Origin of the sequence: Micromonospora sp. NBC_00330 (assembly GCF_036136635.1) — a bacterium.
Classification (GTDB): domain Bacteria; phylum Actinomycetota; class Actinomycetes; order Mycobacteriales; family Micromonosporaceae; genus Micromonospora; species Micromonospora salmantinae.
This window is the reverse complement of record NZ_CP108012.1, coordinates 6,806,201-7,267,573: the sequence shown is the minus strand read 5'-3', so window position 1 is coordinate 7,267,573 and position 461,373 is coordinate 6,806,201. Positions and strand designations below refer to the sequence as shown.

The following is a 461,373-nucleotide window of genomic DNA, read 5'->3' as shown; positions in this document are numbered from 1 at the left end:
CGATCACTGCCGCCTCGTTGGCCAACGCCGCTCCGCCGCCCGCCGGGCTCGGCGACCCGGCCAGCGACCGCCTGGTGGAAGGCTCGTCCGACCCGCATGCCGGTGACGGCCACCGCCGGCACGCTGTCACCTGAGCGTCGAACCGACCTCTGCCCGTGCAGGCCGGGTGCCCGATATTCGGGATCGTCGACCCGGCGTGATCGGACGCACGCCGTGCGGGTCGGGTCGGCACCGGACGCACCTGGCAGGATGGAACTGTGACTTCCGCAGGTGAATCCGACCGTCCCGGTGCGTCGATGACCCTCTTCGAAGCGGTCGGCGGCGAACCCACCTTCCGCAAGCTGGTCGACGAGTTCTACGCCGGCGTCGCCACCGACCCCCTGCTGCGACCCATGTACCCGGAGGAGGACCTGGGCCCGGCCGCGGACCGGATGACCCTGTTCCTGATGCAGTACTGGGGCGGCCCGAACACGTACTCCGCTCAGCGCGGGCACCCGCGGCTGCGGATGCGCCACGCGCCGTTCCGGATCGGCGCGGCCGAACGGGACGCCTGGCTGCGGAACATGCGCCGTGCGGTGGACCGGCTCGACCTTGAGCCGGAGATCGCCGCAACCCTCTGGGACTACCTGGAGCGGGCCGCGTACTTCATGGTCAACGTCGAGGACGACCCGGCCAACGGCGGCTGACCCACCCCACCCGGAGCGGCGTCAGAGCAGCGCGCCCTCGTCGTGCAGCCAGTCCACGAAGCTGGTGGCGACCGCCGCGCCGCAGTCGAGCATCTCGACCAGGAGCGCGTCGTGGGTGCCGGCACCCAGGGGCACCTGAAGCTCGGCGTAGATCGGTAGCTGACCGCGCTCGGTCGGGTCACCGATGTACGCCTTGCAGAACCGGCGGGTGTGGTTCCACTCGTTGACCACCCGGTACGCCCGGTCGGCCCAGTCCGGCGGGACCGTGGCGTGCGGACGTGCCCGCATGACCAGGATCTCGTCCTCCGGCCCTTCGAGGGTGACCAGCACCGCGTGCCGCTCCCACATCGCCAGCAGGTTGCCGTCGCCGTCGGCCAGATAACGCACGTCGAGCAGATCGAGCGCGTCACAGACCCGGCGCAGACTCACCGGCTCGACGGTGGCGGGCATCTCGGTCAGCACGGGCCGCTCGTTGGACGGGCAGTCGTCCCCCGGCTGGCGAGGGCTGGGCGGCCCGATCCGGACCGCGCTATCGACTGTGATCCCGCTTCGGGTATCCGGATCGCCGCCGTCGGCGGGACCGGGGCGCCATGACCACCACGGCATCGCTCGCGCACCTCACTCCCCAGCGGATCCAGTCGCCTACGGTGCGTTGGATCCGAGGATGGACGGTACCCGGACAGCCGGGTTGAAGCACCCCCCCAACGACCGCCCCTGACCAGAAGAATGATCCGGGGTCATCCGTTCGGACGAGCGCTCAGGGGTGTCACGGCAAGATCCGTGGCCTTCTGCAACCAAGCCGCTCCGTGCGGTCCCACCAGGCCGACCCAACGACCGGCCACCCGCACCTGAACGGCGTCCCCACCCTCGCCAGCCGCCGAGCCGTGGGCGGCGCCGAGGAAGCCCATCCGGACCACCCCCTGCACCAGCCGCTGCGGCACCTCGACCGGCGCGGCGGGCGTCCCGTCCGGGGTGATCAGCACCGCCACGTGGTCGAGCAACGCGTCCCGCAGGGCCCGCTGGCCCACGGCACGGCCGGCCACACCCTGCTCGCTCGCCGTCCGCAGGGTGCCCGCCGCCGCGTCGGCGATCCGTCGCAACTCGGCAACGGGCAGTGCCTCCACCTGGCGGCTCCGCGTCGGCGGCAGCGGCCACCGCCACTGGGCGTCCCGGCGGGTCGGCAGCGTCGCGCCGCCCCGCTCCAGCTCGGCGAGCAGCTCCGCGGCTGCCACCGTGACGTCCTCCGCGACGCCGTCGGCCGGCCCACCGGCGAGCGTGCGGACCACCAGGACCTGCCACGGCAGCCGGGCCCACAGGGCGACCCGGCCCGGTGCGCCGGCCGGCCGCAGCCGGACCGGCGCGACCGGATCCAACCGGACCAGCCGGGCCAGGAAGGCGCCCGCGTCCGCCACCCCGGCGACACCGTGGGTGGACGCCGCCGTCCGGCCCGGCTCGGCGGTGCCCGGCCGGGTCACGCCACACCGCCCTGCGGCGCGTACGTGAGCAGGAAGTCGCGTTCCTCGGTGGTGATCCGCCGGGGCACCTGGCGGGTCAGGTCGAACGGCACCAGCACCGAACGGGCCCGGCTGGCCAGCACCTCACCGTCGTACAACTCGTAGGCGACGGTGAACCGGGAGGCCCGGATCTCCTCCACCCACAGCTCGATCCGCACCGTGGGTGCCGCCTCCGCGGTGGCCCGGCCGAGCGCGTAGTCGACCGGGCGCAGGTAGTCGACCTCGTGCCGGCGGATCACCACCCCGTCGGCGAACGAGCCGACGCCCCAGGCCCGGCCGCCGGCGAACATCAACGCCACCCGCGCCTCCTCGTACAGGGTGAGGAAGCGCGAGTTGTTGACGTGGCCGTACGCGTCCAGGTCGGACCAGCGCAGGGTGCAGTGGTAGACGAAGCGGTCAGACACCTTCTCGGCCGGTCAGTCGCGGGTCAGCTTGCGGTAGGTCACCCGGTGCGGCCGGGCAGCCTCAGCGCCGAGGCGGTCGATCTTGTTCTTCTCGTACGCCTCGAAGTTGCCCTCGAACCAGAACCACCGGGACGGGTCCTGGTCGTCGCCCTCCCAGGCCAGGATGTGCGTGGCGACGCGGTCCAGGAACATCCGGTCGTGCGAGATGACCACGGCGCAGCCGGGGAACTCCAGCAGCGCGTTCTCCAGGCTGGACAGCGTCTCCACGTCCAGGTCGTTCGTCGGCTCGTCGAGCAGGATGACGTTGCCGCCGATCTTCAGGGTCAGCGCCAGGTTGAGCCGGTTGCGCTCACCGCCGGAGAGCACCTTCGTCGGCTTCTGCTGGTCCGGTCCCTTGAAGCCGAACGCGGCGATGTACGCCCGCGACGGCATCTCGACCTTGCCCACCATCAGGTAGTCCAGCCCGTCGGAGACGACCTCCCAGACGGTCTTGTCGCCGTTGAGGCCTTCGCGGTTCTGGTCGACGTACGACAGCGAGACGGTGGGGCCGACCCGGACCTGGCCGCCGGTCGGCTCCTCCAGCCCGACGATGGTCTTGAACAGGGTGGTCTTGCCGACGCCGTTGGGGCCGATGATGCCGACGATGCCGTTGCGCGGCAGCGAGAACGACAGGTTGTCGATCAACAGCCGGTCGCCGAAGCCCTTGCTGAGGTCGACCGCCTCGATCACCGTGCTGCCCAGGCGCGGGCCCGGCGGGATCTGGATCTCCTCGAAGTCGAGCTTGCGGGTCTTCTCCGCCTCGTTGGCCATCTCGTCGTACCGGTCCAGGCGGGCCTTGGACTTGGTCTGCCGGGCCTTGGCGTTGGAGCGGACCCACTCCAGCTCCTCGGTGAGGCGCTTCTTCATCTTGGCGTCGCGGCGGCCCTCGACGGCCAGCCGGGCGGCCTTCTTCTCCAGGTAGGTGGAGTAGTTGCCCTCGTACCCGATGGCCCGGCCGCGGTCCAGCTCCAGGATCCAGCCGGCCACGTTGTCGAGGAAGTACCGGTCGTGGGTGATCGCCATGACGGTGCCGGCGTACTTCGCGAGGTGCTGCTCCAGCCAGGAGACGCTCTCCGCGTCCAGGTGGTTGGTGGGCTCGTCGAGCAGGAGCAGGTCGGGCGCCTCCAGCAGCAGCTTGCAGAGCGCGACCCGGCGACGCTCACCACCGGAGAGCTGGGTCACGTCGGCGTCCGGCGGCGGGCAGCGCAGCGCGTCCATGGCCAGTTCGAGCTTGGAGTCGACGTCCCAGGCGTCGAGGTGGTCAAGCTCCTCCTGGAGCTTGCCCATCTCCTCCATCAGCTCGTCGGAGTAGTCGGTGGCCATCTGCTCGGCGATCTTGTTGAACCGCTCCAGCTTGGCCTTGGTCTCGGCGACCGCCTCCTCGACGTTGCCGAGCACGGTCTTGGCCTCGTTGAGCGGGGGCTCCTGGGCGAGCATGCCGACGGTGTAGCCGGGCATGAGTCGGGCCTCGCCGTTGCTCGGCTTGTCCAGCCCTGCCATGATCTTGAGGAGGCTGGACTTACCGGCGCCGTTCGGGCCGAGCACACCGATCTTGGCCCCCGGCAGGAAGCTCAACGTGACGTTGTCGAGCACGACCTTGTCGCCGTGCGCCTTGCGCGCCTTTTCCAGAACGTAGATGTACTGGGCCACGGTGCGGGCTACCTCCGTCGGTTGCTGTCGCTGATCGGCGGCGCGGCGCGGGCTGCGAGGACCGCCCGCCGCCGCCGGCCGGGAGCCGGCCGCGCGCACGCCATCGTCAATCCTGACAGGTACGGCGCGCTTCGCCCACATCACCCCGCCCCAGGAGTACGCGGGCGAGCCCCCTTGCCCGAGCCGGTAAGGCAAATTACGGTTTAGGTATGACCAAGAAGATCACCATCAGCCTGCCCGACGATCTTGCAGAAAGGCTGACCGAGGAGCCGAACGCCTCTGCCTATGTCGCGGAGTCCCTCCGACGGCGGGTGGCCGGGGAGAAGACACGAGAGATCCTTCGGCGGGTCGGTTTCGAGATCACTGATGAGGGTGTGGCGCGGGTGCACGCCGAAATGGAGCAGTTGAGGGCGCGCATCACCCCCGAACTGCGCGAACAGGCGGCTCAACTCCAGGCCGAGGTCTTGGCAGCACGCGCGAGAGCCACCCGGTGACGGACTACGGCTTGGCGTTGGACGCGACCGCCCTGCTGGCCTATTCGTCGTCGAAACGGGATGTCGGTCACCGCATCGCGGAAGCTGCTGACTATGGCGTGCACGTGCTGGTACCGGCACTCTGCCTCGTCCGTGCACACCAGGAGGCCACTCCCGCCCAGTGGGAGATGCTCGAAGTTCTCGCCGCGTTGCCGCACATCCGGGTAACTCCGGTCGAGCCGAACATGTGCTCGTTTCTCGGCGGATGGTCACGCCGAATGGCCGGGCACACGGATCTAGCCCAGCTGGCGATGGACGCCGCGGCCCACCCCCTCGTACCGATCATGACCGATCGGCGTGAGCTGCTCGCCGAGGTGCTGCCGAAGGAATGGCCGATCATCGACCTCTGACCGGCGGGCTGTCGACAAGATCACCCTTAGGATTCGGTCGCACCGAGGCGGGTAGGAGACTCCGGCACGGGGCACAAGACGCCGCAGCTACGCTCAGTACGCTCATCGCGGTGGACCCGTCAGTACCCGGAGGTGGCCGATCGTGACCGTCCGTAGCTCCTTTGTCGTAGTGGCGAACCGTCTGCCGGTCGACGAGGTGAGCACACCCGAGGGCCGGCAGTGGCGACGCAGCCCTGGCGGGCTGGTCACCGCGCTGCATCCCGTACTCGCCGAACACAAGGGCACCTGGGTCGGCTGGGCCGGTGGCACCGGCGCCGCCCCCGAGCCGTTCGACCTCGAGGGGATCCGGCTGCACCCGGTCCCGCTCAGCGCCGAGGAGTTGGAGCGCTACTACGAGGGTCAGTCCAACGCGACGATCTGGCCGCTCTACCACGACGCGGTGGAGACGCCGGCCTACAAGCGCCGGTGGCGGGAGGCGTACCGCCTGGTCAACGCCCGGTTCGCGGAGGCCGCAGCCGACGTGGCGGCCGAGGGCGCGACGGTCTGGGTGCAGGACTACCAGCTCCAGTTGGTGCCGGCGATGCTCCGTGAGCTCCGCCCGGACCTGCGGATCGGGTTCTTCCTGCACATCCCGTTCCCGCCGATCGAGCTGTTCATGCAGATGCCGTTCCGCACCGAGATCCTTCGCGGTCTGCTCGGCGCCGACCTGGTCGGTTTCCAGCAGCGGCTGGCCGCGCAGAACTTCGTCCGGCTGGCCCGGCACCTGCTCGGGCTGCGCTACGAGGGGCAGATGATCCAGGTCGACGGTCGGCAGGTGAAGGCGGGCGCCTTCCCCATCTCGATCGACACCCGGGAGATGGAGCGGATGGCCGCCGACCCGGCGATCCAGGCCCGGGCCAAGCAGATTCGCGCCGAGTTGGGCGACCCGAAGACGATAATCCTGGGCGTGGACCGGCTGGATTACACAAAGGGCATCGAGTTGCGACTCAAGGCCTTCCGGGAGCTGCTGGCTGACGGAAAGTTGACAGTTCCCGACGCGGTCATGGTTCAGGTCGCCACACCCAGCCGCGAGCGCGTGGAGCACTACCAGGCACTACGTGTGAAGGTGGAGCGCGAGGTCGGCCGGATCAACGGCGAGTTCGGCAGGGTCGGCGTGCCGGCGGTCCATTACCTCCATCAGTCGTACAGTCGCAGTGAGCTGGCGGCGATGTACGTTGCTGCCGACGTGATGATGGTGACCCCGCTGCGAGACGGAATGAACCTCGTGGCGAAGGAATACGTAGCATCACGTGCCGACCAGGGTGGCGCGCTCGTACTCAGTGAGTTCGCCGGTGCTGCCACCGAGCTTCGCCAGGCATTTTTGTGTAACCCGCACGACCCGGACGCGGTCAAGGACGCCCTCCTCCGGGCAGTGCACGTGGAGAAAACCGAGGCACGCCGCCGGATGCGGACAATGCAACGTCACCTGCGTACCCACGACGTGGGCCACTGGGCCAAGTCTTTCCTCTCGGAGCTCGGAGTTCCCGAGGCGGAGGCCGAGTGAACACGTCCGTCAACGATGGGGCGGCAAACGCCACCGGGGTCATGGACCCTGAGTTGCGTTCCGCCATCGGCCGGATCGCCCGGGTCCCCCAACTCCTGGTCGCCTGCGACTACGACGGCACGCTGGCGCCGATCGTGGAGGACCCGAGCACGGCCGTACCGCTGCCCGAGTCGGTCGCCGCGGTCCGCGCGCTCGCCGCGCTGCCGCAGACCACAGTGGCGGTGGTCTCCGGTCGGGCGCTTCGCGACCTGGCCGCGCTCTCGCGACTGCCCAGCGAGGTGCACCTCGTCGGCAGTCACGGCTCCGAGTTCGACATCGGCTTCGTCGAGCGGCTCTCCCCCGAACTGGTCGCCGTGCGGACCCAGGTCCGCAACGCGCTGCGTGAGATCGCCGCCCAGCACCCGGGCATCCGGCTGGAACGCAAGCCGGCGAGCGTCGCGATGCACACCCGTGGGGTGGACCCGCAGATCGCCGCCGCCGCCATCGAGGCGGTCCGCAACGGTCCGGCCACCTTCGACGGCGTCACGGTGACCCAGGGCAAGGAGGTCATCGAACTCTCCGTGGTGGCCACCCACAAGGGCACCGCACTCGACCAGTTGCGGACCCAGCTCGCCTCCAGCGCGGTGCTGTTCATCGGCGACGACGTCACCGACGAGAACGGGTTCGGCCACCTGCACGGTCCCGACCTCGGCATCAAGATCGGCCCCGGCGACACCCAGGCCAGCTACCGGGTTGCCGACCCGCTGGAGGCCGCCCGCGCGCTGGCTCTGCTGCTGGAGACCCGGCGGCACTGGCTGTTCGGTGAGCGGGCGGTGCCGATCGAACGGCACTCCATGCTCGCCAACGGTCGTACCGTCGCTCTGCTCACCCCCGAGGCCAAGGTGAGCTGGCTCTGCCACCCCAAGCCGGATTCGGCGGCGATCTTCGCCGACCTGGTCGGTGGCAGCCCGGCCGGCCACTTCAGCGTCGCCCCGGAACGTGGCGGCATCCCGCTGGGCCAGCGCTACCGCTCCGGCACGATGACAGTGGAGACCCGCTGGTCCGGGCTCACCGTCACCGACTGGCTGGACAAGCCGGCCCGCGAGACCACCCCGGACGACAGCCCGGCGGTCATCACCGGCGACTCGACACTGGTCCGGGTGCTGACCGGCAGTGGCAAGGCCAAGGTGGAGTTCGCGCCGAGGCCGGAGTTCGGCCAGGTGGCCGTCCAGTTGCAGCCGATCGGCGACGGTCTGCTGGTGCTCGGCTCCAACGAACCGGTCGCGCTCTACGCCCCCGGCGTGGAGTGGGAGGTCGGCAACGACGGAGGCTACGAGACCGCCAAGGCGATCGTCGACCTCTCCGCCGCCGGTGGGCAGGTGGTGCTGGAGCTGCGCTTCGGCACGCACAGCCTGGAGCACCACCGGGTGCCGATCCACGAGCGGCAGGCCGCCGCCGAGCAGCCGTGGAAGGACTGGGTGGCCTCGCTGCGGCTGCCGTCCACCGCCCGTGACCTGGTCGCGCGTAGCGCCCTCACCCTGCGCGGGCTCTGCCACGAAGCCACCGGCTCGATCCTGGCCGCGGCGACCACCTCGCTCCCCGAGGAGCTGGGCGGCGTCCGCAACTGGGACTACCGCTACTGCTGGCTGCGCGACGCCGCGCTGACCGCCCGCGCACTTGTCGACCTGGGCTCCGTCGAGGAGGCCGAGGCGCTGCTGCGCTGGGTGGACGGCTGCATCGAACGCACCGGCGGGCACCCGGAGCGACTGCACCCGCTCTACACCATCGACGGCTACGAGCTGGGCGCTGAGGCGGTCATCGACACGCTGCCCGGGTACGCCGGCTCCCGGCCGGTCCGGGTCGGCAACCTCGCCAACCACCAGTTGCAGCTGGACGTCTTCGGCCCGATCGCCGACCTGATCGCGGCCGTCGCCGACGCTCGCGGTTCGGTCCGCGACGACGAGTGGCGGGTCCTGGAGAACATGGTCGAGGCGGTCCGCCGCCGCTGGCACGAGCCCGACCACGGCATCTGGGAGGCCCGGCTGCCACCCCGGCACCACGTCTTCTCCAAGGTGATGTGCTGGATGACAGTCGACCGCGCGCTGCACGTGATGCGCGAGCACGGCGGCGAGGACCGGCCCGAGTGGAAGGACCTGCGCGACCGGATCGGCGCCAACGTGCTGGAGCACGGCTGGCACTCCGACGTCGAGGCGTACAGCGTCGCGTACGGGGACGAGGACATGGACGCCTCGTCGCTCTGGATCGGCCTCTCCGGCCTGCTTCCGGGCGACGACCCGCGCTTCCTGTCCACCGTCCTGCGGATCGAGGCGGACCTGCGCAGCGGTCCGGTCGTCTACCGCTACCACTGGGACGACGGCCTGCCCGGCCGTGAGGGCGGCTTCCACATCTGCACGGCGTGGCTGATCGAGGCGTACCTGCGCACCGGCCGCCGCACCGACGCCGAGGAGCTGTTCGCGCAGATGGTGCTGACCGCCGGCCCGACCGGGCTGCTCCCCGAGCAGTACGACCCGCTCGCCGAGCGCGGCCTGGGCAACCACCCGCAGGCGTACAGCCACCTCGGTCTGATCCGCTGTGCCCTGCTGCTGGACAACATGCTCAAGCAGTAGTCGACAGCTCGTACGACGGGGCCGGAGCGCATGCTCCGGCCCCGTCGGTCACTGCGGGTACGGCAGGCTCGGTTGCCACCCGTACAGGTGAGCGCCGAGGTCGGTGGGCACCGTCCAGTGCACGTACGGCAGCACAGCGCTGCTGCCGGTGTGGATCAGGCACAGTAGTGGGGCGTCGCCGGTGTGGTCGAGCGCGAGCTTCGGTTTACGGGCCGCGCCGACGCCGCCGAGGCCGAACAGGACAACCGGGTCCCGGACCGGAAGCCCCTGTGCCTGTCGGGCGTCACGCCACCCTCGGTACGCCGCGTCCAGCCGCCAGGGCGCGAGGTCGGCGAGACCGCGGTACAGGTTCGCCACCCAGGTCGGTGTGAGTTCGGCGTCGGAGAGCCGGTACGGCACCCCGGTCAGCAACGCGTCGAGCTCCGGATCCGTCTCCACCCCGGCGTTGAGCAACGCCTCGGGCAACGCGCCACGGCGGACGGCCGCGACCGCAGGGGCGGCCTGCTCGACCCGATCGACCTGCCAGCGAAGCCCTGCCGGGGTGTTCGCCGCTCGGCGGTCCCACAACCAGCGGGCGTTGTCCCAGCGGTGCCGCTGGTTGGCCGGGATCAGGTCGTCGATGCCGATGACCAGCTCCTCGCCCTCGACCCGTGCGGTGAGCCACCGGCCCCGCAGGTGCGGCCGCTGCTGGCCGTAGCCGGCCAGCGCGACCACCGCGGACCGCAGGTAGGCGCCGGTGTTCCCGCGCGGGAAGTGCCAGCACAATGTGGACAGGTCGAGGGCGTCGAGGTCGGCGGCTGCCTCGTCCGACACCACGCCGAACCGGACCGGCGGCGATGCCGCGCTGGCCTGGCGATTGTCGAACTGTCGACGGTCCCGGCGCTGCCGTGTCTCGGCCCGCTCGACCGACGGGCTGACCGAGTACGCCGCCTTCTTCCCGGCCCACCGCAGCACCTCCGCCCCGGCCGCCTGCGGGTCTCCGAAGAGCCGGAACGCCAACAGCTCGGGCTCGTCGGACCCGTCGTCCTCGGTCACCTGTAGCTCGTACACCAGGTCGCCGGGCGAGTCCAGGTCGTACGCGGTGTGCGGGTCACGGCCGAACTCGTTGCCGACGAGCGAGTCGCCCGGCTGTTGGCGATAGCCACGGACCGCAGTGACCAGGACGGCCCAGGAGCCGTCCGCGTCCGCGCACCTCAGCGTCCGGACCGGACTGTCGCGCCATCGCGAGGCGAGGTCCTCGAAGCTGGTGGTCAGGCCGGGACGTCCACATCGCAGCGCAACCGGGGTGAGCAGTTCCGTTCGCCACGTCTCGTGAGGGTCCTTCACGGTGAGCATGAGCGACATTGTGTCCACAGCGACCGACAACCGCCGCAGCTGGCAACCTTGGACAGTTTCCGTTACGCGCTAACGGAAACTGTCCAAGATCTGCCGTGTCGATGCCCTGCGATGCCCGGGTCCACCGCCGGACGGGTCGCCGCCGCGTCCGGTCACCTGTCAGCCGTCGAGCGCGCCCACCACGTCGCCCACCACGACGACGGCGGGCGGGCGTAGGTCGGCCGCACGCAGGTCGGCCGCGACCTCGCCCAGCGTGGACCGCAGCACGCGCTGGGTGCCCGTCGTGGCTTCCTGGACGACGGCGGCCGGCGTCTGCGGCGACCGACCGTGGGCGATCAGGGTGGCCGTGATGGCGGCGAGGTTCTTCAACCCCATCAGGATCACCAGGGTGCCGTGCAGACCGGCGAGGGCGTCCCAGCGCACCAGCGAGGCCGGCGCGTCGGGTGCCAGGTGCCCGGAGACCACTGTGAACTCGTGCGCCACCCCCCGATGGGTGACCGGGATGCCGGCTGCGGCCGGAGCGGCGATCGAGCTGGTCACCCCGGGCACCACTGTCACCGGCACGCCGGCAGCCGCGCAGGCCAGCAACTCCTCGCCGCCCCGGCCGAAGACGTACGGGTCACCGCCCTTGAGCCGCACCACGAAGGCGCCGGCCAGGGCCCTGTCGACCAGGATCTGGTTGATCTCCTCCTGGGCCCGGGACGGGCCGTAGGGGATCTTCGAGGCGTCCACCAGCTCGACGTCCGGGCGCAACTCGTCGAGGAGCAGCCCGGGCACCAGCCGGTCGGCGACCACCACGTCGGCCTCGGTGAGCAGCCGCCAGCCCTTCACGGTGATCAGCTCCGGATCCCCCGGCCCCGCCCCGACCAGCGCCACCCGCCCGGCCTGCCGCCCGCCGATCGTCCCAGTGGAAGCATCGGGCCGGCCAGCGACCCCGTCCGGTGCCAGGCGCACGGCGAGCAGGTCGCGGATGGCGTCGCGGACCGTCATCGCCCGGCGCGGGTCGCCGCCGCCGAGCACCGCCACGGTGACCGGCCCATGCCGGGTCACCGCCGGGGTCCAGGCGGTGGCGGCCGTCCGGTCGTCGGCCCGGACGCAGAAGATCCGCCGCTCGGCGGCGACGGCGCTCACCGAGGCCGCCGCCATCGGGTCGTCGACAGCGACCTGGACCAGCCAGGCGCCGTCCAGGTCCTCGGGCACGAACCGGCGCGGCACCCAGTGCAGCCGACCCGCGTCGACCCGGGCGCGCAGCGCCGGGGTCAGCTCCGGGGCCACCAGCAGGACGTCCGCACCGGCGTCCAGCAGCGCGGGCACCCGCCGGGTGGCGACCGCGCCGCCACCCACCACGACCACACGCCGCCCGTGCAGCCGCAAACCCAGGGGGTACGGATTGGAGGTCATGCCTCACCACCGAGGCGGACGGCTCGTTCGCTGCGCGTGCTCACTTCTCGGCCACCCCTGCGGAGTCGAAGGTGGCCACCTCGTGCAGCACCCGGACCGCGCCGGTGACCACTGGCAACGCCAGCAGCGCGCCGGTGCCCTCGCCGAGGCGCAGCCCCAGGTCGATCAGCGGGTCGAGGCCGAGGTGGCGCAGCGCGACAGTGGCACCGGGCTCGGCCGAGCGGTGGCCGGCGACCATGGCGCAGACCGCGTCCGGGGCGAACGCGGCGGCGGCGAGCGCGGCCGAGACCGCGATCACGCCGTCCAGCAGCACCGGCGTGCGGCGCGCTGCGGCCCCCAGGATCAGCCCGGCCAGGGCGGCGTGCTCCAGACCACCGACGGCGGCCAGCACGCCCAGCGGATCGGTCGGGTCGGGGGTGTGCCGGGCCAGCGCGGCCCGCACCACCGCCACCTTGCGCGCGTAGGTCGGGTCGTCGACCCCGGTGCCCCGACCGGTGGTGTCGAGCGGGTCGGCGCCGGTGAACGCGGCGATCAGCACGGCGGCCGGGGTGGTGTTGCCGATGCCCATGTCCCCGGTGAGCAGGATGCCGGCGCCGGCGTCGATCAGCTCGTCGGCGATCCGGATGCCGGTCTGCACCGCCGCCAGCGTCTCGTCCCGGGTCAGCGCGGCGGTCACGGTGAGGTCGCGGGTGCCCCGGCGGACGGACGCGACAACCAGCCGAGGCACGGCCGGGTCGAGGGCCGTCGGGTCGAGGGCCGTCGGGTCGAGCACGGCCGGGTCGGTGGGCAGCGGGGTGGCCACGCCGACGTCGACGACTGTGACCGAGGCGCCGGCCTGCCGGGCGAACGCGTTGACCACCGCTCCACCGGCCAGGAAGTTGCCGATCATCTGCGCGGTGACCTCCTGCGGCCAGGGGCTCACCCCCTGGGCGTGCACCCCGTGGTCGCCGGCGAAGATCGCCACCGCGGCCGGCTCGGGCAGCGGTGGTGGGCAGACCCCGGCCAGGCCGGCGAGGCGTACCGAAAGCTCCTCCAGCGCGCCCAGCGAGCCCGCCGGCTTGGTCAGCCGGCCGTGCAGCTCCCGGGCGGCGGCCATTGCCGCTTCGTCCGCCGCGCGGATCGCCGCGATAGTGGTCTCCAGCATCATGCCTCCATGGTCTCGCGCAGCACGTCGATGAACGCGTCGGTGGTGTTTCGGTCGCGTACGGCCACCCGCAGCCAGTCCGGGCCGAGGCCGGGGAACGTGTCGCCTCGGCGGACCGCCCAGCCGCGCTCGCGCAGGGCGGCCCGGATCGCTGTCGCGCCCGGCAGGTGCAGCAGGACGAACGCGCTGGCGGGACGGCCGACGACGCGTACACCTGGCAGTTCGGCGAGGCGCGCGACCAGGTGCTCGCGGTCGGCGGCGAGGTCGGCGGCGATCGCGCGTTCGGCCTGGACCGCGACGTCGCTGGCGCAGGCCGACGCGGCCGCCAGCGCGGGCGTGGAGACGGCCCAGAGCGGCTGGACGGCTGCCAACCGGGACAGCAGCTCCGCGGCGCCGAGCAGGTAGCCGATCCGCAGGCCGGCCAGGCCCCACGTCTTGGTGAGGCTGCGGACCACGAGCAGCCCGGGCAGGTCGCGGCGTTCGGCCAGCGACTCCGGTTCGCCGGGGTGCCCGGAGGCGACGGTGGTGTCGGCGAACGCCTCGTCGACCACCAGCACCCGGCCGGGGCGGGCCAGCGCGGCGATCGTCCGGGCGGGGTGCAGCACCGAGGTCGGGTTCGTCGGGTTGCCGATCATCACGAGGTCGGCGTCGGCGGGCACCCGGGACGGGTCGAGCCGGAAGTCGTCGGCGGCGTCGAGCAGCACCCGCTCGACCGGGTGTCCGGCGGCCCGCAGCGCCGCCTCCGGCTCGGTGAACTGGGGGTGCACCACCACGGGGCGGTGCACGCCGCGTAGCGCCTGGGCGATCAACACGAAGCCCTCGGCGGCGCCGGCGGTGAGCAGCACCTCGTTCGGGTGACGGCGGTGTCGGGCGGCGACCGCCGCCCGGGCCGGCGCCGGGTCCGGATACCGGGCCAGGTCGGTCAGGGTCGCGGCGATCGGGTCGGCCAGCCAGGCGGGAGGACGCGCCCGACGGACGTTGACGGCGAGGTCGATCAGGCCGGCGGTCGCCTCCGCGTCGCCGTGGTGGGCGAGGTCCGGCTCGACCCCCGTGGGTGGGGCGACAGCGCTCGGCTGATCAGACATGTCCGCGATCCTGCCGGGAAGGCGGCCGGTGGGACAGTCGATCTCAGCGTAAGCCGCGTCACCACTCGCCGGTTTAAGAGTTCTTCTCATGTACGTATCGGAAATGTCATAACTTGACCAGGTGAGCAACCGACCCCTTGCTGCCGCTGGTCGTCTCGTCCCTCTCCTCCGCGCCGGACTGATCGCCGGAATCGTGATCGCCGCCGCCGCCTATCCACTGGTCGCCCTCACCGGGCTCGGCGCGAAGGCCACCGCGCACGCCGTGGACCAGAAGACCCGGGTGCTGAAGACCGCCCTGCCCGCCGAGACCTCGTACGTCTACGGCCCGGACGGCAAGACCGTGCTGACCATGTTCTACGAGGAGTACCGGCAGTACACCAAGCTGTCGGACATGTCGCCGAACATCCAGCAGGCGATCGTGGCCGCCGAGGACTCCCGCTTCTACCAGCACCACGGCGTCGATCCGAAGGGCGTGGCCCGGGCCTTCGTCTCCAACGCCCGCTCCGGCGGCTCCCAGGGCGCCTCGACGCTGACAATGCAGTACGTCCGGATGGCCCTGCGGGACAGCGCGACCACGCCCAAGGAGGTCCAGGAAGCCACCCAGCAGACCAGCCTGCGCAAGGTCAAGGAGATGCGGATGGCGCTGGACCTGGAGAAGGAGATCAGCAAGGAAGAGATCATGGAGCGCTACCTGAACTCGGCGTACTTCGGGCACCGGGCGTACGGCATCTACGCCGCCAGCGAGATCTTCTTCTCCAAGACCCCGAAGGACCTCACCCCCGTCGAGGCCGCCACCCTCGCCGGACTGGTCAAGTCCCCCTCCGAGTACGACCCGGCCGACTCCGACCAGAAGGAGGCCACCGGGCGGCGCAACTACGTGCTGGACCGGATGAGTCAACTCGGCTACCTCTCCCCCGACTCGGCCGCCGCCGCCAAGTCCGAACCGATCCGGCTCAAGCTGACCACCCCGCCGCACGACTGCGCGGCGGTGGCGGAGAAGTACAACAGCTGGGGCTTCGCCTGCGACTACCTGAAGAACTGGTGGAGCGCGCAGCCCGCGTTCGGGGCGAACCGGCTGGAACGGATGGACAACCTGCGCCGCGGCGGCTACCGGATCGTGCTCAGCCTCGACCCGAAGGTCCAGGCGGCGGCGGAGAAGAACGTCGGCGCCAAGGAGGCCACCGGCAGCCCGTTCGCCAACGGCATCGTGGTCTCCGAGCCGGGCACCGGGCGGGTGAAGGCCATGGCGGTGAACCGGACGTACTCGCTGGACCTGGCCGACAACCCGCAGAGCTCCAACCCCGAGGCCGGGCCGAAGGTGAAGGCCAACTACCCGAACACTGTCGCACCACTGCTCGGCGGCGGTGACCTGGCCGGCTACCAGGCCGGGTCGACGTTCAAGATGTTCCCGATGCTGGCCGCGTTGGACTCGGGGATGACCCTCTCCACCTCGTTCAACGCGCCCTACCGCTACCGGTCCGAGGTCTACGACGGATGGGCGCCCTCCAACGCCAGCGGCGCCATGACCGGTCAGCAGACCATGTGGTCCGGCTTCGGCAAATCGGTGAACACGTACTTCGTGTGGCTGGAGGAGAAGGTCGGCGCGGACCGGGCGGTCCGGTTGGCCGAACAGCTCGGACTGCGGTGGCGCACCGACGTCGACCGGGACCACGCGTCCCCGGACAAGGCGAAGAAGTGGGGTGCGTTCACCCTGGGCGTCTCCGACGCCACCCCGCTGGAGATGGCGAACGCGTACGCCGCCATCGCGGCCGACGGCCGCTACTGCGAGGCCATTCCCGTGCAAGCGATCATGAACAGGGACGGCACGCCCGCCACGTACGCCACAGCGGGCGGTCTGCACCGCGAGGTCGCCAAACCGCGCTGCCGGCAGGTGGTGAGCGCGGACGCGGCACGGGCGGCCACCGACGCGGCCCGCTGCCCGACCGGAGACACCCCGGCGCGCGGCAGCTGCGGCGGCTGGTCCACCGCCGACAGCGTGCGAGGCACCGTCGGACGCCCGGTGGCCGGCAAGACCGGTACGACCGACAGCACCCGGTCGGCCTGGTTCGTGGGCTACACCCCGGAGTTGGCCGCGGCGAGCTTCATCTCCGACCCGGACAACCCGTTCAACGCGGTCGGTGACGGGCAGTCCCAGATCCCGATCAAGGCGGTTTCGGAGACCCTGCGCGACGGCCTGAAAGGCACCCCGACCCGCCAGTTCACCCCACCGTCGGACGCCATCGTCGGCTGACCGGCGCGGGAGTCGACGCAGGTCGGCGGGGCTCGGCGGGAGCCGGCGCGGCTCAGCGGGGCTCAGCGCAGGTCAGCGGCGACGAACGACCACAGCTCCAGATCCACCCGGCCGCCGCTGACGAACCCGGCGTTCCGCAGCAGACCCTCGTAGCTGAACCCGGCCTTCTCGGCGACCCGGCGCGAGGCCAGGTTGCCGGGAGCCACCCGCAGCTCGACCCGCTGGAAGCCGTGCTCCAGGATCAGCGCGATGGCCACCGCGTCGACCGCCTCGGCGGCGAAGCCGAAGCCCCGCGCGTGCGCCGCCATCGCGTAGGAGATCTCGGTGAGGCGGGCGCCCCAGTCGGTACGCCGGGTCCACAGCGAGCCCACCACCTGGTCGTCCTCGCGCCGGAGCACCGCGTAGTGGTCGCCCTCCCCGCTGTCGCGCCGCTGCCGGGCCAGATCGGTGCACCAGGCCAGCCCGTCGATCGGGCCGGAGTCGTCGGGCAGCGGCAGCCAACGCCGGGTCAGCTTGTCGGCGAAGATCTCCCCGGCCGCCGCCGCGTCGGCCGCCGTGAGTCGACGCACCTCGGTACGGGGGGTGGAGACGGTCAACGTCGGGAATCGGCGCACCGCCACCTGACCGATCACACCGACACCCCGCCCGGCTGCGCTGGTACCACCTCGCTCGTCGGGTCGGCCGCCGCCGCGGCGACCAGCCGGGTCGCCGTCGCCGGATGGCTCGCCCAGTGCACTGTGAGCTGTGAGGCGTGCACGTTGCGCCAGACGAAGCCCTCCGGCGCGCCGCCGTCCCAGCTCCAGGCCGGGCGCTGACCAGCGCGGGGGGTGAGCACCGCACGGTGCGCCTTGTGCCCGACCAGCACCGTGCCGGTGGCGGCGACCACGCTGTCGGTCTGGGCTGTCGCCTCCCGGTAGCCGGCCACCACCCCGTCGCGGCTCACGCCAACCGCGTCCAGGACACCGCACATCGGCAGCCCGTCCAACTCCCGGGCCAGCCAGAGCAGCCCGGCGCCCTCGGCGATCACCGGGCGCCCGGTCCGCGCCAACTCGGCCACCGCGATGCAGAGCCGCCGGTTGGCCGACAACTGCTCGGCGTACGCCTCGGGCAGCGCGCCGCCGACGACAAGCGCGCGGGTGCCGACCGGCAGCGCCTCGTCGCGCAGCGGGTCGACGACGACGACCTCGGCGCCGGCGGCCCGGAGCAACTCGGTGGTCTCCGGGTGGCTGAAGCTGCCGCCCGGCCCACCGGCCACCGCCACCAGTGGGCGGTTCGCCGGGGGTGTGAACGTGCCGAGGGCCTCCTCCGGAGACCAGGCCGGCGCCGGCAGCGGCGGGGCGGAGCGGGCCAGCCCGAGCAGCCGTTCCAGGTCGACAGTGGCGGCGACGGCCTCGCCCAGCCGGCGGACCGCACGGACCGCGTCGGCCGAGTCGTCGACCACCGGCGCCACCCCGTGCCGCCGCGACGGCAGCACCGCCGGCAGGTCCTGCCGACGCAGCGCGCCGTAGACCGGCACCCCCACGTCGTCCAGCGCCTCGCGCAGCATCCCCTCGTGCCGCGACGACGCCACCCGGTTGAGGATCACCCCGCCGAGCCACAACTGCTCGTCGTACGAGCGGAAGCCATGCACCAGGGCCGCCACCGACTGGCCCATCGCGGCCACGTCGACGACGAGCACCACCGGGCTGCGCAGCGCGGCGGCCGCGGCGGCAGTGGACTCCTGCTCGGGACGGCCACCGACCGAGTCGTACAGCCCCATGCTGCCCTGCACCACGGCCAGCCCGGCACCGGCGGCACCGTGCGCCACCAGCGGGGCGAGCCGGTCGAGGCCGACCAGTCGAGGGTCGATCACCCGACCCGGCCGACCGGAGGCGAGGCCGAGGTAGGCGGCGTCGACGTGGTCCGGCCCGAGCTTGAACCCGGCGACGTCGACCCCTCGCTCGGCCAGGGCGGCGAGCAGCCCGATCGCCAGCGCGTTCTTACCGTGCCCGGAGGACGGCGCGCTGAGCACCAGGCGCGGCACGACGGTCATCATCGACTCCTCGCGAGCGGCGGCGGGTACACGACGGGACGACCAAGGCCGATCCGTCGGCGTGACGATACCCGCCCGGCTGGAGGCGCGAGCACCGCCAACCGGGGTGGGCGGCCCGGCCCTGGCAGTGCCCCGGGCCGTCGGCCGCAGCCCGGTCCGGCCCGGTCCAGGTCAGTGGCGCCGGTCATACGAGTAGCCTCGGTGCCGTGTACCGGTTCCTGCTGAGCCCACGCTGGCTGGGCGCTCTCGCGCTGACAATGGTCGCGGCCGCCGTCATGGTGTTCCTCGGCAACTGGCAGCTGGACCGCTACCGGGGGCGCACCGAGGTCAACGAGCGGATCGACGCGGGCCAGCGGATGGCTCCCGTGCCGCTCGCCGACGCGCTGCGCGCTCCCGCCGGCGGCGCGGGGACGGCCGGTCCGGCCCCCGCCGAGGACAAGGTCTGGACCCGGGTCACCGTCACCGGTCGGTACGACCCCACGAACACCGTGCTGGTCCGTGGCCGGACGGTGGACAGCCGGGTCGGTTTCGAGGTGCTCACCCCGCTGGTGCTCACCGACGGCACGGCGCTGCTGGTGGACCGGGGCTGGATCCCGCCGGCGCCCGGTGGGGCGACCGCCCAGCCGTCGGTGCCGGCCGCGCCGACCGGCGACGTGACTGTGGTCGGCCGGGTGCACGAGACCGAGAGCGGCGCCGGCGCCGTGGCCCGACGCGACGGGCTGCTGGAGATCCGGCGGATCGGGGTGTCGCGGCTGGCCGGCGAGCTTCCCTACCCGGTCTACGGTGCGTACCTGCTGCTCGACGAGCAGACCCCGGCGGCCGATCCGGTGTTCAAGGCGGTGCCGGTCGGGCACGCCAACAACTGGCAGAACTTCGGCTACGTCGTGCAGTGGTGGCTGTTCGCGGTGATGGCCCTCTTCGGCTACGGCTGGGTGGCCCGTCGGGAGGCCCGCCGGGCCGCCGGCATCGGCACCACCCCGGCTCCGCTGGACCGGGCCGCCGAGCCGACGCCGACCGCTTCCGCCTGACCTCGCCCGGTCAGCCGGTCACGCGGCCGGCGTGGATGGCGCGGACCGCGTCGATGGTGTCGGCCTCCGCGGCGGACTTGTCGTCGCGATAGCGCACCACCCGGGCGAACCGCAGCGCCATCCCGCCGGGATAGCGCGAACTCGTCTGCACCCCGTCGAAGGCGATCTCCACCACCTGCTCCGGCCGGACCCGGACCACCCAGTCGCCGCGTTCCACGGCAAGGTCGAGGAACCGCTCGGTCTGCCACCGCAGCAGCTCGTCGGTGAGCCCCTTGAACGTCTTGCCGAGCATCACGAAGTCACCGGTGCGCGCGTCACGCGCACCCAGATGCAGGTTGGACAGCCAGCCCTTGCGTCGGCCGCTGCCCCACTCGACGGCGAGCACCACCAGGTCGAGGGTGTGCCGCGGTTTCACCTTGACCCAGGCGGCACCACGCCGGCCGGCGTCGTAGGGGGCGTCCGGCGCCTTGACCACCACGCCCTCCTGCCCGGCGTCGAGAGCGGCGGCGAACGCGGCGGCGGCCTGCTCCGGGCCGTCGACCTCCATCCGACCGACCAGCAGCGACGAATCCACCGAACCCGCGAGAGCGGCCCACCGATCCCGGCCGGGACTGTCGATCAGATCCTGACCGTCGAGGTGCAGCAGGTCGAAGAAGTACGGGGTGAGCACCGTCGCGCCAGTGCTGGCGGCCGCCGCGAGCACCGCCGGAGCGACAGGTGTGCGCCCGGTGGTGCTGGGGGTGGTGCGTCGGGCGGCCCGGCTCGACGTCTGCTGGAACGGCAGTGGACGGCCGGTCTCGTCCAGGCCGATCGCCTCGCCGTCGAGGACCAATTCCCGGCCCGGCAGTGCACGGACCGCGGCGACCACCTCGGGCACGCGGGTGGTGATCTCGTCGAGGCTGCGGGTGAACACGGCGATGTCGGTGCCGGAACGGTGCACCTGGATGCGGATGCCGTCGAGCTTCACGTCGACCACCGCCGGCGTGCCGGTCGCGGCGAGCGCCTCGTCGACCGAGGGGGCGCTCTGCGCGAGCATCGGCGCCAGCGGGCGGCCGACCTGTAGACCGAACCCGGCCAACTCGGCGGCCCCTCCGGCCAGCGCGGCCACCGCCACCGCCCGGAGATCACCGGCGAGCAACAGCGCCCGGCGGACCGCCGCCACCGGCACCTCGGCGGCCCGGGCCACCGCGTCAGCGAGGAGGCCGGCCTGGGCGCCCTGCCGCAGCTCGCCACTGAACAGGCCGGTGAGCAGCCTCTGCTCGTCGGCCGTGGCCGCCGCGTAGAGGGCACCGAGCAGCGCCCGACGCCGAGCCTGCGAGCCCGAACCGTGCACCGCGGCGATCTGCGCGATGGCCGCGTCCACGGCGGCCACCGTCAACGTCGGCTCGGCGGCCGGCGGCGGCAGGTCACGCAGGCTCGCGTAGCCGACCCCGGTCTGCCGTTGGCGCAGCTCACCGGCGAGATAGCCGGCACCGGGCTCGACCTCGTCGGGGTCCAGCCGGCGCAGCGCGTCAGCGAGCAGCCCCACCTTGGCCCGTCGGCCGCTGGTGGCGCCGACGGCGGCGGAGGTGGCTGCCAGATCGAGGAACCGCACGCAGGTCATCCTGCCAGTCACCTCCGACACCGCCCGGGCATTGCCGTGCCCGGGCGGTGTCGGCAGGGTGCCGCCCACTCACGCGGACGACGGATCAGGGCCTAAGCGGAGACGGGTTCTTCGATGCGCAACCCTCGGGCGCGGACCTCGCCGGCGACCCGGGAGAGCACCGAGTCGAGGGCGACCAGTGCGGCGGAGAGCTCACCGAGCTGTTCGTTGAGCGTGTCCTCGGACCACGCGGAGACATCGACATCTCCCAGCGCGCTGACAGCGGCCCCCAACCGGGCCATCACCTCGTTCGTACTCATGTACGAAAGGCTATAACAGCTGACCATCCGACACGCCGTAAACTCCCAGATCAGGCCCAAAGTTGCCGTTCTGACACCTAACTGCTCACGGCCGCCACGTTGCCCAGGAGCAGTGCCTCGGCGAGGCAGACCCGGGCGAACTCTCCCAGGTGCAGACTCTCGTTCGGGCCGTGCGCGCGGGCGTGCGGGTCCTCCACGCCGGTCACCAGGATCGCTGCCTTCGGGAACATCTCCTGGAAGGTGGCGATGAACGGAATCGAACCGCCGACGCCGATGTCCACCGGGTCGGTGCCGTCCCAGGCGGTCCGGAAGGCCGAACGGGCGGCGTCGAACATCGGCCCGGACGCGTCGATCACGCACGGGTCACCGTCGTGTTCGAAGGTGACAGTCACCTGCGCACCCCACGGCGCGTGCTGCTCCAGGTGCGCGCGCACCGACGCGTACGCCCGCTTGGGGTCGTCGCCCGGGGCGAGGCGGATGCTGAGCTTCGCCTTCGCGGCCGGGACCAGGGCGTTCGGCGCCTCGCCGGTGGACGGCGCGTCGACACCGAGAATGGCCAGCGCCGGCTTGGTCCAGAGTCGGTCGGTGATCCGGCCGGTGCCGATGAACTGCACGCCGTCGGCGAGCCCCGCCTCGGCCCGGACCCGGTCCTCCGGATAGTCGACGGTGGCGCCCTCCCGGCCGACCAGGCCGTCCACTGCCACGTCACCGGCGTCGTCGTGCAGCGTCGCCAACAGCCGGACCAGCGCGGTGAGCGCGTCCGGCACGGCGCCGCCGAACATGCCGCTGTGCACCGCGTGGTCCAGCGTGCGCACCTCGACGAAGCAGTTGACGATGCCCCGCAACGAGGTGGTCAACGCCGGTACGCCGATGTCCCAGTTACCGGAGTCGGCGATCACGATGACGTCCGAGGTGATCTCGTCGCGGTGCTCGGCCAGCAGTTGCTCCAGCGAGTCGGAACCGTACTCCTCCTCGCCCTCGATGAAGAGGACCACGCCGACCGGCAGCGCGTCACCGTACGCGCGCAGCGCCGCCACGTGCGCCATGACGCCGGCCTTGTCGTCGGCCGCGCCCCGGGCGTAGAGCCGGCCGTCCCGCTCCACCGGCTCGAACGGGTCGGACTCCCACAGCGACCGGTCGCCGACCGGCTGCACGTCGTGGTGGGCGTAGAGCAGCACTGTGGGCGCGCCGGGCGGGGCGGCCCGACGGCCGATCACCGCAGGTTGGCCGCCGGATCGCACGATGTCGACGTCCAGGCCACAGCCGCGCAGCAGCTCGGCGACCGCCTCGGCGGAGCGTTCCACGTGCGAGTGGTCGAAACCCTCGAAGGCGATGCCGGGGATGCGGACGAGGCGCTCCAGGTCGGCCCGGACACCGGGCATCTCCCGCTCGACGGCGGCCCGCACCTCGGACTCGGACATGATCGGTGAGGTCATGACCGGCATCGTATGCCGGCCTTACCGGGGCGTGCCGGCGGAGCCCGTACCGTCACCGCTGTCCGCAGGGCCGGCGCCGGCCCGCGCGCCCGGGGCGGCCCGCCCGGCGCGGTGTGCGCGGCCCGCCGCCTCGGTGGCGGCGTCCATCCAGGAACGGGCCCGACCGGCGGTGCCGCCCACCCACTCGCCGACGTCGCTCGCGCCGTCGCCGAGCCGGCGCAGCAACCCGACCAGGGGGTCGGTGGACCGGCTGAACTCCTCCCGGTACGACTCGGCAGCCGCCTTGATCTCCTCTGACACGCTTGTCGAGCTGTCGTCCTCGCGGCGCGGATAGTCCCCCGCCAACACCTGCCCGTACGCCCCGGAGTCGATCCACTGCCGCAGCGACGCCGCTCGCGCCACCGGCACCGGGTGGGTGCTCCACGCGGTCATTCGGATCTTGTGCAGGCTGTCGCGCAGGTCGCCGCCGCCGGCGTACTCGGCGGCCTGTTCCAGGAAGGCGGTGGTGTCGACCTGGGACAGGTCACCGCCGCCGGCGAGCTTCATCAGCAGCCGCAGCGCGGCGGCCGGGTCCTGCCCGGCGAGCAGGCCGGCCCGGTCGGCGGAGAGTTCCGCCTTGCGCCACCACTCCAGCATCGCGGCGATGATGGCGCGCAGCGCGATCGCGCCGACCGGCAGCCAGCTCAGGTTGGCCGCCCAGCGGGTGAGGATCATGAGCATGGTCTTGTAGACCGCGTGCCCGCTGCCCACGTGCCCCAACTCGTGGCCGAGCAGGCAGCGCAGCTCGTCCTCGTCGAGTTGCTGCACGCAGGCGGAGTTCAGCACGATGAACGGCCGCTCCAGCCCGACCGCCTCGGCGCCCAGCCAGGGCGACTGGGTCACGTACAGCTCGGGCAACTCGGCCACGTCGAGCGCCGCCGCCGCCTCGGTGTAGCGCTGCCACACGGCCGGATACTGCCGGTGGTCGACCCGGATGCCGGAGGCCAGCACGGACAGCCGGAAACCCCGCTCGTTCCACATCCCGAAGAACGCCCGCACCACGTCGTCGAAACCGCGCAGCTCCCGCAGCGCGACCAGGGCACCCCGGTCGGCTGGATGCTCCCAGGCTCGCGAGCTGATGCCGGTGAGGGTGATCCGACGCCGCGCTGGCGCGTCCGCTGCCGTCATGGTGGCTCCCCGTTCGCCGTAGCTCTCCGCATCGTGCCGCAGTCGGTGGCCGACGTCCATGCCCCGCTCAGCGGAGTCGCACGTAGTACCGGTCCGCGTCGTGCGGCAGCGTCGGCGCGCCGTCCACCAACAGGTCGGCGTGGGTCGCGGTCTCGTCGACGGCGAAGTGCGCCCGCTCCCCGTCGTGCCAGCGGCGCAGCTCGGGCAGGATCTCCGGACCGTCCCGGGCGACGGCGCGAGCCAGCCGCAGCGACGCGGGCGCGGTGACGAACACGGCCAGCGTCAGCTCCGGCCGGACGACCGCCCGGGCGGCACTGACCCCCTCGACCACCAGCACCGGAGCCACCGGCACCGGAACCGGCCGGGGCAGGAAGCACTGCCGGACCCAGCTGTACCGCCGATAGGCGCCGGGCTCCCCGTTCCGCAGCGGGGCGAGCACCCCCTCGTCGAGCCGGGGCCAGAAGGTGACCTGGTCGTCCCACCCGTCGAGCAGGTCGTCGGTGTGCACCACCGGCGGTCGGCCGCCGAGCGACCCCGCCAGGGCATCCGCGAGCCGCGCGGCGAACCGGCTCTTACCCGCGCCGCTCGGCCCGTCGACAGCGACCAGCCGGGTCCGTCCCAACCGCGCCGGGCCCGCGAGCACCCGACGAGCCAATTCGGCGTACGCCTCGACGACCGCCACGGTCGGCAGGCCAGTTCTCGGGTTCAGCGCAGCCTCCCGTGGTGCATGAGCGAAGTATGCCGCCACCGCCCTGGCCGGCCACCGTCACGTCCGGGGGAATTGGTGCGGCGACGGGTGACGGGCGGCCCGTTCGCCGCCCGGGGTGCCACCGAATCGGCATGATCGGGTGGTGCTCCGAGACGTAATGAGCCCCGGTATAGACGCCCTACTCGAACAGGCCCGCGCCGGGCTGCACCGACTGACTCCGCAGCAGACCGTCGAGGCGGTCCGCGGCGGCGCGTTGCTGGTCGACACCCGCACCGAACTACAGCGCCGCGAACAGGGCGACCTGCCGGGCGCTGTCGTCATCGACCGGACCGTACTGGAGTGGCGCCTCGATCCGGCCAGCGCCTGGCGGATCCCGGAAGCCACCGGGTACGACCGGGAGATCATCCTGGTGTGCCGACAGGGTTACAGCTCCAGTCTGGCAGCCGCCAGCCTGCAGACCCTCGGCCTGCGCCGGGCCACCGACATGATCGGCGGCGTGGACGCCTGGCTCGCCGCCGGCCTGCCCACCACCGACCGTCCCGCCGACATCCGCCCCTGAGCCCCCGACCTTGCCCTTCGAGTGCCATTCCGGGCGGTCGGTCTGCGCAAGATCGCGCTCGATCCAGGAAACAGGCCCCTCCTTCGTGGACGAGGCCCCTGCAACAACGATCGAGCACGATCATGCGCGGTCGTCGCCTTCACCCTCCCCAGGGGACGGTGAAGGCGGTCAGGACGGGGCGCCGGGTGGGATGAAGGGCAGGTCGGCGGGTGGGCCGGCTTCGATGAGACGCCAGAGGGCAACGGTGTCCAGGTGTTCCTCGACCAGGTCGCCGAGCAGGTCTAGTGAGCGCTCCCGGGCGGCGGCGAAGCTGGTGGCCGGCGCGACCCGGAACCCGCTGCGGCCGGCCAGGCGAGCCGCCTCGGTGAGGAACCACCGGCGGAACTCGTCGGACTCGAACGCCCCGTGCCAGTGCGTGCCGTGCACCACACCGAGCACGGCACCCTCTCCGACACCGTCGTCGCTGGTCAGCAGCGGGGTCAGACTCGGGTCGGCCTGTGAGACGTACCCGTGGTGGATCTCGTAGCCCCGCACCGGGAGGCCACCGTGGCCGGTGCCCACCGACTGCCGGACGGTCTTGCGCGGGTCGAAGGTGATCTCGATGGGCAGCAGACCGAGCCCCGGCACGCTGCCCTGCCGGCTCTCGACCGAATCGTGGATGGCGCGGCCGAGCATCTGAAAGCCGCCGCAGAGGCCGAGCAGGGGTTTGCCGGCCGCCACATGGGTGGCCACCGCGTCAGCGAGACCGGTTTCGCGCAGCCACCCGAGGTCGGCGACGGTGGACTTGGAGCCGGGTAGGACGACCAGGTCGGCGGCGGCCAGTTCGGCCGGTTCGATGGTGAGGCGTACCCGGACGCCCGGTTCGGTGGCGAGCGCCTCCACGTCGGTGGCGTTGCTGATCCGGGGTAGGCGGACGACGGCCACGTCCAACCATTCACTGCCGTGCGGGGCGGCGGGTCGACCGAGCACCCGGCCGTAGGCGAGTGAGTCCTCCGCGTCGAGCCACAGGTCCAGCGCCCAGGGCAGCACCCCGTACGTGGGACGGCCGCTGACCTGACGCAGCATGCCCAGGCCCGGCTGGAGCAGCCCGAGGTCGCCCCGGAACTTGTTGATCACGAACCCGGCGATCAGCGCCTGGTCGGCCGGGTCGAGCAGGGCCACTGTGCCGAACATCGAGGCGAAGACACCGCCCCGGTCGATGTCGCCGACGACGATGGTGGGCAGGTTGGCGTGCCGGGCCAGCCCCATGTTGACGTAGTCACCGGCCCGCAGATTGATCTCCGCAGGGCTGCCGGCGCCCTCGCAGATCACCACGTCGTACGTCTCGCGCAGCTCGGCCAGTGCGGCGTACGCGGTCTCGGCGAGCCGGGGACGCAGCTGCCGGAAGGTGCCCGCAGTGATCGTGTCGACCGCCTCGCCCAGCAGCACCACCTGACTGGCCAGGTCGCTGCCCGGCTTGAGCAGCACCGGGTTGAACCGCAGGTCGGGTGCGAGCCCGCACGCCGCTGCCTGCATGGCCTGGGCGCGCCCGATCTCGCCGCCGCGCCCGTCCGGCCCGACGACCACCGCCGAGTTGTTCGACATGTTCTGCGCCTTGTACGGCGCCACCTTCACCCCCTGCCGGTGCAGCCAACGACAGATGCCGGCGGTGAGCACGCTCTTGCCGGCGTCGGACGTCGTACCGGCCACCAGCAGCCCGCCGCTCACCGCCCACTCCCCCGCCGACCCACGGCGCCGAACAGCGCACGCCTGCTCACCGCGCCAACCAGCCGGCCGAGCGTCACCGGGTACGCGGCGGCCAACCCGACGGCGGCCAGCCCCACCGCGCCGGAGATCCGGGCGGCCCGCTTCAGGTGCCGCGCCTCCGGGCGGGGACCGTCGCCGAGGAACGGCCGCACCTCGGAGCGCCCGAAGTAGACGTTGCGACCACCGAGGCGGACCCCGAGCGCACCGGCCATCGCCGCCTCGCACTGACCGGCGTTGGGGCTCGGGTGGTCGTTGCGGTCCCGCCGCCACACCTGCCAGGCACGCTGCCGGTCCCCGTGCGCGACCGGCGCGACGGCGATGGTGAGCAGCCCGGTCAGCCGGGACGGCACGAGGTTGAGCGCGTCGTCGAGCCGAGCGGCCGGCGTGCCGAACCGCGCGTAACGCGTCGACCGGTGCCCGACCATCGCATCGAGGGTGTTCGCCGCGCGGTAGCCCAGCAGCCCGGGCAGGCCAGCTACCGCACCCCAGAGCAGCGGAGCGACCACCGCGTCCGAGGTGTTCTCCGCGACCGACTCGACTGTGGCACGGGCCAGCTCCAACTCGCCCAGCGTCGACGGGTCGCGCCCGCAGAGGTGACCGAGACGTCGCCGGGCGGCGGGCAGGTCACCGTCACGCAGCGTACGACCCATGACTGTCGCCTCGTGCCGTAGCGTGCGACCGCCCAGCACTGTCCACGTGCCGGCCGCCACCAGCACCGCCCGGGTCACCGGCCGGTGCCGGGTAGCCGCCGCGGCGACCGCCCCGAGCAACACCGGCCCGCCCACGGCCAACGCGGTGAATGCCGTACCCGCCGTTCGGTCCGGACGGTAGAGGCGGCGCTCCAGCGCGCCCGCGGCCTGCCCGAAGCCGGCCACCGGGTGCCACCGGCGGGGGTCGCCGAGCACCCTGTCCAGCGCGTACCCGGCCAGCAGCCCCACCGCGTTCGCCATCGGCGCTGTCCGTCGCACCCGCACCACCTCCGGCCGGCCAGCCTAGACGAGCACCCCGTGAACCAGCCCAGCCCACGGTCCCGTACCAACAACGAGAACCCGTGGAGTGAACAGGCGGGCCAACCGGCCGCCGCCCGTCACGCGGGGTGACGACGCCGATCGCGCCGCCACCCCGCCCCCGTCGTGCCGCACCGCGCCGTGCCGTGCCGGGTGCTGCCGTGGCGCCGCAGCACCCGTGACCGAGACGGCGCCTCGGCCAGCTCGACCGCCGCCCAACCGCGACGGCCGAGCCGGCCGGTCAGGCTGGCTGCGGGATCCGGCCCCGACCACGCCGCCCTCGACCGGGCTGCGCCGGCTCCGGCTGCCCCTCGTCGGGCACCGGCCCCAACTCGATGTCCAGGTCACCGTCGGCGTTGTCGTCGTCCGCCTCGGGCGGAGGGGCCAACTCGTCGTCGAGGTCCGGCGGAGGGTCGACCTGCCCTGCCGGCCCGCCGCTCGCAGGCGCTCCGCCGTCACCGAAGACCCCGCCGCTCGGGGAGCTGGCATCGTCCGCCGGGACGTTGCCGAACGGGCTGGTTCGCAGCTCGGCGTAGTCGGGCAGCTCGAAGTCGTCGTCCAGCGGACGGTCGTCGGGCAGCACGGGGGTCTGCCCGGCCGGCACCGGCTCGGTGGGCTCGCCGCGCACCCGGCTCTCGGCTTCCGCGTCCTCCACGGTGCTGGTCGCCATGCTCGGCCGGTTGCGCAGGAAGCGGGCGCGACCCCGGGACAGGTCGTGGCCGACGGCCACCGCCTCCAACTCGTAGAGCGTGCGGTGGTTACCGCCGTCGTCGGTCCAGTCGCGGGTGTAGAGCCGCCCGCAGACCACCACCGGATCGCCGACCATGACGGAGGCCGCCACCCCCTCGGCGAGCTTGCGCCAGCAGTTGACGCGGACGCGGAGCGAATTGCCGTCAACCCACCGGCCGCTGTCCCGATCGAGTCGGCGGGCGGTCGAGGCGACCTTGAAGTTGGCCACCAGAGTGTTGCTCTGGGTCGTACGCCGCCACTCGGGCGTAGTCAGCACATTGCCGACGATTGTCACGTAAGTGTCGAACATCGTCCCTCCAGGGGGATCGGGGCCTGCCAGCGCGAGTCGACTCGACACCGAGCATCGACACTGAGGACGCCCTTCGTGAGCGCCCATCCCCGACCTGTGGATGACGAGCCCACCTGTGGACAACGCCCTGATCAAGCCCGGACGTGGTACGCCCGACCCGCTCGACCCGCCGTCCACGGTTTCCCAGGCCACCCGAACTGGGTAAGGACTTGATCAACGCACCACCGACAGCTCCACGTCGACGAGAGGTCAGCGCCATGATGATCACTACCATCGGCTCCGCGAACGCTTCCGAGGCGCAGCGATGAGCGCCGTGGCGAACCCGGCCACCGTGGCTGAGTGCCTGCGGGTGGGCGCCGGGTTCTCCCAGGGCGACCGCAACTGGATCGCCGAGCAGTTCGCCACCCTCGACGCCCGGCTCGCCAGCTTCCACGCTGACGCCACCGAGCTGGAGGTGTCGGTGAAGGACCGGGAGGCCCGTGGTCAGAAGGTCACCCTGGAGTGCTGGATCGCCGGCCGGCAGAAGATCGTCACCACCTCCGCCGAGGAGGACCTGCACGCCGCCCTGAACGACGTCCGTGACGACCTGCGCCGCCGGCTCAACGACGCCAAGACCCGCCAGGAGCCCCGGCACAACAAGCACCTGCGCGACCTCCCCCAGCCGCAGTTGGAGCCCGACGAGTCCGATGACGCGGCCCCCCGCGCCGACGCGGAAACGGCCTGACCCACGCCTCACCCCCGCGATCTTGCACTTTCGGCTCCCGAACAGCGGCTATTGCCCCCTTGTGTCGGGACAGAAAGTGCAAGATCGCGGGGGTTGGCGGGGGCGGGCGGGCGCGGGCTACCGCTGGGTAGGTTGGCGGCGTAGCGTCGCGGACGTGGAACCGGACGTGTTGGGGCCGCCCTACGAGCGGCAGACGATCGACCTTGGCACCGACGACGAAGGACCCGTTGTCGCGACACTGGTCCGGCGGCGGGCCGAGCGCCCCACCGGGCGGGCCGTGCTCTACGTGCACGGTTTCGTCGACTACTTCTTCCAGACGCATCTGGCTGACTTCTTCGCCGAGCGAGGCTGGGATTTCTACGCGCTCGACCTGCGCAAATACGGCCGCAGTCTGCTCCCCGCCCAGACCCCCAACTTCTGCCGCGACATCAGCGACTACTTCCCAGAGCTGGACGCCGCCGCCGAGATCATCCGCTCCGACGACGGGCACGACACCCTGCTGGCGATGGGTCACTCCACCGGCGGCCTGATCATCTCGCTCTGGGCGGACGCTCGCCGCGACACCGGCACCATCGACGGCCTGGTGCTCAACAGCCCCTTCTTCGACCTGAACGCTCCCTGGGCGGTCCGTCGACCCCTCGCGGCCGCCGCGTCCCGGCTGGGCCGCAGGGCGCCGCACCGCATCCTGCCGTTCGGGCTGGGCACCGTGTACGGCGAGAGCATCCACTCCGACCACCGCGGCGAGTGGACCTATGACCTGGCGTGGAAACCGCTGGCCGGGTTCCCGGTCCGGGCCGGCTGGCTGAACGCGATCCGCACCGGGCAACGCCGGCTGCGCGCCGGGCTGAACATCCAGGTGCCGGTCCTGCTGGCCTGCTCGACCCGGTCCTTCCGGGGCACCAAGTGGCACGACAACGCGACACTGGCCGACGCCGTACTGGACGTCGAGCACATGGTCCGCTACGCGCCCCGCCTCGGCCGCCACGTCACACTGGCCCGCTTCGACGGCGGGTTGCACGATCTCACGCTCTCCGGCCCCGCCGTACGGACGAAGGTCTTCGACGAGGTGGGCCGCTGGGCCGAGGCGTTCCTCGCCGCCGGCCCCACCGCCCCGGCCGACCCAGCGCCGACCAACGCAGTCCCGGCCGACGCAGCGCCGGCCAACGCGCAGACGGCCGGCGCGGCGGGGGCGGCGACGCCCGGCGGCTGACCAGGGCGGACGGCGCGCGGTTCAGACGTCGCCGGGCGTCGCCGAGAGGACGGCACGGATCCGGTCGAAGGTCGCCACCGGGTGCGCGCCGACACCGGGCAGGACCAGGCCCAGGCAGTACGGGGAGACCTCACCGGTAGGTTCGGCCTGAACGATGAAGACCGGCGCGCCGACGTACCCCGGCGGCAGCTCGGTGGTGATCAGCACGGCGTCCCCGTCGCGGACCACCCGCTCGATCGCGACCTCCAGCGGTCGCGACCCGTCTTCGCGTACCCCATGGGCCAGCACGAAAGCGGAACTGGCGTCGGCGCCGAGGCGGGCGACCACCTCGGGCCCGGCGGCGATCCCCGCCGGCACCGGCTGGACACGCCACCGCCAGCCGCCGTCGCCGGCGTACCGGTGCAGGCCGGCGGTCGGCAACACCGCGACCCCGTCGCCCGCGAAGCGGGCCCAACCGGGCACGATCTCGGTCTCGGAAATGACGGCCGGGGCCACCCCCGCCGGCTCGGTGACGCTCGCCCGCAGGCTCAACTCACCACCCGAACCGCCCACCAGGTCGGCCGCCGTCAGCAGCGACTCCCCCACCGGGTCGTCGCCGCCCTGAAAGAAGAAGGCGGTACCGACGTCGCCCGATGACCGGTACGGCAGGATGGCGCGACCTACGACCTGGCACAGCTCGTAGGCGACGTCGCTCTCGGCGTCGGAATCCAGCAACACCAGCCAAAGGTACGGTCCGCGGCCAGGCCGCCTCGCGGTAACCCGGATGCCCGCTACGAGGCGGACGTGAGACTCTGCTCGGCAACGTGGACGCGGGCACCCTTTTCGCCGTCGGGCAGTGGGACGGCGGTACCCTCTGGGCGCGGCATCCACGCCACACGCGCCCGTAGCTCAGCGGATAGAGCAGGGGACTTCTAATCCCAAGGCCGCAGGTTCGAATCCTGCCGGGCGCACGCACCGCCACTGTTGCAACTTCTGCCGGTCAGCCGCGCTCAGGCAAGTAGCGCCCGAAGCTGCCCTATCGCGTCCAGCACCTCAGCGCGGTGCCTGCCGTTCTTGATCCACGCCGGCAAGCGCTCGACCAGGGTCTGGCTTCCCATGTGCTGGCCGCGTTCCCGCAACCGAGCGGACACGTACGTCTCCAGCAGGTTCAGGTGCTCTGCGTTGTACGCCCAGAGCACACGCCCACGGCACTTCGTCGACAACCAGAGTGGCAGGCCGAAGTAGGGGTCATTCGGACCCGAGAGTTCAGGGAAGGCGCGCGCGTTGTTTGCGAGGCGAGGAGCATCCCAGAGGTCGGTATACGCGCACCCGAGACAACTGAGCCGACGACGCAGCCAAACATCATGCCGAGTACCGTCGGCCAGTTCCTCGGGACAAGGAAGGACCGAGGCACGTTCTGCACAGCGTGGGCAGCGGACGAAGACCTCGCCAGCAGCCAAGCCGCCCAGCCAATGCCTCGGATCGCGGAAGCGCCCGGTGTTCCTTTTCCCAGCCGCCGCCATAGATCAACTGTACAGCCGTCGGTACAGCCGAGAACGCCACCACAGGCCGAAGTGGTGCGCTGGTCGTCCCTTGTGGAGGGATTTGAGCAGGGTTCCCGCTATGGCCTTGCTCATTGCGCAGTCCGCCACTGCATCCATCCTTGCTCTTCCGTCCACTGACGGTAGTATCTCCGTGTTTTTGCTTGCAACGGGGAGGAAGACCACATGCGATGGAAGTTCCCGGCCGGCGCCCTATTGGCGCTGGCCTTTTTGATTCCGGCGGCACCGGCGGTGGCTCACATCGAATCGCCCGGGCTGAACGAGGCCTGCCAAACGGTCGAGCGCAAGGTGTACAAGGACATCCGCGAGCTTGTCACCATCGATCTGGATACCGCCACAGATCAGGAGGTACGGGTGTTGGCTGCCCAGATCCTGTCCGCGGCGAACGCCGACGAGTTGCCCGTTCTGCCGGGCGCCATTCAGGATGCGCTGAAGGGCACCGAGGATGAGCTCCGCGCATTCCTCAAGACGGGCGTGCAGAATGCCTGGTCGGTGGCTCTGCGGATCAGTGTGGTTCGAACGTTGACGGACGCCGGCACCAACGTGGAGGCGGCCGCGCAGAAGGTGCTCGGCGAGGCGACAGTCGATGCCTACCTGGCTTACCTGAACGACGGCCTGTACGCCGCCCGTGAGCTTGACTGCGCGTCTCAGCCCACGCCGACGCCGACGTCTCAGCCCACACCGAGCGCCACGACAGTTGCACCGACTCTTACCGTCTCCGCCAGCCCGGGTGCCCCCGGCGGCGAGGGTGGCGAGGGCGGTGGGTTGCCCGTGACCGGTGCTGACACCGCGACCGTGGCCGGCATCGGCAGTGTGCTCCTGCTCCTCGGCGGCGCGGGCTACCTGATCGGACGCCGACGCCGTTCCCGCTTCGTGGCATAGCTCAACTGATGCGCCCGGCTCGATGCGTCGTCGAGCCGGGCGCGTCCAGCACGGGCCGACAGCAGCGCGCGGAGCGAGAAGTCGGTGCGCTGATAGCTTCGGGCGGTGTCGATGTTCCGCACTCCTCAGGTGATCCTCTTCAGCGAGGACGTCTCCCGTGCCGCCGAGTTCTACGCCGGCCTCGGCTTCACCGAGACTTTCCGGGTGCCGGCCGAGGGCGAGCCGATCCACGTCGACCTCGTGCTCGATGGCTACAAGATCGGCGTCGCCTCGGTGGCCTCCACCCGCGACGATCACGGGCTCGACCCCGTGCCCCAGGGCCAGCGGGCCGCGGTGATCCTCTGGACCGACGACACCGCGGCCGCGTACGCCGAACTCACGGCGAGCGGCGCCCCCGCACTGGCCGCACCACACCGGTGGCTCGATCGCCTGCTGATCGCCTGGACCGCCGACCCGGACGGCAACCCGATCCAGATCGTCCAACAGCTCTGACGATCTCGTCTGCGGCATCGCACGGCACGTCACCTTGGGGCAGGCCCGCACGGAGGGTGTGCTCAACCCTGCTCGTGGCGCTCATTGCGCCGAAGGGCCTCTTCGAGTTGGTCCTCAAGAATGATGATCCGGCAGGCCGAGGCCAGGTCGGTGCCCTGGTCGCACATCTCCCGGGCTCTCGCGGCAAGGCGCAGTTGGTAGCGGGAGTAGCGACGGTGCCCCCCACTGGAGCGCTGCGGGTCGATCAGCTTCGCATCGCCGAGTCGGCGTAGGAAATCCTGCGAGCAGCCGAGGATCTCGGCGGCACGGCCCATCGTGTAGGCGGGGTAGTCCTCGTCGTCAAGCATGTCGTCGGGTTGAGCCATGGAACCTCCATCACGAGGGCCCCGGTGCTCGGAAGCACCGGGGCCCAAGGGTTGTGGGTCAGGAACACCATCTACCGACAGAACGTCGGCTTGTCTTGTCCGCACCAGCCGTCAGGGACGGCTTCGGGTGCGAGGATCGCATAAGCGTGACCGGAGACCACCTCTCGTTCGAGGGAAACTGCGGTGTCCGCGCCCAGCCCACGAATGCGACTGGTGGCGGGCGATCCAACGGTGTAATGCCCTCCCTTGCCTCTGATTTCCTCTGTCGTACTCCGTGCTGTCCGTCGGTGTCCGAGCCCCACGCGACTTCCTGGCCCCAACACGTACGACGAACTCTCCTCACCTCGGGTGAAGCCCTGAACAAGCGTCGGCCCCACCCGCTGTCACACGTCCTTCTGCGTACTGCCTAACTACGGCAAATGTCTGCCGCCGAGCTGAGCAGGCCCTGCAAGGTTCCTGGGCCCCACTCCTTCGCCCTCGTGCGGGGCGGCAACGTCAGCGTCTTTGTTTGCTCTGTTCTCGACACCAGGAACGTTAGTTGGCGACGGCGCGAATGTCTAGCGCTTCGCTCATAGATTTTCTCCGAGGACGGAGATAGTCCTGCCGGCGCCAGGGCCAGCGGGCCGCGATGATCCTCTGGACCGACGACACCGCCGGCGCGTACGCCGACCCGGACGGCAACGCACAAAGTGCCGGCGGGTGTCTACGGGTTGGCCGGCCTACGGCGTTAATAGGGCGTGACGTTCGAGGAGTACGCGTTCGCTCGCACTTCGGCGCTGGTGCGGCTGGCCCGGTTGCTGACCGGTGACGAGCACCGAGCCGAGGATCTGGTTCAGGACGTCCTCGCGCGGGCGTACGCCCGGTGGGGCCGCATCTCGCGGACGGACCGCCCTGACGCCTACGTCCGGCGCATGCTCGTCAACACCCACAACTCGTGGTGGCGTCGGCTCAGCAGCCGGGAGATCTCCGTTGCCGCGGTGCTCGATCGGGCGGGCGACGTGGACGAGGCCGCCGGGGTCGCCGAGCGCGACGCACTGTGGCGGTTGGTCTGTGATCTGCCGGCGCGTCAGCGCACCGTGATCGTCCTGCGCTACTACGAGGATCTCGACGACACGTCGATCGCCGAGATCCTCGCCTGTTCGACCGGGACGGTACGCACACACGCGAGGCGGGCCCTGGCGGCGCTGCGTCAGCGTCAGGTTGCAGCAACCCACGCATGGGCAGGAGAGCTCTGATGTTCAGTGACCTCGACGAGCAGCTCGCCACCACGCTCAAGCATCGGGCGGGCGGCGACATCGATCCGACGCCGATCGTGCAACGGGCCCGGCATCGCGGCCGGCGGTTGCGACTGCGGCGACGAGGACTGATCGCCTGCGGCGTGGCAGCGGCGTGTGCCGCTCTCACCTCGGTGGTCCTGGTGATCCCGGGCGTTCGGGGCACCGATGACCCGATCATGCCGGCCGCGGCGTTGATGCTGCCGGACGCACAGAGCGACGGGACCACACGCCCCGAGGAGATCGGTGCCGATCCCTCGACTGTGCACTTCTCTACCGACGCGCTGGTGAGCGATGCCAACTTCGCGTCGTGGCGCACCGGGCGCGGCATCGAGAGCGTCGAGTTCCGGGGCCCGACCGGTCAGGCCCGTTTCGTGTTGGCGCGTACCGAGGGGTTGCTGGACGGGCTCCAGCAGACGTTGTCCTCGCAGGGGCGACCGCAGGGACGGACCGAGGTGCGGGTCGGCGACCGCTCGGGGGTCGCCTGGTTCGATCCGTCCGGCGACCGGAAGCTGTGGTTCGTCCGCTGGCAACCCGCCGACGGGCTCTGGGCCCAGGTGGACATCTACGCGACCACGAGGGATGAGGCGGCCGGCACGGCGAGCCGGGTCCGGTTCGATGGTGCCCACCGCTGCGTCGTGCCGTTCCGCCTGGAGTCACTGCCGCCCGACGGACGGCTGCTGGAGTGCTCGGTCACGCTCGGCCGGTCGGCGCGGGACTCCTTCGTCGAGGGCTCTCTCGTGGTCGGTGACGCATCCGGCCGTTGGCTGACCGTTCGGGCGCAACTCGCCCCGGCCGGCAACGGCGCCCGGCACGGGGATCTTGTCGCCGGGCCCTACCGGGCTCGCCGGCAAGGCAGTGACGTGCTGGAAATGGTGGTCGAGCCCTGCCACGTCGAGGCGTTCCGCAAGGGTCGGGGAGACGGCTACACCGAGGCCGAGGGCTTGGCGATCCTCGGCGGGTACCAGCCGGCCCGCGATCTCGATCGCCCGGACACCTGGTGACGCCGCCACCTCGCGAGGCTGCGGATCAGCCGAGCCGCGCGGCTGGCCCGGCGTCTTGTTCGGGACCCAGGAGCAGGCGCTCCACCCCGGTGATCCGCAGCACCCGCCGGGTGATCCCCCCGGCGCCTCGGATCGAGAAGCGGGAGCCGACCTGGTCCGCCCGGTCCCGCGCCAGCAGGAGTACGCGCACACCCGCGGCGCTGAAGAAGCCGACGCCGGTCAGGTCGCAACAGACTTCGGGATGGCTGTCGATCGCGTTCACCAGGGCCGTGGCCAGGCGTGGGGCCGTGTCCATGTCGACGTATCCCACCGGGGCGACGACCATCCGGTCGGCCGAGATGGTCGCGGACAGGTTCGTGGGCTCGGTGTAGCGGGTCACCTGGAACGACGGCCCGGAGGAGTCGAGGTCGAAACGGCCGTCTCGCTGGCTGCCCGCGAGCGCCGCTGACGTGACCTGACCGAGGGTGAGTGCCGTCGGGAATCTGTCGAAGTGGCTCTGGAAGAACCAGGAACGCTCAGTCATAGGAGCACACGCCTCCTGTTGAAATCCGTAACAGGATTGGCGCATGGCTTGACCAACCTCGACGATAACCGCCTGGGCAGTCGGCCGCCACTCGGCGCGTCAGCTCCTGGCCGACCTCAGTCGGCGCTGCGCCGGCGGGCCACCACCTCCCGCGGCACAGCGGTCGGTTGCCGGACGCCTACGGTAGGTTGCCGGACGCACCGCGATCACGCTTGGGACTCGGCGGTCTGGTGGTCCGTTCCACAAGGGCGGCAGCGACCTCCCGCAGCTTGCGGTTGGAGTCCTGGGAAACCTTCGCGAGGACGGCGAACGCCTCGTCGGGGGTGCAGCGGCGTTCGCCCATGATGATGCCCTTGGCCTGCTCGATGACGGCCCGGCTCTCCATGGCCGACTGCATCTGCGCGGCCATGGTGGCGGTGGTGTCATAGAGGTGGGCGTTGGCGAGGGCGATGGCGGCGTACCCCGCGAACGTCTCTGCGAGAGCGACCGCGTCGTCGTCGAAGGCACCCGCGTCGGCCCCGTAGATGTTCAGCGCGCCGAGCACTGACTCCTGGATCGGGAACCCGATCGACAGTGAGCTGTGAGCTCCGCCCTGCACGGCTTCGGCCGCCCACTGCGGCCAACGGGCCTCTTCGGACATGTCGGGGACGGACACGACGGCGGAGTCTCTGGCCGCCTCCAGACACGGACCCTCACCATGCTCGTACTGCAGTTCGTCGAGTCGCAGCGCCATGTCACCGCTGAACGCGGCGGTGTGCGCACCCTCCTGCTTCAGCAACGTCACCGACACCTCCTCGGCGCCGGGGATCGTTCGCCGTGCCAACTCGGAGACCTGGGTCAACACTCCAGACAGGTCGGTTTCGCCGAGCTTGATCTGGCCGAGTTCGGAGATCGCCGCATTGGGGTCAATGGGCTGCTGTGCCATGACTTCAAGGTCCTCGTGCCCGGGGCGCGTACCGGTTGCAGGAAGGCGACGGCAGCGCGCGTGGTGATGGCGCTCCGCGAGCACGGGGCGCCGCACGGACTCGCCAACCGAGCCCGGGCGCCCGCTGCTGGACGCTGACTGACCGACGCCCACGCGTCGGCTGCGGCGACAACTATACGACGCGGAGTGGAACGTCCCTGAAGCAGCCGGATCGGTTCGAGGGCACTCGTTTGACCCCCCGGACGGCGGGGCATCGTGCTCAGACAGCGGGATCACCCGGCTCGGGATGTGCCGATGTCAGCTCAGAAGCGCGCGAGCCGGGCCTCGACCGCACCCGACAGCGGAGGTGGGAGGCACCGATGCCAGCAGGATCAAGCCCGAAGAGAGAACGACAGTACGAGCACATCAAGGAGAGCGCGCAGCAGCGCGGCGCCTCCTCCGGGCGGGCCAAGGAGATCGCGGCCCGCACTGTCAACAAGGAGCGGGCCCGCTCGGGTGAGTCCCGAACGGCGAGCCGGTCCTCCCGGAACGACGTGTCGTCCGGGCACCGTGGCGGTAAGCGCTCGCACAGCGGCGCCCAGGGTCGCACCAAGGAGCAGCTGTACAACGAGGCGAAGCAACGCGGCATCAAGGGTCGCTCGTCGATGTCGAAGAGCGAGCTGGAGCGGGCCCTGTCGAAGTAGCAGCCAGGTTCCCCGGCCCGACGGGGCGCGCGTCGCGGATCTGCCGAGCCGGCTCAGATCGGCTTCAGCAGGGCGACCAGTGCGTCGTCGCCCTGGCCGAGCTGCGCAGCGCCGCTCGATGGCGCGACCAGGAAGCGGCGGCAGCCGTCGAGTTCCACGTACCGGTCGGGGCCGGCACCTTCGAGCGGGCGTAGCACCGCGAAGCGGGTCGCCGGGGTGGCACAGTCGACCACTGCCCGGCGGTTGGACAGCGCCCGGAGCACGCCCGCCTGGCGCTCGGTTGGCAGCGGACCGCCGTACACGAAGTCGCCTGCGGGTTTCTCGCCTTCCTGAAGCGACGCGGGCACCTGGTAGACGCAGAGGCGCAGCGGCCCGGCGGCCGGCGGTAGCCCCGGTCCGGGCGGTCCGGGGCTACCGTTGCGGGTCTCCACCCACACCATGTCCGTCCACTGCTGCGCGCAACCGGCGGCCTCGGCCGCCGCGGATTCGACCTGCCGGATGGTGCGGCTGTCCACAGCTGTCCACTGCGGCCCGGCCAACGCGGCGATCACCTCGGCGCGGGGCTTGCCGCAGGAGTCCGTCGGGATGTGGGGCCGCAGCCAGCGCCCCCGGTCGTCCAGCAGCGCCAACCAGGGCGGGATGACCATCTCGAGGGTGCAGGCGACCTCCCCGCCGGTCTGCTCGCTGGGCAGGCGCAGCGCGGTGACCAGCGGTGCGATCTGCTCGGCGCGTCGCTCGGTGGCGATCTGCTCCTGGCCGCCGTTGGGGCCCGGCCGAATCTCCCGCCCGCAGATCACGGCCGCGACCGGGGTGAACGCCGGGTCGATGCGACCGATCGTCGGCTCATTCGAGGCCGGTGGCGACGTCTCCGTGATCACCTCGCCGGCCCGGGGTGCCGCCTTGGCACAGGAGGTCCACCCGTCGACGATCTGGGCCGGACCGGGCGCCCTCGGATCGCCCGGCCCGATCACCGTGCCACCGCAGCCACCCAGCGCCATGCCGAGCAGTGCCACCGCCAGTACCGTCCGGGACGAGCGCATCCGGCTCACCACCCTTCCACCCGGGGATGAGACGGACGACGAACGCGTCCGGTTCCGGCCGGCCGGGAGCGTGACGTGGGCGACCGCCGGAGGCGTCGCCAGCCCGCCCCGGGACATCCGCCGGCAGAATGGCCGAATGGCACATCTGGGACTTGTCGCGCTGCTGGTCAGGGAGTACGACGAGGCGATCGACTTCTACGTCGGCGACCTCGGTTTCGAGCTGGTGGAGGACACCGCCCGACCGGACGGTTCACGCTGGGTGGTGGTCCGCCCGGCGGGGGCCCGGGAGACGGCAGTGCTGCTGGCCCGGCCGGGCAGCGCCGAGCAGCAGGCTCGGATCGGCGACCAGACCGGCGGCCGGGTCGGGCTGTTCCTCTACACGGAGGACTTCGCCCGGGACCACGCCCGGATGGTGGCGGCCGGTGTGCGTTTTCTGGAGGAACCGCGGCACGAGGCGTACGGTTCGGTAGCGGTGTTCGTCGATATCTACGGCAACCGTTGGGACCTCCTTCAGCCCCGCAGCACAGAGTGACACATTAGCGACACTCCGCACGCAAATGATCACCCCGTCACGGTCCACCATGCTATTGTCCGATGTCGATCTACGCCGCGTGGACCCGGACCGGGTCGTTGTCGGAAGGACACTTCCCGATGCCGGCCGTTGCCACCCCAACCGTGCCGCCGCCCACGCTGGACAACCCGGCCGGCGGGGCCCTGGGCCTCATCTTCACCACGCTCCCAGCGCTGCTGCGCCTGAGCTGCGGGGTGTTCGGCGCGGCGGTGGCCGTGTCGGTGCAGACCCCGCCGGTGCAGCAGGCGGTGTTGCTGCCCGCCGTGGCCATGCTGACCGGCTGGTCCCTCTGGTACGCGCACCGCGCGTTGCGCCACGGCATCGGCCCGGGCCTCGTCGCCGGTGACGTGGCGGTCACCGCGCTGACCTGCCTGCTCATCCCGGTGTTGGTGGCGCCCGAGGTGCTGCCCGGCGAGGGCAGTTGGATCGCCGTGCTGGCCAGCACCACGGTGATCAACACACAGGCCACGACCTCGGCCCGCTGGTCGATCCCGGCCGGGCTGCTCGTGATAGCCACCTACGTGACCGGGGCGCAGGCCGCCGGCAACCCCACCGAAGCTCGGGCGCACGCGGCCACGCTACTGGCGCAGACCGCCTGCACGGCGATGATGGCGGCGGTCATGCGCCGACGCATCGGCCGGGCGGACCGCGCCTTCGTCGAACACCAGCGGCTGACCCGGGAGGCGTTGGTCGCGCGCGCCGCCCGCGAGGCCGAACGCCAGCAGAACCGCGACCTGCACGACACGGTGCTGGGGACGCTGACCATGGTGGGGCTGGGCGCGGTGGCCGGGCCCTCGGCCGTCTTCCGGGACCGGTGCGCGGCCGACCTGCGTACCCTCGTCTCGCTCACCGACGTCGGCCCGGTGGCCGGCGACGGCCCGGTGCCGCTCGACGGGCGGTTGCGGTTGGTGGTCGGCCGGCTGCCCGAGCTCGCGGTACGGCTGGACCTGGCGTCCTGCGCCGTCCCGGTCGGCGTGGCCGACGCGATCAGCGAGAGCGCCTACGCGGCGCTGTCCAACGTGGTCCGCCACGCGCCGGGCGCCGCGGCCACGCTGCGACTGACCCGCGACGCGATCGGCATCGTGGTCGAGGTCGCCGACGACGGCCCCGGCTTCGACCTGGCCACCGTCCCACCGCACCGGTACGGGTTGCGCGAGTCGATCCGCGGCCGGATGGCGACGGTCGGTGGCCGGGCCGACGTGCACTCGGCCGTCGGCGCGGGCACCCGGATTCGGCTGGAGTGGCCCGGTGTCGGCTGACCTGAACGCCCCGGCGCACCCCACCGACGCGCCGGAGGCACCGGCCAGGACCAGCGTTCCGACGCCCCGGGAGCCGGACTCCCCCGCGGCGCTCGCCGCGCCGGCCGCCGTGGCGCACGCGTCCGACCGGGGTGCCCGGATCGCCGCCGTCGCCATCGCGTTGGCCTGGCACGTCGCGATCGCGCTGCCGGCGGTGCTGTCCGCCCGCGCGGAGTTCGCCGCGCCAGCGGTGGTGCTCGGCGCCTGGATACTGGTCGCCGTGACCGGCGCGGTGGCCGGGGTACGGCTGCTGCAAGGGTCGCCACTGCCGCCGTGGCCGCTGGCCGGGCTGCTGCTGGTCGTCGACGCGGCAGTCTTCGCCGCAGCCGGTGAGCGGCAGTTGTTCACCGCCGCCAACTGGGTGTGGGGCACGCTCGGCTGGTTCTTCGTGCTGGCGGTGTGGGGTCGGCGCGTCGTGGGGCTGATCGCGCTGCTCAGCACGCACGCGTTGATCGCCCTGGTCGCCGTGCTGGTGCACGGCCCCGATCCGGCCGACGTGGCCCGCTACGTGATGTACGTCTACGGCACGTTCTCCCTTCCGGTGGCGGTCTTCGTGGGCAGCACCGTCATCGTCGGCCTGGCTCGGGAACGGGCCGCCGTCTCGGCCGCCGGTCACGCGATGGCCGCGGAGCGGGATGCCGCCGAGCGGGGCCTTCGGGAACGCCGGGACCGCCTCGCCCTGGTCAGTTCGGCGGCCGGGCGGGTCCTCGGGGACCTGGCCGCCGGCCAGGCCGACCCGGACGACCCGGAGGTGCAGCGCCGGTGCATGCTGGCCGCCGCCCGGCTGCGCCGGCTGATCGCCGAGTCCGACGACGTGCCCGACCCGCTGTTGCACGAGTTGCGCGCCGCCGCCGACCTGGCGGAACGCAACGGCCTACCGATCGACCTGGTCACCATCGGCACCCCGCCGCCGCTGCCGGTGGAGGTCCGCCGCCGGCTGGCCGACCCGCTCACCGGCACGCTCGCCGACGCCCGGGGATGGGCGCGTCTGACAGTGGTCTCCGGCTCGGACGAGGTGGTGGTCAGCCTGGTCACCCCGGATCGGGAGGGGCCGGAGTCGACCGGCCCGCCCCCCGGGGAGCACGACGACGGGCCGGTGCAGTACCTCTACGAACGGGACGGGAACATCAGATGGGCGCAGACCCGGTGGCGGCGGTGACCGGCGACCGGCCGGTCGGGGTGGCGATCGTCGACGACCATCCGGTGGTGGTCGAGGGGGTCCGCGCCTGGCTCGCCACCGAGCCTCGCCTGACGGTGCTCGCCACCGGCGACGACCCGGACGCGGTGCTGCGGGCGGCGCCGGACGCCGACGTCGTCCTGCTCGATCTGCGACTGCACGGGCGGATGGCGTTGGACAAGTTGGCCGAGCTGAGCGCCGCCGGCCGGCGGGTGGTGGTCTATTCGGAGCACACCGACCCGCAGACGATGCTCGCCGCGCTGGACGCCGGGGCGGTGGCGTTCCTGGCCAAGCACGAGGGTCGGGAACACTGCGTGGAAACGGTGCTGGCCGCCGCGAGCGACCGCCCGTACGTGCCGCCGGCGCTGGCCGGTGCCATGGTCGGCGACCCACGGCCGGACCGGCCGATGTTGTCCGACAAGGAACGTGAGGCGCTGCTGCTCTGGTTCCAGTCGATGTCCAAGGCGTCGGTGGCCCGGCGGATGCAGATCAGCGAGCACACGGTGAAGCAGTACGTCGACCGGGCACGGATCAAGTACACCCGGGCGGGGCGACCAGCCGCCACAAAGGCGGCACTACTCGCCCGTGCGATCGAGGACGGTCTCGTCCGCCCGGAGGAGATCGGCATCTACCGGTCACAGGCGACACACGACCGGCCGACCCCCTAACAGGCGTCATGACAGGGGCGCTCCGGTCCGGAAGGCTTCAGTACACAGCCAGCTGACCGGAAGGTCGTGACGATGCACGCCGACGCGTCCCCCTTCTTCATCGGTCCCCACCGGTTCGACGCCCCCGACGACGACGTGGGCCCGACCCTGGACCGCCGCTACAACCTGCGACCGATGCCCGGCGAGCGGTTGCTCGGGCGACACCAACTGCTGGTCGCGGGCTACCTGCTCGGGCCGAGCGAGGTGCGACGCCGGTGGCAGTTGCCCGAGCCGGTCGCCGTGACAGTCACCGACCAGCGGATCTGCTGGGTGGGCAGCGGCTCACAGCTCTCGCTGGTCGGCGACGGCACGCACCGGGCCCGACCGCCGGCTCGCGTGAACGGCCTGATGAGCGGTCAGATCCGCTGGCAGTGGCCGTCCCGGTTGGAGCTGCCGACGAGCGCGCCGGACGCCCCGGCGCAGTTGCTGATCGTCTGCGACGCACTGCGCACCATTCAGCAGCCGGCGCTGGCCCTCAGCGGAACGACAGCCGAGGTCGTGGCGCTGGCCCGGCAGGTCCGCCGGGCGGTGGCCATGTTCCGGCTCAACCGTCCACAACTGGTCGACCTCTCGGCCCAGGAGCGCGACGTGCTGCTGCTGCGGGCCGGCCCCGGTCTGCTCGCCGGCGACACCCGGATCACGCTGCCCGGCTCGCTGCCTGTGGAGTTCCACTCCCGGGACGACTACTACCGTTCGAGACCGGATCCGACCTCGTGGGGCGGGCTCGCAGGCGGCGCAGCATCCGGGCATCGGTGAAACCGACAGCCCGCGCAGCGGCCTCCACTGTGGTGCCGTGCCCGATCAGGTGCTCGGCCCGTTCCACCCGGAGCAGCTGCTGGTAGCCGAGCGGGGTGAGGCCGGTGCTCGCCCGGAAGAGCCGGGTCAGGGTGCGTTCGGCCACACCGCCGGTGGCGGCCAGTTCGGCAAGCGGCAGGGGCTCGGCGTACCGGCTGTCGATCAGATCCTGCACCCGGTGCACCGAGTCGGACAGGTGTGAGCGGTGCCGCATCAACGCGCTGGCCTGCGGCTCGTGCCCGTTGCGGCGAGCGTAGACGACCAGCGTGCGGGCGATCTTCGCGGCGGTCGCCGGGCCGTGCCGGGTCGCCACCAGGTGCAACGCCACGTCGATGCCACTGGCGATGCCCGCCGAGGTGACCACCCGGTCGTCCACTACGTACAGGACGTCACGGACGACCTGGGCCGCCGGATGCCGGCGGGCCAGGTCGTCCTGCACCTCGTGGTGGGTGGTGCAGCGTCGGCCGTCGAGCAGCCCGGCCCGCCCGAGCGCGTACGCCCCGGCGCAGACACTGGCCACCGTGCCACCGGCCGCGTGGTGCTCGGCGAGCCGCCGCAGGTCGCCGGGCGACACCGGCCCCTGCGGCCCGTGTGCCGCCGGCCGCCAACCGGGCACGATCACCAGGTCGTCCGGGACCAGCTCGGGCCACCGGGTCTCGGCGACCAGCGGTACGCCCTGCACTGTGGGCACCTGCTCGCGTTCCGCGACGTAGTGCAGCCGATAGTCGTACCCGAGGTCGGCGGCGCTGGAGAAGACCTGGGCCGGCCCGGCAAGGTCCAGCAGGTGCAGCTGTGGGACCAGCAGGAAGACGACCCGGGTCACGACGTCAGCCCCGGCTGCCGGCGAGGGTCGCGCCAGTGACCTCGTCCACGGTGCGGATGGTCGCGAAGCGGCCAGCCAGCGCGTACTCGGTGCGGGTCACGATCTCCTCGTTCGTCAGGGTGCGCGGGTCGGCGAGGATCTCCGCGACGGTGGCGGTCTCCGGCAGGTCCCGGTGTGGGATGGGGAAGGTCAGCGTGGCGTCGGTGACGAAGGTCATCCGGTAGCCGAGGTCCGCGCCGACCCGGGTGGTGGTCTCCACGCACTGTTCGGTGCGGATGCCACAGACGGTGATGTCGGTGATGCCCGCCTGGGTGAGCAGTTGCTGGAGGTTCGTCGTGGTGAACGCGTTGTGCGCGGTCTTGACCAGCGTCGGCTCACCCTCGGCGGGGACCAGCCCGTCGATCAGCCGGACGTATCCGACGGCGGGGTCGAACAACCCGCCCGTGCCGGGCTCCGAGTGCAGGACCCAGACCACCAGGTCGCCGCGCTGCCGAGCGGCAGTCACCAGCCGGTCGACCTGGCGGACCATGTCGGGGTTGGAGCCGTACGCCCAGATCGGGCGCTGACGGAAGGACTCTTGCACGTCGATCACGACGAGTGCTGCTCTGCTCATGACGTCGATCCTGGTCGGACGGCGTTCGCGCCGGCAGACACCATCCTGCCCGGGTGCGGAACGATCCGGCCAACTCGGCGCGTGTCGAGGCCCCCGGCGTCAGGCGCTGGGAGCGCGGTGTTCGGCGGCGGCGTCCAGAGCGGCGGCCTCCTCCGGTGTGGGCGCGCTGCCGCCCAGGTGCGCGGGCTGCCACCAGGTGTCGTCCGGGCCGGCGGGGGTGTCCGGATAGTCCCGCTGCGCCCGGTCGACGAGGGCGCTGAGGCGGGTGGTCAGCTCGGCGGCCAGCACGTTCGGGTCCGGGAAGTCCGCCGGGTTGATCGGCTCGCCGATCAGGATGGTGATCGGCGTGTGCCGACGGGTCAGAGTGCGCGGGCGGCCCTTGGTCCAGAGGCGCTGGGTGCCCCACAACGCGACAGGCAGCACCGGCACCTTCGCCGAGCGTGCCATCCGAACCGTGCCGCTCTTGAGCTCCTTGACGGTGAACGACCGGCTGATCGTCGCCTCGGGAAAGACGCCGACGACCTCGCCCTGCTTGAGCGCGCCCACGGCGGCCCGGAACGAGGCCGCGCCGGCCTGCCGGTCCACCGGAATGTGCCGCATCCCGCGCATCAGCGGGCCGGAGATCTTGTGCGTGAAGACCGCATCCTTGGCCATGAAGCGGACCAGCCGGCCCGACGCGTTCGCGCCCAGACCGGCGAAGATGAAGTCGAGATAGCTGACGTGGTTGCTGGCCAGCACCGCCCCGCCCGTGCGGGGTACGTGGTGGGCGCCCTCGATCGTGATCTTCAGGTCGAGGACCCGGAACAGCGTCTTGGCGGCGGCGATAACGGGCGGGTACACGAGCTCCGGCATTCGCAGAATCTACCCTGACCGGCTGGGGATCGGCTGGGTGGCGACCGGCGGCGACGCGGGTTGCGCACCGCCGCCGGTTCGTCGGTCCAGTCGGTCAGTCGGAGAGTCTGTCCAGGTCCAGTCGACCCCGGGCGAACGCGTCCACCCGGCCCCAACGACCGGGGATGTCCAGCACCTCGATGCGACCCATCCCCACCGGCAGCCGTGGCTCGACCGACAGGTGACCCTCGTGCGGCTCCAGACCGAGCATGGTGCGCAGCAGCAACAGCGGCGTACCGGTCGACCAGGCCTGCGGACTGCACGCCGTCGGGTACTCCACCGGGAACTTGGTCAACTCCCGCGGATAGCCGCCGAACGCCTCCGGCAACCGGCCGTCGAAGTACGTGGCCGCGTCCAGGATGCCGTTGGCGATCGTCGCGGCCTCCTCGGCGAAGCCGTAGCGGCGCAGGCCCCAGGCGATGAACGAGTTGTCGAACGGCCAGATCGTGCCGTTGTGGTAGCCGATGGGGTTGTAGCGGGCCTCCCCCTCGGCGAGGGTGCGCACCCCCCAGCCGGAGAAGAGCCTCGGCCCGACCAGGTGCGCAGCGAGCTTCTCCGCCCGCTCCGGTTCGACGATCCCGCTCCACAGCAGGTGGCCGATGTTGGAGCTGAGGATGTCGCACTGCCGGCCGTCCGGGTCCAGGGCCAGGGCGAAGTACTCGCCGTCTTCCACCCACCAGTCCCGGTTGAACCGCTCCTTCAGCTCTGCCGCCTCCCGCTCCAACTGGTCGGCGAACTCCGGGTCACCCCAGAACTCGCGCGCCAACCGCGCCGCGCGGACCTTCGCGTCGTACGCGTACCCCTGCACCTCGCAGGTGGCACGTGGGAACGGCGGCAGCGTGCCGTCGGAGTAGGAGATCGAGTCCCAGGAGTCCTTCCAGCACTGGTTCTCCAGGCCGGTGTCGGTGTTGCGTCGCTCGTACCAGATGTAGCCGGTGCCGACCAGGTCGGCGTAGTTGTCGATCCACCTCAGCGCCGCCCGGGACTCCTGCTCCAACTCCTTGACCAGCGCGACGTCTCCGCTCCACCGCTCGTACTCGTCGAGCAGCACGATGAACAGCGGCGTCGCGTCGACGGAGCCGTAGTACGGCGAGTGGGGCTGCTCCTCGAAGGCCGCGGTCTCGCCGTAGCGCATCTCGTGCAGGATGCGCCCCGGGTCCTCGTCCCGGAAGTCGTCGAACCGGCTGCCCTGCAAAGACGCCAGGATGCGCAGCGTCGTCTTCGACAACTGCGGGGTGAACGGCAGTGTCTGCAGGCAGGTGAGGATGCTGTCCCGGCCGAACATGGTCATGAACCAGGGCAGACCGGCGGCGGGCAGGGTGGCGCCACCCAGCGACAGCGGCGAGAAGCGCAGCGCCGCCAGGTCGATCAGACTGCGCCGGTACGTGCTGGCCACCCGGCCGTGCTCACTGTTGACCTTCGGCGCGTCGGCGATCCACTTCTCCAGGTCGTGCTGGAGAGCGAGGCGCTCGGTGCCGTGTTTGCGCAGCCCGAACCGCAGGTCCCGGCCGCCGGGCCCGACCGCGTGGGTCTGGACGTCGATCGAGGCATTCCACTGCTCGTTGGGCTCCAGGTGCACCGTGTACGCGAAGCCCTTGCTGTCGTACCGGGCCGACATCGACGACGAGATGATCGTCTCCCGCTGGAAGTTGCCCCGCCGGTACCCCAGCCGCAGCCGGTCCGACTCCACCTCGGTGTAGATCTCGCCCTTCTTGTTCAGGATCTCGTCCTTGACCTGGAACAGGTCGGCGAAGTCCGACGCCGCGTCCATCCGGACTTCCAGGTCGACCGGCTTCTCGTCGTGGTTGAGGATGGTCAGCTGCTCACAGAAGCTGCCGCCCACGGCGCGCTCCCGGATGATCGACAGCTTCGCGTCCACGTAGTGCGTGGCCATCCCCGGGACCAGGAAGAATCGCGACTCGAAGTACTGCAGGTCGTCGTAGGAGAGCGAGTTGAGTCGCTCACCGTTGACTGTCAGCACCCAGGTCGACAGGAACCGTGTGTCGATGGAGAAGAGCCCGGTGGGCTCGCTGGGTGTCGCCTCGATGTCACCGGTGTCCTCGCAGACGACGAACGTGTTGCCGTCCAGGATCCGGACCGTGTTGCTCTGCCCCATCAGTGCACCTCCCCGGCGAATCGCCGACGCGGCCCACGGGCGTCCGGGGAACCCGGAAAGATCCGCTCCACCTGTACGACGAGACGAGCGTCACCGGTCACCGTCATGTCCCCCCGCAGCAGCGCGGCCAGGCCGTGCTCGCGCCCCGAGGCGATGTCGTCGAAGAGGACCGGGCTCGCGCCGATCACCGTGTCGGCCTCCTGGTCCTCCTGACTGACGTTCAGCCGGCCGTGGTCGATCCTCAGCAGCCAGTGCCGGGTCTGCGCCCCCTCGTGCAGGTCGATCCGCAGCGTCCCGGAGGTCTTGGCCAGCAGGGGTTCGTACCCCCGCCGGTCCAGGTCCTCGAAGAACCTCGTGGTCGCGTCCACCATCGGGTCCACTCCTCCCAGTTGCCGGGCCGGGGATCCCACCCACCGCGCTCGCGTCGCACGGACGGCCGGCGTTGCACGTCCCCGCACGGGTCCCCGCCGCTCCCCCGGCCAACCTCGCCCAATTCGGGTGAGCCGCCAGTGATCACCGAGGGGTGGAGACGCCACAGCGCCGGCCCTCCCGCAAGGGAGAGCCGGCGCGTGCCGCGGCGGACGGGTCAGTTGTTCGGGTCGTCGGCGCTGATGTCGGCCAGGACCGACTGCGGTTCGCGCTCGACCGCGAGATCACCCATCGACACCAGGCCGATCAGGCGCCCGTCGTCGATCACCGGAAGTCGGCGTACGGCGTACGTCCGCATCAGGTCCGCGGCGGCCACGGCATCGTCGTACTGACTCACCGTGATCACGTCGCGAGTGGTGATCTGGCTCAACCGGGTCGAGCCCGGGTCCATGTTCTCCGCGACACCTCGGACCGTGATGTCCCGGTCCGTGACGATGCCGACAACACTGTCGCCGTCGGTCACCACCACATCGCCTATCGCGCTGTCACGCATCTCTTGAGCGGCTGCGATGAGCGTGTCGTTGCCGTCCATCGTCACCAACCGGGTCGTCATGAATTCTCCGACCGTTGTCATGGTGCTCCCCTCTCGGTGTCGGCACGGCCCGTCTACCCGCCGCGCGGGAGGGGGTAACGCCGACGGCCCCGGCCTATCCGCGCGGGTGTCGCAGGCGTCGAATTTCGTAGAGGCCGCTGCTGGTCAGGCTGTAGAACGCCGGCAACAGCAGGAAGATCACCAGCGCGATCAGCGGGCTGGTCAGGAATCCGACCAGGATCGCCAGCGCGTATCCCAGGAGGCCGACAGCGGCCCGGGCCCGTTCGGCCGGGAAGAACCGACGCGGCACCGTCTGGTCCAGCAGGTCGTGGTGCCGGGCGAGGTAGTGGTACAGCCCCAGCCAGCTCACCGAGACCAGCACGCCGACCAGGCCGTAGACGACCACGCCGGTCCGCTGGTCCGCCTGGTCGCCTTCCCGCATGGCCTGCGAGACGACCGAGGTGGCGAACGGCAGCAGCGCTGTGCTGAACAGCACTGCGAGGTTGTACCACTGGAGGGCCTTTCCGCTGTTCACCACACGGTTGAAGGCGGCTCGGTGGTTCAGCCAGTTCACCGCCACGTACACATACGACGTGACGTAGGCGAGGTACGCGGGCCACTGCTCGACCAGCGCGTGCAGCATCTGACCGCGGCCGACCCGGGGAGGCTGGAGGTCGAGCACCAGCAGCGTGATGATGATGGCGAAGACCCCGTCGCTGAACGACAACAGCCGGGAGGTTTCCCGCCGCAGGGGCGGGCCACCGGGAAGGGTCTCGTCGCTGCTCGTGCCGGCGCCCATCGCCCACCCCCTCCCCGACGTCCCGCAACGACGAATCAGCGCGGTATACCCGCCGAAGGTCGGCACACCCGTCTACCGGCGGCGCGCGTCGGCTCCGCTGCCTACCGTGGGCGGATGATGACGGGCGAGGAGGAGCTGCGGGACCTGATCGCCGGCAGCGGTTGGCTGACCCGGGCGCTGACAGTGGTGCGTGATTCCGAGCTGCCGGACGCCTGGATCGGCGCGGGCGCCCTGCGCGACCTGGTCTGGGGCGAGCGGTACGGCGACGGGTTCGACCCGGCTCGGGTCCGCGACGTGGACGTGGTCTTCTTCGACCCGGCGAAGCTGACCCGCGCCGACGACGACGGGGCCACCGCCCGGCTGGTGGGGATGTGGCCGCAGCCGCCCTGGCAGGCACGCAACCAGGCCGCGGTGCACACCTGGTACGCGGCGACGTTCGGCGGCGACCCGATCGAGCCGTACCGCAGCGTGGCCGAGGCGGTCGCCACCTGGCCGGAGTACGCGACGGCGGTGGCCGTTCGCCTGGACCCGGCCGGTCGGCTCAAGGTCTGCGCCCCGTACGGCCTGACGGATCTGCTGGCCGGGGTGTGGCGGCACAACCCGGCCCGGGTGGACGTGGCCCGTTCGCGGCAGCGGTTGGCCAGGCACCGGCCGGCGCAGCGTTGGCCCGGCGTGACGGTGATCGAGCCGGGCTGATCGGCTGGGGGCGGGTCAGCCTCGGGGCGGGTCAGCCTCGGGGCGGGTCAGCCTCGGGGCGGCATCCCGTAGAGCCGCTCGACGTGCAGGCGTAGCACGATCCGTCCCTCGTCGACCATGGCCTGGCGGTACTCGTCCCAGTCGGGGTGTTCGCCGCTCAGCCCCCGGTAGAGCGCCACCAACTCCTCGACGGTCGCGTCGCCGAGTTCGGTGGCCGGCGGGGTCAGTTCGGCGCGACCCTCGACCACCGCGTACGCCCAGCCGTCCTCGCTGCTGACGTGGAAGCTGGCACGCGGGTCGCGACGCAGGTTGGCGGTCTTGGCGCGGCCGTCGGTGACCGAGACCCGGATCAGGCCCGCTTCCCTGTCGAAGGAGTAGAGCACCGTGGACAGCTGCGGACGCCCGTCCCGCTTGATGGTGGCGAGCACGCCCATCGAGCGGCCGGCCACCAGATCCGTCAACGCCTGCTGGGTGCGGTCATCCGGCATGGTGTCCTCCAGGTTGGACGATCGTCTCCGACCCATCCAAGCACGACCTGCCAGCCGCCGCGGGCGACCACCCGGGAACGGCAGGGCGACCACCGGAACGGCACCGAGCCCTCGCCGACGGACGGCGAGGGCTCGGTGAGAGTTCGGTGTGTCGGCGACCGCGCCGGTCAGCGGCGCTCGGCGGCGACCAGCTCGGCGAGTTGCACAGCGTTCAGCGCGGCGCCCTTGCGCAGGTTGTCGTTGGAGCAGAACAGCGCCAGCCCGTACTCGACGGTCTCGTCGGCGCGGATCCGACCCACGTAGGTCGGGTCCTGGCCGGCGGCCTGCAACGGCGTCGGGACGTCGGTCAGTGCCACCCCGGGCGCGTCGGCCAGCAGTTCGTGGGCGCGCTGCGGGGTGAGCGGCCGGGCGAACCGGGCGTTGATCTGGAGCGAGTGCCCGGTGAAGACCGGCACCCGGACACAGGTGCCGGAGACCTTCAAGTCGGGGATCTCCAGGATCTTGCGGCTCTCGTTGCGCAGCTTCTGCTCCTCGTCGGTCTCGAACGAGCCGTCGTCGACGATCGAACCGGCCAGCGGGAGGACGTTGAAGGCGATCGGCTGGCTGAACGAGCGGGGCGCGGGGAACTCCACTGCCGACCCGTCGAAGGCCAGCCCGGCAGCGTGCTCGGCCACCTTGCGGACCTGCTCGTCCAGCTCGGCGACGCCGGCCAGCCCGGCGCCGGAGACCGCCTGGTAGGTGGAGACGACCAGGCCGACCAGGCCGGCCTCGGCGTGCAACGGACGCAGCACCGGCATCGCGGCCATCGTGGTGCAGTTCGGGTTGGCGATGATGCCCTTGGGTCGGTCCAGGGCGGCGTGCGGGTTGACCTCGGCGACCACCAGCGGCACCTGCGGGTCCATCCGGAACGCCGACGAGTTGTCGATCACCACGGCGCCGGCCTCGGCGACCCGGGGCGCCAACTCGCGAGCGGTGCCCTTCCCGGCCGAGAAGAGCACGATGTCCAGCTCGGAATAGTCAGCGGTCGCGGCGTCCTCGACTGTCACCTCGCCGTCGCGCCACGGCAGCGTACGCCCGGCGGACCGCGCCGAGGCGAACAACCGCACCTGCTCCGCTGGGAACTCCCGCTCCGCCAGCACCTGCCGCATCACGCCACCGACCTGGCCGGTGGCCCCCACAATGCCGATCCTCATGCCCGCGAGGCTACCGACCCCAACCCCGAAACCGGGACCCCTTTCCCACCCCCCGGGTCCACCTCACACCCCGCCCTACAGCTGTCGATCAAGAGGTTTGCGTCAGGAACCGTGCTCCGGATGACGCAAACCTCTTGATCAACGGCGTTCGTCCGGGGGTCAGGGGAGGAGATCTCCTAGGGCGGCGGCCTCCAGGTCGCCGCGGATCACTGCGGCGTCGCCCTCGATGACCAGGGTGAGAGCTTCCGGGTGCAGGTGGGTGGCTGCCGCCGCGGAGACCTGGTCCACGTCGGCGGAGAGCAGCGACTCGCGCAACCGCGCGTGGTAGTCGTCCGGCAGGTCGTGCACCACCAGGGTGGTCAGCGCGGAGGCGATCGCCCGAGGGCTCTGCAACTCGACCGAGAGCTGCCCGGCCCGCCAGGAGCGGGCCACCTCCAGCTCGTCCTCGGTCACCCCGGTGGCCTGGGTACGGGTGATCTCGCCCACCGCCTCGACCAGGGCCGGCGCGGTGACCGCCGTCTGCACGCCGGAACTGACAGCGAACCGACCGAACCGCCGCGACGCGGCGAAGTCGCCCCGGATGCCGTAGGTGTAGCCGTGCACCTCCCGCAGCAGGTGGTTGAGTCGGGAGGTGAACGCCCCGCCGAGAACCGTGCCGGCGAGCGTCATCGGCACGTGGTCGGGGTGCGCCCGGTGTGGTGACGGGTGGCCCAGCCGCAGCGTGGACTGCACCGAGCCGGGCCGGTCCACCAGGATGATCCGCCGACCGCTGTGCAGCGGCACCTCGATGGGGCCACCCCGCTCGGCGGGGCCACCACCGGTGCCGGCGAACGCCGCGGCGGCCAGCGTGTCCAGGTCGATCCGGTCCAGGTCACCGGCGACGATCAGGGTGCCGGGGCGCAGGAACCACTCCGAGTGGAAAACGGTCACGTCCTCCACGTCCAACCCGGCGACCGACTCCGGGTCGCCGTGCATGGGCCGTCCCCAGCGGTTCTGCGCGCCGAACAGGTCGGCGCGCAGCGCGGCGTCGGCGCGCGGGCCGGGGTTGGCCCAGTCCATCCGGAGCGCGGTCGCCTCGTCGTCGCGGACCCGGCGTACGTCGGCGGGATCGAGCCTGGGCGTCCGGACCGCCTCGGCGAGCAGTTCCACTGCCGCGCTCAGCCGGTCCACCGGGATCACCACGCTGGCCTGGAACGAGTCCCAGTCCAGACCGGTCGACAGAGCGGTGCCGAGCCCTTCGACGGCGAGCGCGTACGCGGCGGCGTCCCGCTGAGCGGTCCCCTCCTCCAACGCCTTGGCCAGCACGCCGGACAGGCCCTCCTTGCCGACCGGCTCCTGGCCCGCGCCCACGTCGAGCAACAGGAGGGCCACGGCGAGGTTCTGCCCCGGCAGGTGCGCGGCGACGACCTGACCACCGGCCGCGGCGCGGCGGACCACCGGCGGGAACCGGTACGGGCGGGCGGCGCCCGGGCCGGGACGGTCGGCGATGAGCGTCATGAGGTCTCCTCGGGCAGGTAGGTCAGGGTCACCCGGTCGGTGGCGAGCACGTCGGCGGCGGCCTCGGCGATCTGCTCGGCGGTGACGGCGAGCAGGGCCGGCAACTGCTCGGCGATGCGGGCCGGGTCACCGAACTGCGTGGTGTACCGGCCGAGCAGGTCCGCGCGGCCGTCGACGGTGGAGAGCTGACGCCACCAACCGGTGCTGAGCAACGCCTTGGCGCGATCCAGCTCGGCGGCGGTCACCGGCACTGTGGCCAGCTCGTCGACGACCTCGGCCAGCCCTTCGGCCAGCCGCTCGGCGCTCACTCCGGGGCGGGCGGTGGCGGTGGCGATCAGCGGTGCCGGGGCGTGTGCGAGGTCCACCCCGTACGCCCCGACCAGGTCCGGTTGCGCGATCCGCTCCCCGTCAGCGAGGCGCTGGTAGAGCCGGCTGCCCCGACCGCTGCCCAGGATGGTGGCGAGCACGGTGATCACGTTGTATCCCGGGCTGCCGAACGGGTAGCTGCGGTGGGCGATGTAGACCCGTGGCGCCGGCACGTCGGCGCTCACCGACTCGACGGCCGTCTGCCCGGTGGCGGGGACGTCGCGGCCGTCCGGTGCCGGCGGGATGTCGTCGCGGGCGGGCAGCGCGCCGAAATACTTGTCGGCGAGCGCGAACACGTCGGAGGCGGTGGCGTCGCCGACCACTGTGAGCACCGCGTTGTTCGGCGCGTAGTAGGTCTGGTGGAACGCCTGGAAGGTGGCCAGGTCGGCGGCGTTCAGGTCGGCCATCGAGCCGATCGTCGCGTGGTGGTAGGGGTGCCCCGGCGGGTAGAGCAGCGGCAGCAACCGCAGCCAGGCGTCGCCGTACGGCACGTTCTCGTAGCGCTGCCGGCGCTCGTTCTTCACCACGTCCCGCTGGTTGTCCAGCGTCTCCTGGGTGAGGGCGGGGACCAGACCGCCCATCCGGTCGGCCTCCAACCAGAGCGCCAGCTCCAGGTGCTCGGCCGGGACCGTCTCGAAATAGTTGGTCCGGTCCGGGTTGGTGGTGGCGTTGAGCGAGCCGCCGGAGCCCTGAATCAGCTTCATGTGCTCGGTCTTCGCCACGTTCACCGAGCCCTCGAACATCAGGTGCTCGAAGAGGTGGGCGAACCCGGTCTGCCCGGCCGGCTCGTGCCGGGAGCCGACGTCGTACCAGAGGTTGACGGCCACGGCGGGCGCGGTGCGATCCTCACTCACCACCACGCGCAGGCCGTTGTCCAGTCGGGACGTCTGAATGGGCCAGGGGTAACCGCTGTCGGGCATGCCCCCGACGCTATCCGATCTCGAAGGCGGAAAGGTGACGTGTGGTCGGTCGGCGAGCCGACCCGGGCGGCATCGGAGCCGCCGCGTGGGGTACCGGAGAGCAATGACCGTCACCCCGCCTCCGTCCCGGTCCGCCGGCCGGGCCGCCACCGCCGTCGAACGCGCCAGCACCGCTCTCGGCCGGCTGCGCCGAGGCCGGTTGCTGCATCCGGCCGGTCGCTCGTTCGTCGGCGAGACGGTGATCTGGGGTACGCCCGGACCGCCCACCGGGGTCGCTCTGCTGGACCACTCCGGCCGGTACCGGACCACCGTCCGGCTCTCCAAGGGGACGCCCACGCCCGGTAGTTGGCCCGACGTCCTGGGCCTCGCACTGCGCCTGCACCGCGACGCTGCCCGGCCGTTCGACCTGCTGGTCAGCTCCAGCGGCGCGGCCCCGGTGCTGCGGAACCTGCCGCTGGCCCGACGCCGCTTCTCCGGCACGTACAGCACGATCACGTGTTACCGCGCGGGTCGGCGCCGCCTCTGGCTGGCCGCGCTGGCCGACCCCGACTCGGCCGACCTCGGTCGCAGCCTGGCCACGGCGGTCGCCGCGACCCGGACGGACACCCCGCGCCTGGTGCTCGCTGTCGCGTCTGCGGTGGGGCCGTGGCGGCTGGTCGGGCAGGTGAGTCTCGGTGCCCAGCTCAGCGCCGAGGAGGACGCGGCGCTCGCGTTCGACCCGGTGCGCAACCTGCCACCCGAACTGCGGGTGGCAGGTCCGCTGGCCTGGCTGCGCGACCAGACCTACCGGGGGTCGCGCCGGGCCCGTGGGGCGACCGCTCAGTCCGGCGGTTCGACAGCCACCACTGTCTGATCCGAGGTACGACGCTCCAGCACCGTGTCCGGTGCGGCGTTCTGGTCCGCCTCGCGGATGTCCGAGTCGGCGAGGATGGCCTCCGCCTGCGCCTCCGGGTCGTCGCTGCCCACCGCCTTCTCCTCGGGCAGGAGGTGGTGCGCGCGGGATTCCACCCGCTCCTGATCGCTCTGCTCGTGTGTCATGGCACCCCTGTTACCCCGACCGCCCCGCCGGCACGCGATCTTCGCCCCGCATCTTGGGACGACAGGACGGTTGACCGCGTCCGGTCGGGTACGCTGGCCCGGTGACGCGTTCCTATCGATGGTTTAGGCAGCCGGCTCGCACGCCGGTGACTTCACCATGAACTGACGTCACCACGGACCGAGCCGGCTGGGCAGGAGCTGTCGTTCCTGCCCTTTTGCGTACGAGCAGCCGGCTCGTCCCGGGCACCGGCCCCGGGCACGGTCGGCGGAAGGATGCCCACCGTGACGACCCCGGAGACCGATCGGGTCAGCGATCAGCGGATCGACCGTGTCGTGCCGCTGACCACGCCCGCCCTGCTGCACCACGAGTTGCCCCTGGACGCCCCGCTCGCGTCGGCCGTGTTGACCGGCCGCCGCGCGGTCGGTCGCGTGCTGGACCGCGAGGACGACCGCCTGCTGGTGGTGGTCGGTCCCTGCTCGGTGCACGACCCGGCCGCCGCCCTGGACTACGCGCAGCGTCTTCGGACGGCAGCCGACCGGCTCGCCGACGACCTGCTGATCGTCATGCGGGTCTACTTCGAGAAGCCGCGCTCCACTGTCGGTTGGAAGGGCCTGATCAACGACCCCGGTCTGGACGGCAGCGGGGACGTCAACACCGGTCTGCGGCTGGCCCGGGCGCTGCTGCTCGACGTGCTCCGCCTCGGCCTGCCGGTGGGTTGCGAGTTCCTCGACCCGATCACCCCGCAGTACATCGCGGACACGGTGGCCTGGGGCGCGATCGGTGCCCGCACCGTGGAGAGCCAGGTGCACCGCCAGCTCGCCTCCGGCCTGTCCATGCCGATCGGCATGAAGAACCGCCCGGACGGCAGCATCGGCACGGCAGTGGACGCGATCCGCGCCGCCGGCGTGCCGCACGTCTTCCCCGGCATCGACTTCTCCGGCACCCCGGCGATCATGCACACCCGGGGCAACACCGACGGGCACCTGGTGTTGCGCGGTGGGGGCGGCCGGCCCAACTACGACGCCGAGTCGGTCGCCGGGGCACTCGATCTGCTCCGTGCCGCCGGCCTGCCGGAGCGGCTGGTGATCGACGCCAGTCACGCCAACAGCGGCAAGGACCACCGCAACCAGCCGCTGGTCGCCGCGGACGTGGCCGCCCAACTGGCCGGCGGCCAGCGTGGGATCACCGGCGTGATGCTGGAGTCCTTCCTGCTGCCCGGCCGGCAGGAGCTCGACCCGACCCGGGAGCTGGAGTACGGCCGGTCGGTCACCGACGCCTGCCTGGGCTGGGACGACACCGCCGAGGTGCTCGACCACCTCGCCTCGGCCGTGCGGGCCCGTCGGGCCACACTGCCGACGACGGTGTGACCGCCGACACCACTACCCGCGGAACACGAACGGGGGTCGGCTCGTTGACTGGGGTGTCGGTGTGTCCAGTGTCCCCGGGCCTCACCTAAATAGCCTTCGCGGAATACCGTCCGGCTGGAGCCGCGTAGTGCCACTCGCCGAGAGGCGACCTGCACACCGACACCAGCGCCGCCCCCGGCCCACAAGGCCGGGGGCGGCGCTGTCTGTACCGCCTCATGCGGAAGCGGACAGCGGTTGGTCACCCGCGCCGACAGCGTGACGTTTGACCGATTCCGCCCCGGGTAGCTGATCGACGTGACCGACGACGCATCCGTGGCCGACGAGCCGGACACCCAGGCCCTCGACGACCTGCTCGACGACATCTTCCGGGCGCAGGAGCGGGTCACCCAGGCGGAGATCTATCGCCGGGCGGTGGCCGCCGAGCTTCCACCGGACCTACTCGCCCGCATCGACGCGCTTCCCGAGGGCGAGTACGCGGTGGACGAGGCCAGCGACCTGCTGGGCGGTTCCATCGGTTGAGCGACCTGGGCGGCACCATCGCGCGAACGACCGCAGGAGGGACACCGACATGACGCACCACGAGGACCACGACGAGAAGGTGCCGGCGCTGGGTCAGCCCCCGAAGGGCAGGGACACCACGCCCGAGCCGGACTTCGCCAACGAGCACGACCGTACGGCGGTGGATCGGGACATCATCACCGGGGCGGACGAGGACGAACGGGAGCCGGAGTCGCCGCACGGTTGGTCCGGCATGCAACGTTGAGGCGTACGCGAAAGGGGGGCCGGTGTCTGCCGGCCCCCCTTTCGCGTTTTGGTCGTCAGTCGTCGTCGCGGTGCCCGCCCTCGGCGGCCTGCTGCGCCGTCGCGTACGCCATCTGGAGGAAGTCGGACGCGGCGACCGCCGTCAGCGCGGTGGCCACCAGGCGGGTGAGCCGGGGTGCGAGCACCAGGCCACCGGTCAGCCCGGTGGCCACCCAGACCGCCAGGCAGAACGGGCAGCTCAGCAGTTCGCCGATGGCGTGCCGGGTGGGGCTGCCCGAGTCGCGGACCTGCTCCATCACTTCGCCGCTGCCGATCGGACGGTCGTAGCGGGTGAACGGCGCCCGCAACGGGCTGGTCACCGCGTCCTTGGACAGCAACCGGCTCAGCTTGTGCGTGGCGATGGAGAGCAGCACCACGTCGGACGGCGCGGGACGTTCCGGCACGGGCCGGCCGGTCGCCTTGACGAGCCCGGCGAGAGCCCCGGTCACCCCGGCGTAGGCGCCCATCGCCACCAGGTAGCCGCCGAGCGGCCGGTGCTCGTGTGGCGCGTACGCCCGGCGCAGCCGGGCCGCCTTCTGTCGCAGGCCAGTGTCGCTCACCCGATCTCCTCAACTGTCGTGGTGGTGCGGGAATGGCGTCCCGCGCGGCCGGCTCAGCCGGCCTGGAGGTTGTCGGCGACCTCGCGTGCCAGGTTGGTGAGCGCCTCGTCGGCCAACTGGTCCGGACCGGGCCCGCCGGACCCGTCGGCCAGGTCGAGCTGGATCCGGGCACCGCCGGAATCCGCCGGCTCCACCCGGATCTCGGCGGACCAGTCGTCGGCGTCGCCGTCGCCCCAGCGAGCGCGCAACTCCTCGCCGCTGATCTCCGCGGCGGGGCTGCCGTCGCCGCGCAGCGGCTCCGGCAGCCAGGCCGAGGCACGGTCGGGGTCGGTGGCAGTGCTGAAGACCACCTCGGGTGGCGCGGACATTCCGCGCACGGCGCGCGCCGGCATCACGCGTCCCGCAGGCGGCTGGGATCGACCTCGCGACCCGGGTGGCGGGCCAGGTACTCGGTCTCCAGCTCCGCCGTGCGCCGTAGGTGGTTCGCGAGTGCGGAGTCCGCCGCGTGCCGCAGGGTGTCCAGGCGGGTCCGGTGCAGGCTGTGCATCTCGCGGATCAGGTCCTCGTCGGTCAGCTCCGTCGGGTCGATGCCGAGCAGGTCGCCGTCGAGGCCGGGAGCGCCGGCCGGGTCGGCGAGCTGATCGCCGCCCCACTCGGGCACCCGCTGCTCCGGGCTCATATCCGCACTGCCGCTGGACGCAAAGCCGTCCTCACGTACCGATCCGGTCATGATCGCCCCCCTTGATCTCGTTTGGGCTGGCGTCTAGACGATTGCCCAGGCGCGGTGATGCCAAACCACGCCGGCGAGGCGACGACTACGACACGGTGTCGGAGACCGGTAGCGCCCCCGGTACCCTCAATGTCATGAGGCGGCTCTGGACCCCGGCGTGGATCGCACGCCACGTGGCCATGGTCGTGCTGGTCGTGGGCTTCCTGGGGCTGGGCTGGTGGCAGATCAGCCGGGCCGCCGCCGGCAACAGCCTGAGCTGGGGGTACGCGGTCGAGTGGCCGATCTTCGCCGGCTTCGTGGTCTACGTCTGGTGGCGTGAGGTGAAGCTGGCCCGCCGCAAGGCGGCGGAGGCTGACGCGCCGCCTGCGGATCCGGCCGTCGAGCCGGCGCCGGCGGTCACCACCGGGTCCCGACCGGGGGTACGCCGCCCGGTGCGGGTGTCCCGGGTGCCGGCCACCGGCGACGTCGTCGAGGACACCGACCTGGCCGCCTACAACCACTACCTGTCATGGTTGAACGCCAATCCGGGCGCCCGGCCCGGTGACTATCCCGGCTGAGCCGGGCTCGGAAGGACGGACGAAGGTGGGCGCTGCCCTTACCCGGTACCGCGTGATCGCCTGGATCGTGGGCGTGGTGCTGATCCTGCTGGTCGTGATCGGCATGCCGCTGAAGTACGCGTTCGACAACCCGGTCGTCGTGGAGACGATCGGGCCGGCGCACGGTTTCCTTTACATGATCTACCTGGTGGCTGCGTTCGACCTGAGCCGCCGAGCCGACTGGCCGCTGAAGCGGATGCTGCTGGTGATGCTGGCCGGCACGGTGCCGTTCGTCTCGTTCTACGCCGAGCGCCGGGTCAGCGGGTGGCTGACCCGGCCGGCGGAGCGCACGCCGGAGACGGTCGCCGGCTGAGGAGGGCGGCGGTCAGCGGGCACGGCGGGCGATCAGCCACCCCGCCACCGCCAGAGCAGCGCCGACTGCGGCCAGGGCGATCGAGTCGGTCAGCAGGCCCACCAGGACCAGCACCGCCCCTGCGACAGACACGATGAACGCCTTGGGGTTGCGAGCGGCTGGCGGCCGCCAGCCGCTCTGCCTGACCTGTCGCGCCATTGGTTTCCTCTCTCGACGGGGCCCCGAAACTGGCTCAGGCCCAGCTGTCCTTGTCCTTCAGCACCACGAACAGCAGACCGGCCCCGATGACGGTCAACACCAGACCGATCGGAATCAGCGTCCAGGACATGAGGAACGACAGTGAACCGTTCGTGTGTCCGTTCTCGGCCACGAATCGTTCCGGGTCGGCGGGGTCGACCCGGATCGTCACCTGCGGCCCCGGCGTGCTGTGACAACCCGTCAGGCCAGCGCAGGGGATCCACTTCTCGTACTGCACCCCGTCGAACAAATAATTGATCTCGATACGGTCGATTCCGCTGCCTCGGCCACCGCCGCCAGAGCGGTCGGAGATGGTAGCCGTGGTCGGCACGCCAGCGCTCTGCAACCGATCAGCCTCGGACGAGACGTGCCACCGGAAACCGAGCGAGCCCCCGAGCAGGGCAATGCCTGCCAGCAGGAAGGCACCGGCCATCAGGCCGACCTTGAATCGGACCCGCCCGGCGCCGCTGCCGCGCGTACCAACGCCAACTCGCTGCTTTCCCATCCACGCCTCCCTATCGAGGGACTCACGATAGCCCGGCCGGGGCCGCCACGACCCCGACCGGGCCTCGACTACTGACCGCAGTTCACCACTTCAGCGGATCGGTGAACGGAATGTCCTGCTGCCACGGTGCGATGCCGCCGGGTGCCGATACCCCCCACCAGCCGAGTTGTCCGGCAGTCCGACCTCCGCCCGCCAGCATCGCATTGCCGTCCCAGGTGCCGCCCGGCTTGAACTGCTGTCCCCAGGTCTGGCTGTAGTCCTGGGTAGGGTTGCGTGCGCTGCGTGGAGCATGGACTGTCGCCCCGGAGCGGGTGGTCTTGAAGAGCCGCACACCCGGGATCTTGGATGAGGCATAGTCGATCGCCATTCCGGCGAACATCCGTTCGACGTTGTCCTGGGTCCAACCGCTCTTCGACGACTGGACGTCCAGAGCCCGACCGCCGAGGGCGACGGCGAGGCCGGCCGCACCGGCGACCGCACAGACCCCCGCGGTGGCGACGATGCAGACGCCCACGCCGATCGTACCGACGGTGCCGGTAACCCAGTCGCGGTTGCCCCGCCACCACTTCTTGGCGCCCTCACCACCGCTGAACAGACACTTGAAGTCGCGGAACTTGCACGTCGGCCCGTCCAGCTCACCCTCGGGCTTCGCCGGCACCGGCACTGTCGGGCAGGCCGGCGTCGTCGGGATCTGCACCCTGGGCTTCGGACTACTGGCCGGGCCAGCCACCGGCCCGGAGAAGTTGAGTGCCACCCGCCAGACGTTCACCACCACGCGGGCTACCAGCCAAACGCCGGGTAGGCCGGCGTATTGCATCGGGATCCAGTACGCCGTGCCGCCGACCCCACCCAGACACTGCGATCCGCCGTAGCGGCAGAACAGGTAGTAGTCAGCCCGGAAGTGGTAGCGGTAACCACCCTTTGTGCTGGTCCAACGATCACTGCCGACGTACATCCAGCTGCCGCCCGGCTCCCGCCCGCTCGGATCGGAGTGGGTGATGGGGCTGTTACCCGAGTAGGCGTATCCGTTCATCTGCTCCGGAGCGTCCTCGTTGAACACCGGGTCGACGCTGACGAAGCGGCCAACCAGCGGGTCGTACTCGCGCATCCCGAGGTGGACAAGGCCAGTATTGTCGACCGTCCCGCCCACGAAGCCCTTGCTGTTCGGCCAGGCCGGCTGACCGCCGCGCGGGGTGCCGTAGGGGGTCTGTCGACGTACGGTGAACTGCTGGTCGCTCTCCTTCACCGAGACCTGGGCGGTGCCCTGGTGGTCGCTTGCCAGCCAGACCAGGCCGGCGGTGGTACGTGAGGCCACTGCCTGTCCCGCGAAGGTGTAGTAGCGCGTGCAGGTCCGGCTCTGGTCGGAGGTCCGGTACCGCAGTTCCTGGCCCGCGAGGTACAGCGTCTTGCCGGTCGGGTCCTTGCGGATCAATCTGTTGCCGTCCGCGTCGTAGACGTAGCTCGTGGTGCCGGTGCTGTCGGTGCTGGTGGCGAGCATCCCCTCTGGGTCCCAGGTCAGGGACTGTTTTCCTGCCGTCGGCGTCGGCCGCGTCAGGGTGTTGCCCGCCTCGTCGTACGTATAGGCGGCCGTCTCGGTGACAACACCATTGACCTTGGTGCTGGTGCCGTTCAGCGCGTGCGGCAGGGACCCGCCGCCGGCCGGGTATCCGTAGGTGTAGCTGGTCGTCCGCTCACCGTTGGGCGCGGCACGATCGATCTCCGTCAGCCGACGACCGGCCGCGTCGATGTCCCATTTCAGCCAGTACTTCGCGGGACCGCCGAGCGCGGCCAGCGTCGGTGCGGCGGCGCAGTCGCCGTTCGACGGCGTCCACGCCTCAGCCAACTGCCCGCGGAAGTCGTGGCTGAAGCACTGGTGATCCGCCCCGCCGACCGCGGCCAGGTCGGACATCTTCTTGATGTTGCCGACCTCGTCGTAGCTGTAACGGACATCGGTGATGGTGTGCGGCGCGACCGAGTCCCGGTCGGTCCGACTACCGGTCAACCGTCCGGTCTCGAGTTCGTAGGTGAAGGAGCGGAAGAACCGTGACCCGGTCTCCGAGAAGAGGCCGGTGTACATCTCGTACTGATCGACTTTGCCGAGGGCGTTGTAGTCCGTGTCCGCCACGTAGCTGGACTCCGGTTGCGCGCCGTAGAGCGTGGTCAGCCGCTTCGGCAGACCAGTGACCGGATCATAGTGGTTGGACAGCGTCTCGGCTGGCAGGTCGCCGGTCTGGGGATAGGCCGAGGACGCGACGCTGCCGTCCACGTTGTAGGTGTAGTTGAAGTTGTAGGTGCCGTCGAGCCCAGTCTCCGAGGTGGGGATGATCACCTGCGTTCCCGTGGGCTGGTAACCGTCCGTGTAACCAATGACCTTCACCTGATACGCAGCGGAACCGACCATCCGCGTGCTCTGTGAGAGCTGCCCCTTGGCCAGGGTGTCGTAGATCCACGCCGCCCGCTGCGACCCGCCGACCTGGTTCTCGTAGGTGGCCCGTTTACGACCCAGCGGGTCGTACAGGTGCACGAGCTTCTGGTTGCGGGCGTCGGTACTTGAGGTGACCCGGTCGGCGTTGTCGTAGGTCATGGTCGTCGAGCCCTTGTCCGGGTCGTTCCGACTCACTTGACGGCCGCGCGCGTCGTACCCGAACGTCCAGTGGTTACCGGCCGGGTCGGTCACCCGGTCCAACTGACCCTTGGCGTCGTATCGGTACCACGTCGACTCGTAACTGCCGACGGGCGTGGAGCCACGGAACTGTCGCAGCTCCACGGTGCGCCCCAGCGCGTCGCCGACCTTGGAGGTAACCGTTCCTCCGGACGGCGGCGTGGTGTCGACCCGGTCGCCGGCGTAGTAGGTGCGGGTGCGGTAACGCTCGGACCCGTACGGCTGGAAGATCGATGCGATCGCTCGGCCGGCGCCGTCGTACTCCGTGCGCATCTGGCTCGGCACGAACGCCTTCTCGGTGGCGGTGACCAGGGTCGTACCCGGCGTGCCGGAAGCATGGTAGGCGCTGTACGACGTCGCCTCCCTGCCGGCGGTGTCGTAGAACGTGTCGGTCAACAGCCGCCCTCCTGATGGAGAGGCCGCCTGGGTCTGTCGTTTGCGCAACAACCCGTCGTACAGCTCGTAGGCGGTGACCTGATTACCGGCGGGATTGACCGCGCGGGTCGTGATCACGGACGGGGCATCGGCTCGGATCAGGTACTCGTAGCTGGTGTTTGCCGACTGCGTCGCTTTGTTCCGGCCCGGCTTCCAGACGCCGGTGAGCCGACCGAGTCCGTCGTAACCTAGTTGGGTCACCTTGCCGTTGGCGTCGGTGACCTTTGTGGCCAGCCCCCACCCCGGCTCCTGTTCGCTGGTCGTGGTGTGACCGAGTGGGTTGGTCACCACCATCTGGGTCAGTGGACCACCGCTTGTCGGCGTGTAGGCCGTGGTGGACCGGAAGTCCATCGCGTCCCAGGTCTCGGTGACCCGGCCGTACGGGTCGAACGCCGCCCGGGACACGGTCACGAACGACGGGACACCCGCGGTCCAGGCCGACATCTCCTCGTTCCGGCTGACCTCACCCCGCGTCGGCGCGACACCGTGAGCGTTGCCGTCGTATGAGATCCGGTCGACCGAGATGACCTTGTCCGCGGTGAGGGTGGTCGGGTTGGTGGCATCGGCGCAGCCGACCGCGTAGGTGGACCGGGTGTGCGGGCTACCGATCAGCCAGTTCGTCGTGTTGTTCGCGTACTCGGTCTTCACACACTGCTCGTCGCCAGTCTTGGCGGTGTCACCCCGGTCGTCCACCCGAGTCGGCAACCCGTCGCCGTCGAAGGTGGTGTACTGCGAGGTGACCCGCTCGCCGCGCCCGGCGTCCAGGGTCACCCGGTTGTGCCGTCCGGAGACGTCTACGAATCTCGCTTGGACAAGGTCGCCGTTGATGGTTCGGGAGGCGGTGGCGGCGGACTGCCACGGCTCGCTGACCTCCCGGGAGATCACCGCGCCGCCGGGACCGTTGTACGTGGTCTTCTCCCGCTCCATGCCAGCGTAGGCGTCCTCGTCGTTCACCGTCGGCACACCGGTCCCCGTCACCGGTACGCTCCGGGTCCCGGTCGGCTGCTTGTCGCCGTGCATGCCGCGGAAGTACTTCGTCTCGACGTAGGTCTGCTCGCCCGGGTCGCCGACCGTGACGCCGACCCTCTCGTAGCCCCGCCACACCGACCAGGTCTTGTCCTTCTTCCCGATCAGCCCGTCGTCGTCGGCGTAGTGCCAGGCCGGGTCGCCGAGGTAGCTGTACGAGTAGGCGGTCCGCGGGCTGCCGTTCGGCGGTACGCCACCGGTGTGGTCGATCTCGTAGATGGTGGTCACCACGTACTTGTGGAACCAGTCGGTGACCGGGTTGGTGTAGCCCTCCGGTGTCCAGCGGACCGGGAAGCAGCGCATCGTGTTGTTGTGCGGGGCACTGGGCATCCGGGACCCGGCGATGCAGTCCGGCTTGGAGTAGGTGACGTTCACCGTGCCACCGCTCTCGCTGCGGATCGCCGCGAGACGCATCCAGTTCATCGCGGCCGAGTGGTCGATGGTGTCCACCCGGTTGCTGAGCTGCGTCTCGGTGAACTCGATTGCCGGTACCGAGGCCGTGGTGCCGACCAGGCCCTCGTGGGAGATCTTCTTCAGGAACAGACCCGCCCTGGTGCCGTCACCCGGGTCGGGGAACGTGTGGGTGAGGGTCCATCGCTCCACGTTGCGGTAGGCGCTACCGTCGCGGACCTGTGTGGTCACCGCCGACAGCCGCTTCTTGGACCAGAAGGTGGGCGCACCGACCAGGCAGGAGTCGCCGGTGCACTCCTGGTCCCAGGGGGTGTCGGGCCAGTGGGCGGCATCGTGCTTGGAGCAGTCGTTCAGGCACCGGTCCGCCGCGGCGAAGTCGACCCGCATCGGTGCGGCCACGCCACGATAGAGCGAGTCGGTGCGGACACCGCCGACCGTGGTGCGGTTGTCGGTGCCGTACTCGATCCGGGTCAGATAGCCGCCCCGCGTGTAGGAGGCCACGTCGTCCGCGGTGTTGTTGCGGGCGTATCCGTTGGACTCCTTCGCGTACCAGAGCGACATGGTGTTGCCATGCGGATCGACGACGTAGTCCAGGTTCCACCGCCATGCCTGCATGCAGTCTGAGGCGGCGAAGGTGGAGCCCCGGCAGGGTTCATCGGGGTCGTTACCGAAGACCGGGACCGTCCAGGTGGAGTTGGTCACCGCCTTGTCGGTGGTCCAACCGGCCAGCTTCTGCCGACCGAACCAGTACTGGGTGCCGTTGGTGGTGGTGACCTTCCAGTGCTCACCGTCGTTGTCACCGTTGCCGTACGAGGTTCCACCGACGATGCGCTCGGCCCGAGTGCCGTCGTCCCGGCGCGGGTGCCAGTATCCGTCGGTGGCGTTGTAGATCAGCTCACCACCCGCGCCGCCCAACGAGAGCGTCGCGTTGTTGGTCTCCCAGCACAGGTCACCGGTCTTGCTCCCATTGTTGTTGTCGGCGCCATCCATGTCCTGCCCGCAGGACCGGTAACGCCGTTCGATGAAGTCACCGGGAACGAACTCGAACCCCTCCCCCACCCAGGATGGCTGGTTGTTGGAGGCCGCGTGCCGGCCGTCGACGCTCTGCGCGGAGTAGGACAGCTTCATCTCCGGGGTCGGCCCGTTCAGCCCTGGGGGGTTGCGCATCGGGTAGGACCAGGTGAAGTCGCCGGAGCTGGTACCGGCCGACCATGTCGCCGAAGGCGAGAGACTGGTGGCGCCGTAGTCACCGGCCGCACCGGAGGTGCCGGCGGTCAGGGCGAACAGGCTTCCCTGCGCCGCCAGGTCGAGGCTGCCCTTCTCCGTCGTCCGAGGCTCGACCGGAACGGAGGCAGTCGCCGTACGCGTGGCGAGGTCGTTGCGAGTCGGCAGGACGGTGCCGGCACACTCCGGACGCCCCGGTGTGCTGAGGGCACAGGCCGGCAGGGAGACCAGGCGTAGCCGGCTCGCCCAGTCGGCACCGTAGGCGGTGGCGAATGCCCGGTAGTCGACGCCGAGTTCGACGGTGCCCCGGTCGGCGGCGCCGTCGACCCGGGCGACCCGGATCAGGAGTCCTCGGATCCGCGCCTGCTCGGCGGCCCGCTGGTCGAGCACACTGACCCGGACCCGGCTCGGCACCGAGCTGGCACCGCGCGCGGAGGCCTCGGGGCGGTTCACCCGCACCGGCAGCGCCCCGGCTCGGGCGGGCGAAGCCACTCTGCCCTGCGTCGTTGCCGTGGGCAGGTCGACCTCGGCGGTGCCCGCGGACGGCCATTGGGGGGCCGGTTGCGCGGCCGCCTCCGGCACGGCCGCCTTGGCCGCCACCTTGCCGGCGGACACGGTACCCACAGGTACCGGTTTGACCGTCGCCGCCTTCGGTGCGGTGAAGGGTTCCGGTGCCGATGCTCGGGCTGGCGGTACGAACAACGTCGTGGCAGTTAACGTCACCACCAGAAGCATCACCACGAGCGTCCTGGTTCGGCTGGGTTTGGACGACGACACGAACAGGTAAGTGGACAGGCTCGACTGCACCGGGTTACCTCCGAGAGGGGTCCGAGGAGCGACGGCAGTGGGCAGAACCGGCTGTGGTCAGGAAGTTGGTGGATTGATCCGTAGGCCAAGGCCGGCACGGAGTACCGGTTGCCGGTGTGTGTACTGAAGGGCTGCTGTGCCGTCGGCACCCTCGAGGCCGATGGTCGCCGCACCACCGCGCTCCACGAACGTCCCGTCGAGATCGGCGTAGACGAAGCTGTATCCGCCCGCCTCGTCGAAGATCAGCTGGAAGGTGACCCGAATGTTGGGGTCCTCGTAGGAGGACACGTTGCGCCACTCGATGACGAACTGCCGGCTCGGTGCCGCACCTCGGAGCGCGGTCCGCACGCTGGCCGAGGAGTCGACCACCCAGTCGTGCCAGAACGGGTAGATGCCGTTGGGCGGGCTGCCCGCCGACGGGATCGGATAGGGGTACGGGGACGGCGCCTCCGGGTTGGCGAAGCTGACCAGCCCGTTGGTGTCCACCCAGGCCGAGCTGACCGACTGCCCGTACAGCGTGACGGGGAACGGCAGGTCGACTCGTGTGTCCCGGTCGTCACCGGTGAGGGACAGGACCGTGCCGTCGGCGGGGGTGTACGTGATCGGTTGTTCGGCGATGGTGTAGCCGGCACCGGCCGGAGTTGCCCCCACTGCGAAGTTGACGACCCGACTGGTACCAGCACCGACGGTGGCGTGCTGCACCGAGGAGCCGCGGCAGGTGCCGGTGGGGCTGGTGGCGATCACCGCATACGAGCCACTGGGAACGCTCGTGACCTGGTAACTGCCCGTGGCTGAGGTGACGGCGGTCTTCCCGCCGACCGCCACGGTCACGTCAGCCACCGGTGCTCCCTGGCAACTGACCGTGCCGGTCACCGTACCCAGTCCTGGTGGGCTGGGCCGGAAGGTGACGCCCTGGCCGCTGGTCAGCCGCGCCTCCCGGTGCAGGTACTGGAAGGCCACGTTGCCGGCGGCGTTCTCGATGCCGATGGTCGCCTGACCTCCACGTTCCCGGGCGTCAGCAGGGTCGATGTCGGCGTAGGCCAGTGAAATGTCGCCGTTCTCGTTGAAGATGACCTCGAACGACGCGCGATACGCCTTGTTTCCGGAGCGGTACACGTTCCGCCATTCGACCACCCATTGCCGGTTTGGCGCCGCGCCACTGAGCTTCGTGGCGATCGCGCTTGAGGCGTCGACCCCCCAGTCGTCGAAGAACGCGTACACGGCGTTGTCGATCGTCCCGCCCAGCTCGTCGTACGGCAGAGGGGTTGGCATTGGCGTGTCGGTGTCGATGCCTTCGAGGCTGCTGAAGCTGATCAAGCCGTTGGAGCTGATCCAGGCGGAGGTGTGGGTCTCCCCATAGAGCTTGATCGGGAATGGCGCGGTCTTCTGCCAGACCTTGTCGTCGCCGCGCCACGTCTCCACCACGTCACCGGGGATGAAGGTGACCGGTCCGGCTTCACAGGAGTAGCCGAACTCGTCGCCGTTGGACATCACCGAAAGGTCGAGGTCCTGGACGCCACCGCCGGGATGGTTGACGAACTGGCGGGCGTACTGCCCGACGCACCGGTTGTCGGCGCCGACCGCGGCCACCACCTGCTCTCCGATGGGCACGTTGGCGAACTGGTAGCCGCCATCCGCCGCGGTGACAGTCGTGCGTCCTCCCGGGTCGAGGGTGACGGTGGCGCCGGCAATCGGCTCACCCGTTCCGGCGGTCGTCAGGGTGCCGCTGATCGAGCCCGGCGGCGCCGGAGTGAAGGTGATGGACCCGTTGCTGACGGCCGCCGGCTCCATGAAGGAGTAGAGCTCCGCGACGGCGCCGGAGGCACTCTCGATGCCGATGGTGGCGCTGGAGCCCTTCTGAACGAGGTTGGTGAGAGTGCCGTAGTGGAAGGAGATCCGACCGTCTTCGTGCAGCATCGCCTCGAAGCTGACGCTGTAGGTCGCGGTGAACGTCTGCAGCACCATGCTGGACCACTCGACGACATAGGTCCGGTTTGGTGCGGTACCGATGGTCTTGGTGCGGATCGCGCTGCTGGGTCCCATGCCGAGCTGGTCGTCCCAGAACGGGGCGATTATCGCGTTCGGCGCGTCGGCCCTCGGCATGTTGGGGTTGATGATCGTGATCGGAGCTGCGTCGAAACTGATCAGCCCGTTCTCGTCCACCCAGCCCGTGGTGTAGGTCTTTCCGTGCAGAGTGAACGGGAACGGCAGGGTCACCTGCGATGTGCCGTTGGTCAAAGCCAGCGGCGTGTCAGCGGTGACATGGCCGGACGCACCGACGGCGCAGGCGTAGCCGAGACTGCCGTAGTCGACGGTGAGTTGCAGCGCTCGTACCGTGTCCTCGGTCAGGTCGACCTGACTCTCCACCGACGGGCCACACCGATTGTGTTGCGCCGCCGTGATGGTGTAACTGTCGGCCACCACGCTCCTGAAGCGCCATGCCCCGTCCGCACCGGTCGTGGTGGCCAGACCGGTCGGATCCAGGGTGACAGTCGCGCCGATCACCGGGTTGCCCGACGGGTCGACAAGGGTGCCGGAAAGCTCATGCTTGGCCAACGGCTCAGCCGTTGACGGAACGGCGAAGGTGATCGCCTGACCGGTGGCCAGTGCCGGAGTCGCGGCTGAATACACCAGGCCGTCGTCGCCAGCGGGTGCTTCCATCCCCACCACCGCGTTGGCCCCACGTTCAGCGTCGTTGTCGAGCTGGTCGTAGTTGGTGGTGACGGTCCCGTCGGCGGCCAACAGGACCTGGAAGGAGATCCGCTGCGCGGTCGACGACTTCCGATGCACGTTTCGCCATTCGATGACGAACTGTTCGCCGGCACCAGTCCCCACCGTCCCCGTGCGTACGCTCGCCGAGGCATCGACAACCAGGTCGTCCCAGAACGGAGCAAGCAACCCGTTGGGATCGGCCATGGCAGGCAGAGCGCCCCCGGTGTACGGGTGGGATCCACCCGGGTCGGTGAAGGAGACGAGACCGTTGGTGTCCACCCAGGCGCTTCGGTACGCGTGGCGATAGAACGGGAACACAAAGGGCAGTGCCACTTCACCGACCGCATCGTCGCCGGTCAACGTCAACACGGTGTCGGCGGCGATGAACGGTTTCGCCGACGTGCCGCAGGTGTGCCCCTCGTCGTCCCGATACTTCTGCATCAGGAGATCGACACCGAGCCCCTGGCCGTCGATCTCCCACGGACCGCTGGTGCCGGTCAGCCCGCAACGGCCGCCGAACGAGCCGACGAGGGTGTAGACCCCGGGCGGGAAGCCGGCGAGGCTGAACCCACCTTCGGGGCCACTGGTCGTCTGCACCCCACCTGGTTCCAGCCGCACCGTGGCGCCGGCCAGCGGCAGCCAGTTGTCGTCGTAGACGGTGCCGTAGACGAACGCCGTGACCTTGACGGTGAACGACGCCTGGGATGTTCCTCCGAGTCGGCCACCGTCGTCCTGGGCTGCCACGTAGATCAGGCGCTCACCCGTGACGGCACCGACGCTGACGTTGACCGTGGCGGTCCCCCCGGCGACTGTCGCATTCACCGTGCTGCCCAACGCGGTGTCGCCCACGCTGTACCGGAACTTCGTGACGTTGGTGTCGCCACCAGCGTTGAACGTGACCTGGAGCTGCCCTCCGGCCGTCACCTCGGTGCCGTTGGGGAATGACACCACCGGCTGCAAGGGCACGGCCAACTCGGCAAGCTTGGTCGGGGTCTCGACGAGGTTGTAGACCCGGATGTCATCGACGGCGCCGGTGAAGAGGCCGTCGTCGGCGCCGTTCCACCTGCGCTTGCCGACGGTTATCGAGCCGGTGGCGTGGAAGCCGCCGACCAGCGTCGTCGTCGCGGTCTGAGCCACCCCGTCGACATAGAGAGTCATCTTCTTCGTGGCACCGTCGTAGGTCGCCGCGACGTGAGTCCACTTCCCCGCGGTGGCCGCCGAGTTGGACAGGACATGATGCAGCGCGGTGTCGATGGTGTCCGAGGCCGACATGGTGAATCGCCACCGCTGGCTCGCGCCGGAGTAGCCCAGACTGTAGGCGTGCGTCTGAGTGCCGTTGGCACTGAGCACGGCCTGGTAGCCGGCGGTCGGCACGGTCGGCAGCCGAACCCAGGCCGCCACCGTGAAACTTCCGTCGGTACGCACCGGGATGGCCGCGCCCGTGTCCGGGTTCGGGGTCACCACCGTTCCCGTGAGCGCACCCGTCGTGCTGCCGTTGAGACTGAGCGCGGTGCCGACACCGGCTCGACCCGGCGTCCGGGTTCCCGTTGGAGCCAGGGTGAGTGTGTTGCCGTGCCCGGTAGCGTCGGCGGCCGTGTTTCCGGTCTCGTCGAATGTCCAACGGGCCGCCGGACCAGATCCGGCCCGTACGGAGAACGTGTAGGTCGCCGGTATGAGCGAGTACCGACCGGAGTGGTCCCGGGACCAGACGCGCAGGGTGTTCACCCCGTCGTGCAACGGCATGACGCTGATCGAGGCACTGAAGTCCGACCGGGCCGGCACGTTCGGCGCCGCGGTGAGCACGCCCGAGTCAAGGGTCCAGGCGTATTCCTTCACCTCGTACGGACGCTGCGTCGGCGGCGCCACGGTGAACACACCCGCTACGCCGACCCCACCGCGCGGCGTACCGTCGCTGCTGTAGGTGGTCGAGGTGAGGCCGCCGGGTTCCTTCGGCGGTGTGGCGTCCACTGTGAACTCGCACGTGCCAGACCAGTCGCCGTAGACCGAGCCGTCCCAGGTACGCGCCTGCCACACATAGGTGGTGCCATCCACCAACCTGCCGGCCGGAATCTGCTTCGACACCGCCGACGGGTTGCCCGACGCCTGGGAGACCTTGTTGGTCTCGTTGCGCGAGCCGCCGAGCGGCCACCAGTAGAACCACGTCGTCAGGGACTGCTGCGAGCTGTCCGGGTCGGACTGCCTGACCGACAGGTACGGGGTGGTGTTCAACACGTACGGTCGGGAGTTGCCGACGGCGCAGGGCTTACCGTCCGACTGGTGTCCTGACGGTGGGCTGGGTTTGGTGTTGTAGGTGATGGACAGCTTCGGCGTCGAGTGCTTGAACCGCTTCCACTGGTTCTTGGTGCCCTCGTCGACCGCCCGGAGCCCCACCGTCAGGTCGGCCAAGCCGCTCTTCGCAGCCCGGTCGACCATTCGGGTGACGTCGAACTCGATCGTCCCGGTCCCCAGACAGCCGTGTGCCGCACCAATCTTGCGGTTCGCCGCCGTCTGAGCGGTGTAGTTACTGTCCCAAATCGGCTGGTTGTTCCAGGTCGTGGAGGATGAGATGCTCCCGGTGAGCCAGAGCTTCGCGTTGGACTTTGGGTTGCAGGTCCAGGAGTGGAGTTGCTCGATCCGGAACTCCGCCTTGCTGATGATCTTGCCTTTGACCGCGCTGGTGTTCATCCGAAACAGGGATCGGATGATGTGGTCTGCGCATCCGTCACAGTCCTCGGTACGACCTGCCCCGGCAGCGCCGTAGGTGGACGCCCGCTGGAGGGCGGTGGAGTTCTGCCAGAACGAGCTTGTCTTGTGCTTGCTCCACACCGATGTCCAGGCGTTGCTGGCTATCCCCCCGGTCCACGACGGGTCGATGTAGATGGGCAGCTTGGTCCGCGGATCGTCCAGCATCGCCCGATCCGGCACGATGGTCAGGGAGTCGCGGCTGACCTTCACCGGCATCACCGCGCGCCGGGCCACCCCGGCAGTGCCGGCGGGCGCGTCGGTCGATCGGGCACCTTGGCCAGCGAGGTCCGGCTCCGCGCCGGCGACCGTGGCGTCCCACATCAGCGGGGCGGGCGCACTGAAGACGTTCTGGCCGCCGGCGTCGCGGGCCGCCAGACCACCGCCGGGCGCCGGACTGACCGTCACCCCTTTGCCCGCCAGACCGAAGCGCAGGGATCTGAGCTTCGGGTTGGCCGCTGCCTTCCGGGTGTGCACCACCAACACCTCGGAGAAGCCGAGGGCGCCGGCCGTCACCCGCAGGTCGACCTCGGGCAGCACATTCCGGTAGATGGCGGTGGACCCGTCAAGCACCGGCGCGGGCAACCGCCCGGGCCAGGACATCGTCAACTCGCGGGCACCGTCGCGGAGCCGAGCCAGCGGCGCGCTCTCGCCTCCTGGGGAGAAGACCATCGGGAGCACCGACGCCCTGGGGGCGAGTCCCTCCGAGGTCGCCTTGAGGACGGTGTCCACTGGCACCCAGGAGTCACCCTTGCGTACCCGCACCGGCTCGACGCCCTGCTCCAGCGTGAGCGATCCGTCGGGGTTGAGGAACGTCTGGGCGTACTCGGTGCGCTCAGACAGAATCTCCACCTGCCGGCCGCAGGTGGCGAGCATCGCACGGGCGCTCTTGGCGTTCGGTTGGACGTCGACGCAGGCAGCGGCGGGCGTGGGCGCGGCTGATTGGGCCGGAGCGGCAGGTGAGACGAGCACCGAGGCCGGCAGCAATGCCATGACCAATAGCGCCGAACTGCGATGACGAATGCCCCAAAAGGGCGTGCGACGCCCACCATGAACGACCATTAACAGCCCCCGTGTTGATCGATCCGCCTCCGCGGCGCGCTCAACATACTGAGCCGATACTCAGTTATCAATATTCAAGATCAGTGAGTTCACGCCTGGTGCGTCAACGGCCGAATTACGGCCGGCTGGGGCGTAAGGGTCTGCACTGCACAGACTGGTCGGCCCGCCAGGGGCCCCCTGGGCCGGTCGCGCCGAGTCAGCGGTTGGGCCGCCACGGGTCCGCTTCGGCGAGCGGGTCGACCCAACTGCCGTAGCGGTTGACCTCCCGGGCCCGCAGCAGCGACCGGGTGACCTGGCCGAACTGCCGTTCGTCGTCGGCGCTGAAGAGCAGCACCTCCGAACCTTGGTACCACCCCCACAGCTCGTGCGGCGGTGGGCGCCAGCGGTCGCCGACCAGGGCGAGAGCGGCCGGGAGCAGGAACACCGCGCCGAGGATCAGGTACGCCCCGGCGGTGAGGCGGTGCAGACCGCCGGTGAAGCCGAGGAGCACCCCCACACCGCCGAGCATGCTGGCGGTGATGGCCACGGCCCGGACGGCGATCCGGTCGTGCGGACCCCGGGTGGTACGCAGATGGGTCAGGTCGACGATCCGGTAGCTGTTCCGACCGACAGTGAACCGGTCGACGGTCACGATGATGCCGGGCCGCGCGTAGAGCAGGGTCGACCGGGCGCCCGGCACCGTTCGCGGCGGTCGCGTCTTTGCGCCTTCACGATTCACGGTTCCTCCCGAAGGGGACGGTTGGCCGAGTGGACCCGTTGGCGACAGTCATCGCTGCCTGTCGACGGGATTCCCGGCTCCGGACTTCATTGTGTTGGGGCGCCGCCAGTCGACCTGGGCATTTACCGGGTCCCGACAGCTCGCCACGACCGGGTGACATCGCCGAGAAACAGCATCCATTTCAGCTTTTATCGGTTATGGCAGCCAGGAATCCGGCGGCATACGCCCGGAACGACGAAAGTCGTATATCCATCAGTAGGCCGCGAAAAGGGCGATGTTCCCTCGTTCGCAGGTGTCATCAGCCACGATGGCGTCACCCAACCCACGGGCCCAACCCGCAACTCTCCCAACTTTCGCCCCTGCTTCAACTGCGAGCGACATCCGTCCCGGGTTAGGTTGGGCGAGCCGGTCCGGCCCAGTGCCGTCCGCCCGGATGGCCCCGGCCGGTGTCGTCGAGGGCGTCAGCAGCCCCGGCGGCCGTGGGAGAGGGGCCTTCCGCTCTTGTCATCCCTGAGAAATCTGCTGCGCACCGTGGCGCTGGTCGGCATCTCGGCCGCGCTGATCGCCCCGACGGCGGTGGCCCAGGCCGAGCCGTCCCCCGCCGACCTGACCCGCCGGATCGAGACGTCCTCGGCCGAGTTGGAGCGGGTCGTCGAGTCGTACAACAAGTTGCGTGAGGAGATCAAGACAAACGAGGCCGCCGTGGCCCGATTACAGACCCGCATCGGCCCGCTCGAACAGCAGGTCGAGCAGAGCCGGGCCGACGTGGCGGAGCTCGCCTCCACCGCGTACAAGAGTGGCGGCCTGCGCACGGCGGACGCACTGCTGCGCCCGGGCGGCTCGGCCGCGCTGCTGGACCGGCTCGGCGCGATCGAGCAGTTGACCCGCCAGCGGCAGGAGCGCATCTCCGGCTTCACGGCCGACCAGCAGCGGCTGCTCGACGAGAAGGCCCGGCTGGGCGCGACCTTGACCCGGCAGGCCGCACAGGCTCGTCAGCTCGCCGCGGGTAAGAAGCAGATCGAGCAGGACCTGGCCAAGCTGTACGAGCTGCGCCGGCAGGCGTACGGGGCTGCCACCGAGCGACCCGAGCCCAAGGCGGCGACGACCGAGGCCAAGAACGTGCCCGCTGTGTCCGGCGCTGCCGGAACGGCTGTGCGTTACGCGTTCGGCGCGATCGGCAAGCCGTACGTCTGGGCGGCCGACGGCCCGAACGGCTACGACTGTTCCGGCCTGACCTCGGCGGCCTGGCGGGCGGCCGGGAAGTCCCTGCCGCACAACACCCGGATGCAGTGGAGCGCTGTCGCCCACATCGGGCGCGGCGAACTACGCCCAGGTGACCTGGTCTTCTACAGCGGGCTCGGGCACGTCGCCCTCTACGTGGGCGACGGTCAGGTGATCGACGCGCCCAGCGCCGGTCGCAACGTGCTCAAGCGTGGCATGAACATGATGTCCATCCAGGGTTACGGTCGGGTGCGCTAACCACGACCCGAAACGGCGAACGGCCGGCGTCCCCCTATCGGACGCCGGCCGTTCGCCGTCATTACTAGCAGGTCAGGCTGCTTGCAGCCCCTCCGCCCGAGCCAGCTCGCGGAGCCGGCCGAGGGCCTGGATCTCCAGCTGCCGGATCCGCTCGCGGGACAGCGAGAAGCGGGACGCTACCTCGGTGAGCGAGTGCTCCCGGCCGTCCTCCAGCCCGTAGCGGGCCCGCATGATGCCGGCGGACCGGTCGTCGAGGTGGTTGAGCAGACCCTCGATGCGTTGCCGCTCCAGGCCGCTGAGGACGATGTCCTCCGGCGACGGCGCGTCACTGTCGGCGACCAGGTCACCGAGGTTCGTGTCGCCGTCGTCGCCCACCGGGGTGTCCAGCGAAACGGTGTCCTGCGACCAGCGGCGCAGCTCGTTCACCCGCTCGACGGTGACGCCGAGGGCGTTGGCGATCTGCTCCGGCTCCGGGTCGCTGCCCAACTCACGGGTCAGCTGCCGGGCCACGTTGCGCATCCTGTTGACGTCCTCCACCAGGTGCACCGGTAGACGGACGGTGCGCTCCTGCTGGGCGATCGCCCGGCTGATCGCCTGCCGAATCCACCAGGTGGCGTAGGTGGAGAACTTGTAGCCGCGCTCGTAGTCGAACTTCTCGACCGCCCGGACGAGGCCGGTGTTGCCCTCCTGGATCAGGTCCAGCATGGGCATCCCCGAGCGCACGTAGCGCCGGGCGATCGACACGACCAGTCGGAGGTTGGCGCGGATGAAGAGGTCCTTCGCCCGCTCCCCCTCGACGACCAGCCACTCCAGGTCGGCCCGGTCGACACCGGCGGGAACGGCTTCCTCACCGAGCAGGTGCTCGGCGTAGAGGCCGGCCTCGATCGCCTTGGAGAGATCGACCTCCTTGGCGGCGTCCAGCAGTGGCGTCCGGGAGATCTCGTGCAGGTAGACGCCGACCAGGTCGCGCTCCTCGGCAACCTCGTCGGTTCGCATGCCGATGTTCTTGTCCACGTTGCCCACGGTCCCCTCGCTCGCGCCGGTTGCCCGGTTCCTTGCCATTCCCCACACCTGTCAGCCCCTGGTAACTTCTGCTGTGCCCATCGGTGCTGACACCTACACAACAGATGAGACGTGTCGGGGATTCCTCGTCGTGAGTCGAAAGTGTCACGAATGCCTGAGTAGTAGCTGAGAGCACGGTCCATGTTTGCTGTCAGCACCCCATCGGGTGGCTCGCCACTGGGCACCACGTACGGGTTACCGCACCATGGCAACACCGCCCGCCGTGGGGGCACAGCGACCCGGGTCACCACCGCGATGCGATCCTGGTCACTGCCAGATACGCACCGGTGAGCCGGTCGGTTCATTCACGGGGGTGTTATTACCCCCCGGCCAGATGAACAATCCGAGGGTCGGTTCGCTTCCCGGTGCGGGCGACGCTATGAGGCGAGCAGGGCGAGGGCGCCGCGCACCTGGTCGGCCGAGCGGGCCAGCGCGGCCCGGGCGGCGTCGATCTCGGCGCCCGAGACGAGGGCGACGAGCGCGGTCTTCAGGTCCCCGTCGGCCTCGGTGAGGGCCTGCCGGGAGAGCTCCTCCGAGCAACCGGTGGCCTCGACCAGAATCGAGATCATTCGTCCGCGGAGTTTCGCGTTGGTGGCGACCATGTCGATCATGAGGTTCGAGTAGACCCGCCCCAGGCGCACCATGACGGCGGTCGAGAACGTGTTGAGCACCAGTTTCTGCGCTGTGCCCGCCTTCATCCGGGTCGACCCGGTGACCACCTCGGGTCCGGTGTCCACCCCGATGAACACGTCGACCGACCGGGCGGCCTCCGCCTCCGGATTGGCGCAGAGCAGCACCGTCGAGGCGCCCTTGGCGTGGGCCGCGGCAAGCGCCCCGAGGACGTACGGGGTGCGTCCGCTGGCCGCCAGACCAACCACCAGGTCCCCGGCCCGTACACAACTGGCCGATTCGACAGCGCCGCCCCGGTCGTCGTCCTCGGCGTCCTCAACGGCCCGCCACATGGCGTCCGGGCCTCCCGCGAGGTGCGCGCAGAACCAGTGTCGGGGCGAGTTGAAGGTGGGGGCCAGTTCGGCCGCGTCGAGCACGCCCAGTCGGCCGGAGGTGCCGGCCCCGAAGTAGTGCACCCGGTGACCGCCGCGTAGCGCCGCGACCGCCAGGTCGACGGTGGTGGCGATCTCGTCGAGCACCGCGGCGACCGCCGCGGGCACTCGCCGGTCCGCCTCGTTGATCACGGTGAGCACGTCCCGGGTCGACATCAGGTCGAGGTCGACGCTGAGCGGGTTACGCCGTTCGGTGGGCGCACCCACCCGGACCGTGGGGCGAGCGGGCCGTGCGGGCATCTCCGCACCGGCCGTCATGCCCGCCTCCGGTTGGCACCCACCCGGTGCGACTGGACCGCCTCGGCGGTCGCCTCCAGGGCCTTGCGGGCCCGGGCCCGGTTGCGGGCGGCCACCCCGACGAAGAGGCAGTCGACCACTGTGAGTTGGGCCAGCCGGCTGGCCGTCGCGCCGGAGCGGTAGGTGGTCTCCCGGGCCGCCGTGGTCAACACGAAGTCCGCCACGTCGGTGATCGGCGAGCGCGGGAAGTTGGTCAGCGCCACTGTCGCGGCACCGCGGGTACGGGCCTGCTCCAGCACCTCGATCACGTCGGAGGTGGTGCCGGTGTGCGAGATGCCGATCGCCACGTCTCCCCGGCCCAGGAGGGCGGCCGAGGTCAGCGCGGTGTGCACGTCCGGGAAGTAGAAGGCGATCCGGCCGATGCGGTGCAGCTTCTGCTGGAAGTCCGAGGCGACGAACCCGCTGGCGCCGGCGCCGTAGATGTCGATCCGACCGGCGCCGCTGATCGCCTCGACCACCTGCTCGCAGACGGCGGGGTCGAGTTGCTCGGCGGTTTCCTCGACGGCGCGGGCGTCGTTGAACGCGATGGTGGCGATGATCTGGGCGAGGTCGGCACCGGGCGGGATGTCACCGCCGACCACTCGGGCGTCGGGTGGCTCGATCCGGCGGGCGGCCTCGGCGGCGAGGCGGATGCGCAGTTGGGGGTAACCGTCCATGCCCACCGAACGGCAGAACCGGATGACTGTCGCCTCGGATGTCTCGGCTGCGGTGGCGAGGTCGGTGATTGTCCGCCGGGCGGCGGCCGCCGGGTCGGACACGACCAGCCGGGCGACCCGCTGCTCGGCGGGCGACAGCGATGGCAACAGCCCGCTGATGTGGACGATCAGCCCACCGGGCTCGTGACTCGCAGAAATCTTCGGACTCTTCGCCACGGATGAAACTTACTTTCAGCAGGCGTGAGCGTCAACTATGACTGTCCGAGGTGGGGGGAAACTTCGAGCGCCGGGATCACCGGTCCCGCACAGCCTGCCACTTTCCCAGGATCGCCGCCTCATCCGCCGGGTCGAGTCCACCCTGCCGGACGGCCGCGGGGTGTGCGGCCATCCAGGACGCGGTCGCCCGAACGGTATCGGCCAGCGGACGGACCGTCAGACCGGCCTCCAGGGCCGGTCGGGCGTCCCGGTCCATCAGGCCGGCGGTCTCCGGCAGCCGCACCCAGAGCGGCAGCGCCCGCTCCCCCGACCACTCGCGTACGTCGTGGGCCAGGAGGAACTCCTGGTCGACCCAGGTGAGGGCCGGATCGGCGACGCCCAGACCGGCGGCCACACCGGCCAACAGGTCGACCCGGGACATCGCCGGACCGGTGCCGTCGTACGTGCCGTCGAGGCGGGTGCCGGCGGCGTGCAGCAGCCAACGTGCCAGATCGGCGACGTCCACGAACTGCACCCGGTCGATCGGGCGACCGGGGGCCAGCACCTCGCCACCTGCCGACAGCCGCCGCACCCAGTACGGGAAACGGTCGCTCGGATCCTCCGCGCCGACGATCAGCCCGGCCCGGCAGATGAACGAACGGTCCACGCCGACCCGCTCCCGGACCAGCTCCTCGATGCTCACCTTGCACTCGCCGTACCAGCGGTGGTCCGGGCCGACCGGACCGTCCACGTCCGGCGGGGCCGGCGCCAGGATCGGCGCGTCCGCAGCGGTCTGGCCCGGGGTGGTGTGGTCCGCGTACACCGAGATCGTCGACACGAACGACCAGTGGCCGACGTGGTCGGCGAGCGCGGCGAGCGCGTGCCGGGCGTGGCTGATCTGGCGGGTCACGTCGACCACGGCGTCGAAGCCCTCGGCGGCGAGCGGGACGAGCGACTCGGGATCATCGCGGTCGGCCGCCACGAACCGCGCCCCGGCCGGCACCGCGCCGGACACGCCCCGGGCCGCGCAGGTCACCTCGTGACCCTGTTCGACGGCGAGCCGTGCCGTCTCCCGGCCGAGGAATCGAGTGCCACCCAGAATGAGGATCCGCATCCGCCGATCCTGCGCCGCCGCGAGTCGATTCGGCCAGCCGCTCTGCCCACGGCAGACCGTGATCATGAAGTTGTTGCCACCCACCTCGGCGTGTCGCGGCAACAACTTCATGATCGACGGAGGGGCCCGGCGGGGCGGGGGCACTAGCGTGGGACGCATGGGAGAGCGCAGCGTGTTGGTGACCGGGGGTTCCGGCGGGCTCGGCGGGGCGGTCGTCACCGCGTTCGTCGAGGCGGGCTGGCGGGTGGTCGTACCGGAGCGGAAAGCCCGGCCCGGGTCGCAGCCGGCGGCGGCCGGACTGGTCCGGGTGGTCGCGGACCTGGGCGAGCCGGCGGGCGCGGCGCAGGCGGTCGAGGTCGCGGCCGGCGAACCGGCGGCGCCGCTGCGCGCGGTGGTCAACCTCGTCGGGGGGTACGCCAGCGGCGGGTTGGTGCACGAGACCCCGGTCGAGGAGTTCGAGCGGATGCTCACCGTCAACCTGCGGCCGACCTACCTGGTCACCCAGGCCGCGCTCCCGCACCTGGTGGCGTCCGGCGGCGGCGCTGTGGTCTGCGTCTCGGCCCGCGCGGCGGTCACCCCGTTCCGCGGCGCGGCCGGCTACTCGACGGCCAAGGCGGCGGTGCTGGCCTTCGCCAACGCGGTAGCTGTGGAGTACCGGTCGCAGAACGTGCGCTGCAACACGGTGCTGCCCAGCGTCATCGACACCCCGGCGAACCGGGCCGCCCAGCCAGACGCCGACCATTCCCGCTGGGTCACCCCGGCCGAGATCGCGCCGGTGATCCGGTTCCTCGCGTCGGCCGATTCCGCCCCGACCAGTGGCGCCACGGTGCCGGTCTACGGGCGGGCCTGAGCCACCACCGGGCCGACGCCCTCTCCGCCCGATGCGGACGGCGGCAGCCAGGTCTCCAGGTGCGCCTGAATCTGCTCGGTCACCTCCTCGGCCGGGCGGCCCGCGTCCACCAGCACGAAGCTGGGGTACTCGGGCAGTGCCCGGTAGGCGGTGTCGGCGGCGGTCAGCCACCCCATCGTCTCGTGGTCGGTGCCGCGTTCCTCGATGCGTCGGTACGCCTCCGCCGGGTCGACGGCGAGCAGGAAGGTCACCTGCGGCGTCGGGAACAGCCGGTAGCCGGCCCGGGCGAGCCGCTCCCAGCGCTGCCCGCCGTGCGCCCGGATGCTCGCGTACTGGCAGGCCGAGTAGCGGTCCATCACCGCCGTCCGGCCGGTGAGCAGACAGCTGAGCAGGGCGATGGCGATGGCCAGCCAGCGCAGGACCGACTCCACGGCCAGCACGCCGTCGCGACCGACGAGCCGTTGCGCGTCCGGCCGGCCGAGGCGTTGGGCGAGCCGACCGAGCCAGCGGCGGCCACTGGCGTTGCGGCGGTAGGTGGCGGGGCGTCCGGCGGCGGTCAGCGCGTCGGCCAGCCGGTGTGCCTGAGTGGTCTTGCCCGAACCGTCGATCCCGATCAGGGCGACGGTGCGCAATCGGGCCTTGCGTCGTCGCATCCCCGATGATCTGGCCACTCTCCACAGGTTATCCGACCCACGCACCTGGTCCGCGAGGTTTGTGGTGCTTCATCCCTGTTGACGCCCGACCGAGACACCAGCAGGTGTGGACGACCGGAATGCCGGGTACCGGAGTTTGAAATCCAACCGCCGGTCCACCAACACGACGACGGAGGAACCAGATGGCTGAGCGCGGAGACGAGAGTCTTGTGCACACCCTCAAGAAGGTCGCCGCCGTGCTCAAGCAGTCCGAGATTCCGTTCGCCCTGGGCGGCAGCTTCGCGGTCTACGCCCACGGGGGCCACTCCAGCGATCACGACGTCGACTTCCTGATCCGGGAGGCCGACGTGGAAGAGGCACTGGAAGCCCTGGTGGCCGCCGGCTTCGTCGCCGAGCGTCCACCGGAGGACTGGCTGGTGAAGGTCTTCGACGACGGCCGGATGGTGGACCTGATCCACCGGCCGATCGAGACGCCGGTCACCGAGGAGACGTTCGCCGACACTGTCATCCGACCGGTGGACGCGATTCGCATGCCGGTGCTGTCCGCGACCCAGCTGATGGTGCACAAACTGCTCAGCTTCTCCCAGCACTACTGCGACTTCGCGCGGGGTCTGCCGCTGGCCCGCTCGCTGCGGGAGCAGATCGACTGGGAACGGGTACGCAAGGAGACGCAGCACTCGCCGTACGCCGAGGCGTTCCTGGTGCTGCTGGACCGGCTGGAGGTGGTGCCGGCCGCCGGCACCCAGCCAGGAGAGGGGACATCGTGACCCACCATCGCGACATCGACGCCGGGCCACCGGACGAGTACGTCGAGGCGGAGATCCAACGGTTGCTCGTCGAGGACCCCGCCGTCGCCGAACAGGGGATCACAGTCGTTCGACGGGAAGGCGCCCTCGTGCTCTACGGCGAGGTGGAGAGTCCGCACCGGCGGGAGGAGATCCTGCGTCGGGTGTCCGAGCGCTTTCCGGACGTGCCGGTCACCAGCGACATCGGGGTGATCCGCGCCCAAGCGCCCACGGAGATCGAGCAACTGCCCTGAGGGAGGTTCCATGGTGATCCGGATTGCCGCTGTGGGCGACGTGCATCTGGACGAGGACGTGGTCGGCCGGTTCCGACCGGCGCTGGAGGAGCTGCCGGAGTGCGCCGATGTGCTGCTGCTGGCCGGGGACCTGACCCGGCACGGCACCGAGGCCGAGGCGCGCTGCGTGGCAGAGGAGTTCGGTGGGTTGGCCGTACCGGTGGTGACAGTGCTGGGCAACCACGACCACCAGTGTGACCAGGTGCCACAGGTGGTCAAGGTGCTGGAGGACGCGGGCATCACAGTGCTGGAGGGAAACGGCGTCGTGCTGGACTGCGCGGGTGGCCGGCTCGGCATCGCCGGCGTCAAGGGCTTCGGCGGCGGATTCGCCGGGCGGTGCGCCAGTGACTTCGGAGAGCCGGAGATGAAGGCCTTCGTACGGACCACCACCGACAGCGCGGACCGTCTCGGTGCGGCGCTGCGCTCACTGGACTGCGACATGCTGGTCGCGCTCACCCACTACTCGCCGGTGCCGGACACGCTGGCCGGCGAGCCGTTGGAGATCTACCCCTTCCTGGGGTCGTACCAGTTGGGGCAGGCGATCGACTCGGCGCCCACGGCGCTGGCCGTGCACGGGCACGCGCACGCCGGCACCGAGCGCGGCACGACCCCCGGCGGGGTACGCGTCCGCAACGTCGCGCACCCGGTGATCAAGCAGGCGTACAGCGTCTTTCACGTTGGCGATCAACTCGACACCGACCAGGTTTCCCCGATCGGCCAGTCGGGTAGTCAGAGGTCATGGAGCTGATTCTCTGGATTCTCGCAGTCGTACTCGTGGTCGCCGGCATCCTCGCGCTGTTCCGCCGGCAGATCCTGTGGGGCATCGTCCTCATCGTCGTCGGGCTGTTGGTCGGCCCGGGTGGTGTCAGCATTTTCAATTAGCGCTCATACGCCTTAACACCGGGACCCGCCGGGGTCGCCGCGACCGGAGCTTCGTCCTCCCGACAGAAGCACCGGCCGTGGCGATCCCGGCGCTTTTTCGTGCGTGGCCAGCCCCGTGAACCGTCCTCCCGCTCGGCGGTTTGAGCCGACCCCGAGAGGAAATATCTCGACCATGGAGATATCTCAGGACGCGCCGACGACCTCCGGGCGGCGAGCATGGTGGGCCCTCGCCGGTTTCGCGGCGGCGGTCTTCGTCGCGGCCGCGATCGGCGGGCTGGGAGTGCAGGGCACCACCGAGGAGTACGCGAACCTGCGGCAGCCCGGCTGGGCCCCGCCCTCGTGGCTCTTCGGCCCGGTCTGGTCGCTGCTCTACGCGCTGATAGCGGTGGCCGGCTGGCTGGTGTGGCGCCGGGTCGGCTTCTCCCCCGCACTCTGGGCGTGGACCGCCCAACTGGTGCTCAACGCGATCTGGACCCCGCTGTTCTTCGGCGCGGGGCAGTACGGGCTGGCGTTCGCCGAGATCGTGCTGATGTGGCTGGCGATCGGGCTCACAGTGGTGCTTTTCGCCCGGGTGTCCCGGGTGGCGGCGGCGCTGATGCTGCCGTACTGGGCCTGGGTCACCTTCGCCGCCGCGCTGAACCTGTCGATCTGGCAGCTGAACAACTGACCGACGTGGTCTCCGACGGGCGTCCGCCCGCCGGAGACCACGTCGCCTCTGATCAGCAGCGGGGCACGCCGGGGATGTACCCGTCGGAGCCCGTGTAGACGTAGGCGTCCGCGATGTAGCGGCCGGAGCCGATCCGGTCCCAGATCGAGCTGGTGCCGTACGTGCCGGTGACAGTGGTGCCGCTGGTCTGGCAGGCGATGGTCACCCGGGTGCCGTCGGCGACGGTGCCCACCGAGGCGTAGCCGGTGCCGGGGCCGGAGCGGACGGTCAGCGGCGTGCCGCTGGTGTCGACGGTGCCGTTGCCGCTGCCCGAGGCGCACCCGTTGTTACTGGTGTAGCTCTTGGTGCCCCAGTACAGCGCGAGGGTGCCGTTGAAGCGGACCTGGATGTCGGCGCCGTTGAGGCGCTGCTCGTAGTGCAGGTGGGGGCCGGTCGATCCGCCGGTGCTGCCGACCCAGCCGAGCACCTTGCCGTACCCGACCGTTTGCCCGACCGAGACGTTGAAGCCGTTGAGGTGCGCGTAGTAGGTGCTGTAACCGCCGCCGTGGTTGATCCGGACGTACTTGCCGTAGCTGGTGCCGCCGAGGTCGGTCACCCGGTCGACGGTGCCGGGGGCGCTGGCCACCACCGGGTCACCGAGGTCGTCGGTGCGGTTGAAGTCGACGGCGTACGCCGGGCTGTGGTCCGACCGGGTCTGCCCGGACCAGGACTGGCCGCACGGGAACGGCACCTTGAAGGTCGGCGCGGCCAGGGCCGGGGTCGCCGGCACCAGCGCTCCCCCGACGAAGAGACCCGTCACCAGCAGGCTGATCCACCGCTTTCGCATACAGCTCCTCCTATGTCGAAAACCTTCGATCCGGTGCGCTCAGCCTGACAGATATCGTCAATCTTCGAAAGAGCCCCCAGCTTGGCCCCGGGAGCGCGCCCACCAGGCAGCCCGCAGGTTTCCGGATTGTTACTCGCTCGTGTCTGACAGGGGGTGGACCGCGCCGGATGCAAGCGCTTACATGTGTGCACGCCCAATCGGACCGGCGACGGGTCACCAGCACGACCGCGCCGGCTAGGAAGGAGGACGGCATGGCGGTCTTTACCAGACCACGCCAGGCCTTCGTGATCGCCGGCGTACTCGGGCTGGCGCTCAGCGCCACCGCCTGCGGTACCGGCGACGACAAGAAGAGCAACAACGCGGGCTCCGCGGAGTGTGCCGCATACGACAAGTACGACGGCCACGACGGCAAGAAGGTCTCCATCTACGCGTCCATCCGTGACGCCGAGGCCGACCTGCTGGAGCGTTCGTGGTCGCAGTTCACCGAGTGCACCGGCATCGAGATCGACTACGAGGGCAGCGGCGAGTTCGAGGCGCAGCTCCCCGTCCGGGTCGACGGCGGCAACGCCCCCGACATCGCCTTCGTGCCCCAGCCGGGCCTCGTGAAGCGTTTCGCGGACGCCGGCAAGCTGAAGAACCTGAGCGCCGACACCAAGGCTCTCGCCGAGCAGAACATGCCGGCCGACTGGCTGAAGTACGGCACCGTGAACGGGACGCTCTACGGCGTGCCGCTCGGCGCCAACGTGAAGTCCTTCGTGTGGTACTCGCCGAAGACGTTCAAGGAGAAGGGCTGGGAGGTTCCGACGACCTGGGACCAGCTCATCGCCCTGAGCGACAAGATCGCCGCCAGCGGCATGAAGCCGTGGTGCGCGGGCGTCGAGTCCGGTGACGCCACCGGTTGGCCGGCCACCGACTGGATCGAGGACGTGGTCCTGCGTACGCAGGGCCCCGAGGTCTACGACCAGTGGACCACCCACGCCATCCCGTTCAACGACCCGAAGATCGTCGACGCGGTCGACCGCGCCGGCAGCATCCTCAAGAACGACAAGTACATGAACGGCGGCTTCGGCGGCGTCAAGAGCATCACCACCACCGCCTTCCAGGAGGCGGGCCTGCCGGTGACCACCGGCAAGTGCGCGATGCACCGTCAGGCGTCGTTCTACGCCAACCAGTTCCCCGAGGGCACCAAGGTGGCCGAGGACGGCGACGCGTTCGCCTTCTACTTCCCGGCCATCGACGCCGCCAAGGGCAAGCCGGTGCTGGGCGCGGGCGAGTTCGTCGTCGGCTACGCCGACCGTCCCGAGGTCCAGGCGGTGCAGACCTACCTGGCTTCGGCCGAGTACGTGAACAGCCGCGCGAAGCTCGGTAACTGGGTCACGGCGAACAACAAGCTGGACATCGCCAACGTGGCCAGCCCGATCGACAAGCTCTCCGTCCAGATCCTCCAGGACAAGACCGGCACCTTCCGCTTCGACGGATCCGACCTGATGCCGGCCGCCGTCGGCGCGGGGACGTTCTGGAAGGGCATGGTCGAGTGGCTGAACGGCAAGCCGACCGCCCCGGTGCTCCAGGGCATCGAGAGCAGCTGGCCTAAGTGATCCCGGCGGTGGCCCGGTCCGCTGATGCGGACCGGGCCACCGGCCGAGGTGGACCCGGAAGGGAGGGTTGATGAAGTTCGACTTCGCCGATCAGCAGCCGAAGTTCCTCATGCTGATGTACGGGCTGGTCGCCTTCGTGCTGGTGGTGGGTGGTCTGCTCCTGCTGCTCGACGTGGTGCCGGCCTGGTTCGCCCGCCGACGGGAGGCGCAGCTCGTCGCCGCCTCGGCGAGTGGTGCTCCACTTCCCCGTCGACTCAAGCAGCGGGAGGGGATCTTCGCGCTGTTCTTCCTGCTGCCGACCCTGTTGCTGCTCACCATCGGTCTGGTCGTGCCGGCCATCCGCACCGTGCTGCTCTCCCTGATGAACAGGACCAGCACCGAGTGGGTGGGGTTGGACAACTTCGGCTGGATGTTCTCCGACGACACGATCGTCCGGGTCCTGATCAACACCCTGATCTGGGTGCTCCTGGTCCCGCTGGTGGCGACCGGATTCGGCCTCATCTACGCCGTACTGGTGGACAAGGCCCGGTTCGAGGCCGTGGCCAAGTCACTGATCTTCCTGCCGATGGCCATCTCCTTCGTCGGCGCCAGCATCATCTGGAAGTTCGTCTACGCCTACCGGGGCGAGGGCGACCAGATCGGTCTGCTCAACCAGATCGTGGTCAGCCTGGGCGGCGAACCGAAGGCGTGGCTGCTGGAATCACCGCTGAACACTCTGCTGCTGATCGTCATCATGGTCTGGATCCAGGCCGGTTTCGCCATGGTGGTGCTCTCCGCCGCGATCAAGGCGATCCCCGGCGACATCGTCGAAGCCGCCCGGCTCGACGGGGTCAGCCCGTGGCAGATGTTCTGGCAGATCACCATGCCGAGCATCCGACCGGCGCTGATCGTCGTGATGGTGACCCTCACGATCGCCACGCTCAAGGTCTTCGACATCGTCCGGACCTCGACGAACGGCAACTACGACACCAGCGTGATCGCCAACGAGATGTACAACCAGGCGTTCCGGTACAGCGAGAACGGGCGGGGTTCCGCGCTCGCGGTCTTCCTCTTCATCCTGGTCATCCCGGTCGTGATCTACCAGATCCGTAACCTCCGTCAACAGCGGGAGGGCTGAGATGACCACCGCAACGCCCACCGTCGCCGCCGGCACCCAGAAGACCGACGGCACCCCGATCAGCGCGGCCGGCCGGGTCCGCAAGCGGTTGAACAGCCGCACCGCGACGCTCGTCTCGATCGTCATCGCGGTGGTCTGGACCATCCCGACCTTCGGTCTGCTCATCTCCTCCCTCCGCCCGGAGGACGAGATCAAGACCACCGGCTGGTGGACGGCCTTCACCAACCCGCAGTTCACCTTCGAGAACTACCAGCAGGTCCTGTTCGGGCGCTCGGCGTCCTCCGGGCAGCTCGCCGGTTCCTTCATCAACTCGCTGGCGATCACCATCCCGTCGGTGCTCTTCCCGCTCGCCTTCGCGGCCCTCGCCGCGTACGCGCTGGCGTGGATCAACTTCCGTGGCCGGGACTGGGTCTACATCGCGATCTTCGCGTTGCAGATCGTGCCGCTGCAGATGGCCCTGGTGCCACTGCTGAGGTTCTTCTCCACCGGGGTCAGCCTCGGCGGCGTCACACTGATGCCGGCCTGGGACCTGGTCGACGAGCAGAAGTTCGCCCAGGTGTGGTTCGCCCACACCTGCTTCGCGCTTCCGTTCGCCGTCTTCCTGCTGCACAACTTCATCTCGCAACTGCCGGGGGACCTGATGGAGGCGGCCCGGGTCGACGGGGCCACCCACCCGAAGATCTTCCGCACCATCGTGCTGCCGCTGATCACCCCGGCACTGGCGGCGTTCGGCATCTTCCAGTTCCTCTGGGTCTGGAACGACCTGCTGGTCGCGCTGATCTTCGCGGGCGGCGGTGACGAGACCGCCCCGCTCACCGTCCGGCTCGCCGAGATGGCCGGCACCCGCGGCAACGAGTGGCAGCGCCTCACCGCCGGTGCGTTCGTCAGCATCGTCGTACCGCTCATCGTCTTCCTGTCCCTGCAGCGCTTCTTCGTGCGAGGTCTGCTCGCCGGCAGCGTCAAGGGCTGACCCGCGCGTCCGCCGCCGCCTGGCCCCTCGGGCGGCGGCGGGCGCTCCGGGCACCGAGCGGGGGAAACCGTGACGAGGATCGATGATGTGGCCCGGCTGGCCGGAGTGTCCACGGCCACCGTCTCGCGGGCGCTGCGCGGACTACCGACGGTCTCGGCCGCCACCCGACGCCGGGTACTCGCCGCCGCCGAGCAACTGGACTACGAGGTCTCGCCGAGCGCGTCCCGGCTCGCCGGCGGCCGGACCGGCACCGTAGCGGTGGTGGTCCCCCGGATCACCCGCTGGTTCTTCAGCACCGTCGTCGAGGCGGTCGAGGAGTACCTCCACCAGTCCGGCTACGACCTGCTGCTCTACAACCTGGGCGGCCGGGAGCAGGTCCGCCAGCGGGTCCTGCGTACGGCCAACCTGCACAAGCGGGTGGACGCCATGATGCTGGTCGCCACACCGTTACGTCCGGCCGACCTGACCGCGCTGGCCACGCTGGACCTGCCCGGCGTCACCATCAGCTCGGGCAGCAGGGTGCCCAACTGGCCGTGCGTACGGATCGACGACGTGGCGGCCGCGCGGGCCGCGACCAAGCACCTGATCGACCTCGGCCATCACCGGATCGCCCACATCTCCGGCGACCCGGATGACGAGTTGGCCTTCACCACCCACCTCGACCGACGCCGGGGTTACCAGGCGGCGCTGCGCTCCGCCGGCCTGCGCCCCGACCCCACACTGGACATCGAGTCCACCTTCACCATCGACGGCGGCAACCGGGCCACCGCCGAGTTGCTGGCCCGCGGCGAGCCACCGACAGCGATCGTCGCCGCCTGCGACGAGATGGCGATGGGCGCGATGACCGCCCTGCGCGACGTCGGACTGCGGGTGCCGCAGGACGTCAGCGTGGTCGGTATCGACGACCACGACCTGGCCGGTGTGCTCGGGCTCAGCACCGTCGCCCAGCCCGCTGCCGAGCAGGGCCGGCTGGCCGCCCAGATGTTGCTCGACCCGCTCGGGGCCCGACCGGCGGGGCCCATCGTCAGTCAACGGGGTGCCGGTTGCGACACTCCGGTGGTCCTGCCCACTCGGTTGGTGGTCCGGGACTCGACAGCACCGCCCCGGGCACACTGAAATCCACACACCGCAACACGGGAGACGACCCTGAACACCGACCCGACGCAGCAGACCCCCTCCGGTCACCAGGCCACCGGCTGGTGGACCGAGGCCGCCATCTACCAGATCTACCCCCGCTCGTTCGCCGACTCGGACGGGGACGGCATCGGTGACCTGCCCGGCATCACCGCCCGCCTCGACCACCTGGTCGAGCTGGGCGTGGACGCGGTGTGGCTCTCCCCCTTCTACCCCTCGCCGCAGGCCGACGCCGGCTACGACGTGGCCGACTACCGCGACATCGACAGGCTGTTCGGCACCCTCGCCGACGCGGACAAGCTGATCGCCGAGGCCCGGGCCCGCAACCTGCGGGTGATCGTCGACCTGGTTCCGAACCACACCTCCTCGGCGCATCGCTGGTTCCAGGCCGCGCTGCCGGCCGCGCCCGGCAGCGCGGAACGGTCGCGGTACATCTTCCGGGACGGCAGTGGTCCGGCCGGCGACCAGCCGCCGAACGACTGGCAGAGCGTCTTCGGTGGTCCGGCCTGGACCCGGACGGTCGACGCCGACGGACAACCCGGCCAGTGGTACCTGCACCTGTTCGACACCGGGCAGCCGGACCTCAACTGGGACAACCCGGAGGTGCACGCGGAGTTCCTGGACGTGCTGCGCTTCTGGCTGGACCGCGGCGTGGACGGCTTCCGGGTCGACGTGGCGCACGGCCTCATCAAGCAGGCCGACCTGGCCGACTGGCAGGAGCCGCAGGAGATCCTCTCCGGCAACGAGATCGACAAGCCCCGCCCGCCGATGTGGGACCAGGACGGCGTGCACGAGATCTACCGGCAGTGGCGGCAGGTGTTGGACAGCTACCCCGGCGAGCGGGTGCTGGTCGCCGAGGCCTGGGTGGAACCGGCCGAGCGGCTGGCCCGCTACGTCCGCCCGGACGAGATGCACCAGGCGTTCAACTTCGAGTACCTGCTCGCCGCGTGGAGCGCACCGGCCCAGTACGCGGTGATCACCCGTTCGTTGGAGGCGACCGACTCGGTCGGCGCGCCGACCACCTGGGTGCTGTCCAACCACGACGTGGTGCGGCACGCCTCCCGGCTCGGTCTGCCGGTCGGCACCGTACGCCCCAACGGCATCGGCATCGGCGACCCGCAGCCGGACGCCGCACTCGGTCTGCGCCGGGCCCGGGCGGCCACCCTGCTGATGCTGGCGCTGCCCGGCTCGGCGTACCTCTACCAGGGTGAGGAGCTGGGGCTGCCCGAGCACACCACCCTTCCCGACGAGGCCCGGCAGGACCCGACCTGGGCGCGCAGCGGGCACACCCAGCGCGGCCGGGACGGCTGCCGGGTGCCGATCCCGTGGGAGGCCGACGCCCCGTCGTACGGCTTCGGGCCGACCGACGCGAGCTGGTTGCCGCAGCCCGCGCTCTGGGCGGAGTACGCGCTGGACCGCCAGCGCGACGTGCCCGGTTCGACGTACGAGCTGTACCGCACGGCGTTGCGGTTGCGCCGTGCCCACGGGTTGGGTCGCGGCACGCTGGAGTGGTTGTCCTCCGGCGACGAGGTGCTGAGCTTCCGCAACGGTGAGCTGACAGTGCTGACCAACTTCGGTGCCGTGCCGGTGCCGGTGCCGGCCGGCGCCGAGGTGCTCGCCGCCAGCGCGCCCCTGGACGACGACGGCGCGGTCCCGGCCGACGTGACCGTCTGGCTGCACGGCTGACCCAGCCCAACACGGGGGCGCGGGGGGCCAGGATCCGCGCAACATCAGGGATCTTGGCCCCTCACGCCCGCCCGAGGCAGCACCTTCCCTGATGGTGCGCGGATCAGGCCCGCCGTCGATCAGGTCAGAGGCGGTCGGCTCGGGTGTGCAGCAGGTCGTGCACGTTGTCGATGTCCGCCGGTGAGGTTCGCGAGGCGAGCCAGTACATGACACCGGTCGGGATGAAGAAGAGCTGGAACGCGGCCAACCCGACGGCGAAGTTCAGCGGTGGCGGGAATGCCGCTCGAAGCGCCTGGAAGGCCACCCCGACCAGCCCGTTGCCGGCCGCGCGACCGACACCGTTGACCAGGTTGCCCAGGCTGTAGACAGTGCCCCGGTGCTCCGGCGGGTTGACGTCGGCGATCAACGCGAACCAGTTCGGCGAGTTGGCCGACGTCAACGCGAGCGCCACGACGGCGGTGAGCAGGCTCAGCCCGACCGACGGCTCGGTGAACACACTGGCCAGCACCGCACCCACCACCGCGCCGCCGCTCGCGCCGTCCGGCACGTCGATGGTCACCGGTACGAAGAACAACACCAGGTAGAACGGCAGCGCGGCGAGGACGCCGATGGAGGCGACGAGTGCCCGCCCTCGCCGGGTACGCCGTTGCACGGCGTCACCGATCAGCCCGCCCACGATGGACAGCACCCCACCGAGCTGGAACAGGGTGGCGAAGACGCTGCCCACCACCACCGCTGTCGACGTGGAGTAACCCTGGGCCTCGGCCCGTTCGGCGAAGAGCACCGGCAGCCAGACCAGCGAGCCGAACGCGGCCTGAGCGGTCAGACCCTGCAGGATCAGCCACCGGTTGGTCCGCCGGGCCAGGATGCGCGGCAGGTCGGCCCGGCTGATCCGGTAGTCGTACTCGGCGCCGGCGTCCAACCTGCCGGCCAGTTCCGGCTCGCTCTGGCCACGCCGGACGTCGTACGTGAACAGGTAGGCCAGCGTGGCGACCAGGCCGACACCGGCCAGCAGCAGGAACGGCCGCCGCCAGTCGGCAGCCCCGAGCAGCCCACCGACGAGGGTGCCCGCGAGGGTGCCGACCCCCTGGGAAAGCCCCCAGAAGCTCATCACCAGCCCGCGCCGGGTCGGCGAGATCAGGTCGGTGACCACTGAGAATCCCACCGAGCCGACCGCGCCGAGGCCGACCGCCGCGACCAGTTGCGCGGCCAGGAACGTCAGGTAGCCGCCGGCGAGCGCACTCCCACCGGTGCCCGCCGCCCAGAGCAGTGTGCCCACCATGAGCAGCGGTTTGCGGTTGGTGTGGTCCCCGACGTACGCCCAACCGACCGCCGCGACCGCGCTGACCAGGAAGCTGACCGCGGTGACCACGCCGAGCAGCCGCCCGGACACGTCGAACGCGTCGGAGATCGGGCCGTACAGCGGGGGGACCAGCCCGATCGCCACGTTGTCCAGTGAGGCGAGCAGCACGAACACCACCACGCTGTACAACCGGTGCGCCGGCCCACCGCCCCGACCGTGCGGGCGCAGGCCGGGCCCGCCACTGGTCACCGTCATGACCGGCAGCCAACCAGACCGCGTGAAGGAGGCCGTCACGCGGGTGGGTGCCGGTCACCGTCGACCGGCACCCATTCGCGTCGATCCCGACGGTCAGCGCCGGTCGAGCACCAACCCGCGCGCCGCGGCGTACTGGTCGCGCACAGCGGGGACGGCCGCCGCCGCATACTCCTCGGTGCCCTCGACCGTCCAGACGGGCGGCGTAGCGCCGCCCAGGGCGACCCAGGCGGCCTGGCGGGCGGCGCCGTCGGCGACGTACTCCCCGGCCGGCGGGACGACGACCGGGCAGCCGAAGACCTGCGGGGCGATCTGACGCACCGCCGCCGACCGGGCCCCGCCGCCGACCAGGATGACCCGGCGGGCGGTGGCGCCCTGCGCGGTCAACGCGTCCAGCCCGTCGGCGAGCGCGCAGAGCATGCCCTCCACGGCGGCCCGCGCCAGGTGCGCCGGGGTCGACGTGCGAAGGGTCAGGCCGTGCACCGCACCGGTGGCGAGCGGTCGGTTCGGCGTCCGCTCACCCTCCAGATAGGGCACCATGACCAGCCCGTCCGCCCCGGCCGGCGCGGCGAGCGCCAGTTCGGCCAGCTCGTCCAGATTGACGCCGAGCATCGCCGCGGCGGCGTCCAGCACCCGGGCCGCGTTGAGCGTGCAGACCAGGGGCAGGAAACGACCGGACGCGTCGGCGAAGCCCGCGACGGTGCCGCTGGCGTCGGCGGCCGGCACGTCGGCGACGCTGAACACGGTGCCGGAGGTGCCGATCGAGACGACCACGTCACCCGGGCCGGCGCCGACGCCGAGCGCGGCGGCGGCGTTGTCCCCGGTGCCCGCGCCTAGCAGCGCCCCTCCCGGCCCGCCGAGGCCGTCGGCGAGCTTGCCCGCCGACTCGGCCGGACCGAGCACCTCGGGCACCACCAACCGTCGACCGAAGCCCCGCTCCAGCAGGTCCAGTCGGTAGTCGCCGGTCGCCGGCGACCAGTAACCGGTGCCGCTGGCGTCGCCCCGGTCGGTACGCAGCGCGCCCAGCCCCGGCGCGCCGGCCAACCGCCAGGTCAGCCAGTCGTGTGGCAGGCAGACGGCGGCCACCCGGGCGGCCAACTCGGGTTCGTGCCTGGCCAGCCACCGCAGCTTGGTGATGGTGAAGCTGGCCACCGGAACGCTGCCGGTGGCCTCGGCCCAGAACCGACTCCCGGCCGAGCCGCCGCCGGCCTCCTGAATGAGGTCGGCGGCGGCGTCGGCGGATCGGGTGTCGTTCCACAGCAGCGCCGGGCGGACCACCCGGCCGTCCTCGTCGAGACACACCATGCCGTGCTGCTGGCCGGCGACGGAGATCGCCGCCACGTCGGCCAACCCGCCGGCCTGGTCGGCGGCGCTACGTAGCGCCTGCCACCAGGCTTCCGGGTCGACCTCCGTGCCGTCCGGGTGCGGTGCCCGGCCCTGCCGGAGCAGGGTGCCGGTCTCCGCGTCCCGGATCACCACCTTGCAGGACTGGGTGGACGAGTCGACGCCTGCGACCAACGGCATGGCCGGGCCTCAGCGGGCGCCGAGCAGGTGCTCGACGGCGAGCTGGTTGAGCCGGACGAAGGCGAAGCCCCGGGCGGCCACCGCGTCGACGTCGACGTCCTCGAACGCGGACCGGTCGGCCAGGAGCTCGTCGTAGCTCTCGCCGTCGCCGAGCGTCGGCGTGCTCAGCTCGCCGACCTTGCTGGCGGCGAGCGCCTCGACCACCTCGGGGTCGGCGCGGAACGCCGCCGCCCGCTCCTTGAGCAGCAGGTAGGTGCTCATGTTGGCCGCCGCGGAGGCCCACACCCCGTCCATGTCCTCGGTGCGGGACGGCTTGTAGTCGAAGTGCCGGGGGCCGTCGTAGGCCGGCCCGCCGTTGGGGCCGCCGTTCTCCAGGAGGTCCACCAGGGCGAACGCGTTCATCAGGTCACCGTGGCCGAAGACCAGGTCCTGGTCGTACTTGATGCCGCGCTGGCCGTTGAGGTCCAGGTGGAACAGCTTGCCCTGCCAGAGCGCCTGGGCGATGCCGTGGGCGTAGTTGAGCCCGGCCATCTGCTCGTGCCCGACCTCCGGGTTGAGGCCGACCAGCTCCGGGTGGGCCAGCTGGGAGATGAAACCGAGCGCGTGCCCGATGGTCGGCAGCAGGATGTCGCCACGCGGCTCGTTGGGCTTGGGCTCCAGGGCGAACCGCAGGTTGTAGCCCTTGTCGATGGAGTACTGGGTGAGCAGGTCCACGGCCTCGCGGTAGCGGTCCAGGGCGGCGCGGACGTCCTTGGCAAGGTCGTACTCGGAGCCCTCGCGGCCACCCCACATGACGAAGGTGCTGGCACCCAACTCGGCGGCCAGGTCGACCTGACGCAGCACCTTGCGCAGCGCGTACCGGCGGACGTCGCGGTCGTTGCTGGTGAAGCCGCCGTCCTTGAAGATCGGGTGGGTGAAGAGGTTGGTGGTGACCATCGGCACCACCAGGCCGGTCTCGTCGAGGGCCTTGCGGAACCGGGCGATGTGCTGGTCACGGGTGGCCGCGTCGACGCCGAACGGGATCAGGTCGTCGTCGTGGAAGGTGATGCCGTACGCGCCCAGCTCGGCGAGCCGGTGCACTGCCTCGACCGCGTCGAGCTCGGGACGGGTGGCGTCACCGAACGGGTCGCGGGCCTGCCAGCCCACGGTCCAGAGCCCGAAGGAGAACTTGTCGGCGGGGGTGGGACGGGGTGCCATGAGCGACCTCCGGGTGGTGTTGTCCGCTATTTGTTCAGCGATTGAATTATTTGCCCACCCTATGGCACTGTCAAGGGGTGAGCCTCACCCACGCCCCGGCCGGCGCAGTCCGTCAGGGCAGCCTGCGCGAGCTCAACCTCGCACTGGTCCTCGGCCGGATCGCCACCGCCGACCGACCCCCCTCCCGAGCCGACCTGGCGACCGCCACCGGCCTGACCAGAGCCACAGTGTCCGCGGTGGTCGAGGACCTGCTCGCCGGCCGACTGGTCAGTGAGTCCGACCCCGCACCCCGCTCGGGCGCCGGCCGCCCGGCGCGCGGGCTGGTCCTGGCCGATCAGGGGCCGGCCGGGCTCGGCCTGGAGGTCAACGTGGACTACCTGGCGGTCTGCGTGGTGGACCTCGCCGGCCAGGTCCGGCACCGCACCGTGCACCGGGCCGATCTGCGCCCGGTGGCCCCCGCCGACGCGCTGGCCCGCCTGGTCGAGATGGCCGGGGCAGCCCGCGAGGACGCTGCCCGGCACGGCCTCACCCTGGTCGGGGCCGCGCTCGCGGTGCCCGGCCTGGTGGACGACGCCGGGCTGGTCCGGCTCGCGCCCAACCTCGGCTGGCGTGACGTGCCGGTGCCCGCGCTGCTCGCCGAGCACCCTCCGCTGATCGAGCAGGTGCCCGGCGTCCCCGCGCTGGTGGTGGACAACGAGGCCAATCTCGCGGCCCTCGGCGAGCTGCACTCGCAGCCAAACGGCACGTCCAGCTTCCTGCACATCTCCGGAGAGGTGGGCATCGGCGCCGGCATCGTGCTGGACGGCGCGCTGTTTCGCGGCGTACGCGGGTGGAGCGGCGAGATCGGGCACCTTCCCGTGCACCCCGAGGGCCGTCCGTGCCGCTGCGGCGGGCAGGGCTGCCTGGAGCAGTACGCCGGCCAGGAGGCGATAGTGGCCGCCGCCGGGCTGGCCCGGGCGGAGCTTCCCGCGGACACCGCGACGGCCCGGTTGGCCGAGTTGGCCGAGGCCGGCGACGCCGACGCGCTACGGGCGCTGCACGACGCCGGAACGGCGCTCGGCGTCGCGGTGGCCGGCGTCGTCAATCTGCTCGACCTGGACACCGTGGTGCTCGGCGGCGGTTACGCGGCGCTCGCACCCTGGCTGTGCCCTCCGGTCCTCGCCGAGATCGGTGCCCGGGTGCTCACCGCGGCCTGGTCGCCCGTCACGGTCCGCCCCTCGACGCTCGGCGCGGAGGCCGCCGCGGTAGGCGCCGCCGGCTCGGTGGTCCGCCGGATCGTCGCCCAGCCGGCCGGCTGGCTGGCCCGCGCCGGCTGATCGCCACCCCGCGCCGTGCGCCGCTGTCGGAGAGAATCGGTACCCTTGCTCTCAGGCAACGATCCCCGGTGAGGAGTCGAGAAGCAGCATGCGCACACGTCGTCAGACGCGAGCCGGCGTCCGGCGGTGACCACGACCCAGCAACCCGGCGGCACCCCGTTGCCAGCCGACGAACGGTTGGCCCGGGAGCTGCTCGACGGGCTCGCCGAGGCCGTGCTGACAACGGACGGGACCGGTCGGGTCACCCTGGTCAACGCCATGGCGGCCGAGCTGATCCCGGAGATCCACGCCGGCACCGAACTGGCCGGTTGCGCGGTCGCAGCCCTGGCCCGGGCGGTCGCCGGCGGCGCTGACCGCTTCGACGCCGACCACCACGGCCGGCGACTGCGCGGCGTCCGACGGCAACTCGCCGGCTCCCGGTGGGCGTGGTACGTCCGCGACGTCACCGAGGAGCACGCCCGCGCCGACGCCCTGCTCGCCGAACGCTCCCGCACCGCGTTCCTCGCCCAGGCCGGCAGTCGGCTGGCGCTGGCCCTGCACCGGGACCAGGTCCTCCTGGCCACCACCACGCTCGCCGTTCCCTACCTGGCCGACGTCGCCGTGGCACTGCCCCGACCGACCGCGCCGGTCGAGCCGCACCCCCGATGGATCCGGTACGCCGACGGCGAGCCCGCCCCGATCACCGGGCTGGCCGGCCCCGCGCTGACCAGCGTCGTGCCCGGGCTGGCCGAAGCGCTGGCCGGCGGCCGGGCCGAGCCGAGCCCCTGGCCGGACGCCCCGCTCACCGACCTGGCCGACCTGCTGCCGCCCGAGTTCGGCCCCCCGGGCACGGTGCTGGTCAGCCCGCTGCTCAGCGCCAGCGGGTCGGCCGGTGCGCTGCTGCTCATCCGTCGGTCCGGGCGGGTCGGCTTCGACAGGCGCGACGTGGAACTGGCGCGGGAGTTCGCCGCCCGCGCGGGTGCCGCGCTGGCCACCGCCGACCTGCACGGTGAGCAGGCCCACCTGGCCCGGGTGCTGCAAACCAGTCTGCTCCCGCCCGAGCTACCCGCCGTGCCCGGCGTGAGCCTGGCCGGCGGCTATCGGGCAGCGGGCGACACCCTGCGCATCGGCGGCGACTTCTACGAGGTCTTTCCGCATCCGCGCGGCGCCCTGTTCGCGCTCGGCGACGTGTCCGGCAAGGGAGTGGGCGCGGCGGTGCTGACCGGCCGGGTCCGCCAGTCGTTGCAGACGCTGCGGCTCGTCGAGCAACGCCCGCTGGAGCTGATCCACCTGCTCAACCAGGCGCTGTTCGACGCGCCGGACGCGGCACGGCGCAACCAGTTCACCACCCTGTTGCTCGGTTCCCTGGACCGTGGGCCGACCGGGCTGGACCTCCGCATCGCCGGCGGGGGTCACCCGGCGCCACTGCTGGTCACCGCCGACGGCACCGTCACCCCGGTCCCGGTCGGTGGCATGCCGGTGGGGGCGCTGACGGCCGCACGGTTCGCCGAGACCCGGGTGCACCTCGATCCGGGCGATCTGCTGCTCGCGTACACCGATGGGGTGACCGAGGCGCGCGGACCGCGCGACGCGGCGATGTTCGGCGAGGCGCGGCTGCGGGCCGCGCTCGCGGCGGCGGCCGGGCAACCGCCGGCGGCGCTGATCGACCGGGTGCTCCGCGCGGTGGACGACTGGCTGGGCGGGCAGGCCCACGACGACATCGCGATGCTGGCCGTGGGCGCCTCGGCATGACCGACGGGCGACCGCCCGACCGGCTCGATCAGGCGGTACGCGCCACCGGCGGGCCGCCGGCCGGCCATTCCCTGGTGGTGCCGATCGATCGTTCCGGAGCGTCCGACGAACCCGTCCACCCCGTTCGGGTCTGCCGACCCGAGTCACCCGACCGCCCACCGGGTCGGTCCGGGTCGTTCGGCCAGTCCGCCTGGCCCGTCGACTCATCCGACGCCGGCAGGTTCTGCGTCTGCTGGCGGCGGGCGGTCTCGTCGAACTCCCGCATTCCGTGCAGCAGCGCGTCGCGGCCCTCCTGGCTCATCCCGGCCAGCACGGCGGCGATCTGGCCCTGGCGGTCGGCCCGCAGCTCGGCGACGAGCCGGCGGGCCTCCGGGGTGAGGTGCAGCGAGATCTCCCGCCGGTCGAAGCGGCCCGGCTCACGCTCCAGCATGCCGGCGGCGACCAGCCGGTCGCAGAGACGGCTGGCGGAGCTGAGCAACATGTCGAGTCGGGTGGCGAGCCGACGCAGGTTGATCCCGTCGTACTGCTCCACCACCATCACCGCTCGCAACTGGGCACCGGACACGCGGTTGGCGGTCCCCTCCCGGGCAGATTCCCAGATGCCCAGCAGGGCAGCGGCCGCCGCATCCAGCGCGGCAGCCATACTCGTCTCAGGGTCCGTCGGACGGTTCAGTTCGGCCATGGTGGCCCGAGAGTACTCCGAACCTCCTGGTGGTCGAGCTTTCAGTGAAGGACTGACGATGAGCGAACCGGTCAATCGGGCACGACGTGCCCTGAACGAGACACCAGCTGACCGGCTCGTCGGTGGTATCGGGGACGTGCTCGCCCAGTCGTACGGGATCACCGACGTCGAGCTCTTCCAGGTCGACTACCGCATCGCGGAGCTGCTGCCACTCGGCGACGACGACCCGATCACGAGCCCTGGGCACCCGGCCTGGCGCGCCTTCGACCACCAGTCGCCGATACTGGCCGACGGCACCGCCTGGTTCCCGGTCACCATGCGTGGCGAGCGTCGAGGGGTGCTGCGCTTGTCACCCGTTCCGGACGACCGGGACGTCGTCGCCGCGCTGGCCGAGATCGCCACCGCGCTCGCCCACGAGGTGGCGGCGGTCTCCGCCGGCACCGACGTCTATCTGGCGGCCCGGCGTGCCCAACGCCTCACCCTGGCCGCCGAGATGCAGTGGGACCTGCTCCCCGGCCGCAGCCGGATCCGTCCCTCGTTCAGCCTGGCCGGGCAGTTGGAGCCGGCGTACGCGGTGCGCGGCGACAGCTTCGACTGGTCCGACGACGGGGAACGGGTCTGGTTGTCCACCATCAACGGCACCGGTGAGGGGGTGGCGGCTTCCCTGCTCACCTCGCTGGCCACTCACGCGCTGCGCAACGCGCGTCGGGCCGGGCTGAGCCTGGCCGACCAGGCTGCCCTCGCCGATCAGGCCATCTACGACCTGTACCGGGGCGAACAGCACCTCTCCGCGTTGCTGATGGAGTTGGACCTGCGCTCCGGGATGATGACAGTGGTGGACGCCGGGTCGCCCCGACTGGTCCTGCTCCGTGACGGGGACGTCACCGAGCAGCCACTGGAGGCGCAGTTCCCGCTGGGCATGTTCGAGGCGACCGACTACCACGAGCAGAAGTTCCCTCTGCAACGCGGCGACCGGGTCTTCGTGGTCAGCGACGGGGTGGTGGAGGCCACCGGTCAGCACATGCGCTACGGCGAGACGGCACTGGACCGGTTCCTGCGGCGGACCGGGCCGATGGCACCCCTGGACGCCGTCCGGTCGCTGATCGGTGATCTGCGCGCGTTCGTGGCCGGTGACCTGGTCGACGACGCGGTGGTCGTCTGCCTGGACTGGACCGGCCCGCAACCGTGACCGATGGTCAGTACGCGCCCCGGCCGTTCAGCACCGCGCCGAAGGTCTTCCAGAGGATGGTGAGATCGGCGGCGAGGGACCAGTTCTCCACGTAGTAGAGGTCGAGCCGGATGCCGTCCTCCCAGCTCAGGTCGGAGCGGCCACTGACCTGCCACAGGCCGGTCATGCCGGGCTTGACCAGCAGCCGCCGGGCCACGTCACCGTCGTAGCGGGCCACCTCCGAGGGCAGCGGCGGGCGGGGCCCGACGAGGCTCATCTGCCCCAGCAGCACGTTGACCAGCTGCGGCAGCTCGTCCAGTGACCATTTGCGCAGCAGCCGGCCGACGCGGGTCACCCGGGGGTCGTGGCGCATCTTGAACATGAGGCCGTCGGTCTCGTTGCGCGCTGTCAACTCGGCGAGCAGCGCGTCCGCGTTCACCACCATCGTGCGGAACTTGAACACGCCGAACTCCTGCCCGCCCCGGCCGACCCGGACCTGTCGGAACAGCACCGGGCCCCGGCTGTCCAGTTTGATGGCCAGCGCGATGAACGCGATCAGCGGTAGCAGCACCGCCAGCGCCAGCGACGAGACGGACCGGTCGACGAAACCCTTCACCAGCTTGCGGACCCCGCGGAACTCGGGCGCCTCGACGTGGATCAGCGGCAGGCCGGCGACCGGGCGGGTGTGGATGCGCGGGCCGGCGACGTCGGTCAGCGCGGGTGCCACGACCAGGTCGATGCCGGTCCCCTCCAACTGCCAGCCGAGGCGGCGCAGCCGAGTCGCGGTCAGCTCACCGGAGGCGGTCACCGCGACAGTGTCCGCGCCGATCGCGGTGGCGGCCTCCGGGATACCCCGGAACGACCCCACCACCGGCACGTCACCGAGCCGCTGCGCCACCGGCGCGAGCAGCGCGTCCGGGATGCAGGCGCCCACCACCTGGTAGCCGGCGTACGGCTCACGGCGAAGCGTGTGGACCAACTCCAACACGTGGGCGGTATCGCCGACCACCAGCACCTTGCGGGACCAGCCGGCGCCCACCGAGCGGGCCCGGTGCAGCCGCTTGCGGGCGGCGAACCGAGCCACCTCCAGCCCGACGGTGCCCACGGCGAAGGAGATGCCCAGGAAGCCCCGGGAGACGCCGACGTCGGCGATGTAGCCGATGATGGCGATCGCCCCGGCCAGGCGCAGGCTGGCGGAGCTGACCCGCCGGTACTCGTCCGCCCCGTAACCGATCACCCGGTCGTCGTAGCAGCCGAGCGCCTTCAGCGAGATCAGCCAGGCCAGCACCAACCCGGGGGCGACCAGCACGTACGGGATCTCCGAGCCGGTCGGCTCGTCGTCACCGAAACGGGCGACGTACCCGATCAGCAGCGCGATGATGAGGATGGTGGTGTCCAGCACCACCAGGACCCGGACGTAGGACCGTTCGTCGGCGCGCGCCACCAACCCGGCGCGTCGACCGTCCGGCGCCGCCGACGTGGCGGGGGTCAACAGTGTCGCCACGCTCACCGGCCCTCCCACTCTGTACAGGATGGCCCCGGCCGACGGGTCGGACCGGAGGCGGACCGACTATGCCGGAACAGTCGACATCCTGCCTTGACAACTATGACTGCCGATTGCTTCCGACGTATTGCCGTCACTTTTCTTCAACAACCTGGTGGCCGAAAAGGGGCCTGCCACACCGAATCGACGGTACGGCAGGCCCCTTGGACGTCTGAGCGTCGGATCAGCGTGGCGCTGGTGGACGCCGTGCGATGGCGCTGAGGAAGATGCTGCCGATCTCGCTCGGGTCCTTGGTGACGAAGACGTCGCCACCGGTCACCTTGGTGATCGACTCCAGCTCTGCCTTGCTGACGCCCTCGCCGATACCGATCATGATGACCTGGACCGGCCGCTCCGGGTCGGCGACCTGCTTGAGCTTGGCGAGCAACTGCTGCTGGTTGAGACCGTTGTCGTCCTCGTTCTTGCCGTCGGTGAACAGCACTATCGAGTTGACCCGGCCGGGCTGCCAGTTCTCCTGCACGGCCTGGTACGCGGCCAGCATGGTGTCGTAGAGGCCGGTGTCGCCGCTGGAGGGCTTGACGGTGGCGAGCGCGCCCTCCAGCTGGGCCCGCTGGCCGGAGAGCGGCCCGATCGGGACCAGCTCCCGATAGTCCCGGTTGCCGATGAGCTTGGTGGAGAAGGTCCACAGGCCGATCGACCAGGAGTCGTCGAAGAGGCCGAGGCCGCGGCGGGCCGCGTCCACGGTGACCTCCTCCCGGCTGCGGTTGTTGGCGCTGGGCACCGGGTCCTTCATCGAGCCGGAGACGTCGATGACGGCGAGCATCCGACCGGACTGGGTGGCGATCGACCAGCTGGAGACGACCCGCTGGATGGCGGCCGGGTCGAGGCCGCCCGCCGCGGTGCCGCCGTTCGCCGGTGCGGTCGGCGCGCCGCCGGACGGGCTCGGAGCGCCCTGCGGCGCCTTGAAACCCTCGCCCCAGTTGCCGTCCGGCGCGCGCAGCGACTGCGCGGCGAGCCGGTTACGGAAGGTCGGGCTGGTGAGCAGCTCGAACAGCACCTTGGCCGCCGACGCCTTGCTCGGCTCGATGCCGGGCAGCACCGCGTACGGGTAGTCCAGCGGCATCGGCGCCGGCTCCATGTAGAGCGCGGCGAGCGGCACCGGCGGCTTCTTGCTGTTGTACGCGATCACGTCTTCTTCGGACAGGGCCGCCGCACCGAGACCGCTGGCGATGGACGTCGAGTCGTTGGCCGTGGGGAACCGGGCCAGCAGGTCGTTGCGGAGCGAGGAGCGCCCGGTGGCCAGTGCGCGGAGCGCGCCGACGGTGTTGCGTTGGGCGTCGCCGCCGGCGCCGTTCGCGGCGGCGGTCAGCGAGAGCAGACCGGACAGGCCGGCCGCGTCGCGAGTCGGCTCGACGATCCCGGTCCGCAGCGGCGCGCTCGTGTTGTTTACCTGCTTGAGCAGGTCGGTCCAGTTGAACTTCTTGTCCGGCCAACCCAGTCGGGTGGCGATCGGCTCGGGCATCGCGACGACGATCGGGCTGCGCGCGATGGAGGCGCCGTTGGTGGGAGCGAACGCTGTCGCGTCCTTCTTCAACCGCAGCAGCCAGGTCGAGGAGTCGGGCACCCAGACGTCCGGGCTGACGGCGGTGCCACTGGCCTGCCCCACGCCGGCCAGCACAGCGCCGTGCTTGGCCGCCACCACTGCCGCCACGTCGACCGGGTCGGACGCGGACACGTCGACGCGGATGCAGGTCGGGCCCACCGCGGCGCCATCCTTGACCCACTGGGACGCGGCGGCGTCCACCGCTGGCGCGAGTTCGGAGGCGACCGCCACTGCGAGTCGGATCTCTCCCGAGCAGCTGGGCTGGATCAACTCCTGGTAGCCGAACCACGCGCCCGTCGTCACGACGAGCACCCCCGCCGTTGCGGCGGCGGCGGCTAGATGGAGTTTCGAACGCATGCGATGGCGGCCTGCTGACACGGTGACCATCTTGCGTACTAGGTGCCGTCTCTGCCACATCCGTTCGGACTAAAGTTACGGAGGAGAAACAGTTGACCACCTTTTTGCAACACAGAGTGACAGAGCAGCCTCGCGGCGTTGCCAAACCAGTGCCGCCCTCACGTCTCTTAAACCATCGTTCAGGGCAATACGCACGTCGGGCTCGGCACCGGTACCGGCTCGCCGACCGCCTCCAGGACACCGGTGTCGGCGTCGCGACGGAACACCCGCACCATGTCCGCCCGCTCGTCGGCGACGTAGAGGTGCTCCCCGACGAGGGCGAAGTGCCGAGGCCACTCCCCGCCGGTGTCCACTTCGGCCACCAGCTCCGGCAGCTCCCCGGCCAGGGAGAAGACCGCCACCGTCCCCACCCCACGGTTGGCGACGTAGAGGAACCGGCCGTCCGGGGCGACAGCGACCTCCGACGGCTGGACGTGACCGGCGCGCTCGCTCGCCTCGACCCGCCCGCGCTGGTGCAACGCGCCGTCGTCGGTCAGGTCGTAGGCGGTGACCGAGGCGTCCAGCTCACCGACGAGGTAGCAGCGCCGTCCGTCGGGGTGCCGGGCCAGGTGCCGGGGGCCGGTGCCGGGCTTCGTACGCATCCGGGGCGCACGCGGCACCAGTCGTCCGGTCGCCTCGTCCAGGTCGTACCGGTAGACCGAGTCGGTGCCGAGATCCACGCCGAAGATCGGCCCCTGGCCCGCCCCGGGCGAGACCATGTGGGCGTGGGCGTGGTCCTGGCGCTCCGGGTCGGGGCCGTGCCCCTCGTGCACCACCAGGTCGGTGCGCTCGCCGGGCACGCCCTGCGGGTCCAGCGGGAAGACCGCGATGCTGCCGCTGCCGTAGTTGGCCGCCAGCAGGTGACTCCCGCCGGGCAGCACCGCCAGGTGACAGGGCTCGGCACCGCCGGTCGACCGGCTGCCGAGCGGGTCCAGCGCGCCGTCCGCCCCGACCTGCCAGGCGCTGATCTCGCCGTCCGGCAGCTCGTTGACCGCGTAGAGCACCGGCTGGGTGGGGTGCCGCACCAGGAAGGAGGGGGACGGGGTGACCGCCACGGTGCCGAGCGGGGTCAGCGCCCCGGTCCTCGGGTCGCGACGAGCGGCGACGATGCCGCTGCCCCGCCCGCCGCTCTGCGCGGTGTAACCCCCGATGTGGACGACCTCACCCTGACCGCTCACGCCCCACTCCTCCGCCGGCATCCTTCGTTGATCCAACCAGAGGCTGCCCGCGATGCCCGCCCGTTAACCGGCTTTCCGGCCCCGATCTCAGGCCGCCGGCACCGGCTCGCCGCGCTGTCGCGCGACGTGCTCCACCAGAGAGATCAACACCATCTTCCCGGACTGCCGGTCCCGGGCGTCGCAGAGCACCATCGGCACGTCCGGGTCCAGGTCGAGCGCTCGGCGTACGGTCTCCAGATTGAACCGGCGGGAGTCGTCGAAACAGTTCACGCCCACCACGAACGGGATACCCCGCTGCTCGAAGTAGTCGATGGAGGGGAAGCAGTCGGCCAACCGCCGGGTGTCGGCGAGCACCACCGCGCCGAGCGCGCCGAAGGCCAGCTCGTCCCAGAGGAACCAGAACCGGTCCTGGCCCGGCGTGCCGAACAGGTAGACCTGAAGGTCGTCGTTGATGGTGATGCGGCCGAAGTCCATCGCCACGGTGGTGGTGGACTTGCCCTCCACGCCGGAGATGTCGTCGGTGCCGATCCCGGCACCGGTGAGCACCTCCTCGGTCTGCAACGGACGGACCTCGCTCAGGGCGCTCACCAAGGTCGTCTTGCCAGCGCCGAAGCCTCCCGCGATGAGGATCTTCAGTGCCAGCGGGATGGTGGTGCTGGTGCCCACCTGGTCATAGCGCACGGAGTCCACTGACCACCGCCTTGAGGATGTCGTCGTCGGGAAGGATGCCGGCGGCCGGCGGCTCGTGCACCGCGACCAGGCCCTCGGCGAGGAGATCACCGAGCAGTACCCGGACCACGCCGACCGCGAGGTCCAGCTCGGCCGCCAGTTCGGCCACCGACACCGGCCGGTGGGCCAACGTCACCAGCCGTCGATGCTCCGGCAGCAGATGCGCATGGCTCGTCGCGTCGACGTCCGAACCGGCCAACACGAACGCGACCAGGTTGAAATCGCCGACGGCGGAGCGTACCCGGCCTCCGGTGAGCGTGTACGGGCGCATCACCGGGCCGGCTTCACCGTCCAGCCACTCGTGCTGCGGCCCGGGCGGCTCAGTCCGCATCTCCGGCACCCGCTGCCGATCGGGCCGGCGCGGCAAGGCTCTCCCCCACCCGGATCACCAGCATCGCCATCTCGTACGCGACCAGCCCGATGTCCGCGTCGGCGTCGCTCACCACGGCCAGGCAGGCACCCTGCCCGGCGGCGGTGACGAAGAGGTACGCCGCCTCCATCTCCACCACCGTCTGCCGGACCGGGCCGCCGTCCACGTGCCGGCTGGCGCCCCGGGCGAGGCTGGAGAAGCCGGCGGCGAGCGCACAGAGGTGCTCGGCGTCGGAGCGCTCCAGCTCGGCCGAGCAGCCGAGCAGCAGGCCGTCGGCGGAGAGCACCACCGCCTCGCGGGCGGCCGGTACGCGTTGCACCAGTTCGTCGAGCAACCAGTCCAGGCCGGCGCTCTGTTTCGTCGAATGCCGCACTAGGCGTCCCTCTCAGTCACGGTCGGGGGTTCGGGGGTCGTCGGCGGGTCGGTGGGCGCCGCCTGGACCGCCGGGCCGGTTGACGCCGACGGGGCGGTTGACGCCGACGGGGTGATGGCGGTGGCGCGTCCGCGCGCCGTGCCGGCCTGGAGGGCCGCCATCACCTGGCGGACCTCCTCGGGCGAGCGGGGCGACGGCGTGTCGGTGACTGTCGACCGGGGCTGGGCGGCGGGGGTACGACGTCGCACCCGGCGGGGCAGGCCATCCAGCTCGTCGTCCGGCTCGTCGGGGGTCGCCGGCCCCTCGTCGCGCCCGTTGGCCGGCGCGATGGCCGAGGTCGGCGCTCCGGTGGGCGGGGCGGGCGGGGCCGTGCTGGCGGTCGGGGCCGTCGGCGGGCGGGTACGGGGGCGGGTCACGGCGCCCCGGCGCGCCGTCCGAGCCAGCCGCCGACTCGGGTCGGCCGACGCGGTACCGAGCGTGGCGGGGTCGGGGCCGGCAGGCGGCTCGGTGGTGACCAGGTCACCGGGGATCAGCACCACGGCGGTCACGCCACCCTCCCCGGACGGGCGCAACCGCACCCGTACGCCGTGCCGGGCCGCCAGCCGGGCCACCACGAACAGGCCGAGTCGGGCGCTCTGCGCCGGGTCGAACTCGGGCGAGCTGGCCAGCCGGGTGTTGGCGGTCTCCAGTGCCAAGTCGGACATGCCCAGCCCCTGATCGGTGATCTCCAGGGCGTACCCGTTGGCCACCTGCGCCCCGGTGACGGTGACCCGGGTGTCCGGCGGGGAGAAGGCGGTGGCGTTCTCGACCAGCTCGGCGAGCAGGTGGATGATGTCGCCGACCGCCCGCCCCAGCACGCCGGCCGGCTGCACGGCCTTGACGTCCACCCGCTCGTACGCCTCGACCTCGGAGATCGCGCCGCGGATCAGGTCGACCATCGCGACCGGGTTCCGCCAACCCCGTCCGGGCGCGGAGCCGGCGAGGATGACCAGATCCTCGGCGTGCCGGCGCAGCCGGGTGGCCAGGTGGTCGACCTGGAACAGCTCGGCCAGCTCGTCCGGGTCCTCGCTACGCCGCTCCATCCGGTCCAGCAGGTGCAGCTGACGGTGCACCAGGCTCTGGCTCCGTCGGGCGATGTTGAGGAAGACCTCGTTGAGCCCGCGACGCAGGGTGACCTCGTCGACAGCGGCCTGGACGGCGGTGCGCTGCACCTCGGTGAAGGCACGCCCGACCTCGCCGATCTCGTCGTGGCCGTACTCCAGCGGCGGCGCCTCCCGGGCGACGTCGACCTGCTCGCCACGGCGGAGCCGGGCCACCACCTCGGGCAGCCGGTGCTCGGCCAGTTCCAGCGCGGCGGTGCGGACGCCGCTGAGCCGGCGGACCAGGGTGCGGCCGACCCGTAGCGCCACCAGCACCGAGACCACCACGGCGACGAGCCCGAGCACGCCGGCGGCGGCCAGCCGCACCAGGATGCGGACCGCCATCGGCACCGAACGGTCGGTGAGAGCGTCGGCCTCGGACAGTTCGAAGTCCCGCAACTGCTGCTGCACCGCGTCCTGGCTGGCCTGCCAGGACGCCGCGTCGACGGTCGGCCGGCCGGACCGGTTGGGTACGACCAGCGCGTCCTGCATGCTGCGCAGGCGGGTGAACGCCTCGCCCTCGGTCAAGCGCTGGTACGCGACCCGGCTGCTCTCGGGCAGGTCGGCGACAGCGCTCTCGGTGAGCCACCGTTGGTTGCCGATGGCCTGTACGAGCTGGGTGTGCTCCCCTTCGGCGAACCGTCCGGCGGTCAGCGCGCCGGCCAGCAGCGCGTCGCTCTGGCCGAGCAGTTCCCGGGAGCGGCCCAGCGCGGTGAGCGCCAGGGCCTGCCGGTTGATGTCCGGGTCGGTCAGGGTCGCCATGCCGGCGAACGCCTGGAAGGCCGCAGCGACCATGCCGCTGTACAGGCCGATCGCGCCGGCCCGGTCCACCTTGCGGTCGTCGATGAACTTCCGCCCGCTGGGCAGCGCCGCCAGGGCGTTGACCAGCTGGTCGACCCGGGTTTCCAGCAGGTCGTCAGCGGCGTCGCGCAGCGGTTCCCCGTCCACCCGGCGGCGCAGTTCGGCGACCGCCCGATCGGTGCGTCCCCGCTGTTCGGCGAGGGCGGGCAGCGCGGTGCTGCCGGCGAGCTGCACCACCGAGAGTCGGCGTTCCCGTTGCAGCTCGGTGACCACTGTCTCGCCGGGGCGACCCAGGTCGTACAGCAGGGTGCGGGCGGAGAGCAGGTTCAGGGCGGGACCGAACGTCAGCGTGGTCGCGAAGATCCATAACGCCAGCAGCGCGGTCACCGGCGCGACGACCAACGCGGTCAGCTTCGAGCGGATCGGCCAGTCGCGGGTTTTCATCAGACCTCGCCCGTACAGGGTGGCAGGAGGGGTGCCGGCACCGCCGGGCACCGCGCCTGCCGGCTGCGCGCCCGGCCGCGTCGCCGGGCACCGGCGCGGGCGCCTTGGGCAGGATACGTAATCGGAGGCTGTTTCACTACCGCCCGTATCTCTACCCACCCAAGCGCCTCTTCTGGGACGAATCAGGTTTTGGCCGGTGAGTAGTTGCGCCCCTCGTCAGGAAAGTGTCTCGGATCGGGATTGGCGATCACTGCGCGGAGGGAATAGCAGATGACGAAGGAGGAGCCCATGTCGCCCACGCAGATAGTCGTCATCGTGCTCGTCGTGCTGGTGATCGTCGCGGTGCTGGCCGTGGCCGCCCGCTCGCTCAACAACCGTCGGGCCCTGCGCAACCGGTTCGGACCGGAGTACGACCGGGTGGTGGCGGAACAGGACAGCCGGTCCGCCGCGGAGCGCGAACTGCGCGACCGGGAACGCCGGCATGCGGAGCTCACGCTCACCCCACTCACCCCGGAGTCCCGGGCCCGGTACGCCGCCGCCTGGGAGGAACTCCAGGTCCGCTTCATCGACTCCCCCGGCGAGACCGTGGGTGACGCGGACGAGCTGGTCACCCGGCTCATCGAGGAGCAGGGCTACCCGACCGGTGACTTCTCCGACCAGATCGCCCACCTCTCCGTCGAGCACGCCCGCACCCTGACCAACTACCGGGACGCGCACGAGATCCACCTGCGCAACTCCCGGGGCGAGGCCAACACCGAGGAGCTGCGGCAGGCGGTCGTGCACTACCGCGCACTCTTCGCCGACTTGCTGGGCGAGGAGCCGGTCGGCCACCACACGCCCGAACAGCGCCATCACCCGGACCACGACGCCACGAGCCGCTGAGGAGGCCACCGATGCGCCAGGAAGAGCAGCAGGTGAGCAACGACCACCCGGAGGCCGTCCGGTCCGCGCCCGTGCCGGTACCCCCGGCCGGCGACGGTGCCGGCCGCTCCGACGTCCCGGAGGACGCCCTCGACGACCGGGGCACCTTCGACGAGCGGGGCACCTTCGACGACCAGACCGCCGTCCACGAGCGGGCCGACGACACCGACCGGGACACCGCGTACGACCCGGCCGACGACGAGCTGACCGACGACTCCGACCCGCGCCACCGGCGCGACGACAGGTCCACCGACGAGGGCGGTTTCCACGAGCCGGGGCCGCTGCCGACGACGTTCGGCGCCACCACGGTGGCCGACGCGGTGGCCGCCTCCGCGCTGGCCAGCCCGCACCCACAGGATCAGCCGGACCCGAGGGCCGAGCGGACCGCCCAGCCGGGCGACGGCGCCGAGGACGGTGAGCGGGAGGGTCTGCGCGCCGACCCCACCGCCGAGCTGCACCGCCGCGACGCGTACGTCGACGACAGCGCGGACGACGACGACCGCACCGATCTCGACGACCGCACCGACGCGGACACGTCCGCGCGGACCGTCGTCCCGCCGGGGAGCACTGACGGCGACCCCGAGCGGCGCGGCGATCTGACCGGCGACCGGGACGCCGCCGCGGCGGGCGCGGCCGGCTACGGCAGCGCGACACCGGAGATGGTCGACCCGGACGCGGACGGCGAACCGGTCCCCGGCGACGACACCAGCCCGACGCTGGCGTCCGCCGGAACGTCCCGATCCGCCGGGTCGACGGTCGCGGCCGAGCCGGCCACGCTCCTCGACACGGACACCGCGCAGGGCTTCCGGGACCGCTGGCGGGACGTGCAGCTGCGTTTCGTCGACGACCCGCAGGCGGCTGCCGGCGAGGCGCAGTCACTGGTGGAGGAGGCCATCCAGGCCCTCTCCTCGGCGCTGGCCGCCCAGAAGAGCACGCTGGGCGGGTGGCAGGACGCCGGCTCGGCCGACACCGAGCAACTGCGGATGGCGGTCCGCAACTACAGGGACTTCCTGGACCGCGTACTCGGTCGCTGAGTCACCCCGAAACCACTGGCGCCCCGGCCGCAACGGCCGGGGCGCCCTCTTGCGTGCCGACCGTCGCCAGCCCACCAGACCGCCCGACAGGGCCCGAACACCGCGGTTTCTACCTCCGGGAGTGAAACCGCGCGCACTGGGTAATAGGGCGCGCGCGCACCAATCAGCGCGGCGTCGGGACGAGGGGTGACGGGATGGACGGCGACGGTCTTCGGCTCAACATGAACGGCCTGGACTACCTGATCCTGGCGCTGTACTTCGTCACCGTCCTCGGGGTCGGCTTCGCCGCGCGCCGGGCCATCCGGACCAGCGTCGACTTCTTCCTCTCCGGCCGCTCCCTGCCGGCCTGGGTGACCGGTCTCGCCTTCGTCTCGGCGAACCTGGGAGCGTTGGAGATCATCGGAATGGCCGCCAACGGTGCCCAGTACGGCGTGATGACGGTCCACTACTACTGGATCGGCGCGGTCCCGGCGATGGTCTTCCTGGGCATCGTCATGATGCCCTTCTACTACGGCTCCAAGGTCCGCAGCGTGCCGGAGTACCTGCGGCTGCGGTTCAACCGCCCCACCCACCTGCTCAACGCGATCAGCTTCGCCGTCGCCCAGGTGCTGATCGCCGGCGTGAACCTGTACGCGCTGGCCCTCGTCATGCAGGCGCTGCTCGGCTGGCCGCTCTGGACGGCGATCGTGGTCGGCGCGGCGATCGTGCTGGCGTACATCACCATCGGCGGCCTGTCCGGGGCGATCTACAACGAGGTGCTCCAGTTCTTCGTCATCCTGGCCGGCCTCATCCCGGTCACCGTGATCGGCCTGGTGAAGGTCGGCGGGTGGAACGGCCTGATGGACGCGGTCGGCGACACCAAACTCGGCGAGGCCGGCCTGCACGCGTGGCAGGACACCGGCAGCACTGCCAACCCGCTGGGAGCGCACTGGATCGGCATCGTCTTCGGCCTCGGCTTCGTGCTGTCGTTCGGCTACTGGACGACGAACTTCGCCGAGGTGCAGCGGGCCCTCTCGGCCAAGAACATGAGCGCCGCCCGGCGTACGCCGATCATCGCCGCGTACCCGAAGCTGTTCATCCCTCTGGTCACCGTCATCCCCGGCCTGGTGGCCCTGGTGACCGTGAAGGGCCTCGGCGCGGAGAGCGGCGACCTGCAGTACAACAACGCCATCCCGCTGCTGATGCGCGACCTGCTTCCCAACGGCGTGCTCGGGGTGGCGGTCACCGGCCTGCTCGCCTCGTTCATGGCCGGCATGGCGGCCAACGTGAGCGGCTTCAACACCGTCTTCACCTACGACATCTGGCAGGCGTACATCCGCCGTGACCGGTCGGACGAGTACTACCTGCGGGTCGGCCGGTGGGCGACGGTCGCCGCCGTGGTGATCGGGATCGGCACCGCGTTCATCGCGGCCGGGTTCAGCAACATCATGAACTACATCCAGGCGCTCTTCTCCGTCTTCAACGCGCCGCTGTTCGCCACCTTCATCATCGGCATGTTCTGGAAGCGGATGAGCGCGCTGGCCGGCTTCTGGTCGCTGCTGCTGGGCACCCTGGTGTCGCTGAGCCTCTACCTGCTCTACAAGGGCGGTGTGGTCCATTTCAACTCCGACCTGGAGGAGAGCTTCTGGGGTGCCGGTCTGGCGTTCGTCACGGCGGTGGTGGTCGCCGCGATCGTCACCCCGCTCACCTCACCCAAGCGGGACGAGGAGCTGCGCGGGTTGGTGTACGGCATGGGCGGCGTCGACCTGAAGGGCGACGTGCTCGCCGGGGACGCCGCCTGGTACCGCTCCCCGGTGCTGCTCGGTCTGATCGCGGTCGCGCTGGCCGCCCTCTTCTACATTCCGGTCTTCTGAGGAAAGGGGTCGGCAGATGAGCAACGATGGCCAGCCGGCACAGGACCCGCTGATCGACGAGGCGCAGGCGGAGCAGCGGCGTTCCGCAGCGGCCCGGCTGTTCGACATCCGCCGGGTGATCGGTGGCCTCTTCGTCGCGTACGGGGTCATCGTGACGCTGATCGGCATCTTCGACAGCCGGGCCGAGATCGACAAAGCCGAGGGCGTACGGATCAACCTGTGGGCCGGGCTGGCGATGCTCGTGTTCGGTCTGCTCATGCTGCTCTGGCAGTGGTGGCGCCCAGCGGAAGCGCCGGCCCCGAACGAGCAGCAGCCCGACGCCTGACCGTCTGACCGCGTTGCAGGAGCACGGCCGGGCGCCAGCGCCGGGCCGTGCGGCATGAGCGCGGCACGAAGGGGTACGTGGGGGAAATCAGGCACCGTGTCGGACACAGGAGGCAGCACCATGACCGATCGCGATCGCCAACCGCCCCTGGAGGACAGCCCCGAGGTGGCCTCGGCGGTGGACGATGACGCCACCGTGCCGCAACTGCGGACCGGAGGTGGCCCGGACCGGGACACACCGGGCTTCGCCGAACCCCGCAGCCGACCGGACGACCTCGCACCGGACACCGACGAGCTGATCGGCGACCCGTACGCCGCCGGGACCGGGGCGACCGGAACGGGCACCGGCGCTGGCGGGGACAACATCCGCACCGGGGGCGAGCAGCCCTGGGAGCCGGAGGACCTGGTGATGGCCCGCGGGCAGGATCTGACACCGGAGAACCTGGAAAAGGCGCGCCGTGACCTGGCCGAGCAGGGCCGTGCGGCGATCGAACGCACAGTGCCCTGATCGGCCCCAAGGGGGGTCCCCGGCCCGACCTGTGACGGTCGAACCGGGGACCCGGGGGGAACCTGCTGCCAACAGTGCCTCACCAACCACTGGCAGCGGGTTGGTGCGTGAGCTACCCGATCAGAGCGCCGGGTAGGCGTTGCGCATGAGCTCCTGGAACTGGGCGGAGAACCAGGCACCGGAGATCGGTGCGTTGGCCAGCGCTCCGGACGGGTTGTTGCCGTTTCGGGCGTTGCCGCCGTACGTCGGGTCGCACATCCGGTCGAAGCCCTTGCCCTCGTTGTTCGGGATCTCCTTGCTGGAGCCGTCCGACTCACCCGGCGGCTTCACCCAGACGTAGGCGTCGATGCCCGTCGCCGGGTTGGCCCGCGGCCGCTCGCCGAGGCCGGCGCCGGCCTGGTTGCACCAGTTGCCGAGGTGGGCCCGACGGTCGATGCGACCCCCGTTGACGTACGTGTCGACGCTGGTCGTGGCGCCCGGCCCGGTGGGCCGCGCGGAGCCACCCCAACCGTTGCGGGACGTGTCGATCAGCATGCCGATGTTGGAGTTGAAGCCGACCGAGACCAGCTTGGTACGGAACGCCTGGGCGAAGGACAGCTCGTCGACGTAGAAGTTCCAGTCGACCCACTTGGACTGCCGCACCGTCTGGCCGTTCACGTTGTCCGTGACCTTGAAGTACGGCTCGGTCAGCGCCGAGTAGTTCGCGGTGTTGGTGATGAACCCGTGCACGTTGTTGACAGTGCTGCCGGAGGCGACCGCGGCGGTCTTCAGGATGTCGGCGGTCGGGCCGAAGTTGGAGTCCCAGCCGAGCCAGCCGTGGTGTCCGGCATCGATGTAGTTGTAGACGTTGCCGATGGCGCCCAGCTTGGCGAGGGCGTAGCCGACACCGTTGACGTACGCGCCGTTGGCCTTGACCGTGTCACACATGACCGTGCCGCCGGGCTGGCCGGACGTGTTGGTGACCAGGTTCGGCAGCGAGTCGATCTCGATGACGTTGATGATCCGCAGGCTGCTGTACTTCGACTCACCCTGGATCGCGGCGATCGGGTCGATGTACTGGGCCTTGTACTTCGGCAGCTCGTCCGGGCCCAGCTCACCGTTGGAGGCGAGCGCGGAGCAGTCCCGGCCGGGCAGGTTGTAGATCACGAACTGGATGTAGCCGGCGCCCTGGCGCAGTGCCTCGTCCAGGTGCTGACGGACCCCGAAGGCGCCGTTGGAGCTGCTGTCCGGCGTGCCGTTGATCGCGGCGATCCGGTCCAGCCAGACGGCGGTGGGGTTGTTGGAGACCCGGCTTCCGCCGGTCTCGGCGTCCGCCTTGGCCTTCCACTCCGGGTTCACGTAACCGCGCGCCCCGGCGTACGGGTTGTCGACCTTGGTGCCCGGCGGCGGCGTGGTGGGCGGCGGGTCGGTGGGCGGAGGCGTGGTGGGCGGCGGGTCGGTCGGCGGGGGCGTGGTCGGCGGCGTGGTGCCACCGTTGCAGACCACGCCGTTCAGGGTGAACGAGGTCGGCTTCGGGTTGCTGCCGCTCCACGCGCCGTTGAAGCCGATGCTCGTCGAGGCGCCGGTGGCCAGGGTGCCGTTGTAGGACAGGCTCCGGGCGGTGACCTGGCTGCCGGACTGGGTGAACGTGGCCGACCAGCCCTGCTGCACCCGCTGGCTGGAGTTGGCGAAGGTCCAGCCCAGCGTCCAGCCGTTCAGCGGGTCGCCGACGTTCTTGATGGTGACGCTCGCGGTGAATCCGCCGGGCCATTCGTTGCTCGTGTACGCGATGTCGCACTGCGTCGCGGCCTGCGCCGCGGTACCCGGAATCGTTACGAGCCCACCGGCGACCAGGGCGCCCGCGCCGACGAGCGCGAGGGCCCGGCGTGGGCCGGTTAGCCTTCTCCACACATTCATGCCACTGATCTCCTTGGGCGAGACCGGGCCCACGTACGGCCCGGCGGGACGGCCCGATGGGCGTCCTGCACGGACGGCCGTCGGCGCCACGGGATTTTTTGGGGGGCGCCCGACCCGGACGGGCGATGGTGGTGGTGGTGCCCGGCCATGCGTCAGCCGGTCGATCGGCGGCGGGTGCGTCGCCCGGTGAAACCGGGTGCCCTCGACTCCCCTGCCTGCACGGTGTGGCTCTCTGAACCGCGTTCGCCGATTCTTGCATGGGAGCGCTTCCATGGCAATGGCTCGATGCGTTGCCGGAGCCGTTCCGGACGATACCTCCGAGTCCGCCCGACCGGCACGCGCCGCTCGGACCCGCCGCTAGCGGATGACCCAGGCAGGCCGGGAACGCGGAGCGCCGAACACCGTGGCACACCCAGAGGGCCCCGGGCCGCCCGACACGACGCTCGGCGCGGCGAAAGCCGCGTACCACCCCTTCACCTCTTACTTGGATCAAAGGTAAAACGCGAATCTTTCACTTCATAAGTCGTGAAACGGTCTAACGTCGGTCTTAGCTCGGTTGTCGCCGAGCTCAGGACAACAGGGATGGAGTGACGCAGGTCATGGCTAAGAAGATGCTCGGGAAGGTCGTTGCGGGCGCCGCGCTCGGCGGCGCGTCGCTCCTGGTGTTCGCACCGGGGATCGCGTTCGCCGACGGCCACGACGACGGCAAGGTCTACGCCAAGCCGCACGTCGTCAAGGCTGGTGACGAGGTCAAGCTCCTCGAGATCTGCCCGGATCGGCAGGAGCACGCGTACGTGTGGTCCAAGGTCACCGGCAAGGTCAAGCTCAAGCCGGCGCATGAAGACCGGGGTGAGGACCGCGAGTGGAGCGAGGAGGAGAACTCCTCCGACCACGACAAGGGCAAGGACGAGAACGGCAAGGACCACGAAGGCAAGGACGAGAACGGCAAGGACGAGCACGGCAAGGACGACAAGGGCAAGGACCACGAAAGCAAGGACGAGAACGGCAAGGACGAGCACGGCAAGGACGAGAACGGCAAGGACGACAAGGGCAAGGACGAGCACAAGGACGAGAACGGCAAGGGCGGCCAGGGTGGCGGCGCTGCCGCCGACGCCTACGGCGACGAGGGCAGCAAGGACTGGAAGGGCGAGGAGCACGGCCAGGACGCCGAAGAGGGCCGTGACAAGAAGGACTGGGACTCCAAGGACGAGGACAAGAAGGACTGGGAGTCCAAGGACGAGCACGGCTCGGAATACGGCTCGGACAAGGGCTGGGAGAACAAGGACGAGCACGGCTCCGAGTACGGCTCGGACGAGCGTGGCGGTTACGGCAAGGACGAGCGCGGCTCGGACGAGCGTGGCGGCTACGGCAAGGACGAGCGCGGCTCGGACGAGCGTGGCGGCTACGGCAAGGACGAGCACGGCTCGGACGAGCGTGGCGGCTACGGCAAGGACGAGCACGGCTCGGACGAGCGTGGCGGCTACGGCAAGGACGAGCACGGCTCGGACGAGCGTGGCGGCTACGGCAAGGACGAGCACGGCTCGGACGAGCGTGGCGGCTACGGCAAGGACGAGCACGACTCGGACGAGCGTGGCGGCTACGGCAAGGACGAGCACGACTCGGACGAGCGTGGCGGCCACGGCAAGGACGAGCGCGACTCGGACGAGCGTGACTGGGACGAGGAGCGCGAGTTCGTCTACTACGGCGAAGCCAAGGTCGACAAGGACGCCAAGCCGGGTCGCTACGAGCTCAAGGGCTCGTGCGGCGAGGGCGAGCTCGTCGTGCTGCCGCACGGCGGTGTCGACGGCGGTGACGGCGGCGTCAGCACCGGTACCGACCGGGGTCTGGCCACCGGCGGGGCGGGCCTCCTCGGCGCTGCCGCGCTGGGCGGGATCGTGCTGATGCGTCGTCGGCGGACCGATGGTTCGCTCGTCTGACGTGACGGCGACACCGGCCGGCGGCCGCCACGGGAAACCGTGGCGTGCCGCCGGCACGGCCGTCGTCGTCACCATGGCCATGATCGGCGCCGGCATGATCGGCGCCTCCCTGAAGACCACACCCAGTCCCCGACCGCCGCAGCCGCTGGCCCAGGCCGGCCCCGAGGCGACCGGGCCGGCGAGCACCGCCGACGATGCCCCGCCGGTCGATGGGCAGCCGGTCGGTCAGGCGGCGGCGGGGTTGGCCCGTTCGGCACCGACCAGCATCGAGATCCCCCGGATCGGTGTCGACGCGACGATCATGTCGTTGGGCACCAACCCGGACGGCACCGTCCAGGTCCCTCCGCTGGACAAGGCCGACCAGGCCGGGTGGTACGAGCCCGGCGCGAGCCCCGGCGAGACGGGTAACGCCGTCATCGTCGGGCACGTGGACTCGGCGGTGCTCGGCCCGGCCGTCTTCTTCGACCTCGGCGCTCTCACCCCCGGCGACACCGTCACCGTGCGCCGCGCCGACGGAGTGCCGGCCACCTTCACTGTCGACTCGGTGAAGTCGTACCCGAAGACGGCCTTCCCCACCGAGTTGGTCTACGGACCGAGTGACCGGCCCAGCCTGCGGGTTGTCACCTGCGGCGGTGTGTTCGACCAGGCCGCGAAGAGCTACCCGGACAACATCGTCGTCTTCGCCACCCTGGCGGCCTGACCCGCGACGAAACGGAACGCGGTCCGGCCGGTCGGGTCACCCCGACCGGCCGGACCGCGTCCGGCGTACCTGACTCAGGCGGCTGCGGAGGTCCGCACCAGGGTGCGGATCTGACGCAGCAGCACCGACAGGGCGGCGAGATCCGCCCGCGACTCGTCGAACTCACCCATCGCCCGTCGGGCGCGGTGGATCGAGGTGGCGTTCGACTGCTCCCACTGCTGCACCCGCTCGTGCGGTGGCAGGTTGCCCGGGGTGGAGTCGAGTACCTCCGCGGTGAGCGCGGCCAGCGCGGCGTACAGGTCGTACCGCAGCGCCATCCGGGCCAGCGTCTGCCAGCGGTCCTCCCGCGGCAGCAGGGAGATCTTCGACAGCAGCGAGTCCACCCGGAACAGGTCGGACAGGACGAAGTAGACCGAGGCCACCTCGCTGACGTCCCGCCCACTGGCGTTCGCGGTCTCCACCACGTCCATCAGACCGAAGCTGTACATCAGCCGGGTCGCCCGCTCCGCCAGCTCGCGGGGCAGCCCACGCTCGGTCATCGAGTCCATGTGCGCGGCGATGCCCTGGCGCTCGTTGCCGTAGAACAGCTCCTCCAGCCCTGGCAGCAGCCGGGTGACCCCGTCGCGCAGCCGGGCGATCTCGGCCGGCACGTCGATCGGCGAACGCCGGTTGGAGACCAGCCACCGCACCGCCCGGTCGAGCAGCCGACGGGTGTCCAGGTAGACGCTGGTCTGCAGCTCCGGCGCCACCTTGTTGTCCAGCGCCTCGACCGCGTCCCACAGGTCGCGCAGGCCGAACACCTCGCTGACCACCACGTACGCCCGGATCACGTCTGCCGCGCTGGCCGCCGTCTCCTCGACCACCCGGAAGATGAACGAGATGCCACCCCGGTTGATCGCCTCGTTGACGAGCACTGTGGTGACGATGTCCCGGCGCAGCCGGTGCCGGCCCATCCGGTCGGCGAACCGCTCGCGCATCGGCGTCGGGAAGTAGTTGACCAGGACCTCGGTCGTCCACTCCTCGTCGGCCAACCCCTCGGTGAGGATCTCCCGCTCCAGGACGATCTTCACGTACGCGAGCAGCACGGCGAACTCCGGCGCGGTCAGCCCGGACTCGCTGCGGACCGCCAGTTCCTCGTCCGGCGGCAGCGCCTCCAACGCGCGGTCCAACCCGCCCGAACGCTCCAGCTCGTTGATCATCCGGCGGTGCACCGGGAGCAGCGAGGCGGCCTGGGCCTGGGCGTTGTTGATCGCCCGAGCCTGGTCGTAGTTGTCCCGCAGCACCAGCTCCGCGACCTCGTCGGTCATCCCGGCCAGCAGCTCGTCCCGGTCGGCCATGGTCAGCTCACCATCGGCCACCGCGGTGTTGAGCAGGATCTTGATGTTCACCTCGTGGTCGGAGGTGTCCACACCGGCCGCGTTGTCGATGAAGTCCGTGTAGATCCGGCCACCTGTCAACGCGTACTCGATCCGGCCGAGCTGGGTCCAGCCCAGGTTGCCGCCCTCGCCCGCCACCCGGCAGCGCAGGTTGCGCCCGTCCACCCGGATCGCGTCGTTGGACTTGTCGCCCACCTCGGCGTTGGTCTGGGTGGAGGCCTTGACGTAGGTGCCGATGCCGCCGTTCCAGAACAGGTCCACCGGGGCGGTCACGATCGCCTTCATCAGGTCCTGCGGCGACAACTGCGTGACGTCGTCGTCCAGGCCGATCGCCGCCCGGACCTGCGGCGTGATCGGAATGGACTTCGCGGTACGCGGGAAGATGCCGCCACCTGCCGAGATCAGCTCCGGGTTGTAGTCCTCCCAGGAGGAACGGGGCAGGTCGAACAGCCGTCGACGCTCCGCGTACGAGGTGGCGGCGTCCGGCTCCGGGTCGAGGAAGATGTGCCGGTGGTCGAAGGCGGCCACCAGCCGGATGTGCTCGGAGAGCAGCATTCCGTTGCCGAACACGTCGCCGGACATGTCGCCGACGCCGACCACTGTGAAGTCCTGGGTCTGGGTGTCCAGGCCCAACTCCCGGAAGTGCCGCTTGACCGACTCCCAGGCGCCCCGGGCGGTGATGCCCATCTTCTTGTGGTCGTAGCCGGCGGATCCACCGGACGCGAACGCGTCGCCCATCCAGAAGGTGTGGGCCTTGGAGATCTCGTTGGCGATGTCGGAGAACGTCGCGGTGCCCTTGTCGGCCGCCACCACCAGGTACGGATCGTCGCCGTCGTGCCGGACCACGTCCTCGGGCGGCACGATCTGCCCGCTGACGATGTTGTCGGTGACGTCCAGCATCGCGCCGACGAACTCCTGGTAGCAGGCGACCGCCTCGTCCCGGTCGCCCGGCTTCTGCTTCAACACGAAGCCGCCCTTGGCGCCGACCGGCACGATCACCGTGTTCTTCACCATCTGCGCCTTGACCAGGCCCAGCACCTCGGTACGGAAGTCCTCCCGACGGTCGGACCAGCGCAGCCCGCCCCGGGCCACCGGCCCGAACCGCAGGTGCACGCCCTCGAAGCGCGGCGAGTAGACGAAGATCTCGAACTTCGGTCGCGGCGCGGGCAGGTCCGGAATGGCCTGCGGGTCGAGCTTGAACGCCACGTACGCCTTCGGCCGCCCGTCGGCGCGCTTCTGGTAGAAGCTGGTCCGCAGGGTCGCCTCGATCAGCGTCAGGTACGAGCGCAGGATCCGGTCCTGGTCGAGGCTCGCCACGTCGTCCAACGCGCCCCGGATCGTCTCCACCAGCTCACCGCTGCGCTGCTGCCGCTGCTCGGTGCTCGACTCGCCCGGCGCGAACCGGGTCTCGAAGAGCTCCACCAGCAACGCGGCGAGCTTCGGGTACGCGATGAAGGTCTGCTCCATGTAGTCCTGGGAGAAGACGGTGCCGGCCTGCCGCAGGTACTTCGCGTACGCCCGCAGCACCACCACCTGCCGCCAGGTCAGCCCGCCGCGCAGCACCAGCTCGTTGAACCGGTCCACCTCGGCCTCGCCGCGCCAGGCAGCCGCGAAGGCGTTCTCCACGTGCGGGCGCACCTCGGCCAGCTCGTGATGTCCCTCGGGCAGCATGAGGCCGAAGTCGTACAGGTAGACCCGACCGTCGATCCGGTCCACCTCGTACGGGTGCTCGTCGACCACCCGTACGCCGAGCGAGTGCAGCACCGGCAGCACTGCGGAGAGCATCATCGGCTCGCCGTACCGGTAGACCTTGAACCGGACGTCCATCGCCTCGGCCAGGTCGGCTCCCGGCACCCGGGTGCCCGGCCGGGGCGCCAACTGCTTGCGGAACAGGTGCATCTCCAGCTGGCCGGGCTCCTCCAGCAGCTCCAGCTTCGCCAGGTCCTTCATCGCCTCGTACGGCGTGTGCCCGTCCTTGTAGCCCTCCGGGAACGCGTCGGCGTACCGGGTGAACAGGTGCTTGGCCTGCTCGTCGCCGAGCTTGCGCTCCAGCACCAACCGGTAGTCGTCGTCCCAGAGCCGGGTGGCGTCGGCCAACTCCTCGGCGAGCAGGTCGGCGTCGATGTCGCCGGGTGGCCGCGTCGGGTCGGTACGGACGATGAAGTGCACCCGAGCCAGCATCGACTCGGTGACCCGGGTGGTGTAGTCCACCCCGACACCGTTCAGCTCACGCAGCAGGATGTCCTGCATGCGCAGCCGGTTCTGGGTGGTGAACCGGTCCCGGGGCAGGTAGATCAGGCAGGAGATGAACCGCCCGTACGCGTCCCGACGCAGGAACACCCGCAGCTGCCGGCGGCCGGCCATCCGGAGCACGCCGACCACCGCGTGGTACAGGTCGTCGGTCTTGATCTGGAACAGCTCGTCGCGCGGGTAGGTCTCCAGGATCTGGATCAGATCCTTGCCCGAGTGGCTGCGCTGGCTCAGGCCGGAGCGGTCCAGCACCTCGGCCACCTTGCGGCGTACCACAGGCAGCTCACGGACGCTGGTCCGGTAGGCGGCCGTCGAGAACAGGCCCAGGAAGCGCCGCTCACCGATCACCTCACCGGCGGAGTTGAAGATCTTGAAGCCGATGTAGTCGAGGTACGCCGAGCGGTGCACGGTGGCCCGTGAGTTGGCCTTGGTGATGATCAACAGGCGCTTCTCCAGCACCTTCTCGTGCGCCTCGGGCGTCATCGAGGACAGCGACCGCGCATCCGGCGAATCGGAGCGCAGAATGCCCAGACCGGTGCCGAGCACCGCCTCCAACGCCTTGCCGTCGACCGGGTCGGCGGCGTCCCCGCCGTCGGCGTCCACCAACCGGTACTCGCGGTAGCCGAGGAAGGTGAAGTGGTCCTGGGCGAGCCAGCGCAGCAGCTCCACCGAGTCGGTGATGTCCTTCTCCGGCACCGGTGGGCGGTTGTCGGAGGTACGGGCGGACGCCAGCTCGTCGGCGAGCGCGAGGGCACGCTGACGCATCTTCGGCCAGTCCTCCACCGCCTCCCGCACGTCGGTGAGCACCCGCTGCAACTCGCGGCGCAACCGGTCCCGTTCGGCAGCGTCCCGGACCGGGTCGATCTCGATCCGCATCCAGCTCTCGATGATGTCGCCGGCGATCGCGTCGTCCGGTTCCACATCCGCGGAGACCTCGGTGAGTCGGCCCAGCGGCTCCCGCCGCACCACCACCAGCGGGTGCACCAGCAGGTGCACGTCGAGGTGGTACGAGTTGAGCAGCGCCGTCACCGAATCGACCAGGAACGGCATGTCGTCAGTGACGATTTCGACGACCGTGTGGTGCTGGTCGGCGTGCGGTTCGTGGATCCGCAGCTTCAACTCGCCCGGCACCCGCTGCTGGGCGAGATCCCGGTGTGCCCGGGCCGCGTCGAGCATCTCTTCCGCCGTGAAGCCGACCAGCTCCTCGTCCGGGGCGAACCGCCAGAAACGGCCGACAAGTGTCGCCGCGTCGTGGTCGTCCCCGGCGAGCGCGACGGCCTGGGCCACCAGACGCTCCGCATTGGGGACGGGTTCGTCGAGCTCGGCGTCCTCCACGTCGTCGGCCAGCGCCTCGGCTGGCAGACCCAGATCGTAGATGGTGTCGATGCTCGACCCGGTCAGCCCGGTGACTCCCGTGTCGAGCCGGCCGTAGCCGTCCCCGTCGGTCGCCGAATCGAAGCTGTCATCGTCCCGGCCGGAGTCATCCTGCCGGAGGTCGGGTTCCGGTTTGATCGCCGGACGCCGGTCCATCGGTGCCACTCCCCTCGACCCACCGCGTTGTGGGTCACTCTGCCGCCCAGCCTAGGCCCTGCCGTTGTGCGCCTTCGTCGGCGGACCACTGGCCAGACGTCCGGATCGGGACTTTGTCCTTTCACCCGTTGCGGGTCCGAGGTTGGCTGGCTGCGGGATACCCCGCCACGCGATGTTCATCACACTGGCGCGGCCCGTCTTTGAGCGCGGCCGAGCACCTGGGGGACGTTGGGGACGGCGTTCCCGTACTACCGTGCGAGGGCAGTCCGAGATCGGAAGGACCAGCTTCATGCCCTTGTCGTACCCCCGGCCCCACCGGCCGAACCCCGCCCGTCGGCTCGCCGCCGCCCTCACCACGGCGCTGCTCGCGGCGGGTGTCCTGGTCGGTTGCTCCGGTGACGACGGGCCGCAGCGCACCGTCGACGCCTTCCTCACGGGCTGGCGCAGCGGTGACCTCCAGGCGGTCGGTCTGATCGACCCGCTCGGCTCGAAACTGCCGGCGGCCGACGTGGCGCGCGAGATCAAGGACCTCTCCGGTGAGCTGGCGGCCACCCCGCCCACGCTGACGCGTCGCGGTGAGCCGAAGATCACGAAGGACATCGCCACCACTACCGTCCAGGTGGAGTGGGCCCTGCCCGGTCAGACCCGCTGGGCGTACGACCGGGAGGTGCGGCTCGCCCGCGGCGACGACGACCAGTGGCAGGTGATCTGGGAGCCGAAGGTGGTGCACGAGCAGCTCACCAAGGGCGACCGGTTGGCGCTGCGTCGCGACGCCGGTGCCCGCGCCGCGGTGCTGGACAACGCGGGGAAGCCGCTGGTGACCCCACGCCCGGTGGTCCGGGTGGGTGTGCAGCCCAACGGGGTCACCGACCTCAAGAAGCTCGTCAAGGACCTCGACGCGGCGTTCAAGGCCATCCGCCCGGCGCTGGTCCCCGGCGTCGACCTGGCCGACCTGCCCGACCGGGTGGCCAAGGCCGAGCCGGGCGCCTTCGTCGAGGTGGTGTCGCTCCGCGAGGAGGCGTACCGGCAGATCAAGCCCCGGATCTACGACCTGCCCGGCACCAAGTTCGTCTCCGACAAGATCGACCTGGCGCCCACCCGTGAGTTCGCCCGTGCGCTGCTCGGCAGTGTCGACCAGGCGCAGGCCGACGACATCGCCGCTCACCCCGACCGGTACGTCGTCGGCGATCTGGTCGGGCACGGCGGGCTACAGGGCCGCTACGACGAACGACTGCGCGGCGGCCCCGGGCTGACCGTGGTGGTCGAACGTCCGGCCGAGGGCGGCAAACTCGAACCCACCGGCGCTGAACTGTTCCGCCGGGAGCCGCAGCCCGGGCAGGCGCTGAAGACGACGCTGGACGTCGCCGTCCAGAACGCGGCCGACGGGGCACTGCGCGCCGAGTCGCGCCGGTCCGCCCTGGTGGCGCTCCGGATCAGCGACGGCGCCGTACTCGCCGCCGCGAACGGCCCCGGTCCGGCCGGGGAAAATCTGGCCTTCGACGCCCAGGTGCCTCCGGGCTCCACCTTCAAGATGGTCAGCACGCTGGGCCTGCTGGACCGGGGCGCGGTCACGCTGGACGGGCCGGTGGACTGCAAGAAGACCTTCACCGTGGACGGCCGGTCCTTCAAGAACTCGGACAACTTCGAGCTCGGCTCGGTGCCGTTCCGCACCGACTTCGCCAAGTCCTGCAACACGGCGTTCGCCGCGCTGGCTCCGAAGCTCGGCGGCGACGGGCTGGCCGCCGCCGGTCGCTCGCTGGGCCTGGAGGGTCAGTGGGACCTCGGCACTGACGCCTTCACCGGCAAGGTCTCGACGGGCGGCAGCCTGGCCGAGCAGGCCGCCGCGTCGTTCGGGCAGGGCACCACCCTGGTCAGCCCGCTCGCCATGGCCGGCGCCACCGCCGCCGTCGCCCGCGGCCGCTTCGAGCAGCCGAAGCTGCTGCTCGACCCGGCGCCGGCCAAGCCGGCCCCGGCAGGCGAGCAACTCAAGCCAGAGTCCGTCGCGGCGCTGCGCACGATGATGCGCGAGGTGGTCACCGCCGGCACCGGCAGCGCGCTCAAGGATGTGCCGGGCGAGGTGTACGGCAAGACCGGCACCGCCGAGTACGACGACAACCCGGCGCACACCCACGCCTGGTTCGTCGGCTGGCGGGGTGACGTGGCGTTCGCCGTCTTCGTGGAGAAGGGCGGGGCCAGCACCGCCTCGGCCGTCCCGATGGCCGAACGCTTCCTCCGCGCCCTGCCAACCCCCTGACCCCACCACCCTGGGCCACCGGGCACCCGGCCTTGATCCACTCGGTTTCGCTGAAACTGCGGTGTCCGCGCCACTCGGACACCCCGGATTCACTGAAATCGAGTCGATCAAGGCCGGGGGCCGAGGGCCGGGTCAGGCGGTGTCGGCGTCGCGCCTCTCCGGCGGGTTCTGGGGCGACGGGGAGGTGCGTCGAAGGAGACCTGGGCCGGCCGACGCCGGCGGGCCGACCGGTTCGCGCTCGGCCAGGGGCGCGATACTGGCCGCGACGCCCGATGGCTCGGAGTGGACCCGTCCGCCCGTGCCGGGTGACTCCCCCTCGGCCGGGACGTCGTACGGCACCGCGCTCACCGACGAACCGACGCCGGGGACACCGACGCCGGCAGGCCCGACATCGGCAGACCCGAGCGCAGCAGGATCAACGTCGGCGGGATCGATGCCAGCGGAGTCGATGCCAGCGGGGAATTCAAGCCGCGCAACCCGCTCAGCCCGGTCGAGCCCGTCAAGCCCAGTCAGCCCGTCGAGCCGCTCGGCACGGTCGGGACGCTCGGCACGGTCGGGACGCTCGGTGGCGGTCGCGGCCCGGCCGTTGCCGCGCCGCGGGGAGGGCGTGGGCCGCGCGGACAGCAGTCGGGGCGGCACGGCTTCCGGGGCGGTCACCGGTGCCAGACCGGCGACCACCGTGTTGACGATCTCGGCCGCGTACGAGCCGTCCGGGTCGTAGTCGGGGTCGAAGACGGTCAGCTCCACGCCGAGGCAGTGCGGGGTGTCGACCAGGCCGGCGAGCAGGATCTCCAGCTCGGCGAAGGCGATTCCACCCGGGTCGGGGGCGTCCACGGCGGGCATCACCGCCGGGTCGAGCACGTCCACGTCGATGTGCACCCAGTAGCCCGCGCAGTCGGCGAGTTGCTCGTGCGCCCACTGGGCCGTCCGGGCTGCGCCTTCGGCACGAAGCGCCGGCACCGGTCGGGTGGTGATCCCGGCGGCCTGGAGGTCGAGCCGGTACTCGTCCTGGGCGCGGATGCCGAGCACCACCACGTCGATGTCGCGGAAGTAGGGCCGGCGGCCCTCCAGCGCGGCCAGGTCGGCCTGCCCTCGCCCGGTGACCAGGGCCAGGTCCTCACCGGCGGCGGCGCCGACGTAGGAGGCGTTGCCGGGGTGCCGGAAGTCGGAGTGCCCGTCGACGAAGACCAGCCCGATCCGCCCGCCGACGGCCTCGCCGAGGCGGTGCATGGCCAGGGCCGAGCCGAGGAGCACCGAGCAGTCGCCGCCCAGCACCACAGGGAACTCGCCGCGGTCGATGATCGAGCCGATGCGTTCGGCGAGGGCCAGCGAGTAGTCGGCGATCTCCCGGGCGTGGCACACCCCGTCGCCGGGCCGCCAGTCGCCCGGGTCGTACCGGGCGGGGGTGACGCAGCCGGCGTCGCGGGCGCGGAGCCGGGCCAGCAGGTCGTGGTCGCGCAGCGCCCCGGGGGCCTTGGCGCAACCCGGGACCGACGTGGGCGTCGGCGGCCGTAGACCGAGATTTGTCGGCGCGTCGAGGACGGCGATCCGGCGCATGGTGAGCTCCCGTCCTCGGTGGTCGGGCGGGCCGGCCGGAACGCCGGCCCGCGCTGGCGTGCTACGAACTCAGAACAGGGCGCTGGCCAGGGCCCGACGCGCCGAGGCGACCGCCGGATCGTCCGGGCCGGCGATGGAGAAGAGCGAGACCAGGTGCTGGCGAACCGTCTCACGGTCCTCACCGGTGGTGCGCCGGACCAGACCGACGAGCCGGGCGTACGCCTGCTCGGCCAGGCCGCTGAGCACCTCGATGTCGGCGGCCAGCAGTTGGGCGGCGACGTCGTCGGGGGCGCTCTCGGCGGCGGCCAGCGCGGCGGACGGGTCGGCGCCGGCCACCCGGCGGGCCACTCCGACCTGGGCCAGCCCCGCCGTTGCCGCGGCGTCCGCCGGGGCGTCGGCGAGGATCTTCTTGTACGCCTGCTCGGCGGCGTCCAGATCGCCGCTCATCAGCGCGTCGTCCGCCTCGTCGAGGCGGGGGTCCTCCGGCTCGGCGACGGCCACGCCACCGGCCTTGAGTACGGCCTGGAGCCACTGCCGCAGCTGCGCCTCGGGAACCACTCCGGAGAAGGCGTCGACCGGCTGGCCGCCGACGACCGCGTAGACCATGGGGATGCCCTGCACCCGGAACATCTGGGCGATTCGGGGATTTTCCTGCACGTCGACCCGGGCGAGCACCCAGGTGCCGCCGCCCTCGGCGTTCAGCCGCTCCAGGACCGGGGCGAACTCGTCGCTCTCCGGGAAGCCGGCCGCACCGAAGAACACGACGACGGGCGTGGCCATCGAGCGTTCGAGGACGTCGGACTGGATGGTCGCCTCGGTGACGTCCACGATGGCGGTGTCACCGCCGGCGGTGGGCGCGCCGGGGGCGCCGTTGGACGGGCCGCCCTGCGGGGGCGTGCCGGGGCGGGTACTTGCTGGTGCGGGGCCACGCAGCGTGCTGAGGTCGACCGCGCCGCGGGTGAAGATCGACGAGGTGATCCGTGGGTCGCTCATGGTTACCTAGTCTCGCACGTGAGCCCCCGATCTCAGCTCACCCGCAACCCCGACGTTGCAACTCTCACGCCCCGTCCCCACCCCCCGCGATCTTGCATATTCTGTCGCCGGTACGCCGCATTCATGCCTTATGTCGGCGCAGAAAGTGCAAGATCGCGGGGGGTGGGGGTGAGGGCAGCGGATTAGAAGCGGGCTGGTTCCCGGTAGGTGCCCCACTCGGCGCGCAGGGCGTCGCAGATCTCGCCCAGGGTCGCCTCGGCGCGGACCGCGTCGAGCATGGCGGGGATCATGTTCTCGTCGGTACGGCTCGCCTCGATCATCCGGGCCACCGCCGCGCGGACCGCCGACTCGTCCCGCGCGCTCTTGCGCTCGGCGAGCACCCGGCGCTGCTCCAGCTCCACCTCGTGCGAGATGCGCAGGATCTCCAGCTCCTTGGCAACGGTGCCGGTGTGGCAGTTGACCCCGACGATCTTCTTGTCACCCTTTTCGAGTGACTGCTGGTAGACGAAGGCCGACTCGGCGATGTGCCCGGTGAACCAGCCGTCCTCGATGCCGCGCAGGATGCCCGAGGTCATCGGGCCGATCTGGTGCGGCCCGTCCCCGCCGAGCTGCCGGATCCGGGCGAAGATCTCCTCCGCCTCGGCCTCGATCTTGTCGGTCAACGCCTCGACGTACCAGGAGCCGCCGAGCGGGTCGGCCACGTTGACCACACCGGTCTCCTCCATCAACACCTGCTGGGTACGCAGGGCGATCTCGGCCGACTCGTCGGTGGGCAGCGCCAGGGTCTCGTCCAGCGCGTTGGTGTGCAGCGAGTTCGTGCCGCCGAGCACCGCAGCGAGAGCCTCGACGGCGGTCCGTACGACGTTGTTGACCGGCTGCTGCGCGGTCAGCGACACCCCCGCGGTCTGCGTGTGGAACCGCAGCCACAGGGCCTTCTCGCTCGTCGCGCCGTAGACGTCGCGCAGCCAGCGGGCCCAGATCCGACGGGCGGCGCGGAACTTGGCGATCTCCTCGAAGAAGTCGAGGTGCGAGTCGAAGAAGAAGCTCAGCCCCGGCGCGAAGACGTTCACGTCCAGCCCACGCGAGAGACCCAGCTCGACGTAGCCGAAGCCGTCCGCCAGGGTGTACGCCAGCTCCTGCGCCGCGGTCGAGCCGGCCTCACGGATGTGGTAGCCGGAGACCGACAGCGGCTTGTAGCGCGGGATCTCCCGGGCGCAGTACTCCATCAGGTCGCCGATCAGGCGCAGGTGCGGCTCCGGGTCGAAGAGCCACTCCTTCTGCGCGATGTACTCCTTGAAGATGTCGGTCTGCAGGGTGCCGTCCAGCTTGGACAGGTCGGCGCCCTGCCGCTCGGCGGCGACCAGGTACATGCAGAACACCGGCACGGCCGGGCCGGAGATGGTCATCGAGGTGGTCACGCCGGCCAGGTCGATGCCGTCGAAGAGCGCCTGCATGTCGGTGGCGGTGTCGATGGCCACGCCGCAGTGGCCGACCTCGCCGAGCGCCTGCGGGTCGTCCGAGTCGCGGCCCATCAGCGTCGGCATGTCGAACGCCACCGACAGCCCGCCGCCGCCGGCGCCGAGGATCATCTTGTAGCGCTCGTTGGTCTGCTGCGCGTTGCCGAAGCCGGCGAACTGCCTGATCGTCCAGGTCCGACCGCGGTAGCCGGTCGGATACAAACCCCGGGTGTACGGATACTCGCCCGGCCAACCGATCCGTTCGAAGCCCGGATAGGTGGCGCCCTCCGGCGGCCCGTACACCGGCTCCACCGGCATGCCGGAGAGCGTGGTGAAGTCCGCGTCCCGCTTGCGCGCGGCGTCGTACCGGGCCTGCCAGCGCGCCCGTCCGGCGTCGATCTCGTCGGCGTCCATGAGCAGGGCTCCTCCTCGGGTCCTCGACTGCACGTCGAGTGTAAGGCCCCTACCTGAACGATCGCTAAGTCAGGCCGTACCGGCGGGTAACGTGCGATCTGGACGTCCCGCCTGCGCGCTAGGGGGTCGGCCCGCCCATCGCCAGGTCGTCGACCCGGATGTTGACCTCGTCGACCCGCAGCCCGAATGCCTCGACCGCCTCGGTCACTCGAGCGCGCACCTCACCGCTGACCTCTGCCACCGGCCGACCCGCCTCGATCACCAACACCAGGTTGACCACTGCGGCGTCCCCGGTCACGTGGGCCGAGCAACCCCGCCGGGCGTCACCCACCTGGTCCAGCCCGACCCGGTCGAGAACCGCGTTGAAGAACCGGGCGACGTCCCCGCCCAGATCGGCCACGCCGGGCACTGCGCGGGCCGCCGCGACGGCGATCTTCTCGATCACCTCGTCGGCGACCTGCGTCGTCCCGCCGGCCGGCACCGACGCCCTGGTCAGCTCCCGCGTTGCTTCCAGGTCCACAGTCGCTCCCTGCTCCTCACACCACCGAGTCAGCCGTCAGGTTGTCGCGCAGCCACGCCTCAGGCTCCGGCTGCCGCCCCGGGCTGGTTCAGCTCGATGTCGTCCACAGTGACGTTGACCTGGGTGACAGTCAGGCCGTACTTCTCCACCGCCTCGATCACCGCGGCTCGCACCGCCTCGGTCACGTCGGCGACGACGTGCCCGGCGTCGATCACCAGGACCACGTTGATGACTGCCGAGCTGCCCTTCACGTCGGCCGACACGCCCCGCCGAGCGTCGCCAACCTCGTCCAGGCCGATCTTGTCCAGCACGCTGTTGAAGAACCGGGAAACATCACCGCCGAGATCGGCGACACCGGGCACGGCACGAGCGGCCGCACCGGCGATCTTCTCCACGACCTCGTCGGAAACCGACGTGACGCCCCGGGCCGCGCCCGTCGCGGGCTGCACTGCACCGGCGTTCTCCACCGCGTCCGTCATGATCACATCTCCCCTGGTCCCGGTGCATTGTGGACCGACCGGCTCGTCAGCCCGCTTCACGGAAGCCCTGCTTGCGGCCACGCGCGGCGAGCCTACTAAAACCAGAGCGACCTTCGCTTGCTGGCGGGCGGCGCGCACGAGCGGCGGCGTCGGTCCGCACCGGACAGTGCCGACCGGGTTCCTCCAGGTGGACGCGCCGGCCGGCGGGTGACCGAATCAGCGCGCGAGCTGGGCGAGCAACTCGTCCGCCGCCGTGTACGGGTCGGTAGCGCCCTCGGCGACCTTGGTGGCGAGCGTGGCCAACTCCGTACCGTCGCGCAGTGAGCCGATCCGGGAACGGAGGGTGCCGAGCGCGATCGCCTCGATCTCGGCGGCGGCCCGCGCCTCCTGGCGGCGGCGCAGCTCGCCGTGCTCGACCAGCCAGCCCCGGTGCTTGTCGATGGCTGCGGCGATGTCGTCGATGCCCTCACCCCGCGCGGCGACCGACCGGACCACCTGGGGCCGCCACTGCCCCGGCCCGCGCTCACCGAGCGCGATCATGCCCTGGATGTCACGGACGGTGGCGTCGACGCCGTCCCGGTCCGCCTTGTTGACCACGAACACGTCGGCGATCTCCAGGATGCCGGCCTTGACCGCCTGGATCGCGTCGCCCATCCCGGGTGCGAGCAGCACCAGCGTCGTGTCGGCGAGCGAGGCGACCTCCACCTCTGCCTGCCCGACGCCGACGGTCTCCACCAGCACCACGTCGCAGCCGGCGCCCTCCAGCACCCGGACCGCCTGCGGCGTGGCCGCGGCCAGCCCGCCGAGGTGCCCCCGGCTGGACATCGACCGGATGTAGACGCCCGGATCGGTGGCGTGGTCCTGCATCCGCACCCGGTCGCCGAGGATCGCTCCGCCGGTGAACGGGCTGGACGGGTCGACCGCCAGCACGCCCACCCGGTGCCCGCGCGCCCGCAGCGCGCGGACCAGCTCGTTCGTGGTGGTCGACTTGCCCACCCCGGGCGAACCGGTCAGCCCGACCACCTGGGCCTGCCCGGCGTACGGCGCCAGCGCCGCGGCGATCTCCGGCAACAGCGCGTCACCGTTCTCCACCAACGTGATCAGGCGAGCCACCGCGCGGGGGTCGCCCGTGCGGGCCCGCTCGACCAGCAGCGGTACGTCCCGGCTGCGGCGCACCGACGTGGTGCCCGCTGCCGGGACGTGCTCAGCCTCGCTCACTGCGCCATCCCTGTTCGCGACTGCGAGGCTCGCAAGACCGGCTCACTCCTCGCGCTCACTGGCTGGTCTCGGCCTTGCCCGGCACGTGGATGATCAGCGCGTCGCCCTGGCCACCGCCGCCACACAGCGCGGCCGCGCCGGTGCCACCGCCGCGCCGCTTCAGCTCCAGGGCGAGGGTGAGTACGAGGCGCGCGCCGGACATGCCGATCGGGTGCCCCAGCGCGATAGCGCCGCCGTTGACGTTCACCTTCTCCGGGCTGATCCCGAGGTCCCGGGTGGACTGGACACCGACCTGCGCGAACGCCTCGTTGATCTCGATGAGGTCCAGGTCGGCGACGCTCAGGCCGCCCTTCTTCAGGGCGTGGTTGATCGCGTTGGACGGCTGCGAGTGCAGGGAGTTGTCCGGGCCCGCCACGTTGCCGTGGGCACCGATCTCGGCCAGCCAGGTCAGCCCCAGCTCCTTCGCCTTGGCCTTGCTCATCACGAGCACCGCGGCGGCGCCGTCGGAGATCGGTGACGAGCTGCCGGCGGTGATGGTGCCGTCCTTGGCGAAGGCGGGGCGCAGCTTGGCCAGCGACTCGACAGTGGTGTCCGGGCGGATGCCCTCGTCCTCGGTGATCACCAGCGGGTCACCCTTGCGCTGCGGGATGACCACCGGGGCGATCTCGTCGGCGAAGTGGCCGTTCTTCTGCGCGGCGGCGGCCCGCTGGTGGCTGGCGGCGGCGAAGGCGTCCTGCTCCTCGCGGGAGATGCCGTGCTTGGCACCGAGCCGCTCGGTCGACTCGCCCATCGAGCAGCAGTCCCAGGCGTCGCTGAGCCCGTCGTGTGCCATGTGGTCCTTGACCACCACGTCGCCGTACTTGTAGCCGGTGCGCTGGCCCATCAGCAGGTGCGGGGCGTTGGTCATCGACTCCATGCCGCCGGCCACCACGATGTCGAACTCGCCGGCGCGGATCAGCTGGTCGGCCAGGGCGATCGCGTCCAGGCCGGAGAGGCAGACCTTGTTGATGGTCAGCGCCGGCACGGACATCGGCACGCCGGCCTCGACCGCCGCCTGCCGAGCCGGGATCTGACCGGTGCCGGCCTGCAACACCTGCCCCATGATCACGTACTGGACCTGGTCCGGGCTGACGCCGGCACGCTCCAACGCCGCCTTGATGGCGATCCCGCCGAGCTTCGTGGCCGGAAGGTCCTTGAGGTTGCCCAGCAGCCGGCCCATCGGGGTCCGCGCGCCACTGACGATCACCGAAGCCATGCCTGCCTCCGAGGGGGTGCCGAGCTGTACGCCTTAACGATTGTTCGGCCAGACTAGCGCCATGGCAGAGAACTCCCCCGTCGAGCCCGGTGCGGACTACGTCACAGACATCGGGCTTCGCAAGATTGACCACGTCGGGATCGCCGTGGCCGACCTGGACGCCGCTATCGACTTCTACCAGCGGACGTTCGGGATGCGCTGCGTACACGTGGAGACCAACACCGAGCAGGGCGTCCGGGAAGCGATGCTGGCCGTCGGACCGACCACCGAGGGCGGCTGCGTGCAGTTGCTCGCCCCGCTCACCCCGGAGTCGACGATCGCGAAGTTCCTGGACCGCAACGGGCCGGGCGTGCAGCAGGTCGCGTACACCGTGGTGGACATCGACGCGGCCTGCGCGGCGCTCCGCGAGCGCGGCATGCGCCTGCTCTACGACGCTCCGAGGCGTGGCACCGCGGACAGCCGGATCAACTTCGTCCACCCCAAGGACGCCGGTGGCGTCCTCGTCGAACTGGTCCAACCCGCCCCCACCCCCCACTGACGCTCCGACCCCACCCTCACCCCTGTTGATCAAGAGGTTTGCGTCATCCCGCGCCGCGCAGACGACCGAAAGCTCTTGATCAACAGGCGTGGCGGCCGCTGGAGGCCCGGTGCGCGCACGTCAGTGCGCGGTTGGCGGGGTGGTTGGACACCTTCACGCATCGGCGGATGCAGTTTTTCACAGAGGACTTCCCGGCCTAGCTACCGTTCAGTAACGTCCGGCCCCACAGGAGCGCGACCGGTGCCGGATGTGTCGAATGCCGACATGGCGGTCGTGCCCACCGGCGCCGACGATGGCAGCACCCGGGCCCGTGCGGGTGCGGATGAACCGGAGGTCACCGTGCAGGACATCCTCGAAGCGATCATGGCGGCGGAGGAATCGAACGATCCGGACCGCGAACTCGCCGGCCTCGCCGGGCTGCCCGTACCGGAGAGCTACCGGGGCGTGGTGGTCCGCGCCGAGGAAGCCCGGATGTTCGACGGCATGGCCACCCGGGACAAGGACCCGCGCAAGGCCCTGCACGTGCAGGAGGTGCCGACGCCGGAGCTGGCGCCGGGCGAGGCGCTGATCGCGGTGATGGCCAGCGCGATCAACTACAACACTGTGTGGACCAGCATCTTCGAGCCGGTATCCACCTTCAAGTTCCTCCAGCGCTACGGCCGGGTCTCCGAGCTGACCCGCCGGCACGACCTGCCGTACCACGTGGTCGGCTCGGACGCGGCGGGCGTGGTGCTGCGCACCGGCCCCGGGGTGACCCGCTGGGCCCCCGGCGACGAGGTGGTCGCGCACTGCCTCTCCGTCGAGTTGGAGGACGCGGCCGGGCACGACGACACCATGCTCGACCCGCAGCAGCGGATCTGGGGCTTCGAGACCAACTTCGGCGGGCTGGCCGAGCTGGCCGTGGTCAAGGCCAACCAGCTGATGCCCAAGCCGCGGCACCTGAGCTGGGAGGAGGCGGCCAGTCCCGGGCTGGTCAACTCCACCGCGTACCGGCAGCTCGTCTCCCACCACGGCGCCAACATGAAGCAGGGTGACGTCGTGCTGATCTGGGGCGCCTCCGGCGGCCTCGGTGGGTACGCCACCCAGATGGCGCTCAACGGCGGCGCGATCCCGGTCTGCGTGGTGTCCTCACCGGAGAAGGCCGAGCTGTGCCGCCGGATGGGCGCGGAGCTGGTCATCGACCGGGCCGCCGAGGGCTTCCGCTTCTGGAAGGACGAGGAGACCCAGGACCCGGACGAGTGGAGGCGCTTCGGCGAACGGATTCGCGAGCTGACCAGCGGCGAGGACCCGGACATCGTGTTCGAGCACCCGGGCCGGGAGACGTTCGGCGCCAGCGTCTACGTGGCCCGGCGCGGCGGGACCATCGTCACCTGCGCCTCCACGAGCGGCTTCCTGCACCAGTACGACAACCGCTACCTGTGGATGCACCTCAAGCGGATCGTGGGCAGCCACTTCGCCAACTACCACGAGGCGTGGCAGGCCAACCGCCTGGTCGCGCTCGGCAAGGTGCACCCGACGGTGTCCCGCACCTACCCGCTGGAGCAGACCGGCCAGGCCGCGTACGAGGTGCACCGCAACGCCCACCAGGGCAAGGTCGGCGTGCGCTGCCTCGCACCCACCGACGGGCTGGGCGTGCGCGACGGAGAGTTGCGGGCCCGGCACGAGGACGCCATCAACCGGTTCCGGGGTCACTGACCGGCCGCCGGCCCGGGGTCACCGACCGGCACCGCCGGTCCCCGGGGTCACCGACCGGCATCCGGAGCGCCGGGCGGGTCCCGGCCGGACGGTGGAACGCTGGATGACCATTGCGCTGATCGCTCATTGTTCTTCCGCCCCCATTAGCGGATAAGCCACCCGGATCGAACAAAGGGCCTCGGGGTAACCCCGGGGCCCTTTTCCGCGTCACGCTGCGTGGCGTCCGACCCGCCGGGACCTGCCAAGATCGCCGATTGGTCCAACCTCGCCGATCGCGGGAGTTGACCATGTAAAGAGGGCACGAAAGCTTCGCACCGCTCTTGCGAAGCACCCTGGGGCGTCTGCCAGTATGTCCCAATGCCCCAGCAGCAGTCCTCCCCTCTCGCGTTCTTCGATAACGCGAACTCGCAGCCAGATTTCACCGTTGGCCTGCGCGGATACAACACCCATCAGGTCGACGACTTCCTCGGCCGGATGACCGCCGCGCTGACCCAGTCCGAGCAGGCCCGTGCCGAGGCCGAGCAGCGGATGAACGACGCCCAGCGTCGGCTCCGCCAGGCCGAGCAGCGCATGAGTGCGCTGGAGCAGAAGCTCACCGACACGAACAAGCAGCTCGAAGAGAACAGCCGACCCACCCTCTCCGGGCTCGGCACGCGCGTCGAGCAGATCCTCCGGCTCGCCGAGGAGCAGGCCAACGACCACCGCAACGAGGCCAAGCGCGAGTCGGAGGGCATCCTCTCCGCCGCCCGCCTCGAGGCCCGCGAGATCACCGACAAGGCCCGCGCCGAGGCCGCCGCCATGAAGGCGAGCGCCGAGCGCGAGGCGGGCAACCTGCGCACGGCCGCCGAGCGCGAGGCCGCCGAGGTCCGGGTGCAGGCTCGCCGCGAGGCCGACACGCTGCGCGCCGACGCCGACCGGGAGACCAAGCAGCTGCGTACGGTCACCGCGCACGAGGTGGCCGAGCTGAAGTCGACAGTCGAGCGGGAGGTCGCCACCCTGCGGGCCACCGCCGAGCGGGAGATCACCCAGCAGCGGGCGAAGGCCGCCCGCGAGGCCGAGGAGAAGCGCGCCGAGGCGACCAAGCTGCTCACCGACGCGCGGGACAAGCGCGACAAGGACCTGCAGGCCCTGGAGCTCCAGCTGGCCGAGCGGCGGGAGAAGGCCGAGCGCGAGGAGTCCGAGCGGCACGCCGCCCAGGTCGCGCAGACCCAGAAGATGGTCAGCGAGGCCGAGCAGCGTGCCCGGGCCGCGCAGGAGCGGGCCAAGGAGATCGAGCAGCGCGCCGAGGCGCGGCGGGTCGAGTCGGAGCGCAACGCCGCCGAGACTGTCGACAAGGCCAAGGCCCACTCGGAGAAGACGCTCAACGAGGCGAAGGCCGAGTCGCAGCGCCTGCTCACCGAGGCTCGCACCGAGGCGGAGCTGACCACGCAGGCCGCCCGCCGCGAGGTCGAGGACCTCACCCGGCAGAAGGACGCTGTCACGTCGCAGCTGGGTCAGATGCTCTCCGGCCTCGCCGGCATCGTTCCGGGAATGCCGGCGCAGGCCGCTCCGGCTGCCAAGCCGGAAGCAGCAAAGAAGAACGAGGGTGGTCAGGAGCGGGTGCCCGCGGAGACCGCCGGCTGACGCGAGGCGTCAGGTTGGGGCATCGACGGCGCGAGGTGACACCGGGTAACCGGTGCCACCTCGCGCCGTATGCGTTTCCTAACCCCTGGTATCCGTTGGCCGCAACGGAGTGAAGTAGCTCCCACAAGGCCCGTCCGTATCGCCCCAGCAGGGGCCGTTGCGTGTGAGGATGGGGGCATGTCGCACGGCGAGGAACTGTTCGCTCTCGGCGGGGACGTGACGACGGAGCCCAGCTTCGAGTCCGCTCTGCGGGGGTACGAGAAGAAACAGGTCGACCGTTATGTCGCACGTGCTGAGCACGAGATCGCGACCCTCGCCTCCGAACGGGAACAGGCGTACACACAGATCCACAAGCTCGCCGGCCAGGTCGAGGTTCTCCAGCGCGACCTGACCCAGGTGCGCAAGCAGATGAACGTCGTCGACCGGGCGTCGTTCCGGCACCTCGGTCCGCGGGTCGAGTCGATCCTCACTCTCGCCGAGGAGCAGGCGGAGCAGATCCTCGCCGACGCGAACGGGGAGATCGAGGCCCGTCGTGCCGCTGCCGAGCACATCATCGAGGAGGCCCGCGAGCAGGCCGCGCGGGCTCTGAAGGACTTCGAGATCGCCCTCGCCGCCCGACGCGCGGAGGAGGAGCGGCACAGCGCCGCGCAGCGCGCCGAGGCGAACGCGGCCCTGCGGTCGGCCAAGGACGAGTCGGCGCAGTTGCGCAAGACCGCGCAGGACGCTCTGGCGAAGGCCCAGCAGGAGGCCACCCAGCTGCGGGATTCCGCCAAGGAGATCCACACCCGGGCCCAGCAGGAGGCCACCAAGCTGCGCGAGACGGCCCGCGAAACGCTGGCCAACGCCCGGCAGGAGGCCAGCGATCTGCGCGATGCCGCCAAGGAGGTGCACGCCAAGGCGCTCCAGGAGGCCAAGCGGCTCACCGACACCGCGACCGAAGCCGGGCGGGCCACCCACGCCAAGGCGCAGCAGGAGGCCAAGCAGATCATCGACGACGCGTCGATGGCCGGTCGGGCCACCCGCGCCAAGGCGCAGCAGGAGGCCGAGCGGCTGACGACGCAGGCCACCGAGGCGGCGAAGCGCAGCCGGGCCGAGACCGAGGCGTACGTGCAGCGCATGCGCACCGAGACCGAGGCGTACGTGCAGCACACCCGGGCGCAGACCCAACAGGAGCTGGGCGCGTGGCGGGCCGGGGTGGAGCAGGAGGTCAACTCCCGTCGGGAGGCGGCCGACCGGGAGTTGGCGCAGCGACGGTCCGCGGCCGAGCAGGAGTTCGCCAAGCGCCGGGACGAGCTGGACAAGCAACACGCGGCGCGCCAGCAGGAGCTGGAGACCGGGCTCGCCAGCCGTCAGCAGGAGCTGGAGAACGGGTTCACCACCCGTCGGGACGAGCTGGAAACCGAATACTCCACCCGGAAGAACGAGCTGGAGACCGAGTACACGGCTCGCAAGAACGAGATCGAGCAGGGCGCGGCCGGCGTCCGTCAGGCGGCCGAGCAGGACGCGGCGGCGTTGCGTCAGCGGTCCGAGGCGGAGGCCGCCGAGCTGCTGAGCGGGGCCGAGGCCGAGGCCAGCGACAAGCGCCGCAAGGCCGACGAGCATGTCGCGGCGTCCCGACGGCAGTTCGAGGAGTACGCGGCCACCACGCAGCAGCACCTGGCCACCACCCAGCAGCACCTGGCGGCGACCCAGCAGGAGTCGGCGGCGGGCCGTCAGCAGTTGGCCCAGGTGATGTTGGAAATCGCCCAGGCCCAGCAGCAGTTGGCGGATCTGCGGCAGGAGACCTGGAAGGCCCGGCAGGAGTCCGACGAGCTCCAGCGTCAGATGTCCGAGCTGCGGTTGCAGAGTGTCGCCGGTCCGATCGACGGCCCGACCGCTCCGGCCGGAGAGGCCAGCGCGAGCGAAGGCGTGCCGGGCGGTGGGGACGACGGCGTGAGCGTTACTGCCGGCGCGGCCTCCGGGCCGGGTGCGGGCGCCGGGCTGACGACGGAGCCCGCCGACACCAGGCAGCCGGTGAACGCCGGTGCGGAGGAGCCCGGGCAGTCCACGACGCGGCCGGTGGCCGAGCCGATGACCACGGTGGACGGTGGCACGGCGAGCGCCGGGGTGGACGGTGAGCCGACAGTGGCCGCCGTTCCGGGCGAGGGTGGCCGGGGCGCCAAACCCACCAAGATCACTAGCACCGGTGAGAACGGCAAGCGACCCACCAAGCCGACCACCGACGAGCGCAGCGCCAAGCCCAGCAAGGTCACCATCGAGAAGGAGTGACGGGCACCCGTCCGTCGAAGCTTCGAAATCTTGGACACTTTCCGTCAGCCGTTGACGGAAAGTGTCCAAGATTCATTTTTGCGTCAGGTGGCGCAGGGGCGCGGTGGGGGTCCAGCCGGCTGCGACGAGGGCGCGGCGGACGGTGTCGGCGACCTCGTCCGGGCGGGCGCGGACCAGCCAGGCCGGGAAGCGCAAAATGCGGTCGCCGGTGGTCCAGACGTCGTTCTGCCGACGCATGTCGGCCGCCCACTGCTTGGCGTCCATGTGGTGCGCGCCATCGATCTCCACCTGCACCCGCCACTCCCGCCAGTACGCGTCCAGCCAGCGGTTCCGGCCGGCCGCGTCGACCCGGTGTTCCTGCAGGTCCGGAGCGGGCAGTCGGTGTCTGCGGCACAGCCGCAGGAAGTCGATCTCCGAGAGCGCCTGCGCGCCGCCCGCGATGTCGCTGATGGTCTGCCCGATCAGCCGCCGACGGGGGGCCCGAGGGAGGACGTCGAGCACCGCCTGCAACTCCTCGGGCAGTACCCGGCGCTGCTGGCAACCAGCGGCCAGCACCGACTGCGCCTCGTCCACGCCGGCCGCCCAGCCCGCCGCGTCCACCAGCGCCCGCGCCGTGGTGGTACGCGGTGGGCGGGCACGTTGGAGATGGGCCTCGGGGAGGACCGTCGTGCGGTGGATCAGGACGGCGGGCATGTCGATCGGAAGTCGACGCAGGGTGGCCCGCGCGGCACGGCGGGCTGCCGGCACCAGCACGTGCAGCGGCTCGCGTCGCAGTCCCCGTACCCCGGCTTCGGCGGCGGCGGACACCCCGGCCAGCACCGCCCCCGGCCCGGCTGCCAGCACCGCCACCCAGAGTTGTTGGTCGTGGGTGAGTCGGCCGTTGCCGGTCAGCAGGATCCCTCGGCAGATCGACCGCCACCGACCGGAGCGAATCCGGCCCCGCACCCGCCCCTCGCTGAGCAACCCGGCGACCTGCGCGGTCGTCAGCACGCCCGCCTGCTCGAAGGCGAGCCAGTCGAGTGCGTCGGCGTCATCGGCGGGCAGCATTCAGACAGCTTTCGTCGTTGAGCGCCGCCCCACCACCAGATCTTGGACAGTTTCCGTCACGGCCTGACGGAAACTGTCCAAGATCTGCACGGATTCGACGGGCCTGGGCGACGTCAGGGGTGGGTGGGGTCCTCGTCGAACTCCGCCCTGCACCAGCCGGGCATCCGCGCAGGGCCACGGCCGGCCGTCGGCCCGGCAGCACCACACGGGTCGCAGCGCGGTGGGCGGCGTCCGCGCGCCGCAGGGTCGGACAACCACTGGGTACGGCCCGAGCCGCTGGGGCGTGGGGTCGACTTTCCGGACCGTTCAATTCGGCCCGAGGCGCCGACGGTGGTTGGGTGGGGCACATTGAGCATCAGATTGACGGTCTCATGGTCGATGGCGACCATGAGGTGGCTACGCTGCTGGCGCGTTGGGAGATGATCAGAAACGGCGCGTTGTCTCGCCGCCAGTCGATCGAACTGATGAAGGAAGTTGTGACCTCATGGACCTGACCGGCGCGCTCTGGCGCACCTCCACTCGCAGCGGCAACAGTGAGTGTGTCGAGGTGGCGGACAACCTGCCCGGGGTCGTGGGGGTGCGGGACAGCAAGGACCCGGCCGGTCCGGTGCTGGTGTTCGCGCCTGCCGCGTGGCGGGCGTTCGTGGCCGTCGCCCGTCGTCCGACGGCCTGAGCCGGGAGGTCCCTGGTGCCACAGCACGACCCGTCCGGCGACGAGCCGGACGTGACCCCCGGTCCCCCGCCAGCCGAAACCCCACAGCCGGCGGAAACGCCACCGCCGGCGCAAGCGCAGCCGACGGAGGCGCAGCCGCCACCGGCAGCGGAAATGCCACCGCCGGTGCCGGTCCCCGTCCCGGGGGTCGACCCGGACGAGCCGCCGGCGGTCCCGTCCGGAAAGTTCGGCACACCCGGGCGGCCACTGCGCCGCAGCAGCTTCCTGCTCGGCTTCACCGGTGCGCTGGGCGTGCTGCTGGCGTACACCCTCTATCTGGGGATTCGCAATGCCGGCGGCATCCTCGTGCTGGTGGTGATCGCGCTCTTCCTCGCGGTCGGCCTCAACCCGGCGGTGGTCCGACTGGGCCGCTGGGGTGTGCCGCACGGCCTGGCGGTGGCGGGAGTCGCCCTGACTGTGGTGCTGCTGCTCTGCGGCGGCATCGTGGCGCTGGTCCCGCCGATCGTCACCCAGTCGGGGCAGTTCATCGACCAGATCCCGAGCCTGCTCGACGAGTTGCGCCGCAACCCGACGGTCAATGACCTGGTGGAGCGGTACGACGTGGTGGAACGGGTGCAGGGCGCGGCCAACGCGGAGACGGTCGGACGGGCGCTCGGCGGGGTGCTGGGCGGCGCACAACTGATCTTCGGCACGGTGTTCCGGACGCTGACCGTGCTGGTGCTGACCATCTACTTCCTGGCGTACTTCGACAAGCTGCGCTCGCTGGGCTACTCGTTGGTGCCCCGGTCGCGGCGGCAGCGGGTGCAGCTGATCGGTGACGAGATCCTCGCCAAGGTGGGCTCGTACATGGTCGGCGCGCTGAGCATCGCGGTGCTGGCCGGCGCGACCACCTTCGTCTTCGCGCTGATCGTCGACCTGCCGTACCCGTTCGCGCTGGCCGTGGTGGTAGCGGTGACCGACCTGATCCCGCAGATCGGCGCCACCCTGGGCGCGGTGATCGTGAGTCTGGTCGGCTTCGCCGCCGACCTGCCCACCGGCATCGCCTGCGCCGTCTTCTTCCTGATCTACCAGCAGGTGGAGAACTACCTCATCTACCCGAAGGTGATGCGGCGTTCGGTGGAGGTCAACGAGGTGGCCGCCCTGCTGGCCGCGCTGCTCGGAGTGGCGCTGCTGGGTGTGGTGGGCGCGCTGATCGCCATCCCCACGGTGGCCGCGCTGCAACTGATCCTGCGCGAGGTGGTGCTGCCCCGCCAGGAGCGCCGCTGAGCGTCAGCCCACCTGACCGGCGACCAGGCCGCGGACGGGCGGGTCAGTCCGCCTTGGTGGCGGCCGGGCCGGGGACGGGCGTGTCGGCGAAGGCGGCCACCGTCCGGTCGGCGTACGCGCTGACGTCGCCGGCCTCCATCGGGCCGTCCCAGGTCGTCGGCAGCGGCACCTCGACGGCCGGGTTGACCCGCTGGACGATCTCGTCGAGCACCGTCTCCGCGTCGCCCACCCACAGGTGCTTGGCGCCCGGCACCCCGACCACCTCGGCCTGTGGCACGGCGGCGAACCGCTCCCGCGCCTCGGTGGGGCGCAGGTAGTCGTCGAACTCCGGCACCAGCGCCACCAGCGGCCTACCCGAGTTGGCCCAGGTGGCCAGGTCCTCGGGGGCGGAGAAGCGCAGCGGCGGGGAGAGCAGGATCGCCCCGGCGATCGCCGGGTCGCAGCCGTACTTCAGCGCCAGGTCGGTGCCGAACGACCAACCGACGAGCCAGATGTTGGGCAGCTCGGCGAACTCCGCGTACTCGATGGCGGCGGCCACGTCGTACCGCTCGCCCACCGCGCCGTCGAAGGCTCCTTCGCTGGTGCCGCGCACGCTGCTGGTGCCCCGGGTGTTGAACCGCAGCACCGCCAGGTCGGCCAGCGCGGGCAGCCGCCAGGCCGCCTTGCGGAACACGTGGCTGTCCATCATCCCGCCGTGGGTCGGTAGCGGGTGCAGGCAGACCAGGGTGGCCACCGGCGGCCGGTCGGCCGGCAGGGCCAGCTCACCGACCAGCCGCAGACCGTCGGCGGTGTGCAGCTCGATGTCCTCCCGGCGGCCGGGCAGGATCGACGACGCGCGGATCGCTGTGCTCACCGCCCAAGTCTGTCGCGAAGCCGCCGCCGCCGCCCGCCCAGGCACGAACAGGGTGACCCATGTCGCTCAGTAGCGCGGGGAGCCCCGGCCACGCTGCACCGCCGGGCCGCGCCGTTCCCGGGCCCGCCAGCAGCCGCTGTGCCAGTGCCGCCGGTCGGTCAGGTCACCCAGGCCGTCCGCCGGCCAGGCCACCAGGTGCGCCACCCCGGGCGGGATCTCCTGGTTACAGCCGGGGCAGCGGTACGTCTTGACCGACGCGCCCGCGCCGATGCCGCGTACCTGCCAGGCGCCGTCGGTCCACTGCTGCACCGACGCGACGCCCTGCCGGACCCGGTCGGCGTCCAGGTTGGCGTTCTCGTCCCGGCGAGGGCGATTGCGACGAGGGCTCACAGTCACCAAGGTTACGGTCACTCCCAGCTCACCGGCTCGCCAAGGTCGTCGGAGACCCGGAGCCCGCCGATAACCGTGCTGACCTCCGCGTCCGTGGGCGACCGCTCCCAGCGGTTCTCGTGCCCCATGGACAGCAGGGTGTTCGGAATGCCGAGCACGTTCCAGAAGTCGCCCATGTCGAACACCGGCCTGCCGGCGATCGTGCGATTGGCCTTGGCCCGGTCGGGCGAGGACGGGCGGGGTGAGTAGGTGAGCCGCACCGGCAAGGTGGCCGCGCCCTGGAGAGCGACAGTCAACGCCGCTTCGGTGTGGTCCGAAGCCGCAACGGCCATCTGCGTCGGCGTCGTCATTCCCCCCACGGTCACGATGCGGGGCCAGGACAGTTGCCGCACCGCCACCTCGCACGCGCTGATCCGGGCACCCGGGGGCAGAGCGGTCAGTTGTATCGGCGCGACACAGCGGCGGGCTTCGTCGAACCGGAGCGCCGCCGCCGCCCGGCGGACCTCGGCGCCGGTCTCCCCGAGAGCCGCGACCCGGACGTACAGGCCCGGGACGGGCTGCCAGCGCAGCACCCAACCCTTCGTGACCGTGTCGAGCTGACGGATCACCCCGTTGTACCTCGATGCGGCGTCGAGGCCCTGGCCGGGCGAGGAAAGGTCCTTGTCGCTGGTGACGGCGCCCGCTCTGTCGGGGCCGATGTCACGAAGCTGGCTCGGATCACCGATCTCGGCGGTCCGTGGGTCCGCGGCAACGATCACCATCGCCTGCACGCCGTCACCCAGGTCCAGTCGCATGCTCTCGACCTGGGCCGCGGAGCGCCAGGCGACCGGCTTCGCCGCTGTCGGATCGACCCCGAAGTGCAGCAACCGCGGGTCCGTGCCGATCAGGGCGGGGCGCTCCGCTGCCCCCGGAATCCCCGGTGCCCGGGGCGGCGTGACCACTACCGGGCTGGGCGTGACGGCCGGCTGCGGCGGCGCGGCCGACGGCGTACGGAGTGCCACACCGGCCCCGAGCAGCACCACGACGCCGAGGGCTGCCCCGATGACGGCACGTCGCCGCCGCCGACGGGCCCGTCCCCCGTTCACCGCTGCCATCAGCAGGCTGTCGGTGTCCACGGGCCCGTCGGCCTGCTCCCGGAGTGCCCGGGCGATCCGCTCGTCGAGGTCGGTCACGGCCGGCTCCCGTTCGTCGTGGGAACGCCGTGGCGCTCCCGCAGCTGGCTGAGCGCCCGCATCGCGTGGGTGCGGACGGTGACCGGGGAACAGCCGAGAATCTGGGCGATCGTCGGGTCGTCGAGGTCCTCGTAGTAGCGCAGCACGAGCACCGCGCGCTGCCGGTCGGGCAGGCCGAGGATCAGCCGCCACATCTCGTCCCGGTCGGCCGCATCGCCGCCCAGGTCCCCGCGCCCCGGCCGGTCGGCGAACTCGGCGGTGGCCAACTCCCTGCTGGATCGGCGGCGCCACCAGGAGGTGTTGGCGTTGACCATCATCCGGCGCACGTAGACGTCCGGGTGGTCGGCACGGGCGATTTTCCGCCAGTGCACGTAGGCGCGCGCCAACACGTCCTGGGTGAGGTCCTCGGCCCGGTGTTCGTCACCGGTCAGCAGCCGGGCCAGCCGGACGAGCGCCGGCCCGCGAGTGCTGACGTATTCCTCGAAGGTCACACCACTCAGACGCCGTCACCGGCGCCCACTGTTGACACCGGTCAGCGGTGCGAGTGGTCGCGGAAGCCGCGGCGGGTCTTGCGGCCCAGGTAGCCGGCGGTGACCAGGTGCTCCAGCAGCGGCGCGGGCGCGAAGCCCGGCTCGCGCAGCTCCAGGTACAGCTCGCGCTGGATGGCCAGGGAGACGTCCAACCCGACCACGTCGAGCAGTTCGAACGGGCCCATCGGGTAGCCGCAGCCCAACTTCATGGCGTGGTCGATGTCGTCGGCCGTCGAGTAGCTGGCCTCCAGCATCTTCACCGCGTCGTTCAGGTACGGGAAGAGCAGCGCGTTGACGATGAAGCCGGACCGGTCGCCGCAGACCACACCGGTCTTGCCGAGCGCGGCGCAGACGGCGCGGGCGGTGGCGGTGGCCTCCGGGGAGGTGCGGATGGTGCGGACGACCTCGACCAACGGCATGACCGGGGCCGGGTTGAAGAAGTGCAGCCCCACCACGTCGGCCGGCCGCTGGGTGGCCATCGCCACGTCGATCACCGGCAGCGACGAGGTGGTGGTCGCCAGCACCACGCCCGGCTTGCAGATCTCGTCGAGGCTGGCGAACAGGGCCTTCTTGACGCTCAGCTCCTCGACGACCGCCTCGACCACCAGGTCGACGTCGGCGAGATGGTCGAGCGTGGCGGACCAGCTGATCCGGCCCAGGGCGGCGTCCCGGTCGGCCTCGGCGAGCTTGCCGCGCACCACGCCCTTGTTCAGCGAGGTCTTGACCGCCTCGCAGACCTTCGCGGACTTCTCCATGCCGCGGGTCACCGAGACGACCTCGTAGCCGGCCTTCGCGAAGACCTCGATGATCCCGGTGGCCATCGTTCCGGAGCCGACCACGCCGACCTTCGCGATGGCGCGCGCGCCGTCGGCGAGCGCGGCGTCAGTGGCCGGCGGCGTCGCCTCGTCCGGTACGACCACCGGGGCGCCGGGCCGCTCGTAGGTGTAGAAGCCCCGGCCCGACTTCCGGCCGAGCAGCCCTGCCGTCACCATCTGCTTGAGCAGCGGCACCGGGGCGTGGCGGCGGTCCCGCCCGCCGCGCCGGTACATGGTGTCCAGGATCTCGTACGCGGTGTCCAGGCCGATCAGGTCCATCAACGCCAGCGGGCCCATCGGCAGGCCGCAGCCGAGCTTCATGGCGGCGTCGATGTCCTCCCGGGTCGCGTAGTGCGACTCGAACATGGCGACGGCGTGGTTGAGGTAGCCGAAGAGCAGCGCGTTGGCGATGAAGCCGGCCCGGTCGTTGATGGTGACGTCGACCTTGCCGAGCCGGGCGCAGAGCGCCTCCACGTCGGCGACCACCTCGGGTGCGGTGACGACGGTGCGGACCACCTCGACCAGCCTCATCACCGGGGCCGGGTTGAAGAAGTGGATGCCGATCACCTGGTTGGGTCGGCTGGTGGCGACCGAGATCTCGGTGACGCTCAACGACGAGGTGTTGGTGGCGAGGATCGTCTCCGGTCGGCAGACCCGGTCCAGTTCCGCGAAGATCCGCTGCTTGAGGTCCAGGTGCTCGGGCACCGCCTCGATGACCAGGTCGACGGAGTGCAGCGCGTCCAGCCCGACAGCGAAGTGCACCCGCTCGTGCAGGGCGTCGCGGTCCGCCTCGGCGAGCTTGCCCTTGGCGACCGCCCGGTCGGTGGAGCCCTTCAGGGTGGCTCGACCGCGCTCCAGCGCGGGCGCGGAGATTTCCACTGCCACCACGTCGATGCCGTTGCGGGCGAAGACCTCGACGATGCCGGCACCCATGGTGCCCAGCCCCACCACACCAACGGTGCTGAACTCGCGCGCCACGACCGGCCTCCCCAGAGACTCCGCACGGCCACTGAACGGCCGCTAAGTTATGCGCGCGAGTCTGCCACGTGACGGTGAGTTGTCGAGACGCCGTGGCATATTTCACCCACGGCTCAGCGGTGCCGCTACCCGGCCGCGACGCTGGTCAGGGCCAACAACTCCGCGACGAACTCCGCCGGGCGCTCCAGGTGCGGGCTGTGCCCGCAACCGGGCAGCACCACCTCGTGGTACGCGCCGCCGGCCGCCGCGTACCGGTCGAGCACCGCCCGGGTCTGGCCGACCATCGGCTGCGGTGGGCAGGCGTCCGCGCCGGGCCAGCCGGGCACGAGGTCCAGCGAACCCAGGTACGCCAGGTCGAAGAGCGAGGTGTCCGAGACGATCACGTCGACGTCGCCGCGTACCCAGGTGACCGGCGGTTTCTCGGCGACGGCCACCAGCTCGTCGGCGAGCCGGAACCAGGTCGGCGCGAGCGCGTTGAGCACCCCGCGCTCCCCCGGCGCGGTGCCCGGCCAGTTCTCCGACGGCACCGCGGTGCCCGGGTAGTTGTCGTCACCGGTGGCGGTGGAGAGCACGGTGTCCAGCAGCAGTTCCTCGTCAGTGCCCAGCGAGGCGGGGTCGGCCACGTAGGTGGCGCGCAGCACGGCGCGCGGGCTGGCCGGCGCGTCAGTGCTCCGGTCGCCGGCCGCGAGGCGGGCGATGAAGTCCGGGTTCGCCGTGCCGGCGCCGGTGCCGGCGAAGTCGGCTGTGGTCGGCGTGCCGGTCAGGTCGCGGGTGCCGCCGAAGCCGTACGGGGAGACCGGCGCGGCGAGCAGCAACGCCCCCACCCGGTGCGGATGGTCGACCAGCAGGCGCATCGCCACCCCGCCGCCGAGGGAGTGCCCGACCACCACCGGGCGCGCGTCGGCGGCGAAGAGCGTCGGGTCGTCCAGCAGTGCGGCCACGTCGTCGGCGAAGTCCCGCAGGCCCCGGGTGGCGTCCACCGGGGCGGTCGCGGTGTCGCCGTACCCCCGCAGGTCGGGGGCGACCACCCGCAGCGTCGGTGGCAGACGGCGGACCAGCGGCTCCCAGAACAGCGCGGACGAGCAGTTGCCGTGGATCAGCAGCACCGGTGTGCCGTCCGGCGGGCCGGCGACCCGTACCGCCTGGGTGATGCCGTTGGCCGTCACGTTCCGCTGCTCGGTCTCCATCCGCGGCATGGTGCCACGGGCGTCCCCGCCGGTCCAGGTGTCGGACCGCCACCCAACGGCGCTGCCCGGTGTGGCAGGCCGCCAGGCGTTCAGCGACGCGAGCCCGGTGGCGCGGCCAGCGGCAACGGCAACGTCGGTCGGACGTCGCGTCGGGACGGGCCGAAGCTGAGCCCCACCGGGTCGGTGAGCGCCACCCCGGGGTCGAACAGGCGCAGTTCGGTACGGCCCAGCCGGATCACGTCACCGTCGGAGAGTCGCTCCACCTCGGTGATCCGCCGGTCGTTGAGCCAGGTGCCGTTGGTGGAGCCCAGGTCCCGCAGGGACGGGCCCTCCGGCGCCAGCCACACCTCGGCGTGGCGACGGCTCAGGTGCGGGTCGTTGATGACCACCTGACCGGTCGGCGCTCGGCCGATCACCTGTATCTCGGCTCGCATACGAAAGCTCGCGCCGCGCATCGGTCCACCCGCGACCGTCAACAGCGGCATCAGTTCCGGATGTTCCTCCATGGACAGTCAGCCCTCCACCCCACACCGTCACTCCGCGCGTCAGCTTGCCATCAGACGGTAGTCGTCAATACCGACCGGCCGGTCAGCCTCTCGTCACCTCCCGGCCACCTGCCGTTCGACGATTCGGGCGGGCCGTATCGGTCACCAACGCCCTGACCTGCACTGATCAACGATCGGCCGGGTTGGTGCGACGCCGCTCCCCCGGCCCCGAATCGCGGACCCTACCGGTGAGTAATCCTCGGGTCTAGACTTCCGCCATGACGGCAGTGCATACCCCGGGCGTTCCGGTCATCGACGCGGGTCAGTTGGTTTCCACCAGCCCGGCGACCGGCGCCGAGGCCGGTCGCCTCCCGGTCGCCACCGACGCCGACGTGCGGCAGGCCGTCGACAGCGCCCGCGCCGCCGGCGAGTGGTGGGCGGGCCTCGGCTTCACCGGCCGCCGCCAGCGGATGCTGCGGTGGCGTGCCCTGCTCGCCAAGCGCATCGAGCAGTTGGCCGAGTTGGTGCACGTCGAGGGCGGGAAGCCGGTCGCCGACGCCATCGTCGAGATCGTCACGGCGATCGAGCACATCGACTGGGCCGCCCGCAACGCCGGCCGCGTGCTCGGTCCACGTCGGGTGCGGTCCCGGCTCATCCTGGCCGAGTTCTCCGGGCACCTCGAATACCAGCCGTACGGCGTGGTCGGCGTGATCGGGCCGTGGAACTATCCGGTCTTCACGCCGATCGGCTCCGCCGCGTACGCCCTCGCCGCCGGCAACGCCGTGGTGCTCAAGCCGAGCGAGTACACGCCCGCCGTCGGCCAGTGGCTGGTGGACAGCTTCGCCGAGGTGGTGCCCGAGCAGCCGGTGTTCACCGCCGTGCACGGGCTGGGCGACGTGGGCGCCGCGCTGTGCCGCTCCGGCGTCGGCAAGCTGGCCTTCACCGGCTCCACCGCCACCGCCCGAAAGGTGATGGCCGCCTGCGCCGAGACGCTGACCCCGGTGCTCATCGAGGGCGGCGGCAAGGACGCCATGATCGTGGACAGCGACGCCGACCTGGACGCGGCCGCCGAGGCGTGTGTCTGGGGCGGCATGACCAACGCCGGCCAGACCTGCATCGGCATCGAGCGGGTGTACGCGGTCGACGCCGTCTTCGACGCCTTCGTCGACAAGGTGGTGACCCGTGCCGGTCGGCTGACGGTCGGGCCGGAGGGCACCGACATCGGCCCGATCACGATGCCCACGCAGATCGACGTGATCCGCCGGCACATCGACGCCGCGATCACGTCCGGCGGGCGTGCCGTGCTCGGCGGCCCGAGCGCCGTGCAACCGCCGTACGTCCACCCCACGGTGCTGGTGGACGTACCGGAGGAGTCGGCTGCCGTCCGCGAGGAGACCTTCGGTCCCACGCTGACCATCAGCCGGGTCCGCGACGCCGACGAGGCCGTCACCCGCGCCAACGCCCTGTCGTACGGCCTCGGGGGTTCGGTCTTCGGCCGGCGGCGTGCGGTGGCCATCGCCCGGCGACTGCGCTCCGGGATGGCGTCGATCAACTCCACGCTGACCTTCGCCGGCATGTCCACCCTGCCGTTCGGCGGTGTCGGCGACTCCGGCTTCGGGCGGATCCACGGGGAGGACGGCCTGCGTGAGTTCGGTCGGTCCAAGGCGATCACCCGACGTCGTGCCCGGTCGCTGCTGCCGTCGATGACCTTCGAGCGCACCCCCGCCGACGTGGCCCGACTCGTGAAGGCCATCAAGGTCATGTACGGGAGGTAAGTGTCGGATAACCGATCATCAACAAGGATCGGTGTATCCACATGTTTATACACCGTGGTCACGGCGGTACATTGCGTTAAATGGGCCCCAATCGATTGCGCTACCGCCTTGTCGACAGTGACCAGTCGTGGAGCGCCCGACGGCGTCGGCACCGCTCGGACTGGTTGGCGCGCACCTTTCCGGACATCGGCGACATGCACGTGGTCGACCTCGGCGGTCGGCTCGGCACCTGGCACCGCGCCACCGTCCGGCCGGCCCGGGTGACAGTCGTCAACCTGGAGCAGCCGCCCGCCGTCGTCCCGGATTGGGCCCACGTCGAGCAGGCCGACGCCTGCGACCTGCCCCCGCGCCTCACCAAGGGCAGCTTCGACCTGGTCTTCTCGAACTCGGTGCTGGAGCACGTGGGCGGGCACGAACGCCGCATTCGCTTCGCCGCCGCCGCCCGCTCACTGGCCGACCGGCACTGGGTGCAGACGCCCTACCGCTACTTCCCCATCGAGCCACACTGGATCGCGCCCGGCATGCAGTTCCTGCCGGTACGACTGCGCACCGCGTTCGCCCGACGCTGGCCGTTGGGACACAAGCCGACCCGCAGCCACGACGCCGCCATCCACCAGGTGCTCTGGACCGAGCTGTTGGACCGCTCGCAGATGCGTCACTACTTCCCCGACTCGACGATGCTGGTGGAGCGGGTGTTCGGTCTGCCGAAGTCACTGATCGCGGTGCGTACCGGGTAGGACGCCGGTCAGAAGAGCGTCAGCTCGTCCTTCACGATGCCGCGCAGCTTGTCGTAGTCCACGACCACACACCGGATGCCCCGGTCGGTGGCGAGCACCCGGGCCTGCGGCTTGATCTCCTGGGCGGCGAAGACCCCGACGACGGGGCTGAGCAGCGGGTCACGGTTCATCAGCTCGAGATAGCGGGTCAACTGCTCCACGCCGTCGATGTCGCCACGCCGCTTGACCTCGACGGCGACCGAACCCGAGTTGGCATCCCGGCACAGCAGGTCGACCGGGCCGATGGCCGTCATGTACTCGCGTCGGACCAGCGTGAACCCCTCACCCAGGGCACCGGGGTTGGCGGCCAGCAACTCCTGGAGGTGTGCCTCCACCCCGTCCTTGCGCAGGCCCGGATCCACACCCAGCTCGTACGAGGTGTCCTGGAAGATCTCCTCCAGGGTGATCCGTAGCTCCTCGCCAGCCTTGTTGACGACCCGCCACACACCGGGGGCCTCCTCCAACCGACACGGCGGGCTCATCCAGTTCAACGGCTTGTACGCCCGGTCGTCGGCGTGAATAGACACCGACCCGTCCGCCTTCACCATCAGCAACCGGGTGGCCAGCGGCAGGTGAGCCGAGAGCCGTCCGACATAGTCCACCGAGCACTTCGCAATGACCAACCGCACCCGACGAGGGTAGCCGAGCACCCACCGGTCGCCAGCGAGCGGCACTGGCGCGTCGATGCGATGCTGAGACCGTGTTCGAAGTCCTCACCGGCACCGGTCTCGCCGCCTCGGCGGGGCTGAACGCCTACATACCCCTGCTCATCCTCGGCCTGCTCGGCCGTTACACCGATCTGATCGACCTGCCCAGCGGCTGGACCTGGCTCGGCAACGGCTGGGTCATCGCCATCATGGCCGTGCTGCTCGCCGTGGAGATGGTGGCGGACAAGGTGCCAGTGGTCGACCACATCAACGACGTGGTGCAGACAGTGGTCCGACCCACCGCCGGTGGCCTGGCCTTCGGCGCCGGCTCCTCGTCGGAGACGGTGACGGTCAGCGACCCGGGGAGCTTCTTCTCCTCCCACCAGTGGGTGCCGGTCGTCACCGGCGTCCTACTGGCGCTGGGCGTGCACCTGCTCAAGTCCGCGGCCCGCCCGGTGATCAACGCGACCACCGCCGGGATCGGCGCCCCGGTCGCCAGCACCGCCGAGGACGCCACCAGCGTGGTGGTCTCCCTGGTGGCGATCATCCTGCCGGTGCTGGTGCTCGTCGCCCTGGTCGGCCTGGCGTTCTTCACCTTCTGGTTCTTCCGTCGTCGATCCGAACGACGCCGCGAACGAGAGGCCGCCCGCGCCGCCGGCTTCCGCGTCTGACGCGGTGGATCGGCGGCCCGCCATACCGGGGTTCCACTGGTCGACAAAAGCCTAGTATCGGGGCAAGAGCCTAGAGGAGGTCGGCATGACCGCAGCGTTGGAGATGCCCCGAGTCCAGGAATGTGTGGTCGCCGCGTGCGCGTACAACCAGTCGGGTGACTGCCACGCCTTCGCGATCACCATCGGCAGCATGGATCACGCCCACTGCCACACCTTCGTCGAGTCGCCCGTCCGGGGCGGCGTGGAGAACCTGATCGCGCAGGTGGGCGCCTGCCAGCGCGCCGACTGCCGGCACAACGAACAGCTGGAGTGCCACGCGGCGTCGATCAGGGTCGGCCCGGACAACGACATGGCCGACTGCATGACCTACGCCGGCCGCTGACCATCGACCGCTGTCCGGCGACCTGCCGGGCAGCGGTCGGTCAGGGCAGGTCGTTTGCGTGACGGATGACCGTCACCAGGTCGTCGATGATGCCGGTGAGGGCGAAGTCCTTCGGGGTGAAGACCCGGGCGACACCGGCCGCCCGGAGGGTGTCCGCGTCACCGGCCGGGATGATGCCGCCCACCACCACCGGCAGGTCCGCCCGGCCGGCGGCGCGCAGCCCGTCGAGCACCGCGGGCACGGCGGCCAGGTGCGAACCGGAGAGCACGGAGAGCCCGACCAGGTCGACGTCCTCCTCCACGGCGGCGGCGACGATCTGCCCCGCGGTCAACCGGATGCCCTGGTAGACGACCTCGAAGCCGGCGTCTCGGGCGCGTACCGCGATCTGCTCCGCGCCGTTGGAGTGCCCGTCCAGGCCGGGTTTGCCGACCAGCAGCCGCAGCCGGCCGCTGCCCAGCTCCCGCGCGGTGGCGGTGACCCGCTCACGGACCGCCACGAGGCCAGGCTCCCCACCGCCGCCGGTGGCACCGGCCAGGCCGGTCGGTGCCCGGTACTCGCCGAAGACCTGGCGCAGCGCGCCGGCCCACTCGCCGGTGGTCACCCCGGCCCGCACGCACTCAAGGGTGGCCGACATCAGGTTGGTGGTGGTCGCGGCGTCCGCACGCAGCCGGGCCAGCGCCGCGTCGACGACGGCCGCGTCCCGGTCGGCCCGCCACCGGCGTACGCCGTCCACGGCGGCCGCCTCGACCGCGGGATCGACCTGCTCGACGGCGTCCGCGCCGGCGGCGGTCAGCGGGGAGGGTTCGGTAGCGGTGTACCGGTTGACCCCGACCACCACGTCGGCACCGGACTCCATCCGCCGACGGCGCTCGGCCAGCGACGCTACAAGCGCGCTCTTGAGGTAGCCGGTCTCCACGGCGGCGACGACGCCGCCCAGCTCCAGCACCTTGTCCAGCTCGACCCGCGCCCCGGTGACGACCTCGTCAACCAGCGCGGTCATCACGTGCGAGCCGGCGAAGAGGTCGGGATATTCGAGCAGATCCGACTCGTACGCCAGGACCTGCTGCATCCGCAGCGACCACTGCTGGTCCCACGGGCGGGGCAGGCCGAGCGCCTCGTTCCAGGCGGGCAGTTGGACGGCGCGGGCCCGGGCGTCCCGGGACATCGTCACGCCGAGCATCTCCAGCACGATGCGCTGGATGTTGTTCTCCGGCTGCGCCTCGGTGAGGCCGAGCGAGTTGACCTGGACCCCGTAGCGGAACCGCCGTTGTCTGGCGTCGGTGACCCCGTACCGGTCCCGGGTGATCTCGTCCCAGAGCACGCCGAACGCGCGCATCTTGGCGATCTCCTCGACGAAGCGCACCCCGGCATTGACGAAGAACGAGATCCGCTGGACCACGTCGCCCATCCGCTCGGCAGGCACCTGGCCGGAGTCCCGGACCGTGTCGAGCACGGCGACCGCGGTGGCCAGCGCGAAGCCGACCTCCTGCACGGGCGTGGCGCCGGCCTCCTGGAGGTGGTACGAGCAGATGTTGACCGGGTTCCACCGGGGCATCTCGCGCAGCGTGTACGCCACCACGTCGGCGGTGAGCCGCAGCGACGCCGCCGGCGGAAAGATGTACGTCCCCCGGGACAGGTACTCCTTGATGATGTCGTTCTGGGTGGTGCCGGCGCAGCGGGCCAGGTCGGCGCCCTGCTCCAGCCCGACGGTGCCGTACAGGGCGAGCAGCCACATCGCCGGGGCGTTGATGGTCATCGAGGTGTTCGTGTCGGCGAGCGGAAGACCGTCGAAGAGCGCCCGCATGTCGCCGAGGTGGGCCACCGGCACGCCGACCCGTCCGACCTCGCCGGCGGCGAGTTCGTGGTCCGGGTCGTACCCGGTCTGGGTGGGCAGATCGAAGGCGACCGACAGGCCGGTCTGCCCCTTCGCCAGGTTGCGGCGGAAGAGGGCGTTGGTGGCCGCGGCCGACGAGTGGCCGGCGTAGGTGCGCATCACCCACGGGCGGTCCCGCTCGGGCAGTCGCCCCGGGAATGCCGTCTCATCCATGGCCGGAGTCTAAGTTACCGTTCAGTAAAAGGAGCTGTGGAAAACCACACAGGTCCATGTCGGGGACGTCCGGGTGGCAAGCGCCCGCAGTGGCGCGGACCGCCACACCCCGGGCACCACGGGGCCCAGGCCAGGACGCACACTGGACGGCATGGATGACGAGCTGGCCATCTCCGTCCGAGGGCTGCGCAAGGCGTACGGCGACAACGTGGCGGTGGCGGGTGTGGATCTGGACGTCCACCGAGGCGAGGTGTTCGCGTTGCTCGGCCCGAACGGCGCCGGCAAGACCACCACGGTGGAGATCCTGGAGGGCTACCGCCGCCGGGACGCCGGCGAGGTCAGCGTCCTCGGCGTCGACCCTGCCCACCCGGATGCCGACTGGCGCTCCCGGGTCGGCATCGTGCTCCAGGGCACCGGCGAGTTCGACGAGCTGACAGTGGCCGAGGTGATCCGGCACTTCTCCGGCTTCTACCCCGGCGCGGACGACCCGGACAAGGTGATCGAGCGGGTCGGGTTGGCCGACAAGGCGAAGGCCCGGACGCACACCCTCTCCGGTGGGCAGAAGCGCCGCCTGGACGTGGCCCTGGGCATCATCGGCCGTCCCGAGCTGCTCTTCCTCGACGAGCCGACCACCGGTTTCGACCCGGAGGCCCGCCGCGAGTTCTGGGAGCTGATCCGCGATCTCGCCGCAGCGGGCACCACCATCGTGCTCACCACCCACTACCTGGACGAGGCGGAAGCCCTCGCCGACCGGGTCGGCGTGATCGCCGGGGGCCGGCTGGTCGAGGTCGCCGCCCCCAACCGGCTGGGCAATCGGCAGGAAGCCCTCGCGACGGTCTCCTGGCGTACCCCGGAAGGGGCTTTGGAAAGCGCGCAGAGCGAGACGCCGACGACCTTCGTGGCCGACCTGGCCGCGCGCTACGGCGGCGAGGTCCCCGGGCTCACTGTGACCCGGCCGACCCTGGAGGACGTCTACCTCACCATGATCGGACACGCGCGATGACGACCACGACGAAGCCGGCGACGCCGGTCACCGCGACTCGCGGCCGGCGGCCGGGTGCCGGAGCGCTCGCCCTGCGCCAGGGCCGACTGGAGATCACCCAGTTCCTGCGCAGCCGGGAGTCGGTGGTCTTCACGATGGGCTTCCCCATCATCATGATCCTGATCTTCGCGTCGATCTTCGACGGCACGATCGGCGGCGGGGTCAAGTTCACCCAGTACTTCATCACCGGCATGATCGCGACCGGCCTGATGACTGTGAGCTTCCAGAACCTCGGCATCTGGATCCCGATCGAGCGGGACCGGGGCGTGCTCAAGCGCTACCGGGGCACGCCGATGCCGAAGTGGGTCTGGTTCGCTGGCAAAGTGATCATGGTGGTGGCGATCGGGATCGCCGAGACGGTGCTGCTGCTGGCCGTCGCTGTGGCGCTGTTCGACCTCGACCTGCCGGGCACCGCCGCGAAGTGGTTCACCTTCGGCTGGGTCGCCGTGCTCGGGGTGACGGCGTGCACGCTGTGCGGCATCGCGATCTCGTCGCTGGCCCGCACCGCCCGCAGCGGCTCGGCGGTGGTCACCCCGGTGGCCCTGGTGCTCCAGTTCATCTCCGGCGTGTTCTTCGTCTTCACCGACCTGCCCACCTGGATGCAGCAGGTGGCGGCGGTGTTCCCGCTCAAGTGGATGTGCCAGGGGCTGCGGTCGGTGTTCCTGCCGGAGAGCTTCGGCGCCCAGGAGCCGGGCGGCTCGTTCGAGCTGGGCCGGGTAGCGGTGGTGCTGGCCCTGTGGTGCGTGATCGGTGTGGTGCTCTGCCTGACCACCTTCCGCTGGACCACCAAGCGCGACGGCTGACCCCTCTCCGAGGGTCCCCGATCCGCCCCGTGGCTGCCAGACTCTGATGATGACCGCTCGACCGACCCGGCGCGGGCTCCTGCTCGCGGGGGCAGGGGCGACGGCGCTGGCGGTCGGGGTCGGCTGGACGGCCCGCCACCTGATCCGCCCGTCGCCGACGCGACCCGTCCCCCCGGACGCGCCGGCCGGCGACGAGCGACTGGTCAGCCGCACGTCCGCCGCACGTGGCCGCTCGGTCGACTTCTACACAGCAGTCCCGGACGGGCACGGCGACGGTCAGGGGTTGCCGGTCTGCCTGGTGCTGCACGGCGCGTCCACCACCGCACGGGACTTTCCCGGGCTCGGCCTGGGGCGCTTCCTGACCGACGCGGTGCGTCGGGGTGCGCCGCCGTTCGTGCTCGCCGGGGCGACCGGCGACCGCCTCTCCTGGCGCCCCGCCGGCCGGGACGACCCGCAGCGGATGGTGCGTGAGGAGTTGCCGGCCTGGTGCGCCGAGCGGGGCTTCGACGCCACCCGGCTGGCGGCCTGGGGCTGGTCCATGGGGGGCTTCGGCTCGCTGTTGCTCGCCGCCACCTGGCCGGGGTCGCTCCGGGCGGTGGCGGCCTTCTCCCCCGCCGTCGCGCCCGGTGATGCCGTCTTCGTCGGTGCCGACAGGCTGCGCGGCACTCCGCTGGGCCTCTGGTGCGGTCGCCAGGACGACCTCCTCGCCGACGTGCAGGCGCTGGAGCGGGCCCTCCCCGAGCCGGCCGCCCGAGCCGAGTACGCCGACGGCGGGCACGACTTCCGGTACTGGGGCTCGGTCATACCCGCTGCCCTCGACTTCGTCGCGACAGCGCTGGCCGCCCCGCCCGGCCCGGGTTGAGCCGACCGCGGGGGCCCACGAACGGGCCCCCGCGGCTGCCGGTCTCAGTAGGTGTAGAAGCCCTTGCCGGTCTTGCGGCCCAGGTCACCGGCGGTGACCATCCGCTGGAGCAGCTCCGGCGGAAAGAACTTCTCGTCGGCGGTATCGGTGTAGATGTTCTTCGAGGCGTGCAGCAGCACGTCCACGCCGGTCAGGTCGGTGGTGGCCAGCGGGCCCATCGCGTGCCCGAAGCCCAGCCGGCAGGCGGTGTCCAGGTCCTCCGCGGACACCACCCCGGACTCGACCAGCTTGACCGCCTCCATCACCAGGGCGGAGATCAGTCGGGTGGTGACGAAGCCGGCGATGTCCCGGTTGACCACGACGACCGTCTTACCGATCTCCTCGGCGAAGGCCCGCGCGGTGTCCAGCGTGGCGTCGCTGGTCTTGTAACCGCGCACCAGCTCGCAGAGCTGCATCATCGGCACCGGGGAGAAGAAGTGGGTGCCGACCACCGCCTCGGGCCGCTCGGTCACCGCGGCGATCTGGGTGACCGGGATCGCCGAGGTGTTGGTGGCGAGCACCGCGTCCGACTTGCAGATCTTGTCCAGGGCGCGGAACACCTCGTGCTTGATCTCCAGCCGCTCGAAGACCGCCTCGACCACGATGTCCGCGTCCGCCGCCGCCTCCAGGTCGGTGGTCGGGGTGATCCGAGCCAGCGTCGCCTCGACCTCGGACGCCTCGATCTTGCCCTTCTCGGCGAACTTCTCCAGTGACTTCCGAATACCGCCGAGACCCCGGGTGGTGGCCGCGTCGTCCAGGTCGCGCAGCGTCACCTGCCAGCCCGCCTGCGCCGCCACCTGGGCGATGCCGGAACCCATCAACCCGGCCCCGACGACCGCGAGTCGACCCGCCATCTGCTTCTCCCTCGCTGCGATTGAGTGCCTGCCTGCACCCTAGTCGGCGAGCCTGAACGATGGCTAAGTGGCGGTCGGGACGGGTCGTGGGGGCCTCAGATCTCCAGTGCCGGCTCCTCCGGCGTAGTGCCCCGCTCGACCGCCACCCCGAGCGCACGCAGGTCGGCCACGAAGTCCGGGTAGCCCCGGTCCACGTGATGCACGTGGGAGACCTCGGTGACCCCCTCCGCGCAAAGTCCGGCGATGATCAACCCTGCTCCGGCCCGGATGTCGGTGGCCCGCACCGGGGCACCGGAGAGCCGAGCCCGGCCCCGGACCACAGCGTGATGCCCGTCGGTCTTGATGTCCGCGCCGAGCCGCATCATCTCGTTGGCGAACATGAACCGGCCGTCGAAGATGTTCTCGGTGATCAGGGAGGCGCCGTCGCTGACGGCCGCCAGCCCGATCGCCATCGGCAGCAGGTCGGTGGCGAAGCCGGGGTACGGCAGCGTCACCACGTCCACCGCCCGGGGCCGGTCGTCCATCCGTACGCGGAAGCCGTCTCCCCGGGTCTCCACCAGCCCGCCGGCGGCCACCACCTTGTCCAGGGCGACCTCCAGGAAGGCCGGGTCCAGCCCGGTCACCGTCACGTCGCCCCGGGTCATCGCCGCGCCGAACGCCCAGGTGCCGGCGACGATCCGGTCCCCCACCGTGGCGTGGCGCACCGGACGCAGACCGGGCACACCGGTGATGCGCAACATCGACGTGCCCGCGCCGACGATGCGCGCGCCCATCTGGTTGAGCATCGTGCAGATGTCGACGATCTCCGGCTCCCGGGCCGCGTTGTCGATCATCGTGGTGCCCTGGGCCAGCACCGCCGCCATCACCAGGTTCTCGGTCGCGCCGACGCTGGGGAAATCCAGCAGGATGTCCGCGCCCCGCAGCCCGTGCGGGGCGGAGGCGATGACGAACCCGTGCTCACCGGAGATCTCCGCGCCCATCCGGGTCAGCCCGGAGATGTGCATGTCCAACCCTCGCGACCCGATCGCGTCGCCGCCGGGATGGGCCACCCGCACGTACCCCCGGCGGGCCAGCAACGGGCCGAGCACGCAGATCGACGCGCGCAACCGTCGGACCAGGTCGTAGTCGGCCTCCGCGCCCGGCTGCTCGGGTACGTCGATCGTCACCGACCGGGACCGGGCCACGCCGCCACGGGCGACCATCGGGTCGACCGGGTCGTCCGCATCGAACTGGACGTCGCAGCCCAGCCGACGCAGCACCTCCCCCATGATCGCGATGTCGGTGATCCGGGGGACGTTGGTGATCACACTGCGGCCCGGCGCGAGCAGCGCGGCGGCCATCAGCTTCAACGCCGAGTTCTTGGCACCGACCACGTGCACGGTGCCGGACAGTCGGGCGTCACCGCGTACCCGGATGACGTCGACATCGTTGACCGCCGAATCGCTGGCGTCGCCGGGGCCCACCACCACCGGCCAGCCGGCGGTGCTCTCCGGCCGCGCCGGGATCGTCAGGTCGGGAATCCGTAGGCTGTGCGTCATGGCCGTCCACCTCACGCGCATCTACACCAAGGCCGGCGACGCCGGCATGACCAGGCTGAGCAACAACGAGCAGGTGCCGAAGACCGATCCACGGATCGCCGCGTACGCGGATGTCGACGAGTGCAACGCGGCGATCGGCGTCGCGCTCGCGCTGGGAAACCTCGACGAGGAGCTTCGCGGCGTGCTGGGGTCGGTGCAGAACGACCTGTTCGACGTCGGCGCCGACCTGTCCACCCCGGTCGAGCCGGAGCCGAAGTACCCGCCGCTGCGGGTCACCGAGGCGTACGTCGAGCGCCTGGAGGGCTGGTGCGACGAGTACAACGCACGCCTGAGCAAGCTCGACTCCTTCATCCTCCCCGGCGGCACCGCAGGTGCGGCGCTGCTGCACGTGGCGCGGACCGTCGCCCGGCGTGCCGAACGGGCAGCGTGGGCGCTGGTGAGCCACGATCCGGAACGAACCAGCACGCTCCCGGCAAAGTATCTCAACCGGCTCTCCGATCTGCTCTTTATCCTGTCAAGAACGGCAAATCCGGCAGGAGACGTGCTATGGGTGCCGGGCGGCAAGCGCTGAACGTCGGCGCTCCGCACCACGTCGAGGTCTGGGTTCCCACTCTGCCCGCCACCACGCGTGGCCAGGGCCGACTCCTCCACAAGCCAAGCCGACCAGCACCCTGACTCCTCGGCGAGCCCGACCGACCAGCACCTAGATCGACTCCGGTTCCTTGATGTCGGGCCCTCCCAGCCACCAGAACACCCCGACATCAAGAAAACCGAGTGGATCACCAGCCCGACGCGCCCGCCTCCCAGCCCGGCGCGCTGCGCGGAGCCGGCGCGCTGCGCGCGGAGCCGGCGCGCTGCGCGGAGCCGGCGCGCTGCGCGCGGAGCCGGCGCGCTGCGCGGAGCCGGCGCGCTGCGCGGAGCCGGCGCGCTGCGCGAACCGAGGAGGCAGAAGTCAGCCGCACAGGTAACGGCAGGTGATCAAAGCCCGCCGCTAACCGGCGGACAGTGCCCAACGAAGGGTTTCCGGGGGCGCCCGCCCGGCGCAGGGATCAAGCCTGACCGCCCGGAGCCGGGCGGGCTCCCCCGGAAACCCAGAAGAGCAACCAAAAGCGAGCCTCAGGCAGCCGGCCAGTCCTGGGAGGCCATACGCGGCGAGACCGCCCCCGGAGGGGCGGCCTCGAGCCAGGAGAGAAAACCGGTGACAGTCGATCGCGCCATGGCGATCTCCACCGGTGCGTGGTTACTGGTACAGCGGAGGATCACCCAGTCGGCCGGCATGGAGAACCGTTCCTGACCTTCGGGCAACCGACGGCGCTCCACGGCCAGCCCCTTGCGGGACAGCACTCGCTTGGGCCGGATCGCGAAACTGAACATCCGGTACCAGCGCAGCTCGTCACCGGCGAACCGGCCGAAGCCGGGCGACCAGCCGCGGCCGTCGAGCATGGTGGAGACCCGGACGCTGAGCCGGATGATGCCACCGCTGCGGGTGACGAGAGCTCGCCGGACGAAGAGTGTCAGAAGCGCGCCGAGGATGACGACAACGCCGATTCCGAATCCTTCGACGATCTCCATCCCCGGTATGGCTCAGCGGCTCGGTGCGGAGACCGGGGTTGCGCTCTCGGCCAGCACGGTGACACCGTCGGCGCTCACCGAGAGGAAGCCGCCGGCCACCTCGTAGGCGACCTGCTCGCCGCCGGCGAGCTTGATGCGTACCTGGCCGGGCTCGGCGAGTTGGCCGAGCAGCGGCGCGTGCCCCGGCAGGACACCGAGCTCGCCTTCGGTCGTCCGGGCGACGACCATCTCGGCGTCACCGGACCAAACCTTCTCCTCGACGGCGACGAGCTCGACGTGAAGCTGCTGTGCCACGCTGTCTCCTTGCTGCGGCTACGGATTGCCGAAAGTCTAGCCTGACGACGCGGCGCGCCCAACGCGGGTGGGGACAACGCCGACCCGACTACTTGGCCTTGTTGACGAATTCCGGGTGCTCCAGCAGGAACGGGTCGAGTTGCTCGTTGTGCAGGGCGGTGAAGAAGTCCGGAACCCCGTCCTGGAACTTCTCGCCCAGGTACTTCTGACCCTCGAAGACCCCACCACCGGGCAGCTTGATCATCTCGATGGTGTTCGGGCGGATGTCCTTCAGGGCGAGCCCGAAGTCCACAACGCTGTTGCCCCGGCCGCTGAAGATCAACGACTGGCCGGCGGCGCGGAGCACCTTGTCCAGCTTGATCGGGTTGGACACCACGTCGGCGCTGAACGCCTGGCCGACCATGGCCTTGACGAACTGCTGCTGGTGGCGCTGCCGACCGTAGTCGGAATCCAGAACGCCGTTCTTCGGGTAGCGCTGCCGGACGTAGTCCAGCGCCTGCCACCCACTCAGGTGCCGGTTGCCCTTCTTGTAGATCGCCTGCGGGCCGACGTAGCCCTCACCACGGGTGTTGCCCGGCCGCGCCTTGCCGTCCGGCTGCTTGTGCTCGGACTTCACGTCGCGCTCGATGTACATGTCGACACCGCCCATGGCGTCGACGATCTTCTGGAAGCCGGTGAAGTTGATGATCGCGCCGGCGTCGAAGCGCTTGATGCCGGTCACGTTCTGCACCGTGGTGGCCAACAGCTCGAAGCCTCGTGCCGCGTCCGGGTTGGCCCCCGGCACCCTGCTGCCGAACGACATCGCGGCGTTGATCTTCGTGGTCTCGCCCGGGAAGTCGGCCCGCTTGAACGCCGGGATCCGCACGTAGAGGTCGCGGGGCAGCGAGAACAGGTAGGCCCGGTCCATCGAGGCCGGCACGTGCAGCACCATGATCGAGTCGGCAAGCGGCGCGGCCGTCGGCGTACGCGGGTCGATGCCGACGAGCAGGATGTTGAGCGGACCCTTGATGTCGCTCTTCTTCACCTGGGCGCCCGCCGCCTGGTCGCCGAAGAGGTCGGCCTTGCCGACGGACCCCTCGTAGCGGGCCATCAGCACCTCGGTGCCGACCAGCACCGCGCCGCTGAGCACGGTCAGCACGGTGCCGAACACCGTGCAGAGCCTGGCCCACCGCGGCACACCTCGCCAGAGGGACGGCTTGCGGCCACTCTTGCCGGCCTTACCCACGAGCAGCTCCGTTCGTTACGCCCACGACGAGGAAGACGGGCGCACGTCGTCGAAAGGTTGCAAAGATCAACGCTCGTTCAGGTGAGCGCGGAACGAACCGTAGCTCGGGTGCCGCAGAAGTGACGACCACGAGTAACGGACCGCGACGATGGTAAGGCGCGAACATGAACAAAAGACTGCCCCGGCATTGCCGGGGCAGTCTTTTTGCTACGGGATCGATGGGGCTGGTCAGCCCTTCATCAGCTCCTCAGCCTTGCGCTCCAGGTCCTCGAGACCGCCGCACATGAAGAACGCCTGCTCGGGGAAGTGATCGTACTCACCCTCGCTGATCTTGCGGAACGCCTCGATGGTCTCCTTGATCGGGACCGTCGAGCCCGGCACGCCGGTGAACTGCTCCGCCGCGTAGGTGTTCTGCGAGAGGAAACGCTCGATCCGCCGGGCGCGAGCCACGGTGATCTTGTCTTCCTCGGAGAGCTCCTCGATACCGAGGATGGCGATGATGTCCTGCAGGTCGCGGTAGCGCTGCAGGATCCGCTTCACCTCGGTGGCAACCTGGAAGTGCTCGGCGCCGACGAACTCCGGGGCGAGGATCCGGGACGAGGACGCCAGCGGGTCCACGGCCGGGTAGATGCCCTTGTCGGAGATCGACCGCTCCAGGTTGGTGGTCGCGTCCAGGTGGGCGAACGTGGTGGCCGGGGCGGGGTCGGTGTAGTCGTCCGCCGGCACGTAGATCGCCTGCATGGAGGTGATGGCCTGGCCCCGGACGGAGGTGATCCGCTCCTGGAGCTCGCCCATCTCGTCGGCCAGGGTCGGCTGGTAACCCACGGCGCTCGGCATACGGCCGAGCAGGGTGGACACCTCCGAACCGGCCTGCGTGAAGCGGAAGATGTTGTCGATGAAGAGCAGCACCTCCTGCTTCTTCACGTCCCGGAAGTACTCGGCCATGGTCAGCGCGGAGAGCGCCACCCGCAGCCGGGTGCCCGGCGGCTCGTCCATCTGGCCGTAGACCAGCGCGGTCTTGTCGATGACGCCGGACTCGGTCATCTCGGCGATGAGGTCGTTGCCCTCACGGGTGCGCTCACCCACGCCGGCGAAGACCGAGGTACCACCGAAGTTGCGGGCAACCCGGGTGATCATCTCCTGGATGAGCACCGTCTTGCCCACGCCCGCGCCGCCGAACAGGCCGATCTTGCCGCCCTTGACGTACGGGGCGAGCAGGTCGATGACCTTGATGCCGGTCTCCAGCATCTCGGTCTTCGGCTCGAGGTCCGCGAAGGCCGGGGCCTTGCGGTGGATGCCCCACCGGTCGTCGGCCTCGAACGTCTCGCCCTCTTTGAGGTTGAGCACCTCGCCGATCGCGTTGAACACCTTGCCCTTGACCGCGTCGCCCACCGGCACCGTGATCGGCTCGCCGCGGTCGCGCACCTCGGCGCCACGGACCAGGCCGTCGGTCGGCTGCATCGAGATGGCACGGACCAGGTTGTCGCCCAGGTGCTGGGCAACCTCCAGGGTCAGCGTCTTCTCACCGCCGGACAGGTTCACCTTCACGTTCAAGGCGTTGAACAGGGCCGGCATGGCGTCGCGCGGGAACTCGGCGTCGACGACCGGGCCGATGACCCGGACCACGCGACCCGTGGCCGTCTTGGTCTCTACTGGTGCAGTCATCACACTTCACTTCCCGACGCGGCCAGCGCGTTGGCGCCGCCGACGATCTCGCTGATCTCCTGGGTGATCCCGGCCTGGCGAGCCGAGTTCATCTCGCGCGTGTACTTCTCGATCATCTCTTCGGCGTTGTCGGTGGCGCTCTTCATCGCCCGCCGCCGTGCCGCCGACTCACTCGCCGCCGACTCGATCAACGCCGCGTAGATCCGCGTGTTGATGTACCTCGGCAGGAGCGCGTCGAGCAGCGCCTCCGCCTCCGGCTCGAACTCGTACGCCGGCAGCAACCCCTCGGAGCGCGGCCGGTCCTCCACCTGCATCGGACCGATGACCTTGGTGACCGGGCTCTGCGTCATGAGCGAGTGGAACTCGGTGTAGACGATGTGCAACTCGTCGACGCCGAGCACCCCGTCCGCTCCGGCGCCGCCGTCGACGTCGTCCGCACCGGCAGTGAACGCCTTGATCAGCGTCTCACCGACGGTACGAGCGTCCTCGAACGACGGCTGCTCGCTGAAGCCGGTCCAGTTCGCCTCGATCGGCCGCTCGCGGAACCGGTAGAACCCGACGCCCTTACGCCCGATGACGTAGAGCACCGGCTCCTTGCCGTCCGCCTTGAGCCGCGCGATCAGCGACTCCGCCATCCTGATCGCGTTGGAGCTGTAACCGCCGGCCAGGCCACGGTCGCTGGTGACCAACAGGACGCCGGCCCGCCGCACCCGCTCACGCGGGGTGAGCAGCGGGTGGTCGATCCGCGCGTTGGACGCCAGCGCCGTGAGCACACCGGTGATGGCCTGGGCGTACGGCAGGGACGCCTGCACCCGGGCCTGGGCCTTGGCGATCCGGCTCGTCGCCACGAGCTCCATCGCCTTGGTGATCTTCTTCATCGACTTCGCCGAGCGGATCCGTTGACGAAGAACGCGTACCTGGGCCGCCACGGGATCAGCTCTCGGCCGGGCGGTCGGTCGCGCCGTCGCGGAAGCGGGTCACCGTCTCGCGGTTCTCGTCGCCCTCGAGCGGCGCGGCCGGCGCGTCGTTGACCTTGCGCTCGTCCTCCTTGTTGAGGAAGACCTGCTTGAACTCGGCGATCGCGCTGTCCAGCGAGCCGATGATGTCATCGTTCCACTGGTTGTCGGCGATGCCGGCCAGCACACCCTGGTGCTTGTGCCGCAGGTACTGGAGGAACTCGGCCTCGAAGCGCCGGACCTCGCCCACCGGGATGTCGTCCAGCTTGCCCTCGGTGCCGGCCCAGACCGAGACGACCTGCTCCTGCACCGGGAACGGCGAGTAGTTCGGCTGCTTGAGCAGCTCGACCAGGCGCGAACCGCGGTCCAGCTGGGCACGGGAGGCCCGGTCCAGGTCGGAGGCGAAGGCGGCGAACGCCTCCAGCTCGCGGTACTGGGCCAGGTTGAGCCGCAGCGAACCGGCGACCTTCTTCATCGGCTTCACCTGCGCGGCGCCACCGACCCGGGAGACCGAGGTACCGACGTTGATCGCCGGACGAACGCCCTGGTTGAACAGGTCGGTCTCCAGGAAGATCTGGCCGTCGGTGATCGAGATGACGTTGGTCGGGATGAAGGCCGAGATGTCGTTGGCCTTCGTCTCGATGATCGGCAGACCGGTCATCGAGCCGCCACCCAGCTCGTCGGAGAGCTTCGCGCAGCGCTCCAGCAGGCGGGAGTGCAGGTAGAAGACGTCACCCGGGTACGCCTCACGGCCCGGCGGGCGACGCAGCAGCAGCGACACGGCGCGGTACGCCTCGGCCTGCTTGCTCAGGTCGTCGAAGACGATCAGGACGTGCTTGCCGCCGTACATCCAGTGCTGTCCGATGGACGAGCCGGTGTACGGGGCGAGGTACTTGAAGCCAGCCGGGTCGGAGGCCGGGGAGGCGACGATGGTGGTGTACTCCATCGCGCCCGCCTCCTCGAGCTGCCCCTTGATGGAGGCGATCGTGGAGGCCTTCTGACCGATGGCGACGTAGATGCAGCGAACCTGCTTCTTCGGGTCGCCGGTGCGCCAGTTGTCCCGCTGGTTGAGGATGGCGTCCAGGGCGACGGTCGTCTTGCCGGTCTTCCGGTCACCGATGATCAGCTGCCGCTGACCCCGACCGATCGGGGTCATCGCGTCGATGGCCTTGATGCCGGTCTGCAGCGGCTCGTCGACGGACTGCCGGGACATCACGTTCGGAGCCTGCAGCTCCAGCTCGCGGAAGCCCTCGTTGGCGATGTCGCCGAGCGCGTCGATCGGCTCACCGAGCGCGTTCACCACGCGGCCGAGGAAGGCGTCGCCGACCGGAACGGAGAGAACCCGCTCGGTGCGCTTGACGCGCTGCCCTTCCTCCAGCTTGGCGGAGTCACCGAGAACGACGACGCCGATCTCCCGGACGTCGAGGTTCAACGCCACGCCGAGCGTGCCGTCCTCGAACTCCAGGAGCTCGTTGGTCATGGTCGAGGGCAGGCCCTCGACGTGGGCGATACCGTCGCCGGTGTCGGCGACGGTGCCGACCTCCTCGCGGGAGACGTCGGACGAGTAGGAAGAGACGTAGCGCTCCAGGGCGCCGCGGATCTCCTCCGTCGAGATGGTCAGCTCGGCCATCCTCTGCTTCCTTAAAATTCAGGGGCCCGGGATACCTAGTACCGACCGGTCCGAATGGCGTCTGTCATTCCGGGCGCTGAGTGGTCCAGCCACCCCGACGCTGGGCGGCGGAGCCGCTCAGCCGCGGGGCGGCGAAGCCGATCAGCGCTTCGCGAGCGCGTTGCGGGTCTCGTTGAGGCGGCGCAGGATGGTGCCGTCGTACAGGTCGGAGCCGACCCGCACGCTCACGCCACCCAGGACGTGGGGGTCCACCGTCTGCTTGACGGAGACCTCTCGACCGTATATCGCGCCGAGGCTCGCACCCAGCCGGCGCTCGTCCTCGTCACTCAACGGGGCCGCGACGGTCACGTACGCCACCTGCCGGTCGCGTCGCTCGGCGGCGAGTTCCACCAGCCGGGTGAGCGCACCGGTGAAGGAGCGCCCCCCGTACCCGCCGAGTGCGACCTCGACGAGGCGGACGGTGACCGGACGGGCCTTGTCGGCGAGCAGCTCGCGGGCCAGGGTGGCCCGCTGCTCGACCGGGGCGACCGGGTCGGCGAGCGTGTTGCTCAACGCCGACTGACCGGCCACTACCTGACCGAAGCGGAACAGCTCGTCCTCGACCTCGCCCAGCTCGCCGGACTTGTCGGCGCTGGCGAGCAGCGCCTCCACGCCCAGCCGCTCGGCGCCGTCGAGCAGCTCCGACGGTGCCGACCAACGGCCGGACACCAGGACCACGAGCAGGTCGAGCGCGTCCGCGCCGATCCGCCCGCCGAGCATGTCGCCGAGCAGAGCACCGCGATCCTCGCCGGACCGGGACGGCTCGGAGAGCGCCCGGCGCAGCCGCGGCTCACGCCGCAGCAGGGTCGCCACGGAGAGGATGGCGTCGGCGGTGGAGGCCACCGCTGACGGCTCCGCGCCGCGGACGTACGCGTCGAGGCGCTCGGCCGCGACCTTGTACGACTCCCGGCTGGCGGCCTGCATCAGCGGGCCCCCGTGCTCTCGAGACCGCTCAGGAACCGGTCGACGGTGCCCTTACGCCGCGCCTCGTCGGCCAGCGACTCGCCAACGATCTTGCTGGCCAGGTCCACCGCGATGGTGCCGACCTCCGCGCGCAGCTCGCGCACGATGGTGGCCCGCTCGGCGGCGAGCGCGTCCTTGCCCGCCTGGATGACCCGGTCGGACTCTTCCCGCGCCTTGGCGAGGATGTCCTGGCGGATGCCCTCGGCGTCGGCCCGCGCGTCGTCACGGATCTTGGCGGCGTCGGTCCGGGCCTCAGCGAGCTGGGCACGGTACTGCTCGAGCAGCTGGTTCGCCTCGGCCTGGGCGGCCTCGGCGCGCTTGATGCCGCCCTCGATGGCGTCGACCCGAGCCTGGAACGTCTGCTCCATGCGCGGGAAGACGAACTTCATCAGGACGAAGCAGAGCACGGCGAAGGCGACCGTGCCGACCACGATCTCCTGCCAGATCGGAATGATCGGGTTGTGGTCTGACTCACCACCCTCGGCGGCGAGGAGGAACAACATGGGTGACCTCCCGGTCGGAAGGGGCGGGATCAGCCGGCCCAGATGAAGCCGAAGGCGATGCCGAACAGCGCGAGCGCCTCGATGACGGCGAAGCCGATCCAGACGTACGGCAGGGTCATGCGCGACGACTCGGGCTGCCGGGCGGTCGACTGGATGTAGGCGGCGAAGACCAGGCCAACGCCGATGCCCGGGCCGATGGCGGCGAGACCGTAGCCGATGGCAGCGGTGCTACCGGTGACCTCGGCGAGAACGCTAGCGTCCATTGGTGTGGTTCCTCCTGGTTATCACGCGTGACTCTCACGCGGGACGACAACGGTTGGTGCGTGGATCAGTGCTCTTCGGCGAGCGCGCCCTGGATGTAGCTGGCGCTCAGCACGGTGAAGACGTAGGCCTGCAGGACGATGACCAGCGCTTCGAGGAGGGTCAGCGCCACTGTCATCACCCAGGAGACCACCGAGATCGGCGCCAGCCAGGCGTTGGCGTTGAGCATCGCGAAGCCGCCGAGCGTGAAGACCAGCAGGAGCATGTGGCCGGCGAACATGTTCGCGAAGAGACGGACGGCCAGCGAGAACGGCCGGATGATGAAGGTCGAGAACGCCTCGATCGGGATCAGCAGCGGCAGGATGTACCACGGTGCCGGGGGGATCAGGGCGTGCTTGAAGTATTTGCCGAAGCCGTGGTGCCGGATGCCGATGTAGTTGAACAGCACGTAGCTGATCACCGCGAGGATCGCCGGGAAGGCGATGTGCGAGTTCGGCGAGATCTGGAAGAGCGGAATGATCGCGAACGCGTTCGTCACCAACACGAAGCAGAACAACGTCGTGAAGTAGGGAGCGAACCGCACGCCCTGGTGACCGATCATGTCGACCGAGATGTTGTTCCGGACGAAGCCGTAGATCGACTCGGCGAACCACTGCTTCTTGGTCGGCACCAACTTCGGGTTCCGATAGGTCGCCAGGAAGAAGATGATCAGGAAGCCGACCGCGACCCAGATCATCAGCGTGAACTTGGTGAACCACGGGGCGTTCTCCACACCCCAGGGCACGATCGCGGGCAGGTAGAAGTCGTCCACACTGGGTGGGAATGCCGCCTGGCCCGCTGCCAGAACGTTCGCCTGTCCGAACACCGTGTCCCTTCCTAAGTAGGCGTGCCGAGCCGACGGACGACGAGGATGATCCCCCCGGTCACGCCGAGCACGACGCCGATCCCGGTGGCGACGCCACCGGTATCGAGCCACTGGTCGACCAGCCAGCCGATGAAACCCCACACGAGCATTCCTCCGATGAGGTAGCTGAGCGCGGTCCAACCCTGACCGGCGCCGGACGGATAATCGTCCGGTTCACCGGCGGGACGGGGGGTTTGGTCACCAGCCATGACGGGGCGAACGATATCAGCCGGGAAGACGAGGCTGTGCCTCACCCCCCGCACAACCGTCGTTGTGTGGGCTTCTCGTGGGCGCCGTCGTCTGTGGGCACGCTACTCCCCTTCCGCCCGTCGGAAAATGACCGGAGGCCGACACATTGCGGCGCGTCCGCTGGTTGGGACGACCGCCAGGTCAGCCGCGCGGCCGGCGAGCGTGCACCGTGGTCAGCCACCAGAGGTGCACCGCTGTCCACACTGCCACCCCGGCGACGATGCCGAGGCAGAGAGGGATCAAACCGGGCCAACCGGTCGACGCCACCGCCACCAGCACCACACCCAGCAGACTGAACTTCAACACGTACAGGCCCACCCCGAGCGGCAGCAGCAACTGCGGGTTGACCTGGTCGGCCCGCGCCAACACCACTGTGGTGAGGGTGTAGCTGAGCACCGTGACGCCCACGCCGGCCGCCGCGCCGAGCGCGGCCGTCACACCGCCGGTCACCCCGCCCACCACTGCGGCGACCGCAGCGAGCGCCGCCGACGCGCCCAACAGCACCGGCAGGTGCCGCAGCCGCCACCGCCGGTCGGTGTCCGGCTCGACCAGCCCGGGCTCAGCCACGGGGGTACGCCGGGAACGCCGCGACCAGCTCGGACACCTCGGCACCGAGCCGGGTCAACTCGTCAGCCCCGCCCGGAGCACCGGGATCGGTGCGCACCGCACGAGCGATCAGCGTCGCCACCTGGCGCAGTTCCCCCTCGCGCATCCCCTGCGTGGTGACGCTCGGTGTGCCCACCCGGATGCCGGAGGCCACCATCGGCGGCTGCGGGTCGTACGGGATGGCGTTCTTGTTCAGGGTGATCGACGCGGCGTCGCAGCGGCGCTCGGCCTCGGTGCCGGTCACACCCAGCTCCCGCAGGTCGATCAGGGCGAGGTGGGTGTCGGTGCCACCGGACACCGGGCGCATCCCCTCGTCGGCCAGCCCGGCGGCGAGCGCCTGGGCGTTGCTGACCACCTGCCGGGCGTACGTCTGGAACTCCGGCTGGGCGGCCTCGCGCAGCGCGACCGCCTTGGCCGCTACCGCGTGCATCAGCGGGCCGCCCTGGGTGAACGGGAAGACCGCCTTGTCGATCCGCTGGGCCAGCGACTCACGGCACAGGATCATGCCGCCGCGTGGCCCGCGCAGCACCTTGTGGGTGGTGGCGCAGACGACGTCGGCGTACGGCACCGGGGACGGGATCGCCCGACCGGCGACCAGGCCGATGAAGTGCGCCGCGTCCACCATCAGGTACGCGCCGACCTCGTCGGCGATCTCCCGGAACCGCGCGAAGTCGATCAGGCGCGGGTACGCGGTGGCCCCACAGATGATCAGCTTGGGTCGGTGCGCCCGCGCCAGATCCCGTACCTCGTCGTAGTCGATCTGCTCGGTGTCCGGCCGGACCGGGTAGCCGACCGGGTGGAACCACTTGCCGGAGAAGTTCACCCGGCTGCCGTGGGTGAGGTGCCCGCCGTGCGGCAGGTCCATCGCCAGCACCGTGTCCCCCGGCTGCACCAACGCGGCGTACGCGGCCAGGTTGGCGCTCGCCCCGGAGTGCGGCTGGAGGTTGGCGTGCTCGGCCCCGAACAGCTCCTTGGCCCGGGCGATGCCGATCTCCTCGGCCCGGTCCACCTCGGCGCAGCCGCCGTAGTAGCGCCGACCCGGGTAACCCTCGGCGTACTTGTTGGTCAGCGTCGAACCGAGCGCGGCCAGCACCGCCGGCGAGGTCAGGTTCTCGCTGGCGATGAGCTGCAGGCCACCGCGCAACCGGTCCAACTCGCCGAGGACCACAGCGGCGATCTCCGGGTCGGTGGCCCTGAGCTGCGCGAAATCCGGCCCCCAGAAGGTGCTCGTCTCGGTCTCCACAGCGAACGAGTCTAGGGGGCCGCAGACTGAGACCTGTGAGATGCCTCGTCACCGGAGCGACCGGCTACATCGGCGGGCGGCTGACGCCGCTGCTGCTCGCCGACGGACACACAGTGCGCTGCCTCGCCCGCAAGGCGGTGCGGCTACGCGACGTGCCCTGGGCCTCGGCGGCCGAAATCGTCGAGGGAGACCTGAGTCGACCGGAGACGCTGCCCACCGCGTTCGCCGACGTGGACGTCGCGTACTTCCTGGTGCACTCGCTGGGCCGGTCCGACTTCGAGGCGGTCGACCGAACGGCGGCGACCAACTTCGCGGCGGCGGCGCGCGCGGCCGGCGTACGGCGGATCGTCTACCTGGGCGGCCCGTTGCCGGCGACCGACGCGGTCCCCTCGCCGCACCTGCGCTCCCGGGCCGAGGTGGGCCGGATCCTGCTGGCCAGCGGGGTGCCCACGGCGGTGCTCCGCGCCGCGGTGATCATCGGCTCCGGTTCGGCGTCGTTCGAGATGCTGCGGTACCTGACCGAGCGGCTACCCGCCATGATCACGCCACGCTGGGTGCGCAACCGGATCCAACCGATCGCCGTCCGCGACGTGCTGAGCTACCTGGTCGGCTGCACCGCCCTGCCGGAGGAGGTCAACCGGGGCTTCGACATCGGCGGGCCGGACGTGCTCACCTTCCGCGAGATGATGCAGCGCTACGCCCGGGTGGCCGGGCTGCGCCGGCGGATCATCGTGCCGGTCCGGGTGCTCACCCCGTCGCTCTCCTCGCACTGGGTCGGTCTGATCACCCCGGTGCCGAACAAGATCGCCCGTCCGCTGGTGGAGAGCCTGATCCAGGAGGCGGTAGCGGACGAACACGACATCGCCCGCTACGTCCCGGACCCGCCCGGCGGGCTGACCGGCTTCGACGACGCGGTGGCGCTGGCGCTGGCCAAGGTGCGCGACGCCCAGGTGGAGACCCGCTGGTCCACCGCGAGCGGCCCGGACGCGCCCGCCGAGCCACTGCCCACCGACCCGGTGTGGTCCGGTGGCACCGCCTACACCGATGTCCGGGAGCGGGCGGTGGACGCGCCACCAGCGGCGCTCTGGCGAGTCGTCGAAGGCGTCGGCGGCGAACACGGCTGGTACTCGTTCCCCCTCGCCTGGTCGATCCGGGGCTGGCTGGACCGGCTCGTCGGCGGGGTCGGGCTGCGACGGGGTCGACGCGACCCGCACCGCCTCCAGGTCGGTGAGGCGCTGGACTTCTGGCGGGTCGAGGAGATCGTCCCGGGCGAGCTGCTGCGACTGCGCGCCGAGATGCGGCTACCCGGCCGGGCCTGGCTGGAGATGCGGGTGGTGCCTGCCGACGACGGCCGCAGCCGCTACCAGCAGCGCGCCGTCTTCCTGCCCCGGGGCCTGCCGGGGCACGCCTACTGGAAGTCGGTGGCCCCGTTCCACGCGGTGGTCTTCGGCGGCATGGCCCGCAACATAGCCCGCAACGCCGAACAAACCCCCTGACCGCTCGCCGCTCCCCGCTCCCCGCTCCCCGCTCCCCGCTCCCCGCTCCCCGCGATCTTGCACTTTGTGTTGCCGATTTGCGGGCCTCAGCACCTTTTGTCGCAACAGAAAGTGCAAGATCGGCGGGGTGGGGCGGGGTAGGTAGCGCGGGGTGGAGGTCAGTTGCCGGCTTGGGGTTGGGTTTGGAAGGCGGTTCGTCCGCTCGGCGGGACGAAGTCGCGGACCGGTTGGTCGCGCAGGGCGAAGGCGAGCACCTCACCGACCGCGTTCACCAGCTGGGCCTGCACCGCCTGACCGACCGCGTCCCGCGGGTCGTCCGGGTTCGCGGCCATCGAGGCAACCGCGAGCTGCGGCGTGAACGCCACCACCGTCTCCGTCTCGTACCGCTCCGAGCTGCCGGTCTTGCCCGCCACCGGGCGGCCGAGCTTCGCCCGCAACCCGGGTGCGGTGGCGCCGTCGCAGCGCCCGTACATCGACTGGTCACCGACCGGGCAGCGGGCGGCGTCGGTGGCCGCCCGCGCCACGTCGGGGTCGAGCACCTGTCGGCAGTCCGGCTTGGCGGCGTCGACCGGCCGGCCGCCCGAGTCGGTGATCGAGACCACCGGCAGCGGCGCACACCAGGTCCCCTCGGCCGCCACAGTGGCGTACGCGCTGGCCAGGTCCAGCGGGGTGGTCGCGGCCACGCCCAGGGTGAACGGACCCCAGTCCTTCGCGCCGTAGCGGGCCAGCTTGGCGTCGGACTCGGCCCGCAGCACGATGCCGAGCCGCTCGGCCATCTCCACCACCCGGTCGGCGCCGACCTTCTCGGTGAGCCAGGCGAAGTACGTGTTCACCGAGCGGCCGAACGCGCTCCACATGGTGCGGGGGCCGTCCATCGACGACGGGCTGGCGTTCGCCGGGCACCACCGTCCGTCGCAGCTCGCCCCCCCGGTCACCGGGAAGCGGGTGAGCAACTGGGTCGGCGCCACGAAGTCGGTCGACAGCGGCAGGCCGGACTCCAGCGCGGCCAGCAGGGTGAAGAGCTTGAACGTCGAGCCGCCCTGGTACCCCTCGATCGCGCCGCCGCCGGCGATCAACTGGTTGACGGTGTTCGGGCGGTTCTTCTGCCCGACCGGGTTGTCCGCCACGCTGTAGGCGCGGTTCACCGACATCGCCAGCACCCGCCCGGTGCCCGGTTGCACCACAGCGGTGGGCGCCGCCTCGGCCCTGGTCGTCGGATAGATCTTCAGCACCTGCTCGGTGGTCGCCCGCTGCACCCCCGGGTCCAGCGACGACACGATGGAGAAGCCGCCCCGGCGCAGGACGCGCTGCCGCTCGTCGGCTGTCGCACCGAACGCGGACTGGCTGCTCCACCAGCGGGTGAACCAGTCGCAGAAGAAGCCCCAGTCGTTGTGCGCGTCGGGTACGCCCGTGCAGTCGTTCGGGGTCTCGCTGGGCCGCAGTTGCAACGGTTCGGCGCGTGCCGCCGCCGCCGCGTCCGCCGGCACCTGCCCCGTCTCCACCAGCCGCTCCAACACGTACGACCGCCGGGCCACCGCGCTGTCGGCGTCGCCGTTGATCGGATCGTCGCTGTCCGGCGAACGCACCAGACCGGCGAGCAGTGCCGCCTGGGCCAGGGTCAGCTCGGCCGGGGACCGGGAGAAGTACCGCTTGCTGGCCGCCGCGATGCCGTACGCCCCGGCGCCGAAGTAGGCGATGTTGAGGTAGCGGGTCAGGATCTCGTCCTTGTCCAGTTCCCGCTCCAACGCGAGCGCGTACCGCATCTCCTGGAGTTTGCGGACGGTGGTGAGTTCGGTGGCGGCGTCCCGCTGCGCCTCGGTCAGCCGAGGGTCGTTGCTGAGCACGTTGCGGACGTACTGCATGGTCAGCGTCGAGGCGCCCTGCCGGGTCTGGCCGTCGCGCTTGTTGACAGTGAACGCGCGCACCACGCCCCGCAGGTCGACCCCGCTGTGCTGGTAGAACCGGACGTCCTCGGCGGCCACTATCGCCCGGCGCATCACCGGAGCCACCTCGTGCAGCGGCACGTCCACCCGGTCCTCCTGGTAGAAGGAGGTGATCAGCGTGGTGCCGTCGTTGGCGTAGAGGTTGGAGCGCTGCGCGGTGGGCGGCGTCCGGAGTGTGTTCGGCAGCTCCGAGTACGGCGTCGACAGGGCGCTGAAGCCGATCCCGAAGACCAGGGCCGCGGGTAGGGCTGCGGCGGCCAGCACCAACCCGGCCAGCACTCCGGCGATCACCACGGTCAGCAGTTTGTCGAGTTGGGCCCGGATCATCAGCTCTCCCCGCAGGAGCCGGTCACGCTAGGACCCGTTCAGAATGACCCGGAACGCCCCTTTAGCCCTGGGTTTTCCCCAAACCCGGAGGAAACTCGCACCACGCTCAGGGCAGCAGCGCGGCGGCCAGCGGGTGGACCGTCTCCTCGATCTCGTCGGCGACCCGGCTGAAGCACTGGTCGCCACGACCCCACGGGTCGTCCAGATCATCGGTGGCCAGCGCCGAAGCGCCCAGCCGCGCGTCGTGAGCCGCGGCCACCAGGGCCATCCCCCGGGCGTAGACGGCCTCCGGGGTGGCGTCACCCGGCGGCAGCGCTGCGGCGTCCACAGCGGCCAGCAGCCGGCCGAACTCGCCCAGCACGAACGTGCGGGCCGCCGCGTCCGGACGAAGCGCCACCACGTACTCCTGCTGGTCGGCGGTGGCGGTCAGGACCAGGTCGGCGGCGTCGATGTGGTCCGAGCGCAGCTTGCGCGCGGCGAACCCCGCCACGTCCCCACCACGGCCGGTGACCTGCCGTGCCGCCGGCGGGTTCATCTCCTCGCCCGCGTGCCAACCACCCGTGCCGGCGCTGTGGCTGTGCACCAACTCCTCGGCCTGGGCCGGGTCCTGCGAACGCCGGGTCAGCCGCTCCCGCACCGCCAGGGCCAGCAGCCGCTCCGCCATCGGCGAGCGGCAGATGTTGCCCATGCAGACGTGCAGAACAGTGAACGGGGGCACTCAGACCGCCCGACCGTCGACGAGATCCGGAACCACGTCGCGCAGCTTCTCCAGCGGGATCGCCCCGGCCCGCAACAGCTGCGGCACCTCACCGGTCAGATCCACGATCGTGCTGGGCACCGGGTCCGGGCAGGGGCCGGCCTCCAGATAGGCCCGCACCGAGTAGCTGAGCTGGTCACGCGCCTCGTCGGCGGTGACCGCTGCCGGCTGGCCGGTCTTGTTGGCCGACGAGACCGCCATCGGGCCGGTCTCGCGCAGCACCTCCAACGCCACCGGGTGCAGCGGCATCCGCACCGCCACGGTGCCGGTCTTGTCGCCCAGGTCCCACTGGAGGCTCGGCGAGTGCTCGACCACGATCGTCAGGGCACCCGGCCAGAACGCCTCCACGAGGTCCCGTGCGGCAGTGGGCAGCGAGAAGACCAACCCGTCGAGGGTGTGCCGCGAGCCGATCAGCACCGGCGGCGGCATCTGCCGACCCCGGCCCTTGGCATCGAGCAGCGCCTTCACCGCGTACGGGGTGAACGCGTCAGCGCCGATCCCATACACGGTGTCCGTCGGAAGAACGACCAGCTCGCCGTTCTTGACCGCCTCGATCGCCGCAGCGATGCCGCGGTCCCGATCGGCGGGCGACCGGCAGTCGTAGAGCATCACGAGGAGTCAGTCTGCCACGCCGCCCCGATCGGGGCGTGCTGGCCGTCCGCCCGTCGGGACGCGGTCGCGTAGCGGGGACGCCCGGTGAGGTCCAGATGCTCCGTCACAGCGGTGAAGCCGCCGTCCTGAGCGAGCAGCTCGGGCACCGCCGCGCCGTGGGTGTCGTCGTGCTCGACGCCGAACACGCCCCCCGGGCGCAACAGCACCGCAGCCCGGGCGACGACCGGCCGGATCACCACCAGACCGTCAGCGCCGCCGAAGACCGCCTCCGCCGGGTCGTGCCCGGCCACCTCCGGCGGGACCACCACGTCGTCCGGCACGTACGGAGGGTTGCAGAGCAGCACGTCCACCCGGCCCACCAGCTCGGCCAGCAGGTCCGGCGCCGTCACATCGGCCTCGACCACCTCGATCGGGCGGTCCCCCGCCGCGGCGCGCTCCGCCGCGTTGCGCCGCAGCCAGGCCAGCGCCGCCGGGGACCGCTCCACAGCGATCACCCGCGCTCCCGGCAGCTCCTGAGCCACCGCCAGCGCGATCGCGCCCGAGCCGCTGCACAGGTCGACCACCACCGGGTCGGGTCGGCCCTGGGCCTGCTCGACACCCCAGCCGGCCAACAGCTCCGTCTCCGGCCGGGGCACGAAGACACCCGGGCCGACCGACAGCTCCAGGTGCCGGAACCCGGCCCGACCGGTCAGGTGCTGCAACGGCTCGCGCGCGGCGCGGCGGCGCGTCAACTCGTCGAGCCGCACCAGCTGGTCGTCGCTCAGGTCGTCGGCGAGGGCCAACCGACCCCGGGAAACCCCGAGCACGTACGCCGCCAGCAACTCGGCCTCCACCCGGGCGGAGCCGACCCCGGCGGCGGCGAGCGCGCGGGCCGCTCGGGCCACCGCGGCGGACGGCCGGATGGGGCCTGTCCCTTCGGGGGGGTGTTGCGGCAAAGTACTCACGACATAATCATGAAGCGTCGCGGGCGGCGTGACGAACAGGTGCGCCCAGGCGCGCACGACAGGAGGTTGGCGGGTGGGCTGGCTCGACCGGGTCGATGACCAGGTTGACGCCCTGACGCGCGCCCGGGCGTTGCAGGAGGCCAGTCGCTCCGCGGAGGCGTACGTCCTGTTGGAGCGTGTGATCCGCACCACCAACGACCCGGCGGCGCGAGCGGACGCGATGGTGCAGCGCCTCTCCGCGCTGATCAATCTCGGTCGGACCGCGGAGTTCACCAGGGCCATCGAAGAGGCGTCGGCGGCGGTCCGCGACCTCGCCGAGCCCTATCTGCACGGTCACCTCAACGCGCTGGCCGCGCTCGCCGCGCACCACCAGGGCGCACTGGACCGCTGCGTCATGCACCTCGTCCGGGCCGCCCGGGCGCTGGGCGCCGTCGCCGACCCGGACCGGGACACCGCCTGGGGCTGGCACGACCTGGCCATGGCCTACAGCTACCTCAGCTTCCACGGGTACGCCCTGGGCGCCATCGAACGGGCGCGGCAGCTCGGGCTGACCGCCGGGATCCCGGAGGAGACGTTCGCCGCGCCGGGCATCCGGCTGCGCAACGCCGTGGCCCTGGACCACAACGGCGACAGCGACGGTTGTCTGCGGGTGCTCCGGGACGTGGCCGCCGACCTGACCCGCTTCGTCCGCGCCGGGCGGGCCGGGCAGCTACGCCCGAGCAGCCTCGCCGCGTACGGCTACGCGGCGGCCCGACAGGCGGCGCTCGGCGATCAGGTGGCGACCGAAGGCCCCGAGCCGGCCCGTTTGATCACCCACGGCGGAGACAGCGCCCGCGCCCGCGACCTGCGTCAGCTCGGGCAGGTGTGCCTCGCCGTCGCCGACGGCCGGCCGATCGAGGCGGTCGCCAGACTGGACACCGTCCAGGTCTCCAACGAGACGCTCGGGGCGGCCGAGCCGGCCCGACTGCGCAGCATCGCGTTGACCCGCGCCGGGGACCACCTGGCGGCGCACCGGGCCGACCGGCTGGCGTTCCGGCTCGCCGCGCAGCGCAACGACCGGCTGCGCGACGTCTACATCGACGGCATCGCCGCCCGCATCGACCACGAGGAGATGCGCCGCGAGGCGGCGCGCTTCGAGGGCGAGGCGTTGACCGACCCGCTCACCGGGCTGCCCAACCGCCGCCGGCTGGAGCGCTACATCACGGCAGTGGTCACCCGTGGCGATCGAGTGGTGATCGGCGTCTGCGACCTGGACGGCTTCAAGGCGGTAAACACCCGGCACGGGCACCACTCGGGCGACCTGGTGCTGCAACGCATCGCCGGCGTGATCAACCGGGTGATGCGCCGGGGCGACTTCGTGGCCCGCTACGGCGGTGACGAATTCGTGGTGGTGCTGCCGGACACCGGCATGACCGAGGCCGCCGAGGTGGCCCGCCGGATCGAGGCCGCGGTCCGCCTGGAGGACTGGGAGTCGTTGGTCCCGGGCACCCCGGTCGGGGTCAGCATCGGCTTCGCCGAGGTCTCCGGTGGCAGCGGGCTGCGCGACGCGCTCAGCGTCGCGTTCGAGCAGGCCGACCGCGAGATGCTCCGCGCCAAGACCCGCCCCCGCGCGAGCTGACCCCCGGCCGGCGGCGGGTCAGCTCGGTGGCCGCGGTCAGCGGCGGGTCAGCTCGGTGGCCGCGGTCAGCGGCGGGTCAGCTCGGTGGCCGCGGTCAGCGGCGGGTCAGCTCGGTGTCACCGGCGAGCCGGGCGGCCCGGTCGGCCTCGGTGAGGGCGTCCAGCACCCCGTCCAGCTCGCCGCCGAGCGCCAGATCCAGGTTGTACGCGGTGTAGCCGATCCGGTGATCGGTGATCCGGTTCTGCGGGTAGTTGTAGGTGCGGATCCGCTCCGAGCGGTCCACGGTGCGCACCTGCGCCTTGCGCGCGTCCGAGGCGGCGGCGTCGGCCTGCTCCTGGGCGGCGGCGAGCAGCCGGGCCCGCAGGATCCGCATCGCCTGCTCCCGGTTCTGCAACTGGGACTTCTCGTTCTGGCAGGAGACGACGATGCCGGTCGGCAGGTGGGTGATCCGCACCGCCGAGTCGGTGGTGTTCACCGACTGGCCACCCGGGCCGGACGAGCGGAACACGTCGATGCGCAGTTCGTTCTGGTCGATGGTGACGTCGACGTCCTCGGCCTCCGGCAGCACCAGCACCCCGGCGGCGCTGGTGTGGATCCGGCCCTGCGACTCGGTCACCGGAACACGCTGCACCCGGTGCACGCCGCCCTCCCACTTGAGCCGCGACCAGACGCCGTTGCCGCCGTCCGGCACACCCTTGGTCTTGATCGCCAGGGAGACGTCCTTGACCCCGCCGAGGTCGGAGTCCTGCGCGTCGATCACCTCGGTGACCCAGCCGTGCCGCTCGGCGTAGCGGGTGTACATCCGCAGCAGGTCACCGGCGAACAGCGCAGACTCCTCGCCGCCCTCACCGGCCTTGATCTCGACGATCACGTCCTTGGCGTCGTGCGGGTCGCGCGGAATGAGCAGCTCGGCGAGCCGCTCCTCGAGCACCGGCAGGGACCCGGCGATGGCGTCCGCCTCGGCCCCGAAGGACGGGTCCTCGGCGGCCAGCTCGCGAGCCGCGGCCAGATCGGCGCGGGCCTGCTCCAACTCGTCGGCGGCCTTGTGCAGCGGCACCAGCTCGGCGTACCGGCGACCGACCCTGCGCGCGGTGGCCTGGTCGGCGTGGATGGCCGGATCGGCCAACCGCTTCTCCAGCTCCGCGTACTCGTCGAGAAGGCCGGCCAGACGCTCGCTGCTCATGCTGCGGATGCTCCTTCGACGGTGCGCGACGACCGGGCCGGGGCCGGGAGGCCAACGGCCGGGCGGAAGTGGAGGAAAACGCGGACGGCGCCCGCGTCCGGTGAAAAACCGGACGCGGGCGCCGAACGAGGAGTTACTTGGCCTTCTTGGCCTGAACCTTGGCGTACTTCTGCTGGAACTTCGCGACCCGGCCGGCGGTGTCGAGAACGCGCTGCTTACCGGTGTAGAACGGGTGGCAGGCGCTGCAGGTCTCGGCGTGGATCGCCCCGCCCTTGGCGGTGCTGCGGGTCGTGAACGTGTTGCCACAGGAGCAGCTGACCTCGGTGGTCACGTACTCCGGGTGGATGTTTGCCTTCATCGCCTCGGTCCTCTCGTTGGTGGTCGCCGGGTCGCCGTCATCGCTCGTCGCGCCGTACGCGACGGGCTCGGGCGTGAACCGGAACCGGTGGCCGATTGACCAGTGTGCCATGGGCCTGAGCCGACCCGGTAATCGGGCCGCACACCTCGTCCGGCATCGTCAACACGTGCCTACCCGTCCGCATTCCCGCCGCCCGGCGGGGCATTCGCGCACCCGGCGGACCGCCGCCAGGTACCCCGGCCGGGGTACGCCCGTCGAGCCGGAGGTGCGTCGATGACCCGCCTGATCGCCACCCGGGGACTGCCCGCCTCGGGCAAGACGACGTTCGCCCGCACGCTCCAACCGTCAGTGGCGCGGGTCAACCGGGACGATCTGCGCCGGATGCTGCACGGTGAACGGTTGTTCACCCAGTGGGCCGAGGCGCAGGTGACCGCCGTGCAGCGGGCCCAGGTCGAGGCGTTGCTGCGGGCCCGCGCGGACGTCTGCGTGGACGACACCAACCTGCGCTCACGGACGCTGCGTGACTGGGCCGAGCTGGCCGCCCGCCACGGCGCGGACTTCGAGGTGCACGACTTCACCGACGTGCCGCTGGACGAGTGCCTGCGCCGCGACGCCGCCCGCCCGGCCGCCGATCAGGTCGGCGCGGACGCGATCCGCCGGCTGCACGAGCGGTACCTCCAGGGGCGGGAGTTGCCGTTGCTGGTGCCGCAGGCCCGCACCGGACGCCCCGCCGTGGTGCACCCGCCGTCGGCCGAGCCACCGGAGATCGTCCTGGTGGACATCGACGGCACCGTCGCGCTGGCCGTCTCCCGTAGCCCGTACGACATGACCAGGGTGGGCCAGGACCAGCCGAACACGGCGGTGATCGCGGCGGTCCGGGCGATGCACGCCGCCGGCTACGGGGTGGTCTTCTGCTCCGGGCGGGACGCCTCCGCCCGCGCGGCCACCGAGGCGTGGCTGGCCCGACACGTCCGAGTGCCCTACCTGGGCCTGCACCTGCGGGCCGTCGGCGATTCCCGGAAGGACTCGATCGTCAAGCGGGAGATCTACGACCGGGAGATCCGGGACCGTTACCGGGTGGCCGGTGTCTTCGACGACCGCGTCCAGGTGGTCCAGATGTGGCGATCCCTCGGCCTCACCGTCTTCCAGGTGGCCGACGGCGACTTCTGAGGTGGCCGGACGGGCCCCCGCGCATGAGGGCCCGTCCGGACAGTTCACCCGGTGACGGTGATGGTGGCCTCGGCACGGGCGCCGTTGACCTCGACCGTAAGGCGTATCGGCGCGCCGGGCCGCAGTGCCGTCAGGGCGCCGGTGGCCGGGTCGAACCGGGCGGTGTGCCAGGGACGCACCCCGGCCGCCGAGCCGACGTGCACTCCCGGCGAGGCCGACCAGTCGGCGCTGACCGGTGCGACCACCGGGACCGTACGCCCGCCGGGCTGGGTCAGCGTGGCGGTGACCGCCGCGGTGGTGCCGACCGCGACGCTGGCCGGGGCGGTCACCGTGAGGCGGTCGGTGTGCGCGTGGAACTCCGCGTCCACCCAGCGCGGGCCCTCGGCGAGCGGGTCACGGCGGGCCCGGTCGGCCTCGGCCGGGGTCACCGGGTCCACGCCGAACTCCGTCCAACCGGTGAAGCCGCCCTGGTCGGCGGGGGTGGACGGCGTCTTGCCCGCATTGCCGTTGATCACGTACGGCACCCCGTCCACCCGATCGGCGTGGAAGGTGCCGACGTGCCCGCCCACGAACAGCGCGCCCTTGCCGGTGCGGTGCTGGAAGTCGGCCAGCCACTGCTCCAGCAGCGCCGCCTCCTTGCGGTCGCCGAGCTGGCTGGCCTGCGCCGGGCTCGGGTCACGCGGCGGGTGGTGGTGCAGGACGACTACCGAACCCACGCGCCGGTCGGTGGCCGCCGCGTCCAGCGTCTCGCGGAGCATCCGTACCTGGTCGAAGCCGCCGCCGCGCAGCGTCCCGGTGGACGAGTTCAGCGTGACGAACCGGGTGCCGTTGTGGTCGAACACCCGGGAGGTGGCACCGAACGCGGCAGCGAAATTGCTGATCGGCGCGCCCATGATCTCGTGGTTGCCGGGCACGTAGTACCAGGGCAGCGCGTCGCCCAACTCCTCGTCGAGAATCCGCCGGGCCAGCGCGAAGTCCGCCGGGTAGGCGGTGTCCACGAAGTCACCGTTGATCAGGAGGAAGTCCGGCCGGGCCGCCCGCACCTCGCGCAACGTCCGCCGGGCCTGGGCGACCAGGTCGCTGTCCGGGTCGGCGGCGACGAACTGGGCGTCGGAGAGCACCGCGAACCGCCACGGCGCGCCGTCCACAGTGCGGTCGCGGACCACCACCCGATCGGTACGCGGGGCCACCTCCGGCACGTCGACGGTCGGGGGCACCTTCGCCACCAGGTCGTCGATGATCACCTCGCTGGAGTACTGCGCCGCGGCGTTCGTCTCGGCCACGTAGAAGCGGCGTACCCGCACCGGGTACTGCACCCCGGCCGGCACCGCGAACTCCACGTACCGCCAGCCGGTCCAGGTGATCAGTGGGCCACGCAGCACGTGCTGGGTGTCCTGGGCGTCGTGCAGGTGCAGGCTCGGCCACTCCCCGCTGCCGTTGCCGTGGATCCACATCCCGAAGGCCTGCGGCTGACCGGGCACCTCGATCCAGGCCGGCGGATCGGCGTACGCGGCCCGCGTGCCGGTGGACTGGCTGAAGTCGTACGACATTCGCAGGCCGGTGCCGGTGTGCCCGGGCGCCGGCGCCACCGAACCGCTGGCACGGGCCTGGCTGAACCGCCAGGACGCGGCGTCGTCGAAACCGGCTACCGGCACGTCGGTCAGCCCGACGGTGACCGGCAGGACAGCGCTCGTGCGTCCGACGTGAACGGTCACCAGGCCCGCGCCGGTGTCCCGCAACGCGGCGATGGACAGGTTGCCGTCCCTGGTGGGGGTGATCCGCAGCAGGTCCCGGTCGTAGTCGACTGTGAGGTCGGCCGGCTCGATCGGCGCGGTGTTGCCTTCGGCGTCGTACCCGACCACGCCCACCAGGGCGTTACCGTCCCGGCCGGTCAGCCCGACCCGCGGCGTGGTGGTGCCGATCCGAGCCAGCGGGCCGAGCACTGTGAGGTTCAGCGAGCCGGTGACCCTGCCCCGTGCGGCGGTGACCGTGCTGGCCCCCGGCGCGCCGGCGCGGAACACGCCGTCACGGCCGACATGGCCGCGTACCGCCGGGGTCGCCCGCCAGGTGGGGGCGCCGGCCGCCGGGCCGTACGTCTCGTCGTAGCCGGACGCGGTGAGGGTGCGGGTCAGCCCCGGGAAGACCCGGTCGGGCCGCCCACCTCGCACCGGTGAGACGCCCGGGGCGGCGGTGGGGTCGCTGGCCGTCTCGACCCAGTAGCCGGCGAGTCGCCCGCTGCCCTTCGGCGCGTAGATGGCCAGGCCGTTGGGCACGGCCCGCTCACTGCCGTCGGAGGGGCCGTTCTCCAGCTGCACGGCGGGTGCGCCCGGCTCCCGGGCCAGCAGCGTCGACGATCCTCCACCATCAAGGTTGAGCGCGTGGTGGGCGCCCAGCTCGGCCATCATCCGGCCCATCTCGGTCTGCGTCACGCCGCGGCTGTCGACCTGACGGCCGTCCACCGTCAGCATGATCATCTTGCGACCGTCGGCGCTGAACCCGACGGCGGTGCGGGGGGCGAGGGTCGGGTCGGCGATGCTCTGCACGACGCCGTCGCGGACCAGGACGTTGCCGCCTCCGACCGCCGCGTGCAGGGTGCTGCCGTCGGAGGGCTTCGGCCGCCAGGCCACCGCCACCGGGTCACCGGGGCGCAGGCCGGCCAGCGCGTCCGCGCCGAGGTCGCGGCCGAGCAGCACGGTGCTGCCCGCGACGATCGGGCCGCTGCCGGCCACGCTTCCCACAGCGGCCACCCGACCGCCGGTCACTGTGACCTCGACCACCCGGGCCGCGCCCTCGACGGCACGCTGCCGGGAGTACGTCCCCCACAGCTCGGTGAAGGCGCCGATGCCGTCGGCCTGCACCATGTTGTTGAACTGGGTCAGCGGGACCGGCCCGGTGGGCAGGGTGGCGCTGCCGTCGAAGTTCACCTCGATCACCCGCCCGAGCCCGTTCGTGGTGACCGCCACCGCGTTGCGGTGACCGCTGACCCCCGACTGGATCAGCTCACCGTCGCGGACGCCGACGCCCTGGGCGGCGCCGGAGTTGTTGATGTCGAAGAAGTCGCCGTTGACAGCGGCGACAGCGTGCGACTGGTCCACCGCCCTTCGCAGCGGCTCGGCCCGGCTGACCGCGCCCGAGTTGACGTAGTCGACGGTGGAGCCGCCGGCCAGGTCTGTGGTGAGCGCGTCGGCGCGCAGCCAGCCCTCGGCGTCGTACCTGTCGAAGGACGTCAGCTGCACGCCCGGCGCGACCGGCCGGGTGGCAGTGGTGGTCTCCAGCCCGCCGGCCGGCTCCAGACCACCGGCGTCGGCGGTCGGGGCGGTAGCGACTGTCGGGGTGGCGGCCAGGCTGACCGAGCCGGCCGGGCCGGAGGACGCGGGCGGCGCGTCCTCGGCGATGGTGAGTGAGGCCACTGTGGGCGGGGCGATGGTGGGTGCGGCGGTGGCCGGCGGCGACAGGGCCAGGGCGAGCAGCGGCGTCAGCAGCAGGACGCCGGTGCGGCGGGCGGATCGTCTGCGTGTACGCATGGACGACAGTCAACCCGGCACTGAATAGAAGTTTCAATACCTGTCGACTAAACCGAAGGAAAATTCCATCAACTCACGGCGCGGGCGTCATCTCCCGCCCGCTGTGCCTCCCGCCGACTGCGGGTGTCGGGCCGGGGGCATGACGAAGGGGCACGGCCGCGATGGCCGTGCCCCTTCGTCGTCACCCGGGGATGGTTACTCCCCCGGCGTCGACTTCGCGATCTGCATCAGGAACTCGATGTTCGTGCGGGACTGCTTGAGCCGGTCCAGCAGGAGATCCATCGCGGCCTGCGAGTCCAGCGAGTGCAGCACCTTCCGGAGCTTGTGGATGATGGCCAACTCTTCCGGTGCGAGCAGGACCTCTTCCTTACGCGTACCGGACGGGTTGATGTCGATGGCCGGGAAGGTCCGCTTGTCGGCGATCTTCCGGTCCAGCTTCAACTCGGCGTTGCCGGTGCCCTTGAACTCCTCGAAGATGACCGTGTCCGCCATGGACCCGGTCTCCACCAGCGCCGTGGCGATGATGGTCAGCGACCCGCCGTTCTCGATGTTGCGGGCCGCGCCGAGGAAGCGCTTCGGCGGGTAGAGCGCTGTGGAGTCGATACCACCCGACATGATCCGGCCGCTGGCCGGCGCCGCCAGGTTGTACGACCGACCGAGCCGGGTCACCGAGTCGAGCAGCACGACGACGTCGTGTCCGAGCTCGACGAGGCGCTTGGCCCGCTCGATGGCCAACTCCGCCACCGTGGTGTGGTCCTGCGGCGGACGGTCGAACGTGGCCGCGATGACCTCGCCCTTGATCGACCGCTGCATGTCGGTGACCTCTTCAGGCCGCTCGTCCACCAGCACCACCATCAGGTGGCACTCCGGGTTGTTGCGGGTGATCGCGTTCGCGATCGCCTGCAGCACCATCGTCTTACCCGCCTTGGGCGGAGACTGGATGAGTGCCCGCTGGCCCTTGCCGATCGGCATGACCAGGTCGATGACCCGGGTGGTCAGGATGTGCGGCTCGGTCTCCAGCCGCAGGCGCTCCTGCGGGTAGAGCGGGGTGAGCTTGTAGAACTCCGGACGACGCCGGGCCTCCTCAGGCTCCATCCCGTTGATCGTGTCCAGCCGCATCAGCGGGTTGTACTTGTCGCGCCGCTGGTCGCCGCTGTTGCCGCCCTCTCGGGCCGCCCGCACCGCACCGGTGATCGCGTCACCGCGGCGCAGGCCGTACTTCTTGATCTGGGACATCGAGACGTACACGTCGTTCGGGCCGGCCAGGTAACCGGTCGTCCGCACGAAGGCGTAGTTGTCGAGCACGTCGATGATGCCGGCCACCGGGACGAGCACGTCGTCCTCGTTGACCTGCGGCTCACGCCCGCCGGTGTCGGCACCGGTCTCGGTGCGCTCGCCGCGCCCGCGGCGACGGTCCCGGAAACGGCTGCGCCGGCCGCGCCGGCCGCCACCCTCGTCGTCGTCGTCGCCGTCCCGCTCGACACGCTGACCACGGTCGTTGCGGTCGTTGCGGTCACCGCGGTCGGGTCGGTCGTTGCGCTCGGCACGTTCGCCACGATCGGCACGCTCGCCCCGGTCGTTGCGCTCGGTCCGGTCGGTCCGCTCGCCCCGGTCGGTCCGCTCGGTCCGCTCGCCCCGGTCGGCACGCTCGCCACGATCGGCACGCTCGCCACGATCGGCACGCTCGGTCCGCTCGCCCCGGTCGGCACGCTCGGTCCGCTCGCCCCGGTCGGCACGCTCGCCCCGCTCGGCACGCTCGCCCCGCTCGGCACGCTCGCCCCGCTCGGCACGCTCGCCACGCTCGCCCCGCTCGGCACGCTCGCCCCGGTCGGCACGCTCGCCACGCTCCGGACGCTCGGCCCGGTCGCGGCGGTTCTCGCCACGGTCGGCCCGCTCGCCGGCATCCGCCTCGTCGGTACGCGTCTCGGTCGCCCGAGCCTCAGTCGCCCGAGCCTCAGTCGCCCGAGCCTCAGTCGCCCGAGCCTCAGTCGCCCGAGCCTCAGCGGGGCGAGCCTCGATGGTACGGGTCTCCGCAGTTGCGGTCCGGCTCCGCCGGGTGCGGCTACGGCCCTCGGTCTCGGCGGCCGGCTCGGCCGGCGCCTGCTCGGCACCGCGTCCTTCGGCTGCCGGCCGGTCGGCGGTCTCCCGCACCTCGGCGCGCACTCCCTCACGGGTCGGGGCGGCCGCGGCCGCGACCTCGGCCCGTGGTCGAGGGGTCCCGGCGGCGTTGCCGCCCTGCCGCTCGGAAATCGCGGCGATCAGCTCGCCCTTGCGCATGCGAGCCGTGCCGGAGATGCCGAGCGACGCAGCCAGGCTCTGCAGCTCTGGCAGCAGCATCGCCGACAGACCGGTGCCGCTACGCCGACGACGGGCGGGAGCGGCTGCGGTGGCATCGCCAGCGACGTTGGAAACATCCGACGTCACGTCGGTGGTGTCGCTCAATGGATTCCTTCCCTCGATAAGGCCGGGACTGCCCGGAGTCGGAGCTCAGGTGGCCGGGCGGCCTCGGTGCACCCGCCTCGCAAGGACGCGTCGCGGGAGTCTGTGACACAGCAGCCGGTCGGTATCCCGACTCACCAACGTCGGTGAGCAGGTCTCGCCGTCTGCGGCGACCTGTGGAAACTGCGGTGCGGCGTGGGCCTTTGGCAGGGGTAGACGGGCTGACCGCCGAGAGCTTCGGGGGTGCGCCGCCCCGCAGGAGATCGCGTGCTTCGCGGCTGTGCTAGGTCTAGAGCGTAATCAACTCTTCCGACCTGCGGCAACAGGGTCCCGCTCGGCGTGTCCAAGTCTACCCCGGGCGACCCGTGCGCCGCTGACGTCTATCGGTAACTGCCAGATCTCCCAGTCTGTTCCCACTGGGAAGCCCGCTGGAGGCTGGTTGAGCGCCAGTACAGTCGGCCCCGCCCCACTGACCACAGCTGCCACATCGGCCGCTCGCAACGCGCTGACCAGGGCAGACGTGCCTGGCATCCCGGCGGCGCGGTAATCCTGGTGGAGCCGGTCGACGGTGGCCGGCAGCAGCAGGGTCGGGTCCGTGGTGAGCGCGTGCACCAGCAGCGCTGCCCGCCCGGCGGTCAACGCGGCGTCACAGTGCGGCACGGTTGCCGGCAGAGCGGCCCGCGCGGTCGCGGTCAAACCGCGTTCCGCGGGGACGAAAACAGTGGGCCGCACCGCTGCGGCGACCGGCAGGGAGACCGCCCGGGCGCCTTCCGGCTCGGACCAGGCCACTGTGAAACCGCCGAGCAGGCACGGCGCCACATTGTCAGGGTGGCCCTCGATCTCGGCGGCCAGTCGCAGCGCGCCGGCGTCGTCGAGGCGGCGCTCCCCATCGACGACCAGGGCACGGGCCAACAGCACTCCGGCGACGATCGCGGCGGACGAGGAGCCCAGCCCACGTGCTTGGGGGATCCGGTTGACGCACTCCACGCTCAGCCCCGCCGGGTGGGCTCCGAGCACGTCGAACGCGGCGCGCATGGCTCGCACCACGAGGTGCCGGTCGTCGTCGGGCAGCTCACCGGCGCCCTGCCCGGTCACTGTCACCCGGACACCACCCGAGGCGACCTCGGCGGCCACGTCGTCGTAGAGCCCGAGGGCGAGACCCAGCGCGTCGAAGCCCGGGCCCAGGTTGGCGCTGGTCGCCGGGACGCGGACCCGGACCGGCTCGGCGGTGAAGTTCGTCGGCACGCGCTCATGCTAGGGCTCGGGACCGACGAACCGGTCCCGCGCCCGCTGCCTGGGATCGCCGAGTTCAGCCGGCCGGGTCCGGGACCGGCTCGACGGCCGGATCGGTGAGCGACAGCCGGCGGGTGGCGATCCGCCAGCCGACCGCGTACACGAGGGTGATCAGACCGCAGCCGGCGAGCACCACCCGTTCGTCGACCGAGTCCACCACCAGGGCCACCGCCAGTTGACTCACCGAGATCGCCAGCGTCGCCAGCATCATGTCGGTGGCGAAGACGCGGCCCCGCAACCGGTCCGGAACCTCACCCTGAAGGGCGAAGTTCGACATCACCCAGTTGCTGCCGCCCGCGAAGTGCGCCACGAAGACCAGCAACAGCACCAGCGGGAACCATCGCACCACCGAGGTGCCCAGGTAGGACAGGCCGTAGAGCGACATGGACAGCGCGAGCCCGGGCAGCAGCCAGGCCCGGTTGGTCAACACCCGGCGCATCAGGATTGGCCCCACCAACGCTCCCGCGCCGCGTACCGCGAAGAGCAGGCCGGCGCCGAGCGAGCCGACACCGTACACGCCGGCCAGCAGCGGAAACACGGTCAGCACGCCGTTGCCGAGGCCCACCGCGGACTTGACAGTGACCAGTGCGAGCACCCGGGGGCGGTGACCGATGTAGCCGAGCGCCTCGCGGACCGCCGACCAGGTCCGCTGGGCCGGTTGGTCAGCGTCGCGGGGCGCCTGCAACGGCCGGCGGATGCGGGTGGCGAGGGTCGCGGCCACCGCGAGGCCCGCCGCCGCCACCCAGAAGCAGACGTACGGGCCGGCAGCGGTGCTGAGCACGCCGCCGAGCGAGGCGCCGACCACTGTCATGGTGCCCCAGGCCGAGCCGGCGACGGCGTTGCCCGCGGCGAGTTCGTGCGGCTCCAGCACGTTGGGCAGCGCGGCCTGGGCGGCCGGCGAGTAGAACGCCTTGGCGACCGCCACCACACCGATCGCGACCAGCGCCAGCCACGCCGTTCCGGCGTTCCGCACTCCGAGCAGCAGCAACACGCCCGCCAGCGCGGCCACGTTCGCGGCGATCATGATCTTCCGGCGATCGAAGCGGTCGGCGATCGTGCCGGTGTACGGCAGCAGCAACGCCACGATGCCGGTGTCCACCGCCAACACCAGCGCGCCCCACACGCCGCTGCCGGTCAGGTGCGGCAGCAGCACCAGCAGCGGCACCATGACGAACCAGTCGGCGCCGAAGACCACCAGCTCGGCGAGGAACAGGTTGCGGAAGCTCCGATTGCCGGTCAGAACCGAGAGGGTGGATGCCACGGAGCGCGACCCTACCTGGTCGTCGTCGAAGCCATACCCGCTCCCAGCAGCGCCGAGACCGTGACGAAGGTGTAGCCGCGCGACCGCAGCCCGTTGATCATGTCGGTCAGGCCCCGCAGTGCGACCAGCCGCCGGCGCGCACCCACATCGTGGCCGAGCACTATCGTTCCCGGTCGGACCTCGGCCACGATCCGTCGGGCGTGACCGGCCGGATCGTCGGGGAACTCGCGCTCCACCATCTGCAACGACCAGAGCACCAGCCGATAGTCCAGCCGGGCCGCCGCGTGCAGCACCGCCCCGCCCAGGTGGCCGTACGGCGGGCGGAGGATCGTCGGCGGCACCCCGGTCAGGTCAGCGATCGCGTCGTGGCTGCGGCGCAGGTCGTCGTACGCCTCGGCGGCGTTCAGTTCGGCCAGGTCCCGATGCTCCCAGCTGTGGTTTCCCACCTCGTGCCCGGCGAGCCGGTCGCGGACGACGTCGGCGTGCCGGCGGACCTGCGCCCCGACCATGAAGAAGGTGGCCGGAACCCGGTGCTGGGCCAGGGTGTCGAGCACCATGGGAGTCCACTGTGGTGCGGGGCCGTCGTCGAAGGTGAGGGCCACCAGGCGCTGGTTGGTCCGCCCGGACCAGACGACCTCCAGCGCGCCGGAGCTGACATCCTGCTGGCCGTTACCGAGGGTGGTGCTGGCGGGGCCGCCGGCGATCGGCATCCGACGATGGGTGATCCACCACGCCTCGGACGTCCCCGCGCCGATGGCCACACCGCCCGCCACCAACAGGCCACGGCGCAGCAGATCGCGCCGCCCCCACCCGCTCGCGCCCTCGGCCATCCGCCCGCCCCGCTTCACCCACACCCCCACTCGTCTACGAGGAGTATGCAAGAAGTTACACAAAGCATGGGGTGGGCGAGTCGGAGTGTTCTCGGTCGAATGAACCTGAAACGCCCCCGGCGAAAATCCGCCGGGGGCGTTCCGAAACGCGCTGCGACCTACTCGGTCGGCTCCGCCGGAGGCAGCGGCGAGGTACGGCTACGCGGCAGCCGCAGCACCTCGAACTGGTCCGTGCCCTCCACCAACGCGGCCGACGGCGCGGGTCGCCCGGCCGGTTGCACACCCTCGGCCGCTACCGGGGCGGGCGCGCCGCTCGGCACCGCTACCTGATTCGGCGCTGGCACCTCGTCGGTCTCCGTCGTGGTCACCGCCGACCCTCCGGAGCGCCGCCGTGCGCGCCGACCCCGCAGCGACTCCTTGGTGTGCTCCACCATCGTGTACAGCGTCGGCACCAGGATCAGCGTGAGCAGCGTCGAGCTGAGCAGACCACCGATCACCACGACCGCCAGCGGCTGAGAGATGAAGCCGCCCTCACCGGTCAACCCGAACGCCATCGGCAGCAGCGCGAAGATGGTCGCGACCGCCGTCATCAGGATCGGGCGAAGCCGGCGACGGCCACCTTCGACCACCGCCTCCCGGACCCCCATGCCCTGCGCCCGGTACTGGTTGATCAGGTCGAGCAACACGATCGCGTTGGTCACCACGATGCCGACCAGCATCAGCACACCGATCAGCGCCGGCACACCGAGCGGCGTCCCGGTGACCAACAGCAGACCGATCGCACCGGTCGCCGCGAACGGGATGGAGATCAGCAGGATCAGCGCCTGGGTGAGGCTGCGGAACGTGGCCACCATGATCAGGAAGACGATGGCGATCGCGGCCAGCACCGCCAGGCCCAGGTCCGCGAAGGCGTCCGCCTGATCCGCGCTGACACCACCGATGGTGAAACTGGCACCCGGCACGTTGATGCCGTCCAGCCGCTTCTGCAGCTCCTGGCTGGTCGCGCCCAGGTTCGAGCCGGTCGCCGCGCCGGTCACCGACACGCTGCGCTCACCGTCGATCCGGGTGACCTGCTGCGGGCCTTCGCCCTGGGTGACCTGCGCGATGTCGCCCAGCTTCACCGGGCCAACCGGCAGTGCCCGCAGCTGCTCCACCGTCGTCGGCGGCTGCGTGCCCAACCGCAGCACCACGTTCTGCTGCTGGCCGTCGAGCGCTACCTGACCCAGCGGCGCTCCCCGGAACGCCTGCGACACGAGCTGCCCCACGGCGGCCTCGGTGAGCCCGACACGACCCGCGGCGACCCGGTCGACCACCACGTCGACCCGCGGCACCCGCGCGGCCAGGCTGGTGGAGACGTCCTCGACGTCCGGGACGCCGGCCATCGCGGCCCGCGCCTCCTCGGCGGCCCGAGTCAGCGCCTCCGGGTCGCTGGCCTGGACGATCACCTCCAGCTGGCTGGTCGACGCCTCCTGCCCGCCACCGAAGCTGATCTCGCCCACACCGGCGCCGAGCTTGTCGAACTCCTTGCGCAGCACCTCACGCATCTGCTTCGCGTCGGTGTCACCGTCGAGCGCCAGCGACCAGCTGGCGACGTTGTTGCCGCCGCCGCCCGCCCACGGGTTGTCGCCACCGCCCGCGGTGACCTGGTACGTCTCGACGCCGTCGGTGCGGGACAGCACCGACTCGACCTGCTTGGCCGCCGCGTCGGTGGCCGCCAGACCACTGCCGGCCGGCAGCTCCTGGCTCATGTTGAGGGTGTCCTGGCCGGAGTCGTCCAGGAAGTTGGTCTCCAACTTCTGCGCCAGACCGAAGGTGCCGAAGAGCACCAGCAGGCCCAGCCCGACGGTGATCCAACGGGTCGACCGCTTGCGGGTGGCGAACCCGATGACGGGCAGGTACGCCCGCTGCAACGGGCTGCGCAGCTCCTTCTCCTCCGCGGCGTGCCGTATCGCCTCGTCGTCAGCGGTGCCGCCGCGCGGCTTGAGGAACCAGTACGCGAGGACCGGGATCACTGTCAGCGACACCAGCAGCGAGGCGAGCAGGGCCACCGTCACGGTGATCGCGAACGGCGCGAAGAGCTGGCCCACGAACCCGCCGACCAGCGCGATCGGCGCGAACACCGCCACCGTGGTGAGGGTGGACGCGGTCACCGCACCGGCGACCTCCCGGACGCCGGTGATGATGGCGTGCCGTTTCTCCTCGCCGTACTCCAGGTGTCGTTTGATGTTCTCCAACACCACGATCGAGTCGTCGACCACCCGACCGACCGCGATGGTCAACGCGCCGAGGGTGAGCAGGTTGAGCGAGTAGTCACCGATCCACAGGGCGATCAGTGCCACCAGCACGGAGAGCGGGATGGAGACCGCGGTGACCACCGTCGAGCGCACCGAAAGCAGGAAGACCAGGATGACGATGACCGCCATCACCAGGCCCAGCAGACCCTCGGTGGTCAGCGACTCGATCGACTTCTCGACGAACGGCGCCTGGTCGAAGACCACTGTCAGCTCCGCGCCGGAGGCGTCCTTCAGGTCGTCGAGCCGATCCCGGATCTCGTGCGAGATCTCCACGGCGTTGCCGTCCGGCGCCGCGGTGACCGCGATACCGAGGCTGTCCTTGCCGTTGGTCCGGGTGATCGCCGTGGCCGGGGCGAGCTGCTGCTCGACAGTCGCCACGTCACCGAGGCGAACGGGTGCCGCGGCCGGGGCGACCACGATGCCGCGCAGGTCCTCCAGGGTGGAGATCGGCGTGCCGACCTGCACCGGGAGGGCCAACGCGCCGTCGGTCACCGCGCCGGCCGGAACCGCCACGCCGTTGGTCTTCAGCGCCGCGCCGATCGCCGTCGGCTGGATCTTCGCGGCGGCCAGCTTCGCCGGGTCCGGGGTGACCACCACGACGTCGTCGCGGGTGCCGGTCACCTCGACAGTGCGTACCCCCTCGATGCCCTCCAGCTCCGGCACCACTGTCGCGCGCAGCTTCTCGGCGAGCGCCCGCTCGTCCGCAGTGCCGGCCGCGGCCAGCACCACCGCCGGCAGGTCGTCGGTGCTACCCGCGATGACCTGCGGGTCGACGCCCTCCGGCAGCTGGGCGTCGATCCGACTCAACGCGGTCTGCATCTTGTTGACCACGTCGTCGAGGTCGGTGCCGAACTCGTACGTCACCTGGACGGTGGCCGCCCCCTCGCGGGAGGTGGAGGTGACCTGGTCCAGACCCGGGATGCCCTGGAGGGCGTTCTCGATCGGCTCGGTCACCTGCGACTCGACGATCTCGGGGCCGGCGCCGGGGTAGGGAGCCACGATGAACGCGGCCGGGAACTCGAGCGACGGCAGCAGTTGCTGCTTCAGCGACGGCACGGCGAACACTCCGAACACCGTGGTCACCACCGCGATGAGGGCAATCAGCCCTCGGTTGGCGAGGCTGAATCTGGCGAGCAGCGACATCGGCCTGGCTCACTCCTGAACGAGAATGCGGGCGGGGATACCCGAAAGTGTGCCGGACTCGCATACCTCGACCCCCGCCGCCCCCGGGCCGTCGCGCCGCTCAGCTACCCGCCGTCGATCATCACCCGGACGGTGGCGCGCTCAGGCCAGGTCGAGGGCGCGCGCCGCGGCCAGTGGGTCGTTCGCGATGGTCACCGGCGCCGGCGCTGTGGAAATCGCCCATTCCGGGTCCTTCAGCCCGTGGCCGGTCACCGTGCAGACCACAGTGGAACCGGGCGGCACCGCGCCCGCCGCTGCCTGCTGCAACAGGCCGGCCACGCTGGCCGCGCTGCCCAGCTCGACGAAGACCCCCACCTCACGGGCGAGCAGACGGTACGCGGAGAGGATCTCCCGGTCGGTCACCGACGCGATCAGGCCACCGGAGGCGTCTCGGGCATCCAGTGCCTTGGTCCAGCTCGCCGGGTTGCCGATCCGGATCGCGGTGGCGATGGTGGACGGCTCCGGCACCACCTGGCCGGTCACGATCGGGGCCGCACCGGCGGCCTGGAAGCCGTACATCTTCGGGGTGCGGGTGGTGGCGCCGGCGGCCAGCTCCTCCCCGTATCCCATCCAGTACGCGGAGATGTTGCCGGCGTTGCCGACCGGCAGGCAGTGGATGTCGGGCGCGTCACCGAGCGCCTCGACGATCTCGAAGGCGGCGGTCTTCTGGCCGTGCAACCGGTCGATGTTGACCGAGTTGACCAACGCGACCGGGTAGTCCTGGGCGAGTTTGGCGGCCGTCGCGAGGCAGTCGTCGAAGTTGCCGTTCACCTGGAGCAGCTTCGCGCCGTGCACCAGCGCCTGGGCCAGCTTGCCCAGCGCGATCTTGCCCTGCGGCACCAGCACGGCGCAGGTCAACCCGGCCCGGGCCGCGTACGCCGCGGCGGAGGCGCTGGTGTTGCCGGTGGAGGCGCAGATGATGGCCTTGTTGCCGGCCTCGACCGCCTTGGACACCGCGAGGGTCATCCCCCGGTCCTTGAAGGAGCCGGTCGGGTTGGCGCCCTCCACCTTGAGGTGCACGTCGCAACCGAGCCGGGCGGACAGCACCGGCGCCGGCAACAGCGGGGTGTTGCCCTCGTGCAGCGTGACGACCGGCGTGGCCGCGGTGACCGGCAGCCGATCCCGGTACGCCTCGATCAGACCCCGCCACATGTCGCTCTCCTCGCCTCTACCGCCGCGCCCACCCGATTGTCAGGGCCACCTTGAACCAGCCTGTCGGAGTGGTCAATGGCACACCCCCGCCTACCCACCTGGCGGGACGCGCGGGCCGTCCCGTCGATGATGCAACGACTCAGGCGTCGCCCTCGACCCGCAGCACACTGGTCACCGACCGGACGATGTCCAGACCGCGCAGCTCGCCGACGGTCGCGGCGAGCGCGGCGTCCGGTGCCACATGCGTGACGATGACCAGCTCGGCGTCGCCGTCGCGGCCCGCCGGCCCGCCCGCCGAGCCCTGCCGCACCGTCGCGATCGACACGTCGTGCCGGGCGAACACGCTCGCCACCGAGGCCAGCACACCCGGACGGTCGGCGACGTCGAGGCTCACGTGGTAGCGGGTCAACGCCTCACCCATCGGCCGGACCGCGAGGTCCGCGTACGCGCTCTCGCTGGCCGCGCGCACCCCGGCGAGCCGGTTGCGGGACACCGCGACCACGTCACCGAGCACCGCGCTGGCGGTGGGCGCGCCGCCGGCGCCCCGACCGTAGAACATCAACTGCCCGGCCGCGTCCGCCTCCACGAAGACCGCGTTGAACGCGTCCCCGACGCTGGCCAGCGGATGGCTGCGCGGGATCATCGCCGGGTGCACCCGGACGCTGACCGTCTCGCGGCCGGTGGGGTCGACACCCCGGGCCGCGATGCAGAGCAGTTTGATCGTGCAGCCCATCGCCTGAGCGCTGGCCATGTCCGCGGCGGTCACCTCGGTGATGCCCTCGCGGTGCACGTCGGCGGCGCCGACCCGGGTGTGGAACGCCAGCGAGGCGAGGATCGCCGCCTTCGCCGCCGCGTCGAAGCCCTCCACGTCGGCGGTCGGATCGGCCTCCGCGTACCCCAGGGCGGTGGCCTCTTCGAGGGCCTCGGCGAAGCCGGCACCGGTCGCGTCCATCGCGGAGAGGATGAAGTTGGTGGTGCCGTTGACGATGCCGGTGACCCGGTTGATCCGATCGCCGTGCAGCGACTCCCGTAGCGGACGCAGCAGCGGGATGGCCCCGGCCACTGACGCCTCGTAGTAGAGGTCGCCGCCGCCCTCGGCCGCCGCCTCGTGCAGGGCCACGCCGTCCTCGGCGAGCAGCGCCTTGTTGGCGGTCACCACGCTCTTGCCGGCGCGCAGCGCCTCGACCAGCCAACTCCGGGCCGGTTCGATGCCGCCGACCACCTCGATCACCACGTCCACGTCGTCGCGCTTGATCAGGCCGAGCGCGTCGGTGGTGAAGAGGTCCTCGTCGACCGGCAGGTCACCTCGGTCGCGGCCGAGCCGACGGACGGCGATGCCGGCGATCTCCAGCGGAGCGCCGATCCGCGCGGTGAGGTCGGCCGACTGCTCGTGCAGCAGCCGGACCACCTCCTGGCCGACAGTGCCACAGCCGAGCAGCGCCAAGCGCACAGGTGACGTCATCCAACATCCAATGCGAGCAGGTCCTCTTCGGTTTCCCGCCGGACGATCAGGCGCGCCTGGCCGTCGCGCACCGCGACCACCGGTGGCCGAGGCACATGGTTGTAGTTGCTGGCCATGCTTCGGCAGTACGCACCGGTGCCGGGCACTGCGACAAGATCTCCGGGCTGCACGTCGGCGGGCAGGAATTCATCCTTCACCACGATGTCCCCGGACTCACAGTGCTTTCCCACCACGCGGGCGAGCAACGGCTGCGCCGTCGAGGCCCGCGAGGCCAGCGTCGCCGAATAGGACGCGTCGTAGAGGGCGGTGCGGATGTTGTCGCTCATCCCGCCGTCGACGCTGACGTACGTCCGGAGGCCGTCGAGGTCCTTGACCGTGCCGACCTCGTAGAGGGTGAACACGGCCGGCCCGACGATGGCCCGACCCGGCTCGATCGACAGGTGCGGCACGGCCAGGTTCTCCGCCGCGCACTCCGAATCGACGATCTTGCGAAGCCGCTTGGCCAGATCCTGCGGGGTCGCCGGGTCGTCCTGGGTGGTGTACGCGATGCCGAAGCCGCCGCCCAGGTCCAGCTCGGGCAGCTCCACCCCGCGCGCGTCGCGGATCTGCGCCTGAAGGGCGAGCACCCGCCGGGCCGAGACCTCGAAGCCACTGGCGTCGAAGATCTGTGAGCCGATGTGCGAGTGCAGCCCGCGCAGCTCCAGCACGCCCTCGTCGAGGATCTTGAAAGCGGCGTTCGCGGCGGCGCCGCCGGCCAGCGAGAAGCCGAACTTCTGGTCCTCGTGGGCGGTAGCGATGAACTCGTGGGTGTGCGCCTCGACGCCCACGGTGACCCGGACCAGCACCCGGGGCCGGACCCCGCGCTCACGGGCCAGCGCGGTGAGCCGGTCGATCTCGGTGAACGAGTCGACGATGATCCGGCCCACCCCGGCGTCCAGCGCCCGACCCAGCTCGGCGACCGACTTGTTGTTGCCGTGGAAGCCGATCCGCTCCGGCGGCATTCCGGCCGACAGCGCGGTGGCCAGCTCGCCACCGGTGCAGACGTCCAGGTGCAGCCCCTCCTCGGCGATCATCCGGACCACCGCCCGGCAGAGGAACGCCTTGCCCGCGTAGAACACGTCCTCGGTCGGGAAGGCCGCCCGGAAGTCGCGGCAGCGCGAGCGCAGGTCGGCCTCGTCGAGGACGTACACCGGGGTGCCGAACTCGGCCGCGATGTCGCGGACGCTCAGGCCCGCGACGGCGACCGCGCCGTCGGCGCCGCGCGTCACCGACCGCGGCCACAGCGCCGGCACGAGGGCGTTGACGTCGGCCGGGGCACGCAGCCAGGCCGGCCCCTGGTTGCTGATGTCCGCGTGCAGCGCACCAGCCTCATGAGCCCTCATGTCACATCCTCTCGGGTGCGGAGACGCCGAGCAGGTAGAGGCCGTTGGCGATCACCGTGCGGGTGGCGTTGTTGAGCCAGAGCCGAGCGCGGTGCAGGTCGGTGATCTCCTCGTCGCCCAGCGGCAGCACCCGGCAGTTGTCGTAGAACCGGTGGTAGGAGGCGGCGACGCTCTCCTCCAGGTAGCGGGCCACCCGGTGCGGCTCCCGCAGCTCGGCGGCCGTCGCCACCACAGCGGGGAACTGCGCGAGCGCCTTGAGCAGCTCGTTCTCCTTCTCGTGGTCGAGCAGCTCGGGGCGGAACGCGTCGGCGTCGCCCGGAACCAGCCCCACCTCGGCGGCGTTGCGGGCCACGCCCGCCGTCCGGGCTGCCACGTACTGCACGTAGTAGACCGGGTTGTCGCGGGTCGCCCGGGTCCACAGCTCGATGTCGATGTCGATCGGGGAGTCGCTGGAGTAGCGGGCCAACGCGTACCGGGAGGCGTCCACGCCGATCGCGTCGACCAGGTCCTCCAGGGTGATCACGGTCCCGGCCCGCTTGCTCATCCGCATCGGCGCGCCGTCGCGCAGCAGGTTGACCAGCTGCCCGATGAGGATCTCCAGGTTGCGCTCCGGGTCGTCGCCGAAGCAGGCGGACATCGCCTTCATCCGGCCGATGTAGCCGTGGTGGTCGGCGCCCAGCATGATCACGACCCGCTCGAAGCCGCGCTCGCGCTTGTCCAGGTAGTAGGCGCAGTCCGCGGCGAAGTACGTCCACTCGCCGTTGGACTTGCGCAGCACCCGGTCCTTGTCGTCGCCGAAGTCGGTGGTGCGCAGCCAGGTGGCGCCCTCGGACTCGTAGAGGTGCCCCTGCTCGCGCAGCCGGTTCAACGCCAGGTCGAGCTCACCCCGGTCGTGCAGGTCCTTCTCGTTGAAGTAGGTGTCGAACTCCACCCCGAAGTCACGCAGCGAGGTGCGGATCTCGTCGAACATCAGCGCGACGCCCTCGACCCGGAAGACCTCCTGGGCGGCGTCGTCGTCGAGCGAGCGCACCTCCGGCCGGCGGGCCTGCACTTCGGCGGCGATCTCGGCGATGTACGCCCCGCCGTAGCCGTCCTCCGGCGCCGGCTCACCCTTGGCGGCGGCGAGCAGCGACCGGGCGAACCGGTCGATCTGCGAACCGGCGTCGTTGAAGTAGTACTCCGTGCCGACGTCGGCGCCGGTGGCCCGCAGCAGCCGGCTCAGCGCGTCACCGACGGCCGCCCAGCGGACCCCGCCGATGTGCACCGGCCCGGTCGGGTTGGCCGAGACGAACTCCAGGTTGATCTTCTCGCCGGCGAGCCGGTCGCTGCGGCCGTACTCAGCGCCGGTCTCCACGATCACCCGTGCGAGCTGAGCGGCCGCTGCGGCGTCGAGCCGGATGTTCAGGAAGCCCGGCCCGGCGATTTCCACCGATTTGACGCCCGGTGCCCGGCCCAGCTCGTCGGCCAGGGCCGTCGCCAACTCCCGGGGCGGGACGCCCACCTTCTTGCTCAACTGCAGCGCGAGCGTCGAGGCGTAGTCGCCGTGCTCGGGGTTGCGCGGTCGCTCCACCACGGTGCTCGCCGGCAACGCGGCGCGGTCGAGCCCACGCTGCTCGAAGACGGCGTGGGCGGCGGCAAGGACGACCGAGGCTAGTTCTGCAGGAGTCACCCAACCATGTTATCGGGGGTAGACTCGGGCACTCGGCGGCTCCCCTGCGCGTCATCCGGCCCGCCACTCCCCTGACCGACCGACTTGACGAGGCACGATGAGCATCAGCACCCCGGGTGGCCCTGAGCGCCGCCCGACCGTGGTCAGCACCGGCAAGAAGCCGGCCGCGGGCCGGCCGGCGTCCGGCGCCAAGGCCGCTTCCGGCAAGCCGACGGGCTCCCCCCGGGCCGGGGGCAAGGGCCCGCGCAAGCCGGTCACCCCGGTCAAGGTGAGCCAGGGCCGCGCGTGGGGGCCGATCGCGCTCTTCGTCGCGGTCGGCGTACTCGCGGCCGGCATCATCGGCTACGGCGCCTGGGCGTCGTTCCAGGGCTCCAAGCCGTGGGACAAGCGGGCCAACGCCATCGACGGCATCAGCAACATCCGCAAGTCCGACCCGGACAGCCTGAAGTACGAGTCGCACAAGTCGGGCCCGCTGACCTGGAACTACTCGCCGCCGGTGGGTGGGGTGCACAACGCCGCCTGGCAGAACTGCATGGGCGACGTGTACGACGCCCCGATCGCCAACGAGCACGCGGTGCACAGCCTGGAGCACGGCGCGGTGTGGGTCACCTACCGCCCGGACCTGCCCAAGGACCAGGTCGACAAGCTCGCCAGCAAGGTGCGCGGTGTCGAGAAGACGCTGATGAGCCCGTACGAGGGCCTGGACAAGCCGATCTCGCTGCAGGCCTGGGGCTACCAGCTCAAGGTCGACAACGCCGACGACTCGCGGATCGACGAGTTCATCAAGGACCTGCGGGTGAACGCCTCCGTCGAGGGCCCGACGGCGCTCTGCAACACCGGCATCACCGCCACCGGCACCACGCCGCGTGAGCTCCAGCAACAGCAGCAGCCCACCCAGTAAGGACGGCAATGACCGCTCCGGCAACCACCGACAGCGAGTACGACGAGATCCCGGCCGCCCCGGACGAGGGCGGCCGGGCCCCGGCGTCGCGCTACGGCGTGCTGGCGCTCGCCATCATGCTGGTGGTGGGGCTCCTCCTCGGGTACGCGGGCGGTCTGCTCACCCCACGGATCACCCGACCCGGTGACGCCTCGGTCGAGGCGGGCTTCGCCCGGGACATGACGACCCACCACGCGCAGGCGGTGGAGATGAGCCTGATCGCGTACCGGTCGGCGACCCTCCCCGAGGTGCGCCAGATCGCTGTCGACATCGCCACCGGGCAGCAGGGCGAGATCGGCGCGATGCAGACCTGGCTGCGCGAATGGGGCCTCAGCCCGACCGGGTCGAAGCCGCCGATGTCGTGGATGTCCGACGGAGCCACCGTGAAGGACGGTCTGATGCCGGGCATGGCCACGCCGCAACAGATGACCGCCCTGCGCAACGCTCAGGGCCTCGAGGTCGACAGGCAGTTCCTGACCCTGATGTACGACCACCACCTGGGCGGCATCCACATGATCGACGCGGCGCTCGGCGCGACCGACAACGCCGAGGTGGTGCGGGTGGCACAGACGATGAAGAACACCCAGCAGACCGAACTGAACAACCTCCGGCAGCTCCAGGCGCAGGCCAAGGGCTGACCGATCGGACGGGCGCACCCGGCCCGCGTCCCCGCCGATCCGTGGCGGTGACGTGGGCCGCACCATGCCGAGGCCAACGCACCCGCCGCTCGACCCGCGCCGCCACCGACGCGAGCCCCCGGCCGGGGCCCAGCCGCAAGCCCCGGCCGTGATCGACTCGGCTTCCAGGAAACCGCGCCGTCCGCGCGACCGGGACACCCCGACTTCCAGGAATCCGAGTCGATCAAGGTCGCCGAACCCGTCGCGTATGGTCTGAAAGTCCCTCTGATCCCTTGTGGGCGTTTTGCGAGGCACAGGCGATTACGTTGCTTAGAGAGTTTTCTCCCCACATATCGTGACCAGTTGCGATTCGGGCTCGTTGCCCAAGACGTGGGGGTTGCACTCAGAGACGCACGGCGTTCGGTCACCAGTTGGTGCCGACGCCACACCATCGGTGGTGACGGGGCGGTGGCAGCCGTCCGTCGCGGACAGCGGCAGGGCGAGCCGGGATTGCTCAGCCGCGAACAGGAACTCGAGTTGATCGACACGCTGCGGGGCGTCCATCCCGACGAGTTCGGCCTGGACGAGGAGTTGTGGACGCGGCAGAGCCTCACCACGCTCATCCAGCGGCGCTTCGAGCTGCCGCTGGACACCGGCGCGGTCGGGGCGTACCTGCGGGCCTGGGGGTTGGGTCCGCGGGAGCCGCGTGAGCGGGCCTGCGGGCTCTGCGTCAGCGCGGTCGAGCGTTGGGTCCGCAGCGAGTACCCGGCGATCACCCGGGCCGCCCAGGAGCACCTCGCGGAGGTCTACTGGATCGGCCGGGTCCGGCTGCGCGGCACGATGCCGGCCGCCGACGTGATCTCCGCTGTCTCGTCCCGCGGTCGGGTCCGCTTCATGATCACTACGCCGACGGTGGATCCGCCGCTCCCCCGCGACTTCGTGCTGCGCCTCAGTGGCGAGGAGCAGCGCACCGTCCACCTGATCGTGGACGGCTCCTGGCCGCGCAACGAGTGGCCGCGCCGGCTCCCTCGGCGAATCGTCCTGCACCCGCTGCCAAGCTGCGGGCGGGCGGTAGCCGCCTGAGCACCGGGTGGGCCGGTCCGACACGATCGGCTCACCCGATACCGATTCGGCGTACGCAGGGGAGGTTTGCTAGTCTTCTCCAGTCGCTGAGCCCCCGTAGCTCAGGGGATAGAGCACCGCCCTCCGGAGGCGGGGGCGCAGGTTCGAATCCTGCCGGGGGCACACTTGCCAAGAGTTTCGACCAGCACCAAAGGCTCCTGACCAGGATTTCGGTCAGGAGCCTTCATCGTGTTGCCGAACGCCCCGCCGGGGGGACAGCCGCCACCCGGGTCGGGGCGGACGCCGGTTGTCTCCGATGCTGCCCACGGTCGGGGCGCTGCCACCACGTCCCGGCCCTGCCGTCGGCTCTCACCAGCAGCAGGAGCCCGAGCAGGAGCCAGACGATCGTCGCGCAGCGGTTGGCGGTGAGGGCGGGCAATCCGGCCGAGGCACCGATGAGCATCAGTATCAGCGCGCCGGTGAACGGCGACTCGGGGCGGTGACTCCGGGTGCGCAACCATCCGATGCCGAGCGCGGCCAGGACGGCGGTGTGCAGGACGACGCCGATGAAGCCCGCGACGACGAGCGCCTCCACCCAGCCGTTGTCGTAGGCGACCCGCAGCCCGCCGAAGCCCATCCCGGACGCCGGAGACAGTGCGGTCACAAGGTCCACGGCCTGTTGCAAGCTGGACTGACCACCCAGTCGGCCGGCGGTGTAGAGGCCGAGCTGGTCGTCGCCGCCGCTGCCGGGCAACAGTCGCATGGCGAACTGCTGCCCGTCCCACTGATCCAGGTAGGCGTCGGCGGCGAACCAGGCGGCGACGCTCGCCGCGGCGGCGGCCGACAGTCGCCGCAGCCGGCCGGTGGCGAGGATGACGTACGCGATCCCGATCGGTGCGCCGACCAGCAGGAAGATCTTCGAGACGGACAGGACCCCGCCGACGCTGAGCAGCAGCAGCACGACCGTGAGCCTGCCGACCTGCCGCTGATAGAGGTAGAGGGCGGCGAGGACGGCCACCGAGTACAGCACGCCGGCTTCGGCCGGCTGGTTGAAGATCCCCGAGTACCGGCCCAGCTGCTCGGCGCGGTCGGCGACGCTCTCCGCCTCTCCGAAGAGCCGGAATCGGACCAGCAGATCGCTCTCGACACCGGCAGCCGAGGAGACGGCGATGAGGGCGTTGGCAGCCATCGCCAGGACGGTCACCGTGCACACCGCCCGGAGCATCCCGGCCGGGTCCGCGCCGGCTCCCACGAGCATCGCGACGATCGCGACGACCACCAGCGGCAGGACGATGTTGTCGAAGCCCGCGGCGACGCCCCCTGCCTCGTGCATCGTGTGGTTCTGCGGCGGGAGGACCACCCCGATGGTGGCGACCGCAACCAGGCTGAGGTGCGCACCGAGAGCCCAGACGGCGGTGCCGGTGAAGCGGGGGCGCATCCACAACCCGGCCAGGCACAGGAGGGTGGCGGCAGCGTAGACGGCCACCTGCTCGGTACGGAGGCCTGGTGCGAGGTACGGGCCGAACGCGGCCACTGTGAGGCCGATGACGACCCGCCGTCCCCAGCGGGTGGCGGTGGACGAGTCGGTAGGGACAGGGATCACGCCCGGTGCAACGACCACCAGGCACCCCGCGTCGCGTGTTGCCCGGGTCGCCCTCCCGACCCGGAAAGTCAGACAGTGCCAGCCGCCGTACTTCCGCATCCGGCGAAGACCCGTGACCCCGCATGATCAAGAATGACACAGTGCTGTTTCTCGGGTTGCTCCTCGCCGCGTTGGGTGGGGCGGTCATCGCGACAGTCCTCACCGTCCGCGGGTTCCGCGCGATGGTCAGGAAGAGCGAACGGTCGGATCGCCTGCGCACCGCGGCGCTGCTCGTCGGCGCCGGTGCCGTCGCCCTGTACGCCTGGGGCCTGCTCAACCTCGGCTACGCGGTGATGCAGGCCGAGGACGGTGGCGCCGGGTCCGCCCCGGTCGGACCCTGTCGCGAGGCCGGACCACAGGTGGCGAGCCTGGTCGTCGGTTACGACGTCAGCTTTCTACCGCTGCGCTTCGAGTGCCGTCTCAGCGGTGGCGGCACCTACGTCACCTCGTCCGTCCCCGGGTACGTCACCCCGGGCACGGTTGGCCTCGGTCTGGTCGCCGCCACCTGCGGAGTCCTCGCCACCACGACGGCACGCCGCGTCCGACCACCGGTGGCGTGAACGCCGGCGTCAGGTGCCGACGTACGCCGCCAGGTGCTCGCCGGTGAGGGTGGAGCGGGCGGCGACGAGGTCCGCGGGTGTGCCCTCGAAGACGATCCGACCACCGTCGTGACCGGCGCCGGGGCCGATATCGATGATCCAGTCGGCGTGCGCCATGACCGCCTGGTGGTGCTCGATGACGATCACCGACTTGCCGGAGTCGACCAGGCGGTCGAGCAGGCCGAGCAGTTGCTCGACGTCGGCCAGGTGCAGGCCGGTGGTCGGCTCGTCGAGGACGTAGACGCCGCCCTTCTCCGCCATGTGGGTGGCCAGCTTGAGCCGTTGCCGCTCACCGCCGGAGAGAGTCGTGAGCGGCTGCCCCAGGCTCAGGTAGCCGAGCCCGACGTCGGCGAGCCGGTCGAGGATGGCGTGCGCCGCCGGCGTACGTGCCTCGCCGGCGCCGAAGAACTTCTCGGCCTCCGTCACCGACATCGCGAGCACCTCGCTGATGTCGCGGCCGCCGAAGCGGTATTCCAGCACCGATGCCTGGAACCGCTTGCCCTCGCAGTCCTCGCAGGGGGCGGCGACGCCCGCCATCATCCCCAGGTCGGTGTAGATGACGCCAGCGCCGTTGCAGCTCGGGCAGGCACCCTCGGAGTTGGCGCTGAACAGCGCCGGCTTCACCCCGTTGGCCTTCGCGAACGCCTTGCGGATCGGGTCGAGCAACCCGGTGTACGTGGCCGGGTTGCTGCGCCGTGAGCCGCGGATCGCGCCCTGGTCGATCGAGACCACGCCCGCGCCCGCCGGGATCGAGGAGTGCACGAGCGAACTCTTGCCGGAGCCGGCGACACCGGTCACGACGACGAGCACCCCGAGGGGTACGTCGACGTTCACGTCCTGGAGGTTGTTGGCAGTGGCGCCCCGGATCTCCAGCTTGCCGGTGGGCGTCCGCACCGTCTCCTTGAGGGCCGCCCGGTCGTCGAGGTGGCGGCCGGTGATGGTGCCGCTGGACCGCAGACCTTCCACTGTGCCCTCGTAGCAGACGGTCCCGCCCTCGGTGCCGGCGCCGGGCCCGAGGTCGACGACGTGGTCGGCGATGGCGATGGCCTCCGGCTTGTGCTCCACGACCAGCACCGTGTTGCCCTTGTCGCGCAGTTGGAGCAGCAGCTCGTTCATCCGTTGGATGTCGTGCGGGTGCAGCCCGATCGTCGGCTCGTCGAAGACATAGGTGACGTCGGTGAGCGATGAGCCAAGGTGGCGGATCATCTTGGTGCGCTGCGCCTCACCGCCGGAGAGGGTGCCCGACGGTCGATCGAGCGACAGGTAGCCCAGCCCGATCTCCTCGAACGAGTCGAGGAGGTGTTGCAGGCCGGCCAGCAACGGGGTCACCGACGGATCGTCGATCCCGCGCACCCAGGCGGCCAGGTCGCTGATCTGCATCGCGCACGCGTCGGCGATGTTCTTGCCCTTGATCTTCGACGACCGGGCCTCCTTGCTGAGCCGGGTGCCGGCACACTCGGGGCAGGTCGTGAAGGTCACCGCGCGCTCCACGAAGGCGCGGATGTGCGGCTGCAACGCGTCGATGTCCTTGGCGAGGAAGGACTTCTGGATCGACGGGATCAGGCCCGCGTACGTCAGGTTGATCCCGTCGATTTTGATCTTGGTCGGCTCCCGGTGGAGCAGGTCGTGCAGCTCCCGCTTGGTGAACTTGGCGATCGGCTTGTCCGGATCGAAGTAGCCGCAGCCTCGGAAGATCCGGCCGAACCAGCCCTCCATGCTGTAACCCGGGATGGTGATCGCGCCCTCGTTGAGCGAGAGGTTGTCGTCGTAGAGCGCCGACAGGTCGATGTCGGTCACCGCACCCATGCCCTCGCACCGCGGGCACATGCCGCCGAGACGGTTGAAGGTCGCCTTCTCGGTCTTCGTCCTGCCGGCGCCGCGATCGACTGTGATCGCCCCGGTGGCCTTCACCGAGGGAACATTGAAGGAGTACGCGTTGGGCGAGCCGATGTGCGGCTGCCCGAGCCGGCTGAACAGGATGCGCAGCATCGCGTTGGCGTCGGTGGCGGTGCCGACGGTGGAGCGGGAGTTGGCGCCCATCCGCTCCTGGTCCACGATGATCGCCGTGGTCAGGCCATCCAGCAGGTCGACCTCGGGCCGCGCCAACGTCGGCATGAAGCCCTGCACGAAGGCGCTGTAGGTCTCGTTGATCATCCGCTGCGACTCGGCCGCGATGGTGCCGAACACCAGCGAGCTCTTGCCGGAGCCGGAGACACCGGTGAACACCGTCAGCCGCCGCTTCGGGATCTCGACGCTGACGTCCTTGAGGTTGTTCACCCGGGCGCCCTGCACCCGGATCAGGTCGTGGCTGTCGGCGACGTGCGGCGCGGACGGCTGGATGGCCGTGCTCATCGTGTCTCCATCTGTCGGGCGCGCAGGACTCAGCGCACTTCCTGGATGCGGACCATGTTGCCCGCCGGGTCCCGGAAGGCACAGTCGCGCACGCCGTACGGCTGCTCGGTCGGCTCCTGGACGACCTCGGCGTCGCTGGCCTCCAGCTTGGCGAAGGTGGCGTCGAGGTCGGTGGTGGCGAGGTTGACGCCGAAGTAGCTGCCCTTGGCCATCAGCTCAAGGATGGTCTGCCGCTCGTCGTCGGTGATGCCGGGGTTGGCGGCCGGCGGGTGCAGGACGATGGCGGTGCTGGGCTGGCCGACCGGCCCGACAGTGATCCACCGCATCCCCTCGTACCCGACGTCGAGGCGGACCTCGAAGCCGAGGATGTCGCGGTAGAAGACCAGCGAGGCCTCCGGGTCGGTGTGCGGCAGGAAACTCGAGTGAATGGTGATGTCCATGCTGGTCACGCTAGTTGCGGCACGGCGACCCGCGCTTCTCGATTCCTGACCGGTCTGGTCACCTGCTTCGCCACGCACGACGGCATCCCGGCCGTCGCCTGCGCCGCCTGCCGCCGGTAGACGCTTGGCGGCACACCGACCAGCTCCGTGAAGCGGGTGCTGAAGGTGCCCAACGACGAGCAACCGACAGCGAAACAGACATCGGTGACGCTCAGGTCGCCACGGCGCAACAGGGCCATCGCCCGCTCGATCCGTCGGGTCATGAGGTAGCTGTACGGAGATTCGCCATAGGCGAGCCGGAACTCGCGGCTGAGGTGCCCGGCCGACATGTGCGCGCCACGGGCGAGCGCCTCGACGTCCAACGGAGACGCGTATTCCCTGTCGATCCGGTCGCGGACCCGGCGCAGCCGCGCCAGGTCGGCCAGTCGCTGGGTCGCGTCGGATTTGCTGCTCACCTGCGAAATCGTGCCACAACCCACCGACAATCCGCCGCTCGCCGGGCGCGGGCGGGGGGCCGACGAGCTGGTCAGCCGGCCTCGCGGCGGGCGCGGGCCCGGCGCTTCCCCTCGTGCATGGCCTGCACCCGGGCCACCGGGATGGTCCGGCCCTCGGCCACCAGGTCGGCGGGGAGCGGTTGGGGGGCGGGCATCAGCGCGGCCCACGGGTCGCCGTCGGCGAGCAGTGCGGGCGCGGTCCGGATGGTGAAGTCGGCGGGGGTCACCTCGGTCAGGTCCGCCCAGTCGACCGGGAACGAGACCGGCATCCCCTGGCGTAGCCGAGGGCTGTACGCGGCGGCCACTGTCGCCCCGCCCGCACGGGTGGCGTCCACGAAGACCCGGCCACCCCGGTCCTCCTTGATGTACGCCGTGGTGGCCAGCGCCGGGTCGAGCCGCTCGGCGCGGACGGCGAGCGCCCGGGTGGCGGCGGCCAACTCCTCGGCCGTGGGTTCGTCGGTCACCGGGACGAAGACGTGCACGCCCTTGGCGCCGCTGGTCTTGACGGCGCCGGCCAAACCAGCGTCGGCGAGCGCCTGACGGACCAGCAGGGCGGCGTCGACCGCCGCGCGGAAGCCGTCGCCGTCCGGCGGGTCCAGGTCGAGGATCAGGTGGGTCGGGCGGTGCAGATCCGCCACTGTGGCCAGCGTCGGGTGGTACTCCACCGCCCGCTGGTTGGCGAACCAGAGCAGGGTGCGGCGGTCGTCGCAGAGGGCGTACGAGATCTCCCGGTGCGACGCCTCCGCCCAGACCGGCGCCCGGCGGACCCAGTCCGGGGTGTAGCGGGGCAGGTTCTTCTGCATGAACGGCGGTTGGCCGGGGCGGACCCTGATCACCGACAGCGGTCGGCCCCGCAACTGCGGGAGGAGCCGGTCCCGGACCGCGTCGAGGTAGTCGACCAGGTCACGCTTCGTCGCGTCATCGCGGTCGGACAGCGGCTGGTCCAGGTTGGTCAGGGCCACGCCGTCCCGGGTCTCGTCAGCCTTGCTCACCCGACCACCCTCCCGGCCCCGCTGCCGTCGGTCAACTGGACGCGGCGCTCCGGTACGGATCTGTTCCGGCACCCACCCCGGCTGGGCCCGACGGATCGGAGACCGGCGGCCGGGCCGGGTGACGGGGCAGTGTGGTCAGCGCCGCCAGCCACGCGGCGACCACGAGACCGGCGGCCACGGCGAACGCGGTCCGGTAGCCGCCGGCGAGCGCGGCGGTCTCGGTCCAGCCGGCGGCCCGCAGTCCGTCGCTGCGGGTGGCGGCCAGGGTGGCCAGCGCGGCCAGGCCGACCGCCCCGCCGACCTGTTGGGTGGTGTTGGCGAGGCCGGAGGCGAGCCCGGCGTTGGTGTCGGTCGCGCCGGCCATGGCCAGTGTGGTGACCGCCGGCAGGGTCAGGCCACCGGCCACCCCGAAAATCAACATCGCGGGGAGTACGTCCGCGGCGTAGGCGCCGTCGGCGGGCAGCCGGGCGAGCAGGAGGAAGCCGACGGTCGCCAGACCGAGCCCGACCAGCAGAACCATCCGGGCACCGAAGCGGGCGATCAGCCGACCGGCCAGGCCGAGCGAGACCACGGCGATCACGACCGGGGTGGGCAGGAAGGCCCAGCCGGTCGCGGCGGCGTCCAACCCCAGCACCAGTTGCAGTTCCACGGCGAGCAGGAACTGGAACCCGAAGTACGCGCAGACCATGAGGAACTGCACGGCGTTCGCCGCCACCAGACCCGGGACGCGCAGCACCCGGGACGGCACCAGCGGGGCCGCCGCCACCCGTTGGCGCAGCGCGAACCCACCGAGCAGCAGCGCCGCGAGGGCCACCGCGCCGAGCGTCCGAGGGCTGGTCCAGCCATGCTCGCCTGTGCCGACGATGCCTAACACGGCGGCCATCAGCCCGGCGGTGGCGAGCAGCGCGCCGGGCAGGTCCAGGCCGGCGCGCAGGCCGATCCCTCGTTCGGCCGGCAGCCGGCGAAGGGCAGCGACGAGGATGGCCGCCCCGATCGGCACGTTGACCAGGAAGATCGTCCGCCACCCGGCGGCGTGGGTGAGCACGCCGCCGGCGACAGTGCCGACCGACGCGCCGGCCGCGCCGGTGAAGCTGAAGACGGCGATGGCGCGGGCCCGCTCGGCCGTTTCGGGGTAGAGCCGGACGATCATGCCGAGGCTGACCGCCATGGCCAGCGCCCCGCCGACGCCCTGCCCGAACCGGGCACCCACCAGCACTGCCGGCCCGGTGGCGACCGCGCAGGCCAGCGAGGCCAGCGTGAACAGCGCGACGCCGGCCAGGAAGACCCTGCGCCGGCCCAGCAGGTCACCGAGCCGGCCGGCGAGCAGCAGCAACCCGCCGAACGCGACCAGGTAGGCATTCACCACCCAGGCCAGGCCGGGGGCGCTGAAGCCCAGGTCGCGTTGGATGGCGGGCAGCGCCACCGCGACGACGGTGCCATCCAAAATGATCATCAGGCTGCCGGCGCAGAGCACCAGCAGCGCCGGCCAACGGGATGGGACGACACGCTCCACGAAACCCTCCTTGGTGCACGGTTTGTTACCGAGGTCATCGTCTGTGACCATGAACCGGAGCGGAAGGAGGCACTTTGATGTCCCAGAGGAACAGCGATGTGTCCGCGCTGGTCGAGGCCGAGCTGACCTGCACGGCCGAGAACGTGCCGTTCACCCCGGGCCAGGCCCGGGCGTGCACCGTCCGCCAGGTGCTCGACCGCGTCGGCGGCAAATGGAGCATCGGCATCCTGGTGGCCGCCTCGAACGGGCCGGTGCGCTTCACCGAGCTGGAGCGGCACATCGAGGGGATCAGCCGCCGGATGCTCACGCTGACGCTGCGCAACCTGGAGCGGGACGGCCTGCTGCACCGCACGGTCTACCCGACCGTCCCGCCCAAGGTCGAATACACCGCCACCCCGATGGCGCTGGAGCTCTACGAGTCGCTGGTCGCGCTGACCAGCTGGGCCGAGCGGCACCGGCGGGCCATCGCCGAGGCGCGGACCAGGTACGACGCCCAGCACGCCGGATAAAACCCGCCTGGGTGTGGTGAACGCCACCGCTTCCATCTGACCGATCGGTCAGGGTCTGACCGATCGGTCAGGCATGCTGGTCTGCGGGAGGTGGACCGGGAATGGTCAGAGCGGTACCCGACACGCACGGCGAGATCCTCGCCGCGGCGGCGCGGCAGTTCACGGTGACCGGCTACCGGGGCACCTCCCTGCAGGACATCGCCCGGGAGGTCGGCTGCTCCAAGGCCACGGTGCTCTACCACTTCGCCAACAAGGAAGCCCTGCTCGCCGAGCTGATGGCCCCCGCGATCGACGTGCTCCGCAGCCTCGACGACCGGCTCAACGGCCTGACCGGAGCAGCCGCACAGGACATTGCCGCACAGGGCTTCGTCGACCTCGCGGTCCGGTTCCGGCAGGAGATCGCGGTACTGCGCGGCGAGTTCCCGGAACTGCTGTGCCAGCCGGCCTTCGCCCACATCCAGGAGATCTCCGACCGCCTGCGGGACGCGTTGGCCGGGCACTCCGACCGGCCAGTCGCCCGGATCGCCGCGCTGGTGCTGCTCGCCGGCATCTCCGAGGCGTGCGCCGAGTTCGCCGACATCCCCGACGACGAACTGCGCCTCGCCCTGCTCACCCTCGCCCGGCGGGCCGTCGAACCCGTCGACGCACCCCTGCCCCATCCACCCACGACCGAGGACAAGGACTCCTGATGGCCACCCTGCTCTACCGGCTCGGCCGGGGCGCGTTGCGCCGGCGACGGCTCGTCGTCGCGCTCTGGCTCGTCGTACTCGTCGTCGCCGGCCTGGCCGCAGCGACCCTGCGCGGCCCGACGGCGAGCAACTTCACAATGCCCGGCACCGAGAGCCAGCGCGCGCTCGACCTACTGGCCGACCAGTTCCCCGCGGCCAGCGGCGCCACCGGCACCATCACGGTCAAGGCGCCCGCCGACGGCCAACTGGCCACCCCGCAGGGTCAAGCAGTGGTGCAGGAGCTCGTCCAGCAGGCGTCGGCACTGCCCGGCGTGGTCGGCGCGGTCAACCCGCTCCAGGTCGGCGCGGTCTCACCCAACGGCCGGTACGCGCTGGTCCAGGTCCAGTTCGCCACCGGCGCGGACGACGTGACCGACGAGCAACGCACCGCGTACGAGCAGGTCGGCGCAGCGGCGAAGGCGCAGGGTTGGCAGGTCGCCCCCGGCGGTGAGGTGCTCGGCGGTGAGCCGGAGATCGGCTCCACCGAGGCGCTCGGTGTGCTGGTCGCCGCGATCGTCCTGATCATCACGTTCGGTTCCCTGGTCGCCGCCGGCATGACGATGCTCAACGCGCTGATCGGCGTGGGCGTCGGCATGGCCGGTCTGTTCGCGCTGAGCGGTGTCATCGAGTTGACCAGCACCGCGCCGATCCTGGCGCTGATGCTCGGTCTCGCGGTCGGCATCGACTACTCACTCTTCATCACCTCCCGGCACCGGCAGAACCTGCTCGACGGCCTGTCCCCAGAGGAGGCGGTCGGCCGGGCCGTGGGCACCGCCGGCTCGGCAGTGGTCTTCGCCGGCGCCACAGTCGTCATCGCCCTCGCCGGGCTCGCCGTGGTGGACATCCCGTTCCTCACCGTGATGGGTCTCGCCGCCGCCGGCACCGTCACCGTCGCCGTACTGGTCGCCATCACCCTCCAGCCCGCACTGCTCGGCTTCGCCGGCAACCGGGTGCTCCCGCGCCGGCTGCGCTCCGTCCCCACCGACGGCAGCGCCGCCGACGCCACCGCCGCTGACGAGGACGACTCGGACGTCGCCGACCGGCCAGCCGCGGCGACGACGACCACGACCGAGGAGCGCAACCGGTTCGGTTTCCGCTGGGCGCGACTGGTCACCAGGTTCCGCGTACCGGTCATCCTGGTCGGCCTGCTCGGCCTGGGGCTGCTCGCGCTGCCCACGCCGGACATGCGGCTGGCCCTGCCGGGCGCCGCGACGGCCGCCGTCGGCTCACCCGCCCGGGTGGCGAACGACCTGACCGTCGAGGGCTTCGGAGCGGGCTTCACCGGCCGGCTCGCGGTGGTGGTGGCCGGCGACACGCCACAGGCCACCTCGGCCGCCGTGCCGCAGGTCACCGCCCTGCTCCAGCGCACCGAGAACGTCCTCGCGGTGGCGCCGCCCCAGCTCAGCCCGGACGGCCGGACCGCGCTGCTCGGCGTGGTGCCGAAGACCGGCCCGACCGACGAGGCCACCGAGACCCTGGTGCACGACATCCGTGGCGCGGTGAGCGGGATCCCCGACGCGGACGTGCTGCTCACCGGCGTCACCGCCATCGGCATCGACGTCTCCGAGAAGCTCTCGGACGCGCTACCGATCTACCTGCTGCTGGTGGTCGGGCTCTCGGTGCTGCTGCTGATGCTGGTGTTCCGCTCGCTGCTGGTGCCGATCAAGGCAGCGCTGGGCTTCCTGCTCACCGTCGCCGCCACGTTCGGCATCACGGTGGCCGTCTTCCAGCAGGGACACCTCGCCGACCTGGTCGGCCTGGACACGCCCGGCCCGCTGATCAGCTTCCTGCCGATCCTGCTGATCGGCATCCTGTTCGGGCTCGCCATGGACTACGAGGTGTTCCTGGTGTCCCGGATGCGGGAGGACTTCGTCCACGGTGAGACCGCCCGACAGGCCACCATCAGCGGCATGGGGCACGGCGCACGGGTGGTCACGGCCGCCGCGCTGATCATGATCTCGGTCTTCGGGGGCTTCGTCTTCCTGGAGGACCCGGTGATCAAGTCGATGGGCTTCGCGCTCGCCGTCGGCGTCGCCATCGACGCGTTCGTGGTCCGGATGACCATCGTCCCGGCGGTGATGTCGCTCCTCGGTGACCGCGCCTGGTGGCTGCCCCGCTGGCTCGACCGCGCCCTGCCCAACGTGGACATCGAAGGCGAGGGCCTGCGCAACCACCTCGAAGACCGCACCCCGACGCACGTCTGACCCACCCGACAGCGGAGGTGTGGTGCCCGGCGGGCACCACACCTCCGCTGCTTGTTCGGCCCAGTCAGACGCCCGCCGGGTAGGTCTCCATCTCGCCGGGGACCGCCGGCACCGGTAGCGGGTGCAGGGCCGTGGTGTCGTCGCACCAGATGAAGGCGTCATAGCGGTCGCCGAGCCGGGTGGGCACGTAGTTGCCCCAGGACTCGAACGACGGGTCGTAGACGACCCCGATCGCCCGGTGGTCAACGCTTTCGGTGACCCAGCCCGGCTGGTCGTCACCGCCGAAGATCAGCACCGCCCGCTCCGGCATCAGCTCGTGCAACCGCCGCTCGATCGAGCCCTCCCGCGCCGGGGGCACCACCATCGCCTCGGGCGGCGAACCCCAGCGGGGTGCGGCGATCACAGTGCCCCGGTAGCTGCCGAAGCCGACCAGGGCCACCGCGTCCTCGCCGTGCCGCTCCCGGGCCAACTGCCCGATGTTGACCATCCCGTCGGCGGCCATGTCGGTGGCCCGCGCATCCCCGACGTGCGTGTTGTGCGCCCAGACGATGCCCCGGGCGTCGGGGCCGTACCGGTCCAACAGCCGGTCCAGGGTGTCCTGCATGTGGGTGTCGCGGATGTTCCACGAGTCCGGCCCGCCGGCCACCATCGCCCGGTAGTAGCGCTCGGCGCCGGCCACCACCTCCGCGTTCTGCCAGGCAGAGAAGCGGTCCGGGCCGTCGGAGAGGGCGTGTTCGCGGGTCCGGGCGAGCAACCGGACGACCTCCTCCTCGCACCGGGCGGAGACGAACCGGCTGGCCGCGCCGTACTCCTCGACCCTCTTGCCGTACGGCTCGAAGCACCGGTACGCGTCCTGCGCCGCCTCCAGCGACTTCGGGTCCTCCTCCCCCAGGTAGTCGAAGATCGCCTGCATCGACTCCCAGAGGCTGTACACGTCGAGGCCGTGGAACCCGGCCCGTTGCTCCTCCGGCCGCTCCACGTTCCAGGCCCGCAACCAGCTCGCGAACCGGGCCACCTCGGCATTGGCCCACATCCAGGTCGGCCATCGCTCAAACTGGTCGAGGGCGAGCTGCGGTTCGAGCGCGCCGCCCGGCGCGGCAGTCACCGAACGGTGCACCCGGTCGCAGTCGGGCCAGTCACCCTCCACCGCGACGAAGGAGAAACCGCACTCCGCGATCAACCGGCGGGTGAGTTGCTCGCGCAACCGGTAGTAGTCGTAACTGCCGTGGGTGGACTCACCGATCATCACCACCCTGGCGTTGCGAACGCGCTCCAGCAACGGGTCGAAATCGCTCGGCGCGCCGAGCCGCTGAACCAGCATGCCAGCGGCTACCCGGCCGCCGCTGCGGCAAACCGTGCGCGCGTCGTGGGCCGACACGCCGGCCGCCGGGCCGTCGTGGGCCCTCACCAAGCCGGTGTACGACCACCGCGAGCGGGTAGCCGGCCGACATGACCGTCACCGGGGTTCAGTTGCAGGAGTACCTGGCCGGGCTCGACTACCCGGTCTCCCGGGAGGACCTGATCCGATGGGGTCAGGAGAACGGGGCCAGCACGGCGATGTTGCAGATGCTCCAGGCCCTACCACCCGAGCAGTTCAACTCCCCCGACGAACTGAGCGCCGCCCTCTCCACCGCCACCTAACCCCAGCCCCGCCCCGGACCGGCCCCGCCTCAGCCCGGTTGATCATGAGGTTATTGCCGTCCGACACGGCGTGTCGCGCCGCTAACTTCATGATCACCGGGGGCCGACGTGGGGGGTGGGGCTGGGGGTGGGGCTGGGTGGGGGTTGTTAGGGGAGGGGGATGGTGCGGGATTCGGTTCGGGCGGTTTCGGCGGCGGCGAGGATGGTGACGACCTCGCGGCCGAAGCGGACGTCGCAGCGGTGGTCCCGGGTGCCGGCCCGCACCTGCTCGACCAGCTGGTCGATGGCGACGCCGAACGCGGTGGCGGCGTCGTTCTCGCCGAACGGGACGTTCTCGATGCCGCTCTCGCCGTAGAACACGAACTCCCGGGCCATCGACTCGGTCGGGGCGTCCAGGGACAGCGACGCGCTGCTCGTGGCGCCGCCCTCGTGGGTGAGCAGCAGGTGCACCATCCCGTTAGGCCCGTCCATCGCCGCCACCTGGGTCACCCGGCCCAGCACCGGCAGGAGGATCGAGAGCGCGTGCGGGGCGATGTCCCAGAGCGCGCCGTGCTCGCGACGCCACAACGAGCCGCCGTACGGGCTGCCGTCCTGAAAGATCGAGGCGAACGCGGTGGTCCGGCCGTGCTGCCAGCCCCCGGCGGCGGCGGTGGCGGCGAGGAACGCTGTCACGTTCGGCTGGAACCGCTGGGTGAAGAAGACGACCGAGGCGACCCCGGACTCCTCGGCGGCGGCCACGACCCGGTCGGCGTCGGCCACGCTGAGCGCCAGCGGCTTGTCCAGCAGCAGGTGACGGCCGGCGCGGGCGGCCCGGACCGCGATGTCGGCCTGGATGTCCGGCGGCAGGGCGACGGCGATCGCCTCGCACTGCTCGATCAGCGCGTCGACGTCGGCGTAGGCGGGCACCCCGTACCGCTCGGCCAGCGCGGAGGCCCGCTCCGGGTTGCGGCCCCACACCCCGACCAGCTCCGCGTCGGGATGTGCGTGCAGCGCCTTCCCGTGCGTCTCGATCGCCCAGTGACCGGTGCCGAACAAGCCGAACCGCAGCACGTGTACCTCCGCTGTTTCCCCGCACCGCGACAACGCCACGGACGTGATCCACGCTAGTCGCCCGGGCGGCCATGACGGCGGCGGGTTCGACCAATCGAAACAGCTCACCTTCATTTCCGGGTCGACGGTCGAGCAACCCGGCCGACTGTCGGTGCAGCGGTCCGCCGGTGGTCGGCCGGCATCGCTCTCGGTAGCGTCAGGTCCGATCGCCGCCAGACGCACCAGGTGCGGCGAGGCAGTCTCGACGGCATGCAGAGCACGAATCCAGCGATCACCAGCGGTGTCGTGACGTTTGAACACTGGCACGACTTCACCGAGGGCGGCCCCGTGCACCGCGCGCTGCTGCCGTTCCCGCCCACGGCGCCCGCCCCGTTCGAGGTTGCTCGCTGGTCGGTGGCCCCGAACACCTCCAACGACCTCGACGTCCATCGGTCTCGTGAGGTGTGGATCATCGTTTCCGGAGTCGGCACCGTGACGTTCGCCGACCAGACGAGCGTCCTGCGGGCCGGCGACGTCGCGGCGTTCGACAGCAGGGTGCCGCACCAGATTCGCAACGACGGACCGGACCCGCTCCTCGCCATCTCCGTCTACTGGCTGCCAGCAGACGACTGACGCCCGCCCGAGAAGCGTGGGCACCGGGGCTGCGGACCCCTGGACGGGCGCGCGTCACACGCGGAGAGGCAGGGCACCCCTTTACTACGACGGTTAGTAGGCTGTGCCGGTGACCGAGGCAACGACCGGGTGGTGCCGGTGACCAGCGTGGGCGCCGATTCGCCGGTGGACGGGATCGTCGCGACGGTGCCGATCGTGCTGTCGCTGCTCGTGGCGGTGTGGGCGCTGGTGGCAGCGGTGCGCCACCGGCCGCCGGACCGGGTGCAGTTCGTCGGTCTGGCCGTACTCGAAGTGGCGTTGTTGGTGTTGAGCGTGCTGGCGCTCGTCGCGGTCGGCGGCGGGGATCGGCCCGGCGAGCCCGGCGCCTTCTTCGGCTACCTGGTCACGCTGGTGTGCCTGCCGCCACTGGCCTGGGTGCTGGCCCGGATGGAACCGACCCGCTGGGGTTCGGCGATCGTGTGCGCGGTCTGCCTGGTGACCCCGGTGGTGGTGGTCCGGTTGCAGCAGACCTGGGAGGTGCTCGGTGGTTGAGACGGGATCGGCTCGGCAGCGTACGAACTCCGGCCCGGGTCGACTGCTGATCGCGGTCTACCTGCTCTTCGCCATCGCGGCGACGAGTCGGGCGGGTCTGCAACTCGCCACCAAGTTCGACGAGGCGCCGGTGGCGTACCTGCTCTCCGGGGTGGCCGCGCTCATCTACATCGTGGCGGCGGTGGGGTTGGCCCGGGCCGGGCACACCGGCCGTCGGGTGGCGCTGGCGTGCTGCTCGGTGGAGCTGGTCGGGGTGGTCGCGGTCGGCATCCTGAGCCTGGTCGACAAGGATCTCTTCCCGGACGAGACGGTCTGGTCGCAGTTCGGCAGCGGGTACGGCTACATCCCCCTGGTGCTGCCGGTGCTCGGCCTGATCTGGCTCTGGCGCACCCGCCGCGCCCCCGCCTGACCCGCCACACCGCTGGCCCGCCGCGCACCCGCCCGACCGGGCGCGGACCCGGCGACGAGGGCGCCGGCTCACCTGCCGGAGCGCCCTCGTCGGGAGTACGGGTCAGTCCCGTGGGCCGCCGGCGACGTAGATGACCTGACCGGAGACGAAGCCTGCGCCCTCGCTCGCCAGGAACGAGATGGTGTGCGCGACGTCCTCCGGCCGCCCCGGGCGACGGACCGGGATTTCGGCGGCGGCGTGCTTCTGGAAGTCGTCGAAGTCGACCTTCATGCGGGCCGCGGTGGCCGCTGTCATGTCGGTGACGATGAAGCCGGGCGCGACAGCGTTCACCGTCACCCCGAACGGACCCAGCTCGATGGCGAGCGTCTTGGTGAAGCCCTGTAGACCGGCCTTGGCGGCGGCGTAGTTCGCCTGGCCCCGGTTGCCCAGCGCGGAGGTGCTGGAGAGGTTGACGATCCGCCCCCACTTCCGGTCCACCATGTGCTTCTGGGCGGCCTGGCTGAACAGGAACGCGCCGCGCAGGTGCACCCCCATCACCGTGTCCCAGTCGGCGTTGGTCATCTTGAACAGCAGGTTGTCGCGGAGCACACCCGCGTTGTTGACCAGCACGGTGGGCGCGCCCAGCTCGGCGGCGATCCGGCTCACCGCCGCCTCGACCTGGTCCCGGTCGGACACGTCGGCGCCCACCCCGAGCGCCCGACCGCCGGCGCCGGCGATGGCGTCCACCGTCTCCTTGGTCGCCGCCTCCTCGATGTCGACCACGGCGACCGCCATTCCGTCGGCGGCCAGCCGTCGGGCGGTGGCCGCGCCGATGCCGCGTGCGGCTCCGGTGACGATGGCGACGCGGGACTCCTCCGACATGATTACCTCCCGGTAACTTGGGGTCGATCGGAGGAGCTTAACCTCAACAGGCCGACCCTCGGCATAGGCGAATCCACCGGTATCCGTAGCCGGAGACCTTCACCGCGCCGAGCTTGCCCAACTCTCCGTAGCCACGGTCGGCGAGCACGTCGATCGGCAGGTCGGCCTCCGGTTCGAGGCTGCTGAGGTCCACCTCGACGTCGTCGGTGCCCAGGTTGTGCACGAAGACCATCGTCCCCGTCGGCCCGTCCGCCCGGTGCGTCAGCACGCCGGGTGGCACCGGCACGTCGATGTGGCTGGTCGAGCCGGAGCCGATCTCCGGCGCCTCCCGCAGCGTACGGATCATGCGCTCGAACCAGGCGAGCAGCGACTTCGGGTCGCCCCGCTGGGCGGTGACGTTCACCGTCTGGTAGCCGAACTCACCCTTGTCGATGACCGGGCGGATCAGCTTCTCCGGGTCCGCCGTGGAGAAGCCGGCGTTCGGCTGGTACGACCACTGCATCGGGGTACGGATCGCGTCCCGACCGCGCAGCGACAGGTCCTCACCCATCCCGATCTCCTCGCCGTAGCGCAGAACCGGCGTGCCGCGCATCGAGAACTGGAGGGCGTACGCCAGCTCGATGCGCCGCCGGTCGTTGCCGAGCATCGGGGCGAGCCGGCGACGGATGCCCCGGTCGTAGATGCGCATGTTCTCGTCCGGGCCGAACTCCGCGTACACCTGGTTGCGCTGTTCGGTCGTCAGCCGGGACAGGTCGATCTCGTCGTGGTTGCGCAGGAAGGTGGCCCACTGCCCACCGACAGGCAGCTTCGGGGTGTCGTGCAACGCGTCGATCAACTGCTCCGGGTCCTTCCGGACCAGGGAGAGCATGAGTCGCCCGTTGAGCATGAAGTCGAAGAGCATGTGGATCCGGTTGCCGGAACCGCTGGCGTCGCCGAAGAACGTCGGTAGCTGGTCCGGCTCGACGTTCGCCTCGGCCAGCAGGACGGCGTCGCCGCGACGCCACTGGACGTGCTGGCGCATCTCGGTGAGGAACTCGAAGTCCTTCGGGGAGTTCGGGTTGCCCGGTTCGGTCAGCTCGATGATGAACGGCACCGCGTCCATCCGGAAGCCGGAGACGCCGAGCTGGAGCCAGAACGACATGATCTTCTTGATCTCGTCCCGGACCTGCGGATTGGCGAAGTTGAGGTCCGGCTGGAACTTGTAGAACCGGTGGTAGAACCACGCCTTGGCGGTCCGGTCGTAGCTCCAGGTCTCGTCCTGCTCGCCGGGGAAGACCATGCCCTGGTGCCTGTCGTCCGGCTCGGTGTCGGACCAGACGTACCAGTCCCGGTAGGGCGAGTCCGGGGAGGATCGGGCGGACTGGAACCACGGGTGCTCGTCGGAGGTGTGGTTGACCACCAGGTCGATGATCACGCGGATGCCCCGGTTCTGCGCCTGGTGCAGCAGCTCGGCGAAGTCGCCCAGCGTGCCGAAGCGCGGGTCCACGTTGTAGAAGTCGGTGGCGTCGTAGCCGTCGTCACGGTTGGGCGACGGGTGGATCGGGTGCAGCCACAGACAGGTCACCCCGAGCCGGGCCAGGTAGTCCAGCCTCCCGATCAGCCCACGGATGTCACCGACCCCGTCGCCGTCGGAGTCGGCGTACGTGTCGATGTCGAGGCAGTAGACGACGGCTTCGGAATACCAACGGTCACCCATGCCGAAGGAACATCTCCGTTCGACCACCGCGGCAAACCCCGTCCGGCAGGCGGCGCGCGGCGGGCGCGGGGCGGTGTTGGTTACCGTGCCGCCATGGAGAACGACCTCGTACCGCCGAGCGAACTGTTGGACTGGTCCCGGGGCAGCTGGCTGCACCCGCCGGTACGCGTCGAGGAGGGCCCGGCCGGTGAGTTGGTCGTCGAGCCGGCGGCGGAGAGCGACTTCTGGCGGCGGACCAGCTACGGCTTCGTGCACGACAACGGCCCGGCCCTGCTGGCGCCGCTGCCGGTGGGCGCCGCCATGGAGGTGAGCTTCCGGCTCGACTTCTCGGCGCAGTTCGACCAGGCCGGCGCGTTCGTCCGCGTCGACGAACGCACCTGGACCAAGGCCGGCGTGGAGGTGAGCGACGGCGAGGCGCAGCTCGGCGCGGTGGTGACCCGGGAGTTCTCCGACTGGTCGGTGGGGCCGGTGCCGGAGTGGGCGGGCCGGGAGGTGACCGTCCGGGTCAGCCGGGCCGGCGACGCGCTGACCGTCCGCGCCCGCGTCGACGACGAGCCGTGGCGACTGGTCCGCCTCGCCCCGCTGGACCCGACGGTCGATGCCCTCGCGGGCCCGTTCTGCTGCGCGCCGTCCCGCGCCGGCCTGACCGTGGTGTTCACCGGTTGGCGGCAGGGTCCGGCGGACACGGCGCTGCACCCGGAGCACTGAGCGCAGGTGTAGGTCGGGGCCTGCTGGGTATGACCCTCCGATCCCCGACAGCCGACCGGAAGGACGACCCATGGCGTACGCCCAGGCTGGCGACCCGTCCGAGTTCACCGGGTTGACCGGCTGGGTGGCCACGGTGATCGAGACGATGGGTCCGGTCGGAGTGGCGCTGCTGGTGGCGCTGGAGAGCATCGTTCCGCCGATCCCCAGCGAGATCGTGCTGGCGCTCGCCGGTTTCCTGGCGCACGAGGGCAAGTTCAACGTCTTCCTCGTGGTGCTGGCCGCGACGGTCGGCTCGCTGGTCGGCGCGTTGGTGCTCTACTGGCTGGGCGCGGCGCTGGGCGAGGAACGGCTCAAGCGCTGGTTGGACCACATTCCGTTGGTGGACAGCGACGACCTGGAGAAGGCCGACAAGTGGTTCGAGCGGCACGGTCGGTGGGCGGTGCTGATCGGTCGGGTGGTGCCTGTGGTCCGCAGCCTGGTGTCCGTGCCGGCCGGGGCCAACCGGATGCCGCTGGGTGAGTTCATCCTGCTCACCACCATCGGCAGCGGGGTATGGAACGGTCTCATCGTGGGCGCCGGTTACGCGCTCGGGAGCCGTTGGCAGGACGTCGAGCGCTACAGCGACTGGTTCAACTACGCGATCGTCGCGGTCTTCGTCGTGATGGTGGCCAGTTGGGTGATCCGCAAGGTTCGTAAGCGTCGGGACCGCGGCGACCGGCGGTCGGTGACCGCCGGTCGCTGATCCGCTTTACCGCCGACCGCCGGCGTCCGGACCGGACGCCGGCGAGCGCGGTCAGGGCAGGGTGTCCAGGTGCGGGCCCACAGTGTTGGCGAAGCCGTTGCCGTTGCTGACGTCCCAGTTCACCGACCAGGTCATCGCGCCCCGGATGCCGGGGTAGGTGCGCGGCGGGCGGAAGCTGCCGCAGTTGGTGCCCCGGGCCAGGCAGTCCAGGGCGGCGTTGACCACGCTGGGCGCGACGATGCCGCCGCCGGCGGCCCCCGCTCCGGCGGGCAGGCCGAGGCCGACCTGGTCGGGGCGCAGCCCGGCCTCCAACTGGATGCAGGCCAACGCGACGATGAAGTTCACTGTGCCCTGGCCGTACGCGGCGTTCTGGTCGCAGCCGAGCATCGCACCGGAGTTGTAGTACTGGGTGTTGACGACGGTGAGGATGTCCTTGATGTCGAGCGCCAGCTTGAAGTAGCCGCCGGCGGGGTTCTGCATGTCGATGGTCTGCGGCGCCATCGCGATGATCAGCCCCGACCCGACAGTTGCCCGCAGCGCGCGCAGCGCCTGCGCCATGTACGTCGGGTTGAGCCCGTTCTCCAGGTCGATGTCGATCCCGTCGAAGCCGTACCGGGCGATCAACGCGGCGGCCGTGTCGGCGAACGCGGTGGCCGACGCGGTGTTGTTCACCGTGACCCGGCCGGTCTCACCACCGACGGAGAGGATCACCCGCTTGCCCCGGCTGTGCAGGGTGCGCACGTCGGCGGTGAAGTCCGCGTCGGTGTAGCCACCGAGCGCGGCGGCCAGCCCGGGGTCGACGCCGAAGGTGAGCGCGCCGGGGGTCGCGGTGGCCTCGGCGAAGGCGACCGCCACCAGGTCGTACTCGGCCGGGACGTCGCGTAGCCGCAGCTCGACGGCGGGGTTGTCGAAGTTGTGCCAGTAACCGGTGAGCAGGTGTTTCGGCAACCCACCGGTGGGCGGGTCGGTCGGCGGTGGGGTGGTCGGCGGGGGCGTCGTCGGTGGCGGCGTGGTGGGTGGCGGCGTGGTGGGTGGGGTGCCGCCGCCGCAGGACGCGCCGTTGAGCTGGCAGCCGCTCGGTGAGCCGGAGCCGCTGGCCAGGAAGCCGAAGGAGACCGACGCGCCCGGGGCGATCGCGCCGTTCCAGGATCGGTTGGTGAAGGTGTGCCGCTGGCCGGACGAGCTGAGCAACGCGTCCCAGTAGCTGCCGAGGGTGGTGCCGGACGGCAGGTCGAAGGCGAGGCTCCAGCCGTTGACGGTCGAGCTGCCGCCGTTGGTGATGGTGTACTTCCCCTCCCAACCCGAGCCCCAGTCGGCGGTCTTGACGAAGCTGGCGGTGGCGCCGGCGGCGTACGCGGGCAGCGCCACCCAGGCCGCGCCGAGTGTCGCCGCGAGGGCGGCGACGAGGGACAGGACAAGGGATCTGGAGCGTTTCATGCGACCCTCCGGGCCCGGACGGGCATTTATGGACGTCAACGTTGCTGCCAATTATTAAGACAGTTAACTGTTTCTGTCCAGGGGGCGCGTCGGGACCGCCTGCGGGCGGCGCAGCACCGCCTGCTCAAGAGCCGACCACACGCTCGTCGCCACCAGGTAGATCACCGCGGCGAGCGGCAGCACCAGCGCCACCAGCACCGTCGTGAACGGCAGCAGGGGCAGCAACCGGCCGAGCGTGGCCGCCCCCGGCCCCTCGGTCGGCGTACCGGCCACAGTGCCCACCGCCGCCGACGCACGGCGGGCCCGCCGGGACGACCACCAGGCCACCACCAGCAACACCACAAGCAGTACGCCGAACAGCGGTCCGGCCGCACCGGCCAGCCCGTCGCTGAGATGGTGACCCAGCGGCACGCCGGCCAACCGCTCGTCCAGCAACCCGGTACCACCCTCGCTGGTACTGAACAACCGGTACAGCACCAGCAGGAACGGCGCCTGGATGAGCAGCGGCAGGCAGCCGGCGATCGGGTTCGCGCCGGCCTCGCGGTACAACGTGAACACCTCGCGCTGAAGCGTCGCCGGGTCGTCCGCGTACCGCTTCTGGAGGTCACGCACCTGTGGGGCGAGCGCCGCGCGGCGCCGCTCGCCGCGAACCTGCGCGACGGTCAGCGGCGAGATCAGCAGGCGGACGGCGATCGTGAAGAGCACGATGGCGGCGGCGGTCGCTCCGCCGCCGGCCAGTGGTTCGAGCAGCTCGGTGAGCCAGGACAGCGCGCTGCCGGCAGCGGCGACAGCGTCGTGCAGTGGTGCGAAGGCAAGCATGGGAAACCCCTCGGTCCGATTCCGGTGAGGCCCTCCCCCGGGCGGTATCCGCTCAGCAAGGGGGGCCGGTGACGGCGGGATCGGCCGCGCGGCGGCGAGGCGCTACGCGGCGCAGGGGTCCCCCGGAGCACGGGGACGGGGACGACCGGCCGCATCCGGGTCGATCTGGCGAGGCATCCGCCGGCTTCGGGAGCGGGCCCGCAGCCCGGCCGACCGCGGCCCGGCACCGGGCGCGCCCGCCCGGTCGTGCACCCGGGCCGCCAGCACCACCGCGAGCAGCACCAGGGCGGTCATCGCGGCGCCCGCCAGCAGGTCGACCGGTCGGCCCGCGAGCAGAGTGAGCTGGGCGAACGCGGACATCCACGCGACCCCGACATAGCCCAGCAGCACCGGCACGGGCTCAGCATAGGACCCGCCGTCACGTCGCCCGGCCGAATTCGGCGGGCCGCCCCGAGTACGCCGGGTCGCCGCCACGTTTCCCGGCATCGCCACGTTGGGTAACCAACGGCGGACCGACGCGGACGGACCGCTCACGGTAGGAACGGACGGGTGATGTGATGACGGGTCAGGTGGCGGAGGCGCCCGGCGACATGGCTGCGGCGACCGGGTTGCTCACCGTGGGTGTCGAGGAGGAGTTCCTGCTCGTCGACCCGCACACCGGGGCCGCGGTGCCGGCCGTGGACCTGGTCATGGAGCAGGTGCCGGCCGAACTTCGCGGACAGGTGGAGCGGGAGTTCCAGACCAGTCAGATCGAGATCGGCAGCCCGCCCGGCCTGGAACTCTCGTCGATCCGGCACTCCCTCGGCGTACTGCGTCGGGCGCTCTCCGACGCCGCCGAGCGGGCCGGCGTACGTCTGCTCGCCATCGGCACCGGCCCGGTGGACGGCCCGGTGCCGCCAGTGGTGGACAAGCCCCGCTTCGACCGGATGATCGAGCGGTTCCGGCTGCTCGTCCCCGGCCCCGGCAACAACGGAATGCACGTGCACGTGGGGGTGCCCGACCCGGACACCGGCGTGCAGGTGCTCAACCACGTACGGCCATGGCTGCCGATGCTGCACGCGGTGACCACCAACTCGCCGTTCTCCCGGGGCGAGGACACCGGCTACGCCAGTTGGCGCTCGGTGGAGTGGGAGCGCTGGCCGTCGGTCGCGCCGACGCCGTTCCTGGAGTCGCACGAGCACTACCAGCGGCTGATCCGCCAGTTGATCTCCAGCGGAGTGATGCTCGACGAGGGGATGCTCTACTGGTACGCCCGCCTGTCGGCGAAGTACCCGACCGTGGAACTGCGGATCGGCGACGTCTGCCCGTCGGTGGACGACGCGGTGCTGGTCGCCGCGCTGGTCCGGGCGCTGGTGGCCACCGCCATGGCGGATGTCGAGGCCGGCCGGCCGGCGTTGCAGACCGACCACCACCTGCTGGTCGGCGCGCACTGGCGGGCCGCCCATGACGGCCTGGAAGGCGAGGCCGTCGACGTCACGAACGGTGAGCTGCGGCCGGCGTGGGAGCTGTTGGACCGGTTCGTGGAGCGGATGCGGCCGGCGCTGGAGGAGCACGGCGACTGGGCCGAGGTGACCGACCTGCTGGGTGGGTTGCGCCGGCACGGCAGCGGCGCGGCGCGGCAGCGTGCGGTGTTCGAGCGCACCGGCCGACTCACCGACGTGGTGCAGGACGTCGCACGGCAGACCCGCGGCTGATCACCGCGTGACAGGATGAACCCGTGACGCAACGGCTGATCGTCATCGGCGGGGACGCCGCCGGAATGTCGGCGGCGTCCCAGGCCCGACGCCGCCGTGACAGTGGCGACCTGGAGATCGTGGTCTTCGAGCGGGGCCACTTCACCTCCTACTCGGCGTGCGGCATCCCGTACTGGATCAGCGGCCTGGTGCCCGGCCCCGAGGCGTTGATCGCCCGGACCCCGGAGACGTTCCGCACCGAGTACGCGATGGACGTCCGGATGCGCCACGAGGTCACCGCCATCGACCTGGAACGCCGCGAGGTGGTGGCCCGGGACCTGAAGGGCGGCGGCGAGGTCCGCGAGCGCTTCGACGACCTGATGTACGCCACCGGCGCGGTGCCGGTGAAACCGTCGTGGGCGATCACCGACGCGGGCGGCGTGTTCGGCATGCAGACCCTCGACGACGGTGCGGCGCTACGCGACTGGCTGGACGCCGACCCGCAGCCGCGCCGGGCCGTGGTGGTCGGCGGCGGGTACATCGGCGTCGAGATCGCCGAGGCCCTCATCCAACGCGGCCTCTCGGTGACCCTGGTGGAGGCCGGCGAGCAGCCCATGTCGACTGTCGACAGCGACATGGGCGAGCTGGTCGCCGAGGCGATGCGCGGCCTCGGCATCACGATCCGCGGCGGCCTGCCGGTGACCGGCCTGGAGGAGCGGGACGGCCGGGTGTCCGCCGTGGTCACCGCCGAGGGGCCAATCCCGACCGACGTCGTGGTCATGGGTCTGGGCGTACGCCCCAACGCCGCGCTCGCGGAGGCGGCCGGGCTGCCCCTCGGGCCGACCGGCGCGATCCGGGTGGACCGGCGGATGCGGGTGCCCGGGCATCCCGGGGTCTGGGCGGCCGGTGACTGCGTGGAGACCCTGCACCGGGTCAGCGGGTTGCCGGTGCACGTGCCGCTCGGCACGCACGCCAACAAGCAGGGCCGGGTCGCCGGGATCAACATCGGTGGCGGGTACGCCACCTTCACGGGCGTGATCGGCACGGCGGTGACGAAGGTCTGCGACCTGGAGGTGGGTCGGACGGGTCTGCGCGAGCGCGACGCCACGGCTGCCGGCTTCGAGTTCGTCTCGGTGATCGCCGAGTCGACCAACCGGGCCGGCTACTACCCGGGTGCCCGGCCGATGACCGTCAAGCTGATCGCCGAGCGCCCCAGCGGGCGGTTGCTCGGCGCGCAGATCGTCGGATGGTCCGAGGCGGCCAAACGGATCGACTCGCTGGCCGTGGCGCTGTGGAACGGCATGACGGTGGACGATATGACGCAGCTGGACCTGGGCTACGCTCCGCCGTACGCGCCGGTCTGGGATCCGGTGCTCATCGCCGCCCGAAAAGCGGTCGACGCGCTCACCGCCCTCGACCGTTGACCCGCGCCCGCCGTGGAGGACCACCCCGTGACCCAGACCCCGACCCGGCCGACCGTGCGTCGGCGTCCCACGATGGTCGACGTGGCCCGGCGGGCCGACGTCAGCCTGAAGACGGTCTCCCGGGTCGTCAACGACGAGCCGGTGGGGCAGGAGTTGGTCGGCCGGGTGCTGGCCGCCATCGCCGAGCTAGGCTTCCGGCGCAACGACATCGCTCGTAACCTGCGCTCCCGGCAGCTCAACGCCACCGTCGGGCTGTTGATCGAGGAGATCGCCAACCCGTTCTACGCGACCATCGCCAGCGTCGCCGCCGAGATCGCCGCGGCCCACGGCACCATGTTGATCACCGCCTCGTCGGAGGAGGACCCGGAGCGGGAACGGGCCCTGCTCCAGGACTTCACCCAGCGCCGGGTCGACGGCCTGCTGGTGGTGCCGGCGGGCCTCGACCACTCGTTCCTGCGTCGCGAGGTCGAGCTGGGCATGCCTGTGGTGTTCCTGGACCGGCCGCCGCAGGGGCTGCAAGCCGACGCCGTGCTGTTGGACAACCGGGGCGGCAGCCACGCCGGGGTGAGCGCGCTGCTCGACGAGGGACACCGACGGGTGGGGCTGCTGCTCGGCGCGCCGAGCGTGCCCACGATGCGGGAGCGGCTGGCCGGGGCACGGGCGGCGCTGGACGCCGCCGGGGTCGAGCCGGACGAGTCGCTGATCCGTGAGCGGCTCATCGCTCCCGAGGAGGCCGGCCGGGCGGTCGCCGCGTTGCTCGACCTTCCGGAGCCGCCCACCGCGTTCTTCTGCGCCAACAACCGGCTCACCGTCGGCGCGCTGCAGGAGCTGCACCGCCGGGGCAGTGACGCCGCGCTGGTCGGTTTCGACGACTTCGAGCTGGCCCACCTGATGCCTCGACCGCTGACCGTCGTCGCGTACGACACGAGGGAGCTGGCGAGGGTCGCCACCGAGCGGCTGTTCCAACGAATAGCCGGCGACGACACTCCCCCGTCAACGACGGTCCTCCCCACCAGACTCCTGAGGCGGGGCCTGGCCTGACCCCCTCTCCCCGCGATCTTGCACTTACTGTCGTCGACTTGCGTGTTGTGCGCGTTTTGTCGCAACAGAAAGTGCAAGATCGGCGGGGCCGCGGTTCAGCTTGCGGGGCTCAGGAGTTTCGCTACCTCGGCGCGGGTTGGTGGGTTGGCGCCTCGGCGGGCGCAGGTCAGTGCGGCCACCGTGGCGGCCTGTCGAAGCACCTCCGCCCACTGTTGCGGGGTCACCGCGGCGAGCCGGTCGGCCGGCCGGTCGCCGAGCGCGTCGAGGTCGGCCAGCGCGGCCAGCAGGCCACCGGTGAACGAGTCGCCCGCGCCGACGGTGTCGACCACCGTGGTGCGGACCGCCGGCTCCTCGTGCAGCGAGCCGTCGGGCGCGAGCAGCCAGGCGCCGTCCCCGCCCCGGGTCACCACGGCGCAGGACACACCGGCCGTACGCCATTCGGTCATCACGTCGGCCACCGAACGGTCCGGGTAGAGCCAGGCCAGGTCCTCGTCGCTGGCCTTGACCAGGTGCGCGAGGCGAATCTGCCGGCGTACCCGCTCCTGCTCCGCCGCCCGATCGGTGACGATGCTCGGGCGCAGGTTGAGGTCGATGGAGACGGTGAGCCCGTCGCGCTGGCGTTCCCGGGCGAGCAGGCCCTCCAGCGCGTCCGCGCCGGGTGCCAACGCGAGCGCGAGGGACCCGGTGTGCAACGCGATCGCCGGTGAGCCGGCCAGCTCGGGCAGCTCCTGTGGCGTCCACTGCCAGTCGGCCGCGCCGGCCAGCCGGAACTCGTAGCTGGCCTGCCCGGCGGCGTTCAGGGTGGCCACGGCCACCGACGTGGGTTCCTCGGCGCGTACCGCCCACTCCAGGTCCACCCGGTTGGCGCTCAGATGCTCGACGAGTTGCCGTCCGTACTCGTCGCTGGCGAGTCGGGCCAGCAGCCGTACCGGCTGGTCGAGCCGGGCCAGGGTGACAGCGACGTTCGCCGGGGAGCCGCCGGGCACGGCCCGCTGCCCCTCGGCGGTGACGACGAGGTCGATCAGCGCCTCACCCGCGACGACGATCACGCGGTCACCTCCCCCGGTGCGAGCGGGCCGGGGCCGCCGAGCCCGTCGGCCGCGCGGGACAGCAGTACCGCCTGGTAGGCGTGGTAGACGTCCGGTCGGCCGTGCCAGACCGTGTCGGCGGGCAGGTTCTGCGCGTCCAACTCGTGCCGCCATCCGGTCTGATCGATGAGACTGCGGCGGGCGTACGCCCAGAAGACCCGGTACCAGTCGAGGTAGACCGTGTCCCCGGTACGGCGGTGCAGGGTGATCGTCGCGCCGATGGCCTCGGCGAGAACCCAGTGCATCCGGGAGCGCACCACCGGCCGGTCGTCCCAGTCGATGGTGTAGACGAAGCCGTCCGCGCCGTCGACCGCCCAGCCACGACGCACGGCGGCGGCGAACAGGGTGCGGGCGTCGGCGAGCAGCCAGCGGGGTGGCTGCGGCAGCACCGCCTCCAACTCCAGCAGCAGCCGGGCCCACTCCAGCCAGTGCCCGATAGTGGAGCCGTACGGCCGGAACGGGTCGGCGGGCTGGTCCCGGTTGTAGTCGGGCAGCGGCGTCCAGTCGGTGGTGAAGTGCTCGGGCAGCCGCCAGTCGTGTCGGGCCGCCTCACCGTGCACGAGGTGGGTGGCGATCCGCAGGGCCCGGTCGGCCCAGCTCGGGTCGCCGGTGGCGGCGGCAGCGGCGAGGAACGCCTCGACCATGTGCATGCTGCTGTTGGCGCCCCGGTAGTCCTCGGTGACCGTCCAGTCCCGGTTCCACGATTCGCGGACCGCGCCGGCGTCGTCGTCCCAGAACCGGTCCCGCACGACGGCCAGCACGTCGGCGAGCAGCCGGTCCGCCCCGGGCCGTCCGGCGCGCGCGGCGCTGGAGGCGGCGAGCAGGACGAACGCGTGGTCGTAGCCGGCCTTGCGGTCGTTGACCGGCACTCCCTGCTGGTCCACCGCGCCGAACCAGCCGCCGTACCGGTCGTCACGCAGCAGCGTGCTGAGCGCGGCGATCCCGTGGTCCACCAGGACGGCGGCGTCCGGGTCGCCGTTGCGGTGGGCGAGGGCGGCCACGTGGGTCATCCGGCAGGTGATCCAGGTGTGGATCGGTTCGCCGCGATCCGGGGTGCGGTCGTCGGTGAGCCACCAGAAGCCGCCCTCGGGCCGGACCGAGCGGCGGGCGGTGTCGAGCAGCGTCCGGGTCTGGTCGACGAGGAACTCGTCCAGATCGGGCAGGTCTGGTGACCCCGCCGGAGTGGGGGTCGTTACGGCGTCGGGTCGGGGCACGTCGGTCATCTCAGCTGGTCACCGTCGGGTAGGAAAGGGACATACGGCCAGGATCGGCGACGGACCGGGTCCGCGCCGCAAAACCGCCAACGGTACGCCACGAATCGACTGGCCAGGGCCGGCACGCGGCGGGAGGCTTTTCCTCCCATTTGCCCGTTGACATCGTTGTCACCGCTCAACCCTGCTCCGGCAGCCGGCCGACTGTCAATTCCGGCTGCGTCACACCGCCCCGGGGCAGCTTCGATCAGTAGTAGTCGTCGATCGGCTGGCGTGCCTCGTCGAACAGCGCCGGCCCCTCGTAGCGGACCGGGGGCAGCGGCGGGGTGGCCGGCTTGACCTCCTCGAACTGTTCGGTGGACAGCGCGTACACCACCCGCCCGAGGCCGGACCGGTCGATCGCCGTCGCACACATCGAGCAGGGCTGGCAACTCGTGAACATCGTGGTGCCGGCGGCCACCTCGGGGGAGAGTTCCCGAGCCGCCCAGCGGGCCAGCTTCAACTCCGGATGGGCGCTGATGTCCGCGTCGGACACCACTGTGTTGTGGTCCTCGATCAGGATGACGCCGGCCGCGTCGACCAGCAACGAGCCGAACGGCCGTTCGCCGGAAGCTCCCGCCCGCCTGGCGATTTCCACTGCGTGGCGGAGAAACTTCTCGTCGTCCGGGGTCATCGGTCCTCCTGGGTTGCGTGATGTGCGGCCACTGCCGCAAGGGTCCGCCAGGCGCGTTCGGGCTGGCGGATCTCGGTCAGGTCGTCGTTGAACGGGTCCAGCACCACCGTCTCCGCGCCGAGCGCACGAAGCTTGTCCAGGTCGCCGAGTATCTGATCGATGGTGCCGACACCAGCGAGGCGGTCCGGGTCGGTGATCGGTTCTCGGGTCTCCTGGAGCGCGATCCGCGGCACCAACGCGGGCACCGGGCGACCCAGCTCGTCGGCGATGTCCGTCAGTCGTCCGACCGCCTCGGCCAGCCGTGTCGGCGTGACCCGCAGCGGGTGCCAGGCATCACCGAGCAGTACCGCGCGCCGCATGCCGGCCTCGCTGTTGCCACCGACCCAGATCGGGATCGCCGCCGTGTCGTAGTCGTCGGTGTCCTGCCAGGCCTCGCGCATGGTGTGCAGGTACTCGTCGGTCAGTGCGCCGCGCTGCCGGAACGGCACGCCGAGCGCCTCGAACTCCTGCCGGGCCCAGCCGACGCCGACACCGAGGACGAGCCGGCCGCCGCTGAGCCGGTTGAGGTTCGCCGCCATCCGGGCCGTGAGCAGCGGGTGCCGGTACGGGACGATGAGCACAGTGGTGCCCAGCCGAACCCGACTGGTCACGCCGGCCAGCCAGGACAGCGTGGTGAACGGCTCGTAGAACGGCGCCGGATACTGCTCGGCCACGTCCGGGGTCACCACTATGTGATCGGAGACCATCAACAGGTCGAAGCCGAGACCCTCCACCGTCTGCGCCCACCGACGCAGCACGTCGGGGTCGGTGCCCGGAGCGAAGTTCGGTACGTTCACACCAATCTGCACCCGTCCACGCTAGCCACTGTGGACCGGCGTGTGAACGCCGTGGCCCGGCTGAATCAGCTGGCAGCCGGCACGAATCGCCGCACGACTCAGGAGCGCCGGATGGATCTGCCCGAGGGACTCGACTGGGTACGCGGATCACAGGCCGGTCGTGCCTGGCTGGCCGCACTCCCGACGTGGCTGAACGAATGCGCCGAGCGCTGGTCACTGCGGGTCGGCCCGCCCTTCCGGCAGGCGTACGCGTCACTGGCGCTTCCCGTCCACCTGCCCGACGGTACGGCGGCGGTGCTGAAGCTCCAGTACCCCGACGAGGAGAGCCGGCACGAGGCCGACGCGTTGGCCCACTGGGACGGTGACGCGGCGATCCGTCTGCTCGCCCACGACCCCGGGCGGCGTGCCCTGCTGCTCGAACGCTGCCAGCCCGGCACCCCGCTGCACGACCTTCCGCCGGACCGAGCGCTGGACGTGCTGGTCGGACTGCTCCCCCGGCTCTGGCGACCGGCCGGCACGCCGTTCACTCCGCTGGCACAGGAGGCCGCCGGTTGGATCGACCGGATGCCCCGGTCGTGGGAACGGGCCGGCCGGCCGTACGAGCGACGGCTGCTGGAGGCGGCGCTCGACCTGCTCACCGGCCTGGCGTCGAGCCAGGGCGAGCAGGTGCTGGTCAACCAGGACCTGCACGCCGGCAACATCCTCGCCGCCGACACGCTCGCAGCCGGCCGAGGGCCGTGGCTGGCGATCGACCCGAAGCCGCTGATCGGGGAACGCGAGTTCTCGGTAGTGCCGATGGTGCGCGGCCCGGAGTTGGGCCACTCGCCGGACGCCGTCCGGCATCGACTGCACCGGCTCAGCACCGAACTGGGCCTGGACCGGGAACGGGTCCGGGGCTGGACGATCGGGCACACGCTGTCCTGGAGCGTCGCCGACGAGACGGTCTTCCCCGAGAAGATCGAAGTGGTCCGCTGGCTGCTCGACACCGACTGAGGCCCGGCTCGGCGATCACGGGGTGGTGCTGCCCGACCCCCGCTCCCGCGATCTTGCACTTTCTGTCCCGACCTACTGCGCATATCCACTCATCTCGACAACAGAAACTGCAAGATCGGCGCGAGATGGGGTTGGGGGGCGCGGGGCGCGGGGGCGCGGGGTGGGCGGGTTAGGTGGTCTGGCAGGTGGGGCACCAGTACAGGTTGCGGCCGGCCAGTTCGCCGCGACTGACCTCGGTGCCGCAGACGTGGCAAAGTGCTCCCGGGCGGCGGTAGACGTACACCTCGCCGCCGTGCCGGTCCACCCGCGCCGGCCGGCCCATCGCCTCCGGCAGGTGCGCGTCGCGGACCGTGTCGATCCGGCCCTGCCCGACCGCGAGCCGCATCAAGACGACCAGGTCGGCCCAGAGCGCGTCCCAACCGGTCCTGCTCAACTGTCGGCCGGGCATCGTGGGCGGCAGTCCCGCCCGGAACAGCGCCTCGGTCACGAAGATCAGACCGGTGCCGGCCACCACCGACTGGTCCAGCAACAGCGCGGCGAGAGGGGTGGGGCTGCGGGCGATCCGGGCGTACGCCAGCTCCGGGTCGGCGTCGGCGCGCAACGGATCCGGCCCGAGGCGGTCCCGCAGCGCGGCCACCTCGGGCGGGGTGAGCAGCTCACAGGCCGTCGGCCCGCGCAGGTCGAGCCAGTGCCTGTCGCTGGCCAGCCGCAGTCGCACCTGACCGACCGGCTCCGGCGGCTCCCCCGGCCCGTCGGTGAACTTGCCGTACAACCCGAGGTGTACGTGCAACGTCAGCTCGCCGGCGTAGTGGTGCAGCAGGTGCTTCCCGTACGCCTCGGTGCCCTCCAGCACGGTCCCGGAGAGCCGGGCGGCGCCCTCGGCGAAGCGGCCCTGCGGGCTGGCGGCGTGCAGCTTGTCCCCGGCGAACAGCTCGGCGTGCCGGGCCGCCAGGCGATGGATCGTGTGTCCCTCTGGCACAGGTGCCAAGGATAGCCAGCCCCACCCGACCGGCCCGCGCTGATCGGCTCGGGCCCGCCGCCGCCCCGATCGGCCCGGTCCCCGCCGGGGTGATCGACTCGGGTTTCAGGAAACCGGGGTGTCCACGGAGACGGGACACCGCGACTTCCAGGAAACCGAGTCGATCAACGCCAAGCCGGGCCGAGGCCGAGCCGAGGCCGGGCCGAGCGGCGGGGCCGGGCCGAGGCAGGGCCAGACGGCGAGGCCGGTCAAGGCCGGTCAAGGCCGGTCAAGGCCGGTCTCGGCGTCCGTACCCAGGATTGGTGTCAGGAAACGCCCAGGTGGGTATTTGAGGGCCGACACCGCGTGGGTGCCACCCTTTCCGTCGGCCACCACGCATTCATCAGGAGGTGTGTAGTGGTCAGGATTCCTTCGCTGTCCCGCCGGTCCGAGCCGGCACCGACGCGGGACGAGAACCTCGACGGCCGCGTGGACGGCCGCGACACAGCGGTCACCGAGACCGGTCAGTCCGACGACGGCGTCGGCCGCCCGGTGGTCACCGACCGGGACGCCGACCAGACGACGTACCGCAGCGCCGGCGCGACCGGCGGTCAGACCAGTGAGGCCGAGCGGCGGGCCAACGAGCGGGCGGCGGTTGCCCGAGCCGCCACCGGGCGACCGGCGGAGACCGAGCCGCGGGGCACCGCCCGCCCGGTCGCACCCGAGCCGGTGAACGGCACGACCCGCCCCGTCGCACCCGAGCCGGTGAGCGGCGCGTCCAGCCCGGTCACACCCGAGCCCCGCACCGCTCACACTGTGGAGACCGAGTCCCGGCCCACCGTCGCCCCGACCACGGCACGCGCCGCCGAGCGGGACGCCGACCTCGACAGCACCACCCGTCGGCCCGACACCACGGACCGGGTCACCACGGACCGGCCGGTCGACCCGACCCCGGGCGTGGACACCCCCGAGCCGCCGGTGACGCGTGGCCCGAAGCCGCGGGCCAGCCTGCTCGCCACCCTCGGCCTGATCGTCTCGGTCGCCGGCGCGATGTTCGTGCTGACCGGGACCTTGGCCGGGTACGGCATCGGGCTCGGCGCGTTCGGTGCGGTGCTCGCGGTCCTCGGCCTGATGGCCACCCGTCGTCGGCACGTCGCCGGCAAGACCGACGCGCTCTTCGGCGTGCTGATCGGGCTGGCCGCTGTCGTGATCGGAGTGCTCGCGATGACCGGCCAGTTCGACTGGCCGACCACCGACGGCGACTGGGTGCAGCGCTTCCGGGAGTGGCTCGACTCACAGTTTGTGGATCGTTTCTAGCGGGCACTGTTCCGCTCGCCGGTGATGCACCGGCGAACAGCCGGCGGTTCGCCGGCAGCCCGATCCCATCCGGTGGTTCACCGGCCGGGCGACACCCTTTCAGGGGCGGCGGTTCGCCGCCCCTGAAGTGTGTCCGGGGCCTGGCCCGAAACACGAGCCCCGCCCCGGTTGGCCCCCAACGCAACGATTCGCAGTTCCAGCATTCCCAGACGCAACGAATCTTCGGTCTGCGCAACTCTCGGTGGTGGATCCTGCCGCTGACCCCGCATACCGTTGAGCAACGGCGCCAGCCCGTGGGCCACGGTGGCCGGGCGCGCCCGACCCCTGGGAGCAGGACAATGACGATGGACGCCACCAGCCAGCGCCTGTTGATGTGCCGGCCGACGTACTTCGCCGTCGATTACGCGATCAACCCCTGGATGGACCCGAGCGCGCCGGTCGACGCCGCGCTGGCCGTCCGCCAGTGGGAGCAGCTGCGCCAGACGTACCTTGACCTGGGCCACACCGTCGAGGAGATCACTCCGGTGCCCGGCCTGCCCGACATGGTCTTCGCCGCCAACGGCGGCACCGTGATCGACGGCAAGGCGATGGCCGTGCAGTTCCGCGACCCGCAGCGCGCCGACGAGGCGCCCGCGTACCGGGCCTGGTTCGAGGCCGCCGGCTTCGAGATGTACGACCCGAAGCACGTCAACGAGGGCGAGGGCGACGTCCTGCTGGCCGGTGACCACCTGCTGGCCGGCACCGGCTTCCGCACGGCGCACGCCGCACACGCCCAGTTGCAGGAGGTCTTCGGCTACCCGGTGATCACCATGCAACTGGTCGACCCGCGCTTCTACCACCTGGACACCGCGTTGACAGTGCTCGACGAGCGGACCGTGGCGTACCTGCCGGAGGCGTTCTCCCCGGGCAGCCAGGCGGTGCTGCGCCGGCTCTTCCCCGACGCGGTGCACGCCACCATGGCCGACGCCGAGGTGCTGGGGCTGAACGCGGTCAGCGACGGGCGGCACGTGGTGCTGCCCGCGCAGGCCACCGACCTGGCCGCCAAGCTGCGCGACCGGGGCTACGAAACCATCGGGGTCGACCTGTCCGAGCTACGTAAGGCCGGCGGCGGACCGAAGTGCTGCACGCTGCGACTCCGTCAGGGAAAGGCAAGCAAGTGATAGTGGATGACAAGCTGCGTACGCCGGGAGCGGTCCGGGACGCCGAGCGCTGGACCGCGCACAACTACCACCCGCTGCCGGTGGTGATCTCGTCCGCCGAGGGCGCCTGGCTCACCGACGTCGACGGCCGCCGCTACCTGGACTGCCTGGCCGGCTACTCCGCGCTGAACTTCGGTCACCGGCATCCGCAGTTGATCGCCGCCGCGCACGCCCAACTGGACCGGCTGACGCTGACCAGCCGGGCGTTCATCCACGACCAGTTCGCCGACTTCTGCCGGGAGCTGGCCGAGCTGTGCGGCAAGGACCTCGTGCTGCCGATGAACACCGGCGCCGAGGCGGTGGAGACCGGGATCAAGGTGGCCCGCAAGTGGGGCTACCAGGTCAAGGGCGTGGCCGCCGGGCAGGCCAACATCGTGGTCGCCGAGGGCAACTTCCACGGGCGGACCACCACCATCGTGAGCTTCTCCACCGACGAGGACGCCCGCGCCGACTTCGGGCCGTACACCCCGGGTTTCACCGTCGTGCCGTACGGCGACCTGGCCGCGCTGACCGCCGCGATCGACGAGAACACGGTGGCCGTGCTGCTGGAGCCGATCCAGGGTGAGCAGGGCGTGGTGGTGCCGCCGGAGGGCTACCTGCCGGGCGTACGCCAGGTCTGCACCGAACGCAACGTGCTGTTCATCGCCGACGAGATCCAGTCGGGTCTGGGGCGTACCGGAGCGACCTTCGCCTGTGACCACGAGGGCGTCGTGCCGGACATGTACCTGCTCGGCAAGGCGCTCGGCGGCGGCATCGTGCCGGTCTCCGCGGTGGCCGCGAACGCCGACGTGCTCGGCGTGCTCAAGCCCGGCCAGCACGGCTCCACCTTCGGCGGCAACCCGCTCGCCTGCGCGGTGGCGATCGAGGTGGTCCGGCTGCTGGCCACCGGCGAGTTCCAGCGCCGCTCGGCCGAGCTGGGTGAGCGGCTGCGGGCCGGCCTGGAAGGGCTGCTCGGCAAGGGTCTCGTCGGGGTGCGCGTCCGTGGCCTGTGGGCCGGTCTGGACATCGACCCGGCGCTGATGAGCGGTCGGGAGGCGTGTGAGCGGCTCGCCGCGCGCGGAGTCCTCGCCAAGGACACCCACGGCTCCACCATCCGGCTCGCCCCGCCGCTGGTGATCACCGAGGAGGAGATCGACCTGGCGGTGACCCAGCTGGCCGAGGTGCTTGCCGGCTGACCCGGGAACGTGGTGAAAGGCGGGCGTCGGGGTTCCGACGCCCGCCTTTGCCGTCAGGGGCGGGGCAGGCGCATGGCCATCGTCGGGGCCTCTGCCATCACCGAGGTGGGAGTGAACGGGGCACCGGTGGGCAGCTCCTCGGCCCGACCGATCTGCACCCCCGGGTACAGCTCCACCATGTCGTTCTCCCCCAGCACCCGGGACTGCTGCGGCGCCAGCGGGATCCGGTCGGACTCGGTCATCGAACCGGCCGGGCGGATGCCCGAGCCGTTGGTGCTGACGTCGGTCACGATGACCTCGCCGACGCGCAGCTCGAAGTGGACGTGACCACGGCTGATCCAGCGCCGGGCCTCGTCGTTGAGCCACTGACCGAGCATGATCCCGCCGTCCTGCTCGGGCGCCCGGCCGGCCACGATCGGCTGCTCCTCGCTGAGCACGAACCGCCGCCGGACCAGGCCGCCGACGCGCACCGCGAGCACCTCGGTACGCGGACGCGGGCCGGCGTCACCGAGCCGTACCCCGTGTCGGGGGCAGGTCGGCACGCCGTTGCGCAGCGCGGGCGGCGGCTGCGCCGCGGGGCTGCGGTCGGCACCCCCGGCCAGGTCGGCGAACGCGCCACCCCCGCCACCGCCGCCGAACAAAGCGCAGCCCGACTCCGGGCAGCGCCACTGGCGGGCCAGCAGCTTGACGCCGGTCGGCGACCGCTTGCCGGCCACCGGCGAGTGCCCACCACCGACGTGCGCGATGAACACCGGCCCGCCGGCGCCCGGCACCGGCGCGACCACCCGACCGGGCTGCTCGACCAGCCAGGGGAACCGACCGCGCAAGCCGTCGAAGCGGACCCGGCTGAGCACCGGCAGACCGAGCAGGTCCGCGACCTCCAACATCCGGTCACCCGGGTTGTCGAGCACCTCGACGAGCCCGTCGTCGGCCCAGCGGCGGACGACCATCCGCTCGTTCGAGGTGAGGTCGGCGTCGGAGAGCAACGCCCGGTGCACCACCGCGTAGACCTGGACGCTGTCCTCCTCCAGCTCACGGGAGAGCGCGTCGATGACCATGCCGAGGCGTAGCAGGCTGGCCGGTCGGCCACCGTCGATGTCCTGGTAGCGGATCACCTCGGCCAGGTCGACAACGGCTCGGGCCAGTGACGGGTCCGTGCAGACCCGACCCTCGATGGCATCCAGAACCTTGCTGATCTCGAATCTCATGCCGCACTCCGGACGATGTCGTCAATTCGCCGGGCCAGCTCGATGTCCCGGTGGGTGATCCCACCGGCCGAGTGCGTGACACAGCGGAAGGTCAGGGTCCGCCATCGGATGTCGATGTCGGGATGGTGGTCGAGCTCCTCGGCCACCGTCGCCACCCGGTCCACCACAGCGATGGCCACCGGGAAACTGCCGAGCTGGACGGTACGACCGATGCCGGTCGGATCACCCGACCAGTCGGGCAACCGGCTCAGCTCTTCTCGCACCGCGTCCGCGGTGAGCAGGTCTGCCATGACCAGACCCTACCGGTGGGGCGGCTCGCTGACCGGAAGCGCTCCCTCGAGTCCAGGGTCTCCGGCGAGCGGTGCCGGCCGGACGCGACGGCGGGGCGGCATCATCAGATGCCGCCCCGCCGATCAATGTCGTGTCAGCCGCGCAGCGGCCGTTTCCGTTCAGCCGCGCAGCGGCCGTTTCCGTTCAGCCGCGCAGCGGCCGACCCACCTCGTGCAGGTGACCGAGCGCCTGCCGGTACGACTCGACCAGCCCGGTCTCCGCGTACGGGATGCCCTGCTCGACGCAGTAGGCGCGGACGATCGGCTGGGCCCGGCGCAGGTTGGCGCGGGGCATGTTCGGGAAGAGGTGGTGCTCGATCTGGTAGTTGAGACCGCCGAGCGTGGTGTCCACCAAACGGCTGCCGCGCACGTTGCGGGAGGTCAGCACCTGCTTACGCAGGAAGTCCAGCTCGTCCTCGGCGGTCGGCATCGGCATGCCCTTGTGGTTCGGCGCGAACGCGCAGCCCATGTAGAGGCCCCACAGCGCCTGGTGCACGACCGCGAAGAGCAGCGCCTTGACCGGGGACATGACCGCCAACAGCAGCGCCACGTAGGCGGCGGTGTGCGCGACGAGCAACGCCGCCTCGACCGCCCGGTGCCGCATCGGGACGGCGTACTTGCCGTTCTCCCGGCCGACGATCGCCCGGATGCTCGCCACATGCAGGCTCAGGCCCTCGAGCAGCAGCATCGGGAAGAAGAAGTACGCCTGCCGCTGAGCCATCCAACGGCCGAACCCCCGGGTCTCCAACGCCTGCTCGGGCGTCCACACCAGCGCCCCCGCGCCGACGTCCGGGTCCTCGTCCTCGTGGTTCGGGTTGGCGTGGTGCCGGTTGTGCTTGTCGACCCACCAGCCGTAGCTGATCCCCACCGCCACGTTGCCGGCGAGCAGCCCCACCAACTCGCTGGGGCCACGCCGACGGAACATCTGGCGGTGCCCGGCGTCGTGACCGAGGAACGCGACCTGGGTGGTGGCCACTGCCATCAGGGCCGCGAGCGGAAGCTGCCACCAGGAGTCGCCGAGCAGGAACACGGCCACCCAGCCGGCCACGAACGCACCGAGGGTGAGCACGATGCGGGTGACGTACCAGCCGGGGCGCCGCTCCAGCAGGCCCGCCTGGCTGATCCGTCGGGACAACTGTGCGTAGTCACTGCCTCGCCGTCGTACCGGCGGTTCCGCCACCGCTCCGAGCGCCATCGCTGCTCCCGTTCCGCTTGCGCCCGTACCGGGGTGGTTCGGGCTTAATGTCAAGTGTCCCGATCGGGGTAGCCCTGAGGAAACCCGACAACCCCCGAATGGGGGGTAGGGCAGGCCCTACCCCCACTGGTTCGACTCAGCTCAGTCGGCCCACCGCGGCGCGCAGTCGAGCCAGGTCACGTCGACGCCGCTCGTAGGTGGCGGCGAGCCCGACCAGCGCCAGCCCACCGACCCCCAGGTAGATCCACCGGGGCAGCAGATCCCACCCCCGGGCCACCTCGTGCAGCGCCAACAGCGTCAGCACCCCGCCGCCGAGCAGCACCGGCGCCTGCCATCGGCGGGTCGCGCCGGCCAGCACCGCGCCGGTCGCCGCCACGCCGAGGAGCAGTCGCCGCCACGGTTGCGGGTCCGCCCCGGCCAGCACCGACACGAGGCTGGGCAGCAACGCCGCGACCAGCCCCGGGCCGAGGGCCGGCCAACTGGTCAGCCCCGGCCGGGTGCGCAGCGCCAGCAGACCCGCTCCGACGGCGAGCGCCGCGGCCGGCAGGGTGTACGCCTCCAGCACCGTCACCCCACCGGCGGCCAGCAGCACCCAGGCCCCGAGCAGCTCGCTGCCGGCGGCGATCCCGGCGAACGCCCACCGCCGACCGGTCGGTTCACCCCGGCGCAGCAGCCGCAGCGCCACGGCGACTCCCCAGAGCACGCAGACGGTGGCGAGGTGCCGCGCCGCCTCGACGGCGAGCACCGCCGCCACCAGCACGACGGCCTGCGCGGCGGCGTCCAGCACCAGTCCCAGCCGGACCCGCGCCGGGGTGACCGCCGCGGCGGCCAGCACCAACGCGGCCACCGCCAACAGTGGGTACGTGGCAGCCCGCAAGGGCAACCCACCGGCGAGCGGGGCGGTCACCGCCAACGCGGACGCCGCGCCCACGGCGGCGAGACAGCCGGCGACCCGTACCTCGAACCGGCGCGCCCCAACGGCGACCGCGGCCGCCGCCACCAGCAGCGCCCCCTCGGCGGCGAGCATCCCGGCCCGGGTGGCCAGCAGACCGAGCACACCGGAGGCCACCAGCACCACGCCCACCGGCACGGCGACCGGTGTGAGCGCCGGTCGGGCGGCGGCCAGCGCGGTGAACAGCAGAGCCGCCAGGCCGGCGAGCAGAACGGCGGCCGGCAGCACCGGCCACGGCGCTCCGATCGCGATGAGCAGCACCGGCAGCGCCGCCGCGACGAACGGCAGCGCCAGCGGCACCGCCAGGCCGACCCGTCGACCGGCCAGCGCGCCGGCCACCGCCAGCACTACCAGCGCGAACCCGACCGGGAGCACCGTCGGGTCGGCGACGACAAAGGGCACCCCCGACCACACCCGGTTCCCGCCGCCGTAGGGCGACCCGAGCGCGGTCAGCACCGTCGGCAGGGCCGCCAGGACGGCGACCGCCGCCAGCGTTCCGCCGGCCGCCAGCAACAGTGCCGCCCGGGCCGACTCGCGCCCGTCGGCGGCCGGCCGGTCCGCGAGGGCCGCCTGGCCGGAGGCGCTCGCCGACGGCAGCCAGCAGGCGAGAAATGCGACACCCAGCGCGGCCAGCGCCGCGTACGGCGCGAGCGGCTCGTCGCCCGCCCCGACCAGCGGCGCGAGGCCGGGCACCGCCACCGCCACGACGGCGCCGGTCACCGCGTACCCGATCAGCTCCACCCGGTGGCGGCGGGCCGCGAGCGCCGCGACCAGCGACAGCCCGGCGGCGGCCAGCGCGAGCCGGGCCTGCCACCAGGGCGGCCCGCCCGCGGCGAACATCGCCACCGCCGCGATCCCGGGCAGCGCGAGCTGCCCGACCAGCAGACCCACACCGGCCACCTCCCGGTACGCGCCGGCCCCCCGTCGGACGGCCAGTGCCAGCCCGACCACGGCGAGCACGCCGAGCGCCACCAGGGCACCGCTCGGGGCAGCCAGGGCGACGAGCAGCCCGTGCCCGAGCAGGACGGCAGCGCCGAGCGCACGGGTGCGCAGGGCGACCGACGGGGTGCTCGGGCGGGCCAGCACGGCGAGCAGCAGCGCAACCCCGCCGACCAGGTCGATGGGCACCGCCTGAGGCCAGGAGGCCGTCCAGCCGGCAGGTACGGCGAGCAGTACCGTCATCGCACCGGCCGTGGCGAGCACCGCACGCGTGTTCCGAGGGAGCAGCAGCACAGTGGCGCCGATCGCCAGCGCCACCGCGGGTGCCAGCTGCCAACCCCAGCGCAGGTCCGGCCCCGTCCCCGCCCCGCCCCAGGGCGGCAGCGACCGGCCGACCGCGGCGACCGCCAGCCCGATGGTGATCAACACGGTGACCTGCGCCGTGCCCGCCGCGACGACCAGCGCGCCGGCCCGCGGACCGGTCCGCCAACCGCCGCCACCGTCCACCGCCGCCGGCAGGAGCCGCACGGCGGCGGCCGTCCCCAGCGCCACCGCCGCCGCCGCGAGCAACAGCACTGACGGCCGCAGCTCCGCCACCGGACGCAGCAGGGCGGCGGCGAGCACCGGCACCAGCAGCCCGGCCGCCACCGCCCGCAGCGCCCGCCCCCCGACGAGCCAGGCCGCACCGAACCCGGTCAGCGCGACCAGCAGCAGCGGCACCCCGGCCAGCAGTGGCGAGCCCCCCGCCCGCCCACCGACCAGCGGCACCACAGCGCACGCCGAGGCGCCCACCAGCGCGGCGACGTGACCGGCGCCGGCCAACACCCGGCCGACGAGCTGCGCCGCCCCTCCCCGACCACGCAACGCCGCCAGCACGGCCAGGTTCAGCAACGCCACCCCCAGCAGTACCAACGCCCACCCCGCCGCACCCAGCCCCGCCTCGGCGGCGAGCAGCGGCAACACCGGCTGAGCAGCCACCAGGGCGGCGAACCAGGGCCCCGTCAACCCGCTCCACCGGCCGTACGCCACGGCGACCGCCGCGCTGGCCCCCCCGACCAGCGCGGCGTACCGGCTGCCCGGCCAGCCGGCCACGCCAGCCAGGTCCACCGACCAGGCCGCGTAACCGTCCAGCACCACCAGCAGCAACCCCACAGCGGCGAACGTCTCCGCCGTACCGCGCAACCCCCGGCGGACCGCCAGCAGCGGTACGCCCAGCGCGAGCGCGGTGAACGCCACCAGAATCAACGCCCGCCCTGCGACCCCCACCGCCGCCCAGGCGACAGCGGTGAACACCACCGCCGCGGTGCCCAGCAGGAGTCCACCGAGGACGAAGAGCAGACCCTGGACCGTCCGGGTGGAGGTTTCCGCAGCGCCCGGGCGCGAACCCGTCGCGACCCCGGGGCCCGGGCCGATGAACGGCGTCGGGGCGACGACAGGCGCCGGGCGCGCCACGACCGAGGAAGCCAACCCGGCGCGGACGACAGCGGCCAGTTCGGCCCGCCGCCCGGACACTGTCGACAGCCGTCCGGCCAGCTCGGTGTACGTGCGGCGAGCCCGCTCCACCTGCGGCTCGAGCTCGGCGACCTCCCGGCTCAGCCGAACCACCTCAGCGGCGATCGGGTCGGGCGCGCGGCGGCAGCCGGAGCAACCGGCGCTCAGATCGGCCGGAGCACCGCAGGCGGGGCAGGGGTAACGGGTGTCGTCCACCCGGTCATCATCGACAACCGACCGGGGTGCGACCCAGAGTGCGCGTACTCAGGATCGGGTGTGCTCGTACACCCAGGTGGCGTAGTCGGGGTTGCCGCTCTCCACCCTGGACACCAGGATCTCCGGCACCTCGTACGGGTGGCTGACCCGGATCTGGTCCAGCAACGCGGTGAGCCGATCCGGTGCGGTCTTGAACTGCACCGACCACTCGGTGCTCGTCTCCATCCCGGACCGCCACCAGTAGGTGCTGTCCACCTGACCACCCACCTGGGCGCAGGCGGCGAGCCTGCCGGCGACGGCCGCAGCCGCCAGCACGTCGGCGACCGAACGCGCGTCCACCACCGTTGTCACCACGCAGATCTCGTCCACGCCCGCACCCTACGCGGACATCTACCGATTAGCGGCGATCCAGGCATCAATCTGCGCCCACCAATCGAAGAGCCAGTCGATGCGTTCCTGCCGTCCGGTCGGTACGTCCTCCGGCGGCACCGACCAGAACCTCATCACGATCCGCTTGTCCATCGGCAGTTCCCGCCACACGTCGGCGACGGTGAGCATCCGGTCCAGCCCGGTGTGGGCGACGAAGATGACACCGGCGTCCGGTGCGGCGTCCAGTGCGGCGAGCATCCCACCGGGCTGCGGGGCGAGCACGTGGCGCATCCGCTCGGCGCGCAGGGCCATCCTTTCCAGGCCGAGGGAGCGCAGCCGGGCGATGGCGCGCAGCCGTCGCACGGGGGTGAAGTTGCCGCCCTCGGGGAAGATCACGAACGCGTCGTTGTCGTCCAGGCCGGCGGCGAGGTGCCCGACCTGGCGTACCGTCTCCTCGCCGCGCTCCGGGGTCGGCGCGATGAACCGGTTGGGCAGCCGGTTGAGCAGCACGTCGATCGCCGGGTCCCACTGGAGGCTGTCCTTGAGGACGATCCGAGGCTCACGGTGGAACCAGTTGACCAGCCCGTGGATCAGGATGAACGAGTCGCCGGGCCCGGCGTGCCGGCAGAGCACCAGCTCGGGCCGGCCGGGCAGCGCCGTGTCCGGGTCGGTGCCCACCACGTCGATGCTCAGGCGCAGAGTCCAGCGTGCCTGCCAGAACAACACCCGCAGGAACCAGCCGGCCAGCACGTAGTGCGCTCGCTGGAAGGCCGGTGACCGGGCCCGCCAGCCGAAGCCGGAGACGACCCAGAGCAGGAAGAGCGCGAGCAGCGCGGCGGCGTCCCAGACCAGGTAGAAGCAGCCGATCCAGAGCAGTCGCAGCGGGCGCAACCGGCCCGGGACCAGCGGGGACGCGGCTGCGGCGAGCAGCGCCCAGATCGGCAACGTGGTGACCACGAGGAAGGCCAGCAGCACGACGGCGGGGGCGATCAGCAGCCGACGTAGCCACCGGGGAGGCAGCGGCATCAACGCTCCTGGTGGGTGGCGAGGTAGCGCCGGGAGGCGGTGTACGCGCGGCTGATCCGTCGTCCCACCGCCGCCATGTCCCGGTACGCCCACGGTGTGTCGTCGCGGGGGTTGAGCCCGCCGGTCGGCAGGACGTGCACCTCCACCCCCTCCGGCAGCGCCGCCAGCTCCCGGAAGAAGCGGTGCCGGCGGGAGATCTCGAACGCGACCTGCGCGATCTCCCACGGCCGACGGGGCGGGGTCAGCTCCCGTTCGATCCGACCCACCTGCAGGACGTAGATCCGGCGGGCGCCGACGGCCACCGCCTCGCCGATCGGGATGGAATTGACGATGCCGCCGTCCACGTAGTGCGCGCCATCGATCTCCATCGGCGGGAGCAGGCCCGGCACCGAGGCGGACGCCATCACCGCCGGCACCACCGGACCGCTGTCGAACCAGTGCTCGGCGGCCCGCTCGATGTGGGCGGCGCAGCACCGGAACGGCACCCGCAGGTCGGCGAAGGTGGTGTCCACCCCCAACTCGTTCTCGAGCAGGCGGCGCAGCGGCCGGGGCGAGTGCAGGTGGGTGCGGGCGGCGAAGCGGCGAAGTTGCCGGGCGACCGAGTCGCCGTACACCTCGCTCGCCTCCGGTGAGGCCCAGAGCCGGACCAGCCGGTCGGTCACCGCCTCGGACGGGTCGGCGGCGACCAGCGCGCCGTTGACCGCGCCGATCGAGGTGCCGAGGACCATGTCGGGTTGGATGCCGGCCCGGAACAGGGCACGCAACATGCCGACCTCGACCGCGCCGAGCACTCCCCCGCCGCCGAGCACGAACGCCACCGGTCCCCCCGCCATGTCTCTCATCCTGGCACGGGCCCGCCGCCGACCGGTGGGCCGCTGTCGACCGGCGGTCGGCGCGCGGCAGGCACCGTCCGTCGACGGCCGGTGGCGACGGCGTTGACAGGCAGGACGCATTCGCGCAACCTGATACCGCTCCCACCCCTGAGGCAGGTGCGATCGTTGAAGGCAGCGCTGCATCCGGGCCGATTGCTGGCTCGCAGATACCGACTTCTGGACCAGATCGGCGCCGGTGGCATGTCGGTCATCTGGCGTGCCCGGGACGAGGTCCTGGACCGGGTGGTCGCGCTCAAGGTGCTCGCACCGTCACTCGCCGCGGACGCGCGGTTCCGGGGGATGGTGCGCGAGGAGGCACGGGCCGCCGCCCAGTTGGTGCACCCGCACCTGACCTCGGTGCACGACTACGGCGAGACTGTCGACCCGGACGGCTCGATCACCTCGTTCGTGGTGATGGAGCTGCTCAGCGGCGAGGAGTTGAAGCTGCGGCTCACCGAGGGGCCGCTGCCGTGGACCGAGGCGGTGCAGGTGGGCGCGCAGGTCGCCGACGCGTTGGCCGCCGCACACCGGCTCGGCATCGTGCACCGGGACATCACCCCGGCCAACGTGATGATGACCGGGACGGGCGTCAAGGTGCTCGACTTCGGCATCGCCACCCGGATCGGCGCGCCCGACGAGGACGAGGACGGCGAGACCTTCGGCACCCCGGCGTACGTCGCGCCGGAACGCCTCGACGGTGCGCCGGCCCAACCGTCCACCGACGTGTACTCGCTCGGCGTGCTGCTGCACGAGGCGCTCACCGGCCGGGTCCCGTATCCGGCGGACACCTGGGAGCAGCTCAGCGCCGCGCTGGCCAGTGGTCCGCCGCCGACGCTGGCCGACCTACCGGACCTGCCCGCACCGGTGGCCCAGATCTGCCTGCGCAGTCTCGCCCGGAACCCGGCCGAGCGGCCGACCGCCCGGCAGGTCGCCACCGCGCTTCGCGACCACTCGCTGCCCGCCGAGCCCCCGACGGCGACCATCCGGGTGCCCACCCAACCCCTGCCACCACAGTCGCCGGTCGTCGGGACGGTCAGTGCCCCGGCGGAGGCGCGACTGGACGGAGACACCCCCGACGGCGCAGCCTCCTCCGGCGCGGGCGAGCCGGCGACCGGGTCGGGCTGGTCGCGACGGCGGCTGGTATTGCTGCTGGTGCTGGCCGTCGGGGTGACAGTGGCCGGGGTGACCCTGCTGCCCGAACAGCAGCCGACCCGCCGGGCTCAGCCGTCCGCAGGGCCGGCGACGACAGCGTCGACCGACCCGCCGGCCCCCGAGTCGTCCGCGCCGATCACGTCGACCCCGCCGACCGCGGCACCATCGACGAAGCCGACCACCGGAGCGCCCACCTCGAACCCGGGCACCCTCACGGAGGTCGCGAACCGGGTCGACGGGTTGATCGGCGCTGGGCTGAACGCCGGCGAGATCCGCGACGACGTGGCCCTTGACCTGCGCAACGAGCTGCGCAACCTGACAGTGGCGGTCAGCTCCGGCCGCGAAGAGCTGGCGCCGCCGGTGGCCCGGCTGCGCGCGAAGGTCGCCGTCCGTCTCGGTGAGGGCGGCATCAGCCCGGCGTACGCCTCTCGGCTCGACGCCGCCATCGCCGAGCTGGGCGCGACAGGGGCCTGACCCGGCGACACCGGTGGGTCAGCGCACCGGCACCCGGGCCGGTTCACGGACGTCGTGCCGGCCGAGAGCGAAGCGCCGATAGACCTCGGCGTAGCCGCTCGCCATCCGCTCGACCGAGAAGTTCCGGGCGATGTGCGCCACGCAGTCCTCCGGATCGAGTCGCTCCGCCGCGAGCAACGCCGCGGGTAGCTCCTCAGACCGCTCGACGACGAGCCCGGTCAGCCCCGGCCGCACCAGCTCCGGCACCGCACCCCGGTCGAGTGCCACCACCGGCGTGCCGGTGGCCATCGCCTCCAGCATCACCATGCCGAACGGCTCGTCCCACTGGATCGGCATGATCAGGCAGCGCGCGTCGACAAGCATCCGCAGCGTCGTCGCGCGGTCCGCGTTGAGCACGACTGTCACGTCCTTGTCGACCATCGGCGCGACGACCTGCTCGTAGTAGCGGCGCTCGGCCGGCTCGTTGCACTTGCCGGCCAACAGCAGGGGCAGTCCCGCCGCCCGGCATGCCCGGATGGCGGTGTCCGGGCCCTTGTCCGGGCTGAACCGGGCCAGCCACAGCACCGGCCCCGAGCCGGGCGTGTGCTTGCGCGGGAAACCGCGGATGTCGAGCGCGTTGTGCACGGTGCCGGCCCAGGGCAGGTTCGGGTTCAGCCGGCGCTGGGCGTGCGAGATGGCCACCAGCGCGACGCCCGCGTCGATGTCGCTCAGCACGTCGCCGTACTCCCCCACCGGGTTGCCGTGCACCGTCGCGACGGTGGGCACGGCCCGGCGGCCGGCGACCAGCGGACCGATGGTGGTGTGGTCGTGGATCACGTCGAAGTCGGCAGGGCTGATCAGCCGATTCACCCGGGCCAGGTGGGCCAGCTCGGGCAGTGACTCGCCGAGCCGCTCGTACTGGACCTCGGCCACCGTGGAGACGAAGCCGTCGGCCGCCGTGCCGTGGTCACCTCCGGCGCCGAACAGGGTCACCGAGTGCCCCTGCCCGCAGAGCGCGTCCACCAGGGCGGCGACGACCTGTTCAAGGCCGCCGTAGCCGGGCGGCGGTACGGACAACCACGGCGGAACCACCATCGCGATGCGCAGCGACCGCTCCTCGGGGCGGCCCGCAGGCGAGTGGTTCACGGCCACGAGTCCTCCCCGATGCTCCCCGGTGCGGCGGCACCGCCGGTCGGCCGCGGTTTCCCGGTGGCGTCCCAGGTAAACCGGACACGGCGGACGATCACCCGCCCACCAGGAGTTGGTCGTGGACCACCCGCACCCCGGGCGCGGACCACGCCACCCGCTCCACCTGATCGCGTTCCCACCAGGAACGGACCACGCCCGCGAGGACCAGCGTGTCGCCGTCCACCTCGACTGTCACCCGCTCGCCGCCGAGCGTGCGCAGCAGCGCCCGCTGGACGTCCCGCCGCAGCCGCTCGGCTGCCGGTGGCGCCGCGGGTCGTACCTCGATCAGGTTGGTGATCCCCCGTACGCCGTCGAGCCGGCGCACCTCGCCCTCGGCGGCCCGCCGCTGCCACCCGAACTCGACCTCACCGCGCAGCATCAGCCAGCCGTTGGCCACTGTCACGTCGAGCCGTTCGGCGGGCACGAAGCTGTCCCACTCCAAGGCGCGGGTGGCGGCGTTGGCGACCTCGGCGTCGGTACGCCCCGGAGTGCCGGGCAGCCGCACCTCCATCTCGTCGGCCACCGCCCGTACGCCGCGAACCCGCTGCGCGCACCGCGTCGCGGCCCAGCCGCGGGCGGCACCGTCCACGAATCCGGTCAGGGTGACCACGCCCTGGTCGACTGTCACCCCGATCTCGTTCGGTTGCAGCCGGGCGTCCCAGGCCAGCTCGGCCAGGACGTCGCGTTGGATCCGCTGGTCGTCGCGGACACCCACCACCTCGGTCATGGCACCCCACCCCCCGGTTCCGGTCGTCGCCCTCGAAACCTGCCGGGCGGACGGGTGACGGCGGTTCACCCGATCCGGGTGAACCGCCGTCCGGGCGGAAAGAAGCGGCGGGTGACGGAGCCGACCCCCTCGGCCCCGCCACCCGCCGCCGGAGGGAGGAAGCAGGAACAAATAGCTGGTTAGGACGTCTCGGCGAGCGTGACGGTCGCGGACTTCTCGACACCGTTGCGCTTGAACTGCACCTCGACGCGGTCGCCGACCTTGCCGGCCTGCACCGCGCCGACCAGGTCGTCCGAGTCGTTGACGGGCTTGTCCCCGAACCGGGTGACGACGTCGCCGCGCTGGAGGCCGGCCTTCTCCGCCGGGCTGCCCGGGGTGATCGACGCGACGAGGGCGCCGCCGCCCTCGGCCTGGTTGACGCCGACTCCGAGCGACGGGTGGCTGACCTTCTCGCCACGCTGGAGCTTGCCCGCGACGTCCTTGGCCTTGTTGCTGGGGATGGCGAACCCGACACCGATGTTGCCGGTGCTCTGCCCGGAGGTCGCGATGGCGGTGTTGACGCCGATCACCTCACCCCGGGTGTTGACCAGGGCGCCGCCGGAGTTGCCGGGGTTGATCGGGGCGTCCGTCTGGAGCAGGCCGGAGATCGAGCTGACCGGCTGGCCCTGCTGCTGGGTCGGGTCCTGCGGCTGACCCTCACCGGCCCGGATGGTGCGGTCCCGGGCGCTGAGGATGCCCGAGGTCACCGAACCCTGCAGACCGAGCGGGCTGCCCAGGGCGAGCACCTGGTCGCCGACCTGCATGGCGTCGCTGTCGCCGAACTTGGCCGGCTTGAGGTCGCTCACCCCGTTGGCCTTCACCACGGCCAGGTCGGTCTTCGGGTCGGTGCCGATGATCTTCGCGTCGGCGGTCTTGCCGTCGGCGAAGACCACGCGCACGGCGTCGCCGGCGGCGGACGCGACCACGTGGTTGTTCGTCAGCACGTACCCGTCGGCGCTGAGCACCACCCCGGAGCCCTCACCGCTGTCGGTGGTGATCGAGACGACGCTGTCCTGCACCGACGCGGCGATCTTCGGCAGGTCGGCGCCATTGATCACAGGAGCCGCGGAGTAGGTGCGGGTGATGCCGCCGCCGTCGCCGTCGAGGGCGAGCGCGAGCGCCCCACCGGCCACGCCGGAACCGAGCATCAGGGCGAACACCGCGACACCGGCACCGGCGAACTTGGCGATCCGACCCGGCCGGGGGCCGCTGCCGGGCGGCGCGACCTGCGGGCCCCACGGCGGGACCGGCTGGCCCGGGTGGTGCGGGTGCTGCCCGGGGTGCTGGGCGTGCTGCCCGGGGTGCTGCTGGTGCTGGGCGTACGGCATGCCCGGTTGGCCCCCGCCGGCCCAGCCGGACTGCTGGCCCGGGTACCACTGGGCACCGGGGTAGTGGCCGGCGGCCGGCTGCGGGTAGCCGGACTGGCCGGGCGCCGGGTGACCGGAGACCGGGTACGGCGGCGCGGACGCGGCGGCGGCCGGGCGCTCGTAGCCGGTCGACGGCTCGTACCCGGTCGGCGAAGCGGCGGCCGACTGGCCGACTGGCGCGACGGAACCGGGGTACCCGACCGGCGCGGCGGTCGGGGTGACGGCGGTGGCGTCCGCGTCACCGGTGGTGGAGGCGACCGTCGGGTCGCCGCCGGTCGAGACGACCGGTACGGGAGTGGTCGGGGAGTCGGACTGCACGCGCTCGTCGCGCGGCAGCTCGGCGGTGGGGTGCGACGGCTCGGCGTCGGTGGGGGCCGGCCGGCGCTGCGGGTCGGACTCGAACTCGGTCATGGCACTACCTTCTCCCTCCGCACTGCAATCAACCTGGAACCGTCCTGGAAGTTGGCTGAAAGTCACTCGCCCGCTCCGTCGACCTGCGGCAGCAGCGGCAGCCGAACCCGGAACGTGGCACCGCCACCGGGCGTCTCGGCCACCTCGACCGAGCCGTGGTGGGCGGCGACCAGCGCCGCCACGATCGCCAGGCCGAGGCCGGTGCCGGTGTTGCCGTCGGCCCGCCGGGTACGGGCCGCGTCGGCCCGGTAGAACCGCTCGAAGACGCGTTCCGCCTGCTCGGCCGAGAGGCCGGGGCCGGTGTCGGCCACCTCCACGACGGCGGAGCCACCCGGTTCGGCGCGCAGCCGTACCCGAACTTCGGCCTCTGGTGGGGTGTGGGTGAGCGCGTTGGTGACCAGGTTGCCGATCACCTGCCGCAGCCGCGCGTCGTCGGCCGAGACGACGAGCGGGCCGGATTCGGGCGCGATCTCCAGCTCGATCCGCCGGTCCGGTGCCATCGCCCGCGCCGCCTGCACCGCGTCGGAGGCGAGCACCGGCAGCTCCACCGGGGTCAGCGAGAGCGGCCGTTCCATGTCCAACCGGGCGAGCAGCAGCAGATCCTCCACCAGCAGCCCCATCCGGGCGGCCTCGTCCTCGATCCGGCGCAGCAGGCCGGCGGTCTGCTCCGGCGCACTTGCCGCACCCTGCCGGTACAGCTCGGCGAAGCCACGAATGGTGGTGAGCGGAGTCCGCAGCTCGTGCGAGGCGTCGGCGACGAACTGCCGCATCCGCTCCTCGGAGCGGATGGCCCGCGCCTCGGACGCCTGAGCGGCGGCGGCGGCATCCCGGGCGGCGCTCTCCGCCCACCGGGCCGAGGTCTCCGACGCGGCTCGGGCGGTGAACGCCGCCTCGATCTGGGTGAGCATCGCGTTCAGCGCACGGGAGAGCCGGCCCAGCTCCGAGGTTGGCTCGGCCTGGCCCTCCTCCGGGTCGGGCACCCGGCGGGTCAGGTCACCGCCGGCGATCGCGGCGGCGGTCTGTTCGATCTCGACGAGGGGTTTGAGGCTGGTCCGGACGATCGCCGCGCCGACCGAGGCCAGCATGATCAGCACTGCGCCACCGACCAGGAGGTCTATCCAGACGAGCTGCTTCACCGCCCGGTCCACCTCGGTCAGCGGCTGACCCACGGCCAGCACCGAGCCGTCCGGTTGAGCCGCGTAGTAGACCCGCCACCGGGTGAGTCGATCGTGTGAGACGACCGTGTGCGGCTCGCCCTCCGCCGCCTCGAAGTCCTTACGGCTGGCAGGAAACGTGGGCAGCTGCTCAGGGTTGAAGTTGCGCTTGTCGTACTGGGGGTCGTACACCCGCCGCTCGTCGGCCACGATCACGACGTAGTCGCTGGGCAGCACCGCGCCGACCTCACCGCTGCGCAGCTTCAGAAGAAGCACCTGGCCGAGGCCCTGGGCGGTCGACCGGACCTGCCCGTCGACCTGGCCCTCGAGGTAGTTGCGAAGGAAGTACGCGGTCAGCGAGCTGATCACCAGAAGCGCGACGGCGACCAGCGCGAGCACCGAGGTGACCAGCTTCACCCGCAACGGAACGCTGCGCACCCGCCCCTTCGCCTGCTGGACCGCGTTCACGCCGCCGGCTTGCGCAGGACGTACCCGACGCCGCGGAGGGTGTGGATCAGCCGGGGTTGGGTGGTGTCGACCTTGCGCCGCAGGTACGAGATGTAGGACTCGACGATGTTGTCGTCGCCCCGGAAGTCGTAGTTCCAGACGTGGTCGAGGATCTGCGCCTTGGACAGCACCCGGTTGGCGTTGAGCATCAGGTACCGCAGCAGCTTGAACTCGGTCGGCGAGAGCTGCACCCGCTGGCCGGCGCGGTGCACCTCGTGGGTCTCCTCGTCCAACTCCAGGTCGGCGAAGGTGAGCCGGGACGGGGCCTGCTCGCCGGTAGTGGTGCGGCGCAGCACGGCGCGGATCCGGGCGGTCAGCTCCTCCAGGCTGAACGGCTTCGTGACGTAGTCGTCGCCACCCAGGGTCAGCCCACGGATCTTGTCGTCGGTGGCGTCCCGGGCGGTCAGGAACACCACAGGGGTACGCGTGCCGCCCTCGCGGAGCATCCGGATGACCTCGAAGCCGTCCAGGTCGGGGAGCATCACGTCGAGTACCACCAGGTCGGGCCGGTGGTCCTTGGCGGCGTTGAGCGCCGCGCTTCCACTTGTCGCGGTGGCCACGTCGAAGCCCGCGAACCGCAGGCTCGCGGAGAGCAGTTCGAGGATGTTGGGGTCGTCCTCGACGACGAGCAGTCGCGCCTCGGTCTGGGTAGCGGGCATGCGCCCATCATCGGTGACGTCACTGCGCCGGCGCTGGACGCTTCCTGCAAAAAGGCTGTGAGTCGCCGACCGTCCGGCGGCGCCGGTCAGCGCAGCAGGCGACGCAGCCCGTCCAGGGCGCCGTCGAGCAGCCGGATCGCGGTGCGAAGCTGGGTGTCGCTGAACTGTCGGGCGCGCATCAGCCGGCCCACCTCGGCGGTGAACGCGGCCAGCCGCTTGTCGAGTTCGTCGAGCAGCTCGGCCTGCGGCCCGGCGGTCGACGCCGGCCGGGGCGGCGGTGCGGGCGCCTCCCAGCGGGCCCGCCGGGTCTGCCGGGTGGCCTCGCTCAACTCCCGTTTGAGGTCGCGTGCGGATCCGCGTACCTCGCTGCGGATCTCGCCGGCCAGGCTGGAGAGGTCCGCCACGGAGGCCGCGATGTCCGTTTCCAACGCGGTCAACTCATCGGCCCGCTGGCGCAGCTCCGCCCGGCCGGCGTCGGTGATGTCGTACGTCTTGCGGCCGCCGGCCGCGGTGTGGCTGACCAGACCCTCGACCTCCAGCCGTTGCAGGCGGGGGTAGATGGTGCCGGCGCTGGGCGCGTACAGCCCGAGGAAGCGGTCCTCCAGCAGGCGGATCAGCTCGTAGCCGTGCTTCGGGCCGTCGTCGAGGAGCTTGAGCAGGTAGAGCCGGAGCCGCCCGTGGCTGAACACGGCGGTCACGGCAGCTCCTCCCCATCGTCGTCGACGGCTCGGGCGAGCAGGGCGATGCTCCCCGAGGTCGCGGAAGCCCAGAGCTTACCGTCGCCGGCGCCGAGCACTCCCTCGCTGCTGGGCAGTGGGAACGTCGAGGTGCGCAGCTGCGGAAAGCCGCTGGTGATCCGGCCGGAGGCGGTGTTCAGCTGGACGGCGAGGTCGCTGTCCGCGCGGACCCGGACGGTGATGCTGCCCGAGATGGTGGTCAACCGGATCTCGCTGCGCCTCGGGTTGTCCAGGTCGCAGGTGATGGCGCCCGAGACGGTCTGTGCCCGTACCCGGTCGGCGGCGCTGTCGGCGAGGATCACCTCCCCGGAGACCGTCTCCACCGTGAGGTCGCCGCGGACGCCGAGAGCCTCCACCGGCCCCGAGGTGAGCTTCGCGGAGGTGCTGCCGCGCAGCCCCATCAGGGTGATCTGGCCGGCGACGACGTTGGCGGTGGTCTGCCGGCGCAGGCCGGAGGCGACCAGTGAGCCCGCGACCAGCCCCAGATCGGCGAGGACGTCGGCGGGCACTGCGACGGAGACGTCCACCCGGGGGTAGCGGTGGATCATCCGGAACCAGCGCAGGACGTCCGACCAGCCCCGCCCGCGCTCCTGACGGATGCTGAGCCGACCGTCGGTGTGGTCGATCAGGACCGGCCGACGGCCGACCTGGGTCACGTCGATCCGGGTCGGCCCGTCGGTGGCGACCACGTTGAGCCGCCCACTGATCAGTCGAACGTCCAGGCGGACGACCGGAGCGTCCAGTGTGAGCCGTTGTGGGCTCTCGACCGTCCATCCGGCCATGGCGTCCCCCTCTCGACGACGCGCGGGAGGCACGCCGAACAGGAGGAGACTGTAACGCGATACATCGCGACACCACAAGACAGGTCGCGAGTTGGTCGCCGGCTCGACGTGCCCCCTCAGGCCGCCAGGTCCAGCTCCCGATCGGCAAGCGGAGCCGGCACGGGAACGGCCCTGGTCACCGTCGGCACCGACAGCAGCCGGGCCCGCGCCACGGCACCCGCCGTCGGCACCAGGTGTACGGCCGACTCGGCGGCCCGGGCCAGCAACCGCCGGTCGGCGTCACGGGCCGGATGCAGCGCGGCGGCGATCGTCACCGAGACCACCAGCTCCCGCGCCGCGACCACCCGCGCCACCGAGCGCAACAGGGTGTCCGCACCGAGGAAGGCGGCTGCCGTGGTGGTCGACCCGGTGGCCGCACAGCTGTAGGTGAGCCGCAGCGGGACCACCGGGCTGCCCGTGTCGATGGCCGCCTGGAACGTGGCGGGTCGGAACCCACCGCCGGGGCGGCAGTCGGTGGCGCCGTTCCCGGCACACCACGTCGTACCCTCCGGGAAGACCGCAACCGACCGCCCGGCGCGCAGCGCGTCGGCGACCCGGGCGACGGTCCTCGGCAGCGCCAGCGGCCGGGCGCGGTCCACGAAGACGGTGCCCGCCGCCGCGGCCAGCAGACCGACCACCGGCCAGGAGCGGATCTCCCGTTTCGCCACCATCCGGGTGGGTGCGACCGCCAGCACCGCGAGGATGTCCAGCCAGGAGACGTGGTTCGCGACCAGCAGCGCGCGCCGCCGGGGCAACCGACCCCGGACCAGGAGGCGGACGCCGAAGGCGCGCGCGGTGGCCCGCGCCCAGCCGCTGAGCAGCGCCTGCCGTTCCCGAGTGGGGAGCACTGGCAGCAGCGCCACCACCGGGATCCCGGCCAGAAGCATGCCGAGCGCGGCGACCAGCCGGAGCACCCGGCGGGCCACCGGCACCGTGGGCACCTCGCCGGTCGCCGGCAGGCAGTTGTCGTCGCAGCCCGAACAGGGCCGCCACAGGTCGCGCGGCACGGCGGTCACCGCTGCTCACCGCCGAGGAAATGCCGCAGGTAGCGCGGGTTCATCCGGTCCAGGGAGAAGAGGACGTAGAAGTCCGCGCACCCGAAGTCGCTGTCGTACGACGGCTCGCCGCAGATCCACGCGCCGAGCCGGAGGTAACCACGCAGCAGCGGCGGAACCGTCACGCGACCGGCCGGGGCGGCGGCGACCGGGCCGGCGGCAGCCGCCTCGGTGAACCAGGGCCGCAACGGGCGGACCCGCAGCGGCGGCGGCGACAGGTGCCGGGCCCGGGCCTGGGTCCAGACCTCGGCCACCGTCCGCCCGCCGTCGGCCACCGGCACCGACGCGCAGCCGCCGAGCCAGCGGGAGCCGCGCAGGTGCAGGTACCGGATGATGCCGGCCCACATCAGGTTGATCACCGCGCCGGAGCGGTGGTCCGGGTGCACGCACGACCGGCCCGCCTCGACCAGGTCGTCGCGGAGCGGGTCGAGCGGCCTCAGGTCGAACTCGTCCTCGGCGTAGCGCCGGGTGGTACGCCCCGGCGGCAGCAGCCGGTACGTGCCGACCACCTCGCCGGTGCTGTCCTCGCGGACGATCAGGTGGTCGCAGTACGCGTCGAAGGGGTCCACGTCCAACCCGGCCTCGCCGGGAAGGAGGGTGGCGCCGAGCTCGGTGGCGAACACCTCGTGGCGCAGGCGTTGCGCGGCCGCGACCTGGGTGGGGTCGTCGGCGATCAGCAGGGTGTATCCGCTGGTCTTCAGGGGTGCGCCAGCGGCATGCAGAACGGCCATGGGATCTGTGTAGGTGCCCGGGTTGCCATCCACGGGGACCACCGGTGTCGATCGGATGAACGCCGGCAGGCGAGACCGCTAGCGACGCCCGCCGTGGACCGTGCGAGGCTGCCGGACCAGGCCGGCGAAGGCGCCGACCCGCACCACCGGAGGTCGACGATGCGCATCGAAACCCGCTACAACGGGCCCGCCGGTTCCGGCAACGGCGGCTGGAGCGCGGGGATCTTCGCCGCCGAGGCGGGCGGCAGCGGGCCGGTCGAGGTGACACTGCGTCGGCCACCGCCGCTGGAGACCGAGCTGACGCTGGTCGACGGCGAGGTCCGGGACCCAGCCGGCGAGCTGGTGGCCGAGGTGCGCCCGGCCGAGGTGATCGATGCCGTCGTACCCCCTGTCGACCTGGAGACGGCGGTGGCCGCCGCGACCCGCTACCCCGGCCTGGTCGAGCATCCGTTCCCCAGCTGTTACGTCTGTGGGCCGCAGCGGGCCGACGGGCTGCGGATCTTCCCCGGCCGGCTGCCCGACGGCCGGACCGCCGCGCCGTTCCGCGCGCCCGCTCAGGTCAGCGCGGCCACGGTCTGGGCCGCGCTGGACTGCCCCGGCGGTTGGGCGGTGCTCGCGCCGGGCCGCCCGTACCTGCTGGGTCGGATCGCCGCAGCGGTCGCGGCGCTGCCCGGGCCGGGCGACGAGTGCGTGGTGACCGGGGAGTTGCTGCGCGTCGATGGGCGCAAGGCGCTCGTGCACACCAGCCTGTACGGCCCGGACGGGTCGTTGCTCGGCGCGGCGCGGGCAACCTGGATCGCCCGCTGACCCAGGGCCGTAGTCCGCAGGGATGAGTCGCGTCCGCCCCGCGACGGAGGCAAACGTAGCGACCGCGCCTGATTGACCTTGTTGCCACGGGCCGTCACGCTGTGCCACGGCGTACCTCGACGCCACACACGGGAGGAGAACGATGACTGACGGGCAGCGAAGCCCCACCAGCGACGGTCAGATCGTGGTGTCCGGTCTGACGAAGCAGTACAAGAACGTCCGGGCGGTGAACAACCTGTCCTTCACAGTGGCGCCGGGACGGGTGACCGGCTTCCTCGGCCCGAACGGCGCAGGCAAGACCACCACGCTGCGCATGCTGCTGAATCTGGTCACGCCCACCGCCGGCACGGCCACCATCAGCGGCCAGCGGTACGCCGACCTCGCCAACCCGCTGCGGCAGGTCGGCGCGGTGCTGGAGGCGTCCAGCGCGCACAAGGGCCGCACCGGCATCAACCACCTCCGGGTCATCTGCGCGGCGGCCGGGCTGCCCAAGCAGCGGGCCGACGAGGCGCTGGCCCTGGTCGGGCTGACCCCGGCGGCGAAGCGCAAGTTCAAGGGTTACTCGCTGGGCATGAAGCAGCGGCTCGGCATCGCCGCCGCGATGCTCGGTGACCCCCGCGTGCTGATCCTCGACGAGCCGGCCAACGGGCTGGACCCGGAGGGCATCCGGTGGATGCGTGGGTTCCTCAAGAACCTCGCCCACGAGGGTCGTACGGTGCTGGTCTCCAGCCACCTGCTGTCGGAGATGCAGCTCCTCGCCGACGACGTGGTGATCATCGCGGCCGGGCAGTTGGTCCGGCAGGGTCCGGTCGACCAGGTGCTCGGGTCGATGGCCCAGGGCGCCCGGGTCCGGGTCCGCACCCCGCAGGCCGAGGCGTTGACCGCCGCCCTCAAGGCGCAGTCGGCGACCATCGAGACCGACGAGCAGGGTGTGCTGCTGGTCGGCGGGGTGGACGCCCCGACGATCGGCCGGTCCGCCCTCGCGGCCGGGGTCGAGCTGCACGAACTGACCACCGAACGGCCCGATCTGGAACGGGTCTTCCTGGAGCTGACGGCCGGAAAGGCGGGCATCCGATGAACCTGGTCCGATCCGAGCTACTCAAGATCCGTACCACCAGCACCTGGTGGTGGCTGGCCCTCGGCGCGTTCCTCTCGATCGCCCTGGCGTTCGCGATCAACGCGTGGCTGTTGGTCACGACGCTCGGCGGCGACGCCGAAGAGATCGGCGTCAGCGCCGAGCAGGCGACCGCGCCGGCGCAGGCGGCGAACCTCTACACCTCGGGCCAGTACCTCGGGCTGATGTTCGTGATGCTCATCGGCATCCTGATGGTCACCAACGAGTTCTTCCACCAGACCGCGACCACGACGTTCCTGACGACTCCCCGGCGAACGTCGGTCATCGTCAGCAAGCTCGTCGCGGCCAGCCTGCTCGGCTTCATGTTCTGGCTGGCGACCACGCTCATCGACCTGGCCGCCGGCGCGATCTTCCTGTCCGCGAACGACTACGGCACTCAGCTCGGTGAGTGGCCGGTGCAGCGGGCGCTGTTGTTCAACCTGCTGGCCTACGCCATCTGGACGATCCTCGGGGTGGGCATCGGCACGCTGATCACCAACCAGCTCGGTGCGGTGATCACGGCGGCGGTGCTCTATCTGATCGGCACCCAGGTGGTGGGTCTGCTGTTCCTGCTCCTGTCGAACGTGCTCGACAGCCAGGCGGTGCTCAAGTGGCAGGTGGTCTGGCCCGCTGTGGCGTCCCAGGTCATGATCACGGAGGGCACCTCGGAGTTCACACCGTCCTGGTGGGTCGGGGCCCTGGTGCTGATCGGCTACGCGCTGGTCAGCGGAATCGCCGGAATCCTGCTCACCCGGCGGCGCGACATCGCCTGATGGCCTCTGCGGCCCCGGGGCGGCGACCACACGCTGGCCGCCCCGGGGCCGGGGCGTCACCCGCGGCGACCGGCCGAGTGGTATCAGTTCGACACGGTGCGCGCAGGCGTTGCTGAACTTCTGGCATCTTCTGTGAAACCGGCCACGGGACCGAGGCGGAAATGCCTGCGGGATCGGTACGGCGTAGCCTGGGAGCCGTCTAGTCCGTGCTCCTAATCGGGCGCGACGGACCCACCGCGTGCCACACAAACCCGCGTGAAAGAGGCGATTACCGGCCGTGTCGACCCAGCAGACTTCGCAGGAGAACCCACTGGCGGGTTTCGGCCCGAATGAGTGGATCGTCGAGGAGATGTACCAGCGCTACCTCGCCGACCCATCGAGCGTCGATTCGGCCTGGCACGACTTCTTCGCCGACTACCGACCGGCACCGGGCGCGGGCACCCCGCGCGGCGCCGAATCGTCTGACAAGCCGGCCGCCGCCCCGGAGCCGGACGGTCAGCCGGAGGCAGCCGCCACCGTCGCCCAGCCGAGCGCCCCGGCCAAGCCCGCTACCGCGAGCAAGCCGGCCGCCGCCCAACCGGCGCCGGCCAAGCCCGCCGCTCCGGCCACGAAGGCCACCCCGGGGAAGACCGCCCCGGAGAAGAGCGCGCCCGAGAAGACCGCGCCGGCCAAGCCGGCCGCCAAGGCCGCCGCGCCGAGTGCCGACGGCCCGCAGACCACGCCCTTGCGGGGCGTCGCGGCGAAGATCGTCCAGAACATGGACGCCTCGCTGAGCGTGCCCACCGCTACCAGCGTGCGCGCGGTCCCGGCCAAGCTGCTGGTGGACAACCGCATCGTGATCAACAACCACCTCGCCCGTGGGCGGGGCGGCAAGGTCAGCTTCACCCACCTGGTCGGCTACGCGATGGTGCGCGCGCTGGTCCAGCACCCCGAGATGAACAACTCCTTCACCGAGGCCAACGGCAAGCCGGCGGTGCTCCGCCCGGCACACGTCAACCTCGGCATCGCGATCGACCTCGCCAAGCCGGACGGCAGCCGCAACCTGGTGGTCCCCTCCATCAAGGGCTGCGAGCAGATGGACTTCCGGCAGTTCTGGCAGGCGTACGAGGACGTGGTCCGACGGGCGCGGCGCAACGAGCTGACCATGGAGGACTACTCCGGCACCACGATCTCGCTGACCAACCCGGGTGGCATCGGCACCGTGCACTCGATGCCGCGGCTCATGCAGGGGCAGAGCGCGATCATCGGCGTCGGCGCGATGGAGTACCCGGCGCCCTACCAGGGGATGTCCGAGGCCACCCTGGCCGAGCTGGCGGTCAGCAAGATCATCACGCTGACCAGCACGTACGACCACCGGATCATCCAGGGCGCGCAGTCCGGCGAGTTCCTCAAGGTGATGCACGAGCTGATCCTGGGCGAGCACGGCTTCTACGACCAGATCTTCACCGCGCTGCGCATCCCGTACGAGCCGGTGCGCTGGATGCGCGATGTCGCTGTCAACTCCGAGGGTCAGATCAACAAGACCGCCCGGGTGCACGAGCTGATCCACGCGTACCGGGTGCGCGGTCACCTGATGGCCGACACGGACCCGCTGGAATTCAAGATCCGCAAGCACCCCGACCTGGACGTCCTCCAGCACGGGCTCACCCTGTGGGACCTGGACCGCGAGTTCCCGGTCAACGGCTTCGCCGGCCGGCAGCGGATGAAGCTGCGCGAGATCCTCGGCGTGCTGCGCGACTCGTACTGCCGCCGGGTCGGCATCGAGTACATGCACATCCAGGACCCGGAGGAGCGGCGCTGGGTCCAGGAACGGATCGAGCGCAAGTACGAGAAGCCGTCCGCCGACGAGCAGAAGCACGTGCTCAACCGGCTCAACGCCGCCGAGGCGTTCGAGACCTTCCTCCAGACGAAGTACGTCGGCCAGAAGCGCTTCTCGCTGGAGGGCGGCGAGTCGCTGATCCCGCTGCTCGGTGAGGTGCTGGAGTCCTCCGCCGAGAACGGGCTGGACGAGGTCGTCATCGGCATGGCCCACCGGGGTCGGCTCAACGTGCTGGCGAACATCGTCGGCAAGCCGTACGAGAAGATCTTCTCGGAGTTCGAGGGTCACCTGGACCCGCGCTCGACGCAGGGCTCCGGCGACGTGAAGTACCACCTGGGTCAGAACGGCAAGTTCACCACCCCCGACGGCGAGCACGCGGTCAAGGTGTCGGTGGTGGCCAACCCGTCGCACCTGGAGGCCGTCGACCCGGTGCTGGAGGGCATCGTCCGGGCCAAGCAGGACCGGATCGACCTCAAGCTGGAGGGCTACACAGTGCTGCCGCTGGCGGTGCACGGTGACGCCGCCTTCGCCGGGCAGGGCGTGGTCGCCGAGACGCTCAACCTGTCCCAGCTGCGCGGCTACCGCACCGGCGGCACCGTGCACGTCGTGGTGAACAACCAGGTCGGCTTCACCACCGCCCCGGAGTACAGCCGGTCCAGCCTCTACAGCACCGACGTGGCCCGGATGATCCAGGCGCCGATCTTCCACGTCAACGGCGACGACCCGGAGGCAGTGGTCCGGGTGGCCCGGCTGGCCTTCGAATACCGGCAGACGTTCAACAAGGACGTCGTGATCGACATGGTCTGCTACCGCCGGCGCGGGCACAACGAGGGCGACGACCCGTCGATGTCCAACCCCCAGATGTACAAGATCATTGACTCGAAGCGCTCGGTCCGCAAGCTCTACACCGAGGAGCTGATCGGTCGCGGTGACATCACCGTGGAGGACGCGGAGGAGCTGCTGCGCGACTACCAGGCGCAGCTGGAGAAGGTCTTCAAGGCCACCCGGGACGCCGCCTCGGCACCGCGCCAGCTCAACCGGCCGCGCCGCGAGGAGGAGCCGGAGCCCCAGGTCGACACCGCCACCGACGCGTCGGTGGTCAAGGCCGTCGGCGAGGCGCACATCAACCTGCCGGAGGGCTTCACCCCGCACAAGCGGATCCAGCAGCTGCTGGACCGGCGGGCCAAGATGTCCGTCGAAGGCAACATCGACTGGGGCTTCGGCGAGATCATCGCGCTCGGGGCGCTGCTGCACGACGGGGTCACCGTCCGGCTCGCCGGGCAGGACTCTCGTCGCGGCACGTTCGTCCAGCGGCACGCCTCCGTCGTCGACTCCCGCACCGGCGACGACTACCTGCCGCTGAAGTCGCTCACCGGCGACGGTGACCGCTCCCGGTTCTTCGTGCACGACTCGCTGCTCAGCGAGTACGCGGCGATGGGCTTCGAGTACGGCTACTCGGTGGAGAACATCAACGCCCTCGTCGCCTGGGAGGCCCAGTTCGGCGACTTCGTCAACGGCGCCCAGTCGGTGATCGACGAGTTCATCTCGTCCGGTGAGGTGAAGTGGGGCCAGCGCTCCGCCATCACCCTGCTGCTGCCGCACGGCCACGAGGGTCAGGGCCCGGACCACACCTCCGGCCGGCCGGAGCGGTTCCTGCAGATGTGCGCCGAGGACAACATGCGGGTGTCCATCCCGACGACCCCGGCGAACTACTTCCACCTGCTGCGCCGCCAGGCCCTGTCGCCCAAGCGCAAGCCGCTGGTGGTGTTCACGCCGAAGTCGCTGCTGCGGCACAAGCTCTGCGTCTCGTCGGTGGAGGATTTCACCACCGGCACCTTCCAGCCGGTGCTGCGCGACACGGCCGCCCCGGCGCCGGAGGCGGTGAAGCGGGTGCTGCTCTGCTCCGGCAAGGTCTACTACGACCTGTTCCAGGCCCGGCAGGAGCGCGGCGTCACCGACACCGCGATCCTCCGGCTGGAGCAGCTGTACCCGCTGCCGGTGGAGGAGATCCGGTCCGCCCTCGCGCAGTTCCCGAACGCGGAGGACTTCGCCTGGGTGCAGGAGGAGCCGGCCAACCAGGGTGGCTGGTCGTTCGTCGCGCTCAACCTGCTGGAGCACCTCACCGACGTTCGGCTGCGGCGGATCTCCCGCCCGGCCGCGGCCGCCCCGGCGGTCGGCTCGGCCAAGACCCACGAGGTCGAGCAGAACGCGCTGATCGAGGCGGCTCTCCCCCGCCCGTGACCTGACCTGAGCACGGAAGCCGGGGCAGGGCCGTTTTCACAGCGGTCCTGCCCCGGCTCTCGTAGGTCCCGCCGGCTCGCCCGCCGGCCGGCCGGCCGACCATCCACCCAGCACCCGCCCGGCCGCCCTAGCCGGACCGGGCCGAGCACAAGGACGTACCCATGTACTTCACCGACCGTGGCATCGAGGAGCTGGTCGAGCGCCGGGGCGAAGAGCAGGTCACGCTGGAGTGGCTAGGCGAGCGCCTGCGCGACTTCGTCGACCTCAACCCCGACTTCGAAACCCCCATCGAGCGCCTGGCCACTTACCTAGCTCGCCTAGACGACCCCGACGACGAAGACGCCTAACCCCGTTCCGCACCCGGTGATCAAGAAGTTTCGGTCACGATGGGGGCCGGAGCTGACGCAAACTTCTTGATCAACGGGCAGGGGGTGGGAACGTGGCTCGGAGTGTCTACCTCACCAGCGTGGGGTCCGGCGGGGGCAAGTCGACGATTGCCCTCGGGTTGGCGGAGTTGCTGTCCCGCCAGGTCGGGCGGATCGGCGTGTTCCGGCCGTTGGTGGCCGACACCGGCCAGGACCCGATCCTCGCCCTGCTGAGCGAGCGCTACCGGGTCGAGGTGCCGCTGTCCGAACTGGCCGGCGCGAGCTACGCCGAGGCTTCGGCGCTGGTCGCCGACGGCCGACGGGAGCAGCTCATCTCCGCCATCGTCGAGCGCTACCGGGCGGTGGAGCGGCAGTGCCCGGCTGTGGTGGTGGTGGGCAGTGACTTCGACGAGCCGGGCGACCCGGCCCACCCCCGGGAACTGGCCTTCAACGCCCGGCTGGCCACCGAGTTCGGCAGCGTGGTGGTGCCGGTCGTGGACGGCTTCGGGCAGGAGCCGGCGGCGGTCGCGTCGGCGATGCGGGGGGCGTACCACGATCTGGCCGACCTCGGCGCGACTGTGCTCGCGGTGATCGCCAACCGGGTGACCGAGCCGATGACGCTGCCTGAGCTGCCGGTCCCCGCGTACGCCATCCCGGAGGTGCCGAGCGTGTCCGCGCCGACGGTGGCCGAGGTGGCGGCGGCGCTCGGCGCCACCCTGCTGGCCGGGGACGACGCCGCCCTCGGTCGCGACGTGCTGGACTTCGTGGTCGGCGCGGCGCACGTGCCGACACTGCTGGGCCACCTCACCGAGGGCGCCCTGGTGATCACCCCCGGGGATCGGGCCGACCTGCTCGTCGCCGCGAGCGCCGCGCACGTGGCCGGGCAGGTGTCGGTGGCTGGGCTGGTGCTCACCCTCGGCGAGCAGCCCGACCCGAGGGTCATGCGTCTGGTGGAGGGGCTCAACACCGGGTTGGCAGTGCTATCCGTGCGCACCGACAGCTACGACACGGTGGCCGCGTCCAGTCGCATCGAGGGCCGGCCCAGCGCGACCAATCCCCGCAAGGTGGAGGCCGCGCTCGGCGCGTTCGAGCGCTGTGTGGACACCGACGACCTGGCCCGTCGGCTGCGGGTCAGCCGGTCGACGCGGGTCACGCCACTGATGTTCGAGAACGAGCTGATCGACCGTGCCCGCTCGAAACCCCGGCACCTCGTGTTGCCGGAGGGCACCGACGAGCGGATCCTGCGCGCGGCGGAGATCCTGCTACGGCGTGGAGTGGCCGAGCTGACGGTGCTCGGCCGGCCGGACGACATCGCCCGACGCACCCGGGAGCTGGGCATCGACCTCGGCGACGTGCAGGTGGTCGACCCGGGCGCCAGCGAGTGGCGCGACGACTTCGCCGCCGAATACACCCGGATGCGCGCCCACCGGGGCGTCACCGCCGAGCTGGCCCACGACATCGTCGCGCAGCCCAACTACTTCGGCACGCTGATGGTGGCCACCGGCCGCGCCGACGGCATGGTCTCCGGCGCTACGCACACCACCGCCGCGACCATCCGGCCGGCGTTCGAGATCATCCGTACGCTGCCGGACGTCTCGGTGGCCTCCAGCGTCTTCTTCATGTTGCTCGCCGACCGGGTGCTGGTCTACGGCGACTGCGCTGTCAACCGCGACCCGGACGCGGCCCAGCTCGCCGACATCGCGATCTCGTCGGCCGACACCGCCGCACGGTTCGGCATCGAACCCCGCGTGGCCATGCTGTCGTACTCGACCGGCAGCTCCGGCGCGGGCGCCGACGTGGAGAAGGTCGCCGCGGCCACCGCGCTGGTCCGGGAGCGCCGGCCCGACCTGCTGGTCGAGGGGCCCATCCAGTACGACGCGGCGATCGACCCGGCAGTGGCGGCCACGAAGCTGCCCGACAGCCCCGTCGCAGGGCACGCCACGGTCTTCATCTTCCCGGACCTGAACACCGGCAACAACACGTACAAGGCGGTGCAGCGCTCGGCCGGGGCGGTCGCCGTCGGCCCGGTCATGCAGGGCCTGCGGCGGCCGGTGAACGACCTGTCGCGGGGCGCCACGGTGCCGGACATCGTCAACACCGTGGCGATCACCGCCATCCAGGCGGCCACCGAGGAGGCGTCGTGAGTCGGGTACTGGTGCTCAACTGCGGTTCGTCGTCGGTGAAGTGGCGCCGCTACGACGGTGAGCGGGCACTCGACCACGGCACCGTCGAGCGGATCGGTGAGCCCGGTGGCGGCCCGGCGGACCACGCCGAGGCGGTCCGGCAGATCCTGGACGGGCTGGACCTGACCGGGCTGACGGCGGTCGGACACCGGGTGGTGCACGGTGGCCGGACGTTCAGCGCGCCGGTACTCGTCGACGACGCGGTGCTGGCCGCGATCAAGAATCTGGTGCCACTCGCCCCACTGCACAACCCGGCCAACCTGGCCGGCATCGAGGTGGCCCGCGCGGCGCTGCCGGACGTCCCACAGGTCGCCGTCTTCGACACCGCGTTCCACCACACCCTGCCGGAGGCCGCCGCGACGTACGCGATCGACCGAGAAACCGCCGAGCGGTACGACATCCGCCGGTACGGCTTTCACGGCACGTCACACGCGTACGTGTCCCGGCGCACCGCAGAGCTGCTGGGCCGCCCGTACGAGCAGGTCAACACGATCACCCTGCACCTGGGCAACGGGGCCAGCGCCTGCGCGGTGGCGAACGGTCGCAGCATCGCCACCTCGATGGGCATGTCCCCGTTGCAGGGGCTGGTGATGGGCACCCGCAGCGGCGACGTGGACCCGACCGTGATCTTCCACCTGCGCCGCGAGGGCGGGCTGTCGGTGGACGACATCGACGACCTGCTCAACCACCGCAGCGGCCTGCTCGGGCTGACCGGCGCCAACGACATGCGCGAGGTGCTCGAACGCCGGGCGGCCGGTGACCGGGCGGCAGCGCTGGCCTTCGACGTGTACTGCCGGCGCATCACCGAGTACGTCGGGGCTTACTACGCGCTGCTCGGTCGGGTCGACGCGATCACCTTCACCGCCGGGGTCGGCGAGCACGCCGCGCCGGTGCGAGCCGCCGCGCTGGCCGGCCTGGGCCGGCTCGGCATCACTGTGGACGACGCCCGCAACGACGGCGAGGGCGACCGGTTGATCTCGCCCGACGGCGCCGAGGTCAGCGTCTGCGTCATCCGCACCGACGAGGAGCGGGAAATTGCCCGGCAGACCCGGGACGTGGTCGGGGCGGCCTGACGCCACTGAGGCGCGCACCCCCGGGAGGCCCGAGGGTGCGCGCGAGTCGGTGGAGCACGTTCAGTGCGGGCGCCAGCCAGGCGACTCGATCGGCGAGACGCCAGCCAGACGACTCGATCAGCCGGTCGCCAGCCAGGTGACGAGTGCCACCAGCACCACGACGACCACTGCCGCACCGATGATGAGCGGCAGGCGGGACGGGGCCTCCGTCGGCGCCGCAACCTCCGGCGTCTGGTTGAAGGCGCGGAACGCCTCGGTGTTGCCGCTGGGGTCCGTGTAGTTCTCAGGCATGCCGGTGACCCTAGCGAAGCTGGTCACGCGGCACCGTCCCCGGACCGCGGCGTCCCAGGGGTGGACCCGGCCGGCGGAGGTGACCCGACCGGGTGGCGGGCGCACCCGAGCCGGACGGCGGGGCCGCTACGCCCGCCCGGGCACCTACCGTGGAACGATGGGGGCGGGCCGGCTGATGGCCGTACTGGCGACAGCGCTGCTGGCCGGTTGCGCGCCGGCCACAGCCGTGGCCGGCGGGGCCACCGGGACGGTGTCGGCGCGTCGGGCGCCCGAGGGGTCGTACGCTCACCCTCGATCCGCGCTCGGCGCGCCCTCTGCCGGTGACGATCTGGTACCCGGCCTCGACCGATCAGGTGGCGGCCGGACGGTTCCCGGTGGTGATCTACAGCCACGGGCTGGGCAGCCGACCCGAGCTGCACGCCGACCTGACCACCCGCTGGGCGGCGGCCGGTTTCGTGGTGGCCGCACCCGCGTACCCGCACACCCGGCAGGGTGCCGCGAACTTCACCCGGGCCGACGTACGCCACCAGCCGGCCGACGCCTGGCGACTGATCCGATATCTGGGCGACCTCGACCGGAGCCCTGTCGATCCCCTCGCCGGGCACCTCGACCTGACCTCGGTCGCCGCCGCCGGGCACTCGGCGGGTGGCTTCACCACCTCCGGCATGTTCAGCGAGGGCCACCCGGCCCGGCTACGCGCCGGGATCGTGATCGCCGGCGGTGGGCTGCCGGGCAGCTTCGCCGGGCCGGCCGCGCCGGTGCTCTTCGTGCACGGTACGGCCGACCCGGTGGTGCCGGTGACTGTCGGCCGGGCCGCGTACGCGCGCACCCCCGGGCCGGCCGCGTTCCTCAGCCTGCTCGGCCAGGACCACGGCGCGTACCTCACGCCGGGCCACCCGGGCTTCGCCCCGGTCCTCGCCACCACCACCGACTTCCTGCGCTGGACCCTCTACGGCGACCGGGCCGCCGGTGCCCGCCTCCCCGCCGACGCCCACTCCCCCACACTGACCCGTTACGAGTCCCGCCCGGCCCACTGACCCGACCGGCAACGGTACGGTCTTGCGGTGGACGAGCTTGCGCGCCGGCAGTTGGCGAGCATCGCCGAGGTCATCGCGGTGACCGGGGCGGACGGCATTCCGGTGTGGCTGCGCGGCGGCTGGGCGATGGACTTCCAGCTCGGCGCGGTGACCCGCCCGCACGTCGACGTCGACTGGTACTGCTGGCGCGACGACGCCGACCGGCTGGGCAACCTGCTGCTGGCCCGGGGTTGGCTTCCCGACCCGCGGATGCCGCTAGAGTCGCAGCTCGACCTGTTCGCCGCCGACGTGGAGGTCAGCTTCGCGTACCTGGGTCGCGATGACGCCGGCCGACCGACGGTCGGTGCCGGGCCCTGGGCCGGCACCCCGCTGCCAGCCGGGATGCTGGACGCCCCACCCGGCCGGATCGGCCCGCTCACCGCGCCGACCATCTCGGTGGCGGCCCAGATCGAGTTCAAGCAGATGTACCCGGTCTGGATGCCGGAACGCCCCCGCCGCCCGAAGGACGCCGACGACCTGGCCCGGCTGCGCGCCGGTCCTGCTCGAGCAGATCCTCGTAGACCCCGACCTTGAAGGTGATCAGGTCCAGGCTCTGGGTGAGCCTGTCGATCTGGGAGGTGACGTGACCGTGGTGCTCGCGCATGAGCGCGAGCCGTTCCTCCTCGTTGCCGGCGCCTTCCCGGACGAGGTCGGTGTACCGGCGGAGCACGGGCAGGGGCATGCCGGAGGCGCGGAGGATGACGCAGACGGTCAGCCAGTCGACGTCGTCCTGGGTGTAGCTGCGACGCCCGCCCGGCCCTCGGCGTACGGGACTGACGAAGAGGCCCTCCTGCTCGTAGAAGCGGAGGGTGTGCACGCTCAAGCCGGTGCGTTCGGCGATCTGTCCGATGCTCAGACTCGCGGTGACCTCAGCCATGCCGAGCAGGGTAACGAGGGGTTGACCTCGAGCCGACTCAAGCTCCTAGGGTGCGTGTCAGTTGATCATTGTTGAATCACCCAAGGGAGCATCGGCATGCGCTATCGCACGCTCGGCGGCACCGGCATCAAGGTCAGCACCCACTGCCTCGGGACCATGATGTTCGGTGCCGTCGGCAACCCCGACCACGACGACTGCGTCCGCATCATCCACACCGCCCTCGACCAGGGCGTCAACGTCGTGGACACCGCCGACATGTACGGCCGGGGTGAGTCCGAGGAGATCGTGGGCAAGGCGCTGCGGGGGCGCCGGGATGACGTCGTGCTGGCCACCAAGGTGCACTTTCCGATGGGCGAGGGGCCCAACCAGGGTGGCAACTCGCGGCGGTGGATCCTCAAGGCCGTCGAGGGCAGCCTGCGGCGGTTGAACACCGACTGGATCGACCTCTACCAGATTCACCGTCCCGACCCCTCGACCGAGATCGAGGAGACCCTCTCGGTGCTCACCGACCTCGTCCGCGAGGGAAAGATCCGCGCCTTCGGCTGCTCGACCTTCCCGGCCGAGGAGATCGTCGAGGCGCACCAGGTGTCCGAGCGTCGTGGCCTCGGACGCCTGCGCACCGAGCAGCCGCCGTACTCGATCCTGGCCCGCGGCGTCGAGGCGTCGACCCTCCCGGTCTGCCAGCGCTACGGCATGGGGGTGCTGGTCTGGAGCCCGCTCGCCTTCGGGTTCCTCAGCGGCAAGTACCGCAGGGACCAGCCCATCGACCTGTCGACCGGGCGGGCCGTGCTCCGGCCGGCGCAGTTCGACCCCACGATCGCCGAGAACGCGGCCAAGCTCGACATCGTGGAACAGCTCGTCGACCTCGCGGCGAGCATCGGCTGCACGCTTCCGCAACTCGCCATCGCCTTTACCGTGGCCCACCCAGCCGTCAGCTCGGCGATCATCGGACCGCGAACCATGCCGCAACTGGAGGACCTGCTCAAGGGCGCGACGCTCACCCTGGACGACGCCACCCTCGACCGGATCGACGAGATCGTTCCGCCCGGAACGAACCGGTACGACCCCAACGCCGCCTTCCCTCCGCCCGCGCTGACCGACACCGCACGACGGCGACGCCCGCTCGCCGAACGTGCTGCGGCCTGATACCGGCCGCGCAGCGCTGGGTGAGTCGACGGGCACACCGCGTCGAAGTCCACCGGGCACGTCAGCGGGGCAAGGCACAATCGGATTCATGCCACGTCGCGTCACCCCCGCCCTGCTGGCCAGCGCCGTCCTGATGGCCGGTCTGGTCGGCTGCTCAGCGGACGCCAGGAAGACCGAGGGTCAGCAGGCGCCCGTCGAACCACCGTCCGTCGCCACGCCGACACCGCAGGTGCCCGCCGGCAAGGCCCCGCAGCGCGCCTTCGCGGTCGGCGTACGCCAGCTCAAGCTGAACCGGGACGGCCGCGCGCTGCCGACGACGCTCTGGTACCCGGCGGCCGGGCAGGCCAAGCGGTCGGCGACGGCGGCGGAGGGCCGATTCCCGGTGGTGATGTTCAGTCACGGCCTGGGTGGGCGACCTGACGACTACGCCACGCTGCTGACCCGCTGGGCGGCGGCGGGTTTCGTGGTGGCCGCGCCGACCTTCCCGCACACCTCGCGGGGCGCTGACAACAACGTCCTCGACGTGCTCAACCAGCCCGCCGACGTGTCGTACGCGTTGGACCAGGTGCTGGCGTTGGACGGCAAGGCCGGCGACGCGTTGCGCGGCCGGTTGGACGGCGAGCGGGTGGCCGCGGCCGGGCACTCGGCGGGCGGGGTGACCACCATCGGCCTGTTCACCGCGAGCCGGGACGAGCGGCTGGACGCGGGTGTGGTGTTCGCGGGCACGGCGCTCGGCGTGGGCACCGCGTTCGCCGGTGCGGCCGCACCGCAGCTGTTCGTGCACGGCGAGTTGGACGAGGTGGTCGAGTACGCGGCGGGCAGGGCCGCGTACGACAAGGTGCCCTGGCCGAAGGCGATGCTGAGCCTGCCCAAGGGCGACCACGGGCGGGCGCTGCTCAGCGACGGCGCGACGCTGCGGGTCGTCTCGGACACGTCTGTCGAGTTCCTGCGCTGGTCGCTCTACGGCGACGCGGACGCCAAGAAGCGCATCCCCACCGACGCGACGCGCGGCGACATCGCCACCTTCGACGACCACCTCTGACGGCCGCTCCGGCCGCTCCGGCCGCCGCAAGATCACGCAGTAACCAGGAAGTAGTGGCCTCCCACGACGCGGAGGCCACTAGTTCCATGATGTTGCGCGATCTTGCGGCGGGGCCGGGCCGGGCGGCAGCGGCGCAGCCGCCGCAGCCGCGGCGGCGGCGCGACGCGTGTCAGGCGGTGTGGTCGATGACGACCTTGCCGAAGGCGTCACCGGAGTGCAGGCGGGCGAAGGCGTCCTCGACCCGGCTGAACGGGATGACGCTGTCCACCACCGGGCGCACCTCGTTGTCGGAGCAGAACGCCAGCAGCTCGTACAGCTCGCCGGGCGTGCCCATCGAGGTGCCCAGGATCTCCAGCTGCATGGCGAAGACCCGGCGCAGGTTGACCGACGGCTCGTGCCCGGCGGTCGCGCCGGAGACCACGATCCGGGCCATCGGCGCGGCCGACTTCAGCGAGTGGTCGAAGGTGGCCGCGCCGACCGTCTCGATCACCACGTCCACCCGCTCCGGCAGCCGGGCACCGGGCTCCACGGCGATGGCGCCGAGCGCCGAGATCCGGTCCCGCTTGACGGCGTCGCGGCTGGTCGCGTACACCCGCTTGCCCATCGCGACGGCGAGCGCGACGGCCGCGGTGGCCACGCCACCGCCCGCGCCCTGGACCAGCACGCTGTCGGCGTCCGCGACGCGGCCCTTGGTGGTCAGCATCCGCCACGCGGTCAGCCAGGCCGTGGGCAGGCACGCCGCGTCGGTGGCCGCCATGCCGTCGGGCAGCGGGATCAGGTTCGATCGGGGTACGGCCACCCGCTCGGCGAGCGTCCCGGCAAAGTGCTCGGAGAGGATGGAAACCCCGCGCGGGTCACCCGGCGTGACGACCACCGGGTACACGACCACCGGGCGCCCCTCCGGGTCCAGCCCGACCGCGTCGCAGCCGAGGATCATCGGCAGCTGGGCCTCGGTGAGACCCACCCCGCGCAGCGACCAGAGGTCGTGGTGGTTGAGCGAGGTGGCCCGCAACTGCACGGTCACCCAGTCGTCGGCCGGAGGGGTCGGCTCGGGCCGCTCGCCGACGGTGAGCGCGGCGAGCGGATCGGCGTCGTCGAAACGGGAGGCAAAGGCAGCACGCATGATCGGCACGGTAACAAGCTGAGCGCTCGTTAAGAAGCGTGCGCGCAGGCCGGCGGCGCATGCTGCGCCGGAGCGCCCCCGGCCCACGCGTGCGCGCACACCGGCGGCGCATGCTGCGCCGGAGCGCCCCCGGCCTACGCGTGCGCTTAGCGGCGGGCGACGCCGTCGCGGCGGGCGGCTTCGGCGACCGCCTCGGCCACGGCCGGCGCGACGCGCGGGTCGAGCGGGGACGGAACGATGGCGTCGGCGGTCAGGGAATCGGCCACCACACCGGCGATGGCGTCCGCGGCGGCCACCTTCATCGCCTCGGTGATCCGGGTGGCACCGGCGTCCAGCGCGCCGCGGAACACACCGGGGAAGGCCAGCACGTTGTTGATCTGGTTGGGATAGTCGCTACGTCCGGTGGCGACCACAGCGACGTGCCGGGCGGCCACCTCGGGGTGCACCTCGGGGGTCGGGTTCGCCAGCGCGAACACGATCCCGCCGGGCGCCATCCCGGCCACCGCGGCCTCGGGGATCTGCCCGCCGGAGACCCCGACCAGCACGTCCGCGCCGCGCAGCGCCTCGGTGATGTCGCCGTGGCGGCCCTCGGCGTTGGTGCTCGCCGCCAGCTCGGCCTTGGTGCCGGTCAGCTCGGCGCGGTGTCGGCCGATGATCCCCTTGGAGTCACAGACCACCACCTGGTCGGGGTTGACGCCCCCGGCGATCAGCATCTTCGTCACTGCCACTCCTGCCGCGCCCGCGCCGCTCACGGCCACCCGCAGGTCACCGAGCTTGCGGTCGAGCAACGTCGCGGCGTTGCGCAGCGCGGCCAGCACCACGATGGCGGTGCCGTGCTGGTCGTCGTGGAAGACCGGGATGTCCAGCGCCTCGTCGAGTCGACGCTCGATCTCGAAGCAACGCGGCGCGCTGATGTCCTCCAGGTTGATCCCGCCGAACGAGGGCGCCAGCGCCCGCACCACAGCGACGATCTCGTCCACGTCCTGGGTGTCCAGGCACACCGGCACCGCGTCCACCCCGGCGAACTGCTTGAACAGCACCGCCTTGCCCTCCATCACCGGCAGCGCGGCCCGGGGACCGATGTTGCCCAGCCCGAGCACCGCCGAGCCGTCGGTGACCACCGCGACCGTGTGCGACACCCAGGTGTAGTCGTCCACCAGGGCGGGGTCGGCGGCGATCGCCTCACACACCCGGGCCACCCCCGGGGTGTACGCCAGGGAGAGGTCCTCCCGGCTGGTGAGCGGCACTGTCGAGGTGACGGCCATCTTGCCGCCCCGGTGCAGTAGGAAGACGGGATCAGCGGGGTCCACGGTGGACGAAGACATGGTGGTGACTCCAGGATCTGTCGAGCAGATGTGAGGCGGCCGGCGCCGCCGCGAGGTGGGCGGCGAGCGGTGGCACGCGGTGCGGGGGGTCACCCGGGCACTTTCCGAGCATAGTGTCGGCACCACCCCCCGGATGTGAGCAGGGTCATAACTGACGACGAGGTACCCGTCCGGGGCGTGGCCAGTAGCGGGCCACCACCCGTCCGCGTACGTCGGCCACCCCGTACGCCCGGGAGTCATCGGTGATCAGGTCGTTGTCACCGCGCAGCCACCAGCCGCCGTCCTGGGGCCGGACCGCACGCTTCACCACCAGCAGATCGGGCCGGGTCCGGAAGACCGCGACCACCACGTCGCCGGCGCGGATCGGGCGGCCACCGGGGCGAACCAGCACCGCGTCGCCGTGCCGCAGGGTCGGGGCCATGGACGGGCCGGTCACCAGAACGGCGGTCAGCGGCCTACGCAACCGGGGCACCTCAGCCGGGTGATCGGCGGCCACTGGTTTCACCTCCACCCGGTTCGGGGAGCATTCCCAGGAGTAATGTCGCCTTTGATCATCGCAAACTTCCCATGGAGGATCCCGATGCGACTTCCGCGCATCCTTGCGCCCCGCGTCACCGCGAGCGCTCACTGCGACCTGCCGTGTGGTGTCTACGACCCGGCTCAGGCCCGGATCGAGGCCGAATCGGTCAAAATGATCTGCGAGAAGTACCAGGCGAACACCGACCCGGAGTTCCGCACCCGCGCCGTCATCATCAAGGAGCAGCGCGCCGAGCTGGTCAAGCACCACCTCTGGGTGCTGTGGACCGACTACTTCAAGCCGCCGCACTTCGAGAAGTACCCGAACCTGCACAGCCTGTTCAACGAGGCCACCAAGCTCGCCGGCGCCGGTGGCGTCAAGGGCAGCCTCGACCCGGCCACCGCCGACAAGCTTCTCGCGAAGATCGACGAGATCTCGAAGATCTTCTGGGAGACCAAGAAGGCGTGACCTCCCCGGTCATCCCGACGATCCGGCCGGCACGTCCCGAGGACGTGCCGGCCGTCGTCGCCATGGTGCACGAGTTGGCCGAGTACGAGCGTGCCGCGGAGCAGTGCCACCTCACCAACGAGCAACTGACCTCGGCGCTCTTCACGACTGCTCCGGCGCTCTTCGGCCACGTCGCTGTGGACGCGAACGACGAGCCGGTCGGCTTCGCGCTGTGGTTCCTCAACTTCTCCACCTGGGCCGGCGTGCACGGCATCCACCTGGAGGACCTCTACGTCCGGCCGGCCGCCCGGGGCACCGGAGCCGGTCGACTGCTGCTCGCCGCGCTGGCCGACATCTGCGTACGACGCGGCTACCAGCGGCTGGAGTGGTGGATGATCGACTGGAATCCGGCCGCAGGCTTCTACGCCTCGATCGGCGCCGAACAGATGAGCGAGTGGGTTCCCTACCGACTCAGCGGCGCCGCGCTCCGCGAGCTGGCCGAGCACGCCACCACCGCCGGCACGCGTATGGGCGACCGACCGGGTAGAGTCCCCGACCGGGGGGATGAGGCGTGACTCAACTGACTGGCCAGCCAGCGACCGACGACGACGTGGTGCACCTCACGGTGCCTGCCGACGGCGGTTACCTCGGCGTGCTCCGCACCGCCACCGCCGGTCTCGCGGCCCGGTTGCAGTTCGCGCTCGACGAGATCGAGGATCTACGGATCGCTGTCGACGAGGCGTGCGCCATGCTGCTCGCCATCGCCACCCGAGACGCCGAGTTGGAGTGCCGCTTCGCGGTCACCGAGGACGCGCTGACCGTCGAGGTGACGGTGCCGACCGTGCGCGGTGCCACACTGCCCGGCGAGTCGTCGTTCGCCTGGAAGGTGCTCACCGCGCTGACCACCTCGGCGTCCGCCACCTCCGCCGACGATCGGGCCACGATCGCGCTGCTCACCCGCCGCTCCGGCGGCTACTGACCGCTTCGACGCGCCGGCGCTGTCACTCGAAGCCGAGGGCGCGGGTCGTCGGAGGGCAGATCAGCAGCCAGGCCACGCCCAGGCCGAGCGCCATCAGCGGCACGCCCAGCCAGCCCAGGCCGGCCTGGATCATGAACCACCCGATCGGCAGCAGCATCAGCTGAAGCACTATCGCGGGGGCTCGTGCGCCCGCCTGACGACGCAGCAGCGCGCGACCCAGGGCCCAGAGCGCGACGGCCGCCCCGATGGCGAACACCGTCACCAGCAATGCCGCCAGCAGGTCGGTGCGGGTGGCCGTGAGGTCGGCCCACACCAGCCAGACGGCGATCAGCCCGACGACGGCCGCCTCCGCCCACAGCAGCCGGACCGCCCAGCGGAGCGTGACGGGGATCGGGTCCGAGTCGATGGTCACGCGCGCCACGATACCCGGGCTGCCGGAAGGTACAGTGCCGCCCATGCGGGCCGTCCTGGTGGTCAATCCGAAGGCCACCACCACCAGCGAACGCAGCCGGGACGTGCTCGTCCGGGCGCTGCGCAGCGAAGTCGATCTCAGCGTGCGCTACACCCGTCGGCGCGGGCACGCCGTGGCGCTGGCCCGGGAGGCAGCCACTGAGGGCGTCGACCTGGTCGTCACCCTGGGTGGCGATGGCACTGTGAACGAGGTGGTGAACGGCCTGATGACGGCCGAACCGCCGACTCGCGCCGGCGACGCGCCGATGGCCGAGCGACTGCCCGCGCTGGCGACCGTCCCCGGTGGCTCGACGAACGTGTTCGCCCGCGCCGTGGGTCTGCCGCGGGAGTGGCCGGAGGCGACCAGCATGATCCTGGAAGGGCTGCGGCTGGGCCGGAGCCGGACGGTGGGGCTGGGCCTCGCCGACGACCGCTACTTCACCTTCTGCGCCGGCTTCGGCCTGGACGCCGCGGTGATCCACCGGGTGGAGCAGGCCCGGCGGAAGGGGCGGGTCTCCACGCCGTCGCTCTATCTGCGTTCGATCATGAATCAGTACTTCTTCGCCTCGGACCGGCGGCACCCGGCGATCGTCCTGGAGCGTCCGGGCGAGCCGGCGGAGGCCGAGCTGGCCACCGTCATCATCCAGAACACGGCACCGTGGACGTACCTGGGCGACCGGGAGGTCAACCCGAACCCGGCGGCGTCGTTCGATCTCGGGCTGGATGTGCTGGCGTTGCGTCAGCTGCGGGTGGCTAGCACAACACGGACAGTGACGCAGTTCCTGTCCCGGCAACCGGATCCACGCGGCCGGCAGGTGTTACGACTCCATGACACGGCGGAGTTCACGCTGGTCTCCAGCCGTCCGCAGGCGTTCCAGCTGGATGGGGACTATCTCGGCGAGCGGGAGAAAGTCAGATTCACCTCCGTTCCCGCCGCACTGAGAGTAATCTGCTAGGTCTCGGGTACTGCCCTTGGTCGACACGGTGGCCACAACCGATCGACTTGGTCGCCGCCACACCGAGGGGCAGGTGCCGGAAATGTCAGCAATGTCACGCGGACTGTACTATATTGATCCTCGACTGTGGCACGGCGGGTAACCAGGAAAGCGCTGGAACCCGGACAAATGGGTTGTGGGCTTGCTCACCGCCCGGAGTTTTTCCGAGCGTCACCCTTGACATCGCGACTGTTCGTGAAAGTATTCACAAGCGGACTTGAGTTACCGAGACATTGCCTGGATATGCTCGTCAGGTTGAGCTGTTCCAGCAGGTCCCCGGCGCTGAACGCCTGCTCACGCACTGCCGAATGGACGGACGCTAACTGTCACCATCGGCACTGCGGATGCATATAGGAAAAGCACGACAAGCAATTGTTCGCCACCCATCCAGAATGAGGAGTGTTGCCGCCATGGACTGGCGTCACCATAGTGTCTGCCGCGACGAGGACCCAGAGCTGTTCTTCCCGATCGGGACGTCTGGACCGGCTCTGCTGCAGGTCGAGCAGGCCAAGGCCGTCTGCAGGCGCTGCTCCGTGACCGACCAGTGCCTTCAGTGGGCACTCGAGTCTGGTCAGGACGCCGGCGTCTGGGGCGGAATGAGCGAGGAAGAGCGGCGCGCCGTCAAGCGGCGCGGCGGTCTCCGGGTGCTGCGCGCTCACTCCGCCTGATCCCCAACACACAGCTGTACGCCCCGGTGGGTTCGCCCACCGGGGCGTTCTGCTGTCCGGCACCGGATCACACAGTGCCGGCATGGGCCGGACGACCCCGTGCCGGAACGGGTCAGCCCGTAGACGGCAGCACGGGCCGGTCGTCGACCCGACGCAGCACCAACTCGACCAACTCCGGTGCGTCGGTCAGCGGCGCGGCGACCGACACCGCACCCGCCACCCCGGCCGCCTCGGTGACCGCGTCGTGGAACAGCCCCGGCGCCAGGAAGTACGCGGACACCGCGACCCGGCGCGCGCCGGACGCCCGCAACCGGGACACCGCCACACCGGCCGCCGGTGGAGCCGCCGACGCGTACGCCACCCGGCAGGGCACCCCGAACTCCACGCCGAGCGCATCGGCGACCCGGCCTACCGATCGTCGCGCCCGCGCGTCCCGGGTGCCCGCCGCGGCCAGCACCAACGCGTCGAAGCGGCCCGGACGCGTCTCACCCAGCCGACGGCACAGCCCGGCCAGCAGCGCAGGATCGGGCGTGTCGTCCGCCGGACCGAGCACATCGGTCACCCGTACCGACAGGGGTGGCCCGGACCGCGCCGCCGCGGCGACCGCCGCCGGAATGTCCACCCGATGGTGGTACGCGGCGGTCAGCAGCAGCGGCACCAGCACGGCCCGGCGATGACCGGCCACGGCCAGGTCCCGCAGCACCTCGGTCGGACCCGGCTCGGTGTGGTCCAGCCAACTCGCCCACACCGGTGTGCCCGGCCGGGCCGCCGACACCGCCCGGGCCAGCGCCCGGGTGGCATCGGCCGCCCGTGGGTCACGGCTGCCGTGCGCGACCAGAACCACCGGGTCCGCCCCGCCGGCCGCATCGAGGCCGGTCAGGGTCGTCGCCGGGGAGGTCAGACGTGCAGCCCGCACTCGGTCTTCTCGAACATGGCCCACCGGCCGGCCCGCGCGTCCTCGCCGGCCTTCGTACGGCGGGTGCACGGCCAGCAGCCGATCGACCCGTAACCCTGCTTGAACAGCTCGTTGACCGGCACGTTGAACCGGGCGATGTAGGAGTCCACATCCTTCTGCGACCAGGCCGCGATCGGGTTGACCTTGACCTTGCCCCGACGCGCGTCGAAGGTCACCACAGGTGTGTTGGCCCGGCTCGGCGACTCGTCGCGGCGAAGACCGGCGGCCCAGGCGTCGTACCCGGTCAGCGCCCGCTCCAGCGGCTCCACCTTGCGCAACTGGCAGCAGTCGTCAGGCGACTTGTTGAACAGCCGGGGACCGTACTGGCCGTCCTGCTGGCCGACGGTCAGCCGGGGCCGGATCGACCTGACGTTCACCGGCAGCGTCCGGGCGACCTCGTCGCGTACCCGCAGCGTCTCGGGGAAGTGCAGGCCGGTGTCGAGGAAGACCACGTCCACCCCGGGGGCCACCCGGGAGACCAGGTGCGCCAGCACGGCGTCGGCCATCGAGCTGGTCACGCAGAACCGCTCACCGAAGGTCTGCGCCGCCCAGCGGGCGATCTCCAGTGCCGGGGCGCCCTCCAGGTCCCGAGCGGCCTGCTCGGCCAGGGCCCGCAGCTCGTCCGGGTCGCGTCGGGCCGGGTCGGCCGGCGTCGAGCCGCCCGGGCCCACCAGGCGCAGGCTCGCGGCCGAGACGAGACTCATGAGGTCACCGCCCGACTCAGCAACCCGGTGAACTTCACCGAGAAGACCCGGGTGCAGGCGTGGCACTCCCAGGCGCCGTGACCCGCCTCGTGCGGCCGCAGGTCCTCCTCGCCGCAGTACGGGCAGTACAGAGGTGCCGCTCGGTTCTCGCTGCTCACCGCAGTTCCTCCTCGTCGACTCTGATCACCCAGTTGGCGAACGTCTCGCCCTCGCTCCGACCGGCCAGGTAGCGACGGGCCAGACGTTCCACGTACTCCGGAAGTTCGTCGGCAGTGGTCTTCAGGCCGCGCAGCTTGCGGCCGAAACCGGCGGTCTGCCCCTGGGCCATGCCCAGCCCGCCGCCCAGGTGCACCTGGAAGCCCTCGACCTGCCGCCCGTCCGGACCGACCACCAGTTGACCCTTGAGCCCGATGTCGGCCACCTGGGTGCGTGCGCACGCGTTCGGGCAGCCGTTGATGTGGATCGAGATGTCCGCGTCGAAGTCGCGCAGCCGCTGCTCCAGCCGGGCCACCAACTCCTCGCCGCGGGCCTTCGTCTCGACGATGGCGAGCTTGCAGTACTCGATGCCGGTGCACGCCATCGTGCCGCGCCGCCAGGCCGACGGCCGGGCCTCCAGGCCGATCCCGCGCAGGGCGTCGATCAGCGACTCCGTCCGCTCCGACGGCACGTCGAGCACCAGCAGCTTCTGGTACGGGGTGAGCCGCACCCGGTCGCTGCCGTGCGCCTCGACCACGTCGGCCAGCTGGCTGAGCTGCGCGCCGGAGACCCGCCCGACCACCGGGGCGGCGCCCACGTAGTGCCGCCCGTCGGCCTGCTCGTGCACGCCCACGTGGTCGACCGGCTTCGACGGCAGGATCGGCGCCGGGCCGTCGAGCAGCGTACGACCGAGGTAGTCCTTCTCCAGGACCTCGCGGAAGCGCTCCACGCCCCAGTCGGCCACCAGGAACTTCAACCGGGCCCGGTTGCGCAGTCGGCGGTAGCCGTAGTCGCGGAAGATCCCGACCACCCCGGCCCACACGTCCGGCACCTCGGCCAGCGGCACCCAGACGCCGAGCCGCTTGGCGAGCATCGGGTTGGTGGAGAGGCCCCCGCCGACCCAGACGTCGAAGCCGGGCCCGTGCTCCGGGTGGTCGACACCGAGGAAGGCGATGTCGTTCGACTCGTACGGGGTGTCCACCAGCCAGGAGATCGACGTCTTGAACTTGCGGGGCAGGTTGGAGAACTGCTTGTCGCCGACGTACCGGGAGACGATCTCGTCGATCGCCGGGGTCGGGTCGAGCAGCTCGTCGCGGGCCACCCCGGCGACCGGGCTGCCCAGGACGATCCGCGGGCAGTCGCCGCACGCCTCGGTGGTCTGCAAACCGACCGACTCCAGCCGACGCCAGATCTCCGGCATGTCCTCGACCCGGATCCAGTGGTACTGGATGTTCTGCCGGTCGGTGATGTCGGCGGTGTCCCGCGCGAACTCCCGGGAGATGTCTGCGATCACCCGCAGCTGGGCGAGGCTGAGCTGCCCGCCGTCGATGCGGACCCGGAGCATGAAGAACTCGTCCTCCAGCTCGTGCGGCTCCAGCACTGCGGTACGCCCGCCGTCGATGCCCGCCTTGCGCTGCGTGTAGAGGCCCCACCAGCGGAACCGGCCCCGCAGGTCCTGCGGGTCGATCGAAGCGAAGCCACGGTGCGCGTAGATGGTCTCGATGCGGGCCCGGACGTTGAGCGGGTCGTCGTCCTTCTTGATCCGCTCGTTGGGGTTGAGCGGCTCACGGTGGCCGAGCGCCCACTGACCCTCACCCCGTGGCCGGCGCGGCGCTCGGGTCGGGCGAGCCGTCGGGTCCTCGGAACGGGCCGGGATGCTGCTGACCGCCATCGCGGCGTCCTCCGTTGTCTGCTGTGCCTCGGTTACGCGGGGCGCGGCGGCCGGCCCGGCGAAGCGGGCGGGACAACGGTGTCTTCAGACAGCCGGCGCGGAGCGCGCCCGAGACAGAATGGTCGGGCGTCGTCAGTAGGCCGGACAGATCGCGCTGCGCACGCGGCCGTAATCGACGTGGCGACGTGCCACGAAGCGGCGGACGACTGCGGCGGTCATGGGCCCCATGCTGCCACACCCCAAGGGGGCCGGCCAATGTCCACGTGCTGGATCCCACATCACGGGCCAGGGCTCAACCGACCAGCTGGTCACCAAGGACAGTTCGGGCATAACGCACCACCCGTCCCTGTCGTACGCCGACGATCAGGCCGTTGTCCCGCAGCGTGGTGAGGTGGTGCGACGCCGTCGCCGGCGCGAGACCCAGCATCGCGGCCAGCTCCCCGGTGCTCAGCGGCGAGTCGAGCAGGGAGAGCGCCGCCGCCCGGGTACCGCCGAGCAGGGCGCCCAGCGCCGCGCTGGGCGCCGGCGAATCCCACAGCCCGCCCAACCCGACGGGCGGATAGCAGAGGGCGGGCCCCGCGTCGCCCTCCATGATCGCGTGCACGGTCGGCCCGGAGAACGCGGTGGGCAGCAGCGTCCACGGGCGTCCGTCAAGGCCGGCCGGCACTGTCGTGCCGACGGCGACCCGCAGCGCACCGCCGTCCCACCTGATCAACGGGTGCACCTCGCGCAGCAGGGTTCGCCCGCCCTGCTCGGCGGCGAGCAACGTCCGCCGCCGGATGTCGGCCAGCGCGAGAGCCCGCAGCCGGGGCCAGTCCGGTGCGATCAGCACTGTGAAGTACCGGTAGAGCTGCGCGACCAGCTCGTCCGGGGCCAGCCGGGGTGCGCCGGCCCGTTCCAGTTGCCGGCGCACCCGGGACGGGTGGGTGGCGGCGACCGCCCGCAACTCGGCGGCCAGGTTCGGGGCGATCCCGATCGGGGTGAGGAAATCCGGCACGTAGCCGTTGGCCGACTTGAGCACCGCCAACAGCGGTTCCAGGCCGGCATCGGGCAGCAGCCGCTCCGCGCGCTCCCGCCACGGCCGGTGCATCCAGTACTTCGCCGGCTTGCGTAACGCCCAGGAGCTGGCCACCAGCTCGGCCATCGGCGAATGCACGAACCGGACCCGGCTCAGGTCGTCGGGCGAGAACCGGACCTCGATCACCCACGGATTCGACCACGTTCGAACGGTTCGGCGACAGCGCGGGGCGGCCCGAGGATCCTGGAATGGAGTTCAGGCAACTGGGCCGGTCGGGCCTGCGCGTCAGCGCGGTCGCGTACGGCAACTGGGTGACCCACGGCAACCAGCTCGACGACAGTGCGGCGGCCGCGTGCGTGGCCGCCGCCCTGGATGCGGGCATCACCACGTTCGACACCGCCGACCGGTACGCCCGGGGTCGGGCCGAGGAGGTGTTGGGCAAGGCGTTGAGCGGCGTCCGGCGCAGCTCGATCGAGCTGTGCACGAAGGTGTGCCTGCCGGTCGGGCCGGGGGCCAACGACGCCGGGCTGTCCCGCAAGCACATCATCGAGGGCTGTCACGCCTCACTGGGTCGGCTGGGCACCGACTACCTCGACCTCTATCAGGCGCACCGGTACGACGACAGCGTGCCGCTGGAGGAGACGATGCTCGCCTTCGCCGACCTGGTCCGCCAGGGCAAGGTGCTCTACGTCGGCGCCTCCGAGTGGACCGCCCCGCAACTACGTGCGGGCCTGCGGCTCGCCGCCGAGCTGCACATCCCGTTCATCGCCAACCAGCCGCAGTACTCGATGCTGTGGCGGGTGGTGGAGGCCGAGGTGTCCCCCGCCTGCGCTGACCTCGGCCTGGGTCAGCTCGCCTGGTCGCCACTCGCGATGGGCGTGTTGACCGGTCGGTACGAACCTGGCCGACGTCCGCCTGCCGGCTCCCGGGCCACCGACGGCTTCGGTGGCTCGTTCATCGCCCGCTACTCCTCGGATCTGCTGCTCTCCCGGGTACGCCAGCTCCGGCCGATCGCCGAGGCCGCCGGCTGCACTATGGCCCAGTTGGCGGTGGCGTGGGTGCTGCGCCGGCCGACGGTCGCGGGCGCGATCGTCGGCGCGTCACGGCCCGAGCAGCTCACCGAGACGGCAAAGGGCGCCACGGTACGGCTCGACGACGAGCTGATGGCCCGGATCGACGCCGTTCTCGACGAACTCGTGGAGCGTGATCCGGCGAAGACCGCGCGGCCGAACGACGTGATGCCTGCCTGGCGCCCGCCACCTGCCGCCGGCTGACGCCCACGGAGGGGTTGGCCGTGGCAGGCTCGGACCGTGGGGCAATTGTCCGAGAGGTCGGCCGGGACGGCGTGGGAGCACCTGCGCCGCCTGCCGGTCTGGCTCCCCCCGGCGCTGTTGACACTGGCGGTGACAGTGACCGGGCTGGGCTCCGCCCAGCTCTGGCGCGACGAACTGGCGACCTGGAGCGCGGCCACCCGGTCGCCCGGCGACCTGGCCCGACTGGCCGGCACCATCGACGCCGCCACCGGGCCGTACTACCTGCTGATGCACCTCTGGACGGGGGTCTTCGGCGACTCCACCATCGCCCTGCGCGTACCGGCCGTGTTGGCGATGACAGTGGCCGCCGGCCTGCTCGCCGTGCTCGGCGCGCGGCTCGTCGACCGGCGCGGTGGCCTCTTCGCCGGGCTGCTGTTCGCGGTGCTTCCCGGCACCTCCCGCTACGGGCAGGAGGCTCGCCCGTACGCGCTGGCCACCATGCTCGCCGTGCTCGCCACGGTGCTGCTGGTGACCGCGCTGCGTCGACCGAGCTGGGCCCGCTGGGCCGGTTACGCCGCCGCCGTCGCCGCTCTCGGGCTCATCCACCTGATCGCGCTCACAGTGCTCGCCGCCCACGCGCTGGTCGTCCTCGTCGCCTGGTGGCGCGGCCCGGCCCCGGCCGGCATCGCCACTCCGGCCCAGCCCGACGCCGAGCGGGACCGGCGGGTGTGGCGGTGGCTGGTCGCCGTGGTGCCGGTAGCGCTGCTGGCCGGCCCGCTGCTGGTCAAGGCCCGGACCCAGCAGTCCCGGCAGTTGAACTGGGTCCACCTGGCCCGGCTGGACGACCTGACCGCGCTGCCCGGCGGCGTGGCCCAGAGCAGTGTGGTCGGTGGCCTGCTGGTCGGGGTCGCCGCGCTGGGCGCGGCCCGGCTCGGGCGACGCGCCCTACTGCCGGTCAGCGCGGTGCTGCTGCCCGTACTGCTGCTCTTCGCCGCCGGCACCGTCGTACCGCTGTGGGTGCCCCGGTACCTGGTCTTCGTGGTGCCCTTCGCGTGCCTGCTGGCGGGCGCGGCGCTGGCCGCCGTGACCGCTCCGGCCGCGCTCGTCGTGGTGGTCCTGGCCGGGCTGCTCGGCCTACCCGACCAGGCCGCGCTGCGACGGACCCACGAGTGGCCGCGCAGCGCGCCGGTGGACTACGCGGGGGCGGCCCGGGTGATCGCCGACGGCCAACGCCCGGGGGACGCGGTGGTCTACTCGCCCCGGCACAGCTGGCTCTTCCTCGATCTCGGCATCGAGTACCACCTCAGCGACCCACCACGCGACGTGCTGGTCACCGAGGACGAGGTCCGCCGCGGCGACCTGTGGGCCGCCGAGTGCCCGCAGCCAGCACCGTGCCTCGCCGGTACGACACGGGTGTGGCTCGTCGTGTCCGGCCGGCACGCCGAGCCGCTGGCCGCCGTGTCGGGTGCCAAGGGCGACGCGCTGCGCGCACAGTTCACCGTCACCCAGGTCTGGCCGCGCCCCGGCCTGACCGTCGCCCTGCTGACCAGCCGTGCCGGCCGCTGACCGGTCCGTTCATGGGCAGACCGGGCGGCGGCTCAGGCCTGCGAGCGGCCGTCGTGGGTGGTGCGGGCCAGCGGTACGACCAGCATGGCCTCGGTGCCACCGTTGGCGCCGGCCCGCAGTTCGATGGTGCCGCGCAGCTCCCCGGTGATCAGGGCTCGGACGATCTGGAGGCCGAGCCGACTGCCGCGTTCGGCGTCGAAGTCCGGGGGCAGGCCGCGCCCGTTGTCGGTCACCGAGACGTGCAGCATCTTGCGGAACCGGTGTGCGGAGACCACCACCTCGGGCCGCAGCGACGGGTCCACCTCGGGAGCAGCGACCGGCACCATGCCGGAGGCTGCGGCCACCGGGGTCTCCTCCGTCTCGTCGGCCGGCGGGAAGCCATGCTCGACGGCGTTGAGCAGCAACTCGTTGAGGACCATCACCAGCGAGGTGGCGATCTCCGCCGGCAGTACGCCGAAGCTGCCCCGCCGGCGCATGCCGACGCTCACCTCGGTCGCCGCGACCTCGGTCGCCGCGCTGGCCACCCGGTCGACGATGCCGTCGAACTCCACCGCCTCGTCGCTGGACATCGAGAGTGTCTCGTGCACCAGGGCGATCGAGGCGACCCGACGGACCGACTCCTCGAGCGCGACCCGGGCCTCCGGCATCGCCACCCGGCGGGCCTGCAACCGCAGCAGCGCGGCCACCGTCTGGAGATTGTTCTTCACCCGGTGGTGGATCTCCCGGATGGTGGCGTCCTTGGTGATCAGTGCCCGGTCCCGGCGGCGGACCTCGGTGATGTCCCGAACCAGCACCAACGCTCCGATCGGCACCCCGGCCGGCATCAGCGGCAGCGCCCGGGTGAGCATCGTGGCACCTCGTGCGTCGATCTCTCGACGGGGTGGCGCCTCACCGCGCAGCGCGGCCAGGATGCCGTTCGAGGCCTCGGTGCCGTCCAGCGGGTCACCGGCCAGCCGGCGGTGCAACGCGGCCAGGTCCTCCCCCACCAGGTGCGAGGCGTAGCCCAGTCGGCGGTACGCGGACTGGGCGTTCGGGCTGGCGTAGGTGACCTTGCCGCCGGCGTCGAGCCGGACCAGGCCGTCGCCGACCCGGGGCGCCGAGGTGGTCTCGCCCGGATGCCGCGGCGGCGGGAAGGTGCCGTCCGCGATCATCTGCGCCAGGTCGTCGGCGGTGGTGAGGTAGTTGAGCTCCAACTGGCTGGGCGTACGCGCGGTGGAGAGGTTGGTGTCCCGCCCCACCACGGCGATCACCTCGCCGGCCTCCCCCTCGGCGGTACGCAGCCGAACCGGGATCGCCTCGTGCCGGGCCGGCACGTCGCCGTACCAGACCGGGTCGCCCTCGCGCCAGATCCGACCCTGGGAGTACGCCACCCCCAGGTGAGCCACCTCCGGCCCGCCGACGATCCGACCCACCTGGTCGTCCTGGTAGGCGGTCGGTGCGGTGGTCGGGCGCACCTGGGCGACGCAGAGGAACGTGCCGTCGGCGTCGACCGGCACCCAGAGCAGCAGGTCAGCGAAGGACAGATCGGAGAGCAGTTGCCAGTCGCCGGCGATCCGGTGCAGGTGGTCGATGTCGGCCGGACGGAGATGGGTGTGCTCCTCGGCAAGGTCGCGCAGCGTGGACACGGTGACCAGGGTGCCACGCCGCGCCTCACATCGTCGCGGTGACCTTCTTCAACCCGCGCGGCGCGTCCGGGTCCTCGCCTCGGGTGAGCGCCAGGGCCAGCGCCAACCGCTGCATCGGCAGGATGTCCAGCAGCGGGGCGTACCGCTCGTCGACCTCGGGGACGGCCAGCCGGGTGGCGCCCGGCACGTCGGCGGAGCCGACCACCACGACGTCGGCGCGGCGTTCGCCGAGGCGGGGCAGCACCTCACCCATCGACCGGCCGCCGGGGCCGGAGCCGACCACTGCGAGCACCGGGACCTCCGGGTCGGTCATCGCGAGCGGGCCGTGCAGCAGGTCGGCGCCGGAGAAGGCGAGCGCCGGCAGGTACGAGGTCTCCATCAGCTTCAGCGCGGCCTCCCGGGCGGTGGGGTAGGCGTATCCCCGGCCGGTGGTGACCAGCTGACGGGCGAACCGGTAGCGCGGGGCGAGCTGGGCCGGGGTGCCGTCGGCCAGGGTGCGGGCGGCCAGGTCGGGCAGCGCGTCGAGCGCCTCCCGTTCGTCCTTCGGGAGCACGCCGTCGCCGGCCCGGATCCCCTCCACCAGCATCAGCAGGGCGAGCAGCTCGGCGGTGTACGTCTTGGTGGCGGCCACCGCCCGTTCGTGCCCGGCGGCGATGTCGACGCTCAGCTCGGCCACGTCGACCAGCGGCGAGTCGGGGGCGTTTGTCACCGCGAGGGTCAGCGCACCGGAGGCTCGGGCTGCGCGCAGCACCTCGGCCAGGTCGGGCGAGCCGCCACTCTGGCTGACCCCGACGACCAGCGCGTCGGAGAGGTCGGGGCGGGCCCCGAACAGGGTGACGACGCTGGGTGAGGCCAGCCCGGCGGGCAGGCCGAGCCGGATCTCGGTCAGGTAGGCCCCGTAGAGCGCCGCGTGATCGGAGGTGCCCCGGGCGGTGAAGACCACGTGCCGTGGCCGACGTTCCGCGATGACCGCCGCCACCCGGGCGATCTCGGCGGCGTTGGCAGCGGAGAGCAGGCGCGCGTAGCCAGCCGGCTGCTCGTCGATGTCGGCGGCCATTCCAGCCCCTGCACGTGTCACGGAAAACCCTCCCCCTGCGCGATTGCCGCGCGATTCTTGCTCAGTCTTGCACTTTTAAGCGTATCTCAGCAATCGAACGAGCAGGACTGCGCAGCTGATCACCAGTTGATCTCAATATCAACTAAGCTTTACCCGTTGCACCCGGTCTAACTGCCACGAGAGGACGACGTGCCCGAGGGAACGGACGATCCCGCGCTCTCCGCGACGGAGGAGCTGGCGCTGGCCCGGCTGGCACTCGACGAGGGCGACCTGCACCACGCCGCCGGCCACCTCGCCGGCGCGTTGGCGCGGGCCCCCACCCTGCCGGAGGTGCACGAGACGCTGGCCCGGCTCGCCGTGTCCAGCGGCGGCGGCCTCGACCTCTTCCCGATCAACCACCACACCTTCGTCGGTGCGGTCGTCGCCCGCGCCCACCTCCTCGCCACCGCCGGGCGCCCCGCCGAAGGGCTGGAGCTGCTGGCCGCGGCGACGTCGTACGCGCCCGGCACCGAGTGGGCCGGAGTGCCCTGGGTCACCGCCCCCGAGCTGGCCGAACGACTGGAACCGGAGCACATCGCCCGCGTCCTCATGCAGGTCTGCGCCGCACTGCCCGACCCGGTGCCGCGGATCGGCCGGGCTCCGCTGACCCCGTACCTCACGCTCGCCCGCAACGCGGCCACCGTGCACCCCGAACACGGCCTGCTGCTGGGCGCGGCGTCCGCGCTGGCCCGGCGCCTCGGCGAGGTCGAGCTGGCGGTCCGCTGGGCCACCCGAGGGGTACGCGCACAGCCCTCGAAGATGGGCGAGGTGTGGCTCGGGTACGCGTACCGCAGCTCGGGCCGGACCCGCGACGGCCTCGCGGCCCTCGGTCGGGCCGTCGAGCTGGACCCCGACGACCTGGCGATCTACGCGGACATCGCCGGCACCCTTGCCGAGATCGGCCGGCTGGACGAGGCGTTGGAGTGGACCGAGCGGGCGCTGGCGCGCGATCCGTCGTTCGACTGCGCTGTGCACACCGCCCACCGCCTGCGGCACCTGCGCGACGGTGACCTCGCCCATCTGGTCGCGCTCGCCGACTTCGTACGGGACCACCCGGACGACAGCCACGAGCACGGCGACCTGGCCCAGTGCTGCCGAGGTCGGCCCTGGCTCGGCCAACTCACCCCGGCCGGTGGGCCCCTCATCGACGCAATGCGCCAGGCGGTGGCCGATGACGACAATGGTCTCGGCGGTGCCGTACGCCTACCCGCCGCCGCCCCGCCGAGCGCGGTCGGGACGGCGATCTCCACCGCCCCCGGGCTGCGGATCGAGGTCGTCGGCACGCCGGAGCCCGACCCGCGCGAGCCCCGGCGGGAGTCCGCTGCGCGGTTGTGGCACTACGCGGACGCGGTCCCCACACCAGCGCTGGCGGCGCCCTCGGCGACGGCTGTCGAACGAATCGGGCAGATCGCCCACCCGGCGTGGGCACACCCACCGGCGGCGTACGACGCGGCTGTGGGCCTGGCCGGCCTCGACCTGGGCGACCTGCTCGGTCTGCTGGTGCACCCGCCGGCGGCGCCGGCCAACGCGGTGGGTCGGCTGCTGGCGGCCCACGACCCGTCGGTCTGGGTTCGCGGAGTGCAGGTGTGGGCCTGTCTGGGGCTGCTGCACCACCGCACCGACGAGCCGTGGGAGGGCTCGACCCGGCGCCGGGTGCTGCTCGATCTGATCTGGGGCGTCGAGGACTGGGTCACCGAGGCGGCACTGTTCGCCCTGGTCACCGCCGCCTGGGTCGACCCCTCGGTGCGGTCGGACGTGGCCCGGGTGGTGGCGGAGCGGCTGGCCGACGCGGCTGCCGTGGCGCGGAGCCGACCGGTCCCGATCGCCGCCTCGCTGGCTCACCTGGCACTCGCCGCCCCGCAGTTGGATCCGGAGACGGCGGCACTGGCAGGCGAACTGCTGGCCACCCACTCCCCCCGGCTTCCCCGCCCCCGCAACCCTCTGCGCCGCCTCTGGCAACGTCTGAGCAGGGGCGCGCCGCGCCGACCGTGACGGTCGACGCGGCGCGTGTCGTGCGGTTGGGTCAGGCGACCGGGGCCTTGCCGAGGGCGACCTCGGCGTCCTCCTCCGGGGTGGCCTGCGGCGGCGCCTCGTTCGCGGTGCGCAGCGGGATCTCCTTGATGAACCAGGCGAGCACCGGGATCACGATGGTGAACAGCACCGCCCAGAGGAAGACGTGCGAGATGGCGTCGGAGAGACCACCGAGCACCGCCTCGCGCGCCTGGGCGGGCAGTTCCTTGAGCTTCTCCAGGTCCATCCCGGCGCCGGCCTCGCCGCCACCGAAGGCCCGACCGCCCTCGGAGCTGGCCAGCCGGTTGGCGAAGATCGCGCCGAACAGCGAGATGCCGAACGAACCGCCGATCGACCGGAAGAAGGTGGCCGCGCCGCTGGCCGCGCCGAGGTCCTTCTGCTCCACGCTGTTCTGCGCGATCAGCATCGACGTCTGCATGAGGAAGCCCATGCCGACGCCGAGCACGATCATGTACAGCGAGGACATCAGCTTGCTGGTGTCGGTGTCGAGCATGGACAGCAGCGCCATGCCCGCGGTCATCACCACGCCACCGATGATCGGGTACGCCCGGTATTTGCCGTTGCGGGTGATCGCACGACCGATGACCAGCGAGACGACCAGCATGCCGAACATCAGGGGCAGCAGCAGCAGACCGCTGTTGGTGGCCGACGCCCCCTGCACTGTCTGCTGGTAGAGCGGCAGGAAGTTCATCGCGCCGAACATCGCGAAGCCGAGCAGGAAGCCGATCACCGAGATCAGCGCGAAGTTGCGGTTGGCGAAGAGCGCCAGCGGCAGGATCGGCTCCTGGACCCGGCGTTCCACAAGGCCGAACGCCACCAACGCGACGACGGCCAGCACGGCCAGGCCAAGGATCTGCGGCGACGTCCAGTCGTACTCGTTGCCACCCCAGGTGGTGATGAGCACGATCGCGGTGATGCCGACAGAGAGCAGCCCGGCGCCGAGCCAGTCGATCCGGTGCTCGGTGCGGTACTTCGGCAGGTGCATGGTGGTGATCAGCACGAGCAGCGCGATTCCGCCCAGCGGCAGGTTCACGTAGAACGCCCAGCGCCAGGAGAGGTGGTCGGTGATGAACCCGCCGGCCAGCGGGCCGGCGACCATGGCGATGGCCATGATGCCGGCGATCATGCCCTGGTAGCGCCCGCGCTCGCGGGGCGGGACCAGGTCACCGATGATCGCCATCACGCCGACCATGAGGCCGCCGGCGCCGAGGCCCTGCACGGCCCGGAAGGCGATGAGCTGGACCATGCCGTCCTCTGGGCCGCCGAGCATCCCCGAGCCGGCCATGCCACAGAGAGCGGAACCGACCAGGAAGACGACGACCGAGGTCAGGAAGACCGACTTGCGGCCGTAAAGGTCACCGAGCTTGCCCCAGATCGGGGTGGAGACGGTGGTGCCCAGGACGTACGCGGTAACCACCCAGGTGAAGTGGTTGAGCCCGCCGAACTCGCCGACGATCCGCGGTAACGCGGTGCTGACGATCATATTGTCGAGCATCGCGAGCATCATCGCGATCATCAGCCCGAACAGCACGACCCTGATGTTGTTGGGTCGCGTGCCGGCCTGGGTTGCCTGAGTCATGGGTAAGCTCCCCCCGAAGATTGCCGTACTTACTTGCCGCCCGGCTAGTCACCTTACTAGCCGCACGGTAAGTTGGGTACAAGCAACGGTCAAGCCATTTGGAGGGCGTGCGTGAGCGAGAGCACAGGCGGCGGAACGCGGGAACGGATCAAGGCCGTCGCGCTCGAACTCTTCACCGAGCAGGGGTACGAGAAGACCTCGCTCCGGGAAATCGCCGAGCGCCTCAACGTCACCAAGGCCGCGCTCTACTACCACTTCAAGAGCAAGGACGACATCGTCGCCAGTTTCGTCGAGGACCGGCTGGAGGGGATGGACGCACTGATCGCCTGGGCCGCCACCCAACCCGCCACCCTGTCCACCCGGCGCGAGCTGATCTCCCGGTACGCCGACACCATGTTCGACGGCACTCAGCCGTCGGTGATGCGCTTCTTCGAGCAGAACCAGACCGCGCTCAAGAGCCTCTCCTCCGGGCAGAAGATGCGCGGTCGGATGTTGGAGCTGGCCGACGCGCTCTGCCGGGGCGACGACTCCCCCGCCGCCCAACTGCGCGCCGCGCTGTCAATCTTCGCGGTGCACACCAGCTGGTTCGCGGTCCGCGCGCCGCACATCAGCGACGACGAACGCCGCAAGCTCGCCCTGGAGGTGGCGGACGAGTTGCTGGCCGCCATCGGCACGCAGCCCGACGCCTGACCGGGCGTGATCGTGGCGGCCCGGGCTCGTCGGTCGCCGGCTCAGCCGCGCGTCAGCTCCAGCCGAAGGCCGAGCAGGTCCACACCCGGCAGCGGCGTCCAGTCCTTCTCCGGCGAACGGACGAAGCCGCGCCGCGAGTAGAGCCGGTGCGCCGGATCGGCCATCCCGGCCCGGACGCAGATCACCACCGCCGTGCAACCCAACCCGGTCGCCCGGTCGACACACGCCTCGACCAGTGCGGCACCCACACCCCGCCCCTGAGCGCCCGGGTCGACAGCGAGCATCCGGAACTCCGCCTCGCCCGGCCCGGCCAGCTCGGCGAACGGGGTGCCCGGCAGCACGAACGTGACCGAGCCGAGCAGCGCCCCGGTCACCTCGTCGACAGCGACCAGCACCTCGCCGCTGGCGGCTCGGGTCGACACGTCGGCCAGCACCTCGCCGTACCCGTGTTCACCCTTGAGCTGGCCGTCCGCCTCGTACGCGGCCACTGTCAGCCGGGCCACCGCCGGGAAGTCGGCCGACTCGGCCGGACGGACCCGCAACCCGCTCAAGCGATCACGGCGATCAGGTCACCGTCCTGCACGACGTCGCCCTCGTTGACGACGAGTTGCTGGAGCACACCGTCGGACTCGGCGACGACCGGGATCTCCATCTTCATCGACTCGAGGATCACCAGGGTGTCGCCCTCGGTCACCGTGTCACCCGCCGTGGCGACGACCTTCCAGACGTTGGCCACCATCTCGGCGCGGATCTCCTCGGCCATGTCCAGGCCCTCCCTCTTCGCGACGTGCCTGCCGATGTATCCAATCATGCGTGGACCGGCGACGGGCGGGCAGCGGCACAGCCGGGATGACAGGCCCGCCCTGGGGAAGGCGGCGGGTGTCGACCGCACTACCATCAGCGGGTCGGACCCGACGCCGGACCGCCGGTGGCCGCATCCGCGCCGAGGTCGTGCGCAGGACGGATCCGACCCATCACGAGGAGGTCAGCATGGCGAAGAAGTCCCGGAAGAAGAAGGCTCGTAAGAAGAACGCCGCGAACCACGGCAAGCGTCCCAACTCCTGAACGGGTCGACGGGCCCACTGCCCGTCGCCGCTCAGCCGGCCCAGGCCGGGTACACCGGTGGCCCGGGTCGACATCGACCCGGGCCACCGGTCTTGCCAGCTGGCGCCGACGCTCAATCGGCAGGCTCAGACGATCAGTCGGCCAGCTCACGGGAGTCGCTGGTCTCGAAGACCACCAGCTCGGTGAGCTTGACCCGCAGCCGCTCACGCAGCTGATCCGGCGCTGTCTCGTTGCCACAGCAACGCGCCACCAGCGCCCGCACCTCCTGCTCCAGCCCGTACTCGCGCAGGCAGGGCCCGCACTCGTCCAGGTGGTGCCGGATCAGCGAGCGACGCTCGTCGGCGCACTCCAGATCCAGGTAGAGATACACCTCCGCGAGCACTTCGCGGCAGTCCGTCTCGTGCGGCTCCCCACAGCTCACGTCACACCTCCCGGCCGGCAGCGGCGGTCGAGCCCTTTGCCGAGCGGGCCGCACTGAAGCCCCGCTCCCCGGCGTAACGCTCGAGCAGCTTGCGCAGATTACGACGGCCCCGGTGCAGACGCGACATCACGGTGCCGATCGGCGTGCCCATGATGTCCGCGACCTCCTTGTAGGAGAAGCCCTCGACGTCGGTGAGGTAGACGGCCAGGCGGAACTCCTCCGGCAACTGCTGGAGGGCCTCCTTGACGTCACTGTCCGGCAGCCGGTCCAGTGCCTCCGTCTCGGCCGAGCGCAACCCACTGGAGGTGTGCGACTCGGCCTCGGCGAGCTGCCAGTCGGTGATCTCCTCGGTGGGCGCCTGGATCGGCTGGCGCTGCCGCTTGCGGTAGGAGTTGATGTAGGTGTTGGTCAGGATCCGGTAGAGCCAGGCCTTGAGGTTCGTGCCCTGCTCAAACTGGTGGAAGGCCGCGTACGCCTTCAGGTACGTCTCCTGGACCAGGTCCTCGGCATCCGCCGGGTTGCGTGTCATCCGCAGCCCAGCAGCGTAGAGCTGATCGACGAATGGCATCGCGTCCCGCTCGAATCGGGCCCTGCGCTCGTCCGTCTTCTCGGTGGTCAACCGCACATCCCCTCGCGTCGGATGCTTTCCCGCCGAGGATACGCGCACGGACCTGCCCGCAGATTCACTTCCGGCCGGTGTGCCCGTGCTCACCGCACCACCCACCCCGCCCGGTCCCGCCGTCGCGGGCCACTCCGGAGCATCCAGCAGCCGCTTCAGCTGCCGGGCGTCCCGCTCGTCCCGTTCCAGGCTTCGTGTCTCGGTTGGCACCGGTCACCCCCTCACAGAAAAGTCGTCCGGGGGTAGTAACGCGAGATGACCACTGGGGCATTCCGGCCGGCCCTCCCCGTTCCTGGTCCCGGCCCCGACGGCGGCCGGCGCTGGGACCAGGAAGGGCCTGGGAGGACTGGCGTCACCGGCCCTGCTCGGGCCGGCGGCACCAACGGATGCAACGACCCGTGCCCGCGCCGGAAACGGTCGCCCCGGCGAGCCGGCCGCGACGGGTCAGCCGGCCGCCCAGCCCTGGGCGGACAGCCAGTCGCGCACGGCGGCCGCGGTGCCGGCCGGATCCCGGCGCAGGTCGTGCGTCTCACCGGGACGGCTCACCACCTCCACGGCCGGGCCCGGCTCCGGCGTCCCGAACGGATCCCGGTCGCCGTTGACGACCAACGTCGGCAGGCCGGTGCCCAGTTCGGCGGCGCGCGAGCGTTCCGGCCGGCCGGGCGGGTGCAGTGGAAAGGCCAAGGCGACCACACCCACCGCGCCCACCGCACGGGCCGTCCGACAGGCCACCCGTGCGCCGCTGGAACGCCCACCGACCACCACCGTCGGCACGTCGGCGTGCCGGTCGCGCAGCTCGGCGAGCACCGCCGTCCAGGCCTCGTCGAGGTGACCTGCCGGTGCCGGCGCACGTCGACCGGCGACCCGGTAGGGCTGCGTCACCCGGACCACCGCCAGGCCGGCCGCCACCGACGCGTCCCGGACCGCGAGCAGGTCGGGCGCGTCGACGCTGCCGCCCGCGCCGTGCCCGAGGACGAGCAGTGCGGTGGCCGCGCGGACCGGCAGGTCGGTGTCGATCCACGCCGGACCGCGCGGGGTGTCGATCTCGTTGCTGGCTGGCACCGGCCTATTCTGCGCCGCCGGACGGGCGTCGGGTGCGAATCGGGCCGCCGATCAGCTCAGCGGGACGAGGGCCAGCAGGCGATCGCGCACCGGCGGGCCCGCATCGTCGATGGCGTCCGGATCGGGTTCGACCTCGCCGCGCCAGGCGACAAGCATCGCCCGTCGTTCCCGTGGCGTGGTGCCGCCCCACACGCCGTGGCAGTCACCGACGTCGAGGGCCCAGGCCAAGCAGGACCCCTGCACGTCACAACTGCGACACAGCGCGACGGCGGCGTCCGCCGGCTCGTTCGGTGCCGGAAAGAATGTCTCCGGATCGACGCTCTGGCAGGTTCCTCTGGTACGCCATGCGTCGTCCTGTCGCCGTTCGCGCACGGCCCGCAGCAGTCGCGGATCTCGCCGCGCCGCTGCCACCTCGTGCGGGCGCGGCATTCGTGCCCGTGTCATCCACCCACCTCCCCCGTGGGACCGGCAAAAGCTGTGGACGTCGTCCGCCCCGTGCGGACCGACAGCCACTACCGGCGCTGTGTTCTATCGCACTTCACAACACCGGGACAAGGGTCTGCCGGGAACATGACTGAACAGCCAGGAGACGAATCGCGCGGAATCCTGGCAAATCGGTGGCCGACAATGCACGGCGGCGTCAGAACAGAGTCAGCTCCTGCGGCGACACAGTCGACGCCACCGCCACCCGCGCGGTCAGCTGTGGCCCGTCGTTACGAACGTCTCCCACCGCCGCGCCCACCGGGCGGATCTCCAACCCCGCCAACTGCTCCGCCGACGCCGGAGTGAGCAGCCGCCCCGGCTCGTCCGTCGGCGCGAGCCACGACGACCAACGCTCAGGTGGCAGCAGCACCGGCATCCGGTCGTGCACCTCGGCCAGGTCGCCGAGCGCCGCGGTGGTCAGCACGCTGAACGTGAGCCGGGTCTCCGCGTCGGACTCCCAGACCGACCAGATGCCGGCAAGCGCGAGCACCGAGCCGTCCCGGGGGGTCATGAAGTACGGCTGTCGCCCGCCGTCGGGCAGCCGGACCCACTCGTACCAGCCGTCGGCCGGGACCAGGCAGCGGCGACGGGAGAAGGAGCCGGCGTACGCCCGGCTGGTGGCCACCGTCTCCGCCCTCGCGTTGATCATCCGGGCGGCTCCCGAGGCGGACCGGGACCAGTGCGGCAGCAGACCCCAGCGACCGACACAGAGGCTGCGGTGCCCCTCCGGGCTGACCCGGACCAGCGGCACCGGATCGGTCGGCGCGACGTTGTGGTCCGCCCGGACCAGGCCGTCGGAGTCGTCGGACGACTCGAACAGCGCGCTCAGCTCGCCGGAGCTCCGGGTCGTCGCGTACCTGCCGCACATGGGGCACACGCTAACGCGTCGGAGGCCCCGTCGGCTGTCCCGCCAACCGGGAGTACGAGCGCCGGGCGCCGCCGCCCGCCAGCCGACACGGCAGAATGTAACCGTGGGCAACCTGACCGCGACCCGGCCGCCGCAGCCGTGGACCGCACCGACCGCATCCGACCCGGTGGCGGCGACGCTGCGCCTGCCCGGTTCCAAATCGATGACCGCCCGGGCCCTGGTGCTCAGCGCGCTGGCCGCCGGCCCGTCGACGCTGGCCCGGCCACTGCGCGCCCGCGACACCGAGTTGATGGCCGCCGGCCTGCGGGCGATGGGCGCGCACGTCTCGATCAGCGACGACGAGCGCTGGCTGGTCCGACCGCACCCGCTGGCCGGCCCCGCCCACGTCGACGTCGGGCTGGCCGGCACCGTGATGCGGTTCGTGCCACCGGTGGCGGGCCTGGCCGACGGGCAGGTCACCTTCGACGGTGACCCGTACGTGCGCACCCGCCCACTCGGCCCGCTGGTCGGCGCGCTGCGCTCGCTGGGCGTCCGGATCGACGTCACCGGCACTGGCAGCCTGCCGCTGACAGTGTTCGGCACCGGCCGGGTCACCGGCGGCGAGGTCGTGATCGACGCGTCCGCCTCCAGCCAACTCGTCTCCGGGCTGTTGCTGGCCGCCCCGCGCTTCGACCGGGGCGTCGTGGTCCGCCACGTCGGCCCGCCGGTGCCCTCCGCGCCGCACCTTCGGATGACGGTGCAGATGCTGCGGGCCGCCGGCGCCGCTGTCGACGACAGCACCCCCGACGTCTGGGCCGTCGAGCCCGGCCCGCTCACCGGGCGCGGCTGGGACGTCGAACCGGACCTCTCCGGCGCGGTGCCGTTCTTCGCCGCCGCGCTGGTCACCGGCGGCGAGGTCACCTTGCAGGGTTGGCCGCACAGCAGCGCTCAGCCGGTCGAGAAACTCCGCTCGCTGCTCCAGCGGATGGGCGGCGAGGTCACCCTCTCCACAAACGGGCTCACCGTCCGTGGCACCGGCGTGGTGCACGGTCTGACCGCCGACCTCTCCGACGTCGGCGAGCTGACCCTCGTGCTGACCGCGCTGGCAATGCTGGCCGACTCGCCGTCGGTCTTCACCGGCGTCGGGCACATCCGTGGCCACGAGACCGACCGGCTCGCCGCGCTCGCGCGCGAGTTCGGCGGGCTCGGGGCGGACATCACCGAAACACCGGACGGGTTGGAGATCCGGCCCCGACCGCTGCGCGGCGGCGTCTTCCGCACCTACCACGACCACCGGATGGCGCACGCCGCAGCGGTGGCCGGGCTGGCCGTTCCGGGCATCGAGGTGGACGACGTGGGGTGTACCTCCAAGACCATGCCCGAGTTCCCGGCACTATGGTCAGCGATGGTGACCGGCAAGAACTGACGCGAGAAGAGGACAGGTCCTGGCGACCAAACGGCGGGAGTACGACGAGGACGACGTGCGGGTCCGGCCCGGAAAGTCGTCGCGCCCGCGTACGCGCACCCGCCCGCAGCACGCCGACGCGGTCGACGGGTTCGTCATCGCCGTCGACCGGGGGCGCTACACCTGCGTGCTCTCCGGGGCCGAACGCGGCGTGGTCGGGGCCGAGCTGCCAACGGTCACCGCCATGCGGGCCCGCGAGTTGGGCCGCAAGTCGGTGGTGGTCGGTGACCGGGTCAGCCTGGTCGGCGACACGTCCGGCGCGGAGGGCGCGCTCGCCCGCATCGTCCGGATCGCCGAGCGTCGCTCGGTGCTGCGCCGCACCGCCGACGACGACGAGACCACCGCCGAGGGTCGGCTGGAACGGGTCGTGGTGGCCAACGCGGACCAGTTGGTGATCGTGAGCGCGTTGGCCGACCCACCGCCGCGCACCGGGTTCATCGACCGCTGCCTGGTGGCCGCGTACGACGCGGACGTCGAGCCGCTGCTCTGCCTCACGAAGGCCGACCTGGCCGGGCCGGAGGAGGTGCTCGGCTACTACACCGAGCTGGAGCTGCCGTACGTGCTCAACCGCCCCGACTCAGACCTCGACGCGCTCCGTGCGCTGCTCAGCGGCAAGGTGTCGGTGCTGGTCGGGCACTCCGGCGTGGGCAAGTCGACGCTGGTCAACCGTCTCGTCCCGGACGCGCTGCGCGCGGTCGGCGTGGTCAGCGCGATCGGCCGGGGCCGGCACACCTCGACCAGCGCGGTGGCGCTGCGGCTGCCACCGGTGACCGGGATCGACACCGACCCGGGCTGGATCATCGACACCCCCGGGATCCGCAGCTTCGGTTTGGCGCACGTGTCGGCCGACAGCCTGCTGCACGGCTTTCCGGACCTGGTCGAGGGCACCGTCGACTGCCCACCGAACTGCCCCCACACGGCCGACGAGGCCGACTGTGGGCTGGATGCCTGGGTGGCCGCCGGTAAGGCCGACCCGCGCAGGCTTGCCTCGTACCGCCGGTTGCTCGCCTCCCGGGCCGGCGACGGTGACTCGCGCGCCGACAGCGACCAGCGCGGCCCCGGCGAGGGTGACCGGCGCGGCCCCGACGAGTGACCCGAAGGGCGTGGGCTAGGTTGCCGGCATGACCGGGTACGCCGACGACCTCGCCCTCGCCCACCTGCTCGCCGACCGGGCCGATGCCATTGCCACGGCCCGGTTCCGCGCGCTCGACCTGCGCGTCGAGGCGAAGCCCGACCTGACCCCGGTCTCCGACGCGGACACCGCAGTGGAGCGGGAGATCCGTGCCCTGCTGGCCGAGCACCGACCGGCCGACGGGCTGCTCGGTGAGGAGTACGGGGCGCAGTCGTCCGCCGACCCGAACGGTCGCCGGTGGATCATCGACCCGATCGACGGCACCAAGAACTTCGTCCGTGGCGTGCCGATCTGGGCCACCCTGATCGCGCTCTACGACGGCGACCTGCCGGCGGTCGGCGTGGTGTCCGCGCCAGCGCTCGGACGACGCTGGTGGGCCAGCGCGGGTGCGGGCGCGTACGCCGGGCCGGGCCCCGCGGCCGGCGAGCGGATCGGCGTGTCAGCGGTGCGGGGGATCGCGGATGCCAGCTTCTGCTACTCGTCACTGAACGGGTGGGAGGAAGCCGGGCGGCTCGACGCGGTGCTCGACCTGATGCGGCACAGCTGGCGCAACCGGGCGTACGGCGACTTCTACGGCTACATGCTGTTGGCCGAGGGGGCACTGGACGTGATGGCCGAGCCGGAGTTGTCGCTGTGGGACGTGGCGGCGCTGGTGCCGATCGTCACGGAGGCGGGTGGCACGGTCACGGATCTGGCCGGACAACCGGCCCCCGCCGGCGCTCCGGGCACCGACAGCAGCGTGGTGGCCACCAACGGTGTGCTGCACGCCGACATCCTCGCCCGCCTCGATCGACCAGCCGAGCGCTGACCCCCGGCAACCTCTATCCTCGCCAGGTGGTCTCCTCCGGTTGGTGCTTCCTCGCGGCGATGATCGTCGCGTACGGCTTCGCCAACCTGCTCCAGTCGGTGGCGGCGGCCCGCACCACTGTCCACCACACCTTCGATCCGGGCCTGCTGCTGCGCCTCGCCGGGCACCGGACGTACCTGGTCGGCCTCGGCTGTCAGATCGGCGGTTTCGTGCTCGCCTTCCTGGCCCGGCGGGACCTGCCGCTGTTCCTCGTGCAGGCCAGCGTGGCCGCCGGGCTCGGGGTGACCGCCATCCTCGGGGTGCTGGTGCTGAAGTGGCGGCTGCCGGCGGCGGAGGTGGTGCTGCTGGCGCTGCTCTTCGCGGGGATCACCGCGTTGGTGCTGTCCGCCCGGCCGGCGCCGTCGAAGCAGCTCGGCACCGCCGGCTCGATCGCCCTGCTGGTGGCGTTGGGCGTGATCGCGGTGCTCGGTTTCTTCGCCGTCCGGCTGCACGGGGCGCCGGGTTCGGTGGCCCTCGGCTCACTGGCCGGGCTGGCGTTCAGCTCGGCGGCGGTCGCCGCCCGACCACTGGCATCCGCGCCGTCCGCCGAGGCGTTCCTCGCCGACCCGCTGTTCTACCTGCTGATCGCCCACTCGATAGTGGGTCAGCTGCTGCTCGGTCTGGCCATGCAGCGCGGCTCGACGACCGCCGCTGTCGCCGCGATGGACGCCGCCGGCGCGGTGCCGGCCGCGATCGTCGGCCTGTTGCTGCTCAACGACAAGATCTGGCCGGGGCGGGAGTGGCTGGCCGCTGTCGGCTTCCTGGTGACCCTGGCCGCGGTGATCGGCCTGACCCGGTACGCCGAACCGCAGCAACACCGTTCGGTGGCACGCCGTCGGGACCCCGCCATGGTCGGTGCCGGCCGGCCGGGCTGACCGTCCGGCACCGCACCACGGCAGAGGTGTCGCAGCACCGCCGACTCAGGCCTCGACCGGCTTGCGGCGGCTCACCACCCGTTCGTAGAGGCGCTCCAACGCACCGGCGGTCCGCTCCCAGGTGTAGCTGCTGCGCACCCGGTCCACAGCGGCGTGCCCGTACGCGAACCGACCGGCGTTGTCGGCGAGCAGCCGGCGCAGCGACACCCCGAGCGCCCGTACGTCACCGGGGGGCACCAGGCGGCCGGTCACCTCGTCGACGACGGCGTCCGCCAGGCCGCCCATCGCGTAGCCGATCACCGGCACCCCGCAGGCCATCGCCTCCAACGAGACCCGCCCGGCCGAGGAGTAGTGCGGCGTGCAGGCGACCACGTCCGCCGAGCGGTACCAGGTGGCCATCTGGTCGTGTGGGACCGCGCCGACGAGCCGTACCTGGTCGACGACGCCGAGCTGTTCGGCCAGCTCGCGCAGCCGTCGCGCCTCGGCGTGGTTGGCCAACTGGTCGGCCGGCGGCCCACCGGCGATCACCAGCTCGGCGTCACCGACCAGCCGCATCGCCCGGATCAGGTCCTCCTGGCCGTGCCCGGCGGCCAGCGAGCCCACCGAGAGGATGCGGGGCCGCTGTTCGCGCGGTGCCGCCTCGCCGTCGGGATGGAACAGGTCGATGTCGACGCCGGCCGGCACCAACGCCACCGAGCTGCGTTGCAGACCCATCCGGGTCAGCTCGTCGACCTCGTCGTTGGACTGGGCCACGGCGATGTCGACAGCCCGGGTCAACGCGCGCTCCAGCGTGATCCGCTGGCCCGGCCCGTCGTAGTGGCCGCCCAGGTGACGCAGCTGCTCGATGCCGAGCGAGTGGAACGTCTGCACCACCGGAATGTCGGTCTCCCGAACGGCGTGCGCGGCGGCCAGGCCACCGACCCAGTAGTGCCCGTGCACCACCTCGGGCCGCCAGGAACCCGACCACTCGTCGGCGAGCCAGCGGCCGACCTCGGTCACGTACGGGATCAGCTCGACGGTGGGTAGCGGGGTGGGCGGGCCGGCGGGCACCTGGTGCACCTGGTAGCCGTCGACGTTCGTCGTCGCCGGCAGCGTCGGGTCGTCCCGGCGCACGTAGAGCCGGACGTCATGGCCTCGCTCGGCCAGCTCGGCGGCGACCCTCGCGGTGTGCTGTCGGGTGCCGACCGGCGGTCCGTCGGCGTGGCGGTAGGAACTGGCGTGCGCGCAGACGAGGCCGACGCGCATGGGTCACCTCCCTGCGATCTTTCCTCGGCGGTGGTCCTCCCGGTCAGAGCGTCCCATTAACCCCGCGACGCTGAGCCGAAACCTGGCAGATCAGGAAGAGTCCGCGCGAGTGCCACCGACACTTGCGCCACGGCAAGCACACCTGACCCGCGACAGCACGGTTCGACGATGATCGACAAGCCGTCGCCGGTGTGACCAGGCCCGGCCGGGGGTACCGCTCAGGAATGCCGCTGACCCGCAGTCTCGACGATTCGACCGTGGTGATCACCGGCGCGTCCAGCGGGATCGGCACGGCGACCGCTTACGCACTGGCCCGCCGGGGTGCCGCCGTCGTGCTGGCCGCCCGCAGCGAGCCGGCCCTGCTACAGGTCGCGCAGCGCTGCCGGGAGTTGGGCGGCCAGGCGCTTGCCGTACCGACCGACGTCACCGACCTGGAGTCGGTGCGACGACTGGCCGAGCAGGCGGCGGCCGAGTTCGGCCGGATCGACGCCTGGGTGAACAACGCCGCGGTGAGCGCCGTGGGGCTGTTCGACGAGATCCCGGTCGCCGAGTTCCGCCGGGTGCTGGAGGTCAACCTGCTCGGGGCGGTGCACGGCATCAAGGCGGCCCTGCCCTACCTGGGCGCGGCCGGTGGTGGTGTGCTGGTCAACAACGCCTCGGTGCTGGCCGAGGTGGCCATGCCGTACCAGTCGGCGTACAACGCCACCAAGCACGGCATCCGCGGGCTGGCCGACACCGTCCGGCAGGAGCTGCGGGTCACCGGCCGCGGTCACATCTCCGTCTGCACCGTGCTGCCGGCCACCATCGACACCCCGTTCTTCCGGCACACCGGCAACCACAGCGGCCGGGAGCTGGTGCCGCCTCCACCGATCTACCCGCCGGAGGTGGTCGCCGAGACCATCGTCCGGCTGCTGCGCCGACCCCGCCGCGAGGCGTACGCCGGCGGCGCGGCCCGGCTGATCGGCCTCCAGTGGCGGCTGGCGCCCGCGCTGGTGGAGCGCACCCTCGGCTGGTACGCCCACCGCACCCAGTTCGGTCCGGGTGCCCGGGCGGACAGCAGCGGCAACGTGTTCCACAGCGATGCTCAGGGAAGCCAGGACGGTGGCTGGCACGGTCGGCGGCGACAGTTGGTGCGGATGACCGCCGCGTTCGGTCTGGCCGCCGCGGGCACCGCTGTCGGCACCCTGGCGGCCATCAACCGCCGCTCCCGGTCGGACCGCTGATGGCCGATGTCGAGCGCCCGAATGCGCTGACCGTCACCGGCGCGCACAATGGGGCGATCATGTCGAGCTGTCTCGTGGAAATCGACGAGTCGTCAGCGGTGGTCAGGCTGACCGGTGTGCTCGATGCCGCCGGCGCCGAGGCGCTACGCGGCGCGCTGCTCGCCCGTCTGCTGGCCCGGCCCGGCCCGGTGGTGGCCGACGTGACCGGCCTGCGGGTCGTCGACCCGGCCGGGCGCGGCGTCTTCGCCGACGTACGCCGGGAGGTCGCCGACTGGCCCGCCGCGGACCTGCTGCTGTGTGACCCGGCGGTCGACGGGCCCGCCCGTCCGGACGCCGCGCTCGCCGGGGTGCCGGCCTGGCCGACGCTCGACGGGGCGCTGGCCGCTGTGGCGGCGACACCACTGGCGGCGGTGCTCACCGCCGAACTGGCCCCGGCGGTGGGAGCCGCCCGGCAGGCGCGCGAGCTGGTCACCACCGGTTGCGAGCGCTGGGGCATGCCGACCCTCACCGACCCGGCGTGCATCGCGATCACCGAGATGGTCAACAACGTGGTGGCACACGCGCGGACCCCGATGACGGTTCGGCTGGCGCCTCAGGAGAGCACCCTGCACCTGGCCGTTCGCGACCACTCCCCGCGTCAGCCGACCTTCGCCGGGATCTCCCCACCGAACCGTGCCGGCGGCCGGGGCCTGCTGCTGATCGACACGGTGACCCGTCGCTGGGGCAGCAGCGCCGTACCGGACGGCAAGGTCGTCTGGTGTGTGCTGCACCCCGACGACGAGGCCGCCTGACGGGGGCTTTCGCCATCGGCGCCCGATTCGGCGACGTACCGCCGGAGGCCGCCCGGTTATGGCGGCAGGGCAGCGGGTAGTGATCAGACATGCGCGACAACGAGTACCCGACCCCCCTGTCCGACACCGAGGCGCAAGGGCTGCCCGACACCGCCGATGACGACTCGAGCGCCAACGACGACGTCCTCACAGGGCGCGAGGCGGACGGCCCGGACCCGGCCCAACTGCCCGGCGATCGCACGCCGGTGGCGGTGGACCGGTTCGGAACGACCGCCGAGGAGCAGCTCGACGGTGAGTCGTTGGACTACAAGCTCGACCGCGAGGTCTACGAGCGCCCGGCGGACGACCCGCTGGCCGGCACCATCGACCCGAAGATCGCCTTCGAGGCGGACAACCTGGAAGCCGCGGCGGAGGCTCAGCTGGACGCCGACGTGATGGACCCCGGGCCGACCTCGGACCCGAACTCACCGGTCTCCCTCTACGACCACGGTCAGCTCGGCACGGTGGCCGACGCCACAGTGGGCCGGCTGGTGGAACCGGACGAGGGGTCGCACACCGACCAGGAGACCGACTCGGTGGCGTACGACGCCGGATCGGCCGGGGGCGGAGCGACAGCCGAGGAGTTGGCCATCCACGAGACGGAGCCGCCGCGCTCGGTCTGACGTCCGCTCAGTCGTCCAGACCGCGTTCGATGGCGTACCGGGTCAGCTCGACCCGGTTGTGCAGTTGCAGCTTGCCCAGGGTGTTCTGCACGTGGTTCTGCACAGTGCGGTGCGACAGGCCGAGCCGCTGGGCGATCTGCTTGTACGACATCCCCTTCGCCACCAGCCGCAGCACCTCCGTCTCCCGTTCGGTGAGCTGGGGCGTCGCGGGTTCGGCAGCGCCGGCCGGGCCGGTCCCCCGCCCCGGTCCGGCGGCCAGCCGGCGGTACTCGCCGAGCACCAGCCCGGCCAGGCCAGGGGTGAAGACCGCGTCGCCGGCAGCCGTGCGGTGCACCGCCTCCAGGAACTCGGCGGGCGCTGTCGACTTCACCAGATAACCGGTGGCCCCGGCCTTCACCGCGTCCAGCACGCTCTGCTGTTCGCCGCTGGCGCTGAGCATCAGCACCCGTACGGCGGGCAGTGCCGCGCGCAACCCCAGGATCACCTCGACGCCGGAGATGTCGGGTAGTTGCAGGTCGAGGACGACGACGTCGGGTCGGGCGGCGGCGGCCACCCGGATGGCCTGTCGTCCCTCGCCGCTGGTCGCCACCACCAGGAAACCGGCCTCGGTCAGGTCGCGGGCCACGCCCTCCCGCCACATCGGATGGTCGTCCACCACCATCACCCGGATCGGGTTCACCGCGCTCACCTCGGCACGCTCAGCTCGATCTCGGTGCCCGCCTCGGGGGCGGACACGATCCGAACCGTGCCGCCCACGTCGGCCACCCGGCCCCGGATCGACTGGGTCACGCCGAGCCGACCCTGGGCGGCCGCCTCGTCCAGCCGACCGTCCGGGATGCCCGGCCCCTCGTCGCGGATCGACACTGTCACCGTCGCCCCCTCGTCCTCGATCAGCACCCAGGCCCGCCCTCCGGCGTGCCGCCCCACGTTGTCCAGGGCCGCGCCGGTCGCGGCGGCCAACTCTCCGGCCACCCGTCGGGGCAGCGGCACCGGGGTGGCGGGGGCGGAGAGCGCCACCGCCGCCGAGGCGTACCGGGCGAGCAGGGTCCGCAGGTCAACCGCCTCGCCGCCGTCCGGGAGGCTCGCCGCGGCCGGGCCGGCCCCGGCGATCAGCGCCCGCAGGGCAACCTCCTGCTCGCCGGCCAGCCGGGCCAGCTCGCCGGCCTCCCCGGGCAGGTCGGCGCCGCGCCGCTGGACCAGCGCCAGCACCTGGAGCACCGAGTCGTGGATGTCCCGGGCGAGCCGCTCCCGCTCCCGGGTGGCGGCCTCCAGCTCCACAGCGCGCTGCAACCGCTCCTCGGCGCTCACCGCGAGCCGGGCCACGTGCCCGACCACCACTCCGGCGAGCAGCATCAGGATCACCCCGGTGAACGAGGACTGGCCGATCCGCTCCCGGGTGGCCAGGTCCGCGCCGGCGACCAGCAGCGCGGCGACGGTGCCCCGCCGCCGGCCACCGGAGACGGCCCAGGCCAGCACCGGGCCGGCCATCCAGGCCACCCCCAGGGTGGGTACGCCGTGGGCGAGCGCCGTCCGGCCGACCACCCACGGGGTGGCCAGCACGATGGCCACCACCACTCCGAGGTCGGCCAGCAACAGCGGCCAACGCCGCCAGGCCGGCCGGGCATACCCGATCGCTGTCGCGCCGGTCCAGACGATCATCAGAAGGATCAGGGCGCCGACGGCGTACGGGTGGGCGTACCGGTCGGCGTCGCGCACGGCGAGCGCGCAGACGTACGCCAGGGAGGCCAGCCTGAAGACGGTGAGCGCACGCCACAGCGGCACCTCGAACCCACCCGGCGGCGACGGCATGGCGGTCAGGATGCCACAACCGGGCCGGCGCACGGCGAGCAGCGAGTGCGGTTCGGGAAACCCTGACGTACGGTGGAAAAGCCGCGAAATACTCCGAGATGCGCCGCCGGGACGGGCCCATGACGAACGCAGATCCGCACGCACCGCGTACGGTTGTGCCCATCGAACCTGCCCTCCTGATCGCCGAAGCCTTTGACCAGGCCCAGGTGACCGAGATTCGACACTCGGTCACCTCCTGCGCGCATGCCTCGGGTCTCAGCGGCCAACGGCTGGACGACTTCGTGCTCGCGATCAATGAATTGATCACCAACGCGGTGCGACACGGCGGCGGGCGCGGCTGGCTGCGGCTCTGGCACGAGTCGGGTGTGCTGGTCTGCGAGGTCGCCGATCACGGGCACGGGATCAGCCCGCAACGGCTGGGCGACCGCACTCGGCCGGCCCCGGACACCGCCGGCGGCTGGGGCCTCTGGCTGGCCCGCGAGCTGACCGACGCGATGGAGGTCGTCACCGGCACCGCCGGCACCACCGTCCGCATCACGACGGGCCTCACCACCCAAAACCACACCCCGCGCTAACCCCCGCCGAGCCCCGCCCGCCCCGCCGAGCCCCGCCCCGCCCCGCCTCGCCTCGCCTCGCCTCGCCTCGCCTCGCCAGTCGATCATGAAGTCGTGGTGGGCGACAGCTCCACATGCGCCCCTTATGCGAGGCACCACAACTCCATGATCGACGCAGGTCAGCCCAGGCGTTCCGGCGATCTTGCGGTTTCGGCTGTCGGGATGAGCGGAAAATCCCTTATGTCGCGACAGAAACCGCAAGATCGCGCGGGGTGAGGGGCGCGGGGGCGGGTCAGGCGAAGAGGGCGGAAACGGATTCTCCGTTGTGGATCCGGCGCGTCGCCTCGGCCAGGGCGGGGGCCACCGACAGGACCTGCAACTTGGGGACCCGCTTGGCGTCCGGGATGGGCACCGTGTTGGTGCAGACGATCTCCAGGACGCCGTCCTGGTCGCTGAGCCGCTGCAACGCGTCGCCGGAGAAGAGGCCGTGCGTGCAGGCGAGCCGGATCGACCGGACCTTCAGGCCGCGCAGATGCTCCATCAGCTCGACCACGGTGCTGCCCTTGGCGATCTCGTCGTCCAGCACTATGACATCCCGGTCTGCCACGTCGCCGATCACCGCGCTGATCTTGACCAGGTCGTCGCTGAACCGCTGCTTCGCCCCGGCCGCGACCGGCGTGCCGAGCAACCGGGCGAAGGCCGCGGCCTCCTTGGCGTTGCCCAGGTCGGGCGAGACCACCACTGTGTTGCTGAGGTCGTAGCGCCGGAAGTGGGTGGCCAGCTCCCGCAGCGCGTGCAGGTGATCCACCGGGACGCTGAAGAAGCCGTGCACCTGCGGCGAGTGCAGGGTCATGGCGAGCACCCGGTCCGCCCCGGCCGAGGTGAGCAGGTCAGCGACGAGCCGCGCGCCGATCGAGATCCGTGGCGCGTCCTTCTTGTCCGACCGGGCGTACGCGTAGTGCGGCAGCACCACGGTGATCCGACCGGCGGAGGCGCCCCGGGCGGCGTCGATCATCAGCAGCAGCTCGACCAGGTGCTCCTGCACCGGCGGCACCAACGGCTGGATCAGGAAGACGTCCCGCTCCCGGCAGTTGGCCTGCAACTGGACTTCCAGACAGTCGTTCGCAAACCGGGAGACCCGCACTGGGTGCAGCGGCACCCCCAGGTGGGCGCAGATCTCGGCAGCCAGGTCGGGATGGGCGGTTCCACTGAAAACTGCGATGTCGCGCACGTTCGCACATCGTAGGGGAAGCGGACGGCCGCCGACGGCGGCGGGCCGGAACCCGCCGTGACGCCTGTCGCGCCGCGCCGCCGTCCGGGTACGGTGCTGCGGTGACCCCCCAGTACGTCGCCGCCATCGATCAGGGCACCACCTCCTCGCGGTGCATCGTCTTCGACCGGGCCGGGGACATCGTCGCCGTGGCCCAGCGTGAGCACCGGCAGATCTTCCCCCGACCGGGGTGGGTGGAGCACGACGCCGAGGAGATCTGGGACAACGTCGAGCAGGTGGTCGCCGAGGCGCTGCGGGCCGCCGGCACCGACGCGTCAGGGCTGGCCGCAGTCGGCATCACCAACCAGCGGGAGACCACAGTCGTCTGGGACCGGGCCACCGGCCGCCCGGTGGCCAACGCCATAGTCTGGCAGGACACCCGGACCGGGCCGCTGCTGCGCGAGCTTGCGACGGCGTACGGCGAGGAGCGGTTCCGGGCCCGCACCGGCCTGCCGCTGGCCACCTACTTCGCCGGGCCGAAGCTGCGCTGGCTGCTCGACGAGGTCGACGGCCTCCGTGAGCGCGCCGAGCGCGGCGAGGTGCTCTTCGGCACCATGGACAGCTGGCTGATCTGGAAGCTGACCGGCGAGCACGTCACCGACGTGACAAACGCCAGCCGGACCATGCTGATGGACCTCACGACCCTGGACTGGGCCCCGGAGCTGCTGGACGCGATGGGTGTTCCGGCGGCGATGCTGCCGGAGATCCGCTGCTCTGCCGAGGTGTACGGCACGGCCGGCGGGGTGCTCGCCGGGGTGCCGGTGGCCAGTGCGCTCGGCGACCAGCAGGCCGCCCTGTTCGGGCAGACCTGCTTCCAGCCGGGTGAGGCGAAGTGCACCTACGGCACCGGCAGTTTCCTGCTGCTCAACACGGGCGCCAGCCCGGTCCCGTCGACGCACGGCCTGCTCACCACAGTCGCCTACCGGATCAAGGACCAACCGCCGGCGTACGCCCTCGAAGGCGCCATCGCGGTCACCGGCTCGCTGGTGCAGTGGCTGCGGGACAACCTCGGGCTGATCTCCACGGCCGCCGAGGTGGAGGAGTTGGCACGCACAGTTGACGACAACGGCGGCTGCTACGTGGTTCCGGCGTTCTCGGGGCTGTTCGCCCCGCATTGGCGCAGTGACGCCCGCGGGGTGATCGCGGGCCTGACCGGCTACATCACCAAGGGGCACCTGGCGCGGGCGGTGCTGGAGGCGTCGGCGTGGCAGACCCGCGAGGTGGTCGACGCGATGAACGCCGACTCGGATGTGGCGCTGCGCCGTCTCCGGGTGGACGGCGGGATGACCGCGAACGGCCTGCTCATGCAGTTCCTCGCCGATGTGCTCGACGTGCCGGTGGTCCGTTCCCGGATCACCGAGACCACCTGCCTGGGCGCCGCGTACGCAGCCGGTCTGGCGGTCGGCTTCTGGCCGGACCTGGCCACCCTGCGGGCGCAGTGGCGCTCCGACGCGCAGTGGGAGCCGGCCATGGCCACGGACCTGCGCGAGCAGGAGCTGCGCCAGTGGCGCAAGGCAGTGCAGCGCACCCTCGACTGGGTGGAGTGAGCGCCGGCCCGCGGTCACTCACTCCCAGCGGTTGCCGGTGAGCTTCTCGTAGACGTCGATGTAGCGCGCCCGGGTCGCCTCGACCACCTCGGCCGGCATGTCCGGGGCGGGGGCCTGCTTGTTCCAGCCGCTGCCGGTGGCCCAGTCCCGCACGTACTGCTTGTCGTAGGAGAACTGCACCCGGCCCGGCTGGTACGACTCGGCCGGCCAGAACCGCGACGAGTCGGAGGTGAGCAGCTCGTCGGCGAGGACCAGGGTGCCGTCCGGCGCCCAACCCAGCTCGAGCTTGGTGTCGGCGACCAGGATGCCCCGGTCGGCGGCCAGCTCGGCGCCGCGCCGGTAGACGTCGAGGGTGATCTGCCGGAGCCGCTCGGCGGTGGCCTGACCCACCTTGTCCACCACGTCGTCGTACGTGATGGGTTCGTCGTGCTCGCCCATCGGCGCCTTGCTCGACGGGGTGAAGATCGGCTCGGGCAGGATCGACGCCTCGCCGAGCCCTCGCGGCAGTGGTACACCGGAGACCGCGCCGGTCTGCTCGTACTCCCGCAGGCCGCCGCCGGTCAGGTAGCCGCGAGCGACGCACTCGACCGGGAGCATGTTCAGCCGCTGGCAGCGGATGGCCCGCCCGGCGAACTCGGCGGGCACGTCGGTGGCCGAGATGACATGGTTCGGCACGATGTCGGCGAGCTGCTCGAACCACCAGAGCGAGAGCGCGGTGAGCAGGCGACCCTTGTCCGGGATCGGCGTCGGCAGCGCCACGTCGTAGATCGAGATGCGATCCGAGGCCACCAGGATCAGGTCGTCGCCGTCGGCGTAGATGTCCCGAACCTTGCCTGAGTGCAGAAGTTCCACGCGCCCTAGTACACCATGTGACATCGGAGCGGCCGAGTCGACCACCTCGCCGAGGGTGACCGGACGGACGTTGACACCTTCGTGCGCTGCCTGCGTGAATGGTCCGACCGCCACCCCCGTAGGTCCAGGAGAGCACCGTGCCCGTTGTTCGACCCCCGCTCGACCGCCTCGGCGCCGACCCGGGCCGGCGCCGACTGCTCAGCGCGCTGCTCGGCGCACCTCTGCTCGCGTCCGGTGGGCTGGCGGGGTGCAGCGACGGCGCGGCCACGTCGACCCAGGACGGGCCCGTCGAGCTGTCGGTCTTCTGGTGGGGTGGCACCAAGCGGGCCGAGCTCACCGAGAAGGCCCTGCGGCTCTACTCGGATCGCAACCCCCGGGTCACCTTCCGGGTCACCTGGCAGGGCGCCGACGGCTACTACGACCGGCTGGCCACCCAGGCGGGCGGCGGGAACGTACCGGACCTGATCCAGATCGACGACTCCATGCTGACCGAGTACACCCAACGTCAGGTCATCCTCGACCTCACCGACCACCACCTGGATCTTCGGGGCCTGCCGGAGGGTCTGATCCGCTACGGCACTGTGGAGGGGCGGACGATGGCGGTGGCCGCCGGGCAGACCCACGCCGTGGTGGTGTTCAACCGGGACCTGCTGCGGGAGCTGGAGATGCCGGAGCCCCGCGCCGGGATGACCTGGGCCGACTACATTTCCTGGGCCACGCAGGTCACCGAGGCCAGCGACCGCCGGGTGGCCGGCACCATGGACGGGTCGGGCGACTACCGGGCGCTCTGGCTCTGGTTGCGGTCGCAGGGCGGCGAGTTCTACCGGGGCAACCAGCTCGGCTTCGGCGCGGACGAGCTGATCGCGTGGTTCGAGTTGTGGCAGCGGGCCCGCCGGGGCCGGGCCACGCCGAGCGCGGCCCTGGTCGAGCAGGCCGACAGCGGCGAGCCGGCCCGGCAGCTCGTGGTGAACGGGGTGACGGCGGCGTCCTTCGCCTGGTCGCACCAGCTACCGGAGCTGCAACGACTCACCGAGTCCGAGTTGGGCATCGTCGGCCTTCCCGGCCCGACGGGGGCTCAGTGGGCGCGAGCGTCGATGTACTGGGCGGGGTTCCGGGGCACACGCCACCCGGACGCGGTCGCCGACGTGATCAACTTTCTGACCACCAACGGTGAGGTTGGCGCCGTTCTCGGCCACGAGCGTGGGCTGAACGCCAGCGCCGCGGTCCGCCGCTACGCCGAGGGCAGCATCACCGACCCGGCCCAGCGACGTGCCGCCGAGTTCGGCGCCAGCATCGCCGACCTGCTCGGGCCGGCGCCGGCGCCGCCGCCGAAGGGGCACGCCAAGGTGCGCACCCTGCTGGTCACCGCCGCCGAGCGCATCCGTGTCAAGCGCGACGGCACCCGCGAGGCCACCGCGCGCTTCCTGTCCCAGGCCATCGCCGCCCTGGCGGTCTGACCACCGGCGGCCGGCCCCGGAGCCGGCCGCTGGTGACCCGCCGGCGCCTCGGGGCCCGGTCAGCGCGGTGGGCCACCCCGACGGTTGCGCATCAGACGCAACACCAGGAACACGACGATCGCGACCACCACCAGGCAGCAGAGCAGCGGAAGCACCCCGAAGCCACTGCGGCCTCGCCGCCGGGCGGCCTCCACCACGAGCTCGCCGGTGCCCGTGGACGCCCAGGCCGCGACGGGCACGAACACCGCCAGCACGACGGCACCGAAGACCGCGCTCAGGCGGCCCCACCACTTTCCGAATGAAGACATGTGCCCATCCTCGCCGAAGGGCGCAACCTCGGCACGTCGGTCCACGCCGAATCACGGGACCGGATGGTCCGGAAGCTTCCGGCCGGGCGCAACGCGCTCGCAACGTCCCGGCAAAGATGATGATCTTTACATGAATCTCTCGAGGTGATCGGATTCGCCTCATGCTCAACTCTGTAGACAGTGCGCGGATCTCTCGCACCCGAAGATCTGCGGCGGCAGCGGTCGGCGTCACCCTCGTCGCCGCTCTCCTCACCCCCACGGCGGCGCACGGCGCCCCACCGCCCACACCGCCGCCGACGAGACCCGCTCCGAGCGGCAACGCGGATCGCACACCCGTCACTGTCACGCTGATCACCGGCGACCGGGTGACGGTGACCCCGGGCGTCCACGGCGCAACCGGATCGGTGGATGTCGAGCGCGCCCCGGGCGCCACCGGCTCCGTACGCGTCTCCACTGAGGGCCGGGACACCTACGTGTACCCGGACGAGGCGTTGCCGTACCTCGCCACCGGTCGACTCGACAAGCAACTGTTCGACGTCACCCAGCTCGTCGCCCAGGGCTACGACGACGCGCGGGCCGCCGAACTCCCCCTGATCGTCACCCGCACGACGAGTGCGGCGAAGCTCAGGACCGGCACCACGCTGCCCGGCGCGCAGACCACGCTGGAGCTTCCGTCCGTCCGAGGTGAGGCGATCCGCACCCGTCGATCGCAGGCCGCGGACTTCTGGTCGGCCCTCACCAATGGACAGTCGCCGACCGGCCGCAGCGCTGCCACCCCGGCACCCTCCTTCGCGGCCGGGGTCGACAAGGTGTGGCTCGACGGCAAGGCGAAGGCCACCCTGGCCGACACCACCGCCCAGATCGGCGCGCCCGCTGCGTGGGCCGCGGGTGGCACCGGCAGCGGTGTCCGGGTCGCCGTCCTGGACAGCGGGGTGGACACCACCCACCCGGATCTCGCCGACCAGGTGGTGGCCTCCCGGAGCTTCATCCCCGGCCAGGACGTGATCGACCGGAACGGGCACGGCACCCACACCGCCTCCACCGTCGCTGGTACGGGCGCCGCCTCCGGCGGCAAGGAACGGGGCGTCGCCCCCGACGCCGACCTGGTGATCGGCAAGGTCCTCGACGAGTACGGCAGCGGGTCCATCTCGGGGATCATCGCGGGCATGGAGTGGGCGGTACGGTCCGAGCACGCCAAAGTGATCAACATGAGCCTCGGCGTGAGCGCCTGGCACACCCAGGACGACCCACTGAGCCAGGCCGTCAACCAGCTGACCGCCGAGACGGGTGCGCTGTTCGTCGTGGCCGCCGGGAACAGCGGACCAGACCCGTACACCCTCGGCGCGCCGGGCACCGCGGACGCCGCGCTGACCATCGGCGCGGTGGACACCTCCGACCACCTGGCGGGCTTCTCCAGCGTCGGGCCCCGGATGAACGACGAGGCCCTCAAGCCCGACATGACCGCTCCCGGGGTGGACGTGCTGGCGGCGCGCTCGCAGCACATCCCCTGGGGTGAGGGCTACTACTACACCGACAGTGGCACCTCGATGGCAGCGCCGCACGTCGCCGGGGCCGCCGCCCTGCTGGTGCAGAAGCACCCGACCTGGAGCGCGCGGCAGATCAAGGACGCGCTGATGAGCACCAGCGTCCGCACGCCCGACTACGACGCCTACCAGGCCGGTAGCGGTCGGTTGAACGTCGCCGCCGCCTACCACCAGGACCAGGTCGTCGCGTCCGGGTCGGTGGACGCCGGACTCGTCGGCTGGGGCACCGCACCACAGCCGATCAGGCGGACGATCACCTACACCAACACCACTGACAGCCCGATCGCGGTGGAGCTCTCCGTCGACCACGGCACCGCCCCCGCGCAGACGTTCACGGCAACCGCCGACCGCGTCACGGTGCCCGCCCGGGCCAGCGCGACAGTCGACGTCGTGGTGGCCCCGGCCGGCCTCACCGCCGGCAGGTACTCCGCCCAGGTCACGGCCCGCTTCGCCGGCGGCGAGGTGCACACGGCCGTCGGGGTCGCCGTCGAGTCCAAGAAGTACGACCTCACCATCCGCCTGAAGGACCGCTCCGGCCTGCCCATGAGCGGCGAGGTGGAGGTCGTCAACGCCGAGACCGGCTCCGCCTTCATGTGGGTGCCGGACGGAAAGCTCACCGCCCGCCTGGCGCCCGGCTCCTACACCGTCGTCACGGCGACGGACGTGGAGGGGCTGCACGGGCCCCGCTCCCTCGGGCTCGCGATGCTGACCGCTCCCGAGGTCGACCTGACGACCAACCGGGTCGTGGAACTCGACGCCGCGCGGGCCCGCCAGGTGAAGGTGGCGACACCCCAGCCGACCGCCGTCGTGAACAGCAGAATCGACGTCTACCGCTCCTTCACCTCGAGCGAGCCGACACCCACCGACTGGAGCGCCCTCCGCGAGACGTTCTGGCCGGGCACCGCCTACGACAGCCTGTGGGCCCTGCCGACCACCGACAAGGTGCGGAAGGGCAGCTTCGTCTTCACCACCCGGATCCGCGCCGAGCAGACGCCGCTGTCAATCAGCTACCAGGGAAGGCACCTGAGCGACCCGCTCGCGCAGCCCGGGTCCCCGCCGCTGCCCGACGGCACCTCGCGCCTGGACGCCGTCTTCGCGGGAATCGGCGGCGACGCCGACTACGCCGGCCTCTCCGCCCGCGGCAAGGCAGTGGTCGTCCGCGGCGACGACTCGGTGGCCCCCACGGACCAGGCGGCGGCGGCGCACACCGCCGGTGCCGCGATGCTCGTCGTGGTCAACGACCGCGCGGGTCGTAAGAGCGACTGGTACGGCAACCCCGACGCCGCGACGACCGGACCGATCCCGGTGGCCTCGGTGACCACTGACGAGGGCGAGGCGTTGATCCAGAAGATCACCGCCGCGGGCCGCAGCCCGCTACGACTGGTGGTGGTCGCCCACCCCAGGGCGAAGTACCTGTACGACCTGGTCGACTACCACATCGGCGGGGTGCCGAAGGACCCGTCCGCCAAGACCGACCCGCGCAACCTCGCCCGGATCGATCTCACCTTCTCCCCGCCCCCGGGGAAGCAGTCCAGCGAGACCCGGATGGACTTCCCGCCGTACGAGTACGCGGCGGCACGGCCGTTCCCGTTCGAGCCGGTCGCGCCGGGGCCGCGTACCGACTGGGTCTCCGCGGGTGGCGGCATCAAGTGGATGCAGTACGCCGACGTCGCCGACTGGGCGCGGTCCAACACGGAGGCCATCGCGTACCGGCCGGGCAGCGTCCAGAAGGATCGCTGGTTCGGGCCCATCACCCGGCCGCGGCTGCTCAGCACCGAGATCCCGTTCCGTGGCGAGACCGCCATGAGCGCCTACATCCAGGGATTCGGCGACGCGGGCGCCGCCCACAGCGGCGGGGCCAGCATGTCGCAGATCGCCACGTTCTATCAGGGCGACAAGCAGCTCACCCAGTTCGACGGCTGGCCGGAGGTCGGCGCGGGTGACCTGTCCCCGGAGAAGCTGCCGTACCGCCTGGTCGTCGAGACCACTGGCAAGCCCGAGTTCAGCCCGTACTCGACCGCCACGCACACCGAGTGGAGCTTCGTCTCCGGCGGCAGCACCGAGGTGCAGGCCATCCCGCTGGTCCAGCTGGACTACGGAACGGACGTGGACGTCGCGGGTCGGACGAAGCGCCGAACCGACTTCTCGATCACGCCCGTGGTGGTGGGCAGCACCGCGGCTCGGGACGCCGTCTCGTCACTCCAGCTGGAGATCTCCTACGACGACGGGGCGACCTGGCAGCGGCAGGACCTGCGGGAGAAGAAGGGCACCTGGCAGGCGTCGCTGAACGCGCCGCACCGGGCCGACTTCGTGTCGATCCGGGTCACCGCCAAGCAGCGCAACGGTGGCGGTGTCACCCAGACCGTCACCCGGGCCTTCGGCCTGCGGTAGAACCCGCCGGGGGTCGGCGCCGACGAGGTGCCGGCCCCTCCGGGGGCCCTCGTTCCTGACATCGGCACCAAACAAGTCCGGCCCCCACACTGTGGGGGCCGGACTCGTATCACTTTCAGTGGTAGCGGGGACAGGATTTGAACCTGCGACCTCTGGGTTATGAGCCCAGCGAGCTACCGAGCTGCTCCACCCCGCGTCGACTGGTTAAGACTAACTCACCCGTTCCGGGCAATGATCAGCGGGGTCACCAACCGCTGCGGGCGCCCGTACTCGACGATGCCCGACGTGCCGGACAATGCCGAAAGCCCGCCCCGGCGTTTCCCAGGACGGGCTTTCTCTCGTAGCGGGGACAGGATTTGAACCTGCGACCTCTGGGTTATGAGCCCAGCGAGCTACCGAGCTGCTCCACCCCGCGTCGGCTCGATAACCGTAGCGCACCGACCCGGGACACCGCAAAGCGACGCCGATACCGCACTCGCCGACACCCCTGACCTGGGCCGTTGTCAGTCGAGCCAGTTCTCGATCGCCGCGACCGCCCGTCGACTGTCGGCATCGACCTGGGACCGAGCGGCCGCCGTGTGCTCCCAACCCTGCTCCCAGAGCACCGTCACCACGTCGCCGACCCGGACCGCCCGGACCAGCCGAACCTCCTCCGTACCCGGCTCGTCCATCCCGTCCGGCATCGGGGCCCGCATCTCGAACAGCACCGACTCGTCCCCGTACACCCCCGAGGTCAACAGCCGCTGCCGCCACGTCCTGTTGTCGTCGGACAGCTTCTGGTCGGGGCAGCCGCGCACCGCCTGCCGCAGCTCCCGCAACGCGTCGTCGGCCCGGCCGGCCCGGTAGATGGTGATGGTGTGCCGGTAGCTGCCGTCCGGGACGTGCCCCGTCGGCGTCTCCGGCAACTTGTAGGCCAGGTAGCGGCCACGGCGTTGGACCATTGCCGAGTCGCTGGACAGGCGCGTCCCACACAGCGTCGGCAGTGCCGGACCCTCCCCCGAGGATTCCAGTCCGGTCCGATTCGGGGCCGCCAGCACGAAGAAGGCGCGGTCCGGGATCGAGGTGGGCGGCCGAGGTGCCGCCGGTCCGGTGGCCGGCTGCGACGGCGTACCACTCGGCGTGGTCCGCGACGGCGGCGCGGACGAGGGTGTCGACACCGGAGTCGGCGTGGGTGACGGCGGGAAGGTCGCCGGCGCCCCGGTCGGCAGCGGGCCAGGGGTGTCGGCAGGCGGCGGCAGCGGTGCGGAGCCGTCCGCCGGGTACGCCAGTCGGCCACCGACGGCAACCCCGCCCACGAGCAGCGCCACCGCGAGCGTCGAACCGGCTACCCGGGCTCGGGCCCGCCGGTCGGCGAACCGCCGAAGTGACTCGGGACGGGTCAGCTCGTGCCCGTCCGCGACGGTGCTGAGCGACCGGTACAGGTCAGAGAGTTCAACTGACATCGTTCGCCTCCAACTCCACGGCGCTGAGGTCGGGCAGCAGCGCGGCCAGCCGGGACCGACCTCGGGACAGCCAGGACTTCACGGTGCCGACCGGGACGTCGGTCTCCCGGGCGATCTCCTCGACGGACATGTCGAAGAGGTAGTGCAGGGCCAGCGCCTGCCGGTGCGTGGCGGGCAACTGCCGGAGCGCTCCGACCAAGAGCACCCCGTCCTCGCTGGGCGGGGGTGCGACCGCCGGTGGTCCGGAACGGCTCAGCACCACCCGCCAACGGTGCAGGCGCCGCCAGCGGTCAGTGGCCAGCCGGGCCACCACGAGTCGCAGCCACGCCTCCGGCGCCGGATGCGACGACAGTCGCCCCCACTGCCGCCAGGCCCGGGTGTACGCCTCCTGCACCAGGTCCTGCGCCTCACTGTGGTCGCCAGCGACCGCATAGCCGTACCGCAGCGTCCGCCGGGCGGTGCTGCGGTAGAAGTCATCGAAGCTCTGCGCGTCCCGCACGACTGTTCCCCCTCGTCCCCACCCCGTTGCATTGAGGACGGCGGACCGGCGTCGCAGGTTGCGGCGGTGGAGGGTGCTGTCGGTGACGTGACAGATACGCACAGATCAGGACAACGGCCGAGCCCCCGCCGTTCGGACCTGATGCGGTCCGAGCGACGGGGGCTCGGGAGAAACTGTGCGGTGGCGGGTCAGCCTCCGGCACTCGGGCTGGCACCCGGCGCACCAGCGGCCTGCTGCGCCTGCTGGAACGCGGTGAGCGCCTCGTCGAGGGCCTTCAGCGCACGCCCGTACCGCTCGAAGTCGCCCGACGTCTGCGCGGCCCGGACCTCGGTGATAGCGGTCTGCACCCGATCCGCGGCGGCAGCCAGGTCACCGGTCGGCGGTGGGGTGCCGGGGCTCGGGGTCGCCGTCGGCGCTGGCGTCGCCGTGCCCGAAGGCGTCGGCGTGGGCGTCGTCGGGTTGCCCCCGGTCGTCGGCGGCGGCGACGTGCCCTGCCCGGCCTTCTTGCCCTGCTCGACCAACTGCTTGATGCCGTCGTTGATGTTGTCGGCGAGCGCCACGAAGGAGCCGCCGTCACCGTACGAGAGCAGCACCTTCTGCAACAGCGGGTACGCGTCCTGCTGGTTGCTCTTCACGTAGACCGGCTCCACGTAGAGCATGCCGTCGGCGAAGGGCAACGAGAGCAGGTTGCCGTACTGCACCTGCGCCTGGTTGCTGGAGAGCAGGTTGAGCTGCTGACGGATGTTCGCGTTGTTCGTCATCTGCTGGTGCACCTGCACCGGGCCGGAGATCCGGGTCTGGTCCGGCAACTCCAGCACCTCCAGCCGGGGCTTCCCCTCGACGTACGACCCGGAGATCAGCGCGGCGAGGTTCTGCCGGCCGTTCGGGGTGACCGCCGAGGTGAGCTGGAACCGGGGGCTCTCCTGCCCGGGGAACTGGGTGAACAGGTAGTACGGAGGCTGCTTCTGGCCGCTGTCCGGGGCGTCCGGCACGTTGGGCACCTGCCAGAAGTCCTGTGCGGAGTAGAAGTCACCCGGGTTGGTCACGTGGAACTTGGTGAGCAGATTGCGCTGCACCTTGAACATGTCCGCCGGGTAGCGCAGGTGCTCGGTCAGCTCGACCGGGATTTCCGCCTTCGGCAGCACCAGGTCACCGCCGAACGCCTTGTTCCACGCCTTGAGCACCGGGTCGGTGTCGTCGTACTCGTAGAGCTTCACAGTGCCGTCGTACGCGTCGACGGTTGCCTTCACCGAGTTGCGCATGTAGTTGACGTCTTCGCGGGCCAGCTGGAAGGTGCCCCGGTTGGTCAACTCGTCGGTGGTCTCGGTCTGCAGGTTGACCCTCTCCGCGTACGGGTAGGAGGCCGCCGTGGTGTAGCCGTCCACGATCCACTGCACCCGACCGTCGACCACCGCCGGGTACGGGTCGCCGTCCAGGGTGAGGAACGGCGCTACCTTCTCCACCCGGTCGCGCGGGTTGCGCACGTAGAGCAGCTTGGAGTCCTTGTTGACCGCCTCGGAGAGCAGGAAGTTCGACTCCTGCTCCTTGATGGCGTACAGCAGTCGCCGGGTGAAGGAGCCGATCTCCACACCGCCCTCACCCGTGTAGGTGTAGGACTCGCCGCCGCCCTCACCGACCGGCCTGTCGAACTCGGCCTTCTTGTTCGGGTCGGACTGCCCGACGATGGCGTAGTCGTCGGCCGCCATCCGCTCGCCGTAGTAGATGCGCGGCTGCTTGGCCGGGATCTGCTCGGTCTGCGAGGAGCAGGCCTCCTGGGTCTTCTCGCCGAGGAAGCCGGAGACGAAGAACGGCTGCCCGCCGCAGACCACCTGGTTGGCCGGGGCGGCCACCAGCCCGTACCCGTGGGTGTAGACGGTGTGCCTGTTGATCCAGGTGTTCTGCTGGTCGGTCAGCTCGCCGTAGTTGATCTCGCGGACGCCGACCACGTAGTCGGAGACCTTGCCGTTCACCCCGTACCGGTCGATGTCCAGCTTCGGACCGAAGTCGTAGAAGCCACGCACCTGCTGGAGCTGGGTGTACGTCTCGCTGACCAGTTGCGGGTCGAGCAGCCGCACGTTCGACACCACCGAGGTGTCGGTGGCCAGGTTCCCCGGTGGGGTGAGGTTGTTCGCCGCGTACGGGGTCGTCTCGGTGGCCCCCAACCCGAACGCCGCCCGCGTCGCGTCGATGCTGCGCTGGATGTACGGCGCTTCCTTGTCCTTGGCGCTCGGCTTGACCTCGAAGGTCTGCACCGCCCAGGGGTAGATGCCGCCGATGGCCACCGCGGACACGCCGAGCAGCGCCAGCGAGATCCCCGGCCAGACCAGGTTCCGCATCCAGGCGTTGGAGAACACGAGGATCGCGATCGCCACCACGATCGAGATGTAGGCGAGGATCTCCTTCGCCGGCAGCAACGCGTTGACGTCGGCGTAGCCGGCGCCGTACAACTTGGCGCCCTCGTTGTACTCCAGCAGCATTGCCCGCCGGTCCAACACGTACGCGATCGCCTTCAACAGCACGAAGACCGCGACCAGGGTGCTCAGGTGCGCGCGGGCCGCGTTGCTCATCCGGTCGCCGACGCCCTGCAGGCGGACCCCGCCGAAGAGGTAGTGCACCGCCAGCGCGCCGATCACGGCCAGCACCACAGCGGTGAAGGCGACCCCGAGCAGGTAACGCCAGAACGGCAGTTGGAAGACGTAGAAGCCGATGTCGACCCCGAACTCCGGGTCCTTGATGCCGAAGTCACCGCCGTTGCGGAAGAGCAGCCACTGGTTCCACCGGTTCTGCGCGGAGAGACCGGCGAAGAGCCCGACCCCAGCGGCGGCCAGCGAGATCCAGGTGCCGAGACGCGGACTGAGCACCATCCGGTAGCGCTCCAGGGTCGCCTGCTCCACCGAGTGCGGACGCATTCGCGGGCGCAACCGGTAGGCCAGCCACAGATTGCCGCCGACGATCAGCGCCATGCCGAGGCCGACGGCGAGGAAGAGCACCAGCCGGGTGAGCAGGACACCGGTGAAGACCTCGGTGTAGCGGACCTCGTCGAACCAGAGCCAGTCGGTCCACGCCTGGACACCCCAGCCGAGCAGGGTGAAGAGCACGAACACCCCGACCAGGACCGCGATGGTGACGCGCCCGCGCCGGCTCATCCTCGGGAGGGGGCTGCTGCTACGCATGACCACTGTTGGCTCCGCACGCTCGATATGATCGGCTCCGACCAGGCACCCAGAGTACGGGGTGTTCCTGAGCGTGTCGGGGCACGGTCACACCGGTCAGCAACGCGTCGGCTGACCACCCGCGCGCAACGTCTCCAGAGCGGTCATCGCCTCGTCCAACGAGCCCACCCGCAACAGCGGCAGATCGGGCTGCGGGTTGCGGACCGCCTCCGCGCAGTTGTCCGCCGGCACCAGGAAGACCTTCGCCCCGGCGCGCTTGGCGCCGACGAGCTTCTGGGCGATCCCGCCGATCGGGCCGACGACGCCCTCGTCGTCGATGGTGCCGGTGCCGGCGATGACCTTGCCGCCGGTGAGGTCGGCCGGGGTCAACTTGTCAACGATCCCCAGGGCGAACATCAGACCGGCGCTCGGCCCACCGATGTCCCCCAGGTCGATGCCGAGCGTGAACGGGTGCGGCTGCTGCTGATCGATCTCGACACCGATCCGCGGTCGGCCGTCCTGCTCCTGACTGGTCACCGTCGCGGTGGCCGGCACGCTGTCCCGGGTGTAGCCGATGGTCAACGCCGTGCCCGCCGGCTTGGCCCGGACCAGCTCGGTGACCTTCGCCGCCACCGGCACCGGCTGGCCGTCGACCGAGGTGATCACGTCGCCGGCCTTCAGCGCCCCGGCCGCCGGGCCGTCCCCGGCCACCGTCTTGACGACCACCTGCACCGGAAAGCCCAACTCCCGCAGCGCGGCGGTCTCCGCGCTGGTCTGCGACGCCTTGAAGTCCTCGGCGTTGCGCTGCTCGACCTGCTCCGTCGACTCACCCGGCGGGTAGACCAGCTCACGCGGCACCACCGCCTCGTCGTCGGAGAACCAGCCGGCGATCGCCCCCCGCAACCGCACGGTGGGCTGCACCCCCACCGTGGTCAGCCGCAACTGGCCGGCCGAGGTCGAGGTCTCCCGACCGGAGACCTGGATGACCTCCTTGCCGTCGGTCGTACCGAGGGTGTTGACAGTCGGCCCTGGGCCCAGCACAACGTACGGAATCGGCACCCGGAGCACCCCGATGCTCAGCAGGGCGGTGAACAGGGCACCGAGCAGGACCGTCAGGCCACGACGTCTCATGCCGCAGAGCGTACCGACCGGCCGTGGGTCACCCGCCGGATGCGCCGCGCGACTTCGCCCTCAGCGCAACGCCAGCGGCGGCTACCTGGGGCGCGGTCCGCGTACCGTAGATGTCGTGCCTGATATTCCGTTCGGTTTCGCGCTTCCGGGTGGGCAGCCACCAGACCCCAACGATCCCGCGCAGATGCAGCAGTTCATGTCGCAGTTGCAGCACCTGCTCTCCGCGCCGGGCAGCGGGCCGGTCAACTGGGACCTGGCCCGGCAGGTAGCAGCCAGCCAGCTCGCGGCCGCCGGTGACCCGGCGGTGTCGATGTACGAGCGCAACGCGGTCGAGGAGGCGCTGCGCCTCGCCGACCTGTGGTTGGAGCCCGCCTCGGCGTGGCCCTCCGGCATCCAGAACCCCGTTGCGTGGAACCGCAACGAGTGGATCTTCAAGACGCTGGACGTGTGGCGCAAGCTGTGCGACCCCGTCGCCAGCCGGATGGTCGGTGCGATGGGCGACCTGGTGCCACCCGAGGCGCGCGCCCAGCTCGGCCCGATGCAGTCGATGGTGGCCTCCCTCGGTGGCGCGCTCTTCGGCGGTCAGCTGGGCCAGGCCCTCGGCTCGCTCGCCGCGGAGGTGCTCTCCGCCGGCGACATCGGGCTGCCGCTCGGCCCGGCCGGCACGGCCGCGCTGATCCCGGCCAACATCCGGGCGTACGGCGAGGGCCTGGAGCTGCCCGAGGACGAGGTCCGCCTCTACGTGGCGCTGCGCGAGGCCGCCCACCAGCGGCTGTTCCAGCACGTCCCGTGGCTGCGTGGGCACGTTCTCAGCGCGGTCGAGATGTACGCCTCCGGCATCCGGGTCAACCGGGAGGCGATCGAGGAGGCGATGGGCAGGGTCGACCCGACCGACCCCGAGTCGATGCAGGCGATCGCCCTCGAGGGCATCTTCACCCCGGAGGACACTCCGGCGCAGAAGGCCTCACTGGCCCGCCTGGAGACCGCACTCGCCCTGGTCGAGGGCTGGGTGTGCCACGTCGTCGACAGCGCCGCCAGCGACCGGCTGCCCAACGTCGTCCGGCTGGGCGAGGCGTTCCGCCGCCGCCGGGCCGCAGGCGGTCCCGCCGAGCAGACCTTCGCCGCGCTGGTCGGTCTGGAACTGCGCCCCCGCCGACTGCGCGAGGCCGCGGCGCTCTGGGCCGCGCTCACGCAGCACCGTGGCATCGAGGGCCGCGACGCCGTCTGGGGCCACCCGGACCTGCTCCCGTCGGACGACGACTTCGCCGACCCGGTCGCCTTCGCGATGAACGACATGGACCTCAGCGAGCTGGACAGCTTCGACTTCACCGCCCCCAGCGGGGTGGAGGAGACGGCCCCCGGCCAGTCGGATCAGTCCGGTCCGTCGGGGCAGTCCGGTCCGTCGGGGCAGTCGGGTCAGCCCGACGAGACCGACGGCGAGGGCGACACCAAGTCCTGACGTCCGCGCTTCGACGGCCTGCGCCCCGGGTGCCCGCAGATCGACAGCGGGCACCCGGGCGCGTTCGTCAGGTGCGTCGATTCAGGTGGGTCGGCCCGATCCGGAGAGCAGGGCGCGGGTCGCTTCCCAACCCTCGAAGGCCGGGTCCAGCGTGGCCAGGTCAGCCGGGCCGCGCAGTCGTCGCCAGCCGGTGGTGACCGCCACGTCACCCGGGCGCGGGGCGTTGCCGCGCGCCTCGGCCGGCGTCGCCGTGTCCAGCTCCAGCGTCGGCAGCCAGTCCGGCGCGGGCAGTCGTACCGCGACCCCGAGCAGACCCGGGCCGCCGCCCTCGACCGGGGCCACCGCGACCGGCCGGCTGGTGAGTGGGCGGAGCAGCTTGCCGACGGTCAGGGCGGGCAGGTCAGGCACGTCACTGACCAGCACTGCCGCTTGGTCGTACCCCTCGAGCGCGGCGAACACGGCGTTCGGCGTCGGCTCGGCCACCTCGTACACCGCCGTACCGGGCCACACCAGCGCATCGGCCAGGGCCCGGTCGGCCGGGGTCACCGCGACCGCGACCTCCACCTCGTTGAGCGTGGCGAACAGGTCGATGACGTCTTCCGCGAGCGCCGCTCGCCACTGCGCCAGGTCGACGCCGGGCGGCGACCAGTGCACCGGCCCGAGCAACGCCACCACCACCCGTCGCGCCATCCCCCGACCCTAGCGCCCCACCCCACGCAGCCACCCCACCCGCCCCGACCCACCTGCCTGAGGCCGACCAACCCGACCACCCACCTGCCTCAGGCCGTCCTGGACGGACTCGACGGCATGATCGACTCGGCTTCATTGAAGTCGCGGTGTCCCGGCGGCGTGGACAGCGCGGTATTCAGGAAGGCGAGTCGATCTCGGCGCGCGGCGCCCAGCGGCTCAGGGCGTGTGGATCAGGTGGGGAGCGGTGCGCAGGAGGAGGCGGCGGCGACCCCTTCGAGGTAGCCGCGGGCCCGTTCCGCCTTGGGGTAGCGAGCGACCAACGCCCAGAACCGGGCGTTGTGGCTCGGCACGATGAGGTGCGCCAACTCGTGCAGCAACACGTAGTCGATCACCCATTCGGGCATCTCCTGGACGCGGTGCGAGATTCGGATGCTGCGGTCCGCCGGCGTGCAGGAGCCCCACCGGCCATTCTGGTTGGTGACCCATCGGACGCTGGCCGGCACCGCCTTCGTGGCGTATCCGGGGAGGTAGAGGTCGATGAGCCGATTGGCACGGGCCAGCAGCTCGGCGTCGGACCGGGCGAGGCGCCCCTCCCGGGCGGCGAGCCGGGCGAGCATCCGGTCGACCCACTCGCTCTCCTCGGCACGGGAGAACTGGTCGGGGATGAGGACGACCACTCGCTCACCGTCACGGTACGCGGACACCGTGCGTCGTCGACGCTGACTGCGCCGCACCTCGACGACCGGCTTGCGCGTCCCCGCCATCACTGGCCCGCGCAGCCTCGACTACGTGTCACGAAGGCAAGCTAATGCCCACTGACCAGGGGTCCGCAAGAGTCAACCGCGCGACACGCGCCCGGAAAATGGTGATTGGTCGCCAGCCGTCCCGAAAATTTCTTGACCGCGGCGTCATCGCGCCATCTCGTCACCCTTGGTGAACGCTGATGGCACCGGTACGTGGCCCGTCTCCACCGTAGGTGATCACCGCCCCGGATGCCGCCGCGGGGGCACTCGCACGGGTGGCTGTCAGGGTTTGGTCGGCGTGTCCCCGCCAAACTGACTTATCCGACCTATTTCGCCATGCACACTCTCGACGTCGACTTGCTCACAGTGTCGATGCACAGCTGACATGGAACTGCCCAGACCTGGGTAGGGTCCGCGGACCAGCGGTCACGAAGGTGGCCGCGGAGTGAGACCCAGCGCCGGCGCCCCGTGTGGCCCGCCGCCGGGCACCCCGCCGGAACGGCATTGACCGGCGGACGAGACGAGGAGGGCACCGTGGCCGACCAGGCCCAGACGACCTACAACGGTTACTGCGTGAAGTGCAAGGAGAAGCGGGACTTCGAGGGGCACGTCGAGGTCTCGAAGACCGGAATGAACATGGCCAAGGGCAAGTGTCCGGTATGCGGTACAACAGTGAACCGCATCCTGGGCAAGGCCAAGGTCTGACCCGAACGGGTGAACGGGGGTGGGGTGGCCGGGTGGCCACCCCACCCCCGGTTGCCGAATCGGGAGCGCGTGCCACCGCTGCGGTAGCCCCTGTCGGGTGGCCGACAACAGGCGCGAGGGGCTGTGGAAAACCCGTCAAATCCTGTGGATAGCGCTGGACAGCGGCTTGACCGCCTGTGGACAACGATCGACTGAACGCGAAGACGTGGTCACGATTCGTGACCATGAGCCGCACCGTACTGCCCCGCCCCACCCTGCTGCCTGGTCTCAACCGACTCTGGCGGGACCGGCACACCCTCCAACTCGGCGTCGGCCCTGGGCCGGCCGCCCTCCTGGAGTTGGCCAACCCCCGCGCCGCCCACCTGCTCGACCTGCTCGACGGCACCCGCAGCGAGCGGACCGTGCTGATCCAGGCGGCGTCCGCCCAGATCAGCGCCGACGACGCGCGTACCCTGCTCGACACCCTGCGGGCCGCCGGCCTGTTGGTGCCCGCGCACAGCCTGATCCCCCGCGACCTGACCGGCCCGGTCCGCTCCCGGCTCGCGGCGGAGGCGGGCGCGCTGGCCCTGGCCGCCGCCCGGCTGCCCGGCACCCCCGCGCAGGTCCTGCGGAGGCGGCGGGCGGCCCGCGTCCTGCTCACCGGCGCCGGGGCACTCGGCGGGCCGCTGACCGTGGCGTTGGCCCAGTCCGGCGTGGGGCAGGTTAGTCCCCAGCTCAGCGGCTCGGTACGCCCCGTCGACCTGATCGGCACGGGCATCCCCGCAGCCGAACTGGGTCGGCCGCTCGCACCGGCGGTGCGGGCTGCCGTCGACCGCGTCGCACCGGGCACCGGCACCCGTCCGAGCCGCGCGGGGCGGATCGACCTGGTGATCCAGCTCGGCACGGACCGGCCTCCGGCGCTGCTCGCCGCCGGTCTCGCCCAGCGCCGGCAGCCGCACCTGCTGGTCACACTGCGCGAAGGCGTACCGGTGATCGGGCCGTTGGTCCGCCCACCCGCCGGGCCCTGCCTGCACTGTGTCGAGCTGCACCGGGCCGACCGCGACCCGGACTGGCCCCGGCTCGCCGCGCAACTCGCCGCAGCCGACCCGGTGGCCGCCGCAACGGCCGGCACGCTGCTCGTCGCCTGCGGGTACGCCCTGGGTGAGGCGCTGACGCAGCTCGACGGCGGCCAGCCGGAGACGCTCGGCGGTGCCATGGAGATCACCGTTGCCGGCCGTTTCCGTCGTCGGGGTTGGCCGCCACACCCGGCGTGTGGGTGCTCGCGAGGCCGAGTGTCCGCACCAGCCCGGCCGCAGAGCAGCAGCGGGGCCCTCCGGTCGGTAACAATGACCGGGTGACCGACATCCCGCGCCGCGCCGTGTCCCGCACCGCCAAGCTCGCCGCCCTGCCGCTCGGCTTCGCCGGCCGGACCGTTCTCGGGATGGGAAAGCGCGTCACCGGGCTGGCCTCCGACGTGATCTCCGCGGAGATCCAGCAGCGCACCGCCGAGCAGCTGTTCAGCGTGCTGGGCCAGCTCAAGGGCGGGGCGATGAAGTTCGGCCAGGCGCTGTCGGTCTTCGAGGCCGCGTTGCCGGAGGAGATCGCCGCGCCCTACCGGCAGGCGCTGACGAAGTTGCAGGAGGCGGCGCCACCGCTGCCGGTCGCCAGCGTGCACAAGGTGCTGGCCGAGCAGCTCGGCCCCGACTGGCGGGACCTGTTCGTCGAGTTCAACGACGTCCCGGCCGCCGCGGCCAGCATCGGCCAGGTGCACCGGGCGCGCTGGCGCGAGCCGGGCTTCGACGAGTCGGGCGAACCGAACAGCCGTGACGTGGCGGTCAAGATCCAGTATCCGGGGGCCGGTGACGCCCTGCTCGCCGACCTCAAGCAGCTCTCCCGCCTGGGCGGAATGTTCCGGGCCATCCAGCCCGGCCTGGACGTCAAGCCACTCCTGGCCGAGCTGCGCGAACGGATCACCGAGGAGTTGGACTACGAGTTGGAGGCCGAGTCGCAGCGCACCTTCGCCGCCGCGTACGCCGACGACCCGGAGATCTTCATCCCGGAAGTGGTAAACGCCTCGCCCAGGGTGCTGGTCACCGAATGGGTGACGGGCACCCCGCTGGCCGACATCATCCGCGAGGGCACCGAGGAGGAGCGGGACGAGGCCGGTCGGTTGATGGCCACGCTGCACCTCTCCGCGCCGCAGCGGGCCGGGCTGCTGCACGCCGACCCGCACCCGGGAAACTTCCGGCTACTGCCGGACGGTCGACTCGGGGTGATCGACTTCGGTGCGGTGGCCCGGATGCCGGAGGGCACCCCGGAGCCGATCGGTCGTATCGCCGCGATGGCCCTGCGCGGCGACGCCGACGAGGTCGTGGCGGGGCTACGGTCGGAGGGGTTCATCGGCTCGGCCGAGGAGATCGACGCCGAGGGAGTGCTCGACTTCATCCGCCCCATGCTGGAGCCCATCGCGGCGGACGGTTTCCGGTTCACCCGGGCCTGGCTACGGGCCGAGGCGGGGCGACTGGCCAGCCCCCGCTCCCCCACGTACCAGCTGAGCAAGCGCCTCAACCTGCCACCGTCGTACCTGCTGATCCACCGGGTGACGCTCGGGTCGATCGGGGTGCTCTGCCAGTTGGAGGCGAAGGCCCCCTACCGGAGCATCCTGGAGCGCTGGCTGCCCGGCTTCGCCCCGGTCGCCTGACCGTCGAGCCCCGGGCGGCTGACCACGCCGAGGCCGGGCGGCTGACCACATGGGGAAGGGCGGGTGCCGGTCGGCACCCGCCCTTCTGCGTGGGGTGGTACTAGAGAACACCCAGGTCGCGAGCCGCCTGGTTGCGGCCGGTCATGGCGACGGTACGGGCGGATCGGGTTGCCTCAGTGCTCGTGGTGGTACGACCGGCCTGAGGCCGGCGCATTCGAGCCCGGGTCAACGCTTCGTGGAGTAGTTGCATCTCGAAGGCTCCACTCGGAACGTTCAACATCGTTTTCTCACTCACTGCCGGTGTGCCACCGGCGTAGTTGGAACGGGTCGGGAACACGTCAGGCTGCCAGCCGGACCGCGCCACGCACCTCGGACAGCCCACTGGCCGCCAGGCGCGCCTCGGCCTCGACCCGAAGCTCGGCGTCACGGGCGACGTCCTCCTTACGCGGACGGCCACGGGGCCGCTTACGCGGGACAACCGCGCCACGCTCGAAGATCTCGCCGCCCCAGACGCCCCACGGCTCCGCTCGCTCAACGGCTCCGGCCAGGCATTCGACACGCAGCGGGCAGTCCCCGCAGAGTGACTTGGCCAGCTCGAGCTCGGTGGGCGAGTCGGAGAACCACAGGTCGGGGTCGAACTTCCGGCAGGGCAGGTTCGCCTCCATCTCGATGCTCATGTCGAGGGGGGCCAACGCCAGACTCATCTCCCGGTCACCTCTCTCTCACTTCGATCTCGTGGATCGCATTCCGACGTACTTACGGCGGGCAAAAAACTGAGGCCGCGGATCCCGGTAAGCGGGTTCCGCGGCCTCGAGGTGAGCCGGAGTCTGATGGTCAGACCGGTTTACCTCGAGGTGGAACGCCGCGGACATCCATGCGCTTCTTGGCGACCTGGATGCCATTGCCCGTGAAGCCACTGGTCCCCTCGACTCCAGCGGGCGCGACGGTCAGGATCAGCTCGGCCTGAACCTGGTGCACCTGTGGAACCGACGGTCGTGCAGCCGCAAGGGCCACCCGGACAGCCGACAGCGGAGCGCAGACAGACGGCATCGCCGCCAGACGCTCATAGGTGAAGATCTTCACGGGTGCCACCTCCCTCACGTTCCTCGAATCGACTGGACCGACCTCGTGAGCAGCCGGAATGGCGCCGCTCGCGTGGTGTGTCCTGAGGCTATTCCTCGCGCCGGGGCGAGGGCAAACGAATTTACGACGAGATTTCGAAAGTTTTCTCCGGGCAGACATCGTCCACCCCGGCACCGGCCACGAGGGCCAGCACCGACTCTCCGTAGAGACCCAGTTTGCGAGGGCCGATACCGGCGATGGCGATCAACTCCTCCGACCGGCCCGGTCGCCGCTCGGCCAACGCGACAAGCGTCGCGTCGGTGAAGACCACGTAGGCCGGGACCTTCTGCGCACCGGCCACCCGCTGTCGCCACTCGCGCAGCCGTTCGTGCAGCTCATCGTCTATGTCGGACGGGCAGGTGGGGCAACGACCGAGCTTGCGGTCCGGGCCGGCGAGCAGTGTGGCGCCGCAGATCCGGCAGGAGACGATCTGGGTTCGCCGTCGCTCGGGACTGCGGGCCGGACCGGCGCCGCCGGTGGCCCGTTCGGTGCCGCCGGAGCGGTCCAGTTGCGGCAGGAACCGCGACGGCCGCCGCGCCCGTCCGCCCGGCGAGCGCGCGGCGGCGTACGACAGCCACAACCACTCCCGGGCGCGGGTGATCCCGACGTAGAGCAGCCGACGCTCCTCCTCGACCTGTTCGACGGTCTTGGCGTACACGGTGGGCAGGGTGCCCTCGGCGAGGCCGACCAGGAAGACCGCGTCCCACTCCAACCCCTTGGCCGAGTGCAGGGACGCCAGCGTCACCCCGTCCACCGTCGGCACGTGCTGCTGGGCGGCCCGGCGCGCCAACTCCTCGGTGAAGTCGGTGAGGGTGACCGGGCGCTCCACCGAGGCGGCCTCGCCGATCGGCACGACCTCGGGGGTGGCCGCGTACTCCTCGGCGAGCTGGACCAGCGCGGACAGCGCTTCCCACCGCTCGCGGGCGGCGCCGCCGGCCGGGGGCGCGTCCGGGGCCCAGCCGACGGCGGTGAGCGCCTCGACGACGGCGGCCGGCAGCGGTGTCTCCCCCGGGATCGAGCGGGTGGCCGCGCGCAGCGCGACCATCGCCTGGCGCACCTCGGTGCGTTCGAAGAACCGCTCCGCGCCCTGCACGACGTACGGCACCTCGGCCTCGGTGAGCGCCTTCTCGTACGCCTCGGACTGCGCGTTGACGCGGAACAGCACGGCGATCTCCTTCGCCGGCGTGCCCGCGTCGATCAGCGACCGGCAGCGCGCGGCCACCGCGTTCGCCTCGGCCGGCTCGTCGGTGAAGATCCGCAGGTCCGGCTCGGGGCCGGGTGGGCGTTGCCCGCTCAACTCCAGCCGCAGGCGCGCCTCGGTGCCCCGGGCCTGGGAGATCACCGCGTTGGCCAGACCGACCACCTGCGGTGTGGAGCGGTAGTCACGGACCAGCCGGACCACTGTGGCGTTGCGGTGCCGGCGGGGAAAGTCGACAAGGTACGCCGAGGTCGCCCCGGTGAACGAGTAGATCGTCTGGCTGGCGTCGCCGACCACTGTCAGGTCGTTGCGGCCGGCCAGCCAGGCGTCCAGCAACCGCTGCTGGAGTGGGTTGACGTCCTGGTACTCGTCGACCACGAAGTGCCGGTACTGGGTGCGGATCTGCTCGCCGACGTCCGGGTGCTCCTCGATGCCCCACACCGCGGCCCGCAGCATGTCCTCGAAGTCGATCACGCCGTTCGAGCGCTTGAGCTGCTCGTACGCGGTGAACACGTCGGCGACCTTCGTCGGCTCGTGCGGTGTGTCGCGCAGCGCCCGGGCGGCGGCCACCACGTAGTCCGTCGGCTCGACCAGCGACGACTTCGCCCACTCGATCTCGCCGGCCAGGTCGCGGGCGGCGGCCCGGTCGGTACGCAGGCCGACCCGGGCGGCGGCGAGGGTGACCAGTCGTACCTTGCTGTCCAGCAGTTCGGGCATGGCGCGGCCGGCCAGCAGCCGGGGCGCGAAGTACCGCACCTGGCGCAGTGCGGCGGCGTGGAAGGTCCGCGCCTGGACACCGTGCGCCCCGAGCAGGGTGAGACGGTGTCGCATCTCGGCGGCGGCGCGGGCGGTGAAGGTGACAGCGAGCACGTGCCGGGGAGAGATCTCCCCGGAGAGCGCCCGGTGGGCGATTCGGGAGGTGATCGCCCGGGTCTTGCCGGTGCCGGCGCCGGCCAGGATGCAGACCGGGCCGGCAGGTGCGGTCACGGCGGAGCGTTGCTCCGGGTCCAGCCCGGCGAGCACCTGTTCCGACGCTGAGTGAACCACCACAACCAGGAATCATCTCAGCTCCCCCTAGCGTTGCAGCGAACAGCCTCGGCTTGATCCGCAAGCCGCGGCCGGAGCAGTTGGAGGATCCGACCATGCTGACGATGTATTCCACCCCCTGGTGCGGCTACTGCCACCGGCTGAAGTCGCAGCTCGACCGGGAGGGCATCGGGTACGAGGTGGTCGACATCGAGCAGGACCCGAAGGCCGCCGAGTTCGTGATGAGCGTCAACGGCGGTAACCAGACGGTGCCGACGCTGCGCTTCGCCGACGGCAGCGCCCTGACGAATCCCTCGATCACCCAGGTCAAGCAGCACCTGGAGACGCTCAACGCCTGATCTGCCGGTTCATTCTCGGTGCGCGGCCGCCCCACCCGGGGCGGCCGCTCGTCGTGTTCGGCAACGGGTCACGGTGGCCACTGTCGGTGGGTGCCGGACGCCCGGGTCGGTCGGCGTCCTCGGCCGGACGGCGGGGTGTCGGAAGCCCCTGTCGGTCGGCGTCCTCGGCCGGACGGCGGGGTGCCGGGAGCGTCGGGCGGGTGGGCGGCGTCGGCGGGCGGGCCCCGGCCGGCGCGCTCAGGTGCCGGCCCCGCCACAGGTAGCTGCCGGCGGCGAGGGTGGCCACCCCGACCAGCGCGAACAGCAGCCGGTAGTCCAGGAACCCGACCAGCAGGGCACCCGCCCCGATGGAGACCGCCTGCGGCCCGCTGACCACCGCCTGGGTGGCAGCGGCGACTCGCCCGACCAGCGACGGCGGCGTGCGTCGCTGGATCAGCGTGTGCAGACCCACCATCGTCAGCGGGAGCGAGACCCCGGCCAGCAGCACCGCCGCGAACCCGAGCCACAGATCGGGGAACGCGAGCACGAGCGCGGCCGGGGAGAAGAAGGCGACTCCGGCGGCCAGCGTGCCGACCTCTCCGAGCCGGCGGACCAGCGTCGGTGAGCAGAGTCCACCGAGCAACCCACCGATGCCCTGCACGGTGACCAGCACCCCCACGAACGCGGCATCCCGGTTCAGCCCCTGGTCGACGTAGGCGAAGATGAGCGACTCGCTGAAGCCCATCACCAGTGACCCGAGCCCGTAGCCGAGCAGGGCCCGTCGCAGGGCCGGCTCGCCGGCCAGGTGCCGCAGACCGGCGCCCAGTTCGGCCGGCCACCGCAGTCGTACGGCCGGTGGCAGCTGTTGCGGGGTGGGCAGCGCGGTGACCACCGCCGCCGCGGTCAGAAATCCGACCATGCCGATTCCGGCCAGCACCCACCCGCCGAGCGCCGCGTAGAGCGCCGCGCCCACCAGCGGGCCGACCAGTCGGATCCCCTGACGTACGGTCTGGAGCACGCCGTTCGCATCGGCCAGCAACTCGACCGGCACCATCTCGCGGATGAGACCGCTGAGCGCCGCCCCGAGCGTGATGGACGAGAGCCCGTACAGGGCGGCCACCAGGTAGACGACCCAGACGTCGCCCGCGTCGCGGACGGTGAACAACGGGGCGAGCAGGGCTGCGGTCAGCACGTTCGCGGCCACGAAGAACGGTCGGCGCGGGTAGCGGTCGACGACCCAGCCGACCAGCGGCGCCAGCGTCATCGGCGCGATGACCGCGAAGATCGTGGCACCGGCCAACCCGTTCGAGCCGGTCAGATCCTTGACCCAGATGGCGAGTGCGAGCAGCAGGATCGACTCGGCGGTCATGCTGGCCAGCAGGCCGCCGAAGAGCAGGCGGAAGTCGGGTCGGCGCAGGATCGTGCGCATGGGTCCCTCCGGCGGGATGGCTGCCCAGGTGGGCGAGGTCGACGGGCCGCGACCGCGGGTCCGTCGTCATCCGGCATTCCCGTGGTGCGATTTTCGCAAGACACGCCCTCGCCGGAACCTCCGACACCGGTCGCGCCGTCCATACTGACCGTGGGGGGCGAATTTCATACAGTTACCGTCGCGTCTGCGGCGGTCGACGGGAAAGAGGACACTGTGCCTCCTGCCGCACCCAGCCCGATCCTGCGTCGTCGCCGGTTGGGCGTCGAGCTGCGCCGCCTACGTGAGGCCGCGGGCCTCACCGGCGATCAGGTCATCGAGCGTATCGGTTGGGCCTCCGCGTCCAAACTGTCCCGCTTGGAGAACGGCCGCAGCCGACCGGACCCGCAGGACGTCGGCGACCTGCTCGACCTCTACGGCGCCGACCCGGCGCTGCACGACGAGCTGCTGGGCATCACCAACGAGGCCGGCGACATGCGCGGCTGGTTGAAGAACTTCCCGGTGATGACGCAGCAACAGCGCGGTTGGGCCGAGTTGGAGGCGGGCTGCGCGGAGATCTCCGAGTACAACCCGGTGCTGGTGCCGGGCCTGTTGCAGACCCCCGGGTACGCCCAGCTCCGGATCGTGTCGGCCCGGCAGGTGAACGCGGGCGCGGGCGAGCCGGAGCCCGGCGACGAGCCGGAGACCGAGGTGCAGGCGCGGTTGGCCCGCCAGTCGCTGCTGACCCGCGAGCCGCACGCTCCCCGCTACACCGCCGTGTTGGAGGAGGCGGCTCTCGGCCGCCGGGCCGGGCCACCGGAGGTGCTGCACGAACAGCTGCTCCAGCTCTGCGAGCTGGCACTGCTGCCCAACGTGGCCCTGCACGTGCTGCCCCGGGACACCCAGATCGGCAATTGGTTCCTTCCGCCGACCGCCTTCTCGGTCTATCGGTTCGCCGATCCCCTCGATCCGGAGACATTGGCCATCGAAGGTGGCTTCACCGACGTCATGTCGACCGAGTCAATCACGCTAAATCGCTATAAAGTGGTGTTCGAGTGGCTATGCACGGCGGCACTTAACGCCTCGGACACCCTCTCCTGGCTGATCGAGGCGGCGGGACGGCTGACCGAGGCGACGCCCCCATCCACAGTGGCGTTCGGGCCGGCAACGGCGCCGGCCCAACGCCGCCGGGAATCAGGGCGACTGACGGACCGGTGATCCACGGGGGACCCTCCGTCGGTACGTGCGGCACCACTCGTCCCATCGGATCGCTGCACATCAGGAGCAGAACCATGAACGAAATCCGCAACACGCCGTCCGTCTCCGCCCACTCGTTGGCGGACGCCCCGTGGCGTACCAGCACACGCAGCCAGACCTCCAACTGCGTGGAGGTCGCCCCACTGGCCACCGGCCCGTCGGCGGTCGCCCTGCGCGACAGCAAGGACCGGGGCGGCCCGGTGCTGCTGTTCAACCGCGCGGGATGGCTCGGTTTCATCACCGGGGCGAAGAAGGGCCAGTTCGATCTGAACTGATTCGGTGACTGGCACGGGGCCGTCGGCGCACTGCCGGCGGCCCCGTCGCGTCGTACCCGCCGACTCCGTCGCTTTGCGACCCGGCGACCCTGCTGAGCAGCCATCCGCCGATCGGACGAGGCTCGAAACCGATAGGCGCGTTTCAGTTGCTGGGACGAACACGGGGCGTAACATGACCCTCGAGTACGTGGAACTTCCACACTGGCTCATCCGTCGCGGTTCATCCGGAGACCCTCATGCGGTTCCTGATCGTTCGCACCGACATCCGCGCCGTCGCTGACGGGGACATCGCCGCTGCCTGGGCGGACGGCCACCGACTTCGCGACGAGACGACCACGCCCGAGCCGCGCCGGCAGATCGTGCACGCCGAGGACCGGGACGCCGCGCTGCTGCTGGCCCGGGCCCTGGCCACCGTCGGCGCGGTCCGTGCCGGCAAACAACGGGTCAAGGTCCTCCCGCTGATCGAGTCGCGGCCCGCCTTCCGACACAGACCGGGCCGCACCGGCACCTGATTTCACAGGTCGTCCGTCGTGGTCGGACCGGCTCCCCCGCCGCGTTACTCGCACCCGCCGACCACGACGGCCCGTGTTCCCGGCCCGTGACCGCCGCGGCAACGGCGGCCACGGGTCGGGACCGTGCTCAGCGGTCGGCGTCCACCCAGCCGTCCAGCCAACGGTGGATGAGGAACAGCGCGATCGACGACGGAGGCGGCAGGATCAGTCGGGCCCCGTCGCCCACGTCCACCGTCTGCCCGGCCAACGCCGCCCCGATCTCCCGGCGGGAGAACCACCTGGCGTACGCGATCTCGGACGGGTCGACCCGCACCGGCTCGGTCGGGTTCGCGGTGGCCAGGAAGCCCAGCATCAGCGAGCCGGGGAACGGCCAGGCCTGGCTGCCCACGTACCCGATGCGCTCGACCCCGATGCCCACCTCCTCGCGGACCTCGCGCAGCACGGCCGCCTCCGCCGACTCCCCCGGCTCCACGTAGCCGGCCAGGCAGGAGTAGCGACGACCACCCGGAGTGCCCTGCCAGCCGGCATTGTTGCCGAGTAGGCAGCGGCCGTCCGGGCCGTCCACGCCGTCGTGGACGAGCACGATCATCGCCGGGTCGGTACGCGGCCAGATCCGCCCACCATTGCGGTCCACCCTCGACCAACCCGCCTCGTCCATCGCGGTCGGCGCACCGGTGCTCGTCGAGTAACCGTGTCGGGTGTGCCAGTTGACCAGTGCCAACGCGGTGGTGAAGATGCCGGCCTCCCGGTCGGCGAGCAGGTGACCCACCTCCCGGAGGTGGACCGCCCGGGTCCCCGGGATCGCCGGAAGCGGCGCGTCGACAGCGAAGACCGGCACCCCGTCCGGCTCGACACCCAGGAACATCGCCATCGACTCCGACCCGGAAGGCACGTCAGCCGCCCCGAACAGCACCAACGTCGGAGGCGACGTCTCGGTGCGGGCCAGCGTCCGACCCTCGTCGGTCGAGTCGAGCAGCAGCACCCGGGCGCGCAACCACGCCTCGGTCAGCCACTGCGAGTCACCCCGCCGGTGCGCGGCCCGATCCAGCGTGGACCGCGCCAACGGCGGCGCCGCCTCCCCGCTCACGCCGCCGCTCCGCTGCTGAGCCCCATGGTTCGCTCACTCCGCTCGCTCACGCCAGCGCTCCGCTCGCTCACGCCTTCTGCTCAGTGACAGTGGTCAGCGCGGCCAGCCCCGGGGTGACCCGATCCGCGTCGCCGAGCACCACTATCGCCGCCCGGGCCGGGGCCAGGTAGCGGGCCGCCGCCTGCGCGACGTCGTCGATGCTCGCCTTCGCCAACCTCGCCGCGTACTCGGCGAGGAAGTCCAGGCGCAGGCCGTTGCCGGCGTACGCGCTGGTCAACGCCGCCAACCCGGCCTGCGTGGACATGCCGAGCTGGAGGGTGCCCAGGGCGTACTGCCGGGCCTGCTCCAACTCCTCGGGCTTCGGCGGAAGCGACGCCAACCGACCCAGCTCGTACGTCGTCTCCAGCAGCGCCGGGCCGGTGACCTCGGTGGCCACGTCCGCGGCGGCGACCAGCACCGACCCGGCGACGGAGTGCTCGATCACCGAGTGCGGGCCGTACGTGTAGCCCTTGTCCTCGCGGATGTTCTCCACCCACCGGGAGGAGAAGTAGCCGCCGAAGATCAGGTTCGCGAGTTGCAGCGGGGCGTGGTCCGGGTCGGTGCGCGACACCGCCGGCAGCGCGATCCGCAGCGAGGACTGCACCGAGCCGGGCCGGTCGACCAGCAGCAGCGGCCCCGGCTCCAGCGGCGGGGTCGCCGGCAACTCGGCCACACGCCCGGCACCCGACCAGCCGCCGAGCGCCCGCTCGGCCGCGTCCAGTGCCTTCTCCGGCTGTACGTCACCGACCAGCACCAACTGCGCGCCGGTCGGGTGGACCCGCTCCGAGTGCAGGGTGCGCAGCGCCGCCGGTCGCACGGCACGGATCTGGCCGGGCTCCGGCGTCTGCGTCGCGTACGGGTGCCGGCCGTAGATCCGCTTGAGCAGCGCCTCCCGGGCCAGGTGCGAAGGCTGGCTCTGCGCCACCTGGATCCGGTCGACCAGCCGGTCCCGTTCGGTGGCCACCTCGTCACCGGGGTAGCTGGCGCCGGTCAGCACCTCGGCCAGCAGCTCCAGCATCCGGTCCAGACCGGTGACCAGGCCGGCGCCGGAGAGCATCAGCCGGTCCGGGTCGACGCCCGCGGAGAGCCCGCCGCCCACCTTCTGCAACTCGGCGGCGATCTGCACGCTGGTCATCGACTCGGTGCCGGAGAGCATCGTCTGCGAGAGCATCGCGCCGCGGGCCAGGTGGACCCGGCCGAACGGCACCCAGAGCCGCAGTTCGACAAGGGGTACGGCAGGCCGGCGTACGGCGATCACGGTGAGACCGTTGCGCAGCGTGCGCTCGGCCTGCTTGGGCACCTTGAGCTTGCGGGTTGGCCCGAGCGGCGGCAGCGTACGCGGCCCGACCTGAGCAGTGGTGGTCGTCATCGGGCGCCTCCGGCAATGACCTCGATGGCGGCCCGGCGCTCCGGGCGCACTGTGGCGGCGGCGGCCCGGACCTGCTCCTCGGTGACCTCGCCGACCAGCCGGGGCAGTTCGTTGAGCAGACCCGGTTCACCGCGTTGCTGCTCCAGCACTGCCATCCGCAGCGCCCGACCGAGCACCGCGTCGGTGTCCCGCAGCAGGTGGGTCGCCATCCGGGCCTGGGTGCGGGCCAGCTCGCCGTCGGTCAGACCGTCGGTGGCCAGCCGGTCCAGCTCCTCGTCGATGGTGCGCAGCACCTTGTCCACATCGCCACCGGGCGGCAGGTGCGCCTGCAACAGCAGCGCGGTGGGGTCACGGACGTCGAACGGGTCGCCCATGAAACCGAGGTATCCGCCGAGGCTGGTCACCGTGCGGTCCCGCTGCACCAGTCGTTCGACCAGCCGCGACGCGTCGCCGTCGGTGAGCACCTCGGCCAGCACCACGTACGGCAGGTAGCCGGCGAAGTCGGTGACCGGGTCGGGCACGCGCCAGGCGCCGGCCACCGCCGGCAGCGGCGCCAGGGCATCGGTGTACGAGGTGCGCCGCTCGGCGCTCAGGTCGGGCTCGGTGAAGTCGGGCCGTTGCGGTGCCGGCCGGGCCGGTACGTCGCCGAAGTGTCGGGTGACCAGCTCGGTCGCCTCGGCCACGTCGATGTCCCCGCTGACGGCCAGCACGGCGTTGCCGCTGGCGTAGTAGCGGCGGAAGAAGTCCGCGGCGTCGGCGACGGTCGCCGACTCCAGGTCGTCGAAGGAGCCGTAGCCGTCGTGGGCGTTCGGGAAGGTGTCGAACATGACCGGCGGCAGAGTCAGCCAGGGAAAGCCGCCGTACGGACGGTTGAGGACGTTGACCCGGATCTCCTCCTTGACCACGTCGACCTGGTTGCGCAGGTTCTCCTCGGTCAGCCGGGGCCCACGCATCCGGTCCGCCTCCAGGAACAGCGCGCGCTCCAGCGCGTTGCTCGGCAGCGTCTCGAAGTAGTCGGTGTAGTCCAGGTGGGTGGAGCCGTTGAAGGTGCCACCCGCGCCCTGCACGTGCCGGAAGTGGGCCAGCTTCTCCAGGTTCTCCGAGCCCTGGAACATCAGGTGCTCGAAGAGGTGGGCGAAGCCGGTACGCCCCTCCGGCTCCGAGCGGATGCCGACGTCGTAGACCACCGCCACCCCGATCACCGGGGCACTGCGATCGGGGGTGAGCACCACCCGCAGGCCGTTGTCGAGGGTGAACCGCTCGACCGGATACTTCGTCGCTGGAATTCTGGATCTCCGCGCCGCCACGGAGTCGACCCTAGCGCGTCGACACCTCCGCCACCCGCGACCTTCCCGGAGCCGCCGCGACCGGGGCCGTCACCAAAGGCAGCACCTCGGCGCCGACCCGCTCGGCCTCCTCGCGGTGCGGCCAGCCGGAGAGGATGAACTCGTCGACGCCGAGCGCGGCGTACTCGTCGATGCGTGCCGCGACCTCGGCGTAGCTGCCGACCAGCGCGGTGCCGGCGCCCTCGCGGACCAGGCCGACGCCGGCCCAGAGGTTCGGTGCGACGGTGAGCCCGTCGGTGCGGCCGGCGTTCAGCGCGGCCATCCGGGCCTGACCCACCGAGTCCATCCGGTGGAACCGGGCCTGGGCGGCGGCGATCCGCTCCGGGCTCATCCCGGCCAGCAGCCGGTCGGCCTCGGCCCACGCCTCGGCGCTGGTCGGGCGGGCGATGACGTGCAGCCGGAGGCCCGTGCGCAGGGTACGGCGCTGCTCGGCGGCGAGCGCTCGGACCCGGGCGACCCGGGCCGCGATGGACGTCGGTGGTTCACCCCACATCAGGTACACGTCGGCCTGCCGGGCGGCCACCGTCTCGGCAGCCGGGGACGCGCCGCCGAAGTAGACCGGCGGCGGCGCGGCGAGTGGGGTGGCCAGGCCGCCGCCGTCGACCCGGTAGTGCTTTCCGGCGTAGTCGAACGGTCCGCCGGCCCAGGCGCGGCGGAGCACCTCGACGAACTCGCCGGTGCGCGCGTAGCGGTCGTCGTGCCCGAGGAAGTCGCCGTACGCCCGCTGCTCGGCCGGGTCGCCCCCGGTCACGATGTTGAGCGACAGCCGGCCACCCGAGACTGCTTGGAACGCCTCGGCCTGCTGGGCGATCAGGGTGGGCAGCGCGAAACCGGCCCGGACCGCGACCAGCATGCCGAGCCGCTCGGTGTGCTGGGCGACCGCCGCGCAGACGATCCACGGGTCGGGGCAGCCGGCGCCGACCGGGGTGAGAACGGCGGTGAACCCGTTGGTCTCGGCGGCCCGGCCAACCTCGGCCAGGTAGGCCACTGTCGCGGCCCGGTCGTGCCTCGCGGCGCCCGCGGTGACTGTGGCGGCACCGACCTGGTCGCCGTCGCCGGAGGTGGGCAGGAACCAGTGGAAGGTCATCGCGAAGTCGCCTCTCTGCCGGTGACCGAATGCCGATTACCCTAGCAAGCTGGTAGGAAATGCCGACATAACTGAGACGCGCCATCCCGCCATGTGGATGGGCCTTGACGCTGACCGCAGCCTGGCCCACTCTTCCTACCAACTAAGTAGGAATACTGCGGATTGGATGGACGATGAGACGGCTCCCCCTGCGCCGGATGGTCACCCTGGCCACCCTCGCCGTGGTAGGCGCGGCGACCCTGGGCAGCACCGCCGCGTGCGGCGACGACAGTGAGGGCGCGGGCGGCAGCTCCGGCCCGGTGACGCTGCGCCTCGGCTACTTCCCCAACATCACCCACGCGCCGGCGGTCGTCGGCGTGGAAAAGGGCATCTTCGCGGAGAAGCTCGGCACCAACGTCAAGCTGGACCCGAAGACCTTCAACGCCGGCCCGGCCGCCATCGAGGCGGTCTTCTCCGGCGCGCTGGACGCCACCTACATCGGTCCGAACCCGACGGTGAACGCCTTCTCCAAGTCCAAGGGCGAGGCCGTCCGGGTCGTCTCCGGCGCGGCGTCCGGCGGCGTGGCGCTCGTGGTCAAGCCCGGCATCACCGGTGCGCAGGACCTGAAGGGAAAGAAGATCGCCACCCCACAGCTGGGCAACACCCAGGACGTGGCGATCCGGTACTGGCTCAAGCAGCAGGGCCTCACCACCACCAAGGAGGGTGGCGGTGACGTCAAGATCGTGCCGCAGGAGAACGCCCAGACGGTCGAGACGTTCAACAGCGGCGCGATCGACGGCGCGTGGGTGCCCGAGCCGTTCGTCTCCCGCCTGGTCAACGCCGGCGGCAAGGTGCTCGTCGACGAGCGCGACCTGTGGCCGGACAAGAAGTTCGTCATCACCAACCTGCTGGTGAGCACGAAGTTCCTCAAGGCACACCCGGACGTGGTGCAGAAGCTGGTGGACGGCCAGGTGGCCGCCAACGAGTTCGTCAACAGCAAGCCCGACGAGGCGCAGCAGGCCATCTCCGACGCGATCGGCAAGATCACCGGCAAGCCGCTGGACCTGAAGCTGATCAAGCAGGCGTGGCCGACGTTGGAGTTCACGAACGACCCGATCTCGTCCTCCCTGAAGGCCGGGCTCGACCACGCCGTCGACGTCGGGCTGACCGAGCCGGTCGACCTCAAGGGCCTGTACGACCTGAAGTACCTCAACAACGCGCTCAAGGCGCAGGGCAAGGCCGAGGTCGTCCAGCCATGACGTCGACCACGACGACGCCGCAGAGCGCGACCACCGCGGTCGCGCTCTCCGGCGTGACCAAGGTGTACGGGCGCGGGGCGAACGCCGTCCTGGCCCTGGACGGCGTCTCGCTGAACGTCGCGCCCGGCGAGTTCGTCTGCCTGGTCGGCGCATCCGGCTGCGGCAAGAGCACCCTGCTCAACCTGGTGGCCGGGCTGGACCGGGTCAGCGGCGGGCAGATCACCCTGGCCGGCGACGCCAACCCGGGCCTGATGTTCCAGGAGCCGGCGCTCTTTCCGTGGCTGACCGTCGACGCCAATGTGGAGGTGCCCCTCAAGCTGCGTCGGCTCCCCCGGGCCCAACGCCGTGAGCGGGTGGCCGAGCTGCTGCGCACGGTGCACCTTGCCGACTTCGGCCGCAAGCGCCCGCACGAGCTCTCCGGCGGAATGCGGCAACGGGTCGCGCTCGCCCGCACGCTGGCCCTGGACACTCCGGTGCTGCTGATGGACGAGCCGTTCGGCGCGCTGGACGCGATGACCCGGGACATCCTGCACGACGAGCTGGAACGGATCTGGTCCGAGCGCAAGCTCTCGGTGCTCTTCGTGACGCACAACGTCCGCGAGGCGGCCCGGCTGGCCGACCGGATCATCCTGCTCTCCAGCCGACCCGGCCGGATCATCTACTCCACCGAGGTGAACATCCCGCGCCCTCGCCGGATCGACTCCCCCGAGGTCGCCGCCATCGCCGCCGAGGTCACCGAGCGGCTCCGTACGGAGGTGGGCCGCCATGGCCAGTGACACCCTCACCAGTTCGGCGCGTAGCGACGCGGAGATCACCGGCCTCGACGCGCTGGAGATCGCAGGCCGGGACAAGGAGGTCTCCCGGGGCGCCCGGATCTGGGCGGCCACCTGGCCCAAGCTCGCCGCGCTGGCCATCGCCATTGGCATCTGGCAGGCCGTGGTCTGGACCGGGTGGAAGGACCCGTGGGCCCTGCCTGGCCCGGGGCCGGTCTTCGCCGACCTCGCCGACTACTTCCTGAGTCAAGCGCTCTGGGACGGGCTGGCCACCACGGCACGGCGTGCGGTGATCGGCTTTGCCGCCGCAGTGGCCGTCGGGCTGCTGCTCGGCCTCGGCGTCTCTCGGTCGAAGGTGCTCCGGGCCGCCATCGGGTCCATGATCACGGCACTGCAGACGATGCCGTCGATTGCCTGGTTCCCCCTGGCGATCCTGCTGTTCGAACTCAGCGAACAGGCGATCTTCTTCGTGGTGGTGCTCGGCGCCGCGCCGTCCATCGCCAACGGTGTCATCCATGGCGTGGACTACGTCCCGCCGCTGCTGCAGCGCGCCGGCCGCAACCTGGGTGCCCGAGGTCTGAACCTGTACCGGTACGTCATCGCGCCAGCCGCGCTGCCCGCGATCGTCGCCGGCCTCAAGCAGGGCTGGGCCTTCGCGTGGCGCAGTCTGATGGCCGGTGAGTTGCTCGTGGTCATCGCCGCGCGAACGTCGATCGGCGCTCAGCTCACCTACGCGAGGGATTTCTCGGACGCGGAACGACTGATGGCCATCATGATCGTCATCCTGGTCGTCGGGCTTCTCGTGGACACCGCGTTCGGCGCTGCGGACAAGGCGATCAGGCGCCGCTGGGGCGTACTGGACCAGGCTGGTCAGTGACGTGTTCGTCTCCGCGCGCAGCGACTACGCGCTCCGGGCGATGCTCGCCGTCGCCGCCGGTGGTGGCGGCGACGGCGACCGGGTCGGCGAGTTGGTGAAGGCGGCCAGCCTGGCCGAGGTGCAGGACATCCCGCTCAGCTTCCTCCAGGGCATCCTGCTCGACCTGCGCCGGGCCGGTCTGCTGCACAGCCATCGCGGTGCCGACGGCGGGTACTCGCTGACCCGCCCGGCTGACGAGATCACCGTCGGAGACGTGCTGCGTGCGGTCGGCGGGTCGCTCACCACAGTGCGCGGCCTGCCGGCCGAGCGGGCCGGCTATCACGGAGTGGCCGCGGGGCTCACCGACGTCTGGTTGGCGGTGCACGGGGCGATCGCCACCGTGGTCGACAGCACCACCCTGGCCGACCTGCTCACCCACGCCCCGAGTGCGGTCAGCACCGACGCACCGCTCGCATGATCGCGCTCGATCATTGATGTAGTGGCCTCGCCGCCCGGCGAGGGGCCTACTTCCTGGATCGAGCGCGATCTTGGGCCGGCGTCGTGCTCGGGCACGCCGAGGAGGGCGCGAAGGCGCGATGTGGCCGGGCCGGTGCCCCGCCGACCCGACCACATCTCGTACCGATCCTGACCGGGCCTGCCCCTCCGCCGGCACCGATAGGACGGTCGCTGCTCAGCCCACGTGTGCGGTCGCCGGGCCGAGGCCCGGGTCGCCAGGACTGTGCAGCTCCACCAGACCGGCGGGAGCGTTACCCGCCGGGGTGGCATGCCAGGGCGCGAAGGCCGCAACCATGGCGAGCAACAACCCGGCCAGCGCGACCGCGACCACCAGGATCAGTTCACGCAGTGCGCCCGAGCCGGCTTCGCCCGCCATGGTCACCCCTCCCGTGCCGGGCCCCCCGCCCGACATCCCCCGTCGGTCAGCCTCGACCACTACCGGCCGGGGCGCAGTCGGCCAGCCGACCCAGGAGAGGCTGATTACCGACTCAGCAGAGTGGGCCACCCGGCGCGGCCGGCTGACCGGTCGGGCCGCACGGACAGCCGACCGGCTCGGAACACCGCGCAGACAAAACCGACCCGCCCCGCCGAAGCGGGACGGGTCGGTCGACGCGCAGAAGATCAGACGGTACGCGGGCGACGCGGCCGACGGGACCGGCCCGACGCGCGGTGCGCCGGACGGGCGCCACCGTCGGCGGCCGAACCGCCGGAGGTACGGGCCCGAGAGGCGGGCGCCGGCGGAGCGACGATGGTCACCGGCACACCGGACGGCTCGCGAGCACCGGTCACCCGGGCCAGCGCTCCGTCACCCGCGCGCACCTGGACCGACTCGGGCCGGATACCGGCGGTGGCCATCAGCCGGGACACGTCCCGGCGCTGCTCCGGCAGGACCAGGGTGACCACCGAACCGGACTCGCCGGCCCGGGCGGTACGGCCGCCCCGGTGCAGGTAGTCCTTCGCCTCGGTCGGCGGGTCCACGTTGACCACCATGTCCAGGCCGTCCACGTGGATGCCACGGGCCGCCACGTCGGTGGCGACCAGGGCGGTCACCTGACCGTTGCGGAACTGCTCCAGGATCCGGGTGCGCTGCGGCTGGGACTTGCCGCCGTGCAGCGCGGCCGCGCGTACGCCCTTGGAGAGCAGCTGGCGGGCCAGCCGGTCGGCGCGGTGCTTGGTGCCCATGAACAGGATGGTGCGCCCCTCACGGGCGGCGATCCGGGTCAACGCGTCGGGCTTGTCCGCAGCGTCGACGTGCAGCACGTGGTGGGTCATCGCGGTGACAGTCGCGGTGCCCGGGTCGACCGAGTGGGTGACCGGGTTGCTCAGGAAGCGGCGGACCAGCCGGTCCACGCCGCCGTCCAGGGTCGCGGAGAAGAGCATCCGCTGCCCCTGCGGCGCGACCTGCTCCAGCAGCTTGGTGACCTGCGGCAGGAAGCCCATGTCGGCCATCTGGTCGGCCTCGTCGAGGACGGTGATCTCGACCTGGTCGAGCCGGGCGTCGCCACGGTTGATCAGGTCGTGCAGCCGGCCGGGGGTGGCGACGACCACCTCGGTGCCGGCGCGCAGGGCGTCCGCCTGCCGCTGCAACGACAGGCCGCCGACCACAGTGGCGCAGCGCAGCCCGACGGCGCGGGCGTACGGGGCCAGGGCGGTGGTGACCTGCTGAGCCAGCTCGCGGGTCGGCACCAGCACCAGGGCCAGCGGGCGACCCGGCCGGGCCTTACGGCCGGCGGTGCGGGACAGCAGCGGAAGCCCGAAGGCGAGGGTCTTGCCGGAGCCGGTACGACCCCGGCCCAGCACGTCCCGGCCGGCGAGCGAGTCGGGCAGCGTCGCCGTCTGGATCGGGAACGGCTCGGTGATGCCCTGCGCGGTCAGCGCGGTGAGCAGCGCCGGTGCCAGACCGGTATGAGCGAACGACGGAATAACTGTGGTCATGCGGAAGCCTTCCTCGACGCGGCACGTGTCGAGGGAGGGCGCCGAAGTCGGCGCTGTCAACCGGCGGCGAAAGGCAGCCAGGACTCACAAGCACGAACCGAAAGGGAGTACAGGCCGGCCCGCCGCCGGGCCGCCGCCTGGGTAAGCAGGCGGCGGCGGGGCGGGCCGGTCCCGTCACCGTCGCGCCCGGAGGGCGCGACAGGTAATGCTGACCGATCCGAAGATCAGAGCGGGCGGATGTTCTCCGCCTGCGGGCCCTTCTGGCCCTGGGTCACCTCGAACTCGACCCGCTGGTTCTCGTCCAGGCTCCGGTAGCCGGAGGACTGGATCGCCGAGAAGTGGGCGAAGACGTCAGCGCCGCCGCCGTCCGGGGTGATGAAGCCGAAGCCCTTGTCAGCGTTGAACCACTTCACGGTGCCAATAGCCATGTGTTTCGTCTCCTTGACGGAACGTCGGACACGCACTTGTTGCGCGCCCGAAGAGGAGCGCTCCGCGCGGGGATGCGCGAATCGCCTGTCGCTTCTGGTCGCCCCGCCCGGAGAACTCCGGACACAACAAAGAGCGCCTGGGGCCACAATCCCGCCAGGCGCACACAGAGTCTCTGGTAACCAAAACTGCAACCCGGTCAACCTACCACGGTTTTCCCCGCCATGGTCAATGTTGGGCAGAATCCTCGGGCAACTGGGCGATCATGGCCGTGAGGCCCGTCACATCCAGCAGGTCGGCGGGCCGGACGGTCACCCCGTGCCGGACGTAGTGGAACGCTGCGCCCACCCGGTCGACCGGCACGCCGGCCAACTCCGCCCAGGCCAGCCGGTACACCGCGAGTTGCACGGCGGCCACGTCGGCCGCCGGCCCGGTGGGCTGCGCGCCGGTCTTCCAGTCGACCACGTCGAACCGGCCACCCGGTCGGGCGAAGACCGCGTCCATCCGGCCCCGCACCACCACTCCGGCGATCACAGTGGCGAACGGCACCTCCACCTCCACCGGTGACCGGTCGGCCCACTCGCTGGCCAGGAACCGCTCCTGAAGCTCGACCAGCGCCTCGTCGGGTGCGGCATCGGCGTCGGCCGCGCCGGGAAGCTCGTCCAGGTCCAACAGGCGGTCGGCGCCGAAGCGCTGCTCCAACCAGGCGTGGAAGGCGGTGCCTCGACGGGCGTACGGGTTGGGTTCGGCCGGCACCGGGCGACGCAGCGTACGGGCCAGCGCCGCCGGATCGCGCCGCAGCGCTACCAGTTGGGTGACGCTCAGCGCCCCGGGCAGCGCCACCTCGACCGCACCGGAGAGCCGGGTCAGCTCGGCGCGCTCCGCCAACAGCAGGTCCGCCTCGCGCTGCCAACGCGCCACCTCCGGATCCACCTCCGGCTCGACCGGCTCGACCGGCTCGACCTCCGATCCGATCGGCCCGACCGGCCCGGGGAGCACCGGCCCGACCGGCCCGGGGAGCGCCGCCGCCGGACCGTCGGCCATCAGGCGACGCACCAGCCCGGCCGCCTCGGCCAACGCCGGCCGGCGACCGCCCAGCGGGTCGGCGGGCCACTCCGCGCGGAGCACCACCTCTGCCGTGGGGTTCGTCGCGTCGGGAGTCGGCTCCGGCGCCCAGGCGTCGATCAGGTGCCCCGGCCCGCCGTCGAGGCAGGCGTCGTACACCTCACGCAGGAAGACCGACGGACCTCGCGGTCGCTTCGTGCCCTCCCCCCACCAGTAACCGGAGCAGAGCAGCAGCCGGCGCGGCCGGGTGACCGCCACGTACGTCAGCCGGCGTTCCTCCCGCTCGTCGTGGGCCCGCCACGCGTCGGTGAAGTCGGTCACCGCCCGCGCCACGGCCCGCTGGTCCCCCGCCTCGTCGAGTGCCAACTCGGGCAGCCCGTCGGCGTCGCCGCGCAGCGGGAACGGCAGCACGCCCAGCCCACCCAGCCAGTGGTCGGAGTTGCGGACCGGCCCCGGCCACAGCCCACGACTGAGCCCGGCCACCGCAACGACGTCCCACTCCAGGCCCTTGGCGGCGTGCGCGGTGACCACCTGCACCGCGCCCTCCACCACCTCGACCTCGCCCGGCGCCAGACCGCGCTCCTCATCCTCGGCGGCGGCCAGGTAGGACAGGAACCCGGACAGGGTCGCGCCGGGCGTCTCCCCGCTGAACCGGGCCGCCACGTCGCCGAGCGCGTCCAGGTGCCCCCGGGCCAGGCCCGCGTCGCCGGCGCCGTCCCGGCCGGCCCGCACCGCGACCTCCACGTCCAGGCCGATGGTCCGCTCGATGTCCGCGATCAGGTCCGGCAGCGCCTGGTCCAGCCGGTAGCGCAACAGCGCCAACTCCCGGCCGTACGCGCGCAGCCGCGCGAACCCCTCCGCCGAGTACGCCTGGGCCGGCCCGAGGTCGGCCAACGCCTCCACCAGAGTCGCCTCGTCCAACAGGTCTGGGCTGATCTCCGAGGCCTCGTCGGCGGCCACCTGTCGCCGGGCGTTCGCGATGGCCCGCGCTCGCCGGTGCAACGACACCAGGTCACGTGGCCCGATCCGCCAACGGGCGCCGGTGAGCAACCGCAGCAGCGCGGCGCCGTCGGTCGGGTCGGCCAGGACCCGCAGCGTGCAGACCACGTCGCGTACCTCGGGGGTGTCCAGCAGGCCGCCCAGCCCGACCACCTCGACCGGTAGGCCCCGCTCACGCAGCGCCGACTCGATCGCCGGGATCTGGCTGCGCACCCGGACCAGCACGGCGGTCGTCGGACGGCGGTCCACCGGGATGTGTTCCGGGGCCGCGCCCGGCATCCCGGCGGACCCACGCCAGGCGGCGAGCACGCTGTCGGCGATCCAGTCGGCCTCGTCGGCGTACGTGGTCAGCATCGCGCAGTGCACGGTGCCGCCGGCCGCGCCGCCCGGGCTGCGGTGCGGGATCGGGTCCCGGACGGTCAGCGCGGAGCGCAGCTCCGGCACCCGGGCACCCGCCGCCCGCAGCGGGGTGGAGAGCGCGTTCGCCACCCGGAGGATCTCCGGGCGGTTGCGCCAACTCGTGGTGAGCCCCAGCGCCGGGGCCGGTTCACCGTTGGCGCGGGCGAACTCGGTGGGGAACCGGTCCAGGGTGCCCGCGCTGGCCCCCCGCCAGCCGTAGATCGACTGGCACGGGTCGCCCACAGCGGTCACCGGGTGCCCGCCACCGAACAGCGCGTTGAGCAGCACCACCTGGGCGTGGCTGGTGTCCTGGTATTCGTCGAGCAGCACCACCCGGAAGCGGTCCCGCTCGATCACGCCGACCCCCGGGTGGTCCCGGGCCACCCGGGCCGCACGGGCGAGCTGATCGGCGAAGTCCATCGCCTCGAAGTCCTCCTTGCGCCGGGCGTACGCCCGCACCAGCGGCAACAGGCGCAACCGGGTCTGCTGGAGGGTGAGCGCCTTGCGCACGTCTGCGTACACCCGACCCGGCCGGGACTGCACCTCGGCGAAGAACCGACCGGTCCAGGCCGCCAGGTCGTCCGGCGCGACCAGATGCTCGTCCAGCTCCCCGGCCAGCGCCAGCACCGCGTCGGTGATGGTGCTCGGCATCCGGTCCACCTCGGACATGTCGCCGTCGTAGTTGCGCACCAGTAGGTCGACCAACTGCCACCGGGACGCCTCGGTGAGCAGCCGGGTGGACGGCTCGTAGCCGGCTCGCAGCCCGTGCTCGGTGACGATCCGCCCCGCGTACGAGTGGTAGGTGGAGACGGTGGGCTCACCCGCGAGCGGATCGTCCAGCGGGTCCCGCCCCTGCCGGCCGAGCCGGCGGATCAGCTGGTCGAGCCGGGTCCGTACCCGATGGGCCAGCTCGCCGGCCGCCTTGCGGGTGAAGGTCAGCCCGAGGATCTGCTCCGGCCGCACGTACGAGTTGGCCACCAGCCAGACCACCCGGGCGGCCATCGTCTCGGTCTTGCCCGACCCTGCGCCCGCGACCACGAGCAGCGGCTCCACCGGGGCGGCGATGATCGCGGCCTGCTCCCGGGTGGGTGCCGGCAACCGCAGCAGCTTGGCCAGCTCCACCGGTGTGTACCGGGGGCCGGAGTCCGCGATTCGGGGCGTCGGCGCGTGGCCCGCGCCGAACAGGGTGGGCTGACTCACCGTGCCGTCTCAGTTCGCGACTGGGCTCGCAAGCTCACTCCTCGCCCTCACCTGTGCGTCGGACGGTGGGCGGCTCGACGACCTGGCGACCCTGCCCGGAGACCGGGCAGCTGGTGCGCACCGGGCAGACCCGGCACTTCGAGTTGGCCACCGCGGCGAACGTGGCGGCTGCCATCGTATCGGCGGTCCGCCGGACCAGCGCGGTCGCCCAACCGGCCGCCGGGCCCTCGCTGGCGGCCGGCTGATTCTGCTCCCTGGCGTCCTTGGCGGAGGTTCCGAGCTGCACCAGCGCGGCGCCACCGGACTCGTCACCGAACTCGGCGAACGCCCCCGCCTCCACCGCCGCCTGGTAGGCGCCGAGCTGCGGGTGCTCGGCAAGGTCGGTGCCGGTGACAGCTGTGGACTTGCCGGTCTTCAGGTCGATCACCACGAGCCGCCCGGCCTCGTCGACCTCCAGCCGGTCGACCCGGCCGGCCAGGTCGACGGGCCGGTTCGGGTCGTCCAGGCGGACGGCGAACTCGTGCTCGATGGCGAGCAACCGGCGCGGATTGGTGGCCAGCCAGCGCAGCAGCTTGTCGACCATCGCCTCGGCGCGTTCCCGCTCCGGCCCGGCCATCCACCGGGCCGCCAGCTCGATCGCGTCGAACCGGGCGGCCACGTAGTCGAGCAGCGCGCCCCGGTCGGCGCTGGCGTCCTCGGCGAGCATCGCGGCGGCGTGCACCAGGTTGCCCACCCCCTGCGCGGTGCTGGTCGGGCCGCTGCCGCCGTGCCGTTCCAGCAGCCAGCGCAGGCTGCACCGCAGCGCGCTCTCCATGGCCGACGGGGTGACCCGCACCGGGTCGCCGTCGTCGACGAGCGGCCGGTCGTCGGAGAGCACCCGCAACCCCCACCAGTCGTCGGGGTGCGCGCCGGGCACTCCGGCGGCGGCGAGCCGGGCCAGCTCGGCCGCCGCGGCGCGCCGCCGGGCCGCCGGGGCGGCCGGGTCGGTGATGGCGGTACGCAGTTCCGCCACCAACGCCGGCAGGGTGAGCGCCCGGGGTGGACGGGTCACCGGCAGTGCCCCGGGACGGTCCGGCTCCTCGGCGCCGGTCTCGCCCGCCGCAGCACCACCGGTGCCGCCGGTGCCGCCGGAGGACGGTTCGGTGCGGGGACCTGGCGGCGGGCCGGGCGCTGTCGGCGGCGTGCTCGGCGGGGTGGGCGGTGGCGTGCTCGGCGGGGTGGGCGGCGTGTTCGGCGGCGGTGTGCTCGGGCCCAGCTCGTGCAGGAACCGGCTGGGTTGCTCCTCGTGGTCGTCCCCGCCGACGGCGGCCGACGCCACGGCGCTGACCAGCAGCCGGTGCCGGGCCCGGCTGATGGCGACGTGGAAGAGCCGACGCTCCTCGTCCAGCAACGCCGAGGTCTGACCCACCACGTTCGCCGCTGTCGCGCCGTCCACCGACCGGCCGGCCAGCACGTCGACCAGTCGCTCGGAGCCGAGCAGGCTGCCACGCAGCCGCAGGTCCGGCCAGATGCCCTCCTGTACGCCGACCACCGCGACCAGGTCCCATTCGAGGCCCTTCGCGGCGTGCGCGGTGAGCAGGCGTACCGCCGCACCCCGGTCGGCGGTCGGGGCGATGGTGTCGGCCGGCAGGTCCTGGGCGAGCACGTGGTCGAGGAAGACCTCGGTGCGGGCACCGGGCAGCCGGTCGGTGAACCGGGCCGCCGCGTCGAAGAGGACCAGCACGGCGTCCAGGTCGCGGTCGGCAGCCTCCGCCCGCCGACGCCGGACCAGGTCGCCCTCGCCGGCCTCCGGACGCCCCTGGTTGATCGCGCCGGCCCACCGCTCGGCGAGACCACTGGCGTGCCAGACGGCCCAGAGCACGTCCTCGGCGGTCGCACCCGGCCGGGCGGCGGCCTCGCGGGCGATGGCCAGCAGCCCGGCCACCGCCTGCGCCGGCTCCGCCCAGCGCCGCTCGATGCCAGCCAACTCCTCCGGGTCCTGCAATGCCTCGACGATCAGCTCCCCGGAGGGGCGTCGGTCACCGCCGGCCAACGCGAGCGCGCGCAGGCCCTGCCGCAGTCGCCGCTCGGCCAGCGGGTCGGCCCCGCCGAGCGGCGAGTGCAACAGCGCGACGGCCGCCTCCTCGTCGAGTCGTTCCGGCTCCAGCGCGCAGCGCAACAGGAGCAGCAGCGGCGCGACCGCCGGTTGCAGGTGCAGGGGCAGATCCTCACCGTGCACCACTGTGGGTACGCCGGCAGCGTGCAGCGCCCGTCGCAGGGTGGGCAGCTGCAACGCGGTGGACCGAACCAGCACCGCCATCCGTGACCAGGGCACGCCGTCGAGCAGGTGAGCCGAGCGCAGCGCGTGGGCCAGCCAGGCGGCCTCGCTGGTCGCCGAGCGGAAAGTGTGCACCTCGACCACGCCGGGCGGCGCGTCCGGCAGGGGGTGCAGCCGGCGGTGCGCGGCCGGACCCCGCAGCCGGCGACCCAGCCGGGCGATCGCCGCGAGCAGACCCGGCCCGGCCCGGTACGACGTGGTCAGCAGCACCTGCGCGGCCGGCGCACCGGACGCCGTCCGGAACCGGTGCGGGAACGTCGCCACCCCGGCCGGGTCGGCGCCCCGGAAGGCGTACGTGGAGGAATCCGGGTCGGCGAACGCGACAAGCGACTTGCCACCGCCGGCGATGACCGAGAGCAGCTCCAGTTGGGCGGGGTCGGTGTCGGCCAACTCGTCGAGGTAGACGTACGCGAGCCGACGACGCTCGGCGGCCAGCAACTCCTCGTCGTCGCGTAGCAGCCCGGTGGCAGCCCGGACCAGCTCCGCAGGGTCGTACGCGATGGAGCCCCGGTTGCTCACGTCGCGCAACGCGAGCACGGCGACGTACTCCCGCAGGAAGCGGGCGGCGGCCGGCCAGTCGGCGCGGCCGAGCTTCTCACCCAGTCGGGCCAGGTCGATCGGGCCCACGCCGCGCTCGGCGGCGCGCATGAGCAGGTCGCGCAGTTGGCCGGCGAACGCCCGGGTGCGCAGGGCGGGGCGCAGGTCGGTGGGCCAGCCGACCGGGTCGTCCTCGGGCTCCTCGCCCACCACGTCCAGCAGCTCACGGATGATCAGATCCTGCTCAGGGCCGGTGAGCAGCCGGGGCGAGGGTTCGCCCCGCTCGGCCGCCGCGCGGCGGAGCAGCCCGAAGGCGTACGCCGGGAAGGTGCGCACCAGCGGCTCGCGCAGCACCCGGTGGCCGTCCTGTGCGATCCGGGCCTCGATGCGCTGTCGCAGCGCGGTGGCGCCTCGGCGGCCGAAGGTCAGCACCAGGATCCGTTCGGGGTCGGCCCCCTCGGCCACCCGGGCGGCGACGGCCTCGACCAGCGTGCTGGTCTTGCCGGTGCCCGGGCCGCCGAGCACGAGCATCGGCCCGTCGGTGTGCCCGACCACCTCGGCCTGCACCGGATCGGCCCGCCCGCCGCCGTCGACGGCCAGCTCGGGCGCGGCCACACCATCAGACCGACTCGACGCGCCGACAGCGCCCCCGGACGGGCCGCCGCTGGCGAGCACGGAAGCACTGTCAGGCGTCGCCCCGTCCCCCCGCGCCGGCCCACCGGGCCGCCGCACCAACCGGTACGCCTGCATCAGCTCATCCCATCAGACCCATACGACACCCACCCACCCAAACCCCACCCCGACACCGCACCCCATCCACCCCCGTCGATCATGAGGTTAGCTGCGCGACACGCCGATGGCGGCCACGCCAACCCCATGATCACCGAGGCTCACCCGGGGTGGGGTGGGGGTGGGTGGTCAGGTCAGGTGGGATTCCAGGACGTCGAGGGCCTCGGTGACGGTGGTGGTGACCGTCAGGAGGTCGCGGCCGGCGGGCTTGAGGAAGGTCTGGTCGGCCAGCGCGTCGAGCCAGTCCAGCAGGGGGCGGTAGAACCCGTCGGTGTCGATCAGCACCATCGGCTTGGTGTGCAGGGCGAGGGTGGCGGTGGTCCAGACCTCGAACAACTCGTCCAGGGTGCCCAGCCCGCCGGGCAGGGTGAGGAAGGCATCCGACTTTTCGATCATCAGGGTCTTGCGGCTGGCCATCGAGTCGGTCACCAGCAGCTCGTCCGAGGCCAGGTCGGCGACCTCCAGGTCGACCAGCGACTGCGGGATCACGCCGACGGTGCGCCCACCGGCGGATCGGGCGCCGTCCGCCAGTGCGCCCATCATGCCGACGCAGCCACCACCGCTGACCAGCGTGTGCCCGCGCCGGGCCAGCTCCGCGCCGGTCTCGGCGGCCAGGTCCAACCAGCGCTGATCGAGGGTACGAGAGGAGGCACAGAAGACGCAGATCGCCGCCATCAGTCGTGGTCCCGAGCCTGCTCGGCTGCGGCCTGCTGGTCTGCGCCGGTGCGCGCGACGGCTTCCTCGCGGACCGCCTCCTGCTCGGCGGAGAGCGCTGCCTCCGATTCGACGATGTACCGGACCGCCTCGTTGACGTCGTCGGTGAGGCAGATCAGGTCCAGGTCGACCGGCCCGATTTTGCCGGTAGCGGCCATCGTGTCGCGCAGCCAGTTCAGTAGGCCCTGCCAGTAGGCGACACCCATGAGCACCACCGGGAACCGGGTGACCTTGCCGGTCTGCACCAGGGTGAGCGCCTCGAACAACTCGTCCATGGTGCCGAACCCGCCGGGCAGCACGACGAACGCCTGGGCGTACTTGACGAACATCGTCTTGCGGGCGAAGAAGTAGCGGAAGTCGATGGCCAGGTCGACCCAGTCGTTGATGCCCTGCTCGAACGGAAGCTCGATGCCGAGACCCACGGAGAGCCCACCGGCCTCGCTGGCGCCCCGGTTGGCGGCCTCCATCACGCCGGGCCCACCTCCGGTGATCACCGCGTAGCCGGCTCGGGCCAGCGCACCGCCCAACTGCTCGGCCAACCGGCACTCGGCGCTGTCCGGCGCGCTGCGCGCGGAGCCGAAGACGCTGACCGCGGACGGCACGTCGGCGAGGGTGTCGAAACCCTCGACGAACTCGGCGAGGATGCGCAGCGCGCGCCAGGCGTCCTTGGTCTTCCAGTCGCCCCGCCCCCGTGAATCCAGCAGTCGCTGGTCGGCGGTGCTGCTCGGGATCGACCCTCTGCGCAGGGTGACCGCACCGCGATGCCGCTCCTGTCCCGGACCGCGACCGGCCTCCCGCCCGTTGTTCTGGCTCATGGGGCAACCGTAGTGGAGCAGCACCGGCCGGGTGCGCGGGGCGGGGACGCCGAGAAATTGTTCGGGATCATGGGCAACTATTCGGCGCTCCCGTACGTCTTACTATTCACATACCGGGTATGCCCCGGCGCGCGCCTTCGGGGGAGGAGACAGCGTGATCAGTAACAACGAGATGATCCGGATCCGTCGCCAGATGCAGCGACGGATCCGAGACGTGGTGGCCGAACGCCGCCGCACCCGCCAGCAGAACCCGATCCCCACCTCCCCCACTCCCTCCGGAGCCGATCAAGAGGTTTGCGTCGCCGACAACGGGCCAGGCTGACGCAAACCTCTTGATCACCGGGGCGACCGGACGCGACGGGGCGACCAGGGTCAGGCCGGGGCCAGCCAGCGGTGCAGGGTTGCCGCGCCGTCGCGGATCTTGCTGATCTCGACGTGCTCGTCGGGGTGGTGGGCGAGGTTCGGGTCGCCCGGGCCGAAGTTCAACGCGGGAATGCCCATCGCCGCGAACCGGGCCACGTCCGTCCAGCCCAGCTTGCCGATCGGCGCGGCGCCGACCGCCGCCAGGAACTCCTTCGCGGGGGCCGCGTCGAGCCCTGGCGCGGCACCGGCAGCCGTGTCGGTGACTGTCACCTCGAAGCCGGCGAACACCTCACGCAGGTGCGCCTCCGCCTCGGCCGGGGTGCGGTCCGGGGCGAACCGGTAGTTGACCTCGACCTCACAGAGGTCGGGAACCACGTTGCCGGCCACCCCACCGTTGATCCGCACCGCGTTCATGCCCTCGCGGTAGTCGCAGCCGTCAATGGTGACCCGGCGCGCCTCGTACGTCTGGAGGCGTCGCAGCACCTCGCCCGCGGCGTGGATGGCGTTGACCCCGTGCCAGGAGCGCGCCGAGTGGGCGCGTACGCCGGTCGTGGTGACCACCGAGCGCATGGTGCCCTGGCAGCCCGCCTCGACGATGCCGTACGTCGGCTCCAGCAGCACCGCGAAGTCCGCCTGCAACCACTCCGGGAACGCCTGGGCGACGAGGTTGAGCCCGTTGTACCGGGACTCGATCTCCTCGGCCTCGTAGAAGAAGTACGTCACGTCGTAGCGCGGCTCGGGCAGCGTCACCGCCAGGTGCAGCGCGTACGCGGTGCCGGACTTCATGTCGGAGGTGCCACAGCCGTACATCAGGTCGCCGCGCATGGTCGACGGGAAGTTGTTGTTCAACGGCACCGTGTCGAGGTGCCCGGCCAGCACGACACGCTGCGACCGACCGAGGTCGGTACGTGCCATCACCGTGTTGCCGTGCCGGTGGGTGGTGAGGTGCGGTACGCCCCGCAGCACCTCCTCGACACAGTCGGCGATCGCCTTCTCGTTGAGGGACACGGACTCTATGTCGACCAGAGCGCGGGTCAGCTGCACCGGATCGGCGAGGACCTCGGGGGTCAGCGGGTTCTCCATGGTTCGCACGGTACCTTCAGGTCTGTCAGCGCGAGGAGCGAGCCGAGGTCGGCCCGGCAGTGACCGAGAGGTGTAACAGTGACGTCCGCAGATTCCGCCTGGGGCATCGGCCTGGCTACGGTCACCGCAGACGAGCAGGTGCTCGATACCTGGTACCCGACCGGCAAGCTGGGCCTGGGCGAGCTGCCGCTGGTCGCCGGCGAGGACAAGGCGGACGTGCTCGACCTGCCGCCGGCCGCGCTCGGTGACCGGTCCCTGCCCGGTCTGCGTACCGTGCAGGTGGTCACGGTGATCGGCTCGCTGGACGACCCGATCAAGGACGCGTCCGACGCGTACCTCCGTTTGCATCTGCTCTCGCACCGCCTGGTGCGACCCAACCAGCTCAACCTGGACGGCATCTTCGGCAAGCTGGCCAACGTGGCCTGGACGTCCGCCGGGCCGTGCCCCCCGGAGCGGGTGGACGAGCTGCGGGTGATCGAGCGGGCCGCCGGTCGGCACCTGGCGGTGTACGGGGTCGACAAGTTCCCCCGGATGACCGACTACGTGGTGCCCTCCGGTGTGCGGATCGCCGACGCCGATCGGGTCCGCCTCGGCGCGCACCTGGCCGCCGGCACGACCGTGATGCACGAGGGCTTCGTGAACTTCAACGCCGGCACCGTCGGCACCTCGATGGTCGAGGGGCGGATCGTGCAGGGCGTGCTGGTCGGCGACGGCTCCGACATCGGCGGCGGGGCCTCCATCATGGGCACCCTCTCCGGCGGCGGCACCGACAAGATCAGCATCGGTGAGCGGAGTCTGGTCGGCGCGAACGCCGGCGTCGGGATCTCGCTCGGCGACGACTGCGTGGTCGAGGCCGGCTGCTACATCACCGCCGCGTCGAAGATCACGCTCCCCGACGGCCGGGTGGTCAAGGCCCGGGAGCTGTCCGGCGTCGACGGCCTGCTGTTCTGGCGCAACTCGGTCACCGGCGGGCTGGAGGCCCGGCCGCGCACCGGCCGGGGCATCGAGCTGAACGCCGCCCTGCACGCCAACGACTGACGGACCCGCCGGGTCCGCGGCGTTCGGCCGCGGACCCGGACGGGGTACGCCTCAGCGCAACCGGTACGCCTGGATGATCCGTTGGGTCACCGTGTTGCCGGCGGTGTCCCGAGCGGTGGCCCGCAGCGACACGTGGCCGGGGCCGGCCGGATGCCGCAACAGTGCCGACCAGCCGTCGGCAGAGGTGCGTACCAGCTTCGCCTTGCTCCAGGTCTTCCCGCCGTCGTACGAGACGTCGACGGTGAGCTTGTCCACCCGGGCGGCCGGCGCGCCCGGCTGCCGTTGCACCCGGACCGGTACGACGAAGCCCTGCCCGGCCGGCGCGCTGTTGTCCACCCGCAGCGGCGGCGCGAAGCGCACCGCCGACAGCGGCAGTCGGGCCGGCGTCTCACCGGCGACGTGCCTGGACCGGAAGGTCCAGCTGGACTCCACAGCGGTGCTCAGGTCGGTGAAGCTTCGCTTCGACGACGTGACGAGCCGGTAGTCCGCCGCGCCCGGCGGCACCGTGAACTCGCCGTAGCCGGCGTACTCGCTCTCGCCGGCCAGCTTGCCGTCACGCCAGAGCTTGGTGTGCTCACTGTCGCTCAGCGAGCCGCCCGGGTGCCCGGCCGCGTCGCTGAACATCGGCATGTCAACCATGATGATGTCGCCGACCCGGCTGACGCTCTGGTGCGGCCAGCGTGGCTTCGGGAAGGACGGCCCGTACGGCGCCTGATTCCAGATCTCCTGCACCGTCCGCCCGGCCCGGTACGCGGTGGGGGTGGAGAAGAGCGCTGCCTTCGGAATCAACCACCCTTCCTCGTCCACCGTTCCGAAGAGGACCTCGGATTCCCACTTCACGCCCTTGGTGTTGTAGTACTCGACCCGCTGACCGGGCACGACGGTGGGCAGGATCACGGCCGAGTAGCCGACGTTGTACTCCAACTCGGGAAGCACGAGCCGCTCAGCGGCCATGCCCGGGTAGCCACCCCGAAACTGGTGCACGACCGTAGCCAGGTCCCGTCGGGCGTAGTCGCGGACGAACCCCGTGGGCATCCGGCCAGGGATCGCCTCGGCCAACGCGTACAGGTACGGGCTGTTGGCCGAATCCGGCTTGGTCCAGTTGCTGCTGACTGTGGCGACGAACTTGTCGGCGGAGACCGGCTTGCCGATCTGACCGCTGGTCAGGCCGGTGAACGTCTCCGCCCAGAGCCCGACGCCGTACGCACTGCCGTCGTCGGCGGTGAAGTTGCCGCTGACGTCGATCAGTTGCGGGACGGCGTCCCGGTCCGGCACTGTCGTCCGCACCGGCTTGGCCCGGCGGGCGTCCACGACGATCCGGGTGTCCCGCTCGATGGTCAGTTCGGGCTGCATCAACATGGACATCCCGGGCTGCTCATCCTCCGGACCGGGCTCGAAGACGAGGCCGCTGAGGCCGTAGTGCCCCTTGGGCACCCGCACGGTGGCCACCCCGTCGGAACTGACGAGGTCCCAGAAGCCGAAGGTGTCCGTCCCGACCAGGAGGGTCCAGTGGTCAGCGGTGCGCGCGCCGGCCCGGTTCAGGTGCTCCACTGTGAGCGTGTAGCTCTCCACCTCCCGGTTCACGGCCAGCGGGGTGACAGCGACCGCCGCACCGGACCGGGCCACTATCCGCCCGGTCCAGTACCCGTCGGCGTCGCCGAGCCGGGTGTCAGTGGTGACTGTCGTGGCGGCCGTGCCGCCCGCCGGCAGTGTGAGTTGGCTGGCGCCCAACTGGAAGAGGCCGGCCGGCAGCGCCCGACCGCCGGGGCCGGCACCCTCGATGCTCAGGTCCACGGTGACCGGTGCCGGACCATCGTTGCGCCAGGTCACCGTACGGGTGATCGGGGCGTCGTCAGCGTGCGGCCAGAGCGTACGTCCGAACGAGACGCTGACCGGGTCGGACGTGAGCTGCTGGGTGATCGCGTGTGCGACGTCGACCCGCCCGGCGCCCTGCTGGTAGGCGGTCTGGTCCGGGTGTGGCTTGGCGGCGGCCATCAGGGTGGCCTTGAGCCGGTCGGCCCGCCATCCCGGGTGCTGCTGGGCCAGCAGCGCGGCCGAACCGGCCACGTGCGGGGTGGCCATCGAGGTGCCGGAGAGGGTGACGTAGCGGTCCCCCACCGGGTCGCCGATGACGCCGTTGGCGGACCGTGCGGCGACGATGTCGACGCCGGGCGCGGTGATGTCCGGCTTCAGCGCGTCGTCGCCGACCCGCGGGCCCCGGCTGGAGAACTCGGCCAACTCGTCGTCGCGGTCCACCGCACCGACGGCGAGCCCGGCGTCGGCGCTGGCCGGGGAGCCGACCGAGCCGTCCGAGCCGTCGTTGCCGGCGGCGAGGACGAACAGCGTGCCGGTCTGCGCGGTCAGGGTCTGCACAGCCTCCTCGATCGGGTCGACTTCCGGGGTGTCCCAGCCGCTGAGGCTCATGTTGACCACGGCGGCCTTCTTCTCCACAGCGGCCCACTGCATGCCGGCGAGGATCGCCGAGTCGCTGCAGCCGGCGTCCTCACAGACCTTGCCGTCCAGCAGCGTCGCGTCCGGCGCCACACCCCGGTACTTGCCGCCGGAGGCGGCGCCGGTGCCGGCGATGGTCGACGCCACGTGGGTGCCGTGACCGACAGTGTCCCGAGCGTCGGGGACCTCCGTGAAGTTGCGCGCCTCGGCCACCTTGCCGGCCAGGTCCGGGTGGGTAGCGTCGACGCCGGTGTCCAGCACCGCGACGGACACTCCCGTGCCGGTGAACCCGGCCGCCCAGGCGGCTGGCGCACCGATCTGCGGCACGCTGTGGTCGAGGGTCACCCGTCGACGGCCGTCCAGCCAGATCCGCTCGACGTCCCCCGCCGCGTCGAGCCGGGCCCCAGCGGGACCGGTTGCGACAGTTTCCCAGACCGCGCCGAGGGAGGACTTGTCGCTGCTCAGGGCGGCACCGCGGATCACCGGCAGGTCGCGGGTCAGCCGCGTGCCGGGCAGGGCGGCCGAGGCACGCCGGGCGGTACCCGTCGGGCCGTACGCCACCAGCAGCGGCAGGGTGTTGCGGTGGGCGTCGTCGTAACCCGCCTCGACCAGCCCGGTGACGTCGAAGAGTCGCCGGTCCACCCGACCGGAGCGCAGCAACGGCACCGCGTCCGTCGGCGTCACGGTGAGGCGTCCGCGCTCGCGCTGGACCAGGAACTGCACGTCCTCGCGGCCGGCGCCGGGCCGGACCGAGGCGCCGGACGTGGTGACGGTGACCCGGTCACCGGTGATCAGCGTGACGGTGGCCGAGCGGTTGGCGATGGGTCCACCCGGAGTGGACTGTGGGCCGGTGCCGACCGGTGGGGCGGGCACGGCGGGTGCGGCTGAGGCGGGAGCCGGCGCGGAGAGCGCCAGCGCGAACACGAGGCCGAGGGCGGCCGATCTTCTTCCCTGGTGCAACGGATCCTCCTGGTCAAGCGTCTTGATGGATGGAGTCACATTGACAACCCAGAATTGCATACCGAGTATGCAAAAAGAAGGCCGAAAAGTGACGGACCTGCCACGAGCCGACGAACCGGGCCGGCATGATCGGGCGGTGACCTCCATGAAGGACAAGATGCTCGCCGGCGAGCCATACATCGCCGACGATCCCGACATCATCGCCGACCTGGACCGGGCCGCCCGGCTGATGGAGCGCTTCAACACGAGTCCCGCGGCCGATCCACAGGCCCGGATCGCGGCACTGCGTGAACTCCTCGGCGAACTGGGCGAGGACACCTGGATCCGCCCACCGTTCTACTGCGACTACGGCTGGCAGATCCGGATCGGCCCGCGCAGCTTCGTCAACTACAACGCTGTCTTCCTCGACGTCGCTCCGATCACCCTCGGCGCGGACGTCCAGGTCGGCCCCAACGTGCAGCTACTCACCCCGACGCATCCGGTCGAGCCCGGCCCGCGACGGGACAAGTGGGAGGCGGCCAAGCCGATCACCATTGGTGACAACGTGTGGCTCGGCGGTGGCGCGATCGTGCTGGCCGGCGTGACGATCGGCGCGGACACCGTCGTCGGCGCGGGCGCGGTGGTCACCCGGGACCTGCCCGCCAACGTGGTGGCCGTCGGCAACCCGGCCCGGCCGGTCCGCGAACTCGGCTAGACCGTCGGCGGATCCGACAGGCGGACCACCAGGTCGGCGCGGTCGGCGGTGGGGGTGATCAGGGCGGCGTTCGACTCGTCGCTGCCCAGCGCCCACGCCCGCGCCTGCTCCGGAGACCGACCGAACGCCTCGTGCCGGGCGGTCAGCCGGCGGTGCCGCACCTCCGCGTCCAGGTCGAGAAACCACGCCTCGTGCAGCAGTGGTCGAATCTCCTGCCAGGGGAAATCCGGCAACAGCAGATAGTTGCCCTCGGTCACCACCAGCCGGACCGACGGCGGCACCTCGATCGCGCCAGCCACCGGCTCCTCCAGCTCCCGGCGGAACTCCGGCGCGTAGACCGACGTCGGCTCCAACCGGTGCAGCCGGCGCAGCAGCGAGACGTACCCGTTGGCGTCGAAGGTGTCCACGGCGCCCTTGCGGTCGGCGCGGCCCAGGCGAACCAGTTGCGACTGCGCCAGGTGGAAGCCGTCCATCGGCACCAGGCGGGCGGCCGACCCGACCTCGGCGACGATCCGCTCCGCCAGGGTGGACTTCCCGGCGCCCGGTGCGCCGGCGATGCCGAGCAGTTGTCGCGGGCCGGCCTCGGCGAGCACCAACGCCCGCGCCACCAACTCGTCGGCGGACAGCACCCGGGCCGGCGGCATCAGCCCAGAACCGGGTCGCTGATCGTGAACCGCGCCTGCACCGCGGCCTGCACCGTCTGCAGCTGCGGGTCCAGCTCAAGCTCCGGCGGACCACCGCCCGCGCCACCACCCCCGGCGAAGGCCGCACGGGCGAACATCGGCCGGTCGGCGGGGCCCGCGTCGGCCAGCTCGATCAACGAGGTGACCCGGGCGCCCAGCGCCTCCGCGTACTCCCGGGCCCGCAACAGCGCGTCGCTGATCGCGGCGTGCCGGGCCGCACGATGGGCGGGGCTGTCCGGACGAAGCTCCCACCACGGGCCGGCCACCTCGACCTGGTCCTGGTCGGCGAGCCGGAGCATCAGCTCACCCAGCGCGGTGAAGTCGGTGACGGTGACGGTGGTGGTGACACTGCCGTGCCAGGCGACCACCCGCTCACCCGAACGCCGGGTCTCCGGCCGCACCCGCAGGTCGCCGGTCTCCCGCCGCGCCACCGCCGGCCCGGAGCCGTCCAGCAGCACCCGGACCGCCGCAGCCCGCTCGGCCAACCGGGTCAGCGTCGCCTCCCGGTCCCGGTCGCGGGCTGTCGCGGTGACCGCGAACCGGGCCAGCTCGGGAGGCACCTCCCGGTACGCCTCGCCGCGCACCTGCACCACCGGACCGTCCACCACCATGCCCCTCAGCCTAGTCAGCGACGGGGCGCAGCGCCGCGTAGGAGACGGTGTCCGCGTCGGCGTGCAGGCCGGTGAGGTAGCCGCCGGCCACCCCCAGCTCGCGCAACCAGGACACCTCTGCGGCGTGGTCACCACCGGCCGGGAACTGCCGGTCGTACGCGTCGAACCGCCGGTCGCGCAGCGCCACCCGGGAGGCCCGCGCCTCGTCGTAGCGGGCCGTGAGCGCCGGGGCGTCGTCGGCGCGCAGCGCGGCGGTCAGGTCGTCCAGGAACGCGGTGACCTCGGCCAGCTCACGCAGCACCCGGTCCCGATTGCCGAGCAGCATGTTGGCGGTCCGATCGGCCGGGGTCCCGGCGACCCGGGTGCCGTCGGAGAAGCTGCCGGCGGCGAGCGCGAGGATCGCGTCGCGCAGCGGTGCGCGTTGCACGGCGCCGGCCAGCGCGCCGGCGAGCAGGTGCGGCACGTGTGAGGCGAGCGCGGCGGCCGAGTCGTGCTCCGTGGCGGACATCGGCACCACCCGGGCCTCGAAGACCTCCACCAGCAGCTCGGCCAGCCAACGGAACGCGGTGGTGGCCGTTCCCGGCGCCGGACAGAGCACCCAGGCCGCGCCGGTGAGCAGGTCGGGCAGGGCGGCCGTCAAACCGGCCCGGTCGGTGCCCGCCATGGGGTGGCCGGGCACGAAACGGTGCGTCAGCCCCTGCGCGGCGGCGAACGCCGCCACGTGCTCCTTGGTGCTACCGACGTCGGTCAGCACACAACGCTCACCGGTCATCGCCGCCACCTCGACCAGCGTCGCCGGGAGGGTCGGCAACGGCCCGCACAGGAAGACCACGTCCCGGTCGGCCACCGCCTCGACCAGGCGGTCCGGCGCGGGTACGCCCACCCGGCGGGTCTCCCGCCGGGTGGCCTCGTCCGGGTCCCACCCGACCACGTCGATGCCGGCGGCGACCATCCGGAGCAGCACCGAGCCACCGATCAGGCCGGTGCCGACGACCGCCGCCCGCACCCGCGCGCCTGACCTGTCCACCATGCTCGACCGCCCGGACCGCAATCAGGCGAGGCGCGCCGCGACGCCGGCGATGTGCTCGTCGGACTCGGTCAGCGCGACCCGGACATGCTGCGCGGCCGTGGGGCCGTAGAAGACGCCGGCGGCGACCAGGATGCCGCGTCGGGCCAGCCAGTCGACCGTCTGCCAGCAGTCCTCACCCCTGGTCAGCCAGAGGTACAGGCCCGCCTCGGAGTGCTCGACGGTGAACCCGGCACCGGTGAACGCCGCGGCGAGCACCTCCCGCCGGGCGCGGTAACGCTCCCGCTGTTCCTCGGCGTGTCGCTCGTCCTCCAGCGCGGCCACCATGGCCGCCTGCACCGGCGCGGGCACGATCATGCCGGCGTGCTTGCGGACCTTGAGCAGCTCGGCGACGAGCGCCGGGTCGCCGGCGACGAAGCCGGCCCGGTAGCCGGCGAGGTTGGACCGCTTGCTGAGTGAGTGCACCGCCAGCACCCCGGCGTAGCTGCCCCCGCTGACCTGCGGAGACAACACCGAGACGGGCTCGGCCGACCAGCCCAGGGGCAGGTAGCACTCGTCGCTCGCGACCACCGCGCCACGTTCGCGGGCCCAGTCGACCACCTTGCGCAGGTGCGCCGCTGGCAACACCCGGCCGGTCGGGTTGCCGGGCGAGTTGACCCAGACCAACCGGACCCGCGGGGTCGGCCCGAGCGAGGTGAGCGAGTCGGTACGAACGACTGTGGCGCCGGCCAGCCGGGCGCCGTCCTCGTAGGTGGGGTACGCGATCGACGGCACCACCACCACGTCACCCGGGGCGATGCCGAGCAGCGTGGGCAGCCAGGCCACCAGCTCCTTCGAGCCGATGGTCGGCAGCACACCGAGACCGTCGACGCCGGCGCCACAGGTTCGGGACACCCACGCCGCGATTGCGGCCCGCAACGCCGGCGTGCCGGCGGTGAGCGGGTAACCGGGAGCATCGGACGCGTCAGCCAACGCCCGCCGGATCACCTCGGGCACCGGGTCGACAGGCGTACCCATGGAAAGGTTGATCAGGCCCTCCGGATGCGCCGCGGCCAACGTGGCCGCGGCGTCCAGGGTGTCCCAGGTGAACTCGGGCAGCCGCGACGAGACCGGCGCGGGCCGGTTCAGTGGCCCTCGCCGCGCGGCGGCTGCGCGGCGACGAAGGTGGCGTCCTTCTCCACCTTGCCGACCTTCGAGGCGCCACCGGGCGAGCCCAGGTCCTCGAAGAACTCGTAGTTCGCGCCGGTGTAGTCCTTCCACTGCTCCGGGACGTCGTCCTCGTAGAAGATCGCCTCCACGGGGCAGACGGGCTCACAGGCACCACAGTCGACGCACTCGTCGGGGTGGATGTAGAGCATCCGATTGCCCTCGTAAATGCAGTCGACCGGGCACTCCTCGATGCATGCCTTGTCGAGCACATCTACGCACGGCTCGGCGATGATGTAGGTCACCGGTCTTCTCCTCCGCAAGACTCGCCGCGATCTCCCGCGACGGTAAGAGCCTAGTATCTCGCCGGGGAGGGGGTCGATCGTGCTCCGACAGCAGGATGTGGGACACCGAATCGTGGTCCGCCGGATTGTGGGGATTCGCGAAGGCCGCCCGCAATTTTCCGATGCCCTCGGCGAGCTGGTCGAGCTGAGCGAGACTCATCTCACGCTGGCCACCGCTCAGGGGCCGCTCCGGGTGCCGGTGGCGCAGGTCCACCGCGCCAAGCGCGTTCCGCCGACCCGTCGGCCGACCGCAGCGGCGGTCGTGGCGCTGGAGCGGGCCGCCGACGAGGCCTGGCCGGCACCGACCCGGGGCCGACTCGGTGACTGGCTGCTCCGGTCGGCCGAGGGCTGGACCGGGCGCGCCAACTCGGCGCTGCCGATCGGCGACCCGGACCGACCACTGGCCGCCGCAGTCGACGCGGTGGAGCGCTGGTACGCCGAGCTGGGGCAACCCGCGTTGATCAACACGCCACTACCCCTCGCCGCTCCGGTCGGCGCCGAGCTGGACGCCCGCGGCTGGGGCACCCGCCCGCCGACGCTGGTGCAGACCGCGCCGCTGCCCCTGCCGGCGCCGACGCCCGCCGGCGGCCAGGCCGACGGGTGGGGCAGTGCGGTCGTCGAGCTGGCCACCGCGCCCAGCGACGAGTGGCTGGCCATCGCCGCCGGCCGCAAGGGCGGCCTGCCGGACGCTGCCCGGCACGTCCTCACCGCCGTGGACCAGGTCCGCTTCGCCCACGTGTACGCCGACAACGCCCTGGTGGCCGTCGGCCGCGCCACGGTGACCGGCCAGGGGCGCTGGTTGGGCCTCAGCCTGATCGAGGTCCTACCGGCGGCCCGCCGTCAGGGGTTGGCCCGCCGCGTGATCCACGAACTGGCCAGCTGGGGCGTGTCGGCCGGCGCGACGCACGCGTTTCTCCAGGTCGAGCAGCGCAACACGGCGGCGGTCGCGCTCTACCAGCGGCTCGGCCTCGCCACCCACCACACCTACCTGACCCGGGTCGCCCCGAACTGACTCGCGCGGCGGCGGGGCGCGGCGGCCGGGTGCTTGATCGACTCGGCTTTCAGGAAGTCGCGGCATCCAGGCGCCCGGGACCCCCCGACTTCAAGGAAGCCGAGTCGATCAAGACGTCGGGACGGCCAGGCTGTGCGGTGATCAGCGGCGGACGACGCGGCGAGGCTTCGCGGCCTTGACCTCCGCGTACCGCTTGAGCTGCTGGGAGCGGTAGTCACGGCCGAGCGCGGTGAGCACCAGGTAGCCGATCAGCAACCCGGCGCCGGTGGCGAGCAGGTAGAGCCAGATCTGAGCGAAGAACGTCGCCGCGCCGCCGGCGAACGGGTTGTGACCGACCAGCAGGGGCCCGACCAGCACGGTCAGCAGCATCGCCACCGGCACCACGAGGGCCATGTCGGCGGCCCAGCCCGCCAGCGGCCGGCGTCGGCCCCAGCGGAAGGCGACCACGGCGAGGATCAGGCCAATCACCGTGAACATCGCCAGCGACACCCGGTCGGCGGCGGTCTCGTCACCGTCGAAGCCGAACCGGGTGATCAGTCGGGCGACCACGTTGACCGCGAACAGCGCTGCTACGAGCACCCCGAGGTCACGCCACCGCTTGTCCATCGCCGGACCCTCCTGCCGTACGCCCCGTCGCGGGGTTCGCATCCCTGGCAGGAATATCTACCACCCTTACCTGGGAGCCGTCATCACCCGGCAGCAACCAGAACCAGCCCGGCGTCAGCTGCCGAGCATGGGCGGCTGCGGGGCGAGGATCTGCCGGAAGCCCATCACCGTGAAGGTCATCGCGCCGGCCACGATCATGGCCAGCCCGACCCAGTTGTCGCCGGCCAGCAGCAGGTCGCCCTCGTTGGTCCGGATGGCGGCGACCGCCATCAGCGCGAACCACGGCACCGCCGGCAGCGCCACCGCCCAGCGACGGCCCACCGCCTCGTACGCGAACCAGCTCAGCAGGATGTTGGCACCGATGGCGAGGAGCACCGACACGCCCACCAGTTGCCCGCCGACGCGGAGCGTGGCGAGCAGCAGCTCCAGTACGCCGGTCAGCACACCGGCGAGGACCACGACGATCCCACCGACCAGTCGGACGCCCAGGTCCAGCAGTCGCGGCGGTGGCCCCGCCGGGGGCGGGGCTTCCTGGTCCTCCACGACCGTCATCGGTGCGGCCGGCACCGTCACCGGAGACCCGCCGCCGCGACCGGGGACCGGTCCGGGGCGGTCTCCGCGGGCAGGCCGGCGAAGAGGTCGTCCTCCCAGCCGTACGGCCCGGTGCCCGGGCCCTTCTCACCGACCGCGAGGGTGAAGAACTCCACGCCCATGAACTCGCCACCGAAGTTGCCGGCGATCAAGTAGAGCCACGAGTTGGCCGGGATCTGGGTGGCGTGCGCCCGCATCGCGGCCTCCTTGGCCGTGTGCTGGTCGGTGCCGTCGATCCGGGCGGCGATCTGGGCGTCTGGGGTGCCGAAGGGCAGGTCGGCGATGTCCTCGATGCCGCTGAACGGGTTGTCGGACGACTCGGCGAAGTGCGTCATGCCGGCCTCCAGGACGCTGAGCGGCATGGCCGTCCAGTAGACCTTGAGCGGGGCGCAGCCCTCGGCGGTGGCCAACTCGACGGCGCGCATGGCCACCCGGTGCGCCTGGATATGGTCGGGGTGGCCGTAGAAGCCGTTCGGGTCGTACGTGACGAGCACCTGCGGGCGTACCTCTCGCAAGATCTCCACAAGGTGCCCGGCGGCCTCGTCGAGGTCGGCCTGCCAGAACGCCCGGGGGTGCTCGTTTGTCGCGAGCCCCATCATCCCGGAGTCGCGGTAGCGGCCGGCGCCGCCGAGGAAACGGTGGTCGCTGACGCCGAGCGCGGTGCACGCGGCGGCCAGCTCGGCCACGCGGTATCCGCCGAGCTGGTCGGCCTCGGCGGCGGCGAGCTGCGCCAGCGCGGGCACGTGGATTTCGCCCTCCTCGCCGAGTGTGCAGGTCACCAGCGTGACGTGCGCGCCGTCGGCGGCGTAGTGGGCCATCGTCGAGCCGGTGCCGATCGACTCGTCGTCGGGGTGCGCGTGGACCAGCAGCAGGCGGCGGTCGGGCAGCATCGTCACGACGGTCACTCTAACTGGCGGTTCTCCCCCAGCCGACGCTGACGCGTCCGCCCAGGTCGGCCACATCACCCCCGCTCCCGCTCTACGATTTGGGCTGTGGACTTTCCGGAGCTGGCCGCCCGCACCCGCCGGTTCAGCCACGGCGCGCCACGCGCTGTCTCGGTGGCTGAGGACGGCTCCCGGGTGATCTTCCTGCGCTCCGCCGGCCCCGAGGATCCGGCGGACGCGCTCTGGCTGTTGGACGTGGCCACCGGCGAGGAGCGGCTGGTCGCCGACCCGGCCACCCTGCTGGGCGAGGGCGGGGATGTCCGCTCCCTCTCCCCCGGCGAACGCGCGCTCCGCGAGCGGCTGCGGCTCAGCGCCGCCGGCATCGGCTCGTACGCGTTGGACGCGGCCGGTCGGGTTGCGGTGTTCGCGCTGGCCGGGCGGTTGTTCCGGGCCGATCTGGTGCACGGCGACGTGGTGGAGGTGGCGGCCGTCGGCCCGGTGCTGGACCCCCGCCCGGACCCGAGCGGGCAGCGGCTGGCGTACGTGACGGACGCCGCCGAGGGTGTGCGCCGGGGTGAGCTGCGGGTGATCGACCCTGACGGCACCGACACCCTGCTGGCCGGCGAGGACGCCGGGGTGAGCTGGGGGTTGGCCGAGCACATCGCGGCGGAGGAGTTCGGGCGGTTCCGGGGGTACTGGTGGGCGCCGGACAGCCGTTCGGTGCTCGCCGCCCGGGTCGACGAGTCCCGCCTGGAGCGGTGGCACCTGCACGACCCGGCCGAGCCGGCGAGCCCGCCGACCGCCGTCGCGTACCCCCGGGCCGGTGGCCCGAACGCGGAGGTCAGCCTGCACCTGCTGGACCTGGACGACGGCTGGGTCGACGTGCACTGGGACCGGGAGACCTACCCGTACCTGACCGGGGTCAGCTGGGGTGAGGGCAGTCCGTTGATCACCGTGCTGCGCCGCTCGCAGCAGCACGGGCTGGTGCTGGCGGTGGACCCGCGCACGGGTGAGACGCAGGTGCACGCCGAGCTGGCCGATCCGCGCTGGGTCGAGCCGATCGCCGGCACCCCCGCGCACCTGCCGGACGGCCGGGTGCTGGTCGGTGGGGAGCTGGCCCACGACGGGTACGACGCCCGGTGCCTCTTCGCGGACGGCACCCTGCTCACCCCGCCGTCGCTGTACGTACGACGGGTGGTGGGTCGGCTTCCGGCCGCCGCCGGCCCGGCCGACCTGCTGGTGGAGGCGAGCGACGGCGAGCCGAGCGAGCGGCACCTGTTCCGGGTCCGCACCACCATCGGCGGTGGGGTGGACGCGCGCCGGCTCACCACCGACTCCGGCTGGTACACCGCCGCTGTGGGCGGGGACGTGCTGGCCGTCGGCGTCGCGTCGCTGGATCACGCCGGGGTGCGCTGGACGGTGCGCCGCGGCGATCAGGAGATCGCCAAGCTGCGCTCGTTCGCCGCCACCCCGCCGTACTCTCCGCTGCCACTGCTGGAACGAGTGACCGACCGGCGGCTGCCGGCGGCGGTGCTCTACCCCGACAACCACGTGACGGGTCGGCGGCTGCCGGTGCTGCTGGACATCTACGGCGGCCCGGGGCACCAGGAGGTCGTGGCGGCGCGGGCCGCGTGGCTGGAGCGGCAGTGGTGGGCCGACGCCGGGTTCGCGGTGGTCACCATCGACAACCGGGGTACGCCGGGCGTGGCGCCGTCGTTCGAGAAGGCGATCCACCGGCGGGTCGCCGACGTGATCCTCACCGACCAGATCGACGCCCTCACCGCGCTCGCCGGCAAGCACCCGGACCTGGACCTGGGCCGGGTAGGGGTGCGCGGTTGGTCGTTCGGCGGGTGGCTGGCCGGGTTGGCGGTGCTGCGACACCCGGAGCTGTTCCGGTGCGGGATCGCCGGTGCCCCGGTGACCGACTGGGCGCTGTACGACACCGCGTACACCGAGCGTTATCTGGGGTTGCCGGAAGACGGCCAGGACATCTACGCGCACCATTCGCTCGTCGAGTTGGCCGCCGAGCCGGTCACCAGCCCGGACCAGGCCCGGCCGTTGCTGCTGGTGCACGGCATGGCCGACGACAACGTGGTGGCAGCGCACACGCTCCGGCTCTCCGCTGCCCTGCTGAGCACCGGCCGGCCGCACGCCGTGCTGCCGTTGACCGGGGCCACCCATCTGGCCGCGAACGGCACCGCCGAGCGGCTGCTCCCCCTGGAGTTGGACTTCCTCCGCACCCACCTGCTGTAGACGCCCGCAATCACCACCGTTCCACGAGGTGTTCCCGGCCCTGTGGCGGATCGTACGACTCGGGCCAGTAGTCGATGATCTTGCTGATCAGCCCATGCTCGGACATCTCAAGCCAGACGCACGCGTCCTGTTGCTCGACGCCGACGCGGACGTCGAGCAACAGGACAGCGAGACGGCCGTCGGCGACCACCCGTCGGGGCCGCAGGTGCCAGTCGCCGGGGTACTCGGTGTTGAACCGCAGGAACGCGTCAGTGCCGCGAATGCGCTCGCGAGTCTGCGGCATCTCGTAGACCACATCATCGGTGAGCAGGGCGGCCAACCCGGACCAGTCGCGCCGCTCCAAGAGATCAACGTAGGCGTGGGCGGCCTGCCGGGCCGTCGAGGTGTCGTGCACGACGCGGACCCTAGCCTCCGCCAGCGACAATCTGGCGAGCCGTCGGTGCATCACCGGCCTTGCCCGGCCGATCTCCGGCGACGCCCGGGCCGTCCGCCCACGCCAGCAACTCCGGGCGGATACGTCGCGGCCGACTCCGACGTGATCGGCGCCGCCGACTCTCAGGGGCGTGCGTCGTATTGGGTCCGGGCTTCGAAGACGCGGTCCATGTGCGTCTCCGCCCAGTTCTTGATCGCGATCATGACCGGGAACAGTTCATGGCCGAGCGGGGTGAGCTCGTAGTCGACGCGGACCGGTACCGAGGCGGTGACGGTGCGGGTGACCAGGCCGTCGCGCTCCAGGGTGCGCAGGGTCTGGGTGAGCATCTTCTGGCTGACGCCGGCGATGCGCTGGGCGAGCTCGCCGTGCCGCTGCGGGCCGTTGACGAGCGCCGGGATCACCAGGGCGACCCACTTGTCGGTGAGCCTGCTCAGCAGCTCACGGGTCGGGCACTGTTCCAGGAACGCGTCGTAGTCGCGTTTGGCCTGTTCGCGGCGTTGCGCTGCGGTCGACGTCGCCATCTTTTCCTCCTTGGTGCCCTAGGCACTTTAAGGTACCTACTTTCTCATAGTGCCGAAGATTCGTACGGTCGTGGTGATCACGAAATCCCACGAAGGAGACGGCGATGCGCGCAGTCAGCTATGCAGAGTTCGGAGGGCCGGAAGTCCTGCACGTGGCCGAGGTGCCGGTGCCCGAGCCGGGGCCGGGGCAGGTGCGCGTGCGGGTCGCGGCGTCGGTTGTCCATCCGGTCGATCTGATGGTCCGCTCCGGTCGGTTCCCGGCCCCGTTGCCGACCGTGCTGCCGTACACGCCCGGTTGGGACGTCGCCGGCAGTGTCGACGCGGTCGGCCCGTCGGTCGAGGAGTTCACGATCGGCGACGAGGTCATCGGCTTCTCGCCGTGGCTGCAAACCACTGTCGGCGCCCACGCGGAGTACGTGGTCCTCGACGCCGCCTGGCTGACCTCCGCGCCCGTCGGCGTCCCCGCCATCGAGGCGGCGACCCTGCCGACCAATGGCCTCGCCGCCGCCCAGGCGCTCGATCTGCTCGCGCTCCCGGCGGGTTCGACAGTGCTCGTCACCGGCGCCGCCGGGCAGGTCGGTGGGTTCGTTCTGGCGTTGGCCCGGGCGGCCGGTCTGCACGCCACGGGACTTGCCGGAGCCAACGACCGCGCGTTCGTCGAGTCGCTGGGTGCGGCGTACCTGTCGCGCGACGACGATCCGACGGGGACGTTCGACGCGGTCATCGACCTGGCGGTCATCGGCTCCTCGCTGCTGGACCTCGTTCGGGACGGCGGCGGCTACGTGGCCGCGTCACCCCCGCTTCGCCCGGAGCCGGTGCGCGGAATCCGGACCGTCGCGCTGGAGGTGCTACCGGACGGAACCCGGCTGGGCGAACTGGTCAAACTCGTCACCAGCGGCGATATCCCGCTCCGGGTCGCTGACGTGTACCCCTTCGCCGACGCGGCGGCCGCCCACGAGCGGCTGACCCGAGGCGGCGTGCGCGGCGGCGTGGTGATCGTCCCCTGACCCGCCGCCGCGGAAGCTCGATGAAGTGCTTGTATCTCAAGCCGCTTGAGATCGCATAGTGGGCGTCGTGGACAGAAAAGAGCTGTACGCCATCGGGGATGTCGCCCGGCGGACCGGCCTGAGCGTCAGTGCCGTCCGGTACTACGCGGACGCCGGTGTCGTCACGCCGGCCGCCAGCACCCCGGCCGGCCACCGCCTGTACGACGTGTCGGCCATCGCCCGGCTGGAACTGGTCCGGACGTTACGGGAACTCGACGCCGGCCTGGACGAGATCCGGCGGGTGCTGGCCGGCGAGGCGACGCTGCGCGAGCTGGCCACCACCCACCTGGCAGTGCTGGCACGGCAGGAGGCACGGCTGCGCAGCCGGCGCGCGGTGCTGTCGGCCATCCTGCGGCAGGACTCCACGGCCGAGCAGGTCACGCTGATGCACAAACTGGTCGGCATGTCGGACGAGGAACGCGACCGGCTGATCGACGAGTTCTGGACCGAGGTCTCCGCCGGCTGGGAGCCGCCGGAGCGGATGGTCGAGTGGTGGCGGGCGGCCCGACCGGAGCTGCCCGAACATCCCACAGCAGCTCAGTTGGAGGCGTGGATCGAACTGGCCGAACTGGTCCGGGACACCGAGGTGCGCCAAGCCGTACGCCGTGACTTGCACGAGGCGTGCACCACCGGGGCCGGGCCGCTGATGACCTCCTCGCCGATGCTGGACGCCCTTGAGGAGGGCGCCACGATCGGCCAGCCGGTGATGGACGCGGCGCGCGAGCAGGTGCCGCCCGACTCGCCCAGAGGCCGGGAGATCGCCGACCAGTGGATCGGGTGGCTGACCGGCATCTTCGCGACGCCGGACAGCCCCGGGATACCGGACACGCCCGAGTTCCGGATCCAGGCCGCCGACCAGATGCGCAAGGGCGCGGAGTGGGACCGCACGCCGCCGGAGCAGGAGGGGCCGTTCGACAGGTACATGGAGTTGGTCTCCACAGTGAACGGCGCGCCGCCGGAACGGTTCCCGTACGAGTGGCTGGCCGACGCACTGCGCGCGTCCGCAGTGCCGGCCTCCTGATTGCCGATCCGCGACCCGGCACGTATGTCCGTGCCGCCGCCATCGCCGAGGCTGGAACGCATGGACAACGTGGTGGAACTCGACGGCGTGCGCGATGAGCCCCACCGGGAGCACACCCTCCAGCGTGCGCCTTGGCTGGCACCCATGTCGATGTGCTGTTGAGCGGCATACCTCAGAGGTATGAATATGACTCTGAGGTCTACCGCTCCACACCGAATCTGCCCGGATGGAGGTGACGGACGGTCACCGCCGGCCCTTGAGGAGCTGGGTGGTGGCTTCGATGAGCAGGCTGCGGGTGCCGGGTTCGGAGCCGCTGTGGCCCGCGTCCTCCACGATGTGGAACTGCGCCTCGGGCCAGACCCGATGCAGGTCCCAGGCTTGGCTCGGCGGTGTCTTGATGTCGTAACGGCCGTTCACGATGACAGTCGGGATGTGTCGAATGCGGTCTACGCCCGCCAGGAGACCTTCCGGCGGGAGGAAGCCGCCGTTGCTGATGTAGTGGTGTGTGATGCGGGCGAACGCCAGCAGGCTGGTGTCGTCGATGCCGGGTGGCGTCATCGGCAGCAGGGTGTTGGCCGAAAGCTCCCAGCCCATCCAGGCGCGGGCCGCCGGGCCGTGGACCGCGGGGTCGGGGTCGGAGATGCGGCGGCCATACGCGCCGACGAGGTCGTCCTGTTCCGCCACGGGGATCGCCGCACAAAATGCCGCCCACTCGGCGGGGAACAGGTGTGCTGCGCCCGTCGGGGTGAACGCCCACGCCTCGTCTGATGTGCGAACCAGCCACACGCCACGGAGCACGAGTTCGGTGACCCGCTCGGGATGGGCCTGCGCGTAGGCCAGGCCGAGGGTGCTGCCCCAACTGCCGCCGAAGACGAGCCAACGCTCGATCCCCAGGTGCTCGCGTAGCCGCTCGATGTCCGCCACCAGGTGCGGTGTGGTGTTGTGTTCCAGTGACGTCTTCGGGTCACCGGCGAAGGGCCGGCTGCGACCGCAGTTTCGCTGGTCGAACAGCACGATCCGGTAGCCGGACGGGTCGAAGTACCGCCGATTGTCCGGGAGCAGGCCACCGCCGGGGCCGCCGTGCAGGAACAGCGCGGGTTTGCCGCCGGGGTTCCCGCACAGTTCCCAGTAGAGCTCATTACCGTGGCCGACGCTGAGCATCCCGGAGTCGTACGGCTCGATGGGCGGATACCAGTCCATGACAGAAGGATCCCCTCCCGACGGCGCTGTCGGGAGGGGACCCTTCTGGCTTGCGGTGTGACTTACGGCTTGACGTGCGCGTTCACGAACGACGGGTAGCCGAAGACGCTGGAGATGAAGATCCCGCCCGCCTTGGACCCGTGCACGTTGTAGGCCACGTCGACGAAGAGCGGCACCACCGGCGCGTGCTCCTTCATGATCCGCTCGTCGAGCTTGGCCCACTCGGGGCCCTGCTCGCCCGCGGGCAGCGCCGAGATGCGGTCCATCTCGGTGTTGATCGCCGGGTCGTTGAAGTAGGCCTGGTTGCTGTTGCCCTCGGCCTTGATGGTGCGGCCGTCGTAGAGCACCGGCAGGATCGAGGCCCCGCTCGGCCAGTCCGCCGCCCAGTTACCGATGTACAGGTCCCAGGGGTTGTTCTTCTTCTTGATCTCGTCGAGCTTCGCGTCGTCGGAGATGTTCCGCAGCGTGATCTTGAAGCCGGCCCGCTCCAGGTTGGCCTTGAGCTGGGCGCCCTGCTGCTGCTCGGTGGAGTTGTCGGCGACGCCGAGGACCAGCTCCGGCGTCTTCCCGCCGAGCAGTTCCTTGGCCTTGTCGACGTTGCCGTTGGCCCCCGCCGGGTACGCGTCGTACGCCTTGTAGCCGATGGTGGCCGGCGGCATCAGCGTGGTCAGCGGCGCGGCGACGGTCTGCCCGCCCATCGCCTTGATGAAGCCCTCGCGGTCGATGGCGTAGTTGAGCGCCTGACGGACCTTCAGGTCGGTGACCCGCTGGTTGTTGATGACCAACTGGTTGGCGCTCGGGGTCGGCGAGAGGATGCTGCGCGACTTGAGCGTGGCGTCCCCGGCCACCTTGGCGACCAGCGAGGCGGGCACCGTGTTGAAGGCGAGCGCGCTCTGGTCGGCGCCGTTGTCGGCGATCACCCGGTTGTTGGCGGCGTCCGCGGTCGGGCCGAAGCTCCAGACGAACTGGTCCGGGTACTGGTGCCGGACCGGGTCGGTGTTCGGGTCCCAGTTGGTGTTGCGGTCCAGGGTGATCTGCACGCCGACCTGGTTCTTGGCGACCTTGTACGGGCCGGACGAGAACGGCTGCTTGTCCAGGTCGACGCCGGTGTCCTTGTCGGCCGGCAGCGGCGCGGTGGTCGGCAGCGAGACCGCGAACGGCAGGTCACAGCGGGGCTTGGCGAACTCGAAGCGCAGCGTCTTGGCGTCCGGCGTGCTCAGGCCGGGCGGCAGCGACGTCTTGTTCTTCTTGAAGTCCCACTTGGTGTCGAACTGCGGGGTGTCGGCCAGCCACTCCTGGATGTAGGTCGGGCCGCCGGACAGGTCCGGGTCGAAGGAGCGGGCGATGCCGTACGCGATCTCCTTGGAGGTGATCGGCCGGCCGTCCTCGAACTTCACCCCGTCCTTGACAGTGAATTCCCAGACCTTGCAGTCGTTGTTGACGTTCTTGCCCGGCGTCTCGGCCAGGTCGCCCACCAGGACCAGGCCACCCTTGCCGTCGTCCTTCCAGGTGGTCAGGTAGCGGGCGAAGAGCGGGTTGGCCATCAGACCGGCGAACGAGTACGTCCGCTGCGGGTCGAGGTGGGAGATCGGCGACTCCCGGATGATGGTGAAGGTGCCGCCCTTCGCGGCGCCGCTCACCTCGGCCGCCGGCCCCTGCGAGTCCTTGGGGTCGGTAGCGATGACCCCAGTCTGCTGCCGTTCGGTGTCGACAGTGGTGCCCTCGCCCGTGTTCTTCGAGCACGCACCCAATGCCACCACCAGAGCGATCGCGCCGCCTGCGGCAGCCACCACGCGTGGTCTCATGAATACCCCCTTCACCATGTGCCGTGCGGTTTCGTCGGGGGCGAGAACCGCCGACGTCCCGAGGATCGTAAGGAAGAAAACCTACGAGTTGTGTAACAGTTGTCGATAAATTTCGCCACAGCCCAGCCGCCGGTCACACGCCGGACATCGACAGGTCAGCGCAGCCGCACCCGGGGGTCGATGGCCGCGTAGAGCAGGTCCACCAGAACGTTCGCCAACACCACGAAGACGGCAGCGATCAGGACGGTGGCCATGATTGTCGGCAGGTCGCCCGAGCGCACCGCGTCCACCGCCGTACGCCCCAAACCCTGGATGCCGAACGTCGTCTCGGTGATCACCGTCCCGCCCAGCGCCCCGCCCACGTCCAGCCCGGCGATGGTCACCACCGGGGTGATCGCCGCGCGCAGCGCGTGTCGCCCGTACACCTTCGGTTTGGCCAGGCCCTTGGCCCGCGCGGTCCGGACGAAGTCCTCCGACAGCGTCTCCAACATCTGCGCCCGCGACAACCGGGCGTAGATGGCCGAGAAGAGGAAGGCCAGCGCCACCCAGGCCAGCACCAACCCGCTGGCCCACTTCGCCGGGTTGTCGAAGAGGGAGGTGTAGCTCGGCACCGGCAACAGCCGCAGGTTGTAGACGAACACCAGCAGCAGCACCGCGCCCACGAAGTACAGCTGCAACGACGCGCCGGTCAGCGAGAAGCCGATCGCCAACCGGTCCAGCCAGGTGCCCCGACGCAGCGCGGACACCATGCCGAGCCCCACGCCGAGCAGCAGCCAGAGGATGGCCGCCGGGATCACGATGCTCAGCGTCACCGGCAGCACCCGGGCGATGGTGTCCGAGACGGCCTCGTTGGTGACGTACGACCAGCCCAGGCAGGGCGCGTCGCACCGCCCACCCTGGGCGCTGCCCAGGTCCCGACCGGTCACGATGCCCTTCATGTAGCCGGCGTACTGGCTGATCAGCGGGTCGTTCAGGCCCAGGTCGTCGCGGACCCGCTCCAGCCGCTCCGGGTTGCAGTTCTTCGAGCAGATGCTGCTGACCGGGTCGCGCGGCAGGGCGAAGAACATCAGGAAGGTCAACACGCTCACCGCGAAGAGGGTCAGCGTGGCGGAGAAGAGTCGCTTGAGCAGAAATCGCGCCATGATTTTGACCCCTACCGGGACGACTTCGGGTCGAGCGCGTCCCGCAACGCGTCGCCGAAGAGGTTGAAGGCGAACACCAGCGCGAAGATCGTGATGCCCGGGAAGAACACGTACGCCGGGTCGGTCTGGAGGAAGTCCAGACTGCGGTAGATCATTCGGCCGAAGCTCGGCGTCTCGTCGCTGAGGCCGACGCCGATGAACGACAGCGCCGCCTCGCTGGTGATGAACTGCGGCACCGCCAGGGAGAACGACACCAGGATCGGCGCCCAGATGTTCGGCAGCAACTGCCGGAAGAGCATGTGCCCCAGCCCGGCCCCGCTGGCCCGGGCCGCCTCCACGAACTCCCGCTCGCGCAGTGCGATCACCTGCCCCCGGACCAGCCGGGCCGTGCTGGTCCAGCCGAAGATGGCGAAGACCGCGATCAGCACCCCCACCCCGAAGGCGGAAGACACCTGCCCCCGCTCACCGTAGAAGCGCAGCGTGATGGTGGGCGTGAGCGCCAGCGCGATGATCAGGAAGGGCATGGCCAGGGTCAGGTCGGTGATCCAGTTGATCACCGCGTCGAGCCAGCCGCCGAGGTAGCCGGCGAGCGCGCCCAGCACGATCCCGATCGTCGCGGTGATCAGGGCCGCCGCGAACGCGATGAACAGCGAGGTCCGCAGACCGTAGATCAGCCGGATGAAGATGTCCCGGCCCAGCCCCGGCTCCAGACCGAACCAGTGCTCGCCGCTGACCCCGCCCGCGTACCCCAGCGGCATGCCGAAGCCGTCCAGCATGTTCTGGAACTGCTCCCGCGGACCGATCCCGTAGACCATCTCGATCAGCGGGGCGGCCAACCCCAACAGCAGGAAGAAGATCAGGAGTACGCCGCTGACCATCGCGGTCCGGTCGCGGCGCAGCCGCAGCCAGGCGAGCTGACCGGGCGAGCGTCCGACGACGCCCTTCGTCGCGGCCCCGCCCTCGTCGCCACCGGACTCGATCTCGGCCAGCGCGACACCCTCCACCGGGGACAGGCTCACGACGACACCTCCTCGACGATCGCATCGGCCCCGACAGCCGCCCCACTCTCTGGGCTCGTGCTGGCCGCTTCCCCTTCGGGGCCCGTGCTGGCCGCTTCCCCTTCGGGGAAGTGACACGCGGTGGCCTGGTTGCCGCCGTCGCGGGGGACCAACGCGGGCTCCTCGGTGGCGCAGATGTCCTGCGCCTTCCAGCAGCGGGTACGGAACCGGCAGCCCGACGGCGGATCGAGTGGGGTGGGTACGTCACCGGTCAGCCGGATCCGCCCCGCCGGGCCGAGCTGGGTGACGTCCGGGATCGCCGAGAGCAACGCCCGGGTGTACGGGTGCTGCGGGCGCTCGTAGATGTCCGCCCGGTCGCCGATCTCCACGATCCGACCCAGGTACATGACAGCGACCCGCTGGCAGAAGTGCCGAACCACGGCCAGGTCGTGCGCGATGAACACGAAGGCCAGGCCAAGCTCGCGTTGCAGGTCGCGCAGCAGGTTGACGACCTGCGCCTGGATCGAGACGTCCAGCGCGCTCACCGGCTCGTCCGCGACGATCAGCTTCGGCCGCAGGGCCAGCGCGCGGGCGATGCCGATGCGCTGGCGTTGACCACCGGAGAACTCGTGCGGGTACCTGTTGTAGTGCTCCGGGTTCAACCCGACCAGCTCCAGCAGCTCCTGCACCCGGGCCTTGATCCCACCCGGCGGCTTGATCCCGTTGACCTGTAGCGGCATCGCCACGATCCGGCCCACAGTGTGCCGAGGGTTCAGCGAGGCGTACGGGTCCTGGAAGATGATCTGGAGGTCCTGGCGCAGCGGGCGCAACTCGCGGCGGCCGGCGTGCGTGATGTCCCGCCCGTCGAACTCGATGCTGCCGCTCGTCGGTTCCAGCAGCCGCACCAGCATCCGACCGGTGGTGGTCTTGCCGCAGCCCGACTCCCCCACCAGGCCGAGCGTCTCGCCGGGGCGCACGTCGAAGTCGAGCCCGTCGACCGCCCGCACCAGGCCGGTGGCGCGCAGCCCCTGGCGTACCGGGAAGTGCTTGCTCAGGCCGCGTACCCGCAGCAGTGGTTCATCGGTCATCGGGCCACCCCCACGGATGCGACGTCCTCGGCGTAGAACGTGGCGCGCTCCTCGGCGCTCAGGTGACAGGCGACCAGGTGGCCGGCCGAATCGCCAGCCCCCGCCGGGCGCAGCTCGGGGACCTCGGTGCGGGAGCGGCTGCCGGCGCGGTCCGCGTACCGGCAGCGGGGGTGGAACGCGCAGCCCGGCGGCAGGTTGATCAGGCTGGGCGGGTTGCCGGGGATGGGCACCAGGTCCGCGTCCGCGTCGCCGTGCAGCGACGGCACGCTGGAGAGCAACCCCCAGGTGTACGGATGCTGCGGCGCTCGCAGCACCTGCTCGACGCTACCCCGCTCGACGGCCCGCCCCCCGTACATGACCAGCACGTCGTCGGCGACCTGGCCGACCACGCCGAGATCGTGGGTGATCAGGATGATCGCGGAGTGGAACTCGGCCTGGAGGTCGGCGAGCAGGTCCAGGATCTGCGCCTGCACAGTGACGTCCAACGCGGTGGTCGGCTCGTCGGCGATCAGCAGCGCCGGGTCGTTGACCAGGGACATCGCGATCATCGCCCGCTGGCGCATGCCGCCGGAGAACTCGTGCGGGTACTGGTCGAAGCGACGCGCCGGCTGCGGGATACCGACCCGGTCCAGCATGTCGACAGCCCGCTGGCGGGCCTCACGCCGGTTGGCCTTCGGGTGGTGCACCCGGTACGCCTCGGCGATCTGCCGGCCCACCGTGTAGTACGGGTGCAGCGCCGACAGTGGATCCTGGAAGATCATCGCCATGTCCCGGCCGCGCAGCCGGCGTACCTCCTCGTCCCCGAGGCCGACCACCTGCCGGCCACCCACCGAGATCTCCCCGGTGATGGTGGTCCGTTTCGGGTCGTGCAGGCCGAGAATCGCCAGCGAGGTGACGCTCTTGCCGGAGCCGGACTCCCCGACGATGCCAAGGGTGCGGCCCCGCTCGACGGCGAACGACACCCCGTCGACCGCGCGCACCACGCCGTCCTCGGTGTCGAACCGCACCCGAAGATCACGCACCCGCAGGTAGGCGTCCTGGTCGGAGCGCTGCGCCGGCACGGCGGGGCGGTCGTCCGGGTCCCCGGACGGCGAGGGTTCCGAGCTGTCCACGGCCACCTCCCTCAGTGACGAAGAGAACTTACAGCAAAGTCCCGAGGGTGAAAATAAGCTACAAAGCCGGCACGTGTCAGCGGGCCCGAGCGTAACGAGTCGGCATCGGCCCCGCACCCCCGTCACCTCGCCATCCACGCCCGTTCATCTCCCGCGCCCCGCGCCCCGCGCCCCGCGCCCCGCGCCCCGCGCCCCGCGCCCCGCGCCCCGCGCCCCGCGCCCCGCGCCCCGCGCCCCGCGCCAAGATCTCCGCAACTTCCCCGAAGTTGCTGCCTCCGACGCGCCAGAGACAGCAACATCCCTGATATTGCGCGGATCTTGATGACAGACACCGCCCCCGAGAGCAGGAGCGGGGTCTGGAGCGGGGTCTGGTGCGCCCACCGCCACCAAGGTCACGCTCGAACCAGGATGTAGTGGCATCGCCGACGCCCCGATACCACTACATCCAGGATGTTGCGCGATCTTGCGGCTCGCGGAGCGAGGCGGCGGGGCAGAGCGGGAGCGGGCGACGCCGGCGGCGTCAAGGTCGTGCTCGAACCAGGATGTTGCGGCCACGCAGCTCCGGGGAACCACTACATCTACGATCGAGCGCGATCTTGTTGGCTCAACCCTGGCGATCAACCGTCTGAGCGGACATTTCATCTCGTGCTCGCACGTCGGGTGCGACCTCGGCGATCCGGAATGAGCTGCACTGGGCCGGTGATTCCCGCCGGCAATCTTGGCCACGCGCTGCCATGGACCGAGTCGGAGTACCTCGCCCTTGGTGAGACCGCCCAGCGGATCGAACTCCTCGACGGCAGCCTGCTCGTCGGACCACCGCCGTCGGTCCGGCACCAGGTGATCGTCGGTGGCCTGGCAGCCTCGTTGGAACCCGGCTGCGCAGCAGCGGACCGCACCCTGCTCCCGGTGATCAACCTGCGGCTGAACAGCACACGGATCCTCAACCCCGATCTGGTGGTGACGGCCGAGCTGGATCTCACGGCCGACTGCGTGCCGGCGGTCGCGGCTCTGCTGGTCGGTGAGGTCAGCGCACCACACACCGCCACCATTGACCGGGTGCTGAAGCCGCACCTGTACGCCGCAGCCGGGGTCAGGTGGTATCTGCTCGTCGAGCAGGAAAGCCTGACCGTGAACCTCTACCAGCTACAGGGCGCCCACTACGTGGAGCGGTCGACGACCAGGGTCGGCGAGGCGTTGGAGTTGGCCGAGCCGGTGCAGGCCACCATTCGGCCGGAGGATCTGCTCCCCTGACGGGTGTCGGTCGGCTGGCCTAGTGTCGGTCCATGACCGAGTTCGACGCGGCCGCCGCCGCCGTCCAGGCCGCCCTCGACGCGGGCGCCCGGTACGCCGACGCCCGGGTGATGCACCGCCGCTACGAGTCGATGACCGCGCGCAACGGTGACGTGGAGGAGCTGACCCAGGACGAGAGCATCGGGCTCGGGGTCCGAGCGTTGGTCGGGGCGAGCTGGGGCTTTCACGCCGTACCCGATCTGTCGGACGCCGCCGCCCGCGACGCCGGCCGGCGCGCGACGCGGACCGCCATGGCGAGCGCGCGGGTGCCGGGCCCTTCGGTCGACCTGGTGCCGGTCCAGGCGGTCACCGCGAGCTGGGCCTCCGGCTGCCAGATCGACCCGCTCGGGGTGCCCCTGTCGGACAAGGGCGATCTGCTGGTCGACGCGACCCGCACGATGGCCGAGCACGGCGCTGACCTGGCCGAAGGCCTGTACCAGATCTGGGATACCGCGAAGTGGTTCGTCTCCAGCGAGGGCCACCGGATCGACCAGCGCATCCGCGAGTGCGGCGGCGGCATCTCGGCCACCTCGATCGGCGACGGCGAGACGCAGCGCCGCTCCTGGCCGAGCTACCGCGGCCAGTACGGCACCACCGGGTGGGAGCTGGTCGAGTCGCTGGATCTGGCCGCGCACGCCGCGCAGATCGCCGAGGAGTCCCGGGCGCTGCTCACCGCACCGCCCTGCCCGGCCGGCGAGACCGATCTGATCCTCGGCGGCGAGCAGTTGGCCCTACAGGTCCACGAGTCGGTCGGGCACGCCATCGAACTGGACCGCATCCTCGGCTGGGAGGCGGCGTTCGCCGGCACGTCCTGGCTGGACCTGGCCCAGCTCGGCTCGCTGCGTTACGGCTCGGAGCTGATGAACATCACCATCGACCCGACCATCCCGGGCGCGCTGGGCAGCTTCGGTTTCGACGACGAGGGCTCCCCGGCGGTCAAGCGGGACGCGGTCCGGGACGGTCGCTGGGTGGGTGTGCTCGCCGGCCGGGATTCCGCCGCCATGGCAAGCCTGGACTACGGCGGCAGCGTACGGGCCGACGGCTGGGCCCGGCTGCCGATGGTGCGGATGACGAACGTCGGCCTGGAACCCGGCCCACACACGCTTGAGGAGATCATCGCGGCCACCGACGACGGCGTGTTGATGGACGTCAACCGGTCCTGGTCGATCGACGACAAGCGGCTCAACTTCCAGTTCGGTTGTGAGGTCGGCTGGGAGATCAAGAAGGGGCGGCGGGGGCGGATGCTGCGCAACCCCACATACACCGGGATCGGCCCGCTGTTCTGGCGCTCGATGGACATGCTCTCCGGCGAGACGGTCTCCTGGGGGACGCCCAACTGCGGCAAGGGCCAACCCGGCCAGATCGGGCACACCGGCCACCCGACCGCGCCGGCCCGGTTCCGCAACGTCCGCGTGGGGGTGTCCGCGTGAGCGCGAGGAGTGAGCCGGTTCTGCGAGCCCCGCAGTCGCGAACGAAAGGTGGCGCAGCGTGACCGAGTTGGAGCTGGCGGGGCAGGTCGTGGAGCTGGTTCGGCGTCTTGGCGGGCCGGCCGCGCAGGCCGAGGCGGTGGTGACGCGGGCGGACCTGGCGCTGACCCGGTTCGCCAACTCGGGCATCCACCAGAACGTCTCGGAGTCCACCGTCGGGGTCCGGCTGCGGGTGCACCTCGACGGTCGGACGGCTGCCGGTGGCGGCAGCGTGGTCACCGCCGACGGGTTGACCGCCCTGGTGGAGCGCACCCTGGCCGCGGCGCGGCTCTGCCCGCCCGACCCGGGTTGGCCGGGGCTGACCCCGCCCATGCCCACGCCGGACGCCCCGCCCGTCGACGAGGCCACCGCGCACGCCGAGCCGGATCAGCGGGCCGATCGGGTGGGGGCGTTCGTGGCCGCCGCCGGGGGCCTCAGCACCGCCGGTTACTGCCGCACCGCGCACCGCTCGTCGGCGTTCGCCAACTCGGCCGGGCACTCGGCGTACGGGCGCTCGGTGGAGGCGGCGATGGACGGCATCGCCCGCCGCGATGGCGCGGACGGGGTGGCCCGGCGCAGCGCCGACCGGCTGTCCGACCTCGACGGCGCCGAGTTGGGCGCGCAGGCGGCCGCCAAGGCGCAGGCGGCGGCCGACCCGGTCGAGCTGCCGCCGGGGCACTACGAAGTGGTGTTCGAGCCGGCCGCCGTGGCGGATCTCCTGCAGAACCTGTCCTTCTACGGCTTCAACGGCAAGCGGTACGCCGAGCGGCAGTCGTTCGCCGAGCCGGGCGTCGCCCAGTTCGACCGGGCGGTGACAGTGGTGGACGACCCGCTGGGCGGGTCCGGGTTGCCGTTCGACGCGGAGGGCACCGGCCGAGGGGCGCTGACGCTGGTGGAGGCGGGCACCACCCGGGCGGTGGCGCACGATCGCCGGACCGCCGCCGAGGCGGGCGCGGAGTCCACCGGGCACGCGGTCGCGGGCGGTGCCACCTGGGGCCCGATGCCGCGCAACCTGCGGCTGACCGGCGCGGCGGCGGGCCCGGCCAGCGCGGTGGGCCGGAGCACCACCGGCGCGGCGGCCGGGGCGGTCGTCGACGCGGACACCGCCGCGTTGGTGGCCGGCGTACGCCGAGGACTGCTGGTCACCGACCTCTGGTACACCCGGGTGCTCGACCCGAAGAGCCTCGTCGTCACCGGGTTGACCCGCAACGGCGTCTGGCTGATCGAGGACGGCACTGTCGTCCGGGCGGTCCGTGACCTGCGGTTCACCGAGTCGTACCCGCGGGCGCTCGGGCCGGGGGCGGTGCTCGGGCTGGGGGCCCGGGCGGTGCGCCAACCGGACCGGGTGGACGGTGCCTGGTGGGCGGCGCCGTCGCTGCGGCTCGCGTCCTGGCACTTCACCGGAGGGGCTTCCGGCTGAATTCTCGATAGCGCCCGCCAAACCGGCGCGTCGAGGGCTTTTCCGCAGGCCAGACACACGGGACACTCCCTTGCGCGGACGGCTCGCAGAGATCGGCGTAACGTGTGTCACTTAGCTGCGTCGGTCGATCCGGCGTGGTCGTTGGTGTGCGCATGACGTGGCAGCGGGTGCGGGTTCGCCGGTCCGCGTGCCGACCGGAGAGAGACCAGCCCGCCCGTACGGGCCCGTCGAGGAGACGACTCGAATGACTTCAACGGCAACGAGGCCGAGGGGGGCGCGGGCGCGCGCCGCCATCGCGGCGAAGACGTTGCGTACCGACCGATGGTGGTTCGCCCCGCTGATCACCGTGATCGGGCTCAGCGCCTGGGTCGCGTACGCGACGGTCCGGGTCTTCATGCACAAGTGGTACTGGGTGGACCAGTTCCACTACCTGACCCCGTTCTACTCCCCGTGCGTGACCGACCGGTGTGTCGAGGAAGCCTCGCACTTCGGCCGGTTCCTGCCCGGCTGGTGGATCATCCCGGACGCCGCGCTGACCCTGCCGTTCCTGCTGCTGTTCCGGCTCACCTGCTACTACTACCGCAAGGCGTACTACCGGTCGTTCTGGCTGTCGCCGCCGGCCTGCGCGGTGCCGGACGGGCACAAGGAGTACGGCGGTGAGACCCGTTTCCCGCTGCTCGGGCAGAACCTGCACCGCTACTTCTTCTACGCCGCCGCGATCATCTCGCTGATCAACACCTGGGACGCGATCCTCGCCTTCCACTCGCCGAAGGGCTTCGGCTTCGGGCTGGGCAACATCATCCTGCTGCTCAACGTGGTGATGCTCTGGGCGTACACGATTTCCTGCCACTCCTGCCGGCACATCATCGGCGGCCGGCTCAAGCACTTCTCCAAGCACCCGGTGCGGTACAAGGCCTGGACCTTCGTCTCGGCGTTGAATGTCCGGCACATGCAGCTCGCCTGGATCACCCTCGGCACCCTGGCGCTGGCCGACTTCTACATCATGGCGCTCGCGGCCGGCTGGTTCTCCGACCTGCGGTTCATCAACTAAAGGGCCCCTGACATGACCACAACCACTCGCATCGAACGACACCACTACGACGTCGTCGTCATCGGGGCCGGCGGCGCCGGTCTGCGCGCGGCGATCGAGGCCCGGCTGGCCGGCAAGAAGACCGCGATCATCTCCAAGTCGCTGTTCGGCAAGGCGCACACGGTGATGGCCGAGGGCGGCGCGGCCGCCGCGATGGGCAATGTGAACAGCCGGGATAACTGGCAGGTGCACTTCCGGGACACCATGCGCGGCGGCAAGTTCCTCAACAACTTCCGGATGGCCGAGCTGCACGCGAAGGAGTCGCCGCAGCGGATCTGGGAGCTGGAGACGTACGGTGCGCTCTTCGACCGCACCAAGGACGGCAAGATCTCGCAGCGCAACTTCGGTGGCCACGAGTACCCGCGCCTGGCGCACGTGGGCGACCGGACCGGCCTGGAGCTGATCCGCACCCTCCAGCAGAAGATCGTCTCGCTCCAGCAGGAGGACCAGCGGGAGTTCGGCTCGTACGACGCCCGGATCAGGGTGTTCTCCGAGACGACAATCACCGAGCTGCTGCTCGACGGTGACCGGGTGGCCGGCGCGTTCGGCTACTACCGCGAGTCGGGCGAGTTCATCCTCTTCGAGGCGCCGGCGGTCGTGCTGGCCACCGGCGGCGTCGGGCGCTCCTACAAGGTCACCTCGAACTCCTGGGAGTACACCGGGGACGGGCACGCGCTGGCGCTGCGGGCCGGGGCGACGCTGATCAACATGGAGTTCCTCCAGTTCCACCCGACCGGCATGGTCTGGCCGCCCTCGGTGAAGGGCATCCTGGTCACCGAGTCGGTGCGTGGTGACGGCGGCGTCCTGAAGAACTCCGACGGCAAGCGGTTCATGTTCGACTACGTCCCCGACGTCTTCCGCAAGCAGTACGCGGAGACCGAGGAGGAGGCGGACCGCTGGTACACCGACCCGGACAACAACCGACGTCCGCCGGAGCTGCTGCCCCGCGACGAGGTGGCCCGCGCCATCAACAGCGAGGTCAAGGCCGGCCGGGGCTCCCCCGCCGGTGGCGTCTTCCTGGACATCGCGAGCCGACGTTCGGCCGACGAGATCCGCCGCCGGCTGCCGTCGATGTACCACCAGTTCAAGGAGCTGGCGGACGTCGACATCACGGCCGAGCCGATGGAGGTCGGCCCGACCTGTCACTACGTGATGGGCGGCGTCGAGGTGGACCCGGATTCGGGTGCCGCCTTCGGCCACGTACGCGGGCTGTTCGCCGCCGGTGAGGTTTCCGGTGGCATGCACGGCTCCAACCGACTCGGTGGCAACTCCCTGTCCGACCTGCTGGTCTTCGGCAAGCGGGCGGGCGGGCACGCGGCCAGCTACGCCGACGGGCTGACCGCCCGGCCGAAGGTGGCAGTGGACGAGGTCGAGGCGGCCGTGGAGACCGCCCTCGCGCCGCTGCAACGGGACACCGGTGAGAACCCGTACACCCTTCAGCAGGACCTCCAGGCGGTCATGGGTGACCTGGTGGGCATCATCCGCCGGGAGGGTGAGCTGGCCGACGCGCTGGTCCGGCTCGCCGAGCTGCGTGAGCGGGTGGCCAAGGTGAGCGCGGCCGGCGGCCGACGCTACAACCCGGGCTGGCACCTGGCCCTGGACCTGCGCAACATGCTGGTGGTCTCGGAGTGCACAGCGAAGGCGGCGCTGGAGCGGCAGGAGTCGCGCGGCGGGCACACCCGGGAGGACTACCCGGCGATGGAGCCGAAGTGGCGGCAGGTCAACCTGGTCTGCGCACTGGACGGCGACACGGTGCAGCTGACCCGCAAGCCGCTGCCGAAGATGCGGCCGGAGCTGATCGGCCTCTTCGACCGGGCCGAGCTGGCCAAGTACCTCACCGACGAGGAGATCGCCGACTTCGACGCCCTCGTTGCCGACGCTGGAGAGGCGGACAACCGATGAGCGCGAAGCGTCAGTTCCGGATCTGGCGGGGCGACGAGAGCGGCGGTGACCTCCAGGACTACATGGTGGAGGTGAACGAGGGCGAGGTCGTCCTCGACGTCATCCACCGTTTGCAAGCCACCGACGCGCCGGACCTGGCCTGTCGGTGGAACTGCAAGGCCGGCAAGTGCGGCTCCTGCTCCATGGAGATCAACGGCAAGCCGCGGTTGGGCTGCATGACGCGGATGTCGACCTTCGGCGACGACGAGACCGTCACTGTCACCCCGCTGCGCACCTTCCCGGTCATCCGGGACCTGGTCACCGACGTCTCGTTCAACTACGAGAAGGCACGGGAGACCCCGGCGTTCGCCCCTCCGGCGGACGTGGCCCCGGGTGACTACCGGATGCAGCAGGTCGACGTGGAGCGCTCGCAGGAGTTCCGCAAGTGCATCGAGTGCTTCCTGTGCCAGACGGTCTGCCACGTGATCCGCGATCACGAGGAGAACAAGCAGGCGTTCTCCGGTCCGCGGTACTTCATCCGGGCGGCCGAGCTGGACATGCACCCGCTGGACGCCCGGACCGACCGCAAGGAGTACGCGCAGGCCGAACAGGGCCTCGGCTTCTGCAACATCACCAAGTGCTGCACCGAGGTCTGCCCCGAGCACATCAAGATCACTGACAACGGGATCATCCCCATGAAGGAACGGGTCGTCGACCGCAGGTACGATCCCCTTGTGTGGCTTGGTAGCAAGATCTTCCGTCGGGGCGAGACGCCCCAGACCAGCGTGACCACCGCCCGTCAGGGCTCGGCGACGCCGGGCTCCGCCCGGGGTGGGGTGCACTCGCACGCGGGTGGCTCCCACGATTCGCGGGCTGAGGCGCAGGCGCAGAGCGGCGTCAACTGGCACCGGGAGGTGCCCCACCCGACCGCTCCGGCGGTCGACGACCGGGGCAAGCTGCCGCTGACCGAGCTCACCTTCGACCGGGCCGCCGCGCCGTCGCCGTTCGGCGACGACGTGACCTTCCCGCTGCCTCCGGAGCACCTCAACTTCGCTCACCCGGAGCAGGACAACAAGCACTAACCACCCGAACAACAACGGGGGCCGTGGCTACAGCCACGGCCCCCGTCCCACGTCCCACCCCACCCCCATCACCCCGGTGATCAAGAGGTTCCGGTCACGATCACGCCTGCAGATGACCGAAACCTCTTGATCACCCGGGCGTAGGGAGGCCCGCGGTCGGGGCCCGGAGGCGTAGATGGGTTACGGGGTTGGGGTTAGGAGGGGGCGGAGGGCGGCCACGATGGGGGCGTCGGCGGGGAGCCAGGTGACCGAGTCCAGTTCGTCGGCGGTGAGCCAGCGGAGCGCCTCGTGCTCCAGCGCCTGGGGCTGGTCGCCGCCGAGCAGGCGGGCCGCGTACACCTTGAGCACCGACCGGCCGTGCGCCATCCGTACGTTGCGGCCGACCCGGTCGCCGATCTCGACGCGTACGGCCAACTCCTCGGCGCACTCACGGATCAACGCGTCGGTTTCGGCCTCCCCCGGCTCGACCTTTCCGCCCGGAAACTCCCACATGCCCGCTACCTCGGGTGGGGCGGAACGCGCACAGGCGAGCACCCGCCCGTCCCGGATGATCGCCGCACCGACGATCACCTTCAGGTCCCGTCGTTCGGCCTGCCCGCCATCATTCGCCCGTTCGGTCCGCACGGGCGTCCAGGGTGCCAGATCAATCGGCGGTTTGGGTACCGTAGCCGTCCGCTAGGCCAACAAGACACGGAAGTGTGGGCGTGGACACCCCCTCCGAGCAGCGAGAGACTAGGAGACACCGACAAGACACGGGATGGCGACGATTTGGCCACAAGCCGGCAACGGCGCTTGGGGGGTGCGGTGATGCGCGTGCTGTTCAACAGCAGGGCCAAGCACGACTACCTTTCCGACGCGTTGACCTTGCTATCTGGTTGGACGCGCGAGGGCGAGCAGATCCGACGGACGCTCGTGATCGACGATACCCAACACGCCGCACTAACTGAACGGGTCAAGGTCGTCGCGGATGCGCTGCATCTGCGGCCCGAGATCAGCCGCCGGGCCGACAGCACCCAGATCCGGGTGGGGCACGGCAGCGGCGACCCGCTGACCGAGGGCGAGGTGCTGTTGGCCGCCCGCATCGAGGACGCCTACCGGGCGGTCACCGAGGCCTGACGACCGTCTCCGGACCCGCTCCGGCGTCCTGCGGGTACCAGCGCAGCTCCACCGAGTTGCCGTCCGGGTCCCGCACGTAGATCGAGGTCGCCGAGCCGCGGGCCCCGAACCGGCTGACCGGCCCGGTCAGCACCGTGAAGACCCCCGACTCGATCACCTGTGTCCAGTCCAGTGGTGCCACCACCAGGCAGAAGTGGTCCACGTTCGCGCCCTGCGGCTCACCGCGGACGAGGTCGATGATGCTGTCGGGGCTGATCCGCACCGACGGGAACGGGACGGTGCCCGCGCGCCACTCGTCGACCCGTACCGGTGCCAGCCCGAGCCGGCCGCAGTAGAAGTCCAGGGACCGTTCCACGTCGGCGACGGTCAGCACCAGGTGATCGAAACCGGTTACCCGCACCGCGCTCACGCCTCCTCCAGGTGGGCCGCCGCGCGCAGCCAGTCGCTGAACAGGGGTGGGTCGACGTCGGCGATCTCGCGCAGCTTCACCGCCGCCATCGCCCGCGCGCCGGGGATCAGCCGCCCCGACGGGTCGACGATCTCCTGCCCGCGCCACAGCCCGAAGGTGACGTACGACCCGTACGCCTTGATCAGGCAGACCGGGTGCTGGCCGGGCCGGTCGCCCAGGCTCCAGACCGGGTGCCCGTGCCACATCGCGCCGGTCGCCCTGGGCAGGGCCTCCGCGATGATCGGTGTCAGCTTCTCGCCGATCTCGCGCTGTGGGCCGGCCAGGCCGGCCAGGTAGTCGTCAATGCTCACGTCAGAGCCTTTCGCTCGATGTTCCCTGCCGCGTTCACGATCCCCGGACGAGGGACGCCGACCAAGCCCCGATGCCGCTACGATCGTTGCCCACAGGTCAACGATGGGAACAGCGTGCTGGAGCGGTACGAGGTCGAGACGTTCCTGACCCTCGCGGACGAGCTGCACTTCGGCCGGACCGCCGAGCGGTTGACAGTCAGCACCGGCCGGGTCAGCCACATCGTGAAGAAGCTGGAGCGCCGGATCGGCGCACCGCTGTTCGCCCGCACTAGTCGGGTCGTCCGGCTCACCCCGATCGGCCGGCAGCTCGCGGACGAGCTGGCTCCGCTGGTCGCCGGGATGGACGAGGCCGTCGACCGCGCGACCGACGCCGCCCGGGGCGTGACCGGGACGCTGCGGGTGGCGTTCCTCGGCGAGTGGACCGCGCCGGTGCTGCTCCGGGCGGTGGCCCTGTTCGGTGAACGGCACCCCGACTGTCGGGTGGAGGTGCACGAGGCGCAGTTGTCCACCACCCGCTCCGGGCTGCTCGACGGCTCGACCGACGTGTTGATCGCCTCGTACCCGTTCGACGGAATGGCGACCGGCCCGGCGCTGCTCTCCGAGGCCCGGGTGCTGGCGGTGGCCGCCGGTCACCCGCTCACCCGGGAACGGTCGGTGTCGTTGGAGGTGCTCGCCGACCATCCGGTGGTGCAGTACCCGACGGTGACCTCGGTGGAGTTCAAGCGGGACCGCACCCCGGAGCGCACCCCGTCCGGCCGGCCGGTGCCGAAGGGGCCCGCCGGGAACACCTTCTCCGAGATGCTGTCAGTGGTCGCGCTGGGCCGGGGAGTCCTGCCGGTGGGCGAGCACACGCGGCGCTACTACCCGCGCCCCGACGTGGCTTACGTGCCCATCCACGACGCGCCACCGATCGAACGAGGGCCGGTCTGGCTGCCCAGCAACACCACCGCCCGGGTACGCGAGTTCGTCAGCGCCGCTACCGACGCGAACCCCCGATGAGGCACGCCGAGTTCCGCCACCACCGGCTGGTCCAGGTGTACGACGCGGAGTGCCGGTGGGGGCCGGACGACGACTTCTTCCGGGCGGTGGTCGACGAGACCCCGGCCGCCCGGGTGCTCGACCTCGGCTGCGGCACCGGCCGGCTGACGGTTGCCCTCGCCGCCGCCGGGCACACCGTCACCGGTGTGGACCCGGCCGGCGCGTCAGTGGCCGCCGCCCGTGCCAAACCGGGTGGTGAGTGGGTGACCTGGCTCGAGGGCACCTCGGCGCTGCTGCCGGAGCGGGCGTTCGACGTGGCGGTGCTGGCCAGCCACGTCGCGCAGTTCTTCGTGGACGATGCGGAGTGGGCGCGTACCCTCGCCGACCTGGCCCGGACGCTCGTGCCCGGCGGCCGGCTGGTGTTCGACGCCCGCGACCCGGCGGACCGTCGCTGGGAGCGGTGGAACCCGGTGGATTCGTACCGGCTGGTCGCGCTGCCCGACGGCGGCGAGGTCCGCGCGTGGACCGAGGTCACCGGGGTACGCGACGCAGTGGTCGACTTCACCCACCACTACCACTTCGACGACGGGGAGGAACTCCTCAGCTCGGCGAGCCTGCGCTTCCGCACCGAGGTCGAGCTGCGCACCTCTCTGACCAGGGCGGGCTTCATTGTGGACCGTGTTCACGGGGGCTGGCGCGGCGAGCCCGTCGGCCACGGCGACGGCGAGTTCGTGGTCGTCGCCCGGGTGGGCACGCTGGCGCCGGTTTTCTAGCCTGGAACACATGGCGAACATCGCGTACGACCGCAAAGAGCAGGTCCAGCAGATCGAGAGTGGCCTCCTCGAAGGCGAGCAGATCATCGCCGTCTACGACGCCGTCGGCACCGGCACCGGGTTCATCGGGCTGACCGACCGCCGCGTGATCATCCAGGACCGGTCCTTCGTCGGAAAGCGGTTCGCGATCACCAGCATCCCGTACTCGAAGATCACCAGCGTGAGCGTGGTCAGCAACAAGTCGTGGGGTGGTTCGTTCTTCTCCACCGGCGCCATCGCCATCCACGTCGGCACGCACACGTACGAGGTGGAGTTCCGTGGCGCGCAGAAGAGCCACCACGTGCACAACGTGATCCTGCACCACATCTCCTGACGGCACGTCCCGTCGTGGGCCCGGCTGGCGTAATTGCCTTGCCGGGCCCGCGGCGTCTCTGGTGTCCTCGGTCGACAGCCACGCGAAGGGAGCAGCCACCATGCCCGACACGACGAAGTCCCCCGAACCAACCGTTCTCCGACCCGAGGAATCGAGACTTCGTGAGCAGGACTGTTCCCCCGGCGCTGCTGGGCGCCACTGACCCCAACCCCGGAGGCCGCTGATGTCGGTCTTCGACGATCCCGGCCTCTTCGGCCGGCTCTGGGCCGCCGACTACGACGGCCCAGGCAACCCCGACCCCGCGCCAGCGGTGGACTTCCTGGCCGACCTGGCCGACGGGGGTCCGGTTCTCGAACTGGCGATCGGCACCGGCCGGGTCGCGCTGCCGCTGGCCGAACGTGGCCTCGCCGTGCACGGCGTCGAGGCGTCCGAGGAGATGCTCGCGCAGCTGCGGGCGAAACCCGGCGGCGACCAGATCCCGGTGGTCGTAGCCGACATGGCCGACGTGCCGGTGGCCGGTGAGTTCCGGCTCGCGTACCTGGTCTTCAACACCCTGTTCAACCTGGTGGATGCCGAGCGGCAGGCGGACTGCTTCCGCAACGTCGCCCGGGTGCTGTCGCCCGGCGGCGCGTTCGTCATCGAGACGTTCGTGCCCGACCCGCGCAGCTTCGACTCGGACGAGCAGGTGCAGGTACGTGCCGTGACCGAGGACTCCGCGACGATCCGACTGCACCGGTACGACAGGCCGGCGCAGCGGTTCATCCGGCAGACGATCACGTTCGACGCGGACGGTGTGCACCTGAAGCCGTTCGCCATGCGCTACGCCTGGCCGCACCAGATCGACGAGATGGCGCAGCAGGCCGGGCTCCGGCTCACCGAGCGGTACGCCGACTGGCACCGACGACCGTTCCAGGCCGACAGCCCGTCGCACATCTCCGTCTACCGGGCGGAGTAGCGGTTTGATCGGCTCGGGTTCCGGAAAGTCGAGATGTCATCACCGCGACTGCAAGGAACCCGAGTCGATCTTCCGCCGACCGAATGTGGGGTGCCGCCATGAGCAGACGAGCCGTCCAGGTGGTCCTGGCCCTGTCGGTCGTCCTGATGGTCACCGGCATCATCCTCAAGGTGACCGGGGACGGCGGGGTCGACACGGCCGGCACGGTGGCGGTGTCGCTCGCCTCGGTGGGTTCGATTGTGGCGAGCATCGGCTCGTCCTCCCGCGCTGCCCGCGGAAACGACGGCCCGGAGCGGTAAGTCCGGCCCTCGGGCCGTCCGACCTGACGGACAGGCAAGGCCTGATCGACCCGGGTTCCTTGAACCGGGGGTGCCGAGATGCCCTTGATCCCCCGATTTCAGGGAACCCGAGTCGACCTCCGTCTCTCGGTGGGCACCGAGGTCAGTGCCCGTCGCTGATCTGGACGTCGTCCGGCGCCGGCCGGCCGCGCCCCGTCTCGACCAGCTCCTTGAGGCTCATCAGGAAGATCGCCCACTTGGTGCTGCACTCGTGCATGAGGTCGGTCGGCTGGCGCCAGGCCGAGTGCGTGAAGTCGACGATCGTGTACCGACCTCGCTGGCCGAGCCGCCAGTCGATCTCGGTGCCGATCCACTCCTCGGGGCCACCGACGACCCGCCACCGCACCCGGCCAGCCGGGTCCAGCTCAAGGATCTCCAGGTCGAACCCGCCCTCGTCACCGAAGTGGACGGCCAGCGACCCACCGACCTCGCTCTTGCCGGTCGTGTCGACCGACCACCAGCCGGCGACGCCCTCGGGGGTTGCCAGCGCACGGTAGACGTCGGCGAGTGGAGCGACGACGCCGACCTGGTGCAGGATGTCGACCATTTTCAGCCTCCCTTGTTGTTGGTGCGGTGGCGTTCGATCGTCTCGGCGATGCGCTTGATCCGACGGAGGCGGGCGTCCCAGGTGGAGCCGACCGCCGACAACTGGGCGACCGCGCGGGCGAGTTGCGCCTCGTCCACCTGGTAGTGACGCTCGCGACCGGCCGGCTCGGCGTGGATCAGCCCAACCCGGTCGAGGACCGCCAGGTGCTTCGAGACGGCCTGGCGGGTGACGGGTAGCTGTCTGCTCAACGAGGTGGCAGTGCCCGGCCCGTCGGCGAGAAGAAGGTCGATCATGGTACGCCGGATCGGGTCGCCGATCGCCGACCACAGCTCGTCGTCGACCGCCGTGTTCACGGGGTCGCGACCAGCCGCGCGACGTACTCGCCCAGCCGGGGCATGTAGTGGTCCCAGCCGTTCTCGTGGTCGCGGTACTGCTCTTCCAGGACAGCGACCTCCCAACCCAGCTCGCGGAACCCGGTCTCGGTCATCCGGATCAGCGTCCCGGCGCCGCTGGGCACCAGGTCGAAGGTGACGAAGAGCGCCTGCCCGCTCCGGTCCGGCTCGGTGAAGCACCACCGGAAGGAGAACCGCTTCGGCGGGTCGACCTCGACGACGGCGAGCGCGACGGTCTTCGTCTCGCCGGTGTCGGCGTCGCGCCACACCAGCTCGCCGGGCGCGCCGGCGACGGACTCGAACCGCGCGTCGTCGGGCCACCACTCCCGGATGTGCTCGGGTTGGCTGACCACCTCGAAGACGACCTCGGGGGACGCGTTGACGTGGATGTCTCGTTCGATCGTTCCCTGTTCCATGCCCACAACCTTTCGCAACCTTTGGTTGCACTAAACCTATGACAGCCCGCGTCCATCGCGCAACCTTTCGTTGCACTTCGCGGTTTCGTCGTACCCGGGGTGCACGATCGGCGCATGTCTGAGCCATCGCCGCACCGACACCACTCCATCGACTACGTCGAGCTGACGGTGACCGACCTCGCCGTGGCCAAGCGCTTCTACACCGACGCGTTCGGTTGGCAGTTCAACGACTACGGGCCGGAGTACGCCGGCATCCGCAGCCCACACGGCGACGCCGCGCCCGAGGTCGGCGGTCTCCGCATGGACCAGGAGGTTCGGGCGGGCGGCCCGCTCGTGCTGCTCTACTCCAGCGACCTGGACCGATCCGTGCAGGCCGTCAAGGAGGCCGGCGGCCAGGTGGTGAACGGGCCCTACGAGTTCCCCGGTGGCCGGCGGTTCCACTTCACCGACCCCAGCGGCAACGAGCTGGGCGCCTGGGCCGAGCAGTAGGACGCCGAGGTCGGGCGGGGCTGATCGTCGTCGCCAACTCCGGCAGAGTGTCCCCATGGCCGGAAGAGGACTGGACGCCGAGGGATGGATTGCGCGTGAGGGTGCGCTGAGCCGGGTCCCGGCGGCCTTCGCCGGTGTTGTCGACACGGCACGCGCTCGGATAGCCGAGTCGTTCGACGGTGGACTGCTGCACAGCGCCTACATCTACGGCAGCATCCCGCGTGGCACCCCCACCCTCGGCCTCTCCGATCTCGACCTGCTCCTCGCCCTGCGCACCGAACCAACCGAGGCCGACCGGGCGGCAGCCACCAGGATCGAGCAGGACCTCGACCGGTCCTTTCCGCAGATCGACGGCGTGGGCATCCTGCTGTTCAGTGCACGTACGCTGCTCAGCGAGCTTGAGCGGCACGACCTCGGCTTCTTCGTCGCCTGCCTGTGCACTCCGCTGCTGGGTGACGACCTCGCCGACCAGCTCCCCCGCTACCTGCCCACTCCCCTGCTCGCCCGCGAGACGAACGGTGACCTGTCCCTTGCGCTTCCGGATTGGCGCCGTCAGGCAGCCGAAGCGACCACCGACCAGCAGCGTAAGGCCCTCAGCCGGCTCGTCGCTCGTCGCATCGTCAGGACGGGATTCACGCTGATCATGCCTCGGTGGGGAGGCTGGACGAGCGACCTCACCGAGTCCGCTGAGGCGTTCGGGCTCCACTATCCACAACGCGCCCTGCAGATGCGGAGAGCTGCCGTTATCGGCCGCACGCCCTCGCCAGCTCCGAATGTGCTCCGCGAGCTCATCGACGATCTCGGGCCCTGGCTCGCCGCTGAGTACGCGACCGTCCATGGCGAGAAGGCCGGCCGTCCCTGACCTGTCGGAGGTCCTCGCCAGTCAGGACGGGACAGCCGAACATGTCAGTGAGGACGGCCCGCTGGTGGTCGGTCAGCGGGTTCGCGAAGACCACGACGCCGGCCCCGCGCTGCCGGCAGGCATCGGCGACTTCGCGGGCCCTACCGGGGCTGAGCAACGTCCGTCGCGAGAACGGGTCGCCCATCTTGTCCGCGCCGCCCGAGGAGACTCCCCGCCGTTGCACGTGCCGGCCCACGACCTGGCCACCGTGGGCTTCCACCAGGCTGGCGAGCAGATCGAGCTTGTTTTCGGACTCCTTGTCCTTCGCCGAGAACAGGCCCACCAACACCACCTCGGCGCCCGCCAGCACAGCTTTCAACGCCCCGGGTCGCCGGCCGTCAGCGCCGGCGGGCGCGCAGCACGCCGGTCAGCATCGGCAGCGTGAACTCGCCGTGCGCGGTTTCGGGTCGGCTCCCGAGGAAGGTGCGGATCCGGTCGAGCGTGGCCGCTCGCTCCTCTTCCGGCATGACCAGCATCCCGGCCCGCGTCGCGAGCGTCGCGACGAGAGAGTCGGCGGTACGGCGCTGACCGTGCGGGAACTCGACCTGCTCCGCCGACCCGAACCGGGTGATCAGGCCGGTGCCCGGAACGAGCATGCCCGCCGTCGCTGCGCGCCAACTTCCCAACGTGTCACGCGGGCCGATGGCCGCACTCCCGCTGACCCGTTCGAGCCCGGCAACCCAGTCGATCCGGTCGTCCATGATGTTCCACAGACCGGCCAGGACGCCGCCGGGCGCGAGAACCCGGGCGATCTCCGCCCCCGCGACGGCCATGTCGAACCAGTGCAGGGCGTTGCCGGCGAGCACGGCATCGACGGACCCGTCCGGCAACGGGATGGCTTCGGCGCTACCCGGCAGGGCACGAACGGCCGGCACCGCACGGCGTAGCTCGGCGAGCATCGCCGGGTCGGGTTCGACCGCCACGACGTCCGCTCCCACCGCCACCAGCGTCGCGGACAGCTTGCCGGTGCCGGCGCCCAGGTCGAGCACGCGTAGGCCGGGAGCAATCTCCAGCGCCCACCGCACCGCGGCCTGCGCGTAATCCGGGCGGTGCTCGGCGTACGCGGTCGCCGCCGCGCCGAACGACGACCGGAGCAACTGTTCCGTCATGCGGTCAACCTACCCGCCGCTTGTGGACATCGGCTGCGCCTGGGCCACCACACACAAACGAGGCTCGCTGGCTCCATTTACTCGAATCTACCAATAGAAGTCCAGATCAAGCCACGTTTATCTATCCGTTACCAAGACCGGACTTCGCAGAGATGGCCTTAGCTATACGGTCCAACTCAGAGCCCTTACAGATATGGAGAACTCTATGAGGAAAGCAACGTCGAGGAGACTCGCAGCGGCGGGTGGCGCACTCACGCTCGCGTTTGCCGGCATTCTTCCGATCGCGGCACCGGCAGCAGCGGCCGAGCCCGGCCCTAGCGCATCGGTGAGCGACATGGGCGAGGTGCCGGCGGAGGTCGGAACGTTGGCCTCCTGCTCGAACTGGACGCCGCACATGAGGCGGGTCATCGTCGGCAGCGCCGCGGTGCACACCAGCTACTCGGGATCGTCCACGGTGATCGCCCACTGGAAGTCCAAGACGCTGTTCCGTATCGACAAGCGCTGTGTGAACGATGCCGGAAACCTGTGGTGGCACTCGGACTGCTGCACCGGCGTCAAGGGCTGGATCTGGAACGACTACACCGAGTTCGCCCACTACAACTAGCACGCCAACAGTGAGGTAGCTGGCTTGACACGTGGCGTGCGCCACTATTCAACAATGGCGATTTGCGCCGCCGAATAGGTGCACTGACCGGATTGATGATAGTCAGAGCGAAAACATCACCTGACGTCCAGCCTCACGCCTCGTCGGTGACGTGGTCAGGGCGACAAGGTAAGCGTCCTGCCGGACATTCAACCTTGTCGCCCCGCCGCGTCACCCTCGCCCGAGACCGTCGACAGGCCGGACTCAGACGTTGAAGCGGAACTCCACCACGTCGCCGTCCTGCATGACGTACTCCTTGCCCTCGATGCGGACCTTGCCCGCCGCCTTGGCCGCCGCCATCGAACCGTGCTCGACCAGGTCGTGGTACGAGACCACCTCGGCCTTGATGAAGCCGCGCTGGAAGTCACTGTGGATGACACCCGCGGCCTCCGGCGCGGTGGCGCCGACCGGGACGGTCCAGGCGCGCGCTTCCTTGGGGCCGGCCGTGAGGTACGTCTGGAGGCCGAGGGTGCGGAAGCCGACCCGGACGAGCTGGTTGAGGCCGGGCTCGTTCTGCCCGATCGACTCCAGCAGCTCGCGGGCCTCGTCCTCGGGCAGGTCCACCAGCTCAGATTCGATCTTGGCGTCCATGAAGATGGCCTCGGCGGGGGCGACCAGGGCGCGCAGCTCGTCGAGGAACGTCTCGTTGGCCAGCTCGGCCTCGTCGACGTTGAAGACGTACAGGAAGGGCTTGATGGTGAGCAGGTGCAGCTCCCGCAGGTGCTCCAGCTCGATCTTGGCGGCGGCGGCCCCGGAGTAAAGGGTGGTGCCACCGTCGAGCAGCTCGATCGCGGCCTTCGCGGCGGCGACAGCGGCGGCCCGGTCCTTGCGGAGCTTGGCCTCCTTCTCCAACCGGGGCAGCGCCTTGTCCAGGGTCTGCAGGTCGGCGAGGATCAGCTCGGTGTTGATCGTCTCGATGTCGTCGGCCGGGGAGATCTTGCCGTCGACGTGCACCACGTTCGGGTCGGAGAAGGCCCGCACGACCTGGCAGATCGCCGAGGCGTCGCGGATGTTGGCCAGGAAGGCGTTGCCCCGGCCCTGCCCCTTCGACGCGCCGCGGACGAGGCCGGCGATGTCGACGAACGACACCGGCGCCGGCAGCACCTTCTGCGAGGAGAAGATCTCGGCCAGCTTGCCCAGCCGCTCGTCGGGCAGCCCGACCACGCCGACGTTGGGCTCGATGGTGGCGAACGGGTAGTTCGCCGCCAGCACGTCGTTCTTGGTCAACGCGTTGAAAAGCGTGCTCTTGCCGACGTTGGGCAGGCCGACGATGCCGATGGTGAGACTCACGACGGGCCAGCTTACGCCGGTCCCGGCCGGGCTGGTCCAGGCGGCTCCGATTCGACGCCGCGCCGGTGGTCGCTCGTCGCTCCCACCGGGCCCCGTCAGGCGTTGCTAATCTCCCGGTTCGATGTTCCGCTGCTGGAGGTGGGATGACCTCGACGTTGCCTGAGCTGTACATCGCCGTCGATGTGGAGGCGGACGGGCCGATCCCCGGGCCGTACAGCATGATCTCGCTGGGTATGGCCGTGGCCGGTCGCCCGGACCTCACCTTCTACACGGAACTGCGTCCCATCTCCGACGAGTTCGTCCCGGCGGCGTTGGCCGTTTCCGGCCTGGACCGGGACCGGCTGCTGCGGGAGGCGCCCGCCGCGCAGGAGGCGATGTCCGCCGCGGCGGCCTGGGTCAATGGGCTGCGCCGGATCGGCCGCCCGGTCTTCCTGGCCGCCCCGGCCGTCTGGGACGGCATGTTCGTGCACTGGTACTTCGTCCGCTTCGTCGGGCACAGCCCGTTCGGTGCGACCGGCTCCGGCGTTGATCTCCGCAGCTACTGGATGGGGTTGACCGGCGGCGAGTGGGCCCAGATCCACCAGGGCACGATCAAGGACGAGCTGGGCCTGCACGACATGCCGCACACGCACCACGCCGGGGAGGACGCCGCCGAGCTGGCCCAGGTCTTCGACGCGGTGCTGCGCCGCCGACAGCCGGGCGAGGAGGCGTGACGCTCAGCCGAGCCGGCGAGGGGCGATGACCGCCTCCCGAACGCTGCCGTCCGCGCCGCGGCTGACCTCGTACGCCGAGACGCCCTCGCGGTCCGCGATTGCCTCGACCAGCCGGGTGCCCCGGTAGACCAGGCCGACGCCGTCGTCGGTGCAGTGGCTGGTGGGGAGCGTGCCGTCACCGACCAGCTCGTGCATGAGCGGGCGGCGCTGGCCCTCGCTGTCGTAGTGCACCCCGTTGCCGTACGGCAGCCAGGCCAGGCCCTCGGTGAAGCCGCGCAGCCGGGGGCCGAAGCTGTCGGTGGCACCGCCGACATGCCAGCAGATCGAGCCGGCGGAGACGCCGGCCAGCACCACGCCGGCCTGCCAGCACTCGTGCAGGATCTCGTCGAGCCCGTGCACCCGCCACACCGCGACCAGGTTGGCCACGCTGCCACCGTCGACCCAGATCACGTCCTGGGCGAGCAGGTGGGCGCGGACGTCCTCGACGTTCGGCATCGGGAACAGGGCGAGGTGTGACAGCCGGAACCGGGTGTCGGCGAACGCGCCGTAGACGGCGGTCAACGAGGTGGGCTGGTCGCCGACGGCCTGCCCGAGGTAGCAGACCCGCGGCTGCGGACCTGCCTCGGCCAACTCGGCCGCCAGGTCGAAGACCGGGCCGGGGCGCAGGTCGTAGGGCCCGCGGTTGCCCCGGAAGAAGCCCATGCTGGTGGCGATGATGGTCGGTTCGTTGGCGGGCATCGAAGCGTCCTTGCGTCGGAGGCGGTGCTCCGTCCATCCTGCCGTAGCCGGTCGTCCGCCCGCTCGGTGTGGTGCCCGACCGCCACCCGTGGATGGCGGTCGGACCCCGCCAGCCTCATGATCAACGAGACTGGTCGGGCCGCCGTTGGCGGGGCACCTCGACCTCGGGCCAATGGCCCAGGGCTCGACGGTCGGCCGGGGGCAGTTGCCCGGCGGCGGCGCGGGGCAGGGTGAACCGGTCGGCGGCGGCCGGCCCGACCGAGACCGACTCGCGCAGCATCCAACGCACCTCGTCGGCCGTCCAGCCCAGCCCCGGCCGTGCGGCGATCTCGCCGATCAACCGCCGGCCGACGCTCGTGTCGTCGTCGTAGAAGCGCATGCACCAGTGGTGCGTCCACATCCCGAGCGCCCGCAGGCCCGCGTCGTCGAGGGAGCCGGCCAACCGGCCGCAGGCCGTGTCGGGGAAGCTCTGCTCGGGGCCGCCCGCCCGGTCCCGTTCGATGGCGCCCACGGCGGCCGGCGCGACGGCCCGCATCCGGCGGTAGAAGGACTGCGCCACCGCGCGGGGCAGCGGCGGGAACGCACCCGGTGTCGACGCCGCCGCCCAACCCGCCACGCTCGTCATCCGCCGCACCCCTTCTTCAGTTGGTGGCCGGACGCTACCCGGCACGACCGACACTTTCGGGCCGAAAAACCCCACCGATCGTGGATAGCGACGATGACCTGGGACGTCTGTATCTGTGACAACGAAACGGGGGTGGTGGGTGGACGAGGACGAGCGCGCACGGCTGGCCGAGTTCGTCGGCAGCCGGACTCCGGCGCTGATGCGGGTCGCGTACCTGCTGACCGGGGACCGAAACGCCGCCGAGGACCTGTTCCAGTCGGCGTTGGCGCGGACCATCCCGAAGTGGGGGACCATTCGGCACGCCGATCCCGAGGGCTACCTGCGGGTGGTGATGTACCGCGAGCAGATCAGCTGGTGGCGGCGACTTCGCCGGTGGCGGGAGACACCGCTCAACCCGGCCGACGAACCGGTCGGCGGCGACCCTAGCGACGGCACCGACGTGCGGTTGGCGATGCGGGCCGCGCTGCGTCACCTGCCACCGACACAACGTGCGGTGGTGGTCCTCCGCTACTACGAGGACCTGCCCGAAGCCCGGGTGGCCGAGCTGCTGGGCTGCTCGGTGGGGACCGTACGCAGCCGTACCCATCGAGCGGTGAAACGGCTGCGCGACCTGCTGCCGGACGTCGACAGGCTGGAGGTACGGCGATGACCGAACCCTTCGAGCACCTCATCCGCTCCACCCTCACCGACCTGGCCGAGGAGGCACCGATCGTGCATGACCAGTTGAGCCGAGCGGAACGGCTGGTGCGCAACAGACGCCGCGCCACTGTGACGGTGGGGGCGGTGAGCACCCTGGCTGCGATCCTGATCGCCACCCCGATCGCCCTGGCCGCGACCGGTTCGGACGAACCTCCCCCGGCCGTGCCCAGCCCGGCCGGCCCGGCGGCCGTGCCCAGCCCACCCGTGCCCACCCCGTCCGCGCCCACGACGGTGCCGACGGCCGAGCCGAGCCCCGGGGGCGCGCCCGGGGACCCGTCGATCACGCCGGGCCCACCCGGCGTACCGGGTCAACCGACTGTCAAGCCGAGCCCGTCGACGCCGCCGGGCCCGCCCGGTGTGCCGGGCCGGCCGACCGTCACGCCAACCCCGTCGACTCCGCCGGCCCCGGGCGGTGTGCCGGGCCGGCCGACTGTCGTGCCGAGCCCGGCGCGTTGAGCCCGGCGCGTTGAGCAGAACCGCCCCGGTCTGACCGGTCAACCCAGGAGATTCCGGTCACCTTCGCGCGGCGCTCCCCGTACCGGCGAGCGCCGCGCGTCGCAGCGGCCGGCGGGCACCGGTCCACCGAATTTGTCGAGGCCGGCATGCCCGCTCATTCTTGGGCCATGACCGATCCCGGACGCCCGAGGTACGAGCTGCGGGGGCACCGATGAGCACCGCCATGGCCCGGGTGCCCGACTCCCTCCGGGGGCAGATCGTCACGCCCGGCGACCGCCGGTACGCGCAACTGCGCTCGACGTACACCAGGTCGGCGTCACCGGCAGCGGTACTGCTGCCGAAGACCACCGCGCAGGTGGTCGACGCGCTTCGCTACGCGCGGGAGCAGCGGCTGCCCATCGCGGTCCGCAGCGGCGGGCACGGCCTCTCCGGAGCCTCCTCCAACAACGGCGGGGTGGTCATCGACCTGTCCATGCTCGACCGGGTTCAGGTGATCGACGAGCGGGCCGGGTTGGTCCGGGTCGAGGCCGGCGCGCGCTGGGCGAACGTGGCGAAGGCGCTGGCCCCGTACGGCCTGGTGATCAGCTCGGGTGACTACGGCGGCGTCGGCGTCGGCGGCCTGGCCACCGGCGGTGGTGTCGGCTGGCTGGTCCGCGCCCACGGCCTCACCATCGACCGGGTCCGCGCCGTCGAGGTGGTGCTGGCGGACGGGACGGTGGTACGCGCGGACGCCGACCACGAGCCGGAGCTGTTCTGGCTGGTCCGTGGCGCCGGGGCCGGCGCGGGCATCGTGGTGGCCTTCGAGATCGAGGCGGCCGAGCAGCGCAATGTCGGCGTGGCGCAGCTCGTCGTCGAGGCGCATCCCGACGGTCGCACCGTCCGGGAGTGGACGAGCTACCTCGCCCAGGCGCCACGGGAGCTGTCCGCCGCCGCCGTGGTGTTCGCGGAGGGTCGATCGGTCCTCATGTCCATCACCGCCGTGGTCGCCGCCGAGAGCCTGCGCCGGGCCCGACCGGCGGTGGAACCGCTGCTCGCCATCGGCAAGGTGCTCGAACACCGGACCGACCTGCTGCCCTACCCGACGCTGGTGCCGACCGCGCACCTCAACCCCAACGTCGGGCAGCAGCGTGGCACGACCACGAACGGTCTGTTCCCCGCGCTGGACGACGCCGGGGCGCGGGCCGTGACGCGAGCGGTGACCGGGCCGGGGCGGGCGGTGATCCAGCTCCGCTCATTGGGTGGGGCGGTCAATGACGTCGCCTCCGACGCGACCGCGTACCCGCATCGCCACCAGGACACGCTGATCGTGGCCTCGGTGTTTCCGCCGCAGGCCGACGCCGCGTTGAACACCGCGTGGCGGGCCGCCGGGGCACGCGCCGACGGCGCGTACGTCAACTTCGAGAGCCGGCCGGACCCGGCCGCGTTCGCCCGGATCTACCCGGGCGAGACCGGGGCCCGGGTCCGGCGGCTGTGGAAGCGGTACGACCCGGACGGTGTGTTCCGATCGGCCCTGCTGACCGGTCAGGCGAACCGCGCCGGTCAGGGGGACCGGTCCAGCCGCGCCGGCCAGGCCGACCGAACCAGTCAGGGCTCCCGCGCCGGCCGGTCCGGTCAGCCGCACCGACGCCGCCGCTGACGCCGAGGCGGGCCCGCGCCCCCGCGCACACCCAGGTCCGATTCCCGCCAGCCGATGACCGGTCGAGCGGGGCATCATCGGTGACATGGAGATGGACTTCGAGCGGTGTTACCGGGCCGTGGACAGCCGTGACCAGCGGTTCGACGGCTGGTTCTACACCGGTGTGACGTCCACCGGGATCTACTGCCGGCCGTCCTGCCCGGCGATCACACCGAAGCGGCAGAACGTCCGGTTCTTTCCGTCCGCCGCCGCCGCGCAGGGCGCCGGACTGCGCGCCTGCCGCCGCTGCCGGCCGGACGCCGCGCCCGGCTCACCGCTGTGGGACGTCCGCGCGGACGTGGTCGGTCGCGCGATGCGGCTGATCGCCGACGGGGTTGTCGACCGGGACGGCGTACCGGGGTTGGCCTCCCGGCTGGGCTACACCGAGCGGCACCTGCACCGGATGTTGAGCGCCGAGATGGGCGCCGGGCCGCTCGCGCTGGCCCGGGCCCAACGCGCCCAGACCGCCCGGATCCTGATCGAGACGACCGACCTGGCGATGGCCGAGATCGCGTTCGCCGCCGGCTTCGGCAGCGTGCGGCAGTTCAACGACACCCTTCGCGAGGTGTACGCGAGCGCCCCGTCGGACCTGCGCACGGCCCGTGGCCGCCAGCAGGCGCCGGCCGGTGCGGGGACCATCTCGCTCCGGCTGGCGTACCGCCCGCCGCTGCACGCCCGGGCGCTGCTGGACTTCCTCGCGGTGCGGGCGCTGCCCGGCGTGGAGGCGGTCCGCGACGGGACGTACCACAGGGGTCTGCGGTTGCCGCACGGCACCGGCCAGGTGGCGCTGACCCCGGCGGACGGGCACGTGGCGGCGACGTTGCGGCTGGCCGACCTGCGCGACCTGGCGCCGGCGGTGGCCCGCTGCCGCCGGTTGCTCGACCTGGACGCGGACCCGGCGGCCATCGACGCCACGCTCGCGGCCGACCCGGCACTGGCCCCGGCGATCACCGCCGAACCCGGCATCCGGGTCCCTCGCGCGGTCGACGGCTTCGAGCAGGCCGTCCGCGCCATCATCGGCCAGCAGGTCTCGGTCACGTCCGCAAGAACAACCCTCACCCGCCTCCTCTCCCACCGCGTCGATCATGAGGTTGACGAGGTCGATGAAGATCGAACCCCAGGTCAACCTCATGATCAATGGGGTGAGCTACGGGGGTTTTTGAGCGCGGAGGACCTTTTGGGGCTGCCGGACTCGGGATTTGGGATGCCTCTGGGGCGGCGGGAGGCTTTGCGGGGGTTGGCTCGGGCCGTCGTGGACGGGTCCGTCGACCTCGCGGCGGGGGTGGATCGGGAGGAGGCCGTTCGGCGGCTGCTCGCATTGCCCGGCATCGGCCCGTGGACCGCCAACTACCTGGCCATGCGCGCCTTCGGCGACCCCGACATCCTCCTCAGCTCCGACCTCGCGGTCCGGCGCGGCGCCGCCGCGCTCGGCCTGCCCGACACCCCACCAACCCTCGACAGGTACGCCGAGCGCTGGCGGCCCTGGCGGTCCTACGCCACGATCAGACTCTGGAGAGCGGCATGAACATCGACAGCACCGTACTGAGCACACCGGCCGGCCCACTGAGCATCCTCGCCGGCCCCGACGGTGACGTACGGGCGGCCGGCTTCACCCCGGACCCGGCGGCGCTGCTGCCCCTGGTCCACCCGACCCTGCGGGCACCGCTACGGGAGCGGGCCGACCTCGGCCCGGTCACTGCGGCGGTCCACTCCTACCTGGACGGTGACCTCGCCGCCATCGACACCGTGCCGGTGCGTCAACGCACCGGTGGCGAGTTCATGGCGCACGCCTGGCAGGTGCTGCGCGAGGTGCCGCCGGGCACCCCGGTCACCTACACCGGGTACGCCGCGCTGGCCGGTCGACCACCGGCGGTCCGAGCCGCGGCCGCCGCCTGCGCCCGGAACGCGGCAGCCCTCTTCGTGCCCTGCCACAGGGTTCTCCGCACCGACGGCACGCTCGGTGGCTACCGCTGGGGGCTGGACGTGAAGAAGTGGCTTCTCGGTCATGAGCGACGCTTGACAACAAGCTGACAGGAACATCGACACTCATTGACGCTACCGTCTGGTAGTGCCAGTGGAGAGCGACGGCGACCCGGCCGCCCGGGCCGCCGCGGGCACCCACCCCGTGCACAACCTCTGGCGGCTGCGCCCCTACCTGCGCCCGTACGCTGCCGAGTTCGCCTGGCTGCTCGTCGCGGGCCTCGCCGGCACCGCGGCCGGGATCGCCGTACCACTGGTGGTGCAGCGGGTGGTGGACGGGCCGGTGGCCCGACACGAACCGGCCGGGCTGCTTCAGCTCGGCGGCCTGGCGCTGCTGCTCGGCGTCGTCGAGGCGGTGCTCATCTTCATCCGCCGGTGGGTGCAGTCGTCCTCGGCGGTGGGCATGGAGGCGGCGCTGCGCGCCGACGTCTACGCCCACCTGCAACGGCTGCCGACCAGCTTCCACGACCGCTGGCAGTCCGGCCAGCTGCTCTCCCGGATCACCAGCGACCTGTCGGTGATCCGCCGGTTCCTCTCCTTCGGCGTCTTCTTCCTGGTGCTCAACCTGACCACGTACCTGGTAGTGGTGGTGCTGCTGATCAACCTGCACCCGGCGCTCGGGGTGCTGGTCGCGGCCAGCGCGGTGCCGCTGCTGCTGATCAGTCGCCGGTTCGGCCGGCACTACCACGCCGCGTCGCGCCGGATGCAGGATCAGCAGGGCGACGTGGCGACGCTGGTCGAGGAGACCGCGCAGGGCCTGCGCACCATGAAGGCGTACGGGCGGGGGCCCGAACTGGCCGCTCGTTTCGCCGGTGCGGCCCGGCGGCTGCACGACACGGGCGTCGGCAAGGGGCGGCTGCTGGCGAACACCTCGGCGCTGCTCGACCTGGTGCCCAACGTGACCCTGGGCGTGGTGCTGGCGGCCGGGGCGGCCGCCGCCGCGCAGGGCGCGCTCACCATCGGCGAGCTGGTCGCGTTCGTCAGCCTCCAACTGATGCTCATCTGGCCGGTGCAGTCGCTGGGTTGGATCATCGCCAACGGTCAGGAGGCGGCCACCGCCGCCGACCGGATCCAGGAGGTTCTGGACACTCCACCGGAGATCGTGGATTCTGCCGGCGCTGTCGCGTTGCCGCGCGACGCGGTGAACGGTCGGCTGCGCTTCGAGCGGGTCTCGTTCAGCTACCCGGGTGCCACCACAGGGGTGCTGCGCGAGATCGACCTGACCATCGAGCCGGGCGAGACGCTGGCCCTGGTCGGCGCCACCGGCTCCGGCAAGAGCACGCTGCTCTCCCTGGTGCCCCGCCTGCACGACGTGAGCACCGGCCGGATCACCCTGGACGGGCACGACCTGCGCGAGCTGCGGCTGGCCTCGCTGCGTCGGCTGGTCGGCGTGGCGTTCGAGGAGCCGACCCTCTTCTCCATGTCGGTGCGGGAGAACCTCACACTGGGTCGCCCTGACGCCGGTGACGACGAGATCCGCGCGGCCCTCGCGCTGGCCCAGGCCGACTTCGCGTACGACCTGCCCTGGGGGTTGGCGACCCGGGTGGGCGAGCAGGGGTTGTCCCTCTCCGGCGGGCAACGGCAACGGCTCGCGTTGGCGCGGGCCGTGCTCGGCCGACCGGCGGTGCTGGTGCTGGACGACCCGCTCTCCGCCCTCGACGTGCACACCGAGGCCCTTGTCGAAGCGGCGCTACGGCGGGTCCTGCGCAACAGCACCGCGCTGCTGGTGGTGCACCGGCCGTCGACGATCGCGCTGGCCGACCGGGTCGCCCTGCTGGAGGACGGACGGATCACCGCGACCGGCCGACACTCCGACCTGCTCGCCACCGTTCCGGCGTACCGGGCGCTGCTCGCCGCCGAGCCGCCCGCCGGGCATCCACCGCCGGCCGGGGCCAGCGGCCCGAGTTCGTCCCCTTCGGACGGGTGGGGGCTGGTGCGCTCGTGAGCGTGCCGGAGCAGGCCGACCCACCTCCGGAGGAGGAGCCCGAGCTCAACCGCTGGCGCGGAACCGCCACCGACCCGGAGGCCGACCGCAGTCGAGCCGAGGACACCAGCCCCGAGGCGGTGGCCCGGCTACGCCGGCTCAGCCGCACCCTGCTGGGCGACCTGCTCCGCCCGCATCGGAGGCGTCTCGCCGCGGCGGTCGCCCTGCTGCTGGCCCAGAACGCCGCCGCGATGGCCGGCCCGTACCTGGTCATGATCGGCATCGACCGGGCCATCCCGCCGTTGCGCGCCGGCGATGCCGGCCCGCTGGTCACCGTCGCCGGGGCGTTCGCGGTGGCCGCGGTGACGGAGTACGCGGCCCGCCGCGGCTTCCTCACCCTCTCCGCCCGGATCGGCCAGGCCGTCCTGCTCGACCTGCGGCAGCGGGTGTTCGGGCACTTCCTGCGGCTGTCGGTGGGCTTCCACGAGAGGTACACGTCGGGCCGGATGGTCTCCCGACTCACCAGCGACCTGGACTCGATCGCCGAGCTGGTCGACGGTGGGATCGACAGCCTGGTGCTGGCCGGGCTCTCCATCCTGTCGGTGGCCGCCATCCTGCTCTGGCTGGACCTGCCGCTGGCTGCCGTGACGCTGTTCGCCTTCCCGTTCCTGTTCTGGCTCTCCCGCTGGTTCGCCCGGTCGTCGGCCAGCGCGTACCGGCGGACCCGGGACGCTGTCGCGCTGGTCATCGTGCACTTCGTCGAGTCGATGCGGGGCATCCGGGCGGTGCAGGCGTTCCGCCGGGAGCCTCGCAACCAACGGATCTTCGTGGCGCTCGGCGACGACTACCGCCGGAGCAGCCTGCACGCGTTCCGGCTGATTGCCACGTACTCCCCCGCGATCAAGCTGATCGGCAACGTCACAGTGGCTGTGGTGCTCTGCTACGGCGGTTGGCGGGTGCTCGGCGGGCAGACCGAGATCGGTGTGCTCGCCGCGTTCCTGCTCTACCTGCGCCGCTTCTTCGAGCCGATGCAGGAGCTGAGCCAGTTCTACAACTCGTTGCAGTCGGCCACCGCCGCACTGGAGAAGCTGGCCGGGGTGCTCGACGAACGACCGGGCGTCGCCGAACCGGCCCGGCCCACACCGCTGCCGACCGGTCCCGGCCGTGGAGAGTTGGTCTTTCGCGCGGTCGGCTTCGGCTACCGGGCCGACACCCCGATTCTCTGCCAGCTGGAGTTGACGGTGCCGGCCGGGCAGACAGTGGCGCTGATCGGCCCCACCGGGGCGGGCAAGTCCACGATCGCGAAGCTGGTCGCCCGGTTCCACGACCCCGACACCGGCACGGTCCGGCTGGACGGGGTCGACCTGCGCGACGTACGCGACGCCGACCTGCGCCGCGCGGTGGTGCTGGTGACGCAGGAGAACCACCTGTTCAGCGGGACCGTCGCGGAGAACATCCGGTTCGGTCGCCCGGGGGCCGACGACGCCGCCGTCCAGGCCGCCGCGCGGGCGATCGGCGCGCACGACTTCATCGCCGCACTACCCGAGGGGTACGCCACCCAGGTGCACCGGCGCGGTGGCCGGCTCTCCGCCGGTCAGCGGCAGCTGGTCGCGTTCGCCCGCGCGTTCCTGGCCGACCCGACAGTGCTCATCCTGGACGAGGCGACGTCGTCGCTGGACGTGCCGACGGAACGTCTGGTGCAGCGGGCACTCGGCACCATCCTGCGCGACCGCACCGCACTGGTCATCGCCCATCGACTCTCCACGGTGGAGACCGCCGACCGGGTGCTCGTCCTCGACGGCGGAACTGTCGTCGAGGACGGCCCACCCGCCGTGCTCGCCGAGGCCGAGGGCAGGTACGCCGCCCTGCACCGCCAGTGGCGTGACTCGCTGATCTAGCCGGCCGCCCCGTCGCGCCACCACCGCCGGCCGGTGTGTTCGGCCGCAACTACGTCGCCCCGCACCCGGCAGGTGCCTACGATCGCAAGATGACCGATACGGCGAGGACGGCCCGCGCCGGCGTTCCCGAGCGTCCGACCCTGGACGGGCTCGAGGAGAGCTGGGCACGCCGCTGGCAGGAGGAAGACACGTACGCGTTCGACCGCTCGAAGCAGCGGAGCGACGTGTTCTCGATCGACACCCCGCCGCCGACCGTATCGGGCGAGTTGCACATGGGGCACGTCTTCTCGTACACGCACACCGACACCACCGCGCGGTACCAGCGGATGCGCGGCAAGGCCGTCTTCTACCCCATGGGCTGGGACGACAACGGCCTGCCCACCGAGCGTCGGGCGCAGAACGTGTACGGGGTGCGCTGCGATCCGGCGCTGCCGTACGACCCGGTGTGGCGGCCACCGGCGGCTCCGGTCGACGACGCGGCCCGCCGCGACCCCACCCCGATCTCCCGGCGCAACTTCATCGAGCTGTGCGAACGGCTGACTGTCACCGACGAGCAGGCCTTCGAGGCGCTGTGGCGGCGGCTCGGGCTCTCGGTCGACTGGTCCCTGACGTACACGACGATCGGCCGGATCGCCCGGACCACCAGCCAACGGGCGTTCGTCCGCAACCTGCGCCGCGGCGAGGCGTACCAGTCGGAGGCGCCGACCCTCTGGGATGTCGGCTTCGCCACCGCTGTCGCCCAGGCGGAGTTGGAGGACCGGGAGCGCCCCGGCGCCTACCACCGGTTGCGGTTCACCACTGCCGACGGGCGGGAGGTGCTCATCGACACCACCCGGCCCGAGCTGTTGCCGGCGTGTGTGGCGCTGGTCTGTCACCCCGACGACGAGCGGTACGCCGACCTGGTGGGCGGCACCGTGCGCAGCCCGCTGTTCGGCGTCGAGGTGCCGGTGTACGCCCATCCCCTCGCCGAGCCCGGCAAGGGCACCGGCGTCGCGATGGTCTGCACCTTCGGTGACCTGACCGACGTGACCTGGTGGCGTGAGCTGGGGCTGGACACCCGGGTGGTGATCGGCCGGGACGGTCGGTTGCTCCCCGAGCCGCCGCACGGGGTGCCGGCGCAGCCGTACGCGGCGCTGGCCGGGCAGACCGTCAACGGCGCCCGCCGGGAGATCGTCGGGATGCTGGCCGACGCCGGCGACCTGATCGGCGAGCCGCGCCCGATCACCCACCCGGTCAAGTTCTACGAACGCGGCGACCGGCCACTGGAGATCGTCTCGACTCGACAGTGGTATCTGCGCAACGGCGGCCGGGACGAGGCGCTGCGAGCCACGCTGCTGGCCAGGGGCGAGCAGTTGCACTGGGTGCCGGCGCACATGAAACACCGCTACGACAACTGGGTGGGCGGCCTCAACGGGGACTGGCTGGTCAGCCGTCAACGCTTCTTCGGCGTGCCGGTGCCGGTGTGGTACCGGCTCGACGACACTGGCGAGCCGGACTGGTCCCACCCTCTCACGCCGGACGAGTCCGCGCTGCCGGTCGATCCATCCAGCGATCCGGCGCCCGGTTACGACGAGTCGCAACGCGGCCGACCCGGCGGTTTCATCGGCGACCCGGACGTGCTGGACACCTGGGCCACGTCCTCGGTCACCCCGCAGATCGTCGGTGGCTGGGAGACCGACCCGGACCTGTTCGCCCGGGTCTTCCCGATGGACCTCCGCCCGCAGGGGCAGGAGATCATCCGGACCTGGCTCTTCGACAGCGTGATCCGTTCACACTTCGAGCACGGGGTGCTGCCCTGGCGGGACACGGTGCTCTCCGGCTGGATCCTCGACCCCGACCACAAGAAGATGGCCAAGTCCAAGGGGAACGTGGTCACGCCGCTGGCCCTGTTGGAGCAGCACGGCTCGGACGCGGTGCGCTACTGGGCGGCGAGCGGCAAGCCCGGCATGGATCTGGCCTTCGACCCGGCGCAGATCAAGGTCGGCCGGCGACTGGCCACCAAACTGCTCAACGCGTCCAAGTTCGCGCTCGGGCTGGGCGCCGCGGACGCGTTGCGCGCCCCGGCGACAACACCACTGGACCGGGCCATGCTCGCCGAGCTGGCCACCGTGGTCACCGCCGCGGGCACCGCCTTCGACTCGTACGACCACACGGCGGCCCTGCAGGTCACCGAGGCGTTCTTCTGGCGGTTCTGCGACGACTACATCGAGCTGGTCAAGGAGCGGGCCTACGGCACCGGCGCGGCGGCGGACTCCGCGCGGGCGGCGCTGGCCGCGGCGCTGTCGGTGCAGCTGCGGTTGTTCGCCCCGGTGCTGCCGTACGTGACCGAGGAGGTCTGGTCGTGGTGGCGGTACGGCTCTGTGCACCAGGCGCCGTGGCCCACCACCTACGAGGTGGCCCGGACGATCGAGGGCTCGGGTGAGCCGGCGCTGCTGCGGCTCGCCGGTGACGCGTTGAGCCAGGTGCGACGGGCCAAGTCGGAGCGGAAGCTGTCGATGAAGGCTGAGGTGCCGTTGGCGGAGGCGCTCGGCCCGGCGGCGCTGTTGGAGCAGCTCACGCTGGTCGCCGACGACCTACGGGCGGCGGGCCGGATCGGCAAACTCGACCTGCTCCCGGACCGTACCCCGGAGTTGGTCATCGCCTGCGCGTTCTGACCGGGGTCCGCCGCCGCCCGCTCGGGCGGCGGCGGACCGGCGGGTCACCAGCCGCGCAGGAAGCGCAGCCCGAGCAGGAACGCGATCACGGCGGGCCCCACCAGCAGGGTGATCGCCTGGAGGCGGTACGGCATCCGGTGCCGGGTCAGCTCGCCCGCGTTGCCCAGCACGATGGCCCCGGCCAGCATCAGGAACGCGCCCCACCAACCGGTCTCCAGGTGGATCAGATCCACCCGGATCAGTTGCAGGGTCAAACCGAGCAGCGCTCCGGTCAGCGCGAGCAGGGCCACCGCCCGGTGCAGGCCCCGGGCCAGCGGGTGGGCCGCTCGCCAGCCGTAGGTGCCGAACACCGCCAGGCAGGGCAGCACCACCATGAGCGGCCAACCTCGCCCCATCACGCCGAACATCAGCAGCGCGCCGACCGCGAAGACCATCGTGCCGACGCAGGCGAGCATGTACCCGGCGAAGGCCCGGCCGCCGCCGCGAGCCAGCAACGGCCCACCGCTGGCCGCGATCAACGCGGCCGGGATCAGGATGAACACCGCCCACCAGTGGAACTGGCCGCTGCCCTGAGCCGCCGTGGCGACAGTGGCACAGGCCAGCCCGGCGACGGCCAGGCTGGTCAGCCACGGCCGGCTGCTCCGGGAGTATGGCTCAGCCAACGACGTCCGCTCCGCTTCGACGCTCACGCCCACCAGCCTGGCCCGAGGTGGCCCGACCGGTCCATCCGGCCAGCCCTACCGCCGCGCGGGGGCTGGCCGGAACAGCGTCTCGCACGGCTGTCAGCTCGTCTCGCCAGCCACGCTGAACGAACGCAGGCGGTCGATGGCGAGCACTGTGAAGCCGACGCTGACCAGCGCGGTCATCACCGACGCCACCGGCACCGACACGCTGGTCTCCAGCAGCCCGGTGGGGGCGATCCGGTCGGCGAGGGCGATCACGTACTGCTGGATGGAGAGCACCTTGGTGCCGCTGACGAAGTTGCCCAGCAGCCCCTCCCAGATCAGCACGTAGACCAGCCCGAGCAGCACCGGCCGTCTGGTGACCAGGCTGAGCGCGAGGAACAACGCCGAGTACGCCAGCGCGCCGAGCGCCGCCGCGACCGCCAGCGCCAGCCCGAGGCGTACCGAATCGGCGAGCACGCCCGCCACGTAGAGCGGCACCGCCACGGTCACCGCGGTGACCCCGGCGGCCACCGCGAGCTTCGGCAGCACGATCTGCCAGCGCGGCAGCGGCTTGGTCAGGATGTGCACCACTGTGCCGTCGTCGATCTCGGCGCCCAGCACGCCCGTGCCGATGATCAGCGCAACCACCGGCAGCACCACGGCCAGCCCGAGGCCGACCAGCACCGGCGGCCCCCACTGGCCCGGGTCCACCCCTAGCGACCGGCAGAGCACGGCCAGCCCGAGCAGCACCAACGGCAGCGGTAGCAGCAGCAGGAACCGACGTCGGCCGAACAACCCGCGCGCGGTGATCCAGGTAACTGTCGACATGTCAGGCCTCCACCAGGTAGGAGAAGACACTCTCCAGGGACTCGTCGGACGGCACCAGCTGGCGTACCCGGATGCCTTTGTTCAGCGCGATCCGGGGCAGCGCCCGGGTGAACGCGCCGTAGTCACCGGCCCGCACTGTCAAGCCGGTCTGGTCCAACTCGACCCCACTCACCGACGCCTCGGCGATCAGCGCGACGGCCAGCGCCCGGTCGTCGGTGGAGCGCACCGCGAAGACGTGCGGGCGGTTGGTCATCAACCGGCGGATGGTCCGGAAGTCGCCGGAGGCGGCCAACCGGCCGGCCACCATCACCTGCACCGTTCCGGAGACCTGTTCGACCTCCTCCAGGATGTGCGAGCTGAACAGGATCGTTCGGCCGGCGTCACCCAGGGTGTGCAGCAGCTGCATCATGTGCAGCCGCTGGCGCGGGTCCATGCCGTTGAACGGCTCGTCGAGCAGCAGCACCTGCGGGTCGTGCACCAGCGCGGCGGCCACCCGGGCACGCTGGCGCATGCCCTTGGAGTACGTGCCGATCCGGCGGTCCTGCGCCGACTCCAGCTCCACCAGGTCGATCGCCCGTCGGGCCGCAGCCGCCGGATCGGGCAGCCGGTGCAGCTTCGCGCTGGCATGCACGAACTCGTACGCGGTGAGGAAGCCCTGCACCGCCTCCCGCTCGCTGACCAACCCCAGCCGCCGATAGACGTCGGGGTTGCGCCAGGTCGGCTCGTCGTCGAGCGTGACAGTGCCGCGTGACGGGGACAGGAAACCGGCCATCATGTGCAGCAGGGTGGTCTTGCCGGCGCCGTTCGGGCCGAGCAGCCCGGTCACGCCCGGCCCCAAGGCCATGCTGATGTCGTTGACAGCGACCACGTTGCCGTACCACCGGGACACCCCGGTCAGGCTCAGCGTGCTCATCAGGAGGCGACCTTCCGGTAGCGGGCCAGCAGGAGGGCGGTCGCGCCGGCGACCAGCAGCACCGCGGCCAGGGCGTAGACCGGGCCGAACCCGCCGATCATCATCTCGCCCGGATCGCCCTCGACCAGCAGGTCACCCAGCGACCAGATGCCCACCCCCTGCACCAGCGTGGAGGGCGAGGCGAGCCCGGCCAGCTCGTTGGCGGCGCGCGACGGCAGGATGCTCAGCACCCCGACGATCGGGGTGGTCATCAGGAAGACCGCCACCACCCCACCGGCGGCGAAGGCGCGCTTGCCGGTCAGCGACGCGACCAGCAGGCCGACCGAGGCGAAGACCACCGCCCACAGCCCGGCGTAGAGCAGCCCGGGGATCAGGTCGAGCAGCTCGTTCCACACCCCGCGCATGCCCTGCTTGGTGGTGAACGCGGCACCCAGGAACATCAGCAGCTGCGGCCCGCCGAGCAGCAGCCAGAGGGCGGTGACCAGCGCCAGCAGCTTCGCCAGCGCATAGTCGCTGCGCGGCAGCGGCCGGGAGAAGTACAGCGGCAGCACGCCGCTGCGCAGATCTCGGGAGACCAACTCCGGAGCGACGACCGCGACGAAGAAGATGACCAGCCAGCTCATCGCGTCGGCGAACTGGGCGTACGTGGCGACCGGCTCGCCGATCTGGCTGCGTACCGCGGCCAGGGCCACCGCGACCAGGGTGACGATGCCGACCACCAGCCACGGGAAGATCTTGGCCTTGGCGCTGCGGCCGAAGCCGAACGCGGTGCGCAGACCGTGCAGGTAGAGCGCGCCGAAGACCTGTCGGCGGCCGAGCCTCGGACCCTCGTAGCGTTGGTAGCCGATGTCGTGGATGACGCCGGTCGGCGTGGTGCGCACGGCGGCGGTGGACGGCTCAGGCATGAGTGAGCTCCCTCGTGGCGAAGAGTTCGGCCACCCGGTGCCGGCGCTGGTCCAGTCGGTGCAGTGGCAGGTCCAGTTCGGCGACCGCACCGAGGATCAGGTCGTAGGTGCCGTCGTCGGCGAGCGGCACGAGGAGCAGTCGCCCGTCCCGGGCGACAGGCAGTTTCAGCTCGGCGAGTCGGGCGGCCAGCTCCTCGATGCCCTCGCTGACCTCCACGGCGAGCACATCGGTGGCCGTGGTCATCGCGGAGATGTTGTCAGCACGCAGCAGTTTGCCGCCGTCGATGGCGATCAACGTGTCGCAGATCCGCTCCACCTCGCCGAGCAGGTGCGAACAGACCAGCACGGAGATGCCGAACTCGGTGCCGATCCGGTGTACCAGGGCCAGCATGGCGTCACGGCCGGCCGGGTCCAGGCCGTTCGTCGGTTCGTCCAGCAACAGCAGGTCGGGGTCGTGCACCAGCGCCTGGGCCAGCTTGACGCGCTGTTTCATGCCGGTCGAGTAGCCACCGACCGGGCGATAGCGCTCCTCGTAGAGCCCCACGTGCCGCAGCGCCTCCGAGGCCCGCTCGCGAGCCGCGGTGCGGGGAAGGCCGCTCATTCGACCAAGGTGGGTGACCAGTTCGGCGGCGGACAGGTCCGGTGGGAGGCAGTCGTGTTCCGGCATGTAGCCGACCCGGTTGCGGACAGCCGCCGGGTCTGCGGTCGGGTCGATGCCGAGCACCGAGACCTGACCGCTGGTTGGTGCGATCAGGCCGAGCAGGATCTTGATCAACGTGGATTTTCCGGCGCCGTTCGCGCCCACCAGGCCGATGATCCCGGGCTCGACGGCGACGGTGAGGTCAGCCAGCGCGGTGACCCGACCTCCGTACGTCTTGGTGAGCGACTGGGTCGCGATCAGTGTCACGCGCCCAGCGTAGGGAGTCGATGCCCAGCAGGGACACCGGCACGCCCCCGGCACTCCCCTGATCCTTTCCCCACCGGACCCCTAAGGTCCCCGCTGAGGGCCCCCGCGACGTTTCCGCCGGTCCCGCGTTCGACCCGACCCCGCCTTGGGAAAGACCCGTCCAGGGTGACACCATTCACCTCCCGTTCACCAGGCATCGACCCGCCCGGTGATCGACCGACGACGCGGGAGGGATCCTGATGGCCGAGGTGGGCGTCCCCAAGGTGAGCGTCGTGGTGCCGGCGTACAACTGCGGCCCACACATCGAGAAGCTCGCTGCCTCGCTGCTGCGCCAGTCACTGCCCGCCGACGAGTTCGAAGCCATCTTCGTCGACGACGGCTCGACCGACGACACCGCGAAGCGGCTGGACCGGCTGGCCGCCGAGCACCCGCACATCACTGTGCTGCACATCGAGAACTCCGGCTGGCCGTCGCGTCCGCGCAACCTCGGCGTCGACCACGCCCGCGGCGAGTACGTCTTCTTCGCCGACGACGACGACTGGTTCGCCGACGAGGCACTGGAGCGGCTCTACGCCTGCGCGAAGGCGAACGACGCCGACATCGTGGTGGGGAAGATGGCCGGGTACGGACGCCCCGTGCCGCGGGAGCTGTTCCGCAAGAACCGCTTCGACGCCACCCTCGACAACTCCCCCCTGGTCGACAGCCTGACCTGTCACAAGTTGTTCCGGCGCTCGTTCCTCGACGAGCATGGTCTGCGGTTCCCGGAGGGCGGCAAGCGTCGGCTGGAGGACCACTCGCTGGTCATCCGGGCCTACTTCCTGTCCCGACGCACCTCAGTGCTGTCCGACTACGTCTGCTACCACCACGTCCAGCGGGGCGACGCGCGCAACGTCACCGCGAGCGAGCTGGACCCGGCGAGCTACTTCGCCAGCGTGCGGGAGGCGCTGGACGTCGTGGACGCAAACACCGAGCCGGGTCCGCTGCGCGACCGGCTGCACCGGCGCTGGCTGCGCAACGAGATGCTCAGCCGGCTGCGTGGCAAGCGCCTGCTGAACGCCCGCGAGGCGTGGCTGGAGCAGGTCGCGCTGGAGATCCAGAAGATCATCCAGGAGCGCTTCGCCCCGGGCGTCGCCGGTGGTCTGCCGCCCCTGCTGCGAGCCGTGGCGTACCTGGCGGAGCAGGGGCGCGTCGCGGACCTGCGCAAACTTGCCCGCTGGGAGGCGGGCATCGCCGCACACGGCACTGTCGATGAGATCCAACGTGTCGACCACGCCGTCACTGTGACCGTCGCCGCCGAGCTGCGCGCCGCGGACCAGCCGGTCGGGTTCCGCGCCGACGATGGCCGCGACGTGCTGATGCTCCCGATGGAGGAGGTCACCGCCGAGGTGCTCGACGCCACCGCGCAGGTGCGCAAGGCCCGCCTGGACCTGGTGGCCCGCCACCGGGAGACCGGTGCCGAGATCTTCCTTCCGAACACCTTCCAGACCGAGCGGATCACCGGTACGACCGGAGCGGACACCGTCCACCTGGTGCACCGGGCCACCGCCACGATCGACTTCGCCGCCCTCAACGGCGGCCGGACCAGGGGAAGCTGGCAGCTCAAGGCCCGGATCACCAACGTGGGCTGGACCGAGGACGCGCGACTGCCTCTGGTGTTCATCTGCCGGGCCGACGGCTCGCGACCTCGGATCCGCGACGAGCGGAAGGTGTGGAACCGGGTGCGGTCGGCGGTAGGCCGACGGATCAAGCGCTGATCCGCCCGCGAGGGTCTTGGAGTGGCGCCCTCGACCGATGGGCGGTCGGCTGCGAAACTGTGTGCCGGTCAGCGAGTGGGGGGTGTGGATGAGCAACGGCTGGGTGCTGCCCGACGAGGTGCTGCGGGACGCACCGGCGTACACGCCACGTCCCGGTGAGCTCGCGGATCTGGAGCTGCTGCTGACCGGCGCGTACGCCCCTCTGACCGGTTTCATGACCCGCGCCGACCTGGTCTCGGTCAGCCGACGGGCCCGGCTGGCCGACGGCACACCGTGGCAGGTCGCTGTCGTTCTCCAGGTGCCGGCCGCACTGGCGCAGAGCTTCGATCCGCGCGACCCGGCTCGCCGGGCGCTCGTGCTGACCGACGGGGAGGGCGCCCCGGTGGCCGCCCTGGACGTGGCCGACGTCTGGCCGGTCCGCGAGGGCGTGGCGGGAGTGGGCGGCCAGGTTCGGCGGCTGGGCGACGGTGGGCACGGTCCGTTCCAGCGACTGCGGCGTAACCCGGAGGAGGTCCGCGCGCTACTGCCCCCGGGCCGGGTGCTCGGCGTGATCGCCGACCGGCCGCTGCACCGTCCACAGCTCGCCCAGATCGCCCACGCTGCCCGCACCCTGGCCGCTCATCTGCTCGTGATGATCCCGGTCGGCGAGGGCGGCGCGGACGGGCTCCCGCCGGAGGCACTGGTCCGTACGATCTTCGCCGCGCGGGACCGGATGCCACCCGCGACCCTGATCGCGGTGCCGCTGTCGCACCGACGCGAGGAGATCAGCGACGCGTTGCTGCGCGCCCGGGTCTCGGCCGCGTACGGGGTCACCCACCTGCTCTCCACCGGGGAGATGCTCTCCGGCGCCGGGCTGCGGGTGCTGGTGCCGCGCGAACTCGCCTACGACAACCGGGACGGGCAGTGGCGTTGGCGGGAGGACATCCCACCGCGCAACCGCCGGCTCGCGCTGACCCAACCGGAGATCGACGACCTGCTCGACCGGGGCTTCCCGCTGCCGGAGTGGCACACCCCGCCCGCTGTGGCACGGGAGTTGGCCCGGGCCCGGCCGCCGCGTCGGCAGCGAGGGCTGGTGGTCTTCCTGACCGGCCTCTCCGGCTCCGGCAAGTCGACGATCGCCCGAGGGCTGGCGGACGCGTTACGGGAGAGCGGCGACCGCACTGTGACCCTGCTCGACGGGGACGTGGTGCGCCGGGAACTCTCCGCCGGGTTGAGCTTCAGCAAGACCGACCGGGATCTCAACGTCCGGCGGATCGGCTGGGTGGCCGCCGAGATCGCCCGGCACCGTGGGGTGGGCATCTGCTGTCCGATCGCCCCGTACGCGGCGGCCCGGGCCACCGCCCGGGAGATGGCCCTCGCCGCCGGATCGGGTTTTGTGCTGGTGCACGTGGCCACCCCGCTGGAGGTGTGCGAGCGGCGGGACCGCAAGGGCCTGTACGCGCGAGCGCGAGCCGGCCTGCTCACCGGGATGACCGGCATCGACGACCCGTACGAGGAGCCGACCGACGCCGATCTGGTGCTCGACACCACCGACGTGAGCGTGGCGGACGCGGTGCAGGCAGTGCTGCACCATCTGACCGAGACCGGCTGGGTGGAGCTGAAGATCGCCACCGCCTGAGGCGTCGCCGTACCCGTTCCTTCCACCGCTGAGCGGCACGCGCTAGTGTTCATCTTTGTTGGAACACGTTTGACCGCGTGAGGGTACGTGGACGTCCGGGGAGGCACGGCGGATGCTCGCTCAGCAGCGGCAGGCGGCCATCCTGGAGCGGGTCCGCTCGACCGGCGGCGTACGGGTCAGCGAGTTGGCAGGCGAGTTCGGCGTGTCCGACATGACCGTCCGGCGTGACCTCGATGCGCTGCACGAGCGCGGTCTGCTGGCCAAGGTGCACGGCGGCGCCACCACGACCGGGCCAAGCTCGACCGACGAGCCGGGCTTCCGCGCCAAGTCGGTCCGCCAACTGCCGGAGAAGGCCGCCATCGCCGACCGGGCGGCTCAGCTGGTCCGACCAGGAGCTGCGGTAGCGCTCTCCGCAGGCACCACGACGGCCGAGCTGGCCCGCCGGCTGGTGGACGTGCCCGAGCTGACCGTCGTCACCAACTCGCTGCCGGTGGCCGAGATCATGCACGCCGGTGGCCGCCCGGACCAGACGGTGGTGCTCACCGGCGGCGTACGCACACCGTCGGACGCGCTCGTCGGCCCGCTCGCGGTCGGGGCTGTCCGGTCACTGCACCTGGATCTGCTCTTCCTGGGCGTCCACGGCATCACCGAGCGGGCCGGCTTCACCACCCCGAACCTGATGGAGGCGGAGACCGACCGGGCGCTCGTGGCGGCGGCGGACCAGTTGGTGGTGCTCGCCGACCACACCAAGTGGGGCACTGTCGGCATCTCCTCGATCGTCGGGTTGGCGGCGGCCCACGTACTGGTCAGCGACGACCGGTTGCCTCCACCCGCACGACGGGTACTCGGCGAACAGGTGGGCGAACTGATCATGGTCAAGGCAACAGGGGCGGGCCGCGCGACGCGCACGCCGACAACCGAGGGGACGGCGCCGTGAAGCGCACCGCGATCGACCTGGCCGACGGCCGGGAGCTGATCTACTTCGACGAGCGCGACGACGCGGTCCGCGACCAGCCGGACCGCCGGGACCTGCCGCCGCCTCCCCCCGCGTCGCAGCTGCGCTACGACCCGTTGACCGACGAGTGGGTGGCGGTCGCCGTGCACCGGCAGACCCGCATCTTCCTCCCGCCGGCGAACGAGTGCCCTCTCGACCCGTCGGTGGGCGACCGGCTGACCGAGATCCCCGCATCCGACTACGACGTGGTGGTCTTCGAGAACCGGTTTCCGTCGCTGAGCGGTCGGGTGGCCGAGGAGCCCGGGGAGATCACCCCGTTCACACCGGTCCGGCCGGGCCTCGGCCGGTGCGAGGTGGTCTGCTTCACGTCGGATCACAACGCCTCCTTCGCCAGCCTCCCCCCGCGCCGGGTCCGCACCGTGCTGGACGCCCTCGCCGACCGCACCGAGGTGCTCGGCGCGCTGCCCGGCGTCGAGCAGATCTTCTGCTTCGAGAACCGGGGCGTCGAAATCGGTGTCACGCTGCACCATCCGCACGGCCAGATCTACGCGTACCCCTTCGTGACGCCGCGCACCCGCGCGCTGCTGGCCGCGGCGCGCCGGCACGCCGAGCGGACCGGCGGGGGCAACCTGTACGCGGACGTGCTGGCCGCCGAGCGCGCCACCGGTGACCGGGTGGTCACCGAGAACGAACACTGGACGGCGTTCGTCCCGGCAGCCGCCCGCTGGCCGTTCGAGGTGCACGTCGCGCCGCACCGCGTGGTGCCGGACATCCCGGCGCTCAGCGACAGCGAGCGGGACGCCTTCGGGCCGCTCTACCTGGATCTGCTGCGCCGCTTCGACGGCCTGTTCGACATGCCGATGCCGTACATCTCGGCCTGGCACCAGGCTCCCGTGCGGGTCGACCGCGAGCTGGGCCACCTGCACCTACAGCTTTTCAGCATCCGGCGGGCCACTGACAAGCTGAAATACCTGGCGGGCTCCGAGTCCGGGATGGGCGTCTTCATCAACGACATCGCTCCGGAACGCGCCGCCGACCTGCTGCGCGCCGCCTGAACGCCCCGGCCGCCAACCTCATACGTTCGGGCTGGCGGGCGTTCGGGCTCGCGGACGTTCGGCACGGCCGTGAGCGCGGCCCGACCTCCCACCCCACACGGCAGGAAGCGTGATGTCTGTGAGTCATCACGATGACTCACAGACATCACGCTCTCAGAAGTGTCCGCCGGCCGGCACCGTCGTGCTCTGCACCAACCTGGCCTCGGGGAACGGCCTCGCATCAGCCCTGCTGTGCGCGTGGCTTGAGTTTGGCGGGAAACAGGGCGCGGGGGGCCCGGGACAGGGCCCCCCGCAGGGAAGGGACGGCTGGCTGTGCACGGCACAGCCGGGAAGGCTGGCTGATCGGCGCACGGGTGCCGCGGGTCGACCGTGGTCAACCTTCCTGGACGCGACTGGCATCTCGTCCATCCTGGTCAACGAGGCGCGCCGGTCGCAGTGACGCCGATCGGCGCGGCGGCGCCGGACACGCCGAAGCCCGCCGGCAGGGGTGCCGGCGGGCTCCGATGACGCGGTACGCCTGGATCAGGCAGCGATCTTGCGGGCCAGGTTCTCGTCGAGCGCGTTCATGAACTCGTCGGTGGTCAGCCACGGGGCGTCGCGCGAGATGAGCAGCGCGAGGTCCTTGGTCATCTGGCCACCCTCGACGGTGTCGACGATGACCTGCTCCAGGGTGTTGGCGAACTCGGTGACCGCCGGGGTGCCGTCCAGCTTGCCCCGGTGGGCCAGGCCCCGGGTCCAGGCGTAGATCGACGCGATCGGGTTGGTCGAGGTCTTCTCGCCCTTCTGGTACTGCCGGTAGTGCCGGGTGACAGTGCCGTGCGCGGCCTCGGCCTCGACGGTCCGGCCGTCCGGGGAGAGCAGGACGGAGGTCATCAGACCCAGCGAGCCGAAGCCCTGCGCGACGGTGTCGGACTGCACGTCACCGTCGTAGTTCTTGCAGGCCCAGACGTAGCCGCCCTCCCACTTGAGCGCGGCGGCGACCATGTCGTCGATGAGCCGGTGCTCGTAGGTGATGCCGGCGGCGGCGAACTCGGCCTTGAACTCGGTCTCGAACACCTCGGCGAAGATGTCCTTGAACCGGCCGTCGTACGCCTTGAGGATGGTGTTCTTGGTGGACAGGTAGACCGGGTAGTTGCGGTCCAGTCCGTACCGGAACGACGCCCGGGCGAAGTCCCGGATCGACTCGTCGTAGTTGTACATGCCCATGGCGATGCCGCCGCCGGGGAAGTTGGCGACCTCCATCTCCATCGGCGCGCCGCCGTCGGCCGGGGTGTAGGTGATGGTCACCGTGCCCGGGCCGGGGACGACGAAGTCGGTGGCCTTGTACTGGTCACCGTGGGCGTGCCGGCCGATGATGATCGGCTTGGTCCAGCCGGGGACCAGCCGCGGCACGTTGGACATGATGATCGGCTCACGGAAGACGACGCCGCCGAGGATGTTGCGGATGGTGCCGTTCGGCGACCGCCACATCTTCTTCAGGCCGAACTCCTCGACCCGGGCCTCGTCCGGGGTGATGGTCGCGCACTTGACGCCGACGCCGTGCTCCTTGATGGCGTTGGCGGCGTCGATCGTGACCTGGTCGTCGGTCTCGTCGCGGTGCTGGATCGACAGGTCGTAGTAGTGCAGGTCGACGTCGAGGTAGGGCAGGATCAGCTGCTCCCGGATCTGCTTCCAGATGATCCGGGTCATCTCGTCGCCGTCGAGTTCTACGACCGGGTTGTTTACCTTGATCTTCGCCATCGGCCGGCGCTCCTCTCGGGGGACACGTGCTCAAGCAGTACGAGCGTACTGCAATTGGGCCGGCAGCCCCCAGCCGGCCTCGACCGGCCGGCGGAACCGGGCTGCGCGGAACAGGAATGCCCTGGAATCATCGTCCGATGCCACTGAACCGCACCCTCGGGTCTATCACGGTCACCGCACTCACCGACGGTGAGGGTGCCTTCTTTCAGCCCCGCGCGGAGGCGTTTCCGCAGGCCACGGCGACGCACTGGGCGGAGGCCGACCGGCGTGACCCCAGCTCGGTGACCGCCGACGGGCGGTGGTGGCTGCCGTTTCGCAGCTTCGCGATCCGGGCCGGCGACGGGCCGGTCACGCTGGTCGACGCCGGGATCGGCCCAGCCGACGCACCCGCCGCGAGCTGGGCGCCCGTTCCGGGGCGGATGCCCGCCGAGCTGGCCGCCGCGGGCATCGACCCCGCCGATGTCGACACCGTCGTCCTGACCCACCTGCACAGCGACCACATCGGCTGGGCGGTCACCGGCACGCCGGGGCAGCCGTACTTCCCGAACGCGAGCTACCTGCTGCAGCGCGCCGAACTCGACGCGGCGGAGACGCTCAACCCCGGGCTTCCGGCCGGCCTCATCGCGCCCCTGCGCGCCGCCGGCCAGCTCCGGGTGGTCGACGGCGAGACCGCCCTCACCCCAGCGGTACGTCTGCTGCCCACCCCGGGCCACACGCCCGGCCACCAGTCGGTGCTCCTGACCTCGGCCGACGAACGGATGCTGCTCACCGGGGACCTGCTGGTGCACGTGGTGCAACTCGTCGACTCCGACCTGGCGTACGCCCACGAGGAAGACCCGGAACTGGCCCGCACCTCCCGGCTGACCGCCCTGCGCACCCACTCCCCCACCGTCCTGGCCACCCCCCACCTCGGCACCCCCTTCACCCCCCACCCCCGTTGAGGGCGGGGACGGCGAAGGGCGCGCCGGGTTTGCCGGCGCGCCCTTCGCTGGTGCTGTGGTTCGGGGGAACTACATGCTGGAGATGTCGCCCTGCTTGGCGCGGACGGCCTCGGCAGCCTCCAGGAGGCTGGCGCGCTCGTCGGCGTCCAGGTCGGTCTCGACGACCCGCTTGACGCCCTCGGCGCCGATCTCGGCCTCGACACCCAGGTAGACACCGGAGATGCCGTACTCGCCGTCAACCCAGGCGCAGACCGGCATGACCTCGCCGGAGTCCTCCGCGACGGCCTTCGCCATCCGGGCCGCGGCGGCGGACGGGGCGTAGTAGGCCGACCCGGTCTTGAGCAGCGCGACCACCTCGGCGCCACCGTTGCGGGTCTTGACGACCAGTTCCTCGATCTGCTCGGCCGGCATGGCGTCGCGCAGCGGCTTGCCGTTGACGGTGCTCTTCGACGGCACCGGGACCATGGTGTCGCCGTGCGAGCCCAGGGTCAGCGTGCGTACCGAGGCCACCGGCACGTTCAGCGCCTCGGCGACGAAGTTGCTGAACCGGGCGGTGTCGAGCATGCCGGCCTGGCCGAGCACCCGGTTCTTCGGGAACTGGGTGGCGAGCTGGGCCAGCGCGGTCATCTCGTCCAGCGGGTTGGAGACCACGATGACGACGGCGTTCGGGGCGTACTTGGCGACGTTCTCGGCGACCTGGCGGACGATCTTGGCGTTGGTCTCCAGCAGGTCCATCCGGCTCATGCCGGGCTTGCGCGGCAGACCAGCGGTGATCACGACGACGTCGGAGCCCTCGATGCTCTCGTAGCCCTCACCATTGGGGCCGGTGGTCACGCCGACCACCTTGGTCTCGAAGCCCTCGATGGCCCGGGACTGGTTGAGGTCGAGCGCGAGGCCCGCGGGCTTGCCCTCCACGATGTCAGTGATCACTACGGTGTCGAAGACGTCGTACTCGGCCAGGCGCTGTGCGGTGGTGGAGCCGTAGAAGCCAGCCCCGACGACAGTGACCTTCTTACCCATGGTCGTCCCACTCCCTGATACCAGTCGGTTTTCCGGACCGTATCAGTCATCCTGGCACCGATCAGGCCAGGGGCGGCGGCCATCGCCGGGATGGGGCGAACGTCACCGCCGTCCTGGTTCGGCGCCACCGATGCGTGGGTCAGCCGCGCTCGGCGCGCTCGACGACGTTGGTGAGCAGCATGGCCCGGGTCATCGGGCCCACGCCGCCGGGCATGGGGACCAGGGCGCCGGCCGTCTCGGCCACCTCCGGGTCCACGTCGCCGGTGTAGCGGCCCTTGCCGTCCGCGCCGATCACGCGGGTGATGCCGACGTCCACCACCACCGCGCCCGGGTTGATCATGTCGGCGGTGAGCAGACCCGGTACGCCGGCCGCGACGATGACGATGTCGGCGGCCCGGGTATGCGAGGCGAGGTCGAGGGTGCCGGTGTGGCACAGGGTGACAGTGGCGTTCTCGCTGCGCCTGGTGAGTAGCAGGCCGAGCGGTCGACCAACAGTGTTGCCACGACCGACCACCGCGACGGTGGCCCCGCGCAGCGCCACGTCGTGCCGGCGGAGCAGCTCGACGATGCCGCGTGGCGTGCACGGCAGCGGACCGTCGTAGCCGAGCACGAGCCGACCCAGGTTGACCGGGTGCAGGCCGTCGGCGTCCTTGTCCGGGTCGATCAACTCCAGCACCCGCTGGGTGTCCAGGTGCGCCGGCAGCGGCAGTTGAACGATGTAGCCGTGGCACGCCGGGTCGGCGTTCAGCTCGGCCAGTACGTCGTCGACCTGCTGTTGGGTGGCGTCGGCCGGCAGTTCGCGGCGGATCGAGGCGATGCCCACCTCGGCGCAGTCGCGGTGCTTGCCGTTGACGTACGCCTGGCTGCCCGGGTCCGCCCCGACCAGGACCGTGCCGAGCCCGGGGATGATCCCGCGTTCCGCGAGTGCCTTCACCCGGATGCGCAGCTCGTCCTTGATCTCCGCCGCGGTTGCCTTGCCGTCCAGAAGCGTCGCCGTCACGACCAGATCGTCTCACGGCCACCGCCCGCGGATCAGACGACCTCGCTCGGGCCGTCCGCCGCCAACTGCGCTGGGGCGGCCGTCGGCGGGCCGGGCCACGGTGGGGGGACAACCACTGGAGTCACCGTGTGTGAGGTGTCGCTAGTCACTTTCGGTGACAATCTGTGGATTCGATCACTGTCGAACCAGACAGGCGGGGCCGGCACGACCGAGACGGGACGGCCACCGCAGACGCCACCGAGGCGGCTAGGCGGAACCAAACACGCCGTCGACTGTCACGATTTCCGCAGGTCAACGTCGATAAACCCGATTTGGTCTAGCAGATTCACTCGCCCCCGACAAGATGGGCAACCCCGGACCGTTACCCACCCGCAACCGCGTCGTTGTCGAAGGCCCGTCACCGACCTACCGTTACCGCTTGTTGCGCAGCGTAACCCAGCGTCGGGCCTGACTGCGCAGCGTGAGGAGATGAGGAGGCTCAATGCGAGTTCGTAGACTCGCCGCCTGGACCGCCCTCCCGCTCGCGGTGACGCTGGGCCTCGCGGCCTGCGGCAGCGGCGGAGACGGTGGATCCGGTGGCAGCGACAGTTCGGTGGTCAGCATCCAGATCGCCGAGCCGAAGCACCTGGTTCCCACGAACACCACCGAGACGTCCGGGTCGCAGGTGCTCGCCGGCCTGTTCAGCCCGCTCGTCGACTACGACGCCCAGAACAAGCCGTACGAGGTCGCCGCGCAGTCGATCACCTCGTCGGACAACAAGGTCTGGACGATCAAGCTCAAGGACGGCTTCACCTTCCACAACGGTGAGAAGGTCACGTCCGAGGACTACATCAACGCGTGGAACTACGGCGCGTACGCCCCGAACGGCCAGGACAGCAACTTCTTCTTCGAGAAGATCGCTGGTTACGCCGACCTCCAGGGCAAGGCGCCGAAGGCCAAGGAGATGTCCGGTCTGAAGAAGGTCGACGACCTCACCTTCACCGCGACGCTCTCCGAGCCGTACATCGACTTCAAGACGACGCTGGGCTACAACGCGTTCTACCCGATGCCGGACGCCGCGTTCTCGGCTCCGGGCGTGCTCAAGGACTCCTACGAGCAGGCGCCGATCGGGCAGGGCCCCTTCAAGATGAAGGGCGCCTGGCAGCACGACAGCAAGATCGACGTCGAGCGCTACGACGCGTACCCGGGCGACAAGCCCAAGGTCAAGAACATCGAGTTCCGGATCTACCAGCAGCTCACCGCGGCCTACGCGGACGTCCTGGCGGACAACCTGGACGTGCTGCCGACGATCCCGACCGAGAGCCTGAGCACCGCGCCGAGCGACCTGGGCGACCGGTACAAGACCAGCCCGATGTCGTCGTTCCAGTTCCTCGCGTTCCCGACGTTCGACAAGGACTACAGCAGCCCGGACGTGCGTAAGGCCATCTCGATGGCGATCGACCGTGACGAGATCACCAAGTCGGTCTTCAAGGGTTCGCAGACGTCGGCTCGTTCCTTCGTCTCGCCGGTCCTCCCGGGCTACCGGGAGAACACCGCGGGCAAGGCCGGCGAGTTCAACCCGACCGAGGCCAAGAAGCTCTACCAGGCCGCCGGCGGTCCGTCGAAGATCGTCATCTCGTACAACGGCGACGGCGGGCACAAGGACTGGGTCGACGCCACTGTCAACCAGCTCAAGGCCAACCTGGGCGTGGACGCGGTCGGTTCGGCCGAGCCGAAGTTCGCCGACCTGCTGACCAAGGTCGAGAAGAAGACGCCGGTGGGTGCGTTCCGGATGGGTTGGGTCATGGACTACCCGACCATGGAGGACTACCTCGGCCCGCTGTACAGCACGAACGGCTCGTCGAACTACTACGGCTACAGCAACCCGGAGTTCGACAAGCTGGTCAAGGAGGGTTCCGCCGCCAAGACGCAGGACGAGGCGATCGCCAAGTACCAGCAGGCGGAGGACATCCTGGCCAAGGACATGCCGGTGATCCCGCTCCGCTTCGGCGAGAACGTGTTCGGCCACTCGTCCAAGGTCAAGAACGTGGAGATGGACCTGTTCCAGCGGGTCAACCTCGTCAAGATCGAAGCAGCCAACTGAGCTGACCATGGTGCGGGCCACCCGGGCGACGAAGCCCGGGTGGCCCGGACCGCACCACCGGGGCCGGGCCGCAGCAGCGGACCCGGCGTCGGTGGTGCCGGCTCCCCCGGGCCGGACGGCACGTCTCGGATATTTCGGGTACGACCAGAGATGCCGTCCTGCGACCCTTTCGCACATTTCCGGAGAGACTGCTAAGCATGTTCCGCTACATCTTGCGGCGCCTACTGCAGATGGTCCTGGCGTTCTTCGGGACCACCCTGATCGTCTACGCGCTGACATTCGCCGGACAGGGCGACCCGATCCAGGCGCTCGCCGGCGAGCGGCCGGTGACGCCGGCCCAACGGGCCTACCTGACCGAGAAGTACAACCTGGATCAGACGGGCGTCGGCGGCTTCTTCTACCGCTACTTCGACTACGTGAAGGACCTGCTCCAGGGCAACCTGGGCGAGTCGCTCACCGGCCGGAGCATCGGTGACATCCTCCAGCAGGCCTGGCCGGTCACCGTGCGGCTCGCGCTCATCGCGCTCGCCGTGGCGATCATCTTCGGCGTCACCGCCGGGGTGCTCGCCGGCATCCGCCGGGCCAGCATCTTCGACAACTCGACGCTGGTGCTGACCCTGCTGGTGCTGGGCATCCCGACCATCGTGCTGGCGCCGCTGGCGCAGTACTTCCTGGGCGTCAAGTGGCAGCTCTTCCCACCCACCGCCGGCTCCGACCCGACGTTCTACGCGCTCCTGCTGCCGGGCATCGTGCTCGGCTCGCTGTCGCTGGCGACCGCCCTACGACTCACCCGGGCCTCGGTGGCGGAGAACCTGCGCGCGGACTACGTCCGGACCGCCCGGTCCAAGGGCCTGGTCAAGCGGCGCATCGTCGTCGTCCACGTGCTGCGCAACTCGCTGATCCCGGTTGTCACCTTCCTCGGTGTGGAACTGGGCAACCTGATGAGCGGCGCGATCATCACCGAGGGCGTCTTCAACATCCCCGGCGTGGGCTTCAACCTCTTCCGCGGCATCCGCACCGAGGACGGCCCCCTGGTGGTGGGCATCGTCAGCGTGCTCGTCGTGGTCTACCTGGTCTCGAACCTGGTGGTGGACGTCCTGTACGCCGTACTCGACCCGAGGATCCGCTATGAGTGACTTTGAGACTGTGGCGGCCACCGAGAACCAGGCCGCGCGACGTGGCCCCTCGGGTGAGCCGGGCACACCCAACCAGGTCGGCGCCGCTAACAAGCCCCGCAGCCTGGCCGGGGACGCCTGGCGCGACCTGCGCCGCAACCCGATCTTTTGGATCTCGCTGGCGCTGGTCGTCATCTTCACCCTGATGGCGCTGCTCCCCGGGGTCTTCACTGCCAACAGCCCGAACGACTGCCTGCTCTCCCGGCAGCACGCCGGGCCGTCCGGCGGGGCCATCTTCGGGTACGACTTCCAGGGCTGCGACACGTACTCCCGGGCGGTTTACGGCACCCGGGCGTCGTTGCTGGTCGGCGCGCTCGCCGCGCTCGGCACCGGCATCATCGCGCTGGTGGTCGGCATGCTGGCCGGTTACTTCGGCCGCTGGGTCGACGCGGTGCTCTCCCGGGTGATCGACGTGGTGCTCGGCATTCCGCTGCTGCTGGCCGCGATCGTGCTGCTCAAGCGGGTGTCCAGTGACAGCCAGGCGGCTCGGATCGGCGCCGTCGTCTTCGTGTTGGCCCTCCTCGGCTGGACCACCGCCGCCCGCGTGGTCCGGTCCTCGGTGATCACCGCCAAGGAGCAGGACTACGTCGCGGCGGCCCGGATGCTCGGCGCCGGCAACAGCCGGATCATGTGGCGGCACATTCTGCCGAACTCGCTGGCCCCGGCCATCGTCGTACTGACCATCGCGCTCGGCTCGTTCATCGCGGCCGAGGCGACGCTCTCCTTCCTGGGCATCGGCCTGAAGGCGCCCACCATCTCGTGGGGGCAGGACATCGACACCGGCCGGATCCACATGCGGGAGGCGGCCACCCCGTTGATCGTCCCGTCGGCCTTCCTGGCCCTGACCGTGCTGGCGTTCATCATGCTCGGCGACGCGATCCGTGACGCCTTCGACCCGAAGCTGCGGTGAGAACACCATGACCGTCAATCCAACTCCCGCCTCTGCCACACCCGAGGGCGGTCACCTGCTGGAGTTGCGGGACCTGCACGTCGAGTTCCGCACCAACGAGGGTGTCGCCCGGGTGATCAACGGTGTGTCGTACCACCTGGACGCCGGCGAGACCCTCGCCGTGCTCGGCGAATCCGGCTCGGGTAAGTCGGTCACCGCCCAGGCGATCATGGGCATCCTGGACACCCCGCCCGCGTTCGTCCGCTCCGGCCAGATCCTCTACCGGGGCGAGGACCTGCTGACCCGCTCCGAGGAGCAGCGCCGGCAGGTACGCGGCAAGGAGATCGCGATGATCTTCCAGGACGCGCTCTCCGCCCTCAACCCGGTCTTCCCGGTCGGCTGGCAGATCGGTGAGACGCTGCGCCAGCGCGCCGGCATGTCCCGAGCCGACGCGCGACGTCGGGCCGTCGAACTGATGGATCTGGTCAAGATCCCGGGCGCCGCCAAGCGGATCGGCGACTACCCGCACCAGTTCTCCGGCGGCATGCGGCAGCGCGTCATGATCGCCATGGCGTTGGCGCTGGACCCGAAGGTGCTGATCGCCGACGAGCCCACCACGGCCCTCGACGTGACAGTGCAGGCCCAGATCATGGACCTGCTGGCTGACCTGCGCCGGGAACTCAACATGGCGATGATCCTGATCACCCACGACCTTGGTGTGGTCGCCGGTGTCGCGGACCGGATCGCTGTCATGTACGCCGGCCGGATCGTCGAGCACGCCGACGTCCGCTCGCTCTACAAGGCACCCGCCCACCCGTACACCAAGGGGTTGTTGGAGTCGATCCCGCGCCTGGACGTTCGCGGCCAGGAACTGTCGACGATCAAGGGGTTGCCGCCGAACCTGATGCGCATCCCGTCCGGCTGCCCGTTCCACCCCCGGTGCCCGTACGTCCAGCAGGTCTGCGTGGACGAGGTGCCGCACGACCTGGTCCTCGGCGACGGCCGGACCAGCGCTTGCCACTTCGCGCAGGAGGTCCGTGATGACAGCGTCGCCCGCTAGCCCCGCCAAGGTCCGCGGCGAGACCATCCTCTCCGTCGACAACCTGGTGAAGCACTTCCCGATCACCCAGGGCGTGCTGTTCCAGCGGCAGATCGGGGCGGTGAAGGCCGTCGACGGGGTGAGCTTCGAGCTGCGTCGGGGCGAGACGCTCGGCGTGGTCGGCGAGTCCGGCTGCGGCAAGTCCACCCTCGCCCGGCTGCTGATGCGGCTGGAGACGCCCACCTCCGGACGCGCCACCCTGGAGGGCAAGGACCTGTTCAAGGCTTCCGGGGGTGAGCTGCGCCGGCTGCGCCGCAACATGCAGATGGTGATGCAGGACCCGTACACCTCGCTGAACCCGCGGATGACCGTCGGCGACATCATCGGCGAGCCGTTCGAGATCCACCCGGATGCCGCGCCGAAGGGCAGCAAGGCCAAGCGGGTCCAGGAGCTGTTGGACCTGGTCGGGCTCAACCCGGAGCACATCAACAGGTACCCGCACCAGTTCTCCGGCGGTCAGCGTCAGCGCATCGGCATCGCCCGCGCCCTCGCGCTGAAGCCCGAGGTGATCGTGTGCGACGAGCCGGTGTCGGCGCTCGACGTCTCCATCCAGGCCCAGGTGATCAACCTGCTCAAGCAGCTACAGGGCGAGCTGGGACTCTCGTACATCTTCATCGCGCACGACCTGTCGGTGGTGCGGCACATCGCCGACCGCGTCGCGGTGATGTACCTCGGCCGGATCGTCGAGATCGGCACCGAGGACGAGATCTACGAGCGGGCCACCCACCCGTACACCCAGGCTCTGCTCTCTGCCGTGCCGGTGCCGGACCCGGAGGCCCGCGACCAGCGCAACATGATCCGGCTGGTCGGCGACGTGCCCAGCCCGGCCGACCCGCCGAGCGGGTGCCACTTCCGGACCCGCTGCTGGAAGGCCCAGGACATCTGCGCCGTCGAAGACCCGGCGACCGTTCCCCGGGCAGCGGACCCCCACCCGTCCGCCTGCCACTTCGCCGAACTCCGCCCAACCACCCCGGCCTGACCACGCCAGACCCTGCCGTTGATCATGAAGTTATTGCCCTGACACGCCGACGTGCAGGGCAATAACTTCATGATCGACGGGGTCGAGCCCCAGGGTTAGTGGAAGAAGTGGCGGGTGCCGGTCAGGTACATCGTCACGTTGGCCTTCTTGGCCGCTTCGATTACCTCTTCGTCGCGGATGGAGCCGCCGGGCTGCACGATGGCGCGGACGCCGGCGTCGATGAGGATCTGCGGGCCGTCGGCGAACGGGAAGAACGCGTCCGAGGCGGCGACCGAGCCGCGGGCACGGTCGGCGCCGGCGCGGCTGACCGCGAGCTGCGCCGAGTCGACCCGGTTGACCTGACCCATGCCCACGCCGACGGTGGCGCCGTCCTTGGCGAGCAGGATCGCGTTGCTCTTCACCGCGCGGACCGCCCGCCAGGCGAACGCGAGGTCCCGCAGCAGTTCCTCGTCGGCGGCTTCGCCGGTCGCCAACTGCCAGTTGGCCGGGTCGTCGCCGGGGGCGTTCACCCGGTCGGCGACCTGGGCCAGCACGCCACCGGTCACCGGCCGCAACTCCACCAGCGCCGGCTTCCAGGCCGGCGCCCGCAGCAGCCGGATGTTCTTCTTGGCCTGCAACACCTCGACCGCACCCTCGTCGAAGCCGGGGGCGACCACCACCTCGGTGAAGATGTCGGCGACCTGCCGGGCCAGCTCGACCGAGACCGACCGGTTGACAGCGATGACGCCGCCGTACGCCGACACCGGGTCGCAGGCGTGCGCCCGGCGGTGCGCCTCGGCGACGTCCGCGCCGACCGCGATGCCGCACGGGTTGGCGTGCTTGATGATCGCCACCGCCGGCTGGTCGGCGAAGTCGTTGGCGGCCCGCCAGGCGGCGTCGGCGTCGACGTAGTTGTTGTACGACATCTCCTTGCCGTGCAGCTGCTCGGCCTGGGCCAGCCCCGCCGGGGCGTCCGGGTCGGTGTAGAGCGCGGCCGGCTGGTGCGGGTTCTCCCCGTACCGCAGTGCCGCCGACTTGCGCAGCGCCAGCCCGGCGAACGCCGGCCAGGAGTCGTCGGCCGGGGCCAGCTCCTGGGCGCACCACTGGGCCACCGCCACGTCGTACTCGGCGATGTCGGCGAACGCCCGGGCGGCCAGCGCGCGACGCTGGGCCAGAGTGAAGCCACCCTCGTCGAGCGCGCCGATCAGTGCCGGGTACCCGGCCGGGTCGGTGAGCACGGCGACCGACGCGTGGTTCTTGGCTGCGGCCCGCACCATGGCCGGGCCACCGATGTCGATCTGCTCCACGCACTCCTCGACGTCGGCGCCGGAGGCGACGGTCGCCTGGAAGGGGTAGAGGTTGGAGACAAGCAGGTCGAACGCCGCCACACCCAGCTCGTCGAGCTGTGCCACGTGCGTGTCCTTGCGCAGGTCCGCGAGGAGACCCGCGTGCACCTTCGGGTGCAGGGTCTTCACCCGGCCGTCGAGCACCTCGGGGAACCCGGTCACCGTCTCCACCGGCGTCACCGGCACTCCGGCGGCGGCGATGGTGCCCGCCGTGCTGCCGGTGGACACGATCTCCACACCGGCCGCGTGCAGGGCCTGGGCCAGCTCCACCAGCCCGGTCTTGTCGTAGACGCTGACCAGCGCCCGCCTGATCGGGCGGCGCCCGTCCTGAGTGGGACTCACGGAACCGTGACCTTCCTTCCGGTGATGGTCCAGCCTTCGCGGACCAGCCGACCGACCTGCTCGACGAGCTGGCGTCGCTCGGCTTCCTTGATGCGCTCGGTGAGCGTGTCGACGTCGTCGTCGTCCAGCACCGGCACTGCGACCTGCGCGACGATCGGCCCGGTGTCCATGCCGGCGTCGACGAAGAAGAGGGTGGCTCCGGTGAGCTTCACGCCGTAGGCGAGGGCGTCACGCGGGCCGTGGATGCCGGGAAACGCCGGCAGCAGCGTGTTGTGGGTGTTCAGGTAGCGGTCGCCGAAGGCGGCGAGGAAGTGCGGGCCGACCAGCTTGAGGAAACCGGCGGAGATGACCAGGTCGGGTTGGTGCTTCGCGACGTGCGCGGTGAGCGCGCGGTCCCAGTCCTCCCGGGTGTCGTGGTCGCGGACCCGTTCGACGAAGGTCGGCACCCCCGCCGTGTCGGCCCGGTCCAGGCCCGCGATGCCGTCGCGGTCCGCGCCGACCGCGACGACCTGTGCGCCGTACGCGGGGTCGGCGGCGGCATCCAGCAGCGACTGAAGGTTGCTCCCGGAGCCGGAGATGAGGACGACGATGCGGGCGACAGGCGCGGGCTCGGTCACCGGGCCACCCTATCGGGCAGGTCAGGGACGCCCTTCGACCGGGCGGTGCGCCGATCTTCGACAGTGCCGACGTGCGTCGACCCGGTACGCTGCCGCTCGCTCGGGCCGAACGCCGCGCCGGCCCACACACCGCCCCTGATCCGGCACACGAAGCGGTCGACAAGGGCCTTTTTGCCTGCTTTGGGAGAGATGTCGTCCTGTTGCTGTACTGGGCTTTGGGAGGACTGACCGCGATCATGGATGGAAACAAAGAGCACCAACTGACGGAACCAGTCCAAGGAGCTTCTCGAATGCAGCCCGGTAACCCCGGTCAGGACCCGTACGGCCAGCAGCCCAACCAGGACCCGACCGCTCCCCAGCCGCCGGCCGCCCCGTACGGCCAGCAGCCCACCTCCGGCCAGCCGTACGGTCAGCAGCCGCAGGACCCGTACGCCGCGCCGCAGGCCCCGTACGGTCAGCAGCCCACCTCGGGGCAGCCGTACGGTCAGCAGCCGCCGTACCAGGACCCGTACGCGCAGCAGCAGCCCCCGTACGGCGCCGGCCCGACCTACCCGAACGCCGGGTACCCGCAGGCACAGGGGCAGAACAACACCCTCGGCCTGGTGTCGATGATCCTCGGTATCGCGTCGATCCCGCTGGTCTGCTGCCTGTACCTGGGCATCCCGGTCGGCATCGCGGGCATCGTGACCGGCTACCTCGCCAAGCAGAAGGTGGCCCAGGGCCAGGCCAACAACGCCGGCCAGGCCAAGGCCGGTCTGATCTGCGGCGCGGTTGGCGTCGGGCTGGGCATCCTGCTGCTCATCCTGAGCGTCGTGGCGCAGGTCAACCTGCCCACCCAGCCCTGACGGGCTCGGATTCGACGGGGCGTTCCGGGTTTCCCCGGGGCGCCCCGCGCTCGTCTACCGCACGGGACCGCGGGTCAGCGCCCGGGTGGCGGCGGCGGCTCTACTGCGCGGGCCTGCGGGTCAGCGCCCGGGTGGCGGCGGCGCCGAGCAGCGCGCCGACCGCTATGACACCGGCCGCTACCACCCCGACCTGCCAACCCACCGGCCCGACCTGGGACAGCCGACCGGCGCCGAGCGGCCCGCCGGAGACCGCAGCGGCCGCACCGAGCACCACCCCGGCCACCGGCCCGGCCAGCACCGCCGGCGCCAGCAACTCGGCCCAACGCTGCGCAGCCCGCTCCGGCACGGCGAGTCGAGCCACCCGCCGGGCGAGCAGCCAACCGGCGACCATCCCGGCCAGCACCGGCACCGCGAGGAGCAGGGCGCCGAAGCCGTCCACCGGGCCACGCGGCAGGCCAGCGAGCAGCGGCACGGCCGGCAGCGCGCCGACCGACACCTCGCTGGTACGGACCGCGGTGTCGGTCCCGACCGCGAACCCCGGCCCGAGCAGGTAACTGGTCGACCAGACCGCGGCGTTGGGCGCGTACGCGACGCTGACCAGCGTGATGCCGGCCTGCCCGGCGACCCCGGTCCGGTACGCCCCGATCATGTCGGCCGCGTCGCCGCCGCCGGTGGCCACCGCCAGGCCGGCCGCGCCCGCGCCCGCACCGAGCAGCAGCAGCACGGCCACCAGGCCGGTGCGAACGCCGTCGCGCACCGGGCCCGGAAGCCGGGTGACGAGCAGCCGGGTCACGGCGGTGATCCGGACCGCGCCGACCAGCGCGGCGAGGGTGCCGACCACCGCGAACGTGGCACCCGCCCGGATCAGCGACACATTCGGCCCGCCCGTGCCGACCAGCACCGCCGCGAGTGCGCCGAGCAGCGCGTACGCGATGCCGACCGCGACCGCGGCGAGCAGTGCCCGGCGCGGTGAGCGGGTGTCGCGAGCACCGATAGCGCGGCTGACGTGCACGCCGGCGCGGGTCAGCCGCCAGAGCGCGAGCACTGTCAACGCCAGCGGGGCGAGCCCGAGCGGCCCGGTCTCGGTGTGCAGGGGCACGCCGTGCCCGAGCAGCCAGCCGGCCAACGCGGTGCGAAGGGTGCCGGTCACCGTGGTGGAGTCCGCGCCGAGCTGCACCAGGCCGAGCACGATGGCGACCGGCAGGTAGGAGGTGAGGCCGGCCCAGCAGGCGGCCACCCCGGCGGCGACGGGCAACGGCGCCCGGCCGCGCGGCGACCCGCCCGCGCGAGGCGCGGGCACCCGCCGGGCCGGTGCGGCGCGGTCGACCGGCCGGTCGTCGGCGCTCACACCGCCGGGACGGCTGGGACGGTCAGGGGTGACGGGGGACATCCGCTCTACTCTGGCACGTCGCGCGGGCGGTGGCAGTCCGTTAACCCCTCCTAAGGTCGGCGAGTTCACCGAACCGACGTCCTGCCCACCCGGGCCGGTCTAGCCTCGGCCCTGAGGCGGCGCGAGTCGCCGCCACCCGGGACGGGCCCGCCGGTCGCGGTCCGGGCCGGCACGTCGCCCATGACCGCTCGGAGGAAGCTGTGACGACGCCATACCCGCCTCCCCCACCACCACCGGCCCGAGGACGCGACCGAACCACCCTCTGGGGCGTGCTGGGCATCGTGCTGGGGCTGATCTGCTGCGGCATCTTCGGCATCGTCTTCGGCTACCTGTCCATCCGCGACGCCCGGCGGTACGGGCAGTCGCCGCTGCTCGGTTACCTCGCCATCGCGTTCGGCGTGATCAACATCATCGGCGGGGCGATCCTGCGCTCGACCGGCAACTACCCGTTCTGGAACAACGACTGACGCGTACGCCGAAGGGGGTCGACCGTTACCGGTCGACCCCCTTCGTATTGCCTGACCGGCTCAGTTGCCGGACATGATCTCCCGCATCAGCTTCGCGGTCTCGGTCGGCGTCTTGCCGACCTTGACGCCGACGGCCTCCAGCGCCGCCTGCTTCGCCTCGGCGGTGCCGGCGGAGCCGGAGATGATCGCCCCGGCGTGACCCATGGTCTTGCCGGGCGGAGCGGTGAAGCCGGCGATGTAGCCGACCACCGGCTTGGTGACGTTGGCCTTGATGAACTCGGCGGCCCGCTCCTCGGCGTCGCCACCGATCTCACCGATCATGACGATGGCGTCGGTCTCCGGGTCGGCCTCGAACGCCGCGAGGGCGTCGATGTGGGTGGTCCCGATGATCGGGTCACCGCCGATGCCGACGCAGGTGGAGAAACCGATGTCGCGCAGCTCGTACATCATCTGGTAGGTCAGCGTGCCGCTCTTGCTGACCAGGCCGATCCGGCCGGAGCCGGTGATGTCGGCCGGGATGATGCCGGCGTTGGACGCGCCCGGCGAGGCGATACCCGGGCAGTTCGGCCCGATGATCCGGGTCCGCTCGCCCTGCGCCACGTTGTACGCCCAGAACGACGCGGTGTCGTGCACCGGGACGCCCTCGGTGATCACCACGGCCAGGTCGATCGCGGCGTCGATCGCCTCGACCACTGCGGCCTTGGTGAACTGCGGCGGCACGAAGATGACAGTGACGTCGGCCCCGGTCTCGGCCATCGCGTCCGCGACGGACGCGAAGACCGGAAGCTCGGTGCCGTCGAAGTCGACAGTCTGGCCCGCCTTGCGCGGGTTGACGCCACCCACCACGTTGGTGCCGGCGGCCAGCATCCGCCGGGTGTGCTTGGAACCCTCGGAACCGGTCATCCCCTGGACGATGACCTTCGAGTCCTTGGTCAGCCAGATAGCCATGATCAGACCCCCGCAGCTGCCAGCTCGGCGGCCCGCTCGGCCGCACCGTCCATGGTGTCCACCCGCTGCACGAGCGGGTTGTTCGCGCTGTCCAGGATCGCCCGGCCAGCTTCGGCGTTGTTGCCGTCGAGACGGACGACGAGCGGCTTGGTGACCTGCTCGCCGCGCTGCTCGAGCAGGGCCAGCGCCTGGATGATGCCGTTGGCGACCTCGTCGCAGGCGGTGATGCCGCCGAAGACGTTGACGAAGACGCTCTTCACGGCCGGGTCGGAGAGCACGATCTCCAGCCCGTTCGCCATCACCGCGGCGCTCGCGCCACCGCCGATGTCGAGGAAGTTGGCCGGCTTGACGTTGCCGTGCCGCTCACCGGCGTACGCGACCACGTCGAGGGTCGACATGACCAGACCCGCACCGTTGCCGATGATGCCGACCTCGCCGTCGAGCTTGACGTAGTTGAGGTCCTTGGCCTTGGCGGCCTGCTCCAGCGGGTCCACGGCGGCCTGGTCGACGAGCGCCTCGTGGTCCGGGTGCCGGAACGCGGCGTTCTCGTCCAGGCTGATCTTGGCGTCGAGCAGCAGCATCCGGCCGTCGCCGTTCTTGGCGAGCGGGTTGACCTCGACCAGGGTGGCGTCCTCGGCGACGAACGCCTGCCACAGGCCGACGGCGATCTCGACCACCTGGTCGGCGACCTCGGCCGGGAAGCCGGCAGCGGTCACGATCTCGCGGGCCTTGGCCTCGTCCACGCCCTTCACGGCGTCGATCGGGGCCTTCACGACCTTGTCGGGGGTCTCGGCGGCGACCTGCTCGATGTCCATGCCGCCGGCGACGCTGGCGATGCAGAGGAAGGTGCGGTTCGCCCGGTCGAGCAGGTAGGAGAAGTAGTACTCCTCGGCCACGTCCGCGGTCACCGTGATCATGACCTTGTGGACGGTGTGACCTTTGATGTCCATGCCGAGGATGTCGGTGGCCCGGGCCACCGCCTCATCCGGGCCCTCGGCCAGTTTGACGCCGCCGGCCTTACCTCGGCCGCCGACCTTTACCTGCGCCTTGACGACCACACGGCCGCCAAGACGTTCGGCGATCGCGCGGGCCTCTTCCGGGGTAGTGGCGACGCCGCCGGCCAGCACGGGCAAGCCGTGCCGCTCGAACAGGTCCCGCCCCTGGTACTCGTACAGGTCCACGATTGCGCGTCCCGTCCCGTCTCCGCGGCGCGCCGTCGCGCCGCCACCAGCGTTCGAAAAACAGTTTGACGCCTGTCATCAGTTGAAACAGGCCATTGGCCGCAGCCTAGCGAGGTCGGCACCACCGGCAACCGAGCGGGTGCACGGTGTGCGGTAATGCACAACCGGACATCAGGTGTGGCCGGTTTCCGGCCATGACTCGGGCGGCATCCACCGTCCGGGCGATGTTGTCCGGCTTGCGTAACCCTGCCGTGGGGGCGTCGTTGAGTCAGATGTCGGAGCGCCGAACAGCGCAAAGACGGGATACGGCCGATGCCCTGTCGGTCGAGGGGTGGCGGCGGGGCATCGTGCATAGAGGGGCCGGACGTGTGAGGGGTGCGTCCGGCCCCTCCCCCGTGCCCAAAATCGGTGGCGCAGCAGATCGGCGTGCCTCAGGAAACCGGCTGGGCCACGTTCTGTCGGACCCACTCGACAATCGCCTGGGTGGTGGCGCCCGGCGTGAAGATCTTCGCGACGCCCAGCTTCTCCAACTCGGGAATGTCGCCGTTCGGAATGATGCCGCCACCGAACACGACGATGTCGCGGGCGTCCCGCTCGCCGAGCAGTTCCAGCACCCGCCGGAAGAGCGTCATGTGCGCGCCGGAGAGCACTGACAGGCCGACCGCGTCGGCGTCCTCCTGGATGGCGGTCTCCACGATCTGCTCGGGAGTCTGGTGCAGGCCGGTGTAGACGACCTCCATCCCGGCATCCCGCAGGGCGCGCGCGACGACCTTCGCACCCCGGTCGTGGCCGTCCAGGCCAGGCTTCGCGACGACGACCCGAATCCGAGAGCTCATCAGCGCACACCTTTCACCGGCTTGACCGCCTTCACCTTAACGAACGGTAACCCGGCGGGCCGGGCCCGAGAAATCCGGGCTCTGCCACCCGTCGTTACCCGGCGTGTCCACCGCGCAACCCGGAGAGGTCCGACCTGGTGCCGTCCCGGCGTCGCCACGGCCGCGCCGCTGGCAGGGCCAGGAACACCATCCCGGCACCGTCCAGAGTCAAGCCGGACGACTCCGCCGGAACGGTCACGCTCGGCGACGAACGGGCAGCGACGGGGGCACCGTTCGGCGTCGCGATGCATGACAATCATGGACGCAAACGGACAGATCGACACGCCAATTTTTCGGTCTAGCTTGTGACTCGCCTGGCGGTTGGCTAACGTGTCCACGGTTGTCATCAGGTCCATGGACGGGTGACGACGCGGTCAGCGGACGTCTCACCGGAGTTTCGGGGGACGCCCACCGGCCGCTTCGGAACCCCGACAACGGAGGGTGTGCGTGCGCCAGCGCCTGTCGTCTGAGCCCGATCGATATCGCGGTCGCCGCCGCGTACCCACCCCACCCCGCAGCCGTTACGCCGCTGTCGTCACCACCGCGTTCGTCGGTGCCGGCATCGTGGCCCTCGGCGCGAGCGCCCTGCCGGACGCCAAGGACGTCAGCCCGACCGTCCTCGACGAGCTCAAGCAGGCGTCGGTCACCAGCCAGGACGCCGCGGCCCGTGCGGACAACGCCGACCGCGCCTCCCGGGACAGCCGCAGCAAGGACAGCGCCGAGCCCGAGGTCTGGCTGCTGCCGCTGCAGGGATACGACTTCAACTCCCCGTACGGCGTCCGCTGGGGCAAGATGCACACCGGCGTGGACCTGGTCGCCGGCGAGGGCACGCCCTACGTGGCGATCCACGACGGGTTGGTCACCAAGGCCGGCTGGTTCGGCGGGTACGGCAACGCGGTGATCGTCCAGCACGCCGACGGCAGCGAGGCCATCTACGGCCACTCCTCCGCGGTGAGCGTCAAGGAAGGCCAGCAGATCAAGGCGGGCGACCAGCTCGGCCTCGTGGGTCAGACCGGCCACGCGTACGGCACCCACCTGCACCTGGAGATCCATGTCAAGGGGCAGCCGATCGACCCGGTGCCGTTCCTCCAGGAGCGCGGAGTGGACATCAAGCTGCAAGTCGAGGCAATCTACAGCGAGGTAGCCGCCTCCTGACGATGCGTCACGACCGTTGACCGCCCGGATCTGTCGATCCGGGCGGTTTTGCATTCCACGGTCCTTGCGGATGTATCCCGGGTCACAGCGTCGAATGTGACCGACGGCACCCAGCAACATGATCACTTTTCCGGATGTAGCGCCGCACAGCGGGTCATATCCGGGCACCCGGCCGTCCACTCTCCGTCCGAGGGTTCGGTCCCCGCGCCTGCCCCGCCTCGGCCCGACACCAGTATTTCGAGGTCAAGTGCCCCTCGACTGTGAAGGTCCGCCGTGCAGGAAGACAGCCCCGTCCAGAACGAGAACACCCCCGACACCAGCGAGACCGCGCCGCCGCAGCGCACCGGCCGACGGAACCGCCTCATCGTGCTCGGGGCTGCCGCCCTGGTAGCCCTCGGCCTCGGCGGTGTCGCCGTCGCCACCAGCGGCACCGACCACCCGGCACCCGCCGCCGTGTCCCTCGACGCCCAGGCCCGGGCCGACGCCGCGAGCCGGGCCGACCGCTCGGTCCGTGAGTCGAGCACCCCGGTCGCCCCCTCGCTCAGCCCGACGCCCAGCCCGTCGGCGGTCAGCGCCAGCCCGACCCCCGCGAAGACGGCCGCCGCGAAGGCCAAGCCGAAGCCGAAGAAGACCACCAGGCCCACGCCCGCCTGGGTCGACCCGATGCCGGGCGCAGCCGTCACGTCCTGCTACGGGCAGCGCTGGGGCACCCTGCACGCCGGTATCGACCTGGCGCTGCCCTCCGGTACGCCGATCCACGCAGCGGCCGCCGGCACCGTGACCCAGGCCGGCGACGCCTCCGACGGGTACGGCAACTCCGTCTTCATCGACCACGGCAACGGCTACCTGACCCACTACGCCCACCAGAGCCGCATCGCGGTCACCGTCGGCCAGAAGGTCAAGGCCGGCCAGGTCATCGGCTACGAGGGCGCCACCGGCGACGCCACCGGCCCGCACCTGCACTTCGAGGTGCACCAGGGCATGTGGAACCAGATCGACCCGGCCCCGTTCATGCGGGCGCACGGCGTGGACCTGGGCTGCTGAGCCAGCGGGCGAGGATCGCGGCGTGGAGCTGAGCGCCGCGGTCCACCGCCGACCCTCGGGCATGCGGTCCACACGGCCGCCGCTCACGGCGACCGGCGCGCCGTTCAGGCGTGGGCCTGGGCGCGCGCCGCGCGGCGTTGCGTCGGTGATATCAGGCACCAGGTCAGCAGCACTGCCGGTGCGATGTGCAGACCGGCGCCAAGCCAGTCCGCGGCACCGAAGATACCGCTGAAGATCAGGGTGACGATGATCGCCGCCGGCACCACGTGCATCACGATGTTCGGCAGCAGGAACGGCCGCATGACTGGGTCCTCGCGGCTACTGATGATCCAGTTCATCATCCCGACGACCACCAGATCGGTGCCGAGCGCCCGTGCCACCAGCAGCGACCGGGCATCCGGGTGGTCAGCAAGGCCGGTCCCGGGCGCGATGAGCCACACCGCACCCAGGACGACGATGTCGAGCACCGCGACAGCCTTCAGAACAAGCGACAGTTTCACGGAGACTCCCCTCACCACTTAAGCGGGACGCGCATCCCGTTACAGTGGACGATACGGGACGTGCGTCCCGCTTGTCCAACCACTTTGGACACCGCTGTGAGCGCGAACCCGAGGGCTGCGCCAAGGACGGCGAGCGTGATGAGGCCGGCATGACCGAGCGGCTCGGTGACGTACGCGCCGAGCAGCGCCCCCGCCGCGACCAGGACGGCCACACCGGCGCGCCGGACCGGCGCGTTGGAGTCCGGCAACCGGGCGGAGCGCAGCAGTCGGGCGAGCCGCCAGGCCACCGGCGCGGCCAGGCCCAGCGTTGCCGTGCCGATCCCCTCGAACACCACGTCATCGGGGACCGCGAAATTCAACCCACCGAACACCTGCCGCAACCTGTCATCGGGCATGCCCACGACGTGGAACGCGAGTTTGAGGGCGTGGTTGAACCCACCCTCAACGAGGCCGGCCAAGCCGACGAACGCCACGGCGACCACTATCGCGCCGGTGGAGAGCGCCAGGCGGCTGCCGGTGCGGGCATGTCGCGCGAGCAGCTCCAGTGCCAGCACCAGCAGGAGCCCCAGCGGCAGCAGACCGACGAGTCTGACCGGGGTGCCGTACCGGGCCGCGCCGTAGGCGTGCTCGACGACGAACGCCACGTACAGCGCGATCAACCACCGACCCAGGTCGCGTGGCGCATGCGGATGTTCGGACAATGTGCCCACCACCTATAATCGGAACCGCCATCCCGCTTGACCATACGGGATGGCCATCCCGTTTAGGAGTCTGAGATCGCCGAGCAACGCAAGCCGCGCGCCGATGGCGTACGCAACCGGGCGAAGGTCTTGCACGCCGCGATCGACGCGTTTGCCACGGATGGGCCGGCGGTGCCGATCCACGAGATCGCCCGCCGCGCCGGTGTCGGCACCGGCACCGTCAGTCGACACTTCCCGACCAAGGAATCGCTCTACGAGGCGATCGTGCAGAGCGTGGCCAAACGCCTGGTCAGCCGGGCGACCGAGCTGCGTGCCACTCGCGAGGCGGGCCCGGCTCTGTTCGAATTTCTCGCCAGCATGGCAGCCGAGGGCGCGACGAACCGCGCACTGGCCGACGCGCTCTCGGGTACCGGATTCGACATCGCCGCCGCGGCGGCAAAGGGCGAACACGACCTCAATCACGTTCTGACCGAACTGCTCAGCGCCGCTCAGCGCGCAGGCGCGGTCCGTCCCGACGTCGACGCCGCCGACCTGAAGGCGTTCCTGGTCGGTTGCGCGGTCCGGGAGCGCGACGCCGCTGCCCCGGCGGCCCGAGACCGAATGCTCACGATCGTCCGCGACGGCCTGAGCACCGCGCGGCGACCATGATCTCCAGGCGTGCCGGGGTCAGAGCTTGTCGACCGGGGCGTGTCGGAGCACCAGCCACATGGTCTGGTCGCCGAAGTCGATCTGCGCGCGGGCGCCCGGGCCGTGCCCCTCGACGGCGAGCACCCGACCCAACCCGTACCGCTGATGGTTGACCCGGTCGCCCGCGGACACCTTCGGCCCCTGCGGCAGCTCGCTGGCGGTGGTCAGCCGGCTGGCGTCCACGCCGAGCCGCTGCGCCAGCTGCGCCGCCTTCGGCGTACCCCCGGTGAAGTTGCCACGCACGCCGGGCGCGCGGTCCGCGCGGCCACCGACGCCACCGCCCCCGCCAGCCCACGAGGTGTACGACCCCTCGGTGCGCTCCCAGTGCACCAACTCGGTCGGCAGTTCCTCCAGGAAGCGCGACGGCGGGTTGTAGGACGGCTGCCCCCAGGCCGAGCGGGTCACCGCCCGGGACATGTAGAGCCTCTGTCGGGCACGGGTGATGCCGACGTACGCCAGTCGGCGCTCCTCCTCCAACTCGCGGGTGTCGCCCAGCGAGCGCAGGTGCGGGAAGACGCCGTCCTCGAGCCCGGACAGGAAGACCACAGGGAATTCCAGCCCCTTGGCGGTGTGCAGCGTCATCAGGGTGACCACGCCCTGATGGTCGGGGTCGTCGGAGGGGATCTGGTCGGCGTCGGCGACCAGCGCCACCTGCTCCAGGAAGCCGGCCAGGGTGGCCCGCTCCCCCTCCTCGCCCAGCGCCTCGATCCGCTCGGTGTACTCGCGGGCAACGCTGACCAGCTCCTGGAGGTTGTCCACCCGGCCGGCGTCCTGCGGGTCCAGGCTCTCCTCCAGCTCGGTGAGGTAGCCGGAGCGGGTCAGTAGCGCCTCCAGCACCTCCTCCGGGGTGCCGGTCTCGGCCAGCTCGCGGGCGCCGTCGAGCAGGCCCACGAAGTCGGCGATGCCGTTGGCCGCCCGGCTGGAGATGCCCGGCGCCTCCCGGGCCCGGCGCAGCGCCGCGCCGAAGGAGATCCGGTCGCGGCTGGAGAGCGCCTCGACACATGCCTCGGCGCGGTCACCGATGCCCCGGCGCGGAGTGTTGAGCACTCGCCGCAGGCTCACCGTGTCGTCGTCGTTGACCACCGAACGCAGGTACGCCAGGGCGTCGCGGACCTCCTTGCGCTCGTAGAAGCGCACCCCGCCGACCACCTTGTAGGGCAGGCCGACCCGGATGAACACCTCCTCGAAGACGCGGGACTGCGCGTTGGTGCGGTAGAAGACGGCGACGTCGCCGGGGCGGGTCTCGTCGGCGTCGACCAGCCGGTCGATTTCCCGGGCCACCCAGTCGGCCTCGGCGTGCTCGGTGTCGGCCACGTAGCCGACGATCTGCTCGCCGGCGCCGGCCTCGCTCCACAGCCGCTTCGGCTTGCGGGAGGTGTTGCGGTCGATCACCGCGTTGGCAGCGTTGAGGATGGTCTGGGTGGAGCGGTAGTTCTGCTCCAGCAGGATCGTCCGCGCGTCGGTGAAGTCCCGTTCGAACTCCAGGATGTTGCGGATCGTCGCACCCCGGAATGCGTAGATCGACTGGTCGGCGTCGCCGACCACGCACAGCTCGGCGGGCTCCAGCCCGTCGGTGCCGGAAACCAGCTCCTTGATCAGGACGTACTGGGCGTGGTTGGTGTCCTGGTACTCGTCCACCAGCACGTGCCGGAACCGTCGGCGGTAGCTCTCCGCGACGTGCGGGTGGGACTGGAGCAGGTGCACCGTGGTCATGATCAGGTCGTCGAAGTCCAGGGCGTGTGCCTCACGCAGCCGGCGCTGGTAGAGCGTGTACGCCTCGGCCAGCGCCCGCTCGTTGGGCCCGGTGGCCCGCGCCGCGAACTGCTCCGGGTCGACCAGCTCGTTCTTGAGGTTGGAGACCTGGGCGGCCAGCCCACGCGCCGGGTAGCGCTTCGGGTCGAGATCGAGCTCGCGGGTGACCAACTGCATCAACCGGCGGGAGTCGTCCGCGTCGTAGATCGAGAACGTCGACTTGAGGCCGGCGTGCTCGTGCTCGGCACGCAGGATCCGCACGCAGGCCGAGTGGAACGTCGACACCCACATCAGGCGGGCCCGAGGGCCCACCAGAGCGGCGACGCGCTCCTTCATCTCGCCGGCGGCCTTGTTGGTGAAGGTGATCGCGATGATCTCACCGGGGTGCACGTCCCGAGCGGCGAGCAGGTAGGCGATCCGGTGCGTGAGCACCCGGGTCTTGCCGGACCCGGCGCCGGCCACGATCAGCAGCGGCGAGCCGGCATGGCTGACGGCGTCGCGCTGCGGCCCGTTCAGCCCGGCGAGCAGTTGCTGCGGATCGAGGCGCGCGGCGGCCGCCCCGGGTCGGTGCGGGCGGGCCGGCGCGGACTCCGGCGCAGGCGGGGACGCGGGGATGTCGAAGAGAGGATGCATCGCCCGACAAGTCTATGCCGCGGGCCGGACACTGCGCCTCTGGCGCTCAGCAGCTCGTGCCCGACCGCGCGCACCACCAACCGGCACGCCCACCGGGGGTACCGGTGCCCTTCGCGACGCGGAATGCTTGCGCACCCGGCAACGACGTGGGCATACTCGACGGCGTGATCGCTGCGCGCTTCTACTTTTACTATGGCACCGGGAGTCCGGCTGCCGTAGGTCGCGCCTGATCGATTCAGACCTGCTAAAGCCCCGGGCTCCTGGAGTCCGGGGCTTTTTCCGTCCCAGGTTCCGGGCACCGGGCACCACAGTGCGAGAGGTACCCGATGATGACAGACGTGATGGAGCAGAGCGGCAGCCCGATCCGACCGGGGCAGCCCGCCGCGCAGGGCGCTGAGCCGGCGGTGGCCACACCACCGACGGGTGCGGACGCCGAGCCGGCCGAGCAGCAGACCGGCACCCAGGAGCCGTCCGCCTCGGCGCGGATCGTGCAGATCAGGGAACGGATCGACGAGATCGACCACGCGTTGATCACGCTCTGGCAGGAGCGGGCCGCGTTGTCCCAGGAGGTCGGGGTGACCCGGATGGCGTCCGGTGGAACCCGCCTGGTGCTCTCCCGGGAACGGGAGATCCTGGAGCGTTTCCGGGTCGCGCTCGGCGCCGACGGCACCCAGTTGGCCCTGCTGCTGCTCCGCGCGGGCCGCGGCCCGCTGTGAGCCGCCCCAGCCCGCGCTGAACCGGGCCACGGTCACCTGGTGAGCCGCACCGCCCGTCGTGCTTGCTGACGCCGCGTGGGCGGCCAGGCGCCGCGCGGCCGATCCGGGTCACTGACAGACGAAACCGCCTGCCGTCGTCGTGGTGACGGCGGCAGGCGGTTTCGGTGACTCACACCTCGTGGGTGGCGACGATCTCGCGCTTCTCCGCGAAGTGGCAGGCGCTCGGGTGGTCCGAGTCCCGACGGATCTCCAGCAGCGGGACCTGCTCGGCGCAGACGTCCTGCGCCTTCCAGCAGCGGGTCCGGAACCGGCAGCCTGAGGGCGGGCTGATCGGCGACGGCACGTCACCCGTGAGCCGGATGATCGTCTTGTTGTTCCGCTGCGTCGGGTCCGGAACCGGCACCGCGGAGAGCAGAGCCTGGGTGTACGGGTGGGTCGGTCGCTCGTAGATCTCGTCCTCGGTGCCGATCTCGACGATCTTGCCGAGGTACATCACCGCGACCCGGTCCGACAGGTGGCGGACCACCGACAGGTCGTGCGCGATGAAGACGTACGAGAGACCGAACTCGCCCTGGAGCTGCTCCAGCAGGTTCATGACCTGGGCCTGGATGGAGACGTCCAGAGCCGACACCGGCTCGTCGCAGACGATGATCTCGGGCCGCAGGGCGAGCGCGCGGGCGATGCCGATGCGCTGACGCTGACCGCCGGAGAACTGGTGCGGGTACCTGTTGATGTGCTCGGGGTTGAGCCCGACCAGGTCGAGCAGTTCGCGGACCTTGGCCCGGCGGCTGCCCTTCGGCGCCACCTCCGGGTGGATCTCGAACGGCTCACCGAGCAGGTCACCGACTGTCATCCGCGGGTTCAGCGAGGTGTACGGGTCCTGCATGACCAGCTGGATCTGCCGGCGCAGACGCCGCAGCGCCCCGCCGGACAGCTTGGAGATGTCCTGACCCTTGTAGACCACTTTGCCCGCGGTCGGCTTCTCCAGGTTCATCAGCACCCGGGCGAGCGTCGACTTGCCGCAGCCGGACTCGCCGACCACACCGAGCGTCTCACCGGCGCGCAGACCGAACGAGACCCCGTCGACCGCCTTGACCTGGCCGACGGTCTTCTTGAACACCACACCCTGCGTGACGGGGTAGTGCTTGACCAGGTCATTGACCTCGAGGATGTTCTCAGACACGGTTCACCAGCTCCTCGGCGAAGTGGCAGGCGCTGGCCCGGGCGGGGCCGACCTGCAGCAGCGGCGGGACCTTCTCCCGGCACACCGGCTGAGCCATCGGGCACCGCGGGTTGAACGGGCAGCCCGGCGGGATGTTCATCAGGTTCGGCGGGAGGCCCTTGATCGTCCGGAGCTGCTGCCCCTTCTCGTCGAGGCGCGGGATCGAGTCGATCAGACCCAGCGTGTACGGGTGCGCCGGCTTGGCGTACAGCTCGTACACGTCGGCTTCCTCGACGATCCGGCCCGCGTACATGACCGCGATCCGGTCCGCGACGTCGGCGACCACACCGAGGTCGTGGGTGATCAGGATCATGCCCATCTGCCGTTCGCGCTGAAGCTCGGCCAGCAGGTCCATGATCTGGGCCTGCACCGTCACGTCGAGGGCGGTGGTCGGCTCGTCCGCGATCAGCACCTCGGGGTCGAGTGCCAGCGACATCGCGATCATCGCGCGCTGGCGCATACCGCCGGAGAACTGGTGCGGGTAGTTGTTGAACCGACCCTTGGCGTTCGGGATCTTGACCTGGTCGAGCATGTCGATCGCGCGCTTCTTGGCCTCGGCGCGGCCCATGCCCCGGCGGACCCGGAACTGCTCGGCGATCTGGAACCCGACGGTGAAGACGGGGTTCAGCGCGGAGAGCGCGTCCTGGAAGATCATCGCGATGCCCTCGCCGCGGATGCGGCGCCGCTCCTCGTCGGACATGCGGAGCATGTCCTTGCCGTGGAAGCGGACCTGCCCACCGGTCACGAACCCGGGCGGCGTGTCGAGGATGCCCATGATGGTCTGCGCGGTGACGCTCTTACCGGAGCCGGACTCGCCGAGCACGGCGAGGGTCTCCCCCGCGTCGACGTGGTACGTGACCCCGTTGATGACCTTTGCGACGCCGTCCCGGGTACGGAACTCCACCCGCAGGTCGTCGACCTCGAGCAGCCGGCCGGAGGGACGCCGGGACCCGCCGGGTCCCGGCGCTGACTGCTCGGACACGAGAATGTCGGACACTGGATCTCCCCTAGCGGAGTTTCGGATCGAGGGCCTCGCGGACCGACTCACCGAGCATCACGAAGCTCAGCACTGCGGTGACGAGGAACGCGGCGGGGAAGAACACCAGCCCTGGCGCGACCCGGACAAAATTCTGCCCATCACTGATCATGATGCCCCAGGACACCACCGGCGACTTCAGACCGACGCCGAGGAACGACAGGGTGGCCTCGGCGCCGATGAACGAGCCGACCATGATCGTGCCGTAGACCAGCAGCGGGGCCAGGCAGTTCGGCAGCAGGTGCTTGAGAATGATTCGACCGGTGCCGGCACCCAGCGCGCGGGCCGCCACGATGTAGTCGGCCTCCTTGGTGGCGAGCACCGAGGAGCGCATCAGCCGCATCACGACCGGCCAGCTCAGCACGATCAGCGACGCGGTCACCAGGCCCATGATCTGGGCCTTGCTGTTGCCGGCGCCCGACCCGTTGAAGGTGGTCAGGATGACGATCGCGCCGAGCACGAACGGCAGACCGAAGAAGACGTCGGCGATCCGGCTGAGCAGTGCGTCCACCCAGCCACCGCGGTAACCGGAGATGATGCCCATGGTTCCGCCGATGAGCAGGGTGCCCAGCACGGAGAGCACGGCGACCACGATGGAGGCCCGTGCGCCGTAGATGACCCGGGCGTAGACGTCGCGGCCCTGCACGTCGTAGCCGAACCAGCCATCGGCGGACGGCTTGTCGAGGCTGCGGGAGAGCGAGCCGTTGACCGCGTCGCCCGGGGCGAACAGCGCCGGGAAGGCCGCCATCAGCAGGAAGATCACGATCAGCGTGGCCGAGATCCAGAACAGCGGCTTGCGCCGCAGGTCCCGCCAGGCGTCGCCGAGCAGGCCGCGCGGCTTCTCGTTGCTCTGCGGCTGGCCCGCGGTGGCGGGGGCGGCGGAGTCGGTGGGGTGTGCGCCAGGGGTACTGACGATCGATGCGGTACTCGGGTCACTCATAACGGATCCTCGGGTCCAGGGCGGCGTAGAGCAGGTCAACCAGCAGGTTCATCACGAGATAGACCAGCACCAGGACGACCACGATTCCTACCACCGTGGCGCTTTCCTTGGTGATGATCGCCCGGAAGACCTGGCGGCCGATTCCGTTGATGCCGAAGATTCCCTCGGTGACGATCGCGCCACCCATCAGGGCACCGAGGTCGGTGCCGAGCAGGGTCACCACCGGGATGAGCGAGTTGCGCAGCAGGTGCACACCCACCACCCGGCGCATCGGCAGGCCCTTGGCGATGGCGGTACGCACGTAGTCCGCGCGACGGTTCTCCGCGATGCTCGTTCTCGCCACCCGGGCGATGTACGCCACCGACGCGCTGCCCAGCACGAAGCCCGGCACGATCAGCTCGGACCACCGCATCTCGGAGGAGACGGTCGGCTTGATGATGCCCCACTGCACGCCCAGCAGCCACTGGAGCACGAAGCCGACCACGAAGACCGGCAGCGCGATCAGGAAGAGGGTGGAGACCAGGACCAGGTTGTCCAGGAAGCCGTTACGCCGCAGGCCGCTCAGCACGCCGGCGCCGAGGCCGATGATCGCCTCGATGGCGAGCGCCACGAGGGCCAGCTTCAGCGTGTTCGGGTACGCGGTCAGGATGATGTCGCTGATCTCGCGTTGCTGGAACGTCTGACCGAAGTCGCCCTGGAGCAGGTTCTTCATGTAGTTGCCGTACTGCACGAAGACGTTCTGGTCGAGGTGGTACTTCTCGGTCATGAAGTTGATGTACTGGTCCGGGCAGCGACGCTCGCCGCACTTACCAGCGAACGGATCGCCCGGGACGGCCCAGACGAGCCAGTAGATCAGGAACGTCGTACCGATGAAGACAGGCACGAGTTGGAGCAGCCGTCTCAACAGATAACGGCCCATGGGATGGTCCTCCAGACAGGGGGCGCGTCGGACGGCCGACACGGTGGTGACAACGTGCGAGTGGAGTGTTGTAACACCCAATCGCGGAACGGCCCCGGGTCGGGCTCACCGGATGTGGCGAGCCCGACCCGGGGTCAGACCGTTCGGATCAGAGCTCGACCGAGGTGATGTCGATCTCGCCGACGTTGTTGATCTCGAGCTTCTTGATCTTCTCCGAGTGGCCGGACTGCTGACCGTAGAAGTAGACCGGGATGCTCGGGACGTCCTGGTCGACCTTCTCGACCGCCTTGGCGAACGCCTCGTGCGAGGCCTCCAGGCTCGGAGCGCCGCTGGCCTGCTTGGCAAGGGCGTCGACCTCGGGGTTGGTGTAGAGGCCGTCGTTCGAGGAGCCGTTGGTGACGAACAGCGGGTTCACCCAGTTCTCGACGTCCGGGTAGTCCTGCTGCCAGGCAGCACGGTACGGGCCCTTCATCGCGTGGGCGTTGATGTTCTGGCGGAACACCGCGAAGGTCGGCACACCCTCGGCCCGAGCGTTGATGTTGAGGTTGGTCTTGACCTGCTGCGCGACGGCGTCCATCCAGTCCTTGTGGGCGGAGTCCGCGTTGTAGTAGAAGACCATCTCACCGGTGAAGCCACCGGCCTCGGCGAGCAGCTGCTTGGCAGTGGTCGGGTCGAACTTGCAGGCGGTGCAGTTGCCCGGCTTGGCGCCCGGGGTCAGCGGGTTCGCCCAGCTGTCGGCCGGCTTGCGGGTACCGAAGAAGATCTTGTCCGAGATCTCCTGCCGGTTGACCGCCAGCGACACCGCACGACGCAGCTTCGGGTTCTGGAAGCGCTTGTCGTAGATCGGGAACGCGATGAACGCGGTCGACGGCGTGACGGTCGAGCGGCCCCGGTCAACGAGGTCGGTCTTCCACTTGTCACCGGCGAGCGCCGAGGTGGGGACAACCTCCATGAAGTCGAGGTTGTTGGCCAGCAGGTCGGCGTAGGCGGCGTTGTCGTCCTGGTAGAGCTTGACGTCGACGTCCTTGACCTTCATCTTGTCGCGAAGGTTGTAGTCGTCGAAGCGCGTCAGCTTGATGAGGGCGTTGTCGTCCCACGACACGAACTTCACCGGGCCGTTGCCGATCGGCTTGCGGCCGAACTCCTCGGGCTTCTGGGCGAAGAACGCGTCCGGCAGCGGCATGAAGGCGCTGTAGCCGAGCTTGGTCGGGAAGACCGCGGTCGGCGCTGCCAGGGTGACCTCGAAGGTCTGCTCGTCGATGACCTTCAGGCCGGACATCTCCTTGGCCGACGGGGCGGGAGCCTTCTTCGGGCCCTCCGCGCCATCCGGGTCCGAGGTGTAGGTCTGGTCGAAGCCCGCGATGTCCGCGAAGAAGGTGCCGTTCTGCGCGCCGTTCGGCGAGTAGGCGGCCCAGTTCCAGGCGTCGACGAAGTTCTTCGCCTTGACCTCGGTACCGTCGTGGAACTTGGTACCGGCCTTGATCTTGATCGTGAAGACCTTGGAGTCCGTGGTGTTGATGGACTCCGCCAGCGCGTTACGCGGGGCCCCACCGTCGTTCGGGTACTCGACCAGGCCGGTCCACAGCCAGTCGATGATCTTGCCGCCGCCGGTCTCCGTGGTGTTCGACGGGACCAGCGGGTTCTCCGGCTGGACGCCGTGAACAACGATCGAGCCGTCCGCGCTGGCGGCAGTGTCGCCGTCACCGCCGCTCGAGCAACCGGTCGCGACAAGCGCGACAGCCGCGCTGAGCGCGATGGCGCTCGTCGCCCGCTTCGAGACTCTCATTCCGAGGGGCCTCCTCTTTCTAACCAGGTTCCGTCGTGGGTTTCACGCACGTTTGGGGGTGACACCGCCCGACCACCCCGGGGCGCGGGTCGCCGGGACCACAGGGAAGTTGGGGACACCCCTGATGTTCCGATCCGCCGGGCTCCCTCACCAAAGAGGCGCGGCACGACGCAATCGACACACCCACGGGCCGCCGGGATCGGCAGAATCGTGGACGTGGGGCGTACGGAGTGCCACACACCGATGGTGAGGTGCTGCCACTGTGACACCCACTGGCCTCTTCCGTGAAGGTGCCGTTATCAAGCCGTTAGTTGCCCGCCACGTTGCCGATACTTGAAAAATGATCATAAAACGCCCGACGCGGGCGGCACTGACCAGGAAATACGTTGCGCCACCCGAGCAACGGGCCTCGGCCCGTGCGCGAGCCCCGAGGTCACCCGAGCGCTGTGGGACGTCCGTCACCACTCACGTTTCGACCCATCCGGATGAGGGCCCCCACGGCTACCCGGGCACGATCACCGGCTGGGTGTACGAGGGCGCGCCGGACGTTTCTCTGATCCTCGCCGGTGCCGACGCGCCGTCACACGAGGCGGCGATCCGCCGCCCAACGGGAAAGTTCGTAGCGGTTGGACATCTGAAGCTTGCGCAGCACGTTCGACACGTGCGTCTCCACCGTCTTGATGGAGATGAACAGCTCCTTGGCGATCTCCTTGTACGCGTACCCCCGGGCCAGCA

423 protein-coding genes, 4 tRNA genes and 3 pseudogenes (2 of these 430 only partly in view) are annotated in these 461,373 nt (G+C 71.3%); 183 read left to right on the top strand and 247 right to left on the bottom strand.

Going from position 1 to position 461,373, the window contains the following annotated elements:
- Positions 1-134, top strand: the 3' end of a protein-coding gene (locus tag OG598_RS33230) for an MFS transporter (protein WP_328652460.1). Its footprint begins 1,252 nt before the window's first position; 134 of the gene's 1,386 nt are visible here — the last part of the coding sequence; its start codon lies off the left edge, out of view; it ends in the stop codon at positions 132-134.
- A 162-nt stretch (positions 135-296) separates the two neighbouring features.
- Positions 297-686: a globin gene (locus OG598_RS33225; protein WP_210786153.1), complete on the top strand. Its 390-nt coding sequence runs from the start codon at positions 297-299 to the stop codon at positions 684-686.
- Positions 687-707: 21 nt separating this feature from the next.
- On the opposite strand, the gene OG598_RS33220 is transcribed toward OG598_RS33225, so the two are convergent.
- From OG598_RS33220 to ettA, 4 genes are all read right to left on the bottom strand, one after another.
- A complete protein-coding gene (locus OG598_RS33220) occupies positions 708-1,292 on the bottom strand; it encodes a YbjN domain-containing protein (RefSeq protein WP_328652459.1) in 585 nt (194 codons plus the stop codon).
- Between the two features lie 131 nt (positions 1,293-1,423).
- A complete protein-coding gene (locus tag OG598_RS33215) occupies positions 1,424-2,161 on the bottom strand; it encodes a hypothetical protein (protein WP_328652458.1) in 738 nt (245 codons plus the stop codon).
- Complete coding sequence (locus OG598_RS33210; RefSeq protein WP_112584127.1) at positions 2,158-2,604, bottom strand: acyl-CoA thioesterase; 447 nt, start codon at positions 2,602-2,604, stop codon at positions 2,158-2,160. Before OG598_RS33210 ends, OG598_RS33215 begins: the two co-directional genes overlap by 4 nt.
- A 12-nt stretch (positions 2,605-2,616) precedes the next feature.
- Positions 2,617-4,293, bottom strand: coding sequence for an energy-dependent translational throttle protein EttA (gene ettA, locus OG598_RS33205; RefSeq protein WP_210786151.1), 1,677 nt, complete (start codon positions 4,291-4,293; stop codon positions 2,617-2,619).
- Positions 4,294-4,502: 209 nt separating this feature from the next.
- Between ettA and OG598_RS33200 the strand changes: the two genes are divergently transcribed.
- From OG598_RS33200 to otsB, 4 genes are all read left to right on the top strand, one after another.
- Complete coding sequence (locus OG598_RS33200) at positions 4,503-4,787, top strand: hypothetical protein (protein WP_328652457.1); 285 nt, start codon at positions 4,503-4,505, stop codon at positions 4,785-4,787.
- 17 nt (positions 4,788-4,804) lie between these two features.
- Positions 4,805-5,176, top strand: a complete 372-nt coding sequence (locus tag OG598_RS33195) for a hypothetical protein (protein ID WP_328652456.1) — start codon at positions 4,805-4,807, stop codon at positions 5,174-5,176.
- Positions 5,177-5,318: 142 nt separating this feature from the next.
- On the top strand, positions 5,319-6,719 hold the full coding sequence (locus OG598_RS33190) for an alpha,alpha-trehalose-phosphate synthase (UDP-forming) (RefSeq protein WP_328652455.1): 1,401 nt from the start codon (positions 5,319-5,321) through the stop codon (positions 6,717-6,719).
- Positions 6,720-6,760: 41 nt separating this feature from the next.
- Positions 6,761-9,325, top strand: coding sequence for a trehalose-phosphatase (otsB, locus tag OG598_RS33185; RefSeq protein ID WP_328655507.1), 2,565 nt, complete (start codon positions 6,761-6,763; stop codon positions 9,323-9,325).
- Positions 9,326-9,373: 48 nt separating this feature from the next.
- Here otsB and OG598_RS33180 read toward each other — a convergent pair whose 3' ends face one another.
- The 4 genes from OG598_RS33180 to cobC form a co-directional block, all read right to left on the bottom strand.
- A complete protein-coding gene (locus tag OG598_RS33180) occupies positions 9,374-10,660 on the bottom strand; it encodes a hypothetical protein (protein ID WP_328652454.1) in 1,287 nt (428 codons plus the stop codon).
- A gap of 159 nt (positions 10,661-10,819) precedes the next feature.
- Complete coding sequence (gene cobA / locus OG598_RS33175) at positions 10,820-12,061, bottom strand: uroporphyrinogen-III C-methyltransferase (protein ID WP_328652453.1); 1,242 nt, start codon at positions 12,059-12,061, stop codon at positions 10,820-10,822.
- Between the two features lie 40 nt (positions 12,062-12,101).
- Positions 12,102-13,205, bottom strand: coding sequence for a nicotinate-nucleotide--dimethylbenzimidazole phosphoribosyltransferase (gene cobT / locus OG598_RS33170; protein ID WP_328652452.1), 1,104 nt, complete (start codon positions 13,203-13,205; stop codon positions 12,102-12,104).
- Entirely contained in the window at positions 13,205-14,290 is a 1,086-nt protein-coding gene (gene cobC, locus OG598_RS33165; RefSeq protein ID WP_328652451.1) for an Rv2231c family pyridoxal phosphate-dependent protein CobC, read from the bottom strand. The genes cobT and cobC overlap by 1 nt, the downstream gene beginning before the upstream one ends.
- A 121-nt stretch (positions 14,291-14,411) precedes the next feature.
- Here cobC and OG598_RS33160 point away from each other — a divergent pair, with 121 nt between their 5' ends.
- A complete protein-coding gene (locus tag OG598_RS33160) occupies positions 14,412-16,541 on the top strand; it encodes a transglycosylase domain-containing protein (protein ID WP_328652450.1) in 2,130 nt (709 codons plus the stop codon).
- Between the two features lie 62 nt (positions 16,542-16,603).
- On the opposite strand, the gene OG598_RS33155 is transcribed toward OG598_RS33160, so the two are convergent.
- Both OG598_RS33155 and OG598_RS33150 read right to left on the bottom strand, forming a co-directional pair.
- A complete protein-coding gene (locus OG598_RS33155; protein ID WP_328652449.1) occupies positions 16,604-17,173 on the bottom strand; it encodes a GNAT family N-acetyltransferase in 570 nt (189 codons plus the stop codon).
- The gene (locus OG598_RS33150; protein ID WP_328652448.1) at positions 17,170-18,573 is read right to left on the bottom strand and encodes a cobyrinate a,c-diamide synthase; all 1,404 of its coding nucleotides are present in this window, start codon (positions 18,571-18,573) and stop codon (positions 17,170-17,172) included. Before OG598_RS33150 ends, OG598_RS33155 begins: the two co-directional genes overlap by 4 nt.
- 206 nt (positions 18,574-18,779) lie before the next feature.
- On the opposite strand from OG598_RS33150, the gene OG598_RS33145 reads away from it, so the two are divergent.
- Entirely contained in the window at positions 18,780-19,601 is an 822-nt protein-coding gene (locus OG598_RS33145) for an SURF1 family cytochrome oxidase biogenesis protein (RefSeq protein ID WP_442931437.1), read from the top strand.
- Positions 19,602-19,611: 10 nt separating this feature from the next.
- Here OG598_RS33145 and OG598_RS33140 read toward each other — a convergent pair whose 3' ends face one another.
- From OG598_RS33140 to OG598_RS33120, 5 genes are all read right to left on the bottom strand, one after another.
- Complete coding sequence (locus tag OG598_RS33140) at positions 19,612-21,204, bottom strand: ATP-dependent DNA ligase (protein ID WP_328652447.1); 1,593 nt, start codon at positions 21,202-21,204, stop codon at positions 19,612-19,614.
- Positions 21,205-21,296: 92 nt separating this feature from the next.
- Positions 21,297-21,503, bottom strand: coding sequence for a hypothetical protein (locus OG598_RS33135; protein WP_030333429.1), 207 nt, complete (start codon positions 21,501-21,503; stop codon positions 21,297-21,299).
- A 77-nt stretch (positions 21,504-21,580) separates the two neighbouring features.
- Positions 21,581-22,924 carry a dipeptidase gene (locus OG598_RS33130; RefSeq protein WP_328655505.1) on the bottom strand — a complete coding sequence of 448 codons (1,344 nt, stop codon included), beginning with the start codon at positions 22,922-22,924 and terminating at the stop codon, positions 21,581-21,583.
- Positions 22,925-22,960: 36 nt separating this feature from the next.
- A complete protein-coding gene (locus tag OG598_RS33125) occupies positions 22,961-24,106 on the bottom strand; it encodes a M48 family metallopeptidase (protein WP_112681323.1) in 1,146 nt (381 codons plus the stop codon).
- A 67-nt stretch (positions 24,107-24,173) separates the two neighbouring features.
- Entirely contained in the window at positions 24,174-24,788 is a 615-nt protein-coding gene (locus tag OG598_RS33120) for a uridine kinase family protein (RefSeq protein WP_328652446.1), read from the bottom strand.
- A 184-nt stretch (positions 24,789-24,972) separates the two neighbouring features.
- Here OG598_RS33120 and OG598_RS33115 point away from each other — a divergent pair, with 184 nt between their 5' ends.
- Positions 24,973-25,374 carry a rhodanese-like domain-containing protein gene (locus OG598_RS33115; RefSeq protein WP_112584171.1) on the top strand — a complete coding sequence of 134 codons (402 nt, stop codon included), beginning with the start codon at positions 24,973-24,975 and terminating at the stop codon, positions 25,372-25,374.
- A gap of 168 nt (positions 25,375-25,542) precedes the next feature.
- Here OG598_RS33115 and OG598_RS33110 read toward each other — a convergent pair whose 3' ends face one another.
- The 3 genes from OG598_RS33110 to OG598_RS33100 form a co-directional block, all read right to left on the bottom strand.
- Positions 25,543-27,081, bottom strand: coding sequence for a cobyric acid synthase (locus OG598_RS33110; RefSeq protein ID WP_328652445.1), 1,539 nt, complete (start codon positions 27,079-27,081; stop codon positions 25,543-25,545).
- A complete protein-coding gene (locus OG598_RS33105) occupies positions 27,078-28,070 on the bottom strand; it encodes a cobalamin biosynthesis protein (protein ID WP_328655504.1) in 993 nt (330 codons plus the stop codon). The genes OG598_RS33110 and OG598_RS33105 overlap by 4 nt, the downstream gene beginning before the upstream one ends.
- Before the next feature lie 298 nt (positions 28,071-28,368).
- A complete protein-coding gene (locus OG598_RS33100; RefSeq protein ID WP_328652444.1) occupies positions 28,369-29,166 on the bottom strand; it encodes a single-stranded DNA-binding protein in 798 nt (265 codons plus the stop codon).
- A gap of 304 nt (positions 29,167-29,470) precedes the next feature.
- Here OG598_RS33100 and OG598_RS33095 point away from each other — a divergent pair, with 304 nt between their 5' ends.
- Both OG598_RS33095 and OG598_RS33090 read left to right on the top strand, forming a co-directional pair.
- Complete coding sequence (locus tag OG598_RS33095; protein WP_328652443.1) at positions 29,471-29,890, top strand: HPF/RaiA family ribosome-associated protein; 420 nt, start codon at positions 29,471-29,473, stop codon at positions 29,888-29,890.
- Between the two features lie 154 nt (positions 29,891-30,044).
- On the top strand, positions 30,045-31,100 hold the full coding sequence (locus tag OG598_RS33090; protein WP_328652442.1) for an alpha/beta hydrolase: 1,056 nt from the start codon (positions 30,045-30,047) through the stop codon (positions 31,098-31,100).
- 21 nt (positions 31,101-31,121) lie between these two features.
- On the opposite strand, the gene OG598_RS33085 is transcribed toward OG598_RS33090, so the two are convergent.
- Complete coding sequence (locus tag OG598_RS33085) at positions 31,122-31,817, bottom strand: hypothetical protein (protein WP_328652441.1); 696 nt, start codon at positions 31,815-31,817, stop codon at positions 31,122-31,124.
- A 160-nt stretch (positions 31,818-31,977) separates the two neighbouring features.
- Between OG598_RS33085 and OG598_RS33080 the strand changes: the two genes are divergently transcribed.
- Positions 31,978-32,050: transfer RNA gene (locus OG598_RS33080), tRNA-Arg, on the top strand.
- A 39-nt stretch (positions 32,051-32,089) separates the two neighbouring features.
- Here the strand turns inward: OG598_RS33080 and OG598_RS33075 are convergent.
- Entirely contained in the window at positions 32,090-32,602 is a 513-nt protein-coding gene (locus OG598_RS33075; protein ID WP_328652440.1) for a hypothetical protein, read from the bottom strand.
- A gap of 204 nt (positions 32,603-32,806) precedes the next feature.
- Between OG598_RS33075 and OG598_RS33070 the strand changes: the two genes are divergently transcribed.
- Both OG598_RS33070 and OG598_RS33065 read left to right on the top strand, forming a co-directional pair.
- The gene (locus tag OG598_RS33070; RefSeq protein WP_328652439.1) at positions 32,807-33,523 is read left to right on the top strand and encodes an LPXTG cell wall anchor domain-containing protein; all 717 of its coding nucleotides are present in this window, start codon (positions 32,807-32,809) and stop codon (positions 33,521-33,523) included.
- Between the two features lie 111 nt (positions 33,524-33,634).
- Positions 33,635-34,015 carry a VOC family protein gene (locus OG598_RS33065; RefSeq protein ID WP_328655503.1) on the top strand — a complete coding sequence of 127 codons (381 nt, stop codon included), beginning with the start codon at positions 33,635-33,637 and terminating at the stop codon, positions 34,013-34,015.
- Positions 34,016-34,077: 62 nt separating this feature from the next.
- On the opposite strand, the gene OG598_RS33060 is transcribed toward OG598_RS33065, so the two are convergent.
- Positions 34,078-34,380 carry a helix-turn-helix domain-containing protein gene (locus OG598_RS33060; RefSeq protein WP_328652438.1) on the bottom strand — a complete coding sequence of 101 codons (303 nt, stop codon included), beginning with the start codon at positions 34,378-34,380 and terminating at the stop codon, positions 34,078-34,080.
- Positions 34,381-35,117: 737 nt separating this feature from the next.
- Here OG598_RS33060 and OG598_RS33055 point away from each other — a divergent pair.
- Both OG598_RS33055 and OG598_RS33050 read left to right on the top strand, forming a co-directional pair.
- Entirely contained in the window at positions 35,118-35,615 is a 498-nt protein-coding gene (locus OG598_RS33055; RefSeq protein WP_112676036.1) for a SigE family RNA polymerase sigma factor, read from the top strand.
- Positions 35,615-36,658, top strand: a complete 1,044-nt coding sequence (locus OG598_RS33050) for a hypothetical protein (RefSeq protein WP_328652437.1) — start codon at positions 35,615-35,617, stop codon at positions 36,656-36,658. The genes OG598_RS33055 and OG598_RS33050 overlap by 1 nt, the downstream gene beginning before the upstream one ends.
- A gap of 25 nt (positions 36,659-36,683) precedes the next feature.
- Here the strand turns inward: OG598_RS33050 and OG598_RS33045 are convergent, their stop codons facing one another.
- Both OG598_RS33045 and OG598_RS33040 read right to left on the bottom strand, forming a co-directional pair.
- Positions 36,684-37,181, bottom strand: coding sequence for an STAS domain-containing protein (locus OG598_RS33045; RefSeq protein WP_328652436.1), 498 nt, complete (start codon positions 37,179-37,181; stop codon positions 36,684-36,686).
- Between the two features lie 178 nt (positions 37,182-37,359).
- Positions 37,360-38,106, bottom strand: a complete 747-nt coding sequence (locus OG598_RS33040) for a GAF and ANTAR domain-containing protein (protein WP_328652435.1) — start codon at positions 38,104-38,106, stop codon at positions 37,360-37,362.
- Positions 38,107-38,465: 359 nt separating this feature from the next.
- Here OG598_RS33040 and OG598_RS33035 point away from each other — a divergent pair, with 359 nt between their 5' ends.
- Positions 38,466-38,789 (top strand): plasmid stabilization protein, encoded by a 324-nt coding sequence (locus tag OG598_RS33035; RefSeq protein ID WP_091405580.1) that lies wholly within the window; start codon positions 38,466-38,468, stop codon positions 38,787-38,789.
- A 53-nt stretch (positions 38,790-38,842) separates the two neighbouring features.
- On the opposite strand, the gene OG598_RS33030 is transcribed toward OG598_RS33035, so the two are convergent.
- Entirely contained in the window at positions 38,843-39,829 is a 987-nt protein-coding gene (locus OG598_RS33030) for a hypothetical protein (RefSeq protein ID WP_328652434.1), read from the bottom strand.
- Positions 39,830-39,965: 136 nt separating this feature from the next.
- Here OG598_RS33030 and OG598_RS33025 point away from each other — a divergent pair, with 136 nt between their 5' ends.
- The 5 genes from OG598_RS33025 (at position 39,966) to OG598_RS33005 (ending at position 44,338) form a co-directional block, all read left to right on the top strand.
- Entirely contained in the window at positions 39,966-40,361 is a 396-nt protein-coding gene (locus OG598_RS33025) for a VOC family protein (protein ID WP_328652433.1), read from the top strand.
- A 119-nt stretch (positions 40,362-40,480) separates the two neighbouring features.
- Positions 40,481-41,659 carry a sensor histidine kinase gene (locus OG598_RS33020; protein WP_328655502.1) on the top strand — a complete coding sequence of 393 codons (1,179 nt, stop codon included), beginning with the start codon at positions 40,481-40,483 and terminating at the stop codon, positions 41,657-41,659.
- Positions 41,649-42,857, top strand: a complete 1,209-nt coding sequence (locus tag OG598_RS33015) for a hypothetical protein (RefSeq protein WP_328652432.1) — start codon at positions 41,649-41,651, stop codon at positions 42,855-42,857. The genes OG598_RS33020 and OG598_RS33015 overlap by 11 nt, the downstream gene beginning before the upstream one ends.
- The gene (locus OG598_RS33010) at positions 42,830-43,543 is read left to right on the top strand and encodes a response regulator transcription factor (RefSeq protein WP_238678153.1); all 714 of its coding nucleotides are present in this window, start codon (positions 42,830-42,832) and stop codon (positions 43,541-43,543) included. The genes OG598_RS33015 and OG598_RS33010 overlap by 28 nt, the downstream gene beginning before the upstream one ends.
- A gap of 72 nt (positions 43,544-43,615) precedes the next feature.
- Positions 43,616-44,338 carry a hypothetical protein gene (locus OG598_RS33005; protein ID WP_328652431.1) on the top strand — a complete coding sequence of 241 codons (723 nt, stop codon included), beginning with the start codon at positions 43,616-43,618 and terminating at the stop codon, positions 44,336-44,338.
- Here OG598_RS33005 and OG598_RS33000 read toward each other — a convergent pair.
- The 7 genes from OG598_RS33000 to OG598_RS32970 form a co-directional block, all read right to left on the bottom strand.
- Entirely contained in the window at positions 44,220-45,200 is a 981-nt protein-coding gene (locus tag OG598_RS33000) for a GlxA family transcriptional regulator (RefSeq protein WP_328652430.1), read from the bottom strand. The genes OG598_RS33005 and OG598_RS33000 overlap by 119 nt on opposite strands.
- A 4-nt stretch (positions 45,201-45,204) precedes the next feature.
- The gene (locus tag OG598_RS32995) at positions 45,205-45,813 is read right to left on the bottom strand and encodes an isochorismatase family protein (RefSeq protein ID WP_328652429.1); all 609 of its coding nucleotides are present in this window, start codon (positions 45,811-45,813) and stop codon (positions 45,205-45,207) included.
- Positions 45,814-45,912: 99 nt separating this feature from the next.
- A complete protein-coding gene (locus OG598_RS32990) occupies positions 45,913-46,665 on the bottom strand; it encodes a lysophospholipid acyltransferase family protein (RefSeq protein WP_328652428.1) in 753 nt (250 codons plus the stop codon).
- Between the two features lie 94 nt (positions 46,666-46,759).
- Positions 46,760-48,820: an amylo-alpha-1,6-glucosidase gene (locus OG598_RS32985; RefSeq protein WP_328652427.1), complete on the bottom strand. Its 2,061-nt coding sequence runs from the start codon at positions 48,818-48,820 to the stop codon at positions 46,760-46,762.
- The gene (locus OG598_RS32980; RefSeq protein ID WP_328652426.1) at positions 48,820-49,191 is read right to left on the bottom strand and encodes an SCP2 sterol-binding domain-containing protein; all 372 of its coding nucleotides are present in this window, start codon (positions 49,189-49,191) and stop codon (positions 48,820-48,822) included. The genes OG598_RS32985 and OG598_RS32980 overlap by 1 nt, the downstream gene beginning before the upstream one ends.
- A 215-nt stretch (positions 49,192-49,406) precedes the next feature.
- Positions 49,407-49,823 (bottom strand): CBS domain-containing protein, encoded by a 417-nt coding sequence (locus tag OG598_RS32975; protein ID WP_091405600.1) that lies wholly within the window; start codon positions 49,821-49,823, stop codon positions 49,407-49,409.
- Between the two features lie 73 nt (positions 49,824-49,896).
- A complete protein-coding gene (locus tag OG598_RS32970; RefSeq protein WP_328652425.1) occupies positions 49,897-50,580 on the bottom strand; it encodes a TMEM175 family protein in 684 nt (227 codons plus the stop codon).
- Positions 50,581-50,694: 114 nt separating this feature from the next.
- On the opposite strand from OG598_RS32970, the gene OG598_RS32965 reads away from it, so the two are divergent.
- Complete coding sequence (locus tag OG598_RS32965; protein WP_328652424.1) at positions 50,695-51,276, top strand: nucleotidyltransferase family protein; 582 nt, start codon at positions 50,695-50,697, stop codon at positions 51,274-51,276.
- Positions 51,277-51,323: 47 nt separating this feature from the next.
- Here the strand turns inward: OG598_RS32965 and OG598_RS32960 are convergent, their stop codons facing one another.
- The 4 genes from OG598_RS32960 to OG598_RS32945 form a co-directional block, all read right to left on the bottom strand.
- Positions 51,324-51,764 (bottom strand): PPOX class F420-dependent oxidoreductase, encoded by a 441-nt coding sequence (locus OG598_RS32960; protein WP_328655501.1) that lies wholly within the window; start codon positions 51,762-51,764, stop codon positions 51,324-51,326.
- 167 nt (positions 51,765-51,931) lie between these two features.
- Complete coding sequence (locus OG598_RS32955; RefSeq protein WP_328652423.1) at positions 51,932-52,957, bottom strand: aspartate-semialdehyde dehydrogenase; 1,026 nt, start codon at positions 52,955-52,957, stop codon at positions 51,932-51,934.
- Positions 52,958-53,116: 159 nt separating this feature from the next.
- Positions 53,117-54,454: a M16 family metallopeptidase gene (locus tag OG598_RS32950; RefSeq protein WP_328652422.1), complete on the bottom strand. Its 1,338-nt coding sequence runs from the start codon at positions 54,452-54,454 to the stop codon at positions 53,117-53,119.
- Positions 54,451-55,740: a M16 family metallopeptidase gene (locus OG598_RS32945; protein ID WP_328652421.1), complete on the bottom strand. Its 1,290-nt coding sequence runs from the start codon at positions 55,738-55,740 to the stop codon at positions 54,451-54,453. Before OG598_RS32945 ends, OG598_RS32950 begins: the two co-directional genes overlap by 4 nt.
- Before the next feature lie 103 nt (positions 55,741-55,843).
- Between OG598_RS32945 and OG598_RS32940 the strand changes: the two genes are divergently transcribed.
- On the top strand, positions 55,844-56,593 hold the full coding sequence (locus tag OG598_RS32940) for a phosphodiesterase (RefSeq protein ID WP_328652420.1): 750 nt from the start codon (positions 55,844-55,846) through the stop codon (positions 56,591-56,593).
- Here OG598_RS32940 and OG598_RS32935 read toward each other — a convergent pair.
- Positions 56,560-56,778 carry a hypothetical protein gene (locus tag OG598_RS32935; RefSeq protein ID WP_328652419.1) on the bottom strand — a complete coding sequence of 73 codons (219 nt, stop codon included), beginning with the start codon at positions 56,776-56,778 and terminating at the stop codon, positions 56,560-56,562. The two genes, OG598_RS32940 and OG598_RS32935, sit on opposite strands and share 34 nt — an antisense overlap.
- Positions 56,779-57,051: 273 nt before the next feature.
- Between OG598_RS32935 and OG598_RS32930 the strand changes: the two genes are divergently transcribed.
- From OG598_RS32930 to OG598_RS32920, 3 genes are all read left to right on the top strand, one after another.
- On the top strand, positions 57,052-58,146 hold the full coding sequence (locus OG598_RS32930) for a 3-deoxy-7-phosphoheptulonate synthase (protein ID WP_328652418.1): 1,095 nt from the start codon (positions 57,052-57,054) through the stop codon (positions 58,144-58,146).
- A gap of 285 nt (positions 58,147-58,431) precedes the next feature.
- Positions 58,432-58,665 carry a hypothetical protein gene (locus tag OG598_RS32925; protein ID WP_238410902.1) on the top strand — a complete coding sequence of 78 codons (234 nt, stop codon included), beginning with the start codon at positions 58,432-58,434 and terminating at the stop codon, positions 58,663-58,665.
- Between the two features lie 49 nt (positions 58,666-58,714).
- A complete protein-coding gene (locus OG598_RS32920) occupies positions 58,715-58,909 on the top strand; it encodes a hypothetical protein (protein ID WP_091405645.1) in 195 nt (64 codons plus the stop codon).
- A 55-nt stretch (positions 58,910-58,964) separates the two neighbouring features.
- Here OG598_RS32920 and OG598_RS32915 read toward each other — a convergent pair whose 3' ends face one another.
- From OG598_RS32915 to OG598_RS32905, 3 genes are read right to left on the bottom strand one after another with little or no spacing between them, the layout of a single operon-like run.
- Entirely contained in the window at positions 58,965-59,507 is a 543-nt protein-coding gene (locus OG598_RS32915) for a DUF1360 domain-containing protein (RefSeq protein WP_328652417.1), read from the bottom strand.
- 53 nt (positions 59,508-59,560) lie between these two features.
- Positions 59,561-59,899, bottom strand: a complete 339-nt coding sequence (locus tag OG598_RS32910) for an SRPBCC family protein (RefSeq protein ID WP_238678168.1) — start codon at positions 59,897-59,899, stop codon at positions 59,561-59,563.
- Positions 59,899-60,240, bottom strand: coding sequence for a DUF6158 family protein (locus tag OG598_RS32905; RefSeq protein ID WP_442931545.1), 342 nt, complete (start codon positions 60,238-60,240; stop codon positions 59,899-59,901). The genes OG598_RS32910 and OG598_RS32905 overlap by 1 nt, the downstream gene beginning before the upstream one ends.
- A 131-nt stretch (positions 60,241-60,371) precedes the next feature.
- Between OG598_RS32905 and OG598_RS32900 the strand changes: the two genes are divergently transcribed.
- Both OG598_RS32900 and OG598_RS32895 read left to right on the top strand, forming a co-directional pair.
- The gene (locus OG598_RS32900) at positions 60,372-60,794 is read left to right on the top strand and encodes a hypothetical protein (protein ID WP_328652415.1); all 423 of its coding nucleotides are present in this window, start codon (positions 60,372-60,374) and stop codon (positions 60,792-60,794) included.
- Positions 60,795-60,819: 25 nt separating this feature from the next.
- Positions 60,820-61,146 (top strand): DUF3817 domain-containing protein, encoded by a 327-nt coding sequence (locus OG598_RS32895; protein WP_328652414.1) that lies wholly within the window; start codon positions 60,820-60,822, stop codon positions 61,144-61,146.
- A 232-nt stretch (positions 61,147-61,378) separates the two neighbouring features.
- Here the strand turns inward: OG598_RS32895 and OG598_RS32890 are convergent, their stop codons facing one another.
- From OG598_RS32890 to OG598_RS32875, 4 genes are all read right to left on the bottom strand, one after another.
- The gene (locus OG598_RS32890) at positions 61,379-61,816 is read right to left on the bottom strand and encodes a DUF3592 domain-containing protein (RefSeq protein ID WP_328652413.1); all 438 of its coding nucleotides are present in this window, start codon (positions 61,814-61,816) and stop codon (positions 61,379-61,381) included.
- Between the two features lie 154 nt (positions 61,817-61,970).
- Complete coding sequence (locus tag OG598_RS32885; protein ID WP_328652412.1) at positions 61,971-68,270, bottom strand: RHS repeat-associated core domain-containing protein; 6,300 nt, start codon at positions 68,268-68,270, stop codon at positions 61,971-61,973.
- A gap of 240 nt (positions 68,271-68,510) precedes the next feature.
- Complete coding sequence (locus tag OG598_RS32880; protein WP_328652411.1) at positions 68,511-74,900, bottom strand: carboxypeptidase regulatory-like domain-containing protein; 6,390 nt, start codon at positions 74,898-74,900, stop codon at positions 68,511-68,513.
- Positions 74,901-75,165: 265 nt separating this feature from the next.
- Positions 75,166-75,687 (bottom strand): DUF6232 family protein, encoded by a 522-nt coding sequence (locus OG598_RS32875; RefSeq protein ID WP_328652410.1) that lies wholly within the window; start codon positions 75,685-75,687, stop codon positions 75,166-75,168.
- A 501-nt stretch (positions 75,688-76,188) separates the two neighbouring features.
- Here OG598_RS32875 and OG598_RS32870 point away from each other — a divergent pair.
- Complete coding sequence (locus OG598_RS32870) at positions 76,189-77,166, top strand: C40 family peptidase (RefSeq protein ID WP_328652409.1); 978 nt, start codon at positions 76,189-76,191, stop codon at positions 77,164-77,166.
- A 72-nt stretch (positions 77,167-77,238) separates the two neighbouring features.
- Here OG598_RS32870 and OG598_RS32865 read toward each other — a convergent pair whose 3' ends face one another.
- From OG598_RS32865 to OG598_RS32850, 4 genes are all read right to left on the bottom strand, one after another.
- Complete coding sequence (locus OG598_RS32865; RefSeq protein WP_091405669.1) at positions 77,239-78,228, bottom strand: sigma-70 family RNA polymerase sigma factor; 990 nt, start codon at positions 78,226-78,228, stop codon at positions 77,239-77,241.
- 377 nt (positions 78,229-78,605) lie between these two features.
- Positions 78,606-79,547, bottom strand: coding sequence for an N-acetylmuramic acid 6-phosphate etherase (gene murQ, locus OG598_RS32860; protein ID WP_328652408.1), 942 nt, complete (start codon positions 79,545-79,547; stop codon positions 78,606-78,608).
- Positions 79,544-80,458 (bottom strand): MurR/RpiR family transcriptional regulator, encoded by a 915-nt coding sequence (locus OG598_RS32855; RefSeq protein WP_030488123.1) that lies wholly within the window; start codon positions 80,456-80,458, stop codon positions 79,544-79,546. Before OG598_RS32855 ends, murQ begins: the two co-directional genes overlap by 4 nt.
- A 76-nt stretch (positions 80,459-80,534) precedes the next feature.
- Entirely contained in the window at positions 80,535-81,662 is a 1,128-nt protein-coding gene (locus tag OG598_RS32850; RefSeq protein WP_328652407.1) for an NAD-dependent epimerase/dehydratase family protein, read from the bottom strand.
- Positions 81,663-81,708: 46 nt separating this feature from the next.
- Here OG598_RS32850 and OG598_RS32845 point away from each other — a divergent pair, with 46 nt between their 5' ends.
- A complete protein-coding gene (locus tag OG598_RS32845; protein ID WP_328652406.1) occupies positions 81,709-82,401 on the top strand; it encodes an SDR family NAD(P)-dependent oxidoreductase in 693 nt (230 codons plus the stop codon).
- Here the strand turns inward: OG598_RS32845 and OG598_RS32840 are convergent.
- Positions 82,386-83,054, bottom strand: a complete 669-nt coding sequence (locus OG598_RS32840) for a dTMP kinase (RefSeq protein WP_328652405.1) — start codon at positions 83,052-83,054, stop codon at positions 82,386-82,388. The genes OG598_RS32845 and OG598_RS32840 overlap by 16 nt on opposite strands.
- Positions 83,055-83,236: 182 nt before the next feature.
- On the opposite strand from OG598_RS32840, the gene OG598_RS32835 reads away from it, so the two are divergent.
- From OG598_RS32835 to OG598_RS32815, 5 genes are all read left to right on the top strand, one after another.
- Positions 83,237-83,821, top strand: coding sequence for a nucleotidyltransferase (locus tag OG598_RS32835; RefSeq protein ID WP_442931436.1), 585 nt, complete (start codon positions 83,237-83,239; stop codon positions 83,819-83,821).
- Positions 83,818-84,093: a hypothetical protein gene (locus OG598_RS32830; RefSeq protein ID WP_328652404.1), complete on the top strand. Its 276-nt coding sequence runs from the start codon at positions 83,818-83,820 to the stop codon at positions 84,091-84,093. Before OG598_RS32835 ends, OG598_RS32830 begins: the two co-directional genes overlap by 4 nt.
- 10 nt (positions 84,094-84,103) lie before the next feature.
- Positions 84,104-84,880: a metallophosphoesterase family protein gene (locus OG598_RS32825; protein WP_091405690.1), complete on the top strand. Its 777-nt coding sequence runs from the start codon at positions 84,104-84,106 to the stop codon at positions 84,878-84,880.
- Positions 84,871-85,014, top strand: coding sequence for a GPGG-motif small membrane protein (locus OG598_RS32820; RefSeq protein ID WP_007464364.1), 144 nt, complete (start codon positions 84,871-84,873; stop codon positions 85,012-85,014). The genes OG598_RS32825 and OG598_RS32820 overlap by 10 nt, the downstream gene beginning before the upstream one ends.
- A gap of 172 nt (positions 85,015-85,186) precedes the next feature.
- Complete coding sequence (locus OG598_RS32815) at positions 85,187-85,681, top strand: TspO/MBR family protein (RefSeq protein ID WP_328652403.1); 495 nt, start codon at positions 85,187-85,189, stop codon at positions 85,679-85,681.
- A 52-nt stretch (positions 85,682-85,733) separates the two neighbouring features.
- On the opposite strand, the gene OG598_RS32810 is transcribed toward OG598_RS32815, so the two are convergent.
- A complete protein-coding gene (locus OG598_RS32810) occupies positions 85,734-86,507 on the bottom strand; it encodes a M23 family metallopeptidase (RefSeq protein ID WP_112601394.1) in 774 nt (257 codons plus the stop codon).
- A 251-nt stretch (positions 86,508-86,758) separates the two neighbouring features.
- Between OG598_RS32810 and OG598_RS32805 the strand changes: the two genes are divergently transcribed.
- From OG598_RS32805 to OG598_RS32785, 5 genes are all read left to right on the top strand, one after another.
- Positions 86,759-88,105 (top strand): ABC transporter substrate-binding protein, encoded by a 1,347-nt coding sequence (locus OG598_RS32805; protein ID WP_328652402.1) that lies wholly within the window; start codon positions 86,759-86,761, stop codon positions 88,103-88,105.
- A gap of 70 nt (positions 88,106-88,175) precedes the next feature.
- Positions 88,176-89,222 carry a carbohydrate ABC transporter permease gene (locus OG598_RS32800; protein WP_328652401.1) on the top strand — a complete coding sequence of 349 codons (1,047 nt, stop codon included), beginning with the start codon at positions 88,176-88,178 and terminating at the stop codon, positions 89,220-89,222.
- A 1-nt stretch (position 89,223) separates the two neighbouring features.
- Positions 89,224-90,192, top strand: coding sequence for a carbohydrate ABC transporter permease (locus OG598_RS32795; RefSeq protein ID WP_328652400.1), 969 nt, complete (start codon positions 89,224-89,226; stop codon positions 90,190-90,192).
- A gap of 69 nt (positions 90,193-90,261) precedes the next feature.
- Complete coding sequence (locus tag OG598_RS32790) at positions 90,262-91,308, top strand: LacI family DNA-binding transcriptional regulator (RefSeq protein ID WP_328652399.1); 1,047 nt, start codon at positions 90,262-90,264, stop codon at positions 91,306-91,308.
- 30 nt (positions 91,309-91,338) lie between these two features.
- A complete protein-coding gene (locus OG598_RS32785; RefSeq protein ID WP_328655500.1) occupies positions 91,339-93,012 on the top strand; it encodes a glycoside hydrolase family 13 protein in 1,674 nt (557 codons plus the stop codon).
- Between the two features lie 124 nt (positions 93,013-93,136).
- Here the strand turns inward: OG598_RS32785 and OG598_RS32780 are convergent, their stop codons facing one another.
- The 3 genes from OG598_RS32780 to xylA all read right to left on the bottom strand — a co-directional run bounded on the left by OG598_RS32780 (position 93,137) and on the right by xylA (position 97,288).
- A complete protein-coding gene (locus OG598_RS32780; RefSeq protein ID WP_328652398.1) occupies positions 93,137-94,570 on the bottom strand; it encodes an MFS transporter in 1,434 nt (477 codons plus the stop codon).
- A 93-nt stretch (positions 94,571-94,663) separates the two neighbouring features.
- On the bottom strand, positions 94,664-96,091 hold the full coding sequence (xylB, locus tag OG598_RS32775; protein WP_328652397.1) for a xylulokinase: 1,428 nt from the start codon (positions 96,089-96,091) through the stop codon (positions 94,664-94,666).
- A gap of 9 nt (positions 96,092-96,100) precedes the next feature.
- The gene (gene xylA / locus OG598_RS32770) at positions 96,101-97,288 is read right to left on the bottom strand and encodes a xylose isomerase (RefSeq protein WP_328652396.1); all 1,188 of its coding nucleotides are present in this window, start codon (positions 97,286-97,288) and stop codon (positions 96,101-96,103) included.
- 77 nt (positions 97,289-97,365) lie between these two features.
- On the opposite strand from xylA, the gene OG598_RS32765 reads away from it, so the two are divergent.
- Positions 97,366-98,604, top strand: a complete 1,239-nt coding sequence (locus OG598_RS32765) for an ROK family transcriptional regulator (protein WP_328652395.1) — start codon at positions 97,366-97,368, stop codon at positions 98,602-98,604.
- Positions 98,605-98,730: 126 nt separating this feature from the next.
- Complete coding sequence (locus tag OG598_RS32760; RefSeq protein ID WP_328652394.1) at positions 98,731-100,335, top strand: PP2C family protein-serine/threonine phosphatase; 1,605 nt, start codon at positions 98,731-98,733, stop codon at positions 100,333-100,335.
- A gap of 28 nt (positions 100,336-100,363) precedes the next feature.
- On the opposite strand, the gene OG598_RS32755 is transcribed toward OG598_RS32760, so the two are convergent.
- The gene (locus OG598_RS32755; RefSeq protein ID WP_328652393.1) at positions 100,364-101,017 is read right to left on the bottom strand and encodes a MarR family winged helix-turn-helix transcriptional regulator; all 654 of its coding nucleotides are present in this window, start codon (positions 101,015-101,017) and stop codon (positions 100,364-100,366) included.
- A 58-nt stretch (positions 101,018-101,075) separates the two neighbouring features.
- Here OG598_RS32755 and OG598_RS32750 point away from each other — a divergent pair, with 58 nt between their 5' ends.
- Positions 101,076-102,206 carry a PP2C family protein-serine/threonine phosphatase gene (locus OG598_RS32750; RefSeq protein ID WP_328652392.1) on the top strand — a complete coding sequence of 377 codons (1,131 nt, stop codon included), beginning with the start codon at positions 101,076-101,078 and terminating at the stop codon, positions 102,204-102,206.
- Between the two features lie 7 nt (positions 102,207-102,213).
- On the opposite strand, the gene OG598_RS32745 is transcribed toward OG598_RS32750, so the two are convergent.
- From OG598_RS32745 to OG598_RS32715, 7 genes are all read right to left on the bottom strand, one after another.
- Positions 102,214-103,695: a sugar transferase gene (locus OG598_RS32745; protein ID WP_442931433.1), complete on the bottom strand. Its 1,482-nt coding sequence runs from the start codon at positions 103,693-103,695 to the stop codon at positions 102,214-102,216.
- 217 nt (positions 103,696-103,912) lie between these two features.
- Complete coding sequence (locus tag OG598_RS32740; protein ID WP_328652391.1) at positions 103,913-105,670, bottom strand: substrate-binding domain-containing protein; 1,758 nt, start codon at positions 105,668-105,670, stop codon at positions 103,913-103,915.
- Positions 105,671-105,828: 158 nt separating this feature from the next.
- On the bottom strand, positions 105,829-106,866 hold the full coding sequence (locus OG598_RS32735; protein WP_328652390.1) for a lactonase family protein: 1,038 nt from the start codon (positions 106,864-106,866) through the stop codon (positions 105,829-105,831).
- An 87-nt stretch (positions 106,867-106,953) separates the two neighbouring features.
- Positions 106,954-107,556, bottom strand: a complete 603-nt coding sequence (locus tag OG598_RS32730; RefSeq protein WP_091405745.1) for a GTP-binding protein — start codon at positions 107,554-107,556, stop codon at positions 106,954-106,956.
- A complete protein-coding gene (locus OG598_RS32725) occupies positions 107,537-107,926 on the bottom strand; it encodes a DUF742 domain-containing protein (RefSeq protein ID WP_328652389.1) in 390 nt (129 codons plus the stop codon). Before OG598_RS32725 ends, OG598_RS32730 begins: the two co-directional genes overlap by 20 nt.
- Positions 107,916-108,338, bottom strand: a complete 423-nt coding sequence (locus tag OG598_RS32720; RefSeq protein ID WP_112584065.1) for a roadblock/LC7 domain-containing protein — start codon at positions 108,336-108,338, stop codon at positions 107,916-107,918. The genes OG598_RS32725 and OG598_RS32720 overlap by 11 nt, the downstream gene beginning before the upstream one ends.
- Positions 108,338-110,722 (bottom strand): sensor histidine kinase, encoded by a 2,385-nt coding sequence (locus tag OG598_RS32715; protein ID WP_328652388.1) that lies wholly within the window; start codon positions 110,720-110,722, stop codon positions 108,338-108,340. Before OG598_RS32715 ends, OG598_RS32720 begins: the two co-directional genes overlap by 1 nt.
- Before the next feature lie 288 nt (positions 110,723-111,010).
- Here OG598_RS32715 and OG598_RS32710 point away from each other — a divergent pair, with 288 nt between their 5' ends.
- From OG598_RS32710 to OG598_RS32690, 5 genes are all read left to right on the top strand, one after another.
- Positions 111,011-111,604, top strand: coding sequence for a hypothetical protein (locus OG598_RS32710; RefSeq protein ID WP_238670584.1), 594 nt, complete (start codon positions 111,011-111,013; stop codon positions 111,602-111,604).
- Positions 111,605-111,615: 11 nt separating this feature from the next.
- A complete protein-coding gene (locus tag OG598_RS33620) occupies positions 111,616-112,677 on the top strand; it encodes a hypothetical protein (RefSeq protein ID WP_442931432.1) in 1,062 nt (353 codons plus the stop codon).
- Between the two features lie 194 nt (positions 112,678-112,871).
- The gene (locus OG598_RS32700; RefSeq protein WP_328652387.1) at positions 112,872-114,530 is read left to right on the top strand and encodes a sodium:solute symporter family protein; all 1,659 of its coding nucleotides are present in this window, start codon (positions 112,872-112,874) and stop codon (positions 114,528-114,530) included.
- 16 nt (positions 114,531-114,546) lie between these two features.
- The gene (locus tag OG598_RS32695; protein WP_238670491.1) at positions 114,547-114,855 is read left to right on the top strand and encodes a hypothetical protein; all 309 of its coding nucleotides are present in this window, start codon (positions 114,547-114,549) and stop codon (positions 114,853-114,855) included.
- Between the two features lie 120 nt (positions 114,856-114,975).
- Positions 114,976-115,362: a hypothetical protein gene (locus tag OG598_RS32690; protein WP_091405768.1), complete on the top strand. Its 387-nt coding sequence runs from the start codon at positions 114,976-114,978 to the stop codon at positions 115,360-115,362.
- Positions 115,363-115,482: 120 nt separating this feature from the next.
- Here OG598_RS32690 and OG598_RS32685 read toward each other — a convergent pair whose 3' ends face one another.
- The gene (locus OG598_RS32685) at positions 115,483-117,258 is read right to left on the bottom strand and encodes a glycoside hydrolase family 6 protein (RefSeq protein WP_328652386.1); all 1,776 of its coding nucleotides are present in this window, start codon (positions 117,256-117,258) and stop codon (positions 115,483-115,485) included.
- Positions 117,259-117,857: 599 nt separating this feature from the next.
- On the opposite strand from OG598_RS32685, the gene OG598_RS32680 reads away from it, so the two are divergent.
- The gene (locus tag OG598_RS32680; protein WP_328652385.1) at positions 117,858-119,195 is read left to right on the top strand and encodes a hypothetical protein; all 1,338 of its coding nucleotides are present in this window, start codon (positions 117,858-117,860) and stop codon (positions 119,193-119,195) included.
- Between the two features lies 1 nt (position 119,196).
- Positions 119,197-119,895, top strand: a complete 699-nt coding sequence (locus tag OG598_RS32675; RefSeq protein ID WP_328652384.1) for a class F sortase — start codon at positions 119,197-119,199, stop codon at positions 119,893-119,895.
- Positions 119,896-119,969: 74 nt separating this feature from the next.
- Here OG598_RS32675 and OG598_RS32670 read toward each other — a convergent pair whose 3' ends face one another.
- Positions 119,970-125,051, bottom strand: coding sequence for an NAD-glutamate dehydrogenase (locus tag OG598_RS32670; protein WP_328652383.1), 5,082 nt, complete (start codon positions 125,049-125,051; stop codon positions 119,970-119,972).
- Between the two features lie 289 nt (positions 125,052-125,340).
- Between OG598_RS32670 and OG598_RS32665 the strand changes: the two genes are divergently transcribed.
- Positions 125,341-127,305 (top strand): penicillin-binding transpeptidase domain-containing protein, encoded by a 1,965-nt coding sequence (locus OG598_RS32665; RefSeq protein WP_328652382.1) that lies wholly within the window; start codon positions 125,341-125,343, stop codon positions 127,303-127,305.
- Positions 127,306-127,866: 561 nt separating this feature from the next.
- On the opposite strand, the pseudogene OG598_RS32660 reads toward OG598_RS32665, so the two are convergent.
- From OG598_RS32660 to OG598_RS32630, 7 genes and pseudogenes are all read right to left on the bottom strand, one after another.
- Positions 127,867-128,862 (bottom strand): annotated as a pseudogene (locus OG598_RS32660) (arginase family protein); the annotation flags it as partial.
- Between the two features lie 69 nt (positions 128,863-128,931).
- Positions 128,932-129,855, bottom strand: coding sequence for a tetratricopeptide repeat protein (locus OG598_RS32655; protein WP_328652381.1), 924 nt, complete (start codon positions 129,853-129,855; stop codon positions 128,932-128,934).
- 182 nt (positions 129,856-130,037) lie between these two features.
- Positions 130,038-131,726, bottom strand: coding sequence for an acyl-CoA mutase large subunit family protein (locus OG598_RS32650; protein ID WP_328652380.1), 1,689 nt, complete (start codon positions 131,724-131,726; stop codon positions 130,038-130,040).
- A gap of 118 nt (positions 131,727-131,844) precedes the next feature.
- Positions 131,845-132,246 carry an Asp23/Gls24 family envelope stress response protein gene (locus OG598_RS32645; protein ID WP_328652379.1) on the bottom strand — a complete coding sequence of 134 codons (402 nt, stop codon included), beginning with the start codon at positions 132,244-132,246 and terminating at the stop codon, positions 131,845-131,847.
- A 59-nt stretch (positions 132,247-132,305) separates the two neighbouring features.
- Positions 132,306-132,725 (bottom strand): Asp23/Gls24 family envelope stress response protein, encoded by a 420-nt coding sequence (locus tag OG598_RS32640; RefSeq protein ID WP_112621678.1) that lies wholly within the window; start codon positions 132,723-132,725, stop codon positions 132,306-132,308.
- 216 nt (positions 132,726-132,941) lie between these two features.
- Positions 132,942-133,943 (bottom strand): methylmalonyl Co-A mutase-associated GTPase MeaB, encoded by a 1,002-nt coding sequence (meaB, locus tag OG598_RS32635; protein WP_238687331.1) that lies wholly within the window; start codon positions 133,941-133,943, stop codon positions 132,942-132,944.
- Between the two features lie 55 nt (positions 133,944-133,998).
- Positions 133,999-135,198, bottom strand: coding sequence for an acetyl-CoA C-acetyltransferase (locus tag OG598_RS32630; protein ID WP_328652378.1), 1,200 nt, complete (start codon positions 135,196-135,198; stop codon positions 133,999-134,001).
- Positions 135,199-135,259: 61 nt separating this feature from the next.
- Between OG598_RS32630 and mce the strand changes: the two genes are divergently transcribed.
- The 4 genes from mce (at position 135,260) to OG598_RS32610 (ending at position 141,322) form a co-directional block, all read left to right on the top strand.
- A complete protein-coding gene (gene mce / locus OG598_RS32625; RefSeq protein WP_112621592.1) occupies positions 135,260-135,736 on the top strand; it encodes a methylmalonyl-CoA epimerase in 477 nt (158 codons plus the stop codon).
- A 339-nt stretch (positions 135,737-136,075) separates the two neighbouring features.
- Positions 136,076-137,431, top strand: a complete 1,356-nt coding sequence (ccrA, locus tag OG598_RS32620; protein WP_328655499.1) for a crotonyl-CoA carboxylase/reductase — start codon at positions 136,076-136,078, stop codon at positions 137,429-137,431.
- A gap of 357 nt (positions 137,432-137,788) precedes the next feature.
- Positions 137,789-139,054: a DivIVA domain-containing protein gene (locus tag OG598_RS32615; RefSeq protein WP_328652377.1), complete on the top strand. Its 1,266-nt coding sequence runs from the start codon at positions 137,789-137,791 to the stop codon at positions 139,052-139,054.
- A gap of 177 nt (positions 139,055-139,231) precedes the next feature.
- Complete coding sequence (locus tag OG598_RS32610) at positions 139,232-141,322, top strand: hypothetical protein (protein WP_328652376.1); 2,091 nt, start codon at positions 139,232-139,234, stop codon at positions 141,320-141,322.
- A gap of 72 nt (positions 141,323-141,394) precedes the next feature.
- Here OG598_RS32610 and OG598_RS32605 read toward each other — a convergent pair whose 3' ends face one another.
- On the bottom strand, positions 141,395-142,369 hold the full coding sequence (locus OG598_RS32605; RefSeq protein ID WP_328652375.1) for a DUF559 domain-containing protein: 975 nt from the start codon (positions 142,367-142,369) through the stop codon (positions 141,395-141,397).
- Positions 142,370-142,707: 338 nt separating this feature from the next.
- Between OG598_RS32605 and OG598_RS33615 the strand changes: the two genes are divergently transcribed.
- The 3 genes from OG598_RS33615 (at position 142,708) to OG598_RS32590 (ending at position 144,308) form a co-directional block, all read left to right on the top strand.
- Positions 142,708-142,863, top strand: a complete 156-nt coding sequence (locus OG598_RS33615; protein WP_442931430.1) for a hypothetical protein — start codon at positions 142,708-142,710, stop codon at positions 142,861-142,863.
- Entirely contained in the window at positions 142,854-143,042 is a 189-nt protein-coding gene (locus OG598_RS32595; RefSeq protein ID WP_328652373.1) for a DUF397 domain-containing protein, read from the top strand. The genes OG598_RS33615 and OG598_RS32595 overlap by 10 nt, the downstream gene beginning before the upstream one ends.
- Before the next feature lie 153 nt (positions 143,043-143,195).
- Positions 143,196-144,308 (top strand): AI-2E family transporter, encoded by a 1,113-nt coding sequence (locus tag OG598_RS32590; RefSeq protein ID WP_442931543.1) that lies wholly within the window; start codon positions 143,196-143,198, stop codon positions 144,306-144,308.
- A gap of 43 nt (positions 144,309-144,351) precedes the next feature.
- Here OG598_RS32590 and OG598_RS32585 read toward each other — a convergent pair whose 3' ends face one another.
- From OG598_RS32585 to OG598_RS32555, 7 genes are all read right to left on the bottom strand, one after another.
- Entirely contained in the window at positions 144,352-145,161 is an 810-nt protein-coding gene (locus OG598_RS32585) for an alpha/beta hydrolase (protein ID WP_328652371.1), read from the bottom strand.
- A 66-nt stretch (positions 145,162-145,227) separates the two neighbouring features.
- On the bottom strand, positions 145,228-145,557 hold the full coding sequence (locus OG598_RS32580) for an ATP/GTP-binding protein (protein ID WP_124821217.1): 330 nt from the start codon (positions 145,555-145,557) through the stop codon (positions 145,228-145,230).
- 11 nt (positions 145,558-145,568) lie between these two features.
- Complete coding sequence (locus tag OG598_RS32575) at positions 145,569-146,723, bottom strand: hypothetical protein (protein WP_328652370.1); 1,155 nt, start codon at positions 146,721-146,723, stop codon at positions 145,569-145,571.
- Entirely contained in the window at positions 146,720-147,214 is a 495-nt protein-coding gene (locus tag OG598_RS32570) for a SigE family RNA polymerase sigma factor (RefSeq protein ID WP_328652369.1), read from the bottom strand. The genes OG598_RS32575 and OG598_RS32570 overlap by 4 nt, the downstream gene beginning before the upstream one ends.
- 41 nt (positions 147,215-147,255) lie before the next feature.
- The gene (locus OG598_RS32565) at positions 147,256-149,046 is read right to left on the bottom strand and encodes a 3-hydroxyacyl-CoA dehydrogenase family protein (RefSeq protein WP_328652368.1); all 1,791 of its coding nucleotides are present in this window, start codon (positions 149,044-149,046) and stop codon (positions 147,256-147,258) included.
- 125 nt (positions 149,047-149,171) lie between these two features.
- Complete coding sequence (locus tag OG598_RS32560; protein ID WP_328652367.1) at positions 149,172-150,242, bottom strand: alpha/beta hydrolase; 1,071 nt, start codon at positions 150,240-150,242, stop codon at positions 149,172-149,174.
- A gap of 80 nt (positions 150,243-150,322) precedes the next feature.
- Positions 150,323-150,688, bottom strand: a complete 366-nt coding sequence (locus OG598_RS32555; protein ID WP_255750185.1) for an FHA domain-containing protein — start codon at positions 150,686-150,688, stop codon at positions 150,323-150,325.
- Positions 150,689-150,996: 308 nt separating this feature from the next.
- Between OG598_RS32555 and OG598_RS32550 the strand changes: the two genes are divergently transcribed.
- Entirely contained in the window at positions 150,997-152,493 is a 1,497-nt protein-coding gene (locus tag OG598_RS32550) for an aldehyde dehydrogenase family protein (RefSeq protein WP_328652366.1), read from the top strand.
- An 80-nt stretch (positions 152,494-152,573) separates the two neighbouring features.
- Positions 152,574-153,230 (top strand): methyltransferase domain-containing protein, encoded by a 657-nt coding sequence (locus OG598_RS32545; RefSeq protein ID WP_328652365.1) that lies wholly within the window; start codon positions 152,574-152,576, stop codon positions 153,228-153,230.
- 8 nt (positions 153,231-153,238) lie between these two features.
- Here the strand turns inward: OG598_RS32545 and nucS are convergent, their stop codons facing one another.
- Entirely contained in the window at positions 153,239-153,898 is a 660-nt protein-coding gene (nucS, locus tag OG598_RS32540) for an endonuclease NucS (RefSeq protein ID WP_112584054.1), read from the bottom strand.
- 71 nt (positions 153,899-153,969) lie between these two features.
- Between nucS and OG598_RS32535 the strand changes: the two genes are divergently transcribed.
- Complete coding sequence (locus OG598_RS32535; RefSeq protein ID WP_124857624.1) at positions 153,970-154,587, top strand: DUF4126 domain-containing protein; 618 nt, start codon at positions 153,970-153,972, stop codon at positions 154,585-154,587.
- Positions 154,588-154,672: 85 nt separating this feature from the next.
- Positions 154,673-154,969: a DUF1540 domain-containing protein gene (locus OG598_RS32530; RefSeq protein ID WP_328652364.1), complete on the top strand. Its 297-nt coding sequence runs from the start codon at positions 154,673-154,675 to the stop codon at positions 154,967-154,969.
- A 40-nt stretch (positions 154,970-155,009) separates the two neighbouring features.
- On the opposite strand, the gene OG598_RS32525 is transcribed toward OG598_RS32530, so the two are convergent.
- Positions 155,010-157,016, bottom strand: coding sequence for a protein meaA (locus OG598_RS32525; protein WP_328652363.1), 2,007 nt, complete (start codon positions 157,014-157,016; stop codon positions 155,010-155,012).
- Positions 157,017-157,167: 151 nt separating this feature from the next.
- On the opposite strand from OG598_RS32525, the gene OG598_RS32520 reads away from it, so the two are divergent.
- From OG598_RS32520 to OG598_RS32510, 3 genes are read left to right on the top strand one after another with little or no spacing between them, the layout of a single operon-like run.
- On the top strand, positions 157,168-158,019 hold the full coding sequence (locus OG598_RS32520; RefSeq protein WP_328652362.1) for an ABC transporter ATP-binding protein: 852 nt from the start codon (positions 157,168-157,170) through the stop codon (positions 158,017-158,019).
- On the top strand, positions 158,016-158,861 hold the full coding sequence (locus tag OG598_RS32515; protein WP_091405863.1) for an ABC transporter permease: 846 nt from the start codon (positions 158,016-158,018) through the stop codon (positions 158,859-158,861). Before OG598_RS32520 ends, OG598_RS32515 begins: the two co-directional genes overlap by 4 nt.
- A 49-nt stretch (positions 158,862-158,910) precedes the next feature.
- On the top strand, positions 158,911-159,723 hold the full coding sequence (locus tag OG598_RS32510) for an alpha/beta hydrolase (protein ID WP_328652361.1): 813 nt from the start codon (positions 158,911-158,913) through the stop codon (positions 159,721-159,723).
- A gap of 44 nt (positions 159,724-159,767) precedes the next feature.
- Here OG598_RS32510 and OG598_RS32505 read toward each other — a convergent pair whose 3' ends face one another.
- Together OG598_RS32505 and murA are read right to left on the bottom strand one after the other, a co-directional pair.
- On the bottom strand, positions 159,768-160,616 hold the full coding sequence (locus OG598_RS32505; RefSeq protein ID WP_110561611.1) for a 3-hydroxyacyl-CoA dehydrogenase family protein: 849 nt from the start codon (positions 160,614-160,616) through the stop codon (positions 159,768-159,770).
- A 95-nt stretch (positions 160,617-160,711) separates the two neighbouring features.
- The gene (gene murA, locus OG598_RS32500; RefSeq protein ID WP_328652360.1) at positions 160,712-162,154 is read right to left on the bottom strand and encodes a UDP-N-acetylglucosamine 1-carboxyvinyltransferase; all 1,443 of its coding nucleotides are present in this window, start codon (positions 162,152-162,154) and stop codon (positions 160,712-160,714) included.
- On the opposite strand from murA, the gene OG598_RS32495 reads away from it, so the two are divergent.
- Positions 162,153-162,725, top strand: a complete 573-nt coding sequence (locus OG598_RS32495) for a cob(I)yrinic acid a,c-diamide adenosyltransferase (protein ID WP_238687350.1) — start codon at positions 162,153-162,155, stop codon at positions 162,723-162,725. The genes murA and OG598_RS32495 overlap by 2 nt on opposite strands.
- Before the next feature lie 545 nt (positions 162,726-163,270).
- On the opposite strand, the gene OG598_RS32490 is transcribed toward OG598_RS32495, so the two are convergent.
- The 13 genes from OG598_RS32490 to glyA all read right to left on the bottom strand — a co-directional run bounded on the left by OG598_RS32490 (position 163,271) and on the right by glyA (position 174,264).
- Positions 163,271-163,726: a DUF2550 domain-containing protein gene (locus tag OG598_RS32490; RefSeq protein ID WP_112584026.1), complete on the bottom strand. Its 456-nt coding sequence runs from the start codon at positions 163,724-163,726 to the stop codon at positions 163,271-163,273.
- Positions 163,727-163,738: 12 nt separating this feature from the next.
- Positions 163,739-164,020: a F0F1 ATP synthase subunit epsilon gene (locus tag OG598_RS32485; RefSeq protein WP_151491389.1), complete on the bottom strand. Its 282-nt coding sequence runs from the start codon at positions 164,018-164,020 to the stop codon at positions 163,739-163,741.
- A gap of 88 nt (positions 164,021-164,108) precedes the next feature.
- Positions 164,109-165,251, bottom strand: coding sequence for an LCP family protein (locus OG598_RS32480; RefSeq protein ID WP_328655498.1), 1,143 nt, complete (start codon positions 165,249-165,251; stop codon positions 164,109-164,111).
- A gap of 222 nt (positions 165,252-165,473) precedes the next feature.
- On the bottom strand, positions 165,474-166,910 hold the full coding sequence (gene atpD / locus OG598_RS32475) for a F0F1 ATP synthase subunit beta (protein WP_328652359.1): 1,437 nt from the start codon (positions 166,908-166,910) through the stop codon (positions 165,474-165,476).
- Complete coding sequence (locus OG598_RS32470; RefSeq protein ID WP_328652358.1) at positions 166,910-167,839, bottom strand: F0F1 ATP synthase subunit gamma; 930 nt, start codon at positions 167,837-167,839, stop codon at positions 166,910-166,912. The genes atpD and OG598_RS32470 overlap by 1 nt, the downstream gene beginning before the upstream one ends.
- Positions 167,840-167,843: 4 nt before the next feature.
- Positions 167,844-169,496: a F0F1 ATP synthase subunit alpha gene (atpA, locus tag OG598_RS32465; RefSeq protein ID WP_328652357.1), complete on the bottom strand. Its 1,653-nt coding sequence runs from the start codon at positions 169,494-169,496 to the stop codon at positions 167,844-167,846.
- Between the two features lie 141 nt (positions 169,497-169,637).
- Positions 169,638-170,459: a F0F1 ATP synthase subunit delta gene (locus OG598_RS32460; RefSeq protein WP_328652356.1), complete on the bottom strand. Its 822-nt coding sequence runs from the start codon at positions 170,457-170,459 to the stop codon at positions 169,638-169,640.
- Positions 170,459-170,998 (bottom strand): F0F1 ATP synthase subunit B, encoded by a 540-nt coding sequence (locus tag OG598_RS32455; protein WP_112584053.1) that lies wholly within the window; start codon positions 170,996-170,998, stop codon positions 170,459-170,461. Before OG598_RS32455 ends, OG598_RS32460 begins: the two co-directional genes overlap by 1 nt.
- A gap of 32 nt (positions 170,999-171,030) precedes the next feature.
- On the bottom strand, positions 171,031-171,264 hold the full coding sequence (locus OG598_RS32450) for an ATP synthase F0 subunit C (protein ID WP_091405890.1): 234 nt from the start codon (positions 171,262-171,264) through the stop codon (positions 171,031-171,033).
- A 65-nt stretch (positions 171,265-171,329) separates the two neighbouring features.
- Complete coding sequence (gene atpB, locus OG598_RS32445) at positions 171,330-172,127, bottom strand: F0F1 ATP synthase subunit A (RefSeq protein WP_112584020.1); 798 nt, start codon at positions 172,125-172,127, stop codon at positions 171,330-171,332.
- An 11-nt stretch (positions 172,128-172,138) separates the two neighbouring features.
- Positions 172,139-172,375, bottom strand: coding sequence for an AtpZ/AtpI family protein (locus OG598_RS32440; RefSeq protein ID WP_091405894.1), 237 nt, complete (start codon positions 172,373-172,375; stop codon positions 172,139-172,141).
- A gap of 181 nt (positions 172,376-172,556) precedes the next feature.
- Positions 172,557-172,982: a hypothetical protein gene (locus OG598_RS32435; RefSeq protein WP_328652355.1), complete on the bottom strand. Its 426-nt coding sequence runs from the start codon at positions 172,980-172,982 to the stop codon at positions 172,557-172,559.
- The gene (glyA, locus tag OG598_RS32430; protein ID WP_328652354.1) at positions 172,975-174,264 is read right to left on the bottom strand and encodes a serine hydroxymethyltransferase; all 1,290 of its coding nucleotides are present in this window, start codon (positions 174,262-174,264) and stop codon (positions 172,975-172,977) included. Before glyA ends, OG598_RS32435 begins: the two co-directional genes overlap by 8 nt.
- A 35-nt stretch (positions 174,265-174,299) precedes the next feature.
- Here glyA and OG598_RS32425 point away from each other — a divergent pair, with 35 nt between their 5' ends.
- Positions 174,300-175,760 carry an SDR family oxidoreductase gene (locus OG598_RS32425; RefSeq protein WP_328652353.1) on the top strand — a complete coding sequence of 487 codons (1,461 nt, stop codon included), beginning with the start codon at positions 174,300-174,302 and terminating at the stop codon, positions 175,758-175,760.
- Positions 175,761-175,918: 158 nt separating this feature from the next.
- On the opposite strand, the gene OG598_RS32420 is transcribed toward OG598_RS32425, so the two are convergent.
- The 4 genes from OG598_RS32420 to prmC form a co-directional block, all read right to left on the bottom strand.
- Entirely contained in the window at positions 175,919-178,030 is a 2,112-nt protein-coding gene (locus tag OG598_RS32420) for a transglycosylase domain-containing protein (protein WP_328652352.1), read from the bottom strand.
- 106 nt (positions 178,031-178,136) lie between these two features.
- Positions 178,137-178,748: an arsenate reductase/protein-tyrosine-phosphatase family protein gene (locus OG598_RS32415; RefSeq protein WP_328652351.1), complete on the bottom strand. Its 612-nt coding sequence runs from the start codon at positions 178,746-178,748 to the stop codon at positions 178,137-178,139.
- Entirely contained in the window at positions 178,749-179,396 is a 648-nt protein-coding gene (locus OG598_RS32410) for an L-threonylcarbamoyladenylate synthase (RefSeq protein WP_091406475.1), read from the bottom strand.
- Entirely contained in the window at positions 179,396-180,343 is a 948-nt protein-coding gene (gene prmC, locus OG598_RS32405) for a peptide chain release factor N(5)-glutamine methyltransferase (RefSeq protein ID WP_328652350.1), read from the bottom strand. Before prmC ends, OG598_RS32410 begins: the two co-directional genes overlap by 1 nt.
- Positions 180,344-180,416: 73 nt before the next feature.
- On the opposite strand from prmC, the gene OG598_RS32400 reads away from it, so the two are divergent.
- Positions 180,417-181,961, top strand: a complete 1,545-nt coding sequence (locus tag OG598_RS32400) for a GGDEF domain-containing protein (RefSeq protein WP_328652349.1) — start codon at positions 180,417-180,419, stop codon at positions 181,959-181,961.
- Positions 181,962-182,055: 94 nt separating this feature from the next.
- On the opposite strand, the gene prfA is transcribed toward OG598_RS32400, so the two are convergent.
- Both prfA and rpmE read right to left on the bottom strand, forming a co-directional pair.
- Complete coding sequence (gene prfA / locus OG598_RS32395) at positions 182,056-183,144, bottom strand: peptide chain release factor 1 (RefSeq protein ID WP_328652348.1); 1,089 nt, start codon at positions 183,142-183,144, stop codon at positions 182,056-182,058.
- 133 nt (positions 183,145-183,277) lie between these two features.
- Complete coding sequence (rpmE, locus tag OG598_RS32390; protein WP_030333150.1) at positions 183,278-183,502, bottom strand: 50S ribosomal protein L31; 225 nt, start codon at positions 183,500-183,502, stop codon at positions 183,278-183,280.
- A 273-nt stretch (positions 183,503-183,775) separates the two neighbouring features.
- Between rpmE and OG598_RS32385 the strand changes: the two genes are divergently transcribed.
- Complete coding sequence (locus tag OG598_RS32385; RefSeq protein WP_328652347.1) at positions 183,776-184,672, top strand: phosphatase domain-containing protein; 897 nt, start codon at positions 183,776-183,778, stop codon at positions 184,670-184,672.
- A gap of 44 nt (positions 184,673-184,716) precedes the next feature.
- Here the strand turns inward: OG598_RS32385 and OG598_RS32380 are convergent, their stop codons facing one another.
- From OG598_RS32380 to argS, 10 genes are all read right to left on the bottom strand, one after another.
- Positions 184,717-188,196: a phosphodiester glycosidase family protein gene (locus OG598_RS32380; protein WP_328652346.1), complete on the bottom strand. Its 3,480-nt coding sequence runs from the start codon at positions 188,194-188,196 to the stop codon at positions 184,717-184,719.
- A 195-nt stretch (positions 188,197-188,391) separates the two neighbouring features.
- Entirely contained in the window at positions 188,392-190,638 is a 2,247-nt protein-coding gene (gene rho / locus OG598_RS32375) for a transcription termination factor Rho (RefSeq protein ID WP_328652345.1), read from the bottom strand.
- A 297-nt stretch (positions 190,639-190,935) separates the two neighbouring features.
- A complete protein-coding gene (gene thrB / locus OG598_RS32370) occupies positions 190,936-191,880 on the bottom strand; it encodes a homoserine kinase (RefSeq protein ID WP_328652344.1) in 945 nt (314 codons plus the stop codon).
- Between the two features lie 64 nt (positions 191,881-191,944).
- Positions 191,945-193,189 carry an MFS transporter gene (locus OG598_RS32365; RefSeq protein WP_328652343.1) on the bottom strand — a complete coding sequence of 415 codons (1,245 nt, stop codon included), beginning with the start codon at positions 193,187-193,189 and terminating at the stop codon, positions 191,945-191,947.
- Positions 193,190-193,200: 11 nt separating this feature from the next.
- Positions 193,201-194,043: a polysaccharide deacetylase family protein gene (locus OG598_RS32360; protein WP_328652342.1), complete on the bottom strand. Its 843-nt coding sequence runs from the start codon at positions 194,041-194,043 to the stop codon at positions 193,201-193,203.
- A gap of 134 nt (positions 194,044-194,177) precedes the next feature.
- A complete protein-coding gene (locus tag OG598_RS32355; RefSeq protein WP_328652341.1) occupies positions 194,178-197,456 on the bottom strand; it encodes an efflux RND transporter permease subunit in 3,279 nt (1,092 codons plus the stop codon).
- Positions 197,457-197,597: 141 nt separating this feature from the next.
- Positions 197,598-198,647 carry a threonine synthase gene (gene thrC, locus OG598_RS32350; protein ID WP_238687367.1) on the bottom strand — a complete coding sequence of 350 codons (1,050 nt, stop codon included), beginning with the start codon at positions 198,645-198,647 and terminating at the stop codon, positions 197,598-197,600.
- A 139-nt stretch (positions 198,648-198,786) separates the two neighbouring features.
- Positions 198,787-200,097: a homoserine dehydrogenase gene (locus tag OG598_RS32345; RefSeq protein WP_238680642.1), complete on the bottom strand. Its 1,311-nt coding sequence runs from the start codon at positions 200,095-200,097 to the stop codon at positions 198,787-198,789.
- 8 nt (positions 200,098-200,105) lie between these two features.
- Positions 200,106-201,491, bottom strand: a complete 1,386-nt coding sequence (gene lysA, locus OG598_RS32340) for a diaminopimelate decarboxylase (protein WP_091405932.1) — start codon at positions 201,489-201,491, stop codon at positions 200,106-200,108.
- 1 nt (position 201,492) lies between these two features.
- Positions 201,493-203,160, bottom strand: coding sequence for an arginine--tRNA ligase (gene argS / locus OG598_RS32335; protein ID WP_328652340.1), 1,668 nt, complete (start codon positions 203,158-203,160; stop codon positions 201,493-201,495).
- Between the two features lie 97 nt (positions 203,161-203,257).
- On the opposite strand from argS, the gene OG598_RS32330 reads away from it, so the two are divergent.
- From OG598_RS32330 to OG598_RS32315, 4 genes are all read left to right on the top strand, one after another.
- Positions 203,258-204,061, top strand: coding sequence for a DUF3105 domain-containing protein (locus OG598_RS32330; RefSeq protein ID WP_328652339.1), 804 nt, complete (start codon positions 203,258-203,260; stop codon positions 204,059-204,061).
- 8 nt (positions 204,062-204,069) lie between these two features.
- Positions 204,070-204,738, top strand: coding sequence for a DUF305 domain-containing protein (locus OG598_RS32325; RefSeq protein WP_328652338.1), 669 nt, complete (start codon positions 204,070-204,072; stop codon positions 204,736-204,738).
- Positions 204,739-205,107: 369 nt separating this feature from the next.
- A complete protein-coding gene (locus tag OG598_RS32320) occupies positions 205,108-205,800 on the top strand; it encodes a winged helix-turn-helix domain-containing protein (RefSeq protein WP_328652337.1) in 693 nt (230 codons plus the stop codon).
- A gap of 90 nt (positions 205,801-205,890) precedes the next feature.
- A tRNA-Arg gene (locus tag OG598_RS32315) sits at positions 205,891-205,962 on the top strand.
- Positions 205,963-206,023: 61 nt separating this feature from the next.
- Here OG598_RS32315 and OG598_RS32310 read toward each other — a convergent pair.
- Positions 206,024-207,382: a hypothetical protein gene (locus OG598_RS32310; protein WP_328652336.1), complete on the bottom strand. Its 1,359-nt coding sequence runs from the start codon at positions 207,380-207,382 to the stop codon at positions 206,024-206,026.
- Positions 207,383-207,504: 122 nt separating this feature from the next.
- Here OG598_RS32310 and OG598_RS32305 point away from each other — a divergent pair, with 122 nt between their 5' ends.
- The gene (locus tag OG598_RS32305) at positions 207,505-207,981 is read left to right on the top strand and encodes a hypothetical protein (RefSeq protein WP_328652335.1); all 477 of its coding nucleotides are present in this window, start codon (positions 207,505-207,507) and stop codon (positions 207,979-207,981) included.
- Positions 207,982-207,990: 9 nt separating this feature from the next.
- Here OG598_RS32305 and OG598_RS32300 read toward each other — a convergent pair whose 3' ends face one another.
- From OG598_RS32300 to OG598_RS32280, 5 genes are all read right to left on the bottom strand, one after another.
- The gene (locus tag OG598_RS32300) at positions 207,991-210,372 is read right to left on the bottom strand and encodes an excinuclease ABC subunit UvrA (RefSeq protein ID WP_328652334.1); all 2,382 of its coding nucleotides are present in this window, start codon (positions 210,370-210,372) and stop codon (positions 207,991-207,993) included.
- A gap of 29 nt (positions 210,373-210,401) precedes the next feature.
- Positions 210,402-210,812, bottom strand: a complete 411-nt coding sequence (locus OG598_RS32295) for a VOC family protein (protein ID WP_238657381.1) — start codon at positions 210,810-210,812, stop codon at positions 210,402-210,404.
- Between the two features lie 5 nt (positions 210,813-210,817).
- Positions 210,818-211,267 carry a helix-turn-helix transcriptional regulator gene (locus OG598_RS32290; RefSeq protein ID WP_328652333.1) on the bottom strand — a complete coding sequence of 150 codons (450 nt, stop codon included), beginning with the start codon at positions 211,265-211,267 and terminating at the stop codon, positions 210,818-210,820.
- A 71-nt stretch (positions 211,268-211,338) separates the two neighbouring features.
- Positions 211,339-212,298 carry a DNA polymerase domain-containing protein gene (locus OG598_RS32285; RefSeq protein ID WP_328652332.1) on the bottom strand — a complete coding sequence of 320 codons (960 nt, stop codon included), beginning with the start codon at positions 212,296-212,298 and terminating at the stop codon, positions 211,339-211,341.
- Positions 212,299-212,329: 31 nt separating this feature from the next.
- Positions 212,330-213,811: an MFS transporter gene (locus OG598_RS32280; protein ID WP_328652331.1), complete on the bottom strand. Its 1,482-nt coding sequence runs from the start codon at positions 213,809-213,811 to the stop codon at positions 212,330-212,332.
- Positions 213,812-213,888: 77 nt separating this feature from the next.
- Between OG598_RS32280 and OG598_RS32275 the strand changes: the two genes are divergently transcribed.
- From OG598_RS32275 to OG598_RS32265, 3 genes are all read left to right on the top strand, one after another.
- Positions 213,889-214,320 carry a winged helix-turn-helix transcriptional regulator gene (locus OG598_RS32275; RefSeq protein WP_442931428.1) on the top strand — a complete coding sequence of 144 codons (432 nt, stop codon included), beginning with the start codon at positions 213,889-213,891 and terminating at the stop codon, positions 214,318-214,320.
- Between the two features lie 101 nt (positions 214,321-214,421).
- Positions 214,422-215,009 carry a TetR/AcrR family transcriptional regulator gene (locus tag OG598_RS32270; protein WP_328652329.1) on the top strand — a complete coding sequence of 196 codons (588 nt, stop codon included), beginning with the start codon at positions 214,422-214,424 and terminating at the stop codon, positions 215,007-215,009.
- Positions 215,009-217,252 (top strand): MMPL family transporter, encoded by a 2,244-nt coding sequence (locus OG598_RS32265; RefSeq protein ID WP_328652328.1) that lies wholly within the window; start codon positions 215,009-215,011, stop codon positions 217,250-217,252. Before OG598_RS32270 ends, OG598_RS32265 begins: the two co-directional genes overlap by 1 nt.
- 64 nt (positions 217,253-217,316) lie before the next feature.
- Here OG598_RS32265 and OG598_RS32260 read toward each other — a convergent pair whose 3' ends face one another.
- Positions 217,317-218,573, bottom strand: a complete 1,257-nt coding sequence (locus OG598_RS32260; protein ID WP_328652327.1) for an erythromycin esterase family protein — start codon at positions 218,571-218,573, stop codon at positions 217,317-217,319.
- Between the two features lie 128 nt (positions 218,574-218,701).
- On the opposite strand from OG598_RS32260, the gene OG598_RS32255 reads away from it, so the two are divergent.
- Positions 218,702-218,893, top strand: coding sequence for a DUF2795 domain-containing protein (locus OG598_RS32255; RefSeq protein ID WP_328652326.1), 192 nt, complete (start codon positions 218,702-218,704; stop codon positions 218,891-218,893).
- 147 nt (positions 218,894-219,040) lie between these two features.
- Here the strand turns inward: OG598_RS32255 and OG598_RS32250 are convergent, their stop codons facing one another.
- On the bottom strand, positions 219,041-219,943 hold the full coding sequence (locus tag OG598_RS32250; RefSeq protein WP_328652325.1) for a Gfo/Idh/MocA family protein: 903 nt from the start codon (positions 219,941-219,943) through the stop codon (positions 219,041-219,043).
- A 249-nt stretch (positions 219,944-220,192) separates the two neighbouring features.
- On the opposite strand from OG598_RS32250, the gene OG598_RS32245 reads away from it, so the two are divergent.
- The 3 genes from OG598_RS32245 to OG598_RS32235 all read left to right on the top strand — a co-directional run bounded on the left by OG598_RS32245 (position 220,193) and on the right by OG598_RS32235 (position 221,495).
- Complete coding sequence (locus OG598_RS32245) at positions 220,193-220,555, top strand: cupin domain-containing protein (protein ID WP_328652324.1); 363 nt, start codon at positions 220,193-220,195, stop codon at positions 220,553-220,555.
- 138 nt (positions 220,556-220,693) lie between these two features.
- On the top strand, positions 220,694-221,086 hold the full coding sequence (locus OG598_RS32240) for a hypothetical protein (protein WP_181539482.1): 393 nt from the start codon (positions 220,694-220,696) through the stop codon (positions 221,084-221,086).
- The gene (locus OG598_RS32235) at positions 221,079-221,495 is read left to right on the top strand and encodes a hypothetical protein (protein ID WP_091405972.1); all 417 of its coding nucleotides are present in this window, start codon (positions 221,079-221,081) and stop codon (positions 221,493-221,495) included. Before OG598_RS32240 ends, OG598_RS32235 begins: the two co-directional genes overlap by 8 nt.
- Positions 221,496-221,597: 102 nt before the next feature.
- On the opposite strand, the gene fabG is transcribed toward OG598_RS32235, so the two are convergent.
- Positions 221,598-222,356, bottom strand: a complete 759-nt coding sequence (fabG, locus tag OG598_RS32230) for a 3-oxoacyl-ACP reductase FabG (RefSeq protein WP_238688508.1) — start codon at positions 222,354-222,356, stop codon at positions 221,598-221,600.
- A gap of 43 nt (positions 222,357-222,399) precedes the next feature.
- On the bottom strand, positions 222,400-224,052 hold the full coding sequence (locus tag OG598_RS32225) for an alpha-amylase family protein (RefSeq protein WP_328652323.1): 1,653 nt from the start codon (positions 224,050-224,052) through the stop codon (positions 222,400-222,402).
- A gap of 93 nt (positions 224,053-224,145) precedes the next feature.
- On the opposite strand from OG598_RS32225, the gene OG598_RS32220 reads away from it, so the two are divergent.
- On the top strand, positions 224,146-224,760 hold the full coding sequence (locus OG598_RS32220) for a DUF1349 domain-containing protein (protein WP_328652322.1): 615 nt from the start codon (positions 224,146-224,148) through the stop codon (positions 224,758-224,760).
- Positions 224,761-224,830: 70 nt separating this feature from the next.
- A complete protein-coding gene (locus tag OG598_RS32215; RefSeq protein WP_328652321.1) occupies positions 224,831-225,502 on the top strand; it encodes a DedA family protein in 672 nt (223 codons plus the stop codon).
- 51 nt (positions 225,503-225,553) lie between these two features.
- Here OG598_RS32215 and OG598_RS32210 read toward each other — a convergent pair whose 3' ends face one another.
- The 3 genes from OG598_RS32210 to OG598_RS32200 form a co-directional block, all read right to left on the bottom strand.
- The gene (locus tag OG598_RS32210; RefSeq protein ID WP_328652320.1) at positions 225,554-226,939 is read right to left on the bottom strand and encodes a chitinase; all 1,386 of its coding nucleotides are present in this window, start codon (positions 226,937-226,939) and stop codon (positions 225,554-225,556) included.
- Between the two features lie 63 nt (positions 226,940-227,002).
- Positions 227,003-227,758: a YidC/Oxa1 family membrane protein insertase gene (locus OG598_RS32205; protein ID WP_328652319.1), complete on the bottom strand. Its 756-nt coding sequence runs from the start codon at positions 227,756-227,758 to the stop codon at positions 227,003-227,005.
- Positions 227,759-227,860: 102 nt separating this feature from the next.
- A complete protein-coding gene (locus OG598_RS32200) occupies positions 227,861-228,154 on the bottom strand; it encodes a DUF6412 domain-containing protein (protein ID WP_328652318.1) in 294 nt (97 codons plus the stop codon).
- Positions 228,155-228,315: 161 nt separating this feature from the next.
- On the opposite strand from OG598_RS32200, the gene OG598_RS32195 reads away from it, so the two are divergent.
- The 3 genes from OG598_RS32195 to OG598_RS32185 all read left to right on the top strand — a co-directional run bounded on the left by OG598_RS32195 (position 228,316) and on the right by OG598_RS32185 (position 231,896).
- Entirely contained in the window at positions 228,316-229,452 is a 1,137-nt protein-coding gene (locus OG598_RS32195) for a carboxylate-amine ligase (RefSeq protein ID WP_328652317.1), read from the top strand.
- 23 nt (positions 229,453-229,475) lie between these two features.
- Positions 229,476-230,855: an FAD-dependent oxidoreductase gene (locus OG598_RS32190; RefSeq protein ID WP_328652316.1), complete on the top strand. Its 1,380-nt coding sequence runs from the start codon at positions 229,476-229,478 to the stop codon at positions 230,853-230,855.
- A gap of 72 nt (positions 230,856-230,927) precedes the next feature.
- A complete protein-coding gene (locus OG598_RS32185; protein WP_328655497.1) occupies positions 230,928-231,896 on the top strand; it encodes a LacI family DNA-binding transcriptional regulator in 969 nt (322 codons plus the stop codon).
- A 95-nt stretch (positions 231,897-231,991) separates the two neighbouring features.
- Here the strand turns inward: OG598_RS32185 and OG598_RS32180 are convergent, their stop codons facing one another.
- The 4 genes from OG598_RS32180 to OG598_RS32165 all read right to left on the bottom strand — a co-directional run bounded on the left by OG598_RS32180 (position 231,992) and on the right by OG598_RS32165 (position 235,716).
- Entirely contained in the window at positions 231,992-232,945 is a 954-nt protein-coding gene (locus tag OG598_RS32180; RefSeq protein WP_328652315.1) for a carbohydrate kinase family protein, read from the bottom strand.
- Positions 232,942-234,207 carry an AGE family epimerase/isomerase gene (locus tag OG598_RS32175; RefSeq protein ID WP_328652314.1) on the bottom strand — a complete coding sequence of 422 codons (1,266 nt, stop codon included), beginning with the start codon at positions 234,205-234,207 and terminating at the stop codon, positions 232,942-232,944. The genes OG598_RS32180 and OG598_RS32175 overlap by 4 nt, the downstream gene beginning before the upstream one ends.
- 235 nt (positions 234,208-234,442) lie before the next feature.
- A complete protein-coding gene (locus OG598_RS32170) occupies positions 234,443-234,868 on the bottom strand; it encodes a nucleoside deaminase (protein WP_328652313.1) in 426 nt (141 codons plus the stop codon).
- Positions 234,865-235,716, bottom strand: coding sequence for an LLM class flavin-dependent oxidoreductase (locus OG598_RS32165; protein ID WP_328652312.1), 852 nt, complete (start codon positions 235,714-235,716; stop codon positions 234,865-234,867). The genes OG598_RS32170 and OG598_RS32165 overlap by 4 nt, the downstream gene beginning before the upstream one ends.
- Positions 235,717-235,815: 99 nt before the next feature.
- Between OG598_RS32165 and OG598_RS32160 the strand changes: the two genes are divergently transcribed.
- Positions 235,816-236,697: an aminoglycoside phosphotransferase family protein gene (locus OG598_RS32160; protein WP_328652311.1), complete on the top strand. Its 882-nt coding sequence runs from the start codon at positions 235,816-235,818 to the stop codon at positions 236,695-236,697.
- 169 nt (positions 236,698-236,866) lie between these two features.
- Here OG598_RS32160 and OG598_RS32155 read toward each other — a convergent pair whose 3' ends face one another.
- Positions 236,867-237,676 carry an Fpg/Nei family DNA glycosylase gene (locus OG598_RS32155; RefSeq protein ID WP_328652310.1) on the bottom strand — a complete coding sequence of 270 codons (810 nt, stop codon included), beginning with the start codon at positions 237,674-237,676 and terminating at the stop codon, positions 236,867-236,869.
- A 396-nt stretch (positions 237,677-238,072) separates the two neighbouring features.
- Between OG598_RS32155 and OG598_RS32150 the strand changes: the two genes are divergently transcribed.
- The 3 genes from OG598_RS32150 to rocD all read left to right on the top strand — a co-directional run bounded on the left by OG598_RS32150 (position 238,073) and on the right by rocD (position 241,346).
- Positions 238,073-238,972, top strand: a complete 900-nt coding sequence (locus OG598_RS32150) for a thrombospondin (protein ID WP_328652309.1) — start codon at positions 238,073-238,075, stop codon at positions 238,970-238,972.
- A 344-nt stretch (positions 238,973-239,316) separates the two neighbouring features.
- Entirely contained in the window at positions 239,317-240,132 is an 816-nt protein-coding gene (ddaH, locus tag OG598_RS32145) for a dimethylargininase (protein ID WP_181518433.1), read from the top strand.
- Positions 240,132-241,346, top strand: a complete 1,215-nt coding sequence (gene rocD / locus OG598_RS32140; protein WP_181539483.1) for an ornithine--oxo-acid transaminase — start codon at positions 240,132-240,134, stop codon at positions 241,344-241,346. The genes ddaH and rocD overlap by 1 nt, the downstream gene beginning before the upstream one ends.
- A 53-nt stretch (positions 241,347-241,399) precedes the next feature.
- Here rocD and OG598_RS32135 read toward each other — a convergent pair whose 3' ends face one another.
- The 7 genes from OG598_RS32135 to OG598_RS32105 form a co-directional block, all read right to left on the bottom strand.
- Positions 241,400-242,554, bottom strand: coding sequence for an FHA domain-containing protein (locus OG598_RS32135; RefSeq protein ID WP_328652308.1), 1,155 nt, complete (start codon positions 242,552-242,554; stop codon positions 241,400-241,402).
- Positions 242,551-242,844: a 4a-hydroxytetrahydrobiopterin dehydratase gene (locus OG598_RS32130; protein ID WP_328652307.1), complete on the bottom strand. Its 294-nt coding sequence runs from the start codon at positions 242,842-242,844 to the stop codon at positions 242,551-242,553. Before OG598_RS32130 ends, OG598_RS32135 begins: the two co-directional genes overlap by 4 nt.
- A gap of 184 nt (positions 242,845-243,028) precedes the next feature.
- Positions 243,029-244,078 (bottom strand): fatty acid desaturase family protein, encoded by a 1,050-nt coding sequence (locus OG598_RS32125; RefSeq protein WP_328652306.1) that lies wholly within the window; start codon positions 244,076-244,078, stop codon positions 243,029-243,031.
- Between the two features lie 136 nt (positions 244,079-244,214).
- Positions 244,215-247,676 carry an SCO7613 C-terminal domain-containing membrane protein gene (locus tag OG598_RS32120; protein WP_328652305.1) on the bottom strand — a complete coding sequence of 1,154 codons (3,462 nt, stop codon included), beginning with the start codon at positions 247,674-247,676 and terminating at the stop codon, positions 244,215-244,217.
- Between the two features lie 48 nt (positions 247,677-247,724).
- A complete protein-coding gene (gene cutA / locus OG598_RS32115; protein WP_091406014.1) occupies positions 247,725-248,045 on the bottom strand; it encodes a divalent-cation tolerance protein CutA in 321 nt (106 codons plus the stop codon).
- Between the two features lie 21 nt (positions 248,046-248,066).
- Entirely contained in the window at positions 248,067-249,071 is a 1,005-nt protein-coding gene (locus OG598_RS32110; RefSeq protein WP_328652304.1) for a 1-acyl-sn-glycerol-3-phosphate acyltransferase, read from the bottom strand.
- Complete coding sequence (locus OG598_RS32105) at positions 249,071-249,904, bottom strand: patatin-like phospholipase family protein (protein WP_145789337.1); 834 nt, start codon at positions 249,902-249,904, stop codon at positions 249,071-249,073. Before OG598_RS32105 ends, OG598_RS32110 begins: the two co-directional genes overlap by 1 nt.
- Before the next feature lie 165 nt (positions 249,905-250,069).
- Between OG598_RS32105 and OG598_RS32100 the strand changes: the two genes are divergently transcribed.
- Positions 250,070-251,569, top strand: coding sequence for a protein kinase domain-containing protein (locus OG598_RS32100; RefSeq protein ID WP_442931425.1), 1,500 nt, complete (start codon positions 250,070-250,072; stop codon positions 251,567-251,569).
- Between the two features lie 18 nt (positions 251,570-251,587).
- Here OG598_RS32100 and OG598_RS32095 read toward each other — a convergent pair whose 3' ends face one another.
- The 9 genes from OG598_RS32095 to OG598_RS32055 form a co-directional block, all read right to left on the bottom strand.
- Entirely contained in the window at positions 251,588-252,643 is a 1,056-nt protein-coding gene (locus OG598_RS32095; RefSeq protein ID WP_328655496.1) for a glycosyltransferase family 4 protein, read from the bottom strand.
- A gap of 148 nt (positions 252,644-252,791) precedes the next feature.
- Positions 252,792-253,463 carry a BON domain-containing protein gene (locus OG598_RS32090; RefSeq protein WP_210785378.1) on the bottom strand — a complete coding sequence of 224 codons (672 nt, stop codon included), beginning with the start codon at positions 253,461-253,463 and terminating at the stop codon, positions 252,792-252,794.
- Positions 253,464-253,642: 179 nt separating this feature from the next.
- The gene (locus OG598_RS32085) at positions 253,643-255,280 is read right to left on the bottom strand and encodes a trypsin-like peptidase domain-containing protein (RefSeq protein WP_328652302.1); all 1,638 of its coding nucleotides are present in this window, start codon (positions 255,278-255,280) and stop codon (positions 253,643-253,645) included.
- A 62-nt stretch (positions 255,281-255,342) separates the two neighbouring features.
- Positions 255,343-256,902 carry a sensor histidine kinase gene (locus OG598_RS32080; protein WP_328652301.1) on the bottom strand — a complete coding sequence of 520 codons (1,560 nt, stop codon included), beginning with the start codon at positions 256,900-256,902 and terminating at the stop codon, positions 255,343-255,345.
- Positions 256,899-257,600, bottom strand: a complete 702-nt coding sequence (locus OG598_RS32075) for a response regulator transcription factor (RefSeq protein WP_030336721.1) — start codon at positions 257,598-257,600, stop codon at positions 256,899-256,901. Before OG598_RS32075 ends, OG598_RS32080 begins: the two co-directional genes overlap by 4 nt.
- 86 nt (positions 257,601-257,686) lie before the next feature.
- Positions 257,687-258,298, bottom strand: a complete 612-nt coding sequence (locus OG598_RS32070) for a PadR family transcriptional regulator (RefSeq protein ID WP_328652300.1) — start codon at positions 258,296-258,298, stop codon at positions 257,687-257,689.
- Positions 258,295-259,119 (bottom strand): DUF4097 family beta strand repeat-containing protein, encoded by an 825-nt coding sequence (locus OG598_RS32065; RefSeq protein WP_328652299.1) that lies wholly within the window; start codon positions 259,117-259,119, stop codon positions 258,295-258,297. Before OG598_RS32065 ends, OG598_RS32070 begins: the two co-directional genes overlap by 4 nt.
- Positions 259,120-259,235: 116 nt before the next feature.
- Positions 259,236-260,174, bottom strand: a complete 939-nt coding sequence (locus OG598_RS32060) for a lysophospholipid acyltransferase family protein (protein ID WP_328652298.1) — start codon at positions 260,172-260,174, stop codon at positions 259,236-259,238.
- A complete protein-coding gene (locus tag OG598_RS32055) occupies positions 260,171-260,944 on the bottom strand; it encodes a GNAT family N-acetyltransferase (RefSeq protein ID WP_328652297.1) in 774 nt (257 codons plus the stop codon). The genes OG598_RS32060 and OG598_RS32055 overlap by 4 nt, the downstream gene beginning before the upstream one ends.
- 159 nt (positions 260,945-261,103) lie before the next feature.
- Here OG598_RS32055 and OG598_RS32050 point away from each other — a divergent pair, with 159 nt between their 5' ends.
- From OG598_RS32050 to OG598_RS32020, 7 genes are all read left to right on the top strand, one after another.
- Positions 261,104-261,751, top strand: a complete 648-nt coding sequence (locus OG598_RS32050; RefSeq protein WP_328652296.1) for a hypothetical protein — start codon at positions 261,104-261,106, stop codon at positions 261,749-261,751.
- Between the two features lie 142 nt (positions 261,752-261,893).
- Entirely contained in the window at positions 261,894-262,829 is a 936-nt protein-coding gene (locus OG598_RS32045; RefSeq protein ID WP_112737578.1) for an ABC transporter ATP-binding protein, read from the top strand.
- Positions 262,826-263,638 (top strand): ABC transporter permease, encoded by an 813-nt coding sequence (locus OG598_RS32040; protein WP_196929680.1) that lies wholly within the window; start codon positions 262,826-262,828, stop codon positions 263,636-263,638. The genes OG598_RS32045 and OG598_RS32040 overlap by 4 nt, the downstream gene beginning before the upstream one ends.
- A gap of 277 nt (positions 263,639-263,915) precedes the next feature.
- Positions 263,916-267,698, top strand: a complete 3,783-nt coding sequence (locus tag OG598_RS32035) for a multifunctional oxoglutarate decarboxylase/oxoglutarate dehydrogenase thiamine pyrophosphate-binding subunit/dihydrolipoyllysine-residue succinyltransferase subunit (protein ID WP_328652295.1) — start codon at positions 263,916-263,918, stop codon at positions 267,696-267,698.
- Between the two features lie 161 nt (positions 267,699-267,859).
- Positions 267,860-268,045, top strand: a complete 186-nt coding sequence (locus tag OG598_RS32030) for a DUF6104 family protein (RefSeq protein WP_030490374.1) — start codon at positions 267,860-267,862, stop codon at positions 268,043-268,045.
- A 92-nt stretch (positions 268,046-268,137) separates the two neighbouring features.
- Complete coding sequence (pta, locus tag OG598_RS32025; RefSeq protein ID WP_328652294.1) at positions 268,138-270,207, top strand: phosphate acetyltransferase; 2,070 nt, start codon at positions 268,138-268,140, stop codon at positions 270,205-270,207.
- Positions 270,204-271,319 carry an acetate/propionate family kinase gene (locus tag OG598_RS32020; RefSeq protein ID WP_328652293.1) on the top strand — a complete coding sequence of 372 codons (1,116 nt, stop codon included), beginning with the start codon at positions 270,204-270,206 and terminating at the stop codon, positions 271,317-271,319. The genes pta and OG598_RS32020 overlap by 4 nt, the downstream gene beginning before the upstream one ends.
- A 117-nt stretch (positions 271,320-271,436) precedes the next feature.
- Here the strand turns inward: OG598_RS32020 and OG598_RS32015 are convergent, their stop codons facing one another.
- Positions 271,437-271,610: a hypothetical protein gene (locus tag OG598_RS32015; RefSeq protein WP_328652292.1), complete on the bottom strand. Its 174-nt coding sequence runs from the start codon at positions 271,608-271,610 to the stop codon at positions 271,437-271,439.
- A 320-nt stretch (positions 271,611-271,930) separates the two neighbouring features.
- On the opposite strand from OG598_RS32015, the gene OG598_RS32010 reads away from it, so the two are divergent.
- Both OG598_RS32010 and OG598_RS32005 read left to right on the top strand, forming a co-directional pair.
- Positions 271,931-272,647 carry an alpha/beta hydrolase family protein gene (locus OG598_RS32010; protein WP_328652291.1) on the top strand — a complete coding sequence of 239 codons (717 nt, stop codon included), beginning with the start codon at positions 271,931-271,933 and terminating at the stop codon, positions 272,645-272,647.
- Between the two features lie 27 nt (positions 272,648-272,674).
- Positions 272,675-273,220 (top strand): nucleotidyltransferase domain-containing protein, encoded by a 546-nt coding sequence (locus tag OG598_RS32005; RefSeq protein ID WP_328652290.1) that lies wholly within the window; start codon positions 272,675-272,677, stop codon positions 273,218-273,220.
- On the opposite strand, the gene OG598_RS32000 is transcribed toward OG598_RS32005, so the two are convergent.
- Entirely contained in the window at positions 273,102-273,563 is a 462-nt protein-coding gene (locus OG598_RS32000; protein WP_328652289.1) for a MerR family transcriptional regulator, read from the bottom strand. The genes OG598_RS32005 and OG598_RS32000 overlap by 119 nt on opposite strands.
- A gap of 96 nt (positions 273,564-273,659) precedes the next feature.
- Between OG598_RS32000 and OG598_RS31995 the strand changes: the two genes are divergently transcribed.
- Together OG598_RS31995 and OG598_RS31990 are read left to right on the top strand one after the other, a co-directional pair.
- Entirely contained in the window at positions 273,660-274,709 is a 1,050-nt protein-coding gene (locus tag OG598_RS31995) for an aldo/keto reductase (RefSeq protein ID WP_328652288.1), read from the top strand.
- Between the two features lie 88 nt (positions 274,710-274,797).
- Positions 274,798-275,751, top strand: a complete 954-nt coding sequence (locus OG598_RS31990) for an alpha/beta hydrolase family protein (protein ID WP_328652287.1) — start codon at positions 274,798-274,800, stop codon at positions 275,749-275,751.
- 169 nt (positions 275,752-275,920) lie between these two features.
- Here OG598_RS31990 and OG598_RS31985 read toward each other — a convergent pair whose 3' ends face one another.
- From OG598_RS31985 to OG598_RS31975, 3 genes are all read right to left on the bottom strand, one after another.
- Positions 275,921-276,883: a zinc-binding dehydrogenase gene (locus OG598_RS31985; RefSeq protein ID WP_112583659.1), complete on the bottom strand. Its 963-nt coding sequence runs from the start codon at positions 276,881-276,883 to the stop codon at positions 275,921-275,923.
- A 137-nt stretch (positions 276,884-277,020) separates the two neighbouring features.
- Positions 277,021-278,199 (bottom strand): NAD(P)-dependent malic enzyme, encoded by a 1,179-nt coding sequence (locus OG598_RS31980; protein WP_328652286.1) that lies wholly within the window; start codon positions 278,197-278,199, stop codon positions 277,021-277,023.
- Between the two features lie 145 nt (positions 278,200-278,344).
- Positions 278,345-278,710 carry a S24/S26 family peptidase gene (locus OG598_RS31975; protein ID WP_387352583.1) on the bottom strand — a complete coding sequence of 122 codons (366 nt, stop codon included), beginning with the start codon at positions 278,708-278,710 and terminating at the stop codon, positions 278,345-278,347.
- Between the two features lie 69 nt (positions 278,711-278,779).
- Here OG598_RS31975 and sodN point away from each other — a divergent pair, with 69 nt between their 5' ends.
- Genes sodN through OG598_RS31960 form a run of 3 tightly spaced genes read left to right on the top strand, consistent with a single transcriptional unit; the run spans position 278,780 to position 280,142 of the window.
- Positions 278,780-279,184 (top strand): superoxide dismutase, Ni, encoded by a 405-nt coding sequence (gene sodN / locus OG598_RS31970; RefSeq protein WP_088987805.1) that lies wholly within the window; start codon positions 278,780-278,782, stop codon positions 279,182-279,184.
- Positions 279,181-279,738, top strand: a complete 558-nt coding sequence (locus OG598_RS31965; RefSeq protein ID WP_328652285.1) for a GNAT family N-acetyltransferase — start codon at positions 279,181-279,183, stop codon at positions 279,736-279,738. Before sodN ends, OG598_RS31965 begins: the two co-directional genes overlap by 4 nt.
- Positions 279,735-280,142, top strand: coding sequence for an ATP-binding protein (locus OG598_RS31960; protein ID WP_210784602.1), 408 nt, complete (start codon positions 279,735-279,737; stop codon positions 280,140-280,142). The genes OG598_RS31965 and OG598_RS31960 overlap by 4 nt, the downstream gene beginning before the upstream one ends.
- 22 nt (positions 280,143-280,164) lie before the next feature.
- Here the strand turns inward: OG598_RS31960 and OG598_RS31955 are convergent, their stop codons facing one another.
- Complete coding sequence (locus tag OG598_RS31955) at positions 280,165-280,554, bottom strand: hypothetical protein (protein WP_124853891.1); 390 nt, start codon at positions 280,552-280,554, stop codon at positions 280,165-280,167.
- Between the two features lie 43 nt (positions 280,555-280,597).
- Here OG598_RS31955 and OG598_RS31950 point away from each other — a divergent pair, with 43 nt between their 5' ends.
- Both OG598_RS31950 and OG598_RS31945 read left to right on the top strand, forming a co-directional pair.
- The gene (locus tag OG598_RS31950) at positions 280,598-281,548 is read left to right on the top strand and encodes a diacylglycerol/lipid kinase family protein (RefSeq protein WP_328652284.1); all 951 of its coding nucleotides are present in this window, start codon (positions 280,598-280,600) and stop codon (positions 281,546-281,548) included.
- A 449-nt stretch (positions 281,549-281,997) separates the two neighbouring features.
- Positions 281,998-282,255 carry a WhiB family transcriptional regulator gene (locus OG598_RS31945; protein WP_088950012.1) on the top strand — a complete coding sequence of 86 codons (258 nt, stop codon included), beginning with the start codon at positions 281,998-282,000 and terminating at the stop codon, positions 282,253-282,255.
- 112 nt (positions 282,256-282,367) lie between these two features.
- Here OG598_RS31945 and OG598_RS31940 read toward each other — a convergent pair whose 3' ends face one another.
- From OG598_RS31940 to OG598_RS31920, 5 genes are all read right to left on the bottom strand, one after another.
- Positions 282,368-283,171, bottom strand: coding sequence for a sirohydrochlorin chelatase (locus OG598_RS31940; protein ID WP_442931424.1), 804 nt, complete (start codon positions 283,169-283,171; stop codon positions 282,368-282,370).
- A complete protein-coding gene (locus OG598_RS31935) occupies positions 283,153-283,914 on the bottom strand; it encodes a phosphoadenylyl-sulfate reductase (RefSeq protein ID WP_091406068.1) in 762 nt (253 codons plus the stop codon). Before OG598_RS31935 ends, OG598_RS31940 begins: the two co-directional genes overlap by 19 nt.
- The gene (locus OG598_RS31930; protein WP_165435836.1) at positions 283,911-284,072 is read right to left on the bottom strand and encodes a hypothetical protein; all 162 of its coding nucleotides are present in this window, start codon (positions 284,070-284,072) and stop codon (positions 283,911-283,913) included. Before OG598_RS31930 ends, OG598_RS31935 begins: the two co-directional genes overlap by 4 nt.
- Positions 284,069-285,781, bottom strand: coding sequence for a nitrite/sulfite reductase (locus tag OG598_RS31925; protein ID WP_238687428.1), 1,713 nt, complete (start codon positions 285,779-285,781; stop codon positions 284,069-284,071). The genes OG598_RS31930 and OG598_RS31925 overlap by 4 nt, the downstream gene beginning before the upstream one ends.
- Before the next feature lie 292 nt (positions 285,782-286,073).
- Entirely contained in the window at positions 286,074-286,985 is a 912-nt protein-coding gene (locus tag OG598_RS31920) for an ArsR/SmtB family transcription factor (RefSeq protein WP_328652283.1), read from the bottom strand.
- Positions 286,986-287,047: 62 nt separating this feature from the next.
- Here OG598_RS31920 and OG598_RS31915 point away from each other — a divergent pair, with 62 nt between their 5' ends.
- Both OG598_RS31915 and OG598_RS31910 read left to right on the top strand, forming a co-directional pair.
- Positions 287,048-288,073 carry an aldo/keto reductase family protein gene (locus OG598_RS31915; RefSeq protein WP_328652282.1) on the top strand — a complete coding sequence of 342 codons (1,026 nt, stop codon included), beginning with the start codon at positions 287,048-287,050 and terminating at the stop codon, positions 288,071-288,073.
- Between the two features lie 36 nt (positions 288,074-288,109).
- On the top strand, positions 288,110-289,618 hold the full coding sequence (locus OG598_RS31910; protein ID WP_328652281.1) for a glycosyltransferase family 39 protein: 1,509 nt from the start codon (positions 288,110-288,112) through the stop codon (positions 289,616-289,618).
- A 32-nt stretch (positions 289,619-289,650) separates the two neighbouring features.
- Here OG598_RS31910 and OG598_RS31905 read toward each other — a convergent pair whose 3' ends face one another.
- Positions 289,651-291,243 (bottom strand): histidine kinase N-terminal domain-containing protein, encoded by a 1,593-nt coding sequence (locus OG598_RS31905; protein WP_328652280.1) that lies wholly within the window; start codon positions 291,241-291,243, stop codon positions 289,651-289,653.
- Between the two features lie 25 nt (positions 291,244-291,268).
- Positions 291,269-292,300: an SIS domain-containing protein gene (locus OG598_RS31900; RefSeq protein WP_328655494.1), complete on the bottom strand. Its 1,032-nt coding sequence runs from the start codon at positions 292,298-292,300 to the stop codon at positions 291,269-291,271.
- Positions 292,301-292,489: 189 nt separating this feature from the next.
- Here OG598_RS31900 and OG598_RS31895 point away from each other — a divergent pair, with 189 nt between their 5' ends.
- Positions 292,490-294,331 (top strand): tetratricopeptide repeat protein, encoded by a 1,842-nt coding sequence (locus tag OG598_RS31895; RefSeq protein ID WP_328652279.1) that lies wholly within the window; start codon positions 292,490-292,492, stop codon positions 294,329-294,331.
- 31 nt (positions 294,332-294,362) lie between these two features.
- Here the strand turns inward: OG598_RS31895 and OG598_RS31890 are convergent, their stop codons facing one another.
- Positions 294,363-295,949 (bottom strand): MDR family MFS transporter, encoded by a 1,587-nt coding sequence (locus OG598_RS31890; RefSeq protein WP_328652278.1) that lies wholly within the window; start codon positions 295,947-295,949, stop codon positions 294,363-294,365.
- Between the two features lie 111 nt (positions 295,950-296,060).
- Between OG598_RS31890 and OG598_RS31885 the strand changes: the two genes are divergently transcribed.
- Positions 296,061-296,639: a TetR/AcrR family transcriptional regulator gene (locus OG598_RS31885; protein WP_328652277.1), complete on the top strand. Its 579-nt coding sequence runs from the start codon at positions 296,061-296,063 to the stop codon at positions 296,637-296,639.
- A 41-nt stretch (positions 296,640-296,680) separates the two neighbouring features.
- On the opposite strand, the gene OG598_RS31880 is transcribed toward OG598_RS31885, so the two are convergent.
- Both OG598_RS31880 and OG598_RS31875 read right to left on the bottom strand, forming a co-directional pair.
- Complete coding sequence (locus tag OG598_RS31880) at positions 296,681-297,190, bottom strand: GNAT family N-acetyltransferase (protein ID WP_328652276.1); 510 nt, start codon at positions 297,188-297,190, stop codon at positions 296,681-296,683.
- Positions 297,187-297,408 carry a biotin/lipoyl-binding carrier protein gene (locus tag OG598_RS31875; RefSeq protein ID WP_181518367.1) on the bottom strand — a complete coding sequence of 74 codons (222 nt, stop codon included), beginning with the start codon at positions 297,406-297,408 and terminating at the stop codon, positions 297,187-297,189. Before OG598_RS31875 ends, OG598_RS31880 begins: the two co-directional genes overlap by 4 nt.
- Before the next feature lie 80 nt (positions 297,409-297,488).
- On the opposite strand from OG598_RS31875, the gene OG598_RS33610 reads away from it, so the two are divergent.
- Positions 297,489-297,704: a 50S ribosomal protein bL37 gene (locus OG598_RS33610; RefSeq protein WP_373861592.1), complete on the top strand. Its 216-nt coding sequence runs from the start codon at positions 297,489-297,491 to the stop codon at positions 297,702-297,704.
- 133 nt (positions 297,705-297,837) lie between these two features.
- Here the strand turns inward: OG598_RS33610 and rsrA are convergent, their stop codons facing one another.
- From rsrA to OG598_RS31845, 5 genes are all read right to left on the bottom strand, one after another.
- Entirely contained in the window at positions 297,838-298,125 is a 288-nt protein-coding gene (gene rsrA / locus OG598_RS31865; RefSeq protein WP_030490399.1) for a mycothiol system anti-sigma-R factor, read from the bottom strand.
- A gap of 1 nt (position 298,126) precedes the next feature.
- Positions 298,127-298,954 carry a sigma-70 family RNA polymerase sigma factor gene (locus OG598_RS31860; RefSeq protein WP_328652274.1) on the bottom strand — a complete coding sequence of 276 codons (828 nt, stop codon included), beginning with the start codon at positions 298,952-298,954 and terminating at the stop codon, positions 298,127-298,129.
- 234 nt (positions 298,955-299,188) lie between these two features.
- On the bottom strand, positions 299,189-299,806 hold the full coding sequence (locus OG598_RS31855) for an alpha/beta hydrolase family protein (RefSeq protein WP_328652273.1): 618 nt from the start codon (positions 299,804-299,806) through the stop codon (positions 299,189-299,191).
- 51 nt (positions 299,807-299,857) lie between these two features.
- The gene (locus OG598_RS31850) at positions 299,858-300,250 is read right to left on the bottom strand and encodes a WhiB family transcriptional regulator (RefSeq protein ID WP_091406097.1); all 393 of its coding nucleotides are present in this window, start codon (positions 300,248-300,250) and stop codon (positions 299,858-299,860) included.
- Between the two features lie 196 nt (positions 300,251-300,446).
- Positions 300,447-301,157, bottom strand: a complete 711-nt coding sequence (locus tag OG598_RS31845) for an SOS response-associated peptidase (protein ID WP_328652272.1) — start codon at positions 301,155-301,157, stop codon at positions 300,447-300,449.
- Positions 301,158-301,260: 103 nt separating this feature from the next.
- On the opposite strand from OG598_RS31845, the gene aroA reads away from it, so the two are divergent.
- From aroA to OG598_RS31825, 4 genes and pseudogenes are all read left to right on the top strand, one after another.
- The gene (gene aroA, locus OG598_RS31840) at positions 301,261-302,562 is read left to right on the top strand and encodes a 3-phosphoshikimate 1-carboxyvinyltransferase (protein ID WP_328652271.1); all 1,302 of its coding nucleotides are present in this window, start codon (positions 301,261-301,263) and stop codon (positions 302,560-302,562) included.
- A 55-nt stretch (positions 302,563-302,617) separates the two neighbouring features.
- Positions 302,618-303,694 (top strand): ribosome small subunit-dependent GTPase A, encoded by a 1,077-nt coding sequence (gene rsgA, locus OG598_RS31835; protein ID WP_328652270.1) that lies wholly within the window; start codon positions 302,618-302,620, stop codon positions 303,692-303,694.
- Between the two features lie 28 nt (positions 303,695-303,722).
- The gene (gene hisN, locus OG598_RS31830) at positions 303,723-304,541 is read left to right on the top strand and encodes a histidinol-phosphatase (RefSeq protein ID WP_328652269.1); all 819 of its coding nucleotides are present in this window, start codon (positions 303,723-303,725) and stop codon (positions 304,539-304,541) included.
- Between the two features lie 59 nt (positions 304,542-304,600).
- Positions 304,601-305,543, top strand: a pseudogene (locus OG598_RS31825) (hypothetical protein).
- On the opposite strand, the gene OG598_RS31820 reads toward OG598_RS31825, so the two are convergent.
- The gene (locus OG598_RS31820; protein WP_328652268.1) at positions 305,501-306,700 is read right to left on the bottom strand and encodes a glycosyltransferase; all 1,200 of its coding nucleotides are present in this window, start codon (positions 306,698-306,700) and stop codon (positions 305,501-305,503) included. The pseudogene OG598_RS31825 and the gene OG598_RS31820 sit on opposite strands and share 43 nt — an antisense overlap.
- A 224-nt stretch (positions 306,701-306,924) precedes the next feature.
- On the opposite strand from OG598_RS31820, the gene OG598_RS31815 reads away from it, so the two are divergent.
- The 3 genes from OG598_RS31815 to OG598_RS31805 all read left to right on the top strand — a co-directional run bounded on the left by OG598_RS31815 (position 306,925) and on the right by OG598_RS31805 (position 309,376).
- Positions 306,925-307,923 carry an SDR family oxidoreductase gene (locus OG598_RS31815; RefSeq protein ID WP_328652267.1) on the top strand — a complete coding sequence of 333 codons (999 nt, stop codon included), beginning with the start codon at positions 306,925-306,927 and terminating at the stop codon, positions 307,921-307,923.
- Positions 307,923-308,714, top strand: a complete 792-nt coding sequence (locus tag OG598_RS31810) for an ATP-binding protein (RefSeq protein ID WP_328652266.1) — start codon at positions 307,923-307,925, stop codon at positions 308,712-308,714. The genes OG598_RS31815 and OG598_RS31810 overlap by 1 nt, the downstream gene beginning before the upstream one ends.
- 89 nt (positions 308,715-308,803) lie before the next feature.
- Positions 308,804-309,376 carry a DUF5709 domain-containing protein gene (locus OG598_RS31805; RefSeq protein WP_328652265.1) on the top strand — a complete coding sequence of 191 codons (573 nt, stop codon included), beginning with the start codon at positions 308,804-308,806 and terminating at the stop codon, positions 309,374-309,376.
- A gap of 7 nt (positions 309,377-309,383) precedes the next feature.
- Here OG598_RS31805 and OG598_RS31800 read toward each other — a convergent pair whose 3' ends face one another.
- Together OG598_RS31800 and macS are read right to left on the bottom strand one after the other, a co-directional pair.
- On the bottom strand, positions 309,384-310,037 hold the full coding sequence (locus tag OG598_RS31800) for a response regulator (protein WP_196924633.1): 654 nt from the start codon (positions 310,035-310,037) through the stop codon (positions 309,384-309,386).
- Positions 310,038-310,060: 23 nt separating this feature from the next.
- Positions 310,061-311,185 carry a MacS family sensor histidine kinase gene (gene macS, locus OG598_RS31795; RefSeq protein WP_328652264.1) on the bottom strand — a complete coding sequence of 375 codons (1,125 nt, stop codon included), beginning with the start codon at positions 311,183-311,185 and terminating at the stop codon, positions 310,061-310,063.
- 119 nt (positions 311,186-311,304) lie between these two features.
- Here macS and OG598_RS31790 point away from each other — a divergent pair, with 119 nt between their 5' ends.
- A complete protein-coding gene (locus OG598_RS31790; protein WP_328655493.1) occupies positions 311,305-311,760 on the top strand; it encodes an ATP-binding protein in 456 nt (151 codons plus the stop codon).
- Between the two features lie 271 nt (positions 311,761-312,031).
- Here the strand turns inward: OG598_RS31790 and OG598_RS31785 are convergent, their stop codons facing one another.
- Positions 312,032-312,970 (bottom strand): ribose-phosphate diphosphokinase, encoded by a 939-nt coding sequence (locus OG598_RS31785; protein WP_328652263.1) that lies wholly within the window; start codon positions 312,968-312,970, stop codon positions 312,032-312,034.
- Between the two features lie 101 nt (positions 312,971-313,071).
- On the opposite strand from OG598_RS31785, the gene glpK reads away from it, so the two are divergent.
- Positions 313,072-314,556, top strand: a complete 1,485-nt coding sequence (glpK, locus tag OG598_RS31780) for a glycerol kinase GlpK (RefSeq protein WP_328652262.1) — start codon at positions 313,072-313,074, stop codon at positions 314,554-314,556.
- 18 nt (positions 314,557-314,574) lie between these two features.
- Here the strand turns inward: glpK and OG598_RS31775 are convergent, their stop codons facing one another.
- Positions 314,575-315,408 carry a phosphoribosylaminoimidazolesuccinocarboxamide synthase gene (locus tag OG598_RS31775; RefSeq protein ID WP_328652261.1) on the bottom strand — a complete coding sequence of 278 codons (834 nt, stop codon included), beginning with the start codon at positions 315,406-315,408 and terminating at the stop codon, positions 314,575-314,577.
- A 137-nt stretch (positions 315,409-315,545) separates the two neighbouring features.
- Here OG598_RS31775 and OG598_RS31770 point away from each other — a divergent pair, with 137 nt between their 5' ends.
- The gene (locus OG598_RS31770) at positions 315,546-316,865 is read left to right on the top strand and encodes an ABC transporter substrate-binding protein (protein ID WP_328652260.1); all 1,320 of its coding nucleotides are present in this window, start codon (positions 315,546-315,548) and stop codon (positions 316,863-316,865) included.
- A gap of 59 nt (positions 316,866-316,924) precedes the next feature.
- Here the strand turns inward: OG598_RS31770 and OG598_RS31765 are convergent, their stop codons facing one another.
- Positions 316,925-317,173 (bottom strand): hypothetical protein, encoded by a 249-nt coding sequence (locus OG598_RS31765; protein ID WP_030336617.1) that lies wholly within the window; start codon positions 317,171-317,173, stop codon positions 316,925-316,927.
- Positions 317,174-317,334: 161 nt separating this feature from the next.
- Here OG598_RS31765 and OG598_RS31760 point away from each other — a divergent pair, with 161 nt between their 5' ends.
- Entirely contained in the window at positions 317,335-321,108 is a 3,774-nt protein-coding gene (locus tag OG598_RS31760) for a S8 family serine peptidase (protein WP_328652259.1), read from the top strand.
- 119 nt (positions 321,109-321,227) lie between these two features.
- Here the strand turns inward: OG598_RS31760 and OG598_RS31755 are convergent.
- The 6 genes from OG598_RS31755 to OG598_RS31730 all read right to left on the bottom strand — a co-directional run bounded on the left by OG598_RS31755 (position 321,228) and on the right by OG598_RS31730 (position 327,332).
- Positions 321,228-321,304 (bottom strand) — tRNA-Met (locus OG598_RS31755).
- Between the two features lie 145 nt (positions 321,305-321,449).
- A tRNA-Met gene (locus tag OG598_RS31750) sits at positions 321,450-321,523 on the bottom strand.
- 88 nt (positions 321,524-321,611) lie between these two features.
- A complete protein-coding gene (locus tag OG598_RS31745; protein WP_328652258.1) occupies positions 321,612-322,550 on the bottom strand; it encodes a hypothetical protein in 939 nt (312 codons plus the stop codon).
- Positions 322,540-323,049 (bottom strand): SigE family RNA polymerase sigma factor, encoded by a 510-nt coding sequence (locus tag OG598_RS31740; RefSeq protein ID WP_328652257.1) that lies wholly within the window; start codon positions 323,047-323,049, stop codon positions 322,540-322,542. The genes OG598_RS31745 and OG598_RS31740 overlap by 11 nt, the downstream gene beginning before the upstream one ends.
- A gap of 188 nt (positions 323,050-323,237) precedes the next feature.
- The gene (locus OG598_RS31735) at positions 323,238-326,222 is read right to left on the bottom strand and encodes a UPF0182 family membrane protein (protein ID WP_328652256.1); all 2,985 of its coding nucleotides are present in this window, start codon (positions 326,220-326,222) and stop codon (positions 323,238-323,240) included.
- A gap of 96 nt (positions 326,223-326,318) precedes the next feature.
- Entirely contained in the window at positions 326,319-327,332 is a 1,014-nt protein-coding gene (locus tag OG598_RS31730; protein ID WP_328652255.1) for a YlbL family protein, read from the bottom strand.
- A gap of 184 nt (positions 327,333-327,516) precedes the next feature.
- Between OG598_RS31730 and OG598_RS31725 the strand changes: the two genes are divergently transcribed.
- Positions 327,517-328,791 carry a zinc-dependent metalloprotease gene (locus OG598_RS31725; protein ID WP_328655492.1) on the top strand — a complete coding sequence of 425 codons (1,275 nt, stop codon included), beginning with the start codon at positions 327,517-327,519 and terminating at the stop codon, positions 328,789-328,791.
- 81 nt (positions 328,792-328,872) lie between these two features.
- Here the strand turns inward: OG598_RS31725 and OG598_RS31720 are convergent, their stop codons facing one another.
- Together OG598_RS31720 and OG598_RS31715 are read right to left on the bottom strand one after the other, a co-directional pair.
- Entirely contained in the window at positions 328,873-329,481 is a 609-nt protein-coding gene (locus tag OG598_RS31720; protein WP_328652254.1) for a hypothetical protein, read from the bottom strand.
- 230 nt (positions 329,482-329,711) lie between these two features.
- A complete protein-coding gene (locus OG598_RS31715; protein ID WP_328652253.1) occupies positions 329,712-330,245 on the bottom strand; it encodes a M48 metallopeptidase family protein in 534 nt (177 codons plus the stop codon).
- Positions 330,246-330,758: 513 nt separating this feature from the next.
- Between OG598_RS31715 and OG598_RS31710 the strand changes: the two genes are divergently transcribed.
- The 3 genes from OG598_RS31710 (at position 330,759) to OG598_RS31700 (ending at position 333,609) form a co-directional block, all read left to right on the top strand.
- The gene (locus tag OG598_RS31710; protein ID WP_167457767.1) at positions 330,759-330,929 is read left to right on the top strand and encodes a DUF5679 domain-containing protein; all 171 of its coding nucleotides are present in this window, start codon (positions 330,759-330,761) and stop codon (positions 330,927-330,929) included.
- A 224-nt stretch (positions 330,930-331,153) separates the two neighbouring features.
- On the top strand, positions 331,154-332,266 hold the full coding sequence (locus tag OG598_RS31705) for a TOMM precursor leader peptide-binding protein (RefSeq protein WP_328652252.1): 1,113 nt from the start codon (positions 331,154-331,156) through the stop codon (positions 332,264-332,266).
- Complete coding sequence (locus tag OG598_RS31700) at positions 332,263-333,609, top strand: ABC1 kinase family protein (protein ID WP_328652251.1); 1,347 nt, start codon at positions 332,263-332,265, stop codon at positions 333,607-333,609. The genes OG598_RS31705 and OG598_RS31700 overlap by 4 nt, the downstream gene beginning before the upstream one ends.
- Before the next feature lie 338 nt (positions 333,610-333,947).
- Here the strand turns inward: OG598_RS31700 and OG598_RS31695 are convergent, their stop codons facing one another.
- The 3 genes from OG598_RS31695 to OG598_RS31685 all read right to left on the bottom strand — a co-directional run bounded on the left by OG598_RS31695 (position 333,948) and on the right by OG598_RS31685 (position 336,979).
- Positions 333,948-334,313, bottom strand: a complete 366-nt coding sequence (locus tag OG598_RS31695) for a WhiB family transcriptional regulator (protein WP_088950048.1) — start codon at positions 334,311-334,313, stop codon at positions 333,948-333,950.
- A 130-nt stretch (positions 334,314-334,443) separates the two neighbouring features.
- Entirely contained in the window at positions 334,444-334,659 is a 216-nt protein-coding gene (locus OG598_RS31690; protein ID WP_181518366.1) for a hypothetical protein, read from the bottom strand.
- 154 nt (positions 334,660-334,813) lie between these two features.
- Complete coding sequence (locus OG598_RS31685) at positions 334,814-336,979, bottom strand: ATP-dependent DNA helicase UvrD2 (protein ID WP_328652250.1); 2,166 nt, start codon at positions 336,977-336,979, stop codon at positions 334,814-334,816.
- 92 nt (positions 336,980-337,071) lie between these two features.
- Here OG598_RS31685 and OG598_RS31680 point away from each other — a divergent pair, with 92 nt between their 5' ends.
- Positions 337,072-337,314, top strand: coding sequence for a mycoredoxin (locus tag OG598_RS31680; RefSeq protein WP_030337579.1), 243 nt, complete (start codon positions 337,072-337,074; stop codon positions 337,312-337,314).
- A 190-nt stretch (positions 337,315-337,504) separates the two neighbouring features.
- Here OG598_RS31680 and OG598_RS31675 read toward each other — a convergent pair.
- Positions 337,505-338,722 (bottom strand): annotated as a pseudogene (locus OG598_RS31675) (MFS transporter); the annotation flags it as partial.
- 213 nt (positions 338,723-338,935) lie between these two features.
- On the opposite strand from OG598_RS31675, the gene OG598_RS31670 reads away from it, so the two are divergent.
- The 3 genes from OG598_RS31670 to OG598_RS31660 all read left to right on the top strand — a co-directional run bounded on the left by OG598_RS31670 (position 338,936) and on the right by OG598_RS31660 (position 340,742).
- The gene (locus OG598_RS31670) at positions 338,936-339,916 is read left to right on the top strand and encodes a helix-turn-helix domain-containing protein (RefSeq protein WP_328652249.1); all 981 of its coding nucleotides are present in this window, start codon (positions 338,936-338,938) and stop codon (positions 339,914-339,916) included.
- Positions 339,917-339,990: 74 nt separating this feature from the next.
- The gene (locus OG598_RS31665) at positions 339,991-340,230 is read left to right on the top strand and encodes a DUF397 domain-containing protein (protein WP_112583698.1); all 240 of its coding nucleotides are present in this window, start codon (positions 339,991-339,993) and stop codon (positions 340,228-340,230) included.
- Positions 340,231-340,466: 236 nt separating this feature from the next.
- Entirely contained in the window at positions 340,467-340,742 is a 276-nt protein-coding gene (locus tag OG598_RS31660) for a hypothetical protein (RefSeq protein WP_091406149.1), read from the top strand.
- A gap of 127 nt (positions 340,743-340,869) precedes the next feature.
- Here the strand turns inward: OG598_RS31660 and nudC are convergent, their stop codons facing one another.
- The 4 genes from nudC to OG598_RS31640 form a co-directional block, all read right to left on the bottom strand.
- Positions 340,870-341,829 (bottom strand): NAD(+) diphosphatase, encoded by a 960-nt coding sequence (nudC, locus tag OG598_RS31655; RefSeq protein ID WP_328652248.1) that lies wholly within the window; start codon positions 341,827-341,829, stop codon positions 340,870-340,872.
- A 67-nt stretch (positions 341,830-341,896) separates the two neighbouring features.
- Complete coding sequence (locus OG598_RS31650) at positions 341,897-343,237, bottom strand: M16 family metallopeptidase (protein ID WP_328652247.1); 1,341 nt, start codon at positions 343,235-343,237, stop codon at positions 341,897-341,899.
- Complete coding sequence (locus OG598_RS31645) at positions 343,234-344,544, bottom strand: M16 family metallopeptidase (RefSeq protein WP_112672130.1); 1,311 nt, start codon at positions 344,542-344,544, stop codon at positions 343,234-343,236. The genes OG598_RS31650 and OG598_RS31645 overlap by 4 nt, the downstream gene beginning before the upstream one ends.
- Positions 344,545-344,554: 10 nt before the next feature.
- The gene (locus OG598_RS31640) at positions 344,555-345,670 is read right to left on the bottom strand and encodes an LLM class flavin-dependent oxidoreductase (protein WP_328652246.1); all 1,116 of its coding nucleotides are present in this window, start codon (positions 345,668-345,670) and stop codon (positions 344,555-344,557) included.
- Between the two features lie 173 nt (positions 345,671-345,843).
- Between OG598_RS31640 and OG598_RS31635 the strand changes: the two genes are divergently transcribed.
- From OG598_RS31635 to OG598_RS31620, 4 genes are read left to right on the top strand one after another with little or no spacing between them, the layout of a single operon-like run.
- Positions 345,844-346,908, top strand: coding sequence for an ABC transporter substrate-binding protein (locus OG598_RS31635; protein WP_328652245.1), 1,065 nt, complete (start codon positions 345,844-345,846; stop codon positions 346,906-346,908).
- Positions 346,905-347,684 (top strand): ABC transporter ATP-binding protein, encoded by a 780-nt coding sequence (locus OG598_RS31630; protein WP_112698544.1) that lies wholly within the window; start codon positions 346,905-346,907, stop codon positions 347,682-347,684. The genes OG598_RS31635 and OG598_RS31630 overlap by 4 nt, the downstream gene beginning before the upstream one ends.
- Positions 347,674-348,558 (top strand): ABC transporter permease, encoded by an 885-nt coding sequence (locus tag OG598_RS31625; protein WP_328652244.1) that lies wholly within the window; start codon positions 347,674-347,676, stop codon positions 348,556-348,558. Before OG598_RS31630 ends, OG598_RS31625 begins: the two co-directional genes overlap by 11 nt.
- A gap of 1 nt (position 348,559) precedes the next feature.
- A complete protein-coding gene (locus OG598_RS31620; protein WP_328652243.1) occupies positions 348,560-349,015 on the top strand; it encodes an RrF2 family transcriptional regulator in 456 nt (151 codons plus the stop codon).
- A 213-nt stretch (positions 349,016-349,228) separates the two neighbouring features.
- Here the strand turns inward: OG598_RS31620 and OG598_RS31615 are convergent, their stop codons facing one another.
- The 7 genes from OG598_RS31615 to OG598_RS31585 form a co-directional block, all read right to left on the bottom strand.
- Positions 349,229-349,429 carry a hypothetical protein gene (locus OG598_RS31615; RefSeq protein ID WP_091406170.1) on the bottom strand — a complete coding sequence of 67 codons (201 nt, stop codon included), beginning with the start codon at positions 349,427-349,429 and terminating at the stop codon, positions 349,229-349,231.
- A gap of 245 nt (positions 349,430-349,674) precedes the next feature.
- Entirely contained in the window at positions 349,675-350,988 is a 1,314-nt protein-coding gene (locus OG598_RS31610) for a DEAD/DEAH box helicase (protein ID WP_328652242.1), read from the bottom strand.
- 224 nt (positions 350,989-351,212) lie between these two features.
- Positions 351,213-351,416 carry a transcription antiterminator/RNA stability regulator CspE gene (cspE, locus tag OG598_RS31605; protein ID WP_007464836.1) on the bottom strand — a complete coding sequence of 68 codons (204 nt, stop codon included), beginning with the start codon at positions 351,414-351,416 and terminating at the stop codon, positions 351,213-351,215.
- 226 nt (positions 351,417-351,642) lie between these two features.
- A complete protein-coding gene (locus OG598_RS31600; protein ID WP_328652241.1) occupies positions 351,643-355,077 on the bottom strand; it encodes an ATP-dependent helicase in 3,435 nt (1,144 codons plus the stop codon).
- Positions 355,078-355,111: 34 nt separating this feature from the next.
- The gene (locus OG598_RS31595; protein WP_328652240.1) at positions 355,112-358,681 is read right to left on the bottom strand and encodes an ATP-dependent helicase; all 3,570 of its coding nucleotides are present in this window, start codon (positions 358,679-358,681) and stop codon (positions 355,112-355,114) included.
- A gap of 168 nt (positions 358,682-358,849) precedes the next feature.
- Positions 358,850-359,395 (bottom strand): TIGR00730 family Rossman fold protein, encoded by a 546-nt coding sequence (locus OG598_RS31590; RefSeq protein WP_328652239.1) that lies wholly within the window; start codon positions 359,393-359,395, stop codon positions 358,850-358,852.
- Positions 359,395-360,249, bottom strand: coding sequence for a TIGR00730 family Rossman fold protein (locus OG598_RS31585; protein ID WP_328652238.1), 855 nt, complete (start codon positions 360,247-360,249; stop codon positions 359,395-359,397). The genes OG598_RS31590 and OG598_RS31585 overlap by 1 nt, the downstream gene beginning before the upstream one ends.
- Positions 360,250-360,403: 154 nt before the next feature.
- Here OG598_RS31585 and OG598_RS31580 point away from each other — a divergent pair, with 154 nt between their 5' ends.
- Positions 360,404-360,571, top strand: a complete 168-nt coding sequence (locus tag OG598_RS31580) for a hypothetical protein (protein ID WP_210785896.1) — start codon at positions 360,404-360,406, stop codon at positions 360,569-360,571.
- Positions 360,572-360,621: 50 nt separating this feature from the next.
- Here the strand turns inward: OG598_RS31580 and dapE are convergent, their stop codons facing one another.
- Positions 360,622-361,695, bottom strand: a complete 1,074-nt coding sequence (gene dapE, locus OG598_RS31575; RefSeq protein WP_091406181.1) for a succinyl-diaminopimelate desuccinylase — start codon at positions 361,693-361,695, stop codon at positions 360,622-360,624.
- A gap of 78 nt (positions 361,696-361,773) precedes the next feature.
- Here dapE and dapD point away from each other — a divergent pair, with 78 nt between their 5' ends.
- Entirely contained in the window at positions 361,774-362,733 is a 960-nt protein-coding gene (gene dapD, locus OG598_RS31570; RefSeq protein WP_091406183.1) for a 2,3,4,5-tetrahydropyridine-2,6-dicarboxylate N-succinyltransferase, read from the top strand.
- A 51-nt stretch (positions 362,734-362,784) separates the two neighbouring features.
- Here the strand turns inward: dapD and OG598_RS31565 are convergent, their stop codons facing one another.
- Positions 362,785-366,204: a S8 family serine peptidase gene (locus OG598_RS31565; RefSeq protein WP_328652237.1), complete on the bottom strand. Its 3,420-nt coding sequence runs from the start codon at positions 366,202-366,204 to the stop codon at positions 362,785-362,787.
- A gap of 76 nt (positions 366,205-366,280) precedes the next feature.
- Between OG598_RS31565 and OG598_RS31560 the strand changes: the two genes are divergently transcribed.
- On the top strand, positions 366,281-366,838 hold the full coding sequence (locus OG598_RS31560; protein WP_328652236.1) for a sugar O-acetyltransferase: 558 nt from the start codon (positions 366,281-366,283) through the stop codon (positions 366,836-366,838).
- Here OG598_RS31560 and OG598_RS31555 read toward each other — a convergent pair.
- The 5 genes from OG598_RS31555 to fdxA are packed head-to-tail and all read right to left on the bottom strand — an operon-like array spanning position 366,835 to position 370,610.
- Positions 366,835-367,482, bottom strand: a complete 648-nt coding sequence (locus OG598_RS31555; RefSeq protein ID WP_328652235.1) for a nucleoside/nucleotide kinase family protein — start codon at positions 367,480-367,482, stop codon at positions 366,835-366,837. The genes OG598_RS31560 and OG598_RS31555 overlap by 4 nt on opposite strands.
- Positions 367,482-368,129: an SIMPL domain-containing protein gene (locus OG598_RS31550; protein WP_328655491.1), complete on the bottom strand. Its 648-nt coding sequence runs from the start codon at positions 368,127-368,129 to the stop codon at positions 367,482-367,484. The genes OG598_RS31555 and OG598_RS31550 overlap by 1 nt, the downstream gene beginning before the upstream one ends.
- A gap of 13 nt (positions 368,130-368,142) precedes the next feature.
- A complete protein-coding gene (locus OG598_RS31545; protein WP_328652234.1) occupies positions 368,143-369,162 on the bottom strand; it encodes a prephenate dehydrogenase in 1,020 nt (339 codons plus the stop codon).
- Positions 369,163-369,183: 21 nt separating this feature from the next.
- A complete protein-coding gene (gene dapC, locus OG598_RS31540) occupies positions 369,184-370,287 on the bottom strand; it encodes a succinyldiaminopimelate transaminase (protein ID WP_328655490.1) in 1,104 nt (367 codons plus the stop codon).
- Entirely contained in the window at positions 370,284-370,610 is a 327-nt protein-coding gene (fdxA, locus tag OG598_RS31535; RefSeq protein ID WP_030490464.1) for a ferredoxin, read from the bottom strand. Before fdxA ends, dapC begins: the two co-directional genes overlap by 4 nt.
- Positions 370,611-370,689: 79 nt before the next feature.
- Between fdxA and OG598_RS31530 the strand changes: the two genes are divergently transcribed.
- Positions 370,690-371,661, top strand: a complete 972-nt coding sequence (locus OG598_RS31530) for a GNAT family N-acetyltransferase (RefSeq protein ID WP_328652233.1) — start codon at positions 370,690-370,692, stop codon at positions 371,659-371,661.
- 141 nt (positions 371,662-371,802) lie between these two features.
- On the opposite strand, the gene OG598_RS31525 is transcribed toward OG598_RS31530, so the two are convergent.
- The 3 genes from OG598_RS31525 to mshB all read right to left on the bottom strand — a co-directional run bounded on the left by OG598_RS31525 (position 371,803) and on the right by mshB (position 373,763).
- Complete coding sequence (locus tag OG598_RS31525; RefSeq protein WP_328655489.1) at positions 371,803-372,267, bottom strand: hypothetical protein; 465 nt, start codon at positions 372,265-372,267, stop codon at positions 371,803-371,805.
- A 114-nt stretch (positions 372,268-372,381) separates the two neighbouring features.
- Positions 372,382-372,819 carry a hypothetical protein gene (locus tag OG598_RS31520; RefSeq protein ID WP_328652232.1) on the bottom strand — a complete coding sequence of 146 codons (438 nt, stop codon included), beginning with the start codon at positions 372,817-372,819 and terminating at the stop codon, positions 372,382-372,384.
- A 17-nt stretch (positions 372,820-372,836) separates the two neighbouring features.
- Positions 372,837-373,763, bottom strand: coding sequence for an N-acetyl-1-D-myo-inositol-2-amino-2-deoxy-alpha-D-glucopyranoside deacetylase (mshB, locus tag OG598_RS31515; RefSeq protein WP_328652231.1), 927 nt, complete (start codon positions 373,761-373,763; stop codon positions 372,837-372,839).
- 87 nt (positions 373,764-373,850) lie between these two features.
- Between mshB and OG598_RS31510 the strand changes: the two genes are divergently transcribed.
- Positions 373,851-375,995: a prolyl oligopeptidase family serine peptidase gene (locus OG598_RS31510; protein ID WP_328652230.1), complete on the top strand. Its 2,145-nt coding sequence runs from the start codon at positions 373,851-373,853 to the stop codon at positions 375,993-375,995.
- Between the two features lie 10 nt (positions 375,996-376,005).
- Here the strand turns inward: OG598_RS31510 and OG598_RS31505 are convergent, their stop codons facing one another.
- On the bottom strand, positions 376,006-376,440 hold the full coding sequence (locus tag OG598_RS31505) for a nuclear transport factor 2 family protein (RefSeq protein WP_442931421.1): 435 nt from the start codon (positions 376,438-376,440) through the stop codon (positions 376,006-376,008).
- 110 nt (positions 376,441-376,550) lie between these two features.
- Positions 376,551-376,949 (bottom strand): winged helix-turn-helix transcriptional regulator, encoded by a 399-nt coding sequence (locus OG598_RS31500; RefSeq protein WP_112730873.1) that lies wholly within the window; start codon positions 376,947-376,949, stop codon positions 376,551-376,553.
- Positions 376,950-377,053: 104 nt separating this feature from the next.
- On the opposite strand from OG598_RS31500, the gene OG598_RS31495 reads away from it, so the two are divergent.
- Together OG598_RS31495 and OG598_RS31490 are read left to right on the top strand one after the other, a co-directional pair.
- Positions 377,054-377,956 (top strand): NADP-dependent oxidoreductase, encoded by a 903-nt coding sequence (locus tag OG598_RS31495; protein ID WP_328652229.1) that lies wholly within the window; start codon positions 377,054-377,056, stop codon positions 377,954-377,956.
- 67 nt (positions 377,957-378,023) lie between these two features.
- Entirely contained in the window at positions 378,024-379,016 is a 993-nt protein-coding gene (locus OG598_RS31490; protein WP_328652228.1) for a MerR family transcriptional regulator, read from the top strand.
- A 243-nt stretch (positions 379,017-379,259) separates the two neighbouring features.
- Here OG598_RS31490 and pip read toward each other — a convergent pair whose 3' ends face one another.
- The 6 genes from pip to OG598_RS31460 form a co-directional block, all read right to left on the bottom strand.
- Entirely contained in the window at positions 379,260-380,216 is a 957-nt protein-coding gene (gene pip / locus OG598_RS31485; protein WP_328652227.1) for a prolyl aminopeptidase, read from the bottom strand.
- A gap of 62 nt (positions 380,217-380,278) precedes the next feature.
- Positions 380,279-382,021: an ABC transporter substrate-binding protein gene (locus OG598_RS31480; RefSeq protein ID WP_328652226.1), complete on the bottom strand. Its 1,743-nt coding sequence runs from the start codon at positions 382,019-382,021 to the stop codon at positions 380,279-380,281.
- A gap of 155 nt (positions 382,022-382,176) precedes the next feature.
- Positions 382,177-383,163: an ABC transporter permease gene (locus OG598_RS31475; RefSeq protein ID WP_328652225.1), complete on the bottom strand. Its 987-nt coding sequence runs from the start codon at positions 383,161-383,163 to the stop codon at positions 382,177-382,179.
- 11 nt (positions 383,164-383,174) lie between these two features.
- Positions 383,175-384,182 (bottom strand): ABC transporter permease, encoded by a 1,008-nt coding sequence (locus tag OG598_RS31470; RefSeq protein ID WP_328652224.1) that lies wholly within the window; start codon positions 384,180-384,182, stop codon positions 383,175-383,177.
- Positions 384,179-385,249, bottom strand: a complete 1,071-nt coding sequence (locus OG598_RS31465) for an ABC transporter ATP-binding protein (protein WP_328652223.1) — start codon at positions 385,247-385,249, stop codon at positions 384,179-384,181. The genes OG598_RS31470 and OG598_RS31465 overlap by 4 nt, the downstream gene beginning before the upstream one ends.
- Positions 385,246-386,310 (bottom strand): ABC transporter ATP-binding protein, encoded by a 1,065-nt coding sequence (locus OG598_RS31460; RefSeq protein ID WP_328655487.1) that lies wholly within the window; start codon positions 386,308-386,310, stop codon positions 385,246-385,248. The genes OG598_RS31465 and OG598_RS31460 overlap by 4 nt, the downstream gene beginning before the upstream one ends.
- 732 nt (positions 386,311-387,042) lie before the next feature.
- Here OG598_RS31460 and OG598_RS31455 point away from each other — a divergent pair.
- The 6 genes from OG598_RS31455 (at position 387,043) to OG598_RS31430 (ending at position 394,590) form a co-directional block, all read left to right on the top strand.
- Positions 387,043-387,612: a Uma2 family endonuclease gene (locus tag OG598_RS31455; protein WP_328652222.1), complete on the top strand. Its 570-nt coding sequence runs from the start codon at positions 387,043-387,045 to the stop codon at positions 387,610-387,612.
- 32 nt (positions 387,613-387,644) lie between these two features.
- The gene (locus OG598_RS31450; protein WP_328652221.1) at positions 387,645-389,081 is read left to right on the top strand and encodes a TldD/PmbA family protein; all 1,437 of its coding nucleotides are present in this window, start codon (positions 387,645-387,647) and stop codon (positions 389,079-389,081) included.
- Positions 389,082-389,139: 58 nt separating this feature from the next.
- On the top strand, positions 389,140-390,537 hold the full coding sequence (locus OG598_RS31445) for a TldD/PmbA family protein (RefSeq protein WP_328652220.1): 1,398 nt from the start codon (positions 389,140-389,142) through the stop codon (positions 390,535-390,537).
- A gap of 244 nt (positions 390,538-390,781) precedes the next feature.
- Positions 390,782-391,588 (top strand): hypothetical protein, encoded by an 807-nt coding sequence (locus OG598_RS31440; RefSeq protein ID WP_112583731.1) that lies wholly within the window; start codon positions 390,782-390,784, stop codon positions 391,586-391,588.
- A 12-nt stretch (positions 391,589-391,600) separates the two neighbouring features.
- Positions 391,601-393,529 carry a fumarate reductase/succinate dehydrogenase flavoprotein subunit gene (locus OG598_RS31435; protein WP_210785888.1) on the top strand — a complete coding sequence of 643 codons (1,929 nt, stop codon included), beginning with the start codon at positions 391,601-391,603 and terminating at the stop codon, positions 393,527-393,529.
- Positions 393,526-394,590, top strand: a complete 1,065-nt coding sequence (locus tag OG598_RS31430) for a succinate dehydrogenase/fumarate reductase iron-sulfur subunit (RefSeq protein ID WP_030337510.1) — start codon at positions 393,526-393,528, stop codon at positions 394,588-394,590. Before OG598_RS31435 ends, OG598_RS31430 begins: the two co-directional genes overlap by 4 nt.
- A 180-nt stretch (positions 394,591-394,770) precedes the next feature.
- Here OG598_RS31430 and OG598_RS31425 read toward each other — a convergent pair whose 3' ends face one another.
- Positions 394,771-395,214 carry a (deoxy)nucleoside triphosphate pyrophosphohydrolase gene (locus tag OG598_RS31425; protein ID WP_328652219.1) on the bottom strand — a complete coding sequence of 148 codons (444 nt, stop codon included), beginning with the start codon at positions 395,212-395,214 and terminating at the stop codon, positions 394,771-394,773.
- 183 nt (positions 395,215-395,397) lie between these two features.
- Here OG598_RS31425 and OG598_RS31420 point away from each other — a divergent pair, with 183 nt between their 5' ends.
- Positions 395,398-395,706 (top strand): 4a-hydroxytetrahydrobiopterin dehydratase, encoded by a 309-nt coding sequence (locus OG598_RS31420; RefSeq protein ID WP_238680657.1) that lies wholly within the window; start codon positions 395,398-395,400, stop codon positions 395,704-395,706.
- Here the strand turns inward: OG598_RS31420 and OG598_RS31415 are convergent.
- Entirely contained in the window at positions 395,693-396,106 is a 414-nt protein-coding gene (locus OG598_RS31415; protein WP_328652218.1) for a VOC family protein, read from the bottom strand. The genes OG598_RS31420 and OG598_RS31415 overlap by 14 nt on opposite strands.
- A 5-nt stretch (positions 396,107-396,111) precedes the next feature.
- A complete protein-coding gene (locus OG598_RS31410) occupies positions 396,112-396,465 on the bottom strand; it encodes a DUF1801 domain-containing protein (RefSeq protein WP_328652217.1) in 354 nt (117 codons plus the stop codon).
- 114 nt (positions 396,466-396,579) lie between these two features.
- On the opposite strand from OG598_RS31410, the gene OG598_RS31405 reads away from it, so the two are divergent.
- The 5 genes from OG598_RS31405 to OG598_RS31385 all read left to right on the top strand — a co-directional run bounded on the left by OG598_RS31405 (position 396,580) and on the right by OG598_RS31385 (position 399,843).
- Entirely contained in the window at positions 396,580-397,464 is an 885-nt protein-coding gene (locus OG598_RS31405) for a LysR family transcriptional regulator (protein WP_328652216.1), read from the top strand.
- Complete coding sequence (locus tag OG598_RS31400) at positions 397,461-398,216, top strand: class I SAM-dependent methyltransferase (RefSeq protein WP_328652215.1); 756 nt, start codon at positions 397,461-397,463, stop codon at positions 398,214-398,216. Before OG598_RS31405 ends, OG598_RS31400 begins: the two co-directional genes overlap by 4 nt.
- Positions 398,217-398,226: 10 nt before the next feature.
- The gene (locus OG598_RS31395; protein ID WP_030337500.1) at positions 398,227-398,589 is read left to right on the top strand and encodes a PH domain-containing protein; all 363 of its coding nucleotides are present in this window, start codon (positions 398,227-398,229) and stop codon (positions 398,587-398,589) included.
- A 223-nt stretch (positions 398,590-398,812) separates the two neighbouring features.
- On the top strand, positions 398,813-399,544 hold the full coding sequence (locus OG598_RS31390) for a class I SAM-dependent methyltransferase (RefSeq protein ID WP_328652214.1): 732 nt from the start codon (positions 398,813-398,815) through the stop codon (positions 399,542-399,544).
- A 98-nt stretch (positions 399,545-399,642) separates the two neighbouring features.
- Positions 399,643-399,843, top strand: a complete 201-nt coding sequence (locus tag OG598_RS31385; protein ID WP_328652213.1) for a hypothetical protein — start codon at positions 399,643-399,645, stop codon at positions 399,841-399,843.
- A gap of 142 nt (positions 399,844-399,985) precedes the next feature.
- Here OG598_RS31385 and OG598_RS31380 read toward each other — a convergent pair whose 3' ends face one another.
- The 3 genes from OG598_RS31380 to OG598_RS31370 are packed head-to-tail and all read right to left on the bottom strand — an operon-like array spanning position 399,986 to position 401,237.
- A complete protein-coding gene (locus tag OG598_RS31380) occupies positions 399,986-400,429 on the bottom strand; it encodes an SRPBCC family protein (protein ID WP_328652212.1) in 444 nt (147 codons plus the stop codon).
- Positions 400,430-400,431: 2 nt separating this feature from the next.
- Positions 400,432-400,782: an ArsR/SmtB family transcription factor gene (locus OG598_RS31375; protein ID WP_328652211.1), complete on the bottom strand. Its 351-nt coding sequence runs from the start codon at positions 400,780-400,782 to the stop codon at positions 400,432-400,434.
- Positions 400,779-401,237, bottom strand: a complete 459-nt coding sequence (locus OG598_RS31370) for an SRPBCC domain-containing protein (protein WP_328652210.1) — start codon at positions 401,235-401,237, stop codon at positions 400,779-400,781. Before OG598_RS31370 ends, OG598_RS31375 begins: the two co-directional genes overlap by 4 nt.
- Before the next feature lie 114 nt (positions 401,238-401,351).
- On the opposite strand from OG598_RS31370, the gene OG598_RS31365 reads away from it, so the two are divergent.
- Both OG598_RS31365 and OG598_RS31360 read left to right on the top strand, forming a co-directional pair.
- Entirely contained in the window at positions 401,352-401,726 is a 375-nt protein-coding gene (locus OG598_RS31365) for a VOC family protein (RefSeq protein ID WP_328652209.1), read from the top strand.
- A 55-nt stretch (positions 401,727-401,781) separates the two neighbouring features.
- Positions 401,782-402,588, top strand: a complete 807-nt coding sequence (locus tag OG598_RS31360) for a hypothetical protein (RefSeq protein ID WP_328652208.1) — start codon at positions 401,782-401,784, stop codon at positions 402,586-402,588.
- Here OG598_RS31360 and OG598_RS33605 read toward each other — a convergent pair.
- A complete protein-coding gene (locus OG598_RS33605; protein WP_442931420.1) occupies positions 402,515-402,910 on the bottom strand; it encodes a hypothetical protein in 396 nt (131 codons plus the stop codon). The genes OG598_RS31360 and OG598_RS33605 overlap by 74 nt on opposite strands.
- A gap of 55 nt (positions 402,911-402,965) precedes the next feature.
- On the bottom strand, positions 402,966-403,736 hold the full coding sequence (locus OG598_RS31355) for a class I SAM-dependent methyltransferase (protein WP_328652207.1): 771 nt from the start codon (positions 403,734-403,736) through the stop codon (positions 402,966-402,968).
- Positions 403,737-404,070: 334 nt separating this feature from the next.
- On the opposite strand from OG598_RS31355, the gene OG598_RS31350 reads away from it, so the two are divergent.
- Positions 404,071-404,340: a hypothetical protein gene (locus OG598_RS31350; protein ID WP_328652206.1), complete on the top strand. Its 270-nt coding sequence runs from the start codon at positions 404,071-404,073 to the stop codon at positions 404,338-404,340.
- A 243-nt stretch (positions 404,341-404,583) separates the two neighbouring features.
- On the opposite strand, the gene ychF is transcribed toward OG598_RS31350, so the two are convergent.
- On the bottom strand, positions 404,584-405,669 hold the full coding sequence (gene ychF / locus OG598_RS31345; RefSeq protein ID WP_328652205.1) for a redox-regulated ATPase YchF: 1,086 nt from the start codon (positions 405,667-405,669) through the stop codon (positions 404,584-404,586).
- 143 nt (positions 405,670-405,812) lie between these two features.
- Between ychF and OG598_RS31340 the strand changes: the two genes are divergently transcribed.
- Positions 405,813-406,382, top strand: coding sequence for an exonuclease (locus OG598_RS31340; RefSeq protein ID WP_328652204.1), 570 nt, complete (start codon positions 405,813-405,815; stop codon positions 406,380-406,382).
- Between the two features lie 3 nt (positions 406,383-406,385).
- On the opposite strand, the gene OG598_RS31335 is transcribed toward OG598_RS31340, so the two are convergent.
- Both OG598_RS31335 and OG598_RS31330 read right to left on the bottom strand, forming a co-directional pair.
- Positions 406,386-407,120 (bottom strand): peptidase E, encoded by a 735-nt coding sequence (locus OG598_RS31335; protein WP_328652203.1) that lies wholly within the window; start codon positions 407,118-407,120, stop codon positions 406,386-406,388.
- A 121-nt stretch (positions 407,121-407,241) separates the two neighbouring features.
- On the bottom strand, positions 407,242-407,745 hold the full coding sequence (locus tag OG598_RS31330; protein WP_328652202.1) for a hypothetical protein: 504 nt from the start codon (positions 407,743-407,745) through the stop codon (positions 407,242-407,244).
- 139 nt (positions 407,746-407,884) lie between these two features.
- Between OG598_RS31330 and OG598_RS31325 the strand changes: the two genes are divergently transcribed.
- From OG598_RS31325 to valS, 8 genes are all read left to right on the top strand, one after another.
- Complete coding sequence (locus OG598_RS31325) at positions 407,885-408,394, top strand: SigE family RNA polymerase sigma factor (RefSeq protein ID WP_328652201.1); 510 nt, start codon at positions 407,885-407,887, stop codon at positions 408,392-408,394.
- Positions 408,391-408,900, top strand: coding sequence for a hypothetical protein (locus tag OG598_RS31320; protein ID WP_328652200.1), 510 nt, complete (start codon positions 408,391-408,393; stop codon positions 408,898-408,900). Before OG598_RS31325 ends, OG598_RS31320 begins: the two co-directional genes overlap by 4 nt.
- A gap of 211 nt (positions 408,901-409,111) precedes the next feature.
- Positions 409,112-410,536 (top strand): FAD-binding oxidoreductase, encoded by a 1,425-nt coding sequence (locus OG598_RS31315; RefSeq protein WP_328652199.1) that lies wholly within the window; start codon positions 409,112-409,114, stop codon positions 410,534-410,536.
- An 85-nt stretch (positions 410,537-410,621) separates the two neighbouring features.
- Complete coding sequence (locus OG598_RS31310; RefSeq protein ID WP_328652198.1) at positions 410,622-412,100, top strand: DNA-3-methyladenine glycosylase 2 family protein; 1,479 nt, start codon at positions 410,622-410,624, stop codon at positions 412,098-412,100.
- A complete protein-coding gene (locus OG598_RS31305; RefSeq protein ID WP_328652197.1) occupies positions 412,097-412,606 on the top strand; it encodes a methylated-DNA--[protein]-cysteine S-methyltransferase in 510 nt (169 codons plus the stop codon). Before OG598_RS31310 ends, OG598_RS31305 begins: the two co-directional genes overlap by 4 nt.
- A 37-nt stretch (positions 412,607-412,643) precedes the next feature.
- Complete coding sequence (locus OG598_RS31300; RefSeq protein WP_328652196.1) at positions 412,644-414,500, top strand: ABC transporter ATP-binding protein; 1,857 nt, start codon at positions 412,644-412,646, stop codon at positions 414,498-414,500.
- Complete coding sequence (locus tag OG598_RS31295) at positions 414,497-416,377, top strand: ABC transporter ATP-binding protein (RefSeq protein ID WP_328652195.1); 1,881 nt, start codon at positions 414,497-414,499, stop codon at positions 416,375-416,377. Before OG598_RS31300 ends, OG598_RS31295 begins: the two co-directional genes overlap by 4 nt.
- An 89-nt stretch (positions 416,378-416,466) precedes the next feature.
- The gene (gene valS / locus OG598_RS31290; protein WP_328652194.1) at positions 416,467-419,031 is read left to right on the top strand and encodes a valine--tRNA ligase; all 2,565 of its coding nucleotides are present in this window, start codon (positions 416,467-416,469) and stop codon (positions 419,029-419,031) included.
- Positions 419,032-419,075: 44 nt separating this feature from the next.
- On the opposite strand, the gene OG598_RS31285 is transcribed toward valS, so the two are convergent.
- From OG598_RS31285 to OG598_RS31265, 5 genes are all read right to left on the bottom strand, one after another.
- Positions 419,076-419,720 carry a hypothetical protein gene (locus OG598_RS31285; RefSeq protein WP_328652193.1) on the bottom strand — a complete coding sequence of 215 codons (645 nt, stop codon included), beginning with the start codon at positions 419,718-419,720 and terminating at the stop codon, positions 419,076-419,078.
- A 93-nt stretch (positions 419,721-419,813) separates the two neighbouring features.
- Positions 419,814-420,524 carry an ABC transporter permease subunit gene (locus tag OG598_RS31280; protein ID WP_112583758.1) on the bottom strand — a complete coding sequence of 237 codons (711 nt, stop codon included), beginning with the start codon at positions 420,522-420,524 and terminating at the stop codon, positions 419,814-419,816.
- 1 nt (position 420,525) lies between these two features.
- Entirely contained in the window at positions 420,526-421,437 is a 912-nt protein-coding gene (locus tag OG598_RS31275) for an ABC transporter ATP-binding protein (protein WP_328652192.1), read from the bottom strand.
- On the bottom strand, positions 421,437-422,342 hold the full coding sequence (locus tag OG598_RS31270; RefSeq protein WP_328652191.1) for an ABC transporter permease: 906 nt from the start codon (positions 422,340-422,342) through the stop codon (positions 421,437-421,439). The genes OG598_RS31275 and OG598_RS31270 overlap by 1 nt, the downstream gene beginning before the upstream one ends.
- Positions 422,335-423,249, bottom strand: a complete 915-nt coding sequence (locus tag OG598_RS31265; RefSeq protein ID WP_328652190.1) for an ABC transporter ATP-binding protein — start codon at positions 423,247-423,249, stop codon at positions 422,335-422,337. The genes OG598_RS31270 and OG598_RS31265 overlap by 8 nt, the downstream gene beginning before the upstream one ends.
- 239 nt (positions 423,250-423,488) lie before the next feature.
- Here OG598_RS31265 and OG598_RS31260 point away from each other — a divergent pair, with 239 nt between their 5' ends.
- From OG598_RS31260 to galT, 4 genes are all read left to right on the top strand, one after another.
- Positions 423,489-425,003: a glycosyltransferase family 2 protein gene (locus OG598_RS31260; protein WP_328652189.1), complete on the top strand. Its 1,515-nt coding sequence runs from the start codon at positions 423,489-423,491 to the stop codon at positions 425,001-425,003.
- 88 nt (positions 425,004-425,091) lie between these two features.
- Complete coding sequence (gene cysC / locus OG598_RS31255) at positions 425,092-426,621, top strand: adenylyl-sulfate kinase (protein ID WP_328652188.1); 1,530 nt, start codon at positions 425,092-425,094, stop codon at positions 426,619-426,621.
- A 112-nt stretch (positions 426,622-426,733) separates the two neighbouring features.
- On the top strand, positions 426,734-427,558 hold the full coding sequence (locus OG598_RS31250; protein ID WP_328652187.1) for a DeoR/GlpR family DNA-binding transcription regulator: 825 nt from the start codon (positions 426,734-426,736) through the stop codon (positions 427,556-427,558).
- A complete protein-coding gene (gene galT / locus OG598_RS31245) occupies positions 427,555-428,631 on the top strand; it encodes a galactose-1-phosphate uridylyltransferase (RefSeq protein WP_328652186.1) in 1,077 nt (358 codons plus the stop codon). Before OG598_RS31250 ends, galT begins: the two co-directional genes overlap by 4 nt.
- 522 nt (positions 428,632-429,153) lie before the next feature.
- Here galT and OG598_RS31240 read toward each other — a convergent pair.
- Complete coding sequence (locus OG598_RS31240; RefSeq protein WP_124773753.1) at positions 429,154-430,371, bottom strand: NADP-dependent isocitrate dehydrogenase; 1,218 nt, start codon at positions 430,369-430,371, stop codon at positions 429,154-429,156.
- Between the two features lie 137 nt (positions 430,372-430,508).
- Here OG598_RS31240 and OG598_RS31235 point away from each other — a divergent pair, with 137 nt between their 5' ends.
- On the top strand, positions 430,509-431,312 hold the full coding sequence (locus OG598_RS31235) for an MBL fold metallo-hydrolase (protein ID WP_328652185.1): 804 nt from the start codon (positions 430,509-430,511) through the stop codon (positions 431,310-431,312).
- 69 nt (positions 431,313-431,381) lie between these two features.
- Here the strand turns inward: OG598_RS31235 and OG598_RS31230 are convergent, their stop codons facing one another.
- Both OG598_RS31230 and OG598_RS31225 read right to left on the bottom strand, forming a co-directional pair.
- Positions 431,382-432,332: a malate dehydrogenase gene (locus OG598_RS31230; RefSeq protein ID WP_112583765.1), complete on the bottom strand. Its 951-nt coding sequence runs from the start codon at positions 432,330-432,332 to the stop codon at positions 431,382-431,384.
- Between the two features lie 139 nt (positions 432,333-432,471).
- Positions 432,472-433,332, bottom strand: coding sequence for a bifunctional methylenetetrahydrofolate dehydrogenase/methenyltetrahydrofolate cyclohydrolase (locus tag OG598_RS31225; protein WP_238644677.1), 861 nt, complete (start codon positions 433,330-433,332; stop codon positions 432,472-432,474).
- A 481-nt stretch (positions 433,333-433,813) separates the two neighbouring features.
- On the opposite strand from OG598_RS31225, the gene OG598_RS31220 reads away from it, so the two are divergent.
- From OG598_RS31220 to OG598_RS31200, 5 genes are all read left to right on the top strand, one after another.
- Entirely contained in the window at positions 433,814-435,415 is a 1,602-nt protein-coding gene (locus OG598_RS31220; RefSeq protein ID WP_328652184.1) for a peptide ABC transporter substrate-binding protein, read from the top strand.
- A 197-nt stretch (positions 435,416-435,612) separates the two neighbouring features.
- Positions 435,613-436,551, top strand: a complete 939-nt coding sequence (locus OG598_RS31215) for an ABC transporter permease (RefSeq protein WP_091406336.1) — start codon at positions 435,613-435,615, stop codon at positions 436,549-436,551.
- Positions 436,544-437,500 carry an ABC transporter permease gene (locus tag OG598_RS31210; RefSeq protein WP_328652183.1) on the top strand — a complete coding sequence of 319 codons (957 nt, stop codon included), beginning with the start codon at positions 436,544-436,546 and terminating at the stop codon, positions 437,498-437,500. The genes OG598_RS31215 and OG598_RS31210 overlap by 8 nt, the downstream gene beginning before the upstream one ends.
- A gap of 7 nt (positions 437,501-437,507) precedes the next feature.
- A complete protein-coding gene (locus OG598_RS31205) occupies positions 437,508-438,539 on the top strand; it encodes an ABC transporter ATP-binding protein (protein WP_210783389.1) in 1,032 nt (343 codons plus the stop codon).
- Positions 438,520-439,557 (top strand): ABC transporter ATP-binding protein, encoded by a 1,038-nt coding sequence (locus tag OG598_RS31200; protein WP_328652182.1) that lies wholly within the window; start codon positions 438,520-438,522, stop codon positions 439,555-439,557. The genes OG598_RS31205 and OG598_RS31200 overlap by 20 nt, the downstream gene beginning before the upstream one ends.
- A 95-nt stretch (positions 439,558-439,652) precedes the next feature.
- On the opposite strand, the gene purH is transcribed toward OG598_RS31200, so the two are convergent.
- Genes purH through OG598_RS31185 form a run of 3 tightly spaced genes read right to left on the bottom strand, consistent with a single transcriptional unit; the run spans position 439,653 to position 442,119 of the window.
- Positions 439,653-441,224, bottom strand: a complete 1,572-nt coding sequence (gene purH, locus OG598_RS31195) for a bifunctional phosphoribosylaminoimidazolecarboxamide formyltransferase/IMP cyclohydrolase (protein WP_328652181.1) — start codon at positions 441,222-441,224, stop codon at positions 439,653-439,655.
- Positions 441,221-441,841 (bottom strand): phosphoribosylglycinamide formyltransferase, encoded by a 621-nt coding sequence (gene purN, locus OG598_RS31190; protein ID WP_328652180.1) that lies wholly within the window; start codon positions 441,839-441,841, stop codon positions 441,221-441,223. Before purN ends, purH begins: the two co-directional genes overlap by 4 nt.
- Positions 441,838-442,119 carry a hypothetical protein gene (locus OG598_RS31185; RefSeq protein WP_328652179.1) on the bottom strand — a complete coding sequence of 94 codons (282 nt, stop codon included), beginning with the start codon at positions 442,117-442,119 and terminating at the stop codon, positions 441,838-441,840. Before OG598_RS31185 ends, purN begins: the two co-directional genes overlap by 4 nt.
- Positions 442,120-442,131: 12 nt before the next feature.
- Here OG598_RS31185 and OG598_RS31180 point away from each other — a divergent pair, with 12 nt between their 5' ends.
- Complete coding sequence (locus OG598_RS31180; protein ID WP_112583772.1) at positions 442,132-442,686, top strand: DUF4190 domain-containing protein; 555 nt, start codon at positions 442,132-442,134, stop codon at positions 442,684-442,686.
- 100 nt (positions 442,687-442,786) lie between these two features.
- On the opposite strand, the gene OG598_RS31175 is transcribed toward OG598_RS31180, so the two are convergent.
- Positions 442,787-444,076: a cell division protein PerM gene (locus tag OG598_RS31175; RefSeq protein WP_328652178.1), complete on the bottom strand. Its 1,290-nt coding sequence runs from the start codon at positions 444,074-444,076 to the stop codon at positions 442,787-442,789.
- Positions 444,077-444,276: 200 nt separating this feature from the next.
- On the opposite strand from OG598_RS31175, the gene OG598_RS31170 reads away from it, so the two are divergent.
- Positions 444,277-444,543: a DUF4190 domain-containing protein gene (locus OG598_RS31170; protein ID WP_196919730.1), complete on the top strand. Its 267-nt coding sequence runs from the start codon at positions 444,277-444,279 to the stop codon at positions 444,541-444,543.
- 60 nt (positions 444,544-444,603) lie between these two features.
- Here OG598_RS31170 and sucD read toward each other — a convergent pair whose 3' ends face one another.
- The 3 genes from sucD to OG598_RS31155 form a co-directional block, all read right to left on the bottom strand.
- Positions 444,604-445,491, bottom strand: a complete 888-nt coding sequence (gene sucD / locus OG598_RS31165) for a succinate--CoA ligase subunit alpha (RefSeq protein WP_328652177.1) — start codon at positions 445,489-445,491, stop codon at positions 444,604-444,606.
- A gap of 2 nt (positions 445,492-445,493) precedes the next feature.
- Positions 445,494-446,672, bottom strand: coding sequence for an ADP-forming succinate--CoA ligase subunit beta (gene sucC / locus OG598_RS31160; RefSeq protein WP_091406357.1), 1,179 nt, complete (start codon positions 446,670-446,672; stop codon positions 445,494-445,496).
- A 431-nt stretch (positions 446,673-447,103) separates the two neighbouring features.
- Positions 447,104-447,508 carry a cobalamin B12-binding domain-containing protein gene (locus OG598_RS31155; RefSeq protein WP_030491849.1) on the bottom strand — a complete coding sequence of 135 codons (405 nt, stop codon included), beginning with the start codon at positions 447,506-447,508 and terminating at the stop codon, positions 447,104-447,106.
- A gap of 486 nt (positions 447,509-447,994) precedes the next feature.
- On the opposite strand from OG598_RS31155, the gene OG598_RS31150 reads away from it, so the two are divergent.
- Together OG598_RS31150 and OG598_RS31145 are read left to right on the top strand one after the other, a co-directional pair.
- The gene (locus OG598_RS31150) at positions 447,995-448,702 is read left to right on the top strand and encodes a M23 family metallopeptidase (RefSeq protein ID WP_328652176.1); all 708 of its coding nucleotides are present in this window, start codon (positions 447,995-447,997) and stop codon (positions 448,700-448,702) included.
- 273 nt (positions 448,703-448,975) lie between these two features.
- The gene (locus OG598_RS31145; protein WP_328652175.1) at positions 448,976-449,746 is read left to right on the top strand and encodes a M23 family metallopeptidase; all 771 of its coding nucleotides are present in this window, start codon (positions 448,976-448,978) and stop codon (positions 449,744-449,746) included.
- A 104-nt stretch (positions 449,747-449,850) separates the two neighbouring features.
- Here the strand turns inward: OG598_RS31145 and OG598_RS31140 are convergent, their stop codons facing one another.
- Positions 449,851-450,213, bottom strand: a complete 363-nt coding sequence (locus OG598_RS31140) for a hypothetical protein (protein ID WP_328652174.1) — start codon at positions 450,211-450,213, stop codon at positions 449,851-449,853.
- A gap of 44 nt (positions 450,214-450,257) precedes the next feature.
- Positions 450,258-450,947 (bottom strand): hypothetical protein, encoded by a 690-nt coding sequence (locus OG598_RS31135; protein WP_328652173.1) that lies wholly within the window; start codon positions 450,945-450,947, stop codon positions 450,258-450,260.
- Positions 450,948-451,076: 129 nt separating this feature from the next.
- Between OG598_RS31135 and OG598_RS31130 the strand changes: the two genes are divergently transcribed.
- A complete protein-coding gene (locus OG598_RS31130) occupies positions 451,077-451,595 on the top strand; it encodes a TetR/AcrR family transcriptional regulator (protein WP_328652172.1) in 519 nt (172 codons plus the stop codon).
- Positions 451,596-451,613: 18 nt separating this feature from the next.
- Here OG598_RS31130 and pcrA read toward each other — a convergent pair whose 3' ends face one another.
- A complete protein-coding gene (gene pcrA, locus OG598_RS31125) occupies positions 451,614-454,019 on the bottom strand; it encodes a DNA helicase PcrA (protein WP_328652171.1) in 2,406 nt (801 codons plus the stop codon).
- Positions 454,020-454,345: 326 nt separating this feature from the next.
- Here pcrA and OG598_RS31120 point away from each other — a divergent pair, with 326 nt between their 5' ends.
- On the top strand, positions 454,346-454,735 hold the full coding sequence (locus OG598_RS31120; RefSeq protein WP_238668337.1) for a chorismate mutase: 390 nt from the start codon (positions 454,346-454,348) through the stop codon (positions 454,733-454,735).
- Positions 454,736-454,904: 169 nt separating this feature from the next.
- On the opposite strand, the gene OG598_RS31115 is transcribed toward OG598_RS31120, so the two are convergent.
- From OG598_RS31115 to OG598_RS31090, 6 genes are all read right to left on the bottom strand, one after another.
- Positions 454,905-455,918, bottom strand: coding sequence for an ABC transporter ATP-binding protein (locus tag OG598_RS31115; RefSeq protein WP_328652170.1), 1,014 nt, complete (start codon positions 455,916-455,918; stop codon positions 454,905-454,907).
- Positions 455,911-456,939 carry an ABC transporter ATP-binding protein gene (locus OG598_RS31110; protein ID WP_328655486.1) on the bottom strand — a complete coding sequence of 343 codons (1,029 nt, stop codon included), beginning with the start codon at positions 456,937-456,939 and terminating at the stop codon, positions 455,911-455,913. Before OG598_RS31110 ends, OG598_RS31115 begins: the two co-directional genes overlap by 8 nt.
- 25 nt (positions 456,940-456,964) lie before the next feature.
- The gene (locus OG598_RS31105) at positions 456,965-457,933 is read right to left on the bottom strand and encodes an ABC transporter permease (RefSeq protein ID WP_328652169.1); all 969 of its coding nucleotides are present in this window, start codon (positions 457,931-457,933) and stop codon (positions 456,965-456,967) included.
- Positions 457,926-458,852, bottom strand: coding sequence for an ABC transporter permease (locus OG598_RS31100; RefSeq protein WP_196919739.1), 927 nt, complete (start codon positions 458,850-458,852; stop codon positions 457,926-457,928). The genes OG598_RS31105 and OG598_RS31100 overlap by 8 nt, the downstream gene beginning before the upstream one ends.
- A 148-nt stretch (positions 458,853-459,000) precedes the next feature.
- On the bottom strand, positions 459,001-460,638 hold the full coding sequence (locus tag OG598_RS31095; RefSeq protein ID WP_328652168.1) for a peptide ABC transporter substrate-binding protein: 1,638 nt from the start codon (positions 460,636-460,638) through the stop codon (positions 459,001-459,003).
- Positions 460,639-461,218: 580 nt separating this feature from the next.
- Positions 461,219-461,373, bottom strand: the end of a protein-coding gene (locus tag OG598_RS31090; RefSeq protein WP_030337843.1) for a response regulator. The gene runs 532 nt beyond the window's last position; 155 of the gene's 687 nt are visible here — the last part of the coding sequence; the start codon falls outside the window, past its right edge; it ends in the stop codon at positions 461,219-461,221.

Coding starts and splice junctions, on each gene's coding strand:
- OG598_RS33225 (WP_210786153.1), top strand. CDS start 297: ATGACCCTCTTCGAAGCGGTCGGCGGCGAACCCACCTTCCGCAAGCTG.
- OG598_RS33220 (WP_328652459.1), bottom strand. CDS start 1,292: ATGCCGTGGTGGTCATGGCGCCCCGGTCCCGCCGACGGCGGCGATCCG.
- OG598_RS33200 (WP_328652457.1), top strand. CDS start 4,503: ATGACCAAGAAGATCACCATCAGCCTGCCCGACGATCTTGCAGAAAGG.
- otsB (WP_328655507.1), top strand. CDS start 6,761: ATGGACCCTGAGTTGCGTTCCGCCATCGGCCGGATCGCCCGGGTCCCC.
- OG598_RS33180 (WP_328652454.1), bottom strand. CDS start 10,660: ATGCTCACCGTGAAGGACCCTCACGAGACGTGGCGAACGGAACTGCTC.
- cobA (WP_328652453.1), bottom strand. CDS start 12,061: ATGACCTCCAATCCGTACCCCCTGGGTTTGCGGCTGCACGGGCGGCGT.
- cobT (WP_328652452.1), bottom strand. CDS start 13,205: ATGCTGGAGACCACTATCGCGGCGATCCGCGCGGCGGACGAAGCGGCA.
- cobC (WP_328652451.1), bottom strand. CDS start 14,290: ATGTCTGATCAGCCGAGCGCTGTCGCCCCACCCACGGGGGTCGAGCCG.
- OG598_RS33150 (WP_328652448.1), bottom strand. CDS start 18,573: ATGACCGTCGTGCCGCGCCTGGTGCTCAGCGCGCCGTCCTCCGGGCAC.
- OG598_RS33140 (WP_328652447.1), bottom strand. CDS start 21,204: ATGACCTGCGTGCGGTTCCTCGATCTGGCAGCCACCTCCGCCGCCGTC.
- OG598_RS33135 (WP_030333429.1), bottom strand. CDS start 21,503: ATGAGTACGAACGAGGTGATGGCCCGGTTGGGGGCCGCTGTCAGCGCG.
- OG598_RS33130 (WP_328655505.1), bottom strand. CDS start 22,924: ATGTCCGAGTCCGAGGTGCGGGCCGCCGTCGAGCGGGAGATGCCCGGT.
- OG598_RS33125 (WP_112681323.1), bottom strand. CDS start 24,106: ATGACGGCAGCGGACGCGCCAGCGCGGCGTCGGATCACCCTCACCGGC.
- OG598_RS33115 (WP_112584171.1), top strand. CDS start 24,973: ATGAGCCCCGGTATAGACGCCCTACTCGAACAGGCCCGCGCCGGGCTG.
- OG598_RS33105 (WP_328655504.1), bottom strand. CDS start 28,070: ATGGCGAACGCGGTGGGGCTGCTGGCCGGGTACGCGCTGGACAGGGTG.
- OG598_RS33100 (WP_328652444.1), bottom strand. CDS start 29,166: ATGTTCGACACTTACGTGACAATCGTCGGCAATGTGCTGACTACGCCC.
- OG598_RS33095 (WP_328652443.1), top strand. CDS start 29,471: ATGAGCGCCGTGGCGAACCCGGCCACCGTGGCTGAGTGCCTGCGGGTG.
- OG598_RS33075 (WP_328652440.1), bottom strand. CDS start 32,602: ATGGCGGCGGCTGGGAAAAGGAACACCGGGCGCTTCCGCGATCCGAGG.
- OG598_RS33070 (WP_328652439.1), top strand. CDS start 32,807: ATGCGATGGAAGTTCCCGGCCGGCGCCCTATTGGCGCTGGCCTTTTTG.
- OG598_RS33065 (WP_328655503.1), top strand. CDS start 33,635: ATGTTCCGCACTCCTCAGGTGATCCTCTTCAGCGAGGACGTCTCCCGT.
- OG598_RS33060 (WP_328652438.1), bottom strand. CDS start 34,380: ATGGCTCAACCCGACGACATGCTTGACGACGAGGACTACCCCGCCTAC.
- OG598_RS33050 (WP_328652437.1), top strand. CDS start 35,615: ATGTTCAGTGACCTCGACGAGCAGCTCGCCACCACGCTCAAGCATCGG.
- OG598_RS33045 (WP_328652436.1), bottom strand. CDS start 37,181: ATGACTGAGCGTTCCTGGTTCTTCCAGAGCCACTTCGACAGATTCCCG.
- OG598_RS33040 (WP_328652435.1), bottom strand. CDS start 38,106: ATGGCACAGCAGCCCATTGACCCCAATGCGGCGATCTCCGAACTCGGC.
- OG598_RS33035 (WP_091405580.1), top strand. CDS start 38,466: ATGCCAGCAGGATCAAGCCCGAAGAGAGAACGACAGTACGAGCACATC.
- OG598_RS33030 (WP_328652434.1), bottom strand. CDS start 39,829: ATGCGCTCGTCCCGGACGGTACTGGCGGTGGCACTGCTCGGCATGGCG.
- OG598_RS33025 (WP_328652433.1), top strand. CDS start 39,966: ATGGCACATCTGGGACTTGTCGCGCTGCTGGTCAGGGAGTACGACGAG.
- OG598_RS33020 (WP_328655502.1), top strand. CDS start 40,481: ATGCCGGCCGTTGCCACCCCAACCGTGCCGCCGCCCACGCTGGACAAC.
- OG598_RS33010 (WP_238678153.1), top strand. CDS start 42,830: ATGGGCGCAGACCCGGTGGCGGCGGTGACCGGCGACCGGCCGGTCGGG.
- OG598_RS33005 (WP_328652431.1), top strand. CDS start 43,616: ATGCACGCCGACGCGTCCCCCTTCTTCATCGGTCCCCACCGGTTCGAC.
- OG598_RS32995 (WP_328652429.1), bottom strand. CDS start 45,813: ATGAGCAGAGCAGCACTCGTCGTGATCGACGTGCAAGAGTCCTTCCGT.
- OG598_RS32990 (WP_328652428.1), bottom strand. CDS start 46,665: ATGCCGGAGCTCGTGTACCCGCCCGTTATCGCCGCCGCCAAGACGCTG.
- OG598_RS32985 (WP_328652427.1), bottom strand. CDS start 48,820: ATGGGGCAGAGCAACACGGTCCGGATCCTGGACGGCAACACGTTCGTC.
- OG598_RS32980 (WP_328652426.1), bottom strand. CDS start 49,191: ATGGTGGACGCGACCACGAGGTTCTTCGAGGACCTGGACCGGCGGGGG.
- OG598_RS32975 (WP_091405600.1), bottom strand. CDS start 49,823: ATGACAACGGTCGGAGAATTCATGACGACCCGGTTGGTGACGATGGAC.
- OG598_RS32970 (WP_328652425.1), bottom strand. CDS start 50,580: ATGGGCGCCGGCACGAGCAGCGACGAGACCCTTCCCGGTGGCCCGCCC.
- OG598_RS32965 (WP_328652424.1), top strand. CDS start 50,695: ATGATGACGGGCGAGGAGGAGCTGCGGGACCTGATCGCCGGCAGCGGT.
- OG598_RS32960 (WP_328655501.1), bottom strand. CDS start 51,764: ATGCCGGATGACCGCACCCAGCAGGCGTTGACGGATCTGGTGGCCGGC.
- OG598_RS32955 (WP_328652423.1), bottom strand. CDS start 52,957: ATGAGGATCGGCATTGTGGGGGCCACCGGCCAGGTCGGTGGCGTGATG.
- OG598_RS32950 (WP_328652422.1), bottom strand. CDS start 54,454: ATGACGCTCATCGCCGACCGTCCCGGCCCGGGCGCCGCCCGCCCGTAC.
- OG598_RS32945 (WP_328652421.1), bottom strand. CDS start 55,740: ATGCCCGACAGCGGTTACCCCTGGCCCATTCAGACGTCCCGACTGGAC.
- OG598_RS32940 (WP_328652420.1), top strand. CDS start 55,844: ATGACCGTCACCCCGCCTCCGTCCCGGTCCGCCGGCCGGGCCGCCACC.
- OG598_RS32935 (WP_328652419.1), bottom strand. CDS start 56,778: ATGACACACGAGCAGAGCGATCAGGAGCGGGTGGAATCCCGCGCGCAC.
- OG598_RS32930 (WP_328652418.1), top strand. CDS start 57,052: ATGCCCACCGTGACGACCCCGGAGACCGATCGGGTCAGCGATCAGCGG.
- OG598_RS32920 (WP_091405645.1), top strand. CDS start 58,715: ATGACGCACCACGAGGACCACGACGAGAAGGTGCCGGCGCTGGGTCAG.
- OG598_RS32910 (WP_238678168.1), bottom strand. CDS start 59,899: ATGCCGGCGCGCGCCGTGCGCGGAATGTCCGCGCCACCCGAGGTGGTC.
- OG598_RS32900 (WP_328652415.1), top strand. CDS start 60,372: ATGAGGCGGCTCTGGACCCCGGCGTGGATCGCACGCCACGTGGCCATG.
- OG598_RS32890 (WP_328652413.1), bottom strand. CDS start 61,816: ATGGCCGGTGCCTTCCTGCTGGCAGGCATTGCCCTGCTCGGGGGCTCG.
- OG598_RS32880 (WP_328652411.1), bottom strand. CDS start 74,900: ATGGCATTGCTGCCGGCCTCGGTGCTCGTCTCACCTGCCGCTCCGGCC.
- OG598_RS32865 (WP_091405669.1), bottom strand. CDS start 78,228: ATGGCAAGGAACCGGGCAACCGGCGCGAGCGAGGGGACCGTGGGCAAC.
- murQ (WP_328652408.1), bottom strand. CDS start 79,547: ATGACGGCCGGTGCGGAGATGCCCGCACGGCCCGCTCGCCCCACGGTC.
- OG598_RS32850 (WP_328652407.1), bottom strand. CDS start 81,662: ATGAAGTTGTTGCCGCGACACGCCGAGGTGGGTGGCAACAACTTCATG.
- OG598_RS32845 (WP_328652406.1), top strand. CDS start 81,709: ATGGGAGAGCGCAGCGTGTTGGTGACCGGGGGTTCCGGCGGGCTCGGC.
- OG598_RS32840 (WP_328652405.1), bottom strand. CDS start 83,054: ATGCGACGACGCAAGGCCCGATTGCGCACCGTCGCCCTGATCGGGATC.
- OG598_RS32835 (WP_442931436.1), top strand. CDS start 83,237: ATGGCTGAGCGCGGAGACGAGAGTCTTGTGCACACCCTCAAGAAGGTC.
- OG598_RS32825 (WP_091405690.1), top strand. CDS start 84,104: ATGGTGATCCGGATTGCCGCTGTGGGCGACGTGCATCTGGACGAGGAC.
- OG598_RS32820 (WP_007464364.1), top strand. CDS start 84,871: ATGGAGCTGATTCTCTGGATTCTCGCAGTCGTACTCGTGGTCGCCGGC.
- OG598_RS32815 (WP_328652403.1), top strand. CDS start 85,187: ATGGAGATATCTCAGGACGCGCCGACGACCTCCGGGCGGCGAGCATGG.
- OG598_RS32810 (WP_112601394.1), bottom strand. CDS start 86,507: ATGCGAAAGCGGTGGATCAGCCTGCTGGTGACGGGTCTCTTCGTCGGG.
- OG598_RS32805 (WP_328652402.1), top strand. CDS start 86,759: ATGGCGGTCTTTACCAGACCACGCCAGGCCTTCGTGATCGCCGGCGTA.
- OG598_RS32800 (WP_328652401.1), top strand. CDS start 88,176: ATGAAGTTCGACTTCGCCGATCAGCAGCCGAAGTTCCTCATGCTGATG.
- OG598_RS32795 (WP_328652400.1), top strand. CDS start 89,224: ATGACCACCGCAACGCCCACCGTCGCCGCCGGCACCCAGAAGACCGAC.
- OG598_RS32780 (WP_328652398.1), bottom strand. CDS start 94,570: ATGACGGTGACCAGTGGCGGGCCCGGCCTGCGCCCGCACGGTCGGGGC.
- xylB (WP_328652397.1), bottom strand. CDS start 96,091: ATGCCGTTGGTCGCAGGCGTCGACTCGTCCACCCAGTCCTGCAAGGTG.
- xylA (WP_328652396.1), bottom strand. CDS start 97,288: ATGGCACCCCGTCCCACCCCCGCCGACAAGTTCTCCTTCGGGCTCTGG.
- OG598_RS32755 (WP_328652393.1), bottom strand. CDS start 101,017: ATGGCCGAACTGAACCGTCCGACGGACCCTGAGACGAGTATGGCTGCC.
- OG598_RS32750 (WP_328652392.1), top strand. CDS start 101,076: ATGAGCGAACCGGTCAATCGGGCACGACGTGCCCTGAACGAGACACCA.
- OG598_RS32725 (WP_328652389.1), bottom strand. CDS start 107,926: ATGCGGACTGAGCCGCCCGGGCCGCAGCACGAGTGGCTGGACGGTGAA.
- OG598_RS32715 (WP_328652388.1), bottom strand. CDS start 110,722: ATGAAAACCCGCGACTGGCCGATCCGCTCGAAGCTGACCGCGTTGGTC.
- OG598_RS32710 (WP_238670584.1), top strand. CDS start 111,011: ATGTCGCCCACGCAGATAGTCGTCATCGTGCTCGTCGTGCTGGTGATC.
- OG598_RS33620 (WP_442931432.1), top strand. CDS start 111,616: ATGCGCCAGGAAGAGCAGCAGGTGAGCAACGACCACCCGGAGGCCGTC.
- OG598_RS32700 (WP_328652387.1), top strand. CDS start 112,872: ATGGACGGCGACGGTCTTCGGCTCAACATGAACGGCCTGGACTACCTG.
- OG598_RS32695 (WP_238670491.1), top strand. CDS start 114,547: ATGAGCAACGATGGCCAGCCGGCACAGGACCCGCTGATCGACGAGGCG.
- OG598_RS32690 (WP_091405768.1), top strand. CDS start 114,976: ATGACCGATCGCGATCGCCAACCGCCCCTGGAGGACAGCCCCGAGGTG.
- OG598_RS32685 (WP_328652386.1), bottom strand. CDS start 117,258: ATGAATGTGTGGAGAAGGCTAACCGGCCCACGCCGGGCCCTCGCGCTC.
- OG598_RS32680 (WP_328652385.1), top strand. CDS start 117,858: ATGGCTAAGAAGATGCTCGGGAAGGTCGTTGCGGGCGCCGCGCTCGGC.
- OG598_RS32670 (WP_328652383.1), bottom strand. CDS start 125,051: ATGGACCGGCGTCCGGCGATCAAACCGGAACCCGACCTCCGGCAGGAT.
- OG598_RS32665 (WP_328652382.1), top strand. CDS start 125,341: ATGCCCTTGTCGTACCCCCGGCCCCACCGGCCGAACCCCGCCCGTCGG.
- OG598_RS32655 (WP_328652381.1), bottom strand. CDS start 129,855: ATGAGCGACCCACGGATCACCTCGTCGATCTTCACCCGCGGCGCGGTC.
- OG598_RS32650 (WP_328652380.1), bottom strand. CDS start 131,726: ATGGACGCCGACGAGATCGACGCCGGACGGGCGCGCTGGCAGGCCCGG.
- OG598_RS32640 (WP_112621678.1), bottom strand. CDS start 132,725: ATGACGGACGCGGTGGAGAACGCCGGTGCAGTGCAGCCCGCGACGGGC.
- OG598_RS32630 (WP_328652378.1), bottom strand. CDS start 135,198: ATGGCTTCGGTGATCGTCAGTGGCGCGCGGACCCCGATGGGCCGGCTG.
- mce (WP_112621592.1), top strand. CDS start 135,260: ATGGCAGAGAACTCCCCCGTCGAGCCCGGTGCGGACTACGTCACAGAC.
- OG598_RS32615 (WP_328652377.1), top strand. CDS start 137,789: ATGCCCCAGCAGCAGTCCTCCCCTCTCGCGTTCTTCGATAACGCGAAC.
- OG598_RS32610 (WP_328652376.1), top strand. CDS start 139,232: ATGTCGCACGGCGAGGAACTGTTCGCTCTCGGCGGGGACGTGACGACG.
- OG598_RS32605 (WP_328652375.1), bottom strand. CDS start 142,369: ATGCTGCCCGCCGATGACGCCGACGCACTCGACTGGCTCGCCTTCGAG.
- OG598_RS32595 (WP_328652373.1), top strand. CDS start 142,854: ATGGACCTGACCGGCGCGCTCTGGCGCACCTCCACTCGCAGCGGCAAC.
- OG598_RS32590 (WP_442931543.1), top strand. CDS start 143,196: ATGCCACCGCCGGTGCCGGTCCCCGTCCCGGGGGTCGACCCGGACGAG.
- OG598_RS32560 (WP_328652367.1), bottom strand. CDS start 150,242: ATGCCGCGGATGGAGACCGAGCAGCGGAACGTGACGGCCAACGGCATC.
- OG598_RS32555 (WP_255750185.1), bottom strand. CDS start 150,688: ATGCGCGGCGCGAGCTTTCGTATGCGAGCCGAGATACAGGTGATCGGC.
- OG598_RS32550 (WP_328652366.1), top strand. CDS start 150,997: ATGACGGCAGTGCATACCCCGGGCGTTCCGGTCATCGACGCGGGTCAG.
- OG598_RS32545 (WP_328652365.1), top strand. CDS start 152,574: ATGGGCCCCAATCGATTGCGCTACCGCCTTGTCGACAGTGACCAGTCG.
- OG598_RS32530 (WP_328652364.1), top strand. CDS start 154,673: ATGACCGCAGCGTTGGAGATGCCCCGAGTCCAGGAATGTGTGGTCGCC.
- OG598_RS32525 (WP_328652363.1), bottom strand. CDS start 157,016: ATGGATGAGACGGCATTCCCGGGGCGACTGCCCGAGCGGGACCGCCCG.
- OG598_RS32520 (WP_328652362.1), top strand. CDS start 157,168: ATGGATGACGAGCTGGCCATCTCCGTCCGAGGGCTGCGCAAGGCGTAC.
- OG598_RS32515 (WP_091405863.1), top strand. CDS start 158,016: ATGACGACCACGACGAAGCCGGCGACGCCGGTCACCGCGACTCGCGGC.
- OG598_RS32510 (WP_328652361.1), top strand. CDS start 158,911: ATGACCGCTCGACCGACCCGGCGCGGGCTCCTGCTCGCGGGGGCAGGG.
- OG598_RS32505 (WP_110561611.1), bottom strand. CDS start 160,616: ATGGCGGGTCGACTCGCGGTCGTCGGGGCCGGGTTGATGGGTTCCGGC.
- OG598_RS32495 (WP_238687350.1), top strand. CDS start 162,153: ATGGCCGTCCACCTCACGCGCATCTACACCAAGGCCGGCGACGCCGGC.
- murA (WP_328652360.1), bottom strand. CDS start 162,154: ATGACGCACAGCCTACGGATTCCCGACCTGACGATCCCGGCGCGGCCG.
- OG598_RS32490 (WP_112584026.1), bottom strand. CDS start 163,726: ATGGAGATCGTCGAAGGATTCGGAATCGGCGTTGTCGTCATCCTCGGC.
- atpD (WP_328652359.1), bottom strand. CDS start 166,910: ATGACTGCACCAGTAGAGACCAAGACGGCCACGGGTCGCGTGGTCCGG.
- atpA (WP_328652357.1), bottom strand. CDS start 169,496: ATGGCCGAGCTGACCATCTCGACGGAGGAGATCCGCGGCGCCCTGGAG.
- OG598_RS32460 (WP_328652356.1), bottom strand. CDS start 170,459: ATGCAGGCCGCCAGCCGGGAGTCGTACAAGGTCGCGGCCGAGCGCCTC.
- OG598_RS32450 (WP_091405890.1), bottom strand. CDS start 171,264: ATGGACGCTAGCGTTCTCGCCGAGGTCACCGGTAGCACCGCTGCCATC.
- OG598_RS32440 (WP_091405894.1), bottom strand. CDS start 172,375: ATGGCTGGTGACCAAACCCCCCGTCCCGCCGGTGAACCGGACGATTAT.
- OG598_RS32420 (WP_328652352.1), bottom strand. CDS start 178,030: ATGATCCGGGCCCAACTCGACAAACTGCTGACCGTGGTGATCGCCGGA.
- OG598_RS32410 (WP_091406475.1), bottom strand. CDS start 179,396: ATGCTCTACGACTGCCGGTCGCCCGCCGATCGGGACCGCGGCATCGCT.
- prfA (WP_328652348.1), bottom strand. CDS start 183,144: ATGAGCAGCGAGCGTCTGGCCGGCCTTCTCGACGAGTACGCGGAGCTG.
- rpmE (WP_030333150.1), bottom strand. CDS start 183,502: ATGAAGGCAAACATCCACCCGGAGTACGTGACCACCGAGGTCAGCTGC.
- OG598_RS32385 (WP_328652347.1), top strand. CDS start 183,776: ATGACCCGCCTGATCGCCACCCGGGGACTGCCCGCCTCGGGCAAGACG.
- OG598_RS32380 (WP_328652346.1), bottom strand. CDS start 188,196: ATGCGTACACGCAGACGATCCGCCCGCCGCACCGGCGTCCTGCTGCTG.
- OG598_RS32355 (WP_328652341.1), bottom strand. CDS start 197,456: ATGTCGCTGCTCGCCAGATTCAGCCTCGCCAACCGAGGGCTGATTGCC.
- thrC (WP_238687367.1), bottom strand. CDS start 198,647: ATGTGGCGGGGTCTGATCGAGGCGTACCGGGATCGGCTGCCGGTCACC.
- lysA (WP_091405932.1), bottom strand. CDS start 201,491: ATGAGGGCTCATGAGGCTGGTGCGCTGCACGCGGACATCAGCAACCAG.
- OG598_RS32330 (WP_328652339.1), top strand. CDS start 203,258: ATGAGCATCAGCACCCCGGGTGGCCCTGAGCGCCGCCCGACCGTGGTC.
- OG598_RS32325 (WP_328652338.1), top strand. CDS start 204,070: ATGACCGCTCCGGCAACCACCGACAGCGAGTACGACGAGATCCCGGCC.
- OG598_RS32305 (WP_328652335.1), top strand. CDS start 207,505: ATGATCAAGAATGACACAGTGCTGTTTCTCGGGTTGCTCCTCGCCGCG.
- OG598_RS32300 (WP_328652334.1), bottom strand. CDS start 210,372: ATGAGCACGGCCATCCAGCCGTCCGCGCCGCACGTCGCCGACAGCCAC.
- OG598_RS32295 (WP_238657381.1), bottom strand. CDS start 210,812: ATGGACATCACCATTCACTCGAGTTTCCTGCCGCACACCGACCCGGAG.
- OG598_RS32275 (WP_442931428.1), top strand. CDS start 213,889: ATGTCCCAGAGGAACAGCGATGTGTCCGCGCTGGTCGAGGCCGAGCTG.
- OG598_RS32270 (WP_328652329.1), top strand. CDS start 214,422: ATGGTCAGAGCGGTACCCGACACGCACGGCGAGATCCTCGCCGCGGCG.
- OG598_RS32265 (WP_328652328.1), top strand. CDS start 215,009: ATGGCCACCCTGCTCTACCGGCTCGGCCGGGGCGCGTTGCGCCGGCGA.
- OG598_RS32260 (WP_328652327.1), bottom strand. CDS start 218,573: ATGCTGGTTCAGCGGCTCGGCGCGCCGAGCGATTTCGACCCGTTGCTG.
- OG598_RS32255 (WP_328652326.1), top strand. CDS start 218,702: ATGACCGTCACCGGGGTTCAGTTGCAGGAGTACCTGGCCGGGCTCGAC.
- OG598_RS32245 (WP_328652324.1), top strand. CDS start 220,193: ATGCAGAGCACGAATCCAGCGATCACCAGCGGTGTCGTGACGTTTGAA.
- fabG (WP_238688508.1), bottom strand. CDS start 222,356: ATGTCGGAGGAGTCCCGCGTCGCCATCGTCACCGGAGCCGCACGCGGC.
- OG598_RS32225 (WP_328652323.1), bottom strand. CDS start 224,052: ATGGGTGACCGTTGGTATTCCGAAGCCGTCGTCTACTGCCTCGACATC.
- OG598_RS32220 (WP_328652322.1), top strand. CDS start 224,146: ATGGAGAACGACCTCGTACCGCCGAGCGAACTGTTGGACTGGTCCCGG.
- OG598_RS32215 (WP_328652321.1), top strand. CDS start 224,831: ATGGCGTACGCCCAGGCTGGCGACCCGTCCGAGTTCACCGGGTTGACC.
- OG598_RS32210 (WP_328652320.1), bottom strand. CDS start 226,939: ATGAAACGCTCCAGATCCCTTGTCCTGTCCCTCGTCGCCGCCCTCGCG.
- OG598_RS32205 (WP_328652319.1), bottom strand. CDS start 227,758: ATGCTTGCCTTCGCACCACTGCACGACGCTGTCGCCGCTGCCGGCAGC.
- OG598_RS32195 (WP_328652317.1), top strand. CDS start 228,316: ATGACGGGTCAGGTGGCGGAGGCGCCCGGCGACATGGCTGCGGCGACC.
- OG598_RS32185 (WP_328655497.1), top strand. CDS start 230,928: ATGGTCGACGTGGCCCGGCGGGCCGACGTCAGCCTGAAGACGGTCTCC.
- OG598_RS32175 (WP_328652314.1), bottom strand. CDS start 234,207: ATGACCGACGTGCCCCGACCCGACGCCGTAACGACCCCCACTCCGGCG.
- OG598_RS32170 (WP_328652313.1), bottom strand. CDS start 234,868: ATGACCCCGGACGACGAGAAGTTTCTCCGCCACGCAGTGGAAATCGCC.
- OG598_RS32160 (WP_328652311.1), top strand. CDS start 235,816: ATGGATCTGCCCGAGGGACTCGACTGGGTACGCGGATCACAGGCCGGT.
- ddaH (WP_181518433.1), top strand. CDS start 239,317: ATGGACGCCACCAGCCAGCGCCTGTTGATGTGCCGGCCGACGTACTTC.
- OG598_RS32135 (WP_328652308.1), bottom strand. CDS start 242,554: ATGAGATTCGAGATCAGCAAGGTTCTGGATGCCATCGAGGGTCGGGTC.
- OG598_RS32130 (WP_328652307.1), bottom strand. CDS start 242,844: ATGGCAGACCTGCTCACCGCGGACGCGGTGCGAGAAGAGCTGAGCCGG.
- OG598_RS32125 (WP_328652306.1), bottom strand. CDS start 244,078: ATGGCGCTCGGAGCGGTGGCGGAACCGCCGGTACGACGGCGAGGCAGT.
- OG598_RS32110 (WP_328652304.1), bottom strand. CDS start 249,071: ATGCCGCTGCCTCCCCGGTGGCTACGTCGGCTGCTGATCGCCCCCGCC.
- OG598_RS32105 (WP_145789337.1), bottom strand. CDS start 249,904: ATGGCGGGGGGACCGGTGGCGTTCGTGCTCGGCGGCGGGGGAGTGCTC.
- OG598_RS32095 (WP_328655496.1), bottom strand. CDS start 252,643: ATGGTGGTTCCGCCGTGGTTGTCCGTACCGCCGCCCGGCTACGGCGGC.
- OG598_RS32090 (WP_210785378.1), bottom strand. CDS start 253,463: ATGACCGAGGTGGTGGGTGTCCGCGACGACCAGCGGATCCAACGCGAC.
- OG598_RS32085 (WP_328652302.1), bottom strand. CDS start 255,280: ATGACCGAGTTCGAGTCCGACCCGCAGCGCCGGCCGGCCCCCACCGAC.
- OG598_RS32075 (WP_030336721.1), bottom strand. CDS start 257,600: ATGCCCGCTACCCAGACCGAGGCGCGACTGCTCGTCGTCGAGGACGAC.
- OG598_RS32065 (WP_328652299.1), bottom strand. CDS start 259,119: ATGGCCGGATGGACGGTCGAGAGCCCACAACGGCTCACACTGGACGCT.
- OG598_RS32055 (WP_328652297.1), bottom strand. CDS start 260,944: ATGGCCGTTCTGCATGCCGCTGGCGCACCCCTGAAGACCAGCGGATAC.
- OG598_RS32050 (WP_328652296.1), top strand. CDS start 261,104: ATGCGCATCGAAACCCGCTACAACGGGCCCGCCGGTTCCGGCAACGGC.
- OG598_RS32045 (WP_112737578.1), top strand. CDS start 261,894: ATGACTGACGGGCAGCGAAGCCCCACCAGCGACGGTCAGATCGTGGTG.
- OG598_RS32040 (WP_196929680.1), top strand. CDS start 262,826: ATGAACCTGGTCCGATCCGAGCTACTCAAGATCCGTACCACCAGCACC.
- OG598_RS32030 (WP_030490374.1), top strand. CDS start 267,860: ATGTACTTCACCGACCGTGGCATCGAGGAGCTGGTCGAGCGCCGGGGC.
- OG598_RS32015 (WP_328652292.1), bottom strand. CDS start 271,610: ATGCCTGAGAACTACACGGACCCCAGCGGCAACACCGAGGCGTTCCGC.
- OG598_RS32000 (WP_328652289.1), bottom strand. CDS start 273,563: ATGGCTGAGGTCACCGCGAGTCTGAGCATCGGACAGATCGCCGAACGC.
- OG598_RS31995 (WP_328652288.1), top strand. CDS start 273,660: ATGCGCTATCGCACGCTCGGCGGCACCGGCATCAAGGTCAGCACCCAC.
- OG598_RS31990 (WP_328652287.1), top strand. CDS start 274,798: ATGCCACGTCGCGTCACCCCCGCCCTGCTGGCCAGCGCCGTCCTGATG.
- OG598_RS31980 (WP_328652286.1), bottom strand. CDS start 278,199: ATGTCTTCGTCCACCGTGGACCCCGCTGATCCCGTCTTCCTACTGCAC.
- sodN (WP_088987805.1), top strand. CDS start 278,780: ATGCGACTTCCGCGCATCCTTGCGCCCCGCGTCACCGCGAGCGCTCAC.
- OG598_RS31950 (WP_328652284.1), top strand. CDS start 280,598: ATGCGGGCCGTCCTGGTGGTCAATCCGAAGGCCACCACCACCAGCGAA.
- OG598_RS31945 (WP_088950012.1), top strand. CDS start 281,998: ATGGACTGGCGTCACCATAGTGTCTGCCGCGACGAGGACCCAGAGCTG.
- OG598_RS31935 (WP_091406068.1), bottom strand. CDS start 283,914: ATGAGTCTCGTCTCGGCCGCGAGCCTGCGCCTGGTGGGCCCGGGCGGC.
- OG598_RS31925 (WP_238687428.1), bottom strand. CDS start 285,781: ATGGCGGTCAGCAGCATCCCGGCCCGTTCCGAGGACCCGACGGCTCGC.
- OG598_RS31915 (WP_328652282.1), top strand. CDS start 287,048: ATGGAGTTCAGGCAACTGGGCCGGTCGGGCCTGCGCGTCAGCGCGGTC.
- OG598_RS31900 (WP_328655494.1), bottom strand. CDS start 292,300: ATGGCCGCCGACATCGACGAGCAGCCGGCTGGCTACGCGCGCCTGCTC.
- OG598_RS31890 (WP_328652278.1), bottom strand. CDS start 295,949: ATGACTCAGGCAACCCAGGCCGGCACGCGACCCAACAACATCAGGGTC.
- OG598_RS33610 (WP_373861592.1), top strand. CDS start 297,489: ATGACAGGCCCGCCCTGGGGAAGGCGGCGGGTGTCGACCGCACTACCA.
- OG598_RS31850 (WP_091406097.1), bottom strand. CDS start 300,250: ATGACACGGGCACGAATGCCGCGCCCGCACGAGGTGGCAGCGGCGCGG.
- OG598_RS31845 (WP_328652272.1), bottom strand. CDS start 301,157: ATGTGCGGCAGGTACGCGACGACCCGGAGCTCCGGCGAGCTGAGCGCG.
- hisN (WP_328652269.1), top strand. CDS start 303,723: ATGACCGGGTACGCCGACGACCTCGCCCTCGCCCACCTGCTCGCCGAC.
- OG598_RS31820 (WP_328652268.1), bottom strand. CDS start 306,700: ATGCGCGTCGGCCTCGTCTGCGCGCACGCCAGTTCCTACCGCCACGCC.
- OG598_RS31815 (WP_328652267.1), top strand. CDS start 306,925: ATGCCGCTGACCCGCAGTCTCGACGATTCGACCGTGGTGATCACCGGC.
- OG598_RS31810 (WP_328652266.1), top strand. CDS start 307,923: ATGGCCGATGTCGAGCGCCCGAATGCGCTGACCGTCACCGGCGCGCAC.
- OG598_RS31805 (WP_328652265.1), top strand. CDS start 308,804: ATGCGCGACAACGAGTACCCGACCCCCCTGTCCGACACCGAGGCGCAA.
- OG598_RS31800 (WP_196924633.1), bottom strand. CDS start 310,037: ATGGTGGTGGACGACCATCCGATGTGGCGGGAGGGCGTGGCCCGCGAC.
- macS (WP_328652264.1), bottom strand. CDS start 311,185: ATGCCGTCGCCGCCGGGTGGGTTCGAGGTGCCGCTGTGGCGTGCGCTC.
- OG598_RS31790 (WP_328655493.1), top strand. CDS start 311,305: ATGACGAACGCAGATCCGCACGCACCGCGTACGGTTGTGCCCATCGAA.
- OG598_RS31765 (WP_030336617.1), bottom strand. CDS start 317,173: ATGTCTTCATTCGGAAAGTGGTGGGGCCGCCTGAGCGCGGTCTTCGGT.
- OG598_RS31760 (WP_328652259.1), top strand. CDS start 317,335: ATGCTCAACTCTGTAGACAGTGCGCGGATCTCTCGCACCCGAAGATCT.
- OG598_RS31745 (WP_328652258.1), bottom strand. CDS start 322,550: ATGTCAGTTGAACTCTCTGACCTGTACCGGTCGCTCAGCACCGTCGCG.
- OG598_RS31735 (WP_328652256.1), bottom strand. CDS start 326,222: ATGCGTAGCAGCAGCCCCCTCCCGAGGATGAGCCGGCGCGGGCGCGTC.
- OG598_RS31730 (WP_328652255.1), bottom strand. CDS start 327,332: ATGAGACGTCGTGGCCTGACGGTCCTGCTCGGTGCCCTGTTCACCGCC.
- OG598_RS31725 (WP_328655492.1), top strand. CDS start 327,517: ATGCAGCAGTTCATGTCGCAGTTGCAGCACCTGCTCTCCGCGCCGGGC.
- OG598_RS31720 (WP_328652254.1), bottom strand. CDS start 329,481: ATGGCGCGACGGGTGGTGGTGGCGTTGCTCGGGCCGGTGCACTGGTCG.
- OG598_RS31715 (WP_328652253.1), bottom strand. CDS start 330,245: ATGGCGGGGACGCGCAAGCCGGTCGTCGAGGTGCGGCGCAGTCAGCGT.
- OG598_RS31705 (WP_328652252.1), top strand. CDS start 331,154: ATGAGCCGCACCGTACTGCCCCGCCCCACCCTGCTGCCTGGTCTCAAC.
- OG598_RS31695 (WP_088950048.1), bottom strand. CDS start 334,313: ATGAGTCTGGCGTTGGCCCCCCTCGACATGAGCATCGAGATGGAGGCG.
- OG598_RS31690 (WP_181518366.1), bottom strand. CDS start 334,659: ATGCCGTCTGTCTGCGCTCCGCTGTCGGCTGTCCGGGTGGCCCTTGCG.
- OG598_RS31680 (WP_030337579.1), top strand. CDS start 337,072: ATGCTGACGATGTATTCCACCCCCTGGTGCGGCTACTGCCACCGGCTG.
- OG598_RS31665 (WP_112583698.1), top strand. CDS start 339,991: ATGAACGAAATCCGCAACACGCCGTCCGTCTCCGCCCACTCGTTGGCG.
- OG598_RS31660 (WP_091406149.1), top strand. CDS start 340,467: ATGCGGTTCCTGATCGTTCGCACCGACATCCGCGCCGTCGCTGACGGG.
- OG598_RS31650 (WP_328652247.1), bottom strand. CDS start 343,237: ATGACGACCACCACTGCTCAGGTCGGGCCGCGTACGCTGCCGCCGCTC.
- OG598_RS31640 (WP_328652246.1), bottom strand. CDS start 345,670: ATGACCTTCCACTGGTTCCTGCCCACCTCCGGCGACGGCGACCAGGTC.
- OG598_RS31635 (WP_328652245.1), top strand. CDS start 345,844: ATGAGACGGCTCCCCCTGCGCCGGATGGTCACCCTGGCCACCCTCGCC.
- OG598_RS31630 (WP_112698544.1), top strand. CDS start 346,905: ATGACGTCGACCACGACGACGCCGCAGAGCGCGACCACCGCGGTCGCG.
- OG598_RS31625 (WP_328652244.1), top strand. CDS start 347,674: ATGGCCAGTGACACCCTCACCAGTTCGGCGCGTAGCGACGCGGAGATC.
- OG598_RS31615 (WP_091406170.1), bottom strand. CDS start 349,429: ATGGCGGGCGAAGCCGGCTCGGGCGCACTGCGTGAACTGATCCTGGTG.
- OG598_RS31610 (WP_328652242.1), bottom strand. CDS start 350,988: ATGACCACAGTTATTCCGTCGTTCGCTCATACCGGTCTGGCACCGGCG.
- cspE (WP_007464836.1), bottom strand. CDS start 351,416: ATGGCTATTGGCACCGTGAAGTGGTTCAACGCTGACAAGGGCTTCGGC.
- OG598_RS31595 (WP_328652240.1), bottom strand. CDS start 358,681: ATGCAGGCGTACCGGTTGGTGCGGCGGCCCGGTGGGCCGGCGCGGGGG.
- OG598_RS31590 (WP_328652239.1), bottom strand. CDS start 359,395: ATGGCGGCGATCTGCGTCTTCTGTGCCTCCTCTCGTACCCTCGATCAG.
- OG598_RS31585 (WP_328652238.1), bottom strand. CDS start 360,249: ATGAGCCAGAACAACGGGCGGGAGGCCGGTCGCGGTCCGGGACAGGAG.
- dapE (WP_091406181.1), bottom strand. CDS start 361,695: ATGGAGAACCCGCTGACCCCCGAGGTCCTCGCCGATCCGGTGCAGCTG.
- OG598_RS31565 (WP_328652237.1), bottom strand. CDS start 366,204: ATGCAATTCTGGGTTGTCAATGTGACTCCATCCATCAAGACGCTTGAC.
- OG598_RS31555 (WP_328652235.1), bottom strand. CDS start 367,482: ATGCCGCCGGCCCGGGTGCTGTCCGCCGACGAGTTGGTGGCGCGGGCG.
- OG598_RS31545 (WP_328652234.1), bottom strand. CDS start 369,162: ATGGTGGACAGGTCAGGCGCGCGGGTGCGGGCGGCGGTCGTCGGCACC.
- OG598_RS31525 (WP_328655489.1), bottom strand. CDS start 372,267: ATGGACAAGCGGTGGCGTGACCTCGGGGTGCTCGTAGCAGCGCTGTTC.
- OG598_RS31520 (WP_328652232.1), bottom strand. CDS start 372,819: ATGACGGTCGTGGAGGACCAGGAAGCCCCGCCCCCGGCGGGGCCACCG.
- OG598_RS31505 (WP_442931421.1), bottom strand. CDS start 376,440: ATGCACCGACGGCTCGCCAGATTGTCGCTGGCGGAGGCTAGGGTCCGC.
- OG598_RS31500 (WP_112730873.1), bottom strand. CDS start 376,949: ATGGCGACGTCGACCGCAGCGCAACGCCGCGAACAGGCCAAACGCGAC.
- OG598_RS31495 (WP_328652229.1), top strand. CDS start 377,054: ATGCGCGCAGTCAGCTATGCAGAGTTCGGAGGGCCGGAAGTCCTGCAC.
- pip (WP_328652227.1), bottom strand. CDS start 380,216: ATGGACTGGTATCCGCCCATCGAGCCGTACGACTCCGGGATGCTCAGC.
- OG598_RS31480 (WP_328652226.1), bottom strand. CDS start 382,021: ATGAGACCACGCGTGGTGGCTGCCGCAGGCGGCGCGATCGCTCTGGTG.
- OG598_RS31475 (WP_328652225.1), bottom strand. CDS start 383,163: ATGGCGCGATTTCTGCTCAAGCGACTCTTCTCCGCCACGCTGACCCTC.
- OG598_RS31465 (WP_328652223.1), bottom strand. CDS start 385,249: ATGACCGATGAACCACTGCTGCGGGTACGCGGCCTGAGCAAGCACTTC.
- OG598_RS31455 (WP_328652222.1), top strand. CDS start 387,043: ATGAGCTGCACTGGGCCGGTGATTCCCGCCGGCAATCTTGGCCACGCG.
- OG598_RS31450 (WP_328652221.1), top strand. CDS start 387,645: ATGACCGAGTTCGACGCGGCCGCCGCCGCCGTCCAGGCCGCCCTCGAC.
- OG598_RS31440 (WP_112583731.1), top strand. CDS start 390,782: ATGACTTCAACGGCAACGAGGCCGAGGGGGGCGCGGGCGCGCGCCGCC.
- OG598_RS31435 (WP_210785888.1), top strand. CDS start 391,601: ATGACCACAACCACTCGCATCGAACGACACCACTACGACGTCGTCGTC.
- OG598_RS31430 (WP_030337510.1), top strand. CDS start 393,526: ATGAGCGCGAAGCGTCAGTTCCGGATCTGGCGGGGCGACGAGAGCGGC.
- OG598_RS31420 (WP_238680657.1), top strand. CDS start 395,398: ATGCGCGTGCTGTTCAACAGCAGGGCCAAGCACGACTACCTTTCCGAC.
- OG598_RS31400 (WP_328652215.1), top strand. CDS start 397,461: ATGAGGCACGCCGAGTTCCGCCACCACCGGCTGGTCCAGGTGTACGAC.
- OG598_RS31395 (WP_030337500.1), top strand. CDS start 398,227: ATGGCGAACATCGCGTACGACCGCAAAGAGCAGGTCCAGCAGATCGAG.
- OG598_RS31390 (WP_328652214.1), top strand. CDS start 398,813: ATGTCGGTCTTCGACGATCCCGGCCTCTTCGGCCGGCTCTGGGCCGCC.
- OG598_RS31385 (WP_328652213.1), top strand. CDS start 399,643: ATGAGCAGACGAGCCGTCCAGGTGGTCCTGGCCCTGTCGGTCGTCCTG.
- OG598_RS31380 (WP_328652212.1), bottom strand. CDS start 400,429: ATGGTCGACATCCTGCACCAGGTCGGCGTCGTCGCTCCACTCGCCGAC.
- OG598_RS31370 (WP_328652210.1), bottom strand. CDS start 401,237: ATGGAACAGGGAACGATCGAACGAGACATCCACGTCAACGCGTCCCCC.
- OG598_RS31365 (WP_328652209.1), top strand. CDS start 401,352: ATGTCTGAGCCATCGCCGCACCGACACCACTCCATCGACTACGTCGAG.
- OG598_RS31360 (WP_328652208.1), top strand. CDS start 401,782: ATGGCCGGAAGAGGACTGGACGCCGAGGGATGGATTGCGCGTGAGGGT.
- OG598_RS31355 (WP_328652207.1), bottom strand. CDS start 403,736: ATGACGGAACAGTTGCTCCGGTCGTCGTTCGGCGCGGCGGCGACCGCG.
- OG598_RS31350 (WP_328652206.1), top strand. CDS start 404,071: ATGGGCGAGGTGCCGGCGGAGGTCGGAACGTTGGCCTCCTGCTCGAAC.
- OG598_RS31340 (WP_328652204.1), top strand. CDS start 405,813: ATGACCTCGACGTTGCCTGAGCTGTACATCGCCGTCGATGTGGAGGCG.
- OG598_RS31335 (WP_328652203.1), bottom strand. CDS start 407,120: ATGCCCGCCAACGAACCGACCATCATCGCCACCAGCATGGGCTTCTTC.
- OG598_RS31330 (WP_328652202.1), bottom strand. CDS start 407,745: ATGACGAGCGTGGCGGGTTGGGCGGCGGCGTCGACACCGGGTGCGTTC.
- OG598_RS31320 (WP_328652200.1), top strand. CDS start 408,391: ATGACCGAACCCTTCGAGCACCTCATCCGCTCCACCCTCACCGACCTG.
- OG598_RS31315 (WP_328652199.1), top strand. CDS start 409,112: ATGAGCACCGCCATGGCCCGGGTGCCCGACTCCCTCCGGGGGCAGATC.
- OG598_RS31310 (WP_328652198.1), top strand. CDS start 410,622: ATGGAGATGGACTTCGAGCGGTGTTACCGGGCCGTGGACAGCCGTGAC.
- OG598_RS31305 (WP_328652197.1), top strand. CDS start 412,097: ATGAACATCGACAGCACCGTACTGAGCACACCGGCCGGCCCACTGAGC.
- valS (WP_328652194.1), top strand. CDS start 416,467: ATGACCGATACGGCGAGGACGGCCCGCGCCGGCGTTCCCGAGCGTCCG.
- OG598_RS31280 (WP_112583758.1), bottom strand. CDS start 420,524: ATGTCGACAGTTACCTGGATCACCGCGCGCGGGTTGTTCGGCCGACGT.
- OG598_RS31275 (WP_328652192.1), bottom strand. CDS start 421,437: ATGAGCACGCTGAGCCTGACCGGGGTGTCCCGGTGGTACGGCAACGTG.
- OG598_RS31270 (WP_328652191.1), bottom strand. CDS start 422,342: ATGCCTGAGCCGTCCACCGCCGCCGTGCGCACCACGCCGACCGGCGTC.
- OG598_RS31260 (WP_328652189.1), top strand. CDS start 423,489: ATGGCCGAGGTGGGCGTCCCCAAGGTGAGCGTCGTGGTGCCGGCGTAC.
- cysC (WP_328652188.1), top strand. CDS start 425,092: ATGAGCAACGGCTGGGTGCTGCCCGACGAGGTGCTGCGGGACGCACCG.
- OG598_RS31250 (WP_328652187.1), top strand. CDS start 426,734: ATGCTCGCTCAGCAGCGGCAGGCGGCCATCCTGGAGCGGGTCCGCTCG.
- OG598_RS31240 (WP_124773753.1), bottom strand. CDS start 430,371: ATGGCGAAGATCAAGGTAAACAACCCGGTCGTAGAACTCGACGGCGAC.
- OG598_RS31235 (WP_328652185.1), top strand. CDS start 430,509: ATGCCACTGAACCGCACCCTCGGGTCTATCACGGTCACCGCACTCACC.
- OG598_RS31230 (WP_112583765.1), bottom strand. CDS start 432,332: ATGGGTAAGAAGGTCACTGTCGTCGGGGCTGGCTTCTACGGCTCCACC.
- OG598_RS31220 (WP_328652184.1), top strand. CDS start 433,814: ATGCGAGTTCGTAGACTCGCCGCCTGGACCGCCCTCCCGCTCGCGGTG.
- OG598_RS31215 (WP_091406336.1), top strand. CDS start 435,613: ATGTTCCGCTACATCTTGCGGCGCCTACTGCAGATGGTCCTGGCGTTC.
- OG598_RS31210 (WP_328652183.1), top strand. CDS start 436,544: ATGAGTGACTTTGAGACTGTGGCGGCCACCGAGAACCAGGCCGCGCGA.
- OG598_RS31205 (WP_210783389.1), top strand. CDS start 437,508: ATGACCGTCAATCCAACTCCCGCCTCTGCCACACCCGAGGGCGGTCAC.
- OG598_RS31200 (WP_328652182.1), top strand. CDS start 438,520: ATGACAGCGTCGCCCGCTAGCCCCGCCAAGGTCCGCGGCGAGACCATC.
- OG598_RS31180 (WP_112583772.1), top strand. CDS start 442,132: ATGCAGCCCGGTAACCCCGGTCAGGACCCGTACGGCCAGCAGCCCAAC.
- OG598_RS31175 (WP_328652178.1), bottom strand. CDS start 444,076: ATGTCCCCCGTCACCCCTGACCGTCCCAGCCGTCCCGGCGGTGTGAGC.
- sucD (WP_328652177.1), bottom strand. CDS start 445,491: ATGGCTATCTGGCTGACCAAGGACTCGAAGGTCATCGTCCAGGGGATG.
- OG598_RS31155 (WP_030491849.1), bottom strand. CDS start 447,508: ATGAGCTCTCGGATTCGGGTCGTCGTCGCGAAGCCTGGCCTGGACGGC.
- pcrA (WP_328652171.1), bottom strand. CDS start 454,019: ATGCATCCTCTCTTCGACATCCCCGCGTCCCCGCCTGCGCCGGAGTCC.
- OG598_RS31120 (WP_238668337.1), top strand. CDS start 454,346: ATGATGACAGACGTGATGGAGCAGAGCGGCAGCCCGATCCGACCGGGG.
- OG598_RS31105 (WP_328652169.1), bottom strand. CDS start 457,933: ATGAGTGACCCGAGTACCGCATCGATCGTCAGTACCCCTGGCGCACAC.
- OG598_RS31100 (WP_196919739.1), bottom strand. CDS start 458,852: ATGGGCCGTTATCTGTTGAGACGGCTGCTCCAACTCGTGCCTGTCTTC.
- OG598_RS31095 (WP_328652168.1), bottom strand. CDS start 460,638: ATGAGAGTCTCGAAGCGGGCGACGAGCGCCATCGCGCTCAGCGCGGCT.